The sequence below is a fragment of the Caulobacter segnis genome (assembly GCF_019931575.1).
In the GTDB taxonomy this organism is placed as follows: domain Bacteria; phylum Pseudomonadota; class Alphaproteobacteria; order Caulobacterales; family Caulobacteraceae; genus Caulobacter; species Caulobacter segnis_C.
Window position 1 is genome coordinate 900277 of the sequence record NZ_CP082923.1, and the last position, 457890, is coordinate 1358166.

General features: G+C 68.3%; 394 protein-coding genes, 6 tRNA genes and 5 pseudogenes (1 of these 405 only partly in view). 213 read left to right on the plus strand and 192 right to left on the minus strand.

Translation table 11 applies throughout. The features are described from left to right. A protein-coding gene (locus K8940_RS04245; protein WP_223393284.1) for a hypothetical protein crosses the window boundary here: on the plus strand, window positions 1-1377 show its 3' portion. It extends 171 nt beyond the left edge of the window; 1377 of the gene's 1548 nt are visible here — the last part of the coding sequence; its start codon lies off the left edge, out of view; it ends in the stop codon at window positions 1375-1377. On the opposite strand, the gene K8940_RS04250 is transcribed toward K8940_RS04245, so the two are convergent. The 3 genes from K8940_RS04250 to K8940_RS04260 all read right to left on the minus strand — a co-directional run bounded on the left by K8940_RS04250 (window position 1374) and on the right by K8940_RS04260 (window position 6114). Beyond that, on the minus strand, window positions 1374-3638 hold the full coding sequence (locus tag K8940_RS04250) for a PAS domain-containing protein (RefSeq protein WP_223393285.1): 2265 nt from the start codon (window positions 3636-3638) through the stop codon (window positions 1374-1376). The two genes, K8940_RS04245 and K8940_RS04250, sit on opposite strands and share 4 nt — an antisense overlap. A 156-nt stretch (window positions 3639-3794) precedes the next feature. Further along, window positions 3795-5264 (minus strand): DEAD/DEAH box helicase, encoded by a 1470-nt coding sequence (locus K8940_RS04255; protein ID WP_223393286.1) that lies wholly within the window; start codon window positions 5262-5264, stop codon window positions 3795-3797. A 400-nt stretch (window positions 5265-5664) separates the two neighbouring features. Next, on the minus strand, window positions 5665-6114 hold the full coding sequence (locus tag K8940_RS04260; protein WP_223393287.1) for a nuclear transport factor 2 family protein: 450 nt from the start codon (window positions 6112-6114) through the stop codon (window positions 5665-5667). A 119-nt stretch (window positions 6115-6233) separates the two neighbouring features. Between K8940_RS04260 and mutT the strand changes: the two genes are divergently transcribed. Beyond that, a complete protein-coding gene (mutT, locus tag K8940_RS04265; RefSeq protein WP_223393288.1) occupies window positions 6234-6638 on the plus strand; it encodes an 8-oxo-dGTP diphosphatase MutT in 405 nt (134 codons plus the stop codon). Further along, window positions 6554-6790 (plus strand): Flp family type IVb pilin, encoded by a 237-nt coding sequence (locus tag K8940_RS04270; RefSeq protein ID WP_223393289.1) that lies wholly within the window; start codon window positions 6554-6556, stop codon window positions 6788-6790. Before mutT ends, K8940_RS04270 begins: the two co-directional genes overlap by 85 nt. A 3-nt stretch (window positions 6791-6793) precedes the next feature. On the opposite strand, the gene K8940_RS04275 is transcribed toward K8940_RS04270, so the two are convergent. Further along, window positions 6794-7705 carry a methyltransferase domain-containing protein gene (locus tag K8940_RS04275; protein ID WP_223393290.1) on the minus strand — a complete coding sequence of 304 codons (912 nt, stop codon included), beginning with the start codon at window positions 7703-7705 and terminating at the stop codon, window positions 6794-6796. Here K8940_RS04275 and K8940_RS04280 point away from each other — a divergent pair. From K8940_RS04280 to K8940_RS04295, 4 genes are read left to right on the plus strand one after another with little or no spacing between them, the layout of a single operon-like run. Then, window positions 7705-8496, plus strand: coding sequence for a ComF family protein (locus tag K8940_RS04280; protein WP_223393291.1), 792 nt, complete (start codon window positions 7705-7707; stop codon window positions 8494-8496). The two genes, K8940_RS04275 and K8940_RS04280, sit on opposite strands and share 1 nt — an antisense overlap. A 25-nt stretch (window positions 8497-8521) precedes the next feature. Further along, window positions 8522-8776 (plus strand): glutaredoxin 3, encoded by a 255-nt coding sequence (gene grxC, locus K8940_RS04285; RefSeq protein WP_223393292.1) that lies wholly within the window; start codon window positions 8522-8524, stop codon window positions 8774-8776. Continuing rightward, window positions 8773-9609 (plus strand): carbon-nitrogen hydrolase family protein, encoded by an 837-nt coding sequence (locus K8940_RS04290; protein WP_223393293.1) that lies wholly within the window; start codon window positions 8773-8775, stop codon window positions 9607-9609. The genes grxC and K8940_RS04290 overlap by 4 nt, the downstream gene beginning before the upstream one ends. 19 nt (window positions 9610-9628) lie before the next feature. Then, entirely contained in the window at window positions 9629-10063 is a 435-nt protein-coding gene (locus K8940_RS04295) for a DUF1178 family protein (protein ID WP_223393294.1), read from the plus strand. Window positions 10064-10152: 89 nt separating this feature from the next. Here the strand turns inward: K8940_RS04295 and K8940_RS04300 are convergent, their stop codons facing one another. From K8940_RS04300 to K8940_RS04325, 6 genes are all read right to left on the minus strand, one after another. Further along, complete coding sequence (locus K8940_RS04300; RefSeq protein WP_223393295.1) at window positions 10153-12462, minus strand: glycoside hydrolase family 31 protein; 2310 nt, start codon at window positions 12460-12462, stop codon at window positions 10153-10155. Window positions 12463-12668: 206 nt separating this feature from the next. Further along, window positions 12669-12971, minus strand: coding sequence for a glycine zipper 2TM domain-containing protein (locus K8940_RS04305; RefSeq protein WP_223393296.1), 303 nt, complete (start codon window positions 12969-12971; stop codon window positions 12669-12671). Window positions 12972-13089: 118 nt separating this feature from the next. Next, window positions 13090-14097, minus strand: coding sequence for a glycine zipper 2TM domain-containing protein (locus K8940_RS04310; protein ID WP_223393297.1), 1008 nt, complete (start codon window positions 14095-14097; stop codon window positions 13090-13092). A 140-nt stretch (window positions 14098-14237) separates the two neighbouring features. Then, window positions 14238-14996, minus strand: coding sequence for a bifunctional 2-polyprenyl-6-hydroxyphenol methylase/3-demethylubiquinol 3-O-methyltransferase UbiG (ubiG, locus tag K8940_RS04315; protein WP_223395765.1), 759 nt, complete (start codon window positions 14994-14996; stop codon window positions 14238-14240). Continuing rightward, entirely contained in the window at window positions 14993-15379 is a 387-nt protein-coding gene (locus K8940_RS04320; protein ID WP_223393298.1) for a type II toxin-antitoxin system VapC family toxin, read from the minus strand. Before K8940_RS04320 ends, ubiG begins: the two co-directional genes overlap by 4 nt. After that, window positions 15369-15887, minus strand: a complete 519-nt coding sequence (locus K8940_RS04325) for an AbrB/MazE/SpoVT family DNA-binding domain-containing protein (RefSeq protein ID WP_223393299.1) — start codon at window positions 15885-15887, stop codon at window positions 15369-15371. Before K8940_RS04325 ends, K8940_RS04320 begins: the two co-directional genes overlap by 11 nt. A gap of 202 nt (window positions 15888-16089) precedes the next feature. Here K8940_RS04325 and K8940_RS04330 point away from each other — a divergent pair, with 202 nt between their 5' ends. The 8 genes from K8940_RS04330 (at window position 16090) to ispG (ending at window position 25536) form a co-directional block, all read left to right on the plus strand. After that, the gene (locus tag K8940_RS04330; RefSeq protein WP_223393300.1) at window positions 16090-17337 is read left to right on the plus strand and encodes an aspartate kinase; all 1248 of its coding nucleotides are present in this window, start codon (window positions 16090-16092) and stop codon (window positions 17335-17337) included. A gap of 90 nt (window positions 17338-17427) precedes the next feature. Continuing rightward, window positions 17428-17892 (plus strand): hypothetical protein, encoded by a 465-nt coding sequence (locus K8940_RS04335; RefSeq protein ID WP_223393301.1) that lies wholly within the window; start codon window positions 17428-17430, stop codon window positions 17890-17892. An 18-nt stretch (window positions 17893-17910) separates the two neighbouring features. Then, window positions 17911-18642 (plus strand): AraC family transcriptional regulator, encoded by a 732-nt coding sequence (locus K8940_RS04340; protein ID WP_223393302.1) that lies wholly within the window; start codon window positions 17911-17913, stop codon window positions 18640-18642. Window positions 18643-18711: 69 nt separating this feature from the next. Then, the gene (locus K8940_RS04345) at window positions 18712-19680 is read left to right on the plus strand and encodes a DMT family transporter (RefSeq protein ID WP_223393303.1); all 969 of its coding nucleotides are present in this window, start codon (window positions 18712-18714) and stop codon (window positions 19678-19680) included. A gap of 283 nt (window positions 19681-19963) precedes the next feature. Further along, the gene (locus tag K8940_RS04350) at window positions 19964-20350 is read left to right on the plus strand and encodes a glycine zipper 2TM domain-containing protein (RefSeq protein ID WP_223393304.1); all 387 of its coding nucleotides are present in this window, start codon (window positions 19964-19966) and stop codon (window positions 20348-20350) included. A 276-nt stretch (window positions 20351-20626) separates the two neighbouring features. After that, complete coding sequence (gene ptsP / locus K8940_RS04355; RefSeq protein ID WP_223393305.1) at window positions 20627-22891, plus strand: phosphoenolpyruvate--protein phosphotransferase; 2265 nt, start codon at window positions 20627-20629, stop codon at window positions 22889-22891. 197 nt (window positions 22892-23088) lie between these two features. Next, window positions 23089-24213 (plus strand): helix-turn-helix domain-containing protein, encoded by a 1125-nt coding sequence (locus tag K8940_RS04360; protein WP_223393306.1) that lies wholly within the window; start codon window positions 23089-23091, stop codon window positions 24211-24213. Between the two features lie 183 nt (window positions 24214-24396). Further along, complete coding sequence (gene ispG / locus K8940_RS04365) at window positions 24397-25536, plus strand: flavodoxin-dependent (E)-4-hydroxy-3-methylbut-2-enyl-diphosphate synthase (protein WP_223393307.1); 1140 nt, start codon at window positions 24397-24399, stop codon at window positions 25534-25536. A 4-nt stretch (window positions 25537-25540) separates the two neighbouring features. Here ispG and K8940_RS04370 read toward each other — a convergent pair whose 3' ends face one another. From K8940_RS04370 to K8940_RS04385, 4 genes are all read right to left on the minus strand, one after another. After that, on the minus strand, window positions 25541-25957 hold the full coding sequence (locus K8940_RS04370; RefSeq protein WP_223393308.1) for a helix-turn-helix domain-containing protein: 417 nt from the start codon (window positions 25955-25957) through the stop codon (window positions 25541-25543). 128 nt (window positions 25958-26085) lie between these two features. Beyond that, window positions 26086-26955, minus strand: coding sequence for an intradiol ring-cleavage dioxygenase (locus tag K8940_RS04375; protein ID WP_223393309.1), 870 nt, complete (start codon window positions 26953-26955; stop codon window positions 26086-26088). Then, window positions 26952-27992, minus strand: coding sequence for a hypothetical protein (locus K8940_RS04380; RefSeq protein WP_223393310.1), 1041 nt, complete (start codon window positions 27990-27992; stop codon window positions 26952-26954). Before K8940_RS04380 ends, K8940_RS04375 begins: the two co-directional genes overlap by 4 nt. 236 nt (window positions 27993-28228) lie before the next feature. Then, window positions 28229-28423: a hypothetical protein gene (locus K8940_RS04385; RefSeq protein ID WP_223393311.1), complete on the minus strand. Its 195-nt coding sequence runs from the start codon at window positions 28421-28423 to the stop codon at window positions 28229-28231. A gap of 173 nt (window positions 28424-28596) precedes the next feature. Here K8940_RS04385 and K8940_RS04390 point away from each other — a divergent pair, with 173 nt between their 5' ends. Continuing rightward, window positions 28597-29892: a hypothetical protein gene (locus K8940_RS04390; protein WP_223393312.1), complete on the plus strand. Its 1296-nt coding sequence runs from the start codon at window positions 28597-28599 to the stop codon at window positions 29890-29892. Window positions 29893-29898: 6 nt separating this feature from the next. Here K8940_RS04390 and K8940_RS04395 read toward each other — a convergent pair whose 3' ends face one another. Both K8940_RS04395 and prfA read right to left on the minus strand, forming a co-directional pair. Then, entirely contained in the window at window positions 29899-30663 is a 765-nt protein-coding gene (locus tag K8940_RS04395; protein ID WP_223393313.1) for a pseudouridine synthase, read from the minus strand. 3 nt (window positions 30664-30666) lie between these two features. Next, window positions 30667-31737 (minus strand): peptide chain release factor 1, encoded by a 1071-nt coding sequence (gene prfA / locus K8940_RS04400; RefSeq protein ID WP_223393314.1) that lies wholly within the window; start codon window positions 31735-31737, stop codon window positions 30667-30669. Window positions 31738-31918: 181 nt separating this feature from the next. On the opposite strand from prfA, the gene K8940_RS04405 reads away from it, so the two are divergent. Continuing rightward, window positions 31919-34129, plus strand: a complete 2211-nt coding sequence (locus K8940_RS04405) for a putative bifunctional diguanylate cyclase/phosphodiesterase (protein ID WP_223393315.1) — start codon at window positions 31919-31921, stop codon at window positions 34127-34129. A gap of 122 nt (window positions 34130-34251) precedes the next feature. Next, window positions 34252-34785 carry a DUF1993 family protein gene (locus K8940_RS04410; RefSeq protein ID WP_223393316.1) on the plus strand — a complete coding sequence of 178 codons (534 nt, stop codon included), beginning with the start codon at window positions 34252-34254 and terminating at the stop codon, window positions 34783-34785. 193 nt (window positions 34786-34978) lie between these two features. On the opposite strand, the gene K8940_RS04415 is transcribed toward K8940_RS04410, so the two are convergent. Continuing rightward, a complete protein-coding gene (locus K8940_RS04415) occupies window positions 34979-35656 on the minus strand; it encodes a LysE family translocator (RefSeq protein ID WP_223393317.1) in 678 nt (225 codons plus the stop codon). A gap of 120 nt (window positions 35657-35776) precedes the next feature. Between K8940_RS04415 and K8940_RS04420 the strand changes: the two genes are divergently transcribed. After that, window positions 35777-37159 carry a PLP-dependent aminotransferase family protein gene (locus K8940_RS04420; protein ID WP_223393318.1) on the plus strand — a complete coding sequence of 461 codons (1383 nt, stop codon included), beginning with the start codon at window positions 35777-35779 and terminating at the stop codon, window positions 37157-37159. On the opposite strand, the gene K8940_RS04425 is transcribed toward K8940_RS04420, so the two are convergent. Both K8940_RS04425 and K8940_RS04430 read right to left on the minus strand, forming a co-directional pair. After that, window positions 37156-37680, minus strand: coding sequence for an AAA family ATPase (locus tag K8940_RS04425; RefSeq protein WP_317847022.1), 525 nt, complete (start codon window positions 37678-37680; stop codon window positions 37156-37158). The two genes, K8940_RS04420 and K8940_RS04425, sit on opposite strands and share 4 nt — an antisense overlap. A 48-nt stretch (window positions 37681-37728) precedes the next feature. Beyond that, window positions 37729-38253: a GNAT family N-acetyltransferase gene (locus K8940_RS04430; protein WP_223393319.1), complete on the minus strand. Its 525-nt coding sequence runs from the start codon at window positions 38251-38253 to the stop codon at window positions 37729-37731. Between the two features lie 92 nt (window positions 38254-38345). Between K8940_RS04430 and K8940_RS04435 the strand changes: the two genes are divergently transcribed. Then, window positions 38346-38888: a methyltransferase domain-containing protein gene (locus K8940_RS04435; RefSeq protein ID WP_223393320.1), complete on the plus strand. Its 543-nt coding sequence runs from the start codon at window positions 38346-38348 to the stop codon at window positions 38886-38888. A 3-nt stretch (window positions 38889-38891) separates the two neighbouring features. Here the strand turns inward: K8940_RS04435 and K8940_RS04440 are convergent, their stop codons facing one another. Continuing rightward, window positions 38892-40103, minus strand: coding sequence for a YihY/virulence factor BrkB family protein (locus K8940_RS04440; protein ID WP_223393321.1), 1212 nt, complete (start codon window positions 40101-40103; stop codon window positions 38892-38894). A gap of 92 nt (window positions 40104-40195) precedes the next feature. Here K8940_RS04440 and K8940_RS04445 point away from each other — a divergent pair, with 92 nt between their 5' ends. After that, window positions 40196-40957: an MOSC domain-containing protein gene (locus tag K8940_RS04445; protein WP_223393322.1), complete on the plus strand. Its 762-nt coding sequence runs from the start codon at window positions 40196-40198 to the stop codon at window positions 40955-40957. Window positions 40958-40960: 3 nt separating this feature from the next. Here the strand turns inward: K8940_RS04445 and K8940_RS04450 are convergent, their stop codons facing one another. Together K8940_RS04450 and K8940_RS04455 are read right to left on the minus strand one after the other, a co-directional pair. After that, window positions 40961-41254 (minus strand): type II toxin-antitoxin system RelE/ParE family toxin, encoded by a 294-nt coding sequence (locus K8940_RS04450; RefSeq protein ID WP_223393323.1) that lies wholly within the window; start codon window positions 41252-41254, stop codon window positions 40961-40963. Next, a complete protein-coding gene (locus K8940_RS04455; protein ID WP_223393324.1) occupies window positions 41251-41502 on the minus strand; it encodes a type II toxin-antitoxin system ParD family antitoxin in 252 nt (83 codons plus the stop codon). Before K8940_RS04455 ends, K8940_RS04450 begins: the two co-directional genes overlap by 4 nt. Before the next feature lie 88 nt (window positions 41503-41590). Here K8940_RS04455 and prmC point away from each other — a divergent pair, with 88 nt between their 5' ends. The 12 genes and pseudogenes from prmC (at window position 41591) to K8940_RS04515 (ending at window position 55110) form a co-directional block, all read left to right on the plus strand. Continuing rightward, entirely contained in the window at window positions 41591-42460 is an 870-nt protein-coding gene (gene prmC / locus K8940_RS04460; RefSeq protein ID WP_223393325.1) for a peptide chain release factor N(5)-glutamine methyltransferase, read from the plus strand. Between the two features lie 37 nt (window positions 42461-42497). Further along, window positions 42498-42725 (plus strand): annotated as a pseudogene (locus K8940_RS04465) (hypothetical protein). Next, on the plus strand, window positions 42722-43825 hold the full coding sequence (locus K8940_RS04470) for a DUF4167 domain-containing protein (RefSeq protein WP_223393326.1): 1104 nt from the start codon (window positions 42722-42724) through the stop codon (window positions 43823-43825). The pseudogene K8940_RS04465 and the gene K8940_RS04470 overlap by 4 nt, the downstream one beginning before the upstream one ends. A 200-nt stretch (window positions 43826-44025) precedes the next feature. Beyond that, a complete protein-coding gene (locus tag K8940_RS04475) occupies window positions 44026-45090 on the plus strand; it encodes a sensor histidine kinase (RefSeq protein ID WP_223393327.1) in 1065 nt (354 codons plus the stop codon). Between the two features lie 10 nt (window positions 45091-45100). After that, window positions 45101-45436, plus strand: coding sequence for a response regulator (locus tag K8940_RS04480; RefSeq protein ID WP_223395766.1), 336 nt, complete (start codon window positions 45101-45103; stop codon window positions 45434-45436). A 95-nt stretch (window positions 45437-45531) separates the two neighbouring features. Further along, a complete protein-coding gene (locus tag K8940_RS04485; RefSeq protein WP_223393328.1) occupies window positions 45532-46773 on the plus strand; it encodes an SGNH/GDSL hydrolase family protein in 1242 nt (413 codons plus the stop codon). Between the two features lies 1 nt (window position 46774). Further along, window positions 46775-47593, plus strand: coding sequence for a sialate O-acetylesterase (locus tag K8940_RS04490; protein ID WP_223393329.1), 819 nt, complete (start codon window positions 46775-46777; stop codon window positions 47591-47593). A gap of 58 nt (window positions 47594-47651) precedes the next feature. Continuing rightward, the gene (locus K8940_RS04495; RefSeq protein WP_223393330.1) at window positions 47652-48242 is read left to right on the plus strand and encodes a DUF4893 domain-containing protein; all 591 of its coding nucleotides are present in this window, start codon (window positions 47652-47654) and stop codon (window positions 48240-48242) included. A gap of 97 nt (window positions 48243-48339) precedes the next feature. Beyond that, window positions 48340-49110, plus strand: a complete 771-nt coding sequence (locus K8940_RS04500; protein ID WP_223393331.1) for a M48 family metallopeptidase — start codon at window positions 48340-48342, stop codon at window positions 49108-49110. A gap of 97 nt (window positions 49111-49207) precedes the next feature. After that, window positions 49208-51787: an ATP-dependent chaperone ClpB gene (clpB, locus tag K8940_RS04505; protein ID WP_223393332.1), complete on the plus strand. Its 2580-nt coding sequence runs from the start codon at window positions 49208-49210 to the stop codon at window positions 51785-51787. Between the two features lie 163 nt (window positions 51788-51950). Then, window positions 51951-52283: a hypothetical protein gene (locus K8940_RS04510; protein ID WP_223393333.1), complete on the plus strand. Its 333-nt coding sequence runs from the start codon at window positions 51951-51953 to the stop codon at window positions 52281-52283. Between the two features lie 337 nt (window positions 52284-52620). Next, window positions 52621-55110, plus strand: a complete 2490-nt coding sequence (locus tag K8940_RS04515) for a TonB-dependent receptor (protein ID WP_223393334.1) — start codon at window positions 52621-52623, stop codon at window positions 55108-55110. A gap of 52 nt (window positions 55111-55162) precedes the next feature. Here K8940_RS04515 and K8940_RS04520 read toward each other — a convergent pair whose 3' ends face one another. Then, entirely contained in the window at window positions 55163-55765 is a 603-nt protein-coding gene (locus tag K8940_RS04520; RefSeq protein WP_223393335.1) for a TetR/AcrR family transcriptional regulator, read from the minus strand. Between the two features lie 109 nt (window positions 55766-55874). Here K8940_RS04520 and K8940_RS04525 point away from each other — a divergent pair, with 109 nt between their 5' ends. Continuing rightward, complete coding sequence (locus tag K8940_RS04525; RefSeq protein WP_223393336.1) at window positions 55875-56843, plus strand: SDR family NAD(P)-dependent oxidoreductase; 969 nt, start codon at window positions 55875-55877, stop codon at window positions 56841-56843. A 34-nt stretch (window positions 56844-56877) separates the two neighbouring features. On the opposite strand, the pseudogene K8940_RS04530 reads toward K8940_RS04525, so the two are convergent. From K8940_RS04530 to bla, 6 genes and pseudogenes are all read right to left on the minus strand, one after another. Next, a pseudogene (locus K8940_RS04530) lies at window positions 56878-58854 on the minus strand (hypothetical protein); the annotation flags it as partial. A 15-nt stretch (window positions 58855-58869) separates the two neighbouring features. Then, window positions 58870-59070 carry a hypothetical protein gene (locus K8940_RS04535; protein ID WP_223395985.1) on the minus strand — a complete coding sequence of 67 codons (201 nt, stop codon included), beginning with the start codon at window positions 59068-59070 and terminating at the stop codon, window positions 58870-58872. Window positions 59071-59205: 135 nt separating this feature from the next. Next, window positions 59206-61857: a glycoside hydrolase family 3 C-terminal domain-containing protein gene (locus tag K8940_RS04540; protein ID WP_223393337.1), complete on the minus strand. Its 2652-nt coding sequence runs from the start codon at window positions 61855-61857 to the stop codon at window positions 59206-59208. Window positions 61858-62074: 217 nt separating this feature from the next. Further along, the gene (locus K8940_RS04545) at window positions 62075-63691 is read right to left on the minus strand and encodes a sensor histidine kinase (protein ID WP_223393338.1); all 1617 of its coding nucleotides are present in this window, start codon (window positions 63689-63691) and stop codon (window positions 62075-62077) included. A gap of 138 nt (window positions 63692-63829) precedes the next feature. Then, entirely contained in the window at window positions 63830-64180 is a 351-nt protein-coding gene (locus K8940_RS04550) for a hypothetical protein (protein ID WP_223393339.1), read from the minus strand. 449 nt (window positions 64181-64629) lie between these two features. Further along, window positions 64630-65397 (minus strand): class A beta-lactamase, encoded by a 768-nt coding sequence (gene bla / locus K8940_RS04555; protein WP_263285791.1) that lies wholly within the window; start codon window positions 65395-65397, stop codon window positions 64630-64632. A gap of 232 nt (window positions 65398-65629) precedes the next feature. Between bla and K8940_RS04560 the strand changes: the two genes are divergently transcribed. Then, complete coding sequence (locus K8940_RS04560; RefSeq protein ID WP_223393341.1) at window positions 65630-66499, plus strand: LysR family transcriptional regulator; 870 nt, start codon at window positions 65630-65632, stop codon at window positions 66497-66499. A 194-nt stretch (window positions 66500-66693) separates the two neighbouring features. Beyond that, the gene (locus K8940_RS04565) at window positions 66694-67263 is read left to right on the plus strand and encodes an OmpA family protein (protein WP_223393342.1); all 570 of its coding nucleotides are present in this window, start codon (window positions 66694-66696) and stop codon (window positions 67261-67263) included. A gap of 160 nt (window positions 67264-67423) precedes the next feature. Here K8940_RS04565 and K8940_RS04570 read toward each other — a convergent pair whose 3' ends face one another. After that, window positions 67424-68221 carry an SDR family NAD(P)-dependent oxidoreductase gene (locus K8940_RS04570; protein WP_223393343.1) on the minus strand — a complete coding sequence of 266 codons (798 nt, stop codon included), beginning with the start codon at window positions 68219-68221 and terminating at the stop codon, window positions 67424-67426. A gap of 101 nt (window positions 68222-68322) precedes the next feature. On the opposite strand from K8940_RS04570, the gene K8940_RS04575 reads away from it, so the two are divergent. Beyond that, the gene (locus tag K8940_RS04575) at window positions 68323-68820 is read left to right on the plus strand and encodes a winged helix-turn-helix transcriptional regulator (RefSeq protein ID WP_223393344.1); all 498 of its coding nucleotides are present in this window, start codon (window positions 68323-68325) and stop codon (window positions 68818-68820) included. A gap of 64 nt (window positions 68821-68884) precedes the next feature. After that, window positions 68885-70264, plus strand: a complete 1380-nt coding sequence (locus K8940_RS04580; RefSeq protein WP_223393345.1) for a M20/M25/M40 family metallo-hydrolase — start codon at window positions 68885-68887, stop codon at window positions 70262-70264. On the opposite strand, the gene K8940_RS04585 is transcribed toward K8940_RS04580, so the two are convergent. Further along, window positions 70261-70530 carry a GNAT family N-acetyltransferase gene (locus K8940_RS04585; protein ID WP_223393346.1) on the minus strand — a complete coding sequence of 90 codons (270 nt, stop codon included), beginning with the start codon at window positions 70528-70530 and terminating at the stop codon, window positions 70261-70263. The genes K8940_RS04580 and K8940_RS04585 overlap by 4 nt on opposite strands. Window positions 70531-70577: 47 nt before the next feature. Further along, on the minus strand, window positions 70578-71765 hold the full coding sequence (locus K8940_RS04590; protein ID WP_223393347.1) for an acetyl-CoA C-acyltransferase: 1188 nt from the start codon (window positions 71763-71765) through the stop codon (window positions 70578-70580). Between the two features lie 236 nt (window positions 71766-72001). Here K8940_RS04590 and K8940_RS04595 point away from each other — a divergent pair, with 236 nt between their 5' ends. Then, complete coding sequence (locus K8940_RS04595; RefSeq protein WP_223393348.1) at window positions 72002-72502, plus strand: winged helix-turn-helix transcriptional regulator; 501 nt, start codon at window positions 72002-72004, stop codon at window positions 72500-72502. Window positions 72503-72612: 110 nt separating this feature from the next. On the opposite strand, the gene K8940_RS04600 is transcribed toward K8940_RS04595, so the two are convergent. The 6 genes from K8940_RS04600 to flgK all read right to left on the minus strand — a co-directional run bounded on the left by K8940_RS04600 (window position 72613) and on the right by flgK (window position 78297). Beyond that, window positions 72613-73239: a hypothetical protein gene (locus K8940_RS04600; RefSeq protein ID WP_223393349.1), complete on the minus strand. Its 627-nt coding sequence runs from the start codon at window positions 73237-73239 to the stop codon at window positions 72613-72615. 73 nt (window positions 73240-73312) lie between these two features. Beyond that, on the minus strand, window positions 73313-73468 hold the full coding sequence (locus K8940_RS04605; RefSeq protein WP_223393350.1) for a hypothetical protein: 156 nt from the start codon (window positions 73466-73468) through the stop codon (window positions 73313-73315). Continuing rightward, complete coding sequence (locus K8940_RS04610) at window positions 73465-73914, minus strand: DUF4126 domain-containing protein (protein WP_223393351.1); 450 nt, start codon at window positions 73912-73914, stop codon at window positions 73465-73467. Before K8940_RS04610 ends, K8940_RS04605 begins: the two co-directional genes overlap by 4 nt. A 64-nt stretch (window positions 73915-73978) precedes the next feature. Beyond that, the gene (gene mnmA / locus K8940_RS04615; RefSeq protein WP_223393352.1) at window positions 73979-75193 is read right to left on the minus strand and encodes a tRNA 2-thiouridine(34) synthase MnmA; all 1215 of its coding nucleotides are present in this window, start codon (window positions 75191-75193) and stop codon (window positions 73979-73981) included. Window positions 75194-75258: 65 nt separating this feature from the next. Beyond that, window positions 75259-76182, minus strand: a complete 924-nt coding sequence (locus K8940_RS04620; protein WP_223393353.1) for a flagellin — start codon at window positions 76180-76182, stop codon at window positions 75259-75261. A 3-nt stretch (window positions 76183-76185) separates the two neighbouring features. Next, on the minus strand, window positions 76186-78297 hold the full coding sequence (gene flgK, locus K8940_RS04625; protein ID WP_223393354.1) for a flagellar hook-associated protein FlgK: 2112 nt from the start codon (window positions 78295-78297) through the stop codon (window positions 76186-76188). A gap of 427 nt (window positions 78298-78724) precedes the next feature. On the opposite strand from flgK, the gene K8940_RS23935 reads away from it, so the two are divergent. From K8940_RS23935 to K8940_RS04680, 11 genes are all read left to right on the plus strand, one after another. After that, window positions 78725-80557: a flagellar hook-length control protein FliK gene (locus K8940_RS23935; protein WP_411675581.1), complete on the plus strand. Its 1833-nt coding sequence runs from the start codon at window positions 78725-78727 to the stop codon at window positions 80555-80557. Window positions 80558-80566: 9 nt separating this feature from the next. Beyond that, window positions 80567-81289, plus strand: coding sequence for a flagellar hook assembly protein FlgD (locus tag K8940_RS04635; RefSeq protein ID WP_223393355.1), 723 nt, complete (start codon window positions 80567-80569; stop codon window positions 81287-81289). 134 nt (window positions 81290-81423) lie between these two features. Continuing rightward, on the plus strand, window positions 81424-83184 hold the full coding sequence (flgE, locus tag K8940_RS04640) for a flagellar hook protein FlgE (protein ID WP_223393356.1): 1761 nt from the start codon (window positions 81424-81426) through the stop codon (window positions 83182-83184). 168 nt (window positions 83185-83352) lie between these two features. Further along, window positions 83353-83634 (plus strand): CtrA inhibitor SciP, encoded by a 282-nt coding sequence (gene sciP / locus K8940_RS04645; protein WP_047410412.1) that lies wholly within the window; start codon window positions 83353-83355, stop codon window positions 83632-83634. 282 nt (window positions 83635-83916) lie between these two features. Beyond that, a complete protein-coding gene (fliF, locus tag K8940_RS04650) occupies window positions 83917-85578 on the plus strand; it encodes a flagellar basal-body MS-ring/collar protein FliF (RefSeq protein WP_223393357.1) in 1662 nt (553 codons plus the stop codon). Then, the gene (fliG, locus tag K8940_RS04655; RefSeq protein WP_223393358.1) at window positions 85578-86600 is read left to right on the plus strand and encodes a flagellar motor switch protein FliG; all 1023 of its coding nucleotides are present in this window, start codon (window positions 85578-85580) and stop codon (window positions 86598-86600) included. The genes fliF and fliG overlap by 1 nt, the downstream gene beginning before the upstream one ends. A 13-nt stretch (window positions 86601-86613) precedes the next feature. Then, window positions 86614-87246, plus strand: coding sequence for a flagellar assembly protein FliH (locus K8940_RS04660; RefSeq protein WP_411675582.1), 633 nt, complete (start codon window positions 86614-86616; stop codon window positions 87244-87246). Between the two features lie 15 nt (window positions 87247-87261). Then, entirely contained in the window at window positions 87262-87594 is a 333-nt protein-coding gene (fliN, locus tag K8940_RS04665; RefSeq protein ID WP_223393359.1) for a flagellar motor switch protein FliN, read from the plus strand. Between the two features lie 28 nt (window positions 87595-87622). Then, window positions 87623-88996, plus strand: a complete 1374-nt coding sequence (flbD, locus tag K8940_RS04670; RefSeq protein WP_223393360.1) for a sigma-54-dependent transcriptional regulator FlbD — start codon at window positions 87623-87625, stop codon at window positions 88994-88996. Window positions 88997-89135: 139 nt separating this feature from the next. Further along, window positions 89136-91241, plus strand: a complete 2106-nt coding sequence (flhA, locus tag K8940_RS04675; protein WP_223393361.1) for a flagellar biosynthesis protein FlhA — start codon at window positions 89136-89138, stop codon at window positions 91239-91241. A gap of 97 nt (window positions 91242-91338) precedes the next feature. Then, a complete protein-coding gene (locus tag K8940_RS04680; RefSeq protein WP_223393362.1) occupies window positions 91339-92739 on the plus strand; it encodes an OprO/OprP family phosphate-selective porin in 1401 nt (466 codons plus the stop codon). Here the strand turns inward: K8940_RS04680 and K8940_RS04685 are convergent. After that, window positions 92736-94076, minus strand: a complete 1341-nt coding sequence (locus tag K8940_RS04685; RefSeq protein ID WP_223393363.1) for an oxygenase MpaB family protein — start codon at window positions 94074-94076, stop codon at window positions 92736-92738. The two genes, K8940_RS04680 and K8940_RS04685, sit on opposite strands and share 4 nt — an antisense overlap. A 119-nt stretch (window positions 94077-94195) precedes the next feature. On the opposite strand from K8940_RS04685, the gene K8940_RS04690 reads away from it, so the two are divergent. The 3 genes from K8940_RS04690 to K8940_RS04700 all read left to right on the plus strand — a co-directional run bounded on the left by K8940_RS04690 (window position 94196) and on the right by K8940_RS04700 (window position 96030). Beyond that, window positions 94196-94819, plus strand: coding sequence for a TetR/AcrR family transcriptional regulator (locus K8940_RS04690; protein WP_223393364.1), 624 nt, complete (start codon window positions 94196-94198; stop codon window positions 94817-94819). Window positions 94820-94904: 85 nt separating this feature from the next. After that, on the plus strand, window positions 94905-95435 hold the full coding sequence (locus K8940_RS04695; protein WP_223393365.1) for a hypothetical protein: 531 nt from the start codon (window positions 94905-94907) through the stop codon (window positions 95433-95435). Window positions 95436-95622: 187 nt separating this feature from the next. After that, window positions 95623-96030 carry a DUF4282 domain-containing protein gene (locus tag K8940_RS04700; protein WP_223393366.1) on the plus strand — a complete coding sequence of 136 codons (408 nt, stop codon included), beginning with the start codon at window positions 95623-95625 and terminating at the stop codon, window positions 96028-96030. Between the two features lie 16 nt (window positions 96031-96046). Here the strand turns inward: K8940_RS04700 and K8940_RS04705 are convergent, their stop codons facing one another. The 3 genes from K8940_RS04705 to K8940_RS04715 all read right to left on the minus strand — a co-directional run bounded on the left by K8940_RS04705 (window position 96047) and on the right by K8940_RS04715 (window position 97883). Further along, window positions 96047-96493: a MarR family winged helix-turn-helix transcriptional regulator gene (locus K8940_RS04705; protein WP_223393367.1), complete on the minus strand. Its 447-nt coding sequence runs from the start codon at window positions 96491-96493 to the stop codon at window positions 96047-96049. 11 nt (window positions 96494-96504) lie between these two features. Then, a complete protein-coding gene (locus tag K8940_RS04710) occupies window positions 96505-96921 on the minus strand; it encodes an organic hydroperoxide resistance protein (protein WP_223393368.1) in 417 nt (138 codons plus the stop codon). Window positions 96922-97181: 260 nt separating this feature from the next. After that, window positions 97182-97883, minus strand: a complete 702-nt coding sequence (locus K8940_RS04715) for a DnaJ domain-containing protein (protein ID WP_223393369.1) — start codon at window positions 97881-97883, stop codon at window positions 97182-97184. 129 nt (window positions 97884-98012) lie between these two features. Here K8940_RS04715 and pdxH point away from each other — a divergent pair, with 129 nt between their 5' ends. Together pdxH and K8940_RS04725 are read left to right on the plus strand one after the other, a co-directional pair. Beyond that, complete coding sequence (gene pdxH, locus K8940_RS04720) at window positions 98013-98681, plus strand: pyridoxamine 5'-phosphate oxidase (RefSeq protein WP_223395769.1); 669 nt, start codon at window positions 98013-98015, stop codon at window positions 98679-98681. Window positions 98682-98823: 142 nt separating this feature from the next. Beyond that, window positions 98824-100944: a TonB-dependent receptor gene (locus K8940_RS04725; protein WP_223393370.1), complete on the plus strand. Its 2121-nt coding sequence runs from the start codon at window positions 98824-98826 to the stop codon at window positions 100942-100944. A 4-nt stretch (window positions 100945-100948) separates the two neighbouring features. Here K8940_RS04725 and K8940_RS04730 read toward each other — a convergent pair whose 3' ends face one another. Beyond that, entirely contained in the window at window positions 100949-101569 is a 621-nt protein-coding gene (locus K8940_RS04730; RefSeq protein WP_223393371.1) for a TetR/AcrR family transcriptional regulator, read from the minus strand. A 158-nt stretch (window positions 101570-101727) separates the two neighbouring features. On the opposite strand from K8940_RS04730, the gene K8940_RS04735 reads away from it, so the two are divergent. Then, on the plus strand, window positions 101728-103227 hold the full coding sequence (locus K8940_RS04735; RefSeq protein ID WP_223393372.1) for an AAA family ATPase: 1500 nt from the start codon (window positions 101728-101730) through the stop codon (window positions 103225-103227). On the opposite strand, the gene K8940_RS04740 is transcribed toward K8940_RS04735, so the two are convergent. Then, window positions 103224-104987, minus strand: coding sequence for an ATP-binding protein (locus K8940_RS04740; protein WP_317847035.1), 1764 nt, complete (start codon window positions 104985-104987; stop codon window positions 103224-103226). The two genes, K8940_RS04735 and K8940_RS04740, sit on opposite strands and share 4 nt — an antisense overlap. Before the next feature lie 266 nt (window positions 104988-105253). Between K8940_RS04740 and K8940_RS04745 the strand changes: the two are divergent. Further along, a pseudogene (locus K8940_RS04745) lies at window positions 105254-106933 on the plus strand (long-chain-fatty-acid--CoA ligase); the annotation flags it as partial. Between the two features lie 31 nt (window positions 106934-106964). Here K8940_RS04745 and K8940_RS04750 read toward each other — a convergent pair. After that, the gene (locus K8940_RS04750; protein WP_223393375.1) at window positions 106965-107855 is read right to left on the minus strand and encodes an MBL fold metallo-hydrolase; all 891 of its coding nucleotides are present in this window, start codon (window positions 107853-107855) and stop codon (window positions 106965-106967) included. Window positions 107856-107928: 73 nt separating this feature from the next. On the opposite strand from K8940_RS04750, the gene K8940_RS04755 reads away from it, so the two are divergent. Next, window positions 107929-108087: a hypothetical protein gene (locus K8940_RS04755; RefSeq protein ID WP_223393376.1), complete on the plus strand. Its 159-nt coding sequence runs from the start codon at window positions 107929-107931 to the stop codon at window positions 108085-108087. On the opposite strand, the gene K8940_RS04760 is transcribed toward K8940_RS04755, so the two are convergent. Then, window positions 108084-108491, minus strand: coding sequence for a TIGR01244 family sulfur transferase (locus K8940_RS04760; protein WP_223393377.1), 408 nt, complete (start codon window positions 108489-108491; stop codon window positions 108084-108086). The two genes, K8940_RS04755 and K8940_RS04760, sit on opposite strands and share 4 nt — an antisense overlap. A 606-nt stretch (window positions 108492-109097) precedes the next feature. On the opposite strand from K8940_RS04760, the gene K8940_RS04765 reads away from it, so the two are divergent. Then, window positions 109098-112259, plus strand: coding sequence for a carboxypeptidase regulatory-like domain-containing protein (locus K8940_RS04765; RefSeq protein WP_223393378.1), 3162 nt, complete (start codon window positions 109098-109100; stop codon window positions 112257-112259). A gap of 389 nt (window positions 112260-112648) precedes the next feature. Here K8940_RS04765 and sppA read toward each other — a convergent pair whose 3' ends face one another. Together sppA and K8940_RS04775 are read right to left on the minus strand one after the other, a co-directional pair. Next, entirely contained in the window at window positions 112649-114436 is a 1788-nt protein-coding gene (gene sppA / locus K8940_RS04770) for a signal peptide peptidase SppA (RefSeq protein WP_223393379.1), read from the minus strand. Between the two features lie 174 nt (window positions 114437-114610). Next, window positions 114611-114687 (minus strand) — tRNA-Pro (locus tag K8940_RS04775). A gap of 165 nt (window positions 114688-114852) precedes the next feature. Here K8940_RS04775 and K8940_RS04780 point away from each other — a divergent pair. Continuing rightward, window positions 114853-114926: transfer RNA gene (locus K8940_RS04780), tRNA-Gln, on the plus strand. A gap of 76 nt (window positions 114927-115002) precedes the next feature. On the opposite strand, the gene K8940_RS04785 is transcribed toward K8940_RS04780, so the two are convergent. Continuing rightward, window positions 115003-115290 carry a DUF1330 domain-containing protein gene (locus K8940_RS04785; RefSeq protein WP_223393380.1) on the minus strand — a complete coding sequence of 96 codons (288 nt, stop codon included), beginning with the start codon at window positions 115288-115290 and terminating at the stop codon, window positions 115003-115005. A 414-nt stretch (window positions 115291-115704) separates the two neighbouring features. Here K8940_RS04785 and K8940_RS04790 point away from each other — a divergent pair, with 414 nt between their 5' ends. Continuing rightward, complete coding sequence (locus K8940_RS04790) at window positions 115705-116136, plus strand: MucR family transcriptional regulator (RefSeq protein ID WP_223393381.1); 432 nt, start codon at window positions 115705-115707, stop codon at window positions 116134-116136. Window positions 116137-116232: 96 nt separating this feature from the next. On the opposite strand, the gene K8940_RS04795 is transcribed toward K8940_RS04790, so the two are convergent. From K8940_RS04795 to K8940_RS04805, 3 genes are all read right to left on the minus strand, one after another. After that, the gene (locus tag K8940_RS04795; protein ID WP_223393382.1) at window positions 116233-118041 is read right to left on the minus strand and encodes an ATP-binding protein; all 1809 of its coding nucleotides are present in this window, start codon (window positions 118039-118041) and stop codon (window positions 116233-116235) included. A 75-nt stretch (window positions 118042-118116) separates the two neighbouring features. Continuing rightward, window positions 118117-118668, minus strand: a complete 552-nt coding sequence (locus tag K8940_RS04800; protein ID WP_223393383.1) for a GNAT family N-acetyltransferase — start codon at window positions 118666-118668, stop codon at window positions 118117-118119. Continuing rightward, the gene (locus K8940_RS04805) at window positions 118665-120857 is read right to left on the minus strand and encodes a S9 family peptidase (protein ID WP_223393384.1); all 2193 of its coding nucleotides are present in this window, start codon (window positions 120855-120857) and stop codon (window positions 118665-118667) included. Before K8940_RS04805 ends, K8940_RS04800 begins: the two co-directional genes overlap by 4 nt. 20 nt (window positions 120858-120877) lie before the next feature. Here K8940_RS04805 and K8940_RS04810 point away from each other — a divergent pair. Together K8940_RS04810 and K8940_RS04815 are read left to right on the plus strand one after the other, a co-directional pair. Next, a pseudogene (locus K8940_RS04810) lies at window positions 120878-121839 on the plus strand (trypsin-like serine peptidase). Between the two features lie 86 nt (window positions 121840-121925). Further along, window positions 121926-122119 (plus strand): annotated as a pseudogene (locus tag K8940_RS04815) (CsbD family protein); the annotation flags it as partial. A 52-nt stretch (window positions 122120-122171) separates the two neighbouring features. Here the strand turns inward: K8940_RS04815 and K8940_RS04820 are convergent. Next, entirely contained in the window at window positions 122172-124097 is a 1926-nt protein-coding gene (locus tag K8940_RS04820; protein WP_223393385.1) for a M1 family metallopeptidase, read from the minus strand. A gap of 108 nt (window positions 124098-124205) precedes the next feature. Between K8940_RS04820 and K8940_RS04825 the strand changes: the two genes are divergently transcribed. Continuing rightward, entirely contained in the window at window positions 124206-124646 is a 441-nt protein-coding gene (locus K8940_RS04825; protein ID WP_223393386.1) for a GFA family protein, read from the plus strand. Here the strand turns inward: K8940_RS04825 and K8940_RS04830 are convergent. The 6 genes from K8940_RS04830 to K8940_RS04855 form a co-directional block, all read right to left on the minus strand. Continuing rightward, window positions 124643-125116, minus strand: coding sequence for an OsmC family protein (locus K8940_RS04830; RefSeq protein WP_223393387.1), 474 nt, complete (start codon window positions 125114-125116; stop codon window positions 124643-124645). The two genes, K8940_RS04825 and K8940_RS04830, sit on opposite strands and share 4 nt — an antisense overlap. Before the next feature lie 14 nt (window positions 125117-125130). Beyond that, window positions 125131-125448 (minus strand): DUF1272 domain-containing protein, encoded by a 318-nt coding sequence (locus tag K8940_RS04835; protein WP_223393388.1) that lies wholly within the window; start codon window positions 125446-125448, stop codon window positions 125131-125133. Between the two features lie 126 nt (window positions 125449-125574). Further along, window positions 125575-126024 (minus strand): MaoC family dehydratase, encoded by a 450-nt coding sequence (locus K8940_RS04840; RefSeq protein ID WP_223393389.1) that lies wholly within the window; start codon window positions 126022-126024, stop codon window positions 125575-125577. Between the two features lie 67 nt (window positions 126025-126091). Next, a complete protein-coding gene (locus tag K8940_RS04845; RefSeq protein ID WP_223393390.1) occupies window positions 126092-127426 on the minus strand; it encodes an Nramp family divalent metal transporter in 1335 nt (444 codons plus the stop codon). Between the two features lie 250 nt (window positions 127427-127676). After that, window positions 127677-129215 carry an acyl-CoA synthetase gene (locus K8940_RS04850; RefSeq protein ID WP_223393391.1) on the minus strand — a complete coding sequence of 513 codons (1539 nt, stop codon included), beginning with the start codon at window positions 129213-129215 and terminating at the stop codon, window positions 127677-127679. Between the two features lie 18 nt (window positions 129216-129233). Further along, entirely contained in the window at window positions 129234-130901 is a 1668-nt protein-coding gene (locus tag K8940_RS04855; RefSeq protein WP_223393392.1) for a GMC family oxidoreductase, read from the minus strand. A 168-nt stretch (window positions 130902-131069) separates the two neighbouring features. Between K8940_RS04855 and K8940_RS04860 the strand changes: the two genes are divergently transcribed. The 8 genes from K8940_RS04860 to K8940_RS04895 all read left to right on the plus strand — a co-directional run bounded on the left by K8940_RS04860 (window position 131070) and on the right by K8940_RS04895 (window position 137232). Next, entirely contained in the window at window positions 131070-132404 is a 1335-nt protein-coding gene (locus K8940_RS04860; protein WP_223393393.1) for a cytochrome P450, read from the plus strand. Between the two features lie 62 nt (window positions 132405-132466). Continuing rightward, complete coding sequence (locus tag K8940_RS04865; RefSeq protein ID WP_223393394.1) at window positions 132467-133351, plus strand: crotonase/enoyl-CoA hydratase family protein; 885 nt, start codon at window positions 132467-132469, stop codon at window positions 133349-133351. 210 nt (window positions 133352-133561) lie between these two features. Next, a complete protein-coding gene (locus K8940_RS04870; protein ID WP_223393395.1) occupies window positions 133562-134785 on the plus strand; it encodes a DUF2336 domain-containing protein in 1224 nt (407 codons plus the stop codon). 306 nt (window positions 134786-135091) lie between these two features. Further along, entirely contained in the window at window positions 135092-135511 is a 420-nt protein-coding gene (locus K8940_RS04875; RefSeq protein ID WP_223393396.1) for a MucR family transcriptional regulator, read from the plus strand. A 196-nt stretch (window positions 135512-135707) separates the two neighbouring features. Continuing rightward, the gene (locus K8940_RS04880; protein ID WP_223395771.1) at window positions 135708-136202 is read left to right on the plus strand and encodes a PAS domain-containing protein; all 495 of its coding nucleotides are present in this window, start codon (window positions 135708-135710) and stop codon (window positions 136200-136202) included. A 90-nt stretch (window positions 136203-136292) separates the two neighbouring features. Then, window positions 136293-136697, plus strand: a complete 405-nt coding sequence (locus K8940_RS04885; RefSeq protein WP_223393397.1) for a hypothetical protein — start codon at window positions 136293-136295, stop codon at window positions 136695-136697. Next, window positions 136694-136960, plus strand: coding sequence for a DUF5985 family protein (locus K8940_RS04890; protein WP_223393398.1), 267 nt, complete (start codon window positions 136694-136696; stop codon window positions 136958-136960). Before K8940_RS04885 ends, K8940_RS04890 begins: the two co-directional genes overlap by 4 nt. Further along, window positions 136957-137232 carry a DUF5985 family protein gene (locus K8940_RS04895; RefSeq protein WP_223393399.1) on the plus strand — a complete coding sequence of 92 codons (276 nt, stop codon included), beginning with the start codon at window positions 136957-136959 and terminating at the stop codon, window positions 137230-137232. The genes K8940_RS04890 and K8940_RS04895 overlap by 4 nt, the downstream gene beginning before the upstream one ends. On the opposite strand, the gene K8940_RS04900 is transcribed toward K8940_RS04895, so the two are convergent. The 3 genes from K8940_RS04900 to K8940_RS04910 are packed head-to-tail and all read right to left on the minus strand — an operon-like array spanning window position 137229 to window position 139286. After that, complete coding sequence (locus K8940_RS04900) at window positions 137229-138140, minus strand: ribokinase (RefSeq protein ID WP_223393400.1); 912 nt, start codon at window positions 138138-138140, stop codon at window positions 137229-137231. The two genes, K8940_RS04895 and K8940_RS04900, sit on opposite strands and share 4 nt — an antisense overlap. A gap of 25 nt (window positions 138141-138165) precedes the next feature. Continuing rightward, window positions 138166-138966: a flagellar type III secretion system pore protein FliP gene (fliP, locus tag K8940_RS04905; protein WP_223393401.1), complete on the minus strand. Its 801-nt coding sequence runs from the start codon at window positions 138964-138966 to the stop codon at window positions 138166-138168. Further along, window positions 138966-139286, minus strand: coding sequence for a flagellar biosynthetic protein FliO (locus K8940_RS04910; RefSeq protein WP_223393402.1), 321 nt, complete (start codon window positions 139284-139286; stop codon window positions 138966-138968). The genes fliP and K8940_RS04910 overlap by 1 nt, the downstream gene beginning before the upstream one ends. Window positions 139287-139402: 116 nt before the next feature. On the opposite strand from K8940_RS04910, the gene flgB reads away from it, so the two are divergent. The 3 genes from flgB to fliE are packed head-to-tail and all read left to right on the plus strand — an operon-like array spanning window position 139403 to window position 140602. Further along, window positions 139403-139846: a flagellar basal body rod protein FlgB gene (gene flgB / locus K8940_RS04915; protein WP_223393403.1), complete on the plus strand. Its 444-nt coding sequence runs from the start codon at window positions 139403-139405 to the stop codon at window positions 139844-139846. An 11-nt stretch (window positions 139847-139857) separates the two neighbouring features. Continuing rightward, window positions 139858-140277, plus strand: coding sequence for a flagellar basal body rod protein FlgC (gene flgC, locus K8940_RS04920; protein ID WP_223393404.1), 420 nt, complete (start codon window positions 139858-139860; stop codon window positions 140275-140277). 10 nt (window positions 140278-140287) lie between these two features. After that, window positions 140288-140602 (plus strand): flagellar hook-basal body complex protein FliE, encoded by a 315-nt coding sequence (gene fliE, locus K8940_RS04925; RefSeq protein ID WP_223393405.1) that lies wholly within the window; start codon window positions 140288-140290, stop codon window positions 140600-140602. Between the two features lie 118 nt (window positions 140603-140720). Here fliE and K8940_RS04930 read toward each other — a convergent pair whose 3' ends face one another. Continuing rightward, on the minus strand, window positions 140721-140876 hold the full coding sequence (locus K8940_RS04930; RefSeq protein WP_411675599.1) for a hypothetical protein: 156 nt from the start codon (window positions 140874-140876) through the stop codon (window positions 140721-140723). A gap of 150 nt (window positions 140877-141026) precedes the next feature. Between K8940_RS04930 and K8940_RS04935 the strand changes: the two genes are divergently transcribed. Further along, complete coding sequence (locus K8940_RS04935; protein WP_223393407.1) at window positions 141027-141791, plus strand: ABC transporter ATP-binding protein; 765 nt, start codon at window positions 141027-141029, stop codon at window positions 141789-141791. Further along, the gene (locus tag K8940_RS04940; RefSeq protein ID WP_223393408.1) at window positions 141784-143331 is read left to right on the plus strand and encodes a glycine betaine ABC transporter substrate-binding protein; all 1548 of its coding nucleotides are present in this window, start codon (window positions 141784-141786) and stop codon (window positions 143329-143331) included. The genes K8940_RS04935 and K8940_RS04940 overlap by 8 nt, the downstream gene beginning before the upstream one ends. On the opposite strand, the gene hutU is transcribed toward K8940_RS04940, so the two are convergent. Genes hutU through hutI form a run of 4 tightly spaced genes read right to left on the minus strand, consistent with a single transcriptional unit; the run spans window position 143328 to window position 148544 of the window. Further along, window positions 143328-144992 carry a urocanate hydratase gene (gene hutU, locus K8940_RS04945; protein WP_223393409.1) on the minus strand — a complete coding sequence of 555 codons (1665 nt, stop codon included), beginning with the start codon at window positions 144990-144992 and terminating at the stop codon, window positions 143328-143330. The two genes, K8940_RS04940 and hutU, sit on opposite strands and share 4 nt — an antisense overlap. Next, entirely contained in the window at window positions 144989-145804 is an 816-nt protein-coding gene (gene hutG / locus K8940_RS04950) for an N-formylglutamate deformylase (RefSeq protein WP_223393410.1), read from the minus strand. The genes hutU and hutG overlap by 4 nt, the downstream gene beginning before the upstream one ends. Continuing rightward, window positions 145801-147354 carry a histidine ammonia-lyase gene (gene hutH / locus K8940_RS04955; RefSeq protein ID WP_223393411.1) on the minus strand — a complete coding sequence of 518 codons (1554 nt, stop codon included), beginning with the start codon at window positions 147352-147354 and terminating at the stop codon, window positions 145801-145803. Before hutH ends, hutG begins: the two co-directional genes overlap by 4 nt. Beyond that, the gene (gene hutI, locus K8940_RS04960; RefSeq protein WP_223393412.1) at window positions 147339-148544 is read right to left on the minus strand and encodes an imidazolonepropionase; all 1206 of its coding nucleotides are present in this window, start codon (window positions 148542-148544) and stop codon (window positions 147339-147341) included. Before hutI ends, hutH begins: the two co-directional genes overlap by 16 nt. A 109-nt stretch (window positions 148545-148653) precedes the next feature. Here hutI and K8940_RS04965 point away from each other — a divergent pair, with 109 nt between their 5' ends. From K8940_RS04965 to K8940_RS04980, 4 genes are read left to right on the plus strand one after another with little or no spacing between them, the layout of a single operon-like run. Beyond that, complete coding sequence (locus K8940_RS04965) at window positions 148654-150018, plus strand: formimidoylglutamate deiminase (protein ID WP_223395773.1); 1365 nt, start codon at window positions 148654-148656, stop codon at window positions 150016-150018. After that, complete coding sequence (gene hutC / locus K8940_RS04970; RefSeq protein WP_223393413.1) at window positions 150015-150722, plus strand: histidine utilization repressor; 708 nt, start codon at window positions 150015-150017, stop codon at window positions 150720-150722. The genes K8940_RS04965 and hutC overlap by 4 nt, the downstream gene beginning before the upstream one ends. Window positions 150723-150765: 43 nt before the next feature. Beyond that, window positions 150766-151305, plus strand: a complete 540-nt coding sequence (locus tag K8940_RS04975; RefSeq protein WP_223393414.1) for a DUF1993 family protein — start codon at window positions 150766-150768, stop codon at window positions 151303-151305. Next, window positions 151298-151861 carry a cysteine hydrolase family protein gene (locus K8940_RS04980; protein ID WP_223393415.1) on the plus strand — a complete coding sequence of 188 codons (564 nt, stop codon included), beginning with the start codon at window positions 151298-151300 and terminating at the stop codon, window positions 151859-151861. The genes K8940_RS04975 and K8940_RS04980 overlap by 8 nt, the downstream gene beginning before the upstream one ends. Here the strand turns inward: K8940_RS04980 and K8940_RS04985 are convergent. The 3 genes from K8940_RS04985 to K8940_RS04995 form a co-directional block, all read right to left on the minus strand. Continuing rightward, window positions 151858-152364, minus strand: coding sequence for a hypothetical protein (locus K8940_RS04985; RefSeq protein WP_223393416.1), 507 nt, complete (start codon window positions 152362-152364; stop codon window positions 151858-151860). The genes K8940_RS04980 and K8940_RS04985 overlap by 4 nt on opposite strands. A gap of 61 nt (window positions 152365-152425) precedes the next feature. Then, complete coding sequence (locus tag K8940_RS04990; RefSeq protein ID WP_223393417.1) at window positions 152426-152716, minus strand: hypothetical protein; 291 nt, start codon at window positions 152714-152716, stop codon at window positions 152426-152428. Window positions 152717-152893: 177 nt separating this feature from the next. Beyond that, complete coding sequence (locus K8940_RS04995; protein ID WP_223393418.1) at window positions 152894-153307, minus strand: GFA family protein; 414 nt, start codon at window positions 153305-153307, stop codon at window positions 152894-152896. Between the two features lie 126 nt (window positions 153308-153433). Between K8940_RS04995 and K8940_RS05000 the strand changes: the two genes are divergently transcribed. Next, window positions 153434-155533: a TonB-dependent receptor gene (locus K8940_RS05000; RefSeq protein ID WP_223393419.1), complete on the plus strand. Its 2100-nt coding sequence runs from the start codon at window positions 153434-153436 to the stop codon at window positions 155531-155533. Between the two features lie 126 nt (window positions 155534-155659). Then, on the plus strand, window positions 155660-156079 hold the full coding sequence (locus K8940_RS05005) for a hypothetical protein (RefSeq protein WP_223393420.1): 420 nt from the start codon (window positions 155660-155662) through the stop codon (window positions 156077-156079). A 48-nt stretch (window positions 156080-156127) separates the two neighbouring features. On the opposite strand, the gene K8940_RS05010 is transcribed toward K8940_RS05005, so the two are convergent. Both K8940_RS05010 and ybaK read right to left on the minus strand, forming a co-directional pair. Next, window positions 156128-156204 (minus strand) — tRNA-Met (locus K8940_RS05010). Window positions 156205-156258: 54 nt separating this feature from the next. Beyond that, entirely contained in the window at window positions 156259-156735 is a 477-nt protein-coding gene (ybaK, locus tag K8940_RS05015) for a Cys-tRNA(Pro) deacylase (RefSeq protein WP_223393421.1), read from the minus strand. A gap of 47 nt (window positions 156736-156782) precedes the next feature. Here ybaK and K8940_RS05020 point away from each other — a divergent pair, with 47 nt between their 5' ends. From K8940_RS05020 to K8940_RS05030, 3 genes are all read left to right on the plus strand, one after another. Further along, window positions 156783-158471 carry a copper resistance system multicopper oxidase gene (locus K8940_RS05020; RefSeq protein WP_223393422.1) on the plus strand — a complete coding sequence of 563 codons (1689 nt, stop codon included), beginning with the start codon at window positions 156783-156785 and terminating at the stop codon, window positions 158469-158471. Beyond that, complete coding sequence (locus K8940_RS05025; protein WP_411675583.1) at window positions 158471-159262, plus strand: copper resistance protein B; 792 nt, start codon at window positions 158471-158473, stop codon at window positions 159260-159262. The genes K8940_RS05020 and K8940_RS05025 overlap by 1 nt, the downstream gene beginning before the upstream one ends. A gap of 98 nt (window positions 159263-159360) precedes the next feature. Then, window positions 159361-160953, plus strand: coding sequence for a fatty acid--CoA ligase (locus K8940_RS05030; protein ID WP_223393423.1), 1593 nt, complete (start codon window positions 159361-159363; stop codon window positions 160951-160953). Between the two features lie 133 nt (window positions 160954-161086). Here K8940_RS05030 and K8940_RS05035 read toward each other — a convergent pair whose 3' ends face one another. The 3 genes from K8940_RS05035 to K8940_RS05045 all read right to left on the minus strand — a co-directional run bounded on the left by K8940_RS05035 (window position 161087) and on the right by K8940_RS05045 (window position 165573). Beyond that, on the minus strand, window positions 161087-162010 hold the full coding sequence (locus tag K8940_RS05035; protein WP_223393424.1) for a Gfo/Idh/MocA family protein: 924 nt from the start codon (window positions 162008-162010) through the stop codon (window positions 161087-161089). A gap of 171 nt (window positions 162011-162181) precedes the next feature. Beyond that, window positions 162182-164467, minus strand: coding sequence for a beta-glucosidase family protein (locus tag K8940_RS05040; protein WP_223393425.1), 2286 nt, complete (start codon window positions 164465-164467; stop codon window positions 162182-162184). Between the two features lie 62 nt (window positions 164468-164529). Then, the gene (locus tag K8940_RS05045; RefSeq protein ID WP_223393426.1) at window positions 164530-165573 is read right to left on the minus strand and encodes a LacI family DNA-binding transcriptional regulator; all 1044 of its coding nucleotides are present in this window, start codon (window positions 165571-165573) and stop codon (window positions 164530-164532) included. A 639-nt stretch (window positions 165574-166212) separates the two neighbouring features. On the opposite strand from K8940_RS05045, the gene K8940_RS05050 reads away from it, so the two are divergent. The 3 genes from K8940_RS05050 to K8940_RS05060 all read left to right on the plus strand — a co-directional run bounded on the left by K8940_RS05050 (window position 166213) and on the right by K8940_RS05060 (window position 172550). Beyond that, window positions 166213-169302, plus strand: a complete 3090-nt coding sequence (locus tag K8940_RS05050) for a TonB-dependent receptor (protein WP_223393427.1) — start codon at window positions 166213-166215, stop codon at window positions 169300-169302. Between the two features lie 116 nt (window positions 169303-169418). Continuing rightward, window positions 169419-170942 (plus strand): tryptophan halogenase family protein, encoded by a 1524-nt coding sequence (locus K8940_RS05055; RefSeq protein ID WP_223393428.1) that lies wholly within the window; start codon window positions 169419-169421, stop codon window positions 170940-170942. 27 nt (window positions 170943-170969) lie between these two features. Next, window positions 170970-172550, plus strand: coding sequence for a tryptophan halogenase family protein (locus K8940_RS05060; protein WP_223393429.1), 1581 nt, complete (start codon window positions 170970-170972; stop codon window positions 172548-172550). Here K8940_RS05060 and K8940_RS05065 read toward each other — a convergent pair. Together K8940_RS05065 and K8940_RS05070 are read right to left on the minus strand one after the other, a co-directional pair. Beyond that, the gene (locus K8940_RS05065) at window positions 172547-174205 is read right to left on the minus strand and encodes an ankyrin repeat domain-containing protein (protein ID WP_223393430.1); all 1659 of its coding nucleotides are present in this window, start codon (window positions 174203-174205) and stop codon (window positions 172547-172549) included. The genes K8940_RS05060 and K8940_RS05065 overlap by 4 nt on opposite strands. Before the next feature lie 368 nt (window positions 174206-174573). Continuing rightward, a complete protein-coding gene (locus K8940_RS05070) occupies window positions 174574-175176 on the minus strand; it encodes a peptidylprolyl isomerase (protein ID WP_223393431.1) in 603 nt (200 codons plus the stop codon). Between the two features lie 123 nt (window positions 175177-175299). Between K8940_RS05070 and K8940_RS05075 the strand changes: the two genes are divergently transcribed. From K8940_RS05075 to K8940_RS05095, 5 genes are all read left to right on the plus strand, one after another. Continuing rightward, on the plus strand, window positions 175300-175692 hold the full coding sequence (locus tag K8940_RS05075) for a YciI family protein (RefSeq protein ID WP_223393432.1): 393 nt from the start codon (window positions 175300-175302) through the stop codon (window positions 175690-175692). A gap of 134 nt (window positions 175693-175826) precedes the next feature. Continuing rightward, a complete protein-coding gene (locus K8940_RS05080; RefSeq protein ID WP_223393433.1) occupies window positions 175827-177494 on the plus strand; it encodes an MFS transporter in 1668 nt (555 codons plus the stop codon). Between the two features lie 88 nt (window positions 177495-177582). Continuing rightward, window positions 177583-178176, plus strand: coding sequence for an RNA polymerase sigma factor (locus K8940_RS05085; protein WP_223393434.1), 594 nt, complete (start codon window positions 177583-177585; stop codon window positions 178174-178176). Then, window positions 178140-179147 (plus strand): FecR family protein, encoded by a 1008-nt coding sequence (locus K8940_RS05090; RefSeq protein ID WP_223393435.1) that lies wholly within the window; start codon window positions 178140-178142, stop codon window positions 179145-179147. Before K8940_RS05085 ends, K8940_RS05090 begins: the two co-directional genes overlap by 37 nt. A 112-nt stretch (window positions 179148-179259) precedes the next feature. Continuing rightward, a complete protein-coding gene (locus tag K8940_RS05095; RefSeq protein ID WP_223393436.1) occupies window positions 179260-182544 on the plus strand; it encodes a TonB-dependent receptor in 3285 nt (1094 codons plus the stop codon). Between the two features lie 505 nt (window positions 182545-183049). On the opposite strand, the gene K8940_RS05100 is transcribed toward K8940_RS05095, so the two are convergent. The 3 genes from K8940_RS05100 to K8940_RS05110 all read right to left on the minus strand — a co-directional run bounded on the left by K8940_RS05100 (window position 183050) and on the right by K8940_RS05110 (window position 190461). Continuing rightward, window positions 183050-185815: a M14 metallopeptidase family protein gene (locus tag K8940_RS05100; protein WP_223393437.1), complete on the minus strand. Its 2766-nt coding sequence runs from the start codon at window positions 185813-185815 to the stop codon at window positions 183050-183052. A gap of 229 nt (window positions 185816-186044) precedes the next feature. Then, the gene (locus K8940_RS05105) at window positions 186045-188852 is read right to left on the minus strand and encodes a TonB-dependent receptor (RefSeq protein WP_223393438.1); all 2808 of its coding nucleotides are present in this window, start codon (window positions 188850-188852) and stop codon (window positions 186045-186047) included. Between the two features lie 448 nt (window positions 188853-189300). Beyond that, entirely contained in the window at window positions 189301-190461 is a 1161-nt protein-coding gene (locus K8940_RS05110) for a glycoside hydrolase family 105 protein (protein WP_223393439.1), read from the minus strand. A 189-nt stretch (window positions 190462-190650) separates the two neighbouring features. On the opposite strand from K8940_RS05110, the gene K8940_RS05115 reads away from it, so the two are divergent. Further along, a complete protein-coding gene (locus K8940_RS05115) occupies window positions 190651-191922 on the plus strand; it encodes an alginate lyase family protein (protein WP_223393440.1) in 1272 nt (423 codons plus the stop codon). Window positions 191923-191998: 76 nt separating this feature from the next. Then, window positions 191999-192604: a dihydrofolate reductase family protein gene (locus K8940_RS05120; protein WP_223393441.1), complete on the plus strand. Its 606-nt coding sequence runs from the start codon at window positions 191999-192001 to the stop codon at window positions 192602-192604. Here the strand turns inward: K8940_RS05120 and K8940_RS05125 are convergent. The 4 genes from K8940_RS05125 to K8940_RS05140 all read right to left on the minus strand — a co-directional run bounded on the left by K8940_RS05125 (window position 192601) and on the right by K8940_RS05140 (window position 195742). Further along, window positions 192601-192927: a DUF1294 domain-containing protein gene (locus K8940_RS05125; RefSeq protein ID WP_223393442.1), complete on the minus strand. Its 327-nt coding sequence runs from the start codon at window positions 192925-192927 to the stop codon at window positions 192601-192603. The two genes, K8940_RS05120 and K8940_RS05125, sit on opposite strands and share 4 nt — an antisense overlap. A gap of 97 nt (window positions 192928-193024) precedes the next feature. Then, window positions 193025-193573, minus strand: coding sequence for a hypothetical protein (locus K8940_RS05130; RefSeq protein ID WP_223393443.1), 549 nt, complete (start codon window positions 193571-193573; stop codon window positions 193025-193027). 162 nt (window positions 193574-193735) lie between these two features. After that, window positions 193736-194068, minus strand: a complete 333-nt coding sequence (locus K8940_RS05135) for a hypothetical protein (protein ID WP_223393444.1) — start codon at window positions 194066-194068, stop codon at window positions 193736-193738. A 912-nt stretch (window positions 194069-194980) separates the two neighbouring features. After that, the gene (locus tag K8940_RS05140; protein ID WP_223393445.1) at window positions 194981-195742 is read right to left on the minus strand and encodes a FadR/GntR family transcriptional regulator; all 762 of its coding nucleotides are present in this window, start codon (window positions 195740-195742) and stop codon (window positions 194981-194983) included. 170 nt (window positions 195743-195912) lie between these two features. On the opposite strand from K8940_RS05140, the gene manD reads away from it, so the two are divergent. Then, the gene (manD, locus tag K8940_RS05145) at window positions 195913-197124 is read left to right on the plus strand and encodes a D-mannonate dehydratase ManD (protein WP_223393446.1); all 1212 of its coding nucleotides are present in this window, start codon (window positions 195913-195915) and stop codon (window positions 197122-197124) included. 129 nt (window positions 197125-197253) lie between these two features. After that, entirely contained in the window at window positions 197254-199122 is a 1869-nt protein-coding gene (locus tag K8940_RS05150) for a hypothetical protein (RefSeq protein ID WP_223393447.1), read from the plus strand. Between the two features lie 7 nt (window positions 199123-199129). On the opposite strand, the gene K8940_RS05155 is transcribed toward K8940_RS05150, so the two are convergent. After that, window positions 199130-199522 carry a VOC family protein gene (locus K8940_RS05155; protein ID WP_223393448.1) on the minus strand — a complete coding sequence of 131 codons (393 nt, stop codon included), beginning with the start codon at window positions 199520-199522 and terminating at the stop codon, window positions 199130-199132. 356 nt (window positions 199523-199878) lie between these two features. On the opposite strand from K8940_RS05155, the gene K8940_RS05160 reads away from it, so the two are divergent. The 5 genes from K8940_RS05160 (at window position 199879) to K8940_RS05180 (ending at window position 204672) form a co-directional block, all read left to right on the plus strand. Next, a complete protein-coding gene (locus K8940_RS05160) occupies window positions 199879-200136 on the plus strand; it encodes a hypothetical protein (RefSeq protein WP_223393449.1) in 258 nt (85 codons plus the stop codon). A gap of 30 nt (window positions 200137-200166) precedes the next feature. Further along, complete coding sequence (locus K8940_RS05165) at window positions 200167-200673, plus strand: low affinity iron permease family protein (RefSeq protein WP_223393450.1); 507 nt, start codon at window positions 200167-200169, stop codon at window positions 200671-200673. A 188-nt stretch (window positions 200674-200861) separates the two neighbouring features. Beyond that, window positions 200862-202079, plus strand: a complete 1218-nt coding sequence (locus tag K8940_RS05170; protein ID WP_223395775.1) for an MFS transporter — start codon at window positions 200862-200864, stop codon at window positions 202077-202079. After that, a complete protein-coding gene (locus K8940_RS05175) occupies window positions 202076-203704 on the plus strand; it encodes a glycoside hydrolase family 43 protein (protein ID WP_223393451.1) in 1629 nt (542 codons plus the stop codon). The genes K8940_RS05170 and K8940_RS05175 overlap by 4 nt, the downstream gene beginning before the upstream one ends. Before the next feature lie 80 nt (window positions 203705-203784). After that, window positions 203785-204672 carry a TauD/TfdA dioxygenase family protein gene (locus K8940_RS05180; protein WP_223393452.1) on the plus strand — a complete coding sequence of 296 codons (888 nt, stop codon included), beginning with the start codon at window positions 203785-203787 and terminating at the stop codon, window positions 204670-204672. Window positions 204673-204676: 4 nt separating this feature from the next. Here the strand turns inward: K8940_RS05180 and K8940_RS05185 are convergent, their stop codons facing one another. From K8940_RS05185 to K8940_RS05195, 3 genes are all read right to left on the minus strand, one after another. Beyond that, window positions 204677-204832, minus strand: a complete 156-nt coding sequence (locus K8940_RS05185; protein ID WP_223393453.1) for a hypothetical protein — start codon at window positions 204830-204832, stop codon at window positions 204677-204679. 369 nt (window positions 204833-205201) lie between these two features. Then, window positions 205202-207058, minus strand: coding sequence for a glycoside hydrolase family 2 protein (locus K8940_RS05190; protein ID WP_223393454.1), 1857 nt, complete (start codon window positions 207056-207058; stop codon window positions 205202-205204). A 164-nt stretch (window positions 207059-207222) separates the two neighbouring features. After that, entirely contained in the window at window positions 207223-209724 is a 2502-nt protein-coding gene (locus tag K8940_RS05195; RefSeq protein WP_223393455.1) for a TonB-dependent receptor, read from the minus strand. A gap of 370 nt (window positions 209725-210094) precedes the next feature. On the opposite strand from K8940_RS05195, the gene K8940_RS05200 reads away from it, so the two are divergent. Further along, window positions 210095-210724, plus strand: coding sequence for a TetR/AcrR family transcriptional regulator (locus tag K8940_RS05200; RefSeq protein ID WP_223393456.1), 630 nt, complete (start codon window positions 210095-210097; stop codon window positions 210722-210724). Here K8940_RS05200 and K8940_RS05205 read toward each other — a convergent pair. Then, window positions 210721-211074, minus strand: a complete 354-nt coding sequence (locus K8940_RS05205; protein WP_223393457.1) for an MmcQ/YjbR family DNA-binding protein — start codon at window positions 211072-211074, stop codon at window positions 210721-210723. The two genes, K8940_RS05200 and K8940_RS05205, sit on opposite strands and share 4 nt — an antisense overlap. After that, window positions 211074-211727 (minus strand): peptide-methionine (S)-S-oxide reductase MsrA, encoded by a 654-nt coding sequence (gene msrA / locus K8940_RS05210; protein ID WP_223393458.1) that lies wholly within the window; start codon window positions 211725-211727, stop codon window positions 211074-211076. The genes K8940_RS05205 and msrA (K8940_RS05210) overlap by 1 nt, the downstream gene beginning before the upstream one ends. A 154-nt stretch (window positions 211728-211881) precedes the next feature. Between msrA (K8940_RS05210) and K8940_RS05215 the strand changes: the two genes are divergently transcribed. The 3 genes from K8940_RS05215 (at window position 211882) to K8940_RS05225 (ending at window position 214079) form a co-directional block, all read left to right on the plus strand. Then, window positions 211882-211971, plus strand: a tRNA-Ser gene (locus tag K8940_RS05215). 261 nt (window positions 211972-212232) lie between these two features. Beyond that, window positions 212233-212664: a hypothetical protein gene (locus K8940_RS05220; RefSeq protein WP_223393459.1), complete on the plus strand. Its 432-nt coding sequence runs from the start codon at window positions 212233-212235 to the stop codon at window positions 212662-212664. Between the two features lie 17 nt (window positions 212665-212681). Continuing rightward, complete coding sequence (locus K8940_RS05225) at window positions 212682-214079, plus strand: ImmA/IrrE family metallo-endopeptidase (RefSeq protein WP_223393461.1); 1398 nt, start codon at window positions 212682-212684, stop codon at window positions 214077-214079. Window positions 214080-214126: 47 nt separating this feature from the next. Here the strand turns inward: K8940_RS05225 and K8940_RS05230 are convergent, their stop codons facing one another. The 7 genes from K8940_RS05230 to traA all read right to left on the minus strand — a co-directional run bounded on the left by K8940_RS05230 (window position 214127) and on the right by traA (window position 226264). Further along, window positions 214127-217144 (minus strand): type I restriction endonuclease subunit R, encoded by a 3018-nt coding sequence (locus K8940_RS05230; RefSeq protein ID WP_223393463.1) that lies wholly within the window; start codon window positions 217142-217144, stop codon window positions 214127-214129. Further along, a complete protein-coding gene (locus K8940_RS05235; protein ID WP_223393465.1) occupies window positions 217131-218510 on the minus strand; it encodes a restriction endonuclease subunit S in 1380 nt (459 codons plus the stop codon). The genes K8940_RS05230 and K8940_RS05235 overlap by 14 nt, the downstream gene beginning before the upstream one ends. Further along, window positions 218507-220873, minus strand: a complete 2367-nt coding sequence (locus K8940_RS05240) for a class I SAM-dependent DNA methyltransferase (protein WP_223393467.1) — start codon at window positions 220871-220873, stop codon at window positions 218507-218509. Before K8940_RS05240 ends, K8940_RS05235 begins: the two co-directional genes overlap by 4 nt. Window positions 220874-221137: 264 nt before the next feature. Then, window positions 221138-222061 carry a Kiwa anti-phage protein KwaB-like domain-containing protein gene (locus tag K8940_RS05245; protein ID WP_223393469.1) on the minus strand — a complete coding sequence of 308 codons (924 nt, stop codon included), beginning with the start codon at window positions 222059-222061 and terminating at the stop codon, window positions 221138-221140. Next, window positions 222045-222650 carry a hypothetical protein gene (locus K8940_RS05250; RefSeq protein ID WP_223393471.1) on the minus strand — a complete coding sequence of 202 codons (606 nt, stop codon included), beginning with the start codon at window positions 222648-222650 and terminating at the stop codon, window positions 222045-222047. Before K8940_RS05250 ends, K8940_RS05245 begins: the two co-directional genes overlap by 17 nt. Window positions 222651-222728: 78 nt before the next feature. Then, entirely contained in the window at window positions 222729-223379 is a 651-nt protein-coding gene (locus K8940_RS05255; protein ID WP_223393473.1) for a DUF6118 family protein, read from the minus strand. Window positions 223380-223390: 11 nt separating this feature from the next. Next, window positions 223391-226264, minus strand: coding sequence for a Ti-type conjugative transfer relaxase TraA (gene traA / locus K8940_RS05260; RefSeq protein ID WP_223393476.1), 2874 nt, complete (start codon window positions 226262-226264; stop codon window positions 223391-223393). A 172-nt stretch (window positions 226265-226436) separates the two neighbouring features. Between traA and K8940_RS05265 the strand changes: the two genes are divergently transcribed. Further along, window positions 226437-226703 (plus strand): conjugal transfer protein TraD, encoded by a 267-nt coding sequence (locus tag K8940_RS05265; RefSeq protein WP_223393478.1) that lies wholly within the window; start codon window positions 226437-226439, stop codon window positions 226701-226703. After that, window positions 226690-227007, plus strand: a complete 318-nt coding sequence (locus K8940_RS05270; protein WP_223393480.1) for a conjugal transfer protein TraD — start codon at window positions 226690-226692, stop codon at window positions 227005-227007. The genes K8940_RS05265 and K8940_RS05270 overlap by 14 nt, the downstream gene beginning before the upstream one ends. A gap of 8 nt (window positions 227008-227015) precedes the next feature. Here the strand turns inward: K8940_RS05270 and K8940_RS05275 are convergent, their stop codons facing one another. Continuing rightward, on the minus strand, window positions 227016-227444 hold the full coding sequence (locus K8940_RS05275; protein WP_223393482.1) for a helix-turn-helix domain-containing protein: 429 nt from the start codon (window positions 227442-227444) through the stop codon (window positions 227016-227018). 155 nt (window positions 227445-227599) lie between these two features. Here K8940_RS05275 and K8940_RS05280 point away from each other — a divergent pair, with 155 nt between their 5' ends. Continuing rightward, window positions 227600-227848: a hypothetical protein gene (locus tag K8940_RS05280; RefSeq protein ID WP_223393484.1), complete on the plus strand. Its 249-nt coding sequence runs from the start codon at window positions 227600-227602 to the stop codon at window positions 227846-227848. 290 nt (window positions 227849-228138) lie between these two features. Here K8940_RS05280 and K8940_RS05285 read toward each other — a convergent pair whose 3' ends face one another. The 4 genes from K8940_RS05285 to K8940_RS05300 form a co-directional block, all read right to left on the minus strand. Then, complete coding sequence (locus K8940_RS05285) at window positions 228139-228630, minus strand: hypothetical protein (RefSeq protein WP_223393486.1); 492 nt, start codon at window positions 228628-228630, stop codon at window positions 228139-228141. Beyond that, window positions 228623-228961, minus strand: a complete 339-nt coding sequence (locus K8940_RS05290) for a sigma-70 region 4 domain-containing protein (RefSeq protein ID WP_223393488.1) — start codon at window positions 228959-228961, stop codon at window positions 228623-228625. The genes K8940_RS05285 and K8940_RS05290 overlap by 8 nt, the downstream gene beginning before the upstream one ends. Beyond that, complete coding sequence (locus K8940_RS05295) at window positions 228961-229320, minus strand: hypothetical protein (protein WP_223393490.1); 360 nt, start codon at window positions 229318-229320, stop codon at window positions 228961-228963. Before K8940_RS05295 ends, K8940_RS05290 begins: the two co-directional genes overlap by 1 nt. Before the next feature lie 98 nt (window positions 229321-229418). Beyond that, on the minus strand, window positions 229419-229913 hold the full coding sequence (locus K8940_RS05300; RefSeq protein WP_223393492.1) for a hypothetical protein: 495 nt from the start codon (window positions 229911-229913) through the stop codon (window positions 229419-229421). A 550-nt stretch (window positions 229914-230463) separates the two neighbouring features. On the opposite strand from K8940_RS05300, the gene K8940_RS05305 reads away from it, so the two are divergent. Next, window positions 230464-230664, plus strand: coding sequence for a helix-turn-helix transcriptional regulator (locus K8940_RS05305; protein ID WP_223393494.1), 201 nt, complete (start codon window positions 230464-230466; stop codon window positions 230662-230664). Here the strand turns inward: K8940_RS05305 and K8940_RS05310 are convergent. Further along, window positions 230661-231650 carry a hypothetical protein gene (locus K8940_RS05310; RefSeq protein WP_223393496.1) on the minus strand — a complete coding sequence of 330 codons (990 nt, stop codon included), beginning with the start codon at window positions 231648-231650 and terminating at the stop codon, window positions 230661-230663. The genes K8940_RS05305 and K8940_RS05310 overlap by 4 nt on opposite strands. Before the next feature lie 123 nt (window positions 231651-231773). After that, the gene (locus tag K8940_RS05315) at window positions 231774-232967 is read right to left on the minus strand and encodes a tyrosine-type recombinase/integrase (RefSeq protein WP_223393498.1); all 1194 of its coding nucleotides are present in this window, start codon (window positions 232965-232967) and stop codon (window positions 231774-231776) included. Between the two features lie 436 nt (window positions 232968-233403). Here K8940_RS05315 and K8940_RS05320 point away from each other — a divergent pair, with 436 nt between their 5' ends. Both K8940_RS05320 and K8940_RS05325 read left to right on the plus strand, forming a co-directional pair. Further along, window positions 233404-234681 carry a glycerate kinase gene (locus K8940_RS05320; protein ID WP_223393500.1) on the plus strand — a complete coding sequence of 426 codons (1278 nt, stop codon included), beginning with the start codon at window positions 233404-233406 and terminating at the stop codon, window positions 234679-234681. Next, entirely contained in the window at window positions 234678-235763 is a 1086-nt protein-coding gene (locus tag K8940_RS05325) for a tartrate dehydrogenase (protein ID WP_223393502.1), read from the plus strand. Before K8940_RS05320 ends, K8940_RS05325 begins: the two co-directional genes overlap by 4 nt. Before the next feature lie 77 nt (window positions 235764-235840). On the opposite strand, the gene K8940_RS05330 is transcribed toward K8940_RS05325, so the two are convergent. Beyond that, window positions 235841-238003: a TonB-dependent receptor gene (locus tag K8940_RS05330; RefSeq protein WP_223393504.1), complete on the minus strand. Its 2163-nt coding sequence runs from the start codon at window positions 238001-238003 to the stop codon at window positions 235841-235843. Between the two features lie 151 nt (window positions 238004-238154). After that, window positions 238155-238883 carry a GntR family transcriptional regulator gene (locus K8940_RS05335; RefSeq protein ID WP_223393506.1) on the minus strand — a complete coding sequence of 243 codons (729 nt, stop codon included), beginning with the start codon at window positions 238881-238883 and terminating at the stop codon, window positions 238155-238157. Between K8940_RS05335 and K8940_RS05340 the strand changes: the two genes are divergently transcribed. From K8940_RS05340 to K8940_RS05360, 5 genes are all read left to right on the plus strand, one after another. Then, window positions 238872-239078: a hypothetical protein gene (locus K8940_RS05340; protein ID WP_223393508.1), complete on the plus strand. Its 207-nt coding sequence runs from the start codon at window positions 238872-238874 to the stop codon at window positions 239076-239078. The genes K8940_RS05335 and K8940_RS05340 overlap by 12 nt on opposite strands. Continuing rightward, complete coding sequence (locus K8940_RS05345) at window positions 239075-240412, plus strand: CitMHS family transporter (RefSeq protein WP_223393510.1); 1338 nt, start codon at window positions 239075-239077, stop codon at window positions 240410-240412. Before K8940_RS05340 ends, K8940_RS05345 begins: the two co-directional genes overlap by 4 nt. A 116-nt stretch (window positions 240413-240528) precedes the next feature. Continuing rightward, a complete protein-coding gene (locus K8940_RS05350; protein ID WP_223393512.1) occupies window positions 240529-241911 on the plus strand; it encodes an acyclic terpene utilization AtuA family protein in 1383 nt (460 codons plus the stop codon). Then, entirely contained in the window at window positions 241911-242219 is a 309-nt protein-coding gene (locus tag K8940_RS05355; protein WP_223393514.1) for a DUF4387 domain-containing protein, read from the plus strand. The genes K8940_RS05350 and K8940_RS05355 overlap by 1 nt, the downstream gene beginning before the upstream one ends. An 8-nt stretch (window positions 242220-242227) precedes the next feature. Further along, window positions 242228-243322 carry an AbrB family transcriptional regulator gene (locus tag K8940_RS05360; RefSeq protein ID WP_223393516.1) on the plus strand — a complete coding sequence of 365 codons (1095 nt, stop codon included), beginning with the start codon at window positions 242228-242230 and terminating at the stop codon, window positions 243320-243322. Here K8940_RS05360 and K8940_RS05365 read toward each other — a convergent pair. Then, on the minus strand, window positions 243319-244011 hold the full coding sequence (locus K8940_RS05365; protein WP_223393518.1) for a Crp/Fnr family transcriptional regulator: 693 nt from the start codon (window positions 244009-244011) through the stop codon (window positions 243319-243321). The genes K8940_RS05360 and K8940_RS05365 overlap by 4 nt on opposite strands. A 108-nt stretch (window positions 244012-244119) precedes the next feature. Between K8940_RS05365 and K8940_RS05370 the strand changes: the two genes are divergently transcribed. Beyond that, window positions 244120-244899 (plus strand): class II aldolase/adducin family protein, encoded by a 780-nt coding sequence (locus K8940_RS05370; RefSeq protein ID WP_223393520.1) that lies wholly within the window; start codon window positions 244120-244122, stop codon window positions 244897-244899. Here the strand turns inward: K8940_RS05370 and K8940_RS05375 are convergent. Next, window positions 244896-245834: a LysR family transcriptional regulator gene (locus K8940_RS05375; RefSeq protein ID WP_223393522.1), complete on the minus strand. Its 939-nt coding sequence runs from the start codon at window positions 245832-245834 to the stop codon at window positions 244896-244898. The two genes, K8940_RS05370 and K8940_RS05375, sit on opposite strands and share 4 nt — an antisense overlap. A gap of 54 nt (window positions 245835-245888) precedes the next feature. Continuing rightward, entirely contained in the window at window positions 245889-246893 is a 1005-nt protein-coding gene (locus K8940_RS05380; RefSeq protein ID WP_223393524.1) for a phosphoglycerate dehydrogenase, read from the minus strand. 251 nt (window positions 246894-247144) lie between these two features. Here K8940_RS05380 and K8940_RS05385 point away from each other — a divergent pair, with 251 nt between their 5' ends. The 8 genes from K8940_RS05385 (at window position 247145) to K8940_RS05420 (ending at window position 255625) form a co-directional block, all read left to right on the plus strand. Next, on the plus strand, window positions 247145-247804 hold the full coding sequence (locus tag K8940_RS05385; RefSeq protein ID WP_223393526.1) for a TetR family transcriptional regulator: 660 nt from the start codon (window positions 247145-247147) through the stop codon (window positions 247802-247804). 150 nt (window positions 247805-247954) lie between these two features. Continuing rightward, window positions 247955-248350 (plus strand): Zn-ribbon domain-containing OB-fold protein, encoded by a 396-nt coding sequence (locus K8940_RS05390; protein WP_223393528.1) that lies wholly within the window; start codon window positions 247955-247957, stop codon window positions 248348-248350. After that, a complete protein-coding gene (locus K8940_RS05395) occupies window positions 248347-249513 on the plus strand; it encodes a thiolase C-terminal domain-containing protein (RefSeq protein ID WP_223393530.1) in 1167 nt (388 codons plus the stop codon). Before K8940_RS05390 ends, K8940_RS05395 begins: the two co-directional genes overlap by 4 nt. A gap of 12 nt (window positions 249514-249525) precedes the next feature. Beyond that, window positions 249526-250365, plus strand: a complete 840-nt coding sequence (locus tag K8940_RS05400; RefSeq protein WP_223393532.1) for an alpha/beta fold hydrolase — start codon at window positions 249526-249528, stop codon at window positions 250363-250365. Window positions 250366-250369: 4 nt separating this feature from the next. Then, a complete protein-coding gene (locus K8940_RS05405; RefSeq protein WP_223393534.1) occupies window positions 250370-251608 on the plus strand; it encodes an NAD(P)/FAD-dependent oxidoreductase in 1239 nt (412 codons plus the stop codon). Between the two features lie 59 nt (window positions 251609-251667). After that, window positions 251668-252849 (plus strand): aromatic ring-hydroxylating oxygenase subunit alpha, encoded by a 1182-nt coding sequence (locus K8940_RS05410; protein ID WP_223393536.1) that lies wholly within the window; start codon window positions 251668-251670, stop codon window positions 252847-252849. A gap of 44 nt (window positions 252850-252893) precedes the next feature. Next, window positions 252894-254393 (plus strand): class I adenylate-forming enzyme family protein, encoded by a 1500-nt coding sequence (locus K8940_RS05415; protein ID WP_223393538.1) that lies wholly within the window; start codon window positions 252894-252896, stop codon window positions 254391-254393. Window positions 254394-254407: 14 nt separating this feature from the next. After that, complete coding sequence (locus tag K8940_RS05420) at window positions 254408-255625, plus strand: cytochrome P450 (RefSeq protein WP_223393540.1); 1218 nt, start codon at window positions 254408-254410, stop codon at window positions 255623-255625. 4 nt (window positions 255626-255629) lie between these two features. On the opposite strand, the gene K8940_RS05425 is transcribed toward K8940_RS05420, so the two are convergent. Then, a complete protein-coding gene (locus K8940_RS05425; protein WP_223393542.1) occupies window positions 255630-256289 on the minus strand; it encodes a TetR/AcrR family transcriptional regulator in 660 nt (219 codons plus the stop codon). A gap of 218 nt (window positions 256290-256507) precedes the next feature. Here K8940_RS05425 and K8940_RS05430 point away from each other — a divergent pair, with 218 nt between their 5' ends. The 4 genes from K8940_RS05430 to K8940_RS05445 all read left to right on the plus strand — a co-directional run bounded on the left by K8940_RS05430 (window position 256508) and on the right by K8940_RS05445 (window position 262001). Then, window positions 256508-258964 carry a TonB-dependent receptor gene (locus K8940_RS05430; RefSeq protein ID WP_223393544.1) on the plus strand — a complete coding sequence of 819 codons (2457 nt, stop codon included), beginning with the start codon at window positions 256508-256510 and terminating at the stop codon, window positions 258962-258964. A gap of 67 nt (window positions 258965-259031) precedes the next feature. Continuing rightward, window positions 259032-259349, plus strand: coding sequence for a 2Fe-2S iron-sulfur cluster-binding protein (locus tag K8940_RS05435; RefSeq protein WP_223393546.1), 318 nt, complete (start codon window positions 259032-259034; stop codon window positions 259347-259349). Between the two features lie 28 nt (window positions 259350-259377). Next, window positions 259378-260994, plus strand: coding sequence for a GMC family oxidoreductase (locus K8940_RS05440; RefSeq protein ID WP_223393548.1), 1617 nt, complete (start codon window positions 259378-259380; stop codon window positions 260992-260994). Further along, window positions 260991-262001: an acyl-CoA dehydrogenase family protein gene (locus K8940_RS05445; RefSeq protein WP_223393550.1), complete on the plus strand. Its 1011-nt coding sequence runs from the start codon at window positions 260991-260993 to the stop codon at window positions 261999-262001. The genes K8940_RS05440 and K8940_RS05445 overlap by 4 nt, the downstream gene beginning before the upstream one ends. Window positions 262002-262025: 24 nt before the next feature. On the opposite strand, the gene K8940_RS05450 is transcribed toward K8940_RS05445, so the two are convergent. Together K8940_RS05450 and K8940_RS05455 are read right to left on the minus strand one after the other, a co-directional pair. After that, window positions 262026-263234: an acyl-CoA dehydrogenase family protein gene (locus tag K8940_RS05450; protein WP_223393552.1), complete on the minus strand. Its 1209-nt coding sequence runs from the start codon at window positions 263232-263234 to the stop codon at window positions 262026-262028. Further along, window positions 263231-264691 (minus strand): aldehyde dehydrogenase family protein, encoded by a 1461-nt coding sequence (locus tag K8940_RS05455; protein WP_223393554.1) that lies wholly within the window; start codon window positions 264689-264691, stop codon window positions 263231-263233. The genes K8940_RS05450 and K8940_RS05455 overlap by 4 nt, the downstream gene beginning before the upstream one ends. A 125-nt stretch (window positions 264692-264816) precedes the next feature. On the opposite strand from K8940_RS05455, the gene K8940_RS05460 reads away from it, so the two are divergent. Genes K8940_RS05460 through K8940_RS05500 form a run of 9 tightly spaced genes read left to right on the plus strand, consistent with a single transcriptional unit; the run spans window position 264817 to window position 274666 of the window. Continuing rightward, window positions 264817-265239 (plus strand): GFA family protein, encoded by a 423-nt coding sequence (locus tag K8940_RS05460; protein WP_223393556.1) that lies wholly within the window; start codon window positions 264817-264819, stop codon window positions 265237-265239. Further along, the gene (locus tag K8940_RS05465) at window positions 265236-267485 is read left to right on the plus strand and encodes a CaiB/BaiF CoA-transferase family protein (protein WP_223393558.1); all 2250 of its coding nucleotides are present in this window, start codon (window positions 265236-265238) and stop codon (window positions 267483-267485) included. Before K8940_RS05460 ends, K8940_RS05465 begins: the two co-directional genes overlap by 4 nt. A gap of 57 nt (window positions 267486-267542) precedes the next feature. Continuing rightward, the gene (locus tag K8940_RS05470; protein ID WP_223393560.1) at window positions 267543-268802 is read left to right on the plus strand and encodes an acetyl-CoA C-acetyltransferase; all 1260 of its coding nucleotides are present in this window, start codon (window positions 267543-267545) and stop codon (window positions 268800-268802) included. A gap of 9 nt (window positions 268803-268811) precedes the next feature. Continuing rightward, window positions 268812-269594, plus strand: a complete 783-nt coding sequence (locus K8940_RS05475) for an SDR family NAD(P)-dependent oxidoreductase (RefSeq protein WP_223393562.1) — start codon at window positions 268812-268814, stop codon at window positions 269592-269594. Between the two features lie 37 nt (window positions 269595-269631). Further along, entirely contained in the window at window positions 269632-270765 is a 1134-nt protein-coding gene (locus K8940_RS05480) for an acyl-CoA dehydrogenase family protein (protein ID WP_223395777.1), read from the plus strand. A 10-nt stretch (window positions 270766-270775) separates the two neighbouring features. Next, window positions 270776-271540 (plus strand): SDR family NAD(P)-dependent oxidoreductase, encoded by a 765-nt coding sequence (locus K8940_RS05485; protein WP_223393564.1) that lies wholly within the window; start codon window positions 270776-270778, stop codon window positions 271538-271540. Further along, entirely contained in the window at window positions 271537-272427 is an 891-nt protein-coding gene (locus K8940_RS05490) for a crotonase/enoyl-CoA hydratase family protein (RefSeq protein ID WP_223393566.1), read from the plus strand. The genes K8940_RS05485 and K8940_RS05490 overlap by 4 nt, the downstream gene beginning before the upstream one ends. Window positions 272428-272438: 11 nt before the next feature. Continuing rightward, window positions 272439-273611, plus strand: a complete 1173-nt coding sequence (locus K8940_RS05495) for an acyl-CoA dehydrogenase family protein (RefSeq protein ID WP_223393568.1) — start codon at window positions 272439-272441, stop codon at window positions 273609-273611. Continuing rightward, on the plus strand, window positions 273608-274666 hold the full coding sequence (locus K8940_RS05500) for a phosphotransferase family protein (protein ID WP_223393569.1): 1059 nt from the start codon (window positions 273608-273610) through the stop codon (window positions 274664-274666). Before K8940_RS05495 ends, K8940_RS05500 begins: the two co-directional genes overlap by 4 nt. Here K8940_RS05500 and K8940_RS05505 read toward each other — a convergent pair. The 6 genes from K8940_RS05505 to K8940_RS05530 all read right to left on the minus strand — a co-directional run bounded on the left by K8940_RS05505 (window position 274663) and on the right by K8940_RS05530 (window position 282342). Continuing rightward, window positions 274663-276990, minus strand: coding sequence for an enoyl-CoA hydratase-related protein (locus K8940_RS05505; protein WP_223393570.1), 2328 nt, complete (start codon window positions 276988-276990; stop codon window positions 274663-274665). The genes K8940_RS05500 and K8940_RS05505 overlap by 4 nt on opposite strands. 113 nt (window positions 276991-277103) lie before the next feature. Next, the gene (locus tag K8940_RS05510; RefSeq protein WP_223393571.1) at window positions 277104-277520 is read right to left on the minus strand and encodes a MerR family transcriptional regulator; all 417 of its coding nucleotides are present in this window, start codon (window positions 277518-277520) and stop codon (window positions 277104-277106) included. Next, entirely contained in the window at window positions 277520-279517 is a 1998-nt protein-coding gene (locus tag K8940_RS05515; RefSeq protein ID WP_223393572.1) for an acetyl/propionyl/methylcrotonyl-CoA carboxylase subunit alpha, read from the minus strand. Before K8940_RS05515 ends, K8940_RS05510 begins: the two co-directional genes overlap by 1 nt. Then, the gene (locus K8940_RS05520; RefSeq protein ID WP_223393573.1) at window positions 279517-279795 is read right to left on the minus strand and encodes a hypothetical protein; all 279 of its coding nucleotides are present in this window, start codon (window positions 279793-279795) and stop codon (window positions 279517-279519) included. Before K8940_RS05520 ends, K8940_RS05515 begins: the two co-directional genes overlap by 1 nt. A 5-nt stretch (window positions 279796-279800) precedes the next feature. Then, entirely contained in the window at window positions 279801-280802 is a 1002-nt protein-coding gene (gene bioB / locus K8940_RS05525) for a biotin synthase BioB (RefSeq protein WP_223393574.1), read from the minus strand. 7 nt (window positions 280803-280809) lie between these two features. Further along, entirely contained in the window at window positions 280810-282342 is a 1533-nt protein-coding gene (locus tag K8940_RS05530; RefSeq protein WP_223393575.1) for an acyl-CoA carboxylase subunit beta, read from the minus strand. 152 nt (window positions 282343-282494) lie between these two features. On the opposite strand from K8940_RS05530, the gene K8940_RS05535 reads away from it, so the two are divergent. After that, on the plus strand, window positions 282495-283901 hold the full coding sequence (locus K8940_RS05535; RefSeq protein ID WP_223393576.1) for a short-chain fatty acyl-CoA regulator family protein: 1407 nt from the start codon (window positions 282495-282497) through the stop codon (window positions 283899-283901). 15 nt (window positions 283902-283916) lie between these two features. On the opposite strand, the gene K8940_RS05540 is transcribed toward K8940_RS05535, so the two are convergent. From K8940_RS05540 to K8940_RS05555, 4 genes are all read right to left on the minus strand, one after another. Then, window positions 283917-284384 (minus strand): Rid family hydrolase, encoded by a 468-nt coding sequence (locus K8940_RS05540; RefSeq protein ID WP_223393578.1) that lies wholly within the window; start codon window positions 284382-284384, stop codon window positions 283917-283919. A 14-nt stretch (window positions 284385-284398) separates the two neighbouring features. Next, a complete protein-coding gene (locus tag K8940_RS05545; protein WP_317847023.1) occupies window positions 284399-285973 on the minus strand; it encodes a flavin monoamine oxidase family protein in 1575 nt (524 codons plus the stop codon). 445 nt (window positions 285974-286418) lie between these two features. Next, window positions 286419-287762, minus strand: a complete 1344-nt coding sequence (locus tag K8940_RS05550) for an LLM class flavin-dependent oxidoreductase (RefSeq protein ID WP_223393583.1) — start codon at window positions 287760-287762, stop codon at window positions 286419-286421. A gap of 107 nt (window positions 287763-287869) precedes the next feature. Continuing rightward, the gene (locus K8940_RS05555; protein WP_223393585.1) at window positions 287870-289105 is read right to left on the minus strand and encodes a hypothetical protein; all 1236 of its coding nucleotides are present in this window, start codon (window positions 289103-289105) and stop codon (window positions 287870-287872) included. Between the two features lie 146 nt (window positions 289106-289251). Between K8940_RS05555 and K8940_RS05560 the strand changes: the two genes are divergently transcribed. Further along, on the plus strand, window positions 289252-291258 hold the full coding sequence (locus K8940_RS05560; protein WP_223393587.1) for a TonB-dependent receptor: 2007 nt from the start codon (window positions 289252-289254) through the stop codon (window positions 291256-291258). Window positions 291259-291319: 61 nt separating this feature from the next. On the opposite strand, the gene K8940_RS05565 is transcribed toward K8940_RS05560, so the two are convergent. Both K8940_RS05565 and K8940_RS05570 read right to left on the minus strand, forming a co-directional pair. Next, the gene (locus tag K8940_RS05565; RefSeq protein ID WP_223393589.1) at window positions 291320-293884 is read right to left on the minus strand and encodes a TonB-dependent receptor plug domain-containing protein; all 2565 of its coding nucleotides are present in this window, start codon (window positions 293882-293884) and stop codon (window positions 291320-291322) included. Window positions 293885-294031: 147 nt separating this feature from the next. Further along, window positions 294032-294955: a hypothetical protein gene (locus tag K8940_RS05570; protein ID WP_223393591.1), complete on the minus strand. Its 924-nt coding sequence runs from the start codon at window positions 294953-294955 to the stop codon at window positions 294032-294034. A gap of 271 nt (window positions 294956-295226) precedes the next feature. Here K8940_RS05570 and K8940_RS05575 point away from each other — a divergent pair, with 271 nt between their 5' ends. From K8940_RS05575 to K8940_RS05590, 4 genes are all read left to right on the plus strand, one after another. Then, window positions 295227-296243 carry a LysR substrate-binding domain-containing protein gene (locus K8940_RS05575; RefSeq protein WP_223393594.1) on the plus strand — a complete coding sequence of 339 codons (1017 nt, stop codon included), beginning with the start codon at window positions 295227-295229 and terminating at the stop codon, window positions 296241-296243. Window positions 296244-296370: 127 nt separating this feature from the next. Then, on the plus strand, window positions 296371-296805 hold the full coding sequence (locus K8940_RS05580; protein WP_223393599.1) for a DUF6152 family protein: 435 nt from the start codon (window positions 296371-296373) through the stop codon (window positions 296803-296805). 40 nt (window positions 296806-296845) lie between these two features. Continuing rightward, window positions 296846-297337, plus strand: coding sequence for a DUF6644 family protein (locus tag K8940_RS05585; RefSeq protein ID WP_223393601.1), 492 nt, complete (start codon window positions 296846-296848; stop codon window positions 297335-297337). 12 nt (window positions 297338-297349) lie between these two features. After that, window positions 297350-297811: a DUF6644 family protein gene (locus K8940_RS05590; protein ID WP_223393603.1), complete on the plus strand. Its 462-nt coding sequence runs from the start codon at window positions 297350-297352 to the stop codon at window positions 297809-297811. Between the two features lie 59 nt (window positions 297812-297870). On the opposite strand, the gene K8940_RS05595 is transcribed toward K8940_RS05590, so the two are convergent. Then, a complete protein-coding gene (locus tag K8940_RS05595) occupies window positions 297871-299112 on the minus strand; it encodes a dipeptidase (RefSeq protein WP_223393605.1) in 1242 nt (413 codons plus the stop codon). Window positions 299113-299595: 483 nt separating this feature from the next. Between K8940_RS05595 and K8940_RS05600 the strand changes: the two genes are divergently transcribed. Then, complete coding sequence (locus K8940_RS05600; protein ID WP_223393607.1) at window positions 299596-300219, plus strand: MSMEG_1061 family FMN-dependent PPOX-type flavoprotein; 624 nt, start codon at window positions 299596-299598, stop codon at window positions 300217-300219. A gap of 12 nt (window positions 300220-300231) precedes the next feature. On the opposite strand, the gene K8940_RS05605 is transcribed toward K8940_RS05600, so the two are convergent. Continuing rightward, on the minus strand, window positions 300232-301707 hold the full coding sequence (locus K8940_RS05605) for a glycoside hydrolase (protein ID WP_223393609.1): 1476 nt from the start codon (window positions 301705-301707) through the stop codon (window positions 300232-300234). A 341-nt stretch (window positions 301708-302048) separates the two neighbouring features. On the opposite strand from K8940_RS05605, the gene K8940_RS05610 reads away from it, so the two are divergent. Together K8940_RS05610 and K8940_RS05615 are read left to right on the plus strand one after the other, a co-directional pair. Then, the gene (locus tag K8940_RS05610) at window positions 302049-304835 is read left to right on the plus strand and encodes a TonB-dependent receptor (RefSeq protein WP_223393611.1); all 2787 of its coding nucleotides are present in this window, start codon (window positions 302049-302051) and stop codon (window positions 304833-304835) included. 146 nt (window positions 304836-304981) lie between these two features. Then, window positions 304982-308188, plus strand: coding sequence for a glycoside hydrolase family 2 TIM barrel-domain containing protein (locus tag K8940_RS05615; protein ID WP_223393613.1), 3207 nt, complete (start codon window positions 304982-304984; stop codon window positions 308186-308188). A 19-nt stretch (window positions 308189-308207) separates the two neighbouring features. Here K8940_RS05615 and K8940_RS05620 read toward each other — a convergent pair whose 3' ends face one another. The 5 genes from K8940_RS05620 to K8940_RS05640 all read right to left on the minus strand — a co-directional run bounded on the left by K8940_RS05620 (window position 308208) and on the right by K8940_RS05640 (window position 315561). After that, the gene (locus tag K8940_RS05620) at window positions 308208-309707 is read right to left on the minus strand and encodes an MFS transporter (RefSeq protein WP_223393616.1); all 1500 of its coding nucleotides are present in this window, start codon (window positions 309705-309707) and stop codon (window positions 308208-308210) included. 178 nt (window positions 309708-309885) lie between these two features. Continuing rightward, a complete protein-coding gene (locus K8940_RS05625) occupies window positions 309886-311412 on the minus strand; it encodes a PepSY-associated TM helix domain-containing protein (protein WP_223393618.1) in 1527 nt (508 codons plus the stop codon). Then, complete coding sequence (locus K8940_RS05630; RefSeq protein ID WP_223393620.1) at window positions 311413-311988, minus strand: hypothetical protein; 576 nt, start codon at window positions 311986-311988, stop codon at window positions 311413-311415. Then, entirely contained in the window at window positions 311985-314306 is a 2322-nt protein-coding gene (locus K8940_RS05635) for a TonB-dependent receptor (RefSeq protein ID WP_223393622.1), read from the minus strand. Before K8940_RS05635 ends, K8940_RS05630 begins: the two co-directional genes overlap by 4 nt. A gap of 94 nt (window positions 314307-314400) precedes the next feature. Beyond that, a complete protein-coding gene (locus K8940_RS05640; protein WP_223393624.1) occupies window positions 314401-315561 on the minus strand; it encodes a DUF1624 domain-containing protein in 1161 nt (386 codons plus the stop codon). A gap of 70 nt (window positions 315562-315631) precedes the next feature. Between K8940_RS05640 and K8940_RS05645 the strand changes: the two genes are divergently transcribed. Continuing rightward, complete coding sequence (locus K8940_RS05645; RefSeq protein ID WP_223393626.1) at window positions 315632-317665, plus strand: TonB-dependent siderophore receptor; 2034 nt, start codon at window positions 315632-315634, stop codon at window positions 317663-317665. On the opposite strand, the gene K8940_RS05650 is transcribed toward K8940_RS05645, so the two are convergent. Further along, window positions 317662-318690 (minus strand): LacI family DNA-binding transcriptional regulator, encoded by a 1029-nt coding sequence (locus tag K8940_RS05650; RefSeq protein WP_223393628.1) that lies wholly within the window; start codon window positions 318688-318690, stop codon window positions 317662-317664. The two genes, K8940_RS05645 and K8940_RS05650, sit on opposite strands and share 4 nt — an antisense overlap. Before the next feature lie 243 nt (window positions 318691-318933). Here K8940_RS05650 and K8940_RS05655 point away from each other — a divergent pair, with 243 nt between their 5' ends. The 3 genes from K8940_RS05655 to K8940_RS05665 all read left to right on the plus strand — a co-directional run bounded on the left by K8940_RS05655 (window position 318934) and on the right by K8940_RS05665 (window position 323748). Next, window positions 318934-320871: a glycoside hydrolase family 97 protein gene (locus K8940_RS05655; RefSeq protein ID WP_223393630.1), complete on the plus strand. Its 1938-nt coding sequence runs from the start codon at window positions 318934-318936 to the stop codon at window positions 320869-320871. Between the two features lie 3 nt (window positions 320872-320874). Next, the gene (locus tag K8940_RS05660; protein ID WP_223393632.1) at window positions 320875-322584 is read left to right on the plus strand and encodes a glycoside hydrolase 43 family protein; all 1710 of its coding nucleotides are present in this window, start codon (window positions 320875-320877) and stop codon (window positions 322582-322584) included. Window positions 322585-322662: 78 nt separating this feature from the next. After that, on the plus strand, window positions 322663-323748 hold the full coding sequence (locus K8940_RS05665; protein ID WP_223393634.1) for a LacI family DNA-binding transcriptional regulator: 1086 nt from the start codon (window positions 322663-322665) through the stop codon (window positions 323746-323748). On the opposite strand, the gene K8940_RS05670 is transcribed toward K8940_RS05665, so the two are convergent. The 3 genes from K8940_RS05670 to K8940_RS05680 are packed head-to-tail and all read right to left on the minus strand — an operon-like array spanning window position 323745 to window position 327129. After that, the gene (locus K8940_RS05670) at window positions 323745-324671 is read right to left on the minus strand and encodes an ROK family protein (protein ID WP_223393636.1); all 927 of its coding nucleotides are present in this window, start codon (window positions 324669-324671) and stop codon (window positions 323745-323747) included. The two genes, K8940_RS05665 and K8940_RS05670, sit on opposite strands and share 4 nt — an antisense overlap. Next, window positions 324668-325861 carry a glycoside hydrolase family 88 protein gene (locus K8940_RS05675; protein WP_223393638.1) on the minus strand — a complete coding sequence of 398 codons (1194 nt, stop codon included), beginning with the start codon at window positions 325859-325861 and terminating at the stop codon, window positions 324668-324670. The genes K8940_RS05670 and K8940_RS05675 overlap by 4 nt, the downstream gene beginning before the upstream one ends. A gap of 2 nt (window positions 325862-325863) precedes the next feature. Continuing rightward, window positions 325864-327129: an oligosaccharide MFS transporter gene (locus K8940_RS05680; RefSeq protein WP_223393640.1), complete on the minus strand. Its 1266-nt coding sequence runs from the start codon at window positions 327127-327129 to the stop codon at window positions 325864-325866. 595 nt (window positions 327130-327724) lie between these two features. Between K8940_RS05680 and K8940_RS05685 the strand changes: the two genes are divergently transcribed. The 9 genes from K8940_RS05685 to K8940_RS05725 all read left to right on the plus strand — a co-directional run bounded on the left by K8940_RS05685 (window position 327725) and on the right by K8940_RS05725 (window position 346331). Next, on the plus strand, window positions 327725-330622 hold the full coding sequence (locus K8940_RS05685; protein ID WP_223393648.1) for a TonB-dependent receptor: 2898 nt from the start codon (window positions 327725-327727) through the stop codon (window positions 330620-330622). A gap of 173 nt (window positions 330623-330795) precedes the next feature. Beyond that, the gene (locus K8940_RS05690) at window positions 330796-332574 is read left to right on the plus strand and encodes a response regulator (RefSeq protein WP_223393649.1); all 1779 of its coding nucleotides are present in this window, start codon (window positions 330796-330798) and stop codon (window positions 332572-332574) included. Between the two features lie 80 nt (window positions 332575-332654). Continuing rightward, a complete protein-coding gene (locus K8940_RS05695) occupies window positions 332655-334025 on the plus strand; it encodes a glycosyl hydrolase 53 family protein (protein WP_223393650.1) in 1371 nt (456 codons plus the stop codon). A 152-nt stretch (window positions 334026-334177) separates the two neighbouring features. Continuing rightward, entirely contained in the window at window positions 334178-336811 is a 2634-nt protein-coding gene (locus tag K8940_RS05700) for a TonB-dependent receptor (protein WP_223393651.1), read from the plus strand. 145 nt (window positions 336812-336956) lie between these two features. After that, complete coding sequence (gene galA / locus K8940_RS05705) at window positions 336957-339446, plus strand: beta-galactosidase GalA (RefSeq protein WP_223393652.1); 2490 nt, start codon at window positions 336957-336959, stop codon at window positions 339444-339446. A 400-nt stretch (window positions 339447-339846) separates the two neighbouring features. Then, a complete protein-coding gene (locus tag K8940_RS05710) occupies window positions 339847-342951 on the plus strand; it encodes a TonB-dependent receptor (RefSeq protein ID WP_223393653.1) in 3105 nt (1034 codons plus the stop codon). 97 nt (window positions 342952-343048) lie between these two features. Continuing rightward, window positions 343049-343771, plus strand: coding sequence for a SapC family protein (locus tag K8940_RS05715; RefSeq protein WP_223393654.1), 723 nt, complete (start codon window positions 343049-343051; stop codon window positions 343769-343771). Continuing rightward, the gene (locus tag K8940_RS05720; protein ID WP_223395779.1) at window positions 343696-344802 is read left to right on the plus strand and encodes a cupin-like domain-containing protein; all 1107 of its coding nucleotides are present in this window, start codon (window positions 343696-343698) and stop codon (window positions 344800-344802) included. Before K8940_RS05715 ends, K8940_RS05720 begins: the two co-directional genes overlap by 76 nt. Window positions 344803-344825: 23 nt before the next feature. Next, a complete protein-coding gene (locus K8940_RS05725) occupies window positions 344826-346331 on the plus strand; it encodes a tryptophan halogenase family protein (protein ID WP_223393655.1) in 1506 nt (501 codons plus the stop codon). On the opposite strand, the gene K8940_RS05730 is transcribed toward K8940_RS05725, so the two are convergent. From K8940_RS05730 to K8940_RS05745, 4 genes are all read right to left on the minus strand, one after another. Then, window positions 346328-347632: a glycosyltransferase family 4 protein gene (locus tag K8940_RS05730; protein ID WP_223393656.1), complete on the minus strand. Its 1305-nt coding sequence runs from the start codon at window positions 347630-347632 to the stop codon at window positions 346328-346330. The two genes, K8940_RS05725 and K8940_RS05730, sit on opposite strands and share 4 nt — an antisense overlap. Window positions 347633-347642: 10 nt before the next feature. Beyond that, window positions 347643-348839 carry an FkbM family methyltransferase gene (locus tag K8940_RS05735; protein WP_223393658.1) on the minus strand — a complete coding sequence of 399 codons (1197 nt, stop codon included), beginning with the start codon at window positions 348837-348839 and terminating at the stop codon, window positions 347643-347645. Between the two features lie 186 nt (window positions 348840-349025). Continuing rightward, window positions 349026-350507 carry a hypothetical protein gene (locus tag K8940_RS05740; RefSeq protein WP_223393660.1) on the minus strand — a complete coding sequence of 494 codons (1482 nt, stop codon included), beginning with the start codon at window positions 350505-350507 and terminating at the stop codon, window positions 349026-349028. 66 nt (window positions 350508-350573) lie between these two features. Then, the gene (locus K8940_RS05745; RefSeq protein ID WP_223393662.1) at window positions 350574-350873 is read right to left on the minus strand and encodes a helix-turn-helix domain-containing protein; all 300 of its coding nucleotides are present in this window, start codon (window positions 350871-350873) and stop codon (window positions 350574-350576) included. Between the two features lie 264 nt (window positions 350874-351137). Between K8940_RS05745 and K8940_RS23840 the strand changes: the two genes are divergently transcribed. From K8940_RS23840 to K8940_RS05795, 9 genes are all read left to right on the plus strand, one after another. Continuing rightward, window positions 351138-353999 carry a beta strand repeat-containing protein gene (locus K8940_RS23840; RefSeq protein ID WP_263285792.1) on the plus strand — a complete coding sequence of 954 codons (2862 nt, stop codon included), beginning with the start codon at window positions 351138-351140 and terminating at the stop codon, window positions 353997-353999. A 215-nt stretch (window positions 354000-354214) separates the two neighbouring features. Beyond that, window positions 354215-355939: a type I secretion system permease/ATPase gene (locus tag K8940_RS05760; protein ID WP_223395781.1), complete on the plus strand. Its 1725-nt coding sequence runs from the start codon at window positions 354215-354217 to the stop codon at window positions 355937-355939. Between the two features lie 64 nt (window positions 355940-356003). Continuing rightward, window positions 356004-357314 (plus strand): HlyD family type I secretion periplasmic adaptor subunit, encoded by a 1311-nt coding sequence (locus K8940_RS05765; RefSeq protein ID WP_223393664.1) that lies wholly within the window; start codon window positions 356004-356006, stop codon window positions 357312-357314. A 138-nt stretch (window positions 357315-357452) separates the two neighbouring features. Continuing rightward, window positions 357453-358430 carry a GDP-mannose 4,6-dehydratase gene (gene gmd / locus K8940_RS05770; RefSeq protein WP_223393666.1) on the plus strand — a complete coding sequence of 326 codons (978 nt, stop codon included), beginning with the start codon at window positions 357453-357455 and terminating at the stop codon, window positions 358428-358430. Continuing rightward, on the plus strand, window positions 358430-359077 hold the full coding sequence (locus tag K8940_RS05775; protein ID WP_223393668.1) for an acetyltransferase: 648 nt from the start codon (window positions 358430-358432) through the stop codon (window positions 359075-359077). The genes gmd and K8940_RS05775 overlap by 1 nt, the downstream gene beginning before the upstream one ends. Then, window positions 359074-360189, plus strand: a complete 1116-nt coding sequence (locus tag K8940_RS05780) for a DegT/DnrJ/EryC1/StrS family aminotransferase (protein ID WP_223393670.1) — start codon at window positions 359074-359076, stop codon at window positions 360187-360189. Before K8940_RS05775 ends, K8940_RS05780 begins: the two co-directional genes overlap by 4 nt. Before the next feature lie 3 nt (window positions 360190-360192). Then, on the plus strand, window positions 360193-361230 hold the full coding sequence (locus K8940_RS05785; protein ID WP_223393672.1) for a glycosyltransferase family 4 protein: 1038 nt from the start codon (window positions 360193-360195) through the stop codon (window positions 361228-361230). Then, window positions 361227-362264, plus strand: a complete 1038-nt coding sequence (locus K8940_RS05790; RefSeq protein ID WP_223393673.1) for a glycosyltransferase family 4 protein — start codon at window positions 361227-361229, stop codon at window positions 362262-362264. The genes K8940_RS05785 and K8940_RS05790 overlap by 4 nt, the downstream gene beginning before the upstream one ends. A 57-nt stretch (window positions 362265-362321) precedes the next feature. Further along, the gene (locus K8940_RS05795; protein WP_223393674.1) at window positions 362322-363914 is read left to right on the plus strand and encodes a TolC family outer membrane protein; all 1593 of its coding nucleotides are present in this window, start codon (window positions 362322-362324) and stop codon (window positions 363912-363914) included. Here K8940_RS05795 and K8940_RS05800 read toward each other — a convergent pair. After that, the gene (locus K8940_RS05800) at window positions 363911-365233 is read right to left on the minus strand and encodes a glycosyltransferase (RefSeq protein WP_223393675.1); all 1323 of its coding nucleotides are present in this window, start codon (window positions 365231-365233) and stop codon (window positions 363911-363913) included. The two genes, K8940_RS05795 and K8940_RS05800, sit on opposite strands and share 4 nt — an antisense overlap. Before the next feature lie 160 nt (window positions 365234-365393). Here K8940_RS05800 and K8940_RS05805 point away from each other — a divergent pair, with 160 nt between their 5' ends. Continuing rightward, window positions 365394-366929: a class I SAM-dependent methyltransferase gene (locus K8940_RS05805; RefSeq protein ID WP_223393676.1), complete on the plus strand. Its 1536-nt coding sequence runs from the start codon at window positions 365394-365396 to the stop codon at window positions 366927-366929. A 589-nt stretch (window positions 366930-367518) separates the two neighbouring features. On the opposite strand, the gene K8940_RS05810 is transcribed toward K8940_RS05805, so the two are convergent. From K8940_RS05810 to K8940_RS05825, 4 genes are all read right to left on the minus strand, one after another. After that, window positions 367519-368268 (minus strand): DUF599 domain-containing protein, encoded by a 750-nt coding sequence (locus tag K8940_RS05810; protein ID WP_223393677.1) that lies wholly within the window; start codon window positions 368266-368268, stop codon window positions 367519-367521. A 41-nt stretch (window positions 368269-368309) separates the two neighbouring features. Next, entirely contained in the window at window positions 368310-369761 is a 1452-nt protein-coding gene (locus K8940_RS05815; protein WP_223393678.1) for an MFS transporter, read from the minus strand. 59 nt (window positions 369762-369820) lie between these two features. Then, window positions 369821-369976 (minus strand): DUF3309 family protein, encoded by a 156-nt coding sequence (locus K8940_RS05820; protein ID WP_081916837.1) that lies wholly within the window; start codon window positions 369974-369976, stop codon window positions 369821-369823. Window positions 369977-370190: 214 nt separating this feature from the next. Then, on the minus strand, window positions 370191-370583 hold the full coding sequence (locus K8940_RS05825; RefSeq protein ID WP_223393679.1) for a DUF983 domain-containing protein: 393 nt from the start codon (window positions 370581-370583) through the stop codon (window positions 370191-370193). A gap of 273 nt (window positions 370584-370856) precedes the next feature. Here K8940_RS05825 and K8940_RS05830 point away from each other — a divergent pair, with 273 nt between their 5' ends. Then, window positions 370857-371024, plus strand: coding sequence for a hypothetical protein (locus K8940_RS05830; protein WP_223393681.1), 168 nt, complete (start codon window positions 370857-370859; stop codon window positions 371022-371024). A 27-nt stretch (window positions 371025-371051) separates the two neighbouring features. Here K8940_RS05830 and K8940_RS05835 read toward each other — a convergent pair whose 3' ends face one another. Beyond that, entirely contained in the window at window positions 371052-371189 is a 138-nt protein-coding gene (locus K8940_RS05835; protein ID WP_223393683.1) for an entericidin A/B family lipoprotein, read from the minus strand. Between the two features lie 80 nt (window positions 371190-371269). After that, on the minus strand, window positions 371270-371668 hold the full coding sequence (locus K8940_RS05840; RefSeq protein WP_223393685.1) for a beta/gamma crystallin family protein: 399 nt from the start codon (window positions 371666-371668) through the stop codon (window positions 371270-371272). A 231-nt stretch (window positions 371669-371899) separates the two neighbouring features. On the opposite strand from K8940_RS05840, the gene K8940_RS05845 reads away from it, so the two are divergent. Then, window positions 371900-372667, plus strand: a complete 768-nt coding sequence (locus K8940_RS05845; RefSeq protein WP_223393687.1) for a class I SAM-dependent methyltransferase — start codon at window positions 371900-371902, stop codon at window positions 372665-372667. A gap of 48 nt (window positions 372668-372715) precedes the next feature. Here K8940_RS05845 and K8940_RS05850 read toward each other — a convergent pair whose 3' ends face one another. After that, entirely contained in the window at window positions 372716-373801 is a 1086-nt protein-coding gene (locus K8940_RS05850; protein ID WP_223393689.1) for a L,D-transpeptidase, read from the minus strand. Window positions 373802-373890: 89 nt separating this feature from the next. On the opposite strand from K8940_RS05850, the gene K8940_RS05855 reads away from it, so the two are divergent. After that, window positions 373891-374964, plus strand: a complete 1074-nt coding sequence (locus K8940_RS05855; protein ID WP_223393691.1) for a M15 family metallopeptidase — start codon at window positions 373891-373893, stop codon at window positions 374962-374964. Here the strand turns inward: K8940_RS05855 and K8940_RS05860 are convergent. Both K8940_RS05860 and K8940_RS05865 read right to left on the minus strand, forming a co-directional pair. Continuing rightward, window positions 374894-375514, minus strand: a complete 621-nt coding sequence (locus K8940_RS05860; protein WP_223393693.1) for a glutathione S-transferase family protein — start codon at window positions 375512-375514, stop codon at window positions 374894-374896. The two genes, K8940_RS05855 and K8940_RS05860, sit on opposite strands and share 71 nt — an antisense overlap. After that, window positions 375511-375684: a hypothetical protein gene (locus K8940_RS05865; RefSeq protein WP_223395783.1), complete on the minus strand. Its 174-nt coding sequence runs from the start codon at window positions 375682-375684 to the stop codon at window positions 375511-375513. The genes K8940_RS05860 and K8940_RS05865 overlap by 4 nt, the downstream gene beginning before the upstream one ends. A 63-nt stretch (window positions 375685-375747) precedes the next feature. Between K8940_RS05865 and K8940_RS05870 the strand changes: the two genes are divergently transcribed. Both K8940_RS05870 and K8940_RS05875 read left to right on the plus strand, forming a co-directional pair. Continuing rightward, window positions 375748-376308: a hypothetical protein gene (locus K8940_RS05870; RefSeq protein ID WP_223393695.1), complete on the plus strand. Its 561-nt coding sequence runs from the start codon at window positions 375748-375750 to the stop codon at window positions 376306-376308. Window positions 376309-376353: 45 nt separating this feature from the next. Next, window positions 376354-377133, plus strand: a complete 780-nt coding sequence (locus tag K8940_RS05875; RefSeq protein WP_223393697.1) for a hypothetical protein — start codon at window positions 376354-376356, stop codon at window positions 377131-377133. A 67-nt stretch (window positions 377134-377200) separates the two neighbouring features. On the opposite strand, the gene K8940_RS05880 is transcribed toward K8940_RS05875, so the two are convergent. From K8940_RS05880 to lepA, 5 genes are all read right to left on the minus strand, one after another. Beyond that, window positions 377201-380215, minus strand: a complete 3015-nt coding sequence (locus K8940_RS05880; RefSeq protein ID WP_223393699.1) for a TonB-dependent receptor — start codon at window positions 380213-380215, stop codon at window positions 377201-377203. A gap of 373 nt (window positions 380216-380588) precedes the next feature. Further along, entirely contained in the window at window positions 380589-380867 is a 279-nt protein-coding gene (locus K8940_RS05885) for a DUF2249 domain-containing protein (RefSeq protein WP_223393701.1), read from the minus strand. A gap of 78 nt (window positions 380868-380945) precedes the next feature. Beyond that, window positions 380946-381617, minus strand: coding sequence for a NifU family protein (locus tag K8940_RS05890; RefSeq protein WP_223393702.1), 672 nt, complete (start codon window positions 381615-381617; stop codon window positions 380946-380948). A gap of 7 nt (window positions 381618-381624) precedes the next feature. Beyond that, a complete protein-coding gene (locus K8940_RS05895) occupies window positions 381625-382089 on the minus strand; it encodes a CopD family protein (protein WP_223393704.1) in 465 nt (154 codons plus the stop codon). A gap of 210 nt (window positions 382090-382299) precedes the next feature. Then, entirely contained in the window at window positions 382300-384108 is a 1809-nt protein-coding gene (lepA, locus tag K8940_RS05900) for a translation elongation factor 4 (RefSeq protein WP_223393706.1), read from the minus strand. Between the two features lie 161 nt (window positions 384109-384269). Between lepA and K8940_RS05905 the strand changes: the two genes are divergently transcribed. Next, window positions 384270-384980: a DUF1134 domain-containing protein gene (locus K8940_RS05905; RefSeq protein WP_223393708.1), complete on the plus strand. Its 711-nt coding sequence runs from the start codon at window positions 384270-384272 to the stop codon at window positions 384978-384980. Window positions 384981-384987: 7 nt separating this feature from the next. On the opposite strand, the gene msrA (K8940_RS05910) is transcribed toward K8940_RS05905, so the two are convergent. The 11 genes from msrA (K8940_RS05910) to infC form a co-directional block, all read right to left on the minus strand. Then, the gene (msrA, locus tag K8940_RS05910) at window positions 384988-385578 is read right to left on the minus strand and encodes a peptide-methionine (S)-S-oxide reductase MsrA (RefSeq protein WP_223393710.1); all 591 of its coding nucleotides are present in this window, start codon (window positions 385576-385578) and stop codon (window positions 384988-384990) included. Between the two features lie 53 nt (window positions 385579-385631). Continuing rightward, window positions 385632-385934: a hypothetical protein gene (locus tag K8940_RS05915; protein ID WP_223393712.1), complete on the minus strand. Its 303-nt coding sequence runs from the start codon at window positions 385932-385934 to the stop codon at window positions 385632-385634. Next, window positions 385919-386215, minus strand: coding sequence for a hypothetical protein (locus K8940_RS05920; protein WP_223393714.1), 297 nt, complete (start codon window positions 386213-386215; stop codon window positions 385919-385921). The genes K8940_RS05915 and K8940_RS05920 overlap by 16 nt, the downstream gene beginning before the upstream one ends. Before the next feature lie 121 nt (window positions 386216-386336). Continuing rightward, a complete protein-coding gene (locus tag K8940_RS05925) occupies window positions 386337-386489 on the minus strand; it encodes a hypothetical protein (RefSeq protein WP_223393716.1) in 153 nt (50 codons plus the stop codon). A 176-nt stretch (window positions 386490-386665) separates the two neighbouring features. Next, window positions 386666-389065 carry a phenylalanine--tRNA ligase subunit beta gene (pheT, locus tag K8940_RS05930; protein WP_223393718.1) on the minus strand — a complete coding sequence of 800 codons (2400 nt, stop codon included), beginning with the start codon at window positions 389063-389065 and terminating at the stop codon, window positions 386666-386668. 61 nt (window positions 389066-389126) lie between these two features. Continuing rightward, window positions 389127-390200, minus strand: coding sequence for a phenylalanine--tRNA ligase subunit alpha (gene pheS, locus K8940_RS05935; RefSeq protein ID WP_223393720.1), 1074 nt, complete (start codon window positions 390198-390200; stop codon window positions 389127-389129). 239 nt (window positions 390201-390439) lie between these two features. Beyond that, a complete protein-coding gene (rplT, locus tag K8940_RS05940) occupies window positions 390440-390796 on the minus strand; it encodes a 50S ribosomal protein L20 (protein ID WP_013080315.1) in 357 nt (118 codons plus the stop codon). 15 nt (window positions 390797-390811) lie between these two features. Further along, the gene (gene rpmI, locus K8940_RS05945) at window positions 390812-391012 is read right to left on the minus strand and encodes a 50S ribosomal protein L35 (RefSeq protein ID WP_010918930.1); all 201 of its coding nucleotides are present in this window, start codon (window positions 391010-391012) and stop codon (window positions 390812-390814) included. A 143-nt stretch (window positions 391013-391155) separates the two neighbouring features. Next, a complete protein-coding gene (locus K8940_RS05950; protein WP_223393721.1) occupies window positions 391156-393102 on the minus strand; it encodes an alpha/beta hydrolase family protein in 1947 nt (648 codons plus the stop codon). A 73-nt stretch (window positions 393103-393175) separates the two neighbouring features. Beyond that, window positions 393176-394369 (minus strand): MFS transporter, encoded by a 1194-nt coding sequence (locus K8940_RS05955; RefSeq protein ID WP_223393723.1) that lies wholly within the window; start codon window positions 394367-394369, stop codon window positions 393176-393178. Window positions 394370-394499: 130 nt separating this feature from the next. Beyond that, entirely contained in the window at window positions 394500-395021 is a 522-nt protein-coding gene (infC, locus tag K8940_RS05960) for a translation initiation factor IF-3 (RefSeq protein WP_223393725.1), read from the minus strand. A 258-nt stretch (window positions 395022-395279) separates the two neighbouring features. Between infC and K8940_RS05965 the strand changes: the two genes are divergently transcribed. Then, window positions 395280-395882 (plus strand): YitT family protein, encoded by a 603-nt coding sequence (locus K8940_RS05965; protein ID WP_223393727.1) that lies wholly within the window; start codon window positions 395280-395282, stop codon window positions 395880-395882. On the opposite strand, the gene K8940_RS05970 is transcribed toward K8940_RS05965, so the two are convergent. Further along, window positions 395879-396847 carry a glycosyltransferase family 9 protein gene (locus K8940_RS05970; protein ID WP_223393729.1) on the minus strand — a complete coding sequence of 323 codons (969 nt, stop codon included), beginning with the start codon at window positions 396845-396847 and terminating at the stop codon, window positions 395879-395881. The two genes, K8940_RS05965 and K8940_RS05970, sit on opposite strands and share 4 nt — an antisense overlap. Beyond that, a complete protein-coding gene (locus K8940_RS05975) occupies window positions 396844-398016 on the minus strand; it encodes a glycosyltransferase family 4 protein (protein ID WP_223393731.1) in 1173 nt (390 codons plus the stop codon). Before K8940_RS05975 ends, K8940_RS05970 begins: the two co-directional genes overlap by 4 nt. 55 nt (window positions 398017-398071) lie before the next feature. On the opposite strand from K8940_RS05975, the gene K8940_RS05980 reads away from it, so the two are divergent. Next, the gene (locus K8940_RS05980; protein WP_223393733.1) at window positions 398072-398944 is read left to right on the plus strand and encodes an alpha/beta fold hydrolase; all 873 of its coding nucleotides are present in this window, start codon (window positions 398072-398074) and stop codon (window positions 398942-398944) included. A gap of 4 nt (window positions 398945-398948) precedes the next feature. Here the strand turns inward: K8940_RS05980 and K8940_RS05985 are convergent, their stop codons facing one another. Next, a complete protein-coding gene (locus K8940_RS05985) occupies window positions 398949-399809 on the minus strand; it encodes an SDR family oxidoreductase (protein WP_223393735.1) in 861 nt (286 codons plus the stop codon). A 170-nt stretch (window positions 399810-399979) separates the two neighbouring features. Here K8940_RS05985 and K8940_RS05990 point away from each other — a divergent pair. The 7 genes from K8940_RS05990 to K8940_RS06020 all read left to right on the plus strand — a co-directional run bounded on the left by K8940_RS05990 (window position 399980) and on the right by K8940_RS06020 (window position 405195). Then, window positions 399980-400054 (plus strand) — tRNA-Gly (locus tag K8940_RS05990). 49 nt (window positions 400055-400103) lie between these two features. Beyond that, a tRNA-Gly gene (locus K8940_RS05995) sits at window positions 400104-400178 on the plus strand. 110 nt (window positions 400179-400288) lie between these two features. Next, window positions 400289-402076 (plus strand): DUF885 domain-containing protein, encoded by a 1788-nt coding sequence (locus K8940_RS06000; RefSeq protein WP_223393737.1) that lies wholly within the window; start codon window positions 400289-400291, stop codon window positions 402074-402076. Window position 402077: 1 nt separating this feature from the next. Continuing rightward, window positions 402078-403001 carry a sugar kinase gene (locus tag K8940_RS06005; protein ID WP_223393738.1) on the plus strand — a complete coding sequence of 308 codons (924 nt, stop codon included), beginning with the start codon at window positions 402078-402080 and terminating at the stop codon, window positions 402999-403001. Window positions 403002-403015: 14 nt separating this feature from the next. Then, window positions 403016-403951, plus strand: coding sequence for a hypothetical protein (locus K8940_RS06010; RefSeq protein ID WP_223393740.1), 936 nt, complete (start codon window positions 403016-403018; stop codon window positions 403949-403951). Window positions 403952-404071: 120 nt separating this feature from the next. Continuing rightward, window positions 404072-404440 (plus strand): helix-turn-helix domain-containing protein, encoded by a 369-nt coding sequence (locus K8940_RS06015; RefSeq protein ID WP_223393742.1) that lies wholly within the window; start codon window positions 404072-404074, stop codon window positions 404438-404440. Beyond that, window positions 404440-405195: a DUF6456 domain-containing protein gene (locus tag K8940_RS06020; RefSeq protein ID WP_223393744.1), complete on the plus strand. Its 756-nt coding sequence runs from the start codon at window positions 404440-404442 to the stop codon at window positions 405193-405195. Before K8940_RS06015 ends, K8940_RS06020 begins: the two co-directional genes overlap by 1 nt. An 11-nt stretch (window positions 405196-405206) precedes the next feature. On the opposite strand, the gene K8940_RS06025 is transcribed toward K8940_RS06020, so the two are convergent. Beyond that, window positions 405207-405956 carry a glucose 1-dehydrogenase gene (locus K8940_RS06025; protein ID WP_223393746.1) on the minus strand — a complete coding sequence of 250 codons (750 nt, stop codon included), beginning with the start codon at window positions 405954-405956 and terminating at the stop codon, window positions 405207-405209. A gap of 181 nt (window positions 405957-406137) precedes the next feature. Here K8940_RS06025 and msrA (K8940_RS06030) point away from each other — a divergent pair, with 181 nt between their 5' ends. Continuing rightward, window positions 406138-406647 carry a peptide-methionine (S)-S-oxide reductase MsrA gene (gene msrA, locus K8940_RS06030; protein ID WP_223393748.1) on the plus strand — a complete coding sequence of 170 codons (510 nt, stop codon included), beginning with the start codon at window positions 406138-406140 and terminating at the stop codon, window positions 406645-406647. On the opposite strand, the gene K8940_RS06035 is transcribed toward msrA (K8940_RS06030), so the two are convergent. The 5 genes from K8940_RS06035 to K8940_RS06055 form a co-directional block, all read right to left on the minus strand. After that, on the minus strand, window positions 406644-406964 hold the full coding sequence (locus K8940_RS06035) for an ArsR/SmtB family transcription factor (RefSeq protein ID WP_223393750.1): 321 nt from the start codon (window positions 406962-406964) through the stop codon (window positions 406644-406646). The genes msrA (K8940_RS06030) and K8940_RS06035 overlap by 4 nt on opposite strands. Before the next feature lie 89 nt (window positions 406965-407053). Beyond that, window positions 407054-407503: a PA2169 family four-helix-bundle protein gene (locus K8940_RS06040; protein WP_223393752.1), complete on the minus strand. Its 450-nt coding sequence runs from the start codon at window positions 407501-407503 to the stop codon at window positions 407054-407056. Between the two features lie 58 nt (window positions 407504-407561). Continuing rightward, complete coding sequence (locus tag K8940_RS06045; protein WP_223393754.1) at window positions 407562-408494, minus strand: rhodanese-related sulfurtransferase; 933 nt, start codon at window positions 408492-408494, stop codon at window positions 407562-407564. Then, window positions 408487-408912 (minus strand): SufE family protein, encoded by a 426-nt coding sequence (locus K8940_RS06050; RefSeq protein ID WP_223393756.1) that lies wholly within the window; start codon window positions 408910-408912, stop codon window positions 408487-408489. The genes K8940_RS06045 and K8940_RS06050 overlap by 8 nt, the downstream gene beginning before the upstream one ends. Before the next feature lie 44 nt (window positions 408913-408956). After that, window positions 408957-409751, minus strand: a complete 795-nt coding sequence (locus K8940_RS06055) for a sensor histidine kinase (RefSeq protein WP_223393758.1) — start codon at window positions 409749-409751, stop codon at window positions 408957-408959. A 196-nt stretch (window positions 409752-409947) separates the two neighbouring features. Here K8940_RS06055 and K8940_RS06060 point away from each other — a divergent pair, with 196 nt between their 5' ends. Next, the gene (locus K8940_RS06060) at window positions 409948-411702 is read left to right on the plus strand and encodes a sensor histidine kinase (RefSeq protein ID WP_223393760.1); all 1755 of its coding nucleotides are present in this window, start codon (window positions 409948-409950) and stop codon (window positions 411700-411702) included. Window positions 411703-411705: 3 nt separating this feature from the next. Here K8940_RS06060 and K8940_RS06065 read toward each other — a convergent pair whose 3' ends face one another. Continuing rightward, the gene (locus tag K8940_RS06065; protein ID WP_223393762.1) at window positions 411706-412596 is read right to left on the minus strand and encodes a hypothetical protein; all 891 of its coding nucleotides are present in this window, start codon (window positions 412594-412596) and stop codon (window positions 411706-411708) included. Window positions 412597-412662: 66 nt separating this feature from the next. Between K8940_RS06065 and K8940_RS06070 the strand changes: the two genes are divergently transcribed. Together K8940_RS06070 and K8940_RS06075 are read left to right on the plus strand one after the other, a co-directional pair. After that, the gene (locus tag K8940_RS06070) at window positions 412663-412992 is read left to right on the plus strand and encodes a DUF1491 family protein (RefSeq protein WP_223393764.1); all 330 of its coding nucleotides are present in this window, start codon (window positions 412663-412665) and stop codon (window positions 412990-412992) included. Window positions 412993-413130: 138 nt separating this feature from the next. Then, entirely contained in the window at window positions 413131-413511 is a 381-nt protein-coding gene (locus K8940_RS06075) for a hypothetical protein (protein ID WP_223393766.1), read from the plus strand. Between the two features lie 3 nt (window positions 413512-413514). On the opposite strand, the gene K8940_RS06080 is transcribed toward K8940_RS06075, so the two are convergent. After that, on the minus strand, window positions 413515-413652 hold the full coding sequence (locus K8940_RS06080) for a hypothetical protein (RefSeq protein WP_223393768.1): 138 nt from the start codon (window positions 413650-413652) through the stop codon (window positions 413515-413517). Window positions 413653-413891: 239 nt separating this feature from the next. Here K8940_RS06080 and K8940_RS06085 point away from each other — a divergent pair, with 239 nt between their 5' ends. The 4 genes from K8940_RS06085 (at window position 413892) to K8940_RS06100 (ending at window position 421125) form a co-directional block, all read left to right on the plus strand. Next, window positions 413892-416276, plus strand: a complete 2385-nt coding sequence (locus K8940_RS06085; RefSeq protein WP_223393770.1) for a TonB-dependent receptor — start codon at window positions 413892-413894, stop codon at window positions 416274-416276. A gap of 106 nt (window positions 416277-416382) precedes the next feature. Further along, window positions 416383-417972 (plus strand): hypothetical protein, encoded by a 1590-nt coding sequence (locus tag K8940_RS06090; RefSeq protein WP_223393772.1) that lies wholly within the window; start codon window positions 416383-416385, stop codon window positions 417970-417972. Beyond that, on the plus strand, window positions 417969-419495 hold the full coding sequence (locus tag K8940_RS06095) for a hypothetical protein (RefSeq protein ID WP_223393774.1): 1527 nt from the start codon (window positions 417969-417971) through the stop codon (window positions 419493-419495). The genes K8940_RS06090 and K8940_RS06095 overlap by 4 nt, the downstream gene beginning before the upstream one ends. A gap of 31 nt (window positions 419496-419526) precedes the next feature. Beyond that, window positions 419527-421125, plus strand: a complete 1599-nt coding sequence (locus K8940_RS06100; protein ID WP_223393776.1) for a peptide chain release factor 3 — start codon at window positions 419527-419529, stop codon at window positions 421123-421125. 19 nt (window positions 421126-421144) lie between these two features. Here the strand turns inward: K8940_RS06100 and K8940_RS06105 are convergent, their stop codons facing one another. Next, window positions 421145-422377, minus strand: a complete 1233-nt coding sequence (locus K8940_RS06105; RefSeq protein WP_223393778.1) for a pyridoxal phosphate-dependent aminotransferase — start codon at window positions 422375-422377, stop codon at window positions 421145-421147. A 169-nt stretch (window positions 422378-422546) separates the two neighbouring features. Between K8940_RS06105 and K8940_RS06110 the strand changes: the two genes are divergently transcribed. Further along, window positions 422547-422930: a methylglyoxal synthase gene (locus tag K8940_RS06110; protein ID WP_223393780.1), complete on the plus strand. Its 384-nt coding sequence runs from the start codon at window positions 422547-422549 to the stop codon at window positions 422928-422930. An 18-nt stretch (window positions 422931-422948) separates the two neighbouring features. Here K8940_RS06110 and K8940_RS06115 read toward each other — a convergent pair whose 3' ends face one another. Continuing rightward, on the minus strand, window positions 422949-423428 hold the full coding sequence (locus K8940_RS06115; protein WP_223393782.1) for a ribonuclease H: 480 nt from the start codon (window positions 423426-423428) through the stop codon (window positions 422949-422951). Between the two features lie 381 nt (window positions 423429-423809). Here K8940_RS06115 and K8940_RS06120 point away from each other — a divergent pair, with 381 nt between their 5' ends. Both K8940_RS06120 and K8940_RS06125 read left to right on the plus strand, forming a co-directional pair. Continuing rightward, window positions 423810-425189, plus strand: a complete 1380-nt coding sequence (locus K8940_RS06120; RefSeq protein WP_223393784.1) for a hypothetical protein — start codon at window positions 423810-423812, stop codon at window positions 425187-425189. 62 nt (window positions 425190-425251) lie between these two features. Then, window positions 425252-425554: a hypothetical protein gene (locus K8940_RS06125; RefSeq protein ID WP_223393786.1), complete on the plus strand. Its 303-nt coding sequence runs from the start codon at window positions 425252-425254 to the stop codon at window positions 425552-425554. A gap of 10 nt (window positions 425555-425564) precedes the next feature. On the opposite strand, the gene K8940_RS06130 is transcribed toward K8940_RS06125, so the two are convergent. Next, a complete protein-coding gene (locus K8940_RS06130; RefSeq protein ID WP_223393788.1) occupies window positions 425565-426482 on the minus strand; it encodes an alpha/beta fold hydrolase in 918 nt (305 codons plus the stop codon). Window positions 426483-426583: 101 nt separating this feature from the next. Between K8940_RS06130 and K8940_RS06135 the strand changes: the two genes are divergently transcribed. From K8940_RS06135 to K8940_RS06160, 6 genes are all read left to right on the plus strand, one after another. Then, entirely contained in the window at window positions 426584-427507 is a 924-nt protein-coding gene (locus K8940_RS06135; RefSeq protein ID WP_223393790.1) for a LysR family transcriptional regulator, read from the plus strand. Window positions 427508-427643: 136 nt separating this feature from the next. Beyond that, on the plus strand, window positions 427644-427907 hold the full coding sequence (gene fliQ / locus K8940_RS06140; RefSeq protein ID WP_223393792.1) for a flagellar biosynthesis protein FliQ: 264 nt from the start codon (window positions 427644-427646) through the stop codon (window positions 427905-427907). Between the two features lie 21 nt (window positions 427908-427928). Further along, on the plus strand, window positions 427929-428684 hold the full coding sequence (fliR, locus tag K8940_RS06145; protein WP_223393794.1) for a flagellar biosynthetic protein FliR: 756 nt from the start codon (window positions 427929-427931) through the stop codon (window positions 428682-428684). A 9-nt stretch (window positions 428685-428693) separates the two neighbouring features. Then, window positions 428694-429791, plus strand: coding sequence for a flagellar biosynthesis protein FlhB (flhB, locus tag K8940_RS06150; RefSeq protein ID WP_223393796.1), 1098 nt, complete (start codon window positions 428694-428696; stop codon window positions 429789-429791). Window positions 429792-429892: 101 nt separating this feature from the next. After that, the gene (gene cckA / locus K8940_RS06155) at window positions 429893-431974 is read left to right on the plus strand and encodes a cell cycle histidine kinase CckA (protein ID WP_223393798.1); all 2082 of its coding nucleotides are present in this window, start codon (window positions 429893-429895) and stop codon (window positions 431972-431974) included. A 39-nt stretch (window positions 431975-432013) separates the two neighbouring features. Next, window positions 432014-433573 carry a DUF5605 domain-containing protein gene (locus K8940_RS06160; protein WP_223393800.1) on the plus strand — a complete coding sequence of 520 codons (1560 nt, stop codon included), beginning with the start codon at window positions 432014-432016 and terminating at the stop codon, window positions 433571-433573. Here the strand turns inward: K8940_RS06160 and K8940_RS06165 are convergent. From K8940_RS06165 to K8940_RS06175, 3 genes are all read right to left on the minus strand, one after another. Continuing rightward, a complete protein-coding gene (locus K8940_RS06165; RefSeq protein WP_223393802.1) occupies window positions 433570-434088 on the minus strand; it encodes a DUF4199 domain-containing protein in 519 nt (172 codons plus the stop codon). The genes K8940_RS06160 and K8940_RS06165 overlap by 4 nt on opposite strands. 122 nt (window positions 434089-434210) lie before the next feature. Beyond that, a complete protein-coding gene (locus K8940_RS06170; protein WP_223393804.1) occupies window positions 434211-434624 on the minus strand; it encodes a response regulator transcription factor in 414 nt (137 codons plus the stop codon). 19 nt (window positions 434625-434643) lie between these two features. Next, window positions 434644-434955 (minus strand): hypothetical protein, encoded by a 312-nt coding sequence (locus tag K8940_RS06175; protein ID WP_223393806.1) that lies wholly within the window; start codon window positions 434953-434955, stop codon window positions 434644-434646. Between the two features lie 45 nt (window positions 434956-435000). Between K8940_RS06175 and K8940_RS06180 the strand changes: the two genes are divergently transcribed. After that, complete coding sequence (locus K8940_RS06180) at window positions 435001-435360, plus strand: (2Fe-2S) ferredoxin domain-containing protein (RefSeq protein ID WP_223393808.1); 360 nt, start codon at window positions 435001-435003, stop codon at window positions 435358-435360. On the opposite strand, the gene K8940_RS06185 is transcribed toward K8940_RS06180, so the two are convergent. Further along, window positions 435293-435832, minus strand: a complete 540-nt coding sequence (locus K8940_RS06185; RefSeq protein WP_223393810.1) for a hypothetical protein — start codon at window positions 435830-435832, stop codon at window positions 435293-435295. The genes K8940_RS06180 and K8940_RS06185 overlap by 68 nt on opposite strands. Before the next feature lie 63 nt (window positions 435833-435895). Next, window positions 435896-436417 (minus strand): GNAT family N-acetyltransferase, encoded by a 522-nt coding sequence (locus tag K8940_RS06190; RefSeq protein ID WP_223393812.1) that lies wholly within the window; start codon window positions 436415-436417, stop codon window positions 435896-435898. Between the two features lie 75 nt (window positions 436418-436492). Between K8940_RS06190 and K8940_RS06195 the strand changes: the two genes are divergently transcribed. Both K8940_RS06195 and K8940_RS06200 read left to right on the plus strand, forming a co-directional pair. Further along, a complete protein-coding gene (locus K8940_RS06195; protein ID WP_223393814.1) occupies window positions 436493-436870 on the plus strand; it encodes a nuclear transport factor 2 family protein in 378 nt (125 codons plus the stop codon). Window positions 436871-436974: 104 nt separating this feature from the next. Next, window positions 436975-438798 carry a DUF885 domain-containing protein gene (locus K8940_RS06200; protein WP_223393816.1) on the plus strand — a complete coding sequence of 608 codons (1824 nt, stop codon included), beginning with the start codon at window positions 436975-436977 and terminating at the stop codon, window positions 438796-438798. 94 nt (window positions 438799-438892) lie between these two features. Here the strand turns inward: K8940_RS06200 and K8940_RS06205 are convergent, their stop codons facing one another. Next, window positions 438893-440497: an EAL domain-containing protein gene (locus tag K8940_RS06205; protein WP_223393818.1), complete on the minus strand. Its 1605-nt coding sequence runs from the start codon at window positions 440495-440497 to the stop codon at window positions 438893-438895. Between the two features lie 263 nt (window positions 440498-440760). Between K8940_RS06205 and recA the strand changes: the two genes are divergently transcribed. The 3 genes from recA (at window position 440761) to K8940_RS06220 (ending at window position 445512) form a co-directional block, all read left to right on the plus strand. After that, window positions 440761-441831: a recombinase RecA gene (gene recA / locus K8940_RS06210; RefSeq protein ID WP_223393820.1), complete on the plus strand. Its 1071-nt coding sequence runs from the start codon at window positions 440761-440763 to the stop codon at window positions 441829-441831. A 377-nt stretch (window positions 441832-442208) separates the two neighbouring features. After that, window positions 442209-444851, plus strand: coding sequence for an alanine--tRNA ligase (alaS, locus tag K8940_RS06215; RefSeq protein WP_223393822.1), 2643 nt, complete (start codon window positions 442209-442211; stop codon window positions 444849-444851). A gap of 166 nt (window positions 444852-445017) precedes the next feature. Continuing rightward, a complete protein-coding gene (locus K8940_RS06220; RefSeq protein WP_223393824.1) occupies window positions 445018-445512 on the plus strand; it encodes a hypothetical protein in 495 nt (164 codons plus the stop codon). 21 nt (window positions 445513-445533) lie between these two features. Here K8940_RS06220 and K8940_RS06225 read toward each other — a convergent pair whose 3' ends face one another. The 5 genes from K8940_RS06225 to K8940_RS06245 form a co-directional block, all read right to left on the minus strand. Continuing rightward, window positions 445534-445911 carry a VOC family protein gene (locus tag K8940_RS06225; protein WP_223393826.1) on the minus strand — a complete coding sequence of 126 codons (378 nt, stop codon included), beginning with the start codon at window positions 445909-445911 and terminating at the stop codon, window positions 445534-445536. 69 nt (window positions 445912-445980) lie between these two features. After that, window positions 445981-447273 (minus strand): PepSY-associated TM helix domain-containing protein, encoded by a 1293-nt coding sequence (locus K8940_RS06230; RefSeq protein WP_223393827.1) that lies wholly within the window; start codon window positions 447271-447273, stop codon window positions 445981-445983. An 8-nt stretch (window positions 447274-447281) separates the two neighbouring features. Continuing rightward, entirely contained in the window at window positions 447282-449387 is a 2106-nt protein-coding gene (locus K8940_RS06235; RefSeq protein WP_223393829.1) for a TonB-dependent siderophore receptor, read from the minus strand. A gap of 86 nt (window positions 449388-449473) precedes the next feature. Next, complete coding sequence (locus K8940_RS06240) at window positions 449474-450418, minus strand: AEC family transporter (RefSeq protein ID WP_223395784.1); 945 nt, start codon at window positions 450416-450418, stop codon at window positions 449474-449476. Between the two features lie 27 nt (window positions 450419-450445). Beyond that, the gene (locus K8940_RS06245; RefSeq protein ID WP_223393831.1) at window positions 450446-451024 is read right to left on the minus strand and encodes a DUF2939 domain-containing protein; all 579 of its coding nucleotides are present in this window, start codon (window positions 451022-451024) and stop codon (window positions 450446-450448) included. Window positions 451025-451363: 339 nt separating this feature from the next. Between K8940_RS06245 and K8940_RS06250 the strand changes: the two genes are divergently transcribed. Continuing rightward, complete coding sequence (locus K8940_RS06250) at window positions 451364-451957, plus strand: CAP domain-containing protein (RefSeq protein WP_223393833.1); 594 nt, start codon at window positions 451364-451366, stop codon at window positions 451955-451957. 66 nt (window positions 451958-452023) lie between these two features. Here the strand turns inward: K8940_RS06250 and K8940_RS06255 are convergent, their stop codons facing one another. Then, complete coding sequence (locus K8940_RS06255; RefSeq protein WP_223393835.1) at window positions 452024-453235, minus strand: NADP-dependent isocitrate dehydrogenase; 1212 nt, start codon at window positions 453233-453235, stop codon at window positions 452024-452026. A 258-nt stretch (window positions 453236-453493) separates the two neighbouring features. On the opposite strand from K8940_RS06255, the gene K8940_RS06260 reads away from it, so the two are divergent. Then, on the plus strand, window positions 453494-455917 hold the full coding sequence (locus K8940_RS06260; protein WP_223395785.1) for an ATP-binding protein: 2424 nt from the start codon (window positions 453494-453496) through the stop codon (window positions 455915-455917). A 10-nt stretch (window positions 455918-455927) separates the two neighbouring features. Here K8940_RS06260 and K8940_RS06265 read toward each other — a convergent pair whose 3' ends face one another. Next, entirely contained in the window at window positions 455928-456923 is a 996-nt protein-coding gene (locus tag K8940_RS06265) for a serine hydrolase (RefSeq protein WP_223393837.1), read from the minus strand. A 77-nt stretch (window positions 456924-457000) separates the two neighbouring features. On the opposite strand from K8940_RS06265, the gene K8940_RS06270 reads away from it, so the two are divergent. Beyond that, complete coding sequence (locus K8940_RS06270; protein WP_223393839.1) at window positions 457001-457798, plus strand: RNA methyltransferase; 798 nt, start codon at window positions 457001-457003, stop codon at window positions 457796-457798. Window positions 457799-457890: the final 92 nt, after the last annotated feature.

Here is a 457890-nt window from a genome sequence, read left to right on the forward strand (position 1 = left end):
GTGCGCGGGGTCGCGGTTCCGATCGTCCCGATGGCCGTGATCATCGCCGACCTGGCCCTGGCGGTGATCCTGACCCTGATGTTGTCGACCACCTTGGCGGCCTCGGCCGACGCCCTCTACGAGCGGGGCGACCTGGACCTGCTGTTCTCCTCGCCCCTGGCCCCGCGCAAGGTGCTGTTCGTCCGGGCCCTGGGCCTGGCCGTCAACGCGGCGCTCTGGTTCATGGTCCCGGCGGCGCTGCTCCTGACGCCGTCGATCCTGATGGGCCACCCCGCCTGGGCGAGCGTCTTCGTCGTGCTGGTCGCCGCCGCCCTGGGGGCGTCCGGGATCGGCCTGCTGCTGGCCATGGCCCTGTTCGCCCTGATCGGCCCGCGCCGCACGCGCACCGTGGCCCAGGTGCTGGCGGCCCTGATCGGCGCGGCCTTCTTCCTCGCGTCGCAGTACCGCAACCTGATGGGCGAGCGGGCCAGCGAAAGCCTGTTCGCGCGCATCGCCCTGGACGTCCGCGACGGCGTCATCGTCCTGCCGCCCTTCGCCGACTGGCCGCTGCGCGCGGCGCTGGGCCAGCCGGTCCCGCTGCTGGTCCTGGTGGCGATCGGGGCGGGGATCTTCCTGTTCGCCGCCCAGGTGCTGGGCCGGCGCTTCGCCGATGCGGCCGCCGCCACCCAGGGGGCCGAGACCCGCAAGGCGGCCAAGGGACCCACCCGCGCCTTCGCCGCCGGCGCCTTCCGGGCCACGGTGCGCAAGGAGCTGCGCCTGATCAGCCGCGACGCGGCCCTGCTGTCGCAGGTGCTGCTGCGGGTGCTGTACATGCTGCCCCTGGCCTTCGCTATGGCGCGAGGGGCCGCGCATCTGCCGGCCTGGGCGCTGGCGGGGCCGGCGGCGGCGGTGACCTTCCTGGCCGGCCAGGTGACCGGCAGCCTGATCTGGATCACCGTCTCGGCCGAGGACACGCCCGACCTGCTGGCTATCGCGCCGGCGCCGATGAGCGTGCTGCGCCGGGCCAAGCTGGCCGCCGCCCTGATCCCGGTCGCCGTGCTGTTGGCCGCCCCCATCGCGGTGCTGGCCTGGTTCGCGCCGCTGGCGGCCCTGTGGACCGCGGTCGGCGCGGGCCTGACGGCCTGGAGTTCGGGGCTGATCGGCATCTGGCATCAGAAGCCCGGCAAGCGCGCCGACTTCCGCCGCCGCCGCGCCGGCTCGTTCCTGGCCGCCCTGGCCGAATTGGGGATCGCCGCCCTGATCGGCGGCGCGACGGCCCTGGCCGTGGCTGGCTGGTACGTCTGGGCGCTGCCGCCACTGATCGTGGCGGGGGCGCTGATGATGGCGCTGCGGCGGACGGATGAGCAGATCGCGGCGGCGCTCAGGGCGGCCAGCTAGGCCTCCAGCAGCGCCCGGATCCGGCAGATCACCCCGTCGGGGTGGAAGTCGATCGCCGCCGAGCCCGACAGCTCGGCCGCCAGACCGCGCTCGATCAGGCGCGAGCCGAAGCCCCGGTCGGTGGGCGGCCGCACGGGAGGTCCGCCGCGCTCGGTCCAGGTCAGGTCCAGCCGCGCCGCGCCGGGGTCGGGGACCAGGTTCCAGGCCACGCGGACGCGACCCTCGGGCGTCGACAGGGCGCCATACTTGATGGCGTTGGTGGCCAGCTCGTGCAGGGCCATCGACAGCGACAGGGCGGTCTTGGGCGACAGGCGCACGGCGGGGCCGGACAGCTCGAAGCGGGCCTGGCCGCCGTGCAGGTCGGCCAGCCGCGTGGTCACCTCGTGCAGGTCCGCGCCCTCCCAGTTCTCGCGGGTCAGGAGATCGTGGGCCTCGGCCAGGGCGACGATGCGGTTGGAGAAGGCCTCCTGCGCCTGGTCCAGGGCCCGCTCGCCGGTGAAGCTCTGGGCGGCGATGGCCTGGATGGTCGCCAGGCTGTTCTTCACGCGGTGGTTCAGCTCGTTGACCAGCAGGCGCAGGTGCAGCTCGGCGCGCTTGCGGTCGGTGACGTTGACCACGGCCCCGACGAAGCGGCAGGCCTTGCCGTCGTCGTCGAAGAACACTTTGCCCTTCACGTTCAGCCAGCGCTCGACATGGTCGTCGGGACCGATGAAGCGGAACTCGACCGCGTAGTCGGCGCGGATGTCCGGGTCCTGGGCCAGGCGCATGCCTTCGATCACGCGGCCCTGGTCGGCGGGGTGGATGTGGGGAATGAAGATGTCGGGCGGCAGCGGCGGGCCCGACTTGACGCCGAACATGGGAAAGCAGCGGTCCGACCAGATCACGTCGCCGGTGTCGAGATTGATGTCCCAGGTGCCGACATCGGCCGCGTCGATCGCCAGGCGCAGGGTCTCTTCCTGGCGCAGCAGCCGGTCGATGGCCTCGCGCCGCTCGGTGACGTCCGAGACCACGCCCACGAAGCGCACGCATTGGCCGCCCTCGAAGAAGGCCCGTCCGAAGGTCTCGACCCAGCGCAGGGCGCCGTCGTCGTGGCGATGGATGCGGTACTCCATGTTGATCGCGCCGGCGCCGGCGGGATCGGTGGCGGCGATCACGGCGGCGCGCACGGCCGGCACGTCCTCGGGATGCAGCAGGCGCTCGAACGTCTCTTGGGTGGGGGGCTCGTCGGGCGACAGGCCGAAGATGCGGCGGGCGCGGGCGTCCCAGTATCTTTGGCCGAGGTGGGGCTTGTGGTCCCAGCGGCCCAGGCCGGCCGCCTGGGCGGCCATGTCCAGGTCCAGGCGCGCGGCGGCGAGGTCGGCCTCGACCTGCTTGCGCTCGGTGATGTCGATGATGACGCCGGCGTTGCGATGGGGCTGGCCGTCCTCGTCCAGATAGGCGCGGCCGCGGGTATAGACCCAGCGCACCGAGCCGTCGGCCCGGACCAGGCGGTACTCGTGCGAGAAGTCGCTCCCGTCGGCGGCGGCCCGCAGGGCGACGTCGCGCACGCCCTGGGCGTCGTCGGGATGGACGGCGGGGATGTAGCTCTGCACCGGCAGGCCGGCCGCGGCGAACTCGGGCGCGACGCTGTGCAGCTCGGCGTAGCGGGCGTCGGCATAGACCTTGTTGGCCTTGATGTCCCACTCCCAGGCGCCGACCACGCCGGCGGCCTCCCGCGCCATCTCGTAGCGCTCCTGGGTGGTGCGCAGGGTCTTCTGGTCGGCCACGGACTGCGAGATCTCGACGGCGGTGACCAGCACCCCGCCGACGCGGCTGGCGGCGGTCGCGTCCGGCACCGGGCTGTAGCTGACGGTGAAGTAGCCCAGTTCGACCACGCCCCGGCGGGTGACCCGCAGGGGTAGCTTCTCGAAGGCGAAGCCGCCGCTGGCGCCGGCGAGGATGTCCTCGTGCAGGGCGCGGATCGAGGCCTGGAATTCCGGCGAGGTGTCGCTGAACAGTACGCCCAGGGCCTGGGGGTGGTTCTCGTGCAGGGCCGGGCTGTAGGCGTCGTTGTAGATCAGCACCAGCTCGGGGCCCCAGCGCAGGGCCATGGGGAAGTTGGTGGCCAGGATCATGTCGGTGGCCAGCCGCAGGGCCGGCGACCAGTCATCCATCGGGCCCAGCGGGGTCGTCGACCAGTCGAACGCGCGGACGCGCCCAACCATCTCGCCGCCGGCGAGCCGTGTCAGAACAGGCGTGGCGCGCGGTTTGCCGTCGCCCATCGCTTCGAGTTCCCCATCCGGTCGAGGGACCGGCCCCTTAGGATGGTGACCTCATAGACGATGCGGACACAAGCTGCGCTGTAACGAAAGGACGCAGGTGCGCGAACGGGGCGACTTTCGCCGCCCCGTCCTTATAACGCTTTGTATTTCCAGGTATTAGTCGATCGGCGACCAGCGCTTTTCAGGCGCGGCGGCCGGGCGCTTAGGGCCCCGGAACTCGTTCTGGGGAGGCTTGGCCTTCTGACCCTGCCCCTGACCTTGACCGGGGCCACGGCCCTGACCCTGGCGCGGCTGGCTCTTGCCCTGGGCGTTTTGTCCGCCGCCGGAGCGTCCGCCGCCGCCATTGCCGCCATTGGCGCCATTGCGATTTCCGTTGCGGTTGCGCTTGCGGCGCAGTTCCGACGGCACGTCGTTGCGCGGGTCGGCCTTGCGGGGATCCACGTACTTCTCGGCGGGGACCAGCTTGTCGGCCACGGCCGCGGCGGCCGCCAGCTGCTTATCGTTGCGACGGTCGAAGGCCGGGATCGTCTGGCGGGTGGCCTTCTGGATGTCCTTCAGCAGGTTGCGCTCGTCATCGGCGCAGAAGCTGATGGCGATGCCGTCCTTGCCCTTGCGGGCGGTGCGGCCGATCCGGTGGACATAGGCCTCCGGCACGTTGGGCAGCTCGTAGTTGATGACGTGGCTGACATCGTTGACGTCGATGCCGCGCGCGGCGATGTCGGTCGCCACCAGGGCCCGCATCTCGCCGGCCTTGAAGGCGGCCAAGGCGCGCTCGCGCTGGCCTTGCGTCTTGTCGCCGTGGATCGAGGCGGCCTCGACGCCGGCGGCGTTCAGGTATTTGGCCACCCGGTCGGCGCCGCGCTTGGTGCGGGTGAAGACGATCGAGCGCGAGAAGTTGCTATCGGCGAACAGCTCGGCCAGCAGCGGACGCTTGCGTTGCGCCTCGATGAACAGGACGCGCTGGTCGATGCGCTCGACGGTGGTGGCCTGCGGGGCCACCGAGACCTGCACCGGATCCTTCAGCAGCTCACCGGCCAGCTTGCCGATCTCGGTCGGCATGGTCGCCGAGAAGAACAGGTTCTGGCGGTTCTTGGTCAGCTGGCTGGCGATCTTGCGGATCGGCACCACGAAGCCCAGGTCCAGCATCTGGTCGGCTTCGTCCAGGACGAAGATCTCGGTGCCCGAGACGATGGCCGACTTCTCGGCCATGTGGTCCATCAGGCGGCCAGGCGTGGCGACCAGCACGTCGATGCCGCCGGCCAGGGCCTTCATCTGCGGGCCGTACTTCACGCCGCCATAGATGGTGTGGACCGACAGGCCCATGTGTACGGCGTAGGCCTTGAAGTTCTCGGCGATCTGGGTGGCCAGCTCGCGGGTCGGCGACAGCACCAGGCAGCGGAAGCCGCGGCGCGGGGCCGGCTTACGGTCCTCGGCCAGGCGCTGAAGGATGGGCAGGGCGAAGGCGGCGGTCTTGCCGGTGCCCGTCTGGGCGATGCCCAAGAGGTCCTTGCCCTGCAGCACCACCGGAATGGCCTGGGCCTGGATCGGCGTCGGTTCCTTGTAGCCCTTCTCGGCCAGCGCCTTCAGCAGCGGCTTGGCCAGGCCAAGGTCGGAAAATTGAGTCACGAGTGTTTGTCTTAATCATGCGCCGAATGCAGCCCATGCGTCCTCGCACGGCTGGCCCCTCGGCTAGTCGGTCGGGGGAGCGCCCCGCGTGCACGGGCTCTCTAATGAGAAGCTCTTCAGGGCGCTCGACAGGCTGGTCCGAAAGGACCCTCACGCGGCTGGAGCACCGATAGCGCCATGGTGGCGCAGGGCTCATATCTTATGTTGCGGTGCAAAAGTCAAGGAACAGCGATGTCGCGGCTCCGCGCGGTGTCTCTCCTCCCCTCTGGGGGAGGGGGACCGCCGAACGGCGGTGGAGGGGGCTTTGGGGCGCGGCCTATGCAGAACCGCTTCGCGGACCCCCTCCGTCTCGGAGCGTATTCGCGCCGATCCACCTCCCCCTAATGGGGAGGAGGGTGAACTACGACGCCGGCTTCGCCTTCGGGGCCACGTCGAAGATCTTGTGCACGATCTTCCAGCCGTCCGGGGTCTTCAAGAGCTGCATGTAGTCGGTCAGGACGGCGGTCGGGTAGTCCAGCACGATCTTGGCGCTGGCGGCCGAGCCGGTGATCGAGATCGACTCGATCCAGCGCTTGCGCTGGGCCTCGTCGGCGGCGGGCTTGCCCGTCGCGCCAGCGATGTACTCGTCGTCCGAGCGCTGCATCAGGGCGTTGTCGCGGATCCACATCAGGCGACTGTCGTCGTGGAAGGCCTGGCGGAATTCCTTGGGGTCGCCGGTGGCGTGGCCGGCCAGATAGTGCTCCAGCGCCGCGCGGACGGCGGGTTCCTCAGGATTGGAAGCTTGGGCCAAGGCCGGGGCCGTGGTCAGCAGGGCCGCGCCGGCGGCCAGCATGGCGAGCGTCTTGTGCATGGTGTCCCTCCCAGTGACGAGAAAGTTACGAATGTAAATGCGGCGGAGGTTGGGCGAGACCCGCTCTCCCCTTTTTGGGGAGGATTGACCCGCCCGCGTCGCCACGCCACACCGGCCTCATGACCAAGCCCACCCTTCTCGTCGCCGCCGCCGCCCTGATCGATGTCGATGGGCGCGTGCTGATCTGCCAGCGGCCGCGGGGCAAGCAGCTGGCCGGCCTGTGGGAGTTTCCGGGCGGCAAGGTCGAGCCGGGCGAGACGCCGGAGGAATGCCTGATCCGCGAGCTGCACGAGGAGCTGGGCGTCACCGTCGCCCAGGCCTGCCTGGCGCCGTTCGTGTTCGCGTCGCACGGTTACGAGTCTTTTCACCTCCTGATGCCACTGTATTTGCTGCGTCGCTGGGAGGGCCAGGTGACGCGCAAGGAGCATGAGGCGCTGGCATGGGTGAAACCGGACAAGCTCGGGGACTATCCGATGCCGCCCGCGGACGAGCCCCTGGTCGCCTGGCTGCGCGACCTGCTCTGAAGACCTTTTGGCGCGACGAAAGCGGGTCCTCGGCCGTCGAGCTGGGCATCATCGTCGCCCTGGTCGTCGTGGTCCTCGTGGCGGGGCTGACGGTGCTGACCAACGGCCTCGGTTCGGCCTTCCAAAAGGCCTCGACGGCCGTCGGATCCTGAGGTTCAGCCCGGCTTGTCGCCGGCCGATTGTTCCGTCGTTCCCAGCGCGTCGGCCAGGCGCATCTTGGCCGAGCCCGGCCGCAGCGGCTTCTGCTGGCTGTCGTGCGGCGCCCAGCCGGTGACCGAGACGATCTCGAACGTCGCCGGCACCTTGCCGTCGGCTTCGGCGAAGCGCTCGGCATAGAGCTCCATCGCCCGGAACAGCACCTTCTTCGTTAGCGGCTTGCGCGAGCGGTCCAGCAGCACGCTGGTCTCGCCCATGCGCCGCAGGTCCTGCAGCAGGGCCAGCGGGTGGGCGTAGCGCACCTTGACGCGATCGACGTCGGCGACGGGCAGGGCGAAGCCGGCCCGCTGCAAGAGACCCGCCGCGTCGATGGCGTCGGCGAACGGCGAGACCCGCATCGAGGCGCCGTCCGACAGCTCGGCCTCGGCGGCCAGCAGGCTCTGGCGCAGCTCGGTCAGGGTGGCCCCGCCGAAGATCGCCCCGACGAACAGGCCGTCGGGCCGCAGCGCCCGGCGGATCTGGATCAGGGCGCCGACCAGGTCATTGGTCCAGTGCAGCGACAGGGTCGAGGTGACCAGGTCCAGGGTCGCGTCGCCGAACGGCAGGCGCTCCTCGTCGGCCGCCACGCGCAGGGTGTCGCGGCCCGAGAGCATGCGCCCCGACAGGTCGGCCTCGATCAGCACATCGATGCTGGCGCGGGCGTCGCTGGCTTCCAAGGCCTTGAAAAAATGGCCATTTCTCGCGCCGAGGTCGACGGCGACCGGAAAGCGTCGCAGGATCGTCTCCAGCCGCATGACCACGTCCTGGGCCGCGCGGGCCTTGAGAAAGTCGGCGGACGCGAAGTCGGGCGCGGCGCGGTCGAGACGGGCGCGGTGCAGGGCGCGGTCGAAGAGCAGGGGCGAGGCGGTCATTGCGCGCGGAACATGGCGATTCCGAACCGGGATGGAAAGCGGGACCTCTCGTTATCGGTCCGGTTTGGCGCGATTGGGGGCGGGGCCTGCTGGACCTGCTGCTGCCGCCCTCCAGCCTGGACGGCGCGGCGGCCCTGAGCGGCGGGCTGACGGCGGCGGCCTTTTCCAAGGTGACCTTCCTGGACGACCCGGTCTGCGACGGCTGCGGCCTGGCCATGGCCTATGCCGACGAGGCGCGCTGCCCGGCTTGCCAGGCCAAGCCCAGGGCGTTCCGGCGAGCCCGCGCCGCCTGCGTCTATGACGAGCACTCGCGGGACCTGGTCCTCAAGCTCAAGCACGCCGATCGGCCGGAGCTGGCGGGCCTGTTCGCCCGCTGGCTGTCGCGGGCCGCGACCCCGCTGCTGGACGCGGCCGACGCCGTGGTCCCCGTGCCGGTCCACCGCGCCCGCCTGCTGCGCCGCCGCTACAACCAGGCCGCCGAGATCGCCCGGCCGCTGGCCCGCCTGGCGGGGCTGGCCTACCTGCCCGACGCCCTGGTCCGCAAGCGCGACACCGCCAGCCAGGGCGGCAAGTCGGCCTCGGGCCGGCGGCGCAACGTGGCGGCCGCCTTCGCCGTCCCCGAGGCGCGGCGGGGGCAGGTGGCCGGACGGCGGATCGTTCTGGTCGATGACGTGTTGACCACCGGCGCCACGGCCGAGGGCTGCGCCAGGGCGCTGCTGGCGGCCGGCGCGGCGGACGTGACCCTATCCGTGGTCGCCCGCGTTACAGAAATGCAGACGCGTCCTATATGAGGACGCACACTCCACGAGTCAGAGCATGGCCCACGTCACCATCTACACCCGTCCCTTCTGCGGCTACTGCGCCCGCGCCCTCGCCCTGCTGGACGAGAAGGGCGCCGACTTCACCGAGGTCGAGGCCGGCATGGATCCCAATCTCCGCCAGGAGATGATGCAGCGCTCGGGCCGCACGACCTTCCCGCAGATCTTCGTCGGCGACCAGCATATCGGCGGCTGCGACGACATGATGGCCCTGGAACGCGAGGGCAAACTGGACGCGCTTCTGGCCGCATGAACACGTCCGAGTCTCTCCGGGTCGGCCTGATCCAGACGCGCACGCCCGCGACCCACGCGGCGGCGCTGGCGCATGTCGCGCCGCTGGTCCGCGAGGCGATCGCGGGCGGCGCGCAATTCGTGCTGACCCCGGAATGCACCAACGTCGTCCAGAAGGACCGGAGCAAGCTGCTGCCGATCCTGGCGGCGCTGGAGGACGACATCGTCGTCAACGGCCTGCGCGAGATCGCGGCCGAGACCGGGACCTGGATCGACGTCGGCTCGGCCCTGGTGCGGCGTGAGGACGGTGAGAAGGCCGCCAACCGGCAGGTGGTCATCGACCCGACCGGCGCGATCGTCGCCACCTACGACAAGCTGCACATGTTCGATGTCGATCTGCCGACCGGGGAGACGGCGCGCGAATCTTCGGCCTACGCGCCGGGCGAGCAGGCGGTGGTGGTCGAGACGCCGCTGGCGAAGTTTGGCCTGACCATCTGCTACGACATGCGCTTTCCGGCCCTGCACCGAGCCCTGGCCCTGGGCGGCGCGACCGTGCTGACCGCCCCGGCCGCCTTCACCCGGCCGACCGGCGAGGCGCACTGGGACGTGCTGCTGCGGGCCCGGGCCATCGAGACCGGCTCGTTCGTCATCGCCGCCGCCCAGGGCGGTTTCCACGAGGACGGACGCGGCACCTGGGGCCGCTCGATCGCCATCGGGCCGTGGGGCGAGGTGATCGGCAAGCTTGACCACGATGAGCCCGGCGTGCTGTTGGCCGATCTCGACCTGCCGGCCGCCGACAAGGCGCGGGCGGCGATCCCTGTCCTCCAGAACGCCCGGCCTTTCGTCGGGCCGTAGAAATCTCCATCTTAGTGCGATGATCAAGTACGCGCTTCAGTGCGATCACGCCCATGAGTTCGAGGGCTGGTTCGGCTCGTCGGCGGACTATGACGACCAGGCCGCGCGCGGCCTCGTCGAATGCCCCGTCTGCGGCTCGCGCGGCGTCTCCAAGCAGATCATGGCGCCCGCCGTGGCGGGCACGAAGGCCCAGCGCTCCGCCCCGACCGTCGATCCGAAGATGCGCGAGATGATGATGACGGCCATGGGCGAGGTCCGTCGGCACGTCGAGGACAACTTCGACTATGTCGGCGACGCCTTCGCCAAGGAGGCCCGCGCCATCCACGAGGGCAAGTCCGAGGAACGCGGCATCTACGGCGAGGCCTCGCCCACCGAGGTCAAGGCCCTAGTCGAGGACGGCGTCAAGGTCGCCCCGCTGCCGCCGGCGGCGCCGAAGAAGACGGACGTGAACTAGAGCGGCGGCCGAAAGTGTGAGCGGTTTGGGCGCCCGCCACGCTTTCGATGTTTGAAATCGAGCCCGTTCCCATCGGAAACAGGCAGGCTCTAGCGGCAGTCCGGCAGCGGAACCTCGAGCGCGGCGCCGGCGTAGCGGACGGACGAGGCCGCGCCGGTCGGGGCGCAGACGACCCTCAGCGCCATCGTGACCTTCATGCCAGGAAAGCGTCCGTCGCGCGCGCCGACGCGCAGGACGTGACGCGCGTCGGTCCAGGTCAGCGGGGTCGTGGCGCGCTCGCCCTTCTCGTAGCCATAGCCGTCGCCGGCGTCGTCATAGAGTTCGAACTGGCCGTCGCGGCCCGGATAGACTCGGATCTCCAGCGGTTCTTGGCTGGGTTGGTCGGCGTAGGACAACACTGGCCCCAAGGGCAGGATGGTCCCGGCGGGAACGTGGACGGGGATCGTGTCGATGTCGGCCTTGACGGCCACCACCTTGCCGCCGGCCATCTTCGTTCCGGTCCAGAAGTCGTACCAGTCGCCCTTGGGCAGGTAGACCGCGCGGATGTCGGCGTCCTTCTGGATCACGGGGCTGACCATCAGGCCGCGGCCGAACATGTACTGGTCGCGCAACGTCAGCACGTTGGGGTCCGTCCTGAAGTCCATGACCAGGGGGCGCATCATCGTGCCGGCCCGCTGGGTGACCTCCCAGGCGGTCGAGTAGATGTAAGGCAGCAGGCGATAGCGCAGCTTGTCGTAGGCGATCAGCCGCTGCTGGACCTCCGGCGCGAAGGCCCAAAGCTCCTTGCCCTTGCCCGTGCCGTGGACACGGAACATCGGGTTGAACACGCCGAACTGGTACCAGCGGGTGAAAAGCTCGGCATAGGCGGGATCTTGGGGATCGCCGCCGAAGAAGCCGCCGATGTCGGCCGACCAGTAGGGGATGCCGCTGATCGAGAAGTTCAGGGCCGCGGGGACCTGCTTGGCCAGCGTGTCCCAGTTGCCTTCCACATCGCCCGACCAGGTGATGGCGGCGTTGCGCTGCTGTCCGGCATAGGCCGAGCGCGTCAGAATGAAGGCGCGCTTCTCGGGCATGTCGCGCCGCATGCCGTCATGGACGGCCGTGGTGTGCAGCAGGGGGTAGCTGTTGAAGGTCTCCGCGCCCGGGCCGGCGGCCGTCGAAAGCCCGGCCATCTGGCCAGGCTTGCCGCCCAGCTCGGCTTCGGCGCCATCCAGCCACCAGCCGTCGAAGCCGTAGCGTCCCAGGTTGCGCATGATCTGCTTCCAGTAGATCGCGCGCCCCGTCGCCGACCAGGCGTCGTACCAGCGCCCCAGGCCCTCCGGATAGACGTTGGGATAGATCGGCTCGAACAGGGCGCCGGCCTTTCGCAGCTCGTCATGGTTGGCGGTGGTCAGGTCGAAGCGCGGCCAGACCGAGATGATGATGCGCGCGTTCAGGTCATGAACGGCCTTCACCAGGCCCGCGGGGTCGGGGAAACGCGCGGGATCGAACTGGTGGCTGCCCCAGCCCCCCGGCGACCAGTACTGCCAGTCCTGGACGACCGCGTCGAAGGGGACGCCCAACGCCCGGTAGCGCCGCACGATCGACAGGGTCTCGTCCTGGGTCTGGTAGCGCTCCTTGGATTGCCAGAGGCCCCAGGTCCAACGGGCCATCAGCGGCGCCTGGCCCGTCAGGCCGCGATAGCCGCCGACCACCTGATCGATGTCCGGGCCGTAGATGAAGTGATAGTCGACGCCGCCGCCCGCCTCTGACTTGAAGCGCAGGCTGTGGGCGTATTGCGGCGTGGCCACGTCCACGCGCGTGGACGCCGGGTTGTTCCACAGTACGCCGTAGCCGTTCGAGGACACCGCCATCGGCACGCCCACGTCGGTATTGATCTGCTGCAGCAGCACGCTGGCGCCGCGATAGTCCAGCTGGCCGCCCTGATGTTGGCCCAGACCGTAGACCGCCTCTCGGGCGCCGAGATCGAAGCGCTGGCCGGGGGCCCCGGCTGTCGAGTCCTGGCCCGCCGCGGCGGCGCGAAGGATGCGTTGGCCGTCAGCGGTGAGGAACAGGATCTCTCCCGAGGCGCGATCGACGCTGACCCGCAGCGCCGCTGTCTTGAGGATCGTCCTGTCGCCCTGTTCTTCGATCGTCCAGCGTCCGGGGCGGGGTTGGGCGATGACGGCCGGATTGTAGGTCCCCGTCCACGCGCCATCGGCCGAGAAGCGGACGCGGACGATATTGTCGGACCAGAGATCCAGCCTCAGGACGCCCTGGGGCAGGCGAAACTCGACTCCTGAAGACGTCTTCTGGGTGACGACCGCCGCGGGGGATTGCGCTTTCGCATAGCCTGCGGTGCCGAGAATCAAAGCCGCCGCGGCCATCGTGATTAGGCCGAAGTCGTTCCGCCGCCGCATGCCGTCATCTCCCTGGATGTCGGCCTTGGGACTGTTGTCCGCCTATTACTCCGACAAGTGTCCTACGAATGCCCGTTCGCGGGATGTCGGTAAAGGGGGCTCGCGCCGAAGGGTGTTTAGCGCGCGTCTCGCGGGCCGCCGGACAAGCGAAAGGGGCGCGGAACTCGTCCCGCGCCCCTCGAACCCTTCTCCATCGCCCCTAGCGGTTAGCGATAGCGGTACTCGTAATGGCACTTCTTCTTGCCCTTGCCGATCTCGTGACCGGCGACGGCGCCGACGGCGCCGCCCAGCAGCGTGCCTTCGGTCTTGTTGCCGTGGCCGGCGACGGTGTTGCCCAGCAGGGCGCCGCCGAGGCCGCCGATGACGGCGCCGTTCTTGGCCTTGGACTTGTTGCAGACCAGGACGCGGTAGCGGCTGCGCGACTGGGCGTCGGCGGCGGTGACGACCACGCTGCTGGCGGTGAAGCCGACGACGGTGGCCAGGACGATAGCTTTCAGGCGGGCGCGCATGGCGGGCTCTCCGATAGTGTTCTTGGTTTAGATCCCTCGGGTCGTAAACGCCCAAGCTGACGGCGGGTTTCCAGAAAGTCGGCTACCTGACCTCCAGCTTGGGTCTTACGGTTCGGGATCAGCCGTCGACGCGGTAGCGGCCGTCGGCGTCGGGGCAGACGCGCACGTAGCGGGTCTCGACACGGCCGTTGTACTCGGTCGGGGCCGGGGCCAGGCGGCAGCGCTCGCTGGCCTCGGCGTAGCGGCCGTCGGCGTAGCGATAGGGCTGGGTCTGGTCGTAGCTGTAGTAGCTGCCGCGCGTGTCGCACTTGGCCGAGGCGTTGCCCACGGCCGCGCCGACGCCGGCCCCGACCAGGGCGCCGAGGACGGTGCCTTCCGGACGGGCGTTGCGGGCGGCGACGTTCGAGCCCAGCGCCGCGCCGGCCAGGGCCCCGATCACCCCGCCGACGGTGGCGTTGCGCTTGGCGTCCTGGCGACAGTCGTTCGGGTAGTTGACGTTGGCGCTGGTGTCGATGCTGTAGGCTCCGGCATAGGGCGCGGCGTAGCGGCTGGCCTCGCCCGGATAGCGGCGGTCATAGGCGCCCGCGCCGCGACGGAGGTCATAGTCGTCGCGGGCCGACAGGTAGCGGTCGCGGTCACGCTGCCACTGCTCGCGGCCGACGTCGTAGCCGCTGGCGTAGCCGACGCCGCTGGCGCGGAAGCGGTCGGCCTCGCTGGGGTGGCGACGGTCGTAGGCGCCTTCGCCGTTGCGGCGGTCATAGTCGTAGCGGGCGCGTTCGTAGTTGGCGCGAGCGCGCTCGAAGTCGGCCTGCTCGGCGTAGTAGGCGGCGCTGTCGCGATATTGGGCGACGCGGTAGCGCTCGGCATAGGTCGGATAGCGGCGGTCATAGGCCCCGCGGCCGTAGCGGCGGTCATAGTCGTCGCGGTTGTGGATGTAGTTGGCGCGGTCGCGCTCGTAGGCCGCCTGGCGGTCCTGATATTCGGCCACGCGCTCGTAGTAGTTGGCGCGCTGGTTGTCGTAGTTTCGCAGGCTCTGCTGATAGGCCGAGTCCTGCGCGAAGGCGGGGGCGATCGCGCCGCACGCCACGGTGGCGGCCAGCACGGCGGCCAAGGTCTTGGAAGTCATGAGAGTGTCTCCGTTCCCTCTAGAACGGATCGACGGCCGACCCCCGACAGTTGGGTCGCCAATCCAGGTTCATTGTCCCTGCGCAAACAAAAGCTCGCGGCGGGGCGAAGTTCCCGGATCTTGACCTTTTCAACCCTTGGTCAGTCCTTGGTCACGGTCATCATGTAGTTGATGTCGGCATCGTTCGACCGGCTCCAGCGGCCGGTCAGGGGGTTGTAGGCCACGCCGAACGGGCCCTGCATCGCGACCGGCTCGCCGGCGAGGAAGGCGCGCAGCTCCTCGGGCTTGAGGAACTGGTTCCAGTCGTGGGTGCCGGGCGGCACCCACCGCAGCACGTATTCGGCCCCGATCTTGGCCAGGGCCAGGGCCTTCAGCGTGCGGTTCAGGGTGGCGACGATCATCAGGCCGCCGGGCTTGAGCAGGCGCGAGCAGGTGCGCAGGAACTCGCCCGGGTCGGCGACGTGCTCGATGACCTCCATGGTCAAGACGACGTCGAACGGCCCCGCGCCCTCGGCCAGCAGCTGCTCGGCGGTGGCGGGACGGTAGCCGATGTCCAGGCCCTGCTCGGCCGCGTGGGTGGCGGCGGTCTTGATGTTCTTTTCCGAGGCGTCGATGGCGGTGACGGCGAAACCCAGGCGGGCCATCGGCTCGGACAGCAGCCCGCCGCCGCAGCCGATGTCGAGCAGGGACAGGCCCTCGAACGGGGCGCGGGCGTTGGTGTCGCGGCCGAACCGCTCCAGCGCCTGCTCGCGGATGAAGGCCAGGCGGCAGGGATTGAACACGTGCAGCGGCGCGAACTTGCCCTTGGGATCCCACCACTCGGCCGCGATGGCCGAGAACCGCGCCACGTCGGCGGGGTCGATGCTCCAGGAGGGGGCGGCGCTCTGAGTCATGGTCAGCGTATGAGCACGACTTCGACCGGCAGGTCCAGATCGGTCCACACCCTATCGGCGGTCATGACGGGCAGCTTCTCGCGCATGGCCAGGGCCAGGCAGGCGCGATCGCCGAGGGAGAGACCCTTGTGGCGAGTGGCGGCGCGGAGGAGGGCGGTCCGCATCGCCAGATCGCGGTCGAAGTCGGCGACGCTAAGCGAGAAGGCGTCCAGTTGATGGTCGACCTGGGCCGGCGACAGGCCGCTGTCCAACAGCTTGGACATCACCTCCGTCAGATTGACCGAACTGATCGCGGCGCCGGCTAGAGCGACCGCCACATGATCCCGGCCATGTTCCCGAAAGGCCAAGGCGAGGATCGCCGAAGAATCCATGACGACCTCAGTCGTCATGGCGCGCCCCGGCCCCGTCCATCTGGCCTTCGAGCGTGTCGATCGCGGCCTCGCGCCGGCGCTCCTCGATCAATTCCTCCGACGCCAACATGCCGGGAGGGTGCGGCGCCTCCAGCCGCGCCTTCATCAGCCGTAGCCCGGTTTGGCCGCTGACCAAGGTGAATGTCTCTTCGCCCAGATCGGCGACGATGAGGCCGCCCGGCGCCGAGCCCAGCGCCTTCAGCACCTCGGGCGGCAAGACGACCGCACCGTTCGCCTCGACGCTCAGGAAATAGGTGTGGGGAGGTTTGTACTCGAAGGGCCTGACGTCTGCTTCGGCCATGCCGTCGGCCGCCATCGAGGCCAGCGTGGGCGGACCGGGCTCCTCCAGCACGTTGCGCACATGCTGATAGCGCTTGCCCAGCAGCCGGGCGATCTCGGCGCGGGGATAGCCGGCGGCGGCCAGGGCGCGGATCTTGGCGGCCACCGTCTTACAGTCGGCCAGCGTCTTCTTGAGCTCGGGCGTCATGGGCCCTCCGGCGCGAACTTGGATAGGTAGATAGTCAGTCAGGTTTCGGTGTGAGTCAATTGCACGGTCGCCGCGACGAAAAAGACACATCGGCGACATTGCCGTTGCGCCATCGCCCCGCTAGAAGGCCCGAGCTTGCGCGAGGGGGAGCGATCCGGCCGCGCGGGCGCAAGAAATAACCAAGTGTCGAGGTACCAAGGACGTGTCACGTCTGGTGATGAAGTTCGGCGGCACGTCGGTGGCCGACCTGGAGCGCATCCGCCGTGTGGCGCGCCTGGTCGCCGCCGAGGTCGCGACGGGCAAGCAGGTGGCGGTGGTCGTGTCGGCCATGTCGGGCAAGACCAACGAGCTGGTCGCCTGGACCGACGGCGCCGGCCGCGCCGCTCAGGGTCTTCCGGAATCGGACGACGAGTACGACGCCGTCGTCGCCTCGGGCGAGCAGGTCACGGCCGGCCTGCTGGCCATGACCCTGCGCAACATGGGCCACAAGGCCCGTTCGTTCCTGGGCTGGCAGGTGCCGATCATCACGGACGAGGCCCACGGCCGCGCCCGGATCGAGGAGATCCCCTCGGCGAACCTGGACGAGTGCTTCGCGAACGGCGAGATCGCCGTCATCGCCGGCTTCCAGGGCGTGACCCCCAAGCAGCGGATCACCACCCTGGGCCGGGGCGGCTCGGACACCTCCGCCGTGGCCATCGCCGCCGCCGTCAAGGGCGCGTGCGACATCTACACGGACGTGGACGGGGTCTACACCACCGACCCGCGGATCGAGAGCAAGGCCAAGCGCCTGGCCAAGATCAGCTACGAAGAGATGCTTGAAATGGCCTCGCTGGGGGCCAAGGTGCTGCAGACCCGCTCGGTCGAGATGGCCATGGCCCATCGCGTCCCGGTGCGGGTGCTGTCGAGTTTCGTCGAGCCGGGCGAAGCCCCCGGCCAAGGTACGATCGTCTGCGACGAGGAAGAAATCATGGAAAAGCGCATCGTCTCGGGCGTCGCCTACAGCCGCGACGAAGCCAAGATCACCCTGCTGGGCCTGCCCGACCATCCGGGCGTGTCCTCGCAGATCTTCGGCCGCCTGGCCGACGCCAACGTCAATGTCGACATGATCGTGCAGTCGCGCGCCCGCAGCGCCGCGACCGCCAACATGGAGTTCACGGTCGGCAAGCGTGACGCAGCCCGCGCCGTCGAGATCGTCCGCGCCGCCCAGGCCGAGATCGGCTTCGAGGACGTCGCCGTCGACGAGGACGTCTCCAAGGTGTCGGTCATCGGCGTCGGCATGCGCAGCCACGCCGGCGTCGCCCAGTCGATGTTCCAGGCCCTGGCCGAGAAGAACATCAACATCCAGGTCATCTCGACCTCGGAGATCAAGATCTCGGTCCTGATCGACGCGGCCTACACCGAACTGGCCGTCCGCGCCCTGCACGCGGTGTACGGGCTGGACCAGCTGTAAGAGACGAGGGCGGAGCGCGATCGCGCTCCGCCGTTGTCCAAACGTCGTGTTCTGACGTTATGAAGGCGCAGCGCGCTTTCGAGAGTTTCCATGTCCGACGTCTTCAAGTTCGATCCCGACGCCAAGACCGTCACCTTCCACGGTGATGCGGGCCTGGACCTGCTGTACGACCTGCTGCTGCGCGCCAAGTTCGGCGACGGCTACGAGAAGCCGCTGCTGATCAGCCCGTGGCTGGCCGCCCTGCTGAACCAGCTGGACAAGGCCCTGCCGGACGATGGTCAATGGTTCCCGGAAAAGCCGGGTCAGCCGATCTTCGACACCGACGACCTCCTGGCCATGGGCGACGCGGTCATCGAGGAAGGTCACACCGTCGGCTGGTGGACCATGACCGAGCCGGAAAAGCGCGCCTATCTCCGCAACGTCGTCGCCGCCCCGCACCCGCTGACCGACCTCGAGGTCGAGTTCATCGAGAACGACATCGACGCGGCCCTCGCCCAGGCCCGTCGCCTGGTCCAGGACGCCGACGAGCCCCTGGCCCTGCCGGGACACGGCTGATCCCGCTATAGTCGCGGCATGGGCCACGACCTGACCGCCCCCGCCGAACTGTCGTTCCGCCGCTACGGCGAGGGCGCGCCGCCGCACGTCCACGCCTTCGACCAGATCGTGCTGCCGCGCCGGGGCGTGCTGGAGATGGAGATCGACGGCAAGGGCGGCCGGGTCGATCCGGGCCGCGCGGCGGTGGTGCCGCCCGGCGCGCGCCACGCCTTCGCCGCCTCGGGCGAGAACCTGTTCGTGGTCGCCGACATCGGCGGGACCCTGATGAAGCCGTTCGTGGCCCTGCGCGAGCGGCCGTTCGCCCCGGTCACCGGCGCGGTGCGCGGCCTGCTGGACTATCTCGCCGGCGAGGTCCCCGGCGCGATCGAGACCGGAGTGGCCAGCCTGTGGACCCCGCTGCTGCTGCGCGGCCTGTCGGCGGCGCCGATCAACGTGGATCCACGCCTGGCCCGCGCCGCCGCGCTGATCGAGGCCCGCTTCGACCAGCCGCTCACCGTCCGCGACCTGGCCGGCGAGGCCGGCATGAGCCAGAGCCGGTTCTTCACGCGGTTCGCCGACGCCTATGGGACCACGCCCCACGGGGCCTTGTCCGACGCCCGGCTGCGGGCGGCGCAAAGGCTGCTTTCGGACACCACCCTCTCGATCGCCGAGATCGCCGTTCGCACCGGCCACGGCGACCAGAGCGCGCTGACCAGACGTATGAAGACGGTGCTGGGCGTGACGCCGGGGGCGTGGCGGAAGGGGCGCTAGGGAGCATCCGCCAAACCTCCGGGAGCTTTCGCCAAGCCGCCGCTGGTTCGCGGTGCTAAGCGGAAGGCCATGAACACCTCCCGCAATCTCCTCCTTGGCCTGCTGTGCGGCCTGGTCGCTGGCGCGTTCTGGGGCGGCGTGTTCCTGGCGCCGAAGCTCTTGGACGCCTTCACGCCGCTGCAGATGACGGCCGGGCGCTACATCGCCTATGGCCTGGCCTCGGCGGTGCTGCTGATCCCGGCCTGGCGGACCGTAATGGGCCGGATGGACGGCCGCGACTGGCGCGACCTCTTCCTGCTGAGCCTGCTGGGCAACCTGATCTACTATGTGGGCCTGTCGGTCTCGGTGCAGAGCGCGGGCGTGGCCCTGGCCTCGCTGATCATCGGCCTGCTGCCGGTGACGGTGACGCTCGTCGGCGCCCATTCCGGGAAAGGGAGGGCGGGGGAGGGGGTTCCGCTCCGCCGCTTGGCCGCGCCCCTGGCCCTGATCGTGGCCGGCGGGGTCTGCATCAACGTCTCGGTGTTCACGGAAGGCCACGGCGCGGGGATCGGCAAGCAAGTGGTCGGCGTGCTGGGCGCGCTGCTGGCCCTGGCCATGTGGACCGCCTACGCCGTCTGGAACGCCCGGCGCCTGGCCGCCACGCCCAAGTTCAACAGCCACGAGTGGTCGCTGCTGACCGGCGTCGCCACGGGCCTGCTGTCGCTGCTGCTGGTGATCCCGGCCTTCGGGCTGGGCGGCAAGGTCCACGCGCCGGCCGCCCATACCCCTGAAGCCTGGGGCTGGTTCTGGATGGTCAGTTTCGCCGTGGCGATCGGGGCCTCGGTGATCGGCAACGGCCTGTGGAACGCAGCCAGCCGCCTGCTGCCGCTCAGCCTGTCGGGCCAGATGATCGTGTTCGAGACCCTGTTCGCCCTGCTGTACGGCTTCCTGCACGAAGGCCGCTGGCCGCGCGGGCTGGAGGCGGCGGCGATCGCCCTGATGCTGGTGGGGGTGCTGTGGTCGGTGCGGCTGCATCGGCCCAAGGTGGATTTGGCTTAGCTCTTAACTTCCCCAAATCCGCCTCCCCGGCGAAAGCCAGGGCCCAGATGGAAAAGCGCCGAGGCGCATCCAGGGGCGCTGAGTTCTTCCCATCAGCCCCAGCGATCAGGGATCTGGGCCCCGGCTTTCGCCGGGGAAGCCGGGGGAGGGAGGCCCCCAAAACTTTTTTGCAACATGACGCGAACCTGAACGGCGCGGTTCAAATCAGGTTCAGGCGCGGGGTCCTACAAAGGATCCCAACAGCGCCGCACAGGGCGACGCTCGAAAGATTAGGAGCCCTGCCATGAAGACCATCGGCAAGTTCACCAAGACCGCGATCGCCGCCACTGTCGCTGGCGCGCTGATCGTTCCCGCCTCGACCGCCTTCGCCGGCGAGAAGACCGAGCGCGCCATCATCGGCGCCCTGATCGGCGGCGTGGCCGGTGCGGCCATCGGCGACGGCAAGACCGACGCGGTCGCCATCGGCGCGGTCGCTGGCGCGGCCCTGGGCGCCACGACGGCCAAGGACAAGCACGACCGTCGCTACAGCCGTTCGTACCGGACCGCTCCGCGCTACGAGCAGAGCCGCTACTACGACAACAACCGCTACGCCTACGATCGCGGCTACCAGAACAACCGCTACGCCTATGATCGCTACGGCAACCGTTACGACTACGGCTATCGCCGCTAAGCCCCGGATTTCCTCGCTGGAGTCATGATCCCTCCCCCAGCGTGTTCCCTGCGCCGCCCCACCCGGGGCGGCGCTTTTTCGCGCCGACCCGGCTTCAAGCAGGAAAGTCGGGGCGGCGCTTTTTCGTGCCTGCGCACCTAATCGCTGTTCGGTTGATCCAGGTCGCTTCCGCGCGGGCGAAAACTGCTATAGCCCCCATGTAGAGGACGGATCGGTTTTAACCCCTGGCGGCTGAAGCTGGGCTACAAACCAATTCTCGCTTTAGGGAGCGCGCTCTTGGCGGCATCTGGCATCGCCGTTCGAGGACCCCGCAGCCTGCTGCGGCAGATACGCGAGGCCATGGCCGGCGGCGGTCCCGCCCAGGCCAAGCTCGACATGGTGGTGCGCACCATCGCCATCTCGATGGTGGCGGAAGTCTGCTCGATCTATCTGCGCCGCGCCTCGGGCGATCTCGAACTCTTCGCCACCGAGGGCCTGTCGCGCGAGGCCGTCCACGTCACCCGGATGAAGCCGGGCGAGGGCCTGGTCGGCGAGACCATGCGCCTGGGCCGACCGCTGAACCTGTCCGACGCCGCCAGCCATCCGCAGTTCTCGTACCGCCCGGAAACCGGCGAAGATCCCTACCATGCCTTCCTGGCCGTGCCGCTGCTGCGCGGCGGCCGCGCGATCGGGGTGCTGGTCGTCCAGAACCGCACCGAGCGGGTCTATGACGAGGAGGAGGTCGAGGACCTTCAGATCATCGCCATGGTGCTGGCCGAGATGGTCAGCTCCAGCGAGCTGCTGGGCGCCGACGAGCTCAAGGACGTCGAGCTGGCCCCGCACAAGCCCGAGCGGCTGAAGGGCTCGCGCTTCGCCGAGGGCCTGGCCTACGGCGTGGCCGTGCTGCACGAGCAGCCGGTGGTCCCCGAGACCCTGCTGTCCGACGACGCCCTGGCCGAGGAGGCCCGGCTCACCTACGCCATCGAGGCGCTGCAGACCCAGATCGACCAGATGCTGGAGGGCCAGCACGGCCTGGTCGGCGCGTCGTATGAGGTGCTGGAGACCTATCGCCTGTTCGCCCATGACCGGGGCTGGAACCGGGGCCTGCAGGAGGCCGTACGCTCGGGGCTGACCGCCGAGGCCGCCGTCGAGCGCGTGCGTTCCGAGCACCGCGCCCGCCTGGGCCAGGCTCGCGACCCCTATCTGCGCGAGCGGCTGCACGACCTGGAAGACCTGAACGACCGGTTGCTGCGCCACCTGTCGGGCGACGTCCACGCCGTGCGCCAGCTGCCCGACGACGCCATCCTGATCGCCCGGAACCTGGGTCCGGCCGACCTCTTGGAATACGACCGCACCAAGCTGAAGGGCATCCTCCTGGAGGAGGGCAGCGCCGCCAGCCACGCCGGCATCGTGGCCCGGGCGCTCGACATCCCCTGCGTCGGCCGCCTGATCGGCCTGCGCGACCGGGTCAGCGAGGGCGACCCGGTGGTGGTCGACGCCGAGACGCAGGAAGCCTGGCTGCGGCCGCGTCCGGACGTGGTCAAGGCGTTGAAGGTCCGGATGGAGGTCCGCGCCCAGCGCAAGGCCGAGTTCGCCCGCCTGCGCGACACTCCGCCGATCACCAAGGACGGGGCCAAGATCACGCTGCTGATGAACGCGGGTCTGGCCGTCGATCTCGACATCCTGGCCGAGACCGGCGCGGAGGGCATCGGCCTGTTCCGCACCGAGTTCCAGTTCATGGTCGCCGAGGAGCTGCCGCGCCTGGAGGCCCAGACGGCGCTCTACGAGAAGGTGCTGGAGGCCGCCGACGGCATGCCGGTGACCTTCCGGACCCTGGACCTCGGCGGCGACAAGCTGCTGCCGTACATGGAGCTGGAGCGCGAGGACAATCCGGCCCTGGGCTGGCGCGCCGTGCGCATGGGCCTGGACCGTCCGGCCCTGCTGCGCATGCAGATCCGCGCCCTGATCAAGGCCGCCGCCGGCCGGCCGCTGAAGGTGATGTTCCCGCTGGTGGCCAATGTCGACGAGTTCCGCGCCGCGCGCTCGTTCGTCGACCAGGAGGTCGCCTGGGCCCTGAAGCGCGGCCGTCCCGCGCCGTCGCGCCTGGACGTCGGGGCGATGATCGAGGCCCCGTCGCTGCTGTGGCATTTGGACGCGCTGTTGCCGATGACCGACTTCGTTTCGGTCGGCACCAACGACCTGATGCAGTACCTGTTCGCCGCCGACCGGGGCAATCCGAAGGTCTCGGACCGCTATGATCCGCTGTCGCCGGCCGCCCTGCGGGCGCTGAAGACCATCCAGCAGGCCTGCGCCGACACCGGCACGCCGGTGTCCGTGTGCGGCGAGATGGCCGGCCGTCCGCTGGAGGCCTTCGCCCTTGTCGCCCTTGGTTTTGAAGGACTTAGCATGCCGCCGGCCGGTATCGGCCCGGTCAAGCAGATGGTGCTGTCGCTGGATCGCGAGGCCGCCCGCCGCAATGTCGAGGCCCTGCTGAAGGGCGCCGGCGGATCCCTGCGCGGCGAGATCGAGACCCTGGCCCGGAAACTGTACGTCGCGGTCTAGGTCGATTTGTGGTCAAAGCTTGGCCGTTGACCTAAGCGCTGCCGTTTAGTCCATTGAATCCGGCTACTTAGTTTGTTACTCCAAACACTTGTTAACCTCCGTGCTGTACGGATTCGGGGAGCGTACGCGGCGTTCGCGCATCATCGGTTTTCGGGATGCGCGCCGAGGCGTGATTTTTGTGGGGCTGCTTACTCGCCATGCCGCTGGATATGGGCAATGTGAGGCGGTTGCATCTGGTCGCCGACGCCGATGCGGACGTCGCGGCCGAAGTGCATGACGCGCCGGTCGCCGACGCATCCGTCGTGGTCCTGCACCCCTCGCCGGACGAGGACGCCGATATCGGCGCGGCCCTGAGGTCCGCCCGGACCGCCCGGGGCATGAGCGCCCAGGACGTCGCCGAAGCCACCCGCATCCGCCAGAGCTATATCGAGGCGCTGGAAGCCATGCGCGTCGAGGACCTGCCCTCGCGCCCCTTCACCATCGGCTATGTTCGCGCCTATGCCAGCCTGCTGGGCCTGGACGCCGAGGCCGCCGTGGCCCGCTTCAAGCACGACGCCCCCGATGACGGCGGCGAGCTGCGCGCCCCGGTCGGCGTGCGCCGCGAGCGCGATCCGCGCCTGGCCATGATCTTCGCCGGCGGGCTGCTGGTGGTGGGCGCCATCCTGCTGTGGAACGTCGCCCAGCGCGCCATGGCCAAGGACGAGCCGCCGGCCCAGGTGGCTCCGGCCACCACCTCGGCCCAAGTCCAGGCCCACGCCAGCAACAGCCAGGTCGCGCTCGGCGCGCCGCTGCCGGCCCCGGTCGAGTCGACCACGCCCGAACCCTACAAGACTCCCGGCCTCGACGACGCCGCCGCCAACGGCGGTTCGGTCGACGCGGCCAAGGCCGCCGCCAAGGCCCGCGCCGAGGCCGACGCCAAGGCGGGGGTCGTCGATCCGGCGCTGCAGATCAAGCTGGGCGCGCCGTTCAAGGCCAAGGGCGCGGTGATGGGCGCCGCCCCCGGCGAGGGCTCGGGCGTCATCCTCCAGGCCCGCAAGGCCGCGACCCTGGTGGTGCGCGGCGGCGACGGCCAGGTCTATTTCGCCCGCGCCCTGGCGGCCGGCGAAGCCTATCGCGCCCCGCGCACGGCCGGCCTGATCGCCGACGTCTCGGATCCGGCGGTGTTCGAGGTCTACGGCAACGGCGCGCTGACCGGCCGCCTGCCGTCGAACTCGACCGCGCTGGGCAAGCTGGTTCCCGCCGCGCCGGTCGCGACGGCTGTGGCTCCGGCGGGTCCGGCGGCGGTTCCGACGGCCCAGCCGGTGGCTCCCAAGCCGCAATGATCCCTTCTCCCCCTTGCGGGAGAAGGTGGCCGCGAAGCGGACGGATGAGGGGTTGAAAGCCCCATCCGAAACGCCGGTGCGACCCCTCATCCGTCGCCTGACGGCGACACCTTCTCCCACAAGGGGAGAAGGAATGGGGAAGAGGCCTTCTATCCGCCCCCAACACCCTCTAAATTACCGCCCATGGCCGCAGACCACACGCACGTCCGTCCCTGGCGCATGATCACGCGCCGGCAATCGCGCAAGATCCGCGTCGGCGATGTCGAGGTGGGCGGCGACGCGCCGATCACGGTGCAGTCGATGACCAACACCCTGACCAGCGACGCCGCCGCGACGCTGGAGCAGATCCGCCAGTTGGAAGAGGCCGGGGCCGACATCGTCCGGGTCAGCTGCCCCGACACCGACTCGACGGCCGCGTTCAAGACCATCGCCCGCGAGGCCAAGGTCCCGCTCGTGGCCGACATCCACTTCCACTACAAGCGCGGCATCGAGGCGGCCCAGGCGGGCGCGGCTTGCCTGCGGATCAATCCGGGCAATATCGGCTCGCCCGACCGCGTCCGCGACGTGATCCAGGCCGCCCGCGACCACGGCTGCTCGATGCGGATCGGCGTCAACGCCGGCTCGCTGGAGCGCGAGCTGCTGGAGAAGTACGGCGAGCCGTGCCCCGAGGCGATGGTCGAGAGCGCCCTGAACCACGCCCGCATCCTGCAGGACCACGACTTCCACGAGTTCAAGATCTCGGTGAAGGCGTCCGACCCGTTCATGACCGTGGCCGCCTACTACCAGCTGGCCGAGGCCATCGACTGCCCGCTGCACCTGGGCGTGACCGAGGCCGGGGCCACGCGCACCGGCACGGTGAAGTCCTCGATCGGCATCGGCTCGATGCTGTGGGCCGGCATCGGCGACACCATCCGCGTCAGCCTGGCCGCCGATCCCGTCGAGGAGATCAAGGTCGGCTTCGATATCCTGAAGTCGCTGGGCCTGCGCCACCGGGGCGTCAACATCATCGCCTGCCCGTCGTGCGCCCGGCAGGGCTTCAACGTCATCAAGACGGTCGAGGCCCTGGAAGAGCGGCTGGCCCATATCGCCACGCCGATGTCGCTGTCGATCATCGGCTGCGTCGTCAACGGCCCGGGCGAGGCCCTGATGACCGACATCGGCTTTACGGGCGGCGGGGCCGGCGCGGGCATGGTCTACATGGCCGGCAAGCCCGACCACAAGCAGTCCAACGACGGCATGATCGACCACATCGTCGAGCTGGTCGAGAAGAAGGCCGCCGAGATCCAGGCGGCGCAGGCGGCCACCAGGGTCGCGGCCGAATAAGGCTCTACGCCTCCTCGGCCATCACCCGCACCAGGTCGACGATCTGGCGGCGCACCCGGCCGGGGGCGATGCGGGGGAACAGCTCGGCCAGCTGCAGGCCCTCGGCGGTCTGCAGGAAGGTCTGCACCGTGCGGTCGGCCTGGGCGCCGGGACCGTCGGGCGCGGCCGCCTCGACCGGGTCGGGCAGGCCGTCGAAGAAATAGGTCACGTCGGTCCCCAGCAGGGACGCGATCCGGAACAGCTTGGACGCGCTGATCCGGTTCTCGCCGCGCTCGTACTTCTGGACCTGCTGGAAGGTCAGCTCCAGGGCGTCGGCCAGCTGCTCCTGGCTCACGCCGATCAGCTTGCGCCGCATCCGCACCCGGGCGCCCACGTGATGGTCGACCGAGCTCGCGCGCCGTCCGTCGGTGTCCTTGGCCATGAACCTCTCCGCCACTCATCGTCAGGTGGCCGCATCCAACCCGAAAGTTGCGGTTCAACGAGGGCCCGTCTGTATCGGCGGCGTATCGAATTTGACGGCTTGATACAGGCGCGAAACGGCGCCCGGCCTCAGGAGGCGCTACGGGGCAGCAGCGCCGCGACCCGCGCCTCGCCGGTCAGGGCCTCGTGTCGACCGGGGCCGCCCCCTTGGCCGCCCTTGGACGGCGGCCCGTCGTCGGGGAAATCGGGTGGCAGGCCGTCGGCGGGGAAACCGGGCGGGCCGCCGCCGCCGCCGGGCGGGCCGCCCTTGGCGCGTGGCTGGGCCTTGCGGTCGACATGGACCGGGAAGTCGACGCGGAAGCGGTTCTCGCCCTCGGCCACGGCGGCGAAGGTCGCCTCGCCGCCCTGCTTGGCGATGCCGTCATTGCTGTTGAGCGTATCGCGCGTGCGGCCGCGCTTGTAGTCGGCGGCCTGCAGATAGAGGAACTCGTTGAGGGCGTCGGGCAGGAACACCTGCGAGGTCAGCAGGGTCCGTCCGTCCAGCCAGACCTTGTAGTGGATGTGGGTGGTGCGGCCCTCGTACCAGCCGGGATAGACGGTCATGAACGTCGCCACGCCCGCCACGTTGACCGGCTGGACGCCACGCAGGAAGCGGGCGGCCTTCAGCGCCGCTTCCGGTTCGCGGCCCGGCGCGTCGCCGAACCCGGAATAGCGCCCTTGCGCGTCGCAGTGCCAGACATCGACCCGCGCTCCGGGCAGCGGCGCGCCGGTCTCGTCGAAGACGTGGAAGCGCAGCTCGACCGCCACGCCCGGCAGGCCCTCGCGGATGTCGGCCCGCGCGGGGGCGCCGGACAGGTAGTAGGGGCCCTCGGTCACGGCGGGGGTCAGCTTGGGGGCGGGCTTGGACGTCGTCGCGCGGGCCTGGGCGGCGGTCGCGCCGGACGCCGCGCCCGTGGCCAGGCCGAGCGCCAGAAGGCCGCGCCGATGAAGATCCGTCATGGGTGTCCCTGGTGTTGTCGTCGGGGCGTTGTGGCGATCAGGCGTGGCGGGAGGAGGGCGCTGATCGTTTCGGCCCGGTCGTGATCTGCAACGTCGTGATCCGCAGCACGGGGCGCGGCCGGGGCGCGGGGCTCCGCCATCTCGCGGTCCCAGGCGGCCAGGACGCCCAGCTGGCGCAGCCGGACGAAGAGGCGCTGCACGTTTCCGCGATTGGCCTCGACCAGGGCCGCCAGGCGGGGACCCAGCGCGGCGGGCGCCGTGGCGACCAGGCCGCCGGGGCCTCGCCGGCAGAAGCCTCGCGCCGCGAGGCCGTGCAGGCGTCGCCGGACCGTCTCGTCGGAGATCTCCATCGGCTGGGACAGGGCGGCGACCCGGATGGGACGGCCGACGCCCGCCGGATCGCGGGTCCAGGCCGCCAGCCGGTCGGCGTCCAGGCCGCGCGTGCTGGCCAGGGCCAGTTCCAGCAGCACGCGGCTGCTGATCATGTCGCCGGTCAGGGCGATCAGGTCGTTGCAGGCGCGCAGCGTATATTCCGACAGCGCCCGATTGGCGGCCCGCACCGGCGGTTCGGGCGCGGTCGCCGCGGGCGCGGCCTCGCCGCCGTCCAGCGCGTTCAGGGCCTTGAGCGTCCCGTAGAACCGCCGCCCCCGATCGTAGCGGGCGCGCTGCTCGGCCATGTAGGCGGCCGAGGTCACCGCGTCGCGCGGCACGACGACGCCGTCGGAGTCGATCGACACCAGGCCGGCGCGGGCCATGGCCGAGAGTCGGCGGCGCACGGTCTCGAACGGCAGGCGCAGGGACTGGGCGACGCCGTTCATGCTGACCCGCCGCCGCAGCGCGTCGGGCGCGGAGACGTCCACGCCGCCGAACAGGACGTCCAGCGCGCGGTCGCGATTGACCGGAGTCATGTTGGCGTCGAGCGTGGCGGTGAAGATCAGGGCGTCCAGCAGGTCGGCGTGCTGGCCGCGGGTGATCACGATCGTGTCGCGCACATAGGCGAGCGACGCGCGGGCGACCTCCCAGATCATCGTTTCCATCCCGGCTCTTGTTAGGCCGTGTCGGCAGCGCCGGCGACACGCCCCGTGGAGCGCGCTGTCGCTAGTTCTGACGACGCAACCCTCGCGAGAAAACCACAGGATGGGTAACGGCGCGAGTGCGGCGAGATTAAAACTATAGGTAGCTCCGTCGCGTCGCCCGCCGACACCGCTTCAGGCGGCCAGGCGCCCAATTCACCGTCTCGACAGGAGAGGCTGATGCCGACCCAAGGATTTCGTCACTTTCGCGCCGCGCGCGCCGGACTGATCGCGCTCTCGACCGTGCTGGCCTTGGCCGGCTCGGGCGCGCTCGCCGCGCCGGCCCCTGGAGCGCCGGAGAAGGCCCCCAAGCCGCCGCCCGCCAGCCAGGCCCAGTCGTCGGGGCCCGTGCCGAACTGCACCGCCGCCTGGAGCCCGCAACGCAGGCGATGCACGCTTGTCGGCGGCACGTGCCCGCAGGGGCGTCTGCCCGCCATGCATCCGGTGCCGGTCGGCAATCCGACGCACTGCACCTGCCAGTGCCACTAGGCGAGACGCCCGATCCGCTCTGATCTCAACCGCCGTGCGCCGCCTCGGAAGGGCGGCGCCGGCCCACGCGAGCACGTCCATGTCACATCAAGCCGATCCGTTCTCGACCCCCGAGGAAGCCGTCAGGGCGGCGATCCGGGCCGCTGACTTCGCAAATCGAGGCGTCCATTTTTCCCCGTTCCAGCTCAAGCCCGTGGCGTTCGAGCAGAGCTTCGAGGCGGTCTGGACGGCGCGGCCGTTCGTCGAGCGGGGCGAGAAGCATCCGAACGTCGCCTTCTTCCGGTATCGGCGAGACGGGGGGATATTCCGGCCGCTGGGCGACCTGATCGTCGCGGGCGATGGACGCCACCCCCTGGCGCCGCCCGCCGCGCAGCTGCTGTTCGCGCCTGGCCAGAACGACCCCGACTGCCTGCGGCATCCGGTGGGGCATCAGTGGATCCTGAACAATGAGGGCGGCAACGAGCCGGCCTTCAGCTATTGGCGCCTGATACCGCCGCCAGGCTACACCGCCCTGGGGATCTGCTTCGGCTACGAGCAGCCGGACTACGAGAACTACTGGTGCGTGAAGAACGAATACCTGGCGTCGGCGGACCGCCGCGACGCCTGGCACCGGGACTGGATCTGGCGCAACAACGGCAACCTGTCGCAGCCGATCATGCCCAGCAAGCCGCCGCCGGTCGGCGAGCGCGTGATGTGGATGGTTCCGCCGACCTTCCTGAGCGACGAGGGGCAGGAACCCGCCAAGCTGCTGAAGCTGGGCGTGGCCTCCCTGCCGGTCGAGGAGATCCACAGCGTCCCGACCTACGACCCGGACGTCACCTCCGACGACGAGACCGCGCCGGGCCTGAAGAAGGTCGCCATCGTGCCCTATACCGGCATCGCCGCGGATGGGGACTATCCCAACCAGTCGCTGGAGAGCCCCTTCTACTTCGTCGCGTGCGAGCCCCTGTGGCATTGCGACTCGACCTGGAGCGCGCCGGAGGGCGGATCCCAGTCGATCACCCAGGTCGCCGGTGTCAGCAAGACGGAGTCGACCAGCTTCACCGAGCAGACCTCGCTGACCGTGGACTGCAATATCGGCCTGGCGCTGGACGCCGTGAACTTGGGCGTGAATGCGTCCTTCACCCAGTCGTTCTCGCTGACCACGGACCACTCGTCTACGTCGTCGACCGAGGTGTCCAAGATGGTGACGATCGAGCTGCCGCATTCGGACCTGGTGGCCATCTGGTCGCGCCAGGTGCGGATCGCCCTGTTCCGGATGGACGGATCCATCGTGTCCGAGGTCCAGTATTCGACTTACGATCAGCGCATGCTGTACGACAAGGCGTCGGGGCCCGAACAGCTGGTCGTGCTGCAGCCGGCCCTGGCCGACTGACCGTCGCTACCCGCTGATCAGCGCCGCTCGTTCGGCGCTGGTCAGCGGTCGCCAGCGGCCCTCGGGCATCTCGCCCAGGGTCAGCGGGCCGATGCGGACGCGGAACAGGTCGACGACCTTCAGCTCGACCAACTCGCACATCCGGCGGATCTGGCGGTTGCGGCCCTCGCGCAGCACGATGCGCAGGCGCTGATCCGAGATGACCTCGACCTCGGCCGGGCGCAGCTCGCGACCGTCCAGCTCCAGGCCAAAGCGCAGCAGCTCGATCTTCGCCTCGGTCAGCTCGCCCATCACCGCGACGCGGTATTCCTTTTCCAGGTCCGACTGCGGGCCGATCACCGCCTTGGCCACCACGCCGTCCTGGGACAGCAGCAGGAGGCCGCGCGAGTCCTTGTCCAGCCGGCCGATCGGCGGCAGCAGGTCGCCCGATTGCGGGATCGGCGCGGGGACGCCGCCCCAGATGTTCTGGCGGGTCAGCAGGCGGGCGGCCGGAACCTGGCCGGGATCCGGCTGGGCCGAGACCACGCCAGCCGGCTTGTGGATCATGTAGGTCGTGGCCGCGTCCAGCTTGGCCGTGGCGCGATCGGCCAGCACCAGGGTCTGGCCGGGCAGGATCTTGCGGCCGACGTCCTCGACCACTTCGCCGTCGATCGAGACCAGGCCGTCGGAGATCAGCTGTTCGGCTTCGCGCCGCGAGCACACGCCGCTCTGGGCCAGCCACTTGTTGACCCGCTGGGGCTCGCCCTCGTCATAGGTGCGGGTGAAGGCCATGGCTCAGCCGAAGCTCTCTTCCAGGCTGGCCAGGCGCTCGGCCTGGTCCTCGGCGATCAGCGGGTTGATCACGTCGTCCAGGGCGTCGCCCTCGATGATCCGCGACAGATTGTAGAGGGTCAGGTTGATGCGGTGATCGGTGACCCGGCCCTGCGGGAAGTTGTAGGTGCGGATGCGCTCGGAGCGGTCGCCGCTGCCGACCTGGCTCTTGCGGGCCTCGGAGCGGGCGCTGTCCAGGGCCTCGCGCTGCATGTCGTACAGGCGCGCCTTCAGGTTCTTCATGGCCCGGGCGCGGTTCTGGTGCTGCGACTTTTCCGAGGAGGTCACCACCACGCCGGTCGGCAAGTGGGTGATGCGCACGGCCGAGTCGGTCTTGTTGACGTGCTGGCCGCCCGCGCCCGACGAGCGATAGGTGTCGATCCGCAGGTCGCTTTCCTTGATGTCGATTTCGACGTCCTCGGCTTCCGGCAGGACGGCGACCGTGGCGGCCGAGGTGTGGATGCGGCCTTGCGCCTCGGTGGCCGGCACGCGCTGCACGCGGTGCACGCCGCTCTCGAACTTCAGACGGCCGAACACGCCGTCGCCGGTGATCGAGGCGACGATTTCCTTGTAGCCGCCCATCTCGCCTTCCGAGATGCTGTCTATCTCGACGCGCCAGCCCTGCAGGGTGGCGTAGCGCTGGTACATGCGGAACAGGTCGCCGGCGAACAGGGCCGCCTCGTCGCCGCCCGTGCCGGCCCGCACTTCCAGGATGGCCGAGGCGTTCTCGTCCTTGTCCTTGGGGGCCAGCATCAGGGCCAGGTCGTGCTCCAGGGCGGGGAGCTTCTCGTCCAGGGCCTGGATCTCGTCGCGGACCATGTCGGCCATCTCGGGATCGGCGGCCATGGCGTCCAGCTCGGCGCGCTCGGCGGAGAGCTTGGCCAGGCGCTCGACGGCCTCGGCCACCGGCTTCAGTTCGGCGTGCTCCTTGGAGAGCTTGACGATCTCGGTCCCGTCCGTCGCGGCGCCCATGCGGGCCTCCACTTCGCGGAAGCGGTCGAGAACCTGGTCGAGGCGGGCCTGGGGCAGTCGCAAGGGAGCTGGTCGCACGGCTGGAGGGATGGGGCGGTTTCTCTAGAACCTTTCGAGGGCGAAGGGAATGGATGGGTCGAAACCCAGTTCGGGGCATGTGCGAACGCGCGTTAGGCGCAGCTTAGCCATTGTCTGCGCAGTGTCCGGCCTCCTTGGAGCGAACCCGCGGGCCCCTTTCGCGAAGATGAAGCGCATCGAGACCCGTCTGTCGGCCCCTCTCGCGGGAATGGCCATGCTGACCGTCGGCCTGCTGGTCGTGGTGCTGTTCATGTCCGCCGCCCGCGTCGACCGCGACGCCCTGGAGCACGAGCAGGCCCTGGTCGCGCGCGGCATGCAGGCCAAGGTCGTCGACATCGAGCGGACCATCTGGTCGGAGGTCGGCTGGGACGAGGCGGTCGAGCATCTGGACCACCGGTACGATCCAAGCTGGGCGCGCGAGAACATTGGCGCCTACCTGGTGGGCCAGGCCGGGTTCGACCAGATCGTCGTGCTGGACCACGCCGGCCGTCCGGTGTTCAACGAGCGCCTGGGCCAGCCGGTGTCCAGCGCCTGGTACGACCGCCACGCTCCGACCTTCTTCGGGCCGATCCTGGACCGCCTGCGCCAGCGCGAGGCCACCACTCCGCGCCCAACCGGGCCGCGCCCGGACGGCGACATGGTCTCGCGGCCCATCCAGGTCAGCGCGGTCGAGCGCCTCGACGGCGACGCCTATCTGGTCACCGCCAGCCTGGTGCAGTCCGACTTCGGCAAGGCCCTGATCCGCCACGCGCGCGCGCCGGTGGTGCTGACGGCGCTGAAGCTGGACGCGGCCTTCCTGGACGGCTTCGCCAGCCGCTTCCTGCTGCCCGGCGTCCACCTGCATTCGGGCGACGCCACCGCCCAGGCCGACGACGCCCATCTGGGCCTGCGCAACCTGAACGGCCAGATCGTGGCCACCCTGGACTGGCAGCCGCCGCATCCGGGTCAGCGCCTGCTGCGCAAGGCGATCCTGCCGATCCTGCTGGTGGTTGGCGGCCTGGGCGTGGCGGTGATCGTCTTCGCCCGCCGCAGCCGCAAGATCGCCGAGGGTCTGATCGCCAGCGAGGCGCGGGCCAAGCACATGGCCGTGCATGACGCCCTCACGGGCCTGCCCAACCGCGTGCTGTTCGAGGAGCGCCTGCGCCAGGCGGTCGACGGCCTGTCGCGCCGTCGCCAGGCCATGGCCGTGCTGGCCATCGACCTCGACCGCTTCAAGGCGGTCAACGACACGCACGGCCACGCGGCCGGGGACGAGCTGATCCAGGCGATGGCCAAGCGGCTGCAGACCCTGTGCCGGGCCGGCGAGACCGTGGCGAGGCTGGGCGGTGACGAATTCGCCGTCGTGGCCGTCGACCTCGAGCCCAAAGGCGCGGCCGCCCTGGCCGAGCGGCTGGTCCAGGCCATGAGCGCGCCCGTCGAGCTGTCGTGCGGGGCGGTGTTCGTCGGCGGCTCGGTCGGCGTGGCCCTGATCGACCGCGCCGAGGGCCATGTCGGCGCCGTCGAGGCCGCCCGCCGCGCGGACGTCGCCATGTACCGCGCCAAGGAGGAGGGCCGCGGTCGCTACTGTTTCTTCGAGGCCGAGATGGACGCGGCGCTGAAGGCTCGGCGCGGGCTGGAGGCCGACCTGCGCGCCGCCCTCGGCGACGGCGGCGTCTGGCTGGCCTACCAGCCGCAGGTCGACGCCAACGGCCGGGTGGTCGGGGTCGAGGCCCTGGCCCGCTGGACCCATCCCGTGAAGGGCCCGATCTCGCCCTCGGCCTTCGTGCCCCTGGCCGAGGACTGCGGCCTGATCGACGAGCTGGGCCGCATGGTCATGCGCCGCGCCTTCACCGACAGCCGCCGCTGGAAAGGGCTGAAGGTGGCCGTCAACGTCTCGGCCCTGCAGATGAAGCAGGCCGACTTCCCCGATCAGGTCGCGGCCCTGCTGGTCGAGACCGGGGCCCGGGCCAAGGGCATCGAGCTGGAGATCACCGAGGGCGCCCTGCTGGGCGACGACGAGACCACGCACCGGGCGATCGCTCGTCTGCGGGCCATGGGCTTCTCGCTGGCCCTGGACGACTTCGGCACCGGCTACAGCTCGCTGAGCTATCTGCGGCGCTATCCGATCGACAAGATCAAGATCGACCGCAGCTTCATCACCCCGCTGGGCGAGGACGAGGAGGCCGGGGCGGTGGTCGCGGCCATCGTGCGCCTGGCCAAGGCGCTGAGCCTGTCGGTGATCGCCGAGGGCGTCGAGACCAACCAGCAGCACAGGCAGCTGCGCGAGATCGGCTGCGGCCAGGCCCAGGGCTTCCTGTTCAGCCCGCCGACCCCGGCCGACCGCATCGACGCCCTGGTGGCCGGCGGCGGCCGCATCCGGGTCCCCGTCGAGGCCTGATCGCGCGCGGGAACGGACTGCTGACAGGAATTGTCATCAGTCTTTATTGAAAACGCTCATAAGCGTGGCTAACTGCGCTGGGCGGCCGGACCGGAGGGGTCCAGCCCAGCGAGGAAGCTCCCATGTCCGTCTCCATCCAGCACGTCGCCGTGACCAGCATTGCGCGCGGCCTCAACACGCTGTCGGCCCTGCTCGACAAGGCCAAGGACCACGCCGCCGCCGCCGGGACCGATCCGGACGCCTATGTCGCCGCGCGTCTGTTCGAGGACATGCTGCCGCTGTCCGGCCAGATCCAGCGCGCCTCCGACACCGCCAAGGGCGCCGTGGCCCGCCTGGCCGGCGTCGACGCGCCCAGCTTCGCCGACGACGAGACCACCATCGCCCAGCTGCGCGAACGCATCGCCAAGACCCTGGCCTATGTCCAGAGCGTCCCGGCCTCGGCCTTCGAGGGCGCCGAGAGCCGCGAGATCACCGTCCCGGCCGGCCCGTCGATCACCCTGGGCTTCACCGGTCTGGACTACCTGCTGGAGTTCGTGATCCCCAACTTCCAGTTCCACGTCGTCACCGCCTACGACATCCTCCGCAACCAGGGCGTCCCCCTGGGCAAGCGCGACTTCCTGGGCATCGGTCCGGAACGGGTGAAGACGGCGGCTTAGGGTCCGCGCCTCTCCTCCCCATTAGGGGGAGGTGGATCGATGCGGATACGCAGCGAGACGGAGGGGGGCCGCGCAAGCGGTTCTGACGTTCAGCGCCCCAAAGCCCCCTCCACCGGCGTTCGCCGGTCCCCCAGAGGGGGAGGAGATCAACACACGCCCTCCTCCCCGTTAGGGGGAGGAGATCAACAGAGCCCTAGCCGTGCGAGCGCATCACCGGCAGGGGCGGGGCCTCGATCGCCACTTCGCGCGGCGCCTGGGCCGGGGGCGAGCCTGGCTTGTGGTCGACGAGCAGCGGGTACAGCGAGACCACCAGCAGCAGCGCCATGGTGACATTGAAGGTCCGCAGCACCGCCGGCCTGTCCAGGAACGGCCGCAGGCCCTGGCCGAAGCCGGCCCAGGCGGCGCTGCACGGCGCGCCGACCAGCATGAAGGTTCCGGCCAGCAGCGGCACGATGGTCCAGCCCGAGCCTTCCGGCGCGTAGGTCGTCACCGCGCCCAGCGCCATGGCCCAGGCCTTGGGATTGACCCACTGGAACGCGGCCGCCTGGACGAAGGTCATCGGCTTGCCCAGGGCCTTGTCGCTGACCGAGCTGGACGTGCCGATCTTCCAGGCCAGCCACAGCATGTAGGCCCCGCCGACCCAGCGCAGGATCTCGTGCAGCACCGGATAGGCGCGGAACACCCCACCCAGGCCAAGACCCATGGCCAGCACCATGAAGCCCAGGCCGCAGCTGATCCCCAGGATGTGCAGCACCGTCCGGCGGAAGCCGAAGTTCGCCCCAGATGCGAGCAGCATCATGTTGTTCGGGCCGGGCGTACCGGCCGTGGCGAAGCAGAACAGGACGTAGGCCAGCAGCAATTCAGGGGTCATGTCGGTCTCCTTGTCGTCTCCTTGTCTCGGTGTGGGCGGCCGAGGTGTCACCGTGATGATTTCCATTGTATCGCGAGTCAAATTGCATATTGTCATCGTGACAATAAAGGAGACATCGGCGTGACCGCGACCTGGACGCCCGTCATTCCCGACGGCGACGCCCCGTTGTACGAGCGGCTGGTGTCGGTGCTGCGCGCCGATATCAGCTCTGGCGTGCTGACCGCCGGCGTGCGCCTGCCGCCGCAGCGCGACCTGGCTTATCGCCTGGGCGTGGGCCTCGGGACGGTGACGCGGGCCTATGTCGAGGCCGAGAAGGCCGGGCTGGTCAGCGCCCATGTCGGCCGGGGCAGCTTCGTCAACGCCCCGACCGCCCACCGCGTCTCCGAGCGCGACGGGCCGATCAACCTGGCCCAGAACATCGCACTGTCGTCGCCGGCCGGGACCCGCATCGCCGAAGCGCTGTCGCGGGTGCGCCGGCGGCCCGACCTGCTGGAGCACCTGGCCTACGCCCCGCCGATGGGCCACGAGTCGCAGCGGCGGGCCGGAGCGGCCTGGCTGGCGCGAACCAGCAGTTACGAGAGCGTCGACTGGCGGCGGCTGATCTGCTGCGGCGGGGCCCAGCAGGGGCTGTCCCTGGCCCTGGGAGCGCTGCTGCGGCCGGGCGACGTCCTGCTGACCGAGGCCCTGGCCTATCACGGCCTCAAGTCCCTTGCCCTGCACAGCGGCTGGCGGGTCCGGGGCCTGCCGATGGACGCCGAGGGGCTGCGCCCCGACGCGCTCGAGGAAGCGATCATCGCCACCGGCGCGCGGGTTCTGGCCGTGCTGCCGACCCTGCAGAACCCCACCGGCCGGATCATGAGCCGCTCGCGCCGCGACGCTATCGTCGCCATCGCCCGCAAGCACGACCTGACCCTGGTCGAGGACGACATCTACGGCGCCTACGCCCAGGACGCCCCGCCGCCGTTCGCCATGCTGGCGCCCGAGCGGACCTTCCACGTCTCCGGCGTTTCCAAGACCCTGGCCCCGGGGCTGCGGGCCGGCTTCGTGGTCGCCCCGGCGCCGGACCAGTTCGAGCGGGTGCTGGACGCGGTGCGGGTGACGACCTACGCGCCGCCGGCCTTCGGCGGGCTGATCGCCACCCAGTGGATCGAGGACGGCACCGCCGACACCATCCTGGCCGAGGTGCGCGAGGAGGCCGCCGCCCGCCTGGTCATGGCCCGCCAGCTGCTGGGCGTGGCGATCGAGACCCCGCGCTCGGACCTGGCGCCGCACGTCTGGCTGCCGATGAGCGAGCTGGAGGCCGAGCGCCTGGCGGGCCGGGCTCTGCGCGGCGGCGCCGAGGTCACCCCGCCGTCGGCTCCGGTCGTCGAGCCCGGCCACGAATGCGGCGTCCGCGTCTGCCTGGGCGCCGTCCCCGACCGCGAGACCCTGCGGCGCGGGCTGGAAATCGTCGCCGGCGCGTTGTCCAGCGAGGTCGGCGAGCGGTCGCTGGCGATGATCTAGAGCGCCCCCAGCACCGCCTTTACCCGATCCGCCACCGACCCCGGCGGCACCGAGACCAGGTCGTAGCCGAACTCGGCATAGGCCGCTTCATGCACGCGCTCGAAGGCGAGGGCGTCGTCCAGACTGATCCGCCGCGCGGCGGTGGGCGTCACGAAGCCCAGGCTCCGCACCAGGAACACACGCCGCTGGTAGACGCCCTCGGCCGCGATCCGCGCCAGCTCGGCGTGCAGCGGGGGCGAGACCGGGTGACCCAGGAACCGCGCCAGGGCCAGGGCGCAGATCGGCGAGCGGTCGAAGAAGACGGGATCTCCAACGGCCCGCGCCTCGCGCTGCTTCTGCAGGGCGACGACGGCGTCGATGAAGCCCGGATCGGTCCAGGGCTCGGCGACGCCCTGTCCTTGCGCCAAGGCGATGACGTCGGTCGCGGCCTCCTCGACCACGGCGTGGCCCGCGCACTCCAGGGCGCGCAGCAGCACGGTTTTCCCAGCGCCCGGGGCGCCGGTCAGGATGTAGCGTCGCATGTAGGGGGATCCTCGCCGAAAGCGGCGTGTCCCGGGACGATAGCGCCCCTACAGCGCCTTTTCCAGGATCACGAAATGCAGGTCGTCGCGCTGGGGGACGCCGAAGCGTTCGTCGCCGTAGGGGAAGGGCTCGGTGGCGCCGGTCAGGTGGTAGCCGCGCCGCTGGTACCAGGCGATCAGGGTGTCGCGCACCGAGATGACGGTCATCTCCAGGGTCTTGCCGCCGCGCTCGCGGGCGTAGGCCTCGGCGGCCTCCAGCATGGTCCGGCCGATGCCGCCGGCCTGGCGCAGGGGCGAGACGGTGACCATGCCGACATACCAGGCGTCCGCTTCCGAGGGCTGGACCCACACGCAGGCGTGCGGCGCGGCGTCCTCGGCGTCGCGCAGGGTCAGCAGGGCCGAGCCCGGATTGTCCGCCAGGTCGGCCCGCAGGGACGCCTCGTCGGTGCGCTGGCCGCCCAGCAGATAGCTCTCGCTGGTCCAGCCCTTCTGGGCCAGCTCGCCGCGATAGGCCGAGTTGACGAGGACGGCCAGGGCGGCCAGTTCGTGGTCTTGGGCGGGGGCGATCAGCATGCCTCCTTCTAGCCACGCGGATCGGCGCAAGCCAAGCCTTGCGAGAATCGCTTAGCCTCCGGTTCTGGCTGGGACGATATTTGGGGGAAATGATGCCGGAGCTTCTGATCGGCTGCGGCAACAGTCGCGACAAGCGGGTGGGCGACCTGTCCGACTGGGCGTGGAAGGATCTCACCACCCTGGACATCGACCCGCACGCCGGGGCCGACGTCATCCACGACCTCAACGACATCCCCTATCCGTTCCCGGATGACCATTTCGACGAGGTCCACGCCTACGAGGTGCTGGAACACACGGGCCAGCAGGGCGACTGGCGGTTCTTCTTCAAGCAGTTCAGCGAGTTCTGGCGCATCCTCAAGCCCGGCGGCCTGCTGTGCGCCACCTGCCCGTCGATGGCCTCGCGCTGGGTGTGGGGCGATCCGGGCCATACGCGGGTGATCCAGCCCGAGAGCCTGATCTTCCTGCAGCAGCCGCAGTACGCCCAGGTCGGGATCACCTCGCTGACCGACTATCGCGCGGTCTACCAGGCCGACTTCGACATGCCGTTCACCCAGGACGACGGCGAGACCTTCAAGTTCGCGCTGCGGGCGGTGAAGCCGTCGCGGATCCAGCCGAAGGGCGCGCCGGCGGTCTAGAGTCTAGCGCCCTCGCACCTTCTTCCAGGCTCCGCCGGCCATGCGCTTCACGCCGCCGGCCTCGCGCTTGATCATCTCCCAGGGATGGAAGGCCAAGCCGACCGTATCGGCCATGGCCGCGCCGCGCGCGCCCATCGGGCGCTCGGGGCCGGTGGTGGAGTCGACGGCGGTCTGGTGCTCGATCTCGGCGTTCAGCTCGGCCCCGACCAGGATGGCCATGATCGAGAACCACACCCAGACCATGAAGGCGATCACCGCCCCCAGCGGGCCGTAGGTAGCGTCGTAGTGGGCGATGCGGTTGACATAGACCGAGAAGCCCAGCGAGCCGACCAGCCATCCGGCCGAGGCCGCGCCGGCCCCGATCCACACCCAGCGCCAGCGGGCCTGGGCGCGGCTGGGGGCGAAGCGGTAGAGCACGGCGAAGGCCCCGGCGGTCATGGCCATCACCAGCAGCCAGCGCAGCGGCGCGACGATCGCGTCCAGGGCCGACAGTCGCGCGGCCTCCAGCAGCAGAGGGGTGACGATCAGCACCCCCGAGGCCACCGCCGCGTACAGCAGGGCGCAGAAGGTGAAGAGGTAGCTGAGCAGGGTGCGCGGCACGAGGTGGCGCTTCTCGTCCTCGTCATAGGCGATGTTCAGCCCGTCGAAGAGGGCGCGCATGCTGGCGTTGGCGCTCCAGATCGACAGCAGCAGGGAGAAGGCGAAGGCCAGCCCCAGCTTGGCCTGGCCCTGGCTGGCCAGCCGCAGCATCTGCTCGCCGACGATCTGGACCACGCTGGGCGGGAAGACGCCGCGCATGCCGCGCAGTTGCTCCTCGACGGTCCGCACGTCGGCGAACAGGCCGTACATCGAGACGAACGCGCCAATGGCCGGGAACAGGGCCAGAAGGGTGTAGAAGGTCACGCCCCCGGCCACAGCCGGCAGGCGGTCGACACTGATCTCGCGCCAGGTGCGCCACAGGATGTCGCGCCAGCCGAGCAGGGGGATGTGGCCGGGATGGCGGGCGGCGCGGCCCCGGCGCGGCTCGGCCTGGTCGAACTCGGCCGGCGGCATGGCGCGGTCCTCCGACAGGCCCGGCGGCGCGTCGATGTGTTCCTCGGTCGGCTTCCGGGGAAGGGCGAACGGCGTCAGGGCCAGCAGCACGATCCAGGGCGCCAGGTGGTACGGACGCGACTTCAGCCAGGACAGGATCGGACGCGGCGAAGCGTCGGTCATGGAACGCCCTCCAGGCCATGGAAACCCCGCCGGTTCCGCTCCGTTCCCGCCAAGCCTTGCCATGGAGCGAGTCGGCCCTGATCTTCCGCGTTATGGACGCCCGCATCGCTTCGATCTACCGCCACCCGGTCAAGGGCTTCACGCCCGAGCGGATCGCCGCCGCCACGCTGGAGGCGGGGGCCTGTTTCCCGTGCGACCGGCTCTACGCGGTCGAGGACGGGCCCAGCGGCTTCGATCCCGCCGCGCCGGGCCACATCTCGAAGATGAAGTTCACGGTGCTGGCCAAGATCCCCGCCGTCGCCAAGGCCCGCACGGCCTATGACGAGGCCACCGGCGTGTTCAGCGCCCGGGCCGAGGGGCGGCCCGACTTCGCCGGCGACCTCGCGACCGACGCGGGGCGGGCGGGGCTGGAGGCTTGGCTGGCCGACCTGCTGGCCGGCGAGATCACCGGGCCGCTGCGGGTGATCGAGGGACCGGGCGCGCACCGGTTCATGGACAGCAAGTCCGGCTATGTCTCGATCGTCAACCTGGCCAGCGTCCGCGACCTTGGCCAGCGCCTGGGCATGCACCTTGATCCGCTGCGCTTCCGCGCCAATCTCTATGTCGAGGGCTGGCCGGCCTGGGTCGAGAACGACTGGACCGGCCGCACCCTGACCATCGGGGCCGCGACCGCCGAGGTCCTGAAACCCATCGTCCGCTGCGCCGCCACCCACGTCGACCCGACGACCGCCGAGCGCGACGTCGAGCTGGTCAAGGCGCTGTTCGACACCTACGGCCATATGTTCTGCGGGATCTATCTGAACGTGACGGGCAGTGGCCGGGTGGGCGAGGGGGATGGGGTGGCTGTGGGGTGAACGTCAGGAGAGATGGCTGTCTATGTCCATATTCTGGTGCAGCACGCGTACAATCTCGATGAAGTCGTCTTGTCGCCGGTGGAAAATGAAATGCGAGCCGGTTGAGCGTCTTCGATAGCCACTCGGAAGATCTTCGTCGAAAGGGCTGAGGTCGGGATTTGCGGCGACCAGCGCGATCGTCGCTCGAATTTCCCGCAAATAGGCCAGTGCTCGCCGCCCGCCCCATGTGGCTTTCGAATAGATCCAGATCTCGTCGAAATCACGTTGCGCGCGAGGCGTGAGCCGATAGGCGCTCACTCTTCGAGGCCTTCCTCTCTAGCTTTATCGGCGATGAAGGCGTCAAGATCGAACTCCTCGGCCACGCCGCTTTGCTCGCCTTCAAGAAGGGCGGCGCGCAACCGCGCCAACCGCGTTTCGCGATCTTCCAGAAGCCGCAATCCGGCGCGTACAACTTCGCTCGCGGAACCGTATCGGCCGTCTTCGACCTGCTCGGCGATGAAGGACTGAAAATGCTCGCTGAGCACGATGGACGTGTTCTTGGTCATGGCCAGCTCCGGTCGTCCCCAAAAGTACCAAAAACTGGTACCTCATTCAATCTCGCCTCCGGAACCTCAAAGCGCTAAATCCCCCGTCATGACCCTGACCCTCGTCAAAGCCTGGACCGCCGCCAAGGATCGTCTGAAGGACGCCGGCATCGATCAGCCGTCGATCGATGCGCGCCTGATGCTGGAGGTGGCCGCCAATGTCACCCGCACCGAGATCGTCACCGATCCCTATCGCGAACTCACCGAGGCGCAGATCGCGACGCTCGAGGAATATCTGGCCCGCCGGGCCAAGCGCGAGCCGGTCAGCCACATCATCGGGCGCAAGGGCTTCTGGAAGATCCTGCTGCAGGTGAACAAGGACGTCCTGACCCCGCGTCCCGAGACCGAGGTCATCGTCGACGAGGTGCTGAAGGCCTTCCCCGAGCAGATGCCGTTCTCGATGCTGGACCTGGGCGTGGGCTCGGGCACGATCCTGCTGGCGGTGCTGGCCGAGCGTCCGGCCGCCAAGGGCCTGGGCGTGGATGCTTCCAGCGAGGCCTTGGCCGTGGCGCGCGACAACGCCGCCAACCTGGACCTCAACACGCGCGCGGCGCTGATGCACGGCGACTGGACGGCGGGGCTGGGCGACGCGGGCTTCGACCTGGTGGTCTCCAACCCGCCCTACATTCCGACGGCGGTGATCGACACCCTGGAGCCGGAGGTTCGCGACCACGAGCCGCGCCTGGCCCTGGACGGTGGGACCGACGGCCTGGACGCCTACCGCCTGCTGGCGCCGGAGATCCTGCGGGTGCTGAAGCCCGGCGGCATGTTCGCCGTCGAGATCGGCCACGACCAGTCCAAGGACGTCGAGGCGCTGTTCAAGGCCGCCGGCGCGCGGGAGGTTCGGACGGTCAAGGACCTGTCGACGCACGACCGCGTTGTGGTCGGGGTGAAAAATCCCTTGGAAACCGGGGCGTGAACCGTTAGACGAGTCATGTCCCCTTCCAGATCGCCAGGTGACGGGAAAAGCAGACGTCGTTGACGCCTTCGGTGTCGGACGAATGCGATGCTCCCCTGGCAGGCGCGCCCGGTCCGCCGGTCGCCGCGCCGCAAAGAGCAGGGCGGGGGCTCTACGGAAACCAGTGTCTCTGAAAACTCCCCAGGGTTCGACCCGCCCAGAGACCAGCAAGGCCGGACGCGCCAGCATAAGACTGACCTCCGGACAGGTTCAGAAGAGAACATGAGAGATTTCAAAGGCATGAAGCGCCAGCGCGGCCGCAACAATCGCGGCGGCAACGGCGGCAAGCCTCAGCAGCACAACGCCAATCGCGCCTTCGACTCGAACGGCCCTGAGGGCGTGAAGGTGCGCGGCGCGGCCCAGAGCGTCTATGAGAAGTACCAGCAGCTGGCCCGCGACGCCTCGTCGTCCGGCGACCGCGTGCTGGCCGAGAACTACCTGCAGCATGCGGAGCACTATTTCCGCGTCCTGCGCGCCATCCAGCCGAATCGTCCGGTGTCCGACATCGTCGGCAAGGACGTCTACGCCGCCTACGAGATCGACTTCGAGGCCGAGCCGCCGGAAGAGCCCGAGGTCGTCGAGACCCCGGCTCAGGCCGAGGGCCAGGGCGAAGGCGGCGAGGGCGGCGAAGGCGGCGAACAGCGCCGTGACCGCTTCGAGAGCCGTGACCGCAACCGCGACGGCCGCGACCGTGACCGCAATCGCGACGACCGCAACCGTGACGGCGAAGGCCGCCGCGACCGCTGGCGCGACCGCGACGACCGTCCTCGTGATGATCGGCCCCGTGACGATCGCCCGCGTGACGACCGCCCGCGTGACGATCGGCCTAGGGATGATCGTCCCCGCGACGATCGCCCGCGTGACGACCGTCCTCGTGAGGACCGCTTCCGTGATCGCGACGACCGTCCCCGCGACGACCGTCCGTCCGCCGCCGAGGGCGAGCAGCCGCAAGGCGAGAGCGGCGAGCGCGAAAGCCGTCGCCGCGACCGCAATCGCAACCGCGACCGTGATCGCGACTGGCAGCCGCGCGGCGAGCGCGATCCGCTGGCCGTGATCGAGCCGGAAGCCTCGCCCCTGCCGTCGTCCAGCGACGCCCCGGCGGGTGAAGGCTCGCCGCTGCTGCGCGGCCAGGACGGCGACGTCAGCCACGCCCCGGCCTTCCTCGGTCGCAAGACCGGGCGGGCCGCGCCCGAGGCCGCTCCGGCCGCCGAGGCCCCCGCGGCCGAAGGCGGCGAGGAGGCCAAGAAGCCCCGCCGCCGCCGCGCCCCGCGCAGCTTCGAGGCGGGCGAGGGCGCTCCGGCCGGTTCGGAGTCCGAGGACGCCTGATCCTCCGACCATCGACCTTTCGAAGGGGAGTCGCGAAAGCGGCTCCCCTTTTTGTTTTCCATCGGCGGCGAGGGCGCTCCGAGAACGCCGTTACGGTGCGACAAACCGCCAAGGCCTCAAATCATAAGGCATAGCTAGTATTGCTAGATAGGCGACAACTTCGGCGATAGGGTCGGGTTCTCGACAGGGCGGAGCCGTCAATGGCCGGAGCGGGTAAGCTTACCCCTGGTGCAAAAGCGTCGGATACACGTCGCGGGGCCAAGGCGGCCGCCGTCGACGCGCGTTATCGCGCCATCGTTGACACCGCGGTCGACGCCATCGTGGTGATCGACGAACGGGGCCGAATCTCGGCCTTCAACCCCGCCGCCGAGCGCCTGTTCGGCTACATGGCCGGGGAGATGGTTGGCCAGAACGTCAACCGCCTGATGCCAGAGCCGTATCACGGCGAGCACGACGGTTATCTGGCGCGCTATCGCGAGACCGGCGAGCGCCGGATCATCGGCATCGGGCGCGAGGTCAGCGGCCTGCGCAGCGACGGGACGACCTTTCCGCTGGAGCTGTCGATCGCCGAGTGGTGGGACGGGGGCAAGCGCTTCTTCACTGGCGTGATGCGCGACGTCACCGATCGCCGCCGCGCCGAGGAGCTGCAGCGGCTGATGATCAACGAGCTGAATCACCGGGTGAAGAACACCCTGGCCACGGTGCAGTCGGTGGCCGGCCAGACCCTGCGCAACGCGACCGACCTGGGCGACGCCCGTGATTCCCTGACCACCCGGCTGCTGGCCCTGGCGCGCGGCCACGACATCTTGACCCGCGAAAGCTGGGACGGCGCCGAGCTGGCCGACATTGTCGGCTCGGTGGTGTCCGCCCACGGCGACGCCGGGCGCTTCGTGCTGGACGGCCCGGCCGTACGCCTGGCGCCCAAGGCGACCCTGGCGCTGTCGATGGCGCTGCACGAACTGATGACCAACGCGGCCAAGTATGGCGCGCTGTCCAACGCGGACGGCCAGGTGTTGCTGACTTGGCGTCGCGAGCGCGAAGAGTCCGGCGAGCGGCTACAATTGAGGTGGGAGGAAACCAATGGGCCGTCTGTCAGCGCGCCGACACGCCAGGGCTTCGGCACCCGTCTCATCACCGGCGGCCTGGCGCGGGAACTTGGCGGTGAGGTCCGCCTCGACTATCCGCCAGGGGGGGTCGTTTGCGAGATCGACGCGGAGCTCGCTCGGACCGGCCAGTCGAACCGCTTCATCCGCGGCGCGGCCTGAGCCGCTGCGAATTCTGGTCGTCGAGGACGAGCTGTTCGTCGCCATGCTGGTCGAGGACCTGCTGGGCGACCTGGGCTGCAAGGTCGTGGGGCCCGCCGCCTCGGCCCGCGAGGCCGCCCGGGCCGCCGAAGGGGAGGCCTTCGACTTCGCCCTGCTCGACGTCAATCTGGGCGACGGCCAGACCTCGTTCGAGACCGCCGAGATCCTGCGCCGGCGCGGGGTGCCGTTCGCCTTCGTCACCGGCTACGGCGACCAGGGGGTGCGCCCCGACCTGCGCGACGCGCCCATCCTGTCCAAGCCCATCGACCCTCGCCAACTGGCGCGGGTGATCGAGCGGCTGGGGTAGAGGACTTTCACATCCTGGGCGCTCCGTCCGATTTGTGGAATTTCCCGCGCGTCTCGACGCGCTAAGGTCCCCGCCAAACAGGTCGGGGAGACATCATGAAGCGGACGATGCTGGCGCTGGCGGGCGCCTTGCTGCTGGCCAGCGCGACGCCCAGCCTGGCCGAACGCCTGTCGCCCTGGGTCAGCGCCTGGTCGACCGGCCTGGTCTCCGCCGACGCCGACAAGCCGCCGCCGTTTCCGCAAGGCCCTTTCACGATCCGCGAGGTGGCGCGCCTGACCGCCGGCGGGCCGCGCGTGCGGCTGCGTCTCTCCAACGCCTTCGGGACCACGCCGCTGCGGATCGACGCCGCCCACGTCGCCCTGTCGGCCGCGCCGGAGAGCGCCGCCATCGTCGCCGGCAGCGACCGCAAGGCCACGTTCGACGGCCGCGAGAGCGTGATCATCCCGCCCGGCGCGGTCTGGCTCTCGGATCCCATCGCCCTGCCGGTGAAGGCCCTGGACCGCCTGGCCGTCAGCCTGGTCCTGCCCGAGGCGCCGGGCCTGTCGACCCAGCACCGCTCGGCCCGCACCACCACCTATCTGGCCGCCGGCGCGGCGGCCGACGCCGCCGACCTGCCGGGCGCGGCGACCACCCTGATGTGGCTGCAACTGGCCGGGATAGAGGTCGACAACGCCAAGGTCTCGGCGGTGGCGACGTTCGGCGACTCGATCACCGACGGCAGCGGGGCGGGCGTGAACCGCTACGAGCGCTGGCCCGACGTCCTGGCCGAGCGGCTGCAGGCCGATCCCCGGACGCGGGGGCTGTCGGTCATCAACGCCGGCATCGGGGCCAACCGCCTGTTGAAGGACGGCTCCAGCCCCAGCGGCCTGGCGCGGCTGGACCGCGATGTCCTCAGTCAGCCCGGCGTCGCCACCCTGATCGTGCTGATCGGCGTCAACGACATCGGCATGCTGTCGCGCGAGGGGCCGGTGACCCCAGAGGGCCGTCAGGTGGTGGTCGAGGGGCTGAAGGCCGGCTATCGCCAGGTGATCGAGCGCGCCCACGGCCTGGGGATCCGGGTGGTCGGGGCGACCATCCTGCCGTTCGGCGGGACCAAGACCTACCGCTCCGACGCGGACGCCGACGCCGACCGCCAGGCCGTCAACGCCTGGATCCGGACCTCGGGCGCCTTCGACGCGGTGGTCGATTTCGACGCCGCCACGCGCGACCCGGCCGATCCCTCGCGCCTGAAGGCCGAGTACGACAGCGGCGACCTGCTGCACCCGTCCCCGGCCGGCTATCGCGCCATGGCGGCGGCGATCCCGCTGTCGATCCTGGCGCCGGCCAAGGGCCGCTAGGATGCGCCGCCTCCTGCTGGCCGCCTGCGTCGCCGCCCTGATCACGCCCCTGGCGGCCACGACCGCCGTCGCCGCGAAAAGGCCGGACGTCTATCTGCTGACCGGCCAGTCCAACATGTCGGGCCGAGGACTGCTGGAGGAGCTGACGCCCGAAGAGCGCCTCGCCGACCCGGCCATCCAGCTCTACGGCAACGATGGCGTGACCCGGCCGGCCCTGGATCCGCTGGACGACCCGGCGAGCCAGGTCGACGCGGTCTCGACCGACGTCCAGGCGGCGGTCGGGCCGGGGCTGTTCTTCGCCCGGACCCTGCGCGGGCTGAACGGCCGGCCGATCCTGCTGGTCCCGTGCGCCAAGGGCGGCTCGTCCATCGGCCAATGGACGCCGAGCGAGGCCCGCGACACCCTCTATGGCTCCTGCCTGGCGCGGGTCCGCGAGGTCGGCGGTCGCGTGAAGGGGATCCTCTGGTACCAGGGCGAAAGCGACGCGGGCCGCCCGGACTCGGCCGCCGGCTGGCGTGAAGGCTTCGAGGCCTTGGTCGGCCGGTTTCGGAGCGACCTGAAGGCCCCGCGCCTGCCGCTGGTGCTGGTCCAGCTGGCCGACCCGCCGTCGCCCGAGGTCAGCGCGCCGCGCACCTATCCATGCTGGGCGGCGATCCAGGCGGTCCAGGCCGGCCCGACGCCCGCCTGCGTGGCCATGGTCCCGGCCCAGGGCCTGCCGCTGAAGGCCGACACCCTGCACCTGACCACGGCCGGCCAGCGGGTCCTGGGCGGAAAGCTCGCCGAGGCGATGGACGGGCTGCGACGGCGGGGGTGCCGTTAGTCGAACTTCGGCCGCCAACCCCGCGTTAACTCCTGACCTCAACCCCCAGGAGCCGCCCATGCGCGCCGCCGTCGCCGTCGTCCTTTCCCTGCTCGCCGCTGGTCCGGCGCTCGCCGCCTCGGGCGACTGGCGCGCCGACGCCCGCCGCAACGACATCCGCCGGCTGGAGCGGCTGGACGAGGCCTGGGACGCGGCGCTGTCGCAGGCGCGAGGCGAGGGCCACGGGCGGGCGCTGCGAGCCCTGGGGCCGCTGGTCGATCCGCGCGTCGCCCTGGCCCGGCCGCAGCCGACCCCGGGCGCCTATCGCTGCCGGACGATCAAGCTGGGCTCCCCCGGGTCCGGGCCTTCGTACGTCGCCTATGGCTGGTTCCGCTGCCGGGTGACGCTGACGCCGGGCGGCGACCTGGTCCTGGAGAAGACCACCGGCTCGCAACGCCAGGCCGGCAATCTCTATCCCGAGGCCGCGCGGCGGCTGGTGTTCCTGGGCGCGGTGGCTTGGGGGACCGGCGAGGGGCGGGCCCGCTACGGCCGCGACGCCGAGCGCGACCAGGTCGGGGTGTTCGAGCGGATCGGCGCGGGCCGCTACCGCCTGGCCCTGCCGTGGCCCCGTCAGGAGTCGAAGCTGGACATCCTGGAACTGCGCCGCTGAGCGGATGACAAATGGGTAAGGGCGGGATGGGGCGGTTGCGTCCGTCACGCCGGCCGTCGATAAGGCTTGTGTCGCGTTTGAAACATAGCCGAGCGTCATGGCCATCCTCCGCCGCCTCACCCTGCCGCTGCTCCTGGCCGCCGCCTGCATGGTGTCGGGCTGCGCCTACAACGCCGACCTGGGCCGCGACCAGCTGTTGATCGTCAACGATGACAGCCTGGCCCGCGACGGCGAGAAGGCCTGGGCCGATACGCTGCGCCAGAGCTATGTCTCCAAGGAGCCGCGCAAGAACGCCCGAGTGCAGGCCGTCGGCCAGCGGGTGATCGCGGCGGCGGGCCTGGCCAACCGGCCGTGGGACTACGCGGTGTTCCTGGACGAGGCTCCCAACGCCTTCGTGCTGCCCGGCGGCCATGTCGGGGTGACGGTGGGCCTGCTGGCCTTGGTGCAGAACGACGACCAGCTGGCCGCCGTGATCGGCCATGAGGCCGGCCATGTCGTCGCCCACCACGCCGCCGAGCGTGTCTCGCAGCAGACCACCTCGCGCATCCTGCTGGGCATCGCCGGGGCGGCGGCCGGGAGCACCGATCTTGGCAAGCTCCTGAAGGACCATGGCGACGACGCGGCCAAGTACGGCGTGCTGCTGCCGTTCTCGCGCAAGCAGGAGCTGGAGGCCGACAAGCTGGGCGTCGACTTCATGGCCCGCGCCGGCTATCGCCCGCGCGAGGCGGTGACGCTTTGGAAGAGCATGCAGGCCCTGGACGAGGCCCAGGGCGGCAAGTCCGGCGGCGACGAACTGGGCTCGACCCACCCCTCGGACGCCGTGCGGATTTCCGAGCTGGAACGATATCTGGCCAGCCGGGGCTGGTAGGCCTTGTGTGGCTGATCCGCCACACCTAAATGCCCCATCGGAAGGCGTTGTGCTTGATCAAGGCGACGCGTTCCGATCCGCCTAGGAAGGGGACACCATGAACATCGATCTCTATTCGGACCGCGCCAAACAGGCGATCCAGTCGGCCCAGAGCCTGGCCCTCGCGCGAGGCCATCAGCAATTCGCGCCGGAACACATCCTCAAGGTCCTGCTCGAGGAGAAGGACGGTCTTTCCCGCGCCCTGATCCAGAGCGCCGGCGGCCGCCCCGACCAGCTGGACGGCGGCGTCGAGACCCTGCTGGCCAAGACACCGCGCGTCGACGGCGCCGGCGGCCAGCTCTACATGAAGCCTGACACCGCCCGCGTCTTCGCCGAGGCCGAGAAGGCCGCCAAGGCGGCCGGCGACGCCTTCGTGACGACCGAGCGCCTGCTGATCGCCATCGCCAAGGAGGGCGGCGACGCGGGCAAGCTGTTCAAGGAAGCCGGCGTCTTGGCCCAGAGCCTGGAGGCCGCCGCCAACGCCATCCGCAAGGGCCGCACCGCCGACAACCCCAACGCCGAGGAAGGCTACGAGGCGCTCAAGCGCTACGCCCGCGACCTGACGGCCGCCGCCCGCGACGGCAAGCTGGATCCCGTGATCGGCCGCGACGAGGAGATCCGCCGCACCATCCAGGTCCTGTCGCGTCGCACCAAGAACAACCCCGTGCTGATCGGCGAGCCCGGCGTCGGCAAGACCGCCATCGTCGAGGGCTTGGCCATTCGCATCGTCAACGGCGACGTGCCCGAAAGCCTGAAGGACAAGAAGCTGCTGTCGCTGGACATGGGCAGCCTGATCGCCGGCGCGAAGTACCGCGGCGAGTTCGAGGAGCGCCTGAAGGCGGTCCTGGGCGAGGTCACCGCCGCCGAGGGCTCGATCATCCTGTTCATCGACGAGATGCACACCCTGGTCGGGGCCGGCAAGAGCGACGGGGCGATGGACGCCTCCAACCTGCTGAAACCCGCCCTGGCGCGCGGCGAGCTGCACTGCGTCGGCGCCACCACGCTGGACGAGTACCGCAAGCACGTCGAGAAGGACGCGGCCCTGGCCCGTCGCTTCCAGCCGGTGTTCGTGCAGGAGCCGACGGTCGAGGACACCATCTCGATCCTGCGCGGCCTGAAGGAGAAGTACGAGGTCCACCACGGGGTGCGCATCAGCGACAGCGCCATCGTGGCCGCCGCGACGCTCTCCAACCGCTACATCGCCGACCGCTTCCTGCCGGACAAGGCGATCGACCTGGTCGACGAGGCCTCCAGCCGCGTGCGCATGGCGATCGACAGCAAGCCCGAAGAGCTGGACGAGATCGACCGTCGCCTGGTGCAGCTGAAGATCGAGCGCGAGGCCCTCTCGAAGGAAACCGACGCGGCCTCGAGGCAGCGCCTGGAAAACCTCGAAGTCGAGGTCGACGACCTGCAGTTCCGCAGCGACGAGATGACCGCCAAGTGGAAGGCCGAGAAGGAGAAGGTCGGCGGCGCGGCGCAAGCCCGTGAAGCCCTCGACCGCCTGCGCGCCGACCTCGCCAACGCCCAGCGCGCCGGCGACTTCGCCCGCGCCGGCCAGATCCAGTACGGCGAGATCCCGGCGCTCGAAAAGCGCCTGGCCGACGCCGAGCAGGGGGACGCCCAGGCGCTCACGCCGGAAGTCGTCGACGCCGAGCAGATCGCCGCCGTGGTCAGCCGCTGGACCGGGGTGCCGGTCGAGAAGATGCTGGAAGGCGAGCGCGAGAAGCTGCTCAAGATGGAGGACGAGCTGCGTGGTCGCGTGGTCGGCCAGGACGAGGCGCTGGCCGCCGTGTCCGACGCCGTCCGCCGCGCGCGGGCCGGCCTGCAGGATCCGTCCAAGCCGATCGGCTCGTTCCTGTTCCTGGGCCCGACGGGCGTGGGCAAGACCGAGCTGACCAAGAGCCTGGCCGAGTTCCTGTTCGCCGACGAGCACGCCATCACCCGGATGGACATGTCCGAGTACATGGAAAAGCACTCGGTCAGCCGCCTGATCGGCGCGCCTCCCGGCTATGTCGGCTACGACGAGGGCGGGGCGCTGACGGAAGCCGTCCGCCGGCGTCCGTACCAGGTGGTGCTGTTCGACGAGATCGAGAAGGCCCACCCGGACGTCTTCAACGTGCTGCTGCAGGTGCTGGACGATGGTCGCCTAACCGACGGCCAGGGGCGCACGGTCGACTTCCGCAACACGCTGATCATTATGACCAGCAACCTTGGCGCCGAGTTCCTGGCCAACCAGGAGGAGGGCGAGGACGTGGACGCCGTCCGGCCGATGGTGATGAACATGGTGCGCGGCCACTTCCGCCCCGAGTTCCTCAACCGGATCGACGAGATCATCCTGTTCAAGCGCCTGTCGCGCGCGCACATGGGCGACATCGTCAAGATCCAGCTGCAGCGGGTCGAGAAGCTGCTGACCGACCGTCGCATGACGCTGTCGATCGACGCCGAGGCGCTGAACTGGATCGCCGACAAGGGCTACGACCCGGTCTATGGCGCGCGCCCCTTGAAGCGCGTGATCCAGAAGGAGCTGGTCGACCCGATCGCCCGCAAGCTGCTGGCCGGCGAGATCGAGGACGGCGGCGTCATCGCCGTCGGGGTCGAGGACGGTCAGCTGTCGTTCGGCAAGGCGACGCTTCAGTAAGGTAATCCCTCTCCCCTTGCGGGAGAGGGTGGCCCGCAGGGCCGGGTGAGGGGTTTCTCGGCGACGCCGCGCGACCCCTCATCCGTCCGCTTCGGCCGACACCTTCTCCCGCAAGGGGAGGAGGGAGCCTTTTTCTCGCGCTCACATCGGGGTATTCCCCCGCATGGCCAAAACCACCAAGCTCACCGTCGAGTTCGACATCGAGGTCGACGAAAACCCCTATGTCTGGCGCCTGCACCGCCTGCCGCAATGGTCGTACGACCCGTCCGAGCGGCACGGCAAGGTGATCGCTGCGCGCCACAAGGAAGGCCAGCGCGAGGCGCTGATCGAGTTCCCGCCCGGCCCTCGCCCCAAGTTCAGCGCCCCGCCCCTGAAACCCTCGCAGATCCCCGTGCGCGTCGTCGCCAAGGCCATCGCCTCGGCCATCGAAGCCGGCTGGGAGCCGCTGTCGCGCGGCAAGCCGGTGGTGATCTATGTCGACGAGGAGGGGGCGTGAGCTAACGCCCCGCGCTGCGACACCGTGGTGGAGCCTGCTTTCAGGGCGGACGCCATTTCCCGCTTCCGGCCCACCGCGGACGCGGCCTGCTAGGCCAGCAAGGTTAAAGCCGACGTTCTCCGATCGACGCTCTGTCGAAAGGGCGCGCGGACGCGCGCCCACGTGCAGGGCTGCGCCGTGAGGTGGCGGCAGGTTGCTTTGGCTGGAATTTTAGATGTGGAGATGCATCGAAAGGTTGGTGACAGTAAAGGATCGCCACGTGCGCCACGCATTTACCAAATCACAAACAATCTCATGGTTGAATAGTGGATAATGATAGCGGGAGGCGTGCGACATTATGAAGCTATTCTACATTTCGGCGGTCTTGGCTCCGCTTCTATTTGTCGCACCTTCGTGCGCACTGGCAGAAACCGCCGTGGCCAAAGCCGGGGCTGGAAAGCGGGAGACAAACGCGCCGGCCAGCCGTGAGGAGGTCTTCTCCACGGGCGTCGCCAAGGGGCGCGACCGACTGGACAGCGCAACCTCGACAAGCGCGCTGCGCGAGAAGGACATCGAGGTCCTGGGCGGCCGTTCGCTGGGCGACTTGCTCCGCAACCTGCCGGGTATCAGGACCGAGTCGTCCACCGGCGACGGCAGTTCCGCCTACACGATCCGCGGCCTGCCCCTGGCGTCCGGCGGGTCGAAATACATGCAGCTTCAGGAAGACGGCCTGCCGGTCCTGGAATTCGGCGACTTCTTCAACGGCGCGTCCGACATCTACATTCGCGCCGACCTCAACCTCTCCGCGATCGAGTCCATCCGCGGCGGCTCGTCTTCAACGTTCGCGTCGAACTCGCCGGCCGGCGTGATCAACCTGATCTCCAAGACCGGCGACGTGGCTGGCGGCGCGGTCCAGCTGAGCACCGGGCTCGACTACGACACCAAGCGTGTGGACTTCGAGTACGGCGCGCCCATCAACGACAGCTGGCGGTTTCACATCGGCGGCTTCTACCGGGTCGGCGAAGGGCCGCGCCGGGTCGGCTTCAACGCCTTCAAGGGCGGTCAGCTGAAGTTCAACGTCACCAAGCAGTTTTCCAACGGGTACGTCCGGCTCTCGGGCAAGTATCTGGACGACCGCTCGCCGCACTATCTGCCGGGCCCGGTGCGCATCACCGGAACCAATGACAACCCGGTCTACGGCAGCTTCAATACCTACGATGTCCGGCGCGACTCGATGCTCTCGGGCTATCTGGGCAATCTTGTCACGCTGGACGCCGACAACAAGCCCGCCGAGCTTCCGGTCAGCCAGGGCCAGAGCGCCCTGGTGAAATCGATCGGCCTGGAATCGCAGTTCGAGGTCGCCGGCTGGACGGTCACCCAGCGCGGCCGGTATTCCGACATCCAGGGCGGGACGACCCGCAACCTGGTCTCGGCGATCTATTCGGGGAGCGCGCTGCCGGCCTCGCTGGGCGGCGGCGCGGGAACCTTCGCCTACGCCACGGGCCCGCGCGCCGGCCAGGTCATCACCAATCTCGGCGCCCTCAACGGCAACGGCCTGGTTGTCGCGAGCTCGCTGAACCGGATCGAGTCGCGCTCGCTGAACAACTTCATCAACGATCTGCGCGCCACCCGCGCGTATGGGGTCGGCAAGGGCGAGCTGACGGTGACGGGCGGGATCTACAAGTCGCTTCAGGATTACACCAGCGATTGGCTGTACAGTAACCACATCCAGGATGTGGCGGACGACGGCAATTCGGCGTTGATCAACTACACCAACGCCGCGGGCGTCCGGCAGACCCAGAACGGCTATCTGGGGTTCAATCGGTCCGGCTCCACCGCCTTTTTCCGGCGTGACTACGACGTCCGGTACAACATCACCGCGCCCTACGGGTCGCTCAACTATCGCTTCGGCAAGGTCGCGATCGGGGGCAGCGTCCGCTACGACTCGGGCCGAGTGCGCGGCCAACTGTTCGGGGCGGATTTGGGCGGCGGCCGCGTCGGCATGAAGTCCGTCGACTTCAACGGCGACGGCGTCATTTCCGTCGCGGAATCGAAGACCGCCTTCACGCCGTATGATCGCCCGGCGCCCGTCCACTACAACTACGGCTACGCCAGCTATTCCGTGGGCGTGAACTACCGGGTCGCCGAGCCGTTCGCGGTCTTCGCGCGCTACAGCCGCGGCGCGCGGGCCGGCGCCGACAAGGTGCTGTTCTCGGACAAGGTCAGCACCACGGATGGCCACCTGGTCAACAAGGCCGACGGCTACGACATCGTCAAGCAATTCGAAGGCGGGTTCAAATACCGCGCGCCCAGCTTCACGGTGAACGTCACGGGCTTCAACGCCGACACCGAAGACACGAACGTGCAGGCGGGCGCCATCACCACCGATCGGAACTACACCGCCTATGGCGTGGAAGCCGAAGGGACCTATCGACACGGACCGTTCAGCCTGCGGGGCGGGGTGACCTACACCCACGCCAAGCTCGTCAACGACAAGCTGAACGCCGCCGTCGCCGGCAAGGTCCCGCGCCGCCAGCCGGACTTCATCTACCAGGTAACGCCCCAGTTCGAACTCCGCCAGGTGACGGTCGGGGCCAACATCACCGGCACGACCAGCAGCTGGGTGCAGGACAACAACCTGATGCGGATGCCGGGCTACAAGCTGGTCGACGCCTTCGTTCAGTACCGCCCGACGGATCGCGTGCGACTGATGCTGAATGTCGACAACCTGTTCGACAAGGTCGCCTTCATCGAGATCACCACGCCGTCGGTCCCGGCCAATGGCATCGGCATCGGGCGCGCCGCCAACGGACGCACGATCTCCATGTCGGCCCGCATGAGCTTCTAATCGGTCGAGGAGGCTGCGCGCCAAGGGCGTGCAGCCAGCCTCCCGGGCGAGCTCAGCGCGCCCGCAGCCCCGTCATCATCACGTCCAGCAGCCGTCGGGCGCCGGCGTCCCAGCCGGGTTGTTCGTAGCCGACGCTGAGGCCGCTCATCATTTTCAGGATGTCCTCGAAGCCTATGTCGGGGCGGATGTCGCCGGCCGCGTGGGCGGCTTCGGTCAGCTTCTGCAGCGTCGCCAGGATCGTCCCGCCCGAGCTGGCGTAGAGCCGCGAGCCCTCGCCCGGATCGGCGCGCAGGGCCGGGGCCACCACGCGCTTGGTGGCCATGTAGTCGATCAGCAGGTTCAGCCACGCGCCCAGGGCCTGGCCAGCCGGTCCTTGCGCCAGCAACGCGTCGGCCGAGGCCGCCAGCTGCTGGATCTCGCGCGCATAGACCGCCGCCACCAGCGCCTCGCGCGTGGGGAAGTGGCGGTAGAGGGTGCCGATGCCGACGCCGGCCCGCCGGGCGATGTCCTCCAGCGGCGCCTCGGCCCCCGTCTCGGTGAAGGCCGTCTTGGCCGCCGTCAGCAGCAGGTCGCGGTTGCGCAGGCTGTCGGCGCGGGGTTTGCGCGGGGCCTTTTCCCCGGCCGTCTCAACGGCGGTTTCGGAATCTTCGGGCATCGACCTTGAAAAGCGGAGGTTGCCTCCGAATATGTATCCGGAGCCTTCCTCCATTTAATCCTCCGGATCGGCTCGGACAACACCAAACCCTTCAGGGGACGAGAGAGCCATGAGCAATTCCTTCGGCGCCAAATCCACCACTGACGACGTCCTGGCCGGCGTCGATCTCAAGGGCAGGCGGGTGCTGGTCACCGGTGTCTCGGCCGGCCTGGGCGTCGAGACCGCCCGCGTCCTGGCCGCCCACGGGGCTGACGTGGTCGGCGCGGCGCGCGATCTGGCCAAGGCCGAGACCGCCACCGCCGTCGTGCGCGAGGCGGCCGCGACCAGCGGCGGATCGCTGCAGCTGATCGCGCTGGACCTGGCCGACCTTTCAAGCGTCCGCGCCGCCGCCGACGCGCTGGTCGCTGATGGCAGCGGTTTCGACCTGGTCATCGCCAACGCCGGGGTCATGGCCCCGCCGTTCGGCAAGACCGTCGACGGCTTCGAGACCCAGTTCGGCACCAACCACCTGGGCCACTTCGTGTTCGTCAACCGTATCGCCAGCCTGCTGAAGGCCGGCTCGCGGGTGGTGTCCCTAGCCTCGTCGGGCCACCGCTTCTCGGACGTCAATCTCGAGGACCCGAACTTCGAGACCACGCCTTACGTGCCGTTCGAGGCCTATGGCCGCTCCAAGACCGCCAACATTCTGTTCGCCGTCGAGTTCGACCGTCGCCACAAGGATCGCGGCGTGCGGGCCGTGGCCGTGCATCCGGGCGGCATCCAGACCGAGCTGGCCCGCCACCTGGATCCGGCCTTCATCCAGGGCTGGATCGACCAGCTGAACGCCCAGGCGGCCGAACGTGGCGAGCCGCCGATCGAGTGGAAGACCATCCCCCAGGGCGCGGCGACCAGCGTCTGGGCCGGCGTCGTGGCTCCGGTGGACGAGGTCGGCGGCCTCTATTGCGAGGACTGCCACGTGGCCGAGCTGGTCGAGGACGCCTCGCAGATCCGCGCCGGCGTGCGGTCCTATGCCCTCGACCCGGCCCGCGCCCGGGCCCTGTGGGCGCTGAGCGAGACGATGGTCGGCGAGACGTTCTGAGGCCTTCGGGGCGCGCGCGGGCGCGCCCCGTCCCTCATCCGTAGTGGATGTCGTAGTCGCCCGCGCCGGTCCCGACCGTCAGGCCGGTGACGCCGACCAGGCGGATCAGGCCATCGCCCGTATTGGCCGAAGCGCCCATGTTGACGCCGACCGTGCCGTCCTGGGTGTAGACATAGGTGTCGCCGCCCCAGGTGAAGACCGCTGCGGTGTTGACCGCCACATGGGCCGAGACGGCGATCAGGGCGTCCTGCAGCGAGGTCTTGCCGTCGGCGTAGGTCTGGACGCCGGCGGTCATCGCATGGGCCTGGGCGTCCAGGATCAGATGGTCGACGCCCTTCTGGAAGCCGATGATCTGGGGCGGGCCGCTGAGCGTGGTTCCGTCCTTGATGTGCAGGTTCGACAGGGTCGGCAGCGAGGCGTTGGAGCCCAGGCGGATCGTGTCGGCCCCGGCGCCCAGATAGAGCTTGGCGTCGGCGATGCTCAGCGACCCCTGGATCACGCCGGCGAAGGTCGCCGTCAGGCTGTTGGTCCCGTCGCCCAGGCGGACGGTCTGGGCCTGGCTGCCGGCCTGGAAGTCGTAGGACAGGGTCAAGTCGCCGGCCTGGGTGGCGTCGACATTGGTGAAGCTGCCGGCGATCTGCGCGGTCAGGCTGCCCGCGCCGTCGATGGTCAGGTTGGGCAGGGGACCGCGATAGTTCACGCCCGGGGCGCGGTTGGTCGACCAGCCGTAGATCAGGCCGGCGGTGCTGTCGGTGTCGACATGCAGGAAGAAGGTCCCGTTGTTGTCCTGGGGACCGTCGGCGATGGTGTAGAGGCCGATCGCGCCGCCGTTGGGGACGAAGACCCCGGGCGCGACCACGGCGTCGGTGGTTGGGGCGCCCTGGAAGTGCTGCAGGTGCAGGCCGATCCTCGCGCCATTCTGGGGATCGGCCGGGGCGTAGATCACCGTCGCGTTGGCCGTGTCCTTCAGGATCAGGGTCTGGCTGGCGTCGATGGAGATCGAGCCGCCGGCCAGACTGTAGATCACGCTGGCGCCGGTGAGGCCGGCCGGTATGCCGCCGCTGTGCAGATAGACCGTCTGGAAGCCGCTGATCGCACCCTCCAGCGCCGCGCCGCCGTTGTCGATGTGCAGGACGTTGGCCGTGCCGGTCGCGGTCACGCTGGTTCCCTGGGCCATGCCGCCCTTCAGGGTGACGAGATTGCCGTTCGCGCCCAGGGTCACGGTTCCATACTGGGCTGGCACGCCCAGGGTCGCGGTCGAGGCCCCCAGGGTTCCCAGGTTGAGGATGTCGTGGCCGTCGGCGGTGGTGATCGTTCCGTAGATCGTCCCTGTTACGAAGATCGAGTCTTCGCCCGCCCCCGCGTCGATGATCACCCCGGCGTTGAGGCCGGCCGAGCCTCGGATGATGTCCCCGTCGGAAGTGGACCTCTGGTCGGAATCGGTCGCCGAGGGGGAGATCGGCTTGTCGGGCGAAGCGGTCAACACCGCGCCGGTGCTTGAGGGCTGCCGCATCCCATAGCTCGTGATCAGGTCGCTGCGGAAGGCCGCCACGCCGTCGAAGGCCAGATCGGCCAGGAACATGTCATTGGCCATTGCGTAGAAGCCGAAGTCGGCCTTGACCGCCTCGGCCATCAGCCAGCCGATCAGCGCCGCCTTGGTTCCCAGACCGCTCAGGCCATCGCCGCCGTAGCTGGCGAAGTAGTCGGCGCGTGTGTAGTCGACGCCCGCGCCGTTCGACACCTTGGCGTTCAGGATCGCGTCGATCTTGGCCGCGTCCGGGGTTGAGCCGAAGATCGCCGTATAGGCCTTGACCAGCGTATCGGTGAGGCCGAGCGCGCCGTAGTCGGCGCTGAACCGCGCCTGACCCTCGCCCACCTTGCCCAGGTTGACCGCGAAGTTGATGTAGCGGTTCTCGGTGTTGAACGACTGGTAGTAAGCGCTGTTGAGGCTGTTGCCGTTGGGGCCGCCGGCCGCGACCAGGAAGTCGAAGCCGCCCTCGGACGGCAAGCCGCCGGTGAAGAAGCTTTAGGTCAGGCTGGCGACCGAGGTCGTCCCCGCCGCCAGCCCGATTACCTGGCTCTGGGCGGCCGACAGGGTCAGGGTTCCGGCCTGGACCTGGGCCGACAGGTCGGTCAGCAGGGTCTGGTGGGCGGCCGGGATGTGGGCGTAGTCCGACCGCATCACATTGCCGTACCAGGTCTTCAGGGTCTGCAGGGTGGCAGCCATCTACGCGCGCTCCGCTCCGTCGCCCGCCGCTCGGCGAGCTCGTCCCTTATGGAGCGGAGGCTATATAGGGTTTACTAAACACCCTCAAGCTGAGCTTTGGAGAATTAAACGCCCTAAGGTGGAGATTGGCGCGTTCTAGCCGCCGACCTCCACCCTGGCCGCGACGCCGGCGGGCTTGGCCAGGCCCGGGCGGACGACGGGCTGGCCGCCGCCGATCCAGAGGTCGGCGGCGCCGGGGACGACGCCGCGCTGGCCCTTGTCGTCGACCGTGCTGAAGGCGGCAGGGTCGAGGGCGAAGGTCAGCTTGCGGGTCTCGCCCTTTTTCAGCGTCACGCGCTGGAAGCCCTTCAGCGAGCGGATCGGGGCGCCGGCGACGCCGGGGCGGGTGACGTACAGCTGGGCCACCTCGTCGCCCTCGCGGCCGCCCGTGTTGGTGACGTCGACCGAGACGGTCAGCGGCTGGCCGGGCTTGATCTTGGCCGCGCTCAGGACGGGCTTGCCGTACTTGAAGGTGGTGTAGGACAGGCCATAGCCGAACGGGTACAGCGCCTCGCCGCCGAAGTAGCGATAGGTGCGGCCGGCCATCGTGTAGTCCTTGAACGGCGGCAGCTGCTCGGCCGAGCGGTAGAAGGTCACCGGCAGGCGGCCGGCCGGGCTGTAGTCGCCGGCCAGCAGGCCCGCCACCGCCGTCCCGCCCTCGCCGCCGGGATACCAGGCCTCGACGATGGCCGGGATCTTCTGGTCGGCCCAGTTCACCGACATGGCTGAGCCGTTGACCAGCACCAGCACGGTGGGCTTGCCGGTCGCGGCCAGGCCTTCCAGCAGCTTCTGTTGCGGGCCGGGCAGGTCGAGGCTGGTGCGGTCGCCGCCGGCGAAGCCCGGGGCGTGGACCGGCATCTCTTCGCCCTCGATCCGGGCCGACAGGCCGCCGACGAAGACGATCAGGTCCGCGTCCTTGGTGGCCGCCACGGCCGTGTCGGCGTTGTCGGCGGGCTGGCTCCAGGTCAGGCGCTGGCCGCCGCGACTGCTGTCCTGGCGCGCCTCGATGGTGATCGCATAGGCCTTGCCGGCGGTCAGCATGATGGTCTGGGCCTGGCCCGGATCCTGGATCGTGTCCCAGGCTTCGGCGACCGACTTGCCGTCGATCTTGATGCGCCAGCCGCGCTCGCCGTCGATGGCGAAGCTGTGCGGGCCGCTCTGCGTCGGCGTGACGAAGCCGGTCCAGCGGATCGAGGCCTGCCGCGCGGCCCGCGTCGGCCAGCCCCAGCGGAAGTTGGCGTTGGCGTCGACGCGCGTGGCGGTCGGCGCGCCGGCCAGCTCCAGCCCCGCGAACTCCTCGACCTTCAGCCCCTTGGCCGCGCAGGCGGCGTCCTGGCAGAAGATCGCGTCCGGAGTCGGCGCGCTGGGCGGGCCGATCAGCCCCGTGCCCGCGACATAGGTCACCTTGGCGCCGGGAAAGCGGTCGCGGATCCCGGCCAGCACCGTGACCGGCTTGGACGGCGTGCCGTTGTAGTTGCCGACCAGGGCGTCGACGCTGTCGGCGTTGGGACCGATCACGGCGATCGACTTCGGCGCGGCCTTCAGCGGCAGGAGGCCGTCGTTCTTCAGCAGCACCATGGCCTTTTGCGCGGCCTTCAGGGCCAGGGCGCGGTGGGCCGGCGTGTCGTTGTCGGCGGCGGTGATCTTGCCCCAGGGCCCCGAGCCCGGCGGATCGAACAAGCCGAGGCGCATGCGGCCCTCGAACAGGCGGCGGGCGGCCTGGTCGACCTCGGCCTCGGTCGCCAGGCCTGAGCGCACGGCCTCGACGATGGCCGGGGCTTCGACGCCGTTCGGGCCGCCGAAGTCGCACAGCAGGTCGGTGCCCGCCTTGACCGTCACGGCGAAGGCCTCGGCGGCGGTCTTGCGATAGGCGTGCGAGGTCGGCAGGTAGACGTCGGCGATGGCGGCGCAGTCCGAGACCACGTGGCCGTCGAACTTCCACTGGCCGCGCAGCTTGTCCTTCAGCAGCATGTCGCTGGCGCAGGCCGGCTGGCCGTCGACGGCGTTGTAGGCGCACATCACCGACTGGGCCTTGGCCTGGGTCACCAGGGCCTCGAAGGCCGGCAGGTAGGTGTCCTCCAGGTCGTGGCGCGAGGGGTGGATGTCGTCGCGGTGGCGGTCGGCCTCGGGCCCGCTGTGCACGGCGAAGTGCTTGGCCATGGCCAGGGTCTTCAGGTGGTTCAGGTCGGGACCCTGCAGGCCCTCGACGAAGGCCGAGCCCAGGGTCGCGGTCAGGACCGGGTCCTCGCCCCAGGTCTCCTGGCCCCGGCCCCAGCGCGGGTCGCGGAAGATGTTGATGTTGGGTGACCACACCGTCAGGCCGCGATACTGGGCCGTCGAGCCGTCGGGCGCGACCTTCTCGACATATTTGGCGCGGAACTCGGTGGCGATCGTGTCGGCGATCTCATGGACGAACGGCGCGTCCCAGGTGGCGGCCATGCCGATCGCCTGCGGGAAGACGGTGGCCTCGCCGGCCCGGGCCACGCCGTGCAGCCCCTCGTTCCACCAGTTGTAGGCCGGGACGGAAAGGCGCGGGATCGCGGGGGCGGCGTGGCGCAGCTGGCCGGCCTTCTCTTCCAGCGTCATGCGCGAGACCAGGTCGGCGGCGCGCTGGGCGGCGGGGAGGCTGGGATCCTGGTAGGGCTGGGGCTTGCCGGCGGTCTGGGCCAGGGCCGGCCCGACCAGGGCGGCGGCCAGGATCAGGGCGCTCAGCGAGGGCGCGATGGTCTTTCCAGCGATCTGGCGCATGGTCGTCTTCTCCCCAGTCCCGGCTTGGCCGCCGGTGTCAGCGCGGGGGAGGCTAACAGAAATGATACCGGTAACAAGAGTGGTTCCTTCTCCCCTTGCGGGAGAAGGTGTCAGCGAAGCTGACGGATGAGGGGTTGAAAGACGTGTCCGGCGGGGCGGCGAGACCCCTCACCCGACCGCCTTCGGCGGCCACCCTCTCCCGCAGGGGGAGAGGGGGCTACGCCACGGGAGAGGCCAGCGCCACCGCCGCCACCTGGAACGCTGCCTCGACCGTGAAGCGGCTGCCCAGGCCCAGCTGGCTCTCGACGTCCAGGTCGCCGTCCATCATCTCGACGATCTGGCGGGTGATGCCCAGGCCCAGGCCCGCGCCGCCGGCGCGGCTGACCTGGTCGCCGACCTGTTCGAACGGGCGGAAGATAGCGTCCAGCTGGTCGGCGGCGACGCCGACGCCGGTGTCCTCGACCACGAAGCGCAGGCGGACGCTGGCGGCCTCGGCGGAGACCACGGACACCCGCAGGGTCACGCCGCCGGCCTCGGTGAACTTGATGGCGTTGCCCAGCAGGTTGATCAGCACCTGGCGCACGCGCTTGCGGTCGGCGACGACGGCGGCCGGGACGTCGGGCGCGATGTCGACCGTGAAGTCCAGGCCCTTCTCCTCGGCGGGCAGGCGGAACATGTCGCCGACCCCGGCCAGGCATTCGCGCAGGTCGAACGGCGCGGCGACCAGCTCGAACTTGCCGGCCTCGATCTTGGCGATGTCCAGGATGTCGCTGATCATCGCCAGCAGGTGCTCGCCGCTGGACTGGATGGCCCCGACGGCGTCGCGCTGCTTGGGATCGAGATCGGTGCGGCTCAGCCAGTAGGCGTAGCCGATCACCGCGTTCAGCGGCGTGCGCAGCTCGTGGCTCATATTGCCCAGGAAGCGCGACTTGGCGCTGCTGGCGGCCTTCTCGGCGGCGTGGGCGCTGGCCAGCAGGCGGGCCTCCTGGGCCTGGAGCCGCTGGCGGACCTCGTAGGCGCGGCGCATGCCCAGCACGCGATGGACCAGGAAGCCCCCGCTCAGCACCAGCCAGGCGCCCAGGATGATCAGGTAGAACTGCTCGGTCGAGAGATAGGAGCCCTCGAAGGCGATCTCGTCGACGCTGACGGCCAGGGCGGCGGGCGCCTTGGCGTCGCTGGTGGTGATGGCCACGATGTGGACCTGGTCGAGGTTCGGTCCGGTCCCGCTGGGCGACAGGCCGTGACTGGCTTCCCACCACTGCTCTGGGGCCAGCTGGGCCAGCGGCAGGCGGACCTCGTTGCGGCCCTGGACGACCGGGAAGTCGATCGCCAGCGGCATCAGGTCATCGCGGCTCCGGCCCTGGAGGGGCGGCGGCGGCGAGGTCTTGACCAGCAGGCGCAGGTGGTCGGCCCGGCCGTGGTAGGCGAACCGCAGGGTGACGGTGCGCAGGCGCGAGAAGTCCAGGCCCGCGGTCGGGCGACCGGGGTCCAGCTGCAGGCCATAGCCGCAATAGGGATAGGCGACGCCCGAACGGATCTGGCACGACCAGGCCAGGGGGCGGGCCAGGTCGGGAGAGACGACCGAACCACCGCCGTTCTCGGCGTCGGAGAAGGCGAAGGTCGCGAAGCGCTCGGACTGCGGCGAGAAGACCAGCCGCTGGGTGGTGATGGCGCTCTTGCCCAGCACGGCGGCGAAGGTGATGGCCAGCAGCAGGAAGACCGCCGCTTCCAGCTTCAGGTTGGCGTAGGCCAGCCACGGCTTGCGGCCGCGGGCGGCGCGGCTGACGGCGAGCGCCGTCGTCGTCGCGGCTTGATGGTCGAGACCCTTGGGCAAGCTCTTTCCCCGGCCCCCTCGAACCGTTCGAGGGCATGGCGCAAACATCCTTGTCGTCCGTCCTACAAGAACAGCGTTTCCCCATCGTTTAGGCGAGTGCGACAATTTGGCTCGCGGATGCCGATATTGGGGAAGACCCTACCGGCGTCCCATCCGCGCCAGGGCGGCCTGCATGGCCGCCGCCTGGGCCGCCGGGGCCCTGGGCGGCGGGGGCGTGGCTGGCGGGGCGGCGTCGGTCTGGATCGAAGCGATCGCCGCCTCCAGCGGCGTCCGGCGGGGCTTGTCGTCGCGCGGCGGCGGGACCAGGGCGGCGATCCGGCGGGCCTCGACGGCCAGCTGGCCGGCCAGCCGAGCCTTGTCGCGGGCCTTGGCCAGCACGGCCGGATCGTCGCTGGACTCGATCAGGGCCCAGGCGGCGTCGATCGCGGCCATCAGCTTCTTCTGCAGGGTTTCGCACCAGCTGCGGGCGGGGGTGTCGGTGTGGCTCATGGCGGTAAAGCATGAGGCCGCCGGGAGGGCCGGGGACAAGGAGCCGACGTTTTTGTGTAAGGGGCTGTCGGAAAACGGAAACGTTGGTTTTTTAGCGGGGATATCCACGGGTGTTCAGGACCATCTCCTCCCCTCTTGGGGGAGGGGGACCGCCGAACGGCGGTGGAGGGGGCTTTGGGGCGGGGCCTCTTCAGCACCGCTTGCGCGGACCCCCTCCGTCTCGCTGCGTATCCGCATCGATCCACCTCCCCCTAATGGGAGGAGGGGTGTGTGTTGATCTCCTCCCCTCTTGGGGGAGGGGGACCGGCGAACGCCGGTGGAGGGGGCTTGGGGCGAGGCCTATGCAGAACCGCTTGCGCGGACCCCCTCCGTCTCGCTGCGTATCCGCATCGATCCACCTCCCCCTGATGGGGAGGAGAGACGCCATTCCTGTGGATAACTTTCCGCCTCTACCCCCCGAACCCCGACGCCACGACCGCCCGCGCCACCCGCGCATGCACCGCGCTGCGGGCGTCGTCGTCGCTGCTGCCCCGGTCGTGGAAGCAGGCGATCAGGATCGGCTTGCGGCCCGGCGGCCAGGCGATGGCGATGTCGTTGGTGGTGTCCTTGCCGTTGTTGCCGGTCTTGTCGCCGACCCGCCAGCCGCGCGGCAGGCCCGCCCGCAGCCGCTTGTCGCCGGTGCGGTTGGCCACCAGCCAGTCGGTCAGTTGCTTGCGCGAGGCGGGGCTGAGGGCGTCGTCCAGCAGCAGGGTTCGCCAGGTCGCCAGGATCGCCGTCGGGGTGGTGGTGTCGCGCGGATCGTCGGGGACGCCGGTGTTCAGCTCGGGCTCGCGACGGTCGCTGCGGGTGGTCTGGTCGCCGATGGCGCGCAGGAAGCGGGTCAGGTCGGCGGGCGAGCCGAGGGCGTCGAACAACAGGTTGGCCGAGGCGTTGTCGCTCCAGGTGATGGTCGCCTCGCACAGGGCCCCGATGGTCAGACCGTCCTCAAGGTGCTTCTCGACCACCGGCGAATTGCCCATCAGCACGTCGCGGCCAAAGGTGACCCGGCGGTCCAGCCGCTCGCGGCCTTGGTCGACCCGGCGCAGGATGGCGGCCGACAGCGGCGCCTTGATCGTGCTGCACATGCGGAAGCGCTGGTCGCCGCGCCAGGCGAACCGCCGGCCGGTCTGGGTGTCCAGCACCGCCACGCCCAGGCGGCCGCCGCTGGCCTGCTCCAATTCGTTAATACGTGAAGTAAGGTCGGAAGTCGGCTTGCTGGCGAAAAGCGCGGCGTTCGCCAAGTCCGGCGAAAGTCCAGGCGCGAGGGCGGGCGCGGCCGCCAGGGCCGTTATCAGCGTTCTGCGATTTAGCATTCGGGGGTCTCCTTGCCCGCCAACCCTGCCCGGCGCTGGCCTTCGCCACAAACGACGATACCTTGGCGGAGCCATTAGATTAGTTAGGGTCTTGCATATGAGTCGCGCCCAGCTGCCCCTGAACGCCCTGCGCGCCTTCGAGGCCTCGGCCCGCCACCTGTCGTTCACGCGGGCGGCGATCGAGCTGTGCGTGACCCAGGCGGCCGTCAGCCACCAGGTGAAGGGGCTGGAGGCGCGGCTGGGCGCGGCCCTGTTCCGCCGCCTCCCGCGCGGCCTGGCCCTGACCGACGAGGGCTTGGCCCTGCTGCCCAGCGTGCGGGACTCGTTCGACAAGCTGGGCGACGTCCTGGCCCGGTTCGAGGGCGGCCGGGTGCTGGAGGTCTTGAGCGTCGGGGTGGTGGGCACCTTCGCGGTGGGCTGGCTGCTGCCGCGCCTGCCGGCCTTTCGCGAGGCCCACCCGTTCGTCGACCTGCGGCTCTTCACCAACAACAACCGCACCGACCTGGCGGGCGAGGGGCTGGACTGCGCGGTGCGGTTCGGCGACGGCGCCTGGCACGGGACCGAGGCCGCGCCGCTGTTCGCGGCGCCGATGAGCCCGCTGTGCGCGCCGGCCCTGGCCGAACGGCTCGCCGAGCCCACGGATCTGTTCGGCGAGACCCTGCTGCGCAGCTACCGCGCGGCCGACTGGCCCGACTGGTTCGCCGCCGCCGGCCTGTCGCCGCCGCCGATCCGGGGGCCGGTGTTCGACAGCTCCTGGGTGATGGTCGAGGCGGCGATGCAGGGATTGGGGGTGGCGCTGGCCCCGCCGATGATGTTTGCTCGCGACCTGCAGCAGGGGCGCCTGGTCCGCCCCTTCCAGACTCAGGTCAGCGCCGGCCGCTACTGGCTCACCTGGCTGAAGTCCAAGGCTCCGAGTCCCGCGCTTCGGGCCTTCCAGGCGTGGCTTTCGCGCACTTCAGAAGAATAAAAAACTTCGGAACCAAATTCCGGGCACGGCGCTTGCGCGCGGTATTAAAGTCTCCGAATTGTCGAGCTGTATCAATGGTCTAGCTTGGCCCGGAAGCGCCGGAATCACGCCCATCTTTGGCCTAGTTTGGCTTGCCGAGTTCGTCCCAGCGAGCGTTGCAGGACGCCTCGCGCCCACTACGGATGAGACCCAAAATGATAGCAAGCACGAAGACCATGATGGTCGCCGCCGCCCTGGTGATGGGCGGCCTGTCGGTCAGCGGCTGCGCGACCAAGAAGTACGTGAATACCCAGGTCGGTCAGGTCAATGAGCGGGTCAGCGCTCACGACACCCAGATCGGCGAACTGGACAAGACCTCCAAGGAAGCCCTGGACCGCGCCATCGCGGCCGGCAAGCTGGCCGAGGGCAAGTTCCAGTATGCCCTGGTGCTGTCCGACGACTCGGTGAAGTTCCCGGTCAACGCCGCGAACCTCTCGCCGGAAGCCGAGCAGCGCCTCTCGGAGTTCACCGAGAAGCTGAAGACCGACAACAAGAACGTGTACCTGGAAATCCAGGGCCACACCGACAACTCGGGCTCGAAGGAATACAACGACGAGCTCGGCGAGAAGCGCGCGGAGACCGTGCGCAAGTTCCTGAGCCAGCATGGCGTCGCCCTGAACCGCATGGCGACGATCTCGTACGGCCAGGAAGCCCCTGTCGCCCCGAACGAAACGCGCGAAGGCCGGGCTCAGAACCGCCGCGTGGTCGTGATGGTGCTTTCGTAAGTTTCGCGTTCCAGAGGTCTTTCACTGGGCGGCATCAACCCAGTGACAGACCTCAGGGCGGACTCGCCGGCGCGGGAGTGAGCGCCGCGCCGGCGAGCTTTCCGCCATCAGCGTATGGGGCCGCGGGGCGCGGCCCCTTTCGCGCGTCAGGCGGTCCGGATCAGGCGGTCTTGAAGCGGTCGGCCGGATAGCGGCGCGACAGGTTCGGGGCCAGCGCGCCGCGCGCGGCCTGGAACGCGTTCCAGTCGGCCGGGTCCGGCAGCGACGGGATGGTGACCAGCTCGCCCTGGTCGAAGCCCGCCAGGGCCGCGTCGACCAGGTCGTCGACGTCCATGACCATGTTGGGATCCAGCTCGTTCACGTCGCGGCCGGCCCGCTCCCAGATCTCGGTGCGGGTGGCGCCCGGCAGCACGGCCTGCAGGCGCACGCCGGCGGGGAATTCCTCGCGCAGGGCCTGGGTCAGGTAGAGCACGAAGGCCTTGGTCGCGCCGTACACCGGCGAGCGGAACTCGGGCATCAGCCCCACGACCGAGGCCAGGTTGATGATCGTCCCGCGCTCGCGGGGCACGAAGGCCGACGAGGCCGCCTGCGCCAGACGGGTGACGGCGGTGACGTTCAGCTGGATCAGCCGGTCGATCGCGTCGCGGTCGCTGGTGGAGAAGCCGACGAAGCCGGCCGCGCCGGCGTTGTTGACCAGAATGTCGATGGCCGGATCGGTCGCCAGGCGCTCTTCCAGCGTCACGAGGTCGGCCTTGTCGGTCAGGTCGGCCTTGATGACCTCGACCTTGACGCCGGTCTCGGCGCGCAGGCGCTCGGCCAGGGCGTTCAGGCGGCTCTCGTCGCGGGCCGCCAGGATCAGGTCGTGGCCGCGCTTGGCCAGGCGGTCGGCATAGACCGCGCCGATGCCGGTCGAGGCGCCGGTGATCAGGGCCACGCCCTTGGTGTTGGTGTCGCTCATGGTGGTAAAGCTCAGTCCCTCGCCGAGGCCCCAACGGTCCGGCATTCCGCATAGCTATGAGGTAACTTGCATTTCGCAAGTGAGTGGCCAAATCTTTCGTCATGAGCAAATCTGAACGTCCCCCCACGCAATGTCCGGTCGGCCGCACGCTGGAGCGGGTCGGCGATGGCTGGACCTTCCTGATCCTGCGCGACGCCAGCCACGGCCTCTCCCGCTTCGACCAGTTCGAGAAGAGCCTGGGCGTGGCGCCCAACATCCTGACCAAGCGCCTGGCGGCCCTGGTCGAGAACGGCCTCTTGGAAAAGCGCCGCTACCAGGAGCGGCCGCCGCGCTTCGAGTACGTGCTGACGGACCTGGGCCGCGACTTCGGCGGAGTGCTGACGGCCATGCTGGCGTTCGGCAACCGCCACTTCGCTCCCGAGGGCGCGGCCGGCCAACTGGTCGATCGCCAGACGGGCCAGGTCGCCGAGCCGATCCTGGTCGACCGGGTCAGCGGCAAGCCGATCACCGCCGAGGCCTTTACCTACGCCCCCGGCCCGGCGGCGGGGCCCGAGGTGCTGGACCGGGTGGCGTTCATCGCGGCCAGGGCAGGGCGCTGAGCGGAAGGGGATTGCCCGGAAGGCCGGTCATCGGCAACGTCCGCTCTCTCGTTCTGGAGCCCGCATGCGCCTGCCTCTCGTCCTCGCCGCCGCCGCCCTGCTGACCGCAAGCGTCGCTCACGCCGAAACGCCCGCCCCTTCGGCCGACCAACCGCTGCTGCGGACCATCGCCGCCGACGTCGATCCCAAGGCGCTGGAGAGCACGATCCGCTCGCTGGTCGGCTTCGGCACCCGCCACACCCTGTCGGACACCCAGTCAAACACGCGCGGCATCGGCGCGGCCCGCCGCTGGGCCAAGGCCCGGTTCGAGGCGATCTCCAAGGACTGCGGCGGCTGCCTGACGGTCGAAACCCCGGCCCAGACCTTCACCGGCAAGCGCGCGCCCAACGGCGTCGAGGTGGTGGACGTGCTGGGGGTCCAGAAGGGGACGACCGATCCTGGCCGGGTGATCATCATCGCCGGCCACCTGGACAGCCGGGTGTCGGACGTCATGGACTTCACCAGCGACGCGCCGGGGGCCAATGACGACGCCTCGGGCGTGGCGGCGGTGCTGGAGGCGGCGCGGGTGCTCAGCAAGCACAAATACGCCGCCACCCTGGTGTTCGCGGTGCTGTCGGGCGAAGAGCAGGGGCTGTACGGCGGCAAGGTGCTGGCCGACTACGCCAAGGCCCAGGGCTGGAAGGTCGAGGCCGACCTCAACAACGATATCGTCGGCAACAGCCGGGGCCAGAGCGGGGTGATGGACAACACCCACGTGCGGGTGTTCTCGGAAGGCACCAAGGCGGTCGAGACGCCCGAGCAGGCCAACGGCCGCCGCTACAATGGCGGCGAGGTCGACAGCCCCTCGCGCAACCTGGCCCGCTACCTGGACGGCTTGGCCGACCGCTACCTGACCAATTTCGACGTGGTCATGGTCTATCGCACCGACCGCTACGGCCGGGGCGGGGACCAGGTGCCGCTGCTGGAGGCGGGCTATCCGGCCGTGCGGGTGACCGAGGCGGTCGAGAACTACGACCGCCAGCACCAGACCCTGCGCACCGAGAACGGCAAGGTCTATGGCGACAAGATCGAGGGCGTCGACTTCGCCTATCTGGCCCAGGTGACGCGGCTGAACACCGTGGCCATGGCCAGCCTGGCCTCGGCGCCGGCCCCGCCGTCGGGCGTCAAGATCGAGGGCGCGGTCAGCCCCGACACCAAGGTCTCGTGGACGGCGACGCCGGGCGCGGCCGGCCACAAGGTCTGGTGGCGCGGCACCACCGACCCGACCTGGCGCTTCAGCCGCTGGGTCCCGGCGGGAACGGGGACGACCCTGAAGGACGTGGTGATCGACGACTTCTTCTTCGGCGTCTCGGCGGTGACCGCCGACGGCTGGGAGAGCCCGGTGGTGTTCCCGGGCGCGGCGGGCAGCTTCGAGAGCGTGGTCCCGACACCCAAGCAGCCCTAAGCGATCAGGTCCGGGTCGTTCCGCTTCAGCCAGGCCGCCGCGTAGGAGCAAAGCGGGGTGATCCGCATGCCTTCGGCGCGGGCGGTCTCGGCGACCTTGCCCATCAGCCGTCCGGCCGCGCCCGTGCCGCGTAGCGGCATGTCGGCCTCGACGTGCGGGATGACCAGCCGGTGGCCGGAGCGCTGGTAATCGGCCCAGGCGAGATGCCCGTCCTCCTCCAGCTCGTAGCGGCTGAGTTCGGGGTTGTGGCGGAAGGTGTCGGTCATGACGAGTGAACGCGTCTCGCGGGCAATCTGATCCTCACCAGATAGGCTCAGACCAGCTCCACCGCCATGGCCGTGGCCTCGCCGCCGCCGATGCACAAGCTGGCCAGGCCCTTCTTGCCGCCGCGCGCCTGGAGGGCCGAGATCAGGGTGCAGAGGATCCGCGCGCCCGAGGCGCCGATCGGGTGGCCCAGGGCGCAGGCGCCGCCGTTGACGTTCAGCTTGTCCGGGTCGATGCCCAGTTCCTGCTGGGCGATCATGGCCACCACGGCGAAGGCCTCGTTGACCTCGAAGAGGTCGACGTCCGAGACCTCCCAGCCCGCCTTCTTCAGCGCCTTGCGCATGGCCGGCACCGGAGCGGTGGTGAACAGGCCCGGCTCGTGGGCGTGGGCGGCGTGACTGACCACGCGGGCGACGATCGGCAGGCCCAGGGCCTTGGCCACGCTCTCGCGCGTCATGACCAGGGCGGCGGCGCCGTCGCTGATCGAGCTGCTGTTGGCCGCCGTGATGCCACCGTCGCGGGCGAAGGCCGGGCGCAGGGTCGGGATCTTGGCCGGATCGGCCTTCAGCGGCTGCTCGTCGGTGTCGACGACCTCGGTCCCCTTGCGGCTGACGACGGTCACCGGGGTGATCTCGGCCTTGAAGGCCCCGCTCTCGATGGCCGCCTTGGCCTTGGCCAGGCCCCGTGTCGCGTAGTCGTCCATGGCCTCGCGGCTGAACTGGTACTGGGCGGCGGTGTCCTCGGCGAAGGCCCCCATCAGCTTGCCGGGGGTGTAGGCGTCCTCGAGGCCGTCCAGGTACATCGAGTCCCACATCTGGTCGTGGCCGATGCGAGCCCCGGCGCGGTGCTTGGACAGCAGGTAGGGGGCGCCGGTCATGCTCTCCATGCCGCCGGCCACCACGACGTCAACCGAGCCAGCGGCGAGGGAATCGTAAGCCAAAATGGCGGCCTGCATGCCGCTGCCGCACATCTTGTTGACGGTGGTCGCCTCGACCGAGAGCGGCAGGCCCGCGCCCAGCGCCGCCTGCCGGGCCGGCGCCTGGCCCAGGCCCGCCGGCAGCACGCAGCCCATGATGATCTGCTCGACCTTGTCGCCCGCCACGCCGGCCCGTTCGATGGCCGCCTTGACCGCGCTGGCGCCCAGATCGGTGGCCTTCACCCCACCCAGCGCGCCTTGGAAACCGCCCATCGGCGTGCGGGCGTAGGAGACGATGACGACGGGATCTGCGGCGGACATGAACTGGGCTCCCTGCATGGATTTTGAGGCGAGATAGGCCCTCATCACCTCGCCATGCGCAAGCGGCTTGCGATTTCGTGATGGGAAAGGGGCGAGCGGCGCCGACGGGGGATCGCCAGGCCGCTCGCCAGTTCGCAATAACCGAGAGAGTCAATTGCGATAAAAAACCTACTCCGGTTCATATTCAAACGCAACGCTCTCTTGCTTTCCCTCGCGGAACGCCGCACCCTGCCAAAATGGGCCGCACAGCTGACTATACGAACGAACAGTGCTCGGTCGCCGCCACCCTCGAAGTCGTGGGCGATCCGTGGACCTTGCTGATCCTCCGCGACGCCTTCGCCGGGGTGAAGCGCTTCGAGCAATGGCAGGAGCGGCTGGGCGTGGCCCGCAACGTCCTGGCCGCGCGCCTCAAGACCCTGGTCAGCCACGGGGTCATGGAAACCCGGCTCTATTCCGAGCGGCCGCCGCGCAACGAATACTGGCTGACCCAGAAGGGCCTGGCCCTGTCGCCGGTGCTGCTGACCATGGCCGAGTGGGGCGACCGCCACGTCTATGGCCGCGACAACTCGCCGGTGCTGTTCCACCACAAGACCTGCGGCTGCGCCTTCCATCCCGTCTTGGCCTGCGAGGCCTGCGGCGAGGTCGTCCAGCGCCGCGACCTGGAGCGCGCCCCCCGGAAGGCCCAGAGCCTGACCGTCGGCGAGGCCCTCGAGGCCGTGAAAATCGCGGCCGAGTGAGCTATCGCTTGGAGAAGCCCGGGTCCTGAGCATCCCCCATTACCGCTCATCCCCGCTTTCGCGGGGATGAGCGGATTTGGATAGCTTGAAAGCTGAGCGTTGACCAAACCCTAGCGCGCGACCTTGCCGTAGGCGCTGATGGCGGCGGCCATTTCCGGCGTGGCGTCCACGGGCGCGGCCGGCGCGGCGTCCGGCGCGGCGCCGCCGGCGAGGTGGGCCTGGGCCTCGGCCGAGAGGGTGACGCTGTCGCGCGGTTCGGCCGGCGTGGGCTGGACGCTTTCCAGATCGGCCTGCAGCCGGCCGCGGTACTCGGAGACCGAGGCCGGGCCCTTGCTGTCGCTGACGCCGACCTGCAGGGAGGCGATGATCGTCTGGTCGGTTTCGGAGAGGCTGTCGAAGGCGTCGAGCGCCTGGCGTTGCGGCGCGGGCGGCGCGGCGTCGGCTCCGGCCCAGGCCGCGCGCGTGAAGGTGTTGAGCGCCGACTGGATGGTCTTGGCGAACGGCGACTCGGTTAGCGCCTGGGTCAGGTTGGACCGCTCGGCGAAGCTGGCGCCGTTCCAGCGGTTGGCCAGGGCGTGATAGGCGCTCAGTTGCTGGTCCACCCCGACCGAGCCGGTGGTGTCGTTGAGCGCCGCCGTCGCCGCGGCGACGCCGCCGGAAGAGGCGAGGGAAGACCGGGCCGCATCAATCGTCGAGGTCTGCGATATCTGCATCTTGCCGGCAGTTTGGCGAGTCATGGTGAAGGCCGCGTGAATACCGACGTTTTTGCACGGAAAACGTGGCCTTTACGCTGCGGCGGAATGGCGCGGCCTAGTCCGCCACGCCGCCGCGCAGCGGATCCTCGCCGGTCAGGTCCTTGATGTGCTGACGCTGGCGGCGGACGCCTTCGGCCGTGACCTTGGGCTCTGGCGGCTTGGGCGGCTTGGGCGGCCCGGGCGGCGCGGGCTGAGGCTTTTTCTCGCTCACCGCAGGGCTCGCGTGACCAGCTGGGCCGCGCCGACAGTCAGGGCGTCCTCCACCAGGCCCGACGGCGTCTGGCCGTAGCGTTTCAGCGCCTTCATGCGGAAATGGAAGGTGACATAGGCGGCCGCCACCGCCGCGCTGGCCGCGAGGGCGCCGCCCAGCAGCATCCGCTTGCGGGGCGCGAGCGCCGCGCCGGTCAGGCCGGCCGTGACGACCCGTGCGGCGATGCCGAGCGGCACGATGCGGTCGGGGGCGGACTTGAGCTTGTCGCCCCACAGCTCGCCGGCCGCCAGGGCTTTGGTCCCGGCGGCGACCAGCGGGTGGCCCAGCAGGCGGGCCGAAGGATTGTCGGCCTCGAGATGGCCGCCATGCGCAGCTTCGCTGACGGCGGCCAGCGGCGTCATGGAGCGGGAGCCGGCCGAAAGGCCGATGAGCAGGGATCGGAGCATGCGGGTCTTCCGTCTGGGGTTCCTGTCGAGAACCCCGGAGGCTCGTGTTCGATCCGCCAAACCCTCAGGCGAGGTCCATCGTCCGCGTCGTGCCGGCGATGAAGCCGCCGCCCAGCACGCGCTCGGGATCGGCCGGATCATAGAGCACGCAGGCCTGGCCGGGGGCCACGCCTTCCTCGGCGCCGTCGAACATGACCGCGATCTGGCCGTCCTGCAGCGCCAGGCGGCCGGGGACCGGCTCGCGGGTCGAGCGGACGCGGGCCAGCACGCGCTGGCCGTCCTCGGCGGCGGCCTCCAGGCTGTCCTGGCCGCCCAGCCAATTGGCTTCCTTCAGCGTCAGGGACGCCGTCAGCAGGGCCTCGCGCGGGCCGACCACCACATGGCGCTTGTCGGCGTCGATGCGGACCACGAACAGCGGGTCGCCGACGGCGATGTTCAGGCCCCGGCGCTGGCCGATGGTGTAGCGGGTCACGCCCTCGTGGCGGCCCAGGACGCGGCCGTCCAGGTGCACGACGTCGCCCGCTTCCGCGCCCTGAGGCCGGATGCGGTCGATGACCGTCGTGTACTTGCCCTCGGGCACGAAACAGATGTCCTGGCTGTCGGGCTTGTCGGCGATGGAAAGGCCCAGGCCCGCGGCGACGGCGCGCACGGTCGGCTTGTCCATGCCGCCCAGCGGGAAGCGCAGGAAGTCCAGCTGGTCGCGCGTGGTGGCGAATAGGAAGTAGCTCTGGTCCTTGGCCGGGTCGGCGGCGCGGCGCAACTGCGGGCGATTGGCCCCGCCCACGAAGCCGCGCTGGACGTAGTGGCCGGTGGCCATGGCCTCGGCGCCCAGGTCGCGAGCCACGTCCAGCAGGTCGCGGAACTTGACCGTCTGGTTGCAGCGCACGCACGGGATCGGCGTCTCGCCGCGCAGATAGGCGTCGGCGAACTCCTCGATGACCTGCTCGCGGAAGCGGCTCTCGTAGTCCAGCACGTAGTGCGGGATGCCGATGCGCTCGGCGGCCATGCGGGCGTCCAGGATGTCCTGGCCGGCGCAGCAGGCGCCCTTGCGCGAGATCGCCGCGCCGTGGTCGTAGAGCTGCAGGGTCACGCCGACCACGTCGTAGCCCGCGCGGGCCAGCAGAGCGGCGGTGACGGTGGAATCCACGCCGCCGGACATGGCCGCGACGATCCGCGTCCCCTCCGGCAGGCCGACGGCCGCGCGCGCCTGCTCGACCGCGCGCGCGATCAGCGCTTCAGGGTCTTGGGTCGCGGCGGGGATCAGGACGTCGGCGTTCATCCGCCGCCATATAGCGGTTGGGGACCGTTTTTGCGAGGTCGCGGCGGGGCGGCTTGTCGCCGCCCCTACTTCAGGACGTTCAGCAGCGACGACTGCTGCAGGCTGCTGAACACCTGGGCCGAGGCCTGGACGGCCAGTTGGGCGGCCTGCAGGCGGGTGGCCGCGTCGGCCATGTCGACGTCGGTGATGCCGCCGACCATGGACGTCAGGGTGTCGGCCTGGTTGGAGAGGTCCTTCTGGGCGCTCTCGAAGCGCTTCTGGGTGACGCCGTTCTTGCCCTGGGCGTCGATCACGCCCTTGTAGGCGTTGTCGAAGGTGGGCAGCAGGCCCTTCAGGAACGTGACCTGGGTGTCGGTCAGGTTGCCGGTGAACGGCCCGTTGGCGTCGACATAGGCCTGGACCTGCTTGAAGGCGTCGAACACGTCGACGCCCACGGCGTCGCCCAGGATGCCGGTCTTGGCGCTGGTCTGCTCGTCGACCCGGTTGGTCATGACGTACTGGTCGTTCTGGAACAGGTCCGTGGTCGCCGCCGCCGCGGTCAGGTCGGGCATGGTCGTCGCGGTGGTGGTGGCCGTGTCGGTCTTGGCCCCGGAGAAGACATAGAGGCCGTTCGACTTGGTGTTCAGCCCCTGGACCACCTCGCCGAAGCTGGCGGTCAGCTGCTGCATCAGGGTGGAGGCGCTGCCGGCCGCCAGCGAGTTGGCGATGGCCTCGCGGGCGCTCTGGGTGGCCGCGCCGACGCGGCCCAGGCCCGTGTCCTGCATCTCCAGCCGGTTGCCGACCATCTTGGCCTGATCGATCAGGCCGTTGATGCGCGTCTGCGTGCCGCGCATGGCGGTCAGCATCTCGGCGTTCTTGGCGTAGCCCTTCAGGTCGGAGGCGACCTTCTGACTGGACACCTGGGCGCCCACGTCATTCTGGCGCACCTGCGCCTTCATGAGGTTGGACGTCATGACGTTATAGTTCTGGACGGTTGAGACGCGGGTCATGGCTTACCCCAGGATTCCGGTGAGCACGTCGAACATGTCCTTGGTCGCCTGGATCAGGCGGGCCGAGGCGTTGAAGGCTTGCTGGTAGGTGGTCAGGTTGATCAGCTCTTCGTCGAGGTTCACGCCCTCTTCGGACTGGCGCTGGCTGTCGACTTCGCTGGACACCGCGTCGGCGGCGTCCTTGCGGCTGGCGGCCGTCGCGGACTTGCGGGCGATGGAGCCGCTGAAGTCCGAGGCGTAGCGGCTGACGGTCATGGTCACGGCCGAGGCGTCGCCGGCGGCCGAGAAGGCGGTGGTGGTCTCGCCGGCCTTGGCCAGGGCCAGGGCCCCGCGGCCGTCGCCGATGGCCAGGGCCGCCGCGCCGCCGACTACCTGGGTCAGGTCCAGCTGAGCGAAGGGCAGCAGCTTGGGGTTGCCGTCCATGGCCGTGTTGACGAAGAACTTCTCGCCCCGGGTGCTGCGCTCGGCCGGGCCGATGCCGAAGAGCTGGCTGGCCGAGGGGCCGCCGACGCCGCGCTCGGTCGTGTCGGCCTGGATCGACATGGTCACCGGCGTGGTGCTGTTCGAGGCGAAGCTGATCTGGCCCTTGCTGTTCAGCGAGAACTGGCCGTAGAGGCCTGTGCCGGTGGCGCGCGAGTTCAGGGCGTCCAGCATGTCCTGCATGGTGCCGCCGACCGGCGGGGCGACGGTGATGTCGCGGATGCGGCCGCCCTCGACGTCGGTCAGGCGGATGGTCATGGCGCCCGAGGTGAAGCCGTTCGGGTCGGCGGCCGTCAGGCCCGTCTCGTAGGGCGAGTAGCCGTTCGTGCGGATGATGTCGTTCAGGCCGAAATAGTGGCTGAAGCCCTTGCCGGCCTTGCTCGCCGGCGTGGTCGCGTCGTCGGCGATGGCCACGCCCAGGCCGCCGTTGCCGGTGATGCTGAGCGCGCCGCCCGAGAAGCCCGCCGCGCCCGCGCCGCCCATGGCGGTGTTCAGCTGGGTCATGAAGTTGGCGGGGGTGAAGGCCGGGCCGGCGGCGCCGTTGACGGTCATCGTGCCGGCGTCGAAGTCGATGTCGATCCGGCGCTGGATGACGCCGCTGCCGTCGGTGAAGGCGATCGTGGTCTTGCCGGTGAAGCCGGTGATCGCCGCCTGGGCGTCCAGGCCGGTGTCGCGCCCGTTCATGGTGGTCGGGGCGGGGACGGACGAGGCGGCGTTGGACGCGCGGTTGATCTCCTCGGCGGCGCGCGAGGTGAACTCGCCCAGCTGGTCGGACAGGCTGACCAGCTCGATGTTGCGCACGTCCATCAGGCCCTTGATCTCGCCGCTGGAGATGTTCAGCGGGGTGGGCTGGACCGAGCCGTTGGCCAGCTGCACCGTCAGATAGCCCGTGGCCGTCGGCGAGGTCTGGTAGGTCAGCTGGGCGGCGCCGTCGCCGGCCAGCGGCAGGCCCTCGGTCGAACGCACATAGACGCCGCCCAGGGTGCGGGGCGTGATCTGGACGTTCATCAGCTTGCTGAGCTCGTCGATCAGGCCGCTCTGGACGTTCTCGGCGCCGGTGGCGTCGGCCCCGGCCACCTTGGCGCGGGTGATGTCGGTGTTCAGGCCGTTGATCTGGCTCAGCAGGTCGTTGACGCGGTCGACGTCGCCCGAGATGCGGGCGTCGGCGTCCTTGCCCAGCTTGGACAGCGACGAGGTGATCCGGCTGGATTCGCTGAGGAAGTCGTCCACTCGCGTGAGCGCCTGGGTGCGCAGCAGGGAGGACGACGGATCGTCCTGGGCCGCCGAGAAGGCCGAGTAGATGTCGTCCAGGGTCGAGAAGAAGCTGTTGTCGCCGCTGGGGTCGCCGAACAGCTGCTGGGCGTTGTTCAGGGTGTCGGAGATGGCCGACGCGCGGCCGTTGTCCGAGGCGGCGTTCAGGCTGGCCGACTGCAGGAAGCGGTCGGTCGCGCGCTTGATGGCGTCGATGCTGACGCCCACGCCCATGCCGTTGGACAGCAGGTTCGACTGGCTGACCGTCTTGCGGACGTAGCCGTTGGTGTTGACGTTGGCGATGTTGTCCGACGTGACGCGCAGACCCGTCTGCGCGGCCATCATGCCGGACGTCGCCGTGCTCATGATCGCGTTAAGCGACATAGGCGTAGTCCCCCTTCAGCTGGGCAATCCGCGCAACGCACGGCGCACCCTTGCCCGGCGAAACTTGCCGGGTCCGGGTGGGGATCAAGATCCAGATATATGCCAAGCCATTGAAAATCATGGCGAAATGTTCCGGTGGTCGGAAATTCGACAAGTGACCATGCGCAAGGACGGCGCCAACTTGCCCCCTGACCCGATTGCGACGCGCCGACGCGGCAACTCCCGTCCTTGTTGACCCTCGTCACCCGGCAAAAAGCGCCGCACGGGAAGCGATTTTTCTTCGTAAATGAGAAATTAAAATCAACAAATACAGTGTCTTGCGGGTTGTTTTCCGAGTTGGCCCAACCGTTGCTCAGAGGAAGGCCGATCAAGGCGTGTTCGTCATGGACCGCCGCCTCAACCGAGCCCAAGCGAGCAACGACTGCGAATGACCGCGATCGCCGCACCTACCGCCGCTCTCCCCGCCGCGCCGGCCCCGTCCGCGAGCGCCAAGTCGTCGAACGACGGCTTCGACGCCCTGCTGGCCATCGCGGGCCAGGACGACGAGGCGCCCGCGCCCCGCGCCTCGCGCTCGGAAAGCAAGAGCGAGCCCCGCGAGGACCGCTCCCGTGAAGACCGCGACGTGAAGACGGCCGACAAGCCGGCTCGCGACACGTCCAAGGCCGACGCCAAGGCCGCTGATCGCGCCGACGCCGCCCAGGACGCCCGGGCCGATCGCGCCGACGCCGCCGGCAAGGCCGCCGACCGGGCCGCCGACCGCGCCTCGGACAAGGCCGACGCCACCCAGGACGCCAAGACCGACAAGGCTGACGCCGCCGGCGACAAGGCCGACGCCGCCGCCGACAAGGCTTCGGACGCCGCCCAGGTCGATACGACCGACGCCGCCGCCCAAGCCGCCGCGGCCCAGGCGGCCGCCACCCTGATCGCGGCCATGACCACGCCCGTGCAAGCGCCGGTCCAGGTCGAGCCGACCGCCGACGCCCAGCCGGCCGTCGAGGCCGCGGGCGCCGACCAGGCCGCCGACTTCACCGCCGCCGTCGCGGCCGCCCAGACCGCGCCGGTCGCCGCCCAGGCGGCGCCGGTGGCTCAGGAAGCCCAGGCGACGACGGCCCAGCCGACCGCCGCCCAGGCTCAGCCGACGGCGACGACCGCCCAGGCCGCCGCGCCGCAAGGCCAGGCCGTGGACGCCGCCGCCCTGGAAGCCCTGGCCCAGCTCGCGACCGAGGAGCCGACCCCGGTCTCCGCCGAGGATCTGGCCGCGCCGAAAACCGCCGAGACCAAGCCCGCCGCCGACGCCGCCAAGACGGCCGAGGCGCCGAAGGCCGCCACGGCCCAGCCGGCCGCGCCGGCCCCGGTCGCCGCGCCTGTCGTCGCCCCGGTCCAGGCCGAGGTCGTCGCCGAGGCCGCGCCGGTCGCCGACGTGGCGACGGCCGAAGCCGCCGTGGAAACCGTCGAGGCCGCCGCGCCGGACGTCGCGTCGACCACCACCAAGACCGCCGAGGCCCCCAAGGCCGCGCCGGCGCCGCTGGCCGCCCAGGCCAAGGCCGCCGACGCCGTGGCCGTCGAGACCGCCCAGGCCGTCACGGCCGTCGCCGCCGGGTCCGCCGGCGCCGGGGGCGAGACGACGACCGACGGCAAGGGTTCGGACAACAACAACACCGCGACGGTCGCCGCGATCGACGCGCCCGCCGCGACCGCCGCCGTGGCGGACACCAACGCCCTGGCCGCGCCGGCCCCGGCCGTCCAGGCCCAGGCCGCCAGCGCCTCGGCCCCGGCCGCCGCGCCGGCCCCGGTGCGCGGCTCGCCCGAGACGGTGGCGGCCCTGTCGGCCGAGATCATCAAGAAGGCCGACGCCAAGACCACCCGCTTCGACGTCGCCCTGACGCCGGAAGGCCTGGGCAAGGTCGACGTGCGCATCGAGATCGGCCGCGACGGCGCCCTGACCGCCTCGATGAAGTTCGACACGGTCCACGCCGCCCAGGAGCTGCGCAACAAGGCCGGCGAGCTGCGCCAGGCCCTGGCCGACGCCGGCTTCAACGTCGCCGACAACGCCCTGAGCTTCGACGTCTCCAGCCAGAACGGCGGCCAGAGCCAGAACCCCTTCTTCGCCTTCCAGGACTTCGGCGACCGGGGCCAGCGCGCCTTCACCGGCCGCGCGTTCCAGGCCGCCCTGACCGGCGAGGAAGACATCGTCATCACCCCCGAACTGCTGCCCGGCCTGAAGACGGCCGCCGACAGCGGTCTGGACATCCGGATCTAAGGAAGAGCCATGACCACCGCTGTCTCCTCGCAGAACACCTCGTCGGTCCTCGACAAGATCAACAACTCGCGGACCTCCCTCGCCAACAACGAGCAGACGTTCCTGAAGCTGCTGACCACCCAGCTGAAGAACCAGGATCCGCTGTCGCCCACCGACACGACCCAGATGACCAGCCAGATCACCCAAATGACGGGCGTCGAGCAGCAGCTGGTCACCAACGACCTGCTGGCCGCCCTGGTCGGCATGAACACCGGCACGGGCCTGTCGGAAGGCGTCAACATGATCGGCAAGCAGATCACGGCGACCACCGACAACTCGACCCTGAAGAACGGCAAGGCCACCTTCTCGTGGAGCCAGCCGGGCGCCTCGACCTCGCTGACGGTCGAAGTGAAGAACGCCGCCGGCAAGGTGGTCCGGACCCTGAAGCCGGAAGACCAGAAGAGCGGCAGCCACACCATCACCTGGGACGGCAAGGACGACAGCGGGGTCCAGCTGTCCGACGGCGGGGTCTACACCATCGCCGTGACCGCCAAGGGCGCCGACGGCAAGGAGCTGAAGGCCACGAACGTCAAGGGCCGCGCCGAAGGCCTGGTCACCGCCGTCGACAACTCCACCGGCTCGCCGATGGTCATCGTCGACGGCCAGTCGATCCCCGTCGACAGCGTCATCGCCATCACCGCGGCCGCCTCGAACAGCAACGCCAATACCCAGACGGAACAAGAAGCCGCCTGATCCGCCTCTCGCCAATCCACCGATCGAACGGGCGTCAGAATGACGCCGACGCGGTCCCCGGAAGACGGTCTTCCCCGGGATCCAAACGCAAACAGCGCTGAACCCTCGAACCCCTTCAAAGCAGGAATTCAGTCATGAGCATCAACAGCGCCATGCTCGCCGGCGTCTCGGGTCTGATCGCCAATTCGTCGGCCCTGGCCGCGATCTCGGACAACATCGCCAACGTCAACACGGTCGGTTACAAGCGCTCCAGCGCCAACTTCTCGACCCTGGTCACCTCGGGTTCGAAGAACCAGACCTACAGCGCCGGCGGCGTTAAGGCCCAGACCCACCAGTTCATCAGCCAGCAGGGCCTGACCCAGTCGACGACGTCGAACCTGGACCTGTCGATCTCGGGCTCGGGCTTCTTCGTCACCACGGAAAAGCCGGAAGGCCTGACCGCCACCGACACCCGCTCGTTCACCCGCGCCGGCTCGTTCCAGCTGGATAATCTGGGCTACCTGCGCAACGACGCCGGCCTCTATCTGCAAGGCTGGCTGGCCGATCCGGTCACCGGCTCCATCACGCCCGACCCGTCGGACCTGATGCAGCTGTCGTCAATCAACGTCGGCACCGTCGGCGGCACCGCCGAGAAGACCACCCGCGTCGGCGTCAACGCCAACCTGCGCTCGGAGCAGCCGGTGGCCGCGGCCGTCTCGTACAAGGTCGGCACGGCCGGCACGGCGTCGAAGACCAACGTCGTCGACTCCGCGGGCGTCAGCCACGACTACGACGTCGTCTACAGCTCGACCGGCATCGCCAATCCGGCGGCCTCGGGCAACAACGAGTACCAGGTCGACATCAAGGAAAACGGCGTCATCATCGCCACGGGCACCGTGGGCTACGACCCGGCGACCCACGAGATCGTCACCTCGGCCATCGACTACAAGGGCGCTTCGCCGGTCGCCGGCAGCACCACCACCACCCGCATCAACGCCGCCGGCGACACCATCAACCTGGTCGACCTGGGCGTCACCTCGGCCGGCGCCGACGACGCCGACGTCCTGACGGGCAAGCTGTACGATCCCAGCACCTGGTCGATGTCGGACTACGCCAAGGACAACACCAAGGGCGTGAAGCCGGACTTCGAAATCCAGATCCCGCTGTCGGACTCCAAGGGCGGCCAGCGCACCGTCACCCTGTCGCTGCTGAAGGGCCCCGGCCCGAACCAGTGGTACGCCGAACTGCGCGCCAAGCCGGGCGACCTGGCCAACAACTCCAACGGCCAGATCAGCACGGGCATCGTCACCTTCACCACCGACGGCAAGCTGCAGAGCACGGGCAACCTGTTCGGCGGCACGGTCCCGACCTCTATCACGATCCAGGCCTCGGGCACGGCTCCGGCCGTCGCGCCGGCCGTGACGCCGCCGACCTGGGCCGACGGCCTGGGCATCGACACCCAGGACGTCCAGATCGACCTGGCCAGCGCCGCCGGCGGCTTGACCCAGTACAACAGCCAGTCGGTCGTCCAGTCGGTGAACACCAACGGCACGGCCTTCGGCAACCTGACCAACATCGAGGTGGACGAGGACGGCTACGTCTCGGCGATCTTCGACAACGGCGTCACCCGCCGGATCGCCCAGGTCGCCGTGGCCACCTTCAGCAACCCGAACGGCCTGAAGGGCGTCAACGGTAACGCCTATCGCGTCACCAACGAGAGCGGCACCTACAGCCTGAAAGCTCCGGGCCAGGGCGGCGCCGGTTCGCTGGCCCCCTCGACCTTGGAAGCTTCGACTGTCGACCTGTCGACTGAGTTCACCGGCCTGATCACCACGCAACGAGCCTACTCGGCTTCGTCGAAAATCATCACGACGGCAGATCAGATGCTGGAAGAACTTCTGAATATTAAGCGGTGATCCTAGGGATTAACGATCTTTAATTCTTGTGTTTCACACTGAGACACTACGGACTGCTTAAGAGCCATCTTGTTTAGGCCTTTCTTTACTATTGGAATTAAGCCGATGTTATTGGGCGGCGCCTATAGTGGGTCTCAACAGTGATGGTTGTGGGAAAGGCGTAAAGCCATGTTGCAGCAGCAGCGCACGAACAGCCGGGGTGAAAAGTATGTCATCGGTCCGACCGGTGCGCCTCTTACCCTGTCGGATTTGCCGCCGCCGGAAACCCAGCGTTGGGTGATCCGTCGTAAGGCCGAGGTCGTGGCCGCCGTCCGCGGGGGCCTGCTCTCGCTCGACGAGGCTTGCGATCGCTACAAGCTGACCAACGAGGAGTTCCTCGCGTGGCAGCAATCGATCGATCGGCACGGCCTGGCCGGCCTGCGGACCACTCGGATCCAGCAGTACCGTTAAGGTCCGGCGCGTTAAGAACCGGGCGGGGGTGCGTTAATGTGACCACCCCCTTGAGACCCCGAAAATCCCCAAGGCCTTGCGCCAAAGGGGTTTGAAGACCTTCAGCGGCCGCTCCCGAAAGGGGGCGGCCGCGACGTTTTGGCGCCTCCGCGCGGCCTTCCGAGCCCCAAATATAAACGCCTCGTTTACCTTGTACTGGGTAAATCCTGCCTACCGACGGGCGGTTCTCGTTCGCGTGTCGGTTCCTCCTCGCGGAGGCGTTGGGATCAGGGGTGAGGCTTCGTGGAAAGCTTTCTGGGTTCGATCAAGCAGTTCGGCGTCGGGCGACTGGCCGCGATGCTCGGCGTGGGCGCCGGCGTCGTCGCGGTTCTGGTGGCCCTCGTCATGTTCATGGGCAAGGAGCCCAATGAACTGCTGTACTCGAACCTCGACCTGAAGGAAGCGTCCCAGGTCACCCAGGCCCTCGACCAGGCCGGTATTAAGTATGAGACCAAGGGCGACGGCTCGACGATCATGGTGGCGCGCGACAAGGTCGCCAGCGCCCGCCTGATGGTCGCCGGCAAGGGCCTCGTGAGCTCCGGCTCCATCGGTTACGAAATCTTCGACGGCAGCAGCGCGCTGGGGCAGACCGACTTCGTCCAGCAGCTGAACCGCCAGCGCGCCCTGCAGGGCGAGCTGGAACGCACGATCAAGGCCATGCAGGGCGTCAACAGCGTCCGCGTCCACCTTGTGCTGCCCAAGCGCCAGCTGTTCGAGGAGGACGCCGAGCAGCCGTCGGCCGCCGTCACCATCGGCATCGGCTCCCGCGAGCCGGGCTCGGACATGGTCCGCGCCGTCCAGAACCTGGTCGCCTCGTCGGTCCCCAACATGAAGGCCGAGAAGGTCACGGTCATCGACCAGCACGGCAAGACCCTGTCGGCGCCCAGCGACGACAGCCTGGCCGGCAAGGAAGCCCAGGACCGCCGCACCGAGGCCGAGGCCCGCATCGCCAAGACCGTCAAGGACATGATCGAAGGCGTGCTCGGCCCGGGCAAGGCCCGCGTCAACGTCACCGCCGACATCAACCTGGACCGCGTCACCACCCAGGAAGAGCGCTTCGATCCGGACGGCCAGGTCGTCCGCTCGGAAAGCAGCAACGAGGCGGGCAGCTCGGAAACCAAGAACGACGACACGTCGGGCACGACCGCCACCTCGAACGTTCCCGGCCAGGCCGCCAACGCCGGCTTCCAGCAGCTGGGCTCGCGCTCGAACGAGAACGGCACCGTCACCAACTACGAGATCTCCAAGTCCGTGAAGACCACGGTCCAGGAGCCGGGCACGATCAAGAAGGTCGCCGTGGCCGTGGCCATCGACGGCGTCACCGCCCCGATGGGCAAGGACGGCAAGCCGGGCGCCTACACCCCGCGCACCGCCCAGGAGATCCAGCAGATCGAAGAGCTGGTGAAGACCGCCGTCGGCTACGACGCCACTCGCGGCGACCAGGTCAAGGTCACCAACATCAAGTTCCCGCAACCCGAGGACCAGGGCCTGGAGAAGCAGGGCCTGCTGGCCGGCTTCGACAAGAACGACATCATGCGCTTCGCCGAACTGGGCATCCTGGGCGTCGTGGCGCTGCTGGTCCTGCTGTTCGCGGTCCGTCCGTTCATCAAGAACCTGGTCGAGCCCGCGCCGGTGCAGATGGCCCTGGCCGGTCCGGGCGGCGCGCCGGCCCTGACCCGCCTGGTCACCCTGTCGGACGGCACCCAGCAGCAGGTCGTGGTCGACGAGAGCGGCGAGCCGATCGCCATCGCCGGTCCGACCAGCGACATCGACTCGCGCATCGACATCGCCAAGATCGAGGGCCAGGTTAAGGCCTCGTCGATCAAGCGCGTCTCGGAGTTCGTCGAGAGGCATCCGGAGGAATCGGTCGCGATCCTCCGTAACTGGCTGCACGAGTCGAACTGATGGCCATGAAAGTCGCCGTCAACGACCTGAAGAACCTGTCGGGGCCGGAAAAGGCCGCGATCGTTCTGCTCGCGCTTGGCGAAGAACACACGAAGATCTGGGAGGCCCTGGACGACGAGGAGATCAAGGAAGTCTCCCAGGCCATGGCCGGCCTGGGCACGGTTTCCGCCTCCGTCGTGGAAGAGCTGCTGGTCGAGTTCGTCTCGGGCATGAGCTCGACCGGCGCGATCATGGGTTCGTACGAACAGACCCAGCGCCTGCTGGCGTCGTTCATGCCGCAGGACAAGGTCGACCAGCTGATGGAAGAGATCCGCGGTCCGGCGGGTCGAACCATGTGGGACAAGCTCGGCAACGTGAACGAGGCCGTGCTCGCCAACTATCTGAAGAACGAATACCCCCAGACCGTCGCCGTGGTGCTGTCGAAGGTGAAGAGCGACCACGCCGCCCGCGTGCTGGCCTGCCTGCCGGAAGACTTCGCCCTGGAATGCGTCACCCGCATGCTGCGGATGGAGCCGGTGCAGCGCGAGATCCTCGACAAGATCGAGATGACCCTGCGCACCGAATTCATGTCGAACCTGGCGCGCACGTCCAAGCGCGACAGCCACGAGATGATGGCCGAGATCTTCAACAACTTCGATCGCCAGACCGAAGCCCGCTTCATCGCCGCGCTGGAAGAGCGCAACCGCGAGGCCGCCGAGCGCATCCGCGCCCTGATGTTCGTCTTCGAGGACCTGTCGAAGCTGGACCCGGGCGGCATCCAGACCCTGCTGCGCGGCACGCCGAAGGAGCAGCTGGGCCTGGCCCTGAAGGGCGCCTCGGACAAGCTGCGCGACCTGTTCTTCTCGAACATGTCCGAGCGGGCCGCCAAGATCATGCGCGAGGACATGGAGAGCATGGGCCCCGTGCGCCTGAAGGACGTCGACGCCGCCCAGGTGGGCATGGTCCAGGTCGCCAAGGACCTGGCCGCCAAGGGCGAGATCATGCTGGCCGGCAGCGGCGGCGACGACGAACTGATCTACTGAGGGACATGGCCTGATGGAAACCCCTCGCAAATTCGGCTTCGACACGGTCTTCGACGACCGCGGCGGCGTCGCCTACACCCCGCCCAAGGTGAAGAAGAGCTTCACCCTCGAGGAGGTCGAGGCCGCCAAGGCCCAGGCCTATGCGGAAGGCGAGCGTTCGGCCGTGGCCCACGCAGAGCGCGACGCGGCCAACGCCCTGGCCGAGGTCGCCCACGCCGTGCGGGAAGCCTTCGGAGCCCTGACCCACGTGGCGCACGAGCACCGCGAAGGCGCGGCCATGCTGGCCCTGGCCTGCGCCCGCAAGATCGCCGACGCGGCCCTGCAGCACTTCCCCGAGGCCCCGGTGACGGCGGCCCTGGAGGCCCTGGCCCGCGAGGTCGAGGCCCAGCCGCGCATCTTCGTCCGCGTCTCGCCAGAACTGGAGGGCCGCACCCAGGAGGCGCTGGAGCATGTGGCCGCCCAGATCGGCTTCCAGGGGCAAATCGTCGCCCGCGCCGACGGCGCCATGGCCCCCGCGGCCTTCACTTTCGACTGGGGCGACGGCCGCGCGGCCTTCGACCCGGAAGGCGCCGCCCACCGCGTCGCCGAAGCGCTGGAAGCGGCCATCGCCGCCGAAGGTCTCCACGCCGAACCCCTGTTCTCCTGAAAAGGCTGAAGTCCGATGGCCGAAGACAATCTCCCGCTCGACGAATTCGGAGGCTCGATGCTGGCCTCCGAAATGCCGGTCGAGCTCAGCGACAAGACCGCGTCGGACCTGGCGCCGGTCTTCGACGTGCCGGTCAACATCTCGGCCGTGCTGGGACGCGCGCACATGTCGGTGGCGCAGCTGCTGCAGCTGAACCAGGGCTCGATCCTGGAGCTGGACCGCAAGGTCGGCGAGGCGATCGACATCTACGTCAACAACCGCCTGGTCGCCCGGGGCGAGGTCGTCGTCGTCGACGAGCGCCTGGGCGTGACCATGACGGAAATCATCAAGGACGGCGACCAGGGCTAAGGCCCAGGTTGGATTGGGAGAGTAGATTATGCGGCTTCTGGTCGTCGGAAAACTGAACGGGCAGCTCTCGGTCGCCGTGAAGATGGCGATGAACGCGGGCGCGAAGGTCTCGCACGTCGAAACGCCGGAGCAGGCGACCAATGCGCTGCGCGCCGGGCAGGGCGCCGACCTACTGATGGTCGACTACGCGCTCGACATCGCCAGCCTGATCGCGGCCAACGAGGCCGAGCGGATGCGGGTGCCGGTGGTGGCCTGCGGCGTTGACGCCGATCCGATGCGCGCGGCCGCCGCCATCAAGGCCGGCGCCAAGGAATTCATCCCGCTGCCGCCGGACGCCGAGCTGATCGCCGCCGTCCTGGCCGCCGTGGCCGACGACGAAAAGCCGATGGTCGTGCGCGACCCGGCCATGGAGTCGGTGATCAAGCTGGCCGACCAGGTCGCCCCGTCCGAAGCCTCGATCCTGATCACCGGCGAAAGCGGTTCGGGTAAGGAGGTCATGGCCCGCTACGTCCACGGCAAGTCGCGCCGGGCCAAGGCGCCGTTCATCTCGGTCAACTGCGCCGCCATCCCCGAGAACCTGCTGGAAAGCGAGCTGTTCGGCCACGAGAAGGGCGCCTTCACCGGCGCCATGGCCCGCCGCATCGGCAAGTTCGAGGAAGCCGACGGCGGCACCCTGCTGCTGGACGAAATCTCGGAAATGGACGTGCGCCTGCAGGCCAAGCTGCTGCGCGCCATCCAGGAGCGCGAGATCGACCGCGTCGGCGGCTCCAAGCCGGTCAAGGTCAACATCCGCATCCTGGCCACGTCGAACCGCGACCTGGCCCAGTCGGTCAAGGACGGCCACTTCCGGGAAGACCTGCTCTACCGCCTGAACGTCGTGAACCTGCGCCTGCCGCCGCTGCGCGAGCGCCCGGCCGACGTGATCAGCCTGTGCGAATTCTTCGTGAAGAAGTACTCGGCCGCCAACGGCGTGCCGGAAAAGCCGATCTCGGCCGAGGCCAAGCGCCGGCTGATCGCCCACCGCTGGCCGGGCAACGTCCGCGAGCTGGAGAACGCCATGCACCGCGCGGTGCTGCTGTCGACCGGCGCCGAGATCGAGGAGTTCGCCATCCGGCTGCCGGACGGCCAGCAGATGGCTCCCGCGCCGTCGCCGGACGCGGCGGTCGCCCGCGGCGCCCAGATGGCCGCCGACGCCGTGTCGCGCACCTTCGTCGGCTCGACCGTCGCCGAGGTGGAGCAGAAGCTGATCATCGACACCCTGGAGCACTGCCTGGGCAACCGCACCCACGCCGCCAACATCCTGGGCATCTCGATCCGCACCCTGCGCAACAAGCTGAAGGAATATTCCGACGCCGGCGTGCCGGTGCCGCCGCCGCAGGGCGGGGTGGGCGCGGCCGCCTAGGGGATTGCGACAACATGGCTCGGCGCCGCGACCATCCGTCCGGCGCCGAACATGGCTAATTTTGGTTAAGGAGATGGCGGCGGACCGCAAATCGCTTCAAGCGCTGGTCTAGCTTTCCATCCACGGTTCAAGGTTCAGCATGGCCGACGCCGCCGCCCCGACAGCCGCCAGATCCGTCCCCAGCGCCAGGTCGCTGCTGGATGGTTTCCTGCGCGGCGAGATGGGCCTGGCCCTGGGCGTCGTGGGCATCATCGTCCTGCTGATCCTGCCGGTTCCGCCGATCCTGCTGGACCTGCTGCTGGCCATCTCGCTGACCGGCTCGGTGCTGATCCTGATGACGGCGATCTTGATCAAGAAGCCGCTGGAATTCACCTCGTTCCCGACCGTTCTGCTGGTCGCGACCCTGTATCGCCTGGGCCTGAACGTGGCCTCGACCCGACTGATCCTCGGCCATGGCCAGGAAGGCACCGGCGGCGCCGGCGCGGTCATCGAGGCCTTCGGTCACCTGATGATGCAGGGCAACTTCGTCATCGGGGTGATCATCTTCATCATCCTGGTGGTGGTGAACTTCATGGTCGTCACCAAGGGTTCGGGCCGGATCGCCGAAGTCGCCGCCCGCTTCACCCTGGACTCCATGCCCGGCAAGCAGATGGCGATCGACGCCGACCTGTCGACGGGCCTGATCGACCAGGAGATGGCCAAGATCCGCCGTAAGGAGCTGGAGCAGGAAAGCACGTTCTTCGGGGCCATGGACGGCGCCAGCAAGTTCGTGAAGGGCGACGCGATCGCCGGCCTGATCATCACCGGCATCAACATCGTCGGCGGCATCATCATCGGGGTCGTCCAGCACAAGATCCCGATCGGCGAGGCCGCCTCGTCCTACACCATCATGACTATCGGCGACGGCTTGGTCAGCCAGATCCCGGCCCTGATCATCTCGATCGCCGCCGGTATGGTCGTGTCGAAGGCGGGCGTCGAAGGTTCGGCCGACAAGGCCCTGGTCACCCAGCTGGCCATGAACCCGGCCGGCCTGGGCATGGTCTCGGCCTCGGCCGGCATCATCGCCCTGATCCCGGGCATGCCGATCATCCCGTTCGCGGCCCTGTCGCTGGGCGCGGGGGCCCTGGCCTACAAGCGGATCCAGGACGCCAAGAAACCGAAGGCGATCGATCCCGCCGCCCTCGAAGCGGCGGCGCCAGCCGAGGCCGAGGAGGAGCCGATCAGCGCCTCCCTGGCCATCGACGACGTCAAGATCGAGCTGGGCTACGGCCTGCTGACCCTGATCAACGACCTGGACGGCCGCAAGCTGACCGACCAGATCCGCGCCCTGCGCAAGACCCTGGCCGGCGAGTTCGGCTTCGTCATGCCGCCGGTGCGGATCCTCGACAACATGCGCCTGGCCAACCAGGGCTACGCCATCCGCATCAAGGAGATGGAGGCCGGCGCGGGTGAAGTGCGCCTGGGCAACCTGATGGCCATGGACCCGCGCGGCGGCCAGGTCGAGCTGCCCGGCGAGCACGTGCGCGAACCCGCCTTCGGCCTGCCGGCCACCTGGATCGCCGACGACCTGCGCGAGGAAGCCACCTTCCGCGGCTACACGGTCGTCGACCCGGCCACGGTGCTGACCACGCACCTGACCGAGATCCTCAAGGAGAACATGGCCGACCTGCTGTCCTACGCCGAGGTCCAGAAGCTCCTGAAGGAGCTGCCGGAATCGCAGCGCAAGCTGGTCGACGACCTGATCCCAGGCACCGCCACCGCCACCACCGTCCAGCGCGTGCTGCAGTCGCTGCTGAAGGAGCGGGTCTCGATCCGCGACCTGCCGCAGATCCTGGAAGGCATCGGCGAGGCCGCCCCGCACACCGCCTCGGTCACCCAGCTGGTCGAGCAGGTCCGCGCGCGCCTGGCCCGCCAGCTGTGCTGGGCCAACCGCGCCGACGACGGCGCCCTGCCGATCATCACCCTGTCGGCCGACTGGGAGCAGGCCTTCGCCGAGGCCCTGATCGGACCCGGCGACGACAAGCAGCTGGCCCTGCCGCCCTCGCGCCTGCAGGACTTCATCCGCGGCGTCCGCGACGCGTTCGAACGCGCCGCCCTGGCCGGCGAGGCCCCGGTGCTGCTGACCAGCCCCGGCATCCGCCCCTATGTCCGCTCGATCATCGAACGCTTCCGCGGCCAGACGGTCGTGATGAGCCAGAACGAGATCCACCCCCGCGCGCGCCTGAAGACGGTGGGGATGGTCTAGGCGGCGTCTTTTCGCGCCTGAGCCCGTCAGCAGTCGTAAAACCGTCATCGAAACGTCGCATGGAGAGCGGGCAGGTAGTTCGTTCGATGGTGATGTTTTGCATCCGACCACGTTGCTCGTCGCGCTGGGCGCGACGGGGCTCTGCCTGCTTGCGCCTCCCGCCCTCGCGCAAGACGCCCTAAGTCCCGAGGACGCCGCCGCCCTGCGCGCCGAGATCGCGAGTCTCCGGGCGCAGCTCCAGCGCATGGAAAGCCGTCTCGACGCGGCGAGCGGCGTGCACGCCACCGCCCCGCCGACGCCCGCCGCCGCCGCCGCGCCCCCGGCGCCGTCCAAGCCCGCCTCGTCGTCGACCGAGATCAGCTGGAAGGGCTCGCCGCAGTTCTCGGCCAGCGGCGGCAGGACCTTCAAGGCCAAGGGCCGCATCCAAGCCGATATTGGCCATGTCGACGCGCCCAAGGCTCTCGCCGACCGGGGCCTGGGCACGGCGTCCGAGATGCGCCGCATCCGGCTGGGCGGCGAGGGGAGCCTCGGCGCGGGGATCGGCTACAAGCTGGAACTGGAGCTGTCGGACAACGCCGTCGACCTGGTCGACACCTTCGTCAGCTACAAGACCGGCCCCTGGCTGCTGGCCTTGGGCAACCAGAACCAGTTCCAGTCGCTGGACGAGCTGACGGGCGACACCTCGGGCGCGTTCATGGAGCGGGCGGCCTTTACAGACGCCTTCAACTTCGAGCGCCGCCTGGGGCTGTCGGCCCAGTACGAGAAGGGCGGCTGGGTGTTGCAGGCGGGCCTGTTCGCCGACGATGTCACCGCGCTGTCCAACAGCAGCGACGGCCCGGCCGGCGGCGACGAGAACAACAGCCACGGCGTGGACGGCCGGGTGGTCTGGGCGCCGAAGTGGGGCAAGACCCAGCTGCACTTCGGCGGTTCGGCCCACTGGCGCGACCTTGGACGGGTGGCCGACACCGCCACCCGCTATCGCCAGCGGCCCTACCTGCATACCAGCAACAGCCGCCTGATCGGCGCGCCCGCCTTGGCCGTGCGCGAGGAGACCCACTACGGCCTCGAGGCGGCGTTCGTGCGCGGCCGCTGGCACGGCGCGGCCGAGGTTCACGGGCTGGAAGCCGAGTTGAAGACCGGTCCTGACGCCCGCTTCCTCGGCGGCTACGCCGAGCTGGGCTATTTCCTCACGGACGACACGCGCGGCTACAAGAGCGGGATCTTCGATCGCGCCAAGCCCTCCAAGCCCTTGGGCGGCGGCGGTCTCGGGACGCTGCAACTGAACGTCCGCTACGACCATCTGGACCTCAACGACCGGGTGATCGTCGGCGGCAAGCAGGACGCCTGGCTGGCGGCCCTGATCTGGCAGCCGGTCGAGTATCTGCGCTTCAACCTGAACGGCGGGGTCCTGGCCTACCGGGACGCCACGCCGCTGCCGGACGGCGACCGCGACTATACCGCGCAGGTCGTCGGGGCCCGAATGGAGCTGGACTTCTAGGCGGCGGCCGGCTTGGCGTTTCCGGCCGGCCTGTACTTGTCGGCGTCCGACGTGAACTCGGCGTGGCCGTAGCGTTTCAGCTGGCGCCTCAGCTTGGCCACCAGGTGGGCGTCGGCCAGGTCGGAGACGCCGGGGACGTTGCGGGCCAGGCGGTAGGCCATCAGCTGGCTGGTCACCAGCAGGGCCACTAGGCCGAACATCATGAAGTCGCGCGGGCCGATCTCGACGCCCATGCGCCGGGCGGCGGCCAGGTCGCCGTTCATGAAGTTGCGCAGGAAGAACACCTTGGAGAAGCGGCGCTCGACCTTGTCGAACAGGCGGTTCTCGGGGCGCTCGTCGGGCGGCAGGTAGGCGTTCAGCGTGGCGCGGACCAGCTCGCCGCAGGTGGCGTCGTCGAAGCCGGCGCGCAGGGTGGCGCTGCGGGCGTTCATGGTGTCGACGACCCCTTGCGGCGTATCGGCCAGCAGGTCCTCGGGCAGGCCCAGCAGGAAGCAGCGGTAGCGGGCCAGCTCGACCCGGGCGCGCTCCTCGGCGGTGAAGGTCTTCCGGCCGCTGGCGACGATCTTGTAGCTCATCAGGAAGATCGGGATCAGGCCGGCGGGCATCTGGTCGACCTGCGGGATCGGGATCCCGTAGACCCCGACGTCCCAGCGGTCCGAGCGCTTCAGGGCGTTGAACCGCACCATCGAGTGCATCAACCGCACCATGGCGGCAGCCTTGAAGCCGGCGCCGTGGCGCTCAAGCGAGCCGGGCAGCAGGGTGGTGGTGAAGAAGGTCGCCGTCTCGTTGACCCGCCGGGCGGCGGTGTCGTTCGACAGGGTTCCGGTCAGGGCCATGGGCAAGGCGGCGTACTTGTTCATGAAGGTGGCGATGAACGCGCCCCGGATCGCGAATGGCCCCAGGTTGGCGGCGGCGTTGCGGTCCAGGCGCTGGCCCTCGCGGACCAGGTCCATGTCCAGCCACTCGGGGACGCGCTCCATGTCGGCGATGAAGGCGGCCAGCTCCGGCGGCGCGTCGGCGACGGCCGCGATCCCCTCGTCGCAGGCCTTGGTCAGCATCTGGATCAGCGGGCGGAAGCCGTACGTCGGCATCAGGGCGGCGTAGGCGTCGGCCACCACGTCGCCCAGCATGGTGTAGGCCTTGATCAGCGCCACCTTGTCGGGATCCAGCCCACCTCGGGCCAAACGCGGCGCGACGCTGGCCTTGGGATCGTCGGTGAAGCGCTCGGGCGTGATGTCGAAGTCGATGTCGCCATACAGCGCGGGCAGGGCGGCCTTCTGCGCGGCGACCTTGGCGCGGACGCGTTCCAGGGGCGTGGGGGGCAGCGGCGTTTGCATGCTCTTCCTCTCGTGACGGCCCGAGGGCCCTCGTCTCGGATCGAAGCCTATGTAATCGTCGTTCATCGGCCTACTCGCCTTGCCCGCCGGGGCGGGCCCTGAGCGGAGCCAGCTGGCAAGTGACTGAAAAGACGAGGCGAACGCCGCGCCAGCCGCGCTCGGAAGCGACGGTCGAGGCGATTCTGGAGGCGGCCTTTCAACTTTTGGAGCAGGGCGGCGTCGAGGCCCTGACCACCAACCACATCGCCGAGCGGGCAGGGGTCAGCGTCGGCACGCTCTACCAGTACTTCCGCGGCAAGCAGGCGATCCTGGCGGCCCTGGCCCAGCGGCGGGCGGCGGCGGCCCGCGACCGCATCGCGCAGATCGTGATCGGCAACTCCGCCGTGGAGAGGTCCGAGATCGGCGCGGTGCGCCTGATCGTCCGCACCCTGGCCACCGCCTTCGAGGGCTCGCCCGCCACTCGCCGCGCCCTGCTGGACGCTCTGACGGAGGAGGGCGGCGACGACGTGGTCATGCGCAACCACGTGGCCTTCTTCGACGCGATCGCCGGCAAGGCGGTGCTGGGCTTCGACCTGTCGCCCGAGGCCGGCTTCGTCCTGACCCACGCGGTCGTCGGCCTGCTGCGCGCGGCGACCGTCGAGAGCGACCTGGCCCTGGATCCGGCCAGCCTAGAGGATGAACTGGTCCGGTTGATGGAGAGCTACATCTCGGCGCTGCTGGCGACGAAAAACGCGCTCCGGTAGAGCCGCGTGTCGACTCCGCGACGGAACCGTCACGGCAAGGTCACGTTGTTTCCGCCGGGAGGGGCCCTCGACGGAGAGTGAAAACATGACCAACAAGCTTGCCCTGCTCGCCGCCGCCGCGTCCCTGACGTTCGCCGGCGCCGCTTTCGCCCAGAGCACCACGACGACCAGCCAGACGACGACCTCGCCGGCCCAGACGACCGCTCCGGCCACGGCTCCGGCCACCATGCCGGACCCCGCGGCCCCGGCCGCCTCGCCGACGGCTCCGACTCAGTCGACGACGACCACCTCGACGCCGTCCAGCACGACCACCACCCAGACCACCACCTCGCCCTCGGCCAATCCGGCCGATAGCGCCGCGACGCCGAGCTCGGCCAATGTCGCCAGCTTCAAGGTCGGTTCGGCCGTTAAGGACGCCGCTGGCGTGCCCGTCGGCCAGATCACCGGCACCAGCACGGGCGCTGACGGCTCGACCAACGTCATCGTCACCAATGGCGGCGTGAAGTTCGCCCTGCCGGGCAACAGCCTGAGCGCGGGCGCGGACGGCAGCGTCTCGACCACGGCCACCAAGGCCCAGATCGACGCCACCGTCGCCGGCGCCAAGCCGCAGCAATAAGGCCCGTATCCGGACCGAAACGACCACGAGCCCGCTCGGCATTGCCGAGCGGGCTCGTCACTGGTAGCGATGGCCCCGAGCCTTTTCGTTTTACGGAAAGGCTCATGTTATGGGTGGGACGTGATAGTCGCCGAAAACCGGCGTCCATTCTCGACCATCACGTTCTGAAGAGGCGTTTGTCGCCGTCTTGGGGTTCCGTATGCCTCCGGCCAACAAGTCAAAGCGTGGTTCCAATTCGCTTTTGTGGGATCTGCTGACGTTCGACCGCCTGGTCACCGGGCCGGTGATTCACTTCATCTATTGGGCCGGCCTGGGCGTCGTGGCCCTGTTCGGATTCTCGGTCGTCGGCGCCGCCGTCGGCCTGGCGCTCAAGGAGCCGGGCGTCGGCTCGCTGCTGCTGGCCTTCCCGGTGCTGATCGCCGGCCTGCTGGTCGCCGGGGCGCTGGTGCTGCTGTGGCGCGCCTTCTGCGAGTTCTATGTCGCCATCTTCCGGATCAGCGAGGACCTGCGGGCGCTTCGCCAGACCAGCGACGCCGACCACGCCGTCCATCGCGCCCGCCAACAGGCGCAACAGGCGCCGAGCGAGCACGCTTAAGAGCCGTCCCGTTCGGCTATTTCGCCAGCGTCTTGAGGCGCTCGCGCAGCGCGCCCAGCGCCTCGATCGGGGTGTCGAGGGCGCAGATCATCTGTTCGGGAATCGCCTCGGCCTGATCACGCAAGGCGCGGCCCTTGTCGGTCAGGGCCACGATGACCCGCCGCTCGTCCTCGGGATCGCGGCGGCGCTCGACCAGGCCGCTGGCTTCCAGGCGCTTGAGCAGCGGGGTCAGGGTGCTGGAATCCAGGTCCAGCGCATCGCCCAGGGCCCCCACCGTCTGGGGGCTCCGCTCCCACAGCACCAGCATCGCCAGATACTGCGGATAGGTCAGGCCCAGGGCGTCCAGCAGCGGTCGATAGAGCCGCGTCATCCGGTTGGCCGCGCCATAGAGGGCGAAGCACAGCTGATTATCCAGGCGCAGGGCCTCGACAGGGCGATCGGACGACGCGGGTTTCTTGCTCATCGACCTAATGATTAGAGCGCCTTGACGCTGATGGCCACGTCCACATTGCCACGGGTGGCATTCGAATACGGACACACCTGGTGCGCGGTGGCCACAAGGGCCTCGGCTTCGGCCTGGCTCAGGCCCTGGGTCTCGACCTCCAGGGCGACTTCCAGCTTGAAGCCGACCTCCTGGGTGGCCAGGCCGACCTGGCCGGTCACAGTCGAGCCGGCGAGGCCGATCTTCTGGGTGCGGGCGACGTGGGCCATGGCGCTCTGGAAGCAAGCGGCGTAGCCGGCGGCGAACAGCTGCTCGGGATTGGTGCCGGTTTCCTTGCCGCCCAGGGCCTTGGGCATCGACAGCTGAACGTCCAGAAGGCCGTCTTCGCTGCGGACATGGCCGTCGCGGCCGCCAACGACGGTGGCGCGGGTGGTGTAAAGCGTGGTCATCGGGAGATCCTCCGTTTGTGTTGATGCAAGCGATTTAATCGCGCGCGATTTAATTTCAAGGCACGGGTCTCGAAAAAGATCGCGTGCGGTCGGCGGGTGCGAAGGGTGTCAACTCTCCTCCCCTCAGGGGGAGGGGGACCGCCGAACGGCGGTGGAGGGGGCTTTGGGGCGCGGCCTACGCAGAACCGCTTCGCGGACCCCCTCCGTCTCGATGCGTATCCGCATCGATCCACCTCCCCCTAATGGGGAGGAGAGGTCCCCTAAGCCGCCCAGGCGGCCGCGAAGCGCTTCAGCAGGGAGCGGGCCGGGCTTTCGGCGCCGGCTTCGGCGGCCTCCAGGCGCAGGAACAGGTCGCCGGCCTTGTGGTCGGCGCGGGCGGGCAGGCCCTGGCCAGCCAGGCGGACCAGGCCGCGCTCGGCGGCCTTGGTCGAGATCCAGGCGGGGCGGCGGCCCAGCGGGGTGTCGGCGTCGACGCGGCCGCCTTCGGTCAGCACGCGCGGATCGACCTTGCCCGTCAGCCACAGGTCGTCGCCGCGCACCAGGACGCCGTCCTGTGGTCGGTGCCGGACCTCGAAGGTCACGCCCTCGACCCGGACCTTGTCGCCCTCGCGCAGGCCGGCGGGCAGCTTCAGGCGCAGGCGACGGCCGTCGATGGCCAGCTCCTCGGACCCGCCGGATACAGCGACGGCGATGTCGATCTCCAGCACCACGCGGTCGGCGACCGGGGCGCCCTGGGCCACGGCGGGTGGGAAGGTCGCCGGCTGGTACGGATGTTCCTGCAGCAGGCGGTAGGCGGCCAGCACGTCGCGGAACAGGGCCGCATCGCCGGTCGGACGGTCTGGGTGCGCCCGCTTGGCGGCCTCGCGATAGGCCTTGCGCAGTTCGCGCTCGCCCGCGTCGGCGGCCACGCCCAGCAGGGCGCGGGCGGCCGAAAGCGTCAGGGCGGCGTGACGGGCGGTCATGGCCGGACCCTGGCGCCGGGATGGTCAACGGGGCGTTAAGTTAAGACTTTCATCCACATGACCACCCGACGGCTCCATAAGGACGCCCCGACGGTGGCCCGCGCCGCGCGCGCGGCCTATATCAGGATCATGAGCGCCGACCCGACCCTGATCCCCGCCTCGCCCAGCGAGGATGACTATGTCCGCCAGGTGACCCAGGCGGTCCCGCCGGCCCTGCTGTCGGAGGAGAACCCCTTCGCCCTGTTCGCCGAGTGGCTGGAGGAGGCGGGCAAGAAGGAGCCCAACGACCCCAACGCCATGACCGTCTCGACCGTCGACGCCGACGGCATGCCGGACTCGCGCATGGTGTTGCTGAAGGACTTCGATCCGCGCGGCTTCGTCTTCTACACCAACACGCAGAGCGCCAAGGGGCGCGAGTTGAACGGCCAGCCCAAGGCGGCGCTGCTGTTCCACTGGAAGTCGCTACGTCGCCAGGTGCGAATCCGGGGCCTGGTCGAGCCGGTCAGCGAGGCCGAGGCCGACGCCTATTTCGCCAGCCGCGCTCGCCACAGCCAGCTGGGCGCCTGGGCCAGCGACCAGTCGCGCCCGCTGCCCGACCGCCTGGCCCTGGAAAAGCGAGTCGCCGAGATGGGCCTGAAGTTCGGCCTCTCCAAGGTGCCGCGCCCGCCGCACTGGTCGGGCTACCGCATCGTCCCGGTGACGATCGAGTTCTGGCGCGACCGCCCGTTCCGCCTGCACGAGCGCCTGGTCTTCGACCGCGTCGGCCAGGGCTGGACGACCAAGCGGCTGTTTCCCTGACGGCCTAGCGACAAGAGGGTGGAGCGCCTCGACCAAGGTCTATCCGCCCCCGACCATCGGCTAGGCCGCGAAGACCATCGCAAAAGCGACGACGGTCGGGACCCTGACATAGTCTGGCCCAGCTGACGCGGTCGGAGGGGTCATGGGCGGCGTTTCGAGAAGATGTCGCGCCGCGCTGGTCGCGGGCGCCCTGGGCGTCGCCGCGTCGGGGCCCTGCCTGGCGCAATCGGGCGAGGGGACCGTCGAGGAGGTCTTCGTCACCGCGACTCACCAGAAGACGCGCCTCCAGGACACGCCCCTGGCGGTGTCGGCCTTCACATTCGAGCAACTGGAACGGGCCGGCGCGCGCGACCTGCGCGACCTGGCGGCCTTCACGCCCGGCCTGACCATCGGGACGGGCGAGGGGCAGGGCGCGACGCCGATCTCGATCCGGGGCGTCGGCCAGAACGACCTGGGCATCGGCGCCGACGCGCCAGTCGCGATCTATCTGGACGGCGTCTATCTGGCGCGCTCGTACATGAACCTGTTCGACCTCGTCGATGTCGAGCGGATCGAGGTGCTTCGCGGTCCCCAGGGCACGCTGTATGGCCGCAACGCCACCGGCGGGGCGATCAATGTGGTGACGCGCCAGCCGGGCGACGTCCCGGTGTTCGAGGCGCTGGGACGGGTCGGGAACTACAGGGCGTGGGGCGCCCAGGCGCTGGCGATGGGCCCGCTGGGTCATGACCTGTCCGGCAAGCTGGCCGTCTCGGCCAGCGGCCGCGAGGGCTATACCCACAACACGCTCACTGGCGACGACCTCGACCCCGAGAAGACTTTCGCCCTGCGCGCGGCGCTGCGCTGGCGGCCCAGCGACACGCTCGACGTCACGCTGAACGCCGACGTGGGCTATCACGACATGCCCGTGGTCGTGCACGACAGCACCGACGCCAGCTTCGACCCCAAGCGCATCGCGCTGGACGTCACGCCGCGCGAGGACCGTGACTACTGGGGGCTGTCGCTGACGGTCGTCCGCGACCTTCCCGGCGTCCAACTCACAGCGATCACTGGATACCGGGAAGCCAAGCTGGCGAACGTCATCGACACCGACGCCAGCGCGCTCAAGGCCGTCTATTTCGAGCAGTACGACAAGACCTCGCAGGTCAGCCAGGAGGTGCGCGCGGCCTCGACCGGCGCGGGGCCCCTGCAATGGCTCGCGGGCCTCTACTATTTCCGGGAAGAGGCCGACACGTTCAGCCCGATCTATCTGGATTTCACCGCCGTCCTGGGCCTGCCCAGCGCGACCAGCGAGAACGTCCGGGGCTCGAACCGCACGACCGCCTTCGCCGCCTTCAGCCAGGCCAGCTACCGCGTCACCGACCGGCTGGCCGTCACCGGTGGGCTGCGCTGGAGCACCGAGACGAAGCGGTTCAGCTTCCAGCAGGACTTCACGGTGGATATCCCGCCGCTGTTCAACTCGTATCCGAGGTCCACGCAGGAGACCACTTGGTCGAACCTCTCCCCGCGCGTGAGCCTCGACTACCGGCCGCGCGAGCGGCTCCTGGTCTATGCGAGCTATTCCGAGGGCTTTAAGAGCGGCGGATCGACCTCGGTCAGCGTCATCACCAGCCCGCTGCCGAACGTCTTCGCGCCCGAGAAGATCAAGGCCGTGGAGGCCGGCTTCAAAGGCGACGGGTTCGGGGGCCGACTCAGGCTGAACGCCACGGCCTTCCACTACGACTACCAGAACCTGCAGGTGCGCACGGCCGACGCGCTGGGCTTCCTGGTCGTCCGCAACGCCGCGACCGCCACGATCGAGGGCGTCGAACTGGAGATGACGGCCTATCCCGCCCGGCGCCTGGAGATCACCGCCAGCGCCGCGCTGCTGGACGCCCGCTACGACCGGTTCATCGATCCCGTCTCATTGGCCGACTATTCCGGAGACCGCCTGAACCGGGCGCCGAAGGTTCAGCTCAGCGTGGGGGCGCAACACACCCACGCGCTCGCAGGCGGAAGCGAACTGGTCCTTCGCGGCGACTATGCCTATGCCAGCCGCATCTACCATCAGCCCGGCGAGCTCCTGGCCTTCTCGCGCGATCCCAGCCACCTGTTCAATGCGCGCGCCGAACTGCGCGGCCCCGACCGCCGATGGGCGCTGGCGCTGTTCGGCAGGAACCTGGCGAACCATCGCTACATCGGCCACGCCTTCGTGCTGCTGGGGGAGCCCCGGTCCACGATCACGCCGCCGCGCACGTTCGGGCTGGAGCTGCGCTTCTCGCGATAGAGGCCTAGCGGGCCCCGTACCGCGCCAGGAACGTCTCCACCGCGTCCTCGGCGATCGCCTTGATCGGGCGTCTCGGCTGGACCTCGTCGCCGGCCGAGAGGCCCAGGACCAGGGTCACGTGGTCCAGCATGCCCATCAGCTGGCCGGCGGCCCACGAGGGCTTGTCGACCTTGAGTTCGCCGGAACGGACCAGGTCGTTGATCACCGAGATCGACGCGCCGCCCAGCTCGTCGCGGGCGCTCTGCAGGAAGTATTCGGCGACATCCTCGAATCGGCGGCGCTCGGCCGTGACCATGCGGAACATGGCGCGGGTGTCCGGACGCGAGAAGAAGGCGGCGTAGGCGCAGGCCAGGGCGGTCAGGCGGGTGCGGGCGTCGCCCTTGACGCGCACGGCCTCGCGGACCGGGGCGGCGATGCCGCTGACCGTCTCCATGACGATGGCCTTGAAGAGGTCGGCCTTGCTGGGGAAGTAGGCGTAGAGGGTGGCCGTCGAGACCCCGGCGGCGCGCGCCACCACCTCCATGCCGGCGTCGGCATAGCCTTGGCGAAGAAACAGGCTCCTGGCGGAGCCGAGAATCTCCTCGCGCTTGTGACCCGACCGTTTCAGACCCGCGCCGACAAGCATGTGAACACTCGCACTGGATTGGCTTTGATACAATCTAGCCGCGAAAATGGGACCTAAGCAAGGCTGGGATGAAAGGTCGCGCGAGAGGACTCGCGAGCTTGTTTCGGCTATGGAGCGCCGGCGCCGGATTTCGTGCGCGGACAGATGGGATTTTCGGCGTGATCAAGGACGCGGAAGCCGCGCGCGAGCAGGAAGTGGCCGCCTGGTTCGAGGGCCGGGCCGAGAGCACGATCGAGACCTCGTGCGCCCGGGTGTTCCTGATCGGCGGCTCGGCCTTCAAGGTGAAGCGCCCGGTCGACTTCGGCTTCCTGGACTATTCGACGCTGGAGCTGCGCCGCTGGGCGCTGGAGCGCGAACTCACCTTCAACCGCGCCGCCGCGCCGGACATCTATCGCGAGGTGCGTCGCCTGACGCGGACCGCCGATGGCGGACTCGAGTTGGAAGGCCAGGGCGAGATCGTCGAGTACCTGCTGGAGATGCGCCGCTTCGACCAGTCGGGGGTGCTGGCTACCCAGCCCTGGGCGATCGACGACGCGCTGGAGGATTCGCTGGGCCGCACGGTGGCCCGCTTCCACGCCGGGGCCAGCTTGCGTCCGCAGGGCGGCGGGGTGTCGGCCCTGGGCTACACCATCGCCTCGAACGCCAACCTGCTGCGGGGCCTGGCCCCGCGCCTGGGCAAGCAGGCGGTCGAGCGTCTGGTGCAGGAGACCGACATCGCCCTGGAGCGCCTGGGTCCGCTGCTGGATGGCCGCGCCAAGGAGGGCTTCGCCCGCCACTGCCATGGCGACCTGCACCTGGGGAATATCCTGATCGAGGACGGGCAGCCTATCCTGTTCGACTGCATCGAGTTCAACGACACCCTGTCGGACATCGACATCCAGTACGACCTGGCCTTCCTGCTGATGGACCTGGATTTCCGCCGTCGCCGCGACGCCGCCGGCCGGGTGCTGAACGCCTATCTGGACGAGGCCGCCCGCACGTTCGGCGAGGGGCTGTGGACGGGTCTGGCGGCCCTGCCGCTGATGCTCTCGGTCCGCGCCGCCGTGCGCACCCACGTCTGGGCCTATACCGGCGACGACGAGGCCGCGCGCGCCTATCTCCAGACCGCGCTCGAGCACCTGGCGCCCAAGCCGGTCAGCCTGGTGGCGGCCGGCGGCCTGTCGGGCTCGGGCAAGTCGACCTTCTCGCGCGTCTGCGCTCCGGGCCTGGGCTCGGCGCCAGGCGCGGTGGTCCTGCGCACCGACGAGATCCGCAAGCGCCTGTGGGGCGTGCCCTCGCTGCAGCGCCTGCCGCGCGAGGCCTATACGCCGGAGATGAGCGCGAGGGTCTACGATCAGCTGTTCCACGACGCCGAGCTGTGCCTGAAGGCCCGGCGCTCGGTGGTGCTGGACGCGGTGTTCCTGAAGCCCGAGGAGCGCGCCCGCGCCGAGGCGCTGGCCAAGAGCTGCGACGTCGCCTTCCTCGGCGTCTGGCTGGAGGCCCCGCCCGAGGTGCTGCGCGAGCGCGTGGCCGCCCGCGTCAACGACGCCTCGGACGCCGACGTGGCGGTGCTGGAAAGCCAGCTGTCGCGGGATACGGGTGAGATCACCTGGCGCAAGGTCGACACGGTCAGCGCCTTCGAGGACGAGGCGCGGGCGTTGGCCGAGGCGATGGGCTAGGCCGCCTGCCGGCCCTCGTCGGGCGGATCGGGGTTCACCGCGCGGAGGATGGCGGTGATCAGGTCCGCGGGCCGGACCGGCTTGCCCAGATAGTCGTCGAAGCCCATCCCCAGGAACCGCTCGCGGTCGCCGGCCATGGCCGAGGCGGTCAGAGCGATGACGGGCAGGGCGGGATCGCCGGCGCGGCCGGCGCGGATGGCTTCCAGGGCGGTGATGCCGTCCATCACCGGCATGTTGATGTCCATCAGCACGCAGTCGTAGCGCCGCCGGGACATCGCCTCGAGCGCTTCCTGGCCGTTCTCGACCACGGTCAGGGCCACGCCCGCCGGCTCCAGCATGGTGCGCACGACCAGCTGGTTGATGGCGTTGTCCTCGGCCATCAGCACGTGGATCTGGTCCAGGGCCTCGTCCTCGACCTCGGGTTCGGGCTGGAGCGCGACCGGCGGCTGGACCGTCGCCGCGCGGATGCTGAGCACGAAGCAGGCCCCGCCGCCGCTTCCCGGCCGAAGCACCAGGTCGCCGCCCAGCTGGCGGGCCAGGGACCGCGAGATGGCCAGGCCCAGACCCGCGCCGCCATAGCCGCGCGAGATCGTCTCGTCGGCCTGGGTGAAGCTGTCGAAAACGCGATCGGCGGCCTCGGGCGGCACGCCGGGCCCGGTGTCGCAGACCATGAAGCGGATCAGATGCTCGTCGTCCCTGGGGTCGCCCACCGGCTCGGCGCTGACCGAGACCCGGACGTGGCCCTGGGCGGTGAACTTGACGGCGTTGGAAACAAGGTTGGTCAGCACCTGGCGGATGCGCAGGGGATCGGCGCGGACCCACGCGGGGACCTCGATATCGAAGCGGGCGAACAGCGACAGGCCCTTGGCCTCGGCGGCGTCGCGCCAGGCGTCGACCACGTCGCCGACGATGGCGCGCGGGTCGATCGCCTCGGGGACCAGCTCGACCTTGCCGGCCTCGACGCGCGACAGGTCAAGTACGTCGTTCAGCAGCTGCATCAGGCTGTCGCCGGACTTGATCATCAGCTCGACTTGCTGGCGCTGGGTCGGGTCGAGGTTCGAGCGTTCCAGGGCGTGGGCCATGCCCAGCAGGCCGTTCATCGGCGTGCGCAGCTCGTGGCTGGTGACGGCGATGAAGGTCGACTTGGCGCGGGCGGCCTCCAGGGCCCGCTCGCGCTCGTCGCGCAGGCCGCGCGTCAGCTCGTCCATGCGCCGGGCGGCGGCGCGGTTGCGCAGGGCGACGTTCAGGGTGACGCCGATCAGCAGCACCAGCGACCAGCGCGTGGCCTGGGTCAGCGGGTCCGAGCCGGCCAGAAAGAAGAAGGGAAACACGATCAGGCAGACCACCGGCGCCAGGGCGCTGATGATCAGCAGCGCCAGCGGCTGGTGGCGATATTGCTGGGTGAAGACCAGTTGGCCGCACCAGATGGCTACGGCCGCGATCTTCAGCCGATCCGAACCGTGCATCCACAGCAGCGTCGCCAGCGCCGCCCAACTGCCGTTGACCGGGATGGCCGCGAGCACGAAGGCGGCGCGTTCGCGGCGCGTGCCGGGCCTGCCCTTGCCGAAATCGCGCGTCGCCAGCCAGGCCAGGCCCTCGGCGACCAGGAAGCTGGCCAGCCAGGCCAGGGCCATCCGATACCCCAGGCCCAGCGCGACGATCGTCGCGCCCAGGCAGCCCGATAACACGCGGGAGGGGCCCAGCCGCCGGATGTCGGCGGCGACCTCGTCCAGCCGCTCGTCCGCCAGTGTCTCGGCCACCCAACCCAAGGATCGTCTCCCAACGACGAACAGTGTTCGCCCACGTTGAGACTATCTCCTGGCGACAACCAAGAGTCTCTTTACGCCTCCTGCGACCGATCAGCGCGTGCGTCGGCTAGGCGACCGATATCGCCCGATGCTTTCCCGCCGCGAGCGCCGCGCGTCGCGCGGTCCTTTCCCTTGTGAAGCGCCGCGCGTTGCGCGGCGGGCCGCGCGCCGATAGCCTTGCCTGAACAACGATAAGCAATCCGGGAGAGCGCGTTCCGATGCAGGGACTGATGCAGCATGGGGCTCTGACCCTCGACAAGATCATCGACCACGCCGCGTCGTGGCACGGCGGCCGCGAGGTGGTCAGCCGGTCGGTCGAGGGGCCGATCGTGCGCACGACCTACACGCAGGTCCATGACCGGGCCAAGCGCGTCTCCAACGCCCTGCTGGCCCTGGGAATCAAGCCGGGCGACCGGGTTGGGACCCTGGCCTGGAACACCGCCCGCCACATGGAGGCCTGGTACGGCATCATGGGTCTCGGCGCGGTGTGCCACACCCTGAACCCGCGCCTGTTCCCCGAGCAGATCGCCTGGATCGCCGACCACGCCGGCGACCGGATCATCTTCTCGGACCTGACCTTCCTGCCGATCCTGGCGGCGATCCTGCCGCGCCTGCCGCGGGTCGAGCACGTGGTGGTCTTCACCGACCGCGGCCACATGCCCGCCGCGTTCCCCCTGTCCGGCGACGCGCCCCACTTCAAGGGCCTGCTGGCCTACGAGGATCTGGTCGAGCAGCATCACGCCGACTGCGCCTGGGGCGGATTCCACGAGGATACGGCCGCCGGCCTCTGCTACACCTCGGGCACGACGGGCGATCCCAAGGGGGTGCTGTACTCGCACCGCTCGAACTTCCTGCACACCCTGATCACCCTGCAGCCCGACGTGATGGGCCTGTCGCAGAAGGACGTGATCCTGCCGGTCGTGCCGATGTTCCACGCCAACGCCTGGGGCGTGGCGTTCTCGGCCCCGGGCACGGGCGCCAAGATGGTGATGCCGGGCGCCAAGATGGACGGGGCCTCGATCTTCGAACTGCTGGACACGGAGGGCGTGACGTTCTCGGCCGCCGTGCCCACCGTCTGGCAGATGCTGCTGCAGCACCTGGAGGCCACCGGCGCCAAGCTGCCCTTGCTGAAGAAGGTGGTGATCGGCGGGGCGGCCTGTCCCGAGAGCATCATCCGCGCCTTCCACGACAAGTACGACGTCGAGGTGGTCCATGCCTGGGGCATGACCGAGACCTCGCCGGTCGGAACCCTGTCGGTGATGACCGACGCGCTGGAGCAACTGCCCTATGACGAGCAGATGCCCTATCGCCTGAAGCAGGGGCGGCCGCCGCTGGGTGTCGAGATCTGCCTGCGCGACGACGAGGGCCGGCCGCTGCCGCATGACGGCAAGGCTTTCGGACATCTGAAGATCCGAGGGCCCATCATCGCCGCCGAGTACTTCCGGGGCGCGGGCGGCAAGATCCTGGACGACGAGGGCTTCTTCGACACCGGCGACGTCGCCACGATCGACGACCACGGCTTCATGCAGATCACCGACCGGGCCAAGGACGTGATCAAGTCCGGCGGCGAGTGGATCAGCACGATCGAGATCGAGAACATCGCCGTCGGCCATCCCTCGGCGGCCCTGGCGGCGGTGGTCGGCGCGGCCCATCCCAAGTGGGACGAGCGGCCGGTGCTGCTGGTCAAGCTGAAGCCCGGCGAGACCGCGACCCGGCAGACCTTCATCGACTTCCTGCACGGCAAGATCGCCAAGTGGTGGATGCCCGACGATGTGCTGCTGGTCGACGACATCCCGCTGGGCGCGACCGGCAAGATCGACAAGAAGCTGATCCGCAAGCGCCTGGCCGACGAGGGCTACCAGCTGCCGGCGACGCCGCTGCAGCCGTCGTCATCGGCCGCCGTGAGCGCCGGCTGAGGCGCGGGGCGCCCTAGGCCAGCCGGTATTCCGTCTCCAGGCCCGGCGCGCCGTCGGCCGTGACCCGGCCTTCGCGCGCCAGCTGGATCATGTGGGCCAGCACCGAGTGGGCGGCGGCCGGATGCAGCCGGGGATCCACCGCGGCGTAGAGGCTGGGCACCATGGCCTTGATGGTCGTGAGGCCCGCGCCCAGGGCGTCCAGGATCTGGGCCTCGCGCGCCCGCCGGTGGGCGACATAGGCGTCGATGAACGGGCCGACCTCGCGGACCGGCGCGCCGTGGGTGGGCCACAGCGTGTCGAAGCCGCGCGCCTTCACCTTCTCCAGGCTGGCGAAATAGTCGCCCATGTCGCCATCGGGCGGGGTGATCACCGTCGTCGACCAGCCCATGATGTGGTCGCCGCAGAACAGGGCGTTCTCCTCGCGCAGGGCGAAGCAGACGTGGTTGGAGGTATGGCCGGGCGTGGTGATCGCCTCCAGCGTCCAGCCAGGACCGCTCAGCACGTCGCCGTCGGCCAGAACCACGTCGGGCCGGAAGCGATCGTCCGCGCCTTCTTCCAGCGCCGGGGCGTCGTTGGCGTAGGGCGCCGGGGCGGGCAGGCCGAAGACCTTGGCCCCGAACGCGCGGGCCAGCGGATGGGCGAGGGGAGAGTGGTCCAGGTGATGGTGGGTGACCAGGACATGGGTCACCCGCTCACCCGCCAGGGCGTTCTTCAGCGCTTCGAAGTGTTCGGGCAGGTCAGGGCCGGGATCGATCACCGCCACCTCGCCCTCGCCGACGATGTAGACGCCGGTGCCGGTGTAGGTGAACGGGCCCGGATTGCGGGCGATGACGCGCCGGATCAGCGGCGAGACCTGGTCGCAGCGGCCATACTCGAACGCCAGCTCGCGGACGAAGGGAATCATCGAGGTGCTCCGTGGCCGAGCGCGGCGCCGGTCTTGCGCCTCGTCCCGCCAGTAACCCCCTGGAAGGACGGTCATGGCGACGGACGCGGCGATTTTTGTGTCAAAACGGCTCCAACGCGCGGTCTTCGCCGTCCTGTGTATCATCCTGGCCCAGTTCGTCCTGGCCAGCTGCCAGGCCGAACCGACGCCGATGGCGGCCCGCGAGTCGGCCGCCCACCAAGGCGTCTTCTAGCGCGGCAGCACGCCGGAAAGATCGTAACCCGCCTGAAGGCCCTGGTTGACCAGGGTTTCACGGTCCTCGCCCGCCAGCGCCTGGCCGATCGACCAGGTGACGATCGAACGCGTGCCCGATCGGCAGAAGGCCAGGACCGGGCCGTCGGCCGCCTCGACCGCCGCCCGCACCGCCTCGATCTGGTCCGGCGTCGGGCCGCCGCGCACGGGCGCATACAGATAGTCCAGGCCCGCGGCGCGCGCCGCCGCCTCCATCGTTGCGCTGGACGGTTGGTCGGGATCCTCGCCGTCCGGGCGATTGTTGATCACCAGCACGAATCCCTCGGCCGCGGCCCGGGCCATGTCGGCCTCGGCGACCTGCGGACTGACGGAAAAGGATTCTGTGACGCGCCGGAAGTCGCTCATGGGTTCGCCGAAAACTGCACGCGGCGCAGTCCGCCGCCCGGCCGCATCTTCGCGACCCGGGGGCGCCTAGGCAATGGTCAGCGGCGCCCCGACGGGTGCACGCTACACGATCAATCGCGGGGATAATGTGCTGTCAGCATGGTGAATCCTAACGGATATTTACCCGCAAATCGCGCCCAGCGGGGGATGGTTTCCCTGTTGTCAATTACCGTGAGTGAAAAACACCGTCGGAAATACTTCGAAATGCGCGCGCTCGCGGCGCCCTTTCGGGTGGGCGAAATAACCTACGAAAATCAAGGGCGTGGCCAAGTTTTGTTCTGATTTTCAGACACTTGGACAGCGCCGTGGACCGCCGATCTTTCGAAAAGGGGCGGTGCTGTGGCGATTTTGCGACAGCGGTTGGCGATGTGGGTTACATTTTTGCAATGACAATTGACCCTTGGCGGTGACGGCCCCTAACGTCGTCGCAACCGGGGAAATGTTTCCGGGACACTAGTGATCTCGTGGCGCGAATAGGCGGTTTTCCGCTCCAGGTCGGACAAAGTTTCTAGAGGGGGACTCGTCCGATTTGCCGCTCGCGCCATGCTCAGAGGGGATTTGAACAAGATGAATTCCACCAAAGGTAGCGCCCGCGCGCGTCTACTGACGACGACCCTGCTCGCCGGTCTGGCGGCGGTCGTCACGCCCGTCGCGATCGCGACGATGGCGGTCGTGGCGCCGACCGTGGCCAGCGCCCAGGACTATTCGAGCGGCACGCTCGTCGGCACCGTCACGAACGCCGACGGCGCCCCGGTCGCCGGCGCTTCGGTCAAGGTGAAGTCGCTGAGCCAAGGCTTCGAGCGTAACCTGACCACCGACAGCGACGGTAAGTTCCGCGCCGCCCTGATCCCGCTTGGCGGCTATTCGGTGGCCATCACCGCCGCTGGCTACCTGCCGACCTCGGACGGCAACGTCCGCGTCAGCCTGGGTAACTCGAACTACGGCTTCACCCTGCCGAAGGAAGGCGAAGTCGACGCCGTCGTCGTGACCGCCACCGCCAACCCGAAGCTGGACTTCGAAGGCACCACCACCGGCGCCGTGCTGGACGTCGAAACCCTGGTCAAGCAGGTTCCGATCGCCCGCAACGTGACCGCCCTGACCCTGCTGGCCCCGTCGGCCGTGGCCGGCGACTCGGCCTTCTCGGCCCAAGGTCTGGCCCAAGCCTCGATCTCGGGTACGTCGGTCGGTGAAAACGTCTTCTACATCAACGGCCTGAACATCACGAACTTCGTGAACGGCATCGGCGCGGCCCTGGTGCCGTTCGATTTCTACAAGACCGTGGAAGTGAAGACCGGCGGCTACTCGGCCGAATTCGGTCGCGGCACCGGCGGCGTCGTCAACGCCGTGACGAAGTCGGGCACGAACACCTTCACCTTCGCCGTGCACGGCAACTGGGAGCCCAGCAGCCTGCGCGAGCACTCGCCGAACACCTTCCAGACCGCCAACAACCTGCGTACGTCGTCGTACAAGGATGTCGTGCTGGAAGCCGGCGGCCCGATCATCACCGATCACCTGTTCTTCTACGCCCTGTACCAAGCCCCGAAGTCGGTCTCCAAGACCGGCGCCATCACGGGCAACTACTACGGCGTGACCAAGTACAATGACCCGGTGTGGGCGGCGAAGCTGGACGGTTACATCACCGACCGTCAGCACCTCGAATTCACCTATATGAACACCCGCCAGCAGCAGGCGCAGCAACGCTACGCCTATACGCCGGCCACCGGCGTCATCGGCGGCAAGACCATCGAGCAGATCTGGGACTACGGTGGTCCGAGCTGGGTCGGTCGCTACACCGGCAACTTCACCGACTGGCTGACCGTCTCGGCCGCCTACGGCGACACCAAGTTCCTGACCGCGACGTACAACAGCCTCGTGAACGAGCCGGTCGTCGTCGACAGCCGCTCGGGCACCGCGCGCACCATCAGCCGCCAGACCGTTGCGGCCGGCACCCGTCCGTCGGAAGCCGAACGCAAGTTCTACCGCGGCGACGTGGACGTCTATGTCAGCCTGTTCGGCGACCACCACATCCGCGGTGGCTACGACCACGAAAAGCAGATCTACACGAACTTCAGCACGCGTAACGGCGGTCAGAACTGGAACTACTTCACGGCCGCCGCCGGCAACACCCTGGGCCTGGCCGCCGGCCAGCAGTACGTCTCGCTGCGGACGTTCACCGGTGGTGGTATGTTCGAAGGCAAGAACCAAGCCTACTACATCCAGGACAACTGGGACCTGAACGACCGTCTGAGCCTGAACATCGGCTACCGCGTCGACAAGTTCCAGGTGCAGGACGCCGCCGGTCAGGTCTTCTCGAAGGCCGACAACAACAAGGCCTGGCGCCTGGGCTTCTCCTACGACCCGTCGGGTGACAAGACCAACAAGATCTTCGGCTACTACGGCCGTTACTATCTGCCGGTCGCGGCCAACACCGCCTTCCGCGCGGCCTCGAACAACCTGGACGTCACGCAGTACTTCCTGCCGGCCGGTAACGCGACGGCCTTCGGCACTCTGGACGCCGCCACGGGCCTCCCGGCCGGTGGTGTCTCGGGCCTCGGTTCGCTGATCACCGGTCAGGGCGGCATGTCGGCCTGTAGCCCGTTCTACATCTCGCGCGGCATCGTTCCGGTGACGCCGAACGTGGTGGGCTGCACCGTCGGTTCGCGCGGCGTCCCGCCGCCCCCGGAAGCCGTCTCGGCTCTGAACGTCAAGTCGACGACCGAAGACGAGTACATCCTGGGCTTCGAACACCGCTTCGACAGCCTGTGGAAGGCCGGCGTCACGCTGACCTACCGCAAGCTGCTGCGGGCCGCCGACGACGCCGCCATCGACGCGGCCGTGGTCGCCTACTGCAAGGCCAACGGCTACGCTCTGCACACCGCTTCGAACTCGGGCTGCCAAGACCTGTGGCCGGGCCTGAACCAGTACCTGATCATCAACCCGGGTGAAGACGTCCAAGCGGTGCTCTACGAGCCGCTGCCGGGCGAAACCACCCTGCGCACCCTGACGCTGAAGGCCTCGGACCTGGGCTACGCCAAGCCGAAGCGTGAATACGTCTCGCTGCAGTTCAAGGTTGATCGCGCCTGGGACGGCAAGTGGAGCCTGCAAGGTTCGTACGTGCTGTCGGAATCGAAGGGTAACTTCGAAGGCGCCGTGAAGTCCGACACCGGCCAAGCCGACGCCGGCATCACGTCCGACTTCGACACCCTGGCCTTCATGCCGGGCGCCTACGGCCTGCTGCCGAACCACCACGGTCACCAGTTCAAGGTCTTCGGCGCCTACGCCCTGACCGACAACATCACGATCGGTGGTAACGCCTCGGTGATCTCGCCGCGTCACTACGGCTGCCAAGGCCTGGTGCCGGCCGGCGTCGGCTTCGACGCCGACACCGTCGGTGCGTCGAACTCGTACACCATCCTCCCGGCCCACTACTGCCAAGGCAAGCTGGTGAACCGCGGTTCGGTGGCTAAGGGCGACTGGATCAAGCGCTTCGACCTGTCGCTGCGCTACCAAGTGCCGGAAACCATCCTGCCGGCCGGCAACCTGGTTCTGCGCGCCGACGTGTTCAACCTGTTCAACTTCAAGGGCGCTCAAGAGCTCTACGAACAGGGCGACCTGAAGTCGGGCGGCGTGGACCCGAACTACCTGAAGCCGGGTTCGTCCTCGGGCACGATCGGCTCGGGCTATCAGACCCCGCGCTACGTCCGCCTGGGCTTCGACCTGAACTTCTAAGGTCGACGTCCTTCCAGGACAGAGATGGCGGCGGGCTCCGAAAGGAGCCCGCCGTTTTCTTTTGGGCTGAGGGGGGGGGTGGGGCGGAGGGGTAGGCCGGGCTGCCTGCTGGCCTTCCGCCTGGAGAACGCCTTCGACGTCCGCGCCAGGCGATCGCCGCGGGAATGATGGACAAGCCCGATCTCGACGCCCGCGCAGGGACGGGCCGCCTTCGACGACGGGCGGCCGTACGTGGCCGGTCGGGACTTGCGGCCAGGATGGGCGGTCGAGCTCGGTGCGCCCAAAGCCCTTTCTCATGGGAAAGGGGGCTTACCGCTCAAGGCCTAGCAAAAAGGCCGTCCTGGCGCTCCAGGACGGCCTTCTCGTCGTTTCTTCTTATAAGAGCGGCCTTACCGGACCGGCGTGTCCGCCAGCACCGACGCCCCGCCCGGCGCGGCGCGAAGGCGGGCGTGGGCCATCTCGTCCAGGATCGCCTGCGAGCGCGGGTCGCCCAGGACCCAGGCGGCGGCCGCCAGGGTCTTGGCGGAGGTCTCGCTGACGCCCAGCAGGCGCTCGAAGGCCTCGAACGGCGACTGGCCGCCATCCACCCGCTTGAGGCGCACGTCGTCCTTCAGCTTGGCCAGGGCCTTGGCCTTGTCGACCGCGTCGTAGAAACCGCCCAGTTCGTCGACCAGGCCCAGCTGCTTGGCCTGCTCGCCGGTCCAGACGCGGCCCTTGGCGATCTCGCGCACGCGCTCGGGCGGCAGCTTGCGGCCCTCGGCCACGCGGCTGATGAAGCCCGCGTAGATCCGGTCCATCCAGCCGGCGAACTTGGCGCGCTGGTCGGGGGTGAAGCCCTCGGCCGAACCGAACGCCTGGGAATAGTCCCCGCCGACGTGCAGGTCCTTGGTGTCGACGCCGAAGCGCGACAGGGCGTCGCCCAAGGCGAACTTGCCGCCATAGACGCCGATCGAGCCGGTCAGGGTCGAGGGCTCGGCGATGATCGAATTGGCCTGGCTGGAGATCCAGTAGCCGCCCGAGGCCGCGTAGGTTCCCATGCTGACGACGACGGGCTTGCCGGCCGCCTTGGCGCTCTTCATGGCCGCCAGGATCTGTTCTGACGCCGTGTCCGAGCCGCCGGGCGAGGAGACGCGGAAGACGATGGCCTTGACGTCCTTGTCCTCGGCCGCGTTGCGGAAGGCCTGGGCCACGTCGTCGGAATAGACGTTGCTGTCGCCGCCGAACGGCGAGCCGCCGCCGCTCGCGCCGGTGACGATCGCGCCCTCGGCCCCGATCACGGCGATGGCCGGGCCGGTCTTGACCGACGGCGGCTTGGAGCGGCTGGCGTAGTCGTCGAAGTCGAGCAGCTTGGCGCCCTTGCCGGCCTTTTCCAGGGCGAACGCCTGGATGTCGCTGACCTGGCCGACCTTGTCGATCAGGCCCTTGGCCTGGGCTTCCTGGGCGCTGTACGGGCCATCCTCGAGGGTCTTGGTCAGCAGGGCCGGGTCGCGCTTGCGATCGACGGCGGCGCTGACCAGGGCGGTGCGGTAGACCGAGCCCATCCACGACAGCGTCGATTCCCGGTGGGCCGGGGTGTAGTCGCTATAGAGATAGGGGTTCACGGCGTTCTTGTACTCGTAGCGCTGCTCGTACTCGGCCTTGACCCCGTACTTGTCGAAGAAGCGCTTGAAGAACATCGACTCGGTCGAGACGCCGACCGCCTGGAAGCTCGAGTCGGGCTGCATCCAGAACTCGCTGGTCGCCGCGCCCAGCATGTAGGTCGAGGTGATCATGCCCGAGGGATAGAGCCCCTGGCTGTGGGCGTAGATCGGCTTCTTGCCGACCTCGCGGAAGTGCTTGAAGGCCAGGCGCAGCTCGTCGGCCGCGGCCGGGGCGACGCCGCCCTCGGGCAGGCGCACCAGGACGCCCTGGACCTTGTCGTCCTTCTCGGCGCGACGCAGCGTCTCGATGATCGACATCACCGAATCGCCGCCGCCGCCGCCGAGGGCCGCGAAGGGGCTCTTGGGCTCCTGGTCGGTGAGGCCGTCGCGAAGGTCCAGCTGCAGGACGGTGTGGGCGGGAACGGGCGCCGGGCGCGCGGCGCCGGCGGCCATCACGATCAGCAGGAAGGGCACTCCGACCACGAACAACAGAAGGCCGACGAAGACGCCGGCGACGGTCAGGAAGAACTGCTTCATCGGAGGTCCTGCTTGCGAAACCGGCGACAGGCTAACCGCTGTTCGGGTTGCGACCAAATGAAGAGCGCGCAACGAATCGCGACGTGGTCGCCACATAGGCGAAGCGCCGCTTTCGCGGCGCCTAAGCTTCTGTATTTTTGGCAGGTTTCCCGCTTCTGGCTAGCGGGGGAGGAATGGTCGGAGTGGCAGGATTTGAACCTGCGACCCCTGCGTCCCGAACGCAGTGCTCTACCAGACTGAGCCACACTCCGACTTGGAGGCCGGCCTTATAGGTGGCCGTTTCGGGGGGCGCAAGCGCCTTTTTCGAGGTTCGCGCGGGAGCCCGAAAAAACTTCTGAAATGGCCTGTTGCATCCATCCGAGTCGTGAGCTATCTCCACCGCCTCGCCGGGCCCAACAGGGTCTCGCCGTTCCTGCTGGGGAATGGTGTAATGGTAACACTGCGGTTTTTGGTACCGTCATTCTAGGTTCGAGTCCTAGTTCCCCAGCCACTTCCCCCTTCGAAGACTTAGCGTTGCTGGAAGCGCCGCCCCGCGCGGCGGCCGCCGACTTGCGGGGGGGGCTGGGTCAGACGCCCCGCGCCAGCACCGCCGTGGTCCTGGCCCCCGCGTCGCGGTCGATCGAGATCTCGCGATAGAGCGGACTGTCCAGGAAACCGCGCGCCGCCGCCTCGTCATCGAACGCCAGCATGACCAGCTTCGAATAGGGCCAGTCGCCCTCCAGCACCTGGGGCGCCTCGTCGGCGGCCAGGACGCGGCCGCCGTGACCGGCGAAGGCCTCGGGAAAGCGGGCCTGGTAGCGGCGATAGCGCGCTTCGTCGGTAAAGCTTAGCTGTGCGACGACGTAGACGGTCATAAACGCCTCGAAAATCCGGATGTCGGCGTGCGAACGTTCCGCCGTCAGGTGCAGATGCGCAATGGTCGAGTCGACGAGGTCGCACCGGAAAGCGACAAAGCGTGGGGTCCGGGTGCGGCCGTGACGTCGAGGTGTCGGGATGCGGTATTTGTCCACGCGCCTGTTGATAGACCTCAAGTCCAGTTCGCAGTTGCGAGATAGATCGGCGCTCGTAAGGGTTGAGCGCCTGATTCAAGTGTCTGATAACAACGTTTGCATGCGTATAGTTGACGAAAATTCAGATCGTCGAACGTGCGCATCCGTAGTCGATTGCTACCGTACTTCACGAATTGAAACAGAAATTCTGCTCGAACTACTTGTATTTTCGAGGTGAGGGTGTATTTGCGGACACACTAGGGGAATGGAGTTATGATCGTGGAAGACAAAGCGACCCTGATCGAGCTTACCGCTGAAATCGTGGCCAACTATGTGGCCAATAATTCGACGCCGGTTTCGGATCTTCCGGCGCTCATCCGGGCCACGCATGACGCCTTGGCTGGTATTGGCGCGCCGCCCGCGCCGACCGTGGAAGCGGTGAGCAAAGCCACGCCGGCTCAAATCCGCAAGAGCATCACGCCCGAAGCGCTGATCAGCTTCGAGGATGGCAAGCCTTACAAGACGCTGAAGCGCCACCTGACGACCCACGGCATGACCGTGGCGGAGTACAAGGCCAAGTGGGGGCTGCCGAACGACTATCCGACGACCGCGCCCGCCTACAGCGAGGCTCGTTCGAAAATGGCCAAGGCCCTGGGCCTGGGCCAAGGCGGCCGCAAGGGCAAGGCGCCGTCGCGCGGCCGCAAGGGCTGATCGACTCTCAAGCCTTTCGAGAAACGAAGAGGGGACGCGGCGGGCGTCCCCTTTTTTGTGTCTCCAGGGACCTCTCCCCTCGCGGGAGAAGAGAAACTAAGCCACGCCGCGCGTGTCGGCTTGGCCCTCGACGTCCAGAGACAGCACCTTGGCCAGGGCCTCGACCAGGCGCGGGATCTCGACCGGCTTGGGCACCAGGGCGTCCATGCCCGCCTCGGCGTACAGCGTGCGTTCGTGGGTCAGGACGCTGGCGGTGACGGCGATGATCGGGGTGCGGGGACGACCTGAACTGCGCTCGCCGGCGCGGATCGTCTGGCTGGCCTCCACGCCGTCCATCACCGGCATGTGGATATCCATCAGGATCGCGTCCCAGTGGTCCTTTTCCCACATGGCCACGGCCTCGCGGCCGTCGACCGCGAAATAGCCGTCCACGCCCAGGTGGCCCAGCAGGGTCAGCAGCACGGCGCGATTGGTCTGGTTGTCGTCGACCACCAGGATCTTGGGCGCGCCAGCCTCGACCTCGGGCGGGGCGATGTCCAGGGCCGGGGCGGGCGAGGCGGCGGGCGCGACCGCGGGCATCGGCAGGGTCACCGAGAAGCAGGCGCCGCCCTCGGGCGAGGGCGAGAACGCGATCGTCCCGCCCATCAGCTCGGCCAGGGTCTTGCAGATGGCCAGGCCCAGGCCCGAGCCGCCGGCCCGGCGAGTGCTGGAGCTGTCCAACTGGGCGAACTTGGTGAAGAGGCGGTCGCGCTGGTCCTCGGGGATGCCGACACCGGTGTCGACGACGCGCACGGTCAGGTCCTGGTCATCGCCCTCGACGATCACCCGCACGCTGCCGTCTTCGGTGAACTTGATGGCGTTGGAGATCAGGTTCGACATCACCTGGCGCAGGCGCTCGGCGTCACCCAGGCGCCAGCCGGCGGCCGACGGCGCGATCTCGAGGCTGAAGTCCAGGTCCTTGTCGCGAGCCAGGCCTCCGTAGAGCTGCCGCAGCGCGTCCAGGTGGGCCGAGAGGTCGAACGGGGCGGGGACGATGTCCATCTTGCCGGCCTCGACCTTGGAGATGTCGAGGACGGCGTTGATCACGCTGAGCAGCGAATGGCCCGAGGCGGTGATGGTGTCGAGGCGGCGGCGCTGATCGGGCGCCAGCTCGCCGGAGGCCATGATCTGGGCCATGCCCAGCACGCCGTTCAGCGGGGTGCGGATCTCGTGGCTCATGGTCGCCAGGAACTCGGTCTTGGCGCGGTTGGCGGTTTCGGCGCTGAGGGCCAGGCCCTGCGCCTCGATCTTCAGGCGGCGGTTCTCGGCCAGCTCACGCTCGAGCTCGGCGTTCAGGGCCTCGCTGGCCAGGCGCGCGCGCACCTCGCGGCCGACGACGCCGCGCATCAGGGCGGAGATCCCCAGCGACGCGAAAGCGCCGGCCAGGCCCAGGAACAGGAACTGGGTGATGAGGGCCTCGGACGTGTGCCGCATCATCCAGACCAGGCCGCCGATCGCGCCGGCCACGCTGATCAGAGCGACGCGTCGGCTGGGGGCGGACGTCGCGAAGGCCAGGGCCATCAGGACGAAGTAGAACAGCTTCTGCGCTTCGAAATGCAGGACCTGGTAGGCCATGGTGTTCGTCAGGAAGAGCGCATTCATCCCAAGGATGACCGCCTCCAGCGCGTGTCCCATGATCTGGCCGCGGCGAAGAACGACCCAGGCGCAGAAGGCGTACAGCGCCGAACCGACCGCCAGGCCTTCCAGCACCAGCAGGGCGATGCCCTTCTCGTAGAAAGGATGGGATAGGCTGATCAGGGCGTAGTAGAACGCGGACGCGATCAGGTAGCCGCGCGCGATGGGCACGTAGGCCTGCATCAGCGCGATCTTGGCTGGCCGCCCCTCGTCAGTCTTCGAAGCCGTCAAGACCTGCTCCCGACCTACCCCAGCCAAGCAGTCTAGCAGCAGAGTGGTTAAGTCTTGCTTCGAAAGACAGAACTTTTACACGCCGCTGAGGCTCATTCCGGGTGCGTCGGGCGGCGTGTCGCCACCGCCGTTCAGGGAGCGCTGCATCCAGACTAGGTCGACCCAGCGGCCGAACTTGTGGCCCATGCTGGGGAAGACGCCCTGTTTGGCGAAGCCCATGGCGGCGTGCAGGCCGATCGAGGCGGCGTTGCCGCTGTCGCCGATCACCGCGCAGATCTGGCGCAGGCCCAGCGCTTCGCACTGTTTGATCAGCTCGCTCAGCAGCGCCTTGCCCACGCCCTTGCCCACGGCCTTGGGCGAGACATAGACGCTGTCCTCGACCGTGTAGCGATAGGCCGCGCGCAGTCGGAACGGGCCGGCGTAGCAATAGCCGGCCACCTCGCCGTCCAGCTCGGCGACCAGATAGGGCAGGCCCCGGTCGAGGAAGGCCGCGCGGCGGCGGCCCATCTCGGCCTCGTCCGGCGGGACTTCCTCGAAGGTGCCCAGGCCGTTCAGGACGTTCCAGGCATAGATGGCGGCGATCGCCGGCACATCGGCGTCGGTCGACGCCCTGATCACTAAGCTCACGCCTTGGTCCAACCCTTGTCCACCGCCCACACCGCGAAGGCGTAGTCCAAGGCGATCTCCTTGAGGAAGTCAAAGCGTCCGGACGCCCCGCCGTGCCCGGCCTCCATATTGATCTTCAGCAGGACAGGTTTGCCGCTGGTCGTGGCAGGGCGAAGCTTGGCGACCCACTTCTCGGGCTCCCAGTAGGTGACGCGCGGGTCCGACAGGCCGCCGGTGGCCAGGATCGCCGGATAGGCCTTGGCGGCCACGTTGTCGTAGGGGCTGTAGCTGGCGATGTAGTCGTAGGCTTCCTTGTCCTCCAGCGGATTGCCCCATTCGGGCCACTCCGGCGGGGTCAGGGGCAGAGACGTGTCGCTCATGGTGTTGACCACGTCGACGAACGGCACCGCGGCGATGATCCCGGAGAACAGGTCCGGCCGCATGTTGGTGATCGCGCCCATCAAGAGGCCGCCGGCCGAGCCGCCATAGGCCACCGTGTTGGCGGGCTTGCCGTAGCCGGCCGCGTGCAGGTGTTCGGCGCAGGCGATGAAGTCGGTGAAGGTGTTCTTCTTCTTGAACTTCTTGCCGTCCAGGAACCAGCCCCAGCCCTTTTCCGAGCCGCCGCGCGGGCAGGCCGTGGCCCAGATCCAGCCGCGGTCGACCAGGCTGAAGTTGCGGATCGAGAAGCTGGGCTCCATGGCGATGCCGTAGCTGCCGTAGCCGTACAGCAGCAGCGGCGCCGAGCCGTCCAGCTTGGTCCCCTTCTTCATCAGGATGAAGATCGGCACGTCGGTCCCGTCGCTGGCCTTGGCGTTCAGGCGGCGGGTCTCGTACTGGGCCGGATCGTGACCCGAGGGGATTTCCTGGGTCTTGCGCAGGGTCCGCTGGCGGCTCTTCATGTCGTAGTCGAACCACTGCCGGGGCGTGGTCATCGAGTTGTAGACGAAGCGCAGATTGTCGGTGTCGTACTCGTAGCCACCCTCGAGGCTCAGGGCATAGGCGGCCTCGTCGAAGGCGATGGCGTGCTCGGTCCCGTCCGTCGCGGTGACGGTGACGCGGTTCAGGGCGTCGACCTTCTCCAGGCGCACGAACCAGGCCTTGAAGGCCATGGTCCCGGAGATCAGGCGGCCCGGCTGGTGGGCGATCCAGTCCTTCCAGTGCGCCTTGCCGGTAGCGGTCTCGGGCGCGGTGACCAACTTCCAGTCGACGGCGCCGTCGGCGTTGGTGCGGATCACCCAATGGTCGTTCCAGTGCTCGACCTCGTAGCGGACGCCGACCTCGCGGGGGTGGAACACGACCGGGCTCGCCGTCGGGGTCGAGGCCGGGATGATCAGCGCCTCGCTGGTCTCCTGGTTGCCGCACGAGATGACGACGAACTTCTCGGAACTGGTGACGCCGACGCCGATGAAGAAGCCCTCGTCGGGCTCGTCATAGATCAGCACGTCGTCCTTGGCGGTCCCGCGCGCCGGGCGGCGGTAGATCTTGGCCGGACGGCCGTTGTCGTCGCGGAACGTCCAGAACAGCCACTGGCTGTCGGGCGAGAAGCAGAAGTCGCCGGTGGTGCTCTCCACCGGGCTGTCCAGCACCGTCCCGCTGGCCAGATCCTTGACGTGGACGCGATAGACTTCCGAGCCCTGCTCGTCGACGGCCCAGGCGTAGAGCTTGTGGTCGGGCGAGTGTCCGGCCGCGCCGACCTGGTAGAAGGCCTTGCCCTTGGACTCCTTCTCCTCGTCCAGCAGGACCTCCTCGGACCCGCCGCCCGAAGGCTTGCGGGCGTGAATCGGGTGCTGCGCGCCCTTCTCGAAGCGGGTGTAGTACGCGAAGGGGCCGTCCTTGCTGGGGACGCTGGCGTCGTCCTCCTTGATGCGCCCCTTCATCTCCTCGAACATTTTCGCCTGCAGCGCCTCGGTCGAGGCCAGCATCGCCTTGGTGTAGGCGTTCTCGGCGGTCAGGTGCTCCTTGACGTCGGCCTTGATCAGGGTCGGGTCGCGCAGGACCTTCTGCCAGTTGTCGTCCTTCATCCAGGCATAGTCGTCGACACGGGTGCGCCCCAACTGCTCGATGGTCTTGGGGACCTTCTTGGCGACGGGCGGCGTGGGACGTGCGGCGTTGTCGGCGGACATGGGTGACCCGAAAGCTGTTCCAGACATGATCGTGGGGGCAGACGTAAGCGCGGCTGCGCCGCTCGTCATCATTTGTCGACGGTTCATGCGCAAAATCCCCCGTAACCCTGCACAACGCGCGACTGCGTCAGAACGACAACTTGCGGTGCGAGATTCCTGTGGTCAAATTCACTTCGTAGTCGGGCGACGAGTAGTAGCTAAGCGTAACCAAGGGGGCGTCATGCCGTTGGATCTGTCCGTAGACCTGATCAAGGCCACGGTTCAGCTTGAGCAGCCGCTGGGCGACGGTTCGCGGACCGTCGGCACGGGCTTCCTCATTTCCGATCCGACCCCGGACGGCAAGCCGCGCACCATCCTGGTGACCGCGGCCCACGTCTTCGAGAAGATGCCGTCGATGTCGGCCAAGATCGGCTACCGCATCGAGGGCAGCGACTCCGTCTGGCGCTATGATCCAGAGACCCTGAAGATCCGCGACGGCGACCATCCGCTGTGGGTCAAGCATCCGACCCGCGACGTCGCGGTCATGGTGGTCGAGGCCCCGCCGGAGTTCGTCAAGGCGGCGATCCCGCTGAACTACCTGGCGCAGGACGACACCTTCAACAAGTTCAACCTCGGCCCCGGCGACGAGATGATGGCGCTGGGCTTCCCGCGCGGTCTGTCGGCCAATCCCGCTGGCTTTCCGATCCTGCGCTCGGGCCGCGTTGCGTCCTACCCCTTGGCGCCGGCGACCAACTTCCCGACCTTCCTGATGGACTTCTCGGTGTTCCCCGGCAATTCGGGCGGCCCGGTGTTCATGGCCGAGGGCGCGCGCCGCCGGCCGGGCGCCAACGAGAGCCAGGAGGTCCAGTTCGTGGCCGGCCTGCTGACCCAGCAGGTCGAACTGTCGGGCGAGCGCCTGGAGATCGGCATCGTCACCCACGCCAAGTTCATCCGCGAGACCCTGGCCATGCTGGACAAGGTTCCGGGCGCGCCGATCACCCAGGCCCGAGCGACCAAGCCCGAGCCGGTCATGCCGGGCGCGACCCCGGCGGCGGCGGTCTCGGCCCTGGCCATGGGCGCGTCGCACTAAGCCGTCTGTCGGCCCGTTTTCTCGGAACGCTAGGGGCGCGCGGCCCGTTCTTGTTGGGACTTCAACACCAACATCAGGAGCGAGCCATGAGCACCAATCGTGTCGAAGGCGCCATCGACAAGGGCGCGGGCGCCGTCAAGGAAGCGTTCGGCAAGGCCACGGGCAACGAACGCCTCGAAGCCGAAGGCGCCGTCCAGAAGGCCAAGGGCGACGTGCAGAACAAGGTCGGCAAGGCCCAGGACAAGATCGGCGACGCGATCAAGCGCTGAACGCCGAGCTACGACTAGGAAAAGCGGCCGCCGGAGCGATCCGGCGGCCGTTTTGCGTTCAGGCTATTTGACGATCCCGTCTACCGTCTGGCGGGTCACGGCGTGGTACAGCGGCCGGGTCCTGGCGTAGAGCGCCTTGGCGATCGGCTGGCCCCAGTCGCCCTGGGCCATCAGGTCCTTGAACAGCGGCGCGACGAACTTGCGGCGGCCCTGCTCGGTCAGGAAGGCTTCCAGCGACGGGACGGCCGGCTGGTAGCGGTTGGCGACGGCCAGCTCCAGCCAAACGAAGCGGATCTCGCTGTTGCCCTGGGCCGACAGACCGAAGGCTTTATCCAGGGTCGCTAGGCGCTCCGTCGACAGAGCTCTCGGCAGGCTGGCGACGAAGCGGGTGCGCTCGGGCGTGCTCCAGACCTTCCACTTGGCCAGCGGGACCGGGCCGCCCTGGGCGTAGGCGGCGGCCAGGGCGTCCACCGCCGGGAAGGCGGCCGACTTCACATGCACGGCGTTGCCCGGCAGGCCGACCTCATAGACCCACTGGTCGATGCCAATAGCGGCTTCCAGCTTGGGATCGCCCTTGATCAGGTTCTGGCGCAGATCGGCGACGAAGCCGGCCGTGGTCTGGCTCTGGAAGGCGTGGCGGGCGAAGTAGCTCTTGAGATAGGCGTCCCAGCGCGGCCGGCCGACGGCCTTCTCGATGGTGCGCAGGAAGGTCGCGCCCTTCTGATAGGCGATGTCGGTCATGCCGTCGTCGGGGTCACGGCCGGTCAAATCGAGGTGTAGGCGGGTGTCGGCGCCGCTCAGACCGCCGGCGTCCTTGATGGCGGCCTGCAGGTCGCTCCAGCCCAGATCGGCCAGCATGTCGGCGCGCGGCTTGCCGTAAAGCGTCTCCATGATCCGGTTCTCGAAATAGTCGGTGAAGCCCTCGTTCAGCCAGAAGTCCGACCAGGTGGCGTTGTTGACCAGGTTGCCCGACCACGAGTGGGCCAGTTCGTGCGCCACCAGGCTGACCAGCGAGCGGTCGCCGGCGATGATGGTCGGGGTGGCGAAGGTCAGGCGCGGGTTCTCCATGCCGCCGAACGGGAACGACGGCGGCAGGACCAGCAGGTCATAGCGACCCCAGGCGTAGGGGCCGTAGAGGCTCTCGGCGGCGGCGACCATCTTCTCGACATCGACCAGCTCGTTGGCGGTCTTCTTCATCACCGAGGGCTCGGTATAGACGCCCGTGCGCTTGCCCAGCGGGGTGAAGGTCAGGTCGCCGATCGCGATGGCGATCAGGTAGGAGGCGACCGGCTTGTCCATGCTGAAGCGATAGGCGCGGGAACCGTCGGCCCCAAGTTTACCAGGCAGCGGTTCGCCGTTGGGCGTCAGCATCCGGGCGCTCATCACCGCCTTAAGCCCCTTGGGCGCGACGATGCGGGCGGTCCAGGTCTGGCGGACGCCCGGACTGTCCTGGGTGGGGATCCAGCTGCGGTTCAGGATCGCCTCGCCCTGGCTGAACAGGTAGGGCGACTTCTTGCCGGCCGTCTGCGAGGGGGTCAGCCATTGTAGCGCGGCGCCGCCGGGCGCGCTGTCGTAGGCGACGACGATGCGCTTGGCGCCATTCAGTTGGACCGTCAGCGGCGCGCCCAGGATCGGGTCGGCCTTGCCCAGGCTCCAGGGCAGGGCCTTGCTCTTGGCGTCGGTGACGCCGTGGATGACCAGGCCCTTGGTGTCGAGGATCACCTCTTTCGCGCCCGGCGCGGCGGCGATGTCGAGGGCGGCCGTGCCGGTCATCTTGTGACCGACGAAGTCGGCGGTCAGGTCCAGGTCGACATGGGTGACCCGCGCGACCAGCGGCTGGGCGTAGGAGTGGATGTCGCGCGCCTCGGGCGTCGCCAGGATCGCGGGAACGGGCGGCGTCTGGGCCCTCTTCGCCGTCTGGGCCAGCACGGGCGCGGCGACGCCGCACAGCAGGAGCGACAACAGGACGGCGCGAGCTTTCGAGGTCATGGATCTTCCCTGTGCGAGGGGAACGTCTATGCGCCCGAGGGCGCGGGCGGCGCAACGGTCTTGCCTGTCGCGCCCCCGACCTGGAGGATCGCGGGGGGAGGACACTACATGCGCGCTTTGGCCGGAATGACGCCGCCGATCGAGGGGAGCTGCCTATGCGGCGCGGTGACCTATGTGTGCTCCGCCGCGCCGTTCTGGTCGGTGAACTGCCACTGTCGAGCCTGCCAGAAGCTGAGCGGCGCGCCCTATGTCTCGGCCTTCTCCGTGCCGGCCGAGAGCTTCGCGTTCGCGGGCGAGACGCGGCCGTTCCACCGCCCGTCCGAAGCTGGCCACCAAGTGACCACCTGGCATTGCGCGGCGTGTGGGACCCGGATGTTCGCCCAGTCGGCCGCCGGGACCGGGCACATGAACGTCTTCGCCGCCACCCTCGCCGACCCTTCGACCTTCAAGGCCATATCCAACGTCTATCTCAGCGAAGCCGCGCCCTGGGTCGAGCCGCCACCGGCGCGGTTCAACTTTTCCAAAATGCCGCCCCGGCCCAAGGACTAGTCCACCTCCTCGTAGGTCGCCGCGTAGTCGACCGGGAAGTTCACCGAGCGGGCGATGAAGCAGACCTTGTGGATCTCGTGGTGGATCGCGTCGGCCTTGGCCAGGTCGGCGCCGCGCTGGACCAGGATGTGCGGCTTCAGGGTCGCGCGCAGGAAGCGGCCGGCGCCGTCGGGCGTGCTTTCGCCCACGCCGACCGGCTGGTCACGATAGCCGCGCACGACGATCCCGGCGCTGCTGGCCAGGTGCAGGTACCAAAGCATGTGGCAGGCGGAGAGCGAGGACAGCAGCAGGTCCTCGGGATTGTGCAGGGTCGGGTCGCCGCCCAGCAACGGGTCGTTGGAGCACGCCACCGGCGGCTTGCCGGGCGTGGCGATGGTCCAGGTGCGGTCATAGCCGCGATAGGTGCGCGTGCCCTGGCCGCGATCGCCCGTCCATTCGATCAGGCTGGTGTAGTCGTGCTGCTTGGCCATCTGGCGCTCCTCCTTCACCGGTCCTGGGGCGGGACGTCCTTCAGCCGCGCGGTCATGGCGGCGATCTGGTCCCGACTCCAGCGGCTGTGTTTGCGCACGTCGCTCGCTGGATGGAAGCCCAGGCCGAGTGAAATATGCGGATGGTGGTAGGCCTGCCGGGGTCGGACGGGGCGAGGCGCCAGGCCGCCGCCGCAGGTCGGGCAGACGTTCTTCAGCACCTCGTCGGCGCATGCGGCGCAGTAGGTGCACTCGTAGCTGCAGATCCGAACGTTTATGGCGTCCGGCGGCAGATCGACGTCGCACAGTTCGCAGTTGGGGCGCAGTTCGAGCATGCGCCTGGCTAGCGCGCGGGGAGGGGCCGCGAAATGACGGCTATCCCTCGATTTACGCCAAATCCAGCGTGTCATCCCGGGACTCCGCTTCGCTGCGGCCGGGATGACACGGGAAGATGGGCTGGATCAGGCCCCGTAGATCACCGAGATCGTCTCGGCCACGCAGGCCGGGCGCTCCTCGCCCTCGATCTCGATGGTGCACTCGTTCTTCATCTGCAGGCCGCCCGACTTGGGCTCGGCCGAAAGCAGCTTCTGGCGCATGCGCACGCGCTTGCCGACCCGGACCATGCCGGTGAAGCGGACCTTGTCGCAGCCATAGTTGATGCCGCGCGTGACGCCCGTGACGCGCAGGATGTCGGCGCCCAGCATCGGGATCAGCGACAGGGTCAGGTAGCCGTGGGCGATCGGGCCGCCGATCTCGCGGGTGGCGCGCTCGACATCGACGTGGATCCACTGGTGGTCGCCAGTGGCCTCGGCGAACAGGTTGACGCGCTCCTGGGTGACCTCGACCCAGTCCGACACCCCGATCTCCTGGCCGACCAGGCCGGCGACGTCGGCGTAGGCGACTTCCTTCATGATGCGTTTCTCCCCAAACACTCTGGCAAACAGTTGTTTGGTTAGAGACCAGCCAGAGCCGTTCAGGTCAACCGGAGAAGGTCGAAACCACCAGCCAGACGTTGGCCGCCGAGATCACCACGAACAGGAACCAGGCCACCGTCTTGGTCATCCAGCCATTGGCGAAGGGCCCCATCAGCGCCTGGTTGTCGGTGAAGCGCAGCAGCGGCCAGATGGCGAACGGCAACTGGGCGCTCAGCACCACCTGGGTCAAAACCAGCAGCTTGCCGACCGAATGCTCGCCCAGTGTGAGAACCCCGATCAGGGCCGGGACGATGGCCAGGCCCCGGGTGATCAGCCGCCGCTGCCAGCAGGGGATCTTCAGGTCCAGGAAGCCCTCCAGGATCACCTGGCCGGCGATGGTGCCGGTGAAGGTCGAGCTCTGGCCCGAGGCGAACAGGGCGACGGCGAACAGCACCCCGGCCAGTGCGCCGCCGGTGATCGGGGCCAGAAGCTGGTGGGCCTCCTCGATGCCGGCCACCTCCGTGAGGCCCGAGCCATGGAAGGCCGAGGCCGCCAGGATCAGGATGGCGGCGTTAATCAGCAGGGCCAGCAACAGCGAAACGACGGTGTCGATTGTCGACAGACGGATGGCGGCCCGCTTGCCCGGCTCGTCGGCCGGGGTCACCCGCGTCTGCACGATCGCCGAGTGCAGATAGAGATTATGCGGCATGATCGTCGCGCCCAGGATGCCGATAGCCAGGTAGAGGGCGTTGCCCTGTTGAAGCGCCGACAGCGACGGCACAAGACCGCGCGCGACGTCACCAGCGTTCGGCGGGGCCAGGATCAGCTGGACCAGAAAGCAGATCCCGACCGTCGAGATCAGGCCCAGGATGATCGCCTCCAGTTGCCGGAAGCCCTTGCCCTTCAGGCCCAGCACGATGACCGTGTCCAGCGCCGTCAGCAGCACCCCGGCCCACAGCGGTATGCCCAGCAGCAGCTTGAAGGCCAGGGCGCTGCCCAGCACCTCGGCGATGTCGCAAGCGATGATGGCCAGCTCGGCCAGCAGCCACTGGACCTTGACCGTTCTCGGCCCGAACCGCTCGCGCGACATTCGAGCCAGGTCCTTGCCGGTGACCAGGCCCAGCCGCATCGACAGGGTCTGCAGCACGATCGCCGCCAGGCTGGACAGCACCACCACGAACAGCAGGCTGGTCCCGTAGCGCGAGCCAGCCTCGATGTCGGTCGCCCAGTTGCCGGGGTCCATGTAGCCGACGCTGACCAACAGGCCCGGGCCCGCCACCCGCAACATCCGTTTCCAGGTCGGCAGGCCGTCGGGCACGGTCACCGCGCCCCGCACCTCGGACGGGCAGAACGGCGCGGTGGCGGTTTTGGGAAGGCGGTCGAGCAGGGCGGCGAACATGCGGCCTAGTTAGGGGCGCGTCGCCGGGATTGTCAGCCCTGGCGCCGACAAGCTGGGCGCTGGTGCTCGCCTCTTGAGCGAATCCAGCCGATTTGCGCGTTGAAGGCTTCCGTAGCGGAACAATGGCGGTCGGGCAGCTCTTCCGCTGGAACTCGCCCCGTGTCTCCCCGGTCCCCGGCGAGTCCGCCCGATCCCTGGCGGCGGCCCCGGCGAGCGACACGCCGGGGCTAGCCGCCCGGCGCGCGCGGCCCTAGACGATCCGGCTCTCGCTCTTGCCCCAATACCCATCCCGGATCAGCCGCTTGTAGAGCTTGCCCGTGGGGTGCCTGGGCAGCTCGGCCATGAAGTCGATGCGCCTGGGCGACTTCACGTGGCTGAGATTGGCGCGGGCGAAGGCCATCAGCTCGGCGGCCAGGGCCGTCTGGTCCTCGGCCGGGTCCATCGGCTGGATGACGGCCACCACCTGTTCGCCCATTTCCTCGCACGGCGCGCCGACCACGGCGGCGTCGGCGACCTTGGGGTGGGTGATCAGCAGGTTCTCGATCTCCTGCGGATAGATGTTCACCCCGCCCGAGATGATCATGAAGCTCTTGCGGTCGGTCAGGTAGAGATAGCCGTCTTCGTCGGCCCAACCGACGTCGCCCAGGGTGGTCCAGCCGTGCTGGTTGTAGCTCTCGGCGGTCTTGTCCGGGGCGTTGTGGTAGTTCACCGCCGGGCCGTTGGCGAAATAGACCGCGCCCTCGGTGCGGGGCGGGAGCGGGTCGCCGGCCTCGTCGCAGATGCGCAGCTCGCCCAGCACCGCCTGGCCGACGCTGCCCTTGTGGGCCAGCCAGTTGTCGGAATTGATCCAGCAGAAGCCGTTGCCCTCGGTGCCGGCGTAGTACTCGTAGATCACCGGTCCCCACCAGCCGATCATCTGTTCCTTGACCGGCACGGGGCAGGGGGCGGCGGCGTGGACCGCCGACTTCATCGACGAGACGTCGTATTTCGCCCGGACGTCCTCGGGCAGCTTCAGCATCCGCACGAAGTGGGTCGGGACGAACTGGCCGCAATTGACCTTGTGCGTCTCGATCAGGGCCAGGGCCGTCTCGGGATCGAACTTCTCCATCACGATCACCGTGCCGCCCAGCTTGTGGACGGTCATGCACCAGCGCAGCGGGGCGGCGTGGTAGAGCGGGGCGGGCGAGATGTAGACGCTGTCGCCGCTGAAGCCGAACAGGCCTTGGGCCATCATCTGCAGGGCGTTGGGCGCGTCGATGGGGCCGCCGCTGAGCGCCGGCTTGACGCCCTTGGGCCGGCCCGTGGTGCCGGACGAATAGAGCATGTCCGAGCCGGCCGTCTCGTCGGCGATCGGCGTCGTCGGCTGGTCGGCGAGGGCCGCGCCCAGATCGGCGTAGGCGCCGTGCGGACCGCCGACGGCGAACAGGGTCAGGTTCGGGACCAGCCGGGCGACCTCGTCGATCAGCGGACCCATGGCCACCGAGGTGACGAACACCTTGGCCCCGCAGTCCTTGAGGATGTACTCGACCTCGCCCGCCGTCAGCTTGGTCGAGACGCAGACGAAATAGAGGCCCGCCCGCTGGGCGGCCCAGGCGACCTCGAAGGAGCGGGCGTTGTTCTCCATCAGGATGGCGATGACGTCGCCGGCCTTCAGGCCCAGAGAGCGGAACAGATGCGCCCCCTGGTTCGAGCGCGCGTCCAGCTGGGCGTAGGTCACGACCTCGCCGGAGCCGGCCATGATGTAGGCCGGTTTGTCGCCTTGGGCTTGGGCGTGGAGGTAGGGGTGCATGGCGATACCTCTTGAATTCTAGGCCGCGACCGGCGCGCGGGCCGCCTCGCGGATCATGTCGGCGGCCTTCTCGGCGATCATGATGGTGGGGGCGTTGGTGTTGCCCGAGACGAGGCGCGGCATGACCGAGGCGTCGACGACGCGCAGGCCCTCCAGCCCGCGCACGCGCAGCTGAGCGTCGACCACGGCCATCGGCCCGTGACCCATCTGGCAGGTGCCGACCGGGTGATAGATCGTCGAGCCCGACAGGCGCGCGTAGTCCAGCAACTGCGAGTCCGTGCGGAACTCACCGCCCGGATTGATCTCGCTGTCGACATAGGGCGACAGGGCCGGGGCCTCGCCGATCTTGCGCGCCCACTTCAGGCCGGCGACGGCGACCTCCTGGTCCAGCGGATCGGCCAGGTAATTGGCGAAGATGCTGGGATACTCCGCCGGATCGGCCGACTTGATGCGGATGTGACCGCGGCTCTCCGGGCGCAGCTGGCAGGGGGCGATGGTCAGGCCCGGCAGGTCCTCCAGCTCCATCTTCTGCTCGTTGACCAGCTTGTCCAGGTCCATGGTCGCGGGCAGGATGTGGAACTGGATGTCCGGTCCTGCGAGATCCGGTCGAGATTTACAGAACGCGGCGATGTGCGCGGCCGAAAGGGTCAGCAGGCCCTTTCGCTGGAACAGGTAGCGCAGCGCCTCGCCGGCCAGGCGGCCGCCCTTGGACTGCTCGTTGACCGAGACGACGCCGGCCTTCAGCCGATAGCGCACGCTCATCACGTAGTGGTCCTGCAGGTTCTCCCCGACGCCAGGCAGGTCGGCGACCACGGGCACGCCGTTGCGGATCAAGAGCTCGGCCGGGCCGACGCCCGACAGCTGCAAGAGCTGAGGCGAGTTGATCGCCCCGCCGGCCAGGATCACCTCCGCGCGAGCCATGGCCACGCGCTTGACGCCGTTCTGGGTGAACTCGACGCCGGTCGCCCGGCGGCCCTCGAACAGGACGCGGCCGGCCAGGGCGTTGGTCTCGACCTGCAGGTTCGGGCGGTTCATGGCCGGGTGCAGGTAGGCGACCGCCGCCGAGCAGCGCTGCCCGTTCTTGACCGTCAGCTGGTAGTAGGTCGCGCCCTCCTGGGACGAGCCGTTGACGTCGTCGTTGCGCGGGATGCCGGCCTGCTCGCAGGCCTCGATCACCGCGTCCGAGACCGGGTGCTTGGTCGTCACGTCCGAGACGTTCAGCGGGCCGCCCGTGGCGTGCCAGTCGCAGCCGCCGCGCTCCTGGTGCTCGGCGCGGCGGAAGTAGGGGGCGACGTCGTCCCAGCCCCAGCCCTCGCAGCCCAGCTGCCGCCAGCCGTCATAGTCGGCATGCTGGCCGCGGATGTAGAGCAGGCCGTTGATCGAGGACGAGCCGCCCAGCACCTTGCCGCGCGGCCAGACGTGGGTGCGCCCGCCCGTGCCGGGGTCGGGCTCGGTGGTGTAGAGCCAGTTGACCTTGGGATCCTTCAAGGTCGAGGAGTAGCCGACCGGGATGTGGATCATCAGGTTCGAGGCGAATTGGCCAAGGTTCTTGGTTGGGCGGTCGTCGCCGCCGGCTTCCAGCAGCAGAACCTTGAACTTGCCGCCCTCGGACAGCCGCGCCGCCAGCACGCAGCCAGCCGAGCCCGCGCCCACGATCACGTAGTCGGCCTCGATGATCCCGGTCATCGCCTCTCTCCCTTCACCGTCGCGCGTGTTTTCCGCGTGATCAGTGTTCAGTTGAGAGCATGCGCCCACCTTCCGCGATCGCGCAAGTTGCCGTCGCGGCGCCGTTGGTCCGACGGCTTTCCGGGTTATCGTTGGGCCAAAGAACAATGTTCATGGGATGGACGCGCGATGGACCTGATCAGCCAGACAGTAGTGGACGGCGTGGCCGGCCCCGGCGCGCCGCCGACCTATCCGACCTTGAGCGGCGTCGACCTGGCCGACATCTTCCGCTTCGCCAACGGCCAACCCTGGGCCGACTTCGCGCGGATGCGCCGGGAGGCGCCGGTCATGTGGCATCCCGAACCGTTCGGCGGGCCGGGCTTTTGGGCCCTGACCCGCTACGAGGACGTCCAGCGGGTCAACGGCGATCCGGAGACCTTCTCGTCCCAGCGCGGCGGCATCCTGATGTCGATGGGACCCCCGGACCGCCGCCACGCCCTGCTGTTCCGGGCGTCGATGGACACCATGATCAACCTCGATGCGCCGCATCACCTGCAGCTGCGCCGCGAGCACATGCCCTATTTCACCCCGGCCTATCTGCGCGGCCTGACCGAGCGGGTGAAGGGCGAGGTGACCCGCCTGCTGGACGAAATGGAGCCGCTGCTGGCCGGCGGCGCCGAGATCGACATGGTCGAGCACTTCAGCTCGGTCCTGCCGCTGTTCACCCTGTGCGAGATCCTGGGCGTGCCGCCCGAGGACCGGAAGAAGTTCCTGACCTGGATGCACTACCTGGAGCGCGCCCAGGACCTGGCGGTGCAGCAGGCGACCGCGCCGATTCAGCCGACGCTGGAGCTCATGCAGTTCGTCATGGACTTCAACAACAACGTCGAGGAGATGTTCGAGTACGGCCGGACCATGCTGCACAAGCGGCGGCAGGATCCGAAGGAAGACCTGATGACCGCGATCGCCCGCGCCCAGGTCGACGGCTCGGTGCTGTCGGACGAATATCTGGACGGCTCGTGGCTGCTGATCGTGTTCGCCGGCAACGACACCACCCGCAACACCCTGTCGGGCGCGATGAAGCTGCTGACCGAGTTCCCGGACCAGAAGCAGCGGCTGATCGACGATCCCTCGCTGCTCTCCGGGGCGGTCGACGAGTTCATCCGCATGGTCAGCCCGGTGATCTACATGCGCCGCACGGCCGCGCGCGACGTCGAGGTCAATGGCCAGCTGATCCGCGAGGGCGAGAAGGCGATCATGTACTACGGCGCGGCCAACCGCGATCCGGCCATGTTCGAGAACCCCGACCAGCTGGACGTCACCCGCGCCAATGCGGGCAAGCACATCGCCTTTGGTTACGGCCCCCACACCTGCATCGGCAAGCGCGTGGCCCAGATCCAGCTGGAGGAGGCCTACCGCCAGATCCTGGCGCGGTTCCCGGACCTGACGTGGACGGGGAACATCGAGATCGCGCCGAACAACTTCGTGCACGCGATCAGCAAGCTGGGGGTGAAGCGGGGGTAGGGCGGTTGCCGCGATTTCATACGCGTGTTTGACTGTTCGAAAATCACGAGGAAACCGCCGCCATGTCGCAACCGACCTTCGAGACTATCCTGTACGACGTTGAGGAAGGGATCGCGACGATCACCCTGAACCGTCCGGAGCGGATGAACGCCTTCACCGCCCGGATGATGAAGGACCTGATCGAGGTGTTCGACGTCACCGACGCCGACGACGCGGTGAAGGCGGTGATCATCACCGGCGCGGGCCGGGCGTTCTGCGCGGGGGCCGACCTCGGCGGTGGCGGGGCCACCTTCGACCGCACCTCGCCCCAGGCCATCGAGCGCGAGGAGGGCAAGGTCGGCGACGTCTATCGCGACGGCGGCGGCCGCGTGACCCTGCGGATGTACGACAGCCTGAAGCCGATCATCGGCGCGATCAACGGCGCGGCGGTCGGGGTTGGCGTGACCATGCAGCTGCCGATGGACATCCGCCTGGCCTCGACCGAGGCCAAGTTCGGCTTCGTCTTCGCCCGCCGGGGGATCAATCCCGAGGCCGCCTCCAGCTGGTTCCTGCCGCGCCTGGTCGGCCTGCAGACAGCGCTGGAGTGGTGCTACACCGGCCGCGTCTTCCCGGCGACCGAGGCGCTGGAGAAGGGGCTCGTCCGGTCGCTGCACGCGCCCGACGAACTGTTGCCCGCCGCCCGCGCCCTGGCCCGCGAGATCGCCGACAACACCGCCCCCGTCTCGGTGGCCCTGACCCGCCAGCTGCTGTGGCGCATGGCCGGCGCTTCGCACCCGATGGAGGCCCACAAGGCCGACAGCCGCGCCATCCAGTCGCGCGGCGCCTCGGGCGACGCCAAGGAGGGCGTGACCTCGTTCCTGGAAAAGCGCGCGCCGGTCTATCCGAACAAGGTGTCGACCGATGTCCCCGACATCTGGCCGGAGTGGCGGGAGCCGGAATTCCGCTGAGTTCCCCTCTCTCCTCCCCCTTAGGGGGAGGGGGACCGCCGAACGGCGGTGGAGGGGGCCTTGGGGCGAGGCCTGTTCAGCACCGCTTCGCGGACCCCCTCCGTCTCGGCGCGTAGTCGCGCCGATCCACCTCCCCCTAATGGGGAGGAGAATTGGGTCGGAGGCCTTCGCTCACGGCCCGTTAAGCGCGGTCTGCTCTATGTCGAACTGATGAACTCAGCCGCGCGGACATCGTCGCTCGTGGAGCCGGAGGCGCCGAAGGCTCCGCCGCGTTCGCGCCTGACCCTGTTCAAGCGCCTGACCGACGTGGTCTGCCTGCCGACCAGCCGCATCAACGCCTTCGAGCGGGCGATGAGCGCCGACCTGCTGGTCGAGATGCTGCGCGACGCCAGCGTGGCCGAGCGCGAGAAGGTCGCCCGCCGCCTGGCCATGCTGAACGAGATGCCGGGCGTGCTGGCGCGCCTGCTGCTGCGCGACGAGCTGCCGGTGGCGCGGGCCCTGCTGGTCGAGGCCGAGAAGCTGACGGACGCCGACCTGATCAGCTGCCTCTACAACGCCTCGATGGAGCACCGCCGCCTGATCGCCCATCGGCGCGGGGTCAGCGAGGTGGTGGCCGACGCCCTGGTCGACATGGGCGAGCCGCCCGTGATCGAGGCCCTGCTGCGCAACGAGCTGGTCAGGCTCAGTCACCAGGGCGTGGAGAGCATCGTCGCGGCCACCCGCGACGCGTCCTACCTGATCCCGCTGCTGCTGCGCCGGGCGGAGCTGCGTCCCAGCCACGCCTATGTGATGTTCTGGTGGGCGGACGCCGAGGTGCGCAAGACCATCCTCCAGCGCTTCGCCGTGTCGCGCGAGATCCTGCAGGAGGCGGTCGACGACGTCTTCGGCCTGGCCTCGGCCGAGGGCTGGGAAGACCCGCTGTCGGGCAAGGCCCTGCAGTTCATCGCGCGCGAGCAGCGCAACCGCGCGGCCATCGGCGAGAGCCCGTTCGGCAGCCTGGAGGAAGCCGTCGCCGCCGGCGCGAACGGCCTGACCCGTGAGATCGCCGAGGAGATTTCGTACCTGTCGGGGCTGAAGCCGATCACCGGCGCCAAGATCTTCACCGATCCCGGCGGCGAGCCCCTGGCCGTCCTGTGCAAGGCCGCAGGCCTGCCGCGCGGCTGCGTGCGTCAGCTGTGGCGCGGCCTGGACCGGCAGGAGGTCGACCGCAGCGGCGAGCTCGACCACGCGCTGGAACGGGTGATGACGATCTACGACATGGTCGCCGTCGATCGCGCCCAGACCGTGCTGCGCTACTGGAACTGGTCCCTGACCTCGGCCCTGAGCCCGGCCCTGCTGAAGGCCATCCGCGAGGGCGAGGAGGCCGCGCTCGGTGAATATTCGACGCCGCAGCGCTCGGCGATGCTGGCGCTGTCCCGCGACTTCGATCGCTAGAGCCCGTCCCGGGGCTTCCAAGTCTAAAGCGCGTTTCGCGAGCGGCGGCGCGTACGCTTTCGTCCTGCGTGCCTTAGAAATGGGATATCGCCGGTTTTTCGCGCGGCTGCTTGTGCCCGCTTAGGAACTCAACCTCCCTTACTTCCGGTCTGGGGTCTTCATCCCAATCAGTGAACACTAGATTATTACGTGTGATCTCTTGAGAGGTCCGTATTGCCCGAGGCATGCAATCTTTGTATGCACCCTTCGACTGGAACAGTGAATCAGCCGCATCAACAAAAAGATTTGGCTTACGGGCGAGGCCTTATGGAAGACCAATCCGATCTGATCGAGATGACGGCGGGCATTGTCTCCGCCTATGTCGGCAACAACGTGGTCGCCACCGCGGATCTGCCGGCCTTGATCAAGCAAGTTCACGCGGCGCTGGCCACCGTCGGCGCGCCGGCATCCGAACCGGCTCCGGCGCCGAAGGAGCCCGCCGTCCCGGTCAAGAAGTCGATCACGCCCGACTTCCTGGTCTGTCTGGAGGACGGTCGCAAATTCAAGTCGCTGAAGCGCCACCTGCGCACCAAGTACGACATGACCCCCGAGGACTACCGCGCCAAGTGGGGGCTGCCCAAGGATTACCCGATGGTCGCCCCGAACTACGCCGAGGCGCGTTCGAACCTCGCCAAGCAGATGGGCCTGGGCCAGGGCGGTCGCAAACCGGCTCGCAAGGCGAAATAGTCGAGTCGGAACAGAAGCTTGGCCTTAAGCGGCCCGAGACATCGCAGCGCCCGTCGTCCGAACCCGGACGGCGGGCGTTTCCTTTGACGGTTGACTCCCACAGGGAATCTCGTCGCGCGGCATGTTTTTCGCTTGCCGCCGATTCGTTCCTTAAGCGATAGTGAATCGAAGTGATTCCAAGGGCTTGTTGAGGACTCTGAAGATGTCCGCGCAATTGAGCGCATCCGCTACGGCGGCCCGCGCTCATCAGGAGATGTTCGCCTACTGGGCGTCCCTCCGTCGGGGGGCGAGCCTCCCCGCGCGCGTCGATCTGCATCCCTCGAGCATGAAGCGGCTGCTGCCGACCGTATCGTTGATCGATGTGGTCAACCAGCCGCGCGACTATCGCCTGCGCCTGGCCGGCACCGGTCTCTACGGTGTCTACGGCCGCGAGATCACCGGCCGCATGCTGGGCGACGTCTACAACACCGCCGCCTCTGAGTACTGGCGCAAGGAGCTGGACAAGGTGGTCGACGAGCGTCGTCCAGGCGTCGGCGTCCACAGCCTGGCTTGGCGCGGCGCCCCGCACATGTCGATCCTGTGGCTGCGCCTGCCGCTGGCCACCAACGGCAAGGACGTCGACATGATCCTCGGCTACGACGCCGTGGTCGGCGCCCAGGCCGAAAGCGCCTCGGGCATCCGGGCGGCCTGACCGCCGCGAAAAACCGCAATGGTCAAGCTTGCCCGTCGGGCGAACGCGCTTAAGGTCGCGCGCTTCGTAGGGGCGACTTGTCGAGACGGCGTGACCGGTGATCCTGACGTTCTGAGCTTCATCCGCGAACACATCCGGTCGGTGTGGGCGCTAGAGCTGCTGCTGAAGCTAAAGGCCGATCCCGAGCGGTGCTGGGCGGCCAACGAGCTGGTCGAGGCCATGCGCGCCAGCCACGCCCTGATCGACGACAACCTGGCGGCCCTGATGGCCGCGGGCCTGGTGATCCCCGACGATCGCGGCTGCTTCCGCTATCGCCCGGCCGCGCCGGTGCTGGCCAGGCTATGCGACGAGCTGGAAGAAACCTATCGCGTCCGCCCCGTGACCGTGATCCGTTGGATCTCGGCGCCGACCGAACGGCTGCGGTCGCTGGCCGACGCATTCAAGTTTTCCGGCAAGCTCCCCGGCAAGTCCGGACCCAAGGGAGGGGACAAGTGACGCCCGCCGTCGTCTACGGACTCTGCCTGGCGGCCAGCCTGCTGTGCGCGGGCCTGCTGATCCGGGCCTGGCTGGCGGCGCGCACGCGCCTCCTGCTGTGGACCGCCGTCTCGTTCGGCTTCATCGCCCTGAACAACCTGCTGCTGGTCGTCGACCTGGTGCTGCTGCCGACCCAGGTGCAGCTGTGGTGGCCGCGCCAGATCTCGCTGATCGTGGCGATCGGCGTGCTGATCTACGCCTTCATCTGGGAGGTGGATCAATGAGCGGGCAGGAGGGATTGGTCGCCGGGGCGCTGTCCGCCGGCTTCCTGGTGCTGGCGGCGTTCTTCCTGCGGTTTTGGGGGCGGACGCGCGAGGGCCTGTTCCTGGCCTTCTCGGCCGCCTTCGCCCTGATGGCGGTGAACCAGGCCCTGCCGGTGATGCTGCACATCCCGCAGGAGGAGCGCGGCGGCATCTACCTGATCCGCCTGGTCGCCTTCCTGCTGATCATCGTGGCGGTGGTCGGCAAGAACCTGAAGCGCGATCCCGAGGGCTAGCCTTCGAGAAACGCCTCGACCTCGCGGCGGGACGGCATCGACGGCGCGGCGCCGGCCTTCTGCACCGACAGGGCGGCGGCGGCGTTGGCCAGTTCGACGGCCTCGCGCAGGTCCATGCCGGCGGCCAGGGCCGCGGCCAGGCTGCCGCAGAAGCAGTCGCCGGCCCCGACGGTGTCGACCGCCTTGACCTTCTTGCCCTCGACCAGGAACGCCTCGTCGCGGCGCACGGCGGCGACGCCGGCCACGCCCAGGGTGACGATGATCGTCTGGTCCGGACGGCTCATCAGCTTGCGGGCGGCGACGGAGACGTCCTCCAGCCGCACCGGTTCGTGATCCAGCTTGGCGTAGGTGGCCAGCTCGGTCTGGTTGACGATCAGGATGTCGGTCAGCGGAAACAGGGCCGCGCCCTGGGGCAGGGCCGGGGCGGCGTTCAGCACGCGCAGGGCGCCCTTGGCCGCGCCGGTGCGGAACAGGCTCTCGATCGCCGTGGCCGGGGTCTCCAGCTGGCAGAGCAGCACGCGCTGCCCCTCCAGCGGGGTCGAGGCGACGTTCTGCGGCGTGACCATGGCGTTGGCCCCGGCGGTGACCACGATCATGTTCTCGGCGTTGTTGGCCACCCAGACGTGGGCCTGGCCGGTCGGCACGCCGGAGAGCTCCATGACGTCGGCCACCTGCACGCCATAGCCGGCCAGCTTGGCCTTCAGGTTGCGGCCGCTGTCGTCGCCGCCGACCGCCCCCATCAGGCGGGTGGCCGCGCCCATGCGCGCGGCGGCCACGGCCTGGTTGGCGCCCTTGCCGCCCAGGAACAGTTCCAGGGACAGGCCGGCCACGGTCTCGCCCGGGCGCGGCAGGTCGTCGACCCGCGCCACGGCGTCCAGATTGATCGAGCCGAGAACGAAAACAGTCATGGTCGTGTCTTCTAGAGGTCTGTTCTTATCCGCCGCCGCCGCGCTGGAAGCTCTCGACGAGGCTGCCCGCGACGAGTCGCCAGCCGTCCACTAGCACAAAGAAAATAAGCTTGAACGGAAGACTGATCGTCGCTGGCGGCAGCATCATCATGCCCATGCTCATCAGCACGCTGGCCACGACCAGATCGATGACCAGGAACGGGATGAACAGCAGGAAGCCGATCTCGAAGGCGCGCTTCAGCTCCGAGATCATGAAGGCTGGTGTGACCACCTTCAGCGGCAGCGCCTGGGCGTTCTGGGTCTGGGGGATCTTGGACAGTCGCACGAACAGGGCCAGGTCGTCGCGGTCGACCTGGCGCAGCATGAACTGCTTCACCGGGCCGCCGGCGGCCTCGAAGGCCTCGGGCAGCTCCATCTGATGATCCAGCAGCGGCTTGATGCCGGCGTCGTACGAACGCTCGAAGGTCGGGCCCATGACGATGGCGGTCAGGAACAGGGCCAGGCTGATGATCACCGGGTTGGGCGGGCTGGACTGGATGCCGATGGCGGTGCGCAGCAGGCCCAGCACCACCACGATCCGCACGAACGATGTGGTCATGATCACGATCGACGGGGCCAGCGACAGCACCGTCATCAGGCCGACCAGCTGGACCACGCGGTCGGTCAGGCCGGCGCCGGTGCCCAGGTTGATGTTCACCGCCGACTGGGCCATCGCCACGGCTGGCATGACCGCGCAGGCGATGGCGGCCAGCACCGAGATGATCGCGGCGCGGCGGAGGTCCTCCGGCTGGGCGCCCGTCACGGACTTGATCAGGTCGCGGATCATCAGACCACGGGCTCCGGAGCGGAAACGGTCGGGGCGGGCGCGGGCGTGGCCGCCGGCCTGGCGGGCGGGACCCAGTCCAGCAGCCTGCCGTCGCCCAACAGGACCAGGCGCTCCTCGCCGTCCAGGCTGACGACCACCAGGCGGCGGGTGGGATCCAGGGCCAGGCTCTCGACGACCTTCAGCCGGCGGTCCTGCCGGGCGGCGATCGCGCGGCCGATCGCGTCGGGCCCGTATTTGCGCATCGCCCAGGCGGCCAGGCCGATCAGGCCCAGGGTGACCGCCAGCGCCGCGAGGGCGCGGATGAATTCGATGACGTCCATGGGGCCTGGAGGTGGGGATGGCGAGACAACTTGGCGCAGGCGAATGCCCCCGCTGACCCTGGTGTGCCTGACGGTTCTTAATGTCGAATTAACCCTGTTTCTTCACCATGTTCGTCATGGGACCCGACGATATCGCCCTCTTCGGCATGCTCAAGAGCCGCCTCGGTTATCTGACCGAGCGCCAAAAGCTTGTCGCCCAGAACGTGGCCAACGCCGACACGGCCGACTACAAGCCCAGCGACCTGAAGCCCTTCAGCTTCCAGGCCTCGCTGATGAACCAGGGCACGGGCGCGGCCTATCGCGGCGGCGCCAGCGCCCCGACCAACGGCGTCCAGATGATCGCGACCTCGGCGTCGCACCTGGCGCCGGCCAAGGCCCCCAGCGCCTGGCGCGAGACGTCGGGAGCCGACTCGGAAGTCACCCTCGACGGCAACGCGGTCTCGCTCGAGGACCAGATGCTCAAGATGACCGACGCGCGCATGAACTACGACGCGGCGATCACCTTCTACCAGAAGTCCATGAACATGCTGCGCACGGCCGCGCGCAAGCCGAACGGCTGAGGATTTAGGCGATGCCCGAGATCAAGTCCCAATCGCTGGCGACCATGGCCGTGGCCTCCTCGGCCCTTCGCGCCCAGCAGGGCCGCATGCGCGTCATCGCCGAGAACCTGGCCAACGCCAACTCGACCGCGCGTACCGCCGGCGGCGACCCCTATCGTCGCCAGGTCCCGGTGTTCCGGCCGGCGAACGTCCAGGGCGCCGAGGGCGTGCAGATGGTGCGCGTCAGCCCCGACGAGAGCGATTTCAAGACCGAGTACGACCCCGGCAACCCGGCCGCCGACGCCAAGGGCTACGTCAAGCTGCCCAACGTCAACACGCTGGTCGAGGCGCTGGACATGAAGGAGGCGCAGCGCGCCTACGAAGCCAACCTCAATGTCATCGAGACCGCGCGGGCCATGGAATCCCGCACCCTCGACATCCTGAAGAAATAGGGGCTAGGCCATGATCACCGCGCTCGCCGCCGCCAAGGCCTATGCCTCGCAAGGCGCCATGTCCGTCGGATCGATCGGCTCGCTCGGCGGGACGGACAAGGCGAAGGGCATGGACTTCGGCGACATGCTGAAGTCGGCCATGGACGGCGCGACCAAGGCCTCCAAGATCGCCGAACACAAGATCGCCGACCAGGTGGCGGGCAAGGCCGAACTGGTCGACGTCGTCACCGCCATCAGCTCGGCCGAGGCCAGCCTGGAAACCGTGATGGCCGTGCGCGACCAGGTGATTTCGGCCTACCAGGAAATCATGCGCATGCCGATCTAGGCGCGGCGCTTTCCTTCACATCTCCCACGAACAAAAAATGGGCCGCGTCCGAGGAGGACGCGGCCCAGTTCGCTTCAGGGGAGAAGAAAGAAACGCTACGCTTACTGAAAGGCGTGGCTCACAAATGCAGGAACGCCCGGGCCACCGCGAGCAGCCCGCCCCAGACGATCGCGTTCAGCACCGCAGCCAGCAGCACCGCGAAGCCCAGCGGCCATTGGCGCGGCGCGCGGCGGGCGCGGGGATCGAACGGACGGGCTTGGGTCGCGACGGTCATGAAGGGCTCCTTGAACCTGTCGCTCATGGTCGAGATTGACTCGGCCCCTGCGAACCTGACGACCTGTCGCGCGCCGCCTTGTCGCACCCGACTTTTGAGTCGACGCTCGCGGCCGACACGGGTTGAGTCCCGCGCCGCCCCGGAGTTCGCATGACCCCCGCCATCGTCCTCGACCAGGTCAGCAAGACGTATGGCGGCCAGGCGGTGCTAGCGCCGACCGCGCTGACGATCGCCAAGGGCCGTTTCGTCGCCCTGGTCGGCGGCTCGGGCGCGGGCAAGACCACGCTGCTGAAGCTGATGAATGGCCTGCAGACGCCGACGAGCGGCCGGGTGCTGGTCGAGGGCGCGGACATCGCCGCCCGACCCGGGCCCGAGCTGCGGCGCGGGATCGGCTACGTCTTCCAGGAGATCGGCCTCTTCCCGCACATGACCGCGGCCCAGAACATCGGCATCACGCCCGAACTGCTGGGCTGGGGCCAGGACGCGATCGCCGCGCGGGTCGATGAGTTGCTGGACCTCGTGGCCCTGCCGCGCGAGGTCGCCGGCCGCTCGCCCTCCCAGCTGTCGGGCGGCCAGCGCCAGCGGGTCGGCGTGGCCCGGGCCCTGGCGGCGCGGCCGTCGATCCTCCTGATGGACGAGCCGTTCGGGGCGCTAGACCCGGTCACGCGCGTGGCCCTGGCCGACGACGTCCGCCGCCTGCACGAGGCCCTCTCCCTGACCACGGTGATGGTCACCCACGACGTCGGCGAGGCCCTGCTGCTGGCCGACGAGGTGGTGGTGATGGCCGGCGGCGAGGTCCTGGCCCACGCGCCGCCACGCTCACTGCTGGCCGGGCATCCCGACCCCGTCGTCGCCGACCTGATCGCCGCACCAAGAAAGCAGGCCGAACGTCTCGCGGAGCTGGCCCGTGGCTGATCGCCTGAACGCCGCGCTCGCCGTCCTGCCCGAACGGCTGGGCTGGCATGTCGCCCTCTCGGCCTCGGCCCTGGCCCTGGGCCTGGCCATCGCCCTGCCGCTGGGGATCGCCGCCGCCCGCAGCCCGCGCCTGAAATGGATCGCCCTGGCCAGCGCGGGCCTCGTCCAGACCATTCCCAGCCTGGCCCTGCTGGCGCTGTTCTATCCGGTGCTGCTGCTGCTCTCTGGCCTGGCGACGAAGGTGCTGGGCCACGGCTTCCCGGCCCTGGGCTTCCTGCCGTCGCTGCTGGCCCTGACGCTCTATTCGATGCTGCCGATCCTGCGGAACGCGGCGGCGGGCGTCTCCGGGATCGACCCGGCCGTGGTCGAGGCCGCGCGGGGCGTGGGCATGACCGATCGCCAGCGACTGTGGCGGGTCGAACTGCCCCTGGCCGCGCCGGTGATCATGGCCGGGGTCCGCACCGCCGCCGTCTGGACGATCGGGGCGGCGACGCTGTCCACGCCCGTCGGCCAGACCTCGCTGGGCGACTACATCTTCTCGGGCCTGCAGACCGAGGACTGGGTGGCGGTGCTGGTCGGCTGCGCGGCCTCGGCGGGCTTGGCGCTGGTGGTCGACGGCCTGCTGGGCCTGATCGAGGCCGGCGTGGCCCGGCGCGACGGGCGGCGCCTGTGGGCTGGCGGCGCGGGCCTCGCGATCGGCCTCCTGGCGGCGCTGGCGCCCCTTGCCGGCGCGGCGCTGTCGCAGGGCCGCCCGGCCTATGTGGTCGGAGCCAAGAACTTCTCCGAGCAGTACATCCTGGCCGAGCTTATGGCCGGCCGGCTGGAGGCCCAGGGCGCCAGCGTCCAGCGTCGCGTGAACCTGGGCTCGGCCGTGGCCTACCGCGCTCTCGCGGCCGGCGAGATCGACGCCTATGTCGACTATTCGGGCACCCTGTGGGCCAACGTCCTGAACCGCGCGGACAATCCCGGCCGGGCGGCGGTGCTGGACGGTCTGCGGAAGGAGCTGAAGGCCCGCGACGGCGTCGTCCTGCTCAACGCCCTGGGCTTCGAGAACGCCTACGCCCTGGCCATGCGCCGCGACCGCGCCGAGGCGCTGGGCGTGAAGACCCTCGCCGATCTGGCGACGAAGGCGCCGGACCTCGTCATGGGCGGCGACCTGGAGTTCTTCTCGCGACCGGAATGGGCGGCGGTGGTCAAGGCCTATGGCCTGCGCTTCAAGACCAAGCGCCAGTTCCAGCCGACCTTCATGTACCGGGCCCTGGAGAGCCGCGAGGCCGACGTGATCTCGGCCTTCTCGTCGGATGGCCGGATCGCCGCCGACGACCTCGTGCTGCTGGCCGACCCCAAGGGCGTGCTGCCGCCCTACGACGCGGTGATCCTGGTCTCGCCGAAGCGGGCCGGGGATCGGCGGTTGGTCGAGGCCTTGAGGCCGCTCGGCGGGAGCATCGACGTCAAGGCGATGCAGGCGGCCAACTACGCGGTGGATCGGGATGCGGGAAAGAAGAGCCCGGCCGAGGCCGCGGCGATGCTGGCGCGCTAGAGGATCCCCGGCAGGTCCAGCCCCTTCTCCCGCGCGCAGTCCAGCGCGATGTCGTAGCCCGCATCCGCGTGGCGCATGACGCCCGAGGCTGGGTCGTTCCACAGCACCCGCGCGATCCGCTTCGCCGCCGCGTCCGTCCCGTCGCAGACGATGACCATCCCCGCATGCTGCGAGAAGCCCATGCCCACACCGCCGCCGTGATGCAGCGACACCCAGGTCGCGCCCGAGGCGGTGTTGAGCAGGGCGTTCAGCAGCGGCCAGTCCGACACCGCGTCCGAACCGTCCTTCATCGCCTCGGTCTCGCGGTTGGGCGAGGCGACCGAGCCGCTGTCGAGGTGATCGCGGCCGATGACGATCGGGGCCTTAAGCTCGCCGCTGGCGACCATGGCGTTGAAAGCCAGGCCCAGGCGGTGGCGGTCGCCCAGGCCGACCCAGCAGATGCGCGCCGGCAGGCCCTGGAACTTGATCTTCTGGCCGGCCATGTCGAGCCAGTTGTGCAGGTGCGGATTGTCCGGGATCAGCTCCTTGACCTTGGCGTCGGTCCTGGCGATGTCCTCGGGATCGCCCGACAGCGCCGCCCAGCGGAACGGGCCGATCCCCCGGCAGAACAGCGGGCGGATATAGGCCGGCACGAAGCCGGGGAAGCCGAAGGCGTTCTTGACCCCTTCCTCCAGCGCCATCTGGCGGATGTTGTTGCCGTAGTCGACGGTCGGGACGCCGGCGGCCTGGAAGTCGAGCATGGCCTGGACGTGGACGGCCATCGAGGCGCGGGCCGCCTTGTTGACGCTGTCCGGATCGCGCTCGCGGGCGTCGGCCCACTGGTCCAGGCTCCAGCCGGCCGGCAGGTAGCCGTTGATCGGATCGTGGGCGCTGGTCTGGTCGGTCAGGAGATCCGGGCGGACGCCGCGCTTGTAGAGGTCCGGCAGCAGTTCGGCGGCGTTGCCCAGCAGGCCGACCGAGATCGGCGTCCTGGCGGCGCAAGACTCTTCGATCCAGGCCAGGGCCTCGTCGATGCTGTCGGTCGAGCGATCGAGATAGCCGGTGCGCAGGCGCATCTCGATCCGCGAGGGCTGGCACTCGATGGCCAGGCACGAGGCCCCGGCCATCACCGCCGCCAGCGGCTGGGCCCCGCCCATGCCGCCCAGGCCGGCGGTCAGCAGCCACTTGCCCGACAGGTCGCCGGCGTGGTGCTGGCGACCCATCTCGACGAAGGTCTCGTAGGTGCCCTGCACGATGCCCTGGGCGCCGATATAGATCCACGAGCCGGCGGTCATCTGGCCGTACATGGCCAGGCCCTTGCGATCGAGGTCGTTGAAGTGCTCCCAGGTGGCCCAGCGCGGCACCAGGTTGGAGTTGGCGATCAGCACGCGCGGCGCGTCGGCATGGGTGCGGAAGACGCCGACCGGCTTGCCGGACTGGACAAGAAGCGTCTGGTCGTCGTCCAGACGACGCAGGGTCTCGACGATCTTGTCGAAGCTCTCCCAGTCGCGGGCCGCGCGGCCGATGCCGCCATAGACGACCAGTTCCTCGGGGCGCTCGGCGACGTCGGGATGCAGGTTGTTCATCAGCATCCGCAGCGGGGCTTCGGTCAGCCACGACTTGGCGGAAAGCTCGGTCCCCGTGGCGGGGCGGATGACGCGGGTGTTGTCGCGGCGGGTCATGCGTTGGTTCTCGCGAACTGGAGGCAAGCGTTGAGGACGTCTTCCAGCACCGCGCGCAGGGGCTCGGCGCGGTCGGCGTGGAAGGGCGTAGGCCAGGTGTCTTCGGTGGGCGGCTCGGCCGGGTCGTCCATGTAGCCCCGGCAGGCCAGCTCCATCTGGATGGCATGGACGCCGGTCGACGGCTGGCCATAGTGGCGCGTGGTCCAGCCGCCCCTGAAGCGGCCGTTGGTGACGCGCGAGCGTCCGGACGCGTCGCAGGCGGCCTCGACGGCGGCGGTCAGTTCATCGGCGCAAGACGCGCCGCTGTTGGTTCCGAGATTGAACTGCGGCAGCTCGCCGTCGAACAGGCGCGGCACATGCGAGCGGATCGAATGGGCCTCGTACAGCACGACGGTCGGATGGGCCGCGCGCAGGCGGTCGATCTCGGCGCGCAGGGCGGCGTGGTAGGGCTCGAAATAGGTCTCGCGCCGCCGGTCGATCTCGGCCGCATCCGGCCCACCGTCACGCCACAGCGGCTCGCCGTCGAAGGTGGTGGTGGGACACAACTCGGTCGTCGTCTGGCCCGGATAGAGCGAGGCGCCCGACGGGTCGCGATTGACGTCGATGATGGTGCGCGAGATCGCCGTCCGAACGATCGTCGCCCCCATCCCCTCGGCGAAGGCGTAGAGGCGATCGACCCACCAGTCGGCGTCCTTGCGCGCCAGCCAGGGGGAGACGAGGCGGGCCTCGATCTCGGGCGGGATCTCTCGGCCGGTGTGAGGGAGGCTGACGATCAGCGGGGCGTCGCCGCGCGTGACCTGGAGCCAACTCACTCGGAAATCCCCGGCAGCGCGCCAGCCGCCGCGGTCACCGCGCCCGATCGCACCAGGGCGTTGGCCGCCTCCAGGTCCGGGTGGAAGTGGCGGTCGTCGGTCAGGTGCGGGACCTTGCTCCGGGTCAGCTTGCGCACGGCTTCCAGCGTCGCGCTGGATCGCAGCGGGGCATGGAAGTCGCAGCCCTGGGCCGCCGCCAGCAGTTCGATGCCCAGGACGGCGGTGGCGTTCTCGACCATGCCCAGCAGGCGCCGCGCGCCGTGGGCGGCCATCGAGACGTGGTCCTCCTGGTTGGCCGAGGTCGGGATCGAGTCGACGCTGGCGGGATAGGCCTTCTGCTTGTTCTCCGAGACCAAGGCGGCGGCCGTGACCTGCGGGATCATGAAGCCGGAGTTCAGGCCCGGCTTCGGCGTCAGGAAGGCCGGTAGGCCCGACAGCGCCGGGTCGACCAGCATGGCGATGCGGCGCTCGGCGATCGAGCCGATCTCGCAGACCGCCAGGGCGATCATGTCGGCGGCGAAGGCCACCGGCTCGGCGTGGAAGTTGCCGCCCGACAGGGCCTCGTCCGCCAGATGGCTGTCGCCTGGGAAGATGAGGGGGTTGTCCGAGACGCCGTTGGCCTCGGTCTCCAGCGTTGTGGCCGCTTGGCGCAGCACGTCCAGCGCCGCGCCCATCACCTGTGGCTGGCAGCGCAGGCAGTAGGGGTCCTGGACGCGCTCGTCCTCCTTCAGGTGCGAGGCGCGGATCTCGGAGGCGGCCATCAGGGCGCGCAGGGCGGCGGCGGTCTCGATCTGGCCGGCGTGACGGCGCAGGGCATGGATGCGCGGGTCGAACGGCGTGTCCGAGCCCTTGGCGGCCTCGGTCGACAGGGCGCCGGTGACCAGGGCCGACTGGAAGAGGCGCTCGGCCTCGAACAGACCCGCCAGGGCGTTGGCGGTCGAGAACTGGGTGCCGTTGAGGAGCGCCAAACCTTCCTTGGGTCCGAGCGTCAGGGGCGTCAGGCCGGCGGCCTTCAACGCCTCCGCGGCCGGCAGCCGCGCGTCGCCGACGAAGATCTCGCCGACCCCGATCATGGTCGCGGCCATGTGGGCCAGCGGCGCCAGGTCGCCCGAGGCGCCGACCGAGCCCTGGCAGGGCACGACCGGCGTCAGGCCCTGGACCAGCAGGGCCTCCAGCAGCCGCACGGTCTCGACCCGCACGCCCGAGGCGCCTTGCGCCAGGCTGGCCAGCTTCAGGGCCATCATCAGGCGGATGACCGGAACGGGCGAGGGCTCGCCGACGCCGGCGGCGTGGGACAGGACGATGTTGCGCTGCAGGGTCTCCAGATCCGCGTCGCCGATGCGGACGCTGGCCAGTTTCCCGAAGCCGGTGTTGATACCGTAGACGGGCTGGTGGCGGGCCAGGATGCGCCGTACCGCCGCCGCGCTCTCGTCGATGACCGGCCAGGCGCTGTCGGCCAGGCGCGCCGAGGCCCCGCGATAGATCGCCTTCCAGTCGGCCAGGGCTACGTCGCCGGGGTTCAGAACAAGCTGGGTCACTGGCCTCTCCACACGCGCGCATGGAGCCGATTGTGGCCCATGCGATAGACAAGTTCGGCGGGACGCTGGACGTCCCAGAGGGCGAGATCGCAGGCCTTGCCGGCCTCCAGCGTCCCGCGATCGTGCAGCAGCCCCAGCGCCCGCGCGGCCTCGCGGGTGACGCCGGCCAGGCACTCCTCGACGGTCATCCGGAAGAGGGTGGCGGCCAGGTTCATGACCAGCAGCGGCGAGGTCAGGGGCGAGGTGCCAGGATTGCAGTCGGTGGCCAGGGCCATCGGGACTCCGGCTTCGCGCAAGGCCTCGATCGGCGGGGCCTTGGTCTCGCGGGTGAAGTAGTAGGCGCCGGGCAGCAGGGTGGCGACCGTCCCCGAGGCGGCCATGGCGGCGATCCCGGCCGCGTCCAGGTGCTCCAGGTGATCGGCCGACAAGGCGTCGAACGCGGCGGCCAGGGCGGCGCCGTTCAGGTTCGACAGCTGTTCGGCGTGCAGCTTGACCGGCAGGCCGTGGGCGCGCGCGGCCTCGAACACGCGGCGGATCTGGGCGGGTGAGAAGCCGATGCCCTCGCAGAAGCCGTCGATCGCGTCGGCCAGACCGCGCGCGGCGATGGCGGGGATCATCTTGTCGCACACCAGGGCCACATAGCCGTCCGGGTCGTCGCGGTATTCGGGCGGCAGGGCGTGGGCGCCCAGGAAGGTGGTGCTGATCCCCACGCGGCGGATCTCTGCCAGCGCCCGGGCGGCGCGCAGGCTCTTGAGCTCGTCGTCGAGGGACAGCCCATAGCCGGACTTGATCTCGACCGTGGTGACGCCCTCGGCGATCAGGGCGTCCAGGCGGGGCAGGGCGGCCTGGACCAGCTCGGCCTCCGAGGCCGCGCGGGTGGCGCGCATGGTCGAGACGATGCCGCCGCCGGCCCGGGCGATCTCCTCATACGAGGCGCCGGCCAGACGCAGCTCGAACTCGTGGGCGCGGTCGCCGGCGAACACCAGGTGAGTGTGCGGGTCGATCAGGCCGGGGGTGATCCAGCGGCCTTCGCAGTCGATGGTCCGCGCGGCCTCGAAGGCGGGGGCGTCTTCGGCCGAACCAGCGTAGACGATGCGGCTGTCGCGGGCGGCGATCACGCCGCGCTCGATGATCCCCAGGCCCGGCCGCGTCGGGTCGAGGGTGGCGAGACGGCAAGTTATCCACAGGGTGTCGCAACGCATCCTGTCCGCCTCCCTCTCTTGCGGCCAAACCTTGTAAGGGGCTTCAATATGTATAGACATATTTGCGAACGATGAGGCTTGTCCAGTGACCGACGCGCACAATTCCGAGATCTCGCCAGATGCGTCCAAGGTCGTCTGGTGCGAGAGCGCCCTGCTGGCGGACGGCTGGGCGCGGGGCGTGAAGTTCACGATCGTCGACGGCCGCATCGGACGGATCGACACCGACACCAGCGCGGGGGACGCCCAGCGCCTGGGTCCCGCCCTGCCGGGCCTGGGCAATGTCCACAGCCACGCCTTTCAGCGCGCCATGGCCGGTCTGGCCGAGACGCGGGGCGACACGGGGGACAACTTCTGGACCTGGCGCGAGGTGATGTACCGCTTCCTGGAGCGGCTGAATCCCGACATGGCCCAGGCCATCGCGGCCATGGGCCAGGTCGAGATGCTGGAGGGCGGCTTCACGCGGGTGGGCGAGTTCCACTATCTGCACCACGCGCCCGATGGCGGGTTCTACGACAACCCGGCCGAGATGGCGGCGCGGATGGCGGCGGCGGCGGACGAGACCGGGATCGGCCTGACCCTGCTGCCGGTGTTCTACGCGCACAGCAACTTCGGCGGCCTGCCGCCCACCGAGGGCCAGAAGCGCTTCATCCATGACGTCGACGGCTTCGCGCGGCTGGTCGAGGCCTGCCGGGAGATCGTCGCGCCCCTGCCTGACGCGGTGGTGGGCGTCGCGCCGCACAGCCTGCGCGCGGTGACCAGCGAGGAGCTCTCCGCCATCCTGCCCATGGCCGCTGGCGGGCCGATCCACATGCACGTGGCCGAGCAGACCAAGGAGGTCGACGACTGCCTGGCCGCCACCGGCGCGCGTCCCGTCCGCTGGCTGATGAACCATACCGAGGTCGACCAGCGGTGGTGCCTGATCCACGCCACCCACATCAACGCCACCGAGACCGAGCGCCTGGCCAAGAGCGGCGCGGTCGCGGGCCTGTGTCCCGTGACCGAGGCCAATCTGGGCGACGGGATCTTTCCGGCCCCGGACTACCTGGCCGCTGGCGGAAGCTTCGGAATCGGCACCGACTCCAACATCGTGATCAACGCCGCCGAGGAGTTGCGGACCATGGAGTACGCCCAGCGCCTGACCCGCCGGGCCCGCAACGTGCTGGCGGGCGGCCCGCGCCGTTCGACCGGCGGCGACCTGTGGCGCGCGGCGGTCATGGGCGGCGCGGCGGCCCTAGGCGTCGGGCGCGGCGGGCTGCGGCGCGGCGCGACGGCGGACTTCGTCACCCTCGACCGCGAGCATCCCAACCTGGTTGGCCGCGCGGGCGACACCTTGATCGACAGCCTGGTCTTCGCCGGCGGCGGGATCGACACCGTCTGGCGTCATGGCCGGCAGCTGGTCTCCGGCGGCCGCCACCACGCCCGCGAGGCGATCGCCGCGCGCTATCGCGACACCCTGAAGGCCCTGCTGGCGTGACCGGGCCCCTGCACCAGCGCATCCGCTCGGACATCGAGGCCAAGATCCGCTCCGGCGAATGGGCGCCGGGTCACCGGGCCCCGACCGAGGCCGAGCTGCTGGACCAGTACGGCTGTTCGCGGATGACGGTGAACAAGGCCATGACCGCCCTGGTCGAGGCCGGGCTGATCGTGCGCCGCAAGCGCGCCGGCTCCTTCGTGGCCCGGCCGAAGGTCCACGCGCCGGTCCTGAACATCCCCGACATCCAGTCCGAGATCATCGCGCGCGGCGAGGCCTACGCCTTCCGCCTGCTGGCCCGGGCGGTGCGGAAGGCCGATCGCGACAGCGCCGAAGAGGTGGAGCTGGCGGCGGGCGGCAAGCTGCTAGCGCTTGAAGGCGTCCACGACGCCGGCGGTCGGCCCTTCGCCCTGGAGCAGCGCCTGGTCGGTCTGAAGGCCGCGCCCGGGATGGAGGCCGCCGACTTCACCGAGCATCCGCCCGGCGCCTGGCTTTTGGAGCACGTCGCCTGGACCGAGGCCGAGAGCCGGATCAGCGCCATCAACGCCGACGCCGCCGACGCCCGCCTGCTGGCCCTGGACGAGGGGGCGGCCTGCCTGGTCGTCGACCGCCGCACCTGGCGCGAGGGCCAGCACGTCACCCGCGTGCGCCAGGTCTTCCCCGGGGAGGCCTACGACCTGGTGGCGCGGTTCGGCCCTGGCGCCTGACGCCGAGTCCAGCTTAGCTCTCCGCCAAACCGGAGAAGACGCCATGGACCTGTACGCGATCGCCGTCCCGACCTACGTCCAGATGCTGAAGGGGCTGTCGGGCCAGCTGACCAAGGGCGAGGCCTATGCCGCCGAGGGCGTGCTGTCGCCCGAGGCGCTGATCGGCGCGCGCCTGGCCCCGGACATGTTCCCGCTGTCGACCCAGGTGCGGTTCGTCTGCACCCAGGCCAGCGACATGCTCAGGCAGCTGGCGGGCGGCGAGGCGTTCGCCCCGGCCGAGGACGCGACCGACTTCGACGGCCTGCGGGCCCAGCTGGCCGAGGCGATCGCGCGGATCCAGGCGACGCCGGCTTCGGCGTTCGATGGCGCGGCCGAGCGGGCGATCGAACTGAAGATGCCTAACGGGATCATCTTCGACCTGACTGGCGAGCAGTTCCTGCGCGACTGGGCCCTGGCCCAGTTCTACTTCCACCTGACCGCCGCTTACGCGATCCTGCGCCACAAGGGCGTGCCGCTGGGCAAGCCCGACTGGGTCCCGCACATGTTCGCCTATATCCGGCCGGGGACGCTGCCGGGTGGGTGAGGGCGCTCATCCCGCCCATGGCGCGGTGCTGCTGCTGATCGACCTGCAGAAGGCGATCGACCATCCGTCGTGGGGCGTGCGCAACAACCCGAACGCCGAAGCCAACCTGGCCGCGCTGCTGGCCCTGTGGCGGCGCGAGGGCTGGCCGGTCTGGCACGTGCGCCACGACTCGGTCCACGCGACCTCGCACTACCGTCCGGGCCAGCCGTTGCACGCCTTCCGGCCCGGCGCCGAGCCGCTGGCCGGCGAGCCGGTGATCGGCAAGCAGGCCAACAGCGCCTTCATCGGCACGGCGCTGGAAGCCGATCTCAAGGCGCGCGGCGACCTTCGCCTGGTGGTCGCCGGCGTGATCACCAACAATTCGGTCGAGGCCACCGTCCGCATGGCCGGCAATCTGGGTTTTGTGACCTGGCTGGTCGAGGACGCCGGCTTCACCTTCGACCGCATCGACTTCAACGGCGTCCACCGGACGGCCGACGAGGTCCACGCCATGAGCCTGGCCAATCTGGACGGCGAATACTGCGCGGTCGTCCGTGCGCGCGAGCTTCTGGCCTAGCGCCCCGCCCAGGGCGCGGCGGGATCGCGCGGTTCGCCCCAGCGGTTGACGGCCGGATCGTCCGAGGGGGCGGGGCAGGTCTCGGTGGGCAGGTTCGCCTTCTTGTCGATCGCGCAGGCGCAGAGGCCGCAGACCTGGCTCTGCCCGGCGCCGACCAGCCTATGGATCAGGTGCTGACCTGGCGGCCGCAGTTCCGGGCAGGCCTGGCAGGCCGCCTTGCGTTTCTGGACCTGGGCCTCGGGCACGGGGCGAAAGCCGATCAGGGCCCACCGCGTCAGGGCCATCGTGGCCGCGCCCAGCAGCCCGAGCGTCGGGGCGGGCGCCCATTTGGGCAGGCTGGTCTCGACCGCGCGGGCGGCGACCTCCGACGTCGCCAAGTTGGCGGGGCGCTCCTCGATCAGGTCGCGCAGGAAGATCGGATCGACGGCCGCGCGCAACGCGACGGCCTGGGGAATGGGCTCGTCGAGATCCAGCGCCTTGGCCAGCGACCAGGAGAAGGCCACAAGGGCCCCCTCCTGACCGTCGAGATGCTCAGGCGGCCTCTCGGAGGACACCGGGCTCGCCCTAGGTGAAGGCCGCCAGGTTGGCGCCGCTCGACTGGTAACAGCCGTCGATATTGGATTGCAGGGTGCTGTTGATGGCCGAGCAGGGCACGATCCAGGGGCTGTCGGTGCACTGGACCGAGGCCAGTTCGGTGCTGGGATTGTAGGACCAGACGAAGGTGAAGCCGCTCTTGGTGAACGACCCGCTGTTGGGGAACGGGTTCGGGCCGCCGTTGTTGATGGCCAGTTGGCTGACGCACGCCCAGACCGCGGGCGTGACGTTGTTGTAGTTGAGTTGAGCGCAAGCGGACATGACAGGCCTCCCTCATAAATGCAATTTCTCGGCGAGAATTGCTGATATAAACCTATTAAGTGTGTTGAGGGATCAATGCAAGCAATAGGTGTCTTATGCGATATAATTCTCGCATAAGGTGTATATCCAGGCGGTGTGCGTCGGGGGGCGTGCGTCGAGATGCGAGGGTGGCCGCGCCTAGTCCGGCATGGTCTCGAACCGCGTCACGCCCTCGGGCGGGATCACCCAGGCCGGGCGGTCGCGGTCGAACAGCAGCATGGCCGGCTTGAACAGGCCGGGGTCGTCCAGGCTGCCGGCATAGATCGTGTGGCTGTCGTGCAGCCCGTGCTCGCCGCCGAACACCAGGCCAGCGCAGGTTGGGCACGAGTTGCGCGTCGCCTCGCCGCCCCGGAAGGCGCGGCTGCGGTACTGGCGCGCCGGACCGGTGATGGTCAGGGCCGAGGCCGGAAAGCCCATGAACGGAATGAACCCCGACCCCGAGGCCTTGCGGCAGTCGCCGCAGCAGCAGAAGCCCATGTAGTCGGGCGCGCGATCCGCCTCCCAGCGCAGCGCGCCGCACAGGCATCCGCCCTTGTAGCGCGAGGTGCTCATGCCGAGACACTAGAGGCGGCGGACGACCGCGTACAAGTATCGCGCGACGGATCAACCTCAGAAGGGTGCGCCACCCTGTTGCCTCCTTAGGTTTGTGGGGCTAGCCAGGGTGTTCGGGGGATTTGGATGGTTCGTTCCGTGTCCGGCGGCTTGGCCGTCGCTTTGGTGTGCGCCCTGGCTGGCGAGGCCCGGGGGCAGGAGTCGCCGCCGCCCGCCTCCGGCGACCAGACGATCTTGTCGGATGTGGTGATCGAAAGCGTCCGGCCTGGCGTGGCGCGAAGGATCGACCGCACGTCGTACGACATCAGGGACGACCCGCAGGCCAAGGCCGCCGCGCTGATCGACATTCTGGGCAAGCTGCCCTCGGTCAGCGTGGGCGCCGACGGCAAGGTCCGCCTGCTGGGGGCGGGCGGCGTCACCGTCCAGTTCGACGGCAAGCCGGTCCAGGGCGTGGACGTCAAGCTCAACACCCTGACCGGGGCCGATGTCGAGCGCATCGAGGTGATCACCAATCCCTCCAGCCAATTCGCGGCCCAGGGAACCGGCGGGATCATCAACATCATCACCCGCAAGCGCCAGCGGCCGGGCTGGTCCGGCCAGGCCGGGGTGGTGGCGGGAACCGACGGCGTCCAGACCCGTCTGTCGCCCAGCGTGACCCTGGGCAAGTGGACGCTGGGCGCGACGCTGAACATCAATGACCAGCATATCTCCAATCGCCGACGGGCGGACCGGACCTATCTGGACACGGCGGGGACGGCGCTGGGAACGCGGGCCGAAACCAGCCGCGTCCGGCAGAAGAACGACGGCCGGCAGGCCGAGTTCAAGGTCACCTACCGGCCGACGGACAAGCAGAGCCTGACCCTGAGCTCCAGTACGTTCTGGCTGGACGGCGACGAGCAGGGGCGACGCGTCGTGCGCTCGGCCTATGCCGGCGCGCGCGCCTACGCGGAGACTCGCGACGGCGACACGCGGATGCGCGACCAGAACCATGACCTTTCCTACGAGCGCGAGGGGCCGCGCGAAGGCGAGACGCTGAAGCTGAACGCCAACTATGAGCGCTGGCGCTGGATCCGGGCGGCCGACTTCCTGAACCAGGAAGAGGGCGTGGACCAGCGTTTCGTCACGCGCCAGGGGATCATGGACGGCGACACGACGCTGAAGCTCGACTACGAGCGGCCTCTGGGCGGCAAGGTGATGCTGACCGCCGGCGGATCGTGGGTGGGCAGCGACCACGTCAGCGAGCAGGGGCTGGACAACATCTCCGGCCCCGTCGGCCTGGGCGCCTCCTATGCCCGGCGGCTGACCAGCCGGCGCGAGACGAGCGCCGCCTATGCGACGGTCCAGTTCCCCGCCCTGGGCTGGACGGTGCTGCCCGGCCTTCGCTACGAGGACATGACCCTGGACCTGGCGGCGGCCGGCCGCGCGGTGCGCGTCCGCGACAGCGACCTGTTCCCCAGCGTGCATGTCAGCAAGGACGTGGCCAAGGGCGTGACCCTCAAGTTCAGCTATTCACGGCGCATCGACCGTCCGGACCCGGATAATCTGGATCCTAGCCTGCAATATGCGACCGGCGACAGCGCCTGGTCGGGCAATCCAGACCTGAAGCCGACCTTCACCGACGCCTACGAGGCCAAGTTCACGCGGGTGGGCGGACGGGCCAGCCTCGACGTGACCGTCTACGAGCGCGTGTCCCGCGGAGAGGTCTCCCAGATCAGACGGCTGACGCCGGAGGGGACGTCGATCACCATGCCTGTCAACGCCGGCGACGTGACGCGGCGCGGCGGCGAGGCCTCCGTGCGCGGGCCGCTGGGCGCGCGGGTCAGGTACGTGGCGACGGCGAACGTCTATCAGCGCGACGGCGAGAGGCTCGAGAGCGGCGTGGCGCGCCGGGAGCGGGCGCTGTCCTATGACGGCAGCCTGCAGCTGGACTACAAGGCCGCCGCCCCGACCAGCGCCGAGGCCCAGCAGTTCCAGCTGTCGCTGCGGGTGTTTGGCCCCAGCCGGTCCCTGCAATCGCGCGCGTCGGGCTTCTACCGCGCCGACTTCACCTGGCGGCGGCCGGTGACGAAGAAGGTCTCGGGCGTGCTGACCGTGACGGATCTCTTCAAGACCCAGAAGTACCGCAATCGCGAGTGGGGGGCGGGCTATGTCGACCTGTCGGAGGGTCGGGCCGCCGCGCCGCGGGTGCGCCTGTCGCTGACCTATCAGATCGGCGGCAAGCCGTGACGGCGCTCCGGTCCGTGGACGAGGCGGCGGGGAACCGCGCGGGGCGACGGAAGTTCGGCAACCTGTTGGTTCAGACGCTTTGGGTCGGCGCGCTTCTGTTCCTGATCTCGTTTGTCATCCGGGTTTGTGGCCAACACGTTGGTGGGTCACGCCACCAATGGGCCCGGAGAGCCCGCGAGCCTCGTCGACGGCGATGGCTTCGCAGCCTTGGCGCTGAACGCGGTCCTGTCGGGCGTGCTGCTGCCGGCGGCGATCGAGACGCCGTTCGTCGTCTACCCCGTGCGCCGCGTCGACCGCGAGCAAACCTCGATCGCGCTCTGGATCGTCATTACGGTCATCTTCGGCCTGGCCTGGCTGCTGCACGGCGCCAGCTGGGGCGCCCTTGGACAGGCCGTGGCGTTCGCGTTTCTCGCCTATGCGTCATGGGGATGGTCGCGGCGCTCCGGCAGGCTCGCCTACGTCCTGGCGATCGCGGCGCACGCCATCTGGAACGGGATCGCGATGGCGCTGTATCTGGCGACGCGCGCGCCGATCCATGTCGGCTAGGCGTTGACTGGGATAAGAGCTTGATCTTGCGGGAAAGATTGGTCCCGGTGGTGGCGGGGGGCGGGATCGAACCGCCGACCTGTGGGTTATGAATCCACCGCTCTAACCATCTGAGCTACCCAGCCGCACCAGGAGGCGCGGCTTATAGGCGAGAACCGCGCGGGATTTCAAGCGCCGGCTTAATCCGCCACGATCGCCGCCGTCGTCGCCCCCAGCGCCTTGACCGCGTCGGCCGGGGCCAGCCTGACCTGCAGCCCCCGCTGGCCGCCGTTGAGGAAGACGTAGGGCTCGGCCAGGGCGGCTTCCTCCAGCACCGTGGGCAGGCGCTTCTTCTGGCCGAAGGGGCTGACGCCGCCGACCTTGTAGCCGGTGATCCGCTCGGCGTCCGGCACGGGGGCCATGGCGGCCGACTTGCCCTTCAGGGCGGCGGCCAGCCTCTTCATGCTGACCTCCTTGTCCGAGGGCAGGATGGCGCAGGCGGGCTTGCCGTCCAGCATCACCACCAGGGTCTTGAGCACCCGGCGCGGGTCCTCGCCCAGGGCCTCGGCCGCTTGGAGACCAACCCGCTCGGATCCAGGGTCGTAGTCGTACGTATGCAGGTCGAAGGCGACGCCGGCCTTCGTCAATGCGATCGTGGCGGGGGTGCTTTTGGACATGATCTGGCTCATATCCAACCGCGCCGAGTGTTGGAAGAGTACGGACGATGATGACGGCCTTCGATCGACGGACCTTGCTGCGCGGCGCCCTGGGCTTGGGCGCCGTCGGCCTGCTGCCCGCCTGGGCCAGGGCCGGAGAGGTCGGCCGCTCGCCGGCGGCGCTGTCGGGCGAGGAGATCAAGCTGACGGTCGGCCACCAGATGGCGACGATCGACGGCCGCTCGGGCCACGCCGTCACCGTCAACGGTTCGCTGCCCGGCCCGCTGATCCGCCTGAAGGAAGGCCAGAACGTGCGGATCGCCGTGACCAACGCCCTGGCCGACGAGGACACCTCGATCCACTGGCATGGCTTGCTGGTGCCGTTCCAGATGGACGGCGTGCCGGGCGTGGCCTTCCCGGGGATCAAGCCCGGCGAGACCTTCACCTACGACTTCCCGGTGCGCCAGGCCGGCACCTACTGGTGGCACAGCCATTCGGGCCTGCAGGAGCAGGTGGGCCTCTACGCCCCGATGATCATCGACCCGGCCGGCGAGGATCCGATCGGCTATGACCGCGAGCACGTGGTGGTGCTGTCGGACTGGAGCTTCCTGCATCCGCACGCGCTGTTTCGAAAGCTGAAGGTCAATCCCGGCCACTTCAACATGCAAAAGCAGACGTTCGCCGGCCTGCTGGCGGGCCAGGACCAGTCGCTGAAGGACCGCGTCGCCTGGGGCAAGATGCGGATGGACCCCACCGACATCGCCGACGTCACGGGCTCGGTCTACACCTATCTGGTCAACGGCCACGGGCCCGGCGACAACTGGACGGGCCTGTTCGCGTCCGGCGAGCGGGTGCGGCTGCGCTTCATCAACGCCGCGGCCATGACGATCTTCAACGTCCGCATCCCCGGCCTTTCGCTGGAGGTCGTGGCCGTCGACGGCCAGCCGGTGTCGCCGGTCAGCGTCGACGAGTTCCAGATGGCGCCGGCCGAGACCTTCGACGTCATCGTGCGCCCCACCGAGGACCAGGCTTTCACCCTGGTCGCCGAGGCGTCCGACCGCTCGGGTCTGGCGCGCGGGACCCTGGCACCGCGTCTTGGAATGAGCGCGCCCATACCGCCGGTCCGTAAGCGGCCCCTGGCGACCATGAAGGACATGGGCATGGGGAACATGCATGGCGGCATGGACATGCCGGGCATGGACATGTCGATGCGGTCCCAGAGCAACGCGCCGGACGTGCCGCTGACCCCGGGCGTCCAGACCATCGCGCCGATGCCGATGGACCGCATGGCCGAGCCGCCGCAGGGGCTGGAGGATGTCGGCCACAAGGTGCTGACCTACGCCCAGCTGGCCAACCTGCATGAATCCACGGACAAGCGTCCGCCCGGGCGGACGATCGAGATCCACCTGACCGGCAACATGGAGCGCTTCATGTGGGCGTTCGACGGCGAGGCGTTCGGGCCGATCAAGAAGCCGATCGCCTTCCGGCGCGACGAGCGGGTCCGCGTGGTGCTGATCAACGACACCATGATGGCCCACCCGATCCACCTGCACGGCCACTTCTTCGAACTGGTCAACGGCCAGGAGCGGCAGCCGCTGAAGCACACGGTCAATGTCGCCCCCGGCGGCAAGGTCGCCTTCGACCTGACGGCCAGCGAGCCCGGCGACTGGGCCTTCCACTGCCACCTGCTGCTGCACATGCACGCGGGCATGTTCAACGTCGTCACCGTGCGGCCCCTGGATGGCGAGGCCGCGTGATGATCCTCGACCTCCAGCACGAGCAGCATCAGGCCGCCGATCCGCACGCCGGCCACGACATGGGGAGCATGAAGCCCGCGGCCGAGGCCGCGCCGCCGCCGGTCGTCACCCCGCGCGCCGCCGACCGCCTGTTCGACCCCAAGGCCATGGCGGCCGCCCGCGCCCAGCTGATGGTCGAGCACGGCGGCGCCAGCGTCTGGACCGTCCGCGCCGACCAGCTGGAATACCGCGCGCGCAAGGGCGCCGACGCCCAGGCGTTCGAGGGCGAGGCCTGGTGGGGGACCGACGCCGGGAAATGGGTCGTCAAGGCGCGGGGCGAACGCATTGACGGCGAGGGTTGGGAGAAGGGCGAGGCCGAGCTGCTGAAGGCCTGGCCGATCGGGCCCTATTTCGACCTGCAGGCCGGCGTCCGCTACGATCTGGCGCCGCCAAAACTCTCGAAGGGGGGGCGCAGCTACGCCGCCCTCGGCTTCGAGGGCCTGGCGCCGTACTGGTTCGAGGTCCAGGGCGCGGCCTATCTGTCGGACCGGGGCGACGTCTCGGCGCGGGCCGAGGCTTCGTACGACCTGCGCCTGACCCAGAAGTTGATCCTGCAGCCGCGCGTCGAGGCCGACCTGGCCGAGGCGGGGGCGGCGACCCTCGAGGGCGGCCTGCGGCTGCGCTACGAGATCACCCGCGAGTTCGCGCCCTATGTCGGCGTGGTGCGCGAGCGGGCCTTCGGTCCGGCGGTGGTCGCGGGCGAGCGGGCGGGGAGCACGGCGGTGGTGATCGGGGTGCGCGCCTGGCGATAGCGCCACCTATCGTTACAGATAGCTTGTCGCGGGCGTAAGCCTGGCCCAACATCCGTTTGACCGGACATCAGATCCGGAGAATGAGGGAGCCAGGCTGGATGTCGACCGCGATCGATTTCGACCGCATGCGGACCTTGGGCGACGTCGCCCGCTATCATGCGGAGGTCCGGCCCGACGCCGTGGCGTTCAGCTTCGAGGGGCGGGACACGACCTTCGCCCAGTTCGACCGCTATACGAGCCAGGTCGCCAACGCCCTGATCGCGGCGGGCCTGAGCACCGGCGACCGCATCGCCTATGTCGGCAAGAACAGCGACCACTATTTCCAGCTGCTGGTCGGGGCCGCCAAGGCCGGGGTGGTGACCACGCCGATCGGCTGGCGCCTGGCCGCGCCCGAAATCGCCTACATCGTCGCCGACAGCGACGCCAAGCTGGTCTTCGTCGGCCCCGAGCTGATCAGCCATGTCGGGGAGGTGGCGGCCGAGCTGACCCACCGTCCCGTGGTCATCGCCATGGAGGCGGATGGGGCGGGTGACAACCAGACCTTCGAGGCCTGGCGCGACGCCCAGCAGGCCACCGATCCGCACAAGCCGATCGCGACCTCGGACATCGCCATCCAGCTCTACACCTCGGGAACCACCGGCCGGCCCAAGGGCGCGATGCTGACCCACGACAACCTGCTGGCCATGCGCCGCAAGGCCGCCGAGACCCCGCTGGCCTGGAACCAGTGGGGACCGGACGACGTCAGCCTGGTGGCCATGCCGGTCGCCCATATCGGCGGCACCGGCTGGGGTCTGGTCGGCCTGATGAACGGCGCCAAGGGCGTGGTGGCCCGTGAATTCGACCCTACCAAGGTGCTGGACTTCATCGAGAAGGACCGGATCTCGAAGATGTTCATGGTGCCGGCGGCGCTGCAGATTGTGGTGCGCCAGCCCCGGGCGCGCGAGATCGACTATTCGCGCCTCAGCCACATCCTGTACGGCGCCGCGCCCATCCCGCTGGACCTGCTGCGCGAGTGCATGGAGGTGTTCGGCTGCGGCTTCGTCCAGCAGTACGGCATGACCGAGACGACGGGCACGGTGGTCTACCTGCCGCCCGAGGACCACGACCCGGCGGGCAACAAGCGCATGCGCGCGGCGGGCCTGCCGATGCCGGGCGTCGAGATCAAGGTCATCGACGAGGCGGGGAACAGCGTGCCGGTGAACGCCGTGGGCGAGATCGCCATCCGCTCGGGCTCGAACATGGCCGGCTACTGGAAGCTGGACGAGGCCACGGCCAAGACCGTCGACGCCGACGGTTGGCTGCGCACCGGCGACGCCGGCTATCTGGACGAGGACGGCTACCTGTTCATCCACGACCGGGTGAAGGACATGATCATCTCGGGCGGCGAGAACATCTATCCGGCCGAGGTCGAGAGCGCCGTCTACGGCCACCCGCACGTGGCCGAGGTGGCGGTGATCGGCGTGCCCGACGACAAGTGGGGCGAGGCCGTCAAGGCGGTGGTCGCGGCCAAGCCGGGCGTGACCCCGGACGCCGACGACATCATCGCCTTCGCCCGGACAAGGATCGCCCACTTCAAGGCGCCGAAGTCGGTGGATTTCGTGGCGGCGTTGCCGCGAAACGCGTCTGGGAAGATTTTGCGCAGAGAGTTGAGAGCGCCGTACTGGGAGGGCCGGGAGCGGCAGGTGAACTAGGCGGCCAGCTCAGCAGGCCCCCACCTGACCACGCTCCGCGTGGTCGTCCGCCCCCCGGAGGGGGCGGAAGGTGCGCCGGCGTCCTTCTTCCCCCTCCGGGGGAGGAGGGCCTAAGGCCCGGAGAGGGCAAGGCCTACTCGATGAACGCCTCGACCGTTTCCCGGGTCCCGATCATGAACGCGTCGGCCACCAGCGTCAGCGGCCGCACGTCCACCTCGGACTCGCCGCGCGCAACCAGCGTCGCGAACCGATCGTAGAGCCCCGGATATTCCCGGTTCTCGCCGACCTCGCAGGCCTTCCCGTCGATCGTCAGTTCGGCCCCGCCCAGCGACAGCTTCAGCACGCCGTCGTCGGTCCAGGCGGTGATGTCCCAGGTCTGAGGGCCGGTCTGCAGGAAGTCGAGGTCGGCGGTGATCGCCGCGCCGTCCAGGGTGGTCATGGCGACATGGCCGGCGATCGGCGACTGGACGTTCTCGGGCACCTGCAGCCGCGCGTCGGTGACGAAGACCTCGGCGGGCATGATCTCGGTCAGGATCGACAGGGCGTTGATGGCCGGGTCGAAGACGCCCATGCCGCCGGCCTGCCAGATCCAGGTCTGGCCGGGGTGCCAGCGGCGGACGTCCTCGCGCCATTCGATGGCCAGCCTGCTGATCTTGCGCGAGGCCAGCCAGGCCTTGGCCTGGGGCACGCCGGCGGCGAAGCGCGAGTGCCAGCTGGTGAACAGCACCACGCCGTGGGCGCGGGCGACAGCGGCCAGTTCGGCGACCTCGCTGACCGTGGCGCCGGGGGGCTTTTCCAGAAACACGTGCTTGCCCGCGCGCAGGGCCGAAAGCGCCGTCTCGCGGCGCGCCTGGGGCGGGGTGCACAGGGCGACGGCGTCCAGGTCGGGGCCGTTCGCCAGCATCTCTTCGATATCGTGGAAGACCGGGATGCCGCCCAGGTCGGGCTTGCTGCGGCTGGCGGCGGCGACCAGTTCGAAGCGCTTGTCCCCGGCGAGGGCGGGGATGTGCTGGTCATGGGCGATCTTGCCCACGCCGACGAGGCCGATCCGGATCACGCTTGGTTCCTCCCAGCGGCGTTCGCGCCGCCTGGGCTAATTATAGTATAAATGGAACGGCGCAAGCGCGCGGCCAAAAAAAGGGAGCGCCGCTAGGGGGCGGCGCTCCTGAAAGGGAAGAGACTTAAGAAGGGGCGGCGGGACAGGGGTAGGCTGGATCCCGCCCGCCCGTCACTTGCCCGCCGGGGAAACCGGCAGGCTCCGGGCCGCCAGGGTGACCTGGGCGGTGGAGGCGAGGACCCGGGACGAGGATCCCAGGGCGATGTCGTACTGGCCGGCCGCGATCGACCAGCCGTGGGCCTTCTCGTCCCAGACGGCCAGCAGGCGCGGATCGACCGTCAGGGTCACGCGCTGGGTCGCGCCGGGGGCGAGGGAGACCTTCTTGAAGCCGGCCAGGCGCTTGGGCGCTTCCCAGCCCCCGGCCTTCGGGGCGACATAGACCTGTGGCACGTCCTTGCCGGCCCGGGCCCCAACGTTCTTGACGTCGAAGCTGACTGTGACCTTGTCGCCGGTCGTGGTGGCCATGAGGTTCGAATAGGCGAACTTGCTGTAGGACAGGCCGTGGCCGAACGGGAACAGCGGCTCGATCTGCTTGAGGTCGTACCACTTGTAGCCGACCGCGGCGCCTTCGATGTCGTAGTTGGTGTCGAACAGCGCGCCCTCGGCCTTGCCGACGCCGTCCAGCTTGGGACGCGGCAGATCGGCCACGCTCTTGGGGAAGCTGACGGGCAGGCGGCCCGAGGCGTCGACCTCGCCGGTCAGGACGCGGGCGATGGCCTCGCCGCCGGACGTGCCCGGATACCAGGCCTCGACCACGGCCCCGACCTTGTTCAGCCAGGGCATGACCACCGGGCCGCCGGTCAGCAGCACCACGACGGTCTTCTTGTTGGCCGAGGCCACCGCGTCGATCGTGGCGTCCTGGTTCTTGGGCAGATTCAGGCTCTCGACGTCCCAGGACTCGGTCGTCCACTGGTCGGCGAAGACCAGGGCCAGCTCGCTCTCGGCGGCGAGCTTCGCGGCGCGAGCGGGATCGGTCCCGTCGTCATAGACCACCTTGGCGTTCGGATAGCGGGCCCGCAGCGCCTTCAGCGGCGAGGAGGGATAGTAGATCACCGGGCCCGGCCAGGTCGCCGGCTCCAGGCCCTTCACCGCGCGGCCGCCGACCGGATAGACCTGGGACGAGCCGCCGCCCGAGATCACGCCGACGTCGGCGTGGCCGCCGATCACCGCGATGGTCTTGGCGGTCCTGGCCAGGGGCAGCAGATCCCCGTCGTTCTTGAGCAGAACCACGCCTTCCTCGGCGTCGGCCTGGGTGATCTTGGCGTGGGCGGCCAGGGTGGCGGCGGGCAGGTCGTGGCTGGTGGGCGTGGGGACCGGATGGTCGACCGCGCCGCTGGCGAACAGGGCGCGCAGGATGCGGCGGGCCATGTCGTCGATGCGGGCCTGGCTGACCTTGCCGGCGGCCAGGTCAGCCTTCAGCGGCGCCCCGAAGAATGGCTCCTTGTCGAAGGCCTCGCCGGCCGATTCCTGGTCGAGACCGGCGTTGGCGGCCTTGGCCGACGAGTGGTCGGCGCCCCAGTCCGACATGACATAGCCCTTGTAGCCCCAGTCCTTCTTGAGGACGGTGTTCAGCAGCCAGTCGTTCTCGCAGGCGTAGGTCCCGTTGACGCGGTTGTAGGCGCACATCACCGAGTGCGGGTCCGACTGCTCGATGGCGAACTGGAAGGCCAGCAGGTCCGAGGTGCGGGCCGCGGCGTCGCCGATATTGCTGCTGACCACGAAGCGGCCGGTCTCCTGGCCGTTCAGAGCGTAGTGCTTGATCGTCGAGATGATGTGGTTGGACTGGATGCCGCGGATCTGGGCCGCGACCATCGCGCCGGCCAGCCAGGGATCCTCGCCGCCATATTCGAAGTTCCGGCCATTGCGCGGCTCGCGCATCAGGTTCACGCCGCCGGCCAGCTGGACGTTGAAGCCCGAGTCGCGGGCCTCCTTGCCGATCATCGCGCCGCCCTTGAAGGCGAGCTCGGGGTTCCAGGTGGCGGCGGTGGCGATGCCGGCGGGCAGGGCGGTGCGTTGGCGCAGGTCCTGGTGGCTGCCCTGGGTGGCGACGCCGACGCCGGCGTCGGTCTGCCACTGGCCCGGAATGCCCAGGCGCGGCACGCCCGCGACATAGCCGGCCGAGGCGTCCAGCGAGTCCTTGTGGCGCGTGTACCTCGGCTTCATGTCCGAGCCGAAGTAGCCGAAGATGACCGTGAACTTCTCGTCGTTGGTCATCGCCTTCAGCACCAGGTCGGCGCGCTGGTCGGCGGAGAGCTTGGGGTTCAGCCAGGGATGGGCGAGCGTGGCGGCCACGGGCTTCTTGGCGGCGTCGGCCAGGGCCGGGGCGACGGTCAACGCCGAGGCGGAAGCGCCGATCAGCAGGGCGAGCTGCAGGCCCCGCCAGGTCATCCGAGTCATGTTTCCTCCGTCGTGGTCTTCGTGCGCCTCGCGCGGCTCTCGGGCCGGGTCGGGGGCGGGGTTCAAGTCTTGCGACGAGGCGGCGAACCGCTCCGGGCTGGACCGGTGGACTCGCGCACCACCAGGCTGTGCTGCGCGAGGAAAGGCGTGTTGGTCTTGCCGGCGCCCTCATTGGCGCTCCAGGCGGCGAAGGTCTGCATCGCGCGCAGGGCCATCTGCTCGAACGGCTGGCGGATGGTGGTCAGGGTGGGCCAGATGACGCCGGCGATCGGCGCATCGTCGAAGCCGACCACCGACAGGTCGTCGGGGATCCGCAGGCCCCGGCGCTGGGCCTCCATGCAGGTGGCGGCGGCCATGTCGTCGTTGGCGGCGAAGATCGCGGTCGGCGGCTCGTCGATGTCCAGCAGCGCCTTGGCCGCGTCGAGGCCGGTCTTGAAGGTGAACTCGCCCTGCACGATCAGCTCGGGCGGCGGACGCGGCAGGCCGCGCGCGGCGTAGGCCTCGAAGAAGCCGTTGCGGCGGTGGGTGCTGGCGGCGTGGTCCGGATGGCCGGCGATGTGGCCGATGCGGGTGTGGCCCAGCGAGAACAGGTGCTCGACCACCTCGCGGGCGGCGGCGCGGTCGTCCATGCCGATGGCCGGGAACTGGGGATCTGGCGTGGTCGGCGTGATCAGCACGCAGCGCACGTCCAGTTCGCGCATCAGCTCCTTCATCGGGCCGAAGTCGCACTCGGGCGGCAGCAGGATCATCTCGCGGATGCCGCCGTCGGTGACGAAGGCGCGGACGCGGTCGGTCCAGCCGGGGACCGGGCCTTCGCTGAGATCGACGGACAGGTGACGGCCGGTCTCGACGCAGGCCAGCAGCAGGGCGTGGTGGACGCGGGTATGGTAGCCGCCGGACGGGTCGCCCATCAGCACGCCGACCGAGCCGGAACCCTGCGAGCGCAGGCTGCGGGCTACGGCGCTGGGCTGGTAGCCCAGGTCGTTCATGGCCGCGCGGACACGTTCGCGCGTCTTGGCGCTGACGCTGTCGTGATCGTTGAGAACGCGGGAGACGGTCTTGGGCGAAACGCCCGCCCGCTCGGCCACGTCGTTGATCGTCGTCATTGGTCCCCGTACCCGCTCAACCGCCAAGCTTGCCGGCGCACACCATCAGTCAAAGGCGGCGTCCGCAAGGCGGCGAACAACCGAAGGCATAGTCCATGTTGTCTCGTCTGTCATGTCGTCAGGACATGAATGGGTCAAAAAATGTCGATCAACAGGACAATTTCGGGACATTTCTAGCTGTCCGATCGCGTAGTTCCTGAGGCTTGGTCTATCAACCGGCGCCGATCGCAAGACACTGTGACGATCGCGCTAAGAGACCGGTACCATTTCAAAGATTATAAATAAAAACAATTATTTGTGTGGATTGATCGCGGCGCGTGGCGCGGGAGTCTGGTTTCAAGGCTACGCCAGGGGTTGAGCTTGCGGATGCGGAAAGCCCTTGTGGTCCAGGAATGACAACGTTGACATTCTTGTTGACTTGATCGGGACATTTGAGGAATGTGACGGCGTTCGATGAAGGCGCGGGGCTGGAGTCGGATATCCGGGCGCCGGGGCCGCCGAGGGATTTGGACAGTCGCCGGACAGGCGGCCGGACAAAGCCAGCAAAGCCTCAAACGTTCCTCGACAGCCGCCGGCAGAGCGGCGGCGCGGGGTGCGGGCGGGCGGCCAATAAGAACGATTTATTTGGGGAGCGAGGAATTGTCACAGGAAGCAAGGAAAGCCGTGCTCAAGCGCGGCCTGACGCTGGCGCTGGTCGCCGGCGCGTCGCAGCTGGCCCTGGCTAGCGGGGCCTTCGCCCAGCAAACCAGCGGTAGCGAGGACGCCACGGTCGAGGAGATCGTCGTCACCGGCGTTCGCGGGTCCCAGATCAAGTCGGTGGACGTCAAGCGCCGCGAGGCCGCCATCGTCGACGCCATCTCGTCGGAAGACATCGGCAAACTGCCGGACGTCACCATCGCCGACTCGCTGCAGCGCATCTCGGGCATCCAGATCCAGCGCGACGCGGGCGAGGGCAAGACCGTCAACATCCGCGGCCTGCGCCAGGTCATCACCCTGCTGAACGGCGAACAGTATCTCAGCGCCGGCAACATGGGCTCGGCCCAGCCGGACCTGCTGGACGTGCCCTCGCAGTTGATGAACCAGGTGCTGGTCTTCAAGTCGACCGACCCGCGCAACGCCCTGTCGGGCATCTCGGGCACCATCGACCTGCGCACCCGCCGTCCGTTCCAGTTCGGCGAAGGCCTGACCTTCACCGGCGCGGCCGAAGCCCAGCGCGGCGACCGCACCAAGAAGGACGACTACCTGGTCAACGGCGTCGTCAACTGGCGCAACGACCGCGTCGGCCTGATGATCGGCGCGGCCGCCAGCGAGGCCAATCTCGGCAACAACTATTCGGGCACCGTCGGCCTGTCGGGTAACAACGACTGGGGCGGCGGCTTCTCGACCAGCTACATCTCGCCCCACGGCTACGAGAGCTTCAACCGCGTGGTCGAGCGCAAGCGGATCGGCGTCAACGCCGCGTTCGAGGCCGACCTGGGCGAGGGCTTCACCCTGATCGCCGAGGGCTTCTACGCCAAGCTCGACGAGTACAATCGCGCCGTCGGCATCAACATCTCCAACCGCTGGGACGGCGGCGCCTTCGGCACCTGGAACAAGCCGACGGTGTCCACGCCGGTGGGCATCGGCAATTGGCTGGCTGTCGACGAGTACGACATCAATGCGTGGTGGGTGAACAGCTTCACCGTCAACCGCACGACCAAGTCCAAGACCAAGAACTACAATCTCGAACTGAACTACGACAACGGCGGTCCGTTCACCTTCGAGGCCCGCGCGATCCGCGCCGACGGCGACCGTCTCAGCATGAACGGCCAGGCCCAGGGCGACCTCAGCAACTGGCGCTACGGCGACGGGCGCTTCAACCTGTTCCGCGACCCGGCCGACCGCACGCGCGGCACGTTCTATCCCAAGGCCATCTGCGACAAGTTCTCGGCCGCGCGCCGGACGAACGCCATCACCGGCAGCGCCGGCGGCTGCTACCTGGATCCGAACCCGCTGGGCTACGGCGCCAATCCGCAGCTGCACTACAACATCGGCGGCGATCATCCGGTGTGGTCGGGCTTCGACACCCCGCTGGCCGGCGGCCTGGGCGCCGGCAAGTCCCTCAAGGACTACATGGCCAACAAGGACAGCTACGCCATCGGCGCCTTCTCGTCGGAAGGCAACAACGAGGTCAACTCGGACATGAACGTGTTCCGAGCCGACGGCCACTACAAGTTCGACGACAAGCTCCTGGGCTTCATCACCAAGATCGACGGCGGCGTCCGCCAGAGCAAGCGCTCGGTCGAAGTCGAGCAGTTCCACCTGTTCTCGGGCTTCTACGGCGGCACGCCGGGCGCGGTTCAGGCCAACGGCACGCCGGTTCCGGCCGGCGGCTGCGAGGCCCAGTGGAAGGCCATCGACGTCGTCATGAACCAGAACCAATGCCAGGCCGGCGAGTTCGTGCCGGATCCGGTCACGGGGCTGCCGGTGTTCCAGGGCTACACGGTCAACGCGCCGACCCGCCTGGACACCTACAACAACGTGGTCTGGGTCGACGACCTGGGCGGCATCACCAGCGGCATCCCGGGCTTCTGGGCCATCGATCCGCATGACTTCGACGACGCGGAAGCCTTCCACAAGAAGGTCTTCGGCGGCGCCATCCGGGTTCAGGTCCCGGGCCAGACCTACGACGTCTCGCTCAACGAGCAGAGCGCCTATGGCGCCACCAGCTTCGAGATCGGCGGCCTGTCGGGCATCTTCGGCCTGCGCGTCATCGAGACCGAGCTGCGCGTGAAGCAGAACCTGACCGGCGACACCCGCAACTACGGCGACACCAACGCCGACGCGGGCGACAATGTCACCGAGCGCAAGTACACCGACTGGCTGCCGTCGCTGAACGTCACCTACGACTTCAACGACCGCCTGAAGTTCCGCTTCGCCTACAGCAAGACCATGCAGCCGCTGGACCTGGGCAACTACGGCGGCGGCCTGAAGATCAACACCGCCGACTGCGGCGCGGCCCTGCCGAACGTCCGCTGCGTCACCAGCGCCGAGGCCTCGGGCAACCCGATGCTGAACCCCTGGCGGTCGCAGAACTTCGACGGCGCCATCGAGTACTACTTCGGTCGCGCCTCGATGCTGAACATCTCGGCTTTCAAGCTGAAGATCGACAGCTTCGTGACCAACGGCGTCACCACCGGCCGCTTCCCCGACCAGGACGGCGTCATCCGCCGCACGGTCAATGTCAGCCTGCCCATCCAGGGCGACGGCGGCGAGGTGAAGGGCCTGGAAGTCGGCGCAAAGCTGGCGGTCAGCGACTTCATGCCCGACCTGGGCATCCTGTCGAACTTCGGCGTGGACACCAACTACACCTACTCGCCGAGCAAGGAGTCGCGCACGGGTCTGGACGGCGAGAAGCTGCCCTTCCAGGACAACTCCAAGCACCAGTTCAACCTGATCGGCTGGTACCAGGACGGCAAGCTGCAGGCGCGCGTCGCCTACAACTACCGCACCGATCGCCTGGCCGAGGTGATGAGCAACAACATCCCGATCTACCAGGACAGCACGGGGTATGTGGACGTGAACGTCAGCTACAACGTTCGCGACAACGTCACCGTCTACTTCAACGGGTCGAACGTCACCGGCGAGATCGAGGATTACTACGCTCGCTTCGCCAAGGGTAAGACCCAGTACATCCGCCAGAACGAGTTCGAGCCCCGCTACACGCTGGGCGTCCGGGCGCGCTGGTAACCGACCCCTCTCACCTCCTGCGGCCGCCGTGGACCCCCACGGCGGCTACCTTTTTGGGAGGCGAGCCGATAGCCTGAAGGCAACCGGACAAAGACGCCGGAGCCGGGAGTTAAGTCATGCAGGACAATCGGATCCGAAAACTCGTGATCGTCGGCGGCGGCACCGCCGGCTGGATGGCGGCCGCGGCGCTGCGCCGGCACTTCCAGGGCGGCCCGCTGGAGATCACCCTGGTCGAGAGCTCCGAGATCGGCACGATCGGGGTGGGCGAGGCGACCATCCCCACCATTCGCGGCTTCTACCAGCAGCTGGGCCTGACCGACATCGAAGTGATGCGGGCCACCCAGGCGACCTGCAAGCTGGGCATCCGCTTCAACGGCTGGGTCCGCGAGGGCCAGTCGTTCATCCATCCGTTCGGCCTGTTCGGCCAGGACCTGCGCGGCGTCCCGTTCCATCACTATTGGCGCAAGCTCGCCCAGGCCGGCGAGCCGACCGACATCGCCGACTACTCGCTGGGCGCGTCGCTGGCGCGGGCGGGCAAGTTCATGGCCCCGCAGCGCAATCCCGGCTCGAGCCTGTCTATCTTCGACTGGGCCCTGCATTTCGACGCGGCCCTGTTCGCCCAGCTGATGCGCCGAGTGGCCGAGGACAACGGCGTGCGCCGGATCGACGCGCGGATCACCAAGGTCAACCTGCGTCCCGAGGACGGCTTCGTCGCCTCGCTGGACCTGCATACCGGGCAGACGGTCGAGGGCGACATCTTCATCGACTGCTCGGGCTTCCGGGGTCTCCTGATCGAGGAGGCTCTCCAGACCGGCTACGAGCACTGGAACGACGTACTGTTCTGCGACCGCGCCTATGCGGTGCAGAGCGAGGGTGTGGGAGATCCCATGCCCTACACGGACGTCACCGCCCACTCGGCCGGCTGGCGCTGGCGCATCCCGCTGCAGCACCGCTACGGCAACGGCTATGTCTATTCCTCGCGCCACATCAGCGACGAGGACGCGGTGGCCGAGCTGAAGGCCGCCGTGCCCGATCCGCTGCTGTTCGAGCCCCGCCAGATCCGCTTCAACCCCGGCCGTCGTAAGCGGGTGTGGAACAAGAACGTCATCGCGCTCGGCCTGGCCTCGGGCTTCCTGGAGCCGCTGGAGAGCACCTCGATCGCCCTGATCGAGACCGGTATCGACAAGATCAAGGCCCTGTTCCCGGACAAGGACTTCGCGCCCGAGCTGGTCGACGAATTCAACGACTGGTCCCGCCGCGAGATGGAGCGCGTGCGCGACTTCATCATCCTGCACTACTGGGCCAACCAGAGGGGCGGCGACACGGCCTTCTGGCGCGACTGCAACGCTATCACCCTGCCGGACACCCTCCAGCGCAAGGTGGACCTCTTCCGCCAGCGCGGCCACTTCGTCCGCTACCGCTGGGAGATGTTCCAGCCGGCCAGCTGGATGGCGATCTACGCCGGCTTCGAGCTGTTGCCGGACATGGTCGACCCGGCCCTGGACGGCATCGACCCCAAGACTCTCAGCGCGCCGCTGGCCGAGATGCGCAGAGCCATCGCCGACGTGGTGGCCTCGGCCCCGCCGCACGGGGCCTTCCTCGAACAATACTGCCGTCCGGCGCCCATGGCGGCGCAGTGAAAAGAATAGCGTGCAGGGAGTAGACCGATGACCGACACCAATCCGAACGCCATCAGGAAGATCGTCATCGTCGGCGGCGGCTCGGCCGGCTGGATCTGCGCCGCGATGCTGTCGCACTTCTTCCAGAAGCGCGGGCCCCAGAACGGCTGCGAGATCGAGCTGATCGAGAGCGAGCAGATCGGCACCGTCGGGGTGGGCGAGTCGACCATCCCGCCGTTCCTGCAACTGATCGCCAGCCTGGGCCTGGACGAGCGCGAGTTCATCCAGGCGACGCAGGCCAGCTTCAAGCTGGCCATCCGCTTCGAGAACTGGCGCAAGAAGGACGAGGTCTACTACCACCCCTTCGGCCAGATCGGCGGTCCGATCGGCCCGCACGAGTTCTACCAGTGCTGGCTGCGGGCCAAGGCCAACGGCCACCCGTCGGGCCTACAGGACTTCGCCCCCGCCACGGTCATGGCCGACCAGTGGAAGTTCATGCTGCCGAACAATCTGCAGAAGACCCTGCTGTCGAACGCCAGCTACGCCCTGCACATCGACGCCAACCTGGTGGCCAAGTTCCTGCGCAAGTTCTCCGAGGACCGGGGCGTCAAGCGCGTCGAGGGCATCGTCGACCAGGTCGTCACCCGCAACGACGGCACGATCGAGAAGGTCATCCTGCAGAACGGCCACGAGGCCGCCGGCGACCTCTTCATCGACTGCTCGGGCTTCCGCTCGATCCTGAACGGCAAGGCCATGGACACGCCGTTCCTGGACTGGTCCGACGTGCTGCTGAACGACCGGGCCATCACCGTCCAGACCGAGAACGTCCGCCAGCCGCATCCCTACACCCTGGCCGCCGCCCAGGACTTCGGCTGGCGCTGGCGCATCCCGCTGCAGCATCGCGCGGGCAACGGCTACGTGTTCTGCTCCAAGTACATCAGCGACGACGAGGCGCGGCACGTGCTGCTCAGCCAGGTCGAGGGCGCGCCGATCACCGACACCTGGCTGGTGCCGTTCAAGACCGGCATGCGCAGCAAGCTGTGGAACAAGAACTGCGTGGCCATCGGCCTGGCCGGCGGCTTCATCGAGCCGCTGGAGTCGACGGCTTTGCATCTGATCTATCGCGGCATGGACTTCCTGCTGCGGTTCTTCCCCGATCGCGACTTCGCCCCGTCGCTGCAGGCCGAATACAACCGCCGCATGGCCGCGGACTACGAGGAGATCCGCGACTTCATCGTGCTGCACTACTACACGACCCAGCGCGACGACACGCCGTTCTGGCGCGAGTACCAGCATGTCCAGCCGCCCGAGAGCCTGCGCCAGCGGATGGAGCTGTTCCGCGAGACGGCCACCCTGCGCGACGGCGTCGACGACATGTTCCGCGCCCCGTCCTGGCAGTCGGTGATGGAGGGCATGGGCGTGCGGCCCAAGCGCTATCAGCAGCTGGTCGACACCGCGCCGTACGAGGTGATCCGCCAGACCCTGGACGCCTCGGCCCCGATCGTGAAGCAGCAGGCGGCGGCCCTGCCGGACATCGGCGAGTTCCTGGCCAAGCATTGCCCGGCCCCGCCGCCCCCGCCGCCGCCGGAACACCGCCGCCCGAAGGCGGCGGCGCCGGCGACCGCCTAGACCGGCTTCGCCAGCAGATCGGCTGCGTCGTCCAGGCCGCGCTTGCGCGCCGCGTCGGCGGGTGTGTCGCCCTTATCGTTGCGCCGCTTCGGGTCCGCGCCGCGCGCCAGCAGCAGGCGGGCGACGGCCACGGCGTCGTCCTCGTCGTCGGGCAGGCAGAACAACACCGTCGGCGCGTCGCCGGGCAGGACCTGGCTCACCCGCTCGGGCTCGGCGTCCAGCACGGCGGCCAGGCGGTCCAGCCGCGCCTGGCTGGCCAGGGCGCGGATGTCGCGGCTGATCGGGGCCAGGCGATCGGCGATGCGGGGCTGGCCCAGCACGACCGCCCAGCTCAGCGGCGTCCCGCCCCAGCGTCGCTCGCGGACATCGACATCGGCGCCGGCGGCCAGCAGGCGCTCGACCGCGTCCAGCGACCCCGACTGCACGGCGCGGTGCAGAGGCGTGATCCCCTCGTGGCCGGCCGCACCGACAGCGGCGCCCAGCTCCAGCAGCAGGGCCACGGCCGGCGCGTTGCCGTGCTCGGCGGCCGACAGCAGGGGGCGGGGGGAGCGCACGACCTCGGGCTGGGCGGCGACCAGGGCCCGGGCTTGCGCCGCATCGCCGCGCGCGGCCAGGGCCTGCAACGCCTCGGCGCCGGCCAGGGCGACCGGGGCCGCGCCGTGGGCTTCCAGCATCTCGGCCATCGCCGTGAAGCCCGACAGCCGGGCGATCGCCAGGATGGGTCGCTTCTCGTAGGCGTGCGGGGTGTTGGCGTCGGCCCCCCGTTCCAGCAGCCACTGGGCGCGCAGCAGGTGGTTCTGGCCGACCGCGTTGCCCAGCAGGTAGTTCAGCGTCGAGCAGCCCAGGTGCTCGCCCAGCCGGCCCTTGGCGATCACCCGCCACTCATCGAGCTGGCCGGCCGCCTCGCAGTGGCGCCACAGCACGTCGTACCAGTGGGTGTCGTGGCCCACGATCGAGACGTTGTAGAGCGTCTGCAGCTCATAGGGCGTCGCGCCCGCCGCGATCAGCATCTCGACCAGGGCCTCGGCCTGCGGGTGGCTGGGCTTGGCGCCTTCGCCCAGGCCGACCGCGCCCGTCATCACCTTGAACGGATTGTCCCAGCCGTCGTTGAACGCGAAATTCGGATCGGCCCCGGCGTCCAGCAGGCGCCGGGCGATGGCCAGGCCGTTGACCGCGTCCAGCCGGCCGTAGGCGACATGGTCGAGGGCGGTCCAGCCCCGGACGGGATCGACCCGCGTCGCGGCTTGCGGATCGCGGGCCAGATGCCGCTCCACCGTCTCGAGGTCACCGCAGGCCGCCGCCGTGAACAGGCTGTCGCGCGCCAGGTCGGGATAGCGCTTGAGGATCCGCCGGGCGATGGCCGGCTCTCCGTCCCAGCCGTGGCGCAGGATCTGTTCGATCCGCTGGCTGCGGGTCTGGCGGTCGATCGCCAGGTCGTCGAGGGCGGCCGTTAGGGCGATCCAGCTCTCCTGGCCGTATTCCAGGGCCAGGGCCTGCTGGACGTCGCGCAGGCCAGGCTCGGCCGGGGCCTTGGACCAGGCGGCCGCCAGCCGGGACCGGGCCGCGGGATCGCCGGCGCGCAGGGCCTTCAGCCACCGCTTGGCGTCCTTGCGCAGAGTGTCGAGTTGCGTTTTGGGCGTGAGCGCACGGCTCATGGGAAACCTTCCTTCCGATGGCCGAACGTCCGCTTACGAAGGGCCGGAAGAAGGCTCGTAAGATACCTGGAAGGTCAGGCTGGATGGGAGCAGTCTCCCTTGCCGCGGACAGGCGGCGCTCCAGAAGCGCGCTGCCGATATCAAGAGCGCAGCGCGCCTGGCCCGTCAACCGGCGACTAGGCCGGATCGACATTTCAGCTTTGAGCCACCCAAACCCGCTCATCCCCGCGAAAGCGGGGACCCAAGCAGCCTCTCAGCATGCTTTGAGCGCCGAAATTGACCCTCTAGCTCAGCTTGGGTCCCCGCTTTCGCGGGGATGAGCGGTGATAGGATGCTGAATCTAGACAGCCTTGATGAAGGTCGATCCGCTAGACCCGCTTCATGCTGATGATCTTGACCGGCGGGTTCAGGATCTGGCCCTTCATCGACGGGACGTTGGTCGGGCCGTCGGTGCGGCCGGCCAGGATCTTCTTCACGACGTCCATGCCCTGGACCACGTAGCCGAACACGGCGTAGCCCTGGGCCGCGTCGGACTTGCCCGGCTTGGCGTCCAGATAGGGCTGCGGGCTGGCGCAGATGAAGAAGTCGGCCGTGGCCGAGCCCGGCGCGTCGCGGCCCATCGAGACGGCGCCGGTCGTGTGCTTGAGGCCGGTCTTCAGCGTGCTCTCGTGGGCGATCGGCGGGGCGCGGCGGGAATAGGGCTTGGGCTGGCCCTGGATCGAACCCGCGCCCTTGGCGCCCTTGGCCCGGTTGGCGCGGAAGAACTGTCCGCCGTCGAAGCGATGCCGGTCGACATAGGCCAGGAAATTGGCCGCCGTGATCGGGGCCTTCTTGTCCTCCAACTCGACGACGATCACGCCCTTGTCGGTCTCGATGGCCACGCGCGGCTTGCCGGCGGCGAAGGCTGGGGAGGCAGAGAGGGCGGCCAGGGCGCCGATCAGCGCGCGGCGGGCGATCTTCGAGACGGTCATGGCGGCTCCCTGGGTTCGGGTCGGTGATGGCACAACATTTCCGCGCCGTCAGCCCGGTCGCGGCCATGGCGAACGATGTTGTTCCGTGCGAGGTCTGCGGCGAGCGCCCGTTCGGAGAAGCCCATGCTGTACGCCATCCTGGCCTATCACGTCGAAGAGACGGTCCAGTCGTGGTCGCCGGACGAGGACGCGGCCCTGATGAGCGACCTCAACGAGGTCCATGATCGCCTGACGGCCAAGGGCCAGCTGGGACCGGCCGCGCGGCTGGGCGGCACCGGCGGCGGCGTCACCCTGCGCGGCCCGGGCCGGGGCTTCATCACCGACGGCCCGTTCGCCGAGACCAAGGAGCAGTTGCTGGGGTTCTATGTCGTCGATGCGGCGACCCAGGACGAGGCCGTCGACATGGCCCGGGACCTGCGCAAGGCCAATCCGACCGCCGTCTACGAGATCCGGCCGATCCTGCTGTACCTTCCCGGCGCGCCATTTCCCGTCACCGAGGCTCCTCCGGCCGGTTGACGCAGCGTCCCCAAGAAAAGTGACCGCTACCAGATTTCCTCGGTCGCAAGAGTCACGTTCGTCGAGTTAGGGTCTGCGCGCATTGGGGCGACCGCGGGGGACACGCGGCGCGTTTGAGGGAAGGGACTAAGCGTATGGGGGCTGACAGCCAAGCCGCGACCGCGCCGACTGGACAGGGCAAGGGCCGTGACGCGCTGGTGATCGGGGCGTCTTCGCTCGGCACCGTGTTCGAGTGGTACGACTTCTATCTCTACGGCTCGCTGGCCGCGATCATCACCAATCACTTCTTTTCGGGCGTCAACGAGACGACCGGCTTCATCCTGGCGCTGCTGGCCTTCGCCGCCGGCTTCGCGATCCGGCCGCTGGGCGCGGTGATCTTCGGACGCCTGGGCGACATCTGGGGCCGCAAGAACACCTTCCTGATCACCATGCTGTTGATGGGCCTGTCGACCTTTGTCGTCGGCCTCCTGCCGTCCTACGCCCAGATCGGCGTCGCGGCCCCGATCGCCCTGGTGGTCATGCGCCTGGTCCAGGGCCTGGCCCTGGGCGGCGAGTACGGCGGCGCGGCCACCTACGTCGCCGAGCACGCCCCGGAGGGCAAGCGCGGCTTCTACACCAGCTGGATCCAGACCACGGCGACCGTGGGCCTGTTCCTGTCGCTGGCGGTGATCCTGGTCACCCGCACCCAGCTGGGCGAGGAGCAGTTCAAGGCCTGGGGCTGGCGCATCCCGTTCCTGGTCTCGATGCTGCTGCTGGGCGTGTCGCTGTGGATCCGCCTGAAGCTGCACGAGAGCCCGACCTTCCAGAAGATGATCTCGGAAGGGAAGGGCACCAAGAAGCCGCTCGCCGAAGCGTTCGGCAACTGGAAGAACCTCAAGGTCGTGCTGCTGTCCCTGGTCGGCCTGACCATGGGACAGGCGGTGGTCTGGTACACGGGCCAGTTCTACGCCCTGTTCTTCCTGGAAAAGACGCTGAAGCTGGACGGCGCCCTGTCCAACACCCTGGTGGCGGTCGCCCTGCTGATCGGCACGCCGTTCTTCGTGATCTTCGGCTGGCTGTCGGACAAGATCGGCCGCAAGCCGATCATCATCCTGGGCTGCCTGCTGGCGGCGGCGACCTATTTCCCGATCTTCAAGGGCATCACCACCTACGCCAACCCGGCCCTGGCCCATGCCGAGGCCTCGTCCCCCGTGGTGGTGTCGGCCGACCCCGCCACCTGCGCCTTCCAGTTCGACCTAATCGGCAAGGCCAAGTTCAACACGCCCTGCGACGTGGCCAAGGCCTACCTGGCCAAGGCCGGGGTCAGCTACAGCGTCCACGCCGGTTCGGCCGGCTCGCCGACCTCGGTGCAGGTGGGCGCGGTGAACCTGGACGGCTTCGATCCCAAGGGCGCGACCGGCAAGGCCTTCGCCGCCGCCCGCAAGGGCTGGGAAGGCGAGCTGGGCGACCAGCTGAAGGCCGCCGGCTATCCGGCCAAGGCCGACGCGGCGCTGGTGAACAAGCCGGCGGTCATCGGCCTGCTGGCCCTGCTGGTGATCTATGTGACCATGGTCTACGGCCCGATCGCGGCCATGCTGGTCGAGCTGTTCCCGACCCGCATCCGCTACACGGCCATGTCGCTGCCCTATCATATCGGCAACGGCTGGTTCGGCGGCTTCCTGCCCACGACGGCCTTCGCCATCGTGGCGGCCACGGGCAACATCTACTCCGGCCTCTGGTATCCGGTGATCATCGCCGGAGTGACCGCCGTTATCGGAGGTCTGTTCCTGAAGGATACGCGGCACAATCCGATCGAGGATTAGGCAATCGACCTTGCGCGACCCGGCGACGACGCCGTCGCCGGGTTGCCTTCCCGCCGCTAATCCGCTTGGCTGCGCGCCGAGGGGAGCGTTGATGGCTCAAGACGACGAAGACAGGCGCGCCTGGTTTCGGCGGGAAATCCTGCCGCTGGAGCCGGACCTGCTGGCCTATGCCCGGCAGTTCTGCCGCGACGGACAGACCGATCCCGAGGACCTGGTCCACGAGACGTTCGCGCGCGCCATCGCCTGCAAGACCTGGCGCGAGATCGGCAATCCGGGCGCCTTCGCAACGCGCATCCTGCGCAACTGCGCCCTGGACGCGCTGCGCCGTCGCAAGGTGCTGACCATAACCGCCGTCGCCGACTTCGAGCGCATCGAGCCGATAGACGAGGCGCCCGGCGCCCACATGATGCTCGAATCACGTGAGGAACTACGCGCCCTGGCCGACGCGATCGCGGAGCTGCCCGCGCAGTGCCGCCGCGTCTTCACGTTGAGAAAAGTTTACAGCCTCTCGCCGGACGAGATAGCGGTTAGGCTCGGCCTCTCCGTCTCAACTGTTGAGAAGCACTTGGTGAAGGGCCTCCGGTACTGTTCCGACAAGTTGGGACGTCGTATCGGGCGCAAGAGTAAGGTCGACGAAGGACGCTCATGGAGCGCGAGACGGGATCACGACGCGAAGCGGTGAGGCAGGCGGCCGCCCTCTGGGTGGTCAAGCTTGACGACGCTTCGTGTTCCGCCGCCGACCGCGCCGCCTTCGAGGCCTGGCGCGCCGAAAGCCATGAACACGAAGCCGCCTTCGAACGCGAAGCCGTCGCCTGGGCGCGGCTCGACCGCCTGCGCGCGTTCCGGCCGGGCCTGGAGCGGCCCGATCGTGACCTGCTGGCGCCCGAACGCCGCCTGACCCTGCCCCTAATCCTGCCCAAGATCAGCCGTTCGCCCTGGGCGCGGGGCCTGGCCGCCGCCGCGGCCGTGGCCCTGACGGTGACCGGCGTCATGACCTTCGGCGGCGGCACGGCCTACGCCACCGCCATCGGCGAGCGCCGCGTGGTCGTGCTCAGCGACAACAGCCGCATCGAGCTGAACACCAACAGCAAGGTCGTCGTCCGCTATCGCCACGGCGTGCGCGAGGTGAAGCTGGTGCGCGGCGAGGCGGTGTTCGAGGCCGCCAAGGACGCGCGGCCCTTCCTGATCAAGGCCGCCGACGCGGTGATGCAGGCCGACGCCGGGGCCGAGATGGCCGTGCGCCTGCGCTCGGACGGCGCGGCCGTGACCGTCAAGCGCGGCGCTGTCGACCTCGATCCCGAGCCCGCCGAGCGCAAGGACGAACTGCGGCTGAAGGCCGGCGTCACGGCGATCTACAGCTCGGCCGGCAGCCGCTCGCGGGCGGTTTCGGACAGCGAGATCGACCGCGCCCTGGCCTGGCGCCAGGGCGCCATCGCCCTGAACGGCCAGTCGCTGGAGCAGGCGGTGGCCGAGTTCAATCGCTACAACCGCCAGCAGATCAGCATCGTCGACCCGTCGATCTCGGGCCTGCGCCTGGCGGGCTACTTCCAGACCACCGAGCCCAAGAGCTTCGTCACCGCCGTGACCAGCGCCTTCCCGGTGCGGGCCTCGGAAGGGACCGACGGCGCGATCCGCCTGACGCGGCGCGGGTAGGCCGAAAAAAGTTCCTTTCCTCGATGGCGGAAAACCGACGCTACGCCGTCGGTGTCGTGAAGGCGCTCTCCCGTAGGGGATTGGAGGGGGCCGAGAGGGGTTACCAAGAAAAATGTCGATCGACACGCGTCGCCGCACCGTTCGCGGCTTCCTGATGGCGTCCGCCGCCGTCCTGGTCCTGGCCGGTCCGGCCCTGGCGCAGGAGGCCCGTCACAGCTTCAACATCCCGGCCGGCGACGCGGTGACCGCGCTGCAGGCCTTCGCCAAGCAGTCGGGCAAGCAGGTCCTGTTCCCGTTCGAGGCCGCCACGGGCAAGCGCACGCCGGCGGTGACCGGCGACGTCGCCGACGCCGACGCCCTGTCGCGCCTGGCCAAGGCCGCCGGCCTGGTCGTCGCGTCCGATGACGGCAAGACCATCACGCTGCGCCAGGCTCCGGCCGAACTCCCCCAGTCCCAGGGCGCGGGGGCCGGCGCGACGAATGAAGAGGCTCAGATCGTCGAAGCCATCGTGGTCGTCGGCTCGCAGATCGAAGGCGCTCGGACCACGGAAGCCCTGCCGGTGACGGTGGTCGGCGAGAAGGAAATCATCGCCACCGGCGCGGTGTCGGGCGACGAGCTGTTCCGCTCGATCCCGCAGGCCGGCGACGTGCAGTTCCAGGAAGCCCGCACGACCGGCAACCTGAACGACGCGCGCGGCGACGTCTCGTCGCTGAACCTGCGCAGCCTGGGCACGGGCAACACCCTGGTGCTGCTGAACGGCCGCCGCGCCGTGCTGGCGCCGGGCACCCAGACCGAGAATCTGGTGCCGGTCCAGACCGTCAACACCAACTCGTTCCCCGTCTCGGGCGTCAAGCGGGTGGAAGTGCTGCGTGACGGCGCCGCGGCCATCTACGGCGCCGACGCCGTGGCCGGCGTGGTCAACATGGTGCTGGACACCAAGTTCCAGGGCCTGCGCGTCGAGACCCAGCTGGGCGGCTCGGAAGGCACGGGCTACCGCGAAGGCACGTTCAACGTGAAGGCCGGCACGCGCCTGGAGGACGGCACCCGCCTGACCTTCTTCGGCAACTACACCGCCCACAGCCGCATGATGGCCAGCGAGCGCGACTACTCGGCCAGCGAGGATCACCGCGACGCTCTGGCCGGCACGGCCTGGGCCACGGACACGGCCTTCGACAACCGCTCGACCTCCAGCCCCTGGGGTTCGTTCACCCTGATCCCGTCCTCGACCGCGCCGCGCCAGAACGGCGTGGCCCTGACGACCTCGGGCGTGTTCCACATCGAGCCGACCTCCAACACCGCCGCCGGCTGCTCGTCGGGGACGCTGTCGGGCGACATCTGCATCCGCGCCGGCACGATCACGGGCACGAACGATCGTGTGCTGCGCTACAACGAGAACGCCGACCGCACGCTGAAGGGCGGCCTGGAGCGTACGAACCTCTTCTCGACCGTCGAGCATGACTTCGGCGACATCACCGCCTACGGCGAGGCCGGCTACTATCACGCGCTGTTCACCGGCAGCCGCGAGCAGTCCGCTCCCCTCAGCTCGGCGCCGATCAGCATCGCCGCGAACGCCTACTGGAACCCCTTCGGCCCGACGCTGCTGGCCAACGGCTCGGCCAACCCGAACCGTCTGTCGGGCCTGACCGGCGTGGCGACCTCGGGTGTGGCGATGACCATCACCACCTATCGCCCGGTCGATACGGGTCCGCGCACCTACACGGTGACCGACGACAGCTTCCGCGTCCTGGGCGGCGCCAAGGGGTCGTGGAACGGTTGGAAATGGGACAGCGCGCTGCTCTACTCCGAGGCCCGCACCAAGGACATGACGCATAACGCGATCAGCAACACGCTCTTCCAGGCCGCGCTGAACCGCACCGACTCGTCGGCCTACAACCCGTTCAACGGCGGTTCGCTGACCGACTACTCGGGCGCCGACGCCACGCCCAACAGCCAGGCGACGATGAATTCGTTCCTGGTCAACGTCTACCGGATCAGCAAGACCTCGCTGCTGATGGGCGACTTCAAGGTGTCGAAGAAGGACCTATTCCAGCTGCCCGGCGGCGACGTCGGCTTCGCGGCCGGGGTCGAGCTGCGCCGCGAGACCTATGACGACGATCGCGACGACCGCCTGGACGGCACGATCACCTACACCAACAGCGTCACCGGCTTGACCTATGGCAGCGACGTGATGGGCGCCTCGGGCTCTCCGGACGTCTCGGCCCACCGCTCGATCGCCTCGGCGTTCTTCGAGCTGGCCGTGCCGGTCATCTCGCCCGAGATGAACATCCCGTTCGTCGAGGAGATCAGCCTGCAGATCGCCGCTCGCGACGAGCACTATTCCGACTTCGGCAACGTTCTGAAGCCTAAGGGCGCGATCTACTGGAAGGTGGGCCAAGGCTTCGCGCTGCGCGGCTCGGTCTCGCAGAGCTTCCGCGCGCCGAACCTGCCGCAATTCTACAGCGACGGGACCTCGGTCTCGAACACCCGCACCGACTGGGCGGCGTGCAAGATCAACAACCCGTCGGCCACCACCTGCTCCAGCGCCGGCACGATCGAGGTGCGCAGCGGCAACCAGAACCTGAAGCCGGAAGAAGCCGACAACGCCACCGTCGGCTTCGTCTACCAGCCGCGCTTCATCCCGATGGAATACGGCAAGCTGACCCTGACCACCGACTTCTGGTCGATCCGCGAAAAGGGGGTGATCGGCATCCTGGGCGGCGGCAACCAGATCGCCCTGGACTGGCTGCTGCGCCAGCAGGGCTCGTCCAACCCGAACGTGGTGCGCGACGCGCCGGTCGGCTCCAACACCGTTGGGGCGATCGCCTATATCAACGACACCTACGCCAACCTGCAGCCGCGGATGGTTCAGGGTGTCGACTTCTCGCTGGCCTACGACCTGGACGACACCCCCTGGGGCGACTTCGGCCTGAACGTCAACGTCGCCAAGCTGCTGAAGTACGACCAGTCGCCGAGCCCGACCGAAGCCCTGCTGCAACAGGCCGTGGCGGCGGGCCAGTTGCCGGGCGTGTCGATCACTAGCTCGGGCAACCAGATCGGCATCGGGGGCAATCCCGAGTTCCGCGGCAGCGCCAGCCTGACCTGGCGCAAGGACGGCTGGGGCGCCGGCGCCTTCGTCAACTATGTGGGCGAGGTCTACGACACCGGTTCGACCCTGACCGGCGGCGAATACTACCAGATCCCCGCCTGGACGACGGTCAGCCTGTACGGCCAGTACGCGTTCGGCGAGGGCCGGTTCGATGGCTCGACGGTCCGTGTCGGCGTGCGCAACATCGCCGACAAGGATCCGCCGATCTCGTCCAGCAACTTCGGCTACTACGGCTCGCTGCACAATTCGACCGGCCGCTACTGGTACATGAACGTGTCCAAGCGGTTCTAAGGCCTCAAGCCCTTGGAGCGCCTAGCGCTCCGGGGGCAAAGACGATCGCGTCATAGGGGGCATCCTCACCCCCGAGCGTCCCCGAAGGCGCGATCATTCGGCGCCGGAGCTGCCCCTCCGGCGCCGATTTCATTTTCGCGTTTGCGCTAGATCAACGTCGCCGTTCCGGGGGCGGCGCAAGTTTCGTTTCGAGGTCTGGCGAGGGGCTGCGGTCCGGCGTCTGGCACGGTCCTCACGGTTCGACGTCATCGCCAGTCGACGTCGGACGGTTGCTGCTCTCGGGGCGGCTCCCCCAGTGGTCCCGAGCGAGATCGGCGCCGGATTCCCCTCCGGCGCCGATTTTTATTTCGCGGCTCTGCTTCAAACGCCTCCAATACCCACCTCCCCGGCGAAAGCCGGGGCCAGATTCATCCTGGGGCGACGGATATGAAAGCGCCCTCCGTCGAGGGACGACGAAGGGCGCTCTGGGTTCGATCTGGGCCCCGGCTTTCGCCGGGGAAGCGGTTTATTTGCTCGCCACCGCCGGCCCGTACAGCAGGCCGTTGAACAGGAACTTGAACGTTCCGTACGACTGGGCCCGCTGGGTGATCTCCGGACCGAAGGCGAAGACCTTGCCCTTGCCGACGTCGATGTCGAGCATGGCGGTCGAGCCCTTCAGCTTCTCCTGACCCACGGCCCAGCCGCTGCGCAGCGGCTTGTCGGTGTCGAACCAGGCCACGCGCGACACGCCCTTCACGTCGGGCTTCACGGTGAAGGCCGGGCTGCGGTCGAAGAACACGTCCACCTGGTCGGAGGCCCCGTAGGCCAGGGGCTGCTTGGGATCGACCTTGGCGCGCAGCACCGAGCCGGGGATGTAGAGCTCGCGGTTGGTCAGGGCCTTCAGCTGGCCGTTCTCCATCTTGGCGGTGGCGACGTCGACCGGCGCGCCCAGGGCCGTGGCCAGGCGCGTCGAGGCGCCGATGGCCACCACCGTGCCGCCGCCCTTCACGAACTCGGCGATCTTGGGCAGGGTCTTGTCGTCGCTGACGCGGCCCAGCCACGCGCGATATTCGGCCGGGATCTCTTCCGGCTTGGGCTGGGTCGAGGGACGGCCGGCCTTGAACGGACCGTCGGCCGGGGCCGGGACCGTGCCGTCGGCGAAGACCAGCACGTCGAAGTCCTTGGCGATGTCGCCGGCGTCCAGGCGCTGAGGATAGACGACCTGGAAGGGGGCCTCGAACTTCTCGAACATCCAGCGGTTCCAGCCCGAAGGCATCGAGCCGCCATAGACGTCCACCAGGCCGATGCGGACCGGCTTCAGGGCGATGGTCGCGCCCGACGGCTTGCCGCCGACGGCATAGGCGTCGATCCCAAGATCCTTGACGCCCTTGTCGATCACCGCCTTGGCGGCGGGCGAGGCGGGGACGAAGATCGCGCCGGGGCCGAAGGCCATCTTGCCGGCCTTGGCGCCGTCCTTGACCCAATAGACCTTGGCGCCGGCCTTCAGCAGGCGGTTGGTCAGGGTGAAGCTGCCGTTGGTCTCGTGGCTGACCAGCCAGCCCGCGCCGCCCGAACCCTTCACCGCGCCCGGCGTCACCGTGATCAGGTCCGGCACGCGCGTCGTCGGGGCCTCGAAGCCGTCCAGGATGCGGTCGAACTTGATCCCCATCTGGTAGGCCAGGGTGTAGCCGGTGACGTCATAGGGCGCCTTGGGCGGGCCGCCCGGGTACTCGAGATCGTGCGGGTGGTCCTGCGGCTCGAACATGTCCAGCACGTGCGGGCGATAGGCCTGGGCGGTGCGCACCACGTACGAGCCGGCCGGATAGGTCTTGCCGGCGATGGTGAAGGGCTTGGACGCCTTGTCGACGTCGACGCCGGTCTTGATCAGGGCGTTGAGGAAGGCGACCACGGTGGGCATATCGGCCTGGTCGGCGGGGATGACGTAGGCGCGGGCGTCGCGGCTCTCGGGCGTCTGGATCACCGACTTGAACAGGGTCGGGTCGACCGCCGCGCCGTACGGGCCGGGCTTGCCCTTGCCGGCGGCCGCCAGTTCGTCGACCTTGGTCGGGGTGATCGTCCAGCTGTCGCGCGAGCCGCGCTTGATGCTGTTGTCGCCCATCTTCCAGATGTTGAAGAGCAGGCGCTCCTTGTTGCGGGCGGCGTAGTCGATGACCGCGCGGTTCATGGTCCACTGGTAGTCCAGCGAGTCCTGCAGGTGCCACTCGCGCGGGGCGATCGGGGCGGGGCGGTCGTTGCCCGGCAGCTGCAGTTCCGGCACCAGGTTGACCGTCGTCGGGGTCGGGCCGCCGATAATCTCGGTCAGAAGGCCGATCGAGTTGTGGAAGTAGGCGACCGACCGTTCCATGCCGTTGTGCCAGGTCGAGTAGGGCGCGGCGCTACGGGCGCCCGAGCCGGGCTTGTCCTCGGCCACCAGGCGGCTGTGCATGGCCATGCCGATCTCTTGCAGCTCGGTCATGACCAGCGGGTCGTAGTTGAAGTTGAACGGGTCGCGGAACGGCGGGACGAACACCACCATGCCGTTGGGGCCGGTCTGGTGCTGGTTGTAGACGATCTGCGGATACCACTCGCGGAACAGCTGCTTGTTGACGTTGGTGGTCTCGGCCATCGACGACATGAAGCTGTCGCGGTTGTTATCGTGGCCGATGTACTTGTGGTACAGGCGCGGCAGCGAGTTGAACTCGCGCTTCTTCGGATCCTGGTTGCGCATGTACCAGTCCGAGATCATCTCCATCCCGTCCGGATTGTCCTGGCCGAACAGGATGATGGTGTCGTCCAGCATGCGCAGGGTCTCGGGATCGTCCTGGCTGAGCATGCGGTGCAGGACCTGGATCTGGCCCTGCGAGGTGATGGTCTCGCTGGCGTGCAGGCCGGCGTCGATCCAGACGATCGCCTTGCCTTCGGACGCCAGCCTGCGGGCCTCGTCCTCCTTGACGCCGTCGGCCTTGGCCAGCTTGCGGGCGATCTCCTTGTAGCGGTCCAGCTTGGCCAGGTTGGCCGGCGACGAGACGATGGCCACCCACATGGTGCGGCCTTCCTCGGTCTTGCCGATGTCGACCAGCTTCATGCGGTCGGACTGGCCCGCCAGGGTCTTCAGATAGGCCTCATAGGCGGTGTAGTCGGCGAGGAAGTAGTCGCTGCCCACCGGCTGGGCGAAGGCCTTTTCCGGCGGGGTGATGTCGGCGGCGAGCGCCGCGCCGCCAAACCCAAGAGGCCCGCTGAAAGCCAGCACCAAGCCCAAGGCCGCACCGGCCATCGCTCCGCTACGCGTCATATCCAACCCCGTAAGCCCTCGGCGGACGCATCGGCGCGTCGGCCCCTCTTAAGACTGACGCAAGTGGAGAGCGTTTCCGCACCTTCGGCAACGGACGGCCCAGCCCATTTTTTCGGATCGCGCGACGTGCGGGCAAACGAAAAGGGGCCGTCCTCGCGGACGACCCCTTCCATCTCATCGGACCCTACTCACGCGGTCCGTACGCGAGATAGCTCGTTCGCGCGGTCGCCTAGTACTTCAGGCGAACGCCCACGCGGAAGTAGCGGCCCACGGCGCCCGACTGCGAGTAGGTCGGGTTCCAGTTTACCGCGGCGTAGTTGGCCGGGTTGAACATCGGGCCGGCGTCGAACAGGTTCAGCACGTCGGCATAGACCGTCGTGTGCTCGGTGACGTCGTAGGCGCCAGTCATGTCGAAGGAGATGAAGTCCTTCGTGTGGCACTTGAACTCGGCCGTGCCGTAGAGGCACGTGTCGTCACCCTGGTAGCTCTCGTCGATCGAGCGCAGGCCGCTGACATAGTTCAGGGTGCCGGTCATGGTGGCCGGACCGCGGGTGAAGGTGTTGCTCCACGAGGCGCGATACTTCGGCGTGCCGGCGCCCGACGACAGCACGTACGGGGCCTGTTTGCCGACGTAGTTATACGTCACGCCGCCCTGCGTGTACTTGAAGTCGAACAGGACGGTGGCGTTCAGGTCGCTGGTCCACTTGATGTCGGCCGGCAGGTACATCGTGTTCTGGACGTTCAGGTCCATGCCGCTGGTGCGCAGCGAGTCGGCGTTGATGTACGGCGAGGCCACCGACAGGATGCGCGGCAGGGCGTTCGGGGCGTCCGGATCCGGCAGGTCGGCGGTCACCACGTAGCCGGCCGGGATGGCTTCGCCGGCATAGTAGGCGGCGATGGCGTCACCCGCGCTGGCCTGCGCGATCACGTCGGTCTTCTTGATGTGGTAGTAGTCCAGCGAGACGCTGAAGCTGCGGGTCGGGGCCCACACCGCGCCCATGGTGTAGCTGGTCGACTTCTCCGGCTTCAGGTCCGGGTTGGCCGCGGTGATGTTCGAGAGCGAGTAGGTCTTGGTGTACTCGCTGCCGCCGTGGGCCGCGACGAAGTCCGGGTAGTTCGCGAACGAGAAGTTCGTGAAGCCCTGGCTGGCCGAGTCGCCCGATTCCGAGAACGACGGCGCGCGGAAGCCCTTCGAGACGGTGGCGCGCAGGGCGACCGTCTTGATGGGCGTGTACTTGACGCCGATCTTCGGGGAGAAGTTGCCGCCGAAGTCCGAATAGTGGTCGTAGCGACCCGAGACGTTGACCTCGACATTGTTCAGCACCGGCATGCCCAGTTCGGCGAAGGCCGAGGCGACCGTGCGGTTGCCGATGGTGCGGGCGTTGCCCAACCCTTGCGCGTCGTTGACCGGGTTCAAGGCCGGGTCGTTGACGGCCTCGTAGCGGAACTCGCCGCCGACACCCAACTGGGCGGGGCCGCCCGGCAGGTTGAAGACGTCGCGCGAGGCCTGGAAGTTCACCGAGTCCAGGTCGCTGGTCGAGGTCTTGGCCAGGACCGGGGCCAGGGCGCTGCGGACGGCCTGGCTGTTCTTCGACGGGTCGATGAAGTTGTACGTGCCGTTGTTCACCGCGTCGATCAGCGCGTCGTAGCTGATGTAGCCGTGGTTGGCGCTTTCCAGCCAGCCGTGGGCGATCACGACATTGGCCTTGTAGTTCCAGTCGGCCGCCGAGCCTTCGACGCCGCCGACCATGCGGGCCATGCGGTTGGTGTAGTTGGCGTAGAACGGGATGTCGCTGAAGCGGTAGCGGATCAGCGCGTCATAGCCTTCGGCCGCGAACGGGTTGTTCGGGTTCAACTGGCCGTTCGACAGCAGGGCCGGCAGGACGATGTTCGACAGATTGTGCGGCGTCGACGACGAGATCGAACGCTCGGCCCCACGCGTCGAGGTCTTCGACTGCATGAAGCTGGCCGACAGATAGGCCTGGAAGTTGTCGTTCGGCTTGATCGTGAAGCGGCCATAGGCGCCCACGCGCTCCTGGCGGGGCTGGACATCGCCCAGCTTGGCGACGTTCTGGGCGCAGTACGAACCGCCGTCGTCGGTGGTCAGCGGGGCGTCGGTCGCGCAGCCGCGCAGCGGCTGCCACAGGTCGCCGGCCAGGGCCACGCCGGTCGAGATGTCGCCGGCCGTGCCCATGGTGGCGCGCTTGATCTGGCCGTAGTAGGTGCTGCCGCCGGCGCCCGGGTTGTCGTTCGTGCCGCCGGGGATGCCCGACAGGTCGAAGGTGTCGTACGGGTAGCCGCGCTGGTCGATGCGGATGCGCTTGTCCAGCTGGTACTCGACGTCCAGGTACATGTTGTACTTGTCGGTATCCAGGTCGCCGTAGCCGACCTCGCCGTTGAAGCGGTACTGGTCGCCGCCGCCATGCTGGGACGTGCCGACCGACAGGTCAGCGCCCATACCCTGGAAGTTCGACTTCATGATGATGTTGACCACGCCGCCGATGGCGTCGGCGCCGTACAGCGACGAGGCGCCGTCCTTCAGGGTCTCGATGCGCTCGACCGCGTTGAACGGGATCGAGTTGAGGTCGACGAAGCTGCGCTGGCCGTCGTCGGCTAGCGGATAGCTGGCGTTGCGCAGGCCGTCGATCATGACCAGGGTCGAGTTGACGGTCAGGCCGCGCAGGGCCACGCCCGTCGAGCCGGCCGCGAAGCCGCTGCCGAAGGCGGCCGGGACCGAGCCCGAATTGTCGGCCGACAGGCTGCGGATGGCGTCGGCCACCGTCGTGATGCCCTGGGCCTTGAGCTGTTCGTTGGTCTGGACCTGGACCGGCGACGGGGTGGCGGTGTCGGTGCGGCGCAGCAGCGAGCCGGTGACGACGACGGCGTCGACTTCATTGTCCTGCGGGGCCGGCTGAGCGGCCGGCGCGGCGGTGGTTGAAGCGGTAGTCTGGGCGTTCGCGGCGAAACCGGCCAGCGCGGCCACGCCCACGATCATCGAGGTCGTGAGCAGGCGACCCCGGGTAATCTGATACTTCATGTCTGATCCTTCCGGGCCGCCCTCGCCGGCGCGGGCGCCGACGTCCTTACAGCCCGATGCAAGATGAGTTTCCCGTCGCGATCCGGCGGTTGGCGGGCGGCTTAGGACTCGGGGATCAAACCGGTCAATCGCACGCTTCAAGATGTAATGGAATTGTCTTTAAGCTGTCTCTTTAAGGCAACGCCTTGCGATGATTGGGGCGTGAATAAGTCAAATTGATCGCCGTTATGAAACGTGCCTGAAATCTATAACGCCATTCGTGGAACAAGATTGAAATCTCATCGTTCGCGGAACGGTGAAGTTTACAAATTTCTCGAAAACGAGATTCGAATAGTCGGTTTTGTTGAATAACGATGTTTGTCTTACGTCTCGATTACAGGCGCGGAAAGACGCGCGGCGGCCGGGGCCGCGCAGCGTGAACGGGGCGGGAAAGAGGTGTGCCGTGGGCCTAGAAGCGGCCGCGCGAGACTTCCGAGGCGGCCAGCAGGAAGGCGCCGGAGCCGTACAACTGGGTGTCGCCGGCCTCGACGTGATCGGGCGCGTAGCCGACCTGCTGCACCCAGCCCAGCTTGCCGTCCGGAGCCACGGCGTTGGCCAGGGCTGACCAGCCCAGGCGGGCCGAGCGGACGGACTTCGGATCCTTGAGCAGACCCTGGTTCACGCCCCAGGCGAGGCCGTAGACGAAGAAGCCCGTGCCACTGGTCTCGGGCGGGCTGTGCTCGGGGGCCAGCAACGACACCGACCAATAGCCGTCGGGCTTCTGCAGCGACACCAGCCGCGCCGACATCTTGCGGAACAGGGCCACATAGCGCGGGCGATCTGGATGGTCGGCCGGCAGGGTCTTCAGGATGTTGACGATCCCGGCATAGGCCCAGCCGTTGCCGCGGCTCCAGAAGATCTTGCGGCCCTGGTCGTCGCGGCGGTCGAAATAGCGGCTGTCGCGGAAATAGAGGCTATCGCCCTTGTCCAGCAGGTACTCGGTGGTCGCCCAGAACTCCCTGTCGCCATAGGCGGCGTAGCGCGTGTCCTTTGTCGCCGCCGACAGGGCCGTCCAGGTCGGCGGCGCCATGAACAGCGCGTCGCTCCAGCACCAGCGGACCTGGCAGGGCTGGTCTTCCGTGCCGTCGATGAACTTGAGGTCGGCGTGGGGCGGATCGGCCAGGATGGCGTCGAAGCGCGCCTTGACCGGGGCGATCTGGGCCGGGTCGCGATCGCGCAGGTTCAGCCACAGCCAGGTCTGGGCGATGACGTGGTCGTCGGCGTGCAGGGGGCGCTTGCCCAGGCCCCATTCCTGCTCAACGCCGTGGGCGCGCAGGGCCTGGGCGTAGCCCGTGTCGCCCGTCCGCTCCGCGAACGCCGCCAGGCCGACATAGAAGGCGCCCTGGATCCAGCCGCGCGGGTTCTGCGTACCGGCGCGGTGGGTCTGGACGTAGTCGAACTGGCCGTCCATGTGGCGCAGCTGCCAGTCGGCGACGGCGCGGCCCAGGGTCAGGGCGGAGGCGGCGGGGTCGGCGACCTCGATCGATGGCGGGGACGCAACGGGCGCGGCGCTCACGTGCGAAGCGGCGAAGGCCAGGCAGGCCAGGGCGGCGGCGACCGTCGAGCGCATCTTGTTCTCCCCTCCAGTTTCCATCCGGAGCGCCTCTCGCGGGCGCTCTCGATCAACGAAGGTTGTCTTACCGATTCCGGCCCGACGAGGCAAATTCCCCGGAACCGAACTGACCAATCTGGTCAGGCCAATCCTTGCGCGTTCGCGGCTCCGCGCTAAGGTGCGCGCAAAGTTCCCAGGGAGGGGCCCATGATCTCCGCTTCGTTCCGCGCCGTGGCGCTGGTCGCCGGCCTGACCACGCTGGCCTTGAGCGCCCCGCCGGCCCTGGCCAAGGACGCGGTCTGCAAGGCCGACGACGGCTACGCCGCCGCCTTCGACGGCCGCCGCACCTTCCGCTGGAAGCCCCAAGCGCTAGAGGCGGCCAAGGCCGGCGTGAGCGGTCCGGCGCTGTCTCCGGCCTACCGGGCCCTGATCGCCCGCGCCGACAAGGCCCTGGCCGGGCCGGTCTACAGCGTCGTCGACAAGAGCCGCACGCCGCCCAGCGGCGACAAGCACGACTACATCTCGATGGGCCCGTACTGGTGGCCCGATCCCGCCCAGCCGAACGGCGAGCCCTATGTCCGCAAGGACGGCGAGGTGAACCCCGAGCGCGACACCAACGCCTTCGACGCCGGCCGCATGGACGCCATGGCCGGCGCGGTCGAGGCCCTGTCGCTGGCCTACTATTTCACCGGCAAGAGCGCCTATGCGACCAAGGCCGCCCAGTTGCTGCGCGTCTGGTTCCTGGACCCGGCCACGCGGATGAACCCGTCGATGACCTATGCGCAAGGCGTGCCCGGCCGCACGCCGGGCCGGGCCGAGGGGGTGCTGGACACCTACCGCCTGCTGCGCGTCGTCGAGTCGATCGGCGTCCTGGCCCCCTCCAGGACGCTGACGGCGGCTGAGCAGAAGGGCCTCGAGGCCTGGTTCGGCGACTACGCGGCCTGGATGCAAACCGCCCCGACGGGCCGGCAGGAGCGCGCGGCGCGGAACAACCATGGCGTCTGGTACGACTACCAGTTGGCCACCTTCGCCCTGTTCGCTCGCCAGCCGGACTTGGCCAGGACCGTGCTGGCCGGCGTTGGCAAGGGCCGTATCGACCCGCAGATCGAGGCCGACGGCAAGCTGCCCGAGGAGCTCGCCCGCACCAAGGCGCTGCACTACAGCTACTTCGCCCTCGAGCCCCTGGTCGGCATGGCCGAGCTGGGACCCTGCGTCGGCGTCGACCTGTGGAACTACAAGGGCCCGAAGGGGCAGGGGATCCGCGTCGCCTTCGGCTACCTGGCCCCGTTCGTCGGGAACGAGGCGGCCTTCCCCTACAAGGACCTCAAGCCGCAGGACGCCACCCGCGAGGCCCTGCCGCTCTACGACCTGGCCGCCCGGGCCTATGGCGACGCCGGCTTCGCCGCCAAGGCCGAGCTGATCGCCCGCCAGGCGCCGGCGGCGCAGAGCCGCCTGACCATCGCGCCGTACGGCCGGTAGCTTTTTCCGCCGCGCCGGTGTCGGATGCGGCGACTTCGGCCCGTTCCTTGGTTCGAAAGCCGAGGAGGAGTTCGAGATGAGAAAGCTGAAAGTCGCCGCCTTCGTCAGCCTGGACGGCGTGATGCAGGCCCCGGGCGGGCCGGAGGAGGATACGTCGGGCGGCTTCGCCTTCGGCGGCTGGCTGCCGCCGATCACCGACGAGGCGGTCGGCCAGGCGGTCGGGGACCTGTTCGAGAAACCGTTCGACCTCGTCCTGGGGCGGCGGACCTACGACATCTTCGCCGGCTACTGGCCGCTGCACGACGACCACCCGATCGGCAAGGCGTTCAACGCCGCGACCAAGCACGTCGCCACCCGCGATCCGGACTTCAAGCTGTCGTGGAACAACAGCCGGGGACTGGGCGCCGACCCCGTGGCCGAGATCAAGCGGCTGAAGGCGCAGGACGGTCCCGACCTCCTGACCCAGGGCTCGGCCGACTTCCTGAAGACGCTGTTCGCCGCCGACGTCGTCGACGACCTGCAGACCATCACCTTCCCGGTGATGCTGGGCGACGGCAAGCGCCTGTTCCAGACCGGCGTGGCCCCGCGCACGTGGCGGCTGACTGAGGCCAAGGTCACCCCCGGCGGCTCGGTCGTCGGCCGTTACGCCCGGGCGGGCGCGGTGGAGACGGGCAGCTTCTAGGAGATCCGAAGCGCCGCGAGGCGGGCCCGGACGGCCACCGCGGTCTCCGGGTCGCCCAGCCAGAGGATCGCCCCGACGATCAGGACCACCTGCGCCAGGGTGATCAGCCACAACCACGTGCGGAACGGCTCCTTGCGAGTCTTGTGCCGAAACAGCCGCCGGGCCGCGAAGGCCCCGGGCGTCCCGCCCAGCGCGGCCAGGCCCAGCAGTGTCTTCTCCGGCACGCGCCGATCACCGCTGGCCGCGCGCCGCTTGTCGCCGGCGAAGACCGCGAAGGTCAGCGCGTTGATGGCGAGGAGGTAGAGCGCGAGCAGCGTGAGCATGTCGCTAGCATGGGGCGGCGGCGTTACCGATCGATTGTGGGGGAATGTCTGGGATGGGTGGGGAGCTGCCGTTGCCATTCCGTGTAGCGGGCTTGCCCTACACTGAATTCGATTTCGCTTGTGGCCTCTCAGTGGGGAAAGCTTTTCGATGTTCGATGACAGCTCGGTGGAAGACTCTACGTCGAACCCAGTGGTTGCGACCAAAGGTGTCAACAAAGCCAACGCGTTCCAACTCGTCAGCTAAGAACCCGCCGCGCTCAAAAGGGAAATGGAGTTGCAGTTCTTCGCCAACATCAATCGCTTTCGGCAGCCCTCCACTAAATGGACCATGCGACGTGTAGGGCTCGAATGGAAAATTGTGGATCGGATTGAGCACGCCCATAGCTCTTCGCTTAAAGAAGCGACGACGGCCGCGAACGATTGCCATGTGAGCTTTAACTGAACCAGGGCCATGATTAGTTATAACCATCGTCAGAAAAGGGGCGCTAGGCTCCTCGCCCTGCTGATAACTTCTCATCACCCCAAAACTCACCTCTACTTTTGGCTTGGGGTAAATGAACTTCGACCAGACATTCCAAATGAACGAGGCCAATGCAACGCAGAATGAAAGCAAACTGATCGCCAATGCCCAGTCGGCCGTTGTCATATGCCTGCATGCTCTGTCTGAGGGCTCTGCGTTAGCAGAGAACGTCGCGAGGGGCAGTGGGCAGATCAAGTCTTCAGCTGTGGGCGCAGTACCGAAGGCGGACCTCTCCGCCGGCCTGCTTGGGTGGGTAGCTGAACTCAAGCGCCCCCTTAGTGGCGGCTGTCAGAGTATGACGCCTTGGCGATAGGCGATTTTCGCAGTTCCGCGTGCGCGGGTGCCGCGCTTCGTTGCGATGATCGAGATCGGCCTCTCAATTCGACACCACAGGTGACCCTTGCACTCGTCCAACTCAAGTCGGGGTGTCGTGCTCGTTTCGACATGCAGGTCGAGCCGGGTAGGGTCTGAACCGAAATTACGCACGACCGCGTCGGTGCCTAAGACACGCTCGACCGTCTCTTTGATGAATGCGGCCTCGGCATCCGATAGTGGCCACGGAGCGACTGGTTGGAGCGGCGGCTTTGCTGCGGGCATGATCTGAGCATAGGTGCCGAACATGGCCTATGCCAATGTCCGCAACGGGTCGAAAGCCGACCTCCCAGGTCGGACCCAACCTTACATCTCTTGAAGGCAGCAGCGTGCCGGACTGACCAGGTCAGTCAAGGACCGCCCTCCGGGGCGGCCGCTGCGCGGCGGCGAAGCCGTCCTTGAGTGACCTGGACAGCCCGGCGATCGTCTCGCCGTGAGATGTAAGGATGGCTCCCTTCCTGACGGGAAAGGGATGCTCGCGGAGGGGGTCGCCCATCTGAATCCCTCTCCCATGGGGAGAGGGCGGGGCCCGCGCCGTAGGCGTGGGAGGGTGAGTGGGTAGGCGAAGCCCGTGGGTGATCCTGGCGCGGGTCGGGGAGGCAGTGCCGGTACGCCGGCTGAGGGTGTAACCACTCACCCTCCCAAGCTTCGCTTGGGCCCCTCCCTCTCTCTAAGAGAGAGGGATTCACGGGGATTGAGCCGTCTCTATCCTCGGAATTCGCGAGATCGACTTCAGCGAAATCAATCGCCTGTCGATTTTTAGACGCCGCTGAATGATCCGCGTTGAATCCCGTGGCCATACTTGTCCTTGTCCCCGTCGCAAGGGGAGGGCGCTTGGATCCGGCCCGAAGCGGCGGCGGGGAGCGGGGCCGCTTTCGGTTCCCGGCAGGTCCGAAGGCCGTCATGCGTGATGTAAAGACGCCGCCCTGGCAATGCCAAGGCGGTGGGATCCACGCCCGTCCGGGGGGAGCAGATAACGCTCACGCCCGCCGTCCTCATGGAAACAACAGCCTGGCGGAGCGGACGGTCGAGCCGAAACGCAAACACACGCTCACGGTATCCGGGGTCGTCCGGCCGCTCCGTCGCCTCCCCACACCTTCAGTGGTCAGCCGCGTGAAGCGGGAAAGCCGTGTCCCATGAAAGGGCGAACAGATGCGTTCCCTAGATCGCCGATCGTCTCGCCAGCTCGGTCCGGCGCGCGGCCACCTCGTTGCGGGCCCGTTCCAGGGCGTCGATCTCGGTGGCGGTCAGCAGGTTGTCGATCACCCGGCCCAGATGCTCGCGCATGGCGTTGCGGGCGCCGGCCGGGTCGCGTTCGCGCAGGGCCAGCAGGATCTCCTGGTGGTCGTCGATGCGCGGGCGCACGCCGACCTGGCGGGCGCGCTCCAGCATGGCGCGGCACAGGGGCGACTTGTAGCGCAGGTCCCAGAGGTTCTCGACGACGGTGACCAGGGCGCTGTTGCGGCTGGCGCGGGCGATGGTGACGTGGAAGCGGCGGTCGGCGCGGTCGCCCTTCACGTTGTTGTCGTTCTCCACGACCATGTCGTCGAGGATGGCGGTCAGCTCGGTCAGCTCCTCGTCGGTGATGGTCGCGGCGGCCAGGGCGGCGACCTCGCCCTCGATCAGGCGGCGAGCCTCGGTCAGCTCGAAGGCGCCGATGTCAAGGTCCGGAACCGGCGCCTCGGGGCGCGGGGCCTCGGTGACATAGACGCCAGAACCGTGGCGGGCCTCGACCAGGCCGCGGATTTCCAGGGCGATCATCGCCTCGCGCACGGTGGGGCGGCTGACCTTGTAGTCCTCGGCCAGGTCGCGCTCGGACGGCAGGCGCTGGCCGGGGCGGTGCACCCCGTCGCGAATCGCATCGGCGATGGAGTTGGCCACCTGCTGGTAGAGCTTGCGGGTTTCGGTCGTGGACGTGGTCATTTTCTTACTATCCATCCGAACGCCGCGCGTGGCGACGCAGCCGGTTGCATGGGTCTAGACCCCGCTAAAGCGCACACATTCGCCCAAAGTGGCAAGGCCACTAGCATCTTGCCTGATAAGTCTGTAGAAGTGGTCAGGCCACTTTTGGTCACGCTTAGCTCATTAGGTCCATGCTGAAGATCATCGACGCCAAGGTCATCGTCACCTGCCCCGGCCGCAATTTCGTGACGCTGAAGATCACGACCGAGGACGGGACTACCGGCGTCGGCGACGCCACCCTGAACGGCCGCGAGCTGGCGGTGGTCAGTTATCTGAAAGATCATATGATTCCCTGCCTGATCGGTCGCGACGCGCACCAGATCGAGGACACCTGGCAGTTCTTCTATCGCGGCTCGTACTGGCGCGGCGGTCCTGTGGGCATGAGCGCCCTGGCCGCCGTCGACATGGCGCTGTGGGACATCAAGGCCAAGGTGGCGGGCCTGCCGCTGTACCAGCTGCTGGGCGGGGCCAGCCGCACCGGCGTCACCGTCTACGGCCACGCCAACGGCGAGACGATCGACGACACCATCGCCGAGGCGGTGAAGTACAAGGCCATGGGCTATAAGGCTATCCGCCTGCAGACCGGCGTGCCGGGCCTGGCCAGCACCTACGGCGTCTCGGGCGACAAGATGTTCTACGAGCCGGCCGATGGGAACCTGCCGACCGAGAACGTCTGGTCGACGGCCGCCTACCTGCAGCATGCCCCCAAGCTGTTCGCCAAGGCCCGTGAAGTGCTGGGCTGGGACGTGCACCTGCTGCACGACGTCCACCACCGCCTGACCCCGATCGAGGCCGCCCGCCTGGGCAAGGACCTGGAGCCCTACCGCCTGTTCTGGCTGGAGGACTCGGTCCCGGCCGAGAACCAGGCCGGCTTCCGCCTGATCCGCCAGCACACCACGACGCCGCTGGCCGTGGGCGAGATCTTCTCGAACGTCTGGGACTGCAAGACCCTGATCGAGGAGCAGCTGATCGACTACCTGCGGGCCACGGTGCTGCACGCGGGCGGGATCACCAACCTGAAGAAGATCGCCGCCTTCGCCGACCTGCACCACGTCAAGACCGGCTGCCACGGCGCCACCGACCTGTCGCCGGTGACCATGGCCGCGGCCCTGCATCTGGGCATGGCGATCCCGAACTTCGGCCTGCAGGAATATATGCGCCACACGCCAGAGACGGACGCGGTGTTCCCGCATGGCTACACCTTCAGCGACGGCATGCTGCACCCCGGCGACAAGCCGGGCCTGGGCGTCGACATCGACGAGACCCTGGCCGCCAAGTACGACTACAAGCGCGCCTATCTGCCGGTGAACCGCCTGCAGGACGGAACCATGTTCAACTGGTAAAGCCAAATTGGCTTGACAACTAATTGATGGCGGCGAGATTGGTCATGCCAACTCGCCGCCGTTCGACGTTTCGCGTCGTCGTGGCGTTCCAGAAAACAGACCCGTTCAGGCGGGCGTCACGAGCGACCGATGCGACTGCGTACCTCTCTCCTCCCGACGGCCGCGCTCTGCCTGGCCGTGGCCGCGCCCGCTTTCGCAGCCGCTCCTGATCAAGGCCCGAGAGGCCCGCTCTACGCCGGCGCGGTCGCGCCGATGAACCAGACGGTCGAGACCCGCCTGCTGCCCCAGACCGCCGTGCTGCTGGAAAAGCTGCTGGCCGAGAAGCGCGACATGACCCTGGACGGGGTCAAGGTGTTCGAGGCCGACGACAAGTTCCTGCCCGGCAAGATCGCCATCGGCCTAGCCTATCTGGTCGTCGACACGCCCCGCACCGACCCGAACTTCGACCGTTACCTGGCCGCTTACCGCCAGATCGCGGACCTGACCGTCGACGACACCAACGACACCTGGGGCGTCTACTACTACTGCCAGGCCCTGCTGATGCTGCGCGAGGCCGGGGTGCTGGACCAGGCGGTGTCGCCCGAAACCCTGGCCAGGCTGAAGGTCAAGCTGGACTGGCGCCGCTTCGTCCGCGAGAGCGACCTGACCCTGATCAACCTGCCCAACAACTACTACGGCGTCGCCTTCAGCGTGGCGCGTCTGCGCTATCGCCTGGGCTGGGAGGACGCCTCGGCCAGCGAGGGCCTGCTGGGCAAGACGCTGGACCATTACCGCAAGTACTCGGGCGACTACGGCTTCGCCGACGAGACCGACGGCGACGGGCGCTTCGACCGCTACAGCGTGCTGCTGATCGGTGAGATCGCCCACCGCCTGATCGAGGCCGGCATGCCCGCCACGCCCGAGGTCCGCCAGTGGCTGCGCCGTTCGGTCGACCTGATGCTGCCGCGCCTGAACCTGCGCGGCGAGGGCTTCGAATATGGTCGCAGCATCGGCGCCTATGGCGAGACGGCCTTCCTCGAGGTGCTGACCGCCGCGGCCAAGCTGGACGTGCTGACGCCGGAAGAGAAGACCATGGCCTATGCCTTCTCGTCCCGTGTCGCGGCCCGCTACATGGACTTCTGGTTCGATCCCAAGATGGGCTCGGTGGACATGTGGGAACACGGCCGCCGGACGGACGCCTATCGCGGCAAGCACCGGATCCTGGGCGAGAACCTCAGCCTGGGCCGGCAGTACATCTACACCAGCGCGATCTGGAATGAACTGGGCTTCAAGGACAAGGCGCCCGATCCCGGCTACGCGGCGTGGCTGGACAGGCTGCCCAAGCGGACGGTGACCTGGTTCGCTAGAGGCGAGAACGATCGCCTGGTGGTCACCATCAGGGACAAGGGGCGCGTGATCGGCCTGCCGATCATCAATGGCGGCGAAAGCCAGCACATGAACACGCCCTACTATCCGATCCCGTTCTCGCCCGGGATGCTGCAGGGCGTGGCCGACGGCGTGTTCCCGCAGTTGCTGCCGCGCCTCACCCTGGCCGACGGCGCCCAGCTGGCCCCGCTGGCCTACGCCGCCCACGTGAAGGTGGCCGGGAAGGGGGCGCGAACCGTCGTGACCTACGACCAGGACCGGCTGGACCGCCTGGGCCAGAAGGCCCCGGTCGCCGACGACCGCTTCAGCGTCAGGACGACCTATGTGCTGGAGCCGGGCCGGATCCGCCGCACCGATGTCTTCACGCCCAAGGCGGGCGTCACGGTCAAGGCCGTGGACCTGGCCTTCGCCAGCTTTTCGACCAAGGCCGTGACCCGGGGCGGCGAAACGCGCTTCGGGGCGGGCGAGGTGACCGGCTTCGACGTCCAGGGGCTGACGTGCGCGACGCGGCCGCTGGACGACGGGAAGGCCTATCGCGGCCCGACCGGGGCGATGACCGCGCTGACCAGCTGCACGGGCGGCGCGCCGGCGGGCGGGCCGATCACCGTGAGCTGGACGCTGACCTACAGATAACGAAGGGCTAGTTCGCCGGCCCCACCCGGAAGGCGCACAGCTTGTTGCCGTCCAGGTCGCGGAAATAGGCGGCGTAGAAGGCCTGCTCGCCCTCGGCGCCTCGAACGCCGGGACCGCCCTCGCACTGGCCGCCCAGGGCGATGGCCTTGTCGTACAGCGCGTCGACCTTGGCCCGCTCGTCCAGGACGATGGCGATCATCGTGCCGTTGCCCGAGGTGGCGGCCTGGCCGTCATAAGGCTTGCCGACGCCGAACATCGGCTTGCTCCAGTCCGCGCCCCAGGCGCAGCCGCCGGTCGGAAACTCCATCATCCGTCCCACGCCGATGGCCCCGAACAAGCCGTCGTAAAAAGCCTTGGCCCTGTCCAGGTCGTTGCTGCCGACCAGGGTGTATCCAATCATAGCGTCCTCCCGCGCCGTGAAATCCGCGGCAGGGTGACGGAGGTTCGGGCAGGTGGACAGGGAGAAACCGGAAGTTTCGTCGATGTCTGGTCGCGAAATGTTGATCGACCGGATTGGTGACGTCGGCGTCATGAATGTCTCGCCTTCGCCATGTATTTTCAGGGTTTGGGCGTTCTTCGTGATCGCGAATGTCGAGTTTACGACTAACAATTGTTTCCCGTGGGCCGGATATATGCTCGTAATACTCGGATTGGGGTGTTAGCGTTACTACATCGCTGGCACGTTTTCTCGAGCGCCGGTGACTGAGAGATGAAGCTTCGGCTTCTGCTCCCGCTCGGAGGGCCGGAGCTAGAGACATGACCACTTATCTTTTCTACCCCCGGCGCGCGGATGGCGTGTCCCTGACCTTCATTGCGGAGTCCGCCGAGGACGACGCCGACGCCATGGAACTGGCGGCCGAGATCGCGGCGGCGCACGAGTGCACCGGCGTCTTCGTCTGGGAGCCCGCGGCCGGAGCCGACGGCAAGGACCGCTTCATCGGCGAGGTCGATCGCCACGGCGCCGGAGCCTGGCATGAGCCCGAGACGGCGATTGGAGCCCCCGCCACGGTCTAGGCGTTACTGGGCGACCCGAGGGAGGTCGCCGTGGACAAGCTGTTCGCCAAGTTCGCCAATGTCACCGCCAAAATCACTGGCAGCCCGCCCGCGTTCCTGATCTGCGTCGCCCTGGTGCTGACCTGGGCGGTGACCGGGCCGATCTTCAAGTTCTCCGAGACCTGGCAGCTGGTGATCAACACCGGCACGACGATCGTCACCTTCCTGATGGTGTTCCTGATCCAGAACACCCAGAACCGCGACGGCATCGCCCTGCAAACCAAGCTGGATGAGCTGATCCGCGCCACGACCGACGCCGAGAACGAGTTCATCGGCATCGAGAAGCTGACCGACAAGGAACTGGAGGCCATGCACGCCCACTGCAAGGCGCGGGCCGACCACAGCGTGCGCGCCTTGCAGCGCGCCGCCGCCGAGAAGGACGCCCGGGCGGCGAAGCGGGCCAAGGCCAGCCAGCCGACGGCCAAGAAAGCGCCCTCGGCCCGAGGCCAGGCCGCCCGCCGCGCCAAGGCCCTGCGGGCGGGCCATCCGCACGCCTAGAGGCGCCGATTCCCGCGCCGCACCCCCGACTAATGTCTGATCTTGTCAGGGTGGACGTCAGACCTCATCGGCGATAGCGGTAACATCGACCGGGGTCGAAGCGCGTCGCCACGAGCGCGCGGTCCCGTGGGGGAGAGCCGCCTTTGCCCAAACTGAGAGCCCTGCGCTGGTGGATCATCGGCCTGGTCATGCTGGGCGCGATCGTCAACTACCTGACGCGCTCGACCATGGGCGTGGCCGCGCCGACGATCCTCAAGGACCTCGGCATCTCGGTGAAGGAATATTCCTGGATCACCAGCGCCTTCCAGCTGGGGATCATGCTGCAGCCGATCTGCGGCTATGTGCTCGACACCCTGGGTCTGCGCACCGGCTTCGCCGTCTTCGCCGCCGCCTGGTCGCTGATCGCGATGGCTCATGGCCTGGCCAGCAACTGGCAGGGCTTCGCCGTGCTGCGCGGCTTGTTGGGCCTGGCCGAGGGGTCGGCCCAGCCGGCGGGCATGAAGGCGGTGGCCACCTGGTTCCCGGCCAAGGAGCGCGGCTTCGCGGGCGGGATCTTCAATATCGGTGCGTCGTTCGGTTCGGTGCTGGCGCCGCCCCTGGTGGTGTGGGCCGCGCTGACCTGGAACTGGCGGGCGGCCTTCGTGATGACCGGGGCCCTCGGCCTCGCCTGGGTGGCGCTGTGGCTGCTGTTCTATCGGTCGCCCGACCGGCACCCGGCGATGACCGAGGACGAGCGCGCTCGCATCGCCGCCGGCCAGGAGGCGCACCTGACCGACGCCGGCACGCGGCCGTCGATCGTCTCGATCCTGAAGCAAGGCAAGTTCTGGGGCATCGCCCTGCCGCGGTTCCTGGCCGATCCCACCTGGGGGACGCTGTCGTTCTGGGTGCCGCTCTACCTGTCGCAGACGCGCGGCTTCGACCTGAAGCAGATCGCCATGTTCGTCTGGCTGCCGTTCGTGGCGGCGGACCTGGGCTGCCTGTTCGGGCCGGTCATCGCCCACTTCCTGCAGAAGCGCGGAGTGTCCCTGATCAACGCCCGGCGCTGGGCCTTCACGGTCGGCGCGGCGATGATGACCGGCATGATGTTCGTCGGCCGGGTCGAGAGCCCCTACGCCGCCATCGCCCTGCTGTGCCTGGGGGGCTTCGCCCACCAGACCCTGTCGGTCACTGTCATCACCATGGCCTCGGACCTTTTCCGCCGTGACGAGGTCGCCACCGTGGCGGGCCTGGCCGGCATGATGGGCAATCTGGGCGTCCTGCTGTTCTCGCTGCTGATCGGCGGTCTGGTGACCACGATCGGCTATGACCCGTTCTTCGTGGCCCTGGGCGTGCTGGACATCCTGGGCGCCGTCGTCCTGTGGACCTTCGTCAAGGACCGCGCCTCTCCCAAGGCGGTCAACCCGTGAGCGTACCCGTGATCCGCAACCCCATCCTGCGCGGCTTCAATCCCGATCCTTCGATCGTGCGGGTGGGGCAGGACTACTATATCGCCGTCTCGACCTTCGAGTGGTTCCCGGGCGTCCAGATCCACCATTCGCGGGACCTGGTGAACTGGCGCCTGCTGAGCCGGCCGCTGACCCGCGCCAGCCAGCTGAACATGCTGGGCGATCCTGACGGCTGCGGCCTCTGGGCCCCGTGCCTGACCCATGCCGACGGCCGGTTCTGGCTGATCTACACCGACGTGAAGCGCTATGGCCGGACCACGGTGGGCGGCGCTTCGGGCGCGTCCCTGCGCGACTTCCACAACTACCTGGTCACCGCCGAGACGATCGACGGCGCGTGGTCCGAGCCGACCTATCTGAACAGCTCCGGCTTCGACCCTTCGCTGTTCCATGACGACGATGGCAGGAAGTGGCTGGTCAACCAGCTGTGGGATCACCGACAGGGCAAGAACCGCTTCGCCGGCATCGTCCTGCAGGAATACTCGGTCGCCGAGGGGCGCCTGGTCGGCCAACGCAAGGTGATCTTCGAGGGCACGGCCATCGGCCTGACCGAGGCCCCGCACCTCTACAAGCGCGACGGCTGGTACTACCTGGTCACCGCCGAGGGCGGCACCGGCTGGGGCCACGCCATGACCCTGGCCCGCTCGCGCGCCATCGACGGCCCGTATGAACTGCACCCCGACACCTACGTCCTGACGTCGCGCGATCGGCCGCATGTGGCCTTGCAGCGCGCCGGCCACGCCGACCTGGTCGAGACCGCCGACGGCGAGACCTACGCCGTCTATCTGTGCGGACGCCCGCTGCCCAATCGCGGCCGCTGCGTCCTGGGGCGCGAGACGGCGATCCAGAAGCTGGTCTGGGGCGAGGACGGCTGGCCGCGCACCCTGGACGGTTCGGGCGACCCGACCCTCGAGACCCCCGCGCCGAACCTGCCTCAGCAGCCCTGGCCCGCCGCGCCGACGCGCGAGGACTTCGATGGCCCTGACCTGCCGATCGACTTCCAATGGCTGCGGACGCCGTATCCGGACGAGATCTTCAGCCTGACCGCCAGGCCGGGATCCTTGCGTCTCTTCGGCCGCGAGACCCTGGGCAGCGTCTTTCGTCAGGCCCTGGTGGCCCGCCGGCAGCAGGATCACTGCTATTCGGCCGCCACCGTCCTGGACTTCGAGCCCGAGCACTTCCAGCAGGCGGCGGGTCTGGTCTGCTACTACAACGGCGCCAAGTTCCACTATCTGCACGTCACCCACGACGAGGCGATCGGCAGGCATCTGCGGGTCATGACCTGCACGCCCGACAGTCCGCAGGCCGACAGCTTCACCGCGCCGATCTCGCTGGCGGCGGGCCCGGTCGAGCTGCGCGTCGAGGTCGACTTCGAGCGTCTGCGCTTCGGCTTCCGGCAGGGGCAGGGCGCCTGGACCTGGCTGCCCGAGGTGTTCGACGCCTCGATCCTGTCGGACGAGGCCAGCGTTCCCGGCGCGCCGAACTTCACCGGCGCCTTCGTCGGCATGGCCTGCCAGGACATGTCGGGCGCGGGCGCTCCGGCCGACTTCGACTGGTTCGAGTACGAGGGACGGGAATACCGAACTTAGATTATCTGGATTGAGTGAACGGCGTTCAGTCGTAGAGTTCATCCCATCAGGCCGCCACAGACGGCTCCAGGGAGAACGCCATGAACGCTCCTGTCTCGATTTCCGAAACAGACGCCGTCGACTATGCCGGCCTGACCGTCACGCCCGCCGGGCCGGTGCTGGGGGCCGAGATCTCGGGCCTGGACCTGACGCAGGCGCTCAAGCCCGAGATCGTCGCGGCCATCCGCGCGGCCCTGCTGCGCCACAAGGTGGTGTTTTTCCGCGACCAGGACATCAGCCACGAGGACCACGTCCGCTTCGGCCGCTATTTCGGCGACCTAGAGGGTCATCCGGTCACTGCCCACGTACCGGGCTTTCCCGAGATCCTGCACATCGAGGCGGCCGACGGCATGAAGCTGCGCGAGGAGATCGTCCCGGTCGTCCGCGCCGCCAACAAGTGGCACACCGACGTCACCTTCCGCGAGGCGCCGTCGATGGGCGGCGTGCTGCGCATGCGGCACATGCCGCCGCTGGGCGGCGACACCCTGTTCGCCGACACCGCTGCGATCTATCGCGACCTGCCGCAAAAGCTGAAGGACCAGCTGGCCGACCTGACGGCCGAGCACGACATCATCCAGAGCTACGGCTATCGGGTCGACGAGGCCAAGCGGCAAGAGCTGCGGGCGGCCTATCCGCCGATGGTCCATCCGGTGGTGCGCACGCATCCGGAGACCGGCGAGAAGCACCTGTTCGTCAACAAGGTCTTCACGACGCGCATCCTGGGCCTGCCCGAGGACGAGGCCAAGGCGCTGCTCAATGATTTGCTGGATCGGGTGAAGGCGCCCGAATATCAGGTCCGCTTCCGCTGGACGCCGAACGCCATCGTGTTCTGGGACAATCGCGCCACGCAACACTACGCGATCTTGGACTACTGGCCTCAGGAGCGGATCGTCGAACGGGTGACGATCAAGGGCGACAAGCCGTTCTGACGGCTCAGAAGATCAGGCGAACGGCCCCGATCACCAGGGCCCAGGCGCCCAACGCCAGGCTCAGCGGGACTAGGCGACGCATCAGCGTGGCCTGGATGTCGATGTTGAGGCCGGCGGTCTTCACCGGGAGCATCGGCTGGGTCTGGGCGATCGTCTTCATCTGTAGACGTCCTTGAGCGCCTCGTTTCCAGAAGGCGCGTGAAGCGGAAAACTCATAAGCGACTTAATATCGCGATATCTAATCGCGCACACTGTTTTGGGTTGGCCCTGCCTTCCGTTGGACCGAAGTCCGGGGAAAGCGAAGCTGACCGGAGACTGAAACCGGCTGGTCTTGCCATGGAGGCCTGGCCAGCCGGTTTCCACAAAGGTGTCGGACGCGGTGGGGTGCGCCGAGTAGCCAACACATCGACGAGTCTGGCGCTCAAGGCAACGTTCCAGACTGTCGCACCACTGCGACAAACGCGCGCAGAGGCTTACGTGGCCAGGGTTTGCGGACGTTCGCGAGTGGTCCGGGGGCGGAGCGGGGCCGCTATTTCCCCGCCTCCTTCTCCTTGTAGAAGCCCTGCAGCACGAAGAACGCCGGCTTGCGGCGGCCGGTCGGCGAGACCAGGCCCTTGCGGTTCCAGCCCTGCTGATAGACCGGATGCTGGCGGCGGGGCGCGCGGAAGTCCTTGAGGATCCAGGGCGACATGCCGCGCAACGTCGGGATCTTGCGGGCCATGGCCAGGGTCTTCTCGTAGTATTTCTTCTGGTAGTCCTCGGAGAACTTGCGCATCAGCCGCGGGTCGCTGAAGCCGGCCAGGGCGTCGGCGCCGAACTCCGAAAACACCATCGGCTTGTCGGTGGCCTTCCAGGCGATGTCGGGCAGGGCGTCCAGGGCGTCGTCGCTGTACCAGCCGTTGTAGGTATTGGCCGACAGCACATCCAACTTATCGGCCAGCGGGTCGTTCAGGCCCATCAGCGGCTTGCTGTCCACCGTCTTGCGGTCTGTCAGCAGGGCGGCGGTGACCAGGCGGCTGTCGTCCAGGGCCCGGACGTCGTCGACCAGCTGGTAGAGGAAGCTGTTGCGGGCGTCGGTGATCGGCGTCTCGTTGGCCACGCTCCACATGATGATCGAGGCGCGGTTCAGGTCGCGGCGCATGTTGTCGGCCAGCATGCCGCGCGCCAGGGAAAGGGTGCGCGGATTGGCGAAGTCGACCAGCCAGTAGACGGGGATCTCGGACCAGACCAGCAGGCCCATCTCGTCGGCCAGCCGGGTCGTCACCTCGCTGTGCGGATAGTGGGCCAGGCGCACGAAGTTGCCGTGCAGGCCTTCCTTGACCTCGGCCAGCAGGGCGCGGGCCCCGGCCTCGGTGATGGTGCGGGCGGGGTTCTCGCCGAACTCTTCCTCGTGGATCGAGATGCCGCGCAGGAAGATCGGCTTGCCGTTCAGCAGGATCTCGCTGCCCTTGGTCTCGATGGTGCGGAAGCCGACGCGGTCGGTCAGCCGGTCCTCGCCGGCCTGGACGACGACGTCGTACAGCTTGGGCCGTTCCGGCGACCAGCGAGCCAAGCCCTTGGGCGCGGCGGCCGAGGCGGTCAGAACGCCCTTGGCGTCCGTCCTGCCCGTGACGTCGAGGCCCAGCTCGGCGACGCGGACATGGACCTCCTGGTTGGCCGCCTGGGCGCCGTCCAGCTTCACCGTTGCGGCGATCCTGCCGTCCTTGGTCAGGCGCACCCAGGCCTCGTCGATGAAGGTGGCCGGCGTGATGACCAGGCGCATCGGCCGGGTGATCCCGCCGTAGTTCTCCCAGTCGGTCACCGGAGGCGGCACGCCGTCGGCCTGGGGCGTGGAGTCGACGCCGACCGTGATCTGGTTGTTGCTGGCCCGCAGGACGTCGGTGACCTCCAGCGAGAACGGCGTGAAGCCGCCCTCGTGCTCCCCGACCGCCTTGCCGTTCAGGAACACCCTGGCGGTGTAGTTGACCGCCTCGAAGCGCAGGAAGGCGCGCTGGCCGGGCTTCAGCGGCGCGGCGTCGAAGCGGCGCGTGTACCACATCAGGCCCTGGTAGTAGCGCAGGGTCGGGTCGTGGCCGATCCAGCCCTGCGGCAGGGTGGCCGTCGCCGCGCGGTCCATGTCGTATTCGTACAGCGCCGTCGGCTTGGCCCTGGTCAGGGCGTCGACATCGACGTCGTCATAACGGCGATGGCCCGCGCCCGGCGCGCCGCGGTGGAAGCCGGCCAAGCCGTCGCGATAGGGGTCGACCGAGTAACGCCAGGTCCCCGACAGGTCCTGACCGTCGCGGTTGTCGGCCCGGGTCAGGGTGGGCGAGGAAGCCTGGGCCGCCGGCGTCCAGAGCAGCATGGCGCACGCCGCGCCCGCCAGAAGCTTCAAACCCGGTCCCATCGCATCCTCCAGCAGCCGTTCGGCTTGTCACCGGAAGTTGAAGCACGGCGAGTGGTCAGGGCGCAACCAAATTGGTCATACCACTTGTGTGATGATTGGCCGTAAAGAAAAAGGCGGCCCGATCACGAGGACCGGGCCGCCATGGGTGGCCTTATGTCGGAGCCTTAGAAGCTCTTGCGGACCGTCACCCCGTAGGTGCGCGGGGCGTTCGGATAGCCGCTGTAGCTGCCATCCTGGGCGACCGTCGGGAAGGCCGAGATCAGGCTCTCGTCGTTGGTCAGGTTACGCGCCCACAGCGACACCTCGATCTGGTGCGCGGTGTTGGTGACGCCCAGGCTGGCGTTGACGATGTTGTTGTCATAGCTGGCCAAGGCCGGCGACACCGTCTCCGTCAGCTGGACCTTGCTCGAATAGTCGTATTCGACGCGGGCGTAGCCCTGCCAGTCGGCGCCCAGTTCGTGGTTGATCGTCGCCGAGGTCGAGAAGTTCCACTTCGGGATGCCCGCCGGGGTGTCGCCCGTCAGGTCGCGGAAGTTCGGGCGACGGCCGGTGGTCGGGTCGACCGGGCAGCGGGCGGTGTCGAAGGTCACGCAGGCCGCGCCGGTGAAGCTGTCGTACTTCGGATCCAGGTACGTGACCGAAGCGGCCAGGTTCAGCCACTGCACCGGACGCCAGGCGCTGTCGATTTCAAAGCCCTTCACCGACTCCTCGCCGGCGTTGACCAGGCTGTAGCCGAGGCCGGTGAAGGCGTTCGACTGGAAGCCCTTGATCGACTGCTTGAACACCGCGACGTTGGCGTAGCCGCCCGGGAAGTTGGCCTTCACGCCCAGTTCGTAGACGTTGACGTCTTCCGGATTGGCGGTGCGGCCCACGCCGTTGGCGTTGGGCGGACGGCTGTCCGACGACAGGTTGTAGGCGCCGGCCTTCCAGCCCGTGGAGTAGCTGACATAGGCGTTGATCGCGCCGAAGTCATAGGCCGCGCGGACGGCGTAGGTGACCTTGTCGCCCTTCAGTTGGCCGGACTCGCTGGCGTTCGGATAGTTCACCGGCGCGTGGGTCGGGTCGTTGCCGTAGAAGAACTGCAGCGCGCCCAGGGCGCTATAGAGGTTGCCCGGCAGGCCGATGGCGGTGAACTGCGGCACGGCGGCCAGGTTCAGCGACGAGAACGGGTCGTTCATGACCACGTTCGACCGCGCGTTCTTCTTGTCGTTCATATAGGCCAGACCACCGGTCAGGGTCAGCTTGTCGGTGACCTTGTAGTCGACCTGGCCGAACAGCGAATACGACTCCTGCTTCATGTTGTAGTAGTCGTTGATGCCTTGGCCGGCCTGGAAATAGGTCGAGCCGGGCTTGACCAGGGTCGGCGTGGCCAGGCTCTGCAGGAACTCCAGCGCGTAGATGTTCGACTTGCCGGTCAGGGCCGGGCGGATCGTGGCGGGCAGGGCCGCCAGCAGCGTCGCCGGCACCTGGCCCGACAGGGCGTCGGCGAAGGCGCGGATATCGCTGCCATAGGTGATGGTGCGGCCCGTATCGAGCTTCTCATTCTGGTAGAAGCCGCCAGCCAGCCAGCTGAGCGGGCCGTCGCCGCTCGACGCCAGGCGGATTTCCTGGGTGAACGTCTTGATGCTGTTCGCGGTGCGGTTGTTGGAGATGTCCGCGCCGGTGAAGTCGATGTCCTGGAACGAAGAGCTCGTCTGCTTCCGGTAGGCGGTGATCGCCGTCAGCTTGGCGAAGCCCAGGTCGTGATCCAACTGGCCCGAGACGCCCTTGCCCGACAGCTTGTTCGACGGGTCGGTGTTGAAGATGACGTCGCGGTCGAAGACCTTGGTCGTGTCGCTGATGGGCTTCTTCAGCACGGCGCCGATCGCCAGGGTGGCGGGGCCATTATAGATCGAGGTGACGCCGCAGCAGGTCTCGTTGATCTTGTTGTAGTCGGCGATGACGCGGAACGAGGTCTTGTCGGTCGGTTCCCACAGCACGTCGCCGCGGATCGACCAGCGGTCGCGGTCGTTGACGTCGTTGCCGGTCGTCGTGTTGGTGAAGAAGCCGTCGCGCTTGTTCACGCTGCCCGACAGGCGCGCGGCCAGGGTGTCGCTGAGCGGCCCGGTGATGGTGCCCTTGATCTGGCGGGTGTTGTAGTTGCCGTAGGTGCCCTCGATCTTGCCGCCGAACTCGTACTGCGGCTTCTTGGTGACGATGCTGATCGCGCCGGCCGACACGTTCTTGCCGAACAGGGTCGACTGCGGACCGCGCAGCACTTCGATGCGTTCGACCTCGGGCAGGTCGTCCAGGGCGGCGGCCGAACGGCTGCGATAGACGCCGTCGATGAACACGCCGACCGAGCTTTCGATGCCGTCGTTGCCGTTGCCGTTGCCGAAGCCGCGGATGACGAAATTCGTCTGACCGGTGGCGTTGAATTGCGAGACCTTCAGCGACGGCACGACCGACTGCAGGTCGATCAGGTCGCGGACCTGGGCGCGTTCGATGGTCTGCTGACCCGTGACGGCGACCGAGATCGGCACGTCTTGGAGGGTCTGTTCGCGCTTGGTGGCGGTGACGACGATCTCGTCGATAGCCGTGTTGTCAGTGGGTTGTTGTTGAGCAAAGGCCGGTGAGGCGATGGCGAGCGCCAGGGCGGACGCCCCCAGCAGGTGGACGTTTCTCATGAATAACTCCCTGTTTTTCTTTATTATTGGCCGCAGGTCTCCTCTTCCCGCCTCGAGCAATCGCGGGTTTCTTTTGGAGGAGGGCGAACCTATTGACGTAGGGTAAGGGCGATCCTGGCCGGGCGTCCGGGCCGTGCGAGACGGTCGGAGAGGCCAGGCCGTGGATGAAGACGCTTTGCGTCATGTTTCCGCCCCAGTGCGCCCGGTCTTGCATCCCGCGCGCAACTGATGGCGATTTTAATATGCCCTCGATATTCTAGCGCAAGTTAGAATCAATCGGATTGATCCCGATCACGTTCGGAACGAGTTTCGAAAGAACGGTGTCTTCCGACGATAGAATCGGGCGCGCCGGGCGGAGGAGAGCGCGCGATTGTCGAAGGGTGGGGATCCCGGGGGGCTGGCCGAGGAGGCCAGGCCGATGGCGCAAAGCCAGAAGTCCGTGAAGAAACGCGAGGCGATCCTGGGCGCGGCCATCGAGGTCATCAACGCCAAGGGCTTCGCCGCCGCCACCATGACCGAGATCGCCGCCGCGCTCGATCTGCGCGACGCGGCTCTCTACTACTACTTCCCCAACAAGCAGGCCCTGGCCTTCGCCGGCCACCAGCGCTCGCTGGAGCGATTCGAGGCGATCCTGGCGGTGGTCGAGGCCGCTGGCGGCACGGGGCTGTGCAAGCTGCGGCGATTCCTGAGGGCCCTGCTGGACGACGCGGTGACCAACGGGCCGCAGCTCTATTTCGGCGACAACTCGTATCTGGCCGACGACCAGCGCAAGGCGATCGAGGCCTGGACCGCCCGATTGTCCAAGCGGCTGGAGCGGTTCCTGGAGGAGGGCATGGCCGACGGCTCGATCGTGACCTGCGAACCGCCGCTGGTGGTGCAGCTCTTGGTCGGCATGCTGATCTGGCTGACCAAGTGGACCCCGGCCACGCCGGGCCTGACCAATGAGCGCCTGCTGGAGGCGATCGAGGCGACCGCGCTCCAGGGGCTGGCCAAGAGCTAGGCGAGCCCCAGCTCCGCCTTGACCTTCTTCGTCAGCTTGGCCGCGATCAGGCCATGCGCCGTCTTCACCCAATCGCTGACCTCGCCGGCGTCCAGGTCGGCCAGATCCGCGAAGTGCAGCCACTTGGCGCGGGCCAGGTAGGGCGCGGGCGAGGCGCGGCCGGTCTCGGTCAGGACCTCGAACGCCACGTCCGAGGCCTTGAACGAAATCCCGCCGCCCAGGGTGACGCCCTCGCCGCGGACGGCGAACATCTTGCCGCCAACCTTGAAGACGTGGTCGTCGCCCCACTGGATGGAGAGGGTCGCGCCCGGCAGGGCCAGGCACGCCTTGTCGAAGGCCTCCGGCGTCATCAGGCGTCGACGCCCAGGCCGATCGGGCAGACGACGCCGGTCCCGCCGATGCCGCAATAGCCGTTCGGGTTCTTGGCCAGGTACTGCTGGTGATAGTCCTCGGCGAAGTAGAACGGACCGGCGGCCGCGATCTCGGTGGTGATGTCGCCCAGGCCCTGGGCCGACAGGGCCTGCTGGTAGGCTTCCTTGGACTCCACGGCCGCGGCGGCCTGGGCGTCGTTGGCGACATAGACGCCCGAGCGGTACTGGGTGCCGATGTCGCCGCCCTGGCGCATGCCCTGGGTCGGGTCGTGATTCTCCCAGAAGGTCTTCAGCAGGGCCTCGTAGGTGACGACCTTGGGGTCGAACACCACCAGCACCACCTCGGTGTGGCCGGTGCGGCCGGTGCAGACCTCCTCATAGGTCGGGTTGGGCGTGACCCCGGCCGCGTAGCCCGCGGCGGTGACGTAAACGCCCGGAACCTGCCAGAACACGCGCTCGACGCCCCAGAAACAGCCCATGGCGAAGACCGCCGTCTCCAGGCTGTCGGAATAAGGCCCCTTCAGCGGATGGCCGTTGACGAAGTGGATGTCGGCCGTCGGGATCGCCTGCGCGCGGCCGGGCAGGGCGGTGTCGGCGGTGGGCATCTCGAGGGTCTTCTTGAGCGAGAGCATGGCGGGCCTTTCGCGGCGGGAATTTCTTGCGCCGGGATATAAGCGCTCGCGTCGTCAGTTTCATCCTGGAACGCGCTTGCTCTGCGACCGCCCCTGAGTATATTGCGCGCCTTCCCGCGCCGGGGGTCTCAACCACCCCCGACCCGAGTGCGCTGGTGAGGTGGCCGAGTGGTTGAAGGCGCACGCCTGGAACGCGTGTATAGGGGAAACTCTATCGAGGGTTCGAATCCCTCTCTCACCGCCACCCCCGCTTCTAAGGGGTTGATTTTACTATTCATTTTTCCTATTTCGAATTGTGGCCCCATTTCGGGTCCTACTTTGCTCCAGGAGCACCGCGCTTGTGCTTGTGGAAATTTCACAGTGGCCATTCACTTGGTGGGCCGCTATTTCGGGTGTAGCCCCTTACAAGCTTCGCCTGTGAGATGACGATGTGCTGCCGGCCATGGAAGAAGCACGGTGCGATCCGCACGGCGCGCAATCGTAAAGCGACCGAAGCGAAGGGCGCGTGAGCTTGACAACGCCGATAGCGAAGCCAGAACGCAAGCGCCTCTATGACAAGGGCGAGCGTCGGCGAAAGCACGTCAGTGCAGGCGACGAGCCGCAATTGGTTTTTGATAGTGACAATCCGCGCAAGGTGGTCGGGAAGTGTCCGGCAACTATCAGCGACGATGATCGCGACGACCTTTTACAGCGGGCCGTTCCACTTCCAAACGCGGACCGTGAACTTCAGGCACCCAAAAAAATCTACGCGGTATATAGAGGCGCGATCTATGAGGCGCAGACCTCGGATCATGGTCGGACATATCATGCATACCCATTTAAGGGTAAGCTGGGTGATGCAATTGTCGTCCTATTAGCCGAGATGGCAGACAAGGATGGATGCCGGGAAGAGTTTGACCGGTGGCGTAAGAAGTACATTACGAGGCACGGAAAGTGAGCGCATTCGAATTCAGGATGACCGACGTCATAGAGGGCGAGATGCGCCTAATGACGACCTGTGCGCTGACGGTCTACGCTGACGACATCGCCGTCTGGCCTGTGCAAGGCGACGACGAAGCTAGTCTAGAGATTCAGATCGACGATCTGCTGGCACACCTAGTGGAATACTGGAAGCCGTTGGTGCTTCGCCAAACGTACCCTTTTGGGCTTAATCCTAAGCGTCCTAGTGACCTCGGATACAAGGCGCGGCGTCGATGGGACGACCTGCCCGAAGAACAAGTGACGGCCGAAGACGAAGAACTGGAAACCTTCCTCGATTGCCACGAAATCTCGCGTTGCTTCGCCGGTTACTTCGACCTGCCGCCACTCTGGATCATCCGCTCCGGAGATCACATGCTTGTCGAAGCGTCAGGCGGCGTGGTTTCGGTGCCGTTCGACGCTGCGATCGCAAGTCTAGTAGCCGCCGGTGACCAAATTGCCGAGCGGCTCGCAGAGGGGGGCGAACGCTGGAGCGATCTCGCAAATGCCTGGAAGGCGAGGGATGATGGAGAGGGGCTGGTCTTTCTCAGCTGGGCTACTAGCCTCGATCAGAAACTGGCCCAGAGCCTGGCTGACGATGGTCTCCTAGAAGCACCGCAGAGCCTTGCCGACGCGGCGAACGACAACGATGAGCTGAGATTGGCCGCTCGCATGGCCAGTGCCCTGCCGCCCGAGCAAGTTCGCACGGTGCTGCAGTTAGTCGCTGGGTTTCCGAAAGTGGAAGCGCCCCGGCTCGTTGCTCTGGCTGCGGCCTCACGCAGCTACTTCGACGAAACGCTAGTCGCGGCTCGGCCATTCGAACAGGGTGAAGGCCTCGCAGACTTCGTTCGGGAACAGCTCAGCCTGAAGTCTAATGAAGCTGTCGATATCTTTTCGATTGTGGAGCAACTTGGGGTCGACACTCACGTTCAAGCGGTTGAACCACGATCACTAGATGCGTTGGCGGTGTATGGTCGTAAGCACGGTCCCGCTATCCTTCTTAATACAGAAGCGATCGATCGGAAGTTCGAAATCGCGTTCAAAGATGCTGGTCGAGCGCGTGTAACTTTGGCGCATGAGCTCTGCCATCTCCTAATCGATGGCGGTAATGCATTGAGCGCCGTTGATGTGCTTGGTGGCCTCATGCCGTTGAGCATAGAGCAGCGCGCTCGCGCCTTTGGCGCCCAACTTCTGCTGCCCAGCAGCGTAGCGGCCAACGTCTGGATTGACATGGGACGTCCCCGCTCGCGGGCGGGCTTGGTAGAGACCCTTGACCAACTCAGTCAGCTTTACACGGTTACCCACAGCGTTGCTGCCTGGAAGTTGGAACACGGCGCGCGCGCTCATGGTGAGAACCTTGAGGCGATGTTGAGATCGATCGTCCCCAATCGTTAGATTGTTGTAGAGTTTTCGCGTCGGATGCCGGCGAGCTTGTAAGCAGGCTAAGTAGCGTCGCCTCTCAACGACGCTGCTCCTCGCGAAGCGGCGAACAAGCGCTCTTGCAGCCAAGCCTTGAAAACGCGGTCGGTATTGTACAGGGCGTACAAGTCTGTGTGATCGGCGAGGCTACCAAGAAGTTCGTCATCTACCGCGCGATCGTGCTCAATTCTGGCATTTTGAGTGTCGCTATTGCGCAGCGCATTACGCACCCGCCCATTTGCACCAATCTTCTCGGGCAGTTCTTCGAATAGAAATCGCTTAACACGGTCCTGGTCGCGGAAGTCGGTCGCCCCGAAGCGCTCGTTAAATTCCCGAACGACGGCGCTCAGTTGATCCATTGTCGGTTCAACTTGGCCGCCTGCGGTGCCAACGGGGACTGACTTAATTTCAGCATCCTCATCAACTAAAGCGATGTTCATTCCAGCTGAGATCTCGACCCGGTAACTATCCATGTCGATTGTTTCCAGCACGTCGATCGGTGCATCGTCACTGGAGGGGCTGGGCAGCTTAGGGATCAGAAGCGACAAAAAGATCGACAGCTTTTCCCACTCCGGCACCGCGTAGGGAAGGATCGCCACGAGAAACGCGTAAGTGCGGACGAAAGCCTTGGCAGCGCCCTTGAACGCAATCTGTTCGTCCTCAGTCAGCGTTTCGTAATAGACGGAGCAGGCGTCTAGCACCGGGTCAAGCTGATCGCGTGGCGCGGCGGCGAGGAACAGCACAACGATCGATTCGATATCCTCAAGCGCGTAAACGCCGGCGCTATCCAGGGCTCGTTTCAAATCGTGGAGCTTGTTTGGATCGGTTTCCCCCGAGAGGATCGTTGCGCGGTAGAAGTCGGAAAAAGCAGCCTCAATCACCGCTGAATCATTGCGGAAGTCAAGCACAACCGGCTCGCTCTTGCCGAGCCGAGCGCGGTTAAGTCGCGACAAGGCTTGTACGGCTTTCACCCCGGCCAGCGTCTTGTCGACATACATTGCAAAAAGCTTGGGCTGATCGAACCCCGTCAGATATTTGTCCGCGACGACGAGGAAACGATACGGATCGGCTTCGAATCTGTCCTCAAGCTCACTGCTGGGGAAGCCGTTATAGGAGGCTTCCGTCCGCTGCTCGCCCGCGTCATCGACTGTGCCAGAAAACGCGACTATCGCCTTGTATGGTGAGCCGCGCTTCGCCAGCGCGGCGTTGATAGCCCGCCAATAGTCTATCGCGCGCTCGATCCCATCGGTTGCCACCATGGCGCGCGCCTCGCCGCCCACTTTTCTGCGCGCGATCACCTGGTCGATGAAATGATCGACGATGATCCCGGCCTTGGTGGCGATAGCATGGTCATGCCCTTCGACGTAGCGACGCAACGTTTTCAGCGTGCGCGAAACGTCAACATCGGGATCATCCTCTGCGGTCGTAGCGAGGCGATACCAGCTCGATACCGGGGTGTAGTGGGCAAGCACGTCTAGAATAAACCCCTCATCAATGGCCTGCTTCATTGAATAGAGGTGGAAGGGGCGATATTTTATCTCACCGTCCTGCTCATAACGTTCGCCGAACAGCTCCAAAGTCTTATTTTTGGGCGTGGCGGTGAATGCCAGATAGCTGGCGTTGTCGAGCATCCGACGCCCCTCGATCACAGCCAGGATGCGATCTTCCGCTGTCGTTTCCTCGTCGATCACCGCGCCGCCGAGCGCAGTGTTCAGGGCACCGGCCGCGCGACCGCCCTGGCTCGAATGGGCTTCGTCGATGACGATGGCGAAGCGGCGCCCGCGATGGACAGAGCCAATGTCATCTAGGATGACCGGGAACTTCTGGATGGTCGTGACAACGATTTTCTTCCCGCTCTCAATGAAGCCCCGAAGGTCACCAGACCGTTCGGCATGACCCATCAGTCGCGCTGTCTGTGCGAAGCCGCCGATGGTGTCTTTCAGGTTCTTGTCGAGCACTTGACGGTCGGTGACCACGATCACCGTATCGAATATGGGAACGCCGTCCACTTCGAGGCCGACTAGCTTATGTACAGTCCAGGCAATCGAGTTCGACTTGCCCGACCCGGCTGAGTGCTGGATCAGATAACGCCGACCCGCGCCGTTGGCGGTAGCGTCGGCGCAAAGAGCGCGGACTACCTTGAGCTGATGATAGCGTGGAAAGATCGGCTTCCGCGCTGTGATACGGCCGCGCGCATCGCGTTCTTCGATGATGCCGGCGAAGTTCTCGACGATGTCGGCCAGACTGCGCTTCGCAAGTATCTCGCGCCACAAGTAGTCCGTGCTGACGCCTTCCGGGTTGGGTGGGTTACCCGCGCCGTCGTTGTGCCCTTTGTTGAATGGCAGAAACCAACTCTTCTGTCCGGAGAGCGCGCTGCACATTCGAACCTCGCGATCATCCATCGCGAAATGGACAGCACAGCGGGTAGGCCGGAAGATCAGTTCCCGAGGATCGCGATCGGCTTTGTATTGCGCCTCGGCGTGGGCGACGGTCTGGCCGGTGAGCGTGTTCTTTAACTCGAAGGTCGCGACCGGTAGGCCGTTGATGAAGACGGCAAGGTCAAGCGCGCGGCGGGCGGCGTCCTGTGAATAGCCAAGCTGGCGCGTCACCGAAAAGCGGTTCTGCGCGAAGTGGATTGCAGCCTGAGGATTGCCGGGTGACGGCAGTGGGAAATAGAGCGCCACGGCGTGCGGACCGTGACGGATGCCGGATCGCAGTACGTCGATGACGCCGCGATTTGTGATCTCATCCCGGACGCGGGCGAGGAAAGCTCGGCGCTGGCGACTGTCGGTTTCCAGCGACAGCGGACCGACTAATTCGGGCTGCGTGGATCGGACAAAGGCGAACAGTTGGACCAGGTCAAGCGCATGGGCGCGATCATAGTCATCGCGATGGCCTTCAATGTAGTCATCGGGTCCCGCTAAGGGCGCGCGCTCGCCCGCGACGTCGGCGGGGGCTCCCTTGACTGACGCTGTCGTGCCGGTGAGCGCTGATACGATTAGAGTCTCTAGGCCGCCTTCGCTTATGTCAGTCGACCGCATCCAGCTCCCCCTCCTGATCTTCATCGTCGGTCGCGGTGTCTTCGGCGAGATCTTCGCCTTCGACGACTGTGATGTCAGCTGCGCGCACATCTAGTTCGCCGGTGACGACTGCGGCGATGATGCTATCGCGGTATTCAATGATCAGATCGATCTGGCCGCGTTCCTTTGCGACAGCTTCGTCGACAAGTTTTGTATCAGCTTTGATCTTGCTGAGAATGAGCTCCTGTTCATTCTCATCGATAGGGAGCGCTAGGTGAAGGGCCGATAGCCGAGTTTCGGCAATGGCAGGGTATGCCACTCCCACTGATCGCGAAATCACAAGGTCGATGAAACGCGGCGTCATCAACGCGTACGCCAACAATTCGGGAATAACCCCGGCTTTGGGCGACAACACAGCAAATCCGGTCGATGCAATCGCATCTCGAGGCCAGTCTTCAAAAAAATAGATCGCCTTAAGATAGGTCCGGACGGTCGAGATCAGAATGTCATTGGGAGCGAGTTGTCGCCGCGCCCGCGACGGCGCCGCGCCAAAGGTCATAGCCTCCGGCTCACCGGTTAAGACCCCAGTACCCACAACGGAAATGTCGAAATAGTCGAAGGTGTAGTCTCGTGACGTACCTTCAGCCAGTGTGCGAGCGTTGACGTCGCACCAGTCTTTCAATCGAGATACCCTCCAGTGCTCTGGCATGTCGCCTACGACGGGGTGGCGAATTGACTTTGATGCTAGTCCTCCGCCGGCACCGAGTAGCCCCTCAATGATTGCCTGCTTACGCTCGACCAGCGCGGCTATGGTCCGGCGCTTCGCAACAATCAGACGCTGGACCTGTGCAGTGTAGGAGTCGAGAAAATCAGCGATTCGCCGTTGCTCCTCTGGCGGGGGAAACGGCGACATCAGGGGCTTGAAATACTGCCAGTATAGTCGATTACGATCGGGCACGATCCCGCGAGAGGCGAAATCGACCTCGCGCATATAGGCTCTGGTGCGGAACAGGTAGGTATAGAAGCGCGGCTCGACACCATCGAGAGGTCGGGCCACGACGTAGGCGGGGCTGACCAAGCCGTCGCAAGGTGCAATGCCCACCGCACCCTGCCACATTCGCATAATGTTATAGGCGACATCGCCCTTGGCGGCGCGCTTGTACTTCGTGCGATCCGCCATTTGCTGTTTCCGCCCGCCCTCCATGTCCCGCACGCGAACGCCAGTGCGAAGCGAAACCTCTAGGATCGGCAGGTCGGGAAATCCCGTTTCGTTCCGTTCCGCGAAAAGCCGTCCGTTGCGCACAACGTCCCAATGCGCAGGCACCTGCGAGAGCCAATCGACGCCACTGTCGCGATATTCTGGATAAGGTCTGAGCGGCGTGCTCATGTGTCGGCCTGCACCAGCACTGCATCGAGTAGCGCCTGCGTCTGGCGCTCTAGGGCGTTGATCTCGGCCTTGATTTCGGCGAGAGGGCGCGGAGGCTTCGGCTTATAAAAATGCCGCGCAAACGAGATCTCATAGCCAATCTTGGTTTTGTCGCGATCGACCCAGGCGTCGGCGGAGTGGGGTAACACTTCGCGCTCGAAAAACGCGTCAATCCCGCCTGGCTCGTCGAAGGCCACGATTTCCGTATCCGAAAGCGCCTTATCGGGTTCGTAGACGACGACCGCAGCCTTGCCTTTGACCGTGGCCGCAAAGAGCCCGCCGCGCGGATCTGGGGCCTTCTTTGACACCGATTTAACGATGGGTTTAGCGTCGGGCGAGCGCCAGCTCATCGCACGCGCGATCAGACGTGCCTCGGCCGGCTTCAACGCTAACTTCTCGCCTTTGATGGTGGCAGAAAGCTTGGCATCGAACACGGCATAATCGTCGTATTCGGCCTCACCAAAAACTTCCATCAGCCGTTCGGCGGCCCGGTGCAATCGACGATCACGCGCCCAGGTGCCCGCGTCGAGGAGCTTCTTCACCGTCTTGCGTGGCAGCTTCGGCGTTGCGTCCTCGGTCTCGGTTGCGGCGTCGCCGCCGTCCGCACTCGCCTCATCTTCGCTATCCACAGCTTCATCCACTTCGGGATCGGGCGGGTCGAGATGCGCTTTCAGTTTTTCCGCCACGCTTGCAAAATCATCAAACAAGGCGTCACCGAACTCGCCGTGCAATGTCTCGCGCAGGGCTCTGTGCCCACTCTGGAAGCGTAACGCCTCTACAGCTTCGCGCGTGAAGCGCGAGCGCAGCCGAAGAGGCCGTTCGACGACAATCTTCCAGTAGCCGAACGACGAGTTGGGTAGCACGACCGAAGTCTCGCTCGGTTCCATCGCCTGATAGGTGTTGAGCACCGCTCGGAGATGTTCAGTGGTCATCTCGCAGTTGCGCTTGCCAAGATTACGCCGGAGGGGCCGAAACAGCTTAGTCGCGTCGATCAGTTGGACTTTGCCCTTTCGGTGCTCGGCCTTGCGGTTGCTCAGCACCCAGACATAGGTCGCTATGCCTGTGTTGTAGAAGATGTTGAGTGGCAAGGCGACGATCGCCTCAAGCCAGTCATTCTCGATTATCCAGCGGCGGACGTTACTTTCGCCCGATCCCGCTTCTCCTGTAAACAACGCTGAGCCATTGTGGATATCGGCAATGCGGCTGCCCAGGGGCGTGTCCTTCATCTTGCTGAGCTTGTTAACGAGGAACAGCAACTGACCGTCCGACACGCGCGGAAAAAGTCGAAGCCGCTTGTCGTCGCCTTCGAGGGCGGGATGCTCAACGACAAACCTTGGATCGAGGGCACCCGCTTTGCCGCCCATCGCCGCAAGATCGACCTTCCAGGTCTTTCCAAATGGCGGGTTGGCCATCATGAAGTCAAATCGCAGTCCTTGGCGGCCATGTGCGTCGGCGGACAGTGTTGAGTTGGGTGCGATATTGCGCGCCTCCGCGCCTTCCCCCTTGATCAGCAGGTCGGCCTTGCAAATGGCGTAGGTCTCGGGATTGCTCTCCTGGCCGTAAAGGTGGATTTCCGCCGCCTTGCCTGCTTCGGCAGCCAGTCTCGCAAGCTTTTCTTCGCCAACCGTCAGCATCCCACCGGTGCCGCACGCGTCATCATAGAGCAGGTAGGTGCTATCCCCGATCTGATCCGCGACGGGACGGAAGACTAGCTCCGCCATCAACTCGACGACGTCACGAGGCGTAAAGTGCTCCCCCGCTTCCTCGTTGTTCTCTTCGTTGAACTTGCGCAGTAGTTCTTCGAACAACGTGCCCATGGCGTGGTTGTCCAGGGCTGGCAGGCGGACGCGTCCCTCCCCATCGCGAACGGGTGTGGGCGACAAGTTGACCCGATCATCGCAGAACTTCTCCAACAGAGCGTGGAGGATGCCGGCGCGCTCAAGCGTATCGAGTTGCTTGCGGAAACCAAATTGTTCAATGATTTCTAGGACGTTGGCCGAGAACCCGTCCAGGTAGCTCTCGAAGTCAGCGCGCTGGGTCGCCGGGTTGGGGCGAGATAGCAGCTGCTTCAGCGTGAATTGCGATCCGTTATGAAAGGCCTGTGCCGCCGCCTTGTTCAGGGCAGGCTCCTGTGCGGCCGCTGGTAGATTAAGCGCGTCGAGCTCGGCCTTGCGCGCAAGTACTGCTGCTTTTGTCGGTTCCAGTACGGCATCAAGCCGGCGTATCACCGTCATAGGCAGGATGATGTCCCGATATTTGCCTCGGGTGTAGACGCCGCGCAGCACGTCGTCGGCGATATTCCAGATGAAGCTGCCGATGTTCATTGACACGCCACTCGCGCAGTCGGCATCAGGTTACTCATTCACGTCCACTCTTGGCTTTGGGTCCCACGCCCGGCCGCGTCGGATCGTATTAGATCGCGTTGACGAACCGAAAGCGACGGCCTTCGATCGGGCCACAAGGGTGTCTAAAGCGCCATGTGCCACTGCGGCAACGTTATCCTTTGCGCACGTTCGGCCTCCATCGCGACGATGCATTTCAGAGGAGAGGCTGGCTATGCCGCTGGGCGCAGTTGTGGACTGAGCCGTCTAGAGGTTAACTGCCTCCGTGTTTTCCACATCATAGAGCCGCTGTGACAAGCGGGATTCTAGGCGATGGTCCAACAAGGCCTGGAAGATGTCGCGGCAGGTCTCCGCCGTTGGGACAATCCGGCCTTTCTCATCAAACTTTATCGTGAAGCCTAAAGCTTTGCATTCGGCTCGCAGTCGCTCCATGAAAAGCGCATTTCGATAATTTGCCTTCTGTCGAATAGCAGAGGCCCGTCGAAGCTGTATTTTATTGGAGCCGACATATTCTATAAGCGGCTGCATGCTTGTGAAAATTTCTGAGAATTCTGCCTCAGATCGAAGACTGCTAAAATCCTCTACATGGGCCGCTTTATAACTTAGCAGAGATTCAAATCTTGACTTCTGAAGAATCAATATGGTTTCATTCAGTATCAAAAAGTCAAAATGTTTAGACAGGGTGAAATGTGGTCTTTCATCTATCGTGAGCTGATCGTCGCCAAAAACTACGGATATCGTGCCTTTTGATGTCCGCGTTCTCCATGATTCATCGGTCTTCTTCACGCCGTAGATGGTCGATTCTGCGCCTGCATACTTGACCACATAAAATGCAGCATTGGCGATTTGCTTTAGCGTTTTAACTTTGCGCTTAGCAGTGGGGTCGCTCGCTTGGTCAACAATAAGGGGGGCGTATGTCTCTTCAACGCCGATCGTCATCGCGCTGCCCTCGTTATTCTGGGCGAGCAAGCCATACTCCATTGTCTCGGTAACGTCGTCACTTCTCGCCCGAAGGGCTTCGCGAAGAGCGATGTCTAGCGCATCGGTGGTATCGATCCATCGGCCATTGAACATCGGCTTCTGTTCACGAATACTTTTCTTGAATGCCCAGACGGAAATATCCGCTTGCGCGGCGTCGAAATTATGTAGTGTCTCAAGTGCTGGGTGCATCTGGCACTCTCTTGATAATAAGGACGTCCTGAATTGCATTGTGCTTCAGAGTCTCTCCAGGTTCGGGAGCATCTTGGGCCAAGCAAAAGCCAGTGTGAACGCGATCGTGTCCGCCCATGTAACTGTATTCAATTTCGTAGAGGCGCCACCCAAACACGCTAAGGACTGGATTCATCATAATTTGACCGGATTTATATGTGATCAAGAATATCCAGGCCAAGAACACTATAAATCCGACCATTTTGTCGGGCTCTGCGTAATTAAGGCCCATGAATGAGACGACGTATGGCAGGACGTAATTCATCAAATCTGACGCTATATGCTTAGATGAGATGATTGATATTCGTTTTGATGGCTTAATAATTGCAAGCGATATAAGGGATGTGATTATTCCAAGCAGGCAAATTGCGATTGCAGAGAATGATAGCAGCGGGTTTTTTAGTGGAATTTTACATTCGTTCAGGCTCAGGTTTAGGCACAAAGGTTGTGAAAGCTGGGCGTAGTCGACGTTCTGCGCGAGCAGAATAATGCTGAGCGGCAGGTAAGAGCCGAGATAAATCGCAACAGCGAACGCAAGCCGGACCTGCACAACCACCTCCCCCATCTGACTCGCGCCCAGCGCGCACGTTGGAGATCTCTCGCGCATTGTCCAGCTTGTGTGATCGTTTTACTGTCGTTGGCGAACGCACGACGGACGAACGGTGGGCTCCGGGCTTACGCGATCACAGCTTTTGACCGCGTGAAGGGCTCGCCAACGTTTAGGGTCCGCTTCCGCCTGCAAGCGCTCTCCGGCGGACCACATGTCGCGGCGTAGAATGTGCGCCGCCCTTTTCTCCGGCCATGCCCAAGCGGCTGGCGCGGCATTGACGATCATGGTCGGGACACTCGCATAAAAAATTGTGCCCGCGATGACGCCAACCGCCGCCGCCTGAACCAGCCGCCAGTTCTGCAAGCTGGTCAGCCGCGCACGATCAATCCATCCATCGAGATCACGAGCCGAGCGCAAAAGCGCCTCCTGGGCCTCACGAACCGCCGCGCGGTCCTGCCGCCTGGCTTCGTCGCCCGCCGCCGCGATCTGCCGCGCGAGATCAGCCGGGCTCTGGACAAAGGCGGGACTGGCCAGCAACCTGCCAAGCCGTCCGACCGCCACCGACACGCCCTTGGCGATCTCGCCCAGCGTCTCGCTGTAGTCCGGCACCGGAGACCGCTCCGCCGCCAATCCAGCCACGGCGACATTCAGCAACGCCACTTCCCGACGTAGCGCCTCGAACGCCGCCGCCGCATCGGCCGGATCTGCCGGTCCTCCACCTTGCTCCATAACCTTGCCTCCTAGATGCCAAGCCCGCGCCCACGGCCAATGCCGAGGTATTCGATGAGCCCCCGCCCAACGCTGCGACCCAACTCCGCCGGTAGACCAAGCTCGGCTCGCCGCCCGCGCAGCAGCGACTCCACCTGCGGATCGCGCTCCAGGTTCTTGGCCATGGCGCCCATGCTTTCCTTGACCTGCCGGGCGCCGGTCATGTCGCCCTCGCGGTGCAGAACGGTGCGCTGCCGCTCCAATCCCTGCCAGCGCTGGACAAAGCGATCGGCCCTCACGCGCGGATCGGCCCGAACCTCCGCCTCAAGCTGAAGGACCCTGATCGCTCGCTGCGTCCGCCCCGACGAAACCTCACCGGCCAGGCCGGGCTCACGGACATAGGCTCGCTCCAGATCCTTGGCCGCGTGCGGACCGATCTTCCCCACGGCCTCGCGCGCGTCTTCCAGCGCCCGCCGCTGGTGAGCTAGCACCGGCAAGCCGCGGTCGTTCATCCGCATGACGTCGGCTGCGGCGCGGGCGTGGCGCTCGATCGCGCGGTGCTGGTCGAACTGGGTGACCTCCCGCGCCGGCGCCGCCGGCTGGGGCGCCGGACTGGCGGGCCTGAAACCATCGAACATCCCCCGCTGACGCTGCGGCGGTTCCTTCGCCCTTATCGACGCCAGCACGTGGATGTCACGCCGCTGGGCGAAGTCGCTGGCCATGTCCTTGGCCCGCTCACGCGACAGGACGCGGGTTAGCTTGCCGAGATCCTCGAACTCGTCGCGACCGTAGTGGATTTGCACGCTGTCGCGATGACGCGAGAGCGCCACATAGGAGCCGTGGCGATCCATTCCCGGCGTCGCCAGCACATGCGCGCGATCGACCGTGACGCCCTGACTCTTATGGATCGTGGCCGCATAGCCGTGATCGACCTGGGCGTAGTCCTTGAGGTCGAAGACGACCGATCGCCCCGCATCGGGACGCCCGGCGTCGAGCCGCACCGTCATCTGCGTGTGCGAGACCTGCTCGATCTCGCCGAGCATGCCGTTCTTCACGCCAAGCCCGCGATCGTTTTTCAGGAACATCAGCCGATCGCCAGTCGCGAAGGATCGCTCGCCGCGCTCGGCCTTGACCGTCACATCCTCGCCCAAGGCGCCAGCTAGGCGTAGCCGCTCGCGGGCCGTCAGGTTCAGCTCGCGCACCTCGTCATTGGTGTGGGTGAGGATGATCCGGCTCTTGCCCGGCTCGGCCGCGCGCTCACGATCCCAACGCTCGACCAGATCCTCGCGCGCCTGATCGCGGGTCTCGGCGGCGTGGACCATGCCGCGAGCCTCGTAGACGGCCAGCGCCTCGCCCGTGCGGCCGGTCGCCAGATGCCGAGTGGCGTCGCGCTGCCAGTCTTCGTGCTGGCGGCGAACCTGGGTGATCTCGACGTGACTATGGCGCTCGGCGATCGACCGGAAGGCCGCGCCGGCCTCGATGGCCTGGAGCTGCTCGGGATCGCCGACCAGCACCACCTTGGACCCAGCTTTCTCGGCCACTGAGAGCAACCGCTCCATCTGCCGAGAGCCGATCATGCCAGCCTCATCGATCACCAGCACGTCGCGGGCGTCGAGCAGCTCGCGGTCTTTTGCCCACTGGTGCTCCAAGCTGGCGATGGTGCGTGAAGCGATGCCCGATCCGCTCTCCAGGTTCTCGGCGGCGATACCCGACAGCGCCAGGCCCTGGACGCGATAGCCTGCGTCCTCCCAGGCCTCGCGCGCGACGCCAAGGAGCGCCGACTTGCCGGTGCCGGCGTAGCCAACGACGACACCGAGATCACGCCCCTCGGTGACGTGCTCGAACGCCGCCCTCTGCTCGCCGAAGAGAACGAGACCGCGCTGCTCGGCGCGCGCCAAGGCGCGCCGCTGTTCCAACTCACTGACGCCGTGCGCCCGACGCTCCGCAATGACTTCACTGGCGCGATGCAGCCTGTCCTCGACGGCGATCATCTCACGACTGGTGAAGCGATCCTGGCCGCGACCGTCCTGGCCCAGCGCCACCATCTCGGGCGAAGCCTGCACCGCGCTCATGGCTCGGTCGAACTGATCCTTGCCGTCCGAATGGCGGTGGATGAATTTCGCCAAGTCGTAGCGGGTGAACGTCGCTTGCTGGTGGGTGATGGCGTCCAGCGCGATGCGCGGATCGGCGATGATCTTGTCGCCGTTCTCACGGGCGATGCGGTGGTGATCTTCGACCCGCTCGGTCTCGACGCCTTCGCCGGCCATGCGTCCGGCGGCCGGGCCGATCTTGTGTTGCGGCTCAAGGTCGATGCCCTGGTCTTCCAGGCTGCGGTGATCGATCCGCGCGTCGATATCGAGCTGCGCCAACCGCTCGTTGACGTGGTCGGCCCAGGCCTCGCGCCAATGCTCGACCAGCTCGGTGCGGTTCCAATCGCGGACCTTGGCGCCGAAGCCCTCTTCGCCAACTTCCCGCATCGACAGCATGACGTGGGCGTGGGGTTTGGCCAGACCATCAGGGCCGATGTCCCAATGCACATTGAGATCGGCGACCATGCCGCGATCGACCATCTCCCGCTGGACGAAGTCACGGGCCAGCTCGACGCCCTGCGCCTGATCCATCTCGCGGGGAATGGCGAACTCGACCTCTCGGGAAAGCTGGGCGTCCTTGCGCTTTTCTCCGGCCTCGACGGTGTTCCACAGCGTGGCCCGGTCGGAGAGCTGCTCGGGCGCGCCATCCGGCAGCATGATCTCCGAGTGGACAACACCGCTCTTGTTGGTGAAGTCGTGGTCGCGATCTAGCCGCTCATCGTGCAGACGGCTGGCGGAGCGATAGGCGGCCGAGGCCACGGCGCTGGCCCCGGTGGCGCGGCTGATGACTTTGATGCTGAAGTGGTAGATCGCCATGGCGACAGACCACTTACTACCCTGAGCGCACGTCGGCACGACGTATAAGCGCGCCCTCCCAAGAAAGAATCTCGGGAGGGACGAGGCCGTCTCAGTGTGTCCCGGCGACCTTACAGCATTCCCAGACGTCTTGTTTTACGCTTCCGCCATCGCCCAAACCCGGAGACTTGGAATGCGTAAACCACGAGACTTCGACGCCGAGCTGAAAAGCCTCGAAGACAAGGCCAAGACCCTTAAGGACCGCAAGGTCAGGCAGCTTGGCGAGTTGGTGATCGCCACTGGCGCGGACGCCCTCGACATCGACACCCTGGCCGGCGGGCTGCTGGATCTAGCCGATGCGGGGAACGCCGCGCGCAAGGAGGGCTGGAGGAAACGCGGCGCGGGGTTCTTTCGCGGCGGCCCGAGCGCCCCTGCGCCTAGCGCTGGTGGCGACCAATGACGCCGAGCGCCGGGCCAAGGCCGCGCGCCATCGCCTGGAAGCCCGCCGAGCCCGCATGGACGCGCGGGCCTGGGTGGTGAAGCGGCGCGAGCGCACCCGCCACCTGATCGAGTTGGGCGGCCTGGTGCAAAAGGCCGGCCTCGTCGATCTGACCCGCGACGATCGCGCCACCCTCTACGGTGCGTTCTTGAGCCTAGCAGCCATGCTCAAAGCCGACGACGCAGAGCACACCCTGGCGCTCTGGCGACGCGGCGGGAAGCGAGCGTTCGAGGCTGAATTCCGCCCGGCGTCGGAGATCCGCTAAAGAGATCGTCAGCCCTTATCGCGGCTTTCGTCGTCCGCCATGGCGCGAACGAGATCGAGGACTTGGCGACGGACCCCCCCCCGGCCGATCTTCGGGAACATCTCGGCCAGTTCCAGGCCTTCGGGCGTGTTCAGGAACTCGGTGACGACACGCTCGGCAGCGGCGCCGACCTCATCGACCTCGTTGGTCATGGGATCGGCAAGACCATCAAAGAAGAACGACACCGGGACCTGGAGCGTCTTGGCTATGTCGTAGAGCTTGCTGGCGCTGACGCGATTGGCGCCGCGTTCGTACTTCTGAACCTGCTGGAAGGTGAGCTTCAGCGCGTCAGCGAGCGTTTCCTGGCTGATACCCAGCATCTTGCGGCGCATGCGCACGCGGCCTCCGACGTGGATATCGACGACGTTGGGCGTGCGAGCTTCAGGGGTATCGGTCACGAAAGTCTCCATGGTCGGTTCACCGGCAACGCCGCCGATCCGGGAATGTGCTTGCGGCGCAGAAACGCCCCGAAGCGTGGCTTTTCAAGGTCGTTCTCCACTCGCGCTAGTCGCGTGCGGATCGACGTGTCCGGACCAATCGGCGATGCTGGGGAATGTCCAAGTACGATCCCCTGTCGGGTCATCTGCGTCGCCAGCGTCGAGACGAACTCGAACTGACCTTCGCCGAGATCGAGCGCATCCTCGGCGCCATGCTTCCCAAGAGCGCCGCCCGGCAACAATGGTGGGCTAACACCACTGATCCCTACACGAGCCAGGTGCAGCGGAAGGCCTGGGGCGACGCCGGCTATGACGCCTTTCTCATCGCGGGCAAGGACCGTGTCCGCTTCAAGCGGGTGCGCTGACAGAGCCGCTTGGCTGGGCCTGTCCGGCCGGCCATCGGACTTGCTGCCGTCGCCGACCTTCGCTCGGAGACAAGACGCCCAGGATCGCTTGGTGGAACAAGGGCCGGACGGGCTGGCGCGCGTCAAGGGGACGCCCTGCGGGCGTCTCGCGGAGCGACGGCGAAGCCGCCCTTGACCCGCACCATCCCGCCCGGCAGAGGCTGTCCAAGCGCTCCAGGGCGAGCACCGACCGTTCCGGTCCTGGCTCCCGCAGGTTGGGGAGAGCAAGGCGGCTGCCCTGGGGGGCTCGGCTAGCGCTTGCAAACGGGCACCCCGCAATTGGGACAGCGCGCGATGCGCAGCTCCTCCATCGTCGCCTTGAAGAGGTCGTAACCGTCGCCCTGCTGATGGACCATGACCTGTAGCGCCACCTCCAGCTTGGCGACCACGCCGTACATGTCGTGCGCGCGAACCTTGGGCAGGGCTTCGAGCCATACCTCCCGTTGGTCGAACAGCGGCTTCAACTGCGCGTCGATGGCGTCCATCTCTTCGGAGGGCAACAATTCCCCACGCTCCTCTGGCGTCATGCGCTCCCATCGCCTCTGACGCACCAAGATGGTCTCCAGGTCCGACCAGCGCAGACCAAGGCGGTCGATCTCCGCGTCGAGCGCCATCCACTCGGCGCAGCGGGCCACGGCCGGATCCGCGATTGCGCCGCCGGCGCCACTCACCACGGGCGCGGCGCTGGCGGCGCCAATCACGACACGCCGGGACACGGCGAACGGCCCCTTGTCGTCAGACATTGGGATCCTCCGCTTCAAAGGGTTTTGGGAGGGGCCGGACGCGCTCGATCAGTTCGACCGTTCGCGAGATCTCATACAGCGCGTCGGCCAAGTGCGCCTGGACATCGGTGACGGACAAACCGAGGTGGCGCGCGATCAGCGCGTAGTCGAGCGCCTTGATGTGATTGAGGAGGAAGACGTCTCGCGCTTCTCGGCGAAGGCATAGGACCGCGTAGGACATTACCTGCTGGCTGTTATGAGGATCGAAGGTCCGGCCGCGCCAGAGATCGGGATATCGCCAGCGCCACCACTGACTGACGACAAGCGGCCAAGGCAGGCGATGACGGGCCATCAGGCTGCCTCCTCCCCGCTGGAACAACGCCGCTTTGCGGCCTCGCCAACGGCGACGATCAGGTCGCGGACCGTTGTGCAGGCCTCGGTCCAGCACACCGACGCGATGGCTTCCGACGACATCTCTGAGATGGCGTGGACGCTGTAGTAAGGGCTCAGAAGCGCGGCGAGTTCGGGGAGCTGGGCGGGGACATCGGCGAAGCCCGCGCGGCGCGCGAACCGGAGCGCCTTGACCAGATCGTGCCGGAGATAGAGGCGGTTCCAGTCGTCGCTGATCCCTCGGTCCAGCAAGTAAGCCTTCAGTGCCAGTTCGATGGCGATAGCCAGGAAGTAGCGGGCGCCTTCGTGGTGTCGCGTCAACACCGCCTCGGCGCCTTGGTGGAAGCCGGCGGCGTTACGGCGAAAAGTCGCCGCTAGGGGGCGGTCGGCACCGTCCCGTCGTCGCGGGACGCGGCGGGTCACTTTCCACCGGAGAAGGCGGCGAGGTCGCGGACGGCGCGGGTGATCAAGCCGTGCGCTTCGGGGTGGTCTTCCACGAAGATCAGGCGCGCCGCCACCGACAGGTTGGCGATGACGGCCTCGACGCTTTTGGCTGGCTTCGGCCGCATGGCCTCGAGGAGGGCGTGGCCCTCGACCTCAAGCACATCGAGCCACGAGTCGATCTCAGCGAGTCTGGCGCCTTCAGGGATTTCTGCTCGCTGTTCCGGCGAGAGCTTGTACCAACTGCGCTTGGTCATCAGCCAGCCTTCCAGCATGCCCCATTCGAGTTGAAGGCGGCGCTGTTCGGCGTCTACCGCGAGCCAGCGAGTGCAGAGGGTCACTGCCGGGTCGGCGTTGCCAGGAGCATGGCCCTGATTAATGAAGGGTGCTGCGGAGCCACCGGAGAGGACGCTGCGCCTTGATAGCTGGCGCTCGCGCACGTCCGCACTCTCCGCCTTGTGGCGCGAGTCCATGGCCTGAACCTTTGTGTTCACGTAAGAACACTGTCGTACCACGCCTCGAAACGCCGAAGCAACAGAAAATGTTCTCTTCGGAACTAAAAGTGTTCAAATATGCTGATCACCGCATCGCAGATCAGGGCTGCCCGAGCCCTTCTGGAATGGTCCCAGCCTCGGCTAGCTGAAGCTGCTGGCCTGTCGATGATGAGCATCCGCCGTATGGAGGGGCCATCCGGCCCCGGCCAGCGATCGGCTGGCAATGTGGAAGCGGTGAGAAAGGCTTTGTACGAGGCCGGAGTGATATTCATTCCGGAGGATGACGGTGGGGGTCCGGGCGTTCGCTTGAAAAGACAGTCCCGCTAGTCCGGGGTTCAGAACGAAAATGGCGGCGCCCAAGCGCAGCCAGCGTCATGGAGGTACGGTCTCACCTTCGCTAGAGGCGCCTAGAGCCTGTCTTTGTTTCCCAGAGTACGATCTGGCCCCGCGAGGCCTTGCCGGCAGCGGCAAGCAATCCAATTCTGGCTCATCGAATACCTCCAGATCCCAGTCTGTGGAGCTTAAACCGATGGCCGATCTCGACCGCATCGTCCGCCTGAAGACCGTGCTGGCACGCACGGGCCTGAGCCGCTCGACCCTCTATCGGAAGATCGGGGAGGGCACCTTTCCTCGCCAGGTCCCGATCAGCGTCCACGGTGCGGGATGGCATGAGTCCGCGATCAATCGCTGGATCGCCGATCCAACTGCGTATCGCCCGGATGCTGGCTAGTCCTCGCCGTCCGCCTCGCCCATGAAGTCGGGCCTGATGTTGGGGTGGAGATGGAAGATGTGAGACACCACGCCTTCCTTCAGGGCCCGATCCAGGGCTCGGGGGAGGTTGTCGATGGTCTTGGTGATTTTGGGCGTGCGTAGCAGGGCGCGATAGTCGTTGACGTCCTTGGCGCCACGTTCCCAGGCCAACAGGTGGAACAGAGCCATCGACGCAAACTGCATCCCCTCCTGCCCGACCACATAGCTGAGGCTGATTGCAGTGTCGGAATGGGTCTCGTGTTCCTCGAGATCCCACGCGACCAGGATCTGCTGGGTTTCGCTATGAAGGCCGGTGGCCGGGACGCCGCCGCCTTTGGTGAAGCCCACCTTGCTGATCCGCATCTTCCATTCTTCGGTGAAGTTGGTGTCGCTCTGACGTTCGACGGAGACCAATTCTTCCTTGGCGATCTCAAGATGGACGCCGGCACCGGGCGACAGCTTGAACGCTACGTCCCCGACCAGAATGCCCAGAAGGCTCTGCTTCATCGCCTCGCTGTGAGTGATGTTGAAGTTCTTCTGGGCAACCTTCATGTGGCGCACGTCGAAGAGCGTCCACATGCTGTAGAACTTCCAGGCGATCAGTAGCGGCTTGCCCATCAGCGTGGCGTAGGCGGTCAGACGCGCCATGTAGTCGGGCCGGAAGGACAGCGTGCGCTTGGCGTGGACCTTCACCTCGACCAAGAAGGCGCCATGGTCGCCGAAGACGGCCATGAGATCGGGGACCTGCAGCGTCTTGTTGGACGCGGCTGGCGCCTGCAGTTGGTCGAGCTTGTGGATCAGGCGGCATTGGCCCAGCCAGGCGCAAATCACCGAGAACTCGTCCTCCGCCGGGAGACCGAGATTCAGCAGCTTCACCTTGTGAGCTAGGCTGGAGGGATCTGCGTCAAAGCCAAGCTGCGCCAGGGCCTCTTGGATTAGGCGATCCAGATCCTCGGGCGTGTCCATGACCAGGGTTCCTTCTAGGGCCTCTTGGCAATGGCCCGGAGCGACTTCCATGTCGCGTTCGTTGGCGCGATGACGCTCTGAGACAAATCCATTCAGGACACGGTTCACCGCGAACGAAATCGGCTAGGCTCGGAGCAAAGCGACAACTTTCTGTTTTGCTCCAGCTGAACAATAGCCGGCCCAGGCCTCCATCAGCTTACGACGCTTATCAAACAAGTCGCCGCGCCTATAAGCGGCCTCGGCCTTGTTGGCGATTGTGTGGGCCAAGGCCATCTCGCAGACCTCGTGTGAGAAGCCGGTTGTTTCCGACGCCCAGTCGCGAAATGTGGAGCGAAAGCCATGTACGGTGATGTCGGTTTTCATTCTCCGCAGCAGCATCGCCATGGCCATAGAGGACAACGGTGACGCCGAAGTCGCGCCTGTGAACACATGACCGACCGATCCGGCCTCAAGCCGCTCGGCGATGATCTTCATCGCGCGGCTTGAGAGGGGAACGCGATGTTCGCGGCCGGCCTTCATGCGAGCGGCTGGCACCGTCCAGATCTCCTTTTGGAGATCGAACTCATCCCAAGTCGCGCCCAGCACCTCACCCGATCTCGCGCCGGTTAGAATTAAGAACTCCAAGGCGCGGGCTGCAACCGCGCTGCGCGTGCGGAGATTGGCCATAAACTCAGGCATGAGGTCGTAGGGCAATGCCGCATGATGCCCGCGCTTCAATCGCTGTCGCTTGGGCAGGAGCTGGTTCAAATGGCCCCGCCACCGCGCCGGGTTCTCGCCAGTGCGTAATCCCTTGGCCTTAGCCGCATCCAAGACGTTCTCGATCCGCCCGCGCAAACGCTCGGCCGTTTCGGGGGTGCGGGTCCACAGCGGTTGCAGAACGTCCAGAATGTCCTGTGTGGTGATGTCGTTGACCGGGCGCTCGCGGATCGGCGCGGCATACTTGGTGAGCGTCATCTTCCACTGTGCGGCGTGCTTGGCGTTACGCCATGACGGCTGCATGGCTTCAACGTAGGCATCGGCGCAGGCGCCGAAGGTTTGGACCTTGTCGTCCCTCGCGCGCTCGACCTTGGGGTCGGCGCCCGCCGCCAGCATTGCGCGGAAATTCGCCGCTTCCGTGCGAGCGTCCGCCAGGGAAAGATCGCGGCGGCCTCCAAGGCCTAGTTCAACTCGCCTACCGGCTCGCGTGTACATGAAGACCCACCGCCGACGCCCGCTCTCATCGATCGAGAGATAAAGGCCGCCGCCATCGGAATGGCGGCCTGGCTTGTTGAGCTTCGCTGCTTGGATCGCGGTCAGTTTGTGAAGTGAACGTCCCATGCCAAGCCTCCAGCTTAGTTCGGCCCCACTGTTCAACAGACGCTCGGTCCCACTTCCGGCAACCTCGGTCTACCGTACCAGCGAAGCTCGCCGAATTTCATTTTCGGCCCCACTTCGGGTCCCACTTTCGGTCCCATTTTGTACTCAGGATCGGGTGGGTAGTTGACGGACAAGGTGACACGATCGCGACAATTAATCCATTAAAATCAACGTCATGCTGGGGCTCTATGGGATCTTATGATGCGGTATGGGAATACTGGTTTGGCGGACTCTCTCACCGCCACGCCGTCTTCCCCCGTGAGTTCCCTGGTCCGCTTCCACGGCGAAGCGCTTCGCGGGTGCTCGCGCGCCGACTGATTTGATGCGTTTTGCGCATTGGCCTGAGCGGTCGTCGTCAGCCTAAGCCGGAAGGAAATCCGAGTAAGGCGGAGGCGACGTGACCCGTGAGACAGCCCGGGAGGCTCTGAAGGCGCTGTTCGAGGCCGCCGTCGGCGCGGCCTCGCCCGCGCTTTGCCTGCCGCCGCATCTGCCGCCGCCGCCCAGGGGCCGGACCGTCGTCGTCGGCGCGGGCAAGGCCGCCGCCGCCATGGCCGCCACGGTCGAGGCCCATTGGCCGGGACCGCTCGAAGGGCTGGTGATCACGCGCTATGGCCATGGCGCGGCCTGCGAGCGGATCATCGTGGTCGAGGCGGGCCATCCGGTCGCCGACGCGGCGGGCGTGGCCGGGACCGCCGCGATCGTCGAGCGGCTGCGGGGGCTCACCGCCGACGACCTGGTGCTGTGCCTGCTGTCGGGCGGCGGCTCGGCCCTGCTGGCGGCCCCGGCCCCGGGCCTGACCCTGGCCGACAAGCAGGCGATCACCCGGGCGCTGCTGCGCAGCGGCGCGCCGATCGACCAGATCAATTGCGTCCGCAAGCACCTGTCGGCGGTCAAGGGCGGGCGGCTGGCCCTGCTGGCCGCGCCGGCCCGGGTGGTGACCCTGGCCATTTCCGACGCGCCCGGCGACGTGGTCGCGACCATCGCCTCGGGCCCCACCACGCCCGACCCGACGACGCGGCAGGACGCCCTGGCGATCCTGCGGCGGTGGCGGATCACGCCGCCCGACTCCGTCCGGGCCTGGCTGGACGATCCGCGCGCCGAGACGCCCAAGCACATCCCCGGCGCGGAGGCCGTGCTGATCGCCCGGCCGCGCGACGCGCTGGAGGCCGCGGCGCGCGAGGCCTCGGCCCGCGGGCTCACCCCCATCGTGCTGGGCGACGCGATCGAGGGCGAGGCCCGCGTGGTCGCCGCCGCCCACGCCCGGCTGGCCCTGAAGATCGCCGACGGCCGAGGCGTGGGGGCGCCGCCTTGCGTCCTGCTGTCGGGCGGCGAGACCACGGTGACGGTCGCCGGCGGCGGACGCGGCGGACGCAACGCCGAATATCTGCTGGCCCTGGCGGCGGCGCTGGACGGCCGGCCGGGGATCCACGCCCTGGCGGCCGACACCGACGGGATCGACGGCTCGGAGGACAACGCCGGCGCCTTGCTGTCCCCCGACAGCCTGGCGCGCGCCGCGACCCTGGGCCTGAACGCCGCCGAGCGCCTGGCCGACAACGACGGCTACGGCTTCTTCGCCGCCCTGGACGATCTCGTGATCACCGGGCCGACCCGCACCAACGTCAACGACTTCCGGGCGATCCTGATCGACGCCCCGTCCTCGGAGGATACCCCATGAGCCAGACGTGCCCCTATCGCATCGCCGTCATCCCCGGCGACGGGATCGGCAAGGAGGTGGTTCCGGAGGGGCTGCGGGTGCTGGCGGCGGTCTCGGAGCGCTTCGGCTGCCGCTTCGCATTCGACCATTTCGACTTCGCCTCATGCGACTACTATCTGGCGCACGGGACGATGATGCCGGACGACTGGAAGGCCCGGATCGGCGGCCATGACGCCATCTTCTTCGGAGCCGTCGGCTGGCCCGCCAGCGTGCCTGACCACGTCTCGCTGTGGGGCTCGCTGATCCAGTTCCGGCGCGAGTTCGACCAGTACGTCAACCTGCGCCCGGTCAAGCTGATGCCGGGCGTGCCCAGCCCCCTGGCCGGCCGCCAACCGGGCGACATCGACTTCTATGTCGTGCGCGAGAACACCGAGGGCGAATATTCCTCGATCGGCGGCCGCATCTTCCCGGGCACCGAGCGCGAGGTGGTGGTGCAGGAGACGGTGATGACCCGCATCGGCGTCGACCGGATCCTGAAATACGCCTTCGAACTGGCCGCGCGGCGCGACAGGAGGCGCCTGACCTCGGCGACCAAGTCCAACGGCATCTCGATCACCATGCCCTACTGGGACGAGCGGGTCGAAGCCATGGCGCCGTCCTATCCCGACGTGCGCTGGGACAAGTACCATATCGACATCCTGACCGCGCACTTCGTGCAGCATCCCGACTGGTTCGACGTCGTGGTCGCCTCGAACCTGTTCGGCGACATCCTGTCGGACCTGGGGCCGGCCTGCACCGGCACGATCGGCATCGCCCCGGCCGGCAATATCAATCCCGAGCGGACCTTCCCGTCGCTGTTCGAGCCCGTGCACGGCTCGGCGCCGGACATCGCCGGGCAGGGGATCGCCAATCCGGTCGGCCAGATCTGGTCGGCCGCCCTGATGCTGGATCACCTGGGCGAGCACGAGGCGGCCGCGGCCGTGCTGGCGGCGATCGAGGCGGTGCTGGCCCGCCCCGAGCTGCGCACCCGCGACCTGGGCGGCCCCCTGGGCACCGAGGCCTGCGGCCGGGCGATCGCCGAGGCGCTGGCGGCCGGCCGGTAGTCCTCCAGGACCGGGCGACAAAAAGAGGCCGCTGGCTCCGGGAGCCAGCGGCCTTTCTCATGCGTCCCGGGTGCGTCCTAGCGCTTCCAGTTCAGGGTGACGCCGAAGGTGCGCGGGGGGTTGTAGGCCCCGAAGTTGGCGCCCAGGAACACCGCCTGGAAGGTGCGCGTCACCTCGTTGGAGAGGTTCTTGCCCCACAGCGACACCGACCAGTGGTCGCCCGGCGCGCTGTAGACGACCCGCGCGTCGTAGAAGTTGGTCGCGGGGCGGCGTTCGGGGCCGTCGTTGGAATTGTCGTCGAAGATCAGGCTCTCGTAGTGATAGTCGACCGCGAAGCGGACATCGCCGCCGCCGGCCAGGTCCAGGTCGTAGGACGGCGACAGCACCAGCTTGTGCTTGGGCGTGCGCGAGATGCGGTTGCCGGCGTAGTCGACGCCCGGCTCGGGGCTGAACTCGTCGAACTTGGCGTTGGAGTAGCCGTAGCTGGCCACCAGGCGCGCGCCGGCGAACGGCCGCCAGGCCAGGTAGGTCTCGTAGCCCTTGATCGTGGCCTTGCCGGCGTTGTCGGTGACGACCGACAGGTTGGGCAGGGTGCGCCGCGTCTGCAGGTCGGTGTACTTCATCACGTAGACGGTGTTGTTCCAGACCAGGGTCCCGCCCAGGAACGTGCTCTTCTGGCCGACCTCGTACTGGGTGGCGAACTCGGGCTCGAAGCCGTCGCGGGCGTCGGCCGCGCTGCCCGGGGTGTCCTGGAAGCCGCCGCTCTTGAAGCCGCGCGAGGCCATGGCGTAGAGCAGATGGTGCTCGACCGGTTTGAAGTTGACGCCAGCCCGCCAGGTCCAGGCCTTGTAGCTGTCCGACACCGAGACGTCGAACCGCTCGTCGGCGCGGAACAGCGTGTTTCCGGCCAGGTTGTCGACGCGATAGTCCTTGTCGTCCTTGGAATAGCGCAGGCCGCCGATCAGCGAGAGCCTGTCGCTGAGCGGCACGGTGACGTCGCCGAACGCGGCGTAGCTCTTGAGCTTGGCCGACTGGGTGTAGATCTCGACCCCGGGGCGGCCCAGGTTGATGCCCAGGGTGTCCTGGCGGTCGGTGTCGCTCTTGAACGTGTAGAGACCCGCCACCCACTGCACGCCTTCGCCCGGAAGCGACGATAGCCGGACTTCGTGGCTGGAGAAGTCGCTGGTCTCGTCGTTGCCGCCCGAGATGCCCGCCGGGTTGAAGGTGGGGTTGCCGCCGTCGAAGTCGTAGGCGACGTGATAGTCGAGGTCGCGATACGAGCCGAGATAGGTGAGGGTGGCGAAGGACAGGTCCCAGTCGGCCTGCAGGCGCACGCCCCAGGTGTCGCGGTTCTGGTAGCCGTCCTGCGAGCCGGCGGTGTGCTTGCGGTCGCGATCGATGGTCCAGAGCGCCGAGGTTGGATCGCCCTCGTCCAGGTCCAGCACGTGCTGGGCCGGGCCGGCAGCGCGGTCGCGCGTCCCGTCGACGGTGGCCAGCAGGCGCACGCCCTCCCGCGGGTCGAGGCGCAGGGCCAGGCGGCCGCTGCGCGTGTCCTGGTCCTCGACGTCGCCGCCGGTGAAGGTGTTCTTCACGTAGCCGTCGTGGGTGCGCCAGGCGGCGCTGGCCCGGAGGGCGGCCTTGCCGTCGGCGAACGGCGCGTTGATGACGCCGGCGCCTTCCAGGCGGCTGTAGTTGCCGGCCGTCACCTCGGCGGCGGCGTCGAAGCGGTCAAGCTCGGGCTTGTGGGAGACGACGTTGATCGCCCCGCCCACGACGTTGCGGCCGTAGAGCGTGCCCTGCGGCCCCTTTAGCACCTCGATGCGCTCGACGTCGAAGGCGTCGAAGGCCACGGCGGCGGGTCGGCCCAGATAGATCTCGTCAAGGAAGACGGCCGCGCTGGGATCGCCGGCCGCGCCGCGGTCGGATGAGCCGATGCCGCGGATCGAGATGCGGGGCTGCGAGGCCGGGAAGGCGTCGAACTGCAGGCCGGGCGTCAGGCCGGCGACGTCGTCGATCTGGCGGATGCGGGCCTGCTGGACCTGATCGGATCCAAAGGCCGTCACGGTCACCGGCACGTCCTGCAGGCTTTCGCTGCGGCGCTGGGCGGTGACCACCACCTCCTCGATCTGGCTCGCCTCCTGGGCGGGCGCGGGTGACGCGGCTTGGGCCAGCGCCGCGGGGGCGCCGAGCAGCGCCAGCAGCGCGGGTGCATAGGTCAAGGCTTTGCGGCTGACCGCCATGTTCAACTCCCCAATTCTTGTTCTTGCGGCATGGGGTCACGCCCCGCCGTCGAGGAACCTTAGGTGAGTTGGATCACATCGGTCAATAAACTGGATGCAATTGCTATGGCGTTTGGATGTGTCTATGACGAGGCAAGGGAGGACCGCCGGGTCATCGTCGGATAGCGATGGCGTGCAGGCGGGTCCGTGTAGCGAGAACGTGGTCCGACATGAGACGTCCAGCCTCGACGCTGTCCTCGGCCTGGATCGCCGCCAGGATCTTCTCGTGATCGTCCTGGGACTGGCGGATGTGGTCGGGCGGCGTGGCCGGCACCTGGCGCAGGCGCGGCGGCACGCAGGCCGAGACGGTCGGGCACAGGCGCGCGGCGTCGCCGAACAGCGGATAGACCAGGGTCATGCGCAGGGCGTTGCGCAGCACGGTGTTCTGCGCGGCGTGCAGGATCTGGGCGTGGAACTGACGGTTGATCGTGTACCACGCGTGCTCGATCGCCTCGGACCACTGGCCCTTGTCGACGATGGCGCGACCCGCCCGCGTCAGGGCGGCCAGATGGTCCAGCGCCTCGGGCGCCCAGCCCAGATCGACCGAGGCCCGGGCGGCCAGGCTCTCGAGCGCCGCGCGCGCCTCGATGGAATCGAAGATGTCGCCCAACGACATGGCGCGGACGGTGTAGCCGCGATTGACGCTGTAGCTGACCAGCCCCTCGGCCGACAGCACCGCCAGGGCGCTGCGGATCGGCGTGCGCGAGACGTTCATCTCGGCGGCCAGGCCCTCGGCCCGCAGGCGGGCGTCGGGGAGGATCTCGCCGGTCACGATCCGCTCGCGCAGGCGCGTCAGCACCGTGTGGGTGGCCGGCTCGGTATGCGGCGGGTGATCCGTCACACCCGCATCCTGGTCCGCTTCAACCGCCGTCATGTCCGCCCTCTGATCGATACGCCCGCCGTCGCGCGTCGCGGCGCGCCGTCCATTCTCTACACCGGTCCGACCGCGACCGCGCAAGTCACCCTCGACAACAACCGCCGAAACTGGATCCATTCCAGCCTTCGGCCCGCTTTCCAGCCGGAGACCGCTTCGTGATCGACGTTCTGCGCCAGCCCGCCGTCCTTGGCCTGCTGATGGTCGTGACCTTCATGACGCTGATCATGACCAAGCGGATGTCGGCTGTCGCCGCGCTGCTGATCGTGCCCATCGTCTTCGGCCTGCTGGCGGGCGCGGGGCCCGGCTTGGGGGAGATGATCGTCAAGGGCGTGCTGCAGGTGGCGCCGACCACCCTGATGCTGTCGTTCGCGGTGCTGTACTTCGCCGTCATGATGGATGCGGGTCTGTTCGAGCCCCTGGTGCGCAGAGTGCTGTCCATCGTCGGCGAGGATCCCCTGAAGATCAGCCTGGGCACGGCGATCCTGGCCACCGTGGTGTCGCTGGACGGCGACGGCACGACCACGGCTCTGATCGTCATCACCGCCTTCCTGCCGGTCTATCGGCGCGTGGGCATGAACCCGCTGATCCTGGCCACCCTGCTGGGCCTAACCAACGCCCTGATGAACTACGTGCCGTGGGGCGGTCCGGCGGCGCGGGCGGCGGCGGCCGTGCATGTCGACCTCGCCCAGGTCGTCGGCCCGATGCTGCCGGCGGCCGGGGTGGGCCTGCTGGCCGTCTTCGGCCTGGCCTGGCATTTCGGGCGCGGCGAGCGGCGGCGTCTGGCCGGCCGGGCCGCGCAGGAGGGCGACAACGTCGCGCCCCTGGCCGTCCTGGCCGCCGCCCAGGCGCTAGAGGTCGAGAAAGACATCCGCCGGCCCAAGCTGTTCTGGTTCAACCTGGCCCTGACCGTCGTGCTGATCCTGGGCATGGTCTCGGGGCTGGCGCCGCTGCCGGTGCTGATGATGAGCGCCTTCGCGGTCGCCATCACCGTCAACTACCCCGTGCTGAAGGACCAGAAGGCCCGGATCGCCGCCCACGCCGACAACGTCGTCAACATCGTGGTGCTGCTGTTCGCGGCCGGCGCCTTCACGGGCATCCTGAACGGCGCGGGCATGGCCGACGCCATGGCCAAGTCGGCCCTGTCGGTGATCCCGACGGCCGTCGGGCCCTATCTGGCGTCGATCACCGCCCTGGTCAGCATGCCCCTGACCTTCGTGATGTCGAACGACGCCTACTATTTCGGGGTCGTGCCCGTGGTGGCCCAGACCGCGGCCAGCTTCGGCGTCGAGCCGGTCGAGATCGCCCGCGCCGCCCTGATCGGCCAGCCGGTCCATTCGCTGAGCCCGCTGCTGGCGCCGATCTACCTGGCCTGCGGCCTGCTGGGCGTGGACGTCGCCGACGCCCAGCGCTTCAGCCTGAAATGGGCTGTCGCGATCTGCCTGGTGGTGCTGGTCGCGGCCCTGGCGATGGGCGCCTTCCCGCTGCGCGCCTGAGGGGGTGTCGTACTGATCGAAAAATTGGATCCAGTTTGTTGACACAATGGATCCTAAAGCGTTAGGCACGTCTGCGAAGCGGTCGGCAGGACCGCGCCCTGTCGTGGTGGAAGCGAATGTTGGATCCGATCAAGATCATCGTGCCGTGCGGATCACTCGGCGCGGGCGTCTACGAGGAGGAGGTCCGTCGCGGGCTGGAGATGGGCGCGCACGCCATCGCCACCGACGCTGGCTCCACGGATAGCGGCGCGGCCTATCTGGCCCTGGGCGTCTCCAAGAACAACCGCGCCTCGGTCAAGCGCGACCTGGCCATCCTGATGAAGGCCGGCGCCGAGGCGGGCATCCCCGTCATCGTCGGCACCAGCGGCCAGGCCGGCGGCGACAAGAACCTCGACTGGACGCGCGACATCGCCCTGGAGATCGCCGCCGAACTGGGCCTGAAGCCCAAGATCGCGCTGCTCTATTCCGAGCAGGACAAGGCCTCGCTGAAGGCCCGCAACGCGGCCGGGGCGGTCAAGCCGCTGGCGCCGCTGGGTCCGCTGGACGACGCCACCATCGACGCCTGCGACCACATTGTCGCCGTCCTGGGCGCCGAGCCCTATGTCGCCGCCCTGGAGGCGGGCGCAGACCTGATCCTGGGCGGGCGCACCACCGACACCGCCGTGCTGTCCAGCTTCGCCCTGCTGAAGGGCGCGCCGTGGGGCCCGGCCTGGCACGCGGCCAAGATCGCCGAGTGCGGCAGCCAGTGCGCGGTCTACCGGACCAAGGGCGCGGGCGTGCTGATCAGCATCGACGCCGAGGGCTTCGAGGTCGAGCCGCTGAGCCTGGAGAACCGCTGCGACCCGCACAGCGTCTCGGCCCACATGCTGTACGAGAACGCCAATCCGTTCCTGCTGACCGAGCCCGGCGGCGTGCTGGACGTCACGGCCGCGCGCTACGCCGCCCTGGACGCGCGCCGGGTGCGCGTGACCGGCTCGGCGTGGGACGAGAAGCCCTACACCCTGAAGCTGGAAGGCGCGGGTGCGGGCGGCTTCCAGACCATCATGCTGATCGGCATCCAGGACCCGGAGGTCCTGTCGCGGCTCAACGAGTTCCACGACAAGATGCTGGCGGCCATGAACCACCGGGTTCACACGACGATCGGCGAGGCCGCCGGCGACTTTAACATCTCGTTGCGGATCTACGGCTGGAACGCGGTCTCGGGCGAGCGTCTGCCCGAGGGGACGCCGGCCCCGCGCGAGGTGGGGGTGATGTTCGTCGCCACCGCCGCGACCCAGGAGATGGCCACCCAGATCGCCAAGGCCTGCAACGCCTGGTTCTTCCACTTCCCGATCGTGGAGGACGACGAACTGCCCAGCTACGGCTTCGCCTTCACCCCCGCCGACATCGAGCGCGGGGCGGTCCACGAGTTCAAGCTGAACCACGTGATCGAGATCGACGACCCGATGGCCCTGGTGCGCACCGTGTGGATCGACCTGAAGAAGAAGGAAGCGGCGTGATGACGACGGTCAAGGATGTCTGCCGCCACGTGCGCTCCAAGAACGCCGGGCCCTACTGGGTGACGTTCGACCTGTTCTTCGACGGGCCGGAGAGCTTCCAGAAGCATCACGCCAATCCGGCGCTGGGCCCGCAGCTGTTCCAGCGGCTGTTCGGGGCCGACCCTGCGCTGGTGCGCCACTATCCGGTCGCCGACCTCAACGTGGTCAAGATCTCGTACGCCCGCGCCAGCCCGCAGGGCGGGGTGGTCGAGCGCGACATGCACTGCGGCCAGCAGTTCGTGCGGCTGCTGGACGTCCAGCTCGACTGATCCGGTTGATGCCCCCGACGCGGCGAGCGCGTGATGTTCTGGGGCAGCCCTGGGTCCAGTGGACGCTACTGGTCGTCGCCACGGCCCTGGCCGACATCGTCCTGGTCGCGTTGCACGCTCCAGCGGCTCTGCTGCTGGGCCCGCTGGCCACGGCGATCGCCTTCGGGGTGGCGGGCGCCGCCGTCCGGCCGCCGCCCGTCGTGCGGATGGCGAGCTCGGCCCTGATCGGCTGCCTGGTGGCCGTGTCGCTGGGCGCGGCGATGGGGCCCGCCATGCTGGGCCATTTGCCGACCTTCCTGATCATCGGGGTCTCGACCGTCGTCCTCAGCCTGGGCCTGGGCTGGCTGCTGGCGCGCCTGGGCTGGTTCGAGGGCGCGACCTCGGTCTGGGGCCTGTCGCCGGGCGGGGCCGCCAGCATGATCGCCCTGGCCCAGGACATGGGCGCGGACGCCCGCACGGTGGCCATGATGCAGTACTTCCGGGTGCTGCTGGTGGCGGCCGCCGCCATCGGCCTGGCCCACCTGGCCGCCCCCGGCGCCCACGCGGGACCGGCGCGGGCCTGGTTCGGGGCGCTCGATGGACGCGGCCTGGCCGAGCTGTTCGGCCTGGCGCTGGTCGGCGCCGTGCTGTCGAAGGTCCTGAAGTTTCCCGCCGGCATCTTCCTGATCCCCGGCCTGCTGGGGGCGGGACTGATCGCGGTGGGCTGGCTGCATCCTGAGGCGCCGCCGCTGCTGGGGGCCATGGCCTATGCCGTGGTCGGCTGGAACATCGGCCTCAGCTTCACCCCGTCCAGCTTGGCCCATAGCGCCCGCGCCCTGCCCAGGATCATCGCCGCCACCCTGATCCTGATCGCCCTGTGCGGGCTGTCGGGCCTGGCGATCAGCCGCCTGTGCGGCGTCGACCCGCTGACCGGCTACCTGGCCACCAGCCCCGGCGGCGTGGACTCGATCCTGATCATCGCCGCCTCCACCCCGGTCGACCTGCCGTTCATCCTGGCGGCCCAGGTCATGCGGATCGTCCTGGTGCTGATGGTCGGCCCCTGGGCGGCGGGCCAGGTGGCGCGCTGGACCCGGCCGCTGACGCCCAACCCCGACGCGCCCTAGGCCCAGGGCTCGCCGCGTCCGCACAGGCGAGCCAGGCGCGCCGGGTCCAGGATGGCGATGCTGGCGTAACCGAGGGCGACGATCCCCGCCCGTTCCAGACTGCGCAAGCCCCGGTTCAGCGTCTGGCGGCTGACGCCAACCACGCTGGCCAGCTCGGCCTGGCGGATGGACAGCGGGCCGGCGCCGCCGGTCTCGGCGGCCGCCTTGGCCAGGGCGCGGGCCAGGCGCGCGGCGGTGGGCTGGCCCGCCCGCTGCTCGATGAAGGCCAGGGCCGCGCGCTGGTTGGCGCAGACCAGCAGGCCCAGATCGCGATAGAGGACGGCGGCCTGCTCGCCCAGCCGCGTCACGGCGGCCTGCGAGAGATGCAACATGCTGGCCGGGCCGAAGGCGATGGCGTCGTGCGGGCGCGGGCCGCCGTCCAGGGTCGACAGTTCGCCGAACCAGGCGCCGGGGCCCAGGATCCGCACCAGGATCTCCATGCCGCTGGCCGGATAGCCGACCAGCCGCACCTGGCCTTCCAGCACCGCCCACAGGCCGTTGGGCGGATCGCCGGCTCCGTACAGCCGCGCCGCGTCCGGCGCGAGCGTGACGCTGGCCTCGCCCAGGATCAGGTCGCGGCGCTCGGCGGGCAGGGCGGCGAACCAGTCCCCGGCCTCCAGGATGCGGCGATGTTCGGCGGTGGGGCGCATGGCGGCGTTTTAGCGAGGCCTTCAGGGCGAGATTGTCGCGGGCGCGACAATCTCGATTTCGACCCGGTGCTAGCCTGCCGTCAAACAAAACAACCGGAGGACATCGAAATGACGGCCGCTCTGAAAGTCGCCCCTGGCGTGCGCGAACGGGTCTCGCCCGCGGAATGGGCCCTGCGGGTCGACCTGGCCGCCGCCTTCCGCCTGGCGGCGCTATACGGCTGGGATGACCTGATCTTCACCCACATGTCGGTGCGGATCCCCGGGCCCGAGCACCACTTCCTGATCAACTCGTACAGCAACATGTTCGAGGAGGTCACCGCCTCCAACCTGGTGAAGATCGACCTGAACGGCGACAAGGTCATGGACTGCCCCGGCTCAGTGATCCGCGCCGGCTTCGTGATCCATTCGGCGATCCACAGCGCCCGCGAGGACGCCAACGCCGTCATCCACCTGCACACCCCGCAGGGCCAGGCCGTGGCCGCCTCGGCCGCCGGCCTGCTGCCGGTGACCCAAACGGCGATGATCGTCCACCACGAGGTCGCCTATCACGAGTCCGAGGGCATCGCCGAGGACATGGGCGAGCGCGATCGTCTGGTCGCCGATCTGGGCGAGAAGAACGTGATGATCCTGCGCAACCACGGCACCATGGCGGTGGGCGAGACCATCCAGCAGGCCTTCCTGCGCATGTACTTCCTGGAGCGCGCCTGCCAGGCCCAGGTCATGATGCCGGGCGCGGGCGCCTGGGGGATCCATACCCCGCCGGCCGGCGTGGCCGAGGTGATCAAGCGCCAGGTCAGCGGCCCGGCGACCAAGATGGTCTCCGAGCACTTCGCCTGGCCGGCCCTGCTGCGCAAGCTGGATCGGATCGACTCCAGCTTCCGGGACTAGGGGGCAGACGACCGAGGATCGGCGTCCGCCCGGGCCTTCAGCCGCGTCCAGAAGGCCTCGGCGGCCGCGGTCTGGCGGGCGCGGGGGCGAAACAGGCGGATGTCGATCGGCACGTCCCAGGCCGCGTCGCCGGCCCGGACCAGGCCGCCCTCGGCCAGGTCGCGGGCGATCAGGCTCATGGGCAGCCAGGCCATGCCCCGCCCAGCCCGGGTCATGGCCGCCAGCACCGTCGCCACGTGGGCGGTGAAGCGGGGCTCTAGCCACATCGACGGGCCTTCCAGCGCGTGGGTCGAGGCCAGGATCCGGCCCATGCCCGAGACCTCGCCGAAGGCCAGGTACGGCGTCGGCGCGCCGAGCCGGCCGGGCAGGGCGAAACGCGGCCGGGCGGGATCGTCGGGCGCCGGGGCGCTGACCGGGATCAGGACATCGTGGCCGACATCGATCGAGATGAAGTAGTTCGGCCGCAGCGACACCGGCGTCGAGGGGTGGTGGTGGCACAGCAGGAACTGGGCGTGGCCCTGCTGCATGATCCGCTCGCAGCCGGCCATGTTGTCGGTCACCAGGCTGACCGACGAGCTCAGCGGGGCCTGGGTCTCGATCGCCTCCAGCCACTGCGGGAAGAAGGTGATCGACAGGGCGTGGGTCGAGGCGAAGCGCAGGGTCGAGACGAAGCCCTCGGCCATCGCCCGGGTCTGTTCCCGCCCCTGGGTGAGCCGACGCAGCAGGTCCTCGGCGGTCGGTCGCCACTGCTCGCCGGCCGGCGTCAGGGCGACGCGGTGGGTGTCACGATTGAAGAGCGGCGCGCCCAGCCAGGCTTCCAGCAGTCGGATCCGTCGGCTGAAGGCGGGTTGCGAGACGTTGCGCGCCTCGGCCGCGCGTCCGAAATGCTGATGGTCGACCAGCGCCAGGAAGTCTTCGAGCCAATCAAGCTCCATGGAACGCGGGCTCTTCCTTCGGCGAGCGCGGACGGCGCCGGTCAGCAGGCTGGGTCAGCGGCCGGGGCGGCCATCGGCGACGACACACTCCGGCGCGGGGTCGACGCCGTCAAGGACCGCCACCAACGACCGCGCCGCCACCAGGTTGGTGCGCTCCAGGCCCTCGCGCGAGGAGGCCCCCGCATGCGGCGTGCCCACCACATTCGGCAAGGCTAGCAGGGCCTGGGAGACCGGCTTGTAGCTGGGGTCGCTCTCGCTGACGAAGACGTCCAGGCCGGCCCCGCCCAGCCGTCCGGCGCGCAGGGCGTCCAGCAGGTGCGCGTCCTCGACCAGCCCGCCGCGCGCGGTGTTGATCAGGATGGCGCCCGGCTTCATCGTCTCGATCGCGCCGGCGTCGATCATGAACCGGGTCTGGGGCGTCAGCGGCGCGTGCAGGGTGACGTAGTCGGCGCGCGCCAGCAGTTCGGGCAGGTCGACGAACGTGACCCCCGTGGCCTCGGCATAGGCGGGATCGGGCCGCGTCGTGTGGACCAGCACCCGGCAGTCGAAGCCCGAGAGCCGTTTGACCACGCTCTTGCCGATCCGGCCCAGGCCCACGACGCCGACGGTCTTCTCGCAGAGGTCCGAGCCCGTCAGGATCGACCAGTCGCCGTCCAGCATCCGCTGCTGCGACTCGCGGAAACGCCGGCCCACGGCCAGCATCAGGCCGATGACGTGGTCGGCGACCGAGGCGTCGTTGCCGCCCGCCGCGATGGTGACCACTCGGCCCAGGTCGCGCGCGGCCTCCAGGTCGACCCGCTCGTAGCCCACCCCGCGCCGCGAGATGATCTGCAGGTCCGGCAGCGCCTCCAGCAGGGCCCGCGTCACCCGCGCATGGCCGACGATCCATCCGGACGCGCCCGCCAGCATCCCGACCAGCGTGTTGTGATCGAGGTCTCCGTCGGCCTTGCCGGGCGGCAGCGGCGCGAGAACCACCTCCACGCCCTGGGCGCGCAGATAGGCTTGGGTCCGATCGTCGAAGAAGCGCTGCGTGACGACGACCTTACGGGGGCGAGGCATGTGTCTTGAGATTTCCCGGCCTGTGAGTGGGGCCAAAGAAAGCCATGACCATGGCGCGCGCCACATCGCAATGTGCATCATTCGATCCAATTATCGGAATACCAAGCAGGTGTGACGCCCGGCTAGCCACACTTGACGAGCCGACCCCGCCAGGGGGTTTTGACTTCCCGCGGCAGGCGCGGGCGAACAATTTCATTGACCATCATAGTCAATCGATTAGCTAGGCGACATGGTCCTGGTGGGGTGACGACATGGCGCGGGCGAAATCGAGTGGAATCAGCGGCGAGCGTCGCGACTCGCGGACGATCCTCTTCGACGCCACCGCCGCGCTGCTCTCGGAGCGCTCCACCATAGAGGTTTCGCTCAGCGAGATCGCCCAGCGCTCGGGGCTGAACTCGGCGCTGATTAAGTACTATTTCGGCAGCAAGGAGGGCCTGCTGCTGGCCCTGCTGGAGCGGGTGGCCGAGCGATCGATGGCCGACCTCGCCGCGTTGGTCGGCATGGACATCTCGGCCGAGCAGAAGCTGCGCATCCACATCGGCGGCATCATCAACACCTACTATCGCTCGCCGTACGTCAACCGGCTGATCAACTACATGATCGTCCAGGGCGACAAGGCGTCCAGCGAGCGGGTGGCCAAGATCTTCGTCGAGCCTATGATCGCCGCCTATCGCGCCATCGTCGCCCAGGGCGTGGCCGACGGCGCGTTCCGGCCGCTGGACCCGGGCATGCTGTACTACAGCGTCGTCGGGGCCTGCGAGCACATCTTCTACGCCGGCTATTCGCTGCCCACGACGCTGGGCATGACCGAGCTGACCGAGCAGGTCCGGCAGCAGTACGTGCAGCACGTGCTGGACCTGGTCTTCCACGGCGTCCTGGCCCGCTCGGATCGCGAGGCCGTCGGGGCCTGACCCCCTCCGTTCCCGGTTCGCGACCGCCTTTCTCCGGGGCGCGCACAAAAATCTAACGACATTAGGAAAACCGATTGATCCCTCGATCCATCGGTTTTAAGTGAACGGTTAGAACGCCGCGAAACAACGCGCGCCGCCAGGGAGGTCGCCGTGAAAGGGCTCGGCCAGGACACACGCTACTGGGAGGCCCTGTCGCGGGGCGAGCTGGCGCTGCCGCGCTGCGCGGCCTGCGGGCGCTGGCGCTGGCCCGCGCCGTTCCGTTGCGGCGACTGCGGCGGCTGGAGCTTCGACTGGCAAGCGGTCGATATGCGCGGCGAGATCTATTCCTGGACCCGCACCTGGCACCCTTTCGAAGGCACGGAAGGCTTCGGCTCGCCGTTCGTCACCCTGTCTGTGGCCCTGCCCGAGGCCGGCGGCATCCGCCTGATGGGCGTGCTGGAAGGCGAGGGCGAGCCCGCCATCGGCGTTCCGGTAACCGGCCATGTCGCCAGCACCGAGGTCTACGGTCGCGCCATCCCCGGCCTGCGCTGGACGGTGTCGGCATGAACGCGCCGGTGTTTCCCGTCAGCACGGCCGTCGCCGGGATCGGCGTGCGCCAGTACAAGCGCGGCGGCGCGCCGCTGCCCGAGCAGGGCGTGCTGGTCGGCGCCATCGTCGACGCCTGCGAGGACGCGGGGTTGGACCCGTCCGAGATCGACGGCTTCGTCTCATACGGCGACGACAAGAACGAACCGATCCGCCTGGCGCCCGACCTCGGGACCCGCGACCTGTGCTGGTCGGCCCAGGTGTTCGGCGGCGGTGGCGGCGGCATAGCGGCGGCCTTCGGTCTCGCCGCCTCGGCGATCATCAGCGGCCAGGCGCGCACGGTCGTGGTGTTTCGCGCCCTGGTGCAGGGCGACAGCGGCCGGCTGTCCGGCGCGGTGATGGCCCACCACCTGAACGACCACATCATGGCCGCCGGCAACGTGGCGCCGGCCATCGAGTGCGCCATGCGCGCCCAGCGGATGCTGGAGCACCACAAGGTGCCCCGCCAGTGCCTGGAGGACCTGGTCCGGGCTTCCTATCACCACGGCGCGCGCAACCCGAAGGCGGTCAGCTACGGCAAGGAACTGGACCTGGAGGTCTACAGGTCCTCGCGGATGATCTGCGAGCCGTTCCACCTGTTCGACTGCAGCCGCGAGAACGATGGGGCCGGCGCCCTGATCCTGACCTCGGCCGAGCGGGCGCGGGACCTGAGGCAAAAGCCGATCTACCTGAAGGGGGTCGCCCAGGGCGCGGGACGTGGCTGGGGCGACCTGCTGCAGAACGACGACCACTACGCCTCGGCCGGCTTCGAGTCGGTGGCGCGGCGGCTGTGGGCCCAGACGGGGCTCTCGCCCGCCGACATCGACGTGGTGCAGCTGTATGAGAACTTCAGCGCCCAGGGCGTGGCCTCGCTGATCGACCATGGCTTCTGCACCTATGAGAGCGTCGGCGAGGTCGTGCGTTACGAGAACCTGATCGCGCCGACGGGCAGGCTGCCGGTCAACACGGCGGGCGGAAACCTGGCCCAGGGCTTCATCCACGGCATCGGCATGGCGATCGAGGCGGTGGAGCAACTGCGCGGGACCTCGGCCAATCCGGTTCCGGGCGCGCGCCACTGCCTGCTGGCCGGTGGGCCGGGGGCGCCGACGGTCAGCTCGGCCATCTTCTCGACGGAGGCGCGCTGAGCCGTGGGCGGGATGCGCTTCCGGACGGATGACGACCTCTGGCTGACGGCCGATGTCGACGGGCCCGCGGACGCGCCCGTGGTCGTGCTGCTGCACGGCGGCGGCCAGACCCGGCACAGCTGGTCGGGCGCCATGGCGGCGCTGGTGGCGCGGGGCTATCGGGTCATCAACTACGACGCGCGCGGACACGGCGACAGCGACTGGTCGCCCATGGGCGCCTATCACCCGGACGACCGGGCGCGGGACCTGGCGGCGGTGACGCGGGACCTGTCCGCGCCGGTCGCCCTGGTCGGCGCTTCGCTGGGCGGGGCGACCGCGATCCAGGCGGTGGCGCGGGGGCTGAACCCTTCGGTGCTGGTCCTGGTCGACATCGTACCGGAGCCGGAGCCCCAGGGCGTGGGCCGTATCGTCGCCTTCATGCGCGGCCACCCGGAGGGTTTCGCCTCGCTGGACGAGGCGGTCGACGCCGTGGCGGCCTACAATCCCGACCGACCGCGTCCCAGTGATCCGGGCGGCCTGATGCGCAACCTGCGCCAGCGGCCCGACGGGCGGCTGGGCTGGCACTGGGATCCCCGCATCGTCGAGGCCGAGCCCGAGATCCACCATGGCGAGGTCCGGCGATCGGCCGAGGTTCTGGCCCGCACCGAGGTTCCGGTGCTGCTGGTGCGCGGCCTGCGCAGCGATGTGGTCAGCCCGGCGGGCGTGGCGGCCTTCAAGGCCATGATGCCGCGTCTGGACGTCTTCGACGTCGCCGGGGCGGGCCACATGGTCGCCGGCGATCGCAACGACGCCTTCAACGCCGGCGTCCTGGAATTCCTCGACCGGCGGATGCCGGTTCTCCAACGGGGTTGAGACCATGCAGCGCTACGACGTCGTGATCGTGGGCGGCGGCCATGCCGGCGGACAGGCGGCGATCGCCTTGCGCCAGGGTGGTTACGCCGGTTCGATCGCCCTGCTGTCGGCCGAGCCCGAAGCGCCCTATGAGCGACCGCCCCTGTCCAAGGACTACCTGGCCGGCGACAAGACCTTCGACCGCCTGCTGCTGCGCGCCGAGGCCTTCTGGAGCGAGCGGGAGATCGCGCTGCTGCTGGAGCGCACCGTCGTCGCCGTCGATCCCGAGGCGCATACGGTCACGCTCGCGGACGGGGAGGCGCTGGCCTACGGCAAGCTGGTCTGGGCCGCCGGCGGAACGCCGCGCCGGCTGCCCTGCGCGGGTCATGACCTTCAAGGCGTCCATACGGTGCGCACCCGCGCCGATGTCGACCGGATGATCGCCGAGTTGCCGGATGTCGAGCGGGTCGTGGTGATCGGCGGCGGCTATATCGGCCTGGAAGCGGCGGCCGTGCTGACCAAGCTGGGCAAGCCGGTCGTGCTGCTGGAGGCGCTGGATCGGGTGCTGGCCCGCGTGGCGGGCGAGCCGCTGTCGCGCTTCTACGAGGCCGAGCACCGCGCCCATGGCGTCGACCTGCGCCTGGGCGCGCGTGTCGACTGCCTGGAAGGCGAGGGCGGTCGCGTCACGGGCGTGCGACTGGCCGGCGGCGAGGTCGTGGCGGCCCAGATGGTCATCGTCGGCATCGGCATCGAACCCTCGGTCGCGCCGCTGCTGGCGGCCGGGGCGGAGGGCGGCAACGGCGTCGCGGTCGACGGCCTGTGCCGGACCAGCCTGGCCGACGTCTTCGCCATCGGCGACTGCGCCCTGCACGCCAATCGCTATGCCGACGGCGCGGCGATCCGGCTGGAGTCGGTGCAGAACGCCAACGACCAGGCCTCTGTCGCCGCCGCCCAGATCCGGGGCGCGAGCCCGGCGCCCTACGACGCCGTCCCCTGGTTCTGGTCCAACCAGTACGACCTGAAGCTCCAGACCGTGGGCCTGTCGATCGGCCATGACGAAGCGGTAGTGCGGGGCGACCCCGGCGCGCGGTCGTTCTCGGTGATCTACCTGCGCCAGGGGCGGGTGGCGGCGCTGGACTGCGTCAACGCGGTCAAGGACTACGTCCAGGGCCGCAAGCTGGTGGTCGACGGCGCCCGCATCGCGCCCGCCGACCTGGCCGACACTGCCATTCCGCTCAAGGAAATGGGGGCTTTGGCGCTTTAAAACTATTGTCATTAGGTTTTTGCGTGCTAGGCTCCTGGCAACGATAAAGGGAGGCGATCATGGATATCGTCGCGGAACGAAAGCCGGCCGAGCGCAAGGTCACGACCCTGGCCGCGCTTACCGAAAACCAGCAGGCGGCCATCCGCCTGATCCCGGCCGAGGTCGACGCGGTCGTCGAGCCGCTGGAGGCCACCCGGCCCAACGCCATCTTCACCGGCCGCGAGCGGTTCGACGCCGAGCAGGCGAGGATCTTCCGCCGCTATCCCGCGCCGGTCACGGTGTCGGCCCTGCTGCCCGAGCCGGGCATGGTCATGGCGCATGACGGCTATGGCGTGCCGCTGCTGATCTCCCGCACCAAGTCGGGCGAGATCAAGGCGTTCCTCAACGCCTGCCAGCACAAGGGCTCCAAGCTGCTGGAGGACTGCGAGGTCCACAAGCGCGGCCGCGTCACCTGTCCGTATCACGCCTGGACCTACGGGATCGACGGCAAGCTGATCGGCGTGGCGCGAAACGAGGCCTTCCTCAATCTCGACAAGAGCGAGCGCGGCCTGGTCGAGTTGCCGGCCCGCGAGTGGGGCGGGATCGTCTACGTCCAGTTGGACCGCACGCGCGAGGCCGACTGGTCGCAACTGCACGACCAGATCGCCGCCGACTTCACCGCCCTAGGCATCCCCGACGCCTTCGTCTACGGCCGCAAGACCTTCGAGCTGAAGGCCAACTGGAAGGTCATCCTGGAGCCGTTCCTGGAGGGCTATCACGTCCAGCGGCTGCACGCGGCGTCGATCGGCGACCTGTTCCAGGACGCGCCCAACATCGTCGACCTGTTCGGCCCCAATATCCGTCAGGTGTCCGGCCGCATCGGCTATGTCCCGGCGATGCTGGACGAGGACCCAGGCCAGAACATCCACAAGCTGGTGACCCACGCCTACACGGCGTTCCCCAACTGCGTGGTGGTGACCAGCCAGTACTACACCAGCGTGATGATCCTGATGCCGCGCGACACGGGTCGCACGACGGTCGAGTACTTCATGCTGACCCCGGGCGCGCCGACCACGGACAAGGCCCGTGAGGTGTTCGAGCGCTCGTACGAGCTGATCCTGAGCGTGTTCGGCGGCGAGGACTTCCGCGCGGCCGAGATCAGCCAGGTCGGGCTGGAGGCGGGCGTGCCCGAAACCACCGTCTACTGCGGGCTCGAGAGCAACATCGTCCGCTACTACGAGGCGCTCGAGGCGCTGCTCTAAGACCGACGAAGCGAGCCGGCGAAGACCGGTCCAAGGGAGAGAACATGGCGCAGACCTTGTCCGGAGCGCTCGCCTGGTGGGCGCGGATGCGGCCCGACCAGCCGGCCGTCGTGCTGGGCGGCGAGACGCTGACCTACGCCGCCTACAAGGCCTGGTCCGACCGGATTGCGGCCCTGCTGATCGCCGACGGCCTGGAGCCTGGCGACCGGGTGGCGATCTGCTCGCTGAACAGCCTGGCCTATTGCGCCCTGATCATGGGGATCATCCGGGCGGGCGGCGTCGTGAGCCCGGTGAATTTCCGCTACACCGTCCGCGAGATCGGCGAGCTGTGCGAGGACACCGAGCCGCGCTTCGCCTTCGCCGCCCCCGAATTCGCCGACAAGATGCAGGTGGCCGGTCCGCCGGTGCGCGCCATGGCCGAGATCGAGGCCCTGCGCGACGGTGAAGCCGTTCAGGTCGAGCGCGACGTCGATCCCGACGCCCGCGTGGTGATCATCGCCACCTCGGGCTCGACGGCCAAGCCCAAGGGCGTGGTCTTTACCAACCGCTCGATGACCGCCTACGCCGCCAACTGGGCGACCGAGGAGACATCGACCGCGCCCGGCTCGCGGATCATCAGCCTGGCGCCGCTGAACACCTCGGCCGGCTTCGTGCAGTTGATGCACTACATCGCCCAGGGCTGCTCGATCTTCATGGTCCCGCAGTTCGTGGCGGCCGACACCCTCAAGCTGATCCAGGCGCAGAAGATCACCTGTTTCGCTGCGGTGCCGGTGTTCTTCGAGGCGATCGCGGCCCTGCCGGAGTTCGACGACGCGGACCTCTCCTCGATCCGCCTGGCCACGGTCGGCGGGGCGCGGGTCAGCCGGGCGCTCTTGGAGCGCTACAAGGCCAAGGGCGTTATCCTGCGCCAGATCTACGGCCAGACAGAGGTGGGCGGCAACGCCACCATCATGCCCGCGCACCTGGCCCTGTCGGAGCCCGACAAGTGCGGCTGGGGCGGCCTCTTCATCGATCTGCGGGTCGTGCGTCCGGACGGCAGCGACTGCGCGCCCGGCGAGCCCGGCGAGATCCTGATGCGCTCGCCCGGCATGATGAAGGAGTACTGGCGCAATCCCGAGGCCACGGCCCAGGCGATCCGCGACGGCTGGCTGCACTCGGGCGACATCGGGATGCTGGACGAGCGCGGCCTGCTGACCTTTGTCGACCGGCTGAAGGACCTGATCATCTCGGGCGGGCTGAACATCTCGGCGGCCGAGGTCGAACGGGTGGTCTGCGAGTTTCACGGCGTGGTCGAGGCCCTGGTCATCGCCGCCCCAGATCCGAAGTTCGGCGAGACCCCGATGGTCGTCTATCACGGCCCGGTCGAGATCGATGTCGAGGCGCTGATCGCCCACTGCAACGAGAACCTCTCGAACTACAAGGTGCCGCGCTACGTGGCCTATTCGGCCGAGCCGCTGCCGCGCCTGGCCACCGGAAAACTGTCCAAGCCCGCCGTCCGCGAAGCCTATGCGGGCGCGCACAAGACCCTAGCCCGCGTCCGCTGAGAGGACCCGCTCCCATGAACGCTCCCACGACCATCGCCGCCAACCAGCCGGCGCATGTTCCCGATCACCTGGTGTTCGACTTCGACATCTATGGCGATCCCCGCATCGGCCAGGACGTCCAGGGCGACTACGCCAGGACCCTGGCCGACGCGCCCGATCTCTTCTGGACAAACCGCAACGGCGGCCACTGGATCGCCAAGGGCTTCGACGCCATCACCGCGGTGGTCACCGATCCCGAGCACTTCTCGGTGCGCGAGATGCAGATTCCCCGGGTCGAGAACCCGCCGTTCTTCATCCCGCTGAGCCTGGATCCGCCGGAGAACCTGCCCTACCGCCGCGCGATGATGCCGATGTTCGGCCCCGTCGCCGTCAAGGCCCTGGAACCGCGCATCCGCGAGCTGGCCGGCCAGATCGTCGACCGCGTCGTGGCCGAGGGGGGCTGCGATTTCCAGGTCCAGGTCTCGAAGATCTTCCCGGTGACGGTGTTCATGGAGCTGATGGGCATGGACCTGTCGCGGCTCCAGGAGTTCCGGCGCCTGGCCGAGGGCTTCTTCGAGGTCCAGAACGACGCCGCCGAACTGGGCCGTCTCAGCGCCGAGATCCTGGGCACGCTGAAGGCCCTGATCGACGAGAAGCGGGCCAATCCCGACGACAAGCTGATGAGCCACTTCATCACCGTCGACATCGATGGGCGCACCATGAGCGAGGACGAGATCCTGGCCATGAGCTTCGTGCTGTTCCTGGGCGGCATGGACACGGTCACCAACGTCACCGGTTTCGCCTTCCAGCAACTGGCCCAGATGCCGGACGTCCAGGCCCGCCTGGTCGCCGATCCCTCGCTGGCCCAGGCCTTCGCCGACGAGGCCGTGCGCCTGTATGGCGTGGTCAACACCCCGCGTCTGGTGGTCAAGGATCGCGACATCGGCGAGGCCCGTCTGCGCGAAGGCGAGATGGTGCTGAACGTCCTGTGCGTCGGCAGCCGCGACCCGCGCAAGTTCGATGCGCCCAACGCCTTCGACCTGGACCGCAAGCGCGTCGCGCACCTGACCTTCTCGTCGGGCCCCCACCTGTGTGTCGGTCACGTGCTGGGCCGCGCGGAGATCAAGATCCTGGCCGAGGAGTGGACCAGGCGGATCCCAGCCTTCGAGCCCACGCCCGGCGAGCGTCACGCGTTCCGCATGGGCACGGTGATGGCGCTGGAGTCGCTGCCGCTGCGATGGCCGGCGGCCTAGAGCCTCAGGCCCCCTCGAACTGGACGCTGTCGCTGACCGGCTGGCCCAGCGAGCCCCGGCGATGGCGTTCGGCGACGCCCGTGAAGAAGATCCGCACCGTCTCCACGAACAGCGCCTCCTCGTCTTCGAACGGGTTGGCGTCGAGGGCGCGGGCCAGGCGCGGCAGCTTCTCGCGGTCGGCCTCGGGCATCGGCGGGATGCCGCGCGCCTGGGCGGCGGCCGCGAACAGGGCCGAGCCGAAGGTCAGCTTCTCGGTGCCCTCGATCACCGCCATGTGGAACTCGGGCGGGTAGGGGTCGCTGGCGGCGGCCTCGTTATAGGCGCTCAGCAGCAGATGGCGCGGGAAGAACTGCAGCATCAGCAGCGCCGCGTTCGGGTGGCGCAGCAGCGACCGCCGCGCCGACACGCACAGCATGACGATCCGCTCCTCGTAGGGCAGCTCGGTCTTTTCCATCCCCGGCAGGTTCAGCAGCAGCAGGCGCGCCACCTCCTCCAGCAGCGCGGCCTTGTCGGCGAAGTGGTGGTACAGCGACGGCGCCTGCACGCCCATCTTGGTCGCCACCCGCGCCAGGCTGAAGCTGGACAGTCCTACCTCGTCGATCACGGCCAGGGCCGCCTCTGCGGCGCTGCTGCGGGAGATCAGGGGAGAGGAGGGGCGTGCCAAAAAACTGTCCTGACGTTCGACGGATTCTCATTTTTGCATCCGCTCCGCCGCGGCTCAAGCCGGCGTTCCGCCGTCCAGTCTGCAACGTCCGGGCGATCTCGTCCTTAAAACTAATCAATCGATGAAGTAATTCAGATCAAGCCCGTTGACCTTCAATCTACGATCATTAGGATTATCCCCAGGTCCCGGCAGTGGACCATGGGAGAGGGAGCTTCCGGATGACGGGGAAAGCATATCGCGCGGGCCTCATGGCGGCCTGCGCCGCATTGGCCCTGGGCGCCGAGATGGCGGTGGTCACTCAGGCGTTCGCCAACGAAACCACGCAAGGAGTGGCCGCGCCGGCCAACGAGCAGGCCGCCCGCCCGGGCGTGACCTCGGTGGACGAGATCATCGTCACCGCGCGGCGGCGCGACGAGCGCCTAATCGACGCCCCGGTGGCCATCTCGGCCATCGGCGGCAAGGCCCTGGCCACCTATTCGGTCACCCGGGTGTCGGACCTGGCGACGATGGTGCCCAGCCTGATCGCCGGCAAGGCGGCCTCGGGCTCGTCGGCCAGCATCTTCCTGCGCGGCGTCGGTTCGACGGCGCTAAGCGCGGGCTTCGACCAGTCGGTGTCGTTCGTGATGGACGGCTTGCCGATGAGCCGGGGCCGTGAGCTGAGCCTGCCGCAATACGACGTCCAGCGCGTCGAGGTGCTGAAAGGTCCTCAGGCGCTGTTCTACGGCAAGAACACCACGGGCGGCCTGATCAGCATCGTCACCAACGGCCCGACCGCCACGCCCGAGGCCGGGATCAAGGCCGGCTACGGCTTCAAGGCGCGCGAGCGCTATGTCGAGGGCTATGTCTCCGGTCCGCTGAGCGACACGCTGCGCGCCCGCCTGGCTGGCCGTTACTCGAAGTCGGACGGCGCCTTCACCAACAGCGCCGCCGAGACCTACACCGACCCGCTGGGCATGCAGCGCCACCGCAACGCCAAGAAGCGCGGTGGCCAGGAGGTGTTCAGCGCCCGGGGCACGGTCGACTGGGACGCCGCGCCCAACCTGACCTTCCAGCTCAAGGCCGGTCTGACGGACCTGAAGGACGGCGGCCCGACCGATGTCCTCGAGCGCATCTGCGGCGGCGGCCGCACCACGCCGTTCGCGGCCAACGGCATTCCGCCCAGCCCGAACGCCGACTGCAAGATCAACGGGGTGAGCGACAGCTCGAGCATTCCGAGCCAGGTGGCCAAGGCCAACTACCGCTACGCCCGTGACGGCAAGATGTACGCCGACTTCGCCTCGCAGTTCGCGGCCCTGACCAGCAATCTGACGGCGGGCAAGTTCGGGATCACCTCGATCACGTCTTACTACCACTTCAAACAGACGGACCTGAATAACGTCGCCGGCGAGGCCTATCCGGCCACCTTCACCCAGCTGGCCGACTTCGAGCAGTTCGCCGAGGAGGTGCGCTTTCAGTCGAAGTTCGAAGGGCCGTTCAACGTGCTGTTCGGGGCCTTCTGGTCGAAGGGCGATTTCGACTTCAACACCGACGCCTACATCTTCCCGGTGCCGCTGGATCCCAGCACCGGAACCTATACGACCTTCAAGCGCGACAACGGCTTCAAGAGCGAGTCCTTCTCGGTCTTCGGCGAAGGCACGCTGAACCTGTCGGACAAGCTGGAACTGGCGGGCGGCGCGCGCTGGTCGCACGAAGCGCGCGATTCCTACCAGTACGCGCTACCGGCCCACATCGCCTTCGCCGCGGCCTTCCCGGGCAACATCCGGTTCAAGGACAAGTTCAAGGACGACAACCTCTCGCCGCAGATCAGCGTCCGCTACAAGCCAGAGACCGACACCACGCTCTACGCGGCCTACAAGCAGGGCTTCAAGTCTGGCGGCTTCAACATCTCGCAGGCGCTCAGCGCCGCCGCCAGCGTCGACGCCGGCCGGTTCGGCAGCGAGACGGCTGAGGGCGGCGAGGTCGGCCTGCGCACGATCCAGTTCGGGCACGACCTGTCGCTGAACGTCACCGCGTTCCAGTACACCTACAAGGACCTGCAGGTTCAGACCTTCGATCCGCAGTCGGTGTCACTGATCGCCGACAACGCCGGCAAGCTGCGCACGCGCGGCGTCGAGGCCGATTTCAACTACCGCGTCTCGTCCGCGCCGGGCCTCAGCATACGGGGCGCGGCGGCCTATAACGACGTGCAGTACATGGACTATGTCGGCCAGTGCTACAGCGGCCAGACCATCGCCCAGGGCTGCAACAGGCAACTGGTGGCCGGGGCCTATTCCGCCCAGGACTACAACGGCCGCACCCCGCCCAAGGCGCCCAAGTTCGCCGGCCGGTTCGGGGCCAGCTACGAGCGCGAGGTGTCGTCCAGCGCCACCCTGCGCCTGTCGGGCGATGTCAGCCGTACGTCCAAGTACAACTTCACCGACACGCTGCGTCCCGATGGCTGGCAGTCCGGCTACACCAAGGTCGACGCCTCCATCAGCATCAGCGGGCCGGAGGATCGCTGGACCCTGGCCCTGATCGGCAAGAACCTGACGAACGAGCTGGTGGTCACCTCGGCCAACGACATCCCGTTCGCCGGCGGCACGGGCACCGGCACCAACACCGGCGTCCTGGCCGACATGTCCGCCTTCGTCGAGAACCCGCGCGAGATCCTGCTGGAGCTGTCGCTGAAGTTCTGAACCCCCAGCGAGCGGGCACTCCCCCGTCCGTTCGCTCCCAGCTACGTGAAACGATCGAAAGACCCCCGTGCCCAGCCTCACTGTCATCACGCGCGACGAGACCCGACACCAGATCGAGGCCGAGGTCGGTCTCAGCGTCATGGAGATCATCCGCCGCGCCGGCTTCGACGAACTGGTGGCGCTGTGCGGCGGCTGCTGTTCCTGCGCGACCTGCCACGTCTATGTGAAGGCCGAGCACCTGGACCGCCTGGCGCCCATGGCCGGCGACGAGAACGACCTGCTCGACAGCTCCGAACATCGCGGCGACCGCTCGCGCCTGTCCTGCCAGCTGAAATTCGAAGCGGCGATGGACGGTCTGGAAGTGGCGATCGCGCCCGAAGACTGATCCGCCTTTGACATCGGGAGACCAGGCCATGGCCGACTACGACTACGTGATCGCCGGCGCCGGGGCGGCCGGCTGCGTGCTGGCCTATCGGCTGAGTCAGGACCCGTCGGTGCGGGTGGCCCTGATCGAGGCCGGTCCGCGCGACAACCACCCCTTCATCTCCATGCCCAAGGGCCTGGCCAAGGTGATGCAGGACCCCAAGCACCTGTGGGCCTACGCCAGCCGTCCCGAGGCCTCCACCGCCGGCCAGTCCGAGGTGTGGGTGCGCGGGCGCGTGCTGGGCGGGTCCACCTCGGTCAACGGCATGATGTACGTGCGCGGCCAGCCGGCGGACTTCGAGGCCATCGCCGAGGTGTCCAGCGACGACTGGCGCTGGGAGCACATCCAGGAGGCCTATCGCGCCCTGGAGGACCACGAGCTGGGCGCTGACGCCTCGCGCGGGGCCGGCGGGCCGCTGAAGGTCTCGATGCCGACCCTGAAGGACAGGCTCTCGGCCGCCCAGGTCGCGGCGGGTCGGGCGCTGGGCTGGAGGGTCAAGACCGACGTCAACGCCCCAGACGACGCGGTGTCGATCGGCTATGCGCCGCGCACCATCCACAAGGGCAAGCGCCAGAGCGCGGCCACCGCCTTCATCCATCCGATCGAGAAGCGCGCGAACCTGGCCATCCTGACCGAGCGAACGGTCAATCGCGTGATCTTCGAGGGCCGGCGCGCGGTCGGAGTCGAGATCCTGCGCGACGGCGCGGTCGAGACGATCCGCGCGGGCCGCGAGGTGATCGTCTGCGGCGGCGCCATGGCCAGCCCGGCCATCCTGGAGCGCTCCGGGATCGGCGACGCCCAGCGGCTGGCGGCCCTGGGCGTCCCGGTCGTCCACGACAATCCCGAGGTCGGCGAAGGCCTGATCGAGCACCGTGGCGTCATCATGCAGTGGAAGCTGAATCAGCAGGTCTCGCAGAACCGCGAGTTCTCCGGCTGGCGGCTGCTGCGGGCCACGGCGCGCTACTACCTGACCGGCGACGGGCCGATGTCCTCGGCGGCCTACGAGCTGGGCGGCTGGTTCAAGACCCGGCCCGGCCTGAACCGCCCCGACGCCCAGATGCTGATCGCGCCCTACAGCTTCGACTTCGCCAAGCAGCGGACCGCGCTGGAGCCGTTCCCGGGCATGAACGCGGTGGTCTATCCGCTGCGCCCGACCTCACGCGGCAGCATCCATATCGAGACCCGCGACCCGGACGCGGCGGCGACCTTCACGCCCAATTACCGGGCCACCGAGGCCGACCGCCAGTCGATGGTCGGGGCGATCCGGGTGATGCGCGACTACGCCGCCCAGTCGCCCCTGGCCGAACTGATCGCCGAGGAGACCATGCCAGGCCCGGCCGTCCGGACGGACGCCGAGATCCTGGACGCCTATGACCGCTTCGGCACCTGCGGCTATCACGCCGTGGGCAGCTGCCGGATGGGTTCGGACCCGCGCTCGGTGGTCGATCCCAAGCTGCGGGTGCGGGGCGTCACGGGGCTGCGGGTGATGGACACCTCGATCATGCCGGCCATCCCCGCCGGCAACACCAATGGTCCGACCATGGCCATGGCCTGGCGCGCCGCCGACCTGATCCTGGCCGACGCCAAGGCCGAGGTCACCGGATGAGCTTCGATCACCACCAACTGAAGGACGCCCTGCTGGGCCGCCTGTCGTCGGTCGGCGCCAACGAGGCCTGGCGCGAGCTGCACGCGGCCGGGGTCACCAGCCTGCGGATCCCCGAGGCGCGAGGCGGGCTTGGCCTGACCTTCGCCGACGCCGAGCCCGTGCTGGAGGCCCTGGGCGAGCTGTGCCTGCCGACGCCGTTCCTGGAGACGGGGATCATCGCCGCCGGTCTGCTGGCGCGGTCGCCGACGCCGGAGGGCGACGTCCTGCTTGAGGAGATGGCGCGAGCCGGCGCGGTCGTCGCCGTCGCCGGACTGGAGAGCGCCGACCACGTCTCGGCCCTGCCCGAAGGCGATGGCTGGCGGCTGCGGGGCGAGGCCAAGGTGGTGGTCGACGCCCTGGCGGCGCGGACCCGGCTGGTCGCCGCCGACGCCGGGGTCTTCCTCGTCGATCAGGGCGCGGTGGGGCTGTCGATGCGGCCCGTGGCGACGATCGATGGCCGCATGGCCGCCGACGTCACCTTCGCCGGCGTCGAGGCAGGCTCGCCGATCGCGCCGGCCTTTGATCTCGCCCTCGCGCGGGACGAGGCCGTCGCGGCGATCTGCGTCGAGGCCGCCGGCCTGATGCGCCGGCTGGTGCGCGACACGGTCGGCTACGCCAAGCAACGGCGACAGTTCGACCAGCCGCTGGGCGCGTTCCAGGTGGTGCAGCACCGGCTGGTCGACATGAACATCCAGGCCCGCCGCGCCAGCGCCATCGCCCGGCGGGCGGTGATGGCCATCGACGGCGGTCTGGCTTCGCGCGCTCGCATGGTCAGCGCCGCCAAGGTCACTATCTGCCGCGCCGGCCGCTTCGTCGGCCAGAGCGCCGTGCAGCTGCACGGCGGCATGGGCATGACCGAGGAGTTGCCGATCGGGCGCTGCTTCAAGCGGCTGACCGTGATCGAGGGCCAGCTGGGCGGCGCCGACCATCATTTGACGAGGTTCTCGGTGACTGGCGCGGCGGCCTGACGGGCCGCCGCGCGTCTTTTCCCGCTAGAGCCCCAGTTCGGCCTTCGCCAGGATACCGCGCTGGATCTCGTTGGCGCCGGCATAGATCGTTCCTGCCCGTTCGTTCAGATAGCGCAGAGGCGCGATGGCCCGCCAAGGTTCGCCGCTGCTGTAATCGTCCAGCGGCAGGGGATGGCCGATCACCGGACCGCCCGGAACCGACACCCCCGGCTGCCAGGCGCGGGCCAGGGGACCGGCGGCCTCCAGCGCCAGCTCCGTCACCCGCTGCTGCAGCTCGGTGCCCAGGATCTTCATCATCGAGGCGTCGGTTCCGATCGCCTTGTCGGCCGAGAGCGCCGACAGGATCTCGGCCTCCAGGGCGTCCAGCACCTCAACCTCGATCTCGGTCTCGGCAACACGGGCGGCCAGCAGGGGATTGGCCGCCAGCTCGTCGCCCGCCTGCCGGCGCAGGGCGTCCAGCTTGACCCGCAGCTCGGGCGCGTAGGCGCTGCCGCCGCGCTCGTATTCCAGCAGATATTTGGCGACCGTCCAGCCCTGGTCCAGCCCGCCGACGACATTGGCGACCGGCACGCGGACCTCGTCGAAGAACACCTGGTTCTGGATCGCCTCGCCCGAGGACATGACGATCGGACGCACGGTGACGCCGGGGCTCTTCATGTCGATCAGCAGGAAGGTGATGCCCTGCTGCTTGCGGCCGCTGGCGTCGGTGCGGACCAGGCAGAACATCCAGTTGGCGACATTGGCGTGGGTGGTCCAGATCTTGGTCCCGGTGCAGATCAGGTCGTCGCCGTCGCGCTCGGCCCGCATGGCCAGGGCCGCCAAGTCCGAGCCGGCCTGGGGCTCGGAATAGCCTTGGCACCACAGGTGCTCGCCGCTCAGCATCCTGGGGAGGAAGAAGGCCTTCTGGGCCGGGTCGCCGAACGCTATGATCGCCGGGCCGACCATGTTGATGCCCAGCGGCGAGGTCGGGGCGCCGGCCAGCAGCCGCTCGCGCTGGAAGATGTAGCGCTGCACGGCGGTCCAGCCGCAGCCGCCGTACTCGACCGGCCAGGACGGCGCGGCCCAGCCTTGCGCGTGCAGCAGGGCCTGCCATTCCAGCTGGGCCTCGTGGTCGCAATAGACGCTGGTCATCAGCGTCCCGGCGCGCCGCAGCGAGGGCGTCAGGGCGCGGTCGAGGAAGGCCCTGACCTCGTCCCGGAAGGCCGCGTCGCGCGGCGACAGGGCCAGGGTCATTCGGCGGCCACCTTGGTCGCGGGCGTCTTGGGGATGTAGATCGCCTTGGGGCGCGTGAATTCCAGCAGGCCCGGCAGGCCGTTCTCCTGGCCGAAGCCCGACTGCTTGGCCCCGGCCAGCGGGGTGAATGGCGTCGACTGGAGGTTCTGGTTGATCCACACCGTGCCGGTGTCCAAGCGATGGGCGATGGCGACAGCCTGTTCGACATCGGCCGACCACACCGCGCCGGCCAGGCCGTATTCAGTGTCGTTGGCGCGGCGGACCACGTCGTCGATGTCGCTGAACTTCAAGAGCGGCAACACCGGGCCGAAGGCTTCCTCGGTCACCACGCGGGCGTCGTCCGGCGGATTGTCGACCAGGGTCAGGGGCACGAAGTAGCCGCGCTCGGGCACCTGGCCGCCCTCCAGCAGGGTCAGGCCCTGCCGGCGAGCCTCGTCGATCAGGCCCAGCACGCGGCGATACTGCGGCTCGTTCTGCACCGGGCCGTAGCGGACGCCCTGCTGGGTCCCGTCGCCCACCGGCAGGTCCTTGGCCAGCTGGTGCAGGCGGTCGCGCAGGCGATCGTAGATGTCCTCGTGGATGAACAGCCGCTTGGTCGCCACGCAGACCTGGGCGGTGTTGTGGAAGGCGCCTTCGAACAGCTGGGCCGCCACGGCGTCGACATCGACGTCGGGCAGGACGATGGCCGCGTCGTTGCCGCCCAGCTCCAGGGTGATGCGTTTGAGGTCGCGGGCGGCGCTCTCCATCACCCGGCGGCCGGTGGCGGTCGAGCCGGTGAACGAGATCTTGGCGAAGCCCTTGTGAGCGGTCATCAGCGGGCCCAGTTCGTCGCCGCCGTTGATGACGTTCAGCACGCCGGGCGGAAAGACGCCCCGCAGCAGCTCGCCGATCCGCAGGGTGGTCAGGGGCGTAAACGGCGAGGGCTTCACCACGATGGTGTTGCCGGCCATCAGGGCCGGGCCGATCTTCCAGATCGCCAGCAGCACCGGGAAGTTCCACGGCACGATGGCGCAGACCACGCCTAGAGGCACGTGATGCACCTCGATGCGGCGCGTGGCGGTGTCCTCGGTGACGTCGACCGGGATGTCCAGCATGGTCCCGGCCTTCAGCCACATGGCCGCGCCCTTGATCTCGGCCGTCGCGCCGGGGAGGGGACGACCTTGCTCGCGGGTGAACAGCGCGGCGAGCTCTGCGGCGTGGTCGTCGATGATCTGGGCGGCCTTCAGCAACAGGGCCTTGCGTTCCGCAAGGGGAGTGGCGCTCCAGTCCTTGAACGCCCGTTGGGCGGCGGCCACCGCGCGGTCCAGATCGGCGGCGTCGGCGGTCGGCGCCTGGGCGAAGACCTCGCCCGTGGCGGGGTTGCGCACCGCGATCGTGGCGGCGGTCTTCACCGCCTCGCCGTCGATGGTCAGGGCGTAGGTCTGGTCGAATGGGGTCTGGTCGGATGGGGTCGACATGAGCGTGATCTCCTCGCCGTTGTGGTCCTCGGGATGCATCGCCCCGCGGCTGCTTGTCGGTTCAATCTAATGACGTTAGATAAAATCGAAATCAAGATGGCCTGAAGGCCTCGGGAGGAGAGAAGATGACCGACCAGGGAGCCTTGCACGGCGGCTGCAACTGCGGCGCCGTGCGCTACGAGATCGCCGCGCCGCCGCTGGCGGTGATCGCCTGCCACTGCACCAGCTGCCGGCGGCAGTCGGGCGCGGCCTTTTCGGTCAATCTGGTCGTCAGAGCCGACACGATGAGCGTCGAGGGCGACCTGGCCAGCTGGCTGGATCCCGACACCGAGAGCGGCGCGCCGATCGAGCGGCAGTTCTGCGGGACGTGCGGCTCGCCGATCCGCTCGGTCCCGACGGCGGCGCCGAAGATGATCGCGCTGAAGGCCGGGACACTGGACGCGCCGGAGTCCTTCGCGCCGCAAATGCACATCTGGACCCGTTCGGCCCTGCCGTGGGCGGCCATTCCCGAAGGCTTGCCGCGCTTCGAGAAAGGGCCGGCGGCGTGAGCGGCGACGTGGATCGTCCGCTGGCCGGGATCAAGGTCGTCGACCTGGTGCGCGGCCCGCTGGCCGCGATCACGCGCTACCTGGCCGAGCTGGGCGCGAGCGTCACGCGGGTCGACGACGGTCCGGCCGAGGACGCTCTGGATGATCTCGTCGCCAATGTCGGCAAGCATCGCGTGGGCGAGCTGACCGACGACCTGCTGGCGGACGCCGGCGTCATCGTCTTCGACGAGGGCCGGGCGATCGACCTGGACGCCTTGCGCGCCCACCGCCCGGCGCTGGTGACGATGGCGGTCAGCGCCTTCGGAAGCGACACGAGCCTCTCGAACTGGAAGGCCAGCGACCTCGTGCTGCACGCGCTCAGCGGCGAGCTTTCGCGGTCGGGCGTTCGAGGGCGCGCGCCGCTGCCGCCGCCGGGCGAGCTGGCCTACCAGTGTGCGGCCTCGCAGGCCGCCTACGCCCTGACCGTGTCGCTGTATCACGCCCTGCGCACCGGCCAGGGCGACCACCTGGACTTCTCGGCCCTTGACGGGGCGGTGCAGGCCCTGGACCCCGGCTATGGCATCGCCGGCAGCGCCACCCTGGGCAAGCCCGCCCACCTGCTGGCGCGCGACCGGCCCGCCAAGGGCTTCCAATATCCGATCCTGCCCTGCGCCGACGGCCATGTGCGCATCTGCCTGCTGGCCAAGCGGCAGTGGCAGGGCATGTTCCGTTGGATGGGCTCGCCTGAGGCCTTCGCCTCGCCGGAGTTCGAGAAGACGGGCGTGCGGTACAAGTCGCCGGACCTGCTGCCGGCCATCGCCGCCTTCTTCGCCGACCGCACGCGAGCCGACCTGGAGCGGGAAGGTCAGGCGCACGGCGTGCCGATCTCGGCCGTCCTGGATCTCGACGAATTCATGATCTCCGACCATGCGGCGGCGCGCCAGGCGCTGGTCGAGGTCGACGGCGTGAAGCTGCCCAACGGCGTCGTCACCATCGACGGCGCGCGGATGGGGCCGGTCGTGGCCTCGCCGGAGACGCACATCAACGCCTGGGCCGAGCCCGTCGCGCCGGGCGCGCGCGCCTTCGAGGGGCTGAAGGTGCTGGACCTGGGCGTCATCGTCGTCGGGGCCGAGCAGGGGCGTCTCCTGGCCGACCAGGGAGCGGACGTGATCAAGGTGGAGAGCCGCGCCTTTCCGGACGGCAATCGCCAGTCCTACCTGTCCTACGGCCTGTCGGTCAGCTTCGCCGCCGGCCATCGCAACAAGCGCAGCCTCGGCCTGAACCTGCGTGATCCCGAGGGGCGGGCCCTGTTCCTGGAGATGGCGGCCAAGGCCGACGTCATCCTGTCCAACTTCAAGCCGGGCGCCCTGGAGGGACTGGGGATCGACTTCGCCGCGATCTCCCGGATCAATCCGCGCATCGTCATGGCCGACAGCTCGGCCTTCGGGGCGACCGGGCCCTGGGCCGAGCGCATGGGCTATGGCCCGCTGGTCCGCGCCGTCACGGGCCTGACCCGCGCCTGGCGCTATGACGACGATCCGGAGAGCTTCAGCGACTCCATCACCATCTATCCCGATCACGTGGCCGCCCGCATCGGCGCCATGGCGGTGACGGCCCTGCTGATCCGCCGCCTGCGCATCGGCCGAGGGGGGCGCGCCAGCGTCGCCCAGGCCGAGGTCATGCTGGGCCACTTCGCGGGCGAGGTCGCCAGGGCCTCGCGCGGCGAGGTGGCCGCTTCGCACGCCTGGCGCGACGGCGTCTTCCCCGCTGCGGGCGACGACGAATGGTGCGTGGTCAGCGTGCGAAGCGAGGCCGACCGGAAGGCCCTGGCCGCGACGATCGGCGGCGAGGCGACGCGGGAGGCGGTCGGCGCCTGGATCGCGGCGCGCTCGGCCGACGCGGCCATGACGACCCTGCAGGCCGCCGGCGTCGCGGCCGCGCGAATGCTGCGCGTCTCCGACCTGACCGACTTCGCCTACTACCGCGAGCGCGGCTTCTATCGGGTCGAGGACCATCCTTACCTGGCCGAGCCGGTGGTGGCCGAGCGGGCGCACGTCGCCAGCGCGACGCTGGCCGACGCTCGCGCCGAGCCGGCGCCGCTGGTCGGGGAGCACACCGCCGGGGTCATGGCCGATTGGCTGGGCCTGGACCGCGCCCGCATCGAGGCCCTGGTCGCGGCCGGCGTCCTGGAGCCGGTGGAGGGCGAGGTCCTCGCCGCCGCCCGCGCCGCGAGGGACGCCACCGCCGAAAAGCGGCAAACGGCTTGACGATATTTAATCGACCAATTAATCGCTAAGTTAACAAGGTTCAGGGAGGAGCCGAAAATGGCCGAGGCATTGATCATCGACGCTGTCCGTACGCCGCGCGGCGTCGGCAAGGTGGGGAAGGGGGCTCTGGCCCATCTGCATCCCCAGCATCTGGCCGCCACGGTCCTGAAGGCGATCGCCGAGCGCAACAAGCTCGACACCGCCGATGTCGACGACGTGATCTGGTCGACCTCGACGCAAAAAGGAAAGCAGGGCGGCGACCTGGGCCGCATGGCGGCGCTGGACGCCGGCTACGACATCAAGGCCTCGGGCATGACGCTGGATCGCTTCTGCGGCGGCGGCATCACCACGGTGAACCTGGCGGCCGCCCAGATCATGAGCGGCATGGAGGACCTGATCGTCGCCGGCGGCGTCGAGATGATGAGCCTGACCGCCGCCATGGCCGCCCAGGAGCAGGCGGCGGGCTTTCCGCCCGGCCTGATGGGCTCGGGCAATGCCCACTTGGACGCGCTGCATCCGCAATCGCACCAGGGCGTCTGCGGCGACGCCATCGCCAGCCTGGAAGGCATCAGCCGCGAGGACCTCGACGCCCTGGGCCTGGAAAGCCAGAAGCGCGCCGCGCGCGCCATCGCCGAGGGGCGCTTCTCCAAGTCGATCGTCCCGGTGTTGGACCACGACGGCAGTGTCGCCCTGGACCATGACGAGTATCCCCGTCCGGAGACGACCGCCGAGGGCCTGGCCCAGTTGAAACCCGCCTTCACCGCCCTGGCCGACTTTCCCTATGACGAGCAGGGGGCGACCTTCCGCAAGCAGATCAATCGCCGCTATCCGGATCTGAAGATCGAGGCCGTGCACCACGCCGGCAACTCGTCGGGTGTGGTGGACGGCGCGGCGGCGGTGCTGCTGGCCTCGCCGGACTACGCGCGGAAGCACGGCCTGAAGGCGCGGGCCCGCGTCGTGGCCATGGCCAATATGGGCGACGACCCGACCCTGATGCTGAACGCCCCCGTGCCCGCCGCCCGCAAGGTGCTGGCCAAGGCCGGGCTGAAGGTCGAGGACATCGATCTCTGGGAGATCAATGAGGCCTTCGCCGTCGTCGCCGAGAAGTTCATCCGCGACCTGAAGCTCGATCGCGCCAAGGTCAACGTCAACGGCGGCGCCATCGCCCTCGGCCACCCGATCGGCGCCACCGGCGCGATCCTGATCGGCACGGTGCTGGACGAACTGGAACGCACCGGCGGCCGCTACGGCCTGGTCACCATGTGCGCCGCTGGCGGCATGGCCCCGGCCATCATCATTGAACGCCTCGAAGCCTAGGGACCTTCCATGAAACTCGACAACACCGTCGCCGCCGTCGTCACCGGCGGCGCTTCCGGCCTGGGCGAAGCCACGGCCCGGGCGCTCGCCGCACAGGGCGTCAAGGTCGCCATCTTCGACATGAACGAGGCCAAGGGCGAGGAGGTCGCCAAGGCGATCGGCGGCCTCTTCTGCAAGGTCAATGTCACCTCGGACGAGGACGTCGACGCCGGCTTCGAGAAGGCCCGCGCCGCCCACGGCCAGGAGCGGATCCTGGTCAACTGCGCTGGCACCGGCAACGCGGTGAAGACCGCCAGCCGCGACAAGGCCAGCGGCGAGACCAAGCACTTCCCGCTCGACGCCTTCGACCGCATCATCCAGATCAACCTGGTCGGCACCTTCCGCTGCATCGCCAAGTCGGCCAAGGGCATGCTGGACCTGGAGCCGCTGGAAGACGGCGAGCGCGGCGCGATCGTCAACACCGCCAGCGTCGCCGCCGAGGACGGCCAGATGGGCCAGGCGGCCTATTCCGCCTCGAAGGGCGGCGTGGTCGGCATGACCCTGCCAATCGCTCGCGACCTGATGGGCGAGGGCATCCGCGTCAACACCATCCTACCCGGGATCTTCAACACGCCGCTGCTGGCCGCTGCGCCGGAACCGGTGAAGGCCGGCCTGGCGGCCAGCGTGCCGTTCCCCAAGCGCCTTGGCGCGCCGGAGGAATACGCCCAACTGGCGATCACCATGATCACCAATGGCTACTTCAACGGTGAGGACGTGCGCCTGGACGGCGGCATCCGCATGGCCCCGCGCTAGTCGCTTGAGCGGCGTCTTCTCCGCCCCGTCGCGCTGGATGGACGACGAGCTGACGATGTTCGAGTCGTCGGTCTCGCGCCTTCTGGCCGACAAGTTCCCGCCCGAGCGCCTGGACCGCTGGCGCAAGGCCGGCGTCGTCGAGCGTTCGGCCTGGGGCGAGATGGCCGACGCCGGCCTGCTGGGCCTGTCGGTCTCGCCCGACCACGGCGGGGCCGGCGGCGACTTCCGCCACGAGGCGGTGCTGCTGCGCCAGCTGGGCTTGATCGGCGCCGAGGGCTGGGGCGTGCCGCTGCACAACGCCATCTGCGCCGCCTACATCGAGAAGTACGGCACGGACGGCCAGCGCGCCCGCTGGTTGCCGGCCATCGTCTCGGGCCAGCGGATCTGCGCCATCGCCATGACCGAGCCGGGCGCGGGCTCGGACCTGCAGGGCATCCGCACCACGGCGCGTCTGGACGGCGACCGCTATGTCATCACCGGCCAGAAGACCTTCATCACCAACGGCCAGCTGGCCGACCTGATCATCGTCGTCGCCAAGACCGATCCGGACGCCGGCAGCAAGGGGATCTCGCTGCTGGTGGTCGAGACCGATCAGGCTCCTGGCTTCACGCGCGGCCGCAACCTGGACAAGGTCGGGCTGGAGATGGGCGACACCTCCGAGCTGTTCTTCGACGGCGTGGTCGTGCCTGTGGATAACTTGATCGGCGGCGTTCCCGGTCAGGGGCTCTACCAGCTGATGAAGGAGCTCCCGAAGGAGCGGTTGATCATCGCCATCGAGAGCCTGGCCCTGATCGAGGCGGCTCTGGATCACACCCTGGCCTATGTCCGCGAGCGCAAGGCGTTCGGCAAGCGGCTGCTGGATTTCCAGAACACCCAGTTCGTGCTGGCCGGCTGCAAGACCGAGGCGATGGTCGCCCGTAGCTTCGTCGACGACTGCATCGTTCGATACGTCGAGGGACAGCTGGACGCGGCGACCGCCAGCATGGCCAAATACTGGGTGTCGGAACGCGCCCAGCGCATCGTCGACGCCTGCCAGCAGCTGTTCGGCGGCTATGGCTACATGAACGAGTACCCGATCGCCCAGATGTACAAGGACGTACGGGTCAAGCGGATCTACGGCGGGACCAGCGAGATCATGAAGCTGCTGATCGCCCGGACGCTGGAAGCCTGAGGGAAGAGACATGAGCAAGACCCAGCGACTGGCCGGCCGCACGGTGCTGATCACCGGCGCCTCCTCGGGGATCGGCGCGCGCTTCGCTCGCATCGTCGCCGCCGAGGGCGCGGCGGTGGTGATCGGCGCGCGTCGCGTCGACCGGCTGCAGACCCTGCGCGACGAGATCGTGGCGGCGGGCGGCAAGGCCCTGGCCGTGGCGCTGGACGTCGCCGACGAGGCCTCGACCATCGCCGCCTACGACGCCGCCGAGACCGCCTTCGGGCCGGTCGATGGGGTGGTGGCCAACGCGGGCATCCAGGTCGAGGGCCTGGCGACGGAGATCGCGGTCGAGGACTTCGACCAGGTGTTCGCGGTCAATGTCCGCGGCGTGTTCCTGACCGCCCGCGAGGGCGCGAAACGTATGCGCGCGTCGGGCGTCGCCGAGCGCGGTCGGATCGTGATCGTCTCGTCGATCACGGCCAAGATGGTCACGCCCGGTGTCACGGCCTACAGCGCCTCCAAGGCCGCCGTCAGCCACATGGGCCGCCACCTGGCTCGCGAGTGGGCGCGGCAGGGTCCCAACGTCAACAACCTGTGCCCCGGCTACATCAAGTCCGAACTGGCCGGCGACTGGTTCGAGACCGAGGGCGGCCACAAGCAGATGAGCAAGTGGCCGCGCCGTCGGATCCTGGACGAGGACGCCCTGGATCCGATGCTGATCTACCTGCTGTCGGACGAGAGCAAGGGCGTCACCGGCGCGGACTTCACCATCGACGACGGCCAGTCGCTGTGAGCGGCCCTTACGAGACCCTGCGCTACGCGGTCGAGGACGGCGTCGCGACCCTGACCCTGTCGCGGCCCGACAAGCTGAACGCCTTCACCGTCCGGATGATGGACGAGATGCTCGACGTGCTGGACCGCGTCGACGCCGATGATGAGGTGCGGGCCCTGATCGTCACGGGCGATGGCCGCGCCTTCTGCGCCGGGGCCGACCTGTCGGCGGGCGCCGACGCCTTCGTCTTCGAGAGCGACGAACCGATCGTCCGGCCGGATGGGACGTTGAACTACGCCGCCGAGGGCGCGCGGGACGGCGGCGGCCGGCTGACCCTGCGGCTCTACAATCTGCTGAAGCCCGTGATCGCCGCGATTAACGGCCCGGCCGTCGGCATTGGCTCGACCATGACCCTGGCCATGGACGTCCGCCTGGCCAGCGAGGCGGCGCGGTTCGGCTTCGTCTTCGCCCGCCGCGGCATCGTGCCCGAGGCGGCCTCGTCCTGGTTCCTGCCGCGCATCGTCGGCGTCTCCCAAGCCCTGGACTGGTGCTACAGCGGCCGGGTGTTCGACGCGGCCGAGGCCCTGGAGGGCGGACTGGTCAAGGCCGTGCTGTCGCCGGACCAGCTGCTGCCCGCCGCTCGCGCTCTCGCGCGCCAGTACGCCGACAACACCGCGCCGGTGTCCGTGGCCCTGATCCGCCAGATGATGTGGCGGGGCCTGGGCATGGAGCACCCGATGCGGGCCCATCAGGTCGACAGCCGGGGGATCCTGTCGCGGGGCCGCAGCGCCGACGTGGCCGAGGGCGTGGGCGCCTTCCTGGAGAAGCGTCCGGCCGTGTTCCCCGACCGCGTCTCGACCGACCTGCCCGACTTCTTCCCCTGGTGGGAAGAGCCCCATTACGCCTGAGGATTTCGACGATGAGCACCCATGACGCGGCCAGGGGCGCGGCGATCGCCGCCAAGGTCGAGGCCTTTGTGCGCGAGGTCGTGGTCCCCTACGAGAAGGATCCCCGGCGCGGCGCCCACGGGCCCTCGGACGAGCTGATCGCCGAGCTGCGCGGCAAGGCCAAGGCGGCGGGCGTGCTGACGCCGCATATCCTGCCGGACGGCTCGCACCTCTCGCACCGCGAGACGGCCCAGGTGCTGCGCGCCGCCGGTCTGTCGACCCTGGGCCCGCAGGCGGTGAACGTCGCCGCGCCGGACGAGGGCAACATGTACCTGCTGGGCAAGGTCGCCTCGGCCGAGCAGCGGACGCGGTTCCTGGATCCGCTGGTCGCGGGCGAGGCGCGCTCGGCCTTCTTCATGACCGAGCCGGCGGCCGAGGGCGGGGCGGGCTCGGACCCGTCGATGCTGATGACCACGGCCCGGCAGGACGGCAACCACTGGGTCGTCGACGGCCGCAAGGCCTTCATCACCGGCGCCGAGGGCGCGAAGGTCGGCATCGTCATGGCCAAGGCGGATGTCGGCGCGACGCTGTTCCTGGTTGACCTGCCGGACCCGGCCATCCGCATCGAGCGCGTGCTGGACACCATCGACAGCTCCATGCCCGGCGGCCACGCCGTGGTGGCGATCGAGGGCTTGCGGGTCTCGGCCGACCAGGTGCTGGGCCAGCCGGGCGAGGGCTTCAAGCTGGCCCAGATGCGCCTGGCCCCGGCGCGCCTGACCCACTGCATGCGCTGGCTGGGGGCCTGCACGCGCGCCCAGGAGATCGCCACCGCCTACGCCGTGAAGCGCCACGCCTTCGGCAAGCCGCTGATCGACCACGAGGGCGTCGGCTTCATGCTGGCCGAGAACCTGATCGCGCTGAAGCAGGCCGAGCTGATGATCGACTGGTGCGCCGATGTGCTGGACGGTGGCTCGCTGGGGACCACCGAAAGCTCTATGGCCAAGGTCGCCGTCAGCGAGGCGCTGATGGCCATCGCCGACCGCTGCGTCCAGGTGATGGGCGGCACGGGCGTGACCGGCGACACCATCGTCGAGCAGGTGTTCCGCGAGGTCCGCGCCTTCCGCATCTATGACGGCCCGACTGAGGTCCACAAATGGAGCCTGGCCAAGAAGATCAAGCGCGACGCGGCGGGCTCCAAGGCATGAGCGGCGCCACCGTCGCGGTGCGCGACAATGCCCGCTTCGACACGGCCGCGCTGGAGCGCTGGATGGCGGAGAACGTCGAGGGTTTCTCCGGCCCGATTAGCGTCGAGCAGTTCGCCGGCGGCCAGTCCAACCCGACCTTCCGCCTCACGACGCCAAAGCGCGCCTATGTCATGCGCCGCAAGCCACCGGGGCAGCTGCTGAAGGGCGCCCACGCCGTCGATCGCGAGGCGCGGGTCATGCGGGCCCTGGAGGGGGCGGGCTTCCCCGCGCCGCGTGTCCACGCCCTGTGCCAGGACGACAGCGTCATCGGCTCATGGTTCTACGTCATGGACCTGGTCGAGGGGCGGATCTTCTGGGACGGCGACTTTCCGGGCGTGGCGCGCGAGGCCAAGGCCGCCCACCTGGACGCCATGAACGCGACCCTGGCCCAACTGCACGGTCTGGACCCGGTCGCCATCGGGCTTGCCGACTACGGACGGCCAGACGGCTATCTCCGTCGCCAGATCGAGCGATGGTCGCGCCAGTACCGCGAGGACGACCTGGCGGGCCGCACGGCCGACATGGACTTCCTGGTCGACTGGCTGCCGGCCCACGCGCCAAGCGACGAGGCGACCAGCGTCGTCCACGGCGACTTCCGCATCGACAACATGATCTTCCATCCCGAGCGTCCCGAGGTCGTGGCCGTGCTGGACTGGGAGCTGTCGACCCTGGGCCATCCGGTCGTCGACTTCGCCTATAACCTGTTGATGTACCGCGCCCCGGCCGCCATGCGCTGGGGGCTGGCGGGCCGGGACCTGGCGGCGCTGGGCTATCCGGACGAGGCCGCCTATGTCGCCGCCTATCTGCGCCGCACGGGCCGGGAACAGATCGCCGACCTAGAGGTCCATGTCGCCTTCAACCTCTTCCGGCTGGCGGCGATCATCCACGGCATCAAGGGCCGGATGATCCGCGGCAACGCGTCCTCGGCCGACGCCGCCGGCATGGTGGCGCACATGGACACGCTGGCGGCCACGGCGCGCCAGGTGGCTGAGGACTGGGAGAAGGGGCGGGGCTAGCGCCCCGTCCACTTTGGCGGCCGCTTCTGGGCGAAGGCCAGCGGGCCCTCCCGCACGTCGGCCGAGCGGAACAGCGCCTTGACCGCCGGATAGGCCGACTGGTTGCGGTAGGCGTCGGCCAGGGTCGGCTCGTCCAGGCCCTTGTTTACCGTTTGCTTGGAAGCGCGGATCGACATCGGACTGTTGGCCAGGATGTCCTGGGCCCAGCGGCGGGCGACAGTCATGACCTCGCCGGCCGGGGCGACCTCGTTGACGAAGCCCAGCTCGACGCCCTCGCAGGCGGCGACGCGGCGACCGGTCAGGATCATGCCCATGGCCCGCTTCAGCCCGATCAGGCGCGGCAGGCGGTGCAGGCCGCCGGCCAGGGCGGCCAGGCCCACCTTGGGCTCGGGCAGGGCGAAGACCGCTTCCTCCGAGGCCACGATCAGGTCGCAGGCCAGGGCGATCTCGAACCCGCCGCCCATGGCCAGGCCGTTGACGGCGGCGATCACCGGCTTGTCCAGGTCGAAGCGCGCCGTCAGTCCCGCGAAACCGGTGACCGGCGGATCGATCGGCTGGCCCTTGGCCATGGCCTCGGCGGTGAACTTCAGGTCGTTGCCGGCCGAGAAGGCCCTATCGCCGGCGCCGGTGATGATCGCCACCCACTGGTCGGGATCGGCGGCGAAGTCGTCGAAGATCTCGGCCAGCTCGGCGTTGGCGGCCGGATGCAGCGAATTCATCACATCGGGCCGGTCGATGGTGACGATGGTCAGCGGACCCTCCCGCTCGACCTTGCTGAACCGGCGAGGGCGGTCCGAGAGCTTTCGCTTTTCGCCGGCTTCCCAGGTCAGCTTGCCGAACGGATCGACGCGGGTGTGGCCCTCGGCCCCGATCGCCGAGCGCTCGGTCGATAGCAGCAGGTCCATGGACGCCGCATCGTCCGGCGCGACGCGGGCCATTAGGCGCTCGCCGGCCTGGGTGCGGCCAATGATGATCCCGTCCAGCGGCGCGCCGTCGCGACCGAAACGGACGGTGTAGGTCTCGATGGTCGCCGGCCCGTCGTGGCGCGCGACCAGCGGCGGGACCGGGCCGCGCAGGACGTCGGCCTTATCCTGCACGGAATAGTCCTGGGCCAGGTCGTGCGGCGGGGGTTCGGTCCCGACGATCAGGGCGTGATGCTTGTTGACGTATCCGCCCTGGCCGTAGAGCAGACCCAGGTCCCCCGGATGCTCGCGCAGCCGCTTCACCATCGCGACGGCGGCGTGGCCCATGTAGTTGTTCAGCGGCGCCCCGAAGAAGGTCAGGCCGCCGGTCACCGTCGGGGCGATGTCGCTGTCCTCCAGCCCCAGCGTCCGCAAGGCCAGCTTCGGCACCACGGGGAAGCAGCTGTAGAGCTCCATGTGCGCGAACCGGTCGGCCCCGCCAGCCTGGGCGGCGGCGTCCTCCAGCACGACCTGCTGGGCGGTCGAATGGGTGTAGGCGTCGCGCAGCAGATAGTCCTCGGGCTCGCGCGCGGCGGCCCCGCCCCAGATGTGGACGATCCTGTCCCCGGGAACACCCAGCTCGCGGGCCAGGGCCAGGCTGACGACCAGGATGGCGGCGGCCTGGTTCACCTGCGGATTGGCGACCATCAGCTTGGGATAGGGCCAGTTAATCAGCCGGTTGTCGGCGGTGACCGTCGCGATCGTCGCCGCGTCCGGGGCGGTCTTGATCCAGGCGTTGGAATTGGTCGCCGCCACCTCGGCGTAACGAGCCCACAGGGCGGCCGACTCCGCCTGTCCCTGCGCCGGCGTCTGGCCCCAGGCGTGCTGGGCGGCCATCTCGTAGAACGGATAGACCTGAGCCGGGTCGTGCATCCCCAGGTCCGTCGCCGGCGGGCTCATGGCGAAGCGACTGGACGGGAAGCGCACGGCCTCCTCGCGCGAGGCGATCGGCGTCCAGGGCGGCATGACCTTGTCACGCTGGGCGCGCGCAGCGCTGTGAGTGGCTTCGCCGCCGACGATGGCGGCCGCCTGCTGCTCGCCCCGGGCGATGGCGACGGCGGCGTCGTGGATCAGGCGGATCGGCGTCTCGCCGCCCATGCTGGCGTTGGTCTTGCGGGCGGGGGCGATGCCCAGCTTGTCGGCCAGCAGTCCGACCGGGTCGGCGTAGCGCCATGAGACCAGGCCCACCAGGTCCAGCGAGTCCAGGCGCGAGAGCACCGCGCCGCCGCCTGCGTCCGCCTCGGCCGCCTGCAGGGCCTGGGCCATCAGGGCGACCGGCTCCAGGGCCTGGGCGGGGCTTTCGGGACGGTCGACGGCCTCGCCGACGCCGATGATCACCGGAACCAGATGAGGGTCTCGCATGGGGCCTCCCTTCGTCTCGCCGCCTCTGTCGGGCGGTCGCTCTTACGATCGTTTGAATATCATTTAATCGATCGGCTAAACCCAGGCGAGGGTTTTCTGTGGATGACGCTGGGTCAGGCGAAGCTCTTGCCGGCCGCCACGACCGAGGCCAGGGCGCGGGTCGAGGTCGGGGCCGAAGTCTCCTCCAGCATCTCCTCCAGCCGGGCGATCTGGTCGCGCCTGGTCCGCAGGACGGCCGCCAGCGCCTCGCGCAGGGCGTCGGCCTGGGCCTCGGGGCGGTCGCGCAGCTCCAGGACCTGGCGGATGGCCGAGATCGGCAGGCCGACGGCGCGCAGGGCGGTGATCGTCTCCAGCTGCTCGACGGCCTCGGCGTCGTAGCCTCGGACGTTGCCGCTCAGCCGGTGGGATCGGACCAGACCCCGGTCCTGATAGTGGCGCAGGGCGCGGGGGGTGACGCCCAGCTGGCGTGCCAGGTCTCCGATCGAGACCAGGCGGACGGGGGCGCGAAGGGGGAAGACGGCGTGATTCATCAGGTGAACTCCACGAGGACTTCGTCGGCGGCGACGGGGTCGCCGGGCTTGGCGTTGACGGCTTTGACGGCGCCGTCGCGCTCGGCGCGGATGATGTTCTGCATCTTCATGGCCTCGAGGACGCAGACGACCTCGCCCTCGCGGACCTGTTGGCCGGGGGCGACGTCCATGGAGACGACGAGGCCCGGCATGGGCGAGAGCACCAGCTTGGAGGTGTCGGCGGCCTGCCGGGCGGGCAGCTTGTCGTGCAGCTCGGCGCTGCGCGGGGTCAGCACCAGCACCCGGGCCTTGGCGGCGCGGTGGCGGATGGTGAAGCCCTCGGCGGCTGGAGCGACCTGGACGGTGAAGGCCTGGCCATCCAGCCGGGCCCGGAACACCGGCTGGCCCGGCCGCCAGGCGATGTCGCTCAGGGTCAGGGCGCGGTCCGCGTCGAGCAGATCGACCGTGACCTCGCCGTTCTCGCCCGAGACCTTGACCCGGCGCTTGGCGTGACCGACGGCGACGACCCATTCGTCGCGCGGCTGGCCCATGAGGCCCGAGGCGGAGGACCGGGCCCGCGCGGCGTAAACCCGCTGCATGGCCGCGCCGACGGCGGTCAGGATGTCCAGCTGCGCATGGGTCGGCTCGGTCCCCTGGAAGCCGTCGGGGAACTGGTCCTTGATGTAGCTGGTGGCCAGGTCGCCAGACCGGAAGCGATCCTCATCCATCACCGCGGCCAGGAACGGGATGTTCTGGCCCAGGCCCTCGATGTGGAAGTCCTCCAGGGCCCGGCCCATGCCGTCGATGGCCGCCAGGCGGGTCGGGGCCCAGCTGCATAGCTTGGAGATCATCGGGTCGTAGTACATCGAGATCTCGTCGCCCTCGCGGACCCCGGCGTCGTTGCGGACCGTGTAGCCTTCATGCTGGCCCTCCGCCGGAGGGGCGTAGCGGACCAGGCGCCCGATGCTGGGCAGGAACTTGCGGTAGGGATCCTCGGCGTAGATCCGGCTCTCAATGGCCCAGCCGTTGATCTTCAGGTCCTTCTGCGCGAAGGCGAGCGCCTCGCCCCAGGCCGAGCGGATCATCTGCTCGACCAGATCAAGGCCGGTGATCAGCTCGGTGACCGGGTGCTCGACCTGCAGGCGGGTGTTCATCTCCAGGAAGAAGAAGCTCTTGTCCTGGCCGGCGACGAACTCGACCGTGCCGGCGCTGTCGTACTTGACCGCCTTGGCCAAGGCGACGGCCTGGGCGCCCATGGCCGCGCGGGTGGCCTCGTCGAGCAGGGGCGACGGCGCTTCCTCGATGACCTTCTGGTTTCGGCGCTGGATCGAGCACTCGCGCTCGAACAGGTGGACGACGTTGCCGTACTTGTCGCCCAGCACCTGGATCTCGATGTGGCGCGGGCTCTCGATGAACTTCTCGAGGAAGATGCGGTCGTCGCCGAAGCTCGACTTGGCCTCGGCCCGCACGGCCGGGAAGCCTTCCTCAACGTCCTGCCGGCTCCAGGCCACCCGGATGCCCTTGCCGCCGCCGCCGGCCGAGGCCTTGATCATCACCGGATAGCCGATCTCTTCGGCGATCCGCACCGCCTCGACCGTGTCGGCGATCTCGCCGATGTGGCCGGGCACGCAGGACACCCCGGCGGCCTGGGCGAACTTCTTGCTCTCGATCTTGTCGCCCATGGCCGAGATGGCCCCGGGGTTGGGGCCGATGAAGACGATGCCCTCGTCGGCGCAGCGCTGGGCAAAGCCCGCGTTCTCCGACAGGAAGCCAAAGCCCGGGTGCACGGCCTGGGCTCCGGTCGACTTGCAGGCGGCGATGATCTTGTCGGCGACCAGATAGCTCTGGGCGGCCGGCGAAGCGCCGATGTGCACCGTCTCGTCGGCCATCTCCACCGCCAGGGACCCGGCGTCCGCGTCCGAGTACACCACCACCGTCGCAATCCCCAGCCGACGGCACGTCTTGATCACACGAACCGCGATCTCGCCCCGGTTGGCGATGAGAATTTTGGAAAACATCAGCGTCGCCGCCCCCAACACGCCAGGGACGCCAGTCGCGTCCCGGCCTCGCGGCGGGTCGCGGAAAGGTCCCGCACGCCGCCAAATTCATCCGTGGAAATGATCCGCTGGCCGACGATCACCGTGCGGAGGTTGACGATGCGGACGGCGTCGGGCCGCCGCGCGCCCTGGCCGCGAAGCCAGCGTCCGATGCGCCACAGCTTCAGGCCGTCCGACCGCTCCGGCGGCGGCGCGCCGTCGAAGCCGGCGGTCAGCAGGGCGAGGCTAGCGTCGTCCATGGCCGCTATCCCGCCAGGCTCATGGGCTGACCCATGGGCCGCAGATCGAGGTCCTGGAACAGCTTGCTGTCCTCGTCCATGCCGGGCAGCGGGGTGGTGAGGAGCTTGCCGCCGACGAAGATGGAATTGGCGCCGGCCATGAAGCACTGGGCCTGCAGTTCGCGGCTCATGCCCTCGCGGCCGGCCGACAGGCGGACCATGGACCTGGGGCAGACGATGCGGGCCACGGCGATGGTGCGGACGAACTCGATCGAGTCGATCTGCTTGTCGCCGTCGGCCAGGATCCTGTCGCCCAGCGGGGTGCCGCTGACCGGGACCAGGCCGTTGATCGGCAGGCTGTCGGGATGGGCCGGCAGGGTGGCCAGTTGGTGCAGCAGGCCGGCGCGGTCGCGGCGCTGCTCGCCCATGCCGACGATGCCGCCGCAGCAGGTGCTCATGCCCGCGTCGCGGACATGGGCCAGGGTGTCCAGCCGCTCCTGATAGGTGCGGGTGGTGACCACGTCCTTGTAGTAGTCCGGGCCGGTGTCGAGGTTGTGGTTGTAGTAGTCGAGGCCGGCGGCCTTCAGGGCCTTGGCCTGGTCGGCGGTCAGCATGCCCAGGGTTGCGCAGGTCTCCAGGCCGAGCGCCTTCACCTCGCCGATCATTTCGGTCAGCTTGGGCAGGTCGCGGTCCTTCAGCTCGCGCCAGGCCGCGCCCATGCAGAAGCGCTGGGCGCCGCCGTCGCGGGCGGCCTTGGCCTTGGCCACCACGTCGTCGGCGGCCATCAGCTTCTCGGCCTTGAGGCCGGTCTTGAAGTGGGCGCTCTGGCTGCAATAGCCGCAGTTCTCGGCGCAGCCGCCGGTCTTGACCGACAGCAGCTGCGACAGCTGCACCTCCGACGGATCGAACCCCGCCCGGTGCACGCTTGCGGCCTGGAACACCAGCTCCATGAACGGCAGATCGAACAGGGCCTCCACCTCGGGAAGCGTCCAGTCGTGGCGGGGGAGGGAGAGGTTCGCGGGGCGCATCGGTCGCCTACAGCGGGATGTTGTCGTGTTTGCGCCAGGGGTTGGAGAGCTCCTTGCCCTTGAGGGACTTTAGGCCGCGGACGATGCGACGTCGGGTGCCATGGGGCATGATGACGTCGTCGATATAGCCGCGCTGGGCGGCGACGAAGGGGTTGGCGAAGCGGTCCTTGTACTCGGCCTCGCGGGCGGCCAGGGCGGTGGGGTCCTTGGCCTCCTGGCGGAAGATGATCTCCACCGCCCCCTTGGCCCCCATCACCGCGATCTCGGCCGTGGGCCAGGCGTAGTTGAGGTCGCCGCGCAGGTGCTTGGAGCTCATCACGTCATAGGCCCCGCCATAGGCCTTGCGGGTGATCACCGTGATCTTGGGCACCGTGGCCTCGGCATAGGCGAACAAGAGCTTGGCCCCGTGCTTGATCAGCCCGCCGTACTCCTGCTTGGTCCCCGGCATGAAGCCCGGCACGTCGACGAAGGTCAGGATCGGGATGTTGAAGGCGTCGCAGAACCGCACGAAGCGGGCGGCCTTGCGGCTGCTGTCGATGTCGAGCACCCCGGCCAGCACCTGCGGCTGGTTGGCCACCACCCCCACCGTCTCGCCGTCCATCCGCGCGAAGCCGACGATGATGTTCTTGGCCCATTCCGAGCTGATCTCGAAGAAGTCGGCCTCGTCGACCACCTTCAGGATCAGCTCCTTCATGTCGTAGGGCTTGGTCGGGTCGGCCGGGATCAAGGTGTCGAGGCTGGCCTCCTCGCGATAGGCCTCGTCGAAGGTCTCGCGCTCGGGGGCGGCCTCGCGGTTGGACGAGGGCAGGAAGTCCACGAGGCGGCGCACCTGGGTCAGGGCCTCCAGGTCGTTCTCGAACGCTCCCTCGGCCACGCCCGACTTGGCCGCGTGGACCCGGGCCCCGCCCAGCTCCTCGGCGGTGACCACCTCGTTGGTGACGGTCTTGACCACGTCAGGACCGGTCACGAACATGTAGCTCGTATCCTTCACCATGAAGATGAAGTCGGTCATGGCCGGCGAATAGACGTCGCCGCCAGCGCAGGGGCCCATGATCACGCTGATCTGCGGCACCACGCCCGAGGCCATGACATTCTCCAGGAAGATGTCGGCATAGCCGGCCAGGCTGTCGACGCCCTCCTGGATGCGGGCCCCGCCCGCGTCGAACAGGCCGATCACCGGCGCCCCGACCTTCATGGCCTGGCGCTGGACCTTGACGATCTTGGCCGCGTGAGCCCCGCTCAGCGAGCCGCCAAACACCGTGAAGTCCTTGGAGAAGACGTAGACCACCTTGCCGTTGATCGTGCCCCAGCCGGTCACTACCCCGTCGCCGGGCACCTTCTGGTCCTCCATCCCGAAGTCAGCGCAGCGGTGCTCGACGAACATGTCGAACTCCTCGAACGAACCTTCGTCCAGCAGCAGGTCGATCCGCTCGCGCGCCGTCAGCTTGCCCTTGGCGTGCTGGGCCTCCACCCGCTTGACCCCGCCCCCCGCCTTGGCCTGCGCCCGGCGACGGTCCAGTTCCTCCAGAATGTGCTGCACCGCTCGCGCCTTGCAAAAAGGTGGACTGCAACGCCATCCACGGATTGCAATTTGGCGAAGTTGAGAAACTCGTCCAGACTGCGACCCATAGATTTCGGGCGTTTGCGGGGAGGCTGTGGTGGTCGTTTCTGCGAAATTGCAAAGTTGCGAAGATGCGTGAGAAGCTTTTTATCGGTCCCCGGCTGCGCGGCCTGCGCCAGGGACGGGGCTGGACGCTGGAGACCTGCGCTACGCGGCTGGGCCTGTCGCCCAGCTATCTCTCGCAGATCGAGGCCAATCAGCGGCCGGTCACCGCCCGGGTGCTGATCGACGCCATGCGGGTGTTCGAGGTCGACGCCGCCGCCCTGGACGCGGCCGACGACCAGCGGCTGATCGCCGACCTGCGCGAGGCCGTCGCCGACCCAGTCAGCGGCGGCGAGGCGCCGGGCCTCTCCGAGATCAAGCAGGTGGTCAGCAACGCGCCGCACTTCGCCCGCGCCTATCTGGCCCTGCACCGCGCGCACCGGCAGCTGGACGAACGCCTCAAGCAGACCGAGGAGGCGGTGTCGCTGGACGAGCGCGTCGCCGCCAGCGCCCTCTTGCCGTACGAGGAGGTCCGCGACTTCTTCCACTACAAGGACAACTACATCCACGCCCTGGACGTCGCGGCCGAGGCTCTGGCCGACGAGATGGGGATCGGCGAGGGCGGCGGCGAAGCGGCCCTGGAGCGGCGCCTGGCCGAACGGCTGGGCGTGCGGGTCGAACGTTCGCGCGAGCTGGATCTGCTGCGCCGCTTCGATCCCGAGGCGAAGGTCCTGACCCTGGGGGCCGTGCAGCCGGCCGCGACCCGCAGCTTCCAGATGGCCTACCAGATCGCCGCCATGACCCTGGCCGAGGTGGTCGAGGCCGAGCTGGAGGCCGCCTCGTTCCGGAGCGAGAGCGCCGCCCAGGTCTGCCGTACGGGCCTCCTGAACTACGCCGCCGGGGCGCTGCTGCTGCCTTATGGCCGCTTTCGCGAGACCGCGCGTCAGGTGCGTCACGACATCGAGCAGCTGAGCCTGATCTTCCAGACCAGCCTGGAGCAGGTCTTCCATCGGCTGAGCACCTTGCAGCGGCCGGGCGCGCGGGGCGTGCCGTTCTATTTCGTGCGGCTGGATCGGGCCGGCAACATCACCAAGCGTCACAGCGCCACGCGCTTCCACTTCGCGCGCTTCGGCGGGACCTGTCCGATGTGGAACGTCCACGACGCCTTCAGCCGCCCCGACGCCTGGATGGTGCAACTGGCCGAGATGCCCGACGGGGTGCGCTATGTCTGCGTCGCCAAGGGGGTGGTGAAGTCCTCGGGCGCCTATCTGGAGGCCGACCGCCGCTACGCCCTGGGGCTGGGCTGTGAGGTCCAGTACGCCGACCAGCTGGTCTATGCCGACGGCCTGGACCTGGCCGGACCATCGGCCCCGATCGGCGTCAGCTGCCGGATCTGCGAGCGCGTGGACTGCTCGCAGCGGGCGTTCCCGCCGGTCGATCGCCGCTTCGAGGTGCTGGAGAACGACCGGCGCTGGGTGCCCTTCGCGCTCAAATGAGCGGGGTCGCCGGGCCTAGTGGGCGGCGATGAACTCGATCTCGACCAGGGCGCCGGGTGCGACCAGGCCGGCGACCTTGACGGTGCTGCGGGCGGGCTTGTTGGGCTGGGCGGTCGTGCCGAAGGCTTCGCTCCAGGCGGCGTTGAGGCCGGCGAAGTCGATCTCGCCGCCCTTGGCCGGGTCGCCGACCAGGAAGACGGTGGCCTTGACGACATCGCCGAAGCCCAGGCCCTCGGCCTTCAGAGCGGCTTCCAGCTTGGACAGCACCGAGCGGCTCTGGGTGGCGGTGTCGCCCGGGGCGGCCTTGTCGGCGATGGTCGGCAGGGCGCCGCTCAGGAACACCAGGGTCGAGCCCGGCGGCGCGGTGACGGCCGGCGAGATGGCGATCGGACCCGACGACGGGGCGCGCCTGATCTCGGCGCGAACGCCGGTGGCGATGAAGCTGGCGGCCAGCAGCAGGGCGAAGGCGAGCTTGCGGATCATGGACGATGTCTCCGTCAGTGGGCGGGGGCGGCCACGCGGTCGGCGCGGACGCGGTCGGCGATCAGGGCGACGGTGCGGCGGGCCGCGGCGACGCCGCCCTCCTGCCAGCTGGGCAGCTGCGACAGGTGGGCGCCGGTCAGGAAGATCCGGCCCTGGGGCTGGTTCAGCAGGCGATAGGCGGCCGGGTCGTTGCCGTCGCCCTCCCAGTGGATCCAGGGGCCGAGGTTGAAGGCCTGGCGGTTCCAGTCGATGACCAGCGGCGCGGTGAGGTCCTTGCCGTGGCCGGGGTGCAGCTTCTCGACCGCCGCGCGGGACAGGGCGATCTGTTCCTCGAAGCTACGGGCCTGGAAGGCGCGGGCCGGGGCCAGCACGGTATAGGCGCCGACCAGCAGGCCGCGCGGCTGGTGGAAGCCGCCGCTGGGATACCAGACCAGGGCCGTCTCGCCGCCGACGAACGACAGGCCGCCATAGATCTGCTCGGCCTCCCAGAAGCGCGGGGCGTCGAAGGCGACCTTGGTGGCGTTGTCGTACTTGGCGCCGGCGATCGCCGTCTTCACCTCGGCGGGCAGGTCGTTCTGGACCTTGGCCAGGATCGGCAGCGGCACGGTGACGACCAGATAGTCGGCGGTCAGCTTGCGGGGCGCGCCGGTGCGGCGGTCGCGGAGCGCGACCTCGGCGCTGGCCGGGCTCTGACGGAAGGCGGTGACGTCGGCGCCCAGCAGCAGCGGACCCTTCAGCGCCTTGGCCAGGGCCTTGGGGATGGCGTCCATGCCGCCCGTCGGCTCCAGCATGGTGGCCTGCATCAGGATGTTGTCCTCGAAAAGGGCATAGGGCAGCACGTCGTCGGCCAGCAACTCGCGCAGCGGCAGGGGCGGGCGGGCCACGCCCTTCTGCTCGGCCGCGCCGGGCGGGGTGACGTAGCCCGAGCGCTCCGAGCCCCTGTAGGCGCCGTTGGCGTCGAGGTCGCCATAGGTCTTCAGGAAGGCCAGCAGCCGCTCCTTGTCCTCAGGCGTCAGGTCCTGGTCGAGGCCGCCCGTGCGCGTGGCCTTGGCCAGAAGTTCGGAGAGGCCGCCGCGCAGGTCGTTGATCGCCTGGCGTTGCTGGATCGGCCGGCCGGCGAAGGCCTTGTCCGATTGCAGCAGGCTGCCGCGGCTGGAATTGACCTCGACCTCCAGCGGCACGCCCAGCGTCCGGGCGTAGGACAGGACGCCCTGGTGGTGGCTGGGCAGGCGCGCGGGGCCGGCGTTGAAATAGAGGCCGGGCGAGAAGCCGGCGGTCTGGGTGGGGCGGTCCAGCGTCTCGACGCGGTCGCCGCCGCGGATCGTCCAATTGCGGCCGCCGACCCGCTCGCGAGCCTCGACCACGGTGACGGTAAAGCCGGCGCGCTCCAGTTCGTAGGCGGCGACCAAGCCGGCGATCCCGGCGCCCAGGATGATGGACGAGCGGCCCCTGCCCAGGTCGCGGGGTAGGTCGGGGGCTTCCTGCGCATGGGCGGTCGAGGCCAGGCCCAGGCCCTGCAGGGCGGCGTAGCCGGCCGCGAACCCGCCCAGGGCGACGGCGCGGGAGAGGAGGGATCTGCGGGAAACCAAGACTGACGAACGCCCCTGAACAGGTCTTCCCGGAAAAGGGCGGTCGCCGCCGGCGAGGCGACGACCGCAGTTCGCAAACGGGAAGGATTGCCAAATCGCGAAGGCGTCCAGGATCGACCGCCTTCGTGAGGGCATTGCGATCGCTCCGGCGCGTCTTGTGTATTCAGAAAAAGTGATCGCGATCCCAGGTCGGCGCGGGGCGAGTTTTCTATTTTCGGGCATCTATTTGAATAGATGTCGTTTTGCGCGTTAACGTCGCGAATGTTCCATGGCTGGCGGAAATAACGATATTCCGGATCGTTATCGGCATGGACTTTGAAGATTTAGCCCCGTTGATCAGGTGTATTCGGTGGCTTTATCTCCGGTCGACTAAATAGAAAAAGGCCGGTCCCGATCGCAGGGGCCGGCCTGAAGTGACGGGTTCGATGCGCTGGGAGCGGCGGGTCTATTCCGCCGCGATCTGGTCCGGCGCCTTGGTCCAGCGGTTTTCCGGAACCGGCAGGCCCAGGTGGCCGCGCAGGGTGTCGTGTTCGTACTCGGTGCGGAACAGCCCTCTGGCCTGTAGGATCGGCACGACCTTCTCACGGAACAGGGCGAAGTCGTTCGGTCGGGTCACGTGCAGGATGAAGCCGTCGGCGGCGCGACCCTCGAACCAGCGCTGGATCTCGTCGGCGATGGTCTGGGGCGAGCCGACGAAGTCCGAACGCCAGGTCCCGAAGCGTTCGGCCGCCTGGCGCAGGGTCAGGTTCTGCTCGCGCGACACACGGACGATCCGCTCGGCGTGGCCCTTGTAGGCGTTGAGGCTGAGGTTGCTGACGTCGGGGAACGGGCCGTCCAGCGGGTACTGTTTGAAGTCGTGATAGCCAAAGGCGCGGCCCAGCTGGACCAGCAGCTTGTCGATCCCGACCTCGCCGCGCTGGGCTTCGGCCAGGGCGCGGGCCTCCTCGTCGGTCTCGGCGATGACCGGGAACAGGCCCGGCAGCACGCTGATGTGGCTCGGGTCACGGCCCTGGGCGACCGTGCGAGCCTTGAGGTCGGCATAGTATTCCTGTGCGTCCTCGAAGGTGTCGACGCCGGCGAAGACGCCCTCGGCGATGCGCGCGCCCAGGTCCCGGCCCGCGCCGCTGACGCCGGCCTGGAAGATCACCGGCTGGCCCTGGGGCGAGCGGGAAAGGGCCAGCGGCCCGGCGACCGAGAAGTGCTTGCCCTTGTGGTTCAGGGCGTGCTGCTTGGACTTGTCCAGGAAGACGCCGGCGGCCTTGTCGCGCGGGAAGGCGTCGTCCTCGTAGCTGTCCCACAGGCCCTGGACGACATCGACGAACTCGCCGGCCCGCTCATAGCGCGCGCCATGCTCGAAGTGCTCGTCGCGGCCGTAGTTCCGCGACGCGCCTTCCAGGCCCGTGGTCACCACGTTCCACCCGGCGCGGCCCTTGCTGATGTGGTCCAGCGAGCCGAACTGGCGCGCGACGTTGTAGGGCTCCCAGTACGAGGTGGTGAGCGTGCCGACGAGGCCGATCTTCGAGGTCGAGACCGCCAGGGCCGACAGCAGGGTCAGCGGCTCCAGGCGGTTGAGGAAATGCGGGGCGGTGTCGGGCGTGATGAACGGGCTGTCGACGATGAACACCAGGTCGAACTTGGTGGCCTCAGCCAGCCTGGCGTTGTCGATGTACCAGTTGATGTCGATGCTGGCGTCGCCGGGCAGGGCCGGGTCGCGCCAGGCGGCGTGATCGGCGCCGACGCCGGCGAGAATGGCGCCGAGTTTCAATTGACGCGGGGCGGGCTGGGTCAAGTCGACCTCCTTGGGATCATGCTCCGCATCTATCGAAATCTTCCGATGACCAATAATGCCGTCTTTTGATGAGCTTTATTGGCCGTCCTGAAGTCTTTCGATTTCTCTCAGCTGGCCGGGAAGCGCTCGCCCTCGCCGCTCAAGGAGGCCGACCAGATACGGCTGGTGTCGATCGGCGAGGCCAGCAGCAGCCGGGTATCGATGTCGACGGCGCCCTTGCCGTGCACTTCGTAGAGAGCTTCGAACGAGTCCGCCCGGCCGGTGGCGCGGGCCAGCTTGCGCAGGCTGTCGACCTGGGTGGCGGCCTCGGACACGCCCTGGGCCGAGGCGTCGCGCGTGCCGGCGATGATGGTGATGCGGTTGCCGGCCGGGCCCGTGAACGAGGCGACATAACCGTAGTCGCGGTACATCAGCCCGCCCGCCGCGTCGGCCCCGGCCTGGCCTTCGTAGCGGCGGCCGGTGCGGCGGTCGATGATCTGGTCGTAGGTCTCGCCGAACGAAAAGCGCGAGGCGGCGAAGGCGGTCTCCTTCAGCACGCCCAGGCCGCTGAGATGGCCCAGATAGAGCACGTCGGCGCTCTTCAGAAGGTCGGGCGAGAAGCTGGAGGCCGGAACGATGCGCATCGGCTTGTCGCGCGGCAGCAGGGGCATGACGTGCTGCAGCGCCGTCGCCGTCGACAGCGGCAGATAGGTGAGGCCGAGGTCGGCGTAGCGGCCCGAGATGTCCGGATGGCGCATCATGTAGGCATAGAGCTCGTCCTTCGAGTTGATCGAGAACTCGCGCACCAGGCGCTGGATCTCCATGCCCTCGCCGCTGTCGCCGAACAGGTAGTAATCGCCGACCACGATCACCAAGGGCAGGCGATCGCTCGCCAGGCTGGCCCAGGGCTGCTGGCGGGCCGGATCGGCGCCCGCCGCGCGTCCGGCGCCGATCAGGGTCAGGGCGGCGACCAGGGCCACACCGACGGCGGCGGCGATCCACCATAGGCGGCGCGAGGGGCGCTCGGGCGGAGCGCCGGGCGGCTGGGAGATCGTGTCCGCGGCGATCCGGTACTCGCCGCGCGGCAGGCTGAGGCGCACGCCGAACGGGCTTGGCGAGCGGTCATGGAATTCCTCCAGCTTGCGGCGCAGGCGGTGAGCGTAGACCCGCACCACGGCGTCCTGGTCGGTCGAGAACGAGGCCCCGCGGCCGAACACGCTGAGTGCGATCTCGCTCTCCTTGGCGGCGGCTTCCGGCGGCTGGGCGACCAGGAAGTCGAAGAACCGCGACAGGGTCTGGGAACGGCCCAGCAGACCGCTTTCGCGTACCCGCGCGATCTCGTCGGTCAGAGCTTGAGGGCTCATGCGGCGGCGCCTGTAACGGCCGTGTAACGGCGTCGGAACGGTAAATTACCTGACAGGGTCATCGGTCTCGTCTCGTTGGGCGGGGCGTCGCAGCGACGCGTGTTTTTGAGTTCGGACCGGCGCGCGCCGGTCGATGCGGAGCGTTCATGTCCCTGGCTTTCGTCGCCCTCGCCGGCGTCCTGTCCCTCGGCGCGTCGGACGACGCCGTCGCCACCGCCGAGTCCAACGACGCCGTCAGCGCGGTGGTCGTCTTCGGTCGCGCGGAGAAGCGTATCGGTACGGCGGCCACGGCCAGCGAGGGCGCGGTGGCGGGGGCGGATCTGTCGGTGCGCCCGATCCTGCGGACGGCCGAACTGATCGAGGCGGTGCCTGGCATGATCGCCACCCAGCACTCGGGCAGCGGCAAGGCCAACCAGTATTTCTTGCGGGGCTTCAACCTGGACCACGGGACCGACTTCGGCCTGTACGTCGACGACACGCCGCTGAATTTCCGGACCCATGGCCACGGCCAAGGCTATCTGGACGTCAACGGCCTGATCCCCGAGCTGATCAAGCGCATCGACTACCGCAAGGGCCCGTACCGCGCCGACACTGGCGACTTCACCCTGGTGGGCACGGGGCAGGTGACCACGGTCGACCGCTTCGAGGCGCCGTTCGTCGCGGTCGAGGCCGGCTCCTACGACTGGCGGCGCGTGGCGGCCGGCGGGACGCTGGACGTCGCCGGCGGCGACCTGCTGCTGGCCGGGGAGGCCAAGACCTATGATGGTCCCTGGGCGCTGCCCGAGAAGTTCCGGCCGGTGTCGCTGTTCGGCAAGTTCAGCAAGGACACTCCGATCGGCAAGCTGCGGGTCAGCCTGTCCAGCTATCGCGCGACCTGGAATCCGACCGAGCAGATCCCCGAGCGTGTCATCGGCACGTTGGTCCCCGACGCCTATGGCGCGCTGGACACCAGCCTGCACGGCCGCACCAACCGCCAGATCCTGACCGTCCGCTTGGACGGCCCCGAGTGGCGGGCGACCGCCTACGCCCAGCGCTACGACTGGGCGATGATCTCGAACTTCACCTTCTTCCTCGACGATCCGGTCTACGGCGACGAGTTGGAGCAGTCCGAAAAGCTGGCCACCTATGGCGGCCGGGTGGAGCGCACCGTGCGGGCCGGCGACCGGCTGAAGCTGGTGGTCGGCGCCGAGGGCCGTTTCGACGACATCAGCCAGGTCGGCCTTTATCATACCGTGGCGGGCCGCCGGATCTCGACGACCTCGAGCTTCGGGGTCAAGGAAGCCTCGGCCGCCGCCTATGCGGAGGCGACCTGGAAGCCCGTCGAGCGCCTGTCGATCCTGGCCGGCGCGCGGGCGGACGCCTATGACTTCAAGGCCCGCGCCCTGGGTGGCGGAGCCTGGGACGGGCACGAGACCGACAGCCTCCTTTCGCCCAAGCTGGGGGTGTCGTTCGAGGCGGCCAGGAACCTGGCGCTCTACGCCAATTGGGGGCGCGGCTTTCACTCCAACGACACGCGCGGCGTCACCGCGCCGACCGATCCGGCCCCGGGTCTGGTGGTCGGAACGGGCAAGGAGCTGGGCGCACGCTTCGAGCGCGGCGGCCTGGTTTTGACCGCCGACTACTGGTGGATGAACGTCGACAGCGAGCTGATCTATGTCGGCGACGCCGGCTCGGTGGAGCCCTCGGCCGCCAGCCGCCGGCGTGGTTACGAGATCACGGCCTTCTGGCGGACGCTGCCCTGGCTGGCCCTGGATGGCGTCTGGACGGCCAGCCACGCGCGCTTCCAGGACAGCCCCGGCGCCGAGTACGTGCCGGGCGCGCTGGAAAGCGCCGGCGAGCTGGGCGCCAGCGCCATCTTCGACAAGTGGAACGCGGCCGCGCGGGTGCGCCACATGGGCCGTCACCCAATGACCGAGGACAACAGCATCCGCTCCGAGCCGACGACCATCGTCAACCTGCGCGCGGCCTGGACGCCCGGCCGCTACGAGGTGTTCGGCGAGCTGCTCAACGCCCTGAACTCGAAGAAGAAGGACATCGAATACTACTACGAGTCCTACCTGCCGGCGATCGACCTGGCCGGACCGGTCGAGGACATTCACAGCCGCGCCGTCGAGCCGCGCATGGTCCGGGCGGGGGTGCGTGTCAGCTTCTAGAAACGCCGAAAGGCCAGACGGGCGCGAGGCCCGTCCAGCCGCAGCGCGCAAGCGCCGATGATCACCACTTGTAGCGGATGCTCGCGGCATAGAAGCCGCCGGCGACGCCGACGGGGCCGTTGTTGGTGTAGGAATAGGTCTGGTAGGCCGCCAGGCCTGGCGTCGGAACCTTGGGCGGCTTCTTGTCGAACAGGTTGTTGACGCTGAGCGACACATTGACCGCGTCGGTGACATCGTAGCCGATGTCCAGGTCCGTCAGCCACACCTTGCCCACGTCGTAGGGGATCTCGCCCACGACGCCGGCCCACGGGCCGGTGGTCGCCGGGGTGGTCACGGTGATGTTGCGCTTGAGCTTGCCGTAGTGGGTCTCGCGAACGTTCACCGTAAGGCGCTTGTAGGTCCAGTTGACGCCCAGGATCTCCTTACCCAGCGGGGCTTGGTAGCGGATGTTGGTCTGGGCCGCGGCGCTGAACACCGGGATCTTGAAGGCCGCCAGCACCGACGGGGTCGGGGCGATGTCGGTGACTTTGGCGTTGTTGCAGTTGACGGCCAGCGACCAGCGGAAGGTTCCGAAGTCGTCGGTGTGGGTGACCGCGTCGACCGTCGCCTCGATGCCCTTGGTGCGGGAGTCGGCGGCGTTGATGAAGTAGCTGACGCCATCGTTGGCGTCGAAGCCGGCGGCGGCGACCAGCGCCTTGATCTGTGCAGCGTAGGCCGGGAAGCTGTCCTGGCGGATCGTCGTCGACTGGGCGATCCGGTCCTTGACGTCGATCTGGTAGACGTCGACGGCCAGGTTCAGCCACGAGAGCGGCGAGGACACCACGCCCAGGCTGTAGCTGGTCGAGGTCTCGGGCTTCAGCGGCTTGGCGCCCAGGGCGATGGCCTCGGGCAAGTTCACCTGCAGCACGTGGTTGACGAAGGTGTTCTGGTTGCCAGTGTTCTTGTAGGCCTGGGCCGCCAGGGCCGGGGCGTTGAAGCCGTTGCTGATCGTGCCGCGCACGGCCAGGCCCTTGGCGAAGTCGTAGCGGGTGGTGATCCGGCCGGTGCGAGTGCTGCCGAAGTCGGAATAGTCCTCGTAGCGTCCGGCGACATCGACCAGCCAGGCCGGGGTCAGGTTGAAGGCCGCGCCGGCGTAGACGGCGTTGCTCTTGCGGCTGAGGTCGACCTCGTCCTCCGGGCGGTAGCCGGGCAGGGCCTGCGAGCCACCCAGCGAATTGCCCAGCGTCTTGCCCGCGTTCGGGCCGTCCAGGATCTTGGCCCCGCCGTGGGTGTAGGACTGCACGTCGCCGCGCGACAGCTCGAACGTCTCGCGGCGATGCTCGGCGCCGAACGACAGGTCCACGGGCACGACCCAATCGAAGTGGCGCTTGATGTCCAGGTTGGTCGTCCAGGCGCTGTAGTCGTGCTGGCCGACGTGGAAGTCGCGCTGGCTGGCCGCGCCATAGGTCGGGTTGACCGAGTTGAAGACGTAGACGTCGACGATGTCGCGGCCGTAGGTCGACGACAGGTCCCAGTCCCAGCCGGCCAGGTCGTCGCCACGCAGGCCGCCGGTGGCCTCGTAGTCGACTTCCTTGATCCCCTCGACCGGCGTGAAGCCGTTGGGATAGAGGGCGCGGACCACCTCGTCGCGCGACGGATGGCGGAAGTTCTGCGGCGCGGTCGAGGTGCGGCGGGCGTAGGTGACGACGCCGTAGGCCTGCGCCTTGGCGCTGACCGGCGCGCCGATGTCCAGGGTCAGGGCTTCCAGCCGGTAGGGCGCGGCGCCCTGGTTGATCCAGGCGTTGTTGTCGCGCGTCGCTTCCTTCGGGTTGGGCGTCGCGCCCGCCGGCAGGGTGGGGCTGCTGGACAGGCTGCCCGAGGGCAGGATCTCCTGGCCCGCGCTGTTTAGCGGGAAATAGAACAGGAAGCTCGACGGGATCGGGCTGTTGCGGATGACGATCTTCTGGTCGTCGACCTCGCCGGCGATGTGCAGGTAGCCGCCCCTGGAGCCCAGCTTGAAGCCGGCGTCGGCCTTGAAGACCTTGGTCAGGCCGTCGCCTTCGAAGTACTCGCCGACGCGGGCCGAGACCGAGCCGCCCTGGTCGCTGTGGTCGGTGATGATGTTGATGACGCCGGCGATGGCGTCCGAGCCATAGATGGCCGAGGCGCCGTCGCGCAGCACCTCGATGCGCGAGATGGCCCCGCCCGGGATCAGCGACAGGTCGGCCGGGGCCGAGGCCGCGAAGCCGCCAGCGCCGAGGAAGGCCGTGCCGTGACGGCGCTTGCCGTTGACAAGCACCAGGGTGTGGCTGGGGTTGAGGCCGCGCAGCTGGCCGGCGCGGATCATGCTGCCGACGTTGGGCGTCGCCACGTTCGGCAAGTTGAAGGAGGGAAGGAGCGTGTTCAGCGACTCCAGCAGGTTGCCCTTGCTGGTCTTGTCCAGGGCGACGCTGGAGAGCACGTCGATCGGGGCGGGGCTGGACTCGACGGTGCGCTTCACGCGGCTGCCGGTCACGATCAGTTGGTCGACCTCGCTGGCGGCGTCTGCAACGGCGGGCTCGGCGGCGTGGGCGGCCAGCGGGGCCAGAACGCTCGAGATGGCGGCGGCAGCTAGAAGGTTAGCGCGAAGATAATTTTTGTTTTTCATGGAACACCCCTCGGAATACAGGGTGCGCATTGGCATCATTCTACAAATGATTGGCAATATTACGAAAATATGGTTTTTCGAAACGTCGATATGTCTATTTTGGAATAAGCGCGCACGGTCGCCGGAGAGCGACCGTGCGTTCACCGATTACTTCTTGTCGTAGAATTCCGGCGGCGGCGGGACGGCCGGCAGGGCCTTGCCGTCATAGCCGGCGCCGCGGTTGCCGTCGGGACCGATCGGGCCCGGGCCGGGGCCGATATGGCCGGCGTCGATATTGTTCTCGTTGCAGGCGTATTCGGTCAGGCCTTCGCCCGGCTTGCCGTGCACCCAGGTGCGGCTGAAGGTGAACGGGCGCGTGTAGTAGACCGGATCGGTGATCGTCATCTCCAGGTGGATGTGATCGAAGTCAGGACGGGTCCAGCGTTCGACGACGGTGGTCTTCTCGCTCTGGGGATTGGCGTTCTCGTCGATCCAGAGCTTGCCGTCCTTGCTGTCCTTGAAGCTGTTCGACTGGATGACCAGCTCGTCGCCCTCCCAGTGGGCCACGGCGTTGCCGAAGTAGCGCGGATCGGCCTCGGGATCGGGCTGGCGGCCGTCGATCCACACCCAGCGATGGGTGTTGTAGACGTACAGCGTCGCCAAGCGCTTGGGCGTGTGCAGGATCTCGAAGGGCAGACCCGAAGCGTTGTGACGCGGGATGCCGCCCAGGATGCAGACGGCTTCCGGATCAACCGTCTTGGTCAGATTGTACTGCAGCGCCGCTTCGCCGGCCGGGGTGAAGGGCAGCTTGAAGCCCGGCTGGTCCTTGCCGATATTGCCGCCCGGCTTGCCCTTCACGCGGATGGGCTTCCAGTAACCGGTCAGGTCCGGATGGCCGTCCAGGCCGCGCGGCGTGGGCTGGGAGGGACCGGTCGGCTCGACGCCCAGGATGTTGGAGGCGTCCAGGTCGCTGCTGGGCGGGACCACCGGCTTCGCGGGAGTCTGGGCGTGGGCCGTGGCGGCCAGAGCCAGCGCGCCGAGCGCGACGGCGGCGTAGGCGGCGCGACGCCGGGATACGGGCGAAGAGATCATGTGAAGAGCCCCCATGGCGGCAAGAAACACGCGACGGCCGAACGGGCGCGTCGTTGGGGGGCGATCAATGGCGGCTCGCGCGCCGTTGGTCTTACGACAAGACGTTATATGGATATGCCGCCCGGTGATGCGGAGCGGCCCGTCCGCGCTAACAGGCCGGCAAGAAAAACTCTCTGTCAGGATAAAAGTCTACCGTTACAGTGGGAATTAGTAACGGTTGACGGGGAGCAGGGGCCGTGGACGTGCGACGCAGCTGGCGGAGGCGCCGGCGATGACCTTGACGCAACTTCGCTATCTGGTGGCCATCCTCGAGGCGGGGCTGAACATCTCGCTGGCGGCCGACCGCGTGAACGCCACCCAGCCGGGCCTGTCCAAGCAGCTGAAGCTGCTGGAGGAGGAGCTCGGCTTCCAGATCTTCGTGCGCAAGGGCAAGAGCCTGGACCGCCTTTCGCCGGTCGGCGAGGAGGTGGTCGAGAGCGCGCGGCAGATCCTGGCCGAGGTCGGCAACATCCGCGCCCTGGCCGACAATCACCGCCGCGAGGCCAGCGGCGAGCTGCGTCTGCTGACCACCCAGACCCAGGCCCAGTTCGTGCTGCCGTCGGCCCTGAAGGGCTTGCGCGAGCGCTATCCGGACGTGAACGTCCATCTCAGCCTGACCCAGGACCGAGCCATGCGCCGCCTGGACCAGGGCGAGCACGACCTGGCCATCGTCAGCGCCGCCGACGACCTGGCCCCGGCCGAGTTCGCCCTGCCGCTGTACCGCTGGCGGCGCGTGGGCCTGGCGCCGTCGGGCCACGCCCTGACGCGCCTGGGACGGCCGGTCACCCTGGCCGACCTGGCCGAGCATCCGCTGATCGCCTACGGCGCGGACCAGGATTCCAGTCTGGTGAAGGCGTTCGAGGCCGAAGGTGTGTCGCCGCAGTTCGCCTACGCCACCCAGGACTCTGAGGTGATCAAGACCTATGTCCGCTCGGGCCTGGGCGTCGGCATCGTCGCCGAGATGGCGCTGGCGGGGGCGCCGAGCGACCTGGTCACGATCGACATCGACGGTCTGTTCCCGGCCTGCACCACCTGGGCGGTGCTGCGCCGCGACCGGGTGCTGCGCGACTATGTGGTGGACTTCCTGACCCTGCTGGCGCCGCACCTGCGGGCGCGTGACCTGCAGCGGCTGGTGCGCTCGGGCTACCGGCCCGCGCAGTCCCTGGCGCCGACCTGGCGGATGCTGCGCGAGCGGCCCACGCCGTCGCTGGTCCAGTCGCCGATCCGCCGCGTCCTGGTCGGCTGCTGAGCCCGGCATGGCGACGCATAAGCATATAACCAGCCGCCATTAAGGGCGGCCTTTCGGGCGGCCTATGACCGCCCTGGGGCGTGGCGCGCGGAGGCGCGGCGTCGAGGTCTATTAGGAGCGTCAGACGATGAAGGTTCGTATCGGTTTGGGGATCGCGGGGGCGATCGCTTTGGCCCTGGCGGTTCCGGCTCAGGCCCACCACTCTTTCTCGGCGATGTTCGACTCCGCCAAGCCCGTGCGCCTGGTCGGCAAGCTGACCAAGATCGAGTGGACCAACCCGCACTCGTACTTCTACGTCGAAGTGAAGAACGGCCGCGGCGAACTGGTCAACTGGGCCTGCGAGGGCGCGGGTCCCGGGGCCCTGTCGCGTCGCGGCTTCAAGAAGGGCGACATCAAGCTGGGCGACACCCTGATCGTCGACGGCTACCTGGCCAAGAGCGGCGCCAAGATCGTCGACGCCCGCCGCGTGACCCTGCCGGACGGCCGGGTGGTCAACGGCGGCACGCCGGGCGACGGCGGCCCGGGCGACCCGACCGCCGCCCCCGCGGGCAAGGCCGGTTGATCGGTCCAAGGCCGGCGCTCTGGCGTCGGCCGCCATGCCCATGTCCATTCTTTCGAACGCGATCCACGCGCTCTACGAGTCGCCGCTGCCGACCGCTCTGCGCGAGTCCGAGTACGCCTTCCCGGTGATCCAGACGATCCACGTCCTGGGCGTGGCGGCCATGGCCGGCACCATCGCCTTGGTTGACCTGAACGTGCTGGGCGTCGTGCTGCGCCGCCAGCGGCCCGCGCGCACCGTCGCCGACGTGCTGCCGATCACCTGGGTCGGCTTCGCCCTGGCCGTGCTCAGCGGCGCGGCCCTGTTCGCCGCCCAGTCCGAGAAGATCTGGGGCAACACCTTCCTGCAGCTGAAGTTCGTGCTGCTGCTGATCGCCGGCCTGAACGTGATCGTGTTCCACACGACCACCCGCAAGACCATCGAGGGCTGGAGCGAGACCGTTGCGCCGCCGATCAGCGCCAGGGCCTCGGCGGCCGCGTCGCTGCTGCTGTGGGCCCTGGTCATCGCGGCCGGCCGCTACATCGCCTACTACTGAGGCCGGAAGACAATGTCCCTGGAACCCCTGTTCGTCTGGCTGGGCCAGACCCCGCCCGGCGTCTTCCTGGCCAAGTCCACCGCCGCCTTCGCCGCGACCGAGACCCTGCATCTGATCTCGCTGGCCGTGCTGGCGGGGACGGTGCTGATCGTCGACCTGGCCAGCCTGCGGGTCGTCTTCCGCCAGGCCGCGCCGGCCGAGGTGGCCAGGAGCCTCAATCCGGTGTTGCTGTCGGCTCTGGGCGCGATCGTGGTCTCCGGCGTGCTGCTGGTCGCGGCCGGGCCTCTCAAGTACTATACGAACGCGATCTTTCCGGTGAAGCTGGCGGCCCTGGCGGCGGCCATCGCCGTGCAGGTCGGCGTCTACTGGGCGCTGGGACGCGACCGTCAAGCCCTGGCCAAGAGCCTGGCCGCGGCCTCGCTGGCGCTCTGGTTTTCGGTGATCGTCCTGGGACGATGGCTGGGTCTGATCTGAGGGGGTAAGGCCCGGCGTCGAGGCGCTCCCGGACCGGGTCCGGGAGCGCTTTTTCATATCTATTCGGCGGCGGCCGGATGCTTGCGCAACGCGGCGCCCACCGTCTCGACCTGGCGGAAGACCCGCAGGAAGTTGCCGCCCCACAGCTTGTCGATGTCGGCTTCGCTGTAGCCGCGCCTGACCAGTTCGGCGGTGACGTTGGCCGCCTCGCCCTCGTTGCTCCAGCCGACGACGCCGCCGCCGTGGTTGAAGTCCGAGGCGATGCCGACATGGTCGACGCCGATCCGCTTGACCGCGTAGTCGATCGAGTCGACGAGGTCCTTCACCGAGGCCTTGGGATACAGGGCCACGCTCTCGTCGTGATACGGCTTGCGCTTGTCTTCCGGCAGGGTCTCGGTCCCGTCGGCCGCGCGGACGAAGGCGGCGGGCAGGCCATAGCGCTGGCGCACCGCCGCGACGGCCGCGACATAGTCCGGACCCGGCTTCACCAGGTAGGACGAGAAGGCGACGATCTGCACCACGCCATCCTTGGCCTTGATGGCGTCCAACTCGGCGTCGGACAGATTGCGCGGCGCGTCGATCACGCCCTTTACGCCCGAGTGGCTGGCGATCACCGGGGCCTTGCTCAGGGCCAGCACCTGGGAGACGCCATCGGGCGTCAGCTGCGAGACGTCGATGATCACGCCCAGGCGGTTCAGCTTGGGCACGGCGGCCTTGCCCAGCGGCGACAGACCGTTCCACTCGACCTTGGGCTGGCCGCTGGGGCGCGAGCTGTCGGCGTAGTCGTTGTTGCCGGCGTGGACGAAGCCGAAGGTCCGCACTCCGGCGGCGTAGTACTGGTCGATCGGATCCAGCGACGGGCCGAACGGATAGGCGTTCAGAAAGCCGACGATCAGGGCGCGGCGGCCGGCCTTGGCGGCGGCCTCGACGTCAGCGGCGCTGAGAGCCAGCTGGGCGCGATCCGGATAGCGCTGGGCGACGGCCTTGATCGCCGCCAGCTTGGCGTCGGTCTCGGCGCGGGCCTTGGCGTAACCCTCGGGCGTACGCGGGCCCTGCGGGGTGAACACCGCCAGCACCGCGGCGTCGACCTGGCCGCGCTCCAGCTTGGGCAGGTCGACCTGGGTGTCGCCGTCATTGGCCGCGTCGTGTGCGCCCTGGCCGAAGTCGGCGGGGATGTCGGCGTGGCTGTCGAGCACCAGGGCGCGCTTGTGGACGGCCAGGGCGTCGGGCGCCTGGGCCAGGGCGGGCGCGGCGCAGAGCAGCGCGACCAGCGCTGACGTGGTGAAAAGGGACTTGGACATAGGACTTGGAGCTCCACGCGCCGCCTTGGCGGCGGCAGGCGGCCACGAAGCCGCGCCCCTTGTCCGTCTTGAACGCAGTTTGGCTGAAGCACGGCCCAGTCGCCCTGCCAGGGCTTGGAAAGGTCAATGAATTCAGCGGGCAGGCCGGAGGTGTGGGCATAAGCATATGCCCAACCGTCATGTCGCCGAACCAGGCGCGAAGGCGTGGCCGGGTCGCTATCGATCGGAGGTTGGAAAGGCCGGTGCGTCTCCGGCGCGAACGGGCAGGTCGCGCCGGAGACGCCGCGCTGGCCCGGCGGGGGCCGCGCGAAGGTTGGCGACGTCTAAGGGGAGGAAGACGTCACTTGGAAATCCTATTTATTCAGTAGGAATTGGTCGAGGCAGATTTTCTGAGGGCGCGTCCAGCGGAGCGGATCGGCGCCAATCTCCTTGTTGTAAATGAGAATGAGTCGCAGTAATTGTGGGCGAGCAAGGAGCTCGGCCATGACCGCACCCAACTTCATCGATGACGCCACGGGGCTGCGGACGATCTATGCCCAGCCGGCCAAGGCGGTGGTGGACAAGGCCCTGCCCAGGCTGGACCGCCACAGCCGGCGCTTCCTGGAGCTGTCGCCGTTCTTCTGCATCGGCTCGACCCGCCCCGACGGCATGGGCGACGTCAGTCCCCGGGGTGGGGAGGCGGGCTTCGTCCAAGCCCTAGGCGATACGGAGCTGGCCTTCCCCGACCGGCCTGGCAACAACCGCCTCGACACGCTGAGCAACATCGTGCGCGAGCCGGGCGTGGGCATGGTGTTCTTCATCCCCGGCGTCGAGGAGGTGCTGCGGCTGAACGGCCTGGCGCGGGTGACGACGCGCGAGGACCTGATGGCCCGCTTCACGCACGAGAAGAAGCGGCCGCGCTCGGTGGTGCTGGTCGAGATCCGCGAGGTCTATTTCCACTGCTCGAAGGCGTTGCGCCGGTCCGACCTGTGGAACCCCGACAAGCGCCTGCCCAAGGGCGCGTTCCCGACCCTGGGCCAGATCGCCAAGGACCAGTTCTCGCTGCCGATTCCGGCCAAGATGATCGACTTCGCGCTGGAGCAGGACGCCAAGAAGAACCTGTACTGACCGCGTCGCCGTTCAGCGCTTCAGGACCAGGGTCGCCACCGCGCGGGGCGGGACGACCAGGCCCTCGAGCGGCTCGGCGCGCCGGCGGATGTCGGTGACGACCATCCGCTCCGTCCATCCGCTCGGCGGCGCCAGGCGGCGCGGCGACAGCCCGCCATTGACGTGGACCAGCACCAGCTCCCGGCTGTCGGGCGACAGGGCGCCGACGGTGTCGAGATCATCGACCGGGACCAGCCGATAGCCTGGGCGGATGAAGCGGCTGAACTGCGCCATCACCCAGTATTTGCGGGTGACTTGGATCGCGTGGGGCCCCTCCGGCGGGGCGCGGAAGTCGACCTTGATCAGGCCCCAGTTCGAGCCCTTCTTGCCGTCGCGGGCGCTCAGGGTCTCCAGCGCCTGCCAGAACACCCAGGCGGAAGGCTCCAGCCGCTTGAGGTCCAGCACGATGTGTTCGGCCAGGGCCAGGGCCGACGCCATGCCCTCGAAGTCCTCCGGATCCTTGTCCAGCGGCGTGTCGTTCTCGGACATCCACAGCCGGATCCCCGCCGCGCGGGCGGCGTCGCGCACCCCGGTCTGGTTGACCACGCCGTAGCTGTGGACGTTCAACTGGCCGATCGCCGCGCGGACCTTGGCCGGATAGGCGGCCCAGTCGGCCAGGAAGAGGTGGGAATTGGTCTCGTCCGGCGCGCTGACCACGGTCGACAGGCCCCGGGCCTTCAGGGCGGCGTCGGCGGCCAGGATCATCGCGCCCTGGCGCTCGGGGCTCCAGTGCGCGCCTTCCTGGGTGTTGGCCGCGCGCCAGTAGTCGGTGTTGGGCTCGTTGACCGGCGACAGGGTGCGGAAGGCGATCCGGTGCCGGCGTTGCAGCTCGTCGACGACGCGGGCCAGATAGGCGGCGAACGATCCTTCCTGACCGGGACGCAGGTTATCGTCCGCGCCGTTCTCGGCCCCGGAGACCTTGCCGCTGACCGTCATGAACCAGGGCGGGGAGTTGGAGAACGCCTCCAGAATCGGGGCGCGCACGCGGGCCTTGATGGCGTCCAGCCACCAGCGCTGATTGGCGTCGGCCGACCAGTCCCACATCGCCTCCTGATCGGGCCTCCACCAATCGGTTCCGGTCGTTCTCTCCGGCTGGCGCCAGAAGCCGGGGACAGCCGCGCCGGGGCGCAGATACGGTTCGACGCCGGGACGGTCGCCGCCGCCGATGTTGTAGCGGGCGATGGTCCAGGCCAGGCCCTCGGCGCCATAGAGCAGGTCGGCCAGACGCTCGCGCTCGGCGTCGGGCCAGCCGCCGGTGACGTTGGCGAACCAGGCCAGGGCCGTGCCCCAGCCCTCGAACACCGTCGAGGCGCGCGACAGGTCCGGACGCAGGGTGATCGAGACACTCGGCTCTTCGGCGCGCGAGAGGGCGGGGAGAGCCGCCCAACTCACGCCGGCGGCCAGAAGGGCGCGTCGTGACGGCGCGAAGGGGGTGGCGGGCTTGGTCATGTGGTCCTTTCGCATCTGTTAGCGCTCACATTTGTCCGACAATGCATTTCGACGCTGAAACAAATTTCGGTCTGATCGGTGGCGGTCACGCGGTCTTGGGCTATTCGCCTCTAGCGGGAGAAATGCCCGTGAAAACGGAGATTTAGCCGAAATTTCCCACATCCTGGGCTCTCCATCGTTTCGCTCTGAACCTGTGGTCGAGCTTGGCGTCTCCACGCGCCTTCCGCGACGACCTCAGGAGATCATACTTGTATGATAAATGGCAGCGTAATATGTCAGACATGAAATCGCGTTCCACCAAGAGGCGCGGTCGGAAAAAACATAACGCCAGGAGGAAGTTCATGAAGGCCATGCACGTGGGATTGATGCTGAGCGCGTCGGTCTTGGCGCTGGGACTGGCCGCGCCAGCCGGCGCCCAGACGGTGGGAGCCGCTCAGGACGATACGGCGGTCGCGGAAGTGGTGGTCACGGGTGTGCGCGAAAGCCTGCGATCGGCCCAGGCGATCAAGCGCAGCGCCGACCAGATCGTCGATTCGGTCCAGGCTCAGGACATCGGCAAGCTGCCCGACGCCAACACCACCGAGGCGCTGCAGCGCATCACCGGCGTGCAGATTCAGCGCCGCTACGGCGAGGGCGCGACCGACTTCGATCACCGCACCCAGCCAGCCGTCACGGTGCGCGGCCTTACCCAGGTTCAGAACTTCCTCGACGGCCGCGCCGTCTACTCGGCCTCGGGCGGGCGAGCCTTCGACCTGGAGGGCGTGCCGCCGGAGCTGCTGTCGGGCATCGACGTCTACAAGAACGCCCCGGCCAACATCATCGAGGGCGGTGTCGGCGGCGCGGTGAATCTGCGCACCCGCAAGCCTTTCGATGCGGCCGGCCGCGTGCTCAGCGCCACCCTGCGCGGCAACTACTACGACCGCGTCGGCAAGGACGGCGGTTCGATCTCGGGCCTCTACAGCAATCGCTGGGACACCTCGGCCGGCGAGATGGGCTTCCTGGTCAACGCGGTGCTCAGCAAGAGCCACTATCGCCAGGACGGCCTGCTGGCGGGGCCTTTCGACACAGTGGCGGCCGGCTCGATCGCCAACGCCCCGACCAACGCCCAGATCCCCTACGGCTTCGAGATCTACGACGACAGCGGCGACCGCAAGCGCCTGGGCATCGCCACGGCCTTCCAGTGGAAGCCCAGCGACGACCTGCTGATCACCGCCCAGTATCAGCGCACCAAGTACTGGTTCAATCGGACCGGGGCCTACTACTACGACTACAACAACCGCTCGAACGTGCGGAACGCGGCGGGCGTGGTGACCAGCTACGGCACCGACCCGCTGCCGGGCGCGGCCTTCACCTTCAACGACGAGGGCTACGCCACCAAGGGCTCGCTGCAGAACCAGACCTTCGAGACCGGCCGCTACGACCAGCAGCTGTGGAGCCAGAGCCAGAACTTCACCCTGAAAGCCGCCTGGCGGGTCAGCGATAGGCTGAAGACCAACTTCGACGCCCAGTACCTGAAGTCGTACTACAACGCCGACCGCAACGGTCACGTCCTGTCGCTGTACACCCAGGCCGGCCAGACAGGCCTGACCACGCCGCACAAGACGATCGTCGACTTCGACCTGACGGGTAAGTACCCCAAGTGGGAGGTCCGCGCCCCGACCCTGCTGAGCAACCCGGCCAACTACACCACGCCTTACGTCGCCGACTCCTTGCAACGGAACGACGCCGAGACCTTCGCCCTCGCCGGCGACTTCGAATACGACTTCGAGGGGGGGCTCTTCGACAAGCTGCGCGGCGGCGCGCGCTATTCCGACAACAGCATCGACCTGCGGGGCACCTGGCATGGCGTCTGCATCACGGCGCTGGGCGCGGACCCGAACTGCTCGGCCCCGGCCGGCACGCCGCTGGTGCCGCTGTCGGCCCACCCGCAGTTGGCCATGAAGGGCCCGTCCAAGGACTGGTTCGACGGCAACACGATCAAGGGTGGACTGCTCTATCCGGCCTTCCCGGCGGGCGATGGTGTCTGGGCCCAGACCAAGGCGCTCTACGCCCTTCTGGGCGCGACGACCAAGGACAGCTTCGCGCCGGGCGACCTGAACCACCAGACCGAGAAGACCTACACCGGCTGGGCGGTCGCCGACTACGACGCGGAGATCGGCGGCGTGGCCATCGACGGCGGGCTTGGCGTGCGGGTGATCAAGACCCAGGCCACCTCGACCGGCACCCAGTTCAACGCGGACGGCACCTCCGCTCCAATCGACGTCGACAACAGCTACACGCGGGTCCTGCCCAGCTTCAACCTGCGGGCCAAGCTGACCGACACCCTGCAGGCGCGCCTGGCCTATTCGAAGGGCCTGGCCCGACCGAACTTCGACCAGCTGTCGACCAACCTGACCTTGAACAACCCCAACCAGGTGAACCCGGTCACCGGCCATCCCAGCGCCAGCTCGGGCAACCCGGCCCTGCATCCGATCGAGTCGGACAACTACGATCTGACGGCCGAGTGGTACTTCTCCAGCACCGGCTCGCTGACGGCGGGCGCGTTCTACAAGAAGGTCGACGGCTTCCTGGCCGGCGGCACCGTGACGGGGAGCTATAACGGCGTCGTCTACGACGTCAGCACGGTGGTCAATTCGGGCAAGGGCACGGTCAAGGGGATCGAGCTGGGCTACCAGCAGTTCTTCGACTTCCTGCCGGGCCTGCTGAGCGGCCTGGGCCTGCAGGCCAACTACACCTATGTCGACAGCAGCGTGACCAACCCGTTCGCGACGGCCGGCTCGAACACGCCCCAGCAGGTGCCGCTCGAGAAGCTGTCCAAGAACAGCTACAACCTCGTGGGTCTCTACGAGAAGGGTCCGATCAGCGCCCGCGTCGCCTACAACTGGCGCTCGGCCTATCTGGACCAGACGACGGGCAGCGGCGCCAATGGCATCCCGCAATACGCCAAGCCCTACGCCTCGCTGGACGCTTCGATCAGCTACGACGTCAACGAGCACATCGCCGTGTCGTTCGATGTCGTGAACATCAACAACCGCATGAACGTCCTCTACATCGGCACGCCCGCCGCGCCGCTGCAGTACCAGCTGAACGATCGACGGTTCGGTCTCGCCCTGCGCGTGACCTACTAGCGCCTCCCCTGCTAGCCGGCGTGGCGCTCGCCGCCACGCCGGCGTCTTTTTGTCGGGCGCCTCGATCGCGCGGCAAAGACGTTGACGCCGGCCCCGTTCCAATTGTCTGATTAATCGACCGGGCGCGACCCGGCGGGAGGGTGCGTATGAAGAAGGTTTTGTTGGCCGGCGTGGCCTGGCTGGGTGTCGCGGGCGCGGCGACCGCGGAAGGACCGCAGGTCCAGCCGGTGCAGGTGGACGCCTCGCGGCCGGACTGGGAGAACCCGGCGGTCTATGCGCGGGGCAAGCTGGCGGCCAGCGCGACGCACTTCGCCTTCGAAAGCCGCGCGGCGGCCCTGGCCGGGGATGCGACCCAGTCGGTCCGCTACCAGATCCTGGACGGCCAATGGTCGTTCAGCTTCTCGCCCTCGTCGGACGCCGTGCCGGACGGCTTCGAAAAGCCCGAGTACGATGTGTCGAGCTGGAAGACCATCAAGGTCCCGGCCATGTGGCAGACCGAGGGCTACGACCAGCCGCGCTACAACAACATCACCTATCCGTTTCCCGCCAACCGTCCGCTGATCCCGCACGCGACCAATCCGGTCGGATCCTATCGGCGGACCTTCGAGATCCCGGCCGGCTGGTCGGGCCAGGACGTCATCCTGCACATCGGCGCGGCCGGCTCGGCCTATCGGGTCTGGGTCAACGGCCAGGAGGCGGGGTACTCAGAGGACTCCAAGCTGCCCAGCGAGTTCGATGTCACGCCCCTGCTGACGCCGGGCAAGGCCAACACGGTGGCCATCCAGATCCACCGCTGGTCGGACGGGTCCTACCTGGAGGACCAGGACTTCTGGCGGGTCTCGGGCATCGAGCGGTCGGTCTATCTGAAGGCGGTCCCGAAGACGCGGCTGACCGACCTCTTCGTCCATGCCGGCCTCGACAAGGCCTACAAGGACGGGGTGCTGGCGACCGACGTCCAGCTGACGAAAAGGGACCAGCCGGTCACCGTCCGCATGACCCTGCTGGACGGCGACAAGACCGTCCTCACCAAGGAGAGCAAGGTCGCCGCCGGCGCGGCCAGGACCGAAACCCTGTCGGCCTCCGTCCCCGGCGTGCGCCAATGGACCGCCGAGACACCCAACCTCTACACCCTGCTGGTCGAGGTCCTCGACGCCAAGGGCCAGGTCCTGCAGGCCACGCCGCAGCGCATCGGCTTCCGCACCGTCGAGATCAAGGACGGCCGCGTCGCCGTCAACGGCAAGCCCATCGTCATCCGCGGCGTCAATCGCCACGAGCACGACCCGGAGACCTTCCACGTCATCTCCGAAGCCTCGATGCGCCGCGACATCGAACTGATGAAGCGCAACAACATCAACGCCGTGCGCACCTCTCACTACCCCAACGCCGAGCTCTGGTACGCCCTGGCCGACGAGTACGGCCTCTATGTCATGGACGAGGCCGACATCGAGAGCCACGCGTACATGGACTACGCCAACAAGCACCCCGAACTGCGGCCCAAGCTGCAGCTGGGCTTCGACCCTGCGTGGGAAGGCGCGCATGTCAGCCGCGTGCTCAACATGGTCGAGCGCGACAAGAACCACCCCTCGGTGATCTTCTGGTCCCTCGGCAACGAGGCCGGCATCGGGCCCAATTTCGAGAAAGCGGCGGCCCAGGCCCGCAAGCGCGATCCCTCGCGCCTGATCTCGTACCTGGGCTGGGGCACCCTGGACTGGGAGCACGAGCCTAATAGCTACGTCGACATCTACGCGCCGATGTACGACGACATCGAGAAGATGGTGGACTGGGCCCAGGACCCGACCCGCACACAGCCGATGATCCAGTGCGAATACGCCCACATGCAGGGCAATTCCGGCGGGAACTTCAAGGATTACTGGGACACCATCTACAAGTACGACAAACTGCAGGGCGGCTTCATCTGGGACTGGGTGGACCAGTCGATGTACCGCTACGCCAAGGATGGTCGTCGCTACTGGGGCGATGGCGGCGAGTATGGCCCCAACCCCGGCGGCGACGTCGAGTTCGGCGACGGCCTGACCCAGCCTGACCGCACGCCGAACCCGCATCTCTACGAGGTGCAGAAGGTGCTTTCGCCGATCCAGTTCGAGGGCTTCGATCCTTCGACCGGCGCGGTGACGGTGCGCAACCGCCACGACTTCCGCGACCTGTCGGGCTTCAGCTTCGAGTGGGCGGTGCTGGAGGACGGCGTCACGATCGCCTCTGGCGCGCTGCCGGACCTGGCGACCCAGGCGCGGGCGACGCAGACGATCACGCTGCCGCTGGCCGGCGTCTCGCGCAAGCCGGGGGCGGAGTACTTCGTCACCATTCGCGCCAAGGCCAAGGCGGGCGCGGTCCCCCTGACGCCGGAAGGCTATGTCGTCGGCTGGGAGCAGTTCGCGCTGATCCAGCCGGTCGCCGCGCCAGCCCAGGCGGTTCCAGGCGCGGTCGCGCTGAAGGAGGCCGGCGACGCGGTCACCCTGTCGGCCGGCGGGACCACCCTGACGCTGGACCGCAAGACGGGCCTGGTCACCGGCTATGGCAAGGTGGGTGGCGCGACGCTCAGCGGCGGTCAGCCCAACTTCTTCCGGGCCGAGACCGACAACGACACCCTGACGGGCACGGTCAACCAGCAGGCGCCGTGGAAGGCTATGACCAAGACGCGGGAGACGCGGTCGGTGACCGTCGACGCCAAGGCGGGCCGGATCAGCGTCGACCACGAACTGGGCGCGGGCGCGGCGCGGTTCGTCACCACCTACACCATGAACGGCGACGGGACGGTCGACGTGGCCGGCCAGCTGACGCCATTGAAGGACGATCTGCCGCCGCCGGTGCGCGTGGGCCTGTGGTTCACCCTGCCGACCAGCGTCAAGACGGTGGAATGGTACGGGCGTGGCCCGCACGAGAGCTATGTCGACCGCAAGACCAGCGCCGCGGTCGGCCTGTGGCGCGGGTCGATCGCCGACCAGAACCACGACTACATGCGGCCCCAGGACACCGGCAACAAGGTCGACGTCCGCTGGATGGAGGTCTCCGGCGAGGGCAAGGGCCTGCGGGTGCGGGGCGAGACGCCGCTGATGATGAACGTCCTGGCGTTCCCATACACGGACCTCTATCGCCGCGCGCCGGGCAGCTGGAAGAGCACGGACATCGTCCCGCACGACGAGGTGTCGCTGCTGGTCGACGGGGCGCAATGGGGCGTGGGCGGCGACACGGCCTGGAACCATGTCGGCCAGCCGCACATGGCGTATCGCACCAAGCTGGAGCCGGTCCGCGTGGCCTTCCGCCTGGAGCCGTTCGAGGGGGAAGGCACGACGCCGGACAAGGCCGTCCACGCCGAGGCGACCCCGCCGCAGTGAGCCCGAATGAGCGGTCGCTCTAGCGGCGGCCGCTCAGCTCGGCGCCGGCGTCCTTGTCGAAGCGGCGGTTCCAGATCGTCGCCGAGGCCGAGATCGCCGTGACGATCAGGAAGGCGGTCGTGAAGTCCGCCAACCGGGGCGCGGCGTGGCCGCCGGCCAGCATGCCGACATGCAGCGCCAGGGCGCCGGTGCAGACGCCCAGCGACAGCATCAACTGCTGGAAGGTGGCGTAGAAGCTGGTCGCCGCGCTCATCCGTTCGGGCGGAATCTCGTCATAGGCGATGGTATTGTAGGCGGTGAACTGAAACGACATGCAGAAGCCGCTGGCCATCAGGGTCAGGAAGATCAGCGGCGTCGGCCAGCTGGGCCGGAAGAAGCCGCAGAGGGCGTAGCCGGCCGTCGCCGCCAGGCCGCCGACGACCATGCTGTCGCGGAAGCCGAACCGCCGCAGCAGGCGCGGGGCCAGGCTCTTCATGGCCAGCGAGCCGATAGCCCCGGCGATGGTGATCGTGCCGCTGACCGCCGCGCTCATGCCGAAGCCCAGCTGCAGCATCAGCGGCAGCAGGAACGGCTGGGCGCCTTGGGTGATCCGGGTCAGCGAGCCGCCGATCACCGACAACCGGAACGACGGGACCTTCATCAGGGTCAGGTCCAGGATCGGCGCCTCGCGCCGTCGGGCGTGGCGGATGTAGAGCGCGCCGGCGACGAGTCCGACGGCGAGCAGCATCAGGGCGTTGATCAGTTCGCCGCTGCGGCTGGTCATCTCGAAGCCGAACAGCAGGCAGCCCAGCGACACGCCCGACAGCAGGAAGCCGGCGACGTCGGTCCGCGCGGGCTTTTCGCCCCGCACCTCGTCGATGAACAGGGTGACCAGGACCAGGCCCAGGACGCCGATCGGGATGTTCAGGTAGAAGATCCACCGCCAGTCCAGATAGGTGACGATGAAGCCGCCGATCGGCGGGCCGATGATCGGGCCGATCAGGGCCGGCATGATCAGCCACGAGGTGGCCGAGACCATGTCCTGCCTCGCCACCGAGCGCAGAAGGACCAAGCGTCCGATCGGGATCATCATCGCCCCGCCCATGCCTTGCAGGAAGCGGGCGAGGATCAGGAACGGCAGGTTGGTCGCCTGGCCGCACAGCGCCGAGCCGGCGACAAAGATGACGATGGCCAGGCGGAAGACGGTCTTGGCGCCGAAGCGGTCGGCGATGCGGCCGCTGGCCGGGATGAAGATCGCCAGAGCCAGCAGATAGGCGGTCAGGGCCGAGCTGAGGCTGGGGGCGGGGACGCCGAAGTCGCGGGCCATGGTCGGCAGGGCGGTCGCCAGCACCGTGGCGTCCATCTGCTCCATGAACAGGGCGCAGGCGATGATCACCGCCACCAGGCGGTACGAGCGGGCCTTGGGGGCTTCGGCGACCGGCGCCTCGGGGGAGACGGTCACGCCGCTGGCGGCGGGGACGATGCCGTCGCGGATCTCGGAATTGATCGACGCCAGGCCGCGCCGGCGCAACCTCACCATCTCCGCGCGGTCTCCCTCTGGATCGGGATCGGCGGGGCGGCGGAAGGCGGACGATCAGGCACGGGCATACAACTCGACGATCGGCGGCGTTCCTTCCCAGGCCTTTCCACATAAGCCCTTGCCCGCCATTGGGGTAGGGAGGAAGCGCGCTTTCGATCGTCGGTGCGCGGATCGGTCGCTAGGCGGCCTTCGCCGCTTCGGCCCTGGGTCTCAGCGTGGTCACGGCCAGAAGGATGGCCGTGACCAGCAGGGCCGCGTCGACGATCCAGCCGACCGGATCGGCCATCTGGCCGGCGTGCAAGCCGGCGTGGGCGACGGCGACCAGGGCGATCAGGCCGGCGCTGATCCGGCGCAGGGCGATCGAAATGCCGGCCGGCGAGCCGACGAAGGCGCTGGCGCAGGCCGCCAGGGTGGCCAGGCCCCAGACCGCGACGACGGGCGGGGTGGGCGAGAGCAGGGACACCAGGGCCGAGAAGGCATAGGCCACGGGTTGGCTCCAGACGAAGGCGATCCAGACCCGCTCCCAGCGCGGGGCCGGCCGGCCCTTGTCGCGCCGTCGGGCCAGCCAGATGGCGACGCCGCTGGAGGTCACGGCCGTCAGGCCCAGGCCCAGCAGCAGATAGGCGACCTTCACGGGCCAGCCGCCGAACCAGCCGAAGTGCAGCGGGGTCATGGTCGAGAACACGCGCATGCCGACCGATCCGCTCTCATAGCCGACCTCGCCCAGGATCTTGCCGGCGCCGTCGACGACCACCGTCTCGCCGCGCGACAGGCGGCCCTCGGTGACCAGGTTGGCGCTGGCGTGCTGGCCGGTCTCGCCGGGGTGCTCGATGAAGAGATAGTTCGGGCGGGCGTTCGGATAGCGGGCTTCGAGATTGGTCAGGATCGCGGCCACGTCGATGACCTTGGCGGCCGGACGCGGATCGTCCTTGACGGTCGGACCGCGGAACAGGGCGTAGGCCTTGCTGGTGTCGCCCTTGAAGGTGGCCACGGCCAGCACGCCGACGATGATCACGGTCAGGCCCAGGAAGGCGCCGGTCAGCGAGACCACCAGATGGAACGGCAGGCCCCAGACCGAGATGCGGTTGTGCAGATCGGCCTCCTGCAGGCGCTTGGAACCGCCCCACCGGAACGCGAAGGCGTCCTTGAAGACACGCGGATGCGAAAGCACGCCCGAGATCAGCGAGGACAGCAGGGCCACCCCCGTCAGGCCGACAATGAAACCGCCCCAGGCGCGGGGCAGATGCAGGATGGTGTGCAACTGGGCCTGGAACTCGGTCCAGGGCGTCTTCTCCTCGGCGACCAGCTTGCCGTTCGCGTCGGCGATCCAGGTGTGCTCGCCCCCCTTGGCGTCGTCGCCATGCACGGTCAAGCGCGGGTGAGAGGGCTCGGGCAGGCGCACGAAGAGGTCGTGAGCCTTGGGGTTCTTGGCCAGCACCGCGCGGAAGGCCGCGTCGGCGGCCTGGGGCGTGACCCGGTGCAGCACCGGTCCGGACGGCTGTTCCCAGCGGCCGTACTCATAGGTGAAGACAGCGATCGAGCCCGAGAAGCAGACCAGATAGATCAGGGCCGCGAAGGCCAGGCCCAGGGCCGAGTGGCCGGCCAGCATAGCGCGGACGAACTCCGCGGGAACCTTGGGCCAGATCGGCTTGCCGGCTGTTCTGGCCTTGGCGGGTTTCGCCGGGGCGGTGGTCGAGCCGTCCATCTAGAGCGCTCCCTTCAGGAAGGCCGCGCCCAGGGTCACGACCGAGACGCCGGCCAGCACCGCGAAGGCGCGCAGGATCTTGTCGTCCGACAGGGTCCAGGCCATGCCGCCGGCCCACAGGAAGGGCACCATCAGCCCGCCGATGACCATGCGGCTCTGGATCTGGCCGGGCGCGCAGATGGCGACGGCCAGGCCGCAGCCCAGGGCGGCGATCCCGGCCAGGGGACCGGCGAGAAAGCCGCGCAGCCAGCCGCGCCAGACCACGCGGCGGCGGTCCGAGGGCTCGGGCGCCAGTTCGCGCTGGGCCTTCTTCCTGGCGTCACGGCGCTCGACGCCGGCGGCGACCAGGGCCAGGGCGACGGTCGAGCCGATCGCCAGGATCACGAACGGGCCGCGCGCCGGGCCCATCAGCGGGACCGAGACGGCGATGGCCAGGACCAGCAGGCTCCAACCGCCCAGGATGAACCACGGACGGTTGGGGCCGGGGGCGTCCCACGCGCGCTTCAACAGCCAGGCCCCCGCCAGCGGCAAGGGCGCCAGGACCAGGCCCCACAGCGCGCTGTCGAGGGCGCTCACCAGCGGGTCTCCAGGGTCAGGCCGACGATGCGCGGCTCGCTCAGCAGGGCCACGCCGACGTCGGCGCGGCTGTACTGGCTGTAGGTCGCGTTCAGCAGGTTCTTGCCGTAGACGTACGCGCCCCAGTGCTCGCGCTCGTAGCCGAAGCGGCCGTTGAACAGCAGGCGCGACTTGACCGTGCCGTCCTGCGACTGGTCGATCCCTGCCTCGGAATAGGCCTTGGCGCGGTAGTTGCCGTCCAGGTGGGCGATGAAGCCGTTGTCCCAGCGATAGTCGGCGCCGGCCGCCAGGGTCCAGTGCGGCGCGTAGGGGAACTCCGAGCCCGACAGGTTGCGTGTGTCCGTGCCGCTGGCGACGGTGAAGTCGTCGAACTTGGTCCGGCTGTAGCCCAGAGAGGCGTACCAGGACAGTTGCGGGTTCACCCGCTGGGCGACCTCGGCCTCGAAGCCGTAGAGGTGCGACTTGCCGGCGTTCTCGACCTGGAAGTCGTAGCTGTTGAGACCCAGGTTCACCGTGACCTGCTGGTCCGTCCAGTCGACATAGAAGGCGTTGGCGTTGACCGTCAGGCTGCCGTCCAGCCAGGCCGTGCGCAGCGAGGCCTCGTAGTTCCAAGTGTATTCCGGATCGTAGGCGACCACGGTCGATCGCGCCTGGTTCACGGTCGAGCCGCCGGAGCGGTAGCCGCGCTGGGCCGTCAGGCTCGTGCTGATGTCCGGCGTCCAGGCGTACTTCAGCCCGACCTTGGGCAGGAAGGCGTTGAAGGTGCGAGTGTCGGCGGGGGCGTTGGAGCCGGCCTGGGCGACCATGTTGGCCACGAAGGCGTTCACCTGGGTCACGTAGGGCGCGTAGGCGCCGAAGGCGGCCGGGCTGGGATAGGTCCCTGTGAAGGTCGCGACCTGGGTCGTGGCGACGGTGTTCTTCTCGTGGTCGTAGCGGAAGCCGCCCAGCAGGCTCAGCTTGTCCGTCAGGGCGAAACTGGCGTCGGCGAAGATGGCGCTGGTCGTGATCTGGTTGGGCTGGTCGCCGGCGTAGCTGACCGGCACGACCGGCAGGGCCGCGATGTAGAGGTTGGCGAAGGCGTTGGCCTGGGCCGCGGCGGCGGCCTGCTGGGCGGCCGTGGGCGACGGCGCGCCGGCCAGCAGGGTCGAGGTCAGCACGCTGACCAGGGTGGCGCGCGGGAAGGCGACATTGACCTGGCTGGCCAGGAAGTCCTGGCTGTCGCGCTTGGAATGCCACAGGCCGATCAGGCCCTTCAGCCGTTCGCCCTCATAGTTCAGGCGCAGTTCCTGAGAGGTCGTGTCGGTGTCCTGGTTGTGCTGGCCATACGAACTGCGTGCGGGCAGGAAGTCGATGTCGTAGGTCGCGTCGGTCTTGACCGTGTTGAACGAGGCGATGGCGTTCAGGGTCAGCTTGTCGCTGAGCGCGTACGAGACGTCCGCCGTGATGATGTCGGTCTTGGCCTTGGTGCGGGTGGGGTCGCCCGACAGGTCGGTGCGGTGCTTGTAGTAGTCGGGCCGGTCGACGCGCGAATAGGTGAACTGGTAGCCCGCGTCGCGATCGTTGTGGGCCACGGTCAGCATTGCCCGCAGGCCCGGCAGGGCGGTGGGCGTGAACAGCAGCTTGCCCCGGATGTACAGGTTGTCGACCGCGTCGATGTCCCGCTTCAGGGTCGGATTGTAGATGAACCCGTCGCTGTCCTTCTTCTCGGCCGCCAAACGGAAGGCCAGCTGATCCTGGACAATCGGACCGCTGACGGCCAGGGCGAAGGTGCGCTCGTCGCCGCTGGCGATGCTGACCCGGGCGCGGCCCTGGAAGGTCTGGGTCGGGTTGGCCGAGGTGATGATCACCGCGCCGGCCAGGGAGTTGCGGCCCTGCAGGGTCGATTGCGGTCCGCGCAGAACCTCGACCTGGCCGATGTCCCACATCTCCAGCGGGCCGCTGTAGGTGGCCTCCTGCGGCAGGGCCGCGCCGTCGACATAGATGGTGGACAGGCCGCCGGTGCCGCCGCCCGAGACGTTGCTGCTGCTGACGCCGCGGATCGTGAAGCCGGTCTTGCCGTAGGTCTCGCTCATGTTCGCCGTGCGGGCGACCACGTCGTAGAAGGTCTGGATGTTCTCGCGTTCGATCTTGGCGGCGGTGGTCACCGCGACGCTGGTGACCGTCTGCTGCAGGCCGCGATTGCTCTTCTCGCCGGTGACGACCACGGCCTCGACGGCGTTGACCTGATCCTCGGCCGCCATCGGCGCGGTCTCGGCCGCCCAGGCGCCGTGCGCCGAAAACAGCCCCAGCGCGCTCGCCGCCAGCAACATCCGCTTCATCAAACAATCCCCGCCACAAAACCTGTGGGAGGGCGCTTACTTTGGCTTGATTATGCGAGTCAATCTCATTCGCATAATCGCGAGGCGTGGCGCTCTACAAATAGCGCATCCACGGCCAGGGGCTGGCGCGTTTGACGGGACCGAACCAGCGACAGGCGAACCAGCAAGGGATCGCGACCAGGACCGCCAGCAGCCAGATCGCGCCGACGCCGGGCAGGGCCCAGGTTTCGCCCTGGTTGGGACCGAATGCGGCGCGCGCCGCCAGCTGCAGCAGGTGCAGGCCGTAGAGGTGGATCAGGTAGAAGAACAGCGGCGCACCGCCCAGCACCGCCAGCATCTCGACCAGGCGGGCGGGGGCCTTCTCCAGCGCCGCCAGCAGCAGGGCGCCGACGCCCAGGGTCAGCAGCAGGAAGTCGGCGGACGGCGGGTACTTGGTGAAGTTCAGCCAACTCATGACGGTCTGGGTGGCGCTGGGGCCGACGCTCCAGGCGAGCGGTTCGCCGTAGAGGTTCACGGTTCGCAGCACGCAGAGCAGCGCCAGCATGAAGACGCCGCTCAGCAGCAGGCGCTCGCGGCGCTCTTCCCAGGCGCGAACGAACCAAGGTCCGATGGCGTACCCCAGCGCCGCCACGCCGATCCACGGCAGTAGCGGATACGAGGTCCGGGCCCGCGCGCCCCAGGGCAGCTCGATGAAGCCCCGGTCGTGCAGCACCGCCCACAGGGCGTGGCCAGGCTGGCCGGGCGCGATGGTGATCGGGTCCAGCAGGTTGTGGCCCAGCACGATCACGAGACCGACCGCGATCAGCCACGGACGAGGCAGGCGGACCAGGGCCGAAAGCACGATCATCGACAGACCGATCGCCCAGATGACCTGCAGGTAGATGGTCTTGGGTGTCAGCGAGAAGGTCCAGGCGAAGCTGACCAGGGTCAGTTCCAGCCCGACCAGGAACAGGCCGCGCTTGAGCAGGAAGCCGGCCGCCGCCGCGGCGCCGCCCTGCTTCTGCCCATACAGCCAGGCGCCCAGCCCGGTCAGCGCCACGAACACCGGCGCGCAGAGATGCGCGGCCAGGCGGGTGAAGAACAGGGCCGGCTCAGTCTTCTCCACATCCATCGGGTCGGAGACCTGGGCGTGGATGAAGAAGAACTCCCGCACATGGTCGACTGTCATCAGCAGCATGACCAGGCCGCGCAGGGCGTCGATCGAGCGGATGCGGCCGGCGAGGGCGGGCGAAGCGGCGGCGGTTGACAGCGGCATGGCTCACTGCGTAGCTGTTATGAAATAACATTACAACGGAGTTTGTTCCTTGCCCCTGTCTTGGAGCTGCGTGAGCGCGTGCCTTCTGGCCCTGTCTTCTCCCGCCGAGCCGGCCGCCGAGCCCGAGACCCATGCGGTGGGCGAGATCGTCATTCTGGGCCGTCGGGGCGCGCCGCGCGACCTGACCTTGGGGGCGGGGGAGGCGACGCAGGCGACCTCGCCGTCCAGCCGCTCGGTCGAGCGGGATCTGCTGGATGCGGTCGGCGCGGGCCGCCTGGCCGACGCCCTGGAGCTGACCAGCGGGGTCAGCCAGCAGAACAACCGCGGCGGCTTCATGGACAACTTCGCGATCCGGGGCTTCCTGGGCACGCCGGACGGCGGGGCCGAGTACTATGTCGACGGCTTCCTGGCCAACCGGGGCCTGGCCCCGCCGCGCGACCCAGCCACCGCTGAACGGATCGAGATCCTCAAAGGTCCGGCCGGCGCGCTGTTCGGCGACGTCGACCCGGCGGGCCGCGTCAACATCGTCTCCAAGACGCCCCGGTTCGCGCGCGCCGCCAGCGTCGCGGCCACGGTTGGCTCGTTCGGCCTGCGCCGGGGCGAGCTGGACGTCACGGGGCCGCTGGGCGAGGCCTTCGCTGGGCGCCTGGTGGTCGCCGACGAGAAGAGCGACGGCTGGCGCGACCATGTCGACCTGCACCGCCGCGCGGTGGCGCCGTCCCTGACCTGGAAGCCCAGCGACGCTCTGCGCGTCACCTATGTCGGCGAGTTCACCACCTTCGACGCCCCTTTCGACCGGGGCGTGCCGGCCGTGAGCGGCGACGCTCGGGCCGTGCCGCGCTCGCGCTTCTACGGAGAGCCGGGCGACGGGACGACGCGCTTCCGCAACGAGCGTCAGCAACTGACGAGCGAGGTTCGCCTGTCATCCGACTGGACCCTGACCGCCGGCGCGGCCTGGCGCGAGGGCTCGATGCACGGCTTCTCCAGCGACCAGTCGCGGCTGGTGGGCCGCACGCTGTGGCGCCAGAGGCGCGAGCGCGACTACACGGTCGAGGACCTGTCTGGCCGCCTCGAGTTGAATGGCCGCGTGGGCGCGCATCGCCTGGGCTTTGGCCTCAAGGGCTACACGATGGACTATCGCGAGAAGCTGCTGCGCCGGAATCCCAGCGCCACGGCTCCCTACGCGATCGATATCGACAATCCGGTCTATGGCGGCCAGGCCCTGTCGCTGCTGCCGTTCACCGACAATCGCGAAACCCGCAAGGTGGCGACGGTCTATGTCCAGGACCTGTGGGAGGTCTCGGACAGGCTCAGCCTGGTCGCGGGCCTGCGGGCGGACACCTATCGCCAGAAGATCCGCAACAATCGCACCGGCGCGATCGGCGAGACCAAGGACCAGCCGGTCGACTACCGCCTGGCGGCCCGCTACCAGCTGAGTTCGGCCTGGGCCGCCCACGCCAGCTATGGGCGCTCGTTCCTGCTGAACTCGGGGACCGGCCGGAATGGCCAGGGCTTCGCGCCCGAGGCGGGCAAGGGCTGGGAGCTGGGCGTTTCGGGCGCCTGGCCTGGCGTCGACCTGGCCGTCACCGCCTTCGACATCGACAAGCGCAACATCCTGGCCAACGACCCGGTCGACGCCAGCTTCCTGGCCCCGGTCGGCAAGCTGACCAGCCGGGGCGTCGAGCTCGATGGGGCGTTCGCGCTGACCAGCGCCTGGAAGGTGGTGGTCAACTACGCCTGGACCCGCGCCCGCGCCGACGATGTCGCCTTCGCCACGCCCGACGTGCTGGACGTGCCCGAGCATCAGGGCGGCGTCTTCGCGGTCGGACGGTTCGACACCGGACGCGGCGCGACCTGGTCGCTGACGGCGGGCGCGGCCTATGTCGGCGATCGGGCTGGGGCGCTGGACGGCAGCGGCCTGCGGTTGCCGTCGTACTGGAAGGCCAAGGCGGCGATCGAGTACGGCCTGACCCCGAACCTTGACCTGCGGCTGGACGTCGACAACCTGTTCGACGCCCACTACGCCCAGAGCAGCTACAGCCCGGTGTGGATCTTCCCCGGCGCGCCCCGCACGGTGCGGGCCACGCTACGAGCCCGGCTCTAGGCCTTCGGCGGGGCGGTCGAGGCGCGGGGGACCAGGGTCAGCTCGGCGTTGGCATGACGCGGGGCCTCCTCGTCGCCGTCGTGCCGGGCCAGGGCGGCGGCCATCGACACGGCCGTCGCCGCCATGTCGGCGATCGGCTGGCGGATGGTGGTCAGCTCGGGCCACACCGTCGAGGCCACCGGCGTGTCGTCGAAGCCGCCGATGCTGAGTTCGCTGGGCACGTCCAGGCCCAGGCCGTGGGCCACCGCGCTGACGGCGGCGGCCATGTCGTCGTTGGCCGCGAAGATCGCCGTGGGCCGGCGGGCCGCGCCCAGCAGCCGGCGGGCGGCGTCCAGGCCCGAGCGGTAGGTGAAGTCGCCCTCGGCCACGAAGGCGTCGGTAACCGCCAGGCCCGCCTCGGCCATGGTGGCGCGGAAGCCCTCCTCGCGGCGGCGGGCGGTGGAGTGCCGGGCGTCGCCTCGGATAAAGGCGATGTCGACATGGCCCAGGTCGATCAGGTGCCGGGTCATCATTTGCGCGCCCGCGTAGTCGTCGACGAAGACCGAGGCCTTATCGGGACGCGGGGCGGCGGTGGCGAAACTGACCGAGGGCACGCCCTCTTGTTCGAGATAGGCGAAGACCTCCGGGTCGTCGCATAGCGGCGGCGGCAGGACGATGGCGCGCACGCCGCCCTCGACCAGCTTGCGTACGGCGGCCAGCGGGGTCGGATGGGCCGGGGTCGGCTCGATCAGGAGCTGGCTGCCGCTGGCGCTGGCCTCCTTGAACGCGCCCATCAGGAAGTTGCTGAGGTTGGACGAGTTCGGGTTCGAATAGAGCAGCCCGATCTGGGCGATGCCGGTGCGCGTGGCGCGGGCCAGGGCGTTGGGGCGGTAGCCCAGGGTCTGGATCGCCGCATTGACCCGCTCGCGAACCTGGGCGCTGACGTGCGGATAGTCGTTGACCACCCGCGAGGCCGTCATCGACGAGACGCCCGCGTGGCGCGCCACGTCATGGATGGTGGGCGTCTGCCGCCGCTGTCCGCTCAAGATCGCCCTCGCAACTGGCGCGACTCTCCCGTGGGGCGCGCTCGCCCACACTGTATCGAAGTCACGGGGGCGATGTCCAAGCGCGCGCGTCGAGATCGTCTCGACGTGTCGACAACGGCTTGCCAAGCCCGTCTTAATCGGCTCTGATATCGTTATCACAAATCGCCGACATGGGTCGTCGGCGCGAACGAGAACAGTTGGGGTTGGAGCGTGTCGGGAACAGATTCTTCGAAATCCGAAGACGTGAACGGTCGTGGTCCCGCGCGTCGCGGTGTGCTGGCCGGCGCGGGCGCGGCCCTGCTGGCGGGGCCGACCTGGGCCAAGGGCGAGGGACACGAGATCATCTCGCCCGATGGCCGCCTTCGCCTGCGGCTGTCGCTGGGCGCCCAGGGACCGGCCTGGAGCGTGACGCGCGCTGGCAAGCCGGTCTTGGCCGCCAGCCCGTTGGGCCTGGTGACGGCCGACGGCCAGCGCCTGGGTCCGGGCGCGCACGTCGCGGGGACCAGCCGTCGCCGCGAGGGCGGTGACTGGGTTCCGCCCTACGGCATTCGCAAGCGCTACGACCAGGCCTGTTCGGAGCTGACGATCGAATTCGTGCAGCCCGTCTCGGGCTTGAGGTTCGCGGTGGTGGCGCGGGCCTATGATCACGGCTGCGCGGTCCGCTACGTGCTGCGCGCCGCGCCCGGCGGGGCGCTGAAGCTGAAGGGCGAGGCCACCGGCTTCGTCCTGCCGCCTCGGACCGTCGTGTACGCCAGCCGCGACGAGGGCGAATATTATCGGACCGCCCCGGCGGACGTGGGGCCGGCGCCGCATCCGGACCTGACCGCCAGTTCGGACAAGGAGGTCCTGGCCGACCTGCCGGTGACGGCCCTGGTCCCCGGCGCGGCGGTGCTGATCGCCGAGTCCGATCGCCTGGACTATCCGCGCGCCATGCTGAGCGCCCAAGGCGGGACGCTGGTGACGCACATGATGCGCTATCCGGGTCGCGCCGACGGCTATTCCGGCCCGGGCGAGACGCCGCCCGAGGAGAGCTTTGACTTCGCGGTCGGCCAGGCCAGCCCCTGGCGCGTGCTGCTGGTCGCGGACAACGAAGCCGGCCTCGTCGAGCGCGCCGACCTGATCACCACCCTGGCCAGCCCGAACCGCCTGGGCGACGTCAGCTGGATCAAGCCGGGCCGCGCGGTTCGGGTGCGCAAGCCCTACAGCATGGCCGGAACGATGGACGTCATCGCCTTCGCCGCCGCGCGCAAGCTGGACTACATCGAGTTCGACGCCCACTGGTACGGCGACGGCACCGACCCCAGCGACGCCACCCGCGCCATCCCCGCCCTGGACATGCCCGCCATCGTCGCGGCGGCGCGCGAGAAGGGGCTGGGGGTCATCCTCTATGTCGACCGCGTGCCGGTCATGCGCCAGCGCGACGCGATCCTGTCCACCTACAAGGCCTGGGGCGTCGCGGGCATCAAGTTCGGCTTCGTCTGGGAGGGGCGGCAGTCGGACGTCCGCTTCATCACCGACCTGGTCCGCGCGTGCGGCGAGCACCACCTGCTGGTGAACCTGCACGACAACCTGCGCCCGGCCGGACTGGAGCGGACCTATCCGAACTACGTCGCCCTGGAAGGCGTGCGCGGCAACGAGCAGTTCCCGACCGCGCGCCACAACGTCACCCTGCCGTTCACGCGGGCGGTGGCCGGACCGATCGACTACACGATCTGCTACGCCCACGGACGCAACCAGACGACCAACGCCCACCAGCTGGCCATGGCGGCCGTCTACTACAACCCGCTGACCTTCCTCTACTGGTACGACGCGCCCGAGAAGTACGCGGGCAAGCCGTGGCCGGAGCTGGCCTGGTTCGACGCGTGCCCGACCACCTGGGACGAGACCCGCGCCCTGGCCGGCAAGATCGGCGAATACGCGGTCGTGGCCCGGCGCAGCGGCGATCGCTGGTTCCTGGGCGCGATGACCAACGAGGCGCCGCGCGTGCTGAAGATCCCGCTGGCCTTCCTGGGCAAGGGAACGCGCCGGGCGCGGGTGTTCGCCGACGGCGACGCCGGCGCCAAGGCCAACCAGACGCCGGTGATCGTTTCGGAGAGCCGCTTGGATGGGAGCGGTATCCTGACCCTTGACCTCAAGCCCAGCGGCGGCCAAGCCGTGCTGTTCGAGGCGCCGGAGGTCTAGGATATGCGCAAGCGATCGATCCTTCTCGCTCTGGCCCTGCTGACGGCGTCGCCGACCCTGGCGGCGGAACAGAAGGCCTGGCTGCCCGACCAGGGCGACGGGACCTATCGCAACCCGGTGCTGGCCGGGGACTATTCAGACCCCGACGTCGTCCGGGTGGGCCAGTACTACTACCTCGTCGCCTCGTCGTTCACGAACACGCCGGGCCTGCCGATCCTGCGCTCGACCGATCTCGTCAACTGGACGCTGATCGGCCATGCGCTGAAGGACATCCCGCCCGTGGCCCATCATATGGCCCCGCGCCGCGGCGGCGGGGTCTGGGCGCCGGCCATCCGCCACCACGGCGGGCTGTTCATGATCTACTACCCCGATCCGGACTTCGGAGTGTTCCTGGTCACGGCCAAGGACCCGGCTGGGCCGTGGAGCAAGCCGGTGCTGGTCGACGACGCCAAGGGCATGATCGATCCCGCGCCCTTCTGGGACGATGACGGCCAGGGCTGGATGGTCCACGGCTGGGCCCGCTCGCGCGCCGGTTTCGCCAACGTCATCAGCCTGCGCCGCCTGAACGCGGCGGGTGACAAGGCCGTGGGCGAGCGGATCAAGATCATCGAGGGCGACAGCCTGCCGCCGGTCGCGACCTCGCGTGGCCCGTTTCCGTGGATGACCACCGAGGGTCCCAAGCTCTACAAGCGTGACGGCTGGTACTATGTCTTCGCCCCCAGCGGCAGCGTGAAGGGCGGCTGGCAGGGCGTGTTCCGGTCGCGCAAGCTGACCGGCCCCTGGGAGGGCCGCGACGAGCTGGACCAGGGCAAGACCGAGGTCAACGGGCCTCACCAGGGCGCGTGGGTCACCACCCCGACCGGCGAGGACTGGTTCCTGCACTTCCAGGACTACGACTCCTATGGCCGCCGGGTGTGGCTGCAGCCGATGGCCTGGAAGGACGGCTGGCCGGTGATCGGCGCCGATCCTGACGGCGACGGGATCGGCGAGCCTGTGCTGGTTCACCGAAAGCCGAAGAGCGCCATCGCCTCGGTCATCACGGCGCCCGTCGACAGCGACATGTTCGACGGCAAGCTGAACCTGGGTTGGCAGTGGAACTCCAATTCGCAGGCCGATTGGGCCGACCTGAAGGCCGCGCCGGGGAAGCTGCGGCTGAAGTCGATCTCGGGTTCGGAGAACCTGTGGGAGGCGGGCGCGGTCCTGACCCAGAAGCTGCCGGCTGAGCGCTTCACCGCCACCACCAAGCTGACCCTGGCGCCGCGCGCCGTGGGCGAGCAGGCGGGCCTCGTCATGTTCGGCGCCGACTACGCCTGGATCGGCCTGCGCAACGGCAAGGACGGCCTGTCGCTGGTCCGCGTCGACCGTCCGGGCGCCGACGCCTTCAAGCCGCAGCGCGAGACGACGGTGCTGGACAAGGCGCCCGACACCGTGTGGCTGCGCCTGTCGGCCGAGCCGGTGACCGTGGCCGAGCCGCCGCCGGGCTTCACGCCGTTCTGGCCGTCGATGCTGCGCTCGGTCCACGCCAAACTCACCTTTAGCTACAGCCTGGACGGCCTGACCTACCACCCGGTGGGCGAGCCGTTCGTCAGCAAGCCCGGCCGCTGGGTCGGCGCGCAGATGGGCGTTTTCGCCCAGGCGCCGACCGGCACGCCGTCGAACACCTCCACCCGGATCGGCTGGGCGGACGTCGAGGAGTTCCTGGTCGGACCCTGATCCCGGCGCTGGCGATTTGATCGTGCGCCGGCGCCTGCTATGGACTGTGTTTGTTATCGTCATCAATCGCGAGGGTGCTTGACCGGAACGCGCGAGACCAAGGCCCCGAAAGGGCGTGTGGCGACCAAGGCGGGCGACCCGTCGCGGCCCATCACCATCCACGACGTGGCGCGCCACGCCGGGGTCGGCTCGATGACCGTCTCGCGGGTGATCCGGGGCGCGGCCAATGTCAGCCCCGCCATGCGCGAGAAGGTCGAGGCGGCGGTCAGCGCGCTGAACTACCAGGTCAATGTCGCGGCCCGGGCGACGCGCTCGCGGGCCACGGCCGCGCGGATCGGCATCCTCTATTCCAACCCCAGCGCCTCGTATCTCAGCGAGATCATGGTCGGCGGTCTTGAGCAGAGCTCGAAGCTGGCCGGGCACCTGCTGCTCGAGCGCTGCGAGGGCCTGGCGGGGCAACAGGCGGCGGTCAAGCGGCTGCTGGCGGCGGGGGTGGACGGGGTGATCCTGCCGCCGCCGTTGTGCGACTCCCGCCCGACGATCAACCGGCTGCTGGGCGAGGGCGTCACGGTGCTGGCCTTGGCCACGGCGCGGCCGATGGACGACGTCTCGTGCGTGCGCATCGACGACTACCAGGGCGCGCTGGCCATGACCCGGCGGCTGGTGGCCCTGGGTCATCGCGACATCGCCTTCATCAGGGGCGACCCGCAACACACCCCGACCGAGGTCCGCTTCGAGGGCTTCCTGGCCGGCATGGCCGAGGCCGGGATCGCGGTGCGAGACGACTGGGTGGCCGAGGGGCTGTTCACCTATCGCTCGGGCCTGGCGGCGGCCGAGAAACTGTTGGACGGCGCGGCGCGGCCGACGGCGATCTTCGCCAGCAATGACGACATGGCCGCCGCGGCCCTGGCCGTCGCCCACGGGCGCCAGATCGCCGTGCCGCGCGACCTGACCGTCTGCGGCTTCGACGACACGGCGGTGGCGACCACGGTCTGGCCCGAGCTGACCACCATCCACCAGCCGATCGCCGCCATGGGGCGCACGGCCGTGTCGCTGATCGCCGAAGAGATCCGGGCCCGCAAGGCCGGCGAGACGCCGGCCCCGAACCATCACCTGATGAAGTTCACCCTGATCGAGCGCGGCTCGTCGGGGCCGCCGCCCTAGACGGCCTCGGCCATCGCCCGGACCTCGTCCAGCGACCACAACCGCGCCGCGCCGCGCACGCCCGAGGCGTCGCCCCAGACCGCCGGCGCGATCCGGGCCTTCCACTGGTCGGAGAACACGCGCGGCGCGATCAGGGCGGGCAGGCGGTCATAGATCTCGGCGACGTTCGACAGGCCGCCGCCCAGCACGATCACGTCCGGGTCGACGATGTTGCACAGCACGGCCACGGCGCGGCCCAGCCGGTCCAGGAAACGCTCGAAGGCAGCCGTCCCCTGCGGCTCGCCGGCGCGAAACCGCTCGATGATCGCTTCGCCCGGCAAATCCAGGCCGGTGGTCTGGCGGAAGTCGTGGCGCAGGCCGGTGCCAGAGATCCACATCTCCAGGCAGCCGCGCTGGCCGCACCAGCAGGCCGGGCCCTCGCGCTCGTCCGCCGTGGGCCAGGGCAGGGGAATATGGCCCCACTCGCCGGCGATGCCGTTCAGGCCCTCGATCAGCTTGCCGTCGACCGTCAGGCCGCCGCCGCAGCCGGTGCCCAGGATGATGGCGTAGGAGACCTTAGCGCCGGCCGCCGCGCCGTCGACGGCCTCGGACAGGGCCAGGCAGTTGGCGTCGTTGGCCAGGCGCACCGGCCGGGCAAGCGCCTCGGACAGGTCCTCGCGAAAGCGCCGGCCGTTCAGATACAGCGAGTTGGCGTTGCGCATGACGCTGGTCGAGGGCGAGATCGAGCCTGGCGCGCCGATCCCCAGCGTGCCGCGCCGGCCGACCTGCTGCTCCATCCGGGCCACGAGGTCGCCGACCAGAGCGATCGCCGCCTCATAGGCCCCGGGGTTGGGCGCGCGGGCGCGGGCCAGCACCTGTCCGGTAGCGTCCAGGGCGGCGGCCTCGACCTTGGTGCCGCCGAAATCCACGCCGATCTGGATCACCAGTAGGGCTCCCAGATGCGCGTCAGGCGCACCAGCGCCTCGAGGAAGAAGTAGTCGCCCCAGATGCAGGCCTCGTCGACGCCGACGCCCTTGGGCATGTGATAGACCGCGTGGGCCAGGACACCGGTCCCCGGTGGGCCCTGCGGCAGCAGGTAGCGTTCGCCCAGGACGCCGACCATGGCCAGGGCCGCGGCCTCGTAGGTCTCGCGGTCGGGATCGCCCAGCGGCAGGGCGCGGGCCAGTTCCAGCAGGCCGCAGGCGGCGATGGCGGCGGCCGAGCTGTCGCGCGGCTGGGTGTCGTCGGTGAAGACCAGGTCCCAGCAGCAGATCAGGTCATCCGGCAGACGGTTCAGGAAGTAGTTGGCCAGCCGCGCCGCGACCGCGATCAGCGCCGGATCGGCGTTGTAGCGGTGGACCAGCGGGAAGCCCGACACGCCCCAGGCCTGGCCCCGCGCCCAGCACGAGCTGTCGCTGAAGCCCTGGTGGGTCGTGCCCCGCAGCGGCGCGCCGGTGACCGGGTCCATGAAGAAGGTGTGGAAGGTCGAGGCGTTGGATCGGACGATGTGGCGCGCGGCCTGAGCGATGTGGCGGTCGGCGGCGCGAGCGTACTCGCGATCGCCGGTGACCTCGGCGGCCCAGTAGAGCAGGGGGAGGTTCAGGTTGCAGTCGATGATCATCCGGCCCGCCTCGGCCGGGTTGGAGAGGTCGCCCCAGGCCTGGATGATCCCCGCCGTCGGCAGGAAGCGGTCGAGCAGGGCGTCGGCGGCCTGGATAGCCGCGTCGCGCGCGCACGCATCGTCAGTGAGCTTCCAGGCGGCGACGCACGACAGGGAATAGAGGAAGCCCAGGTCGTGGTGGTCGACATTGATCCGGTGATCGATGCGATGCTTGAAGCCGCGCACCTGGCGTTCGGCCGCCTCGCGATAGCGCGCCTCGCCGCTGGCCTCGTGGGCCAGCCACAGCATCCCGGTCCAGAAGCCATTGGTCCATTCGACATTGTCGATGGCCGGATAGATTCCGCCCTCGCTGGACGGCGCGGGGAAGGCGTCGGTGAAGACCGCCAGGCTGTTGTCGATCCGCGCCAGCACGGCGGCCAGGATCGCGTCCAGACGGGCCCGGTCGGGGCGGGGACGATTCAGGATCTCGTCGGCGCGCCGGATCGGCTCGCGCGCGGCGGGGGCAGAAAGCATGTTCAGTTGACCTTGGCGACGTCAGGACCCAGCTCGGCCTGAGCCAGCGGCGGAGTCCGCGCTGGCGCGCCGGCGGTCCGGGGCGTGGGAGAGAGGCTGAATAGCGAGGCCAGCCAGAAGGCCGCCGCGCCCAGGGCGATCAGCAGGTAGGTGTGGGGGAAGCCGATCAGGTCGTAGCTCTTGCCGACGATCGGCGACAGGATCGTCAGGCCCAGCGAATGGCCGAAGCTGACGCCCACCAGATAGAGGGTCGAGGCCAGCCGCGCCTCGAAATGGAAGGCGATGTAGCGGAAGATCGACACGGCCAGGATCGGCAGTTCGATCGCGTGCAGCATCTTCATCGCCGAGATCGCCCAGGGGCCGGTCACCAGGCCCGAGCCGGTGATGCGGGTGATCATGATCGCCGCGGCCAGCAGCAGGCCGTACTTGGCGCCGGTGCGATTGACGATGAAGGGGGCCACGAACAGCATCCCGGCCTCGACGAAGATCTGCGCTGAGTTGAGGTAGCCGAACATCGCCGCGCCCTGCTTCGGATCGGCGAACTGCGAGGCGTAGTAGGCGGGGAACTGCTGGTCGTAGACCAGGTAGAGGTTGGTCACCCCCAGGATCAGCACCATGAATCCCCAGAACTTGGGCAGCTTCAGGATGGCCAGGGCGTCCTGGGGCTTGAGGCTGTCGGAGCTGCGGCGTTCGTCCTCGCTGGCTTCGATCTTGGTGAAGGCCAGGAGCGGCAGCAGCAGCAGGCCCGCGACCGAGGCCAGGGTGAAGTTGATCAGCGGATCGATGTTGAACAGCCGGCCCGAGAAGAACGCCGCGAAGGCGAAACCCAGCGAGCCCCACAGCCGCGCGCGGCTGTATTCGAAGCCATACTTGCGGCCGACGCGATCGACATAGGACTCGATCGCGAAGCTGCCGGCCGAGAAGGTGACGCCGAGATAGACCCCGCCGACGATCGCGCCCAGCAGCAGGTTGATCTTTAGCAGCGGGCCGTAGACGAAAGCGAAGAAGGCGCCCGACAGCAGGACGAGGACGCCGACGGTCCAGAGGATGGTCTTGCGCAGGCCGGCCTTGTCCGAGACGAAGCCGTAGATCGGCTGCGAGGCCATGGCGAAAAAGGAATTGGCGGCGAAGACCACGCCGGTCTGCGCGCCGGTCAGGCCCAGCGTGCTCTTGAGCCACAGGGCCAGCAGCGAGATGCTCATGGCCTGGGCGAAGAAGTACAGGAACAGGAAGGCGCTGAGCAGCGCGTAGTTCTTTTTCAGCGTCATCGCCTGGCGTCTCCCTCGTCCGGGACCGGCCGCTGCTTCGGCGGCCGGATTCCAGACCGGACCTCTCCGCTCATAGATCAAGGTGATAACGATACCAACAAAAATCACACATCCGAGGGTGCTTTTACGGGGGCTTGCGCGAGTGAAGTGGTATCGATATCAATCTACCGTCCCTCGGGACTTCCTCCCTGCATGACGGCTGAGCAAGCCGGCGGGGCGTCGGCCGGTCCGGCGCCCCTTCTTTTTGTCCGCGCGACGCGAGGACGTTTGGCCGCAACCTCGGGTGCAGGCTTGATTTCCACTCGCCGAGGCCTGATCTCACAAGTTTGTGATAACGATATCAGTTTACGCCATTTGTCTGATTAATGGCCTTGCCAAGGCGTCTTTGATAACGATATCAAAGCTGCGCGGCCAGTAGAGCCGTGCGTATCGAACGGGTCCTACGCGTCGCGTCCAAGCCCGTCAGGGAGTGAAACCGGCGCGAACCCGCGCCCCATGGCTTTTCGACATAGAACACACGCCGAAAGGCGAAACGCATTCGGAAGACTCGACGCCGGCCACAGAGTCGGGCGCGTGTCTCACGGGAGGGGACACCATGAAGACGCAAGACCAGTATCGCCTATGGCTGACGGCCTCCGCCGTCGCCCTGCTGACCGCCGGGACGGCCCAGGCCCAGACCCAGGCCGCGCCAGAGACCGCCGTGGAAGAGGTGGTCGTCACCGGCATCCGCCAGAGCCTGCAGTCGGCCGTGCAGATGAAGAAGAACACCATGGAGGTGGTCGACTCCATCCGCGCCGAGGACATCGGAAAGCTGCCCGACCCCAACGTCGCCGAGACCCTGACCCGGATCCCGGGCGTGCAGGGCTATCGCTACGGCGGCGAGGGCGCCTCGCCCGTCGGGGTCGGTTCGGGCCTGACCATTCGCGGCCTGTCGGGCCAGACGGCCTCGCAGGTCGATGGCCGCTCGTACTTCACCGCCGGCGGCAGCGAGTTCAATATCGAGGGCGCCATCCCCGGCATGATCGCCGGCCTGGACGTCTACAAGAACCCCTCGGCCGAACACATCGAGGGCGGCATCGGCGGCCTGATCGACATCCGCACCCGCAAGCCGCTGGACCTGCCGGACTTTTCGGGCAGCGCGGCGATCTCGGGCCGCTACAACGACATGGTCAAGTCGTGGCAGCCGGAATACTTCGCGCTGCTGTCGCACCGCTGGGACGCCGGCGAGGGCGAGATGGGCCTGCTGCTGGCCGCCAACTACCAGAAGAGCTGGAACCGTTCGGACAATGCGCCCGGCCCCGGCGGCGCCAACCTGCGCCGGGTGATCCGCGCCGACAGCGCCGAGTACATCGGCAACGCCGCCTACAACCAGGCCTATGCCGGCCGTAGCGACGTGTCGTTCCTGGCCGACGTCGCCGATCCGCTGGCCCTGACGGCGGCCCAGCGCGCGGGCCTGGTCAACATGGCCGGCGTGCAGATCAACGTGAACGAAGAGGACATCCAGCGCACCCGCATGGGCGTGTCGGGCGCCTTCCAGTGGAAGCCGCGCGCGGGCCTCGAGTTCTATGTCGACGGCAACTACAACTCCTACCTCTACCACCAGGGCTATCGCTTCCTGAACGGGGCGGACAGCCGCTACGTCCAGGGCCTGCAGACCAGCGCCTTCAACACCACCGAGGGCCTGACCAGCCGCAACCGCAACGGCGGCGAGGACGTCTCCCTGGCCGGCCAGCGCTTCTCCAGCGGCACCTTCCTGGGCTCCAGCTTCACCGCGACGGGCGGCGACGAGCACCGGCTGTACGAGACCTACATCCTGGCCGGCGGCGCCAAGTGGTCGCCGACCGACGACTTGGATCTGAAGCTGGACGTCAGTTACGTGAAGGCCGACCAGGAGCAGGACAACCGCTCGGTCGTCATGACCCCGCGCGCCGGCCTGACCTGGGACGTGACCCGCACGGTGGGCCTGCCGCAGAAGGTCTCGATTAGCGGCCCGTCGCTGTCCAACCCCGCCAACTGGGTGCTGCTGAACTACGCCAACGGCGTTGAGAACATCTATGACGACGTCGGTTACGCCGCCCAGTTCGACGGCAAGCTGCGCGTCCACGACAGCTTCATCGAGGCCGTGAAGTTCGGCGCGCGCTACTATCGGAAGAAGTCGCGCTTCTACAATTACTCCTACAGCGGCAAGAACCTGACCACCGACGGCCTGGCCCTGACGGCCAGCCAGTCGAACGGGATCCTGGCCAGCAGCGTCCAGGATTTGGTGGCGGGCTCGCACACCAACTGGTTCGACGGCGAGGCCGGCTATGGCGGCGGCTTCCTGACTTTCAACCCCGACAGCCTGCTGGGCGACAATGTCCGCAACCGCTTCCCGCTGGCGGGCATCCCGGCCGAGGATTCGATCCCCGAGGTGCTGCTGTCGCGCCGCAGGGCTGTCGAGCAGACCTATGCCGGCTACGGCGTCGTCGACTTCGCGTTGCTGAACGACCGCATCCGCGGCAACGCGGGCGTCCGCGTGGTGCGCACGCAACTGGACGCCCAGGCTCAGGTCACCGACTCCAGCGGTGGTACGGCGGTGATCGCGCCCAACAACAAGAGCAACAGCTACACCGACGTCCTGCCGACCCTGAACATCACCGGCTACATCCAGGACGACTTGCTGCTGCGCTTTGGCTTCGGCAAGGGCATGACCCGGCCCGGCGTCGGCGACATCAACCCGACCGTCGTGGTCAACGTCACCAACGGCACGGGCTCGCAGGGCAACGCCAACCTGGCTCCGCTGCGCGCCACCAGCTACGACCTGTCTCTGGAGAAGTACTTCAACAAGTCGGCCTATGCCTCGGCGGCGGTGTTCTACAAGGACGTTGCGGGCTTCGCCCTGGGCGTCGAGAGCTGTCAGACGGTGGCGACGGCCCCGGCCTATGCGGGCGCCACGCCGAACAACTGCGGGGCCGGCCAGTACCGCATCACCACCTCGGTCAACGCCGATCCGGGCTATGCCAAGGGCGTCGAACTCGCGGCCCAGACCTTCTTCGACTACGACTTCGTCCCCGGCTTCCTGCACAATTTCGGGGTCCAGGGCTCGTACACCTGGGTCAAGACCGAGCTGCCGGTATTGCTGTCGGGCGTGAAGGTCAATGTCCGCCAGCCGTTCCAGTCGGACCGCAACTGGAGCCTGGCCGGCCTCTACGAGAACAAGCGCGTCTCGGCGCGCCTCGTCTACACCTACCGCTCCGACTACGTGCTGTTCGGGGTCTCGGCCAACCCGATCGACGGTCGCTACCTGAAGGGCTACGGCCTGCTGGACGCCTCGGTGAACGTCAATCTGCGCGACGATCTCTCGCTGTCGGTCACCGCCTCGAACCTGACCAACAAGGCGCCCATCCGCTACGTCGGCGAGCCGGGCAACGGCTACGACACCGACATCCTGCGCCAGTACTTCATGAACGGCCGGATCTACGGCCTGAGCCTTCGCTACAAGTTCGGCGGCTGATCCCCGCTCTCACGTCCCCCCTGGAGGCGTCGTCTTCGGACGGCGCCTTTCTTTTTTGGGTGTAACTCGGAAACGAGCATCCGCACTCGCGCTTAAGGCGATCCTTACGATCCGAATCGTAGGCCTATGGGAGGTGCAGCTTCCCTGGTGGAAGAAGGGTTGGCGGGACCCGCATGTTGAAAAGGCTTACGGACGTCACCCAGCTCGACGGGCTGGTGCGCTATTCGCGTGGCGTCGCCTTGTCGCGCCTGGCGCTGGTCGCCTGTTTCGTCCTGTTGCTGATAACCTTCACGCCCTGGCGGATCGCCGGCCTGGGGGTCCTGGAGTTCGGTCTCTACTTCGCGCTGTTCCTGGCCACCGAGCTGGCCCTGCGCGACCCGGACCCGGAGAGAGCGCACAGACGCCTGGCCCTGCAGTCCGATGTCCTGATGCTGCTGCTGGTCACCAACGCCTGCTGGCTGGCCGTGCAAATCCGGCTCTACGAGGGGCCGCAGCCGCAGGTCGAGGCCGCGCTGCTGGCCATCTGCGTGCTGCTGTTCGCCGCTCTACGCGTGCACCTGACGCGGGTCAGCTACGTGATCGGCGTGGTCCCGCCGTCCCTGACCCTGATCTGGATCGCCATCGACTGGAGCGACCCGTTCCGGCTGACGCACTACACGCTGGCCATGGCCCTGTTCGTCGCCGCCGTGCTGGTGGTGACGGCGCGCCAGCAGGCGACGGACCGCGCCCTGACCAAGGCCATGCGCGACCTGACCCGCAACCACGTGGCCCTGACCCAGGCCATGCACGAGAGCCGCGCGGCCAACCGCGCCAAGAGCGAGCTGCTGGCCGTGGCCAGCCACGAGATCCGCACGCCGTTGAACGCCATCCTCGGCTTCGCCCGCGCCCTGCGCGGCGAGCCCCTGACGCCGCGCCAGGCGGACCTGGCCGAGAGCGTCGTGGAAAGCGGCGAGCAACTGACCCGACTGCTGAACGGGGTCCTCGACCAGGCCCGGGCCGACCCGCTGCGGGCCAAGCTGGATGTCGCGCCGCTGGATCTGCGGGCCCTGGCGCGGTCGGTGGTGCGGGTGTGGAGCGGCCACGCCCGCGCGATCGGCGTGTCACTGACCCTGGAGGACGCGGATCCGACCCTGTCGTTCCTGGTGGTCGCCGACCTCGTCAGGGTGGAGCAGACCCTGGTCAATCTGGTCTCCAACGCCCTGGGCGCGGTGTCGGCCGGCGGGCGCGTCACCCTGCGCCTGGCCGGCGTCGTGGAGGGCGAGAGCCTGCGGGTGCTGGTCGAGGTCGCCGACACCGGCCCGCCGATCCCGCCGGAGGACCGGGCGAGGATGTTCGAGGCCTGGGACCAGACCGAGCGCGGACGCATCCAGGGCGGCACGGGCGTGGTCCTGCGCGTCTGCGCTCAGAACCTGGCCCTGATGGGCGGCGAGATCGCCGTCGATCCCCCAAACGCGACACTGGCCGCCGGTCAAGGCGGGCGGGGCGGGGCGGTGTTCTGGTTCGCCTTCGCCGCGCCGATCCATCGGCCCCGGCCCGCGCCCGTCCCGATCGACAGGACCGGCCGCGAGGAGATCCGGGTCCTGGCCGCCGAGGACAACGGCGCCAACCGCAAGGTGCTGGCGCTGGCGCTGGAGAACGCGCCGGTGGCCCTGACCTTCGCCGAGGATGGGGCCCTGGCCCTGGACCTGTGGCGCGCGGGGATCTTCGATCTGATCCTGATGGACGTGAACATGCCGGTGCTGGGCGGGCGCGAGGCGGTGCGCGAGATCCGTCGCACCGAGCCGGCGGGGACCCGGATCCCGATCTGGATGCTGACCGCCAACGTCTTCCCCGAGGACGTCGCCCTCTATCGCGAGGACGGCGCGGACGGGGTGCTGCGCAAGCCGCTGGACGTGGCGGCCCTGTACGCCCTGCTGGCCGAGATCGCCCAGAAGCGAATGGCCGACGCCTGACCGGCGGCTTGTCTTAATTGTACGATAAATGATAGTCGCTGCGTGGCGACGCCCTTCGAAGCGGTCGCGACGGAGGAAGCATGCCCGCCCAGCGCCCGAACACCCGCGTCTCGCTGATCGCCCTCTCGCTGTCGGCCCTGCTGGCCGCGCCAGCCGACGCCGCGCCCCAGGGGACGCCCAAGACCTACCTGGGCGTGGACATCTCGTACGCCAACGAGATGGAGGACTGCGGGGCGGTCTATCGCGCGGGCGGCAAGACGGTCGAGCCCTACGCCTTCTTCAAGTCAGCCGGGGCCAATGTCGCGCGGATCCGGATCTGGAACGATCCCGATTGGACCCCGTACTCGAACCTGAAGGACGTCAAGCGCAGCATCGCCAAGGCCCGCAAGGCCGGGCTGCAGGTGCTTCTGGACTTCCACTATTCCGACGACTGGGCCGACGGCGACAAGCAGATCGCCCCCAAGGCCTGGGCCAAGCTGTCGACACCCGACCAGGCCAAGGCGCTGTACGATTTCACCCGGAACACCCTGGCCGAACTGGACCGCGAGGGGCTGATGCCCGACCTCGTCCAGGTGGGCAACGAGACCAACGGCGAGATCGTCTCCAGCCTGGCCAAGGCCAAGGAACCGATCGACTGGACGCGCAACGCTCTGCTGTTCAACGCCGGGATCAAGGCCGTGCGCGACGCCGGGGCGGCCTCGGCGATCAAGCCGCGGATCATGCTGCACATCGCCCAACCCGAGAACGTCGAGCCCTGGTTCGCGGCGGCGGCGAAGGCCGGCGTCACCGACTTCGACCTGATCGGGATCAGCTACTACAGCAAGTGGTCCAAGCGCTCGATGGCGCAGCTGGGTCAGACCATCAACCGCCTGCGCCACCTCTATTCGGCCGACGTGCTGGTGGTCGAGACGGCCTATCCGTTCACCAACGACGGGGCCGACAGCTCGCCGAACCTGCTGGGCGCGGATTCGCTGATCGCCGGCTATCCGGCCACCCCGGCGGGCCAGAAGACGTACCTGACCGACCTGACCCAGCTGGTTTACGCCAACGGCGGGGTGGGGGTCGTCTATTGGGAGCCGGCGTGGCTCTCGACCCGGTGCAAGACACGTTGGGGCGCGGGCTCCAACTGGGAGAACGCGGCCCTGTTCGACTTCAAGGGCCAGGCCCTGGAGGGCGTCGACTGGCTGAAGGCGCCGTATGTCATGCCGGTGGATGTCACCTTCCGTGTGTCGGCCCACGGCGAGGCGGCGCGGTTCATCGACGGCGACTTCCTGGGCGGGGTCGGTCCGCGCCCGATGACGCTGGAGAACGGCGCCTGGACCTACCGCACGCGTCTGATGCCGGGCGCCGCGATCACGGCCGCCACGGCGACCGAAGCGGCGGCCGTCGCGGACGCGGCCGCCAAGGCCGCGACCGTGGGGAAGGGCGCCAGCGTCATCCCGCTCGACTGACAGCGCTTGTAAGATGCGATTGATATGATAAATGAGTCCTGTGGCGCTCGCGGGAGCGCCTGACGCGCATTCGCGTCGCCACATGGGCAGCCGCGCCATTCCAACGAAGCGCGGCGCTGTTTCATCAGGGGGAGACGATGTCTCGAATTTCCATGCTCACCGCCGTGAGCGGCCTGGCTCTGTTCGCCGCCGCCGGCGCTCACGCCCAGACGGCTCCGGCCGCTGAAGCCTCGCAGGTCGAGGAAGTCGTCGTCACCGGCGTCCGCAAGAGCCTGCGCGACGCCCTGGCCGTGAAGCAGGGCTCCGACAAGGTCGTCGAAGCCATCTCGGCCAAGGACATCGGCGTCCTGCCCGACGTGACCATCGCCGAATCCATCGCCCGCCTGCCGGGCGTCAACGCCACCCGCGACCGCGGCAACGACAGCCAGGCCGTCGTCCGGGGCCTGGGCGCGCGCCTGGTGCTGGGCACGATCAACAACCGCGAGGTCGCCTCGTCCGAACCCGACCGCAACGTCCGCTGGGAGATCTATCCTTCCGAAGTCGTCTCGGGCGTCGAGGTCTACAAGTCGCAGTCGGCCGACCTGATCGCTGGCGGCGTCGCCGCGACCATCAACATCAACACCATCGCCCCGCTGGACTATCGCGGCCCCGAGTTCGTGCTGCGCGCCGGTCCGGTCTTCTATGACGGCGGCAAGGACATCCCGAACTACAAGACGACCGGCTATCGCGGCTCGGGCTCATGGGTCCACAAGCTGAACGACGACCTGGCCGTCGTCGTCGGCGTCACCGCCCAGCGCCAGAAGAACGGCTACGGCTCGTTCACGGGCTGGGGCTACAACGACTCCAATGCGCGTCCGCCGGCCGGCGCCAGCGACTATTCCAGCGACGTCAACCACGACGGCAAGGTCGACTATACGCCCTGGGGCGCGCAGATGTCGGCCAGCCGCATCGACCAGAAGCGCACCGGGATCTCTGGCGGCCTGCAGTACAAGCCGACCGACAGGTTCGAACTGAAGGCCGACGCCCTCTATTCGAAGATCAAGATCACCGAGGTCCAGGACCAGACCGTCTGGGGCGCCAACAACTGGGGCAACTGGAACACCGGCACGGGCAATATCGGCTGGAACGACGGGACCTACAACGCCCCCGGCGCGTCCTACACCCTGATCAACAACGCCGTGGTGGCCGCCCGCTTGCCGTTCAGCTCGGTGCAGACCGTGCTGGCCAAGTACTCCGAGGACAAGGACCTGTTCGCCGGCGGCCTGAACGGCAAGTGGACCGGCGACGTGTGGACCGTCACCGGCGACGTCTCGTACTCGAAGGCCAAGCGGACCAACACCTGGAAGGCCGTGCGCTTCGAGGCCTGGCCGGCCTGGACCACCTTCGACTGGCGCGCCGGCGTGACCCCGACCATCACCACCAGCGAGGAGAGCATCAAGCTCAGCCAGACGGCGGACCTGGCCGGTTCGCATGACGGCCCCGAGCGCCTGAACGACGAACTGAAGGCCGCGACCCTGGACTTCGCCCGCGACTTCGGCGGCGACAGCGTCTTCAAGAGCGTGCAGTTCGGCGCCCGCGTCTCGGACCGCACCAAGGACCATGTCAGCTTCAGCTTCGCTCCGGCCGCCACCGGCGCGACCATCCCGACCAGCCTGTTGACCGCCTACAAGCTCAGCGACGGCGCCAATGTTCCGGCCCTGCTGACCGGCGACATCGACAAGATCGCGGCCGTCGCCTACGGCGCCAACGCCTTCGACGTCTCCAAGGCGACCGAGGAACTGGCCGAGCGCTGGGCGGTCAACGAGAAGGTCTACGAAGGCTACGCCAAGCTGAACTTCGCGGGCGACAGCTTCGGCGGCTCGTGGGCCACCGGCAACATCGGCGCGCGCCTAGTCCATACCGAGACCAGCAGCGACGGTCAGCAGCAGGACACCGCCAGCGTCTTCAAGGCCGTGACGGTGGACAATTCGTACACCGACCTCCTGCCCTCGGCGAACGCCAAGCTGGACTTCGGCGGCGGCAAGCTGATCCGCCTGGGCCTGGCCAAGGTCATCGCCCGTCCGCCGCTGGACGAGCTGCGCGCCAGCCGCAGCCTGGCCAACTGGTCGCCGTGGACCGGAAGCGCCGGCAATCCGAAGCTTAAGCCGTTCGAGGCCATCCAGTTCGACGCCTCGGCCGAATACTACTTCCGTCCTGAAGCCCTGGTGGCGCTGTCCTACTACTACAAGGACGTCGACAGCTACATCGGCTGGAAGCAGAGCCCGGTCACCTTCGGCGGCCAGACCTACACGGTCGCCAGCCCGGCCAACGGCGGCAGCGGTCACATCCAGGGCGTGGAGGCGACGTTCCAGACGCCGTTCTTCTTCCTGCCGGGTCCGCTCAGCAAGTTCGGCATCTACTCGAACTACGCCTATGTGGAATCGAACCTGAAAGAGTTCTCGCCGGCCAACAATCCGCTGCGGATGACGGGCCTGGCGAAGAACACCGCCACGGTCGACCTGTGGTATTCGAACGCCGGCTTCGAGGCGCGGCTGGGCTGGAAGTACCACTCGCCGATGACCGTCATCTACGGCTGGAACGGCTCGGACCTGCAGACCCTGGAGACCGAGAAGACCCTCGACTTCAGCTCGTCCTACCAGATCAACGAGACGATCGGCGTCCGCTTCCAGGTCAACAACCTGACCAACCAGGAACTGCGGATGTACCGCGACAACGATCCCAACCGGATCGGCCGCTACGACAGCTACGGCCGTCGCTACCTGGTCGATGTCACGGTGAAGTTCTAATCCAGCGCCCGATCTTTCCGGCGATCGCCGGGAAGATCGGGCTTGGCAAGTTCTAGGGCGTCAACTTCCTCCCCGACGTTCCTTGCGCTGGGGGAGGGGGCCTTGCCTCCTCCCCTTCTTTTTGAGTTCGTGAGAGGCTTCCCCGATGCAGATCAATCGACGCCAGGCCCTGGCCGCCACGGCTGGCGCGGCGATGCTGGCCCGCTCGGGCGCCGCCGCCTCTCAAACCCTCTCCGCTCTCGCCGCCGTCGATCTTGGCCCGCGCGAGCGGATCTCCATGGATTTCGACTGGCGTTTCGCCCTGGGCCACGCCGCCGATCCCGACAAGGACTTCGGCTTCGGCGCCAACCAGCGCACCTACGCCAAACAGGGCGCCAGCGCGCCCAGCTGGTGGGTGGCCGCCGCCGCCCAAAAGGACTTCGACGACAGCGCCTGGAAGCCGGTGACCCTGCCGCACGACTGGGCCGTCGAGCTGCCGTTCGCCGACAACCCCGACTACAAGCCCTCGGGCAAGCCCGACGACGAAGACCTGCGCGCCGCCCATGGCTACAAGGCGCTGGGCCGTGAGTTCCCGCAGAATAGCGTCGGCTGGTACCGCAAGACCTTCGCTCTGCCGGCCTCGGACGCGGGCAAGCGATTGTCGATCGAGTTCGACGGCGCCTTCCGCGACGCGCTGGTCATCGTCAACGGCTACATCCTGGAACGCGAGGACAGCGGCTATTCGCCGTTCCGCGTCGATATCACCGACATCGCCAATGTCGGCGGCGACAACTGGCTGACCGTGCGGGTGGACGCCAGCCTGGGCGAGGGCTGGTTCTACGAAGGCGCGGGGCTCTATCGCCACGTCTGGCTGGTCAAGACCGCGCCGGTCCACGTGCCGCAATGGGGCGTCTTCGTCCGCGCCAAGGTCGACGGCACGATCCAGATCGACACCGACCTGGTCAACGAGGGCGACACGGCCCAGGCCTTCGAGGTCTCGCACGCGGTGCTGGACGCTTCCGGCAAGCCCGTCCTGGCCGTCGCTCCCGCCGCCGACCGCATCCCGGGCTGGGAGCGCCAGAGCCTGTCGCAGACCGTGACCCTGGCCAATCCGGTCCTGTGGTCGCTGGAGAACCCGCACCTCTACACCCTGGTCACCGAGACCAAGGTCGGCGGTGCGGTGGTCGACCGGTTCGTCACCCGCTTCGGCGTCCGCTCGATCCGCTTCGACGGCCAGAAGGGCTTTTTCCTCAACGACAAGCCGGTGAAGCTGAAGGGCAGCTGCAACCACCAAGATCATGCCGGCGTCGGGGCGGCGATCCCGGACGCCCTGCAGGTCTGGCGACTGGAGCAGCTGAAGTCGATGGGCAGCAACGCCTATCGCGCCTCGCACAATCCGCCGACGCCCGAGCTGCTGGACGCCTGCGACCGCCTGGGCGTCCTGGTCATCGACGAGACCCGCCGGATGTCCAGCGACCCCACCTCGATGGACGAGCTGGAGCGCCTGGTTCGCCGCGACCGCAATCACCCGTCCGTCATCCTGTGGTCGATCGGCAACGAGGAGCCCCAGCAGGGCACGGCGCGCGGCGCCAAGGTCGCCACGACCATGAAGCGGCTGGTCAATCGCCTGGATCCGACGCGCCTGGTCACGGCGGCGATGGACAGCGGTTTCGGCGAGGGCATCAGCGCCGTCATCGACGTGCAGGGCTTCAACTATCGCCACGAGAAGATGGACGACTTCCACGCCCGCTTCCCGAACATGCCGATCATCGGCAGCGAGAGCGCCAGCGTGGTCACCACGCGCGGCGAGTACGTCCGCGACGAAGCCAAGAGCTACGTTCCGGCCTACGACACCGACCATCCCTGGTGGGCGACGACCGCCGAGAAGTGGTGGAGCCACGCGGCCGAGCGGCCGTGGATGGCGGGCGGCTTCATCTGGACCGGTTTCGACTATCGCGGCGAGCCGACGCCGTTCAACCGCTGGCCCAGCATCAGCTCGCACTTCGGCGCCTTCGACACCTGCGGCTTCCCGAAGGACAACTACTTCTACTACCGCGCCTGGTGGCGGTCGGAGCCGCTGCTGCACCTGCTGCCGCACTGGAACTGGGAAGGCCGCGAGGGCCAGCCGGTCGCGGTCTGGGCGCACAGCAACTGCGACAAGGTCGAGCTCTTCCTGAACGGCAAGAGCCAGGGCGTGCGCGAGGTGAAGGCCAACCACCACGTCGAATGGTCCGTACTCTACGCCCCGGGCGTGATCGAGGCCCACGGCTACCGGAGCGGCAAGGTCATCCTGCTCCAGCGTCGCGAGACCGCCGGCGCGCCGGCCGCCCTGCGCCTGACCACCGACCGGTCGAAGCTGAAGGCCGACGGCCAGGACGTGGCGATCCTCAAGGTCGAGGTGGTGGACGCCAAGGGGCGGCTGGTCCCGCGGGCCGACACCTTGGTGCGCTTCGAGCTTTCGGGCGAGGTCGATGTGATCGGGGTCGGCAACGGCAATCCGACCAGCCACGAGCCCGACGTGGCGGCTCAGCGCAAGGCCTTCAACGGGCTGCTTCAGGCTATCGTCCGCACCCGGCGGAATCAGGCTGGGCGGGCGAGGGTGGTTGCGGTGGCCGACGGCCTGAAGAGCGCCAGCCTCGAGCTGGACTGCGGCTGACGCGCCGCACACTTCCCCCAAATTTCATGCACGCATGGGAGGCGACGGGCGGCGTAAAGCCGGCCGTTTTCGCGTGGGTATGTGCGTGGACACCGGTTTCCACGGGGCAATATAACGCAACCTTTGCGTGATTTGCGAAATGCGGCGCCTTTGCGGCGGTGCAATATGCGCCCTCAAACACCCGCCATTTGTCATAAAAATCATCCAAAAACGGCCTTGAAAAAAGATTGCTAGCGCTGTCAATTGGCCATTGCGGCGGTCGGCGACCAATGTTACCGCTAACTAGTCTCTCGTGCATTGGTTGTTCGCCAAGGACGGGAACGGGAAGAGCGGCCGGGAAATGCTTCCGGCTCGTAACAATAAACAGCGCCCCATAGAGGGCTAATTAGGGGGAACGGCTATGAAGCGACTTCGTCGCTTGCACGCGTCTGCCTCTTGCGTCGCCATCACGGCGGCCATGTTCGCCAGCCCGGTGTTGGCCCAGCAGACCAGTGACAATGCGGTTGACGAGATCATCGTCACCGGCATCCGCGCTTCGCTCGAGCGGTCGATCGAGATCAAGCGCAGCAACAGCGGCGTCGTCGACGCCATCTCGGCCGAAGACATCGGCAAATTCCCGGACACGAACCTCGCCGAATCCCTGCAGCGGATCACCGGCGTGTCGATCGACCGGACCAACGGCGAAGGCTCGCAGGTCACGGTCCGCGGCTTCGGCGGCGGCTTCAACCTGGTGACCCTGAACGGCCGCACCATGCCGACGGCCAACGTCGCCACGGTCGGCGGCGACCAGTCGACCGACTTCGCGGCCGGCACCAGCCGCTCGTTCGACTTCTCGAACCTGGCCTCGGAAGGCGTGACCACGCTGGAGGTCTATAAGACCGGCCGCGCGGCCATCCCGTCGGGCGGCATCGGCGCGACGATCAACGTCAAGACCCGCCACCCGCTGGACGCGCGCGAGCACGGCCTCACCGGCAGCATCGGCGTCAAGGGCGTCTATGATCAGAGCATGTCCGAGAAGCTCGAGGACACTTCGAAATACACGCCGGAAGTCTCGGGCCTGCTGAACTATCTCGACGAGAGCGAAAAGTTCGGCGTGGCGGTGTTCGGCAGCTACCAGAAGCGCAATTTCACCAGCCGCTCGGTCACCTCGAACGACTGGAACATCCGCACCTTCGCCCAGTTCAACGACCCGGCGAACGGCTTCGTGCGCAACGGCGGCGCCACCCAGATCACCAATGCGCCGTCGAACCCGAACACCCTGGTCGCGATCCCGAACGACAGCCGCTATCACTTCTCGCAAGGCCAGCGCGAACGGGTCAACGGTCAGCTGACCGCCCAATTCCGTCCGACCGAAAGCCTGACGATTACGGCCGACGCCCTGTACGCCGAGAACAAGTCGTACGAGCGCCGCAACGACAGCACGAACTGGTTCAACCGCCCGTTCGACAAGGTCACGTTCGACAATAACCCGGTCGTCGCCACCGCGGTCCTGCTGCAGGAAAACCTGAGCGGCACCAAGGACATGGGCTTCGAGCAGCAGTATCGCGCCAACACGGACTCGCTGAAGTCCTATGGCCTGAACGCCGCCTGGGACCTGACCGACCGTTTCCGCGTCAATATCGACGGCCATATCTCGAAGTCGGACTCCAAGCCGGGCGCGCCGAACGGCACCAGCTCGACCATGGTCTCCATCGGCGCGCCGATCATCTCGTCGCACTCGGTCGACTACAGTGGCAAGGTTCCGGTCCAGTCGTTCACGATCAACGACGCCGCCCCGCGCGGCAACGCCAACGGCCAGCTGGACGTGGGTGACCTGGGCAGCCAGGTGGGCCGCACCTCGGCGCAGCGCCAACAGCACGAGGTCAAGGAAGCCCGCATCGACTTCACCTACGACCTGGACGACAACGGCAGCCGCCTGGACTTCGGCGCCGATTACCGCACCTCGAAGATGACCCAGTCGACGACCAATACCGAGCAGGAACTGGGCTCGTGGGGCATCTCCAATCCGCGTGACGTCCAGCAGTACGCCGGCAATCTGGTCAAGGCCTTCTGCATGGCCTGCCGCTTCAGTGAGCTGGATCTCAAGCAGTCCGGTCCCGGCCTGGTCTCGTTCCGCGCCGACGCCGTCGACCTGCTGAACGCCCTGTCGCCGGTCTACACCGCTCGCGGCAACCCCGTGCGTGTCACCGGCCAGAACAACAACCGCGTCGACGAGGACATCGCCGCCGCCTACGGCCAGCTGACCTGGAAGTCCGAACTGGCCGGCCTGCCGGCCACCCTGGTCACGGGCGTTCGCTACGAGCAGACCAAGGTCACCTCGGTCTCGGCGGTGCGTACGCCGACGGCCATCGTCTGGACGTCGGACAACGACTTCCGGATCGACACGGCGGCGACCTATTCGCCGCTGTCGGGCAAGGGCAAGTACAACAACCTGTTGCCGTCGCTGGACTTCCAAGTCGACCTCCGGGACGACGTGGTCGGTCGCTTCTCGTTCAGCCGCACCATCGCGCGGCCGGACTACGGCAACCTGTTCGCCGCTCAGACGGTCAACGCGCCGGGCCGCCCGGTCGCCAACGGGGCTACTCCGCTCGGCACCAGCGGCAACCCGGACCTGGAGCCGCTGATCTCCGACAACTTCGACGTGTCGCTGGAGTGGTACTACAAGCCCAGCAGCTTCATCACCGCCGGCTTCTTCGAGAAGCGGGTGAACAACTTCGTCGGCACCGGCACGGTGATGCAGAACCTGTTCGGCCTGCGTGACCCGACGTCCGGCCAGGCCGGCACGCGCTCCGGTACGGCGGCGGCTCTGCTGCAGTCGATCGGCGCGGGCCCGACCGACGTCAACCTGTTCACCATGACCGCTCTGCTGCAGCAGAACGGCGGCTCGGCGGCGGCGGCGACGGCGCAGTTCCAGGCCAATCGTGGTCCTAGCGGCGACCTGAACCAAGCCTTCACGGACGCCATCCTGGCGGCCGTGGACATCACGGCCAACAGCACCGACCCACTGTTCAACTTCCAGGTCGCGCGTCCGATCAACAACCGGACGGGCAAGATCCACGGCTTCGAAATCGCCGCCCAGCACTTCTTCGGCGACACCGGCTTCGGTGTGTCGGGGGCCTATACGATGGTGCGTGGCGACGTCGCGTTCGACAACGGCGCCAGCCCCGGCCAGGACCAGTTCGCTCTGCTGGGTCTGTCGGACACGGCCAACGCCACCCTAATCTACGACAAGCACGGGATCTCGGCGCGCATCGCCTATAACTGGCGTGACAAGTTCCTGCAGGCCACCAATCGCGGCAACGACCGTAACCCGGTCTACGTCGCGCCGTTTGGTCAGCTGGACTTCAACGTCAGCTACGACATCACGCCGAAGCTGGCGGTCTCCCTGGAAGGCATCAACCTGACCAAGGAAAGCCTGAGGACCTATGGTCGGGACCCGAACCAGCTGTGGTTCGCCCAGGAACTCGACCGGCGCTTCCTGCTCGGCGCCCGCTACCGCTTCTAGGACCGGAAGTCTCCTAGGAACGAAGGAGGGGCCGCCGCGCTTGCGGCGGCCCCTTTCTTCCTTTGAAGTGCCTGTACCGAAGCGTGAGTGGGTCCAGATGAACCGAGTGCTGCTCAACAATGTCGACCACGCCGACCTACGCGTGATCGCCGGCCATGGCGCGGTCTTCGGCGACGCGATCAACCAGACCCTGGTGCTGCCGACCGAGTTCGAGGCGGTGCAGCGCGAATACCCGATCCTGATCCGCAAGGACGCCGCCGGCGCCTATCAGGCCGTGGCCCTGCTGGGCCTGGACCGCGACGAGAACCTGTTCCTGGACGAGACCGGCTGGAACGCCCGCTACGTGCCTGCTGTCCAGCGGCGCGGCCCGTTCTCGATCGCCCTGCAGCGCGACGACCGGGGCGGTGAGCCGCGACCGATGATCCATGTCGACCTCGACCACCCGCGCGTCAGCCGCGACGAGGGCGAGCGCCTGTTCCTGCCGGCGGGCGGCAACTCGCCGTACCTGCAGGGGATCAACCAAGCCCTGGCCCAGATCCACGAGGGTCTGGAAGTGGCCGAGCCGATGTTCGCCTTTTTCGAGGACCTGGGGTTGATCGAGCCCGTCGACATCGAAATCAAGCTGGACGACCAGACCAGCTACGAGGTGCCCGATGTCTTCACCCTGGCGCCGGATCGCCTGGCGGCCATGACGGGCGAGGACCTGGAGAAGCTGCACCAGTCGGGCCTGCTGCGCGCGGCGCACTGGATCATCTCGTCGATGGGCAACATCCAGGAGCTGATCGCCCGCAAGAGCCGCAAGCGGGCGAGCTTGGCATGACCGCCCTGGCCGCCCGCCGCACCCTGGAAACCACGGTGGCGACGCCCGCCGAGATCCCGTTCGACGCGGTGCTGGCTGGCCAGACGCCGATGCTGTTCAAGGGCCTGGCCCGCGACTGGCCGCTGGTCCAGGCGGGTCTCCGGTCCGGCCAGGCGGCCCGCGACTATATTCGCGCCCACGACCAGGGCGGCCGGGTGGTGGGCTACACTGGCGATCCGGCCATCAAGGGCCGGTTCTTCTACGACGAGACCCGCACGGCCATGAACTTCAAGGCCGAGCGCGCGCCGCTGGAGGCGTTCCTGCGGCGCATCGAGGAGGTCGAGGGCGCCAACGACGCGCCGTCGGTCTATGTCGGCTCCACCGACCTCGACGCCTATTTCCCCAGCCTGAAGGCGGCCAACGACCTGGGCCTGGGCCCCGACGTGTTCGGCTCCGAGCCGCCGATGGCCGGGATCTGGATCGGCAATCGCACCGTCGCGGCCGCCCACTGGGACATGTCCAACAACGTCGCCGTCTGCGCTGTGGGCCGGCGGCGCTTCACCCTGTTCCCGCCCGACCAGGTGGCCAATCTCTATCCCGGCCCGCTGGAGCCGACGCCCGGCGGCCAGGTGGTCAGTCTGGTCGATTTCGACAATCCCGACTTCGACGCCCATCCCGGCTTCCGCGAGGCGCTGGAGAGCGCCCAGGTGGCCGAGATGGAGCCTGGCGACGTGCTGGTCTATCCGGCCCTGTGGTGGCACCAGGTCGAGGCGCTGGAGCCGTTCAACGTGCTGGTGAACTACTGGTGGAACAGCGCGCCGGCCCACGCCGACACGCCAATGAACACCATGCTGCACGGCCTGCTCAGCCTGCGCGACCGGCCCGCGTTCGAGAAGCAGGGCTGGAAAGCCCTGTTCGACTACTACGTGTTCGGTCCTGCCGAGCGCGCCGGGGCGCACGTGCCCGAGGCGGCGCGCGGCCCACTGGGGCCGATCGACGAGATGAAGGCCAGACGGTTGCGGGCGTACCTGCTCGACCGGCTGAACCGATAAGAATGAAGTCCAGGGAGGATGGCGTGAGCGGTCAGATCGTGAAGAAGGTGGTGGTCGCCGGCGGCGGATCGGCCGGCTGGATGGCCGCCGCCGCCCTATCGCGCCAGCTGGGGCCGCTGCTGGACATCACCCTGGTCGAATCCGACGAGATCGGCACGGTCGGGGTCGGGGAATCCACCGTCCCGACGGCGCGCACCTTCAACGCCTTGCTGCAGTTGGACGAGCGCGAGTTCATGGCCGCCACCCAGGCGACCTTCAAGCTGGGCATCTCGTTCGAGAACTGGGGTGAGATCGGCGACCGCTACATTCACTCGTTCGGCAAGATCGGAAAGTCCAACTGGCTGGGCCACTTCCACCATTTCTGGCTGGAGGCCAAGGCCCAGGGCTTCGGCGGCGATCTGGGCGACTACTGCCTGGAGCTGAAGGCGGCCGAGCAGGACAAGTTCTATACCGACGACGAGTCGCCGGTGAACTTCGCCTACCACATCGACGCGGCGCTCTACGGCCGCTACCTGCGCCGGAAGTGCGAAGACAAGGGCGTCCGCCGCGTCGAGGGCAAGATCACCAGCGTCAGGCAACGGTCGGATGATGGCCATGTCGAGGCGCTGGTGCTGGAGAGCGGCGAGGTGATCGAGGGCGACCTCTTCATCGACTGCACCGGCTTTCGGGGCCTCCTGATCAACGGCGCGCTGGGCGTCGGCTTTGAGGACTATGGCAAGTGGCTGCCGAACGACCGGGCCTGGGCGGTCCAGACCAGCAGCAACGCGCCGCCCGGTCCCTACACCCGCGCCATCGCTCACAAGGCCGGCTGGCTGTGGGGCATCCCGCTGCAGGGCCGGGTCGGCAATGGCCTGGTCTATTCCAGCCAGTTCATGAGCGACGACGAGGGGCTCCAGATGCTCCACGACGTGGTCGAGGGCGAGATGCTGATCGAGCCCAAGCTGATCAAGTTCCGGGCCGGCCGCCGCCAGAAGGCCTGGGACAAGAACGTCGTCTCGCTGGGCCTGGCCGCCGGCTTCATCGAGCCGCTGGAATCGACGTCGATCCACATGATCATGATCGCGATCCACCGCCTGCTGCAGCTGTTCCCGTTCCAGGGCTGCAACGACTCGATCAGCGATCGCTTCAACAACCTCGCCAACGACGAGATCGAGAAGATACGCGACTTCATCGTCCTGCACTACAAGGTGACCGAACGCACCGACAGCCCGTTCTGGGACCACTGCCGGACCCAGGAAATCCCCGACAGCCTGGCCCATCGTCTGGCGCTGTTCCGAGAGAACGGTCAGGTCTTCCAGGCGCCGGGCGAGCTGTTCCAGGTCGACTCGTGGCTGCAGGTGATGCTGGGCCAGCGGCTGGAGCCGAAGGCTCACCACCACATGGGCCGCCTGATGCCGCCTGAGCAGTTGAAGCAGGCCCTGGACGATCTCAGCCGCAACATCGCCAGCGCGGTCGAGCGCCTGCCGCAGCACCAGGCCTTCATCGAGCGCTATTGCCCCTCGCCGCACGTTTACGGCGCGGCGGTTTAGGCCTCGACCGGGGCGAACAGCCTCTGCAGCGTGGCGCCGATCCGGGCCGCGGCCGGATCGCCATCCGCGAGGCCCATAGCCCGGAGTTCGTTACCCAGGCGGGTCCCGACGGCCAGCAAGGGGCGGCTCGTGACCTGGGCCTGGGCCAGGGCCTCGACCGCCTCGGCGTAGCGCGTGGCGTTGAGGGTTTCGAGCGCCCAGGCGCGGGCGGCCTTGCCCGTCTCGCGGCGCAGGGCCTCGTCGGCGACCAGGCGCTCCAGGACCTCGCGCAGCTCCTCCACGACGATCGCGCCGTCGATCTTGAACACCAGGTCGTCGGGCAGCTCGCCATAGAAACCGGCGCGCGCCACCACGGTGGGGCGGCCGCTGAGCATGCCTTCGCACGCCGAGCCCGAGGCGCCTTCCAGCACCGGCTTGCGCAGGGCGACCATGATGTCGGCCTCGTCCAGGCGGCGGTCCAGGGTCTCGTCGTCGACGGCGCCGTCGATGATCAGGTTCGCGAAGCCGGCCTCGGCGGCGACGCCTTCCAGCGCGGCGCGCTCCTCGTCCGAGATCGGGCCGACCAGGCGGTAGGCGCAGGCCTTCAGCGTGTCCGAACCGCCGATGGCGCGGATCACGTCGGCGACGCGCTTGTTGGGGTTCATCACCCCGACCGTGGTCAGGGTCAGTTGGGTCTTGGCCTTGGGCGGCCCCGGCGGCGTCGCGCGGTCAGGGCAGCACAGCGGCGTCACGGCGACCGGTCCGGGGACGACGGCCTCCAGCTTGGGCGCGTAGAACTTGGCGTGGGCCAGGGCGGCCTCGCAGCGGCCGGCCAGCCATTCGGTCATTGGCAGGTGCTTGGCGATCTCGCCCATATCCAGCATCTGGCCCGAGCGGACGGCCACGGCGTAAGGCTCGGCCACCGGGCCATAGGTCGCGACGATCTCGGCGTCGTGTCGGCGATAGTCCAGGCCGTTGTGGTGCAGCCAGCCCGAGAACAGGTTGTAGATATAGAAGTCGTGGAAGATCCCCAGGCACGGGGCGGCGTCCAGCACCGGGAACACGCCGGCGTGGAAGGGATAGTTGTCGCCGATATTGACGACCACGACGTCGAATTCGGTCCGCAGCTCCGACAGGTCACGGGTTCGCCAGTGCCGGACGGGCAGGGCGGTCGGATGCAGCGGTTCGCCCGGCTCGTCCTCATCCTCGCAGCGCAGGATCTCGATCTGATGACCGCGCGCGGCCAGTTGCTTCGTGACCTCGGCGCTGACCCGGCCGATCGACGAGCGCAGGACGAAAGGCGTGACCCAGCAGATCTTCATCACTCGGGTCCTAGCGGCGCAGTAGGCGACGTTCGGCGTCGCCGCCGGCGCGCACGAAGGCGATGTTGGCCGAGACCACCTTGGCGGCGGCCTTGGCGTTGGTCGGTTCGGCGGCGCTGGTCGCCTCGTCGATGATGTAGGCCTTGAAACCGGCGTCGGTGAAGGCCTTGAACCACTGGGCCGGGGTCTGGCCGACACGCTTGAGATGTTCTGGCCCGAATTCGGCGACGATGGCCAGGTCGGGGTTCTTGGCGATCAGGCCCTTCATGCCGGCCAGCACGTCCAGCTCGGCGCCCTCGACGTCGATCTTTACCACGTCCATGCGCTTGGCCGGGGCGACGTCGTCCAGGCGCACGACCTCGACCTCGACCGTGCGGGCCTCTTCGGTTTCGGGCAGGGCGTATAGCGAGCTGTGGCCGATGATGTCGCTGACGTGGAAGGTCAGACGGCCGGGCTTCTCGCCGACGGCCTGATCACGCACCTCGACCCAGGCCAGGCCGTTGAGATGCTTCATCTTCTCGAGGTTCGATCGCGGCACGGCCTCGGGTTCGAAGGCGATGACCTTGCCGGATGGGCCAGTGGCCCACGCCATCAGCAAGGTGAGCAGGCCGATATTGGCGCCGACGTCGGCGACCACCATGCCCGGCTGGACCAGGCGGCGCAGCACGTCGCCGGTGCCGGGCTCCAGGCCTCGGCTGGTGGCGTTGGCCAGCATGGTGACGAAGGTGGGCAAGGCGGTCGGGGCCAGGATGTAGCCGTCGCGCATGCGGATGGCCGTCGACTCGCCGTCGTAGTGGATCAGCGGCCGGGCCTTGATCTCCAGTTCGTCGAAGCGCGGCCCGAACAGGCCGGGGAGGCGGGCGAGGGCGACCCCGTCGCGCTCGGCCCTAGCGTCGAGCTGGCTCAGCGCGGCGGCGAGGCGCTCGTTCTGCCCCAGCAGCAGGTCCAGCCGATGCTCCACGGCGCGCAGGTCGGCCGACACGGCATGGAGGTGGTTACGGGTCTCGCGCAGCTCGTGCTCGACGCTGGCCTGCAGGTAGCGGCGGGCGTAGTTGGCGACCGGCGAGAGCACCGGCCCGAGCAAGCGGCGGGCGAAGCCGAACCGACGGCGCGGCGGCGGAGGCGGCGGAGCATGGGTCGTGGGCGTCTCGGCGTCGGGAGCGCGCATCGCGGCGCTGATCGCCAGATCCAGGCGGGCGGGCCTCAAGTCTATCCTTCCTGGGCGGGGCCTTTCGGCCTGCGCCTGTCCTGTTGGAGGAGCAATGGGCGCATCGACGCGACCCGTTTCCGGTCTAGAGCGTGTCGGGTCCGGATGGAACCATCCAGGGCGGATAAATGGAGCGAGCTGGCGGACCCGAGGCGCGCCAACGTTCGCGCCTTCGCCGCGAGCCGCCTAGTGCAGCAAGCCGCCGTTCAGGAACGCGCTATGGACGCCGATCAAGCTGAGTTCGCTGCCGTCGGCGAAATCGAACGTCATGGTCATCGCGTGGTCGAGCGCGCCGGGATTATGCATCAGATCGGCATCGACCATCACCACCTGCACGCCATTCATGTAGGTGAGAATGTTTTGCGTGTGCTCGGTGAAGAAACTGATGAACGACGTCACCAGATCCAGTGGCACGATGCCGGCGTTGATCGACGTCGCGTGGCTCTCGGGCTGATGCGTCGTCGTCTCGCCGCTGGAAGACGTGGACGTTTCGGACGCCGCCACGGGCGTCTCGGGGGCCGTCGTTTCGGTCGCCTGCGAGGTGATCGGCGCGGCCTGATAGTGTTCACCCCGCGAGATGATCTCGGCCAGCACGTCGGGCAGCTTGGCGACCTCGATCACCGTGATCTTCTGGGCGGCCGTATCGCCGACGAGGGCGCGCACCAGCTGCACGGCTTCGACATTGGGCAGGGCGCCCGCGCCGAGACGCACTTCCAGGGACCAGTTGGCCGCTTCATGGACCGCGGGCGCGCCCAGAGGCGACAGGTTCACCTGTTGGCGCGCCACGTCCGAGACGTCCTGTATCGCTTCAGGCGTCGAGAGCGACTCGCTTGCGTGCGGCAGGGTCGACAGCAGCGCCACTAGCGACAGCACCGACGAAACGGTTTGGGCCGACGTGCTCGCCAGCGCCTGGACGTGGTCGCTGGCCAGCGCGAGGTCGCTGCTCTCGGTGGCGATAGTCATCGAGGTCGGGCCGCTGAAATCCAGCGCGGCGGCGGCCGAGGCCAGGGCCGCGCTCGCCGCCGGGTCCAGGGTCGAGGCGTCGACGCTGAAGTCCGAAGCGAGCAGGGCCGCGGCCAGAACCATCACCGCCTGGCTGGCGGGCAGTTGAACAGTGTCGTAGGTCGACTGGGCCGCGCCGGTCGCGACCGCGGCGGCGCCGCCGGTGAGGCTGGCGCTGGAGCTCGAGGTCAGCAGGGCCGGGCGGGCGTGAGCGGGGGCGTTGGCGGAGCCGGTTTCGGCCGCGCGGGCCTCGCCAGTCTTGAAGAAGGCGGTGCCGACCACGGCCACCAGCAGGGCGGCGGGGTGGATCGAGATGTTGTCGCCACGGTCCGAACGGCGGATCAACGGGTGACGCGCCACCATGTTGCGGACCAGGGACGAGAAGTCGAAGCCGCGCGCGATCTCTTCATAGGCGGGGCCGGCGATCAGGTACTCACCGTCGATGCGCGCGAAGTGGATGACCACCTCGCCGTCATCGGTGCGGTAGAAGACGAACCAGGGCTCGTTCTCGTCGCTCAGGCCCCGATCGGTGCCAACACGGATACCCGCGCGCATCAGAGCGGCTTCGACGCGATAAAATTCGGCCAGCTCCTGCTGGCTCCAATCCGCCGGGGCGGGCGCGAATCGCGGCGTACGCTGGAAGAACGAGAGGACTTGCGCGGCCATGTCGGCGGAGGGTTCCCGCGAAATAAAGTGAGCTGGCGACCCGCCAGCGAGGGCAAGCTAGCCGAACTACTCTTCGTTGAACAGGATTTCGTAGGTGATCGGATCGTAGAACCGCATCAGTTCCCGCACGAACGTCCTTTCCGGAACGTTAAGCGCTCGCGCCCAGTCGCGGTAGCGGTCCGGCGGAATGCGGCCACGACCTGTCTCCAGCTGCGAGATGAAGGTGTAGTAGTCGGCTCCGACCTTGGCCGCCAGTTGGCGTTGCGACAGGCCGGCGGCCTCGCGCGTTTCCTTCAGCCAGCGACCACCTTCGCGTCGAAGGTCTTGAACCTCCGGGGCGCTGCGACGTTGAGGGTTGCCATACATTATAAAGTCTCGCGTCCCCGCGCACGAGCGCGGAGCGCTGTCGCTCGTCCCTCGCAGGCGTAAAATTCCTACGTCCCATATACCCCTTCATTGGCGGGGGTACAAGGAACGCGACATAGGAAAATGCTATACCGGTTAGAAAAATGCTGTACCCCCTGATTTCGGCTATTGTCGACGTATGACGTTTGCTCTATAGCCATCGCTGCTCCCATGCGCGCCACTCGGTCGCAGGGGGTGTGGGATTATCTTTGGGAGACAAGCCAAATGGCTTATAACGTCACTCAGCTGACGACGTTCTTCACGAACGCCAATGCTGGCACCGCGCCGACTGCCGCGCAAACCCTGACCCTGCAGGCTCTGGCCAACCAGAACGCCGCGGGCACCTTGACTAACGACCAAGCTCTGGCTTCGACCGTTGACCTGGCCTCGGACACCACGACCGCCGTCAGCGTCGGCACCTATCAGTTCTTCCTGGGCTTCGCGCCCAGCCAAGCGGGCCTGACCAGCCTGAACAGCGCCTATGTCGGCACGGGTTCGCAAGCCGGCCTGAACGGCGAAAACCGCTTCATCGCTCAAGCGGTGTCGCTGGCCCTGCAGAACACCACGGCCAAGGCTTCTTTCGCGGCTTCGTACGGCTCGCTGAGCGTCGTTGACGCCACGAAGGCCGCCTACAACATCATCATCGGCAATAGCGCCGCTGCTGCTGCCGGCATCAACGTCGACAACTCGGTCGCCTACCTGACCAGCGCGACGTCGATCGCCTACTACACCGCCTTCGTGAAGGCCAATGTCCCGGGTCTGACGACCCAGGCCGACATCGACCTGGCCGTCAAGGCCGCCATCGTCGGTGAAATCCTGTACGCCGCCACGACGTACAACAACGGCGCTGGCCTCGGTTCGTACGCCACGGCTTCGACCAACCTGATCAAGGATCTGGCTGACGACGGCGCGCTGACGGCCAACAACGCTGCGGGTATCGACCTGTTCGCCAGCTACGGCCCGGGCGGCGTGGGTTCGACCCTCGCTCTGACCACCGGCATCGATGGCGTGGTCGGCACCAGCGGCAACGACACCATCACCGGCACCAACACCACCGTGACCGGCCTCGACACGATCGACGGCGCCGGTGGCGTTGACACCGTGAAGCTGGGTGACGTGGCCGGCGCTGGTCTCGACCTGAGCCTGCTGACGGTGAAGAATGTCGAGAAGCTCGAACTGACCTCGGTCAACGACCTGAAGTCGAACGCTGCTGACGTGTCGGGCTGGACCGGCCTGACCTCGGCGTCGTTCTCGCTGAAGGCCACCACTGGTCAGACGATCACCGCGGCTTCGACCACGGCTTTGACTGTCAGCAACACGACCGCTTTCGGCGTTACCGTCGTTGGTAGCGGTGGCGCTCTGTCGATCTCCAACGGCGCTGGCGCTGTTGTGGTCGGTGGCACTGCGGTCGCCAACGGCATCACGTCGGCCACGGTCTCGGGCGGCACGACCGTTGCGATCACCGACCGTTCGGGCGCCTCGGCGGCTGTCGGCTCGACGCTGACCAAAGTTTCGGTTGACGGCAACACGGGCACCGCGACCCTGACGGGCGACGGCCTGACCTCGGTTTCGGTCTCCAACACCACGGCCGCGACGACCGTCGTCAACACGACCGCTTCGCACGCTCTGACCGTGACGGCGAACAACGTGACCGGTGGCGCCACGATTACCGACGCTACCGCCACCAGCGTGACCCTGAACACGGTGACGAAGGCTTCGAACGTCAACCTCGACCTCGACCTCGCCACCAGCCTGACGGTCAACGCCGGCGCCACGACCACGCTGACCACCACGGCTCTGGCCGCTGATGACAAGCTGAAGACCCTGACCCTGACCGGCGCTGCCGCCGTGACCGCCGACGTCTCGGGCATCAGCAGCCTGACCTCGGTGGACGCTTCGGGCAACACCAAGGGCGTGAACGTCACTCTGGACGCCACCACCTCGACCTTCACGGGTAGCGGCGCTGCCGATACCCTGACGATCGCGGCGGCTCCGACGAAGGCCATCGCTGGCGGCGCCGGCACCGACACCCTGGTGCTGAACGTTGCTGCGGGCACCTTCTCGAACCCGTCGCTGAACGCCAACATCTCGGGCTTCGAAATCCTGGGTCTGGGTACGGCCGCTACCGGTTCGTACAACGCCACGGGCTTCGCCGGTCTGTCGATCGCCAACGCCGTCGCTGGCGCGGTGACGTTCACGAACGTCGCTGCCGGCGCTGGCCTGACGATCTCGGCCGCTCCGACCGCCGCTACCACGGTCGTTCTGGCCGACGCGTCGGGCACCAGCGACACGTTCGCCGTGACGCTGAGCTCGGCCGCCGCGATCGCTGCTGGCAGCGTGACCCTGGCCGGTGTTGAAACCGTCACGATCAACGCGACGGACACCGACACCACGGCTCACACCGACACGATGACCCTGGTCGCCACCTCGGCCACCAAGCTGACGGTCACCGGTTCGGCGGGCCTCAACCTGACCAACACGGGCAACACCGCCCTGAAGACGGTTGACGCCTCTGCCAACACCGGCGGTCTGACCTATGTTTCGGCCGCCACGACCGGCTCGACCTCGATCACGGGTTCGGCTACGGCCGTGAACAGCCTGACGGGTGGCGTCACTGCCGACACCATCGTCGGTGGCTCGAAGGCTGATACGATCACCTCGGGTACGGGCCTCGACATCCTGACGGGTGGCGCTGGCGCTGATACCTTCGTGCTGTCGTCCAACGCTGCTGGCAACACCTACGCGACGATCACCGACTTCGCGGTCGGTACCGGTGGCGACACCATCAACATCGCCTCGCTGGTGTCGGAAGCTGCTATTGACGCGACCGCGACGAAGATCACGAGCCTGAACGCCGATACTGCCGTGTTCCAAGACTACCTGGACGCTGGTACGGCCGCTACGGACGTGACGACGGGCAACACCTCGCACGTCAAGTGGTTCGTGTACGGTGGCAACACCTACGTCGTGATCGACAACTCGGACGCCGCCACCTTCCAAAACGGTGCCGACCAAGTGATCAAGCTGACGGGTCTCGTCGACCTGTCGACCAACACCGCGACCGCGACCACCTTCGTCGGCGCCTAATCGCCGTCAAGGTTAGTCGATGTTTCGACCGGGCCGCCCCCCGAGAGGGGGGCGGCCTTTTCGATTCAACTCTCTTGCAGACGCTACAGCCTTGTGATCTTACGCCGCGCGGCGGAGTGGTTCATTTTCCGCCACAATTTCGTGGTCGAGACGCGACCTAAGTTGTTACTGTATACGGCTCGCCATACGGCGCGACGTTTCGAAGGCTCCAGATGATCTTCAACCGTTCCGGCGCCGCGCCGACCATTCTCGACAAGGCCGTTGGGGTCGCGAAACCGGCGGTGATCACCGCCATGGTCTTCAGCTTCTTCATCAACATCCTGGCGCTGGTCAGCCCGCTGTACATGCTGCAGGTCTATGACCGCGTGCTGTCCAGCCGCAACGTCTCCACCCTGGTGGCGCTGACCTTGCTCTGCGTCTTCCTGTTCGTGGTCTATGGCCTGCTGGAGGCGCTGCGCACCCAGGTGCTGGTGCGCGGCGGGCTGAAGTTCGACGGCATGGCTCGCGATCCGATCTTCAAGGCGGTGCTGGATTCGACCCTGACCCGGCGCGGGCCGGGCGGTCAGGCCTTCCGCGACATGGACCAGGTGCGCGAGTTCATGACGGGCGGGCTGATCGCCTTCTGCGACGCGCCCTGGACCCCGGTCTTCATCGTAGTGTCCTGGATCCTGCACCCCTATTTCGGGGTCCTGGCCATCATCAGCTGCTTCGTGATCTTCGGCCTGGCGGTCATGAACGACCGCTCGACCAAGAACCCGATCCAGATGGCCACCATGGCCTCGATCGCGGCCCAGAACGACGCCGGCTCCACCCTGCGCAACGCCGAGGTCATGAAGGCCATGGGCATGTGGGGCGGCCTGCAGCAGCGCTGGCGCGTGCGCCGCGACGAGCAGGTGGCCTGGCAGGCCGCCGCCAGCGACGCCGGCGGCGCGGTGATGTCGGGCATCAAGGTGTTCCGCCAGGTCGTCCAAACCCTGATCCTGGGCGGCGGGGCTTATCTGGCCATCCAGGGCAAGATCTCGGCCGGCTCGATGATCGCCGGCTCGATCCTGGTCGGCCGGGCGCTTGCGCCGATCGAGGGCGCCGTGGGCCAGTGGAAGGGCTTCCTGGGCGCCCGCAGCGCCTGGGATCGTCTGCAGGTCACCCTGCGCGAGGAAAAGGACACCTCGGAACACATGCCGCTGCCCGATCCGCGCGGCGTGCTGTCGGCCGAGGCCGCCTCCATCTTGCCCCCCGGCGCTCAGGCCCCGACCATGCGCCAGGCCAGCTTCCGCATCGACGCCGGCACGGCCGTGGCCATCGTCGGCCCCAGTGCGGCGGGCAAGTCCTCGCTGCTGCGCGGCATCGTTGGTGTCTGGCCCTGCGCCGCCGGCGTCATCCGCCTGGACGGCTACGACATCAAGCAATGGGACCCTCAGAAGCTGGGTCGCCATATCGGCTATCTGCCGCAGGACATCGAGCTGTTCTCCGGCACCATCGCCCAGAACATCGCCCGATTCACCGAGTTCGAGGCGCAGGAGGTCATCGAGGCCGCGACCCTGGCGGGCGTGCACGAAATGATCCAGTCCCTGCCGCAGGGCTACGACACGCCGATCGGCGAGGGCGGCGCTTCGCTGTCTGGCGGCCAGCGCCAGCGGCTGGCCCTGGCCCGCGCTGTGTTCCGCATGCCGGCCCTGCTGGTCCTGGACGAGCCCAACGCCAGTCTCGACCAGCTGGGTGAAATGGCCCTGATGGAGGCCATGAACCGCCTGAAGGCGGCCAAGCGCACGGTGATCTTCGCGACCCACAAGCTGAACCTGCTGGCGCAGGCCGACTACATCATGGTGATCAACCAGGGTGTCATCTCTGACTTCGGCGAGCGGGATCCCATGCTGGCCAAGCTGACCGGCGCGGCGCCTCAGGCCCCGCCGCCGGCGCCCACGCCGATCCGCGCCAACTGACGACTTCGGTCCGTACATTTTCTCGAGGCCGCCTCCAAAGCGCGCCCATCAGGCTGAAAACAGAATGAAGCCCCCCAAGATCAAGCGTCCGACGGACAACTTCAAAGGCGTGGCCCGCATCGGCTACGCCATCATCGCCTTCACCTTCGTCGGCATGCTGGGCTGGGCCTACTTCGCTCAGATCGACAGTGCGGTCATCGCCAACGGCGTCGTCTCGGCCGAGGGCAATCGCAAGACGATCCAGCACCTGGAAGGCGGCATCCTCCGCAAGATCCTGGTGCGCGAAGGCGAGAAGGTGAACGCCGGGCAGCTTCTGTTCGAGCTGGACGCCACCCAGGCCAACGCCGCGGCGGGCATCACCAAGAACCAGTACGTGGCCCTGAAGGCCATGGAGGCGCGGCTGCTGGCCGAGCGCGACCAGCGCGCCACGATCAGCTTCCCCGCCGACCTGCTGGCGCAACGCGCCGATCCGATGGTCGCGCGCGCGCTCGCCGACGAGCAGTCCCAGTTCCTGGAGCGTCGCCAGACGATCCAGGGCCAGGTCGACCTGATGAACGCCCAGCGCGACCAGTATCAGAGCGAGATCGACGGCATCGACCGCCAGACCCAGGGGCTGAAGGATCAGCTGGGCTTCATCCAGGACGAGCTCAACGACCTGCGCAAGATCTACGACAAGGGTCTGGTGCCGCGGCCGCGCCTGCTGGCGCTGGAGCGCGAGCAGGCCTCGCTGTCGGGCTCGATCGGTCGCCTGACCGCCGACCGCTCCAAGGCCGTGCAGGGCGCGGCCGAAACCCAGCTGAAGATCCGCCAGATCAAGCAGCAGTTCTTCGAAGAAGTCAGCCAGAGCATCACCGAAACTCGCGTGAAGCTGGCTGAGGTCACCGAGAAGGAAGTCGTCGCTTCCGAGGCCCAGAAGCGGATCAACATCGTCTCGCCGGTCAGCGGTACGGCCCAGAACCTGCGCTTCTTCACCGAAGGCGCCGTGGTGCGTCCGGCCGAGCCGCTGATCGACATCGCGCCCGATGACGAGGCCTTCGTGATCCAGGCGCACTTCCAGCCCACCGACGTCGACAACGTCTATCCGGGCATGGTGACCGAGGTCCGCCTGCCGGCGTTCCACTCGCGCGAGATCCCGATCCTCAGCGGCAAGATCCAATCCATCTCGCGCGACCGGCTGTCCGATCCCGACGGCAAGACCTCCTACTTCCTCGGCATCGTCCGGGTCGACGTCAAGCAACTGCCCAAGCCGCTCCGGGCCAAGGTTTCCGCCGGCATGCCCGCCCAGGTGATCGTGTCGACGGGTGAGCGCTCCGTGCTGCAGTACCTGTTCTCGCCGCTGCGCGACACCCTGCGGACGACCATGCGCGAGGAGTAGCACCCGGGTTTCAACGTCCTGATTTGCAAGGCTTTTCGGAATGCGGTCGTCGGAGGCGGAAATGTCGCCGCCGCCGCTTTCCAATCGGCCCCAATAGTGTAGTCAGGACCCTTCGTTGTTACTGGAGTCGATAGGCGCGTGGCGAAGACGGCTTTGATCACCGGCATCACCGGTCAGGATGGGGCGTATCTCGCCAAGCTGTTGCTGGAGAAGGGCTACGTCGTTCACGGCATGCTGCGTCGCTCGGCCTCGGCCGACGTGATCGGCGACCGCCTGCGCTGGATCGGCGTCCATGACGACATCCGCTTCGAACTGGGCGACCTGTTGGATGAGGGCGGTCTCGCGCGCCTGCTGCGCCGTGTGCAGCCCGACGAGATCTACAACCTGGCGGCCCAGAGCTTCGTTGGCGCCTCGTGGGACCAGCCGCACCTGACCGGTTCGGTCACGGGGCTGGGGACCACCAACGTCCTGGAAGCCCTGCGGATGGAATGCCCGCAGGCCCGCTTCTACCAGGCCTCGTCGTCCGAGATGTATGGGCTGGTGCAGCATCCGATCCAGTCGGAGACCACGCCGTTCTATCCGCGCTCGCCCTACGCGGTGGCCAAGCTCTATGCCCACTGGATGACGGTGAACTACCGCGAGAGCTACGGCCTGCATACGTCCTGCGGCATCCTGTTCAACCACGAGAGCCCGCTGCGCGGCATCGAGTTCGTGACCCGCAAGGTCACCGACGCGGTGGCGGCCATCAAGCTGGGCCAGCAGAAGACCGTCGAGCTGGGCAACCTGGACGCCAAGCGCGACTGGGGCCACGCCAAGGACTATGTCGAGGCTATGTGGCTGATGCTGCAGCAGGAGGTCGCCGACGACTATGTGGTCGCCACCGGCAAGACCTGGACGGTGCGCCAGATGTGCGAGGCGGCCTTCGCCAGCGTCGGGTTGAACTATCAGGATCACATCACGATCAATCCGAAATTCCTGCGCCCGGCCGAGGTGGACCTGCTGCTGGGCGACCCGTCCAAGGCCAAGGCCAAGCTGGGCTGGGAGCCCAAGACGACCATGCAGGAAATGATCGCCGAGATGGTCGAGGCCGATATCGTACGGCGGTCGCGCAACTGATGGGCGCCACCCTCGCCATCGGGGGCGTCGTCATCATCGGCGGCGGCGGCCATGCCAAGGTGGTCATCGAAAGCCTGCGGGCTTCGGGCCGCCGGGTGGCGGCGATCGTCGACGCGGATCCGACGCCGCGCGAGGTGTTGGGCGTTCCCGTGCTCGGCGACGACCTCAAGCTTTCCGAGCTGAGAGAGCAGGGGCTTTCCGAGCTATTCGTGGCGATCGGCGACAACCAGCTGCGCGAGAAACTGGGGCGCAAGGCCCGGGCATTGGGCTTTTCCCTGGTCAACGCCATCCACCCCTCGGCGATCATCTCGCCGACCGTTCGGATCGGCGAGGGGGTGGCCGTGATGGCGGGCGTGGTGATCAACGCTGAAAGCCAGATCGGCGACCTGGCCATCGTCAACACCGGCGCTGTCATCGATCACGACTGCCGCCTGGGCGCGGCTTGCCATTTGGGTCCGGCCTCGGCCCTGGCCGGCGGCGTCAGCATCGGCGACCGGGCCTTCCTCGGCGTCGGCGCGCGGGTCATCCCGGGCGTGACCATCGGCGCGGACGCCATCGTCGGCGCCGGCGGTGTCGTCGTGCGCGACCTGCCGGAGGCTGTCCTGGCGGTCGGCGTGCCGGCCCAAATCAAAGGAGAGCGTTCTTGACCCGTCCGCCGCGTATTTCCGTCGCCGCCCCCAGCCTGGACGGCAACGAGCGCGACTACGTGCTGGAGTGCCTGGACTCGACCTGGATCTCGTCGGTCGGCCGCTTCATCACCGATTTCGAGAAGGCCTTCGCCGACTATTGCGGGGTCAAGCACGCCATCGCCTGCAACAACGGCACGACGGCCCTGCACCTGGCGCTGGTGGCCCTGGGCGTGGGACCGGGCGACGAGGTGATCGTGCCCAGCCTGACCTATATCGCCTCGGCCAACGCCGTGACCTATTGCGGCGCCACCCCGGTGCTGATCGACAACGACCCGCGCACCTTCAACCTGGATCCGGCCAAGCTGGAAGCGCTGATCACGCCGCGCACCAAGGCGATCATGCCGGTGCACCTGTACGGTCAGGTCTGCGACATGGATCCGATCCTGGATGTCGCCAGGAAGCACGGCCTCAAGGTCGTCGAGGACGCCGCCGAGGCGGTCGGGGCGACCTACAAGGGCAAGATGTCCGGCGCCCTGGGCACGTGCGCGACCTTCAGCTTCTTCGGCAACAAGATCATCACCACCGGCGAGGGTGGGATGATCACGACGGACGACGATGAGCTGGCCGCCCAGATGCGCCTGCTGCGCGGCCAGGGCATGGACCTGAACCGCCGCTACTGGTTCCCGGTCGTCGGCTTCAACTATCGCATGACCAATATCCAGGCCGCGATCGGCTTGGCGCAGCTGGAGAGGGTCGACGAGCATCTGGCTGCTCGCCAGCAGGTCGTGGCCTGGTACGACGAGAAGCTTTCGCGCCTCGGCAACCGGGTGATCAAGCCGCATGTCGAGGACACCGGCCGCCACGTGTTCTGGATGTACACGGTGCGCCTGGGCGAGGGCCTCGCGATCTCGCGCGACCAGGTGATCAAGGATCTGGACGGGCTGGGGATCGAGAGCCGCCCGGTGTTCTATCCGATGCACGTGATGCCGCCCTACGCCCATCTGGCGACCGGCGACCTGGCGAACGCCGAGGTCTGCGGCGCGGACGGCCTGAACCTGCCGACCCATGCCGGCCTCTCGGAGGCCGACATCGACCGCGTCATCGCCGCGCTCGACCAGGTGCTGGTCTAGCCGATGCGCATCGTCCTGCTGTCCTCGATCGTGCCGTTCATCAACGGCGGGGCGCGCTTCATCGTCGAGTGGCTCGAGGAGAAGCTCGTCGAGGCCGGACACCAGGTCGAACGCTTCTACCTGCCGTTCGTCGACGATCCGAACGAACTCCTGCATCAGATCGCCGCCTGGCGGATGATGGACCTGACCCAGTGGTGCGATCGGGTGATCTGCTTCCGGCCGCCGGCCTATGTGGTGGATCATCCGAACAAGGTGCTGTGGTTCATCCACCACATCCGCACCTTCTACGACCTGTGGGACACGCCCTATCGCGGCATGCCCGACGACGTCGAGCATCGGGCGATCCGCGACAACCTGCGGGCGCTCGACACCCGGGCCATCGCCGAGAGCCGCGCGGTCTTCACCAATTCCCAGGTGGTCGCCGACCGCCTGAAGCGGTTCAATGGCCTGGACGCCACGCCGCTGTATCCGCCGGTCTACAAGCCCGAGCGCTTCACCCACACCGGCTATGGCGACGAGATCGTCGCCATCTCGCGCCTCGAGCCGCACAAGCGCCAGGCCCTGATGATCGAGGCCATGCAGCACGTGAAGACCGGCGTGAAGCTGCGCCTGGCCGGGACCGCGTCCAGCGCCGAGTATGGCCGCCAGCTGGTCCAAATGACCAAGGACCTGGGCGTCCAGGATCGCGTGATCCTCGAGGACCGCTGGATCAGCGAGGACGAGAAGGCCGAAATGCTCAAGGCGGCGCTGGCCGTCGCCTACCTGCCCAAGGACGAGGACAGCTATGGCTATCCGTCGCTGGAAGGCGCCCACGCTCGCAAGGCGATCGTCACCACCACCGACTCCGGCGGCGTTCTGGAGTTGGTCGAGCATGGTCGCAACGGCCTGATCAGCGAGCCCGATCCGCGGGCGCTGGCCGAGCAGTTCGACCGCCTGCACGCCAACAGGCGGGGCGTTGAAACCATGGGAACCGCCTCGCTGAACCGGCTGGCCGAGATGAAGATCGACTGGAGCACCGTCGTGGAGCGGCTGACGGCATGAAGGTCCTGGTCGTCAACAACGCCGCGCCGTTCCAGCGTGGCGGCGCCGAGGAACTGGCCGACCATCTGGTCCGCCGGCTGAACGCCACGCCCGGCGTCCAGTCAGAACTCGTCCGCGTACCGTTCACCTGGGAGCCCGCCGAGCGCCTGATCGAGGAGATGCTGATCTCCAAGGGGCTGCGGCTGCACAATGTCGACCGCGTGATCGGCCTGAAGTTCCCGGCCTATCTGATCCCGCACCACGACAAGGTGCTGTGGCTGCTGCACCAGTTCCGCCAGGCCTACGACCTTTCGGAAGCCGGCCAGAGCCACCTGGATTTCGACGAGAAGGGGCGGACCGTGAAGGCGGCGATCAAGGCGGCCGACAACGCGTGTTTCGCCGAGTGCCGCCGGATCTACTGCAACTCGCCGGTCACCCAGAACCGGCTGATGAAGTTCAACGGCGTGGCCAGCGAGGTGCTGTATCCGCCGCTCAATGACGGCGAGCTGTTCACGGGCGGCGACTACGGGAACTATGTCTTCGCCGGTGGCCGGGTGGCGGCGGGCAAGCGTCAGCATCTGCTGATCGAGGCCCTGGCCCTGATCCCGAACGGCCTACGCCTGGTGATCGCCGGTCCGCCGGAGAACCAGGCCTATGCCGATCGCCTGACCAAGCTGGTCGAGGACCTGGACCTGACGGACCGCGTCGACCTGCGCTTCGGATTCCATCCGCGTGAGGACATCGCCCGCTGGGCGAACGACGCCCTGGTCTGCGCCTACCTGCCGTTCGACGAGGACAGCGTCGGCTACGTGACCATGGAAGCCTTCGCCGCCGGCAAGGCGGTGCTGACTGTCACCGACTCCGGCGGCCTGCTGGAAATCGTCAACGAGGACACCGGCGCGGTGGCCGAGCCGACGCCCGAGGCGCTGGCTCACGCGTTGGTTGGTTTAACGTCCGACAGGGCGCGGGCAATATCGCGAGGGGCCGCGGCGCGTGACCTCTGGCGCAACAAGAATGTCACATGGGAGGCGACAGTGCGTCGCCTTCTTGATTAAGCCATAAACATTGGGTTGAACGCCGGTCTCCGGCGGGCGCCGTGGAAGTCTGGAAAAATGCGAGTGTTGTCGAAAGTTCTGTCCGTCCGGTCCTCCGTGATCGCCATGGCCGTCGCCATGGCCGCCTCGGGCGTCGCCGGCCTCGCGCACGCTGAGAGCCTGGCCGACGCGATCACCGCCGCCTATCAGAGCAATCCCAACATCCAGGCCCAACGCGCGGCCATGCGCGCTCTGGACGAAAACTACACCCAGGCCCGCGCGGCCTACGGCCTGCAGGGCAGCGCGCAGGTCTCGGAGGGTTATTCCTACGCTCGGGGGCCGCAGACGCGGCCGCTAGGGGGGGGCGCGGACGCGACCAGCCAATCTACCGACCTCTCTGTCAGCCAGGCGCTCTACACGAACGGCCGTTACGCCGCCCGCCTCGCCGGCGTCGAAGCCCAGATCAGAGCTTCCCGCGAGAACCTGCGGCGGATCGAGATGGACCTGCTGGTCAAGGTGACCAACGCCTATGTGTCGGTGCGCCGTGACCGCGAGGTGCTGCGCATCAGCCAGGGCGGCGAGACCTTCCTGCGCAAGCAGCTGCAGGACACCGAGGACAAGTACAGCGTTCGTCAGGTGACGCTCACCGACGTGCAGCAGGCCAAGGCGCGTCTGGCGTCGGCCAGCACCCAGCTAGCGAACGCCCAAGCGCAATTGAACGTCAGCATCGCCTACTATGCGTCTCTCATTGGCCATCTGCCCACCGATCTCGAGCCCGAGCCGGACATCGACGGTCTGCCCGCCACGCTGGATGAGGCCTTCAACCAAGCCGAGGAAGCCAATCCGACGCTGAACGCGGCGCTTTTCACCGAAAAAGCTTCCCGCCTGGGCGTCGCCGAGGCGCGGGCCCAACGTCTATTCTCCGTCTCGGCGCGCGCGGACTATCGCAATGCACCCTATCTTCCCTACAGCGCCAAGGAGTCCAACCGCTCCAATACGCTGAACGCGTCGATCACCCTGAGCCAGCCCCTGTTTTCCTCCGGACAGCTGAACTCGCAGGTCCGCCAGTCGATCGAGGAAAACAACCGCGACAAGCTGCTGATCGACGACGCCCGCCGCAACATGGTGCTGGGTGTCTCGCAGTACTGGGACCAGCTGGTGGCCGCGCGTAAGGCGCTGGTCAGTCAGGAAGAGGAAATGAAGGCCGATACGATCGCCTTCTACGGTGTTCGCGAGGAAGAGCGCTTCGCCCTGCGTAGCACCATCGAGGTGCTGAACGCCCAGGCCGAGCTGCAGAACGCTCAGATTGGCTTCGTGCGCGGCCGCGCCAACGAATATGTCGGCCGCCTGCAACTGCTGGCTCAGGTCGGCACGCTGGAGGTCGGCAATCTGGCCCCGGGCGTCGCGTCATACGACCCGGCGCGGCACTTCAAGAAGGTGCGCTACAAGGGCATGCTGCCGACCGATCTGATCGTTCAGAGCCTCGACAAGATCGCCCTGCCGATGGAGGCGAAGAAGCCGGAGGCCGGTGACACGACCCCGATCCGCCCGCCGTCCAGCGAGCTGCCAGCCAAGCCGATCTCGGCCGATCAGATAAAGCCGCCACAGTCGATCAACGAGTTGCCAGCGCTGAGCGATGACGCGCCCGTCAAGACCTCGCCGAAGAACTAGTCGAGAGGCAGCAGGGCGCGGGTCATCCGCAGCCAGGCGTCGCGATCGAACGAGACGTGGCCGTTGCGCGCTGTCGCGGCGGCCATGTCTCCGCGCAAGGCGTCGTCGCCGATCATCCGCGCCAGCTTGACGGCCGCGTCGTCGACATCGGCGTCGGCCCAGCGTCCCACGCGGTAGATGGCCCCGTCGCCCTCGACCGCGATCAGCTGGAAATCGACCAACTGGCTCGACGCCGGATCCATGAACTCCACGTTCGAGGACCAGCCCGTGGCCAGGGTGGGTTTGCCCAGCCAGATCGCCTCGGCCAGCAACAGCCCGTAACCCTCTGACCGGTGCAGGGAGAGGATGATGTCGCTGCTGGCGGTCAGCAGGGCCATGTCGTCGGCGGACAGGCTTTCGGTCATCAGGCGGATCGACGGATCGCCCGCGACGCTTTCCCGTAACGCCTCGAGGGTCTCCGGATAGAGGTCCGCGCCGACGATCTTGCAGACCAGCAAGGCCGGCCTGTCCGTCGCGGTCCGCGCCTTCCGGAACGCCTGGAGGGCGGCGTAGGGGTTCTTGCGCTGGGCGGTCGAGCGCAGGTCGAACGCGATCAGCACCACCACCACGCCTTCGGGAAAGCCGAAGCGGGCGCGGTCGGGCGCGGGGCGCGGGTTCAGATAGAGCGGGTAGGGAGCGGGCGAGACTTTCACGCGGGCGGGCGCGATCTTGCGGATGGCGTCAGCGGCGAAGGCCGACGGGGTCCAGACCTCGTCGACCAGGTCGAAGGCGGGCGCCCAGTCGGCGGGCGCGTCTTCCAGCTCCCAGGCCCAGTAGCCGATGTGGCGGCGGCCCTCCAGCGGACGCCCCTCGGTCGCGCGGGCCCAGCGCAGCAACTCTGGTGGGTTGATGTGCGAGATGACCATGCCGCGCTCGCTGGCGGCGGGGGGCGGAAAGGCGACGGGTAGGTCGATGGGAAAGCCCACCTCGGCGGACAGGTCGATCGCGCGCGTGGCGAGACCCGCGTCGGCCAAGCCGCGCGCCAGCATGCGCGCGCCCTCGCCCAGGCCGTGCACGGCGCCATGGAAGCCGACGACGGTGACCGGGAGGGACGGGGGCAGGCCGCGGCGCCGGGCGCGGCGGCGCGCTCGCGCCTGGGCCTTCCGTTCGGCCCGCGCCTTGGCTGCCCGCGCCGCCTGCTCGGCCCGCGCCTTGGCCGCTCGGTCGATGGCCTCGGACGTGGCCCTGAACGCCGCGCCCGGCGCGCCGGCGGTCAGATGCGCGGCGCGGCGGACGGGAACAGGCAGGCCGCGCCAGAGCGCGAGGAGACGGGATTTCATACTCAAGCCGGGGCGGGTCGAACGAGAGGGAAACCTATAGCGATTTGAGACGTTGAAAGGCCACGGGAAAGGCGCGGTCCGTCATGGACCAAGCGCCGGCGTTGGGCTGCTGGCAACGAACAATCGAATTTTCTGATCGGGGCAAACGACGGGGGGACCTGTGTCGACCGAATGGAACGCCGGCTACGTCACGGACGTGAACTACACCTTCGGCTATTACGGAGAGCTCAACCCGCTCCGTTGCCGTCTGCCGCTTCTGATGATCGGCCGCCACGCGCCTAAGATCGAGAACGCCTGCGAGCTGGGCTTTGGCCAGGGATTGTCGGTCTCGATCCACGCGGCGGCGCAACCAGGCGTCAACTGGTACGGCACGGACTTCAACCCCGCCCAGGCGTCCTTCGCCTCCGAAATGGTCCGTCTGGCCGGCGCCGAGGCCAAACTCTATGATCAGGCGTTCGCCGAGTTCTGCAATCGCCCGGACCTGCCGGACTTCGACTTCATCGGCCTGCACGGTATCTGGACCTGGATCTCGGACACCAATCGCGGCGTACTGGTCGACTTCATCCGCCGCAAGCTGAGGCCGGGCGGCGTCCTCTACATCTCCTACAACACCTTGCCGGGCTGGTCGGCCTCAGCGCCGATCCGCCACCTGATGAAGCGCCACGCCGATGTCATGGGCGCGCCTGGGCAGGGCGTCATCGGCCAGACCGACGCGGCCTTGAATTTCATCGAGCAATTCTTCGCGCTCGATCCGATTTACGCGAAGGCCAATCCCGGCGCGGCCGAGCGGCTGAAGATGATCAAGGGGCAGGACCGCCAGTATCTGGCCCATGAATATATGAACCGCGACTGGAACCCGATGTACTTCGCCGACATCGAGGATTGGCTTGGCGACGCCAAGGTCGGGTTCGCGACGTCGGCCCACACCCTGGACAATCTCAACGAGGTGAACCTGACGCCCGCGCAGGCGGAGTTCATGCGGAACTTGCCCGATGTCTCGCTCCGGGAGACGATCCGCGACTACTGCATGAACCAGCAGTTCCGGCGGGACTACTGGGTGCGCGGCGTGCGCGCGCTTGTCGGTCATGAGCAGTTGGCGGCGATGCGTGAAGAGCGCGTGGTGTTGACCGTGGCCCGAGAAGACCTGCCCGCCAAGGTGCGCGGCGTGAAGGGCGAGGCCGGTCTGATCGATGCGATCTATCAGCCGATCTACGAGTTGCTGCTGGACTACAAACCCCACACGATCCTGGAGTTGGAGACTCACGTCGGCGGCAAGAGTGTCACGTTCACCCAACTGAACTCAGCGTTGTCGATCCTGCTTGGTCTCGGCGCGATCCAGCCCGCCGCGCCGGGGCGGGACGTCAGCAAGGCCAAGGCCCGGACTCAGGCGCTTAACGAGGCGATCGCGCGCCATTCGCTGTCGGTGGGTGATATCGCCTATTTCGCGTCACCGGTAACGGGCGGTGGGATTCCGGCGCAGCGCTTCCACCAGCTCTTCTGGCTCGGCAAGCAGAACGGCGGCAAGACGCCGACCGATTGGGCCGAGGCCGCGTGGTCTGTGCTTCGAGCGCAAGGGCAGGTCCTCCTCAAGGAAGGTGTCGCCTTGCAAGGCGAGGATAACCTGACCGAACTCAAATCGCAGGCCGAGCAGTGGGGTTCCAAGGTCTTGCCGGTTTGGACCGCCTTGGGGATCTAAGCCTTCTCGCTTAGCGATAGTGCGGCTTGAATGGGTCGGCGTGACCGCTTTGGCGACGGCTCGAGCCGATGGGCGCGGCGGGGATGTCCGGAGAGTGATTGCTAAATCTTCGAACGCTTTCAGACGGAATAGGTGCGAGTGAAGAATGTAGTTTGGGGTGTCTCGTATAGATTGACCGAATGTCTAGTGTTCAAAGCTCGGCCTTGGCGAAGATGATTGCGCTATAATCCCGCGTTCCAGAACTCTATAAATGAAAGATCCTGGAGGCCCTCGCTCCCCTGGCGTGGCCGGCCTTCGATATTTCGGCCGTTGTCGTGGGAATCTGCCGCGAGCGTTGCAATATCGGAAGTTGCAAGGCGAATTCACGACGAAATGTCGAATTCCCGAAGCAAGGTGGTTGCGAAACGCCGGCGGTTAAGGTATGAAGAACTTGTCTACCCACAAGACTTCCCATTAGCCCCGCCGGAGACTCTCGTCACCGGCGGGGCTTATCGCATCTGGGGTCATGGTGTTCGCGGCGAGATTAACGCCGCGCGTGGGGCGGCGTTCCTCTGGCCAAGCTTTTCAGAACTCAAATGCGGTGTTCGCCCTAGATCCGGTCTTCCGGCGGGGGCGGGTTCAGGCGCGTCAGGTGGGGGCCGTGCACGACCGGCTGGCGTTCCAGGATCTGGCGCACCTTGCGCACGGCCGTGGAGGCGCGGCTGCGACGCTGGCGCCAGAGCAGCAGGGTCATGGCCCCCAGCGTCGCCGCCAGGAATGGCATCGGACCCAGCAGCCAGACGGCGGCCGCCAGCGCGAAGTAGTAAGCCCGCACGCCGGCGTTGAAGGCCGACAGGGCCGGATTGAGGATGCCGCCCGCGGCTTCAGCGTACTCGGCCAGCACGGCCGCCGGAGCCCACATCGGCGCGGCGCCGATCGCGGCCAGGCAGTAGTTCATCTGGCGGATCGACCAGATGAAGTCGAGCAGCCCCCGCGCCAGGGCCACCAGCACTAGGCCCAGCTTGATCTGGAACATCATGGGCGAGGTCTTGGCCAGCACGGCCAGGCCCTCGACGCTCTTCCAGGCGCTGTCGCCGCCGAACAGCACCCCGGCCGCGGCGGCGATCAGGATCAGGTTCGACGAGGCGAAGAAGCTGGCCGAGTTGATGGCGTGACCCAGCAACTGCCCATCCAGCAGCGCGATTTCGCGCACCGCCATCTCCTGCATCCACCGGCGGCGGATCACGGTCATGTCGGTGTTCAGCACGCCCCCGCCTTCGCCCAGACGCTTGAGCAAGGGCTCGTAGAGCAGCCAGCAGGCGGCGAAGACGGTCAGGACGAGGGTGTCGAGCAGATGCATGGGCGAAATCTAGACGGCCGCGGAGAGTCGGAAAACGGGGTTCAGTCCTCAATAATCAGACTATTGCGTCCAGTGTCCTTCAGGATGATCGAACAGAGCAGGCCCAGGGTCATGACGCCAGCGACATAGAAGTAGAAGGTGCTCTCCATGCCGCCGTGCTTGAAGGCCAGGGCGACCATCTCGGCCGTGCCGCCGAACAGCACGTTGGCCAGGGCGTAGGGCAGGGCCACGCCCAGGGCGCGGATGTGGGCGGGGAACATCTCGGCCTTCACCACCGCGCTGATCGACGTGTAGCAGGACTGGAACGCCATGCCGGCCAGGATCAGGGCCAGGGCCGTGGTCACCGAGGCGGTCTGGCTGATGCCGGTCATGATCGGCCAGATGGTCAGGGCGCCGCCGCCAAAGGCCAGGATCAGCATCGGCTTGCGGCCAAAGCGGTCCGACAGCCAGCCGGCCAACGGCTGCAGCAGCATGAAACCGATCATGCTGAGCGCGCTGACCTCGGACGCCTGACCCTTGCTGAAGCCGGCCGTGTTGACCAGGAACTTCTGCATGTAGGTCGTGTAGACGTAGAAGGTCAGCGAGCCGCCGGCCGTCAGGCCCATGATCAGCAGGCTCTCGCGCGGGTGGCGGCGGATCAGCGGCACGATCAGCGAGACGAAGAACAGCACCAGGAACACCGCGCCCAGATATTGGCCGGGCTTGGCCAGCGGACCGGTGGTGACGCCCAGCGCGCCGGCGATCACGGTCAGGGCCAGGAAGATCCCGGCGCTGGCGACCTGGCCGCGCGACAGGGTCTCGCGCTGGGCCGGACGCTTGAAGGCGATGCTCTCCTCCAGGCCCCGGCGGATCCAGAACACCACCACGGCCAGCAGGGCGCCGATCACGAACGGAACGCGCCAGCCCCAAGCCTTCAGCTCGGTCTCGGGCAGCAGTCGTTGCAACACGATCAGCACGGCCAGGGCCAGCAGTTGGCCGGCGATCAGGGTCACGTAGTGGAAGCTGGACCAGAAACCCCGGCGGGCCCTGCCGGCCATCTCGCTCATATAGGTGGCGCTGGCGCCGTACTCGCCGCCGACCGAGAGGCCCTGCAGCACGCGGGCGAAGAGCAGGATGGCCGGGGCCCACAGGCCGATGGTCTTGAAGCCGGGGGTGATGGCGATGATCAGCGCGCCGCCGCACATCAGGGCGACCGACGCCGAGAGGGCGGCGCGACGGCCCGCGTGGTCGGCGTACATCCCCATCAGCCACGCCCCGATCGGGCGGGCCACGAAGCCCAGGAAGAACACGGCGGCCGCCTGCAGCAGCTGCACAGTCTGGTCGCCCTTGGGGAAGAAGGCCGGGGCGAAATAGAGGGTAAAGGCTGCGTAGGCGAACCAGTCGTACCATTCGACCAGATTGCCGGCCGAGCCGCCCAGGATGGCCTTGGCGCGGTTCAGCGGCGAGAGGCGAGCGCCCTCGGCGCCTGGCCCCGCATCGGCGGTCGCCGTCATGTGAACTCCCCCTCCCCGTTTGGAGGGGGAGCTTAGGCGAACGCCGTTCTAGGGCAATGCTAGATCCTGCCGAGCAGGACCAGGATGATGATGATCACAAGGATCAGGCCGAGGCCGCCGCTGGGGAAGTAGCCCCAAGAGCGGCTGTGACCCCAGGTCGGCAGGGCGCCGATGAGGGCGAGGATCAGGATGATGATGAGGATCGTGCCGAGCATGGTCCGAAGTTTCCCTCCAATCCGCGTCCGCCACCTTGGCGACGCTAGGTCAGGACTTCGGAATTCGCGGCGACGCTTATCGGTTCCGTGCCGTTTGGTTCCCCGGGAGAGCCCTTAGCTTTGAATGAAATCATTCAAAGCGCTCGGAGGGCTCTCAATGTTAGAGTCGAGCTTGATCATCCCTTTGGATGGCCCCATCCAAAGGGGGGCGGTTCTAGGCCGGCGTATCTTCGGCTTTGCTCAGGCGGATGGCCCACAGGGCGCCGATCACGCCGCCCTTCACGCGCGGCAGGGTCAGTAGGGTCAGCAACGCCAGCGCGGTCACGCATACGGGGACCACGAGGAGCGGCGGACCTTCCCAGACCCAGGGGAAGAACAGCAGCGGCGCCACGACCAGGTGGCCGATCAGCAGGATGGTGAAATAGGCCGGGCCGTCGTCGGCCGGATAGCGCGCGAGCTCGTGGCCGCACGCCTCGCATTCGGGATCGACCTTCAGGTAGCGCATGTACAGCCGCCCGTCGCCGCAGTTGGGGCAGCGGTGCAGGAGGCCTCGCTTGAGACCGGTGAGCAGGGGAGACGCGGACTGGGGCTCTGACATGGCGCTCATATGCGCCTTCGGGCGCGTTGAGAAAAGGGCGACTTGCGGTCGCACGGCGACGTTTTGTCCGAGGTGGCGGTAAGTAACGCTGAACTAGTTCGTGGCGCCTTTCGCGTCATCGGCATGAAACCGATATTCGGGTGCTCTTCGGGAATGATCCTGGTTAATGAAGGATATCTCTCGGATCGATGTTCCGGGAATCCGAGTCCTCGATCCGAGGTTGCCGGAACTGTCCAGAGCGACGCGACGTTGATCGTCTGTTCTGGAAAGGCGAGGCGAGACATGGCCGAGGACACTCAAAAGCCCATCGAAGGATCTTTGCGGCCGCCCCGGGCGGGCGAGGCGGCGTCAAAGGCCGAGCACGCGGTTCGCCACGCCCCGGAGGGCGCCGTCGCCCCGCACGAGAAGCGGACGATCGGCGCGGAAACCTCGCGGGAAGAGGACGCCTAGCGTCCCCTTCTGAGCTATCGCCCTGGCCTAGTTCTTGGCGTCGCGGGCGGCGCCGCTGACGGCCTTGCCGGCGGACGCGACGTCGCGGCCCGCGCCTTCGATGGTGTTGCAGGCCGAGACCAGCAGGGCGGCCGCGGCGGCGGCGAGGACGACGATCTTGCGCATGAATTCAAGCTCCACTTCTGAAAGCGCGGGACCTTAACCGTGGGGGGCGCCGAGCTTCAAGGGCCCGACGCCTCTCATGGTCAGCGAATTCGGCGGATCGAGCTGAAGCGGTCGTTCTGCTTATTGGGCAGCACGCCGGCGTCGTAGTCGTAGCGCCAGCAGCGCCCCTGGAAGTAGGCGTGCTCGCAGAACTCCCATTGGCCACGCATCACCCGCAGCGACGAGATGCGGTCGTTGAAGCCGATCCGGGTCAGGTCGGGCTCTTCGCCTCGGATCGGCCGGGAGTCGCCGCCGAAGTCGCGATGCTCGAACACCACCAGGTCGACGCCCCAGCGACCGCGACGATCGTCGCGCCGGTCGTCACGGCGGTCATAGCGGTCGTCGCGCCGATCGCCGCCATGGTCGCGGTCCTGGGCGAAGGCGCCGGTGCTCAACAGGGCGACGGCCCCGCAGGTGATCAGGAAAGCGGTCTTGCGCATCATATCGTCTCCTTGGCGACGAGGCCGTCTGTTCGAAGGTCTCGCTTCGATGTGGAGCCAGCTAGCCGCCCGCCAACTGAACGGCGCCTGAACGGCCAAGGTTCAATGCGCTTGGCTTCGTCGCGCCGACGACCGGTTTGGGCGAACCTTGCCGAAACTTCATGATAACGCCGTTCGTCGAGGCCTCGGGGCCTGCTACGACAGACGCCACAACAGGGAGGAGGCGCGCTCATGGCTCGCATGCAGTTGGTTTCGGCTCTGGCCGTTGGTGTTCTGGCCTTCGGCGCGCTGAGCGCCGGCGGCGTGGCGTTCGCCGAGGTTCCCGCCAACATCGCCAAGGCGCTGGCGGATCCTTCGCGCCCGGCGGCCGATACGGCTCGCGACGCCGCGCGCCATCCGGGCGAGGTCCTCGCCCTGGCCGAGGTGAAGCCGGGCGACACCGTCGTCGACTACATCATGGGCGGTGGTTACTTCACGCGCCTGATCTCCGCCGCCGTGGGCCCGAACGGAACCGTCTACGCCTACCAGCCGGCGGAGTTCATCAAGTTCAAGGCCCAGTACGGCGAGGACCAGAAGGCCGTCGCGGCGGCTCTGTCGAACGTGAAGCCGCTGAACGGTCCGATGGCGGCCCTGGACCTGCCGGACAACGTCGACGTCCTGATCACCGTCCAGAACTATCACGACATGCACCTGAAGCCGTTCCCGGTGGACATGGCGGCCAAGGCCAACGCCGAGATCTTCAAGTCGCTGAAGCCGGGCGGGGTGTTCCTGGTCATCGACCACGCCGCCGCCGCCGGCTCGGGGATCACAGCCGCCGACAGTCTGCACCGCATCGACATCGCCGCCGTGAAGAGCGAGGTCGAGGCCGCCGGCTTCAAGCTGGAAGCCGAGAGCCCGCTGCTGGCCAGCGCGGCGGACCCGCACACGGCCAGCGTCTTCGACCCCGGCATTCGCGGCAAGACGGATCAGTTCATCCTGAAGTTCCGCAAGCCCAAGTGACAGCGAAGCTGTCATCCCGGGCGGCATAGCCGACCCGGGATCCAGGGGCTAGGAGGCCCGAGCCTCCGCGCCCATGAAGATCACCTTGGCGCCCTTGTTCACGGCCGAGCCCAACTCGGCCGCGTCCCAGTTGGTCAGGCGCACGCAGCCGTGCGAGGCGCGCTTGTTGACCAGCTTGGGGTCGGGCGTGCCGTGGATGCCGTAAGTGTCCTTGGTCAGGTCGATCCAGGTCGAGCCGACCGGGTTGTTGGGGCCGGCCTTGATGGTCAGCTTGCCCTTGGGCTTGCCGAAGGTCAGGCGCGACGGGTCATAGGTGTAGGTCGGGGCCGGGGCCAGGGTGCGGACCGCCCACTCGCCGGACGGGGCGGGGCGTTCGGTGCTGCCCACCGTGGCCGGATAGACCGCCAGCTCGACGCCGTCCTTGTCGAAGGCGCGGACCTGGCCCAAGGCCTTGTCGATCTCGATGCGCTCGACCTTGCGATCCAGCGTGTCCGCGCCGGCCGCGACCACGACGATCGTCGTCCCCGCCGCCGCGAAGTCGGCGCCCGGATTGAGCAGCTGCAGCAGCGCCTCGTCCATGTGGAAGCGCTCGGCCAGCGCTTCCAGCGGTGTGTGGTAGTTCATCGCCGGCAGCTGGGCCATCGCCTCGTAGTCTTCCTTCGGCAGTTCGGGGGAGAACGGGCCGGCCACGTCCTGGGCGGTGATCTGGTAGTCGACCAGCACCGGGCCGCCGTCGCCGGCCGTCAGGGTGTCGACCAGTTCCTGGGTGATCTCGCCCGTGGCGGCCAGGTCGCGCGACGCCTGGAAAGCCTTGATCGCCAGGGTCAGGTTCGTCCCTTCGCGGCCATCGATGACGCCGGGCGAAAAGTGGGCGCGGTCCAGCAGGGTCTGGACCCGGACCAGCAGATCGCGCTGGGCGTCGGGGCCGGTCGCGGCCGGATCGAAGGCCGCGGCGTTGATCGCCTGGGCGATCGGCGAGGTGGCGGCCGCGGCCGGCGGCGCGGGGACCACCGGAGTCGGCGCCGGGCTCTTCTGGGCGGTCTGGGCGGGGGCGGGCTTGGCCGGTGGTTTGTCGTCACAGGCCGAAAGGGCCAGCACGGCGATCAAGGCGAAGCGGGAAACCAGACCGGTCATGCGGACTCCGAACAGGGCAAAGAGCGGGAACGACTCTCCTGTCTCAAGGCTTGAGCCATGGCGTAGTTCCACCACTCGCGAGGATCGACTTGAAGGCGCCGCGCCGTCTGCTCTTGGGTCTGGGCCTGCCGCTGCTGGCCATCGGCGGCTTCTGGCTGTGGGTCTACTGGCCGTCCGGCGCATCGTCTCCTAGGCCGGCGGGGGCGCATGACGAGGCCAACTATCTGCCGTCCTACGTGCCGTCGGTCGACCCGCCCGCGACGACGCCGCCTCTGGTCGGTGGTGTCGAGCGCTGCGACGGGACCGATGCGCCCGACACCGCCGCCGCCGTCAACGCCGCCTCGCTGTCGACCCTGGCCTGGACGCCGTTCGGCAAGCCCGAGACCGGTTGGGAGATCTACGCCCCACGCATCGCCGCCGAGATCGGCACGACCTGCGGCCCGGGTTCGAACGGCTTCGCCTCGGCCCTGGCCCGCTGGCAAGGGGCGCACGGCCTGCGCCAGACCGGTGTCGTCGATCCCGAGATGTTCGCCGCCATGCTGGTCCGCTGGCATCTGGCGCGGCCGTTCGTGCGGACCAATCGCGACGGGATCTGCCCCGGCGCGCCGCCCGAGGCCAATCTGGCGCTGGCGAGGCCCGAAGAAAGCTACGGCGGCAAGGCGATCCGCCTGCGGCCGGGCGCGCTGGAGGCCTATCGGCGCATGCTGGGCGAGGCGAGGGCGGCGGGCGTGCTGCATCGCCCCGACGCCTTGCGGATCTTCTCGGGCTTCCGCGCGCCGGACGCCGACGCCCAGCGCTGCGCGCGCGATCGCAACTGCCAGGGCCTGATCCGCACCATCTGCTCGGCCCACCGCACGGGCCTGGCCATGGACGTGGTGATCGACGCCGCGCCGGGCTTCGGACCCGACAGCTCGGCCGACGCCAACCGGCTGGCGATGGCCCGCTCGCCGCTCTATCGTTGGATGGTGGTCAACGGCGGCCGCTTTGGCTTCGTCAACTACGCCTACGAGCCCTGGCACTGGGAGTGGACGGGCGAGCCGCTGCTGCCCGGCGTGCCGATCGCCAGCCTGCCCAAGGACGGCTCGGAGGCCTTTACGGAACCTCCGGAAGGCTCCACCGCTGGAAAGCCGGCCGCAGCTTCAGGCGCTCGTAATAGGCGCTGACCGCCGGCCAGGTCTCGTGCGCGATCGGCGAGAACAACCAGCGATGCACCGACAGGCCCAGCACGATGTCGGCCAGGGTGAATTGGTCGCCGGCGACATAGCAGCCGGTGTCGACCAGCCGCGCGCTGAGCAGGCCCATGGCCGTGTTCCAGGCCGTCACGCTGGCCTGGATCTGTTCGGCATCGGTGAAGCCCGGCGTCTTGCGGACCAGCCCCGCGAAGGCGTAGCGCCAGGCCGTGTTCAGCTCCGTGGCCTGCCAGTCCATCCACTGGTCGACCAGGGCGCGCTGGCGACGGTCGTCCGGGAACAGCGGCGTGCCCGCGCCCACGTAGCGGCAGATGGCGTTGCTCTCCCAGACCGGCCCGTGCTGGTCGACCAGCACGGGGACCAGGGCGTTGGGATTGAGCTTCATGAATTTCGGGTCGCTGGTCGGCGCGAAGCCCTGGCCCCAGTCCTCGCGCTCATAGGCGAGCCCCAACTCGTCCAAGGTCCACAGCACCTTGCGGACATTGATCGACGAGGTGCGGCCGAGGACCTTGGGGATCGTCATCGGGTCATCCAGGGCTTTGACTTGCCGGTCGGGGCGGCGGCGCTCGCGCGCTCGACCTTGCCGCTGGAGGCCTTGGGGCCGTGGCCGTGCTTGCCCTGGGCGGCCTTCTTCAGGCGCAGGGCGCGCTGCATCGGCGTTTCGTCCGCCGGAGGATCTGTCTTGTCGGTCATCAGGGCGATGTAGGCCTGGAATGGCGCCTTGAGAAGGCCGCGCTTGAAGGTCAATCTGGAAAGATGTCGTTCCGTCGTTCGGTTCCCGTGCTGATCGCCCTCGCCGCCGCGCTCGCGGGGGCGCCGGCGCTGGCGCGGCAGTCGGCGCCGAAGGCCGAGCCCAATGAGGTCTCGCCGGTGCTGATCCTGCCGCCGACCTTGCCGCCCAAGCTGGTCTCGACCTATCCGGCCCAGGACCAGACCGTGGCCCCCGGCGTGCTGATCCTGAAGGTCGCCTTCGACCAGCAGATGTCGCCGACCAGTTGGAACTACGCCCCGGCGGAGGGCGCAGAGCCGATGGACTGCGTGAAGACGCCCCGGCTGCTGCCCGACCAGAAGACCTTCGTCCTGCTGTGCCGGGTGCTGGCCAACCGAACCTATGGCGTGACCCTGAACGCCCAGCGGACGGGCGGATTCGTCAACCTCGGCGACAATCCCGCCCAGACCGCCGCCCTGACCTTCAAGGTCGACTCCGACGCGCCGATCACCACCGTGCGGCGGGCCATGGAGGCGGCCAAGCTGCTGCCGGACCAGATGCCCGTGCAGGACGCGCCGATGGCGGTGGCGTCGGGAGCGGGTCGCTAGCTCAAGCTTCTAGCGCGCGCCTGCGCCTTGCCGCATCATCGTCCGATGACGGGGGAATCGAACGGGCGCGACTGGACGGGGGCGGACCTCGCGGTGGTGGTTGGCGACTATGTCGCCCAGCTGGAGAAGACGCTCGCCGGCAAGCCGGTCGACCGCGCGACCCACGACCGCACCGTGCGCTTCGTCACCGGCAAGTCGGACATGCCGATCAGCTGGAAGCAGGGCGAGATCTCGGCGGTGCTGTCGCTGATCGGCCTGCCGACCCTCAAGGACATGCCGCCCCGCTGGTCTTATGACGAGGCCGTGCTGGAGGCGGTTGAGGCGCAGCTGGCGGCCAAGCCCAGCCTGCTCAGCGTCGCCGTTCGCCCCGCCGCCCTGTTCGCCGCGCCGCCGGCCGTTCCGTTGATTGAGGCGGCTCCGCCCAAGCCGATGCCGATGGACGAGCGGCTGGTCCGCGCCATACGGCGCTTTGACATGTCCTCCCGCGAGGCCGAGGACCGCTTCCTGCGGGGGCTGGGCGTGACCAGCGTGGTCACCCACGAGGCCCGCCGCCTGTCGGAGCGCGGCCGCCCGGACCTCGCCGCCCGGGTCCGTCCCGCCAATGGCGGCGACCCCGAGGGCTGCGACGTGATCGGCTTCGGCCTGGACGAGAGCCCGCGCCTGCTGGTGGTCAAGACCACCCTGGCCGGTGAACTGGCGCCGTTCGCCCTCAGCCAGGCCGAATACGCCCTGTCCGACGCCCAGCCGGACGCCTTCCGCATCCGCCGCGTCTACGACCTGCTGGGCGAGGCGCGCTTCTACAGGCTGAAGCCGCCGTTCGCGTGAGGCGGCAAAGAAAAAGGCACCGGCCTTTCGACCGGCGCCCAGGCAGCCTTGGCAGGTAGGCTCGGCTCTAGAAGGTGTAAGACGCGCCCAGGAAGAACTGGCGGCCGGTGGTGCTGAACACCCGCTGCGAGCGGCGTTGCTTGCCGCTCCACTGGTCGGCTTCCTGATTGGTGATGTTCAGGGCGTCGAAGGTCAGCTTCAGCTTGTCTGTCAGCTTGTACGAGAGCGAGGCGTCGACATTGGTCGTCGCGTAGCTGCCGTTCGCGTCCGGCACTTCCGACTTGAAGGGCAGGGCGGTCAGGTACTCGTCGCGATAGGCCACCGAGACGCGGGCCGACAGCTTGTCGTCCTCGTAGTACAGGGTGGCGTTCACCGAGTGCGGCGAGACGTTCAGGAACTGGTCGTGGATCTGCGTCGCCGGGGTCGTGGCCGTGCCCGTCGACAGGTAGTAGAGCACCGAGCTGTCGACATAGGTGTAGTTCAGCATCGCGCCGGTGTGGCGCAGGAGCCCGGGCAGGAAGCTGAAGGGCTGCTGGTAGTTGATTTCCAGACCACGGATGTAGCCGCCCTGGGTGTTGCGCGAGCGGGTCACCAGATAGGGCGTCGAGGCGTCCTGGCCGGCCGGCAGCAAGGCCAGCGGCAGGCCGGTCGAGCCATAGGCCTCGGTCGTGGCGATCGTCTGGATCGAGCTCTCGATCTCCTTGTCGAACACCGTGGCCGACAGGATCACGCCCTCGCTGGGATACCATTCCAGGCTGAAGTCGTAGTTCTTGGCGCGATAAGGATCCAGGAACGGGTTGCCGATCGAGGCGGTCTGGGCGCCGAAGGTCGTGTTGACCGAACCGCCCGGCGTCAGGTTGCCGAAGCTGGGACGGGCCATGACCTTGGCCGCGGCGAAGCGGGCGACCAAGTTCTCGCGCACGTCCAGGGCCAAGTTCAGCGAGGGCAGCCAATCGCTGTACTTGTTGTTGACCGTGATCTGCGAGGTCAGCGAGGTGTAGCCGGTGGCGTCCAGGTCGGTCTTGACGTAGCGCACGCCGACGTTACCGCGCAGGCGGCGGCCGTTCAGGACCTCGGTGTCGAAGTCGGTCTGCAGGTAGGCGGCGGTGTCCTTCTCCTGGACCTGGCGATTGTTGCCCAGGGCCGAGTTGATGGCCAGGGTGAAGTCGCCGTACTTGTTGGCGCAGTTGCACAGCAGGCCAAGCTTGCTGATGTAGGCGTCGACGTCCGGCACCACCCAGCTGGTCACGGAGCCGGCCGGCAGGCCCAGCTGCTTGCCGAAGCCCGTGATCGTCTCGCTCAGCGGGGCCGAGCCGGGGAAGTCGGCGGCGAACTGGGCGAAGTTGAACGGGATGGTGCCCGTGGCCGTCACGCCGGTCGCGCCGTTGTTGCCGTACAGACGCTGGACCTGCTTGGTCTGGAAGTCGAACGACTTCAGCGCCACGCCGGCCTTGATCGTGAACACGTCGTTCAGGCGGTACTTGGCGTTGGCTTCGGCCGTGGCCAGGGTGTTGAACACCGCCGCCTTGACGACGCGGATGTCCGGCGTCAGGCCGGTGCCGGCGTTGGTGAAGGTGACGTTGGCCGGGTTGGTGACGTCGTAGCCGTAGTTGATGAACGGGCGGCGGGCGTCCTCGCGAGCGTCCCAGACATAACCGGCCTTGTTGAAGCCGTCATAGGACATCAGCACGTCCCAGGGCTGCTTGAAGTCCGACCCCGAGTGGCCGACCTTCACGTCGCCGCTCAGCCGGTCGTTGAAGCGATGATCCAGCGTCAGGCCGATCTGGTGGGTCTTGGTCGTGGTCTGGCTGCGTTCCTCGATGTGCTTGATGTCGACATTGTTGATCTTCATGTAGTCGACTTGGCCGGTCGGCAGCACGTGGACATCCATGATCTGGGCGTCGACCCGGCCGGCGAACAGCGGGAAGGCCGCGCTGGCGCCGTTGACGTTGCGGTTCAGCGAGGCGTTCGACAGGGCGTAGTCGGTGCGGTCCTGGTCGAACTTCGAATAGACCAGGTCCAGGGTGATGTCGGTCTTGTCGGTCGGACGCCATTGCAGCGCGCCGGTCATGCCCAGGCGCTTCTGGTCCAGCTCGAACCGACCCAGGCCCGGGTTGCGGGGCAGGAAGACGTTGGGCTGGTTGATCGCCGCATAGGCTGTCGGATCCGACGGCAGGCCCGAGAAGCACTGGCCAGCCGGTCGGTTGCCCGAACCCGACAGCGGGTTCACGTACGGGATGGCGGTGTTGACCACCTGGCTGCCGGCCTGGGAGGCGATGTCGACCGCCGTGCCGCAGAAGCCGTTGTTGGCGTCGGAGTAGTCCGACTGTGAGGTGTCGCTGTAGCCTTCTTCCTGCTGCTTGCGCTCGTTATAGGCCAGCGAGAACAGGGCCCCGAAATTGCCCCAGGTGTCGCTGATCAGGCCGGCGAAGCGCGGCGCCTTGGACTTGTTGTTGTCGTAGTAGGCGGCCTGGGCCGAGGCGGCGGCGCGGAAGCCCTTCTTGTCGAACGGACGGCCGGTCTGCAGGTCGACGGTGGCGGCCAGCGACCCCTCGTCCATCTCGGCCGACTGCGACTTGCTGACGGTGACGCTGTTGAACAGCTCCGAGGCGAAGGTCGAGAAGTCGAAGCCGCGCGAGCGGTTGATGCCGGCGGTGACGCCAAGGGTCGAGCCGGTGGTGGCCGAATAGGCTTCGATGCCGTTCAGGGTGGTGCGCACGAAGTCGCCGCCCAGGCCGCGCACGGTGATGTTGCGGCCCTCGCCGCCGTCACGGGTGATCGAGACGCCCGGGATGCGCTGGATCGACTCGGCCAGGTTCGCGTCCGGGAAGCTGGCCATGTCGTCGGCCTTGATGACGTCGACGATGTTGTTGGAGATCCGCTTGGTGTTGATCGCGCTGGTCAGGCTGGCCCGGAAGCCGGTGACGACCACCTCCTCGACCGCCGTGTCGTCGGGCGCGGCCGGCGCGGGAGCCGTTTGCGCGGACGCCGCGACGGCGGTCAGCAGCGACGCGCCCAGGCAAAGCGCCAGCACCGAGCATCCCGAACGCAGGACGCCATTGTTCTTGGACTGCGAGCCCATCTGTTTCCTCTCCCTGGCCGCGTTCCGACGGCCTTTGTTGATCGTGTGGGGCCGCCTTCGTTGGCGGCTCTCCGTTGGGAGGGCGGGGCGGGTACGCTTTACGAACAGATGCTCGAGATTACGGGCGGCCCACTATTCTCATATATTGAGAGTGCATCCCAACTTGTAGTCAGGATACGCCTGTTCGGCGACAGCGCCAGTGCAAATTGGCGGTGGCCGCTACGTTATTGCGGATTTGCAACATGCGCTCCCGCATCGTGGGAGCAGGTCCACCGACGGTTGGTCGAGGACGGGCGTCCGACCGGTCTGGTGGACTAGCGGACGCCGCGCCCGGCCGTTTAGGTCGCGGGACGGCGTCCGTGTCCGGCCGTTTTCAGGCCTGCTTGATGAAGTCGATGATCACGCCGGCTTCGCTCTTGTCCTGGTAGGCGATGACGATTGTGTCGCCGAAGTGGATCTGCATCTGGCGCAGCAGGGGCAGGGGATCGTGGTCGTTGACGAAGCGCATCGCCTCGCCGGGCTCCAGGACCTCCAGCGCGCCGAAGATGGCGGCGTGGCGGAAGCGCTTGGCGACGGCGCGCGCGTCGAAGGGATAGATCGCCAGGACGGGGACGCTGGCTTCGGTCGGGGTCGGGGACAAGGTCTGGCTCATGAGGCTCCTCCATCGAAAGAACCCTGGTTAGGCTGTCGCCCGGCCCCGGTCGTTGGCGGCCGACAAGCTCGCGCGGCGTCAGGACGGCGGCTTGCCGTTGCGCGTGAACAGCGTGCGCGGCGCGCGGACCGGCGCGTCGCCCAGCTCCTCCAGCATGCGCTTGAACCGCTCGCCGAGCGTGGGCGCGGCGGTCGCCGAGGAGGGCTCCTCCTCGACCCGGGTCACCTCGGGGACGAAACGCCTGACGACCTGCTCGACGCGGGCCTTCAGCGTCATCCGCGACGAGGGGCAGCCGCCGCAGGCGCCCAGCATGCGGATCCACAGCACGCCGGTTGCGGCGTCGAAGCGCTGGAAGACGATGTCGCCGCCGTCCCGGGCCACGCCGGGGCGGATGTGCAGGCCCAGCACCTGCTGAATCTCGCTGACGATCTCGTCGTCCGAGATCGCGTCCTCGGGCGCCTCGCCCAGCAGGGCCGGCTCGCCGCTAGTCAGGTGCTCGGCCAGGGCCAGCAGCACCTGGGCCTTGAGCTCGCCCCAGCCCGCTCCGTCCGCCGCGCGCTGGACCGTCAGGAAGTCCTCGGCCAACAGGCAGCGCTTGACGCCCGGGATGGCGAACAGGCGGGCGGCCAGGGGCGAGCGGGCGGTGGTCGCCGCGTCATGCTCCAGCGACTGGGTCCCCTGCGCGCCGGCGATCCGCGTCAGGAACTTCAGGGCGTCGGGATTGGGCGTCTGCTCGGTCAGGATCAGCATGGCGGAGCTACAGCCCGTGTGCGCCGGCCACGGCGCCGAAGATCGCGATCAGACTGACCGCCAGCAAGGCCCAATGCATCACCGCCAGCCGGCGGAAAGCGCGGGCGGGATCGCGGCTCTGCGCCATGCGCCGATGCAGAACCAGCGGCTCGGCCATGAACAGGATCAGGGCGAAGAGCGTCCACACGCCGACCATCGCATGCAGCCACCAAGCGGTCGGATCGGAAAAGCGCGACCACAGCGCCAGGCGGTGAACCATCCAGAAGCCGGTGACGCCTACCACGGCGACGCAGGCGCGGGCCACCCAGGCGAACCGCCCCTCCAGCCGGTGGAAGGCCTGCAGCCGCCGCGCGGGCGCGTAGTCGGCCGCCAGGCCCGGTAGCAGAACCGTAGTCACGAAGACGACGCCGCCGATCCAGATCACCACGCCTAGCACATGCGCGGCGCGGACGATGGCCAGTTCCTGCACCATGGGACTGCCTCCTGCGGCGCAGTCTGCCAAGGCGGAGAGCAGCGATCGTTGTGCTCGCGCAAACTCGGGCGGCTAGCGTTTGGCGAGGTTCTCGGCGAGGTCCGACGGCTCACCTTGCGTAAGTGACGTCAGCGATGAGTCAAAAACGCCCCCGACGGCTTCCGCTGACGAGGGCGTTCAAATCACTCAGCCGGCTAGCTCGGAAGCCGATCAATCCTCGTCCATCTTCAGGGCGGCGATGAAGGCTTCCTGCGGGATTTCGACCTTGCCGAACTGGCGCATGCGCTTCTTGCCTTCCTTCTGCTTGTCCAGAAGCTTGCGCTTGCGGCTGGCGTCGCCGCCGTAGCACTTGGCGGTCACGTCCTTGCGGAGGGCGCGCACGGTTTCGCGGGCGATGATCCGGCCGCCGATGGCCGCCTGGATCGGGATGACGAACATGTGCTGGGGGATGAGCTCCTTCATCTTCTCGCACATGCCGCGGCCGCGGCTTTCGGCGCGGCTACGGTGGACCAGCATCGAAAGGGCGTCGACGGGCTCGCTGTTGACCAGGATCGACATCTTGACGAGGTCGCCGGCGCGGTAGTCCTCGAGCTGGTAGTCGAAGCTGGCGTAGCCCTTCGAGATCGACTTCAGGCGGTCGTAGAAGTCGAACACCACCTCGTTCAGCGGCAGGTCGTAGACGACCATGGCGCGGCTGCCGACGTAGGAGAGCTCGCGCTGCATGCCGCGACGGTCCTGGCACAGCTTGATCACGCCGCCCAGGTACTCGTCGGGGGTGAAGATCGTGGCCTTGATCCAGGGCTCGGCGATCTCCTCGATCTGCATGACGTCGGGCAGGTCGGCGGGGTTGTGCAGCTCCATCTCGTCGCCGTTGCGCAGCTTGATCTTGTAGACCACCGAGGGGGCGGTCGCGATCAGGTCGAGGTCGAACTCGCGGGACAGACGCTCCTGGATGATCTCCAGGTGAAGGAGGCCGAGGAAGCCGCAGCGGAAGCCGAAGCCCAGGGCGGCGCTGCTTTCCATCTCGTAGGTGAAGCTGGCGTCGTTCAGGCGCAGCTTGCCGACGGCGGCGCGCAGGTCCTCGAAGTCGGCGGCGTCGACCGGGAAGAGGCCGCAGAACACCACCGGGACGACTTCCTTGAAGCCCTTGAGGGCTTCGGCGGTGGGCTTCTTCTCGTCGGTGATGGTGTCGCCGACGGCGGCGTCGGCCACTTCCTTGATCGAGGCGGTGAAGAAGCCAACTTCGCCGGGGCCCAGCTCCGCGACGTCGGTGGCCTTGGGCGTGAACACGCCGACCTTGTCGAGCTTGTGGGTGGCGCCGGTCTGCATCATGCGGACCTGCTGGCCGGCCTTCAGCACACCATCGAAGATACGAACGAGGACCACGACGCCGAGGTAGGGGTCGTACCAGGCGTCGACCAGCAGCGCCTTCAGCGGGGCGTTGCGGTCGCCCTTGGGGGCGGGCAGGCGGGTGACGATGGCTTCCAGCACGTCGGGGATGCCCAGGCCGGTCTTGGCCGAGCACTCGACGGCGTCGCTGGCGTCCAGGCCGATGACCTCCTCGATCTGCGCCTTGACCCGGTCGACGTCGGCGGCCGGCAGGTCGACCTTGTTCAGGACCGGGACGATCTCGTGGTTGTTGTCGATGGCCTGGTAGACGTTGGCTAGGGTCTGGGCTTCCACGCCCTGGCTGGCGTCGACGACCAGGATCGAGCCCTCGCAGGCGGCCAGCGAGCGGCTGACCTCGTAGGCGAAGTCGACGTGGCCGGGGGTATCCATCAGGTTGAGGACGTAGGTCTCGCCGTCGGCGGCCTTGTAGTTCAGGCGCACGGTCTGCGCCTTGATGGTGATGCCGCGCTCCTTCTCGATGTCCATGTTGTCGAGCACCTGGGCGCTCATCTCGCGCGCGGTGAGGCCGCCGGTCGTCTGGATCAGACGGTCCGAGAGCGTGGACTTGCCGTGGTCGATGTGCGCGACGATTGAAAAGTTGCGGATCTTGTCGAGGGGCGTCGAAGTCATGCGCGTGCGTCTAGCACATTTGGCCCGGTTCGCGAGGGGCTGAGCGCATCCTGGATGCGGCGACGCGCCGCGCATGCTTAACCGCTCGTTAAGTTTGGAGCCGCAAACCGGTCTCAATGGCTTGCAACAGTGTTGCAATCAATTCGATCCGGAGGCCCTGCATGGACCGTCGCAAGCTGATCCTCTCGGGCGCCGCCGCCAGCCTCGGCGCCGCCGCGACCGAGGCCATGGCGAGGCAGTCGTACGAGCGTCTTCCGCCGCCGACGCCGATCCAGGACGCCGCGCCGAGCTCCGGCTACGACGCCGGCGCCAACGCCGCCCCGGCCAGCCCCGGCCAGAATCCGCCGCCGGCGGGCTCGACCGGGCCGAATTACCAGACGGGTGGCGCCTCGACCTATTCCGCCGACGAGATGGTCCGCGCCACGTCCGACTTCCTGGGCGTGACGGCCGAGAGCGCCGGCGCGGCGATCGAGAAGGTCTTCAAGGACAAGGGTCAGCCCACCGCATATGTCGCCGGGGAGGAGGGCTCGGGCGCCTTCGTGGCCGGGCTGCGTTATGGCCGCGGCCTGCTGTACATGAAGGGGCGTCCGACGCTGGAGGTGTTCTGGCAGGGCCCGTCAATCGGCTGGGATTGGGGCGGCAACGCCAGCCGCGTCTTCACCCTCTGCTATAACCTGCAGTATCCCGACGCTGTCTTCCGCCGGTTCCCGGGCGTGGAGGGCAGCGCCTATCTGATCGGCGGCCTGGGCGTGAACTACCAGAAGGCCGACGAGATCACCCTGGCCCCGATCCGCGCCGGCGTCGGCCTGCGCCTGGGCGCGAACGTCGGCTATCTGGGCTATAGCCGTCAGCGGCGCTGGTTGCCGTTCTAGACTCGCCTCAGCCGCCCCAAACCTGTTTCAGGCGCGCGTCGCGCCCGCAGCCGGTGCGGTAGAGGTTGTAGTCCAGCGCGTGCCGCTTGGCGTAATCGCGGTGGTATTCCTCGGCCGGATAGAAGGTCTGCAGGGGCAGGATCTGAGCCTTCATCGTGCCGGTCTTGAGGCGCTTGGCGGCTTCGTCGCGGGACTTCTCGGCGATCAGGCGCTGGGCGGGGGTGACGAAGAGGGCGGGGCGGTACGAGGGGCCGCGATCGCAGAACTGGCCGCCGTCGTCGGTCGGGTCGACCAGCTTCCAGTAGCGGTAGAGCAGGAAGCCATAGTCCAGCTTGGCCGGGTCATAGGTGACGCGCACCGACTCGTAGTGGCCGCTTCTCTCGCTGGTGACGTCGCGATAGGTCGGGTTCTTGACGTGGCCGCCGGTGTAGCCGCTCTCGACTTTCAGCACGCCCGGGATGCCGCCCATGTCGTGCTCCATGCACCAGAAGCAGCCGCCGGCGAACACGGCGGTCTCGGTCTTGAGCGTGGCGGCGGCCGAGGCGCTGACGCCGCCGAGGGCGAAGAGGGTGGCGAGAAGGGCGAACAATCGGCGCATCGGGAACTCTCCAAGGGAACTCATCCCTGGATACGCACGATGCGGGGAGAAGGTTACAGCCGCCAGCCGAAACCGACGCCGCGCACCGATGGACACGACGCCAGGCGCGACGCCAGAATCTCGGCGCGGTCGTCGCCCTGGTCGTCGATCTCGAGCCTAATGGCCAAATGCTGGCCCTCGGGAGCGGCGGACAGGGCGCGCAGGCGGGCCTGCTGCACCGAGGCCACGCCCAGCACCCGCATGAGGGCGTCAGGCGTGTCTTCGGCGGTTACGAGGAAGAGGCGGCGCCTAAGAGCAGCAAAAGCGCCTTCCTCGGGTTTGGCTGCGTCTACAAGCGCATTCACGGGCGAAACCACTGGTGCTCGACCGAGGCCGAATTGACGCCGGGCCAGGCGGCCAAGTCGCGGGCCAGCAGACGTGCGGCCTGGTCGCCCAGGTGACGAACGCGCAGGGACGCTTCGACGATCTGGCCGACCGGCTTCATCGTCAGGCCGCACAGCTCGGCGCCGCTGTCGGCCAGGCTGGCGCGGACGGCGTCCAGGGCGCTCGGCGCGTCCTGGGCGGCCAGCAGCAGCTGGTGGACGGTGACGCCTTCCTGGTCGCTATGGAAGGCCGGTGGAGAGGGCAGGTAGCTCATTGGGGTGGTCCTTTGCATGAGAGGCTTTGGGACCGAGGAACCGCGCAACAAAAAACCCCGCTCGGTGGAGCGGGGCTTTTGGAGATCTTGCGATCCTTCGGCTTTGGTTTTGGTAGGGTTCCTACCGCTGCTTGCGCCGATTTTGCCCCGTCCGGATAGGCACGGTTTTAATCTGGTTGTTAATCATGTTCCACATCGACACCGCGCACGACATCGCGGCCACGGCGGCGAGGCCGGTGGTCACAAAGGCGGCGAAGGCGAAGGTCGATTGCATGTGGAAGCAATGAATCCAGTTAGCGCTTCTTACAGGTAGCGTGACGGTTGGGCTTGCGCAAGGTCTTGCCTACCCAAGAGGCGATCAGTCGCGGGGAAGGGCGAGAATTGGCGGTTTTTGAGCGTCGTGGTTAAAAACGCGGCAGATCCTCCCCTGCTAGGGGGAGGATCCCAATTCTACGACCGCAGCTTGCCGCCGGCCTTCTCGGCCGCCGCCACGACCTTGGCCGAGAGGGCCTCGATCTCGGCTTCGGTAAGGGTGGTTTCGCGGGGCTGGACCACGACCTCGATCGCGATCGACTTGAAGCCCTCCGGCACGCCGGGGCCCTCGTAGACGTCGAACACGCGCGCGGCGGTGATCAGCGCCTTGTCGGCGCCGGCGGCGGCTTTCACCAGGTCGCCGGCAGCTTTGGTCTTCTCCACCAGGAAGGCGAAGTCGCGGGTCAGGGGCATCAGGGCCGAGGGCGAGAAGGCCGGGCGGGTCTTGACCGACTTCTTCTTCGGCTCGGGGATCGCCTCCAAGGTGATCTCGAAACCGTAGACTGGGCCGGCCACGTCCAGGGCCTTCAGCACCGCCGGGTGGATTTCGCCGAACTCGGCCATCACCGCCTTGGGGCCCAGCTGCAGGCGCGCCGAACGGCCCGGGTGCCACCAGGACGAGGCCGAGCCTTGCGCCGTCTGCAGCGAGGCGACCGGCGCGCCCAGCTCTTCCAGCAGGGCCAGCAGGTCGGCCTTCACCGTGAAGACGTCGCCTTGCGCGGCCTTGTCCCAGCCGCGCGGGGCCTTGGGGACCAGGATGGCCGCCACGACCGTGCGCTGGTCGTTCGGACGCTCGCCGTGGAAGGTCGGGCCGATCTCGAACAGGGCCGCGTCGGGGAAGCCCTGGCGCGCGTTGCGGCCGGCCGCCTCGATCAGGTTGGGCAGCAGCGACGGGCGCATGCAGTCCAGCTCCGAGGCGATCGGATTGGCCAGCAGCAGTTCCGGCTGACCGCCGCCGAACAGTTCGGCGACCTTGCGGCTGGTGAAGCTGAAGGTCACGCCTTCCGCATAGCCGGCGGCCGCCAGAGCGCGCCGGGCCACGCGGGCGCGGGCCTGCTTGGCGGTCAGGATGCCGCCGACGGCGCGCGGAACCTCCGGCAGGGCCGTCGAGGGCAGAGCGCCGTAGCCGGCGATGCGAGCGACCTCTTCCACCAGATCGGCCTTGCCTTCCACGTCGCGGCGGAAGGTGGGCGGGGTGACGGTCCAGGTCGCGCCGTCCTTCACGTCGAAGCCCAGGGCGACCAGGATCTGGCGGGTGCGCTCGGCCGAAACGGCCAGACCCGACAGCTGCTCGACATAGGCCGGGTCGAACGGGAAGCCGACGGGCGCGGCCGGGGCCTCGCCGACCAGCAGCACGTTCGACGGCTCGCCGCCGCACAGCTCCAGGATCAGCTTGGTGGCCAGCTCGATGCCGTCGACCAGCGAGTGTGTGTCGACGGTGCGGGCGAAGCGGTACTGAGCGTCGCTGGCGATGCCGGTGGCGCGGCCGGTCTGGGCCGTGCGGATCGGGTCGAACCAGGCGCTTTCGAGGAAGACGTCGACGGTCTCGTCCGAGCAGCCGGTGCTCTCACCGCCCATCACGCCGCCCAGGCCGATCGGACGCTCGCCCGACGCATCGGCGATGACCGACATCTCGGGCGTCAGCTCATAGGTCTTGCCGTCCAGGGCGATCAGGTGCTCGTCGCCGTGGACGCCATGGCGGCCCAGGCGCGTGGAGATCTGCGTCCCCGACAGCTTGTGGGCGTCATAGACGTGCAGCGGCCGCGCGCGGTCGTAGGTGATCAGGTTGGTGATATCCACCAGGGCGCTGATCGGGCGCAGGCCGATGGCGGTCAGGCGATCCTGCAGCCACTTGGGCGAGGGGCCGTTCTTGACGCCTCGGAAGTAGCGGCCGGCGAACACCGGGCAGGCCTCGCCATCGACCTTGACGGTGATCGGCGACGGATAGGTCCCCGGGATCGCGGCGATCGACAGGTCCTTCAGCTTGCCTACGCCCGCGGCGGCCAGGTCGCGGGCGATGCCGGCGACGCCCAGCCAGTCTGGGCGGTTGGGGGTCACTTCGAAGTCGATCACGGCTTCCAGGCCCAGGGCGTCCACGGCCGACGTGCCGACGGCCAGGCTGTCAGGCAGCTCCATAATGCCGTCGCTCTCGCTGGCGTATTCCAGCTCGGCGGCCGAGCAGAGCATGCCGTTCGAGACCACGCCGCGCACGGGCTTCTCGACCAGGGTCACGTCCAGGCCGGGCACATAGGCGCCGATCGGGGCGTAGATCGTGGTCAGGCCCGGACGGGCGTTCGGCGCGCCGCAGACAATCTCCTTGCGGCCATCGACGGTGTCGACCTGGCAGACCTGCAGGCGATCGGCGTTGGGATGGCGGGCGGCCTCGACGATCTTGCAGACCGTGAACGGAGCCAGCTTGGTCGCCGGATCGATCACGTGCTCGACCTCGAGCCCGGCCATGGTCATGGCCGCGACGATCTCGGGGACGGTGGCGGTGGTCTCAAGGTGATCCTTGAGCCAGGACAGGGTGAATTTCATCGTCTTGCGTCTCCAAGCCCCGACGCCGCGCGAAGGGGTTGGTGGAATTCCAGAAGGGCGATCAGCTCAGGCCGCTGGCCGGGTTCGGCGCGGCGAAGGCGGAAAAGCCGTAGTGCGACAGCCAGCGGACATCCGACGACCACATGTCGCGCAGGTCCGGCATGCCGTACTTCAACATGCCCAGGCGATCGACGCCCATGCCAAAGGCGAAACCCTGGTACTCGTCCGGATCGATACCGCAGGCGCGCAGCACGTTCGGGTGAACCATGCCGCAGCCCAGGATCTCGAGCCACGACGTGCCCTGGCCGATCTTGATCTCGCCGCCCGAGCGGTCGCACTGCACGTCCATCTCGGCCGACGGCTCGGTGAACGGGAAGTGGTGCGGCCGGAACTGGGTCGTCACCGCGTCGGTCTCGAAGAACCGCGCCAGGAAGGTCTCCAGGGTCCACTTCAGGTGGCCCATGTGGATGCCCTTGTCGATCACCAGGCCCTCGACCTGGTGGAACACCGGCGTGTGGGTGGCGTCGTTGTCCACGCGATAGGTGCGGCCTGGCGCGATGATGCGGATCGGCGGCTTCTGGCTGACCATGGTCCGCACCTGCACGGGGCTGGTGTGGGTGCGCAGCAGCATGCGCTCGCCATTTTCCTTCGTATTGAAGAAGAAGGTGTCGTGCATCTCGCGGGCCGGGTGCTTCGGCGGGAAGTTCAGGGCCGTGAAGTTATGGAAGTCGTCCTCGATGTCCGGACCTTCCGCGACGGCGAAGCCCATCTCGGCGAAGATGGCGACCATCTCGTCCATGGTCTGCATGGTCGGGTGGACGCTGCCCTTGCGGCGGTAGGGGGCGGGCAAGGACAGATCCAGGGTCTCGCTGGCCAGGCGTGCGTCCAGCTCGGCGGCTTCCAGGGCGGCCTTCTTCTCGGCGATGGCCTCGGCGACCTTGTCACGCAGGGCGTTGATGGCCGCGCCTTGCGTCTTGCGCTCGTCGGGGCTCATGGCCCCGAGGGTCTTGAGCAGGCCCGAGATGGAGCCGGTCTTGCCGACGGCGGCCACGCGGACGGCGTCGAGCGTCGAGAGATCGCCGGCGGCGGCCACCTGGGCCAGCACATCGGCTTCGAGGGTGTTGAGATCGGTCATGACGGGCATCCGTCTAGAGGATTTCGAGAGGGTTGAAACTAGGGAAGAGGCCCCAATTCCGCTCATTCCCGCGAAAGCGGGAAACCAAGCCGAGTTGGCCTTCTCGTCCGCGTCCAATCCGCTTGCTCAGCTTGGGCCCCCGCTTTCGCGGGGATGAGCGAAGTCGGGCGCAGCAAAAAGCCCCCTGGCTCGCGCCAGAGGGCTTTGCAAGATCGGTTGGGTCGAAACCCAAAAAGACCTTAGGCCAGGGCGGCGCGAACCTTGTCGGCGATGGCCTTGAACGCAACCGGATCGGCGCCGGCGATGTCGGCGAGGACCTTACGGTCCATCACGATACCCGCCACGTCCAGGCCGTGGATAAATTGCGAGTAGGTGAAGCCTTCCAGACGGGCGCCAGCGTTGATGCGCTGGATCCACAGCGAACGGAAGGCGCGCTTGCGCACCTTGCGGTCGCGGTAGGCGTACTGGCCGGCCTTGTCGACCGCGGCCTTCGCCGTACGAATGGTGTTCTTGCGGCGCCCGTAGAAGCCCTTGGCTTGCTCGAGAACCTTCTTGTGCTTGGCGTGGGCGACGACGCCCCGTTTAACGCGAGCCATGTGTCAGCGCTCCTCTTACAGGCCGTAGGGCAGGTAGGTACGGATGATCTTGGCGTCAGCCTCGCTCATCACCTTGGTTCCGCGGTTTTGGCGGATGTACTTACCGTTGTGGCCGATAAGGCGGTGGCGCTTGCCGGCGACGCCGGCCTTCAGCTTGCCCGTAGCGGTCAGTTTGAAGCGCTTTTTGGCGCCCGACTTGGTCTTCAACTTCGGCATTTCGCGTCGGAGCTTTCGCCCCGTCCTCTAGGATAGCAAGACGAACCGCCATGGCATGCCTAGTGGCCAGGCGGTTCCGGAAAGGCGGCGTTACTAAGCGAAACGGGGGGAGAACGCAAGCTTCCTCTGCCTAACCAGCCCCTTCAGTCCGGCGGATTGTTCTTTTCGATGAAGGTGATGCCCGCCGTCAGCATCTGCAGGCGCGTCTGTCCCTTGGACAGCCAGTGATCCTCGCCATCCAGCACCACGAATTCATAGGGCTTGCCGGCGCTCTTCAGGGCATTGGCCATCTTCTGGCTGTGGGAGAAGGGAACAGTGGTGTCGTCCTTGCCGTGGATGAGCAGAATCGGCGCGTCTGCCTTGGCGGCCTGAGCGGCGGGAGAGCGCTGGTCCAGCTTGGGATCCGAGGCGCTATCGACTCCGAACAGGCGCTTCTCATCACGAACCCTGGCGTTGCGCTCGCCAGATCGGATGATGTCGTCACTCATCATCTTGGCCAGATCGCTGACGCCGGCGGATGAAACCGCGCAACGATAGACGCCTTTTTGCAGGGTCACGCCGGCCAATGCGGCGTAGCCGCCGTAGCTATGGCCAAAGATGCAGACCCGCTTGGTATCGACGATCCCCGCCTTGGCCAGGTAGGCGACGCCGTCTGACAGGTCGGTCTGCATCTTGGCGCCCCATTCGCCGTAGCCGGCCTCCTTGAACTCCGTCCCGTAACCCGTCGAGCCGCGGAAGTTGGGCTGCAGGACGGCGTAGCCGCGCGAGGCGATGGCCTGGGCCCACCAGTCGAACACGGCGTCGTCCTTGGCGCGCGGGCCACCGTGCGGCAACACGACCAGCGGCAGGCCCTTCTCGGCCCTGCCTGGCGGCAGGGTCAGGACGCCCTCGATGTCCAGGCCGTCGGCGGCCTTGTACTGGATCATCCGGACCGGCCCGACGTCGGCCGCGGTCACCTTCGGATAGGGCGAGCCCAGTGGGTCGACGCGCTTGGTCGTGGTGTCGGCGATGTAGTAGGCGCCCGGCGTGGCGGCGCCGCTGACATACAGAACCAGCTTGCGGAAGTCCGGCGTCCACGAGGCCAAGCTGACCTGCTGGCCCTTGAAGGCGCTGCGATAGGCCGGCCACAGCGCCTTCAGGCGGGGCTCGAGGAACTCGTATTCGTAAGAATCGCCCTTGAATCGCGTGAAGCCCAGCACGACGCCGTCATCGCCGACCACGCCGCCCTGCGACACTGGCGGGCCGATGAATTCTCCCAGCTTACCGTCGGTCAGCGAGACTGGCGTCGGCCGCCACAGCTTGGCGGTTCCGTCCCAGGTGTCGATGATGATGGATTGGCCGTCGGGCGTTACACCCCAGAGATCGGGAGTTTCGACTGCGGTGGTGGTGGTGAAGACTGGCTGCCAGCTCTGTCCCTTGCGCAGAGACATTGTCCAGGTGGCCTTGTCCGCGCGCTCGTCCTCGCGATAGCCGGCCTTCGCCAGAACCGTGCCATCGGCCTTGGCTAGGTAGTCGTAGGTCTCGTCGTCGCCCATCTGGACGCGGCGGGCGATGCCGCTGTCCAGGTCGATCTTGAACAGGTCCTTGTGCGCCGACTTGTGCTGCATGTTGCCTTTGTCGGTCACGTACAGCGGGGTGTAGAGTACGGCCTCCTTGCCGTCGAAGCCGGGCTGAAGGCGGCCGGCGACGATGTTGAGCACCGTGTCCAGCGCCTTCGACGGCAGTTGCTTGTATTCGCCCGTGCGAATGTTCAGGCTGACGACCTGGAACTGTTCGCTGACATAGGTCGTGTCCTCGATGGCTGCAGTGGTCGAGACCTCGATCAGGACGTGCTCGGAATCGGCCCACTTGACCGCTCGAACCTTGTTGAACCCGATCGTCGCCGAGGCCGCCACCTGGCCGGCCAGGGTGCGGACGATGATGTGGCGTTGGTCATTGACCGTGGCGATCAGGGCGATCGCCGAGCCGTCCGGCGAGATTTCGACGCTCTCGATAGCCGGCAGGCGGCCGTAGGCTTCCAGCGGCGCGGCGGAAGCGACGGCCGCGCTCAACGCCAGCGCCATCGCGGCGGCGGCGAACATCCTACGCATATCGACTCCCCCAAACCTGTTCGACGCCGACGCTAGGGTTGAGCTTGGCTGTTGTCTATCCCTGGGCGCGCGTTCAGGCCGCCGCCTTGGCGCGGCGGACGACGATCAGGCCCAGCCAGATGGCGGGGACCATCAGGGCCGCGCCGAACCAGTAGGGGCCGCCGCTGGCCAGGCCGAACAGCGGGCCGGCCAGCAGGGGGCCGCCGATTCGGGCCAGAGAGCCCGCGGCCATGTTCAGGCCCAGCATCTGGCCCTGGCGGTCGGGCGGGCTGGCGCGCGAGATCAGGGCCGCCACGCACGGGAAGACCAGCGACTGGCCGAAGGCCGTGCAGCCGACCGCGACCATCGCCAGGCTGGCGTGGGGCGCGAATGGGGTGAGCAGCAGGCTGATCGCGATGATCGACAGGCCCGTGGTCAGCACCTGGCCCTCGCCGAAGCGGCGGGCCAGGCGGCCGGTCAGCACGCCTTGGCCCAGCGAGGCGATGACGCCGATCACCGCGAAGCACAGGCCGACTTCGCGTGGGCCCCAGTCGAAGCGGGCGTTGGCCCACAGGCCGAAGATCGACTCCATGCCCGCGAAGGCGCCGGTCGAGACCAGGGTGACCAGCAGCACGCGCGACAGCACCGGGTGGGCGGCGGCCTGGCCGAGGGCCTCGCGCCGGCCTGGTTGCTTGACGCCCGGCGCCGAGGGGGCGCGGCTCTCGGCCACGAACAGCACGACGCCGGCCACGGCCAGGGCGGCCATGCCCGCGGCGACGAACAGGGGGATCTGGAAGCCCAGTTGGCCGGCGCTGGGATGGGCCAGCAGGCCGCCCAGCGACGGGCCGATCACGAAGCCGGCCCCGAACGCCGAGCCCAGGAGGCCCATGCGACCCGCGCGCTTCTCGGGCGGGGTGACGTCGGCCATGTAGCCCTGGATCGTCGAGATGTTGCCGCTGCCGAAGCCGCCGACCAGGCGCACGGCCATGGCGACCCAGATGTTCGGCGCGAAGGCCAGGGCCACATAGGCGATGGCGTTGGCCAGGATGGTGACCATCAGCACCGGCCGCCGGCCGATGCGGTCCGACAGTCGGCCCCAGAACGGCTCGCCGAAGAACTGGCCCAGGCTGTAGGCCGCGAACATGGTCGTCACCTGCCACGGCGCGGCGTTCATCGCCTTGGCGTAGAAGGGCAGCAGCGGAATGACCACGCCAAAGCCCACAAGGTTGATGAAGACAACCAGGAGCAGGACGGCCAGGGCGCGAGCGCTGTGAGCGGGATCGGACATCAGGGGGCGGGGTTTACGCCCGAACCTTCGGCTTGGCGACCCTGGGAGACCAAGGGCTCCCGCGAAGGCGCAAAACAAAACGCCCCGGCCGCGAGGCCGGGGCGTTTCGATGTCTACCCTGTGATCGAACCTAGCGCGGGGCCAGGATCATGATCATCTGCCGGCCTTCCATGCGCGGCTCGTATTCGACCTTGGCGACCTCGTCGAAGTCGGCCTTGACCTTGAGCAGCAGCTTCATGCCGAGCTCCGGGTGGGCCATTTCGCGACCGCGGAAGCGCAGGGTGACCTTCACCTTGTCGCCTTCCTCGAAGAAGCGAGTCATCGCCTTGGCCTTCACCTCGTAGTCGTGAATGTCGATGTTCGGGCGGAGCTTGATCTCCTTGAGCTCGACCACCTTCTGCCGCTTGCGCGCCTCGTTCTTCTTCTTCTGCTCCTGGAACTTGAACTTGCCGTAGTCCAGGATCTTGCAGACGGGAGGATTGGCGTTCGGAACGATTTCCACCAGGTCCAGGCCGGCTTCCTCTGCCGCTTCCAGAGCGGCGGACGTCGGCATTTCGCCTTGCTTCTCGCCATTCTGGTCGATCAGCAGGACGCGGGGGACGCGGATGTCTTCGTTGATACGCGGTCCGTCTTTAACGGGCGGCGTTTGCATAGGACGGCGAATAGGGCGGCTCCGGAGCAGTTGATAAGGATACAGCTGAACGCATGCGCGCCGCGCTGGGCGCGCCGCGAGAAACTGATATATGACCCGCCGGCCGCCGCGTATCAAGCGAAGGCGGCCAAAGAGACGCCGGCCGGGTCCAGTTTTTTTGACCAGAGCCGACCCCCGGAGGGGCTTTGGCGTTCAAAGGGGCGGAAACGGCGGGCGGGGGAAGAGTTTTCCCGGATCAAGACCCCTGCCTCGACCGTCATGACTCAGCATCGCCACACCGCCCTGGAGGACATCCACGCCCTCCTGATCGGCTCCAGTTTCATCGCCGTGGGCCTGACTCTGCTCAAGGCCGCCGGTCTGGTCACCGGCGGGGTGGCCGGGGTGGCGCTGATCATCTCGTATCTGAGCGGCGGCTGGCCGGTCGGCGTGGTGTTCTTCGTCCTGAACCTGCCGTTCTACGTTCTGGCCCAGCGGACCCTGGGCTGGACCTTCACCTTCAAGACCCTGGCCACCAACCTGCTGCTGGCGGGCCTGGCCTGGGGCATGCCCTACTGGCTGAAGGTCAGCCACGTCGACCCGATCTTCTCGGCGGTGTTCGGCGGCACCATCATCGGCATGGGCATCCTGGCCCTGGCGCGGCACCGCTCCAGCGTCGGCGGCGTCGGAGTGCTGGCGCTCTATCTGCAGGAACGGCGCGGGATCAGCGCCGGCAAGGTGCAGATGGCGGCCGATTGCCTGGTCGTGGCCGCGGCCTTCTTCACGATTCCCTTCGACAAGCTCCTGTTGTCGATCGCCAGCGCCGTGGCCCTGAGCGCGGTGATCATCGCCAATCACAAGCCCGGACGGTACGCCGGATACTAGCGCGCCAGCAGGGCGATGGCCGCGCTGGCGACGGTGCTGACGGGCAGGGCCTGCAGGTCCGGCGAGCGGATCACGGCCACATGGCCACGCGGGGCGCAGAGGTCGGGGTCCGAGGCGTCGGAGAACAGGGCGATGGTTGGCGCGCCGGCGGCGGCCAGCAGGTGCGTCGGGCCGGTGTCGTTGCCGACAGCCAGGGCGGCCTTGGCGCCCAGCATGGCCAGTTGGGCGAAGTCGGTGCGGCCGGTCAGGTCGCGCGCGCCGCCGGTGGCCTTCTGGATATGGCGCGCCATGGCGCTTTCCTGGGGGCCGCCGATGATGACGATGTCCAGGCCGCGCGCCTTCAGGTGCGAGGCCAGCTGGGCGTAGTATTCGACGGGCCAGCGCTTCTCGGGCCGGTGGGCCGAGCCGCCCGGAACCAGCAGGACATAGGGCTTGGGCGCGGGGGCGGCGGTGGCGCGTGACTCCTTGTGCTTGCGCAGAATCCACGACAGATCCGGCGGCGGCGCGCCGCCCGGCTCGGTCGGGGCGTCGGGCCACACGCCGGCGGCCCGCAACTGGTCGGCCTGGCGTTCCAGGGTGTGCATGCGCAGGCGGGCCTTGCCCTTCTGCGGCAGCGAGCAGCCGAAGGCGATGCCGCTCCACTGCGGCGGGAACGGGCGCAGCAGCTGGAAGTACCAGTTGGTCCGGCTGTTGGTCTGCAGGTCGTAGACCCGGTCGTAGCGCGCCTTGCGGATGCGGCCGATCATGGCCAGCGTCTCGCCCAGGTCGCCGGGGCGGCCGTCGGTCTCGATGTGATTGAAATAGGGGCTGAGCTTGGCCAGCGCCTCGAAGGGCGGCGTGGTCAGCAGGGTGATCTTGGCCTTGGGGTGCGCCTCGCGGATCTTCTTCATCGCGGCCAGCGCCAGGACGAAGTCGCCCAGGGCGCCCAGCTTGATCACCAGGACCTTCTTGATCTCCCTGCTCACGACGAACGCTCCAAGCCCAATACGCGTGCATAGACCTTGAGGGTCGCTTCGCACATGGCGTCCACCGAATATAACCGCCGAGCCCGCGTTCGCGCCGCCAGGCCCATGGCCTGACGACCCGCCGCGCCGGTCTCGCAGGCCAGCAGCAGGGCGTCGGCCCAGGCTTGCGGGTCGCCCGGCTTGACCAGCCAGCCGGTCTCGCCGGGGACGACGGTCTCGCGGGTGGCCCCATGGTCCGAAGCCAGGACCGGGCGGCCCATCACCTGCGGCTCGACCGCCGTGCGGCCGAAGGCCTCCGGCTCCACCGAGGGCGCGATGGCCAGGTCCGCCAGCAGGTAGGCGGCCGGCATGTCGTCGCAATGTCCCACCAGCCTGACCGCGTCCTCCAGCCCGGCGGCGGCGATGGCGGCCTCCAGTTCGGCGCGATAGCCCTTGCGGCCCTGGTCGTCGCCGGCCAGCAGCAGCAGGATCCGGTTCTCGCCGCGATCCTTGAGCAGCTTCATGGCCTCGATCAGCAGTCCTTGGCCCTTCCAGCGGGTCAGGCGGCCGGCCAGCAGCACCTTCAGCCGGCGCTCGCCCTCCGCGACGCCCCAGGCCTGGCGCAGCTTCTCGACGCGATCGCAGCCGACGACGCCGGGCTCGAAGCGCGACAGGTCGACGCCGCGCGGGATGGCCACGACCTTCTCGGGCGCGATGCCATGCTCCTTGATCACGTGCTGGCGTGTGAACTCGGAGTTGGCGATCACCAGGTCGCCCTTGGTCATGACCGCGTTGTACCAGCGTTTCAGCTCGGACTTGGCGTTATAGACGCCGTGATACGTCGCCACGAACGGCGTCTTGGTGGCGTGGGCGGCCCAGAGGGCGCTGAACGCCGGCGCGCGCGAGCGGGCGTGGACCACCGAAACCTTCTCTCGCCGGATCAGGTCGACCAGTCGCGCGGCGTTGCCCAGCATGACCAGCGGGTTCTTGGACTGGGCCGGCATCTGGGCCAGGCGGCCGCCGTCGGCCTCCAGGCGCGCGGCCATCCGGCCCCCCTTGGTCGCGACCAGGGCCTTGCCGCCTTGCGCCACCACCGCATGGGCGACATCAATCGTCGTCTGCTCCGCGCCGCCAGTTTCCAGCTCCGGCGTGACTTGCAGCAGGGTGAAATCGGCGGGTAGGTCGGGCACGCGACTCTCGCGAAAACAACGCGGCTTTAGTTAGCGAAAGGATCGAGGCGACGCCATGACCGAATCCCGGGGCGCGCTCGCGCGCGAAGACGGCTCGAAGCTCAGCTATCGGCGCGTGGACGGCGAGGGGCCGACCGTCGTCTGGCTGGGCGGCTTCCACTCCGACATGACCGGGACCAAGGCCGAGGTGCTGGCCGAACAGGCCAGGGCGACCGGCGGCTCGTATGTTCGCTTCGACTATTTCGGGCACGGCGAATCCGAGGGCGCGTTCAAGGACGGCACGATCAGCCGCTGGCGCGAGGACGCCCTGGCGGTGATCGACGAACTGACCGAAGGGCCGCTGGTGCTGGTCGGCTCGTCCATGGGCGGATGGCTGTCGTGCCTGGCGGCGATCGCCCGGCCCGATCGGGTCAAGGCCATGGTGTTGATCGCCCCCGCCCCGGACTTCACCGAGAAGCTGATGGAGCCCGAGCTTTCGGACGCGGCCAAGGCGGCCATCGCCAGCGACGGTTTCTGGATCCGGCCGTCGGACTACGACGACGGCGGCTATCCGATCACCCGCGCGCTGCTGGAGGACGGGGCGCGGTGGTCAATCCTGCCGGGACCCGTGCCAATCGACGTCCCGGTGCGCGTGCTGCAGGGCGGAGCCGACCCGGACGTGCCGTGGACCCACGCCCTGGAACTGGCCAACGCCCTGAAGTCCGACAATGTGGTCTTCACCCTGATCAAGGACGGCGACCATCGCCTGTCGCGCCCGCAGGACCTGGAGCGTCTGGTCGCGGCCGTCTCCGAGGCCAAGGGCCTGGCCGAGCCGGAGGAGGGCGATCTGGTCTCCCGCCGCCTGGCGCGGGCGGCGCGGCTGCGCAACGCGGCCGGCCTGGATGCGGTGGGGATCACGCCGCGCGCGCCGGCGATCGACGACGAGTAGGCCTCTAACCGCCCGCCTTCAGGATCCCCGCCAGGCCTTCGCGATAGGTCGGATAGGCCGGCCGCCAGCCTAGCTCGGCCTTCGCCCGTGCGTTCGAGACCCGTTTGTTCTCGGCGTAGAAGCGGCGGGTCGCCGGGGACATGCCCAGTTCGTTGAACGGCAGGTCCGGCGGGACGGGGACGCCCAGCAGATGGGCGGCGTGTTCCATGACGTCCTGCGGCGGGGCCGGTTCGTCGTCCACCAGGTTGTAGATCCCGCCCGCGCGGGGACGATCCAGCGAGGCGAGCAGGCCCGAGACGATGTCGTCGACATGGATGCGGCTGAATACCTGACCGGCCTTGACGATCCGGCGGCCCTCGCCGGCGCGCAGGCGGTCCAGGGCGCTGCGTCCGGGGCCGTAGATGCCGGGCAGGCGGAAAGTGGCCACGGTCAGGCCCATGCCGCGCCCGACCTGTCGCCAGTCGCGCTCGGCCCCGACCCGCCGTGCGCCCTCGACCGACTGGGCCTTGAGCGGGCTGGTCTCGAACACCCAGCGTCCCTCGAAGTCGCCATAGACCCCCGTGGTCGACAGATAGCCGATCCAGTCGGGGAAGGCCTGGGCCTGAGCGAGGGCGGGAATGATCGCCTCCAGGGCGGGGCAACCGTCGGGGCCAGGCGGCGAGGTCACGAGGATCGCGTTCACGCCGGCCAGGGCCGCGGCCATGGCGTCGCGGTCGGCCGGATCGGCCGAGGCGATTCCCCGGGCGCGTAGCGCGTCGGCCTGGGCGGCGTCGCGCGCCGAGGCGGCGATCTCCCAGCCGCGCGCCCGCAAGGCGCTGGCGAAAGCCTCGCCGACATAGCCCAGACCGAACACGAAAAGACGCAACGCTCGAACTCCGCCCCCAGAAACCCGGACCCAAAACCCGGCTGAAACCCGTGTGGATCAAGCCTCGGAAAAAACCCGGTCCGCAACCCCTCAAAGGGCGCTTGCAAAGCGCTGAGCGCTCTGCCATAAGCCGCCTCCTCGTCGCGGGGGCTTCTTTGAGCCTCGCCGATGCGGGCGTAGCTCAGTGGTAGAGCGCCACCTTGCCAAGGTGGATGTCGAGAGTTCGAATCTCTTCGCCCGCTCCATTCTCCCGGCTTTCGGGAAGTCTGGATGAGACCATATCTCGCGAATAGCGCGGGCGTAGCTCAGTGGTAGAGCGCCACCTTGCCAAGGTGGATGTCGAGAGTTCGAATCTCTTCGCCCGCTCCATTCTCGGTTTCTTCCGAATATTGGACACATCCGACCGGTCGGCCCAGCAGGGCCGATGACCGGCGATTCGCGTGTCGCCGCGCGTGGCCCGGCGCCCTAAGCTGCGCCGCATGACTCGCGATCCCATCTGGCAGGTCTGCCTCGCTGGCGTCTGCGTCGCCGCGCTGGCGGCCCCGGCCGCCTGGGCTGGCCCCGCCTCCGTCAACCTGACCAAGCTGGTCATCCGCTACGAGGCCCTGGGCGACCCCGGCGAGGATCCCGATTCCGGCGGCTCGGCCGACGCCCGCTGGAAGCTTCCCGACGTCTCGCCGGCCGCCGACGCCGACCGCGCCGCCAAGCTGAAGCAGATCCGGGGCGAGCTGAAGGCCATGGGCGACAAGGGCCTGGCCGACGACGAGCGCCTGACCCGCGACCTGCTGCTGTTCAGCCTGCGCGACCGGATCGAGGCGGCGAGCTTCGACGAGGCCCGCATGCCGTTCAGCAGCGACGGCGGCTTCGACGTGATGATGCTGTACCGGGCCAGCGGGACGACCCTGCGCGACGAGGGCGAGGCGCGGCGCTGGATCGCCCTGCTGAACGCCATGCCCGACTGGTACGCGGCCAATATCGCCAACGCCCGTCGCGGCGTCGCCAGCGGCTTCGTCCAGGCCGTCCCCACCGCCCAGGCGGTGCTGGAGCGGGCCCAGCGCGCCGTCGCCACGCCGCTGGCCGAAGACCCGCTGCTGGCCCCGCTGCGGGCGCTGCCCGACGGCGTCCCCGCCGCCACGCGCGCGGCCCTGGTCGCCGAGGGCGAGAAGGCGGTGACCGACAAGGTCGCCCCGGCTCGCGCCGGCTTCGTCAGGTTCATGAGCGAGGAATACGTCCCGCACGCGGCCAAAAGCCTGGCGGCTTCCGACCTGCCGGACGGCAAGCGCTACTACGCCTTCCTGGCTCGCCGGCACACGACGACCGACCTGACGCCGGACCAGATCCACCATATCGGCCAGACCGAGGTGGCCCGCATCCGCGCCCGCATGCAGGAGACCATGAAGGCCGCCGGCTTCCAGGGCGACCTGCCGGCCTTCATTGCCATGCTGCGCAAGAATCCGCGCTTCTACGCGACCAGCCGCCAGCAGCTCCTGGAGAAGTCCAGTGAGATCGCCAAGCGCGCGGACGACCAGCTGCCGGCCCACTTCGGCGTCCTGCCGCGCCTGACCTATGGCGTGCGACCGGTGCCGGCCAGCATCGAGAAGGGCTATACGACCGGCCGCTATTTCGGCGGCGATCCCAAGGTCGGCCGAGCCGGCGGGCTGATGATCAACACCTCGGAGCTGGACCAGCGGCCGCTCTACGAGCTGCCCGCCCTGGTGCTGCACGAAGGTGCGCCGGGCCATCACATCCAGACCTCGCTGGCCCAGGAACAGGTCGGCGTCCCCGAGTTCCGCCGCAACCTCTACTTCACCGCCTATGGCGAGGGCTGGGGCCTCTATTCGGAGTGGCTGGGCGAGGAGATGGGGATCTACCGTGATCCCTACGAGCTGTTCGGCCGGCTGTCCTACGAGATGTGGCGAGCCTGCCGCCTGGTGGCCGACACCGGCATGCACTGGAAGGGCTGGAGCCTGGATGAAGCCCGCGCGTGCTTCACCGACAACACCGCCCTGTCGCCGGTGAACATCGAGGTCGAGCTGAAGCGCTACGTCTCCTGGCCCGGCCAGGCCCTGGCCTACAAGGTCGGCGAGCTGAAGCTGCTGGAGCTGCGCCAGCGCGCCGAGAGGAAGCTGGGCGACCGTTTCGACGAGCGCGGCTTCCACGACGCGGTGCTGCTGCACGGCTCGCTGCCGCTGTCGGTGCTGGAAATCCGCATCGACGCCTGGATCGACGATCAGGCCAAGACTGGGCAGAACAAGAAGAAGGGCTGACATGGCCAAGATCACCGTCCTCGGCGAATGCATGGTCGAGCTGTCGCCGGAAGCGAGTGACGGCGGCGCGCCGCTGTACCGGATGGGCTATGCCGGCGACACGTTCAACACGGCGATCTACATGGCGCGCCTGGGCGATGAGGTCGCCTATTGCACCGCGCTGGGGCAGGGGGACCCCTTCAGCGAGGGCGTGCTGGCGACCATGCGCCGCGAGACCATGGACACCCGCCTGGTCCGCCAGGTCGAGAACCGTCTGCCGGGTCTCTACGCCATCGTCCTGGACGAGCATGGCGAGCGGAAATTCCACTACTGGCGCGAACGGGCCCCGATCCGCGACCTGTTCTCGGCCCACACCGCCGACCAGCTGATCGAGGCGGCCAAGGCCAGCGACCTCGTCTACCTGTCGGGCGTCACCCTGGCGGTGATCGGCGACATCGGTCGCGCCCGCCTGAAGGACATTCTCGCCTATGTCCACTCGCTGGGGATCGCCGTGGCCCTGGACTTCAACTATCGCCCGGCCCTGTGGCCCAACCCCGAGGCCGCCCGCGCCGCCCTGGACGGCGTCGTTCCCGCGTGCCGTTACGTCTCGCTGAGCAGCGAGGACAGTCGGCCCCTCTACGGCCGCGAGGCCGAGGACCTGGCCGGCGAGTGGGCTGCGGCGGGCGCCGAGGTCGTGGCCCGGGACGAGAGCCACGCCGTCAACGTCCATCGCCCGGACGGCCGCGTCGCCACGCCGGCGCCTTCGCGGGTCAAGGCCGTCGACACCACGGGAGCGGGCGACAGCTTCAACGCCGCCTACCTGTCGTCGCGCCTGGCGGGGATACCCATTCCGGAGGCGATCCAGCGTGCTCACGCCCTGGCCGCGCTTGTGGTTTCCCATCGCGGCGCCATCCTGCCGCATGGTGTCGCCCTCGAAGGCGTCTAGCCCTTCAAAGTCTCATGCGCGAGTTCGACCTTGGCGCCGATCGTCTGCAATCGGCGTTGACCAAACGTTTTCTGATCCCGGCGCTTCCAGCCCTCGAAGCGATGTTTCTGGCTTTGCGCGCCGAGACGGATCGGGTGCTGGGGGACGAGGCGGTCGCGCGCTACGGCAAGCCCTATCCCTATGGCATGTGCCTGGAGATCACGATCGATGTCCTGTCGCGGCTTAACAGTCGACTAAACCGACCGCGATCGGCTGGCGAGCGGGCGCTGAAGGCGTTCTTCGCCAATGGCGGCCAAGGGCGAATGGTCTGGGGTGTTTTGCGCGACCGGTATTTCCAGAACGCGATTCAGTTGGGCTCGCTGTACGTGGACGTTTCCAACGATACCGTCGACGTGCGCAAGGCCAAGGTCGAGATCCTGCCGATGCGCGAGTCGGGACTGGCGTTGGTGCGGGACGCCGCGCACTTCGTCCGGATCGCCAGCGATTACTGGGCCATGACCTTCTACGCCAACACCGCCTTGCCCTCGCTGGCGCCTGCCTTCCCGATGATCGCCGTCGATCGGAAGGGGCAGATCCAGATCCAGGCCAAGGTCGGCTACATGATGCGCTTGTTCGGCGCCGACGGCTTCCGTCTGGCCGAGCAGTGGCTGCGGGATGGACCGCCCGCGCCGCCCGCGGTGGTTCGGGCGCTGCGGTCTGTCTGTTCGCCGGATCTTCTGGCTGAGAACCCCACGGTGGGGGCCGACGAGGCCATCCGCGCCTGTAAGCGGTTGCGCGCCGCTGGAACGATCGTGGACGAGGCATGGGCCGCGCGCATGCAGGCGCTTTTCGACCAGGCGCCCGCGACGCGACTCGTCGCTCAGGCGCCGGTGTCAGCGCGCGGAGCGATCGCGGATGAACGGCGTACGAACGCCCGTCCAGTGGTGGGGATTGAGGCTATCGCGGCCTAGCGAAATCAATCCCTTAGTTCCGCCAAGCTTGAGTGAAATAGGAATATCTTCCTCTCTATGGGAAAATAAACCTATAGTGGCGCCTGCCGGTCGTTCTCGCGGCCGGGAGGAGAGGACGCCATGTTGGTTCAAGCCCTTGAGGACATCTGGGCGATCACGCCCGATCCCCGTCGCGACCGCCTGACGGTCGGCTTTGTCACCCATCTCGTTTCCCTGGCCACCGGCGTTCCGGCGGCCGAGATCTCGACGCCCAAGCGGGCCTCGCACGCCGCCGTCCGCGCGCGGCAGCTGGCCATCTACCTGACCCACATCACCTTCCACTGGCCGCTGCACCGGGTGGCCTTCGCGTTCGGCCGCGATCGCACCACCTGCGGCCACGCCTGTCGCAAGATCGAGGACATGCGCGAGAACGCTGAGTTCGATCGCCGCCTCGCCGAGCTGGAAGCCTGTCTGCGCCAGGCGCCGGCCCATGCCGAGGGGATGCCGTGATGGCGATGTCCCCGAGCGAGATGTTCGACGCGGACCTCGAGGCGAGGCGTCTGGCGGAACGGGCGATGCGGCTGCTGGCGCGGCCCGGCGCGGTGATCGAGGCCCTGGGCGTCGGCTACGGCGTACGCCTGGGTCCCAGTCGCCAGCGCAGCGTGATGCTGGCGCTGGACGAGGCCGCCTTCCGGGTCCTGGCCAGCGAGGCGACGCTGAAGCCGCGACCGCAGGGCGGTTGGGTCATGACAGAACGGCCCGAGCCCGTCCTCCTTCCGCCGCCCGGCCGTCCGGGCGTCATCGAGGCCGAGGTCGAGGCGCCGGACGGGACGGGCGCGGACGGGAAAGGGACCGTACGCCGCAATCTCGGCGAGTCACCGATCGCCTGGCTGGCTCGTCGCCGCGACGGCGCGGGGCGGCCGTGGTTGACGCCGATCGAGGCCGCCGCGGCCGAGCGTCTGCGCGAGGAGTTCGAGAGCCTGGGGACGCTGGGGCGCACCACCATGCGCTGGGATCTCACGCCCCGCGTGTCCGGCGGACGGCCGGGCCTGGCGCCGGCCGAACGCGATCACGCCACGCGGCAGCGGATCTCGCGCGCCCTGGCCGAGGTGGGGCCTGGCCTGCGCGAGATCCTGGAGCGCGTCTGTCTGATGGGCTCGGCCCTGGAGCAGGCCGAGGTGGCGCTGAGGCTGCCGCGCCGGGCGGGCAAGACGGTCCTGAAACTCGCCCTGCAGCGCCTGGCGCGGCACTATCGGATGGCCTGAGCGCGTCGGGCCTAGCGGTTGCCGCCGGCCACGGCGATGATCTCGCCGGTGATCCAGAAGCTCTCGGGCGAGGCCAGGAAGGTCGCCACCGGCGCGATGTCCGACGGTTGGCCCATGCGGCCCAGCGGGGTCTGGGCGATCATCTGGGTCTCGAGATCGCTGCCGATGATGCCCATGGTGTGGGTGCCTTCGGTCTCGACCGCGCCCGGCGAGATGGCGTTGACCCGGATCTTGCGCGGACCCAGCTCCTTGGCCAGCACGCGGGTGATCGAGTCCACCGAGGCCTTGGTGGCCGTGTAGACCGAGGCCGTCGGGATATCGACCGTGGTGGCCGCCGAGCTGATGTTGATCACGCTGCCGCCGTCCGCGCCGAAGCGCTTGGCCGCCTCTTGGGTGGCCAGCAGCAGGCCCAGCACGTTGATGTTGAACTGCCGGTGGAAGTGGGCCTCGTTGATCTCCTCCAGCGCCGCGAACTCGTAGACGCCCGCGTTGTTGACGAGGATGTCGACGCCGCCGAACGCCGTCTGGGTTTCGTCGAACAGACGCGTGACGTCGGCGGCCTTGGCCACGTCGCCCTGGACGGCGATGGCCTTGCCGCCGGCGGCGGTGATCTCGGCCACCACCTTGTCGGCGCCCTCGCGGCTGGAGGCGTAGTTGACCGCCACGGCCGCGCCCTCGGCGGCCAAGGCCTTGGCGATGGCCGCCCCGATGCCCTTCGACGCGCCCGTGACGACGGCGGTCTTGCCTGCAAGCTTGCTCATTGTCTCTCTCCGTTCGGCCTGTGGCCGGTCGCCTTGAGCGGCGAACGCTTCGACATTTAGATAATCATCGAAGTGATTCAACGTGAGCGACGATGAGAATTTTTCGGCGACGCGCGATGGGTTCTATCGGTGGCGGCCGCCTAGCCCCCATATGGGCGGGGAACTGCGAAGGAGATGCGGAATGTCCACGACGGAACGGGCGGTGCTCGCCGGCGGCTGTTTCTGGGGTATGCAGGATCTGATCCGCAAACGGCCGGGCGTCGTCGCCACGCGGGTCGGCTATTCGGGCGGGGACGTGCCGAACGCCACCTATCGTCACCACGGCACGCATGCCGAGGCGATCGAGATCGTCTTCGATCCGGCGGTGGTCAGCTACCGCGAGCTCCTGGAGTTCTTCTTCCAGATCCACGACCCGACGACGGCCAATCGCCAGGGCAACGACATCGGGACCAGCTATCGTTCGGCTATCTATTACGAGGACGAGGCGCAGCGCGCCGTGGCGCTGGATACGATCGCCGACGTCGACGCGTCCGGCCTCTGGCCGGGCAAGGTGGTCACCGAGGTCGAGCCGGTCGGCCCCTTCTGGGAAGCCGAGCCCGAGCATCAGGACTATCTGGAGCGGATTCCCAACGGCTACACCTGCCACTTCGCGCGGCCCGGCTGGCGGCTTCCGAAGCGCGCGACGGCCTAGATCTCGGCCAGCTGCGCCAGGTAGGCGTTCAAGACGTCGCGCTGCAGCACCAGAAACGCGAACTTGCCCTGCCGGCAGATCTTGATCAGCCCCGCCGTCTCCAGCTCCTTCATATGGTGCGAGAGGGTGGCGGCGCTGACCGGCACGTGCTGGGCGACCGCGCCGCAGGGGAAGGGTTCGCTGGCCGCGCCGATCTCCTTGAGGATTTGGCGGCGGCGCGGCTCGGCCAGGGCCTTGGCGATCAGGTTCACCTGCCTCTCGTCAAGAGCGAGAGGGGCGTCGAGGATGGGGCGCGGCGCGTCTTCCATGGCCTTCATATGCGGTGTGAGGCGTTTCGAAGCAAACGTACGCGAAAAAGGGCGGGACCTCTCGATCCCGCCCTTCGCCTGGCGCCGCCGAAGCGCGCCTAGTGCTTCAGCATGTGCTTGATGTCGCGCATCTGGTCGTGACCGGACTTCACGGAGGTCCAGGCCTTCTCGATCACGGCGCGCGTCTGGGGCTCGACGTCGGTGTCCTTCAGGGCCTTTTCGTACTTGGCCTTGATGTGGTCCTCGCCGGCCTCGACCTCGCTGACCACCGCTTCGTCGCCCTTGGTGATGGAGTCCTTCAGGTTCAGGAAGACGCGGTGGGCGGCGGCCAGGATGGTGCCGTCGTCCTTGGGCTCGCCGCCCAGGCGACGGACCTCGTCCTGCAGTTCCGAGGCGACCGAGCGGCGCTCCTGGGCGCGGCGCTCGAACAGGTCCTTGTAGCGCGAGGCGTCGGCGTCCTTGGCGGCTTCGGCGTAGCCGTCGGCGCTGTCGATGGTGGTCTCGACCAGGCCGTTGACGAGCTTGATGTGGTCTTGATTGCTGTGCATGGGGCGGCTCCTCGCTAGGGAAGGGGAGCCGGGTCAACGCGGGGTGGACCTGAAGGGTTCAGCTTGGCCGGACGGGTAATTTCGCGCCGACATGTTCGATGCCCAGGGTTTCACAGTGTTGGGCCTGGCGGTGACGCTCGGCGGCGCGGGCCTTCTGGTCGTCACTGCGGCGGTCGTGGCAGGCGGGGCAAGAGACGCCCTCGGCATACAACGGCGAGGCCTGGGCCTCGGGGCTGACCGGCATGCGGCAGCCCCGGCACAGGGCATGGGTCCCGGGCGCCAGGCCATGGCCGACCGCGACGCGCTCGTCGAACACGAAGCACTCGCCGCGCCAGAGGCTTTCCGGCTCGGGGACCTGCTCCAGATAGTCGAGGATCCCGCCCTTCAGGTGGAAGACCTGCTCGATGCCCTCGGCCTTGAGAAAGGCGGTCGACTTCTCGCAACGGATGCCGCCGGTGCAGTACATTGCGATCTTCTTCGGCGGGGCCGGGAGAGCTTCGCGCCAGCCCCGGAACCAGGCGGGGAATTCCGAGAAGCTGGCGGTCCGGGGATCGATCGCACCTTCGAACGCGCCGACGGCGACCTCGTAGTCGTTGCGGGTGTCGATCACCACGACGTCGGGATCGCTGATCAGCGCGTTCCAGTCGGCGGGTTCGACATAGGTCCCCGCGTCGGTCGGATCGAGGTCCGGCTCGCCCAGGGTGACGATCTCCTGCTTCAGGCGCACCTTCATCCGGTAGAACGGCATGCGCTCGGCCCAGGCGGTCTTGGGCGCGAGATCCGCGCAGCCGGGCAGGGCGCGGATGTGGTCAAGCACCGCCTCGATGGCGGCGTCCTCGCCGGCGATGGTGCCGTTGATCCCCTCGCGGGCCAGCAGCAGGGTGCCCTTGACGCCCAGGCCGCAGCACAGGGCGGCCAGCGGGCCCTGGATCGCCGCCGGGTCGTCGAACCGCGTGAAGCGGTACAGCGCGGCGACGCGATAGCTAGGCAAGGGCGACCTTCGCGTCGTGCTGGATGCGGGCGACCATCGACTTCAGGCCATTGGAGCGCTGCGAGGACAGGGCGCCCGACAGACCCAGCCTGTCCATGGCTTCCTTGGCGTCGAAGGCGACGATGTCGGCCGGCGCGCGGCCCGAATAGAGGCGCAGCATGATGGCCACCAGGCCGCTGACGATGTGGGCGTCGCTGTCGCCGCGGAACTTCAGGGTTCCATCGGCCTGGGGCTCGGTCACCAGCCAGACCTGGCTGGCGCAGCCGCGCACCTTGTTCTCTTCCGAGCGCTCGGCGTCGGACAGGGGCTCGAGGTCCTTGCCCAGCTCGATCACGTAGCGATAGCGCTCCTCCCAGTCGCCGAGGAGCTCGAACTCGTCGGCGAGGTCGTTGAGGGCGGTGTCGATCACGCTGGTCATGGCGGGCCAATTAGGGGGCTCGCCGGTCCAAGGCAAGCGCGCGCCTATCCCACGGGCAGGATCAACCGGGCCAGGAAGCCCGCGCCCAGGCTGGACGACAGCTTCAGCTGGCCGCCCATGGCGCGCGACAGGAGGTCGACGATCGGCAGGCCAAGGCCCACGCCTTCGTTCGTCCGGGTCAGGGCCGAGCCGCCCTGCTCGAACGGCTGCAGCAGGCGCGGCAATTCAGCGCTCTCCACGCCGGGACCCTGGTCGCGGACGGTGATCTCGATCTCGCCGCCGATCTTGACGGCCGCGATGTGCACGACTCCCCCGGCGGGCGAGTGGGTGACGGCGTTCTGCACGAGATTGATCAGCATGGTCCGCAGGCCGCGACCATCGGCCAGGACGACCGGCAGGGCGCCTTGCCCGATCACATGGATGATGACGTCACGACGCGCGATCTCGCCGCGCAGGCTCTCGATCACGTCCTCGATCGCCTCGTCCAGGTTCTCGGGCGTCATCTTGATGTCGGTGACGTGGCCTTCCAGACGGGCCAGCTCGACGACCTGATTGACCAGCTTCAGCAGCTTGACGCCGCTGTCGTGGACGATCGTCGCGTATTCCTTGTACTGCGGCGCGCCCAGCGGACCGTAGAGCTCCTGCGACAGGATCTCGGAAAAGCCGATCACGGCGTTGAGCGGGGTGCGCAGCTCGTGGCTGACCATGCGCAGGAACGACCGCTTGCGATCGTCCAGGGCCAAGCGTCGACGCTCCTCCGCGGCCGCCCGACGATCGGTCGGGGCGGGATCCGCGAAGGCGGAGGCGATCGAAGCGTCCAAGGACGCCGGTTCTGGCATGGTGAGCTCCCGGACCTTCTGTCCGTGACGACTTGAGCCCGAGACTATGGCCGACGGCGCTTACGATTCCGTTTCCGTCCACAGCGCGTCCACGAAGAAAGGTCGCTTGGCGATTGTACAGCCTTGGAGGCGGCGGTCACTCCGCGTTAAGGTTTGACGACGGCGAACCTGTGCGCCGGGCTAGAAGTCGACCGCTTTGGAATTCGAGACGTCGCCAGACCCGATCAAACGCCAGGCCGCTCACGCGGCGGGGTTCGATCCCGCGCACGCGTGGCGCCTGGGCTGGCTGGCGGCTATCGCCCTGGCGGCGGCCGCCGCCTTCTTCACCAACGCTGGCGGCTGGCCCATCTGGACGGCCCTGGGCGCGGGGGCGTTTCCGGCCCTGGTGGCCTTGATGTTCGCGCGCGGGGGCGAGCGCACCCAATCGCTGCTGCTGGTGCTGTGGGCCGTGGGCGGCGCGCTGGCGGCGGTGCTGACCGGCGGCGTCTCCGGCGCCATGGCGGCCTGGTGCCTGGCGCCCGTGGCGGCGGCCTCGATCATGGACCAGCCCAAGCGGCTGGCCGAGGGCGCGGCCCTGGCCCTGATCGGCGGGTGCGTGGCGGCGCTGACCCAGCTTTCGGGTCTGGCCCCGCCGGAACCAACCGGCCCGCTGGCCTTCGTACTGGGCTTCCTGGCGCTGGTCACCACGGGCCTTGGCCTGGCCGCCGGCCTGTTGATCGGCCGTCGCCGCCAGGGCGCGCGCGACGACCGTCACACGTCCGAGATCATCGGGCTGGAGACCCTGCTGGACGGCCTGCCGCTTCTGGCGGTCGCCATCCGGGGGCAGGGGCAGGTGACGACGGTGCGCGGCGCGGCGCCTTTGGGCGTCACCACCGCCGAGCTTCTCGATCGCGGCCTGACCGCCGCGGCCGCGCCGGGCGACCGCCAGCGCCTGAGCGCGGCCATCGCCGTGGCCCATCGCGAGGGCGCGGCCAGCCTGACCTTCAGCCCGGCGCTGGGCGTCGAGCGCGTCGTGGGGCTAGACCTCGTCCGCGTGGCCCCGAACCAGCTGGTCGGCGTGCTGCGCGACATCACCGGCGATCGCAACCGCGAGATCGCCCTGGATCAGGCCCGCGCCGACGCCGAGGCCCTGGCCGCCGGCCGCGCCCGCTTCCTGGCCAATATGAGCCACGAGCTGCGCACCCCGCTGAACGCCATCATGGGCTTCTCGGACATCATGCGCGGTCGCATGTTCGGCCCGCTGAGCGACCGCTATGGCGAATATGCGGAGCTGATCCACGAGAGCGGCCGGCACCTGCTGGACCTGATCAACGACGTGCTGGACATGTCCAAGATCGAGGCCGAGCGCTTCGAGCTACAGCGCGGGGTGTTCGACGCCCGCGAGGCGGTGCAGGCGGCCATGCGCCTGCTGCGCGTCCAGGCCGACGGCGCCAATGTCCAGCTGCGGGGCGTGCTGCCGCCGGGCGAGCTCGAGGTCGACGCCGACCGCCGGGCCCTGAAGCAGATCGTGCTGAACCTGGTGTCCAACGCCCTGAAGTTCACCCCGCGCGGCGGCCAGGTGACGGTCACGGCCCACGGCTATGACGGGGTGCTGGAGATCATCGTCGCCGACACCGGCGTCGGCATCAGTCCCGAGGACCTGGAACGCCTGGGACGGCCCTACGAGCAGGCCGGCGGCGTCGAACAGCGCGCCCGGGGCACCGGCCTTGGCCTGTCGCTGGTCCGCGCCTTCGCCAAGCTGCACGGCGGCGAGATGACGATCGAAAGCCGCCTGGGCGCGGGCACCAGCGTGTCCGTGCGCCTGCCGGTGCTGTTGGCGCCGCTGCGCTCGGTGACGATCGGTCCGGAACCGGCGGCCGATATCCTGGCCGCCGAAGAGGACGACAAGGAAGACGTCGCCCCGTCGCCGACCAGCCTGGGCGACAACGTCATCGCCTTCGCGCCCCGTTAGGCCTTAGCGCAGGAAGGCGCGTCCGGCGGCGAAGTCGCCAACCTCGACATAGGCCTTGCGGGTGACTTCGTCGCCCCGGCCGGCGAAGGCGAATTCCACCGTCACCGCCTCGCGCGGATCCAGTTGAGCGATCGCATCGGCCGCCGCCGTCGGGAAACGGAAGGCCAGGCCGGTCTTGGCCCCGGTCGGCAGCAGGGTCAGCGGGGCTTCCTGTCGGGTCTCGGCGTTGAAGACGATGCTGGCGTTGCGCGGCGCGACCTTGCCCGAGAGATTGCGGCCGGCGCCGGGGGCGAAGTAGGGACCCAGCGTGCGGCTGACGTCGCGGACGATGATCCGGGCGGTGTAGGGACGCTGGCCGTTGTCGAAGGTCGCCACGGCCGTCACCGCCTTGGCGCGGCCGACCAGGCCGAACATCAGCCGGTCGGCGCCGAAGCCGGCGGACTGCGACAGACGCCAGACGGGAATGGTCGCCGAGATCGAGCGCTCGGCCTTCCAGGACGCGACGTCGCCCGGATAGGTCATGCTCAGCATCTGCGAATAGCCGTCGAACGCGGCCTTCACCCGCGAGGCGGCCAGGGTCAGGTCCTTGGAATCGCAGGCCGCGCCGGCGGCCTTGGCGCGGGCGCGCTGTTCCAGGGCCGTGACCTGCAGCTCGCTGGCCCCGGAGCGCAGGGTCGCGCCGCGCGCCTGGGCGCGCGAGGAGTCGAGGGCGGCCGAAACGGTAGGCGTGAACAGCCGGCAGCGGCCATCGGCCGCCGTCATCAGCGTACGTTCGTAGAGCTGGTCGGCGGCGTTGGCGGCAAGCAGCGCGGTGGGGACGGCCATCGCCGCGATCCCAATCGACACCCCGATCCATCGCGCCCCGCGACCTTTCTGGTGCGTCTTCGGCGTCATTTGCTCGTATGCTTCGAGACTTCAGGGGCGAACTATGGAGCCCCGTGGTTGCGGTTCGGTTAGCGGATGCTTCTTTCGACGGATATCTGGGTGGGCGCGTTGATCCGCCGCGCCGAGCTGGGCGGCGCCTTCGCCATGGTGGCCCGCAAGGGCGATACGCGGGCGGGGGCCGTTCTGGTCAAGGTCGTCGATCGCCGGGCCGGAACGGCGCGACTCTACAGCGAGGCCACGCGCGGCGACGGCGAGCGCTTCTGGATGCAGCCGGTCCGTTCCGAGTTCGAGCCCGACCTGGACGCCTATGCCGAGCGCGCCGCCCGGATCGATCCGGACGTCTGGGTGGTCGAAATCGAGGACCGGGATGGCCGCCACTTCCTGACCGAGCCCGTGGAAGTGTGAACAGCTGGGGCGTGCAACTGTGGACAACTCGACTCTAGGGCGCCGTTAACCTTGCTCCTAAACGCGCTCTAAAGCGTGTTCCACCCAGAATGAGCAGGCTTTCCAATCCGCCCAGAGCGCACGCACCCAGTCATCGCCATGCTTTTCCTGATGAACGACATCATCCTGAGTTTCGACGCGGCCGAGCTGACGCCGCCGATCACGCGCGAGCGTTTCCAGGCGCTGTCGCTTAACTATGTCGGGGAACTGGGGCGGGAACTGTTCGCCGAAGAGCCGCTGCTGCATCACAAGGACCGCGAGCGGGCCGAGCGCCTGGCGGCCCTGATCGTGGCCAAGGCGCCGGACGTCAACGCGGCCCTGTTCATCGCGCCGGGTCGCGGCTGCCGCACCGAAGATGTCCAGGTGCGCTATGCTCAGCTGAGCATCGAAGTCATGGCCGCGTTGCTGCAGCGCCAGAATGCCGGCGCTCTCACCAACCTCGAAGCCGACCGTCAGGTCTGGCGGCGCCTGGCCGCCTAGAGCCTAGAACCGGACCAGCGTGAACAACCAGCTCAGGGTCACCGCCAGGACAACCAGTCCGGCCAGGGTGACGCCTACGCACAACGCACTGCCGGCGGGATGCTGCCGGCTATGAACACGGTGATGGTCGAGCAGGGCCATCGTTCGATTTCCTCCATCCACCCGGCGATCTGACGTCGTCGGTGCAGGACAGGGGAAGCATGACTCCAAACCCATTCTTCGAATAGGGCCTTTTTGACGCATTTTCGGGCGGTCGTGACCGTTTGGAAGAACGTCGATGTACGAGACTTCATCGAACCGACGTCTAGCCGTCGCCGACTCGACAAGACCCGCCGTTATCCCGCGCCGATATCCATCAGTGCAGGTTGACGATGAAGCTTATGTCCACGGTCGCCTGGGGCGCGTTCGCCCTGGCCCTTTCCACCCCGGTTCACGCCCAGCAGGTCGCCGCCGCCGAAGCCGCGACGACGGAGGTCGACACCGTCGTCGTCACCGGCACCCGCCGCGTCGACCGCACGGCGTTCGAGTCGGCCGCGCCGGTGGACGTCGTCAGCCAGGAGGCGCTGCGCAACACCGTCTCGGACGAGATCATGGACAAGCTGGCGGCCACCACGCCGTCGTTCAACGTCCAGCGCCTGCCGGCCGCCGACGGCCAGGCCTTCGTGCGCCCTGCCACCTTGCGCGGCCTCTCGCCCGACCAGACGCTGGTGCTGGTCAACGGCAAGCGCCGCCACCGGTCGGCGGTGCTGGGCGGTCGCGGTCAGCAGGGCGTCGACCTGGCGTCGCTGGGGACCAGCGGCATCGAGCGCATCGAGGTGCTGCGCGACGGCGCCTCGGCCCAGTACGGCTCGGACGCCATCGCCGGCGTCATCAACATCATCCTTTCGGACAAGACCGGTTTTGAAGGCTACAGCCAGTTCGGCCGCTACTACGCCGGCGACGGCGACAAGACCGAGATCGGCGGCCGCTACGGCGTGGCGATCGGGAAGGGCGGCAGCCTGGTCGGCGCGATCGACTACACCAACGCCGAGGCCACCTCGCGCACCCGTCAGCGCCCGGACGCCATCGCCTTCCAGGCCGCCAACCCGACGATCAAGGTGCCCAATCCCGTCCAGCGCTGGGGGCAGCCCGATCGTGAAGTGTGGCGCGGCTCGCTGAACCTGGTCCTGCCGGTCGGCGACACGGTCGAGGCCTACGCGTTCGCCACGTACAGCGACATGCACGGCGTCACCGACTTCAACTGGCGCAACCCGGCGACCGACACCTCGTACAAGTCCAGCACCGTCTTCCCGGGCTGGTCGCTGAGCCAGATCTATCCCGCCGGCTTCTCGCCGAAGTTCGGCCAGGACGAGACCAACGCCTCGATCAACGGCGGGCTGCGCGGCGAGGCCATGGGCTGGTCTTGGGACGCCTCGGCCGGCTGGGGCCGCGACAAGGTCGACTACTTCCTGAACAACAGCATCAACGCCTCGTTCGGCCCGCAGTCGCCGACCAGCTTCGACGCCGGCGCGCTGATCCAGAAGGAAGCGACCCTGAACCTGGACGCCTCGCGTCCGCTGGAATGGTCGTTCCTGGCCAAGCCCGCCAACCTGGCCCTGGGCCTGGAGGCCCGCAAGGAGACCTACGAGATCGAGGCGGGCGACCGCTATTCGTGGGACGTCGGGCCCGGCGCGCCGGCCGGCCTGCCCAGCGGCTCGAACGGTTTTCCGGGTTACGCGCCCAGCCAGGCCGGGTCGTGGGACCAGACCAGCTACGCGGCCTATGTCGATCTCGACCTGCCGATCACCGACAAGTTCGGCGCCGACGTCGCCATCCGCCACGAGGACTTTTCGGAGTTCGGCCAGACCACCGACGGCAAGATCGCCGCGCGCTACGAGTTCACGTCGAACTTCGCCATCCGCGGCGCGGTGTCGACCGGCTTCCGCGCCCCGACCGCCGGCCAGATCAACAACACCCGCACCTCGCAGGGCCTGAACACCACCACCTTGCTGCTGTTCACCTCGGGCCGCCTGTCGCCGATCAATCCGATCTCGGTGGCCCTGGGCGGCAAGCCGCTGGAGCCGGAAGAGTCGAAGAATCTGTCGCTGGGCTTCGTCTTCCGTCAGGGCGGCTTCACCGCGTCGGTCGACTACTACCGTATCGAGGTCGACAACCGCTTCGCCGTGTCGCCGAACTTCACGGTGACGCCGGCCCTGCGCGCCCAGCTGGTGGCGGCCGGCGTCCCCGGCGCCGACAGCCTGACGACGGTCAGCTACTTCACCAATTCGTTCGACACCCGCACCCAGGGCGTCGACGCCGTCGCCTCGTGGCGCGGCCAGTTGCTGGGCGGCCGGGCCGGCGTGACGGCGGCCTGGAACTGGAACGACACCAAGGTCACCCGCTCGAAGCTGACCGAGGTCTCGAAGCTGGCCCGCATCAACCTAGAAGACGGCCTGCCGCAGAACGCCGCCAACGTGTCGTTCGACTACGCGCGCGGCATCTTCAGCGGCATGGTCCGCGCCCGCTGGTCGGGCGAGTGGACCGACGCCCAGGCCAACGGGACGGCCGACCTGATCCAGTCCTTCGGCGGTCGCACCCTGGTCGACCTGTCGGTCAGCGCCCAGCTGACCGACGCGATCAAGCTGACGGTCGGGGCCGAGAACCTGTTCGACACCTATCCGGCCGAGGCGACGTTCCAAGCCTCGCGCGGCCTGATCTATTCGCGCAACGCGCCTTACGACACGGACGGCGGCCTCTGGTACGCCCGGGTCTCGGCGAAGTTCTAGCCGGCGGCGAGGCGCGGCTCCGGTCGCGCCTCGAAACGGCTCTTGCGCGTCAACCCTGAACCCGCCTAGCCTCAATCGCAGATTGCGGTTGGACTGGGGGCTGAACGTGGCCGGGCGTAAGGGTATCGTGGCGATCGTCGGCCTGATGACGGCGGCGCTGCTGGCGCGGCCAGCGCTGGCGGACGAGGCCAAGGGGCGCTGGATCCGCGCCGAAAGTCCGCACTTCACGGTGTATGGCGACGTCACGTCGACCGCCTTGAAGGAGTACGTGGTCAAGCTGGAGCGCTACGACGGCCTGCTGCGCTATCTGCACGGCATGCCGCTGGACGGCGAGGCGGTGCGCAAGCTGCCGATCTATCTCGTGGTGTCCCGCAGCGGTTTCGACACGGTGATCCCGGGCCTGTCGGACGGCGTCGGCGGCTTCTACGTGCCTAGTCCCAACGACGTCTTCGCCGTGGCCTGGCGCCAGAAGGAAAGCGACCACGTCATCCAGCATGAGTACGTGCACCACTTCATGCTGCGCTATTTCCCGTACGGCTACCCGGCGTGGCTGACCGAGGGCTACGCCGAGTACTTCGGCAGCGCGGTGATCGACGAGAACAAGATCCAGGTGGGCCGCAACGCCATGCGCGGCGAGAACCTGCGCAACGGCCCGTGGGTCTCGATGGAGAAAGTGCTCAGCAAGCGGCCCTTCGAACTCAGCGGTACGGAACCGTCGATGTTCTATGCCCAGGCCTGGCTGCTGACCCACTATTTCATGAGCGACCCCAAACGCTACGAGCAACTTCAGGCCTACATGAAGGCCGTGGGCGGCGGGGCCGATCCGATCAAGGCCATGACCGAGATCACCGGCATGGCGCCAGGCAAGCTGCAGGTCGAGCTGCGCGGCTACATGATGGGCGCGCTGAAGTTCACCGACTACACGGTCAGCAACCTGCCTACGCCAGAGATCAAGCTCTCGCCGATGCCCCCGGCCGCGGATGACCTGCTGCTGGTCAGCCAGGGCCTGCGCCGCGCCGGCCTGTTCGGGGCCGACGAGGAGGTCGACGAGGACGCCCCCGGCGCGACGGCCAAGCGGATCGCCGAGTACAAGCAGCAGATGAAGGACTGGGGACTGGCTCTGCTGACCCAGGCCCGGCGCGGCGCCGAGCGCTACCCGGACGCGCCGATCGCCCGCCTGACGCTGGCGCGGGCCGAGTTGACCTATGGCGACCGCGAGACCGGCCTGAAGCTGGCCGACGCCTACGCCGCCGCGCATCCGGACGACCCCGAGGGCTTCGAGCTGGCGGGTCTGGGACGCATGGCCATCGGCGATCGCGATCCCGCCCGTCGCGAGGCGCTGTACAAGGAAGCCGGGCTGAAGCTGGGCCAGGCGTTCAAGCTGGATCCCGAGCGTTTCCAGACGTTGTACGGCTATGCGCTGAGCCGTCGGCTGGATCCCAAATATCCCAGCGACAACGTCCTGAACGTGCTGGACGAGGCGCACATGCTGGCCCCGCAGGTGCCGGAGATCACCCTTACCGAGGCCGAGGCCCTGATCGCGCGCGGTCAGAACGACAAGGCCGCGGTGCTGCTCAAGCCCGTGGCCAACAGTCCGCACGGCGGCAAGGCGGCCAAGCAGGCCAAGGCCTTGCTGCAGAAGATCGGCGGCGAGGCGCCCACCAGCGAGACCGGCTCCAAAGAGTCCGGTCAGTGAGGCGATCGCTCTCGACCGCGCTGCTGGGCCTGGCCCTGCTGGCCGTCCCGGTGACGGCCAGCGCCGAATGGCGGCGGGCCGAAAGCGAGCACTTCGTCGTCTATGGGCGCAGCGAGCGGTCAGTGCGCGAGTACGCGTCGATGCTCGAGGATTTCGACGCCTTGCTGCGCCGCCTGCACGGCCGGCCCAAGGACGAGACCACCCCGATCAAGCTGCCGGTCTATCTGGTCTCGGACATCGAGCAACTGCGCCGCGCCATCCCGTCGGCGCGCGATAACACCGCGGGGATGTACGTCACCGCCCCGACCGAGGCTTTCGCCATCGCCGTGCGCGACGGCGGCGGCTACGAGAACGATCCCAATCGCGGCGACGACACCGTGCTGCACGAGTACGTGCACCACTTCATGCTGCGCTATTATCCAAGCGCCTATCCGGCCTGGCTGGTCGAGGGTTATGCCGAATACTACATGACCGTGGACCTGGGGCGCGAGCGCATGGTGGTCGGCGGCTACAACAAGGGCCGCGCCTACAGCCTGACCGCGCCGGGCATGACCTGGGTGCCGATGGGCGACCTGCTCAGCAAGCGCCCCGGCGAACTCGGCAAGTGGGACACCTTCAGCTACTACGCCCAGGCCTGGCTGCTGACCCACTACATCCTGTCCGAGCCCGAGCGCCGCAAGAAGCTGGGCCCCTATCTCGACGCCGTGCGGAGCGGCCAGAAGCCGCCCGAGGCCTGGCAGGCGATCTATGGCGACGACATGGAGGCGCTGCGCAAGAAGCTGCAGGCCTACATGACCCATCCGCTGGCCGCCGGGGCCTTGTCGCGCACCACGCCGATCGAGGCGTCGATGACCGTGACCTCGCTGCCGGCCTCGGCCGACGCCCTCTTGCTGGAGGGCCAGCGCCTTAAGCTGGGCGTGCCCAAGGACGACCGGCCCAAGGCCCTGCAGGCCATCCGGACGGCCGCCGCCCGCTGGCCCGACGATCGCTTCGCCAGGCTGGTCCGCGCCCAAGCCGAGACCCAGTTCGGCGACCGCGCCGTGGGGGAGGGCATTCTGAACGGCCTGCTGACCGCCGATCCGAAGGACAAGGAGGTCCTGGTCGTGCTGGGCGAGAGCCGGCTGATGGCCGCCGAAGGCGACGAGGCCAATCGCAAGGCGATCCTGGGCGAGGCGGGCAAGCTGTTCGCACGGGCCTTCAAGATCGATCCCGACGATCCGCGCGTGCTGCACGGCTACGCCGAGGCCAAGCAGCTGGAGCCGCTGAACGAGAACATGGTCAACATCCGGCTGCGGGCCATGCTGCTGGCGCCCCAGGTTGGCCACCTGCGGCTGGACGCCGGCCGGGTGCTGGTCCAGACCAAGGACTACGAGAACGCCCGCATCGTGCTGCGTCCCCTGGCCGGCAGCCCGCACGGCGGCGGCGAGGCCGAGGCGGCCCTGGCCATGCTGAAGGCGCTGCCGCCGGAACCGGCGACGGAGAAGACCGCGACAAAGCCGACCGTCGGGAATGGGGGAAGGTGACAAAAAGAGCTGATGGGGCTAGTCCCGCGCCATGAGCAATTCCCCCGCCGCTGAAGCCGCCCGTCGGCGCACCTTCGCCATCATCAGCCACCCCGACGCCGGCAAGACGACCCTGACGGAAAACCTGCTGCTGGCTGGCGGGGCGATCCGGGCGGCCGGCGCCGTGCGGGCGCGCGGCCAGGCGCGGCGGACCCAGTCGGACTGGATGAAGATCGAGCGCGAGCGCGGCATCTCGGTCAGCGCCTCGGTCATGACGTTCGACCACGACGGCCTGATGTTCAACCTGCTGGACACCCCGGGCCACGAGGACTTCTCGGAAGACACGTACCGCACCCTGACGGCCGCCGACGCCGCGGTCATGGTGCTGGACGCCGCGAAGGGCATCGAGCCCCAGACCCTGAAGCTGTTCGAGGTCTGCCGCCTGCGCGACATCCCGATCATCACCTTCATCAACAAGATGGACCGTGAGGCTCAGGACCCGTTCGAGCTGCTGGACGAGGTCTCGTCCAAGCTGGCCCTGGACCCTGCGCCGCTGTACTGGCCGGCGGGTTCGGGCGGGCGCTTCAAGGGCATGCTGGATCTGCGCGGTCAGAAGTTCGTGCCCTACGCCAAGAAGAGTTCGACCGACGAGGAGGGCCATCCCGACCCCGTCGCCATTAACTCCAACGCGGTGGTCCAGTACCTGACCCCCGAGGAACAGGCCGAGGTCGAGGAGGGCGCGCTGCTGGTGTCCGAGGCCAGCAAGCCGTTCGACGTCCAGAGCTTCCTGGAAGGCCACATGACGCCGGTGTTCTTCGGCTCGGCTCTGCGCCACTTCGGCGTGAACGAGCTGCTGGGCGGCATCGGCGCCTACGCCCCGCCGCCCAAGCCGGCGGCCGCCACCAAGGCCGGGACCGAGACCCACGTCGCCCCGGGCGACGCCGAGGTGTCGGGCTTCGTGTTCAAGGTCCAGGCGAACATGGACCCCAACCACCGTGACCGGATCGCCTTCCTTCGCCTGACCAGCGGCCGTTTCACGCGCGGCATGAAGCTGAAGGCCCAGAACACCGGCAAGGCCATGAGCGTCAACGCGCCGATCATGTTCTTCGCCAGCGACCGCGAGCTGGCCGAGGACGCCTTCGCCGGTGACGTCATTGGCATTCCCAACCACGGCGTGCTGCGGGTGGGCGACAGCCTGTCCGAAACCGGGACGCTGCGCTTCGCCGGCCTGCCCAACTTCGCCCCGGAAATCCTGCGCCGCGTGCGCGTGAAGGATCCGCTGAAGGCCAAGCACCTGAAGAAGGCGCTGGAAGGCCTGGCCGAGGAGGGCGTCACCCAGCTGTTCCGCCCGATGATCGGCAGCGACTTCATCGTCGGCGCCGTCGGCCAGCTGCAGTTCGAGGTCATGGCCGACCGCCTGTCCAACGAGTATCAGCTGGACGTAATCTTCGAGAACAGCCCCTATGCCGAGGCCCGCTGGCTGGGTGGCGACCGGGCCGACGTCGAGGACTTCGTCAGCAAGCACAAGTCGGCCATGGGCCAGGACATCGACGAGCAGCCGGTGTTCCTGGGCAAGTCCGCCTGGGAAATCGGCTACGTCGCCGAGCGCTATCCGAAGGTGCGCTTCGAACGGACCAAGGAACGGGCGTAAGGCGCCCGCCGCCCTCTCACTAGAGGGTGGCGAAGTAGTCCAGCTGCGCCAGCTGCGTGTGGTCCTCAAGGGCCATGGGCGGGCTGTCCATGACCGTCTTGAAGGCGACCTTGAACTTGGCCATCTCCTCGGGCGTGCCCACCGAGACGCGGACCGCGTTGGGCCAGATGGGCCAAGTGCGGCCGATCAGGACGTTCTTGGCCTTCATCGCCGCGAACACGGCCTTGCCGTTGCGGCCGGTGTCGATCATGAAGCAGTTGGTCTGCGGATCGCCGATGACCTTGTAGTTGTTGGCCTTGAGCCAGGCGAGGGTGTCGCGGCGGGTGTCGCCGATCAGCTTGCGGCGCTCGGGGATGAGACTGGCGTCCTCCAGCGAGGCGCGTGCGGCGGCCGAGCCGGTGATCGGCATGGCGTTCTGGCCGAACGGGGCCAGCTTGGCCAAGAGGTCGGGCCGGGCGACGGCGAAGCCGCAGCGGATGCCGGCCATGCCGTAGATCTTCGAGAAGGTGCGCAGGACGATCAGGTCCTTGCCGGCGGCCACCAGGTCGAGCGTGTCCTGGGCCTCGGTCAGGTGGATATAGGCCTCGTCGACCAGCAGGATCGAGCCGGCGGGCTTGTTCTCCAGCGCCCAGACGATGTCCTGCTTGGTCGTCAGCGTGCCGGTCGGGTTGTTCGGGTTGCAGATGTAGATGACGCCGGCCTGCGGATCGGCGGCGACCATCGCCTTGACGTCATGGGCGCAGTCGGCGCTCAGCGGCACCTTGACGATCTTGGCCTGGCTGGTCTTGGCCGCGAACATGCCCGCCTCGTAGGACGGATCGGCGGTGACGAAGCTCTTCGTGGGCGAGGTGAAGGCCAGCACGCTGTAGTGCAGGGGCTCGGACGAACCGGCATAGACGGCGACGTTCTCGACCTTCAGGCCGTTCTGCGCCGCGAAGGCCCGGGCCAGCAGGTCGGTCTCGCCATTCAGGTCATAGCGTCCGCCCAGCGGGGCCACGCGGGCGATCGCGTCGCAGGCCGCCTTGCTGGGGCCCAGCGGGTTCTCGTTGGCGTTGATCAGGGTCATGCCCGGCGGCGGCGCGTTCGGGCTCTGGCCGTGCAGCGCCATGCCGGACGGCGGGGCCGGGGTCTGGGCGGCGGCGTGGGCCAGCTGGGCTTCGGTCAGGATCGGCGCGGCCGCGGCCAGGAACGCCGCGCCCCGCAGGAAGGATCGGCGCCCCAGCGCCGGCTCGTCATTGGTTCGCGTGGTCATGGTCGATCCTCCCGTTCCCGAATGGGCACAGGACGAACCTCTTGCAGGGCGCGCGCAAGGGGAGGCGAAGCTGAAAACGCACGGCGCCCAAGCGGCGTGCAGCGCGGCGCTTGCCATCGGCGCGCGGGCGCGAAATGAGTGCGCGTCCAGCTTGCCCCGGAATCGCGTCATGACCGTTCGTCCCCTCGCCATTGGTCTCGTGGCCCACGACGACAAGAAGGCCGCCCTGGTCGCTTGGGCTGTGGCCCATGCGGACTTCCTGAAGGACAAGGCGCTGTTCGCCACGGGCACCACCGGCGGTCGGATCCTGGAGGCGCTGCCGCAGCTCAATCTGGTGCGATTGAAGAGCGGGCCGCTGGGCGGCGACCAGCAGCTGGGCGCGATGATCGCCGAGGGCAGGCTGGACGTGCTGATCTTCTTCGTCGACCCGCTGTCGCCCCAGCCGCACGACGTCGACGTCAAGGCGCTGATCCGCCTGGCGACCCTCGCCGACATCCCGTTCGCCTGCAATCCGGCGACGGCGGACCTGATCGTGGCGTGCCGCCCAGACTGATCAATGGGGACTTCCCGATCAGCCCGGGAACTTCATCAGGTTCGGCTTGGGGATCGCGGCCTTGAAGCTGCCGCGCGACTTCGACGTGTCCAGGCCGAACTCGGCCCAGGCGTTAAGGAAGCCCGTCGCGGCGTCAGCGGGCGAGGCGGGAACCAGTTCCAGAACGGGACGGGCGGCGACGGCCGCGCGGGCGGCGGCCCAGGCCTCGGGCTCGGCCGTGGCGTAGTCGCCGTCAGACGTCACCAACTGGCCGGCGAGGTCGGGATCCAGGAACTTCAGCGTCACCGCCGCGTCGGCTGGCAGGTCGGAGAGACCCTCCAGCGCCTCGGCCAGGGCCGAGAGGCTCATCTTCGCGCCGCTGGCTCGGCGCTCTCCGCCGGCCGCGCCCTTGATCGCCGCCGCGCCGGTCTCGCCGTCCAGGCGTCGCACCCAGGCCCAGCCGCCATAGCCCGGATCGGGACGGCAGAGGCAGGCGATCCAGACAGTGACGGCGGCCATGGCGAAGCTCCGGAATCGACGAAGATCACCGTCTTCTAGACCGTTTTTCACGAACGGGGGGAGGGTGTCCATGAACGAAAGGTAAACCCGGCTTTAAAACTTAGGGTTAACGTCATTTTTAGTTCAGTGAACAAAGTTCTAAGATTTTCGCCCCTTTTGCGGTTCTCCTTGTATTCGTTGAAGCAAGAAGTGTGCCATTTCACTACGCCTTCAACCATTTTGGCTGAAATTGGTGTCTAGGTGTAAAAATATGGAAAATATTTATGGTTAACGCGCCGTAAACACCTCTTAACCACTTGTTAAGCGTGCTGGCTCCGGTTTTGCTGATGATGCGTTGAACCTCCGTCGGGCTGTCCCGACGTGGGACGATCCGCAGGCGGAGTGCGCAAAGCGATGTTCGAGTTCGGACGGGATCTGAAGCGGTTGTTCGGCGTCGACGCCGAAGGCGGTTTCAAGGGGGCCTGGCGCGAGGGGCTGACTGGCGGGGACACCTCGCTGCTGGAGCTTCTCGATCTTCGGCTGCTGACCAACGAGGCCCGCTCGGCCGACGTGGTCGCCGGCCGGATCGGGGCCAAGGATCGCGGGGCGCGCCTGTTGGAAGCCGCCGTCGTCTGGCGCGAGTTGGCTCGCCGCAGCGGCGACGCCGCCGCCCTCAGGAAGGGCGCCGTCCAGGCCGAGGCCGCCGTGAAGATCTTCGAGGCCGAGCGCCGTCACGACGCCCTGGCCGCCGCCCGCTGCGAACAGGCGGTTCTGGCCGTGCTGGGCGCGGACCTGTTCGGCGACGAGGGGCTGGTGGCCGCCGCCTTGGCGACCCTGGCCCGCACGCCCATCAACCACCGCACGGCCCTGTGCGCCGCCCTGGCCGCTGGCCTCGAGGGCCGCGCGGCGTTGTCGCAGAACGATGTCGACCGGGCCCTGGCCGCGGTCCAGGCCTATGACACGCCGCTGCGCGCCCTGGCCGCCGCCAAGCGCGTGAAGGGCGGGGCGGCCCGCCTCCAGCTGGCCGATCAGCGCGCCGCGCGTATCGAATTGATCCTGGCCTGCGCCGAGCGCCTGAAGGACCGGGCCCTGGCGCAACTGGCCGTGTCGGAGGCCAAGGCGGCGTCCGGCGTGCTGGACCCCGACTTCGAGCCGCTGGCCTGGGCCCGACTGGAAGGTCTGCGCGGCTCGGCCCTGGCGCTGCTGGGCGAGCTGGACGGCGAGCTGTCGCTGCTCGCCGACGGCGTCGAGGCGCTGAGCGCGGCCGTCGACGTCCTGCCGGTCGACCACAGCCCGATGGACTGGGCGCGGGTCCATGCCGCCCTGGGCTCGGCCCTACAGGCCGTGGGCGAGGCCTCGACCAGCGAGCGCGCCTTCGAACAGGCCGTCTCGGCCTATGACCGCGCCACCCAGGTGCTGAAGGTTCAGCCGGCCCTGGCCCTGCGCGCCGTGGTCGCCAACAACCGCGCCCTGTGCCTGGCGCGCTGCGCCGAGCTGACCGCCGATCTGGCGGTGCTGGACGCGGCCGAACTGTCCTTCAAGGCCGAGCTGGCCGCGGCGCCGGGCGCCCGCGATCCGGCCAGCTGGGCCGTGGCCCAGATGAACCTGGCGCGTCTCTACGAGGCCCGGGTGGAGATCACGGGCCGTGACGATGGTCGCCTGGCCCGCGCCGGCGCGGCCCTGGCCTGCGCCTTCGACGTCTTTTCCGAGCTGGGATTGCGCTCGCTCACGGACCTGGCGGCACAGGGCCTGCAACGTCTGAAGCAGGCCCACGCCGCCTGATCCGAAACGGGACACACGGTGGGGAAGGGCCTGCCGAAAAAGACAAAGTAAGGGATGAACTCGTGATCGCTTCGCTCGTTTTCGCCGCCGCCGTCGTGACCAACGCCGCGCCGGCCAAGGCTCCGTCGGACATGCTGACCCCCGTTTCCGAGCCGCGCGTCGCCGTCGCCCTGCTGAACTGCCTCGTCAAGAACGACGGCCACTTGACCGCCTGCACTGTCCAGCAAGAGAGCCCGAACGACCTGGGCGTCGGCCAGGCCGCCCTGTCGATGGCCTCGCAGTTCCAGGTCGACCTGCTGGGCCCCGACGGCAAGAGCCGCGCTGGCTCCTACATCCAGGTGCCGGTCAGCATCCGCATCCGCTAAGGCGGCCCCGCTACAGGCCCGTTCCCAGGAAGTCCCGCGTCAGCTTCACGGTCGCCGCGGGGTTTTCCTCCATGATCCAATGGCCGGAGCCGGGGACGATCCCTTCGGTCACGTCGGTGGCGCCCGCGCGCATGACGGCGGCCATCGCCAGGCCGAAGGACTTCTCGCCGCCCAGGGCCAGCACCGGCATGGTCAGCTTGCCGTTCGCCGCCAGGAAGGCGCGGTTGTCGATCGCGTCCTGGTCGAAGGCGGCGAACTGCGAGAAGCCTGAATGCATCGCGCCGGGCAGGGCGTAGAGCTTGGCGTAGTGCTGGCGCGAGGCCTCGGTGAAGTGCTTGGGGTCGGCCGAGAATTCGTTCCAGAAACGATCCAGATAGATCCGCTCGCGACCGGCGACCAGGCGCTCCATGTCCGGACCGCCGAAGCGGAAGTGCCACAGCAGCGGGTTCTTGAGGATCTCCTCCCACGGACCGACGCCGGGAACGGGCGCGTCGATCAGCACGAAGCGGCGGACCCGGTCGGGATGCTGGGCCGCGAAGGCGAAGCCCACCATGTTGCCGATGTCGTGGGTGACCAGGTCGGCGCGCTGGACCTTCAGCGCGTCCATCACGCCGGCGACGTCGCCGGCCTGAGTCTTCTTGTCGAAGCCGCCGGCGGGTTTGGACGAGAGGCCAAGGCCCCGCAGGTCCGGCACGATGACCGTGTGGTCCCGCGCCAGGTCGGCGGCCATCGGCGCCCACATGTCGCCGGTCTCGCCATAGCCGTGCAGCAGAACCACGGCCGGCCCGTGTCCGCCGCTGCGGACATGGATGGTCACGCCGTTGGTGGTGATCTCGCGGGTCTGGAACCCGGCCGGAAACGGCGGGACCTGGGCCGCGGCGGGCGTCACCGCCAGCAAGCCAATCAGCAAAAGCGCCCAGCGCAGCATGTTCAGTCTCCTGAAGCTTCAAGTTGAGGCGACAGATGGCGCATAACGGTGTTCGGCAGTAGCGTCGCTATGCCGGACCAGGTTTTCGGGATCGCCTGACAATGATGAAACTTGAGGGGATCGAGACCTTCGTCGCGATCGCCGAGCGCGGCTCGCTCAGCGAGGCCGCCCGTATCCTGGGCCTGTCGCGGTCGGTCGTCAGCGAGCGGCTGGCTGAGCTGGAGCGCGCTGTCGGGGCGCGGCTGATCCAGCGCACGACCCGGCGCATGACCTTGACCGAAGACGGCCGGATCTTCCTGGCCCGCGCCCATCGCATCACCCACGAGGTGGACGAGGCCAGGTCCGAACTGGCCGAGCGCCGCGGCGAGCTGGTCGGCGCCCTGCGTCTCTCCGCGCCGGTCGGTTTCGGCTACCTGCATCTGGGGCCGGCGCTCTATCCGTTCCTGGCGCGGCATCCCGAGATCGAGCTGACCCTGGAGCTGGACGACCGCTTCGTCGATGTCGAGACCGCCGGCTACGACGCGGTGATCCGCCATGGGCCGGTGCGGGATCGCTGGCTGGTGGCGATCCGCCTGGCGCGCACCCGGCGCGTCCTGGTCGCCTCGCCGGCCTATCTGGCGGAGAACGGCGCGCCGACCAGCCTGGCCGAACTGGAGCAGTGCGCGGCGATCCTCTACACCAACCGCGTCTCCGACTGGCGGTTCGGCGCGGGCGACGGAGCCGCGAGCCTACAGCCGCGGCGAGCGCTGCGGGTCAACAACGGTCTGATCATGCGCGACGCGGCCCTGGCCGGGCTGGGCGTGACCCTGCTGCCGACCTTCTTCGTGCATCAGGAGATCGAGGCTGGAGCGCTGCGGATCATCGACGTCGGCTGCGAGCCGGAGCCCGCCGAGATCCACGTGGCCTATCCCAAGGCCCAGCCGCCGTCGGCCAAGCTGAGGGCGCTGATCGATCATCTGCGGATCGCCTTCGGCAGTCCGCCGTACTGGGACCTGCCGGCCGACGTCGAGGAGGCCGCCCAGTAGGCCCGCGACCCACCGTCGCGCCTCCCGTTTCAGGCGTTCCGGATGGCAACCCCTAACGCCCTGTTAACCATATTCCGCCCATCTTTCAGCCTCGAATCCAAGCGGCCAGTACGGCCGATTTCCCACGAGGGTGTGTATGACGGGCGCCGAGGTTCTTGATGTCGGCCGGGACGCGATCTGGCTGACGCTTCAGCTCTGCGCGCCGTGCTTGATCGTGGGCCTGGTCGTCGGCGTCGCTATCGGCCTGTTCCAGGCCCTGACCCAGATCCAGGAACAGACCCTGGTCTACGCCCCCAAGATCGTCGCCATCTTCGTCTCGCTGCTGATCTTCCTGCCGCTGATGGGGTCGCTGATGAGCGGCTTCATGCGCCAGATCGCCGCCCGCATCGCCGGCATGTAGGGAAAGGGGCAGGGGCCTCCCGTGAACTCGTTCGCTACGGCGTTTCAGGTCTATGTCGCCGCCCTCGTGTTCTCACGGGTGGGCGCCATGGTCATGACCATGCCCGGCATCGGCGATCAGTCGGTGCCGCCGCGCATCCGCCTGGCGTTCGCCCTGCTGATGGCGCTACTGCTGGGGCCGCTGGTGTCAAACACCGTGCCGCCGATCCCGAACACCCTGGGCGGCCTGGTCGGCGCGGTGATCCACGAGATCCTGATCGGCCTGATGGTCGGTTCGGTGCTGCGCCTGTTCATGATCTCGCTGACCACGGCGGGCGAAATCATCTCGATGCAGACCACCCTCAGCTTCGCCCAGAGCGTGAACCCGTCGATGCAGGGCTCGAGCACGGCGGTGGCCACCTTCCTGTCGATGCTGGGTCTGACCCTGGTGATGGCCACGGGCCTGCATCACCTGTTCATCGGCGCGATCGTCAAGTCCTACACCCTGTTCCCGTTCACCCGTCCTGTGCCGGTCAACGACGCCGTCACCCTGGCGGTGCGGACGGTGGCGCAGTCGTTCACCCTGGGCGTCCAACTGGCCGCGCCGGTGATCGTGTTTTCTCTGGTCTTCAACCTCGCCACGGGCCTGGTCGGCCGGGTCATGCCCGCTTTCCAGATCTTCTTCGTGGCCTCGCCGCTCAGCGTGATCCTGGGCCTGTCCTTGCTGGCGCTGTCGCTGGGCGGCATCGCCATGGTCTGGACCGACCGCTACCGCGAACTCCTGAACGTGTTCAGCTAGGGGCGGGGCATGGCGGACGATACGGATCCCGAGTCGAAAACAGAAGAACCGTCAGCCAAGAAGCTGTCGGACGCCCGCGCCAAGGGCGACGTCGTCAAGTCGGCCGACATCCCGCAGCTGGCTTCGCTGGCCGGGGCGGTATCGGTGATCCTGATCGCGGGCGGTTGGCTGACGCGCGACCTGATGGCCGCGCTCTATCCGTTCATCGCCCATGCCGGGACCATCGAGCTGTCCAGCGGCGGCGCGATGCTGGTGATGAAGCAGGCGACCCTGGCCGCTCTGCCGCCGCTGGTGCTGGTGATGGTCGTCAGCGCGGCGCTGGGCGTGATCGCCAACGTCGCCCAGACCGGCTTCATGCTGACGCCGGAAAAGATCAAGCCCGACCTCAACAAGCTGGACCTGCTCAAGGGCCTGGGTCGCATCTTCGGCATGGACGGGCTGGTCCAGTTCGCCAAGTCGATCGTGAAGATCGGCGTCACGGCGTTCATCGCCTGGATGGTGCTGAAGCCCAATATCGGTGAGGTCCGCAACCTGGTCGGCCTGGATGTCGCCTCGATCATCCCCGAGGTGCTCAAGCTGTCCAAGAAGCTGCTGATCATGGTGATCATCTTCCTGGTCGCCACCGCCGCCTTCGACTGGTTCTGGCAGCGCCAGCGGTTCATGAACCGCATGCGGATGACCCTCCAGGAGGTCAAGGAAGAGTTCAAGCAGTCCGACGGCGACCCGCACATCAAGGGCAAGCGCCGCCAGATCCAGATGCAGCGCTCGCGCCAGCGGATGATGCAGGCCGTGCCCAAGGCGACCGTGGTCGTCATGAACCCGACCCACTACGCCGTCGCGCTGAAGTACGAGGCCGGCGAGACGCCCGCGCCGCTTTGCGTGGCCAAGGGCGTCGACGAACTGGCCCTGAAGATCCGCGCGGTCGCCGAGGAGCACGGCGTGCCCGTGCTGGAGGATCCGCCCCTGGCCCGCGCCCTTTACGCCAGTGTCGAGGTCGACGAGGAGATCCCCGTCGAGCACTTCGAGGCCGTCGCCAAGGTCATCAGCTTCATCATGAACGGGAAGAAGCCCCAGGCCCGTCAGCCCGCCCGCGCCCGCCCGCTTTGATACAAAACCGCAACAACTGACCTATCGCTCGGGAAAGGCTATTCTTTCTCCGATTACCGGTGAGTCGCAGCCTTGCCGTAACAAAGGTGACCTTCCCGCCCATGGCCGATTTCCAGCTTCAGGACAAAGCTCCGACCGGCGCCTCGCGCCGGCGCTTCGATCCGTGGCTGGTGGGCGCGGCGGTATTTTTCGTGGCCGCGGCCGCGTTTTCGGCCGCCCCGGCGCTGAAGGCCGGCCCGACCACCCTGGCGGGCCTGCTGCTGCTGCTGGGCGTGGCCGGCGTCTCGATTCTGGGCCTGGTGGCCATCAAGGGCTCGGGCGCGGTGGCCAGCGACGCCGACCAGGCCGAGGGTTTTCTAGACGCCCTGAGCGAGCCGGCGGCCCTGGCCGCCGCCGACGGTCGCCTGCTGGCCGCCAACCCCGCCTGGCGCGAGGTGATGGGCGAGCAGCGCCGCCTGCCCAAGGGCGTGGCGGGCTCTAGCTTGTTCGCGGCCCTGGTCCAGGCCCGCAAGGGCCAGATGGCCGAGGGCGTGCTGCGCGCCAGCGGCGTGGACCACACCGCCAAGGTCTCGCGCCTGGCCGGCGGCCGCCTGCTGATCCGCCTGACGCCTATCGTCCCGGTCGAAGCCGTCGCCGAGCTGTCGATCCCCGCGCCGCTGGTCGAACGCGCCGCTCCGCCGCCGAGCTCTCTGGACGCCTTCGCCGGCGCCTCGCCGTTCGGCGCGGCCCTGCTGGATGGCGCCGAGCCGTTCAAGTCGCGGATCCTGGAGACCAATCCGGCCCTGACCACCATGACCGGCGCCCAGGCTGGCGGCGTGTTCGGCGACCTGATCGACCCCAACTCGCGCGCCGAGGCCGAGACCCGCCTGAACGAGGGCCGCGCCGGTCCGTTCGAGGTGCGTCTGGCCCGCGACGCCAGCCGGATCGCCCATCTCTATCTCTATCGCGCCGACGGTCGCGTCGTGGCCTACATGATCGACGTGTCCGAGCAGAAGCAGATGGAACTGCAGCTGGCCCAGGCCCAGAAGATGCAGGCCATCGGCCAACTGGCCGGCGGCGTGGCCCACGACTTCAACAACCTGCTGACCGCCATCCAATTGCGCCTGGACGAGCTGCTGCACCGTCACCCGGTCGGCGACCCGTCGTACGAAGGCCTGAACGAGATCCGCCAGACCGGCGTGCGCGCCGCCGACCTGGTCCGCAAGCTGCTGGCCTTCTCGCGCAAGCAGACCGTCCAGCGCGAGGTGTTGGACCTGGGCGAGCTGATCAGCGAGTTCGAGGTGCTGCTGCGCCGCCTGCTGCGTGAAGACGTCAAGCTGATCACCGACTACGGACGCGACCTGCCGCAGGTGCGGGCCGACAAGAGTCAGCTCGAGACGGCGGTCATGAACCTGGCCGTCAACGCCCGCGACGCGGTGCGGGCAGCCAAGGGCGGCGGCGTCGTGCGCATCCGCACCGCGCGCCTGACTCGCGACGAGGCCATCCAGCTGGGCTTCCCGGCCGCCGACGGCGACACCGCCTTCATCGAGGTGTCGGACGACGGCCCCGGCATCCCGCCCGACGTGATGGGCAAGATCTTCGACCCGTTCTTCACCACCAAGCCGGTGGGCGAGGGCACGGGCCTGGGTCTGGCGACGGTCTACGGCATCGTCAAGCAGAGCGACGGCTGGATCCACGTCCACAGCCGGCCGGGCGAGGGCGCGGCGTTCCGCATCTTCCTGCCGGTGCACGAGCCGTCCCCGGCCGCCCTGGTCGCCGCCGAGGCCGCCGCCGCCGAGCCGCCGAAGCCGCGCGCCGCCCGCGACCTGTCGGGCGCCGGCCGCATCCTGTTCGTCGAGGACGAGGACGCCGTCCGCAGCGTCGCCGCTCGTCTTCTGCGCGCCCGGGGCTACGAAGTGCTGGAAGCCGCCGACGGCGAGGAGGCCCTGATCATCGCCGAGGAGAACGCCGGCACGATCGACCTGCTGATCTCCGACGTCATCATGCCGGGCATCGATGGCCCGACCCTGCTGAAGAAGGCGCGTGGCTATCTGGGGACCGCGCCGGTGATGTTCATCTCCGGCTACGCCGAGGCCGAGTTCAGCGACCTGCTGGAAGGTGAGACCGGCGTGACCTTCCTACCCAAGCCGATCGACATCAAGACCCTGGCCGAGCGGGTCAAGCAGCAGCTGCAGGCGGCTTAAGGGGTTGCAGAATCCGGGCGTGGCCGCGCTATTCCCGTCATGCGCTCCCTATCGCTGACACGCCGCGCCGCCACGGGCCTGGGTCTGGCCTTCCTCGCCGTTCCGGTCGCCCGAGCGCGGCAAGCGGGCGCCGGTTCGACCGTCCCGCGTTGGGGCGTGCACGAGATCACGCTGAAGGCGACCGTCGCGGGCAACCCGTTCGACGTCGCCCTGACCGCGGCCTTCACGAACGGCGAGACGACGCTGAAGGTCCGGGGCTTCCATGACGGAGAGGGGACCTGGCGCGTCCGCTTCAGCCCGCCGGCCGAGGGCGTCTGGCGCTGGCGGACGACCAGTCCGATCAAGGCGCTGAATGGCCGGTCTGGAACGGTGACCGCGCTCGCGCCGCGTCTGGGTGACCATGGTCCGCTCCACGTCGCCGACGGCTACCACTTCGCCCATGCCGACGGGACGCCGTTTCGCCAGGTCGGCACCACGGCCTACGCCTGGGCCCAGCAGAGCGACGCCCTCTGCGACCAGACCCTGGCCACGCTGAAGGCCTCGCCGTTCAACAAGGTGCGGATGTGCGTCTTCCCGAACGTGGCGGCCGAGCCGATCTACCCGTTCGAGAAAACCGGTGAGGGCTGGGACTATGATCGCCTGAACCCGGTCTATTTCCGCCGCTTGGAGGACCGGGTCCGACGGTTGGGCGACCTCGGGATCCAGGCCGATTTGATCCTGTTCCATCCCTACGACGAGAAGACCGGCTGGCACGCTATGACGGCGGCCCGCGACGACCGCTACGTCCGCTATCTGGTCGCCCGGTTCGCGGCGTTCTCGAACGTCTGGTGGTCGCTGGCCAACGAGTGGGACCTGGTGAAGGCCAAGTCGATCGCCGACTTCGAACGCCTCGGCCAGCTGGTCCAGGCCGAGGACCCGTACGGCCGCCTCTGCTCGATCCACAACTGGCGGGAGCTGTACGACAACGGTCGGGCGTGGATCAGTCACGCCAGCATCCAGAACGGCGCGGCGGTGCTGGACGACACCCGGGCCGAGATCCTGCGCAGCGTCTGGAAGAAGCCGGTGATCTACGACGAGGTCCGCTACGAGGGCGACATCGACAAGCGCTGGGGCGATCTCAAGCCCAAGGGCATGGTCGAGCGCTTCTGGCACGGCCTGGTCGCCGGGACCTATGTCGGCCATGGCGAGATCTATAAGGGTGACGACGGCTGGACCGCCAAGGGCGGCAAGCTGCATGGCGAGAGCACGCCGCGCCTGGCCTTCCTGAAGGCGGTGATGGAGGCGGGGCCCAAGCCCGGCTTCGAGCCGATCGACAAGTGGTGGGACCAGCACCTGGGCGGCCAGCTCGGGTCCTACTATCTGCGCTATTTTGGCGAGGCCGCGCCGACGCAATGGGCCGTCGCCCTGCCCAAGGACGACTTGAAGGGCGGCGAGCGGTTCCGCCTCGATGTGCTGGACACCTGGAACATGACCGTGACGCCGATCGAGGGCGACTTCGTCATGGCCAAGAAGGACGCCTACTACTTGCACGACCCGAACCGGCCGACCGTGGCGCTGCCCGGCCGACCGTGGATGGCGGTGCGGGTGACGCGGGTCTAGACCCGCGCCGGCAGGAACCGCGGATTGCGCAGCAGGGCGGCGCTGACCAGGGCGACCAGGACACCGATCGGGAAGATCTCGGTGAAGGTCATCGGCATCCGGTACAGCGGGTTGGCGTAGTCGGCCTTCATCCGCGTCATCTCGGCGACCAGCTTGTCGTAGGCGACGCCCGACAGGCCCTCCGCCTTTTTCGCCGCCAGGATGCTGGCCGTGTAGTCGTCCATGAAGCGGTAGTGGGTGAGGGCCAGATAGCCTTCCCAGATCGCCACATAGGTGAACCCGGCCACGAGGGCGACGCCCAGGCCGATCAGGAACGCCGGCCAGAACTTGATGACGCCGCCCAAGGTCCTGTCGCGATGCGACTTCACGGCCAGCAGGATCGCCGACAGGCCCACCAGCATGATCAGGTAGCCCAGCCAGAGGCTATGCCGCGCCGAAAGCACGATGGTGCTGATCATGCCCAGGATGATGATCGCGCCCGAGATCAGGCCGTAGATCAGGATGGTGCGTCGCATGTCTCTTCTCCTCCGCGTCGACCCCTTGCGACGCATCGCGAGACTTGCCGCCGCCTTCACCGTGACGGTATCGCCCAAACGGGTGAGTTCGACCGTCTCGCGCGTCCGAGCGACGGTCAAGTTCAGGGGATCAGCGCCAGGTCCCGCGCCTTGCCCACCGCCTGGGTGCGGCGGCTGACCTCCAGTTTCCCATAGAGATTGGCCATGTGCGTCTTGACGGTGTTCGGCGACAGGCCGAGGTCGCGGGCGATCTCCTTGTTCGACCGGCCGGCGGCCAGGCGCTCCAGCACCTTCACCTCCTGGCCGGTCAGGCCCAGAGCGGCGAGGGCGGCGTCATTTCGAACGAAGGTTTCCGGGCGCGCCCGCGCGGCCAGTTTCCAGCCGATCCAGACGCCGCCGGCCGCGAAGGCCAGGCCGACCAGCCCGATATAGACCTGCCAGGAGAAGGCGTGGACCAGGAACCGGTACTCCAGCCATTGCAAAGCGAAGGCGCCGAGGGCCAGGACCAGCGCCCAGAGAAGGATCGTGCGGATCATGTCGCTCCGCATGACCCGGTCAGCCCAGCCGCGCCTTGGCCTCGGGTGGGGCGACCTGATCGAACAGGATTTTCAGGTGCTGGTCCTTGGCGTGGTCGTTGTGCAGCTCCCACGACAGCGAGACCGGCAGGCGCAGGCGGCCGCCGTCGGGCAGGCGGGCGATCAGCACGCGCCAGGAAAAGCCTTCGCCGGGATCGCCCAGCGGATCCTTGAACTCGACCAGCGCCGGGTCGCGCAAGCGGAAGCGCCGCTCGGGATGGGCCTCGAACCAGGCGCGATCGGCTTCGGCGGTTGGATCCTTGACGACTTTGGCGATGACTTTGCGAACCATGGGCGCGTCCTAGCACCGTTGGGCCGCCGTTCCCATCTTCGGAAGATGAGCGACAAGTCGATCAAGCGCGTGAAGGCCGATTGGAGCGAGGTGGTGCTGGTGTGCCGCAAGTGCTCGAAGAAGCTGAAGGGCGGTTTCGGCGCGGACGGCGACCAGAAGCTGGCAAAGGCCCTGCGCAAGGCGCTGGGCGTCAAGGGCAAGGGCAAGGGCCTCAATCGCAAGACGGGCGCGGCGGTGATCGAGGTCGACTGCCTGGATGTCTGCCCCAAGGGCGCGGTGGTGGCCGTGAGGGCTTCCGCGCCGCGCGACTGGGTCGTGGCGCCGCGCGGAACGCCGATCAGGGCGGTGATGGAGCGACTGGGACTGCAGGACCGTCCGGAAGCTGTCGATCCCGAGCGCGCTTGACCGTGTCGTCCGCCGTCCACGGCCCCCAATAGAGGCCGGGAAGCGCGGGGCGGCCCTCTCCCAATTTCGCCAGGGAGATCGGGACGCCGTTCGCGGAGACAAAGACGCTCGCCCGCGCGCGGGCGAGCGCGTCCGCGCTTGAGGCGGTCAGGCGAATTTCCTGGAGCTGCGTCTTGCCGGTCTTAGCGACCGGCGCGGCTTGCCACGAGCAGGTCAGGTCCTGGCAGGACATCCGGAACACGACGCAGGCCGAACCAATGCAGGTCTGTCGCAGGCGCTGGGCGGCGATGTCGCCAAGATGGTCGCTGGACACATATTGGACGCGGACGCCCAGTCGTCGCACCGCTTCCGGCACGGCCGCCATCGGTCGACCGCCGGTGTCCACCTTCCTGAACATTCCGCTGGTCTCGGCCGCCGGCGCGTAGTCGCGCGTCACGCAGAAAGGGGCGTTGTCGCAAATCAGATCCAGCATGCGCGATCCTCCACTCCATCCAGGGTAGCATCGCGCGTGAAAGTCGCAAAGGGTGAGGAGCGGCTACCGCCGCCGTTCCATCACCACGATCGGCGAGCCCTTGTAGGTCGTGTGCGCCTTGATCACGAACCCCATCTTGGCGGCCAGGGCTAGGGAGGCGGCGTTCTCGACGTCGATGATGCAGGGCACGATCTCGGGCGCCAGGGTCTGGTCGATCCAGGCGAGGCCCGCGCCCACGGCCTCGGTCCCGAAGCCCTGGCCATGCGACCAGGCCGCTAGCACCCAGCCCATCTCCGGCAGGCCGTAGAGGCTGGGCTCGAGCTCGCGCCGCAGGTCGGCGAAGCCCACCTCGCCGACATAGCGACCGGTGGCCGTCTCGCGCACCGCCCAATAGCCGTAGCCCAGCACCTCCCACAGGCCCCGGGCGCGCATCAGGCGGGTCCAGCTCTCCTCCTCGGTGAAGGCGCGGCCGCCGACGTGCCTGACGACCAGCGGATCGGCCCACATGGCGCGGCTGTCCTCGAAGTCCGACAGCTGGGGCGGCGACAGGGTGAGGCGGGCGGTGGTCAGGGTCGGGACGATCATGACGACTCGAGTTTGCGGATGTGGCGCGCCGCAAGCTACATCGGCTGGTCCACGAGAAAAGACCTGACCGCGCCCATGACCAAACCCGAAGACGCCATCGCGGCCCGCCGCAAGCTGACCAACAAGCTGATCGCGGCCAAGGACGCCGCGCGTCTGCGGCCGTTCTTCGATCCGCGCGTCACCCTGATCGCCGGCGACGGTTCGCTGCTGCTGGGGGCCGAAGACGTGCTGGCGGCCTTCGCCAGCCAGTTCGCCGACAAGGGCTTTGTGGCCTATGTCCGGACGACCCAGGAGATCAGCCTGAACGCTGAGGGGACCCGCGCCGCCGAGCGCGGTCGCTGGGCCGGCGCGTGGAAGGACGCGGCCGAGCAGTCGGGGACCTATCTGGCCACCTGGAAGAAGGTCACCGGCCAGTGGGTGATCGAGAACGAGCTCTTTGTGACTCTGGCTTAGCCAAAGACCGCTGGATTTCGGCGGATGACTCGGAATTAATTTCGCCAAACCTGGGCAGGGGCTTACGCCTTCGCCCTCCAATTCGGCTCCTGGGAGGGAAAGCCTTGCTCAATCGTCGTCACATGATGTTCGCCACCGCCGCCGCGGGCTTCGCGGCCGCGGGCGGCCTGCCGTCGTTCGCCCTGGCCCGCGAGGGCGAGGTCGCCAAGCTGAACGCTCTGTTCGACGACATGATGGCCAAGCAGCTGCGCCAGTCGCCGGAGACGGCCACGGGTCTGGGCCTGGACACGGGCGATCTGGCCTGGACCAAGGGCCTGCTGAGCGACCGCTCGTTCGCCGCGATCAAGGCCGGCGCGGCCCAGACCGCCGACCAGCTGGCCGCCTTGCGCGGCATCGACCGCCGCGCTCTCAAGGGCATGGACGCAGTCAACTACGACACCGTCGAGTTCGTCCTGTCGGTGCAGGACGAAGGCAACAAGAAGTTCAGCTACGGCGGCGGCGGTTCGGGCGCGCCCTACATCCTCAGCCAGCTGACCGGCAGCTACCAGTACATGCCGGACTTCCTGGACACCCAGCACAGCATCGAGACCAAGGCCGACGCCGATTCCTATCTGGCGCGGATGGAGGGCTTCGCGCGCCTGATGGACCAGGAGAGCGCCATCGCCAAGCAGGACTACGCCGACGGCGTGATCCCGCCGGACTTCGTCATCGACAAGGCCCTGATCCAGATGAAGGCCTTCGCCGACACCCCGACGGCCGACGCGCCGCTGGTCAAGTCGATCGCGCGCCGGACCAAGGAAAAGAACATCGCCGGCGACTGGGCGGCCGAGGCCTCGAAGGTCTACGAGAACTCGGTCCTGCCGGCTCTGAAGCGCCAGATCGCCCTGCTGCAAAGCGTGCGCGCCAAGGCCACGCACGACGCCGGCTGCTGGCGTCTGAAGGATGGCGGCGACTACTACGCCGTCTCGCTGAAGAACTACACGACCTCGACCCTGAAGCCCGACGAGATCCACCAGCTGGGTCTGGACCTGGTGACGTCGATCTCGGCCGAGGCCGACAAGCTGTTCAAGAGCATCGGCATGACCAAGGGCACGGTCGGTGACCGCATGCGCGAGCTGGGCAAGGACATCTACGAGAACACCGACGCGGCCAAGGAACAGCTGATCAAGGACCTGAACGTCAAGGCGGCCTGGATCCAGAAGCAGCTGCCGGCCTATTTCGGCGCCTTGCCCAAGGCCCCGCTGGAGATCCGCCGGGTGCCCAAGGCCATCGAGGCCGGCGCGCCGGGCGGCTACTACAACTCGCCTTCGCTGGACGGGAAGCGACCCGGCATCTACTGGATCAACCTGCGCGACACGGCCGAACAGGCCAAGTACACCCTGACCACCCTGACGGTGCACGAGGGCGTCCCAGGTCACCACCTGCAACTGTCGCTGTCGAACGAGGCGCAGGGCCTGCCGCTGATCCGCAAGGTTGTCGGCTTCTCGGGCTACGCCGAGGGCTGGGCGCTCTACTCCGAGCAACTGGCCGTCGAGATGGGCATCTACAAGAACGACCCGCGCGGCCATATCGGCATGTTGCACGACGCCCTGTTCCGCGCCGTCCGCCTGGTGGTCGACACCGGCATGCACCACAAGAAGTGGAGCCGCGAGCAGGCCGTGAAGTACATGGCCGAGACCATGGGCGACGAGGAGAGCGGCACGATCACCGAGATCGAACGCTACGTCGTGTGGCCGGGCCAGGCCTGCAGCTACATGATCGGCAAGATCACCTGGCTGCGCGCCCGCGCCAAGGCCCAGAAGGCCCTGGGCAAGAAGTTCGACATCCGCGAATTCCACGACGCGGGCCTGCTCTCGGGCATGACCCCGCTGACCGTGCTGGAGCGGGTGGTCGACGACTACATCGTCAGCAAGGGCGGCAAGGCCTGAGGCGGAACGGCCCAAGATTGAATGGAAGGTGTTTCTCCTCCCCCTTCATGGGGGAGGGGGACCCGCGTAGCGGGTGGAGGGGGAACGGTCCGGCCTAGCCCCAGCTGTCCGACGCCCCGGCCCGCCGCGCCACGGCCTTGATCGGAGCGCTGGGGCGCAGGGCCGGCATCGGCTTGTCGGCCGGCTTGCCGTAGAGCCAGCCTTGAGCGAAGTCGACGCCCGCCTGGCGGACGATGTCCTCGACCTCGATGGTCTCGACCATCTCGGCCACGGTGCGGATCTTCAGGTCGCGGCACAGCTCGACCAGGCGTCGCACCAGCGCCCCGTCGCGGCTGTTGTCGGCCAGCTCGCGGACGTAGCGGCCGTCGATCTTCACGATGTCCAGGGAAAGCTGCTGCAGGTAGGCGAACGAGGACGAGCCCGCCCCGAAGTCATCCAGGCAGACCAGCGAGCCCATGCCCCGCAGGCTCTGGATGTGCTGGTTGGCGACGGCCAGATTGTCGACCGCGCAGGTCTCGGTGAGCTCGAAGATCAGCCGGCCCTTGGCCTCGTCGTACTTTGCCAGCAGGCGGCCGACGTGGTCGACGAAGGTCTCGTTGCCGATCGTCCGGCCCGAGATGTTCACCGCCAGCCGCAGCTTCCTTTCGTGATCGTTGGCCAGCTTCTTGACGACCTGCTCGACGACTGCGTGGTCGAGCTCCTCGATCAGATCGAATTCCTCGGCCATGCGGATCATGGCGAACGGGCTGCTGCCGTCCTCGAAACGGATCAGGGCCTCGTGGTGGTGCGCCAGGCCCGTGGCCAGCGAGACCACCGGCTGGAACGCCAGGTTGAAGCGGCGCTGGCTGACGGCCAGGCCCAGGGCGCCGGCGCGGGCCAGGGTGCGCTTCACCGATCGGTTCATCGCCTCGGCCAGCGTCGTCGGCGCGGCGTCCTTCAGGCCCTCGCGCAGGAAATCGTCGAGGGCGTAGCGCAGGGCCCGCATGGCGCGGGCGCCGCCGCCGGCCTCCACCGGCACGACGTGGGCGTTGACGTCGGCGCTGACCATCTTGGTCAGGCGCTTGACCATGTTCTCGGGCCGGTCGTCGCGCTGGCGCAGCAGGGCGAAGCGTTCCGGCGACAGGCGGGTTGCGGCCGAGCCGCCGTGCGACTCGGCGCGAACGGCGCTGGCGACGCGGACGTCCAGGGCGGCGACCTCGTTGGGCGCCAGGCTCTCGCGCAGGGCGCCCAGGCCCGCGAACTCGACCATGGCCAGTTCCAGTTCCAGGCCGGTGACGCGGGCGGCCTCGAACAGGCCCTGGGCGATGTCGTCGAACGACTCGCGCGGCTGCAGGCTGTCGGCGGTCAGCGGCGGGCCGGCGGACTGGGCGGCGGTGGCGGCGCACGAGACGCGGCCTTCGTTCTCCGGCAGGGCGCGCAGGATGACGCGGACGCAGCGCTCCTCCTCCCCGTCAAGGCGCAGCACAACGGGGCCGCGCCGCGCGCCGTCGTCGGCGCAGCTCAGCATGGCGTCCATCAGCGGACGGTCGTCGGGATGGAAGAGCTCGCTCCAGGCCTGGCCCATCAAACCGACTTCGGACTTGCCCATGACCTTCTGCGCGGCGCCCAGCGCCAAGCGCACGCGGCCGCTCTGCAGCTCCACGAGAAGATCGGCGCTGGCGAAGGCCAGGCCTAGAAGGCGACGCGGATCGATCGACAAGACGCAATCCTCCCAGATGCGCCGAAGCTTGCATGATGGGGCTTAAGGAGCTGTTGCGGTCGCGGACCGGGGCGTCCCTCGTATCCAGCTTCGTCGCGCGACATTCTGGCCTACGACAGAAACGGACGTTTCTATGGTGGAGAACATCTTGCGAACATGGAACAAAGTGTGTACGCCTTAAACATGTTCCACAGGTCGTTGGGACGCGGCGCTGGAAGCGCCGATCGGGCGACCGGAATCATGGGATAGAGGGCGGACCAACAATGACCAGTCAGGCGGCTTTGAAACTCGTGGGCAAGGAAGAAGGCGACAAGCAACGCGCGCTAGAGGCGGCTCTCGCCCAGATTGACCGCGCGTTCGGCAAGGGCTCGGTGATGAAGCTGGGCGAAAAGGGCAAGGTCGAGATGGAGTCCGTCTCCACCGGCTCGCTCGGCCTGGACATCGCCCTGGGCATCGGCGGCCTGCCCAAGGGCCGGATCATCGAGGTCTACGGCCCGGAAAGCTCGGGCAAGACCACCCTGGCCCTGCACGTGGTGGCCGAGGTCCAGAAGGCCGGCGGCACCGCCGCCTTCGTCGACGCCGAGCACGCGCTCGATCCGTCTTACGCGCACAAGCTGGGCGTCAATCTCGACAGCCTGCTGGTGTCGCAGCCCGACAACGGCGAACAGGCCCTGGAGATCACCGACACCCTGGTGCGCTCGGGCGCTGTCGACATCGTCGTGATCGACTCCGTCGCGGCCCTGACGCCGAAGGCCGAGATCGAAGGCGAGATGGGCGACAGCCTGCCGGGCCTGCAGGCCCGTCTGATGAGCCAGGCGCTGCGCAAGCTGACCGCCTCGATCAACAAGGCCAACACCATCGTCATCTTCATCAACCAGATCCGTCACAAGATCGGGGTGATGTACGGCAGCCCGGAAACGACCACGGGCGGCAACGCGCTGAAGTTCTACGCCTCGGTGCGCCTGGACATCCGCCGCACCGGTTCGGTGAAGGTCCGTGACGAGATCATCGGCAACAACGTCCGCGTGAAGGTGGTCAAGAACAAGGTGGCCCCGCCGTTCCGCGAGGTCGAGTTCGACATCATGTACGGCGAGGGCATCTCCAAGCTGGGCGAAGTCATCGACCTGGGCGTCAAGGCCGGGATCATCGACAAGGCCGGCTCGTGGTTCTCGTACGGCAGCCAGCGCATCGGTCAGGGCCGCGACAATGTCCGCGAGTTCCTGAAGACCAATCCCGACGTCGCCGCCGACATCGAAAACGCCGTCCGCAAGTCGTCGCAGAAGATCGAGGAAGAGCTCCTGGTCGGCGGCCCCGAGGACGGCGAGGAAGAATAGTCTTCCCACGAAGGTTTCGCGGCCCTCGCCCGACCCCGGGCGTCCCCGCCTTCAACACGCCCGCGGCCGGACCGCCGCGAGGGCCGCGATTTCAGGCCGCCTGGACCCCATGCCAGGCGGCCTATTTCTTGTTCAGGGCTTTCCTCCCGAGGCGGGCGGCGAACTTTCCAGGAAGGGGCGCGGCCGGCGGAGAGGGCGATAGGCAGCCTCGCCGCGCGCATCGAGGATGCCGCTGACCCAGGGCGGGCGCGCCTCCAACCTGGCCCTTTTCCGCCCCATCCCGGGTCCCCATCTCCGAGTCGGTTTCCCCTTCGCGAAAAACCGCGCTATGAGCGCCCGACTCCGGCCGCTCGCCGGCGCCTAGACTTGAGACTCTCATGCCCAGCTTGAACGAGATCCGCAGCACCTTCCTCGACTACTTCGGCAAGGCCGATCACGCCGTGACGCCGTCCGCGCCGCTGGTGCCGCAGAACGATCCGACCCTGCTGTTCGTCAACGCCGGCATGGTGCCGTTCAAGAACGTCTTCACGGGCGCCGAGACCCCGGCCCATCCGCGCGCGGCCAGCTCGCAGAAGTGCGTCCGCGCCGGCGGCAAGCACAACGACCTGGACAATGTCGGCTACACCGCCCGCCACCACACCTTCTTCGAGATGCTGGGCAACTTCTCGTTCGGCGACTACTTCAAGGAGCAGGCGATCCACCACGCCTGGACCCTGCTGACCGGCGAGTTCAAGCTGCCCAAGGACAAGCTGCTGGTCACGGTCTACCACACCGACGACGAGGCGGCCGAGCTGTGGAAGAAGATCGCCGGCCTGTCGGACGAGCGCATCATCCGCATCCCGACCAGCGACAACTTCTGGTCCATGGGCGACACCGGCCCCTGCGGCCCGTGCTCGGAAATCTTCTTCGATCACGGTCCGTCGATCGCGGGCGGCCCTCCGGGCAGCCCCGACGAGGACGGCGACCGCTTCATCGAGATCTGGAACCTGGTCTTCATGCAGTTCGAGCAGCTGGCCGGCGGCGAACGCGTCTCGCTGCCCAAGCCCTCGATCGACACCGGCATGGGCCTGGAGCGCGTCGCCGCCGTCCTGCAGGGCGTGCACAACAACTACGACGTTGACCTGTTCAAGGCCCTGATCGCCGCCAGCGTCGAGCTGACGGGCGTGAAGGCCGAGGGCGATCAAGCGCCGTCGCACCGCGTCATCGCCGACCACCTGCGCTCGTCGTCGTTCCTGCTGGCCGACGGCGTGACGCCGTCGAACGAAGGCCGCGGCTACGTCCTGCGCCGGATCATGCGCCGCGCCATGCGCCACGCCTATCTGTTGGGCGCGCAGGAGCCCTTGATGCACCGCCTTGCGCCGACCCTGGTCGCCGAGATGGGCCAGGCCTATCCGGAACTGCGCCGCGCCGAGGCCTCGATCGTCGAGACCCTGCGCCAGGAGGAGGAGCGCTTCCGCGTCACTCTCGGCCGCGGCATGGGCCTGCTGGATGAGGCCACCGCTAACCTGTCGACCGGCGGCGTGCTGGACGGCGAGACCGCCTTCAAGCTCTACGACACCTACGGCTTCCCGCTGGACCTGACCCAGGACGCCGTCCGGGCCAAGGGCCTGACCGTCGACACCGACGCCTTTGACGCGGCCATGGAAAAGCAGCGCCAGATGGCGCGCGCCAACTGGGCGGGCTCGGGCCAGCAGGCTGGCGCGGCCGCCTGGTTCGCGATCAAGGAAAAGGCCGGCGCCACCGATTTTGTCGGCTACGGGGCCACCGAGACCACGGGCGTGGTCAAGGCGATCGTCGTCGACGGCGTCGAGGTCGAGAGCGCTACGGGCGGCACGACCGTCGAGGTGCTGCTGGATCGCACCAGCTTCTACGCCGAAAGCGGCGGCCAGGCCGGCGACACCGGCGTGATCGAGGCCAATGGCCGCGAGAACCGGGTCATCGACACCCAGAAGCAGGCCGGTGAGCTGCACGTCCATCGCGTCGAGCTGTCGGGCGACCTGAAGGTCGGCGACCAGGTCGTGGCCTCGGTCGACGCCGAGCGCCGCCAGACCACTCGCTCCAACCACTCGGCCGCCCACCTGGTGCACGCCGCCCTGCACCACGTGCTGGGCCCGCACGTCGCGCAGAAGGGCCAGATGGTCGACGGCGAGCGCATGCGCTTCGACTTCAGCCACGGTGGTCCGCTGACCGCCGAGGAGCTGGACAAGATCGAGGCCGAGGTCAACGCGGTCATCCGCCAGAACGTCCCGGCCGAGACCAAGGAAATGGCGCCGCAGGAGGCCATCGAGGCCGGCGCCGTGGCCCTGTTCGGCGAGAAGTACGGCGACAGCGTCCGCGTGCTGACGCTGGGCAAGTCGCTGAACGACGAGTCCAAGGCCTATTCGGTCGAGTTGTGCGGCGGCACCCACGTGGCCCGCACCGGCGACATCGCTCTGTTCAAGATCGTCTCGGAGCAGGGTGTCGCCGCCGGCGTGCGCCGCATCGAGGCCCTGACCGGCGAGGCGGCCCGCCGCTTCCTGCTGGACCAGGCGGGCGTGGCCAAGTCGCTGGCCGACCAGTTCAAGACCCCGGTCGCCGAGGTCGGCGCTCGCGTCGACGCCCTGATCGCCGACCGCAAGCGCCTCGAGAAGGAGCTGGCCGACGCCAAGAAGCAGCTGGCCCTGGGCGGCGGCGGCGCGGCCTCGGGTCCGGAAGACGTCAATGGCGTCGCCCTGATCGCCCGCGTCCTGGACGGCGTCGGCGGCAAGGAGCTGCGCGGCGTCGCCGAGGAGTTCAAGAAGCAGCTGACCTCGGGCGTCGTGGCCCTGGTCGGCACCTCGGACGGCAAGGCCGCCGTCACCGTGGCCGTGACCGCCGACCTTACGGCTAAGTTCAGCGCCGCCGACCTGGCCAAGGCCGCCGTCATCGCCATGGGCGGCCAGGGCGCGGGCGGCAAGGCCGACTTCGCCCAGGGCGGCGCGCCGGACGACAGCAAGGCCCAGGACGGCCTGGCGGCCGTCAAGGCGGCGCTCGCTGGCTGATCGCGAGCGCTCGCTGACGAGGAGACGAGGGGGCGCCGCGAGGCGTCCCCTTTTTCGTGTCCGCTTGACGGCGTCGCGGCTTCCGGCTCAACTGAATTACGAATGTAGTTCTGATGTGGAGGGGCGTATGTCGCGGAGAGCTAGAGAATCCTCGCGAGGCGCGCTGATGGCCGCCGGGCTGCTGCTGGCGCTGGCGGCTTGCGACCAGAGGGCCGAGACGGCCCAGACCCCAGGGCACTTCACGCCGCCCGCGCTGTGGCGGGTGGAGGTCGTCGAGGATTCCGGCGGCCAGACGGGCGTGGTGCAGGTCTGCGCCAATTCCGAACTGATCGGTTCGTTCACGCGGGTCGAGCCGAAGGTGAACGGTCTGCCGTGCGAGCCCTATGGCAAGGTCGCCAAGGACGACGCCGTCGAGCACATCGAGCGCTGCCAGGCCGGTGGCATGCGCTACGGCCTCTATGTGACGCGGACACGGAAGGCGCCCGACGACTTCACGGTCCGGTTCGCCTTGCAGCCATTGCAGGCCGCCGGCGGCAAGGTGGTCCAGGCCCGTCGCTATCAGCGGATCGGCGCCTGTCCGGCGGGCTGGAAGGCTGGCGACCAGGGCAAGCCCGGCGGTCCGCCGACCTCCAGCCTGCTGACCGGGCAGGGGCCGGGTTGATCCGTCGGGTCTGCAGACGCGTCAGCTCTTCCGGAACGCCGACAGCTTGTTGCCGTCCGGATCGCGGACATAGGCCAGGTAGTAGCCCTCGCCATAGGCCGGACGCGGACCGGGCGGCCCGGCGCAGGCGCCGCCGTGGGCCATGGCCGCGGCGTGGAAGGCGTCGACCTGGGCTTCCGTCTCGGCCTTCAGCCCGACCATGATGCCGTTACCGGCCTTGGCGGGCAGGCCATTCTCGGGGCTGCAGACCATCACGGTGGCATGCTCGGGATCGGGGCCGTAGCCGATCCAATCGCCTTGCCGCCACAGGCGCTGGCTGCCCAGCGCGCCCAGCACCGCGTCGTAGAAGGCGCCGGCGCGATCGAGGTCGCTGGCGCCGATGGTGATGTAGCTGATCATGGCGTCTCCTCCTGACGCCATCCTAGGTCGGGCCGCTGACGATCCGTGTCAGCAGCCCGCCAGGTTCCGTCAGGCGGCGCGGACCTTGCGCGCCACCCGCGCCTTGCGCTTCTTCCACCAGATCACCACGCCGGTGACGCTGAGCGCGGCGACGACCAGGCCAGTGAACGAGATCAGGATCCGCCCCGGCAGACCCAGGATCCGGCCCGAGTGCAGGGGGAACTGGGCCTGGACGAAGATGTCGGCGGCGGTGCCGACCCAGGGTAAGCGTTCGCCCGCCGGCAGGCCGGTCGTGCTGTCGTAGTAGAGATAGGGCGTGCCGACGCCGGCCGCGCCGTGGTCGCCGCCCGGCTGGTGGAAGGTGACGCCATAGACGCCATAGCCGGGCGCGTAGAAGGCGCCGCCGACAGGATCGGTCCAGCCGCGCTTCCTGGCCTCGATCTTGGCGGTCTCGATGACCTCGGCATAGGTCTTCTTGGCGATGATCGGCTGGTCCAGCGGCGCGGGCGCGCGCAGTTCGAACGGGCCGGGCGTGGTCTTGGAGACCTTGGACAGCACCGGATAGAAGACCTCGGTGTAGAGGTTCAGCGAGAAGGCCGTGAAGGCGACGGTGAGCAGCACGCCCCACAGCCACAGGCTGAAGGCGCGGTGGATGTCGAAATTGATCCGGTAGGCGCTGGCCTTGGTCTTGATCTGCCAGGCCGGCTTCCAGCGGCTGAGGAAGCTCTTGCCGCCTTTGGCCGAGGCGCGCGAGGGCAGGGTCAGATAGACGCCGGCGAAGCAGTCGATCGTCCAGAGCACGGCGATCACGCCCATCAGCCAGACGCCCCAGCGGTCGACGCCCCACATGGCCGGAATGTGCAGGCTGTAGTGCAGCACATAGAGGAACGACACGAAGGTCTCGCTCGTGATCGGCCAGGCCGCCCCCCATTCGCGCCGGCCCAGCTCCTCGCCTGTCGCCGGGTCGATGAAGACCTGGTTGTAGCCGGGCGTGAACAACTTGCCCGTGGCGGGGTTCTGCTTGGGATAGACCCCGAAAGCGTAGGCCTCGCCCGGCTCGGGCGCCAGGGGGACGAAGGTGACCTGGACGCGCGGGTCGCGCGCCTCGACGGCCTTGGCCAGTTCCAGCGGCGCCTTGGCGGGCCCCTCGGCGCGGGCGTGCATCAAGTGCGGGTTGAGGATGTCGTCCAGCTCGTGATCCCACGAGATGACCGCGCCGGTGACGCCCGAGATGAACAGGAACCCGGCCATGACGAGACCGACCCAGCGGTGCCAGAAGCCGATGATCGGGCGCACCGGCGGCAGCCGGAACGTCCGGTTCTCGGTCTTTCGGGCGACGGCGGGGGGCGTGCGGGCGTCCATGGTGGATCCTAGAAGGCGTAGTCCAGGCGCAGGGACACGCTGCGCGGGGCGGCGTAGTACGACTGGTTCCACATCAGGCTGGTGAGGTAGGTCTTGTCGGTGGCGTTCTTGACGTTGACCGTGGCGCGCACCTTCTCGGTCACGTCGACGCCGGCCATCAGGTCCAGGACGCCATAGGCCTTCTGGGTGATGGGGACGATGTCCGCGCCCTCGATGTCGTCCTGCCAGCGGAACTGCGCGCCCAGCGTCAGGTTGCGCGCCGCCGGGATGGTGTAGGTGGTCGAGGCCTTCAGCGTCTTGCGTGGGGTGTAGAGGCGGGTCTTGTTCCCGTCGGCGTCCTCGATCTTCAGGTCGGTCCAACCCAGGCTGACGCGCCACTGGTCGTTGATCGCGCCGACCGCTTCCAGCTCGTAGCCCTTGGCCTTGGTGTCGACGCCCACATAGTAGCTCTTGCCGTCGTCGAAGGTCCCGGCGAACTCGGCGAGACTGTCCTGGCGGGAGGCGAAGACCGCGCCGGTCAGGTAGAGGCGCTTGTCGAACCATTCGCTCTTGAAGCCGGCCTCGTAGCTCTTGCCGTGGGCGGCCGCGAGGGTCTTGTGGTTCACGTCCACTTCGGACTGCGGATTGAAGATGTCGGTGTAGTTCGCATACAGCGACACGTTCTGGGTCAGGTCGTAGACCACGCCGGCATAGGGGCTGACCTTGTCCTCGTCACGCGGCGTGTCGACCCCGTACGAGAAGCCCTTGGACTTCAGCTTCAGGGCGTTGAAGCCGGCCACGACCTTCAGCCTGTCGCTGACGTTCAGGTGAGTGGCGGCGTAGAAGCGGGTCAGGCGGTCCTGCTGGTCCGAGGCCAGATAGGCGCCCGGGAAGGTCGGCTCGGCCGGCTGGATGTGATCCCAGTCGGTCACCGGCCCGTAGACGATCGTGTCGCTCGAGAAGTCTTCGTACTCGTGGCCGTGAGCGCGCGAGGTCTGGCCGCCGATCACCAGCTGGTGCTCGCGGCCGAACAGCTTGAACGGGCCCGAGGCGTAGGCGTCGAGGATGTAGCTCTCGTAGATCGACGGATAGACGCCGGCCATGCCGTAGACGCCCAGGCCCGTGGCCTTGTCGGGCGCACCGTAGGCGTAGAGCAGCTTGGCGTTCTCCTCGAAGCGCTTGTAGGTGCCGATCGTCTTCAGCTGCCAGCCGTTGTCGAAGCGCCAGGCCAGTTCGCCGAAGGCGCTCTGGTCCTTGACGTTCCAATGCGTCCAGTCGGCCGAGGTCGAGGCCGAGCGCGGATAGTCGATGCGCGTGCCGTCGCTGTAGACCAGGGGCAGGGCGCCCCAGTTGTTGCCCCGGGCGCGGTTGTCCTGCATCGACCAGCCGACGGTGGCGGTCAGCTTCGGCGTGGCGTCCCAGGCCAGCAGGGCGCCATAGACGTTCCGGTTGACGCCGTAGTGGTCGAGATAGCTGTCGGCGTCCTCGTTGGCGTAGATCAGGCGTCCCGCCAGCGTCCCCGAGGCGTTCAGCGGGCCCGAGACGTCGGCCTCCAGACGGTAGTCGTTCCAGGAGCCATACTGCAGGGCTGCCGAGGCCTGGAATTCGTGGGTCGGACGCTTGCGGACGTAGTTGATCGTCGCCGACGGGTTGCCGGTGCCGGTCATCATACTGTTGGCGCCGCGCACGGCCTCCACGCGCTCGAACAGCACGGTGTCGAGCGAGCCGAACTGGATGCCCCAGATCAGCGGCAGACCGACGCCGTCGACCTGGAAGTTGGTGATGTCGAAGCCGCGCGAGTTGTAATAGGTGCGGTCGGTCTCGACCTTCTCGACATTGATGCCCGTGACCTGCGCCAGCAGCTGGTTCACGTCGGTCAGGGCGAAGTCCTTGATCCGGTCCTGGTTGATGATGCTGACCGACTGCGGGGTCTCGCGCAGGCTCATGTCCAGGCCGGTCACCGCCGAGGTGCGCGTGCGCGCCCCGGTGATCAGCACGCCTTCCACCTGGTTGCTGTCCGCGGCGTCCGCGCCGGTCTCGGCCGCCCCGTTCTCCGTTGCGCAGGCGATGTCGGAGACGCTGGCGCCGGCCAGCGCGACGCCAGCAAGCAGAAGGGCGCGGAAGGACGGGGACATGCCTTTGCCTCTATGCGAACGATAATGACTCGCAAGTGCAATATCGGCCAGGGGTAGCGGTGTCAAACACGCACAGGGCGTTCAGCTCAATTTAAAGGATGTCCCGCCTTCAGCAGAAGGGCGACCAGGGCCAGGGTCGCCAGGGACAGCGCCGTGGTCAGGGCTACGGTGCGCGCCGCGCCTCGGGCGAAGACGCCATAGGCCCGGGTCTGGATGAAGACGTTTACCGCCGTCGGGGCGGCGGCCAGCAGTGTCGCGCCGGCGCGGAAGGCGGGCGGGGCGGGCGTCAGGCCGATGGCCAGCCAGGCTAGCAAGGGAAAGGCGACCAGCTTGGCTAGCGCGGCCAGGGTGACGGGGCCCCATGACGGCGCGGTTTCATCCTCGGTTTCCCTCAAGCCCAGAGCCGCGCCCAGGGCGACCAGGCCCACGGGACTGCCCGAGGCGGCGGCCATGCCGACCGCGCGGTCCAGGGGTTGGGGCAGGGCGATGTCCAGCAGGGCCAGGGCGACGCCGGCCAGGGCGGCGGCCACGACTGGATTGCGGAAGGCCTGGAGCGTCGAGCGCCAGATCGAGCGGCCCGCCGCCCAGCCCAGCAGGCCCACGCCCGTGGCGGCCATTACGACGAAATCGATGGCCACGACGCCGGCGACCAGGCGGGCGGTCTCGGCCCCCAGGACCGCGCCCGTGATCGGCAGGGCCAGGAAGGCGCTGTTGCCGACCCCTGACGCCATGCCGGCTCCGGCCCGCTCGGCCCGGGTCCAGCCGAGCAGGCGGCCAGCCGCCGCCACCGAGGCCATGACGACGAGACCGGCTCCGGCATAGGCCGTCAGGCCCAGGATCAGGTCGTGCCCGGGACGTCCCAGGCGCGACAGCGAATGGACCAGCAGCGCGGGAAAGCCGACCCAGTAGACATAGGCCGACAGGCCTTGCGTCATCCGCGCGTCCAGCAGGCGCAGTCGGCTCAGGGCCAGGCCCGCGGCGACCAGCAGGAAGAACGGCCAGACCCGCGCGACGATGTCGAGAACAAGGATAAGCACGAAATCAAAGGCCCCTGGACGTCAGCCCCGCCGCTCGTCGGCCGGCAGGCGGATATGCACCAGCTTCCAGGTGAACAGCGCCCGGCGCTCGAACGTGAAGACGGTGATCTTGCCGCCGCGGTCCGGGCGCTTGACCGCGATGCGCACGCGGTTCGGATCCCAGTAGACGATGCCGGGATAGGGACCCTTGACCGCGTCGGTGATCTGGCCGGTCAGCGAGCCCTCGCGCGACGAGGGCGGCGGCGCGGCGCCCGGCGCATAGCCGCGCGTCAGGGCCGAGACGCCGGCCACGGTCAGATAGCGGTCGACCTTGGGCTCGGGCGGGGCGATCGGCTCGATGGCCTTCTTGAAGACGCCCAGCGGATCGCGCCAGATCGACGGCGGCTCCGGCCTGTTGGCTGGGGCGTCGACGACCAGCTGGCCCGTGAGGCTGCGCCGGACGGCCGGGAAGTCGACCAGTTCGCCGATCGCCTGCACGTCCTCATACTGGGCCGCGGCCTTCAGGGCGCGGAAGGCGAACCAGGGCGCCATCGCGAAGGTGGCGGCGAAGACGAAGATCGCCAGAACGATCAGGTCCCAGATCCGCTTCTGCAGGGTCATGCGGCCTCCGAAAAGGTAAACGCGGATAGACCAGCTATCGCCTTTCGCCGCAAGGCTGCTGGCGCATCGGAGCGCTCGGATCGAGGTGTAAAAAAACGCCGCTTCCGAGGGGCGGAAGCGGCGCGGGAGGGGATCCGGTCGGGGAGGAGGGCTCGACGACGGATCAGGGGAAGGCGTCCAAACGGGGACGACTTGTGTGTGATTGAACGCTTCATGGTTGTATATGTCAATTGTCGCTCATGGATTGTTTTCGCCACGCGACAACACGCGCCTCGCTTGAAGCCGCTGCGGCTGCTATTGGCGATCCTCGGGGGACGTCAGTATCGAGAGTAACGACACATGTTGTGCCGTCCCTTGGCGCACTCCTGGGCGCTGCTGTCCGCCGCCTTCCTGATCCCCGCCATCGCCCACGCCGACGACCTGGAAGACGCGGTGCTGGCCGAGGTCAACTATGTCCGCGCCCATCCGGCCGAATACGCCCGTGAGCTGCGTCGCGCGCCTGATTGGGCGTTCGAGCAGGAGGAGCCGGGCGCGGTCGAGGAAGCCATCGACTTCCTGGAACGTCAGCCGCCGCTGGCCCCCTTGAAGTCCGACCGCCGCCTGGACGTCGCGGCGCGCCAGCACGCTCAGCGACAGGCCGCGCGAGGCGATGTCGGCCACGGTCCGGCGGGCAGTCTGGGCGTTCGCCTGCGCGCCGCCGGTGTTTTCGCCGGCCTGTCCGCCGAGAACATCTCGTACGGTTCCGACGACGCCCGGGCGATCGTCCGCCAACTGGTCATCGACAGCCGCGTCGCCGGGCGGGGCCATCGGCGCAATATCTTCACCGCCAGCTACAGCGCCGCCGGCGTCGCCTGCGGCGGCCACCGTCAGTGGGGCTCGATGTGCGTGATCGACTTCGCGGGCGCGCTGATGGAGCGCGGTAAGGCGGAATAGACCAACAAAGAAAACGCCCCGGAGGAAACCTCCGGGGCGCTCTGGTTCAGGCCGAAGCCGAAAGTCCTAGGCCATGGCCTTCTTCAGGTTCTCGTCGATCTTGTCGAGGAAGCCTTCGGTCGTCAGCCAGCCTTGCTTGTCGCCGACCAGCAGGGCCAGGTCCTTGGTCATGTAGCCTTCCTCGACGGTGTCGATGCAGACCTTTTCCAGGGTGGCGGCGAACTTGGCCAGCTCGGCGTTGTTGTCCAGCTTGGCGCGGTGGGCCAGGCCACGCGTCCAGGCGAAGATCGAAGCGATCGAGTTGGTCGAGGTGCTCTCGCCCTTCTGATGCTGGCGGTAGTGGCGGGTGACGGTGCCGTGGGCGGCTTCGGCTTCCACCGTCTTGCCGTCCGGCGTCATCAGCACCGAGGTCATCAGGCCCAGCGAGCCGAAGCCCTGGGCGACGATGTCCGACTGCACGTCGCCGTCGTAGTTCTTACAGGCCCAGACGTAGCCGCCCGACCACTTCAGCGCCGAGGCGACCATGTCGTCGATCAGGCGGTGCTCGTAGTGGATGCCCTTGGCCTTGAACTGGTCGGCGTACTCGGCGTCGAAGATCTCCTGGAAGATGTCCTTGAAGCGGCCGTCATAGGCCTTGAGGATCGTGTTCTTCGTCGAGAGATAGACCGGATAGCCGCGGTTCAGGCCGTAGGCGAACGAGGCGCGGGCGAAGTCGCGGATCGAGTCGTCGAGATTGTACATCGCCATGGCGACGCCGGCGTCCGGAGCCTTGAACACTTCGTGCTCGATGGTCTGGCCGTCTTCGCCGACAAACTTGATCGACAGGGTGCCCTTGCCCGGGAACTTGAAGTCGGTGGCGCGATACTGGTCGCCGAAGGCGTGACGGCCGACGATGATCGGCTGGGTCCAGCCCGGCACCAGGCGCGGCACGTTCTGGCAGATGATCGGCTCGCGGAAGATCACGCCGCCCAGGATGTTGCGGATCGTGCCGTTCGGCGACTTCCACATCTTCTTGAGCTTGAATTCCTCGACGCGGGCTTCGTCCGGCGTGATGGTGGCGCACTTCACGGCGACGCCGTGCTTCTTCGTGGCGTTGGCCGCGTCGATGGTCACCTGATCGTCGGTGGCGTCGCGGTTCTCGACCGACAGGTCGTAGTAGTCCAGTTCCAGATCCAGGTACGGGAAGATCAGCTTGTCCTTGATGAGCTTCCAGATGATCCGGGTCATTTCGTCCCCGTCCATGTCGACGACGGGGTTGGCGACTTTGATCTTGGCCATTGCGGGGATGTTCCTCTGGCGGTGGCGCGCCTGTGGCGATCTGGCGCACAGGGCCAGGAAGCGGCGCGGACCGGGAGGCTATAGACTGTTGCGTCGCGGGGGAAAAGCCGGACGCTTCGTCCTCGCGGGTAACTTCAGCGTTCAAGCTTAAGGTTTGGGGATATCGGCCCCGGGGGCGCGGGCTAGGGAGTGTCGTTGGACAATAATCCGGGAGCGATCGCGGGCGTGACCGCGCCATTGGCGCGGCGGTTGCTGACCATGGTGGCGATCCTGTCGATCGCCGTGACCGGCGTCGCGACGGCGGCGGCCTTCGTCTTCGTGCGCAAGAGCGCCGCCGACACCCAGACCCGTCACCTGGCCGAATATGTCGGCGAGCGGGTCAAGACCGAGGACCGTCTGTTCTCCGACCTGGTGAAGGTGCATGACGCCGCCGCCGAGGCGCTGACGCGGCGGCTGGCCATGGGCGCCGATCCCGAGATCCACGCCCAGTTCGAGCGACTGTTCCCCGCGAAGGGCGACGGCACCCGGCGCTCGATCCCCGGCCTGTTCGACGGCGCGCGGATCGGCAACCGCTATGTCTACGGCGTCGGCGCGTTCCTGCCGGACGCCGCAACGCTCAGCCTGCCCGAACAGGAGCTGTTCGTGGCCGCGACCGACGTGGTGGCCTCCGCGGGCGAGGCCGAGATCCGACACTACGACAACTTCTACTTCTTCACGCCCCGGACACGGCTGGTGATGTTCGGCCCGAACCGGCCGGACAAGCTGATGTACTACCGGCGCGACGCGCCGCCGAACCTCTCCATCACTCATGAGGAAATGACCCAGCTGACCCTGCCGGAGAACAATCCGGGCCGGGTCATGAAGTGCACCAAGCTGCGGCGGCTGATCTCGGACCCCAGCGGACGGGGGCTGAATGCGGCCTGCATGACGCCCTTCTATTACAACGGCCGGTTCATGGGGGCGTTCGGCACCAGCCTGTCGCTGGACAGCTACCTGCTGCGCGCCGTGGCCGACGCCCTGCCGGGCGGACGCAACCTGATCGTGGCCGATGACGGCGAGCTGGTGGCCGCCCAGGGCCTGGCGCGCGATGGCGTGGTCGACGTCGGGGTGCTGCGCAAGTTCGAGACCGACAACGACCTCAAACGCCTGGTTGACCGGATCCGCGCCCAGAAGCGCGATGTCGGCGCGGTGCTGTCGCCCCGGGGCGACCGTCTCGTGGCCTATGGCCGCCTGGTCGAGCCGGGCTGGTGGTTCCTGATGACCTTCCCGTCGGGCGACATCGTCTGGTCGTCGCTGAAGACGGCGTCTTGGGTGCTGCTGTTCGGCTTCATCGGCGTGGCCCTGCAGGTCTTGCTGCTGTATCGCCTGACCAACCGCATGGTCGCCGAGCCGCTAAAGGCGCTGGCCGACGCCCAGCAGAACGGCGACACGGCGGCTGCCGGGCCAATCGAGACCCGTCCGGACGAGATCGGATCCCTGGCGCGGGCCCTTCGCCGCCAGCGCGACCGCAACGAGGAACTGCGCCGCTCGCTGGAAGACCGCGTGGCCGAGCGCACCGCCGAGCTGGAGCGCGCCAACCAGGCCAAGTCGGTGTTCCTGGCCAACATGTCCCACGAGTTGCGCACGCCGCTGAACGGGGTGATCGCCATCGGCGACCGCCTGGTCGACGAGGAAGACCCCGAGGCTCGTCGCGAGCTGGCCGCCCTGGTCTCGTCCTCGGGCCGTCTGCTGGAGCGGGTGCTGGGCGACATCCTGGATGTCTCCAAGATCGAGGCCGGCGAGTTCCAGCTGACGACCGCGCCGTTCGACCTGATCCAGCTGGTGCGCGGCATGGCCGAGCTGCACGCGGCGGCCGCCGAGGCCAAGCGCCTGGACTTCCGCTGGTCGGTCGCGCCCGACGCGGTCGGGACCTATGACGGCGACGCGGGCCGCATCAGCCAGATCCTCTCGAACCTCCTGGCCAACGCGGTGAAGTTCACGACCAGGGGCGAGGTGCGCCTGGAGGTCGATCGCGTCGGCGAGGCCGTGCGCTTCGTCGTGCGCGACACGGGCGTCGGCTTCGACGAGGCCGTGCGCCAGCGCCTGTTCAAGCGCTTCGTGCAGGCCGACCAGTCGATCACCCGCCAGTTCGGCGGGACGGGTCTGGGCCTGTCGATCTGCGCGGCCCTGGCCGAGATGATGGGCGGTCGAATCAGCGCCGAGGCGAGCGTGGGCGAGGGGGCGCGCTTCGAGGTCGTGCTGCCCTTGAGACGCTGCGCCGACCTGGCCGAGGCGGCCGCCGAGGAAGACCGGGAGATCTCGCTTGAGGGCATGCGGATCCTGGTCGCCGAGGACCACCCGACCAACCGCAAGGTCGTCGAGATCGTGCTGGAGCCGTTCGGCGTCGACCTGACCATGGTCGAGGACGGCCAGGCTGCGCTGGACGCGCTGGAGACGGCCAGCTTCGACGCGGTGCTGATGGACATGCAGATGCCGGTCATGGACGGCCTGACCGCCACCCGCGCTATCCGCGCTCGCGAAGCCGCCTCGGGCGCGCCGCCGGTGCTGGTGGTCATGCTGACCGCCAACGCCATGGAGGAGCACGTGGCCGCCGCCCAGGCCGCCGGCGCGAACCTGCACCTGGCCAAGCCGTTGCACCCGGCCCAGTTGCTGGAAGCCCTGGCGCGGGCCCAGAGACGTTGAAGTCGGGCCGCTAGAACTCTTCCAACACCGCGCGCCCGACATCGGCGACGAGCCGCTCGCGCGTGGCCGCGTCCGCCGTCGAGGCGGTCAGGAAGACGACGAAGGCGATGCGGCGGCCGTCCTTCAGTTCGACGAAGGCGATGGCGTGGCTGGTGGGCGATACGCCGAGATCTGCGGGCGCTGCGCCGGCCGACTGGATGATCTTCGCGTCCTTAGGCAGGGCGTTCGCGAGGTAGCCGGGGTCTCGACCCAGCAATCTGGCCGGATCAGGCTTCTGGACCAGTTCGCGGTTGATGAAGGCTTCCAGCAATCGGGCCATGCCGACGGGCGTGGCCGTATCGCGCGGGTCGCTCGCTCGCGCTCGGCCGGCCTGGGCGCGTTGCTCCGCCGGCACGGCGTTGACCGCCCGACGCCAGGCGGCTTCGCCTTTCCAGTCGGCGCGAAACGAAGCCACGCCTCGGGCGTCGGTGGCGATCTGGCGGCGGTAGCGGTCGACGCTGACGTTCTCCAGGCGCTTGACCAGAAGCCATCCATTGACGCCGCCCGGGCCGCCGACGCGTCTGGTGAGCAGGTCCAAGGCGGTTGTATCGCCGTTGCGGGCCAGCCCCTCCAGTTCGGCGACGCTCCAGGTCCGGCGGGCGGGCCAGGCGTCGGCGACGGCGCTCGGAGGCGGCGACAGGTCGACGTCGCGGACGGTCAGGATCTCGCTCTCAGGCAAGCTTCCGGCCTCGGTTTCGGCCATCACCGACGCCAGGATCGGGATCCGCGCGGCGCCGCCCAATGCAAAGGGCCGATCACCGTTGAACGTCCACAGCTGGCGCGTGCCCAGGTCCTCGACCGCCACGCCCAGCACGGCCGGCTGGGCGCGGATGGCGATGGCCTCGATCCGCTTGTTCAACCGCTTCGGTTTCATCGTCGGCTCTTCCTGGCCCAGCATCGGCTTTTCGCCGCAGGCGTGGATGAGGGGCAGGGCGACGAGGGCGGTCAGAAAGGCGCGGCGCGACATGCGGGCTAAACGCGGCCGTGGCGGTTTCGGCTGCGCACCCCTTGCATCAAGCCCGCGGTCGGCGGCAAAGGGTGCGGATGACCGAAGACTTCAAGCCCGTCCCCCCTTGCGTGATCCTGAACGAGCCGCAGCTGGCCGAGAACATCGGCGCGGTGGCCCGTGTGATGGCCAATTTCGGCCTCTCGGACCTGCGCCTAGTCCGCCCGCGCGATGGCTGGCCGCAGGAGCGGGCCTGGGCCAGCGCCTCGGGCGCCAACTGGCCGCTGGACGACGCCAAGGTGTTCGACAGCCTTGAGGCGGCGATCGCCGACCTGAAGCTGGTCTACGCCACCACGGCCCGGCCGCGCGAGACGCGCCTGCCGGTCTACACGCCGCGCGAAAGCGCGGGCCATCTGGCCGAGGAAGTCGCCCAGGGCCGCAAGGTCGGCCTGCTGTTCGGCGGCGAGCGCGCCGGGCTCGAGACCCACGACATCGCGCTGTGCCAGGCCATCGTCTCGATCCCGATCGACGAGCGCTTCCGGTCTCTGAACCTGGCCCAGGCGGTGTCGATCAACGCCTACGAATGGAAGATGACCCAGGACGACCGGCCCTGGAAGAAGTTCGAACACAATGTCGAGGAGCCGGCCGACCAGGCCAGCTTGCTTGGCCTGTACGAGCATCTCGAAGGCGAGTTGGACAAGGCGGGCTTCTACCATCCGCCGGAGAAGAAGCCGTCGATGGTCCGCAACCTGCGCGTCCCCTTGGCCCGGGCCCGGCTGACCGAGCAGGAGGTGCGCACTTTCCGGGGCGTGATCACCGCGCTCAGCAAGGGGCGCGGCCGCGTGCTGGCCAAGCTGGCCGAGAAGGCTTCGAAGGATAAGGGCGAGGCTCCTTAAGGACACTCCCTCTAAGGGCGCGCGGGCGCGGCGGAATTGACCTCGATCATCCGTCGGCGACCGGGGCGGGCGCAGGGTCCTGGCGTGGTCAA

What these genes read in the sequence shown, in the direction of transcription:
- K8940_RS05680 (WP_223393640.1), bottom strand. Translation starts at nt 327,129, where the DNA reads ATGACGCTGAAAAAGAACTACGCGCTGCTCAGCGCCTTCCTGTTCCTG.
- recA (WP_223393820.1), top strand. Translation starts at nt 440,761, where the DNA reads ATGACCAGTCAGGCGGCTTTGAAACTCGTGGGCAAGGAAGAAGGCGAC.
- K8940_RS04620 (WP_223393353.1), bottom strand. Translation starts at nt 76,182, where the DNA reads ATGACCCGCGTCTCAACCGTCCAGAACTATAACGTCATGACGTCCAAC.
- K8940_RS04260 (WP_223393287.1), bottom strand. Translation starts at nt 6,114, where the DNA reads ATGCACAAGACGCTCGCCATGCTGGCCGCCGGCGCGGCCCTGCTGACC.
- K8940_RS05095 (WP_223393436.1), top strand. Translation starts at nt 179,260, where the DNA reads ATGTCGATCGACACGCGTCGCCGCACCGTTCGCGGCTTCCTGATGGCG.
- ispG (WP_223393307.1), top strand. Translation starts at nt 24,397, where the DNA reads ATGGCCGCAGACCACACGCACGTCCGTCCCTGGCGCATGATCACGCGC.
- K8940_RS05310 (WP_223393496.1), bottom strand. Translation starts at nt 231,650, where the DNA reads ATGGACACGCCCGAGGATCTGGATCGCCTAATCCAAGAGGCCCTGGCG.
- K8940_RS04585 (WP_223393346.1), bottom strand. Translation starts at nt 70,530, where the DNA reads ATGACCGACACCTTCCGCCACAACCCCGAACTCAGCCGCTACGAGCTG.
- K8940_RS04900 (WP_223393400.1), bottom strand. Translation starts at nt 138,140, where the DNA reads ATGACTGTTTTCGTTCTCGGCTCGATCAATCTGGACGCCGTGGCGCGG.
- K8940_RS05450 (WP_223393552.1), bottom strand. Translation starts at nt 263,234, where the DNA reads ATGACCCTGGCCCTGTCGCCGCGCGACGCGGCCTTCCGGGACGAGGTC.
- K8940_RS05445 (WP_223393550.1), top strand. Translation starts at nt 260,991, where the DNA reads ATGAGCTTCGATCACCACCAACTGAAGGACGCCCTGCTGGGCCGCCTG.
- K8940_RS05825 (WP_223393679.1), bottom strand. Translation starts at nt 370,583, where the DNA reads ATGAGCGCCATGTCAGAGCCCCAGTCCGCGTCTCCCCTGCTCACCGGT.
- K8940_RS05150 (WP_223393447.1), top strand. Translation starts at nt 197,254, where the DNA reads ATGCGACTGCGTACCTCTCTCCTCCCGACGGCCGCGCTCTGCCTGGCC.
- K8940_RS04660 (WP_411675582.1), top strand. Translation starts at nt 86,614, where the DNA reads ATGGAAACCCCTCGCAAATTCGGCTTCGACACGGTCTTCGACGACCGC.
- K8940_RS05100 (WP_223393437.1), bottom strand. Translation starts at nt 185,815, where the DNA reads ATGACGCGTAGCGGAGCGATGGCCGGTGCGGCCTTGGGCTTGGTGCTG.
- infC (WP_223393725.1), bottom strand. Translation starts at nt 395,021, where the DNA reads ATGCAAACGCCGCCCGTTAAAGACGGACCGCGTATCAACGAAGACATC.
- K8940_RS05795 (WP_223393674.1), top strand. Translation starts at nt 362,322, where the DNA reads ATGCGAGTGTTGTCGAAAGTTCTGTCCGTCCGGTCCTCCGTGATCGCC.
- K8940_RS05440 (WP_223393548.1), top strand. Translation starts at nt 259,378, where the DNA reads ATGGCCGACTACGACTACGTGATCGCCGGCGCCGGGGCGGCCGGCTGC.
- K8940_RS04410 (WP_223393316.1), top strand. Translation starts at nt 34,252, where the DNA reads ATGTCCGTCTCCATCCAGCACGTCGCCGTGACCAGCATTGCGCGCGGC.
- K8940_RS05480 (WP_223395777.1), top strand. Translation starts at nt 269,632, where the DNA reads ATGGACGACGAGCTGACGATGTTCGAGTCGTCGGTCTCGCGCCTTCTG.
- K8940_RS06080 (WP_223393768.1), bottom strand. Translation starts at nt 413,652, where the DNA reads ATGGCCCTGCTCGACCATCACCGTGTTCATAGCCGGCAGCATCCCGCC.
- K8940_RS06075 (WP_223393766.1), top strand. Translation starts at nt 413,131, where the DNA reads ATGCTTTTCCTGATGAACGACATCATCCTGAGTTTCGACGCGGCCGAG.
- ybaK (WP_223393421.1), bottom strand. Translation starts at nt 156,735, where the DNA reads ATGTCCAAAAGCACCCCCGCCACGATCGCATTGACGAAGGCCGGCGTC.
- K8940_RS05745 (WP_223393662.1), bottom strand. Translation starts at nt 350,873, where the DNA reads ATGTATGGCAACCCTCAACGTCGCAGCGCCCCGGAGGTTCAAGACCTT.
- K8940_RS06070 (WP_223393764.1), top strand. Translation starts at nt 412,663, where the DNA reads ATGCTTCTTTCGACGGATATCTGGGTGGGCGCGTTGATCCGCCGCGCC.
- K8940_RS05365 (WP_223393518.1), bottom strand. Translation starts at nt 244,011, where the DNA reads ATGCGCCCCACCGCCGAACATCGCCGCATCCTGGAGGCCGGGGACTGG.
- msrA (WP_223393458.1), bottom strand. Translation starts at nt 211,727, where the DNA reads ATGCTCTCGCTCAAGAAGACCCTCGAGATGCCCACCGCCGACACCGCC.
- K8940_RS06260 (WP_223395785.1), top strand. Translation starts at nt 453,494, where the DNA reads ATGGTGGCGATCCTGTCGATCGCCGTGACCGGCGTCGCGACGGCGGCG.
- K8940_RS05025 (WP_411675583.1), top strand. Translation starts at nt 158,471, where the DNA reads ATGATCCTCGACCTCCAGCACGAGCAGCATCAGGCCGCCGATCCGCAC.
- K8940_RS05055 (WP_223393428.1), top strand. Translation starts at nt 169,419, where the DNA reads ATGCAGGACAATCGGATCCGAAAACTCGTGATCGTCGGCGGCGGCACC.
- K8940_RS05285 (WP_223393486.1), bottom strand. Translation starts at nt 228,630, where the DNA reads ATGTCTGACGACAAGGGGCCGTTCGCCGTGTCCCGGCGTGTCGTGATT.
- K8940_RS05840 (WP_223393685.1), bottom strand. Translation starts at nt 371,668, where the DNA reads ATGCGCAAGACCGCTTTCCTGATCACCTGCGGGGCCGTCGCCCTGTTG.
- K8940_RS05135 (WP_223393444.1), bottom strand. Translation starts at nt 194,068, where the DNA reads ATGTTCGGCACCTATGCTCAGATCATGCCCGCAGCAAAGCCGCCGCTC.
- K8940_RS05555 (WP_223393585.1), bottom strand. Translation starts at nt 289,105, where the DNA reads ATGAGCCCTCAAGCTCTGACCGACGAGATCGCGCGGGTACGCGAAAGC.
- K8940_RS04930 (WP_411675599.1), bottom strand. Translation starts at nt 140,876, where the DNA reads ATGACCGTCGCGACCCAAGCCCGTCCGTTCGATCCCCGCGCCCGCCGC.
- K8940_RS05860 (WP_223393693.1), bottom strand. Translation starts at nt 375,514, where the DNA reads ATGACGATCCCCAAGGTCCTCGGCCGCACCTCGTCGATCAATGTCCGC.
- K8940_RS05115 (WP_223393440.1), top strand. Translation starts at nt 190,651, where the DNA reads ATGATCTCCGCTTCGTTCCGCGCCGTGGCGCTGGTCGCCGGCCTGACC.
- K8940_RS06170 (WP_223393804.1), bottom strand. Translation starts at nt 434,624, where the DNA reads ATGATCCGCACGATCCTTCTCTGGGCGCTGGTCCTGGCCCTCGGCGCC.
- K8940_RS04805 (WP_223393384.1), bottom strand. Translation starts at nt 120,857, where the DNA reads ATGAACCGTCGACAAATGATGACGAGCGGCGCAGCCGCGCTTACGTCT.
- K8940_RS06220 (WP_223393824.1), top strand. Translation starts at nt 445,018, where the DNA reads ATGGCCGCCGGGCTGCTGCTGGCGCTGGCGGCTTGCGACCAGAGGGCC.
- K8940_RS05105 (WP_223393438.1), bottom strand. Translation starts at nt 188,852, where the DNA reads ATGAAGTATCAGATTACCCGGGGTCGCCTGCTCACGACCTCGATGATC.
- K8940_RS05660 (WP_223393632.1), top strand. Translation starts at nt 320,875, where the DNA reads ATGCGCAAGCGATCGATCCTTCTCGCTCTGGCCCTGCTGACGGCGTCG.
- K8940_RS06180 (WP_223393808.1), top strand. Translation starts at nt 435,001, where the DNA reads ATGAGCGACAAGTCGATCAAGCGCGTGAAGGCCGATTGGAGCGAGGTG.
- K8940_RS05880 (WP_223393699.1), bottom strand. Translation starts at nt 380,215, where the DNA reads ATGGGCTCGCAGTCCAAGAACAATGGCGTCCTGCGTTCGGGATGCTCG.
- flgK (WP_223393354.1), bottom strand. Translation starts at nt 78,297, where the DNA reads ATGTCGCTTAACGCGATCATGAGCACGGCGACGTCCGGCATGATGGCC.
- K8940_RS05000 (WP_223393419.1), top strand. Translation starts at nt 153,434, where the DNA reads ATGGTTCGTTCCGTGTCCGGCGGCTTGGCCGTCGCTTTGGTGTGCGCC.
- sciP (WP_047410412.1), top strand. Translation starts at nt 83,353, where the DNA reads ATGTTGCAGCAGCAGCGCACGAACAGCCGGGGTGAAAAGTATGTCATC.
- K8940_RS04895 (WP_223393399.1), top strand. Translation starts at nt 136,957, where the DNA reads ATGAGCGGGCAGGAGGGATTGGTCGCCGGGGCGCTGTCCGCCGGCTTC.
- rpmI (WP_010918930.1), bottom strand. Translation starts at nt 391,012, where the DNA reads ATGCCGAAGTTGAAGACCAAGTCGGGCGCCAAAAAGCGCTTCAAACTG.
- K8940_RS04910 (WP_223393402.1), bottom strand. Translation starts at nt 139,286, where the DNA reads ATGGACGTCATCGAATTCATCCGCGCCCTCGCGGCGCTGGCGGTCACC.
- K8940_RS05240 (WP_223393467.1), bottom strand. Translation starts at nt 220,873, where the DNA reads ATGAACATCGGCAGCTTCATCTGGAATATCGCCGACGACGTGCTGCGC.
- msrA (WP_223393748.1), top strand. Translation starts at nt 406,138, where the DNA reads ATGTCCACGACGGAACGGGCGGTGCTCGCCGGCGGCTGTTTCTGGGGT.
- K8940_RS04840 (WP_223393389.1), bottom strand. Translation starts at nt 126,024, where the DNA reads ATGAAGGAAGTCGCCTACGCCGACGTCGCCGGCCTGGTCGGCCAGGAG.
- K8940_RS06010 (WP_223393740.1), top strand. Translation starts at nt 403,016, where the DNA reads ATGCGCGAGTTCGACCTTGGCGCCGATCGTCTGCAATCGGCGTTGACC.
- K8940_RS04845 (WP_223393390.1), bottom strand. Translation starts at nt 127,426, where the DNA reads ATGTTCGCCGCCCTGCTCGACCGCCTTCCCAAAACCGCCACCGCGCCG.
- K8940_RS05350 (WP_223393512.1), top strand. Translation starts at nt 240,529, where the DNA reads ATGTTGGATCCGATCAAGATCATCGTGCCGTGCGGATCACTCGGCGCG.
- K8940_RS04860 (WP_223393393.1), top strand. Translation starts at nt 131,070, where the DNA reads ATGGACCTGATCAGCCAGACAGTAGTGGACGGCGTGGCCGGCCCCGGC.
- K8940_RS05290 (WP_223393488.1), bottom strand. Translation starts at nt 228,961, where the DNA reads ATGGCCCGTCATCGCCTGCCTTGGCCGCTTGTCGTCAGTCAGTGGTGG.
- K8940_RS05190 (WP_223393454.1), bottom strand. Translation starts at nt 207,058, where the DNA reads ATGGGACCGGGTTTGAAGCTTCTGGCGGGCGCGGCGTGCGCCATGCTG.
- K8940_RS06270 (WP_223393839.1), top strand. Translation starts at nt 457,001, where the DNA reads ATGACCGAAGACTTCAAGCCCGTCCCCCCTTGCGTGATCCTGAACGAG.
- K8940_RS04405 (WP_223393315.1), top strand. Translation starts at nt 31,919, where the DNA reads ATGAAGCGCATCGAGACCCGTCTGTCGGCCCCTCTCGCGGGAATGGCC.
- fliN (WP_223393359.1), top strand. Translation starts at nt 87,262, where the DNA reads ATGGCCGAAGACAATCTCCCGCTCGACGAATTCGGAGGCTCGATGCTG.
- K8940_RS05020 (WP_223393422.1), top strand. Translation starts at nt 156,783, where the DNA reads ATGATGACGGCCTTCGATCGACGGACCTTGCTGCGCGGCGCCCTGGGC.
- sppA (WP_223393379.1), bottom strand. Translation starts at nt 114,436, where the DNA reads ATGAAGCAGTTCTTCCTGACCGTCGCCGGCGTCTTCGTCGGCCTTCTG.
- K8940_RS05460 (WP_223393556.1), top strand. Translation starts at nt 264,817, where the DNA reads ATGACCGACCAGGGAGCCTTGCACGGCGGCTGCAACTGCGGCGCCGTG.
- K8940_RS05110 (WP_223393439.1), bottom strand. Translation starts at nt 190,461, where the DNA reads ATGCGCTCGACGGTCGCCGCCGCCCTGGCCTGCCTGGCCTTCGCCGCT.
- K8940_RS04500 (WP_223393331.1), top strand. Translation starts at nt 48,340, where the DNA reads ATGGCCATCCTCCGCCGCCTCACCCTGCCGCTGCTCCTGGCCGCCGCC.
- K8940_RS05040 (WP_223393425.1), bottom strand. Translation starts at nt 164,467, where the DNA reads ATGACTCGGATGACCTGGCGGGGCCTGCAGCTCGCCCTGCTGATCGGC.
- K8940_RS04310 (WP_223393297.1), bottom strand. Translation starts at nt 14,097, where the DNA reads ATGACTTCCAAGACCTTGGCCGCCGTGCTGGCCGCCACCGTGGCGTGC.
- K8940_RS05950 (WP_223393721.1), bottom strand. Translation starts at nt 393,102, where the DNA reads ATGCGTAGGATGTTCGCCGCCGCCGCGATGGCGCTGGCGTTGAGCGCG.
- K8940_RS05265 (WP_223393478.1), top strand. Translation starts at nt 226,437, where the DNA reads ATGCGTAAACCACGAGACTTCGACGCCGAGCTGAAAAGCCTCGAAGAC.
- K8940_RS05965 (WP_223393727.1), top strand. Translation starts at nt 395,280, where the DNA reads ATGACTCAGCATCGCCACACCGCCCTGGAGGACATCCACGCCCTCCTG.
- K8940_RS05070 (WP_223393431.1), bottom strand. Translation starts at nt 175,176, where the DNA reads ATGACCGTCTCGAAGATCGCCCGCCGCGCGCTGATCGGCGCCCTGGCC.
- K8940_RS05690 (WP_223393649.1), top strand. Translation starts at nt 330,796, where the DNA reads ATGTTGAAAAGGCTTACGGACGTCACCCAGCTCGACGGGCTGGTGCGC.
- K8940_RS05080 (WP_223393433.1), top strand. Translation starts at nt 175,827, where the DNA reads ATGGGGGCTGACAGCCAAGCCGCGACCGCGCCGACTGGACAGGGCAAG.
- K8940_RS04360 (WP_223393306.1), top strand. Translation starts at nt 23,089, where the DNA reads ATGCCGCTGGATATGGGCAATGTGAGGCGGTTGCATCTGGTCGCCGAC.
- K8940_RS06065 (WP_223393762.1), bottom strand. Translation starts at nt 412,596, where the DNA reads ATGACGCCGAAGACGCACCAGAAAGGTCGCGGGGCGCGATGGATCGGG.
- K8940_RS05495 (WP_223393568.1), top strand. Translation starts at nt 272,439, where the DNA reads ATGAGCACCCATGACGCGGCCAGGGGCGCGGCGATCGCCGCCAAGGTC.
- K8940_RS04975 (WP_223393414.1), top strand. Translation starts at nt 150,766, where the DNA reads ATGGACCTGTACGCGATCGCCGTCCCGACCTACGTCCAGATGCTGAAG.
- K8940_RS04395 (WP_223393313.1), bottom strand. Translation starts at nt 30,663, where the DNA reads ATGGCCTTCACCCGCACCTATGACGAGGGCGAGCCCCAGCGGGTCAAC.
- galA (WP_223393652.1), top strand. Translation starts at nt 336,957, where the DNA reads ATGCAGATCAATCGACGCCAGGCCCTGGCCGCCACGGCTGGCGCGGCG.
- K8940_RS04825 (WP_223393386.1), top strand. Translation starts at nt 124,206, where the DNA reads ATGCGCGCTTTGGCCGGAATGACGCCGCCGATCGAGGGGAGCTGCCTA.
- K8940_RS05560 (WP_223393587.1), top strand. Translation starts at nt 289,252, where the DNA reads ATGTCCCTGGCTTTCGTCGCCCTCGCCGGCGTCCTGTCCCTCGGCGCG.
- K8940_RS05635 (WP_223393622.1), bottom strand. Translation starts at nt 314,306, where the DNA reads ATGAAGCGGATGTTGCTGGCGGCGAGCGCGCTGGGGCTGTTTTCGGCG.
- K8940_RS05835 (WP_223393683.1), bottom strand. Translation starts at nt 371,189, where the DNA reads ATGCGCAAGATCGTCGTCCTCGCCGCCGCCGCGGCCGCCCTGCTGGTC.
- K8940_RS04435 (WP_223393320.1), top strand. Translation starts at nt 38,346, where the DNA reads ATGCCGGAGCTTCTGATCGGCTGCGGCAACAGTCGCGACAAGCGGGTG.
- K8940_RS05385 (WP_223393526.1), top strand. Translation starts at nt 247,145, where the DNA reads ATGGCGCGGGCGAAATCGAGTGGAATCAGCGGCGAGCGTCGCGACTCG.
- K8940_RS05180 (WP_223393452.1), top strand. Translation starts at nt 203,785, where the DNA reads ATGAACGCTCCTGTCTCGATTTCCGAAACAGACGCCGTCGACTATGCC.
- flhB (WP_223393796.1), top strand. Translation starts at nt 428,694, where the DNA reads ATGGCGGACGATACGGATCCCGAGTCGAAAACAGAAGAACCGTCAGCC.
- K8940_RS04520 (WP_223393335.1), bottom strand. Translation starts at nt 55,765, where the DNA reads ATGCCCGAAGATTCCGAAACCGCCGTTGAGACGGCCGGGGAAAAGGCC.
- K8940_RS06245 (WP_223393831.1), bottom strand. Translation starts at nt 451,024, where the DNA reads ATGACCCTGCAGAAGCGGATCTGGGACCTGATCGTTCTGGCGATCTTC.
- K8940_RS04345 (WP_223393303.1), top strand. Translation starts at nt 18,712, where the DNA reads ATGAACACCTCCCGCAATCTCCTCCTTGGCCTGCTGTGCGGCCTGGTC.
- K8940_RS04295 (WP_223393294.1), top strand. Translation starts at nt 9,629, where the DNA reads ATGATCAAGTACGCGCTTCAGTGCGATCACGCCCATGAGTTCGAGGGC.
- K8940_RS04820 (WP_223393385.1), bottom strand. Translation starts at nt 124,097, where the DNA reads ATGACCTCGAAAGCTCGCGCCGTCCTGTTGTCGCTCCTGCTGTGCGGC.
- prmC (WP_223393325.1), top strand. Translation starts at nt 41,591, where the DNA reads ATGACCCTGACCCTCGTCAAAGCCTGGACCGCCGCCAAGGATCGTCTG.
- K8940_RS05565 (WP_223393589.1), bottom strand. Translation starts at nt 293,884, where the DNA reads ATGAAAAACAAAAATTATCTTCGCGCTAACCTTCTAGCTGCCGCCGCC.
- K8940_RS05820 (WP_081916837.1), bottom strand. Translation starts at nt 369,976, where the DNA reads ATGCTCGGCACGATCCTCATCATCATCCTGATCCTCGCCCTCATCGGC.
- K8940_RS04590 (WP_223393347.1), bottom strand. Translation starts at nt 71,765, where the DNA reads ATGTCCGCCGCAGATCCCGTCGTCATCGTCTCCTACGCCCGCACGCCG.
- K8940_RS05130 (WP_223393443.1), bottom strand. Translation starts at nt 193,573, where the DNA reads ATGACAACGGCCGACTGGGCATTGGCGATCAGTTTGCTTTCATTCTGC.
- K8940_RS04445 (WP_223393322.1), top strand. Translation starts at nt 40,196, where the DNA reads ATGGACGCCCGCATCGCTTCGATCTACCGCCACCCGGTCAAGGGCTTC.
- K8940_RS04570 (WP_223393343.1), bottom strand. Translation starts at nt 68,221, where the DNA reads ATGAGCGACACCAACACCAAGGGCGTGGCCCTGATCACCGGCGCCTCG.
- K8940_RS05400 (WP_223393532.1), top strand. Translation starts at nt 249,526, where the DNA reads ATGCGCTTCCGGACGGATGACGACCTCTGGCTGACGGCCGATGTCGAC.
- K8940_RS04325 (WP_223393299.1), bottom strand. Translation starts at nt 15,887, where the DNA reads ATGACGCCCGAGCTCAAGAAGACGCTGGCCGACTGTAAGACGGTGGCC.
- K8940_RS06025 (WP_223393746.1), bottom strand. Translation starts at nt 405,956, where the DNA reads ATGAGCAAGCTTGCAGGCAAGACCGCCGTCGTCACGGGCGCGTCGAAG.
- K8940_RS04335 (WP_223393301.1), top strand. Translation starts at nt 17,428, where the DNA reads ATGTCCGACGTCTTCAAGTTCGATCCCGACGCCAAGACCGTCACCTTC.
- K8940_RS05485 (WP_223393564.1), top strand. Translation starts at nt 270,776, where the DNA reads ATGAGCAAGACCCAGCGACTGGCCGGCCGCACGGTGCTGATCACCGGC.
- K8940_RS05575 (WP_223393594.1), top strand. Translation starts at nt 295,227, where the DNA reads ATGACCTTGACGCAACTTCGCTATCTGGTGGCCATCCTCGAGGCGGGG.
- K8940_RS04495 (WP_223393330.1), top strand. Translation starts at nt 47,652, where the DNA reads ATGCGCGCCGCCGTCGCCGTCGTCCTTTCCCTGCTCGCCGCTGGTCCG.
- K8940_RS04710 (WP_223393368.1), bottom strand. Translation starts at nt 96,921, where the DNA reads ATGACCACGCTTTACACCACCCGCGCCACCGTCGTTGGCGGCCGCGAC.
- K8940_RS05330 (WP_223393504.1), bottom strand. Translation starts at nt 238,003, where the DNA reads ATGGCGGTCAGCCGCAAAGCCTTGACCTATGCACCCGCGCTGCTGGCG.
- K8940_RS04305 (WP_223393296.1), bottom strand. Translation starts at nt 12,971, where the DNA reads ATGCGCGCCCGCCTGAAAGCTATCGTCCTGGCCACCGTCGTCGGCTTC.
- hutU (WP_223393409.1), bottom strand. Translation starts at nt 144,992, where the DNA reads ATGACCCGCCGCGACAACACCCGCGTCATCCGCCCCGCCACGGGGACC.
- K8940_RS05920 (WP_223393714.1), bottom strand. Translation starts at nt 386,215, where the DNA reads ATGAGCTACCTGCCCTCTCCACCGGCCTTCCATAGCGACCAGGAAGGC.
- K8940_RS05045 (WP_223393426.1), bottom strand. Translation starts at nt 165,573, where the DNA reads ATGACGACGATCAACGACGTGGCCGAGCGGGCGGGCGTTTCGCCCAAG.
- K8940_RS06055 (WP_223393758.1), bottom strand. Translation starts at nt 409,751, where the DNA reads ATGCCAGAACCGGCGTCCTTGGACGCTTCGATCGCCTCCGCCTTCGCG.
- K8940_RS05765 (WP_223393664.1), top strand. Translation starts at nt 356,004, where the DNA reads ATGAAGCCCCCCAAGATCAAGCGTCCGACGGACAACTTCAAAGGCGTG.
- K8940_RS04865 (WP_223393394.1), top strand. Translation starts at nt 132,467, where the DNA reads ATGTCGCAACCGACCTTCGAGACTATCCTGTACGACGTTGAGGAAGGG.
- pheT (WP_223393718.1), bottom strand. Translation starts at nt 389,065, where the DNA reads ATGAAATTCACCCTGTCCTGGCTCAAGGATCACCTTGAGACCACCGCC.
- K8940_RS05455 (WP_223393554.1), bottom strand. Translation starts at nt 264,691, where the DNA reads ATGTCGACCCCATCCGACCAGACCCCATTCGACCAGACCTACGCCCTG.
- K8940_RS06005 (WP_223393738.1), top strand. Translation starts at nt 402,078, where the DNA reads ATGGCCAAGATCACCGTCCTCGGCGAATGCATGGTCGAGCTGTCGCCG.
- K8940_RS05740 (WP_223393660.1), bottom strand. Translation starts at nt 350,507, where the DNA reads ATGGCCGCGCAAGTCCTCTCGTTCTTCCAGCGTACGCCGCGATTCGCG.
- K8940_RS05510 (WP_223393571.1), bottom strand. Translation starts at nt 277,520, where the DNA reads ATGAATCACGCCGTCTTCCCCCTTCGCGCCCCCGTCCGCCTGGTCTCG.
- K8940_RS05600 (WP_223393607.1), top strand. Translation starts at nt 299,596, where the DNA reads ATGACCGCACCCAACTTCATCGATGACGCCACGGGGCTGCGGACGATC.
- K8940_RS04425 (WP_317847022.1), bottom strand. Translation starts at nt 37,680, where the DNA reads ATGCGACGCTACATCCTGACCGGCGCCCCGGGCGCTGGGAAAACCGTG.
- K8940_RS04990 (WP_223393417.1), bottom strand. Translation starts at nt 152,716, where the DNA reads ATGTCCGCTTGCGCTCAACTCAACTACAACAACGTCACGCCCGCGGTC.
- K8940_RS06190 (WP_223393812.1), bottom strand. Translation starts at nt 436,417, where the DNA reads ATGATCGTCCCGACCCTGACCACCGCCCGCCTCACCCTGTCGCCGCCC.
- flgE (WP_223393356.1), top strand. Translation starts at nt 81,424, where the DNA reads ATGAGCATCAACAGCGCCATGCTCGCCGGCGTCTCGGGTCTGATCGCC.
- K8940_RS05230 (WP_223393463.1), bottom strand. Translation starts at nt 217,144, where the DNA reads ATGCGGTCGACTGACATAAGCGAAGGCGGCCTAGAGACTCTAATCGTA.
- K8940_RS05585 (WP_223393601.1), top strand. Translation starts at nt 296,846, where the DNA reads ATGTCCATTCTTTCGAACGCGATCCACGCGCTCTACGAGTCGCCGCTG.
- K8940_RS04340 (WP_223393302.1), top strand. Translation starts at nt 17,911, where the DNA reads ATGGGCCACGACCTGACCGCCCCCGCCGAACTGTCGTTCCGCCGCTAC.
- K8940_RS04765 (WP_223393378.1), top strand. Translation starts at nt 109,098, where the DNA reads ATGAATTCCACCAAAGGTAGCGCCCGCGCGCGTCTACTGACGACGACC.
- K8940_RS05615 (WP_223393613.1), top strand. Translation starts at nt 304,982, where the DNA reads ATGAAGAAGGTTTTGTTGGCCGGCGTGGCCTGGCTGGGTGTCGCGGGC.
- K8940_RS05515 (WP_223393572.1), bottom strand. Translation starts at nt 279,517, where the DNA reads ATGTTTTCCAAAATTCTCATCGCCAACCGGGGCGAGATCGCGGTTCGT.
- K8940_RS05235 (WP_223393465.1), bottom strand. Translation starts at nt 218,510, where the DNA reads ATGAGCACGCCGCTCAGACCTTATCCAGAATATCGCGACAGTGGCGTC.
- K8940_RS05255 (WP_223393473.1), bottom strand. Translation starts at nt 223,379, where the DNA reads ATGGAGCAAGGTGGAGGACCGGCAGATCCGGCCGATGCGGCGGCGGCG.
- mnmA (WP_223393352.1), bottom strand. Translation starts at nt 75,193, where the DNA reads ATGAACGCCGACGTCCTGATCCCCGCCGCGACCCAAGACCCTGAAGCG.
- K8940_RS05185 (WP_223393453.1), bottom strand. Translation starts at nt 204,832, where the DNA reads ATGAAGACGATCGCCCAGACCCAGCCGATGCTCCCGGTGAAGACCGCC.
- K8940_RS05640 (WP_223393624.1), bottom strand. Translation starts at nt 315,561, where the DNA reads ATGCCGCTGTCAACCGCCGCCGCTTCGCCCGCCCTCGCCGGCCGCATC.
- K8940_RS04485 (WP_223393328.1), top strand. Translation starts at nt 45,532, where the DNA reads ATGAAGCGGACGATGCTGGCGCTGGCGGGCGCCTTGCTGCTGGCCAGC.
- K8940_RS04510 (WP_223393333.1), top strand. Translation starts at nt 51,951, where the DNA reads ATGGCCAAAACCACCAAGCTCACCGTCGAGTTCGACATCGAGGTCGAC.
- K8940_RS04830 (WP_223393387.1), bottom strand. Translation starts at nt 125,116, where the DNA reads ATGGCCAAGCAGCACGACTACACCAGCCTGATCGAATGGACGGGCGAT.
- lepA (WP_223393706.1), bottom strand. Translation starts at nt 384,108, where the DNA reads ATGACTTCGACGCCCCTCGACAAGATCCGCAACTTTTCAATCGTCGCG.
- K8940_RS05280 (WP_223393484.1), top strand. Translation starts at nt 227,600, where the DNA reads ATGTCCAAGTACGATCCCCTGTCGGGTCATCTGCGTCGCCAGCGTCGA.
- K8940_RS05815 (WP_223393678.1), bottom strand. Translation starts at nt 369,761, where the DNA reads ATGACGGCGACCGCCGATGCGGGGCCAGGCGCCGAGGGCGCTCGCCTC.
- K8940_RS05980 (WP_223393733.1), top strand. Translation starts at nt 398,072, where the DNA reads ATGACCGAATCCCGGGGCGCGCTCGCGCGCGAAGACGGCTCGAAGCTC.
- K8940_RS23840 (WP_263285792.1), top strand. Translation starts at nt 351,138, where the DNA reads ATGGCTTATAACGTCACTCAGCTGACGACGTTCTTCACGAACGCCAAT.
- K8940_RS04725 (WP_223393370.1), top strand. Translation starts at nt 98,824, where the DNA reads ATGGGCGGCGTTTCGAGAAGATGTCGCGCCGCGCTGGTCGCGGGCGCC.
- K8940_RS06175 (WP_223393806.1), bottom strand. Translation starts at nt 434,955, where the DNA reads ATGGTTCGCAAAGTCATCGCCAAAGTCGTCAAGGATCCAACCGCCGAA.
- K8940_RS04290 (WP_223393293.1), top strand. Translation starts at nt 8,773, where the DNA reads ATGAACACGTCCGAGTCTCTCCGGGTCGGCCTGATCCAGACGCGCACG.
- K8940_RS04440 (WP_223393321.1), bottom strand. Translation starts at nt 40,103, where the DNA reads ATGACCGACGCTTCGCCGCGTCCGATCCTGTCCTGGCTGAAGTCGCGT.
- K8940_RS05415 (WP_223393538.1), top strand. Translation starts at nt 252,894, where the DNA reads ATGGCGCAGACCTTGTCCGGAGCGCTCGCCTGGTGGGCGCGGATGCGG.
- K8940_RS05370 (WP_223393520.1), top strand. Translation starts at nt 244,120, where the DNA reads ATGACGGCCGCTCTGAAAGTCGCCCCTGGCGTGCGCGAACGGGTCTCG.
- K8940_RS06100 (WP_223393776.1), top strand. Translation starts at nt 419,527, where the DNA reads ATGAGCAATTCCCCCGCCGCTGAAGCCGCCCGTCGGCGCACCTTCGCC.
- mutT (WP_223393288.1), top strand. Translation starts at nt 6,234, where the DNA reads ATGACCAAGCCCACCCTTCTCGTCGCCGCCGCCGCCCTGATCGATGTC.
- K8940_RS05355 (WP_223393514.1), top strand. Translation starts at nt 241,911, where the DNA reads ATGACGACGGTCAAGGATGTCTGCCGCCACGTGCGCTCCAAGAACGCC.
- K8940_RS04275 (WP_223393290.1), bottom strand. Translation starts at nt 7,705, where the DNA reads ATGACCGCCTCGCCCCTGCTCTTCGACCGCGCCCTGCACCGCGCCCGT.
- K8940_RS06130 (WP_223393788.1), bottom strand. Translation starts at nt 426,482, where the DNA reads ATGCTGCGCTGGGCGCTTTTGCTGATTGGCTTGCTGGCGGTGACGCCC.
- flgC (WP_223393404.1), top strand. Translation starts at nt 139,858, where the DNA reads ATGCCCGAGATCAAGTCCCAATCGCTGGCGACCATGGCCGTGGCCTCC.
- flbD (WP_223393360.1), top strand. Translation starts at nt 87,623, where the DNA reads ATGCGGCTTCTGGTCGTCGGAAAACTGAACGGGCAGCTCTCGGTCGCC.
- K8940_RS06110 (WP_223393780.1), top strand. Translation starts at nt 422,547, where the DNA reads ATGACCGTTCGTCCCCTCGCCATTGGTCTCGTGGCCCACGACGACAAG.
- K8940_RS05325 (WP_223393502.1), top strand. Translation starts at nt 234,678, where the DNA reads ATGAGCCAGACGTGCCCCTATCGCATCGCCGTCATCCCCGGCGACGGG.
- K8940_RS06020 (WP_223393744.1), top strand. Translation starts at nt 404,440, where the DNA reads ATGGCGATGTCCCCGAGCGAGATGTTCGACGCGGACCTCGAGGCGAGG.
- K8940_RS06085 (WP_223393770.1), top strand. Translation starts at nt 413,892, where the DNA reads ATGTCCACGGTCGCCTGGGGCGCGTTCGCCCTGGCCCTTTCCACCCCG.
- K8940_RS04320 (WP_223393298.1), bottom strand. Translation starts at nt 15,379, where the DNA reads ATGACGACTGAGGTCGTCATGGATTCTTCGGCGATCCTCGCCTTGGCC.
- K8940_RS05845 (WP_223393687.1), top strand. Translation starts at nt 371,900, where the DNA reads ATGGCTCGCATGCAGTTGGTTTCGGCTCTGGCCGTTGGTGTTCTGGCC.
- K8940_RS05675 (WP_223393638.1), bottom strand. Translation starts at nt 325,861, where the DNA reads ATGCTTTCTGCCCCCGCCGCGCGCGAGCCGATCCGGCGCGCCGACGAG.
- K8940_RS06250 (WP_223393833.1), top strand. Translation starts at nt 451,364, where the DNA reads ATGTTGTGCCGTCCCTTGGCGCACTCCTGGGCGCTGCTGTCCGCCGCC.
- K8940_RS04390 (WP_223393312.1), top strand. Translation starts at nt 28,597, where the DNA reads ATGTCACATCAAGCCGATCCGTTCTCGACCCCCGAGGAAGCCGTCAGG.
- K8940_RS06165 (WP_223393802.1), bottom strand. Translation starts at nt 434,088, where the DNA reads ATGCGACGCACCATCCTGATCTACGGCCTGATCTCGGGCGCGATCATC.
- K8940_RS05775 (WP_223393668.1), top strand. Translation starts at nt 358,430, where the DNA reads ATGGGCGCCACCCTCGCCATCGGGGGCGTCGTCATCATCGGCGGCGGC.
- K8940_RS04730 (WP_223393371.1), bottom strand. Translation starts at nt 101,569, where the DNA reads ATGCTTGTCGGCGCGGGTCTGAAACGGTCGGGTCACAAGCGCGAGGAG.
- K8940_RS04370 (WP_223393308.1), bottom strand. Translation starts at nt 25,957, where the DNA reads ATGGCCAAGGACACCGACGGACGGCGCGCGAGCTCGGTCGACCATCAC.
- K8940_RS05685 (WP_223393648.1), top strand. Translation starts at nt 327,725, where the DNA reads ATGAAGACGCAAGACCAGTATCGCCTATGGCTGACGGCCTCCGCCGTC.
- K8940_RS05800 (WP_223393675.1), bottom strand. Translation starts at nt 365,233, where the DNA reads ATGAAATCCCGTCTCCTCGCGCTCTGGCGCGGCCTGCCTGTTCCCGTC.
- K8940_RS05810 (WP_223393677.1), bottom strand. Translation starts at nt 368,268, where the DNA reads ATGCATCTGCTCGACACCCTCGTCCTGACCGTCTTCGCCGCCTGCTGG.
- K8940_RS05380 (WP_223393524.1), bottom strand. Translation starts at nt 246,893, where the DNA reads ATGCCTCGCCCCCGTAAGGTCGTCGTCACGCAGCGCTTCTTCGACGAT.
- K8940_RS04575 (WP_223393344.1), top strand. Translation starts at nt 68,323, where the DNA reads ATGAGCAAATCTGAACGTCCCCCCACGCAATGTCCGGTCGGCCGCACG.
- K8940_RS05410 (WP_223393536.1), top strand. Translation starts at nt 251,668, where the DNA reads ATGGATATCGTCGCGGAACGAAAGCCGGCCGAGCGCAAGGTCACGACC.
- K8940_RS04415 (WP_223393317.1), bottom strand. Translation starts at nt 35,656, where the DNA reads ATGACCCCTGAATTGCTGCTGGCCTACGTCCTGTTCTGCTTCGCCACG.
- K8940_RS04760 (WP_223393377.1), bottom strand. Translation starts at nt 108,491, where the DNA reads ATGAGCGACTTCCGGCGCGTCACAGAATCCTTTTCCGTCAGTCCGCAG.
- K8940_RS05120 (WP_223393441.1), top strand. Translation starts at nt 191,999, where the DNA reads ATGAGAAAGCTGAAAGTCGCCGCCTTCGTCAGCCTGGACGGCGTGATG.
- K8940_RS05895 (WP_223393704.1), bottom strand. Translation starts at nt 382,089, where the DNA reads ATGGTGCAGGAACTGGCCATCGTCCGCGCCGCGCATGTGCTAGGCGTG.
- K8940_RS05430 (WP_223393544.1), top strand. Translation starts at nt 256,508, where the DNA reads ATGACGGGGAAAGCATATCGCGCGGGCCTCATGGCGGCCTGCGCCGCA.
- K8940_RS05140 (WP_223393445.1), bottom strand. Translation starts at nt 195,742, where the DNA reads ATGACCACGTCCACGACCGAAACCCGCAAGCTCTACCAGCAGGTGGCC.
- K8940_RS04785 (WP_223393380.1), bottom strand. Translation starts at nt 115,290, where the DNA reads ATGACCGTCTACGTCGTCGCACAGCTAAGCTTTACCGACGAAGCGCGC.
- K8940_RS05570 (WP_223393591.1), bottom strand. Translation starts at nt 294,955, where the DNA reads ATGATCTCTTCGCCCGTATCCCGGCGTCGCGCCGCCTACGCCGCCGTC.
- bioB (WP_223393574.1), bottom strand. Translation starts at nt 280,802, where the DNA reads ATGCGCCCCGCGAACCTCTCCCTCCCCCGCCACGACTGGACGCTTCCC.
- K8940_RS06230 (WP_223393827.1), bottom strand. Translation starts at nt 447,273, where the DNA reads ATGGACGCCCGCACGCCCCCCGCCGTCGCCCGAAAGACCGAGAACCGG.
- K8940_RS04380 (WP_223393310.1), bottom strand. Translation starts at nt 27,992, where the DNA reads ATGGAAACGATGATCTGGGAGGTCGCCCGCGCGTCGCTCGCCTATGTG.
- K8940_RS05875 (WP_223393697.1), top strand. Translation starts at nt 376,354, where the DNA reads ATGACGGGGGAATCGAACGGGCGCGACTGGACGGGGGCGGACCTCGCG.
- K8940_RS05420 (WP_223393540.1), top strand. Translation starts at nt 254,408, where the DNA reads ATGAACGCTCCCACGACCATCGCCGCCAACCAGCCGGCGCATGTTCCC.
- K8940_RS05195 (WP_223393455.1), bottom strand. Translation starts at nt 209,724, where the DNA reads ATGAGAAACGTCCACCTGCTGGGGGCGTCCGCCCTGGCGCTCGCCATC.
- K8940_RS05245 (WP_223393469.1), bottom strand. Translation starts at nt 222,061, where the DNA reads ATGCACCCAGCACTTGAGACACTACATAATTTCGACGCCGCGCAAGCG.
- K8940_RS05925 (WP_223393716.1), bottom strand. Translation starts at nt 386,489, where the DNA reads ATGCAATCGACCTTCGCCTTCGCCGCCTTTGTGACCACCGGCCTCGCC.
- K8940_RS06235 (WP_223393829.1), bottom strand. Translation starts at nt 449,387, where the DNA reads ATGTCCCCGTCCTTCCGCGCCCTTCTGCTTGCTGGCGTCGCGCTGGCC.
- K8940_RS05610 (WP_223393611.1), top strand. Translation starts at nt 302,049, where the DNA reads ATGAAGGCCATGCACGTGGGATTGATGCTGAGCGCGTCGGTCTTGGCG.
- K8940_RS05850 (WP_223393689.1), bottom strand. Translation starts at nt 373,801, where the DNA reads ATGACCGGTCTGGTTTCCCGCTTCGCCTTGATCGCCGTGCTGGCCCTT.
- K8940_RS05155 (WP_223393448.1), bottom strand. Translation starts at nt 199,522, where the DNA reads ATGATTGGATACACCCTGGTCGGCAGCAACGACCTGGACAGGGCCAAG.
- K8940_RS04350 (WP_223393304.1), top strand. Translation starts at nt 19,964, where the DNA reads ATGAAGACCATCGGCAAGTTCACCAAGACCGCGATCGCCGCCACTGTC.
- K8940_RS05830 (WP_223393681.1), top strand. Translation starts at nt 370,857, where the DNA reads ATGGCCGAGGACACTCAAAAGCCCATCGAAGGATCTTTGCGGCCGCCC.
- K8940_RS06040 (WP_223393752.1), bottom strand. Translation starts at nt 407,503, where the DNA reads ATGCACAGCAATCAAGACCACATCAAGCTCGTCAACGGCCTGGTCGAG.
- K8940_RS05540 (WP_223393578.1), bottom strand. Translation starts at nt 284,384, where the DNA reads ATGATCCGCAAGCTCGCCTTCGCCCTGCTGCTGGCCGCCAGCTTCATC.
- K8940_RS04835 (WP_223393388.1), bottom strand. Translation starts at nt 125,448, where the DNA reads ATGCTCGAACTGCGCCCCAACTGCGAACTGTGCGACGTCGATCTGCCG.
- fliG (WP_223393358.1), top strand. Translation starts at nt 85,578, where the DNA reads ATGGCCATGAAAGTCGCCGTCAACGACCTGAAGAACCTGTCGGGGCCG.
- clpB (WP_223393332.1), top strand. Translation starts at nt 49,208, where the DNA reads ATGAACATCGATCTCTATTCGGACCGCGCCAAACAGGCGATCCAGTCG.
- K8940_RS05090 (WP_223393435.1), top strand. Translation starts at nt 178,140, where the DNA reads ATGGAGCGCGAGACGGGATCACGACGCGAAGCGGTGAGGCAGGCGGCC.
- K8940_RS05905 (WP_223393708.1), top strand. Translation starts at nt 384,270, where the DNA reads ATGGACCGTCGCAAGCTGATCCTCTCGGGCGCCGCCGCCAGCCTCGGC.
- K8940_RS04870 (WP_223393395.1), top strand. Translation starts at nt 133,562, where the DNA reads ATGAACTCAGCCGCGCGGACATCGTCGCTCGTGGAGCCGGAGGCGCCG.
- K8940_RS04250 (WP_223393285.1), bottom strand. Translation starts at nt 3,638, where the DNA reads ATGGGCGACGGCAAACCGCGCGCCACGCCTGTTCTGACACGGCTCGCC.
- K8940_RS06050 (WP_223393756.1), bottom strand. Translation starts at nt 408,912, where the DNA reads ATGACCAGCGTGATCGACACCGCCCTCAACGACCTCGCCGACGAGTTC.
- K8940_RS06105 (WP_223393778.1), bottom strand. Translation starts at nt 422,377, where the DNA reads ATGACCACGCGAACCAATGACGAGCCGGCGCTGGGGCGCCGATCCTTC.
- K8940_RS05395 (WP_223393530.1), top strand. Translation starts at nt 248,347, where the DNA reads ATGAACGCGCCGGTGTTTCCCGTCAGCACGGCCGTCGCCGGGATCGGC.
- fliE (WP_223393405.1), top strand. Translation starts at nt 140,288, where the DNA reads ATGATCACCGCGCTCGCCGCCGCCAAGGCCTATGCCTCGCAAGGCGCC.
- flhA (WP_223393361.1), top strand. Translation starts at nt 89,136, where the DNA reads ATGGCCGACGCCGCCGCCCCGACAGCCGCCAGATCCGTCCCCAGCGCC.
- cckA (WP_223393798.1), top strand. Translation starts at nt 429,893, where the DNA reads ATGGCCGATTTCCAGCTTCAGGACAAAGCTCCGACCGGCGCCTCGCGC.
- K8940_RS05700 (WP_223393651.1), top strand. Translation starts at nt 334,178, where the DNA reads ATGCTCACCGCCGTGAGCGGCCTGGCTCTGTTCGCCGCCGCCGGCGCT.
- K8940_RS04470 (WP_223393326.1), top strand. Translation starts at nt 42,722, where the DNA reads ATGAGAGATTTCAAAGGCATGAAGCGCCAGCGCGGCCGCAACAATCGC.
- K8940_RS06115 (WP_223393782.1), bottom strand. Translation starts at nt 423,428, where the DNA reads ATGGCCGCCGTCACTGTCTGGATCGCCTGCCTCTGCCGTCCCGATCCG.
- K8940_RS05360 (WP_223393516.1), top strand. Translation starts at nt 242,228, where the DNA reads ATGCCCCCGACGCGGCGAGCGCGTGATGTTCTGGGGCAGCCCTGGGTC.
- K8940_RS05870 (WP_223393695.1), top strand. Translation starts at nt 375,748, where the DNA reads ATGTCGTTCCGTCGTTCGGTTCCCGTGCTGATCGCCCTCGCCGCCGCG.
- K8940_RS05890 (WP_223393702.1), bottom strand. Translation starts at nt 381,617, where the DNA reads ATGCTGATCCTGACCGAGCAGACGCCCAATCCCGACGCCCTGAAGTTC.
- K8940_RS06185 (WP_223393810.1), bottom strand. Translation starts at nt 435,832, where the DNA reads ATGCTGGATCTGATTTGCGACAACGCCCCTTTCTGCGTGACGCGCGAC.
- K8940_RS05590 (WP_223393603.1), top strand. Translation starts at nt 297,350, where the DNA reads ATGTCCCTGGAACCCCTGTTCGTCTGGCTGGGCCAGACCCCGCCCGGC.
- K8940_RS04270 (WP_223393289.1), top strand. Translation starts at nt 6,554, where the DNA reads ATGGGTGAAACCGGACAAGCTCGGGGACTATCCGATGCCGCCCGCGGA.
- K8940_RS05785 (WP_223393672.1), top strand. Translation starts at nt 360,193, where the DNA reads ATGCGCATCGTCCTGCTGTCCTCGATCGTGCCGTTCATCAACGGCGGG.
- K8940_RS05505 (WP_223393570.1), bottom strand. Translation starts at nt 276,990, where the DNA reads ATGCGAGACCCTCATCTGGTTCCGGTGATCATCGGCGTCGGCGAGGCC.
- manD (WP_223393446.1), top strand. Translation starts at nt 195,913, where the DNA reads ATGCTGAAGATCATCGACGCCAAGGTCATCGTCACCTGCCCCGGCCGC.
- K8940_RS05580 (WP_223393599.1), top strand. Translation starts at nt 296,371, where the DNA reads ATGAAGGTTCGTATCGGTTTGGGGATCGCGGGGGCGATCGCTTTGGCC.
- hutI (WP_223393412.1), bottom strand. Translation starts at nt 148,544, where the DNA reads ATGCGTTGCGACACCCTGTGGATAACTTGCCGTCTCGCCACCCTCGAC.
- K8940_RS06255 (WP_223393835.1), bottom strand. Translation starts at nt 453,235, where the DNA reads ATGGCCAAGATCAAAGTCGCCAACCCCGTCGTCGACATGGACGGGGAC.
- K8940_RS05405 (WP_223393534.1), top strand. Translation starts at nt 250,370, where the DNA reads ATGCAGCGCTACGACGTCGTGATCGTGGGCGGCGGCCATGCCGGCGGA.
- K8940_RS05060 (WP_223393429.1), top strand. Translation starts at nt 170,970, where the DNA reads ATGACCGACACCAATCCGAACGCCATCAGGAAGATCGTCATCGTCGGC.
- K8940_RS05500 (WP_223393569.1), top strand. Translation starts at nt 273,608, where the DNA reads ATGAGCGGCGCCACCGTCGCGGTGCGCGACAATGCCCGCTTCGACACG.
- fliQ (WP_223393792.1), top strand. Translation starts at nt 427,644, where the DNA reads ATGACGGGCGCCGAGGTTCTTGATGTCGGCCGGGACGCGATCTGGCTG.
- K8940_RS04430 (WP_223393319.1), bottom strand. Translation starts at nt 38,253, where the DNA reads ATGCTGATCGCCCCCGCCCAAGACCACGAACTGGCCGCCCTGGCCGTC.
- grxC (WP_223393292.1), top strand. Translation starts at nt 8,522, where the DNA reads ATGGCCCACGTCACCATCTACACCCGTCCCTTCTGCGGCTACTGCGCC.
- K8940_RS05225 (WP_223393461.1), top strand. Translation starts at nt 212,682, where the DNA reads ATGACCGACGTCATAGAGGGCGAGATGCGCCTAATGACGACCTGTGCG.
- K8940_RS06015 (WP_223393742.1), top strand. Translation starts at nt 404,072, where the DNA reads ATGTTGGTTCAAGCCCTTGAGGACATCTGGGCGATCACGCCCGATCCC.
- K8940_RS04540 (WP_223393337.1), bottom strand. Translation starts at nt 61,857, where the DNA reads ATGCGCCAGATCGCTGGAAAGACCATCGCGCCCTCGCTGAGCGCCCTG.
- flgB (WP_223393403.1), top strand. Translation starts at nt 139,403, where the DNA reads ATGGGACCCGACGATATCGCCCTCTTCGGCATGCTCAAGAGCCGCCTC.
- K8940_RS05710 (WP_223393653.1), top strand. Translation starts at nt 339,847, where the DNA reads ATGAAGCGACTTCGTCGCTTGCACGCGTCTGCCTCTTGCGTCGCCATC.
- K8940_RS04515 (WP_223393334.1), top strand. Translation starts at nt 52,621, where the DNA reads ATGAAGCTATTCTACATTTCGGCGGTCTTGGCTCCGCTTCTATTTGTC.
- K8940_RS05790 (WP_223393673.1), top strand. Translation starts at nt 361,227, where the DNA reads ATGAAGGTCCTGGTCGTCAACAACGCCGCGCCGTTCCAGCGTGGCGGC.
- K8940_RS04535 (WP_223395985.1), bottom strand. Translation starts at nt 59,070, where the DNA reads ATGGCTGCCACCCTGCAGACCCTGAAGACCTGGTACGGCAATGTGATG.
- K8940_RS04995 (WP_223393418.1), bottom strand. Translation starts at nt 153,307, where the DNA reads ATGAGCACCTCGCGCTACAAGGGCGGATGCCTGTGCGGCGCGCTGCGC.
- K8940_RS23935 (WP_411675581.1), top strand. Translation starts at nt 78,725, where the DNA reads ATGACCGCGATCGCCGCACCTACCGCCGCTCTCCCCGCCGCGCCGGCC.
- K8940_RS04610 (WP_223393351.1), bottom strand. Translation starts at nt 73,914, where the DNA reads ATGCTCCGATCCCTGCTCATCGGCCTTTCGGCCGGCTCCCGCTCCATG.
- K8940_RS04850 (WP_223393391.1), bottom strand. Translation starts at nt 129,215, where the DNA reads ATGCACCCCTACCTCCACGCCCAAGCCCAAGGCGACAAACCGGCCTAC.
- K8940_RS05625 (WP_223393618.1), bottom strand. Translation starts at nt 311,412, where the DNA reads ATGGACGGCTCGACCACCGCCCCGGCGAAACCCGCCAAGGCCAGAACA.
- K8940_RS05030 (WP_223393423.1), top strand. Translation starts at nt 159,361, where the DNA reads ATGTCGACCGCGATCGATTTCGACCGCATGCGGACCTTGGGCGACGTC.
- K8940_RS06035 (WP_223393750.1), bottom strand. Translation starts at nt 406,964, where the DNA reads ATGAAGGCCATGGAAGACGCGCCGCGCCCCATCCTCGACGCCCCTCTC.
- K8940_RS04595 (WP_223393348.1), top strand. Translation starts at nt 72,002, where the DNA reads ATGGGCCGCACAGCTGACTATACGAACGAACAGTGCTCGGTCGCCGCC.
- K8940_RS04490 (WP_223393329.1), top strand. Translation starts at nt 46,775, where the DNA reads ATGCGCCGCCTCCTGCTGGCCGCCTGCGTCGCCGCCCTGATCACGCCC.
- K8940_RS04375 (WP_223393309.1), bottom strand. Translation starts at nt 26,955, where the DNA reads ATGACGGATCTTCATCGGCGCGGCCTTCTGGCGCTCGGCCTGGCCACG.
- K8940_RS05865 (WP_223395783.1), bottom strand. Translation starts at nt 375,684, where the DNA reads ATGACCGACAAGACAGATCCTCCGGCGGACGAAACGCCGATGCAGCGC.
- K8940_RS04715 (WP_223393369.1), bottom strand. Translation starts at nt 97,883, where the DNA reads ATGACCGCCCGTCACGCCGCCCTGACGCTTTCGGCCGCCCGCGCCCTG.
- K8940_RS05885 (WP_223393701.1), bottom strand. Translation starts at nt 380,867, where the DNA reads ATGAGCCAGACCTTGTCCCCGACCCCGACCGAAGCCAGCGTCCCCGTC.
- K8940_RS04455 (WP_223393324.1), bottom strand. Translation starts at nt 41,502, where the DNA reads ATGACCAAGAACACGTCCATCGTGCTCAGCGAGCATTTTCAGTCCTTC.
- K8940_RS05125 (WP_223393442.1), bottom strand. Translation starts at nt 192,927, where the DNA reads ATGCTCACGCTGCTCGCGCTCTACCTCCTCGCCATCAACGCGCTGACC.
- K8940_RS05605 (WP_223393609.1), bottom strand. Translation starts at nt 301,707, where the DNA reads ATGACCAAGCCCGCCACCCCCTTCGCGCCGTCACGACGCGCCCTTCTG.
- K8940_RS04600 (WP_223393349.1), bottom strand. Translation starts at nt 73,239, where the DNA reads ATGACTCGCCAAACTGCCGGCAAGATGCAGATATCGCAGACCTCGACG.
- K8940_RS04875 (WP_223393396.1), top strand. Translation starts at nt 135,092, where the DNA reads ATGGAAGACCAATCCGATCTGATCGAGATGACGGCGGGCATTGTCTCC.
- K8940_RS04560 (WP_223393341.1), top strand. Translation starts at nt 65,630, where the DNA reads ATGAGTCGCGCCCAGCTGCCCCTGAACGCCCTGCGCGCCTTCGAGGCC.
- K8940_RS05300 (WP_223393492.1), bottom strand. Translation starts at nt 229,913, where the DNA reads ATGGACTCGCGCCACAAGGCGGAGAGTGCGGACGTGCGCGAGCGCCAG.
- K8940_RS04525 (WP_223393336.1), top strand. Translation starts at nt 55,875, where the DNA reads ATGAGCAATTCCTTCGGCGCCAAATCCACCACTGACGACGTCCTGGCC.
- K8940_RS06160 (WP_223393800.1), top strand. Translation starts at nt 432,014, where the DNA reads ATGCGCTCCCTATCGCTGACACGCCGCGCCGCCACGGGCCTGGGTCTG.
- msrA (WP_223393710.1), bottom strand. Translation starts at nt 385,578, where the DNA reads ATGCGCCGATTGTTCGCCCTTCTCGCCACCCTCTTCGCCCTCGGCGGC.
- K8940_RS04300 (WP_223393295.1), bottom strand. Translation starts at nt 12,462, where the DNA reads ATGCGGCGGCGGAACGACTTCGGCCTAATCACGATGGCCGCGGCGGCT.
- K8940_RS04755 (WP_223393376.1), top strand. Translation starts at nt 107,929, where the DNA reads ATGGCGACGGACGCGGCGATTTTTGTGTCAAAACGGCTCCAACGCGCG.
- pheS (WP_223393720.1), bottom strand. Translation starts at nt 390,200, where the DNA reads ATGACCGATCTCAACACCCTCGAAGCCGATGTGCTGGCCCAGGTGGCC.
- K8940_RS06000 (WP_223393737.1), top strand. Translation starts at nt 400,289, where the DNA reads ATGACTCGCGATCCCATCTGGCAGGTCTGCCTCGCTGGCGTCTGCGTC.
- alaS (WP_223393822.1), top strand. Translation starts at nt 442,209, where the DNA reads ATGCCCAGCTTGAACGAGATCCGCAGCACCTTCCTCGACTACTTCGGC.
- K8940_RS04565 (WP_223393342.1), top strand. Translation starts at nt 66,694, where the DNA reads ATGATAGCAAGCACGAAGACCATGATGGTCGCCGCCGCCCTGGTGATG.
- K8940_RS04635 (WP_223393355.1), top strand. Translation starts at nt 80,567, where the DNA reads ATGACCACCGCTGTCTCCTCGCAGAACACCTCGTCGGTCCTCGACAAG.
- K8940_RS06195 (WP_223393814.1), top strand. Translation starts at nt 436,493, where the DNA reads ATGACCAAACCCGAAGACGCCATCGCGGCCCGCCGCAAGCTGACCAAC.
- K8940_RS06225 (WP_223393826.1), bottom strand. Translation starts at nt 445,911, where the DNA reads ATGATCAGCTACATCACCATCGGCGCCAGCGACCTCGATCGCGCCGGC.
- K8940_RS05715 (WP_223393654.1), top strand. Translation starts at nt 343,049, where the DNA reads ATGAACCGAGTGCTGCTCAACAATGTCGACCACGCCGACCTACGCGTG.
- K8940_RS06135 (WP_223393790.1), top strand. Translation starts at nt 426,584, where the DNA reads ATGATGAAACTTGAGGGGATCGAGACCTTCGTCGCGATCGCCGAGCGC.
- K8940_RS05595 (WP_223393605.1), bottom strand. Translation starts at nt 299,112, where the DNA reads ATGTCCAAGTCCCTTTTCACCACGTCAGCGCTGGTCGCGCTGCTCTGC.
- K8940_RS04685 (WP_223393363.1), bottom strand. Translation starts at nt 94,076, where the DNA reads ATGCAAACGCCGCTGCCCCCCACGCCCCTGGAACGCGTCCGCGCCAAG.
- K8940_RS04475 (WP_223393327.1), top strand. Translation starts at nt 44,026, where the DNA reads ATGGCCGGAGCGGGTAAGCTTACCCCTGGTGCAAAAGCGTCGGATACA.
- K8940_RS05620 (WP_223393616.1), bottom strand. Translation starts at nt 309,707, where the DNA reads ATGGTGAGGTTGCGCCGGCGCGGCCTGGCGTCGATCAATTCCGAGATC.
- K8940_RS05955 (WP_223393723.1), bottom strand. Translation starts at nt 394,369, where the DNA reads ATGTCCGATCCCGCTCACAGCGCTCGCGCCCTGGCCGTCCTGCTCCTG.
- K8940_RS04705 (WP_223393367.1), bottom strand. Translation starts at nt 96,493, where the DNA reads ATGAGCAAGAAACCCGCGTCGTCCGATCGCCCTGTCGAGGCCCTGCGC.
- K8940_RS05075 (WP_223393432.1), top strand. Translation starts at nt 175,300, where the DNA reads ATGCTGTACGCCATCCTGGCCTATCACGTCGAAGAGACGGTCCAGTCG.
- K8940_RS05160 (WP_223393449.1), top strand. Translation starts at nt 199,879, where the DNA reads ATGACCACTTATCTTTTCTACCCCCGGCGCGCGGATGGCGTGTCCCTG.
- pdxH (WP_223395769.1), top strand. Translation starts at nt 98,013, where the DNA reads ATGAGCGCCGACCCGACCCTGATCCCCGCCTCGCCCAGCGAGGATGAC.
- K8940_RS05730 (WP_223393656.1), bottom strand. Translation starts at nt 347,632, where the DNA reads ATGAAGATCTGCTGGGTCACGCCTTTCGTCCTGCGCTCGTCGATCGGC.
- K8940_RS05305 (WP_223393494.1), top strand. Translation starts at nt 230,464, where the DNA reads ATGGCCGATCTCGACCGCATCGTCCGCCTGAAGACCGTGCTGGCACGC.
- K8940_RS05065 (WP_223393430.1), bottom strand. Translation starts at nt 174,205, where the DNA reads ATGAGCCGTGCGCTCACGCCCAAAACGCAACTCGACACTCTGCGCAAG.
- K8940_RS05205 (WP_223393457.1), bottom strand. Translation starts at nt 211,074, where the DNA reads ATGACGCCGGAGGCCTTCGACAAGGCGTGCCTGGCCCTGCCGGGCGCG.
- K8940_RS05470 (WP_223393560.1), top strand. Translation starts at nt 267,543, where the DNA reads ATGGCCGAGGCATTGATCATCGACGCTGTCCGTACGCCGCGCGGCGTC.
- fliP (WP_223393401.1), bottom strand. Translation starts at nt 138,966, where the DNA reads ATGATCCGCGACCTGATCAAGTCCGTGACGGGCGCCCAGCCGGAGGAC.
- K8940_RS05375 (WP_223393522.1), bottom strand. Translation starts at nt 245,834, where the DNA reads ATGGAGCTTGATTGGCTCGAAGACTTCCTGGCGCTGGTCGACCATCAG.
- K8940_RS04935 (WP_223393407.1), top strand. Translation starts at nt 141,027, where the DNA reads ATGACCCCCGCCATCGTCCTCGACCAGGTCAGCAAGACGTATGGCGGC.
- K8940_RS05315 (WP_223393498.1), bottom strand. Translation starts at nt 232,967, where the DNA reads ATGGGACGTTCACTTCACAAACTGACCGCGATCCAAGCAGCGAAGCTC.
- traA (WP_223393476.1), bottom strand. Translation starts at nt 226,264, where the DNA reads ATGGCGATCTACCACTTCAGCATCAAAGTCATCAGCCGCGCCACCGGG.
- K8940_RS06265 (WP_223393837.1), bottom strand. Translation starts at nt 456,923, where the DNA reads ATGTCGCGCCGCGCCTTTCTGACCGCCCTCGTCGCCCTGCCCCTCATC.
- K8940_RS04855 (WP_223393392.1), bottom strand. Translation starts at nt 130,901, where the DNA reads ATGACCGGGATCATCGAGGCCGACTACGTGATCGTGGGCGCGGGCTCG.
- K8940_RS05535 (WP_223393576.1), top strand. Translation starts at nt 282,495, where the DNA reads ATGCGTGAGAAGCTTTTTATCGGTCCCCGGCTGCGCGGCCTGCGCCAG.
- K8940_RS05520 (WP_223393573.1), bottom strand. Translation starts at nt 279,795, where the DNA reads ATGGACGACGCTAGCCTCGCCCTGCTGACCGCCGGCTTCGACGGCGCG.
- K8940_RS05475 (WP_223393562.1), top strand. Translation starts at nt 268,812, where the DNA reads ATGAAACTCGACAACACCGTCGCCGCCGTCGTCACCGGCGGCGCTTCC.
- K8940_RS05170 (WP_223395775.1), top strand. Translation starts at nt 200,862, where the DNA reads ATGCTGGGCGCGATCGTCAACTACCTGACGCGCTCGACCATGGGCGTG.
- K8940_RS04580 (WP_223393345.1), top strand. Translation starts at nt 68,885, where the DNA reads ATGCGCCTGCCTCTCGTCCTCGCCGCCGCCGCCCTGCTGACCGCAAGC.
- K8940_RS05695 (WP_223393650.1), top strand. Translation starts at nt 332,655, where the DNA reads ATGCCCGCCCAGCGCCCGAACACCCGCGTCTCGCTGATCGCCCTCTCG.
- K8940_RS04695 (WP_223393365.1), top strand. Translation starts at nt 94,905, where the DNA reads ATGACCAACAAGCTTGCCCTGCTCGCCGCCGCCGCGTCCCTGACGTTC.
- K8940_RS04750 (WP_223393375.1), bottom strand. Translation starts at nt 107,855, where the DNA reads ATGATTCCCTTCGTCCGCGAGCTGGCGTTCGAGTATGGCCGCTGCGAC.
- K8940_RS04550 (WP_223393339.1), bottom strand. Translation starts at nt 64,180, where the DNA reads ATGAGCCACACCGACACCCCCGCCCGCAGCTGGTGCGAAACCCTGCAG.
- rplT (WP_013080315.1), bottom strand. Translation starts at nt 390,796, where the DNA reads ATGGCTCGCGTTAAACGGGGCGTCGTCGCCCACGCCAAGCACAAGAAG.